Source organism: Fibrobacter sp. UWB7 (assembly GCF_900142945.1).
Lineage (GTDB): Bacteria > Fibrobacterota > Fibrobacteria > Fibrobacterales > Fibrobacteraceae > Fibrobacter.
Map to the genome: position 1 here is coordinate 1 of NZ_FRCO01000002.1, position 461373 is coordinate 461373.

Annotated in this window: 373 protein-coding genes, 5 tRNA genes, 1 other RNA gene, 5 pseudogenes and 1 riboswitch (1 of these 385 only partly in view); of the genes and pseudogenes, 221 read left to right on the forward strand and 163 right to left on the reverse strand. The window is 47.9% G+C overall.

Translation table 11 applies throughout. The features are described from left to right. Positions 1–117: pseudogene (locus tag BUC30_RS16500) on the forward strand (dTDP-glucose 4,6-dehydratase); the annotation flags it as partial. A 71-nt stretch (positions 118–188) separates the two neighbouring features. On the opposite strand, the gene BUC30_RS05500 reads toward BUC30_RS16500, so the two are convergent. From BUC30_RS05500 to BUC30_RS05515, 4 genes are read right to left on the reverse strand one after another with little or no spacing between them, the layout of a single operon-like run. Next, entirely contained in the window at positions 189–584 is a 396-nt protein-coding gene (locus BUC30_RS05500; protein WP_073423938.1) for a glycosyltransferase, read from the reverse strand. Continuing rightward, positions 581–1126 (reverse strand): glycosyltransferase family protein, encoded by a 546-nt coding sequence (locus BUC30_RS05505; RefSeq protein ID WP_073423939.1) that lies wholly within the window; start codon positions 1124–1126, stop codon positions 581–583. The genes BUC30_RS05500 and BUC30_RS05505 overlap by 4 nt, the downstream gene beginning before the upstream one ends. A 2-nt stretch (positions 1127–1128) precedes the next feature. After that, positions 1129–2172, reverse strand: coding sequence for an LPO_1073/Vpar_1526 family protein (locus tag BUC30_RS05510; protein ID WP_073423940.1), 1044 nt, complete (start codon positions 2170–2172; stop codon positions 1129–1131). Then, the gene (locus tag BUC30_RS05515; protein ID WP_211518005.1) at positions 2147–2392 is read right to left on the reverse strand and encodes a hypothetical protein; all 246 of its coding nucleotides are present in this window, start codon (positions 2390–2392) and stop codon (positions 2147–2149) included. Before BUC30_RS05515 ends, BUC30_RS05510 begins: the two co-directional genes overlap by 26 nt. A gap of 220 nt (positions 2393–2612) precedes the next feature. On the opposite strand from BUC30_RS05515, the gene BUC30_RS05520 reads away from it, so the two are divergent. Next, positions 2613–3116, forward strand: coding sequence for a Panacea domain-containing protein (locus tag BUC30_RS05520; RefSeq protein WP_211518006.1), 504 nt, complete (start codon positions 2613–2615; stop codon positions 3114–3116). Next, complete coding sequence (locus BUC30_RS05525; protein ID WP_073423941.1) at positions 3109–3516, forward strand: hypothetical protein; 408 nt, start codon at positions 3109–3111, stop codon at positions 3514–3516. The genes BUC30_RS05520 and BUC30_RS05525 overlap by 8 nt, the downstream gene beginning before the upstream one ends. A gap of 177 nt (positions 3517–3693) precedes the next feature. Here the strand turns inward: BUC30_RS05525 and BUC30_RS05530 are convergent, their stop codons facing one another. Further along, a complete protein-coding gene (locus tag BUC30_RS05530) occupies positions 3694–7146 on the reverse strand; it encodes an SIR2 family protein (protein ID WP_073423942.1) in 3453 nt (1150 codons plus the stop codon). A gap of 415 nt (positions 7147–7561) precedes the next feature. Here BUC30_RS05530 and BUC30_RS05535 point away from each other — a divergent pair. The 9 genes and pseudogenes from BUC30_RS05535 to BUC30_RS05575 all read left to right on the forward strand — a co-directional run. Beyond that, positions 7562–8263 (forward strand): annotated as a pseudogene (locus BUC30_RS05535) (UDP-N-acetylglucosamine 2-epimerase); the annotation flags it as partial. 369 nt (positions 8264–8632) lie between these two features. Continuing rightward, positions 8633–8746: pseudogene (locus BUC30_RS16285) on the forward strand (IS3 family transposase); the annotation flags it as partial. Positions 8747–9489: 743 nt separating this feature from the next. After that, entirely contained in the window at positions 9490–10842 is a 1353-nt protein-coding gene (locus tag BUC30_RS05540) for an AAA family ATPase (protein ID WP_073423943.1), read from the forward strand. After that, a complete protein-coding gene (locus tag BUC30_RS05545; RefSeq protein ID WP_073423944.1) occupies positions 10835–11527 on the forward strand; it encodes a hypothetical protein in 693 nt (230 codons plus the stop codon). The genes BUC30_RS05540 and BUC30_RS05545 overlap by 8 nt, the downstream gene beginning before the upstream one ends. A gap of 2 nt (positions 11528–11529) precedes the next feature. Beyond that, on the forward strand, positions 11530–12141 hold the full coding sequence (locus tag BUC30_RS05550) for a hypothetical protein (RefSeq protein ID WP_073423945.1): 612 nt from the start codon (positions 11530–11532) through the stop codon (positions 12139–12141). Between the two features lie 290 nt (positions 12142–12431). Beyond that, a pseudogene (gene rhuM / locus BUC30_RS16505) lies at positions 12432–13013 on the forward strand (RhuM family protein); the annotation flags it as partial. 294 nt (positions 13014–13307) lie between these two features. Further along, complete coding sequence (locus BUC30_RS05565) at positions 13308–13493, forward strand: hypothetical protein (protein WP_073191747.1); 186 nt, start codon at positions 13308–13310, stop codon at positions 13491–13493. After that, positions 13483–14070: a hypothetical protein gene (locus BUC30_RS05570; protein WP_073423946.1), complete on the forward strand. Its 588-nt coding sequence runs from the start codon at positions 13483–13485 to the stop codon at positions 14068–14070. Before BUC30_RS05565 ends, BUC30_RS05570 begins: the two co-directional genes overlap by 11 nt. Positions 14071–14277: 207 nt before the next feature. Next, positions 14278–14514, forward strand: a complete 237-nt coding sequence (locus tag BUC30_RS05575; protein WP_073423947.1) for a hypothetical protein — start codon at positions 14278–14280, stop codon at positions 14512–14514. A gap of 112 nt (positions 14515–14626) precedes the next feature. Here the strand turns inward: BUC30_RS05575 and typA are convergent, their stop codons facing one another. After that, on the reverse strand, positions 14627–16462 hold the full coding sequence (gene typA / locus BUC30_RS05580; protein WP_073423948.1) for a translational GTPase TypA: 1836 nt from the start codon (positions 16460–16462) through the stop codon (positions 14627–14629). 91 nt (positions 16463–16553) lie between these two features. Between typA and ruvX the strand changes: the two genes are divergently transcribed. Continuing rightward, complete coding sequence (gene ruvX / locus BUC30_RS05585; RefSeq protein ID WP_073423949.1) at positions 16554–16967, forward strand: Holliday junction resolvase RuvX; 414 nt, start codon at positions 16554–16556, stop codon at positions 16965–16967. A gap of 71 nt (positions 16968–17038) precedes the next feature. After that, the gene (locus BUC30_RS05590) at positions 17039–17497 is read left to right on the forward strand and encodes a hypothetical protein (RefSeq protein WP_073423950.1); all 459 of its coding nucleotides are present in this window, start codon (positions 17039–17041) and stop codon (positions 17495–17497) included. Positions 17498–17695: 198 nt separating this feature from the next. On the opposite strand, the gene BUC30_RS05595 is transcribed toward BUC30_RS05590, so the two are convergent. Beyond that, complete coding sequence (locus BUC30_RS05595) at positions 17696–18934, reverse strand: lamin tail domain-containing protein (protein ID WP_073423951.1); 1239 nt, start codon at positions 18932–18934, stop codon at positions 17696–17698. A 144-nt stretch (positions 18935–19078) separates the two neighbouring features. Beyond that, positions 19079–19570: a peptide chain release factor family protein gene (locus tag BUC30_RS05600; protein WP_073423952.1), complete on the reverse strand. Its 492-nt coding sequence runs from the start codon at positions 19568–19570 to the stop codon at positions 19079–19081. 33 nt (positions 19571–19603) lie between these two features. Here BUC30_RS05600 and BUC30_RS05605 point away from each other — a divergent pair, with 33 nt between their 5' ends. The 4 genes from BUC30_RS05605 to BUC30_RS05620 all read left to right on the forward strand — a co-directional run bounded on the left by BUC30_RS05605 (position 19604) and on the right by BUC30_RS05620 (position 26274). Then, complete coding sequence (locus BUC30_RS05605) at positions 19604–20284, forward strand: hypothetical protein (protein ID WP_244536504.1); 681 nt, start codon at positions 19604–19606, stop codon at positions 20282–20284. A gap of 36 nt (positions 20285–20320) precedes the next feature. After that, a complete protein-coding gene (locus BUC30_RS05610) occupies positions 20321–21205 on the forward strand; it encodes a hypothetical protein (RefSeq protein ID WP_073423954.1) in 885 nt (294 codons plus the stop codon). 86 nt (positions 21206–21291) lie between these two features. After that, a complete protein-coding gene (locus BUC30_RS05615; protein ID WP_073423955.1) occupies positions 21292–25398 on the forward strand; it encodes a C25 family cysteine peptidase in 4107 nt (1368 codons plus the stop codon). 3 nt (positions 25399–25401) lie between these two features. Continuing rightward, positions 25402–26274: a hypothetical protein gene (locus BUC30_RS05620; protein ID WP_073423956.1), complete on the forward strand. Its 873-nt coding sequence runs from the start codon at positions 25402–25404 to the stop codon at positions 26272–26274. Positions 26275–26520: 246 nt separating this feature from the next. Here the strand turns inward: BUC30_RS05620 and BUC30_RS05625 are convergent, their stop codons facing one another. Together BUC30_RS05625 and BUC30_RS05630 are read right to left on the reverse strand one after the other, a co-directional pair. Then, on the reverse strand, positions 26521–27402 hold the full coding sequence (locus tag BUC30_RS05625; protein WP_073423957.1) for a YicC/YloC family endoribonuclease: 882 nt from the start codon (positions 27400–27402) through the stop codon (positions 26521–26523). A gap of 1 nt (position 27403) precedes the next feature. Beyond that, positions 27404–29200 (reverse strand): homoserine O-acetyltransferase MetX, encoded by a 1797-nt coding sequence (locus BUC30_RS05630; RefSeq protein ID WP_244536505.1) that lies wholly within the window; start codon positions 29198–29200, stop codon positions 27404–27406. Positions 29201–29691: 491 nt separating this feature from the next. Between BUC30_RS05630 and BUC30_RS05635 the strand changes: the two genes are divergently transcribed. The 3 genes from BUC30_RS05635 (at position 29692) to BUC30_RS05645 (ending at position 35194) form a co-directional block, all read left to right on the forward strand. Beyond that, complete coding sequence (locus tag BUC30_RS05635; protein ID WP_073423958.1) at positions 29692–30426, forward strand: DsbA family protein; 735 nt, start codon at positions 29692–29694, stop codon at positions 30424–30426. Positions 30427–30527: 101 nt separating this feature from the next. Then, a complete protein-coding gene (locus BUC30_RS05640; RefSeq protein WP_073423959.1) occupies positions 30528–33689 on the forward strand; it encodes a carbohydrate binding domain-containing protein in 3162 nt (1053 codons plus the stop codon). Between the two features lie 185 nt (positions 33690–33874). Beyond that, the gene (locus BUC30_RS05645) at positions 33875–35194 is read left to right on the forward strand and encodes a hypothetical protein (RefSeq protein ID WP_073423960.1); all 1320 of its coding nucleotides are present in this window, start codon (positions 33875–33877) and stop codon (positions 35192–35194) included. Between the two features lie 30 nt (positions 35195–35224). Here the strand turns inward: BUC30_RS05645 and BUC30_RS05650 are convergent. From BUC30_RS05650 to BUC30_RS05660, 3 genes are all read right to left on the reverse strand, one after another. Then, positions 35225–35297: transfer RNA gene (locus tag BUC30_RS05650), tRNA-Lys, on the reverse strand. A gap of 152 nt (positions 35298–35449) precedes the next feature. Then, a tRNA-Lys gene (locus tag BUC30_RS05655) sits at positions 35450–35522 on the reverse strand. Positions 35523–35671: 149 nt separating this feature from the next. Then, a tRNA-Lys gene (locus BUC30_RS05660) sits at positions 35672–35744 on the reverse strand. An 85-nt stretch (positions 35745–35829) separates the two neighbouring features. Between BUC30_RS05660 and BUC30_RS05665 the strand changes: the two genes are divergently transcribed. After that, positions 35830–36744 carry a tyrosine recombinase gene (locus tag BUC30_RS05665; RefSeq protein ID WP_073423961.1) on the forward strand — a complete coding sequence of 305 codons (915 nt, stop codon included), beginning with the start codon at positions 35830–35832 and terminating at the stop codon, positions 36742–36744. Between the two features lie 193 nt (positions 36745–36937). Then, positions 36938–37552 (forward strand): outer membrane beta-barrel protein, encoded by a 615-nt coding sequence (locus tag BUC30_RS05670; protein WP_073423962.1) that lies wholly within the window; start codon positions 36938–36940, stop codon positions 37550–37552. A 90-nt stretch (positions 37553–37642) separates the two neighbouring features. Here BUC30_RS05670 and glgB read toward each other — a convergent pair whose 3' ends face one another. After that, positions 37643–39859 carry a 1,4-alpha-glucan branching protein GlgB gene (glgB, locus tag BUC30_RS05675; protein ID WP_073423963.1) on the reverse strand — a complete coding sequence of 739 codons (2217 nt, stop codon included), beginning with the start codon at positions 39857–39859 and terminating at the stop codon, positions 37643–37645. A 126-nt stretch (positions 39860–39985) separates the two neighbouring features. Between glgB and BUC30_RS05680 the strand changes: the two genes are divergently transcribed. Beyond that, positions 39986–40417 carry an acyl-CoA thioesterase gene (locus BUC30_RS05680; protein ID WP_015732505.1) on the forward strand — a complete coding sequence of 144 codons (432 nt, stop codon included), beginning with the start codon at positions 39986–39988 and terminating at the stop codon, positions 40415–40417. Positions 40418–40422: 5 nt separating this feature from the next. On the opposite strand, the gene BUC30_RS05685 is transcribed toward BUC30_RS05680, so the two are convergent. Together BUC30_RS05685 and BUC30_RS05690 are read right to left on the reverse strand one after the other, a co-directional pair. Further along, on the reverse strand, positions 40423–41643 hold the full coding sequence (locus BUC30_RS05685) for an iron-containing alcohol dehydrogenase (protein WP_073423964.1): 1221 nt from the start codon (positions 41641–41643) through the stop codon (positions 40423–40425). A 10-nt stretch (positions 41644–41653) separates the two neighbouring features. Then, positions 41654–43105, reverse strand: a complete 1452-nt coding sequence (locus BUC30_RS05690; protein ID WP_073423965.1) for an aldehyde dehydrogenase family protein — start codon at positions 43103–43105, stop codon at positions 41654–41656. A gap of 114 nt (positions 43106–43219) precedes the next feature. Between BUC30_RS05690 and BUC30_RS05695 the strand changes: the two genes are divergently transcribed. The 8 genes from BUC30_RS05695 to BUC30_RS05730 are packed head-to-tail and all read left to right on the forward strand — an operon-like array spanning position 43220 to position 49769. Further along, entirely contained in the window at positions 43220–43735 is a 516-nt protein-coding gene (locus BUC30_RS05695) for a gamma carbonic anhydrase family protein (RefSeq protein WP_073423966.1), read from the forward strand. Continuing rightward, positions 43728–44693: a diacylglycerol/lipid kinase family protein gene (locus BUC30_RS05700; protein WP_073423967.1), complete on the forward strand. Its 966-nt coding sequence runs from the start codon at positions 43728–43730 to the stop codon at positions 44691–44693. The genes BUC30_RS05695 and BUC30_RS05700 overlap by 8 nt, the downstream gene beginning before the upstream one ends. After that, on the forward strand, positions 44693–45712 hold the full coding sequence (locus BUC30_RS05705; protein ID WP_244536506.1) for a UDP-3-O-(3-hydroxymyristoyl)glucosamine N-acyltransferase: 1020 nt from the start codon (positions 44693–44695) through the stop codon (positions 45710–45712). Before BUC30_RS05700 ends, BUC30_RS05705 begins: the two co-directional genes overlap by 1 nt. Positions 45713–45735: 23 nt before the next feature. Next, complete coding sequence (locus BUC30_RS05710) at positions 45736–46668, forward strand: UDP-3-O-acyl-N-acetylglucosamine deacetylase (RefSeq protein WP_073423969.1); 933 nt, start codon at positions 45736–45738, stop codon at positions 46666–46668. Further along, a complete protein-coding gene (gene fabZ / locus BUC30_RS05715; RefSeq protein WP_014545193.1) occupies positions 46655–47092 on the forward strand; it encodes a 3-hydroxyacyl-ACP dehydratase FabZ in 438 nt (145 codons plus the stop codon). The genes BUC30_RS05710 and fabZ (BUC30_RS05715) overlap by 14 nt, the downstream gene beginning before the upstream one ends. A gap of 13 nt (positions 47093–47105) precedes the next feature. Continuing rightward, positions 47106–47966, forward strand: a complete 861-nt coding sequence (locus BUC30_RS05720; RefSeq protein ID WP_073423970.1) for a sugar phosphate nucleotidyltransferase — start codon at positions 47106–47108, stop codon at positions 47964–47966. Positions 47967–47969: 3 nt separating this feature from the next. Continuing rightward, the gene (locus tag BUC30_RS05725) at positions 47970–48785 is read left to right on the forward strand and encodes an RNA methyltransferase (RefSeq protein WP_073423971.1); all 816 of its coding nucleotides are present in this window, start codon (positions 47970–47972) and stop codon (positions 48783–48785) included. A gap of 18 nt (positions 48786–48803) precedes the next feature. Next, the gene (locus BUC30_RS05730) at positions 48804–49769 is read left to right on the forward strand and encodes a GNAT family N-acetyltransferase (protein ID WP_073423972.1); all 966 of its coding nucleotides are present in this window, start codon (positions 48804–48806) and stop codon (positions 49767–49769) included. Here BUC30_RS05730 and BUC30_RS05735 read toward each other — a convergent pair. Continuing rightward, the gene (locus tag BUC30_RS05735) at positions 49753–50181 is read right to left on the reverse strand and encodes a sugar 3,4-ketoisomerase (RefSeq protein ID WP_073423973.1); all 429 of its coding nucleotides are present in this window, start codon (positions 50179–50181) and stop codon (positions 49753–49755) included. The genes BUC30_RS05730 and BUC30_RS05735 overlap by 17 nt on opposite strands. 98 nt (positions 50182–50279) lie before the next feature. Next, positions 50280–51365, reverse strand: a complete 1086-nt coding sequence (locus BUC30_RS05740; RefSeq protein WP_073423974.1) for a hypothetical protein — start codon at positions 51363–51365, stop codon at positions 50280–50282. A 160-nt stretch (positions 51366–51525) separates the two neighbouring features. Between BUC30_RS05740 and BUC30_RS05745 the strand changes: the two genes are divergently transcribed. Further along, the gene (locus BUC30_RS05745; RefSeq protein WP_073423975.1) at positions 51526–51960 is read left to right on the forward strand and encodes a dUTP diphosphatase; all 435 of its coding nucleotides are present in this window, start codon (positions 51526–51528) and stop codon (positions 51958–51960) included. Between the two features lie 3 nt (positions 51961–51963). Here the strand turns inward: BUC30_RS05745 and BUC30_RS05750 are convergent, their stop codons facing one another. The 4 genes from BUC30_RS05750 to BUC30_RS05765 are packed head-to-tail and all read right to left on the reverse strand — an operon-like array spanning position 51964 to position 57589. Beyond that, on the reverse strand, positions 51964–52938 hold the full coding sequence (locus tag BUC30_RS05750) for a hypothetical protein (protein WP_073423976.1): 975 nt from the start codon (positions 52936–52938) through the stop codon (positions 51964–51966). A 57-nt stretch (positions 52939–52995) separates the two neighbouring features. Then, positions 52996–54384 carry a DUF1302 family protein gene (locus BUC30_RS05755; RefSeq protein WP_073423977.1) on the reverse strand — a complete coding sequence of 463 codons (1389 nt, stop codon included), beginning with the start codon at positions 54382–54384 and terminating at the stop codon, positions 52996–52998. Further along, the gene (locus tag BUC30_RS05760; protein ID WP_073423978.1) at positions 54381–56780 is read right to left on the reverse strand and encodes an efflux RND transporter permease subunit; all 2400 of its coding nucleotides are present in this window, start codon (positions 56778–56780) and stop codon (positions 54381–54383) included. The genes BUC30_RS05755 and BUC30_RS05760 overlap by 4 nt, the downstream gene beginning before the upstream one ends. A gap of 20 nt (positions 56781–56800) precedes the next feature. Continuing rightward, positions 56801–57589 (reverse strand): outer membrane lipoprotein-sorting protein, encoded by a 789-nt coding sequence (locus tag BUC30_RS05765; protein ID WP_073423979.1) that lies wholly within the window; start codon positions 57587–57589, stop codon positions 56801–56803. 259 nt (positions 57590–57848) lie between these two features. Here BUC30_RS05765 and BUC30_RS05770 point away from each other — a divergent pair, with 259 nt between their 5' ends. Next, complete coding sequence (locus tag BUC30_RS05770) at positions 57849–58832, forward strand: diaminopimelate dehydrogenase (RefSeq protein WP_073423980.1); 984 nt, start codon at positions 57849–57851, stop codon at positions 58830–58832. Between the two features lie 163 nt (positions 58833–58995). On the opposite strand, the gene dnaA is transcribed toward BUC30_RS05770, so the two are convergent. Continuing rightward, positions 58996–60321 (reverse strand): chromosomal replication initiator protein DnaA, encoded by a 1326-nt coding sequence (gene dnaA / locus BUC30_RS05775; RefSeq protein ID WP_073423981.1) that lies wholly within the window; start codon positions 60319–60321, stop codon positions 58996–58998. 220 nt (positions 60322–60541) lie between these two features. Here dnaA and BUC30_RS05780 point away from each other — a divergent pair, with 220 nt between their 5' ends. From BUC30_RS05780 to BUC30_RS05805, 6 genes are all read left to right on the forward strand, one after another. Next, positions 60542–61099 (forward strand): hypothetical protein, encoded by a 558-nt coding sequence (locus BUC30_RS05780; protein WP_244536507.1) that lies wholly within the window; start codon positions 60542–60544, stop codon positions 61097–61099. 5 nt (positions 61100–61104) lie between these two features. Continuing rightward, positions 61105–62187 (forward strand): squalene/phytoene synthase family protein, encoded by a 1083-nt coding sequence (locus BUC30_RS05785; RefSeq protein WP_014545217.1) that lies wholly within the window; start codon positions 61105–61107, stop codon positions 62185–62187. Between the two features lies 1 nt (position 62188). Continuing rightward, the gene (gene lspA / locus BUC30_RS05790; protein ID WP_073423983.1) at positions 62189–62758 is read left to right on the forward strand and encodes a signal peptidase II; all 570 of its coding nucleotides are present in this window, start codon (positions 62189–62191) and stop codon (positions 62756–62758) included. Between the two features lie 156 nt (positions 62759–62914). Next, on the forward strand, positions 62915–64192 hold the full coding sequence (locus BUC30_RS05795) for an RluA family pseudouridine synthase (RefSeq protein ID WP_073423984.1): 1278 nt from the start codon (positions 62915–62917) through the stop codon (positions 64190–64192). A gap of 95 nt (positions 64193–64287) precedes the next feature. Then, positions 64288–65715 carry a UDP-N-acetylmuramate--L-alanine ligase gene (locus tag BUC30_RS05800; protein ID WP_073423985.1) on the forward strand — a complete coding sequence of 476 codons (1428 nt, stop codon included), beginning with the start codon at positions 64288–64290 and terminating at the stop codon, positions 65713–65715. A 65-nt stretch (positions 65716–65780) separates the two neighbouring features. Continuing rightward, entirely contained in the window at positions 65781–67037 is a 1257-nt protein-coding gene (locus BUC30_RS05805; RefSeq protein WP_073423986.1) for an amidohydrolase, read from the forward strand. Positions 67038–67040: 3 nt separating this feature from the next. Here BUC30_RS05805 and BUC30_RS05810 read toward each other — a convergent pair whose 3' ends face one another. Genes BUC30_RS05810 through nadB form a run of 3 tightly spaced genes read right to left on the reverse strand, consistent with a single transcriptional unit; the run spans position 67041 to position 70450 of the window. After that, a complete protein-coding gene (locus tag BUC30_RS05810; protein WP_073423987.1) occupies positions 67041–67775 on the reverse strand; it encodes a CvpA family protein in 735 nt (244 codons plus the stop codon). Positions 67776–67797: 22 nt separating this feature from the next. Next, a complete protein-coding gene (locus BUC30_RS05815; protein WP_073423988.1) occupies positions 67798–68847 on the reverse strand; it encodes a serine/threonine protein kinase in 1050 nt (349 codons plus the stop codon). Positions 68848–68869: 22 nt separating this feature from the next. Continuing rightward, a complete protein-coding gene (gene nadB, locus BUC30_RS05820) occupies positions 68870–70450 on the reverse strand; it encodes an L-aspartate oxidase (RefSeq protein ID WP_073423989.1) in 1581 nt (526 codons plus the stop codon). A 156-nt stretch (positions 70451–70606) separates the two neighbouring features. Between nadB and BUC30_RS05825 the strand changes: the two genes are divergently transcribed. Beyond that, positions 70607–72538, forward strand: coding sequence for a peptidylprolyl isomerase (locus BUC30_RS05825; protein ID WP_073423990.1), 1932 nt, complete (start codon positions 70607–70609; stop codon positions 72536–72538). A 179-nt stretch (positions 72539–72717) separates the two neighbouring features. Next, positions 72718–72790: transfer RNA gene (locus BUC30_RS05830), tRNA-Glu, on the forward strand. Between the two features lie 192 nt (positions 72791–72982). On the opposite strand, the gene BUC30_RS05835 is transcribed toward BUC30_RS05830, so the two are convergent. Next, complete coding sequence (locus BUC30_RS05835; RefSeq protein WP_073423991.1) at positions 72983–74035, reverse strand: hypothetical protein; 1053 nt, start codon at positions 74033–74035, stop codon at positions 72983–72985. Positions 74036–74166: 131 nt separating this feature from the next. Here BUC30_RS05835 and BUC30_RS05840 point away from each other — a divergent pair, with 131 nt between their 5' ends. Then, entirely contained in the window at positions 74167–74865 is a 699-nt protein-coding gene (locus tag BUC30_RS05840) for an OmpA family protein (RefSeq protein ID WP_073423992.1), read from the forward strand. A gap of 76 nt (positions 74866–74941) precedes the next feature. Here the strand turns inward: BUC30_RS05840 and BUC30_RS05845 are convergent, their stop codons facing one another. The 3 genes from BUC30_RS05845 to BUC30_RS05855 form a co-directional block, all read right to left on the reverse strand. After that, a complete protein-coding gene (locus BUC30_RS05845) occupies positions 74942–75775 on the reverse strand; it encodes a CvfB family protein (protein ID WP_073423993.1) in 834 nt (277 codons plus the stop codon). Between the two features lie 238 nt (positions 75776–76013). Further along, positions 76014–76550, reverse strand: a complete 537-nt coding sequence (locus BUC30_RS05850) for a DUF5662 family protein (RefSeq protein ID WP_073423994.1) — start codon at positions 76548–76550, stop codon at positions 76014–76016. 29 nt (positions 76551–76579) lie between these two features. Continuing rightward, positions 76580–77140 (reverse strand): hypothetical protein, encoded by a 561-nt coding sequence (locus BUC30_RS05855; RefSeq protein WP_073423995.1) that lies wholly within the window; start codon positions 77138–77140, stop codon positions 76580–76582. A gap of 251 nt (positions 77141–77391) precedes the next feature. Here BUC30_RS05855 and BUC30_RS05860 point away from each other — a divergent pair, with 251 nt between their 5' ends. The 3 genes from BUC30_RS05860 (at position 77392) to BUC30_RS05870 (ending at position 81497) form a co-directional block, all read left to right on the forward strand. Next, positions 77392–78282: a hypothetical protein gene (locus BUC30_RS05860; RefSeq protein ID WP_073423996.1), complete on the forward strand. Its 891-nt coding sequence runs from the start codon at positions 77392–77394 to the stop codon at positions 78280–78282. 14 nt (positions 78283–78296) lie between these two features. After that, on the forward strand, positions 78297–80720 hold the full coding sequence (locus tag BUC30_RS16295; RefSeq protein WP_073423997.1) for a BspA family leucine-rich repeat surface protein: 2424 nt from the start codon (positions 78297–78299) through the stop codon (positions 80718–80720). Positions 80721–80816: 96 nt separating this feature from the next. Beyond that, positions 80817–81497 carry a hypothetical protein gene (locus tag BUC30_RS05870; RefSeq protein WP_073423998.1) on the forward strand — a complete coding sequence of 227 codons (681 nt, stop codon included), beginning with the start codon at positions 80817–80819 and terminating at the stop codon, positions 81495–81497. 116 nt (positions 81498–81613) lie between these two features. Here BUC30_RS05870 and BUC30_RS05875 read toward each other — a convergent pair whose 3' ends face one another. Continuing rightward, on the reverse strand, positions 81614–83899 hold the full coding sequence (locus BUC30_RS05875; protein WP_073423999.1) for an AAA family ATPase: 2286 nt from the start codon (positions 83897–83899) through the stop codon (positions 81614–81616). A 1058-nt stretch (positions 83900–84957) separates the two neighbouring features. Here BUC30_RS05875 and BUC30_RS16065 point away from each other — a divergent pair. The 5 genes from BUC30_RS16065 (at position 84958) to BUC30_RS05895 (ending at position 89071) form a co-directional block, all read left to right on the forward strand. Then, entirely contained in the window at positions 84958–85098 is a 141-nt protein-coding gene (locus tag BUC30_RS16065; RefSeq protein ID WP_170861508.1) for a hypothetical protein, read from the forward strand. Positions 85099–85210: 112 nt separating this feature from the next. Further along, on the forward strand, positions 85211–86926 hold the full coding sequence (locus tag BUC30_RS05880; RefSeq protein ID WP_083555568.1) for a radical SAM/SPASM domain-containing protein: 1716 nt from the start codon (positions 85211–85213) through the stop codon (positions 86924–86926). Between the two features lie 21 nt (positions 86927–86947). Further along, entirely contained in the window at positions 86948–87655 is a 708-nt protein-coding gene (locus BUC30_RS05885) for a hypothetical protein (RefSeq protein WP_073424001.1), read from the forward strand. A gap of 14 nt (positions 87656–87669) precedes the next feature. Beyond that, positions 87670–88437 (forward strand): amidohydrolase family protein, encoded by a 768-nt coding sequence (locus tag BUC30_RS05890; RefSeq protein ID WP_073424002.1) that lies wholly within the window; start codon positions 87670–87672, stop codon positions 88435–88437. Positions 88438–88471: 34 nt separating this feature from the next. After that, entirely contained in the window at positions 88472–89071 is a 600-nt protein-coding gene (locus BUC30_RS05895; RefSeq protein ID WP_073424003.1) for a hypothetical protein, read from the forward strand. Positions 89072–89143: 72 nt separating this feature from the next. Here BUC30_RS05895 and BUC30_RS05900 read toward each other — a convergent pair whose 3' ends face one another. Further along, on the reverse strand, positions 89144–90739 hold the full coding sequence (locus tag BUC30_RS05900; protein WP_073424004.1) for an ABC-F family ATP-binding cassette domain-containing protein: 1596 nt from the start codon (positions 90737–90739) through the stop codon (positions 89144–89146). Positions 90740–90908: 169 nt separating this feature from the next. On the opposite strand from BUC30_RS05900, the gene BUC30_RS05905 reads away from it, so the two are divergent. The 5 genes from BUC30_RS05905 to BUC30_RS05925 all read left to right on the forward strand — a co-directional run bounded on the left by BUC30_RS05905 (position 90909) and on the right by BUC30_RS05925 (position 96647). Beyond that, the gene (locus BUC30_RS05905) at positions 90909–91757 is read left to right on the forward strand and encodes a CAP domain-containing protein (protein ID WP_073424005.1); all 849 of its coding nucleotides are present in this window, start codon (positions 90909–90911) and stop codon (positions 91755–91757) included. 108 nt (positions 91758–91865) lie between these two features. Then, positions 91866–92636 carry a hypothetical protein gene (locus BUC30_RS05910; protein WP_073424006.1) on the forward strand — a complete coding sequence of 257 codons (771 nt, stop codon included), beginning with the start codon at positions 91866–91868 and terminating at the stop codon, positions 92634–92636. Positions 92637–92645: 9 nt separating this feature from the next. Further along, a complete protein-coding gene (locus tag BUC30_RS05915; protein ID WP_073424007.1) occupies positions 92646–94340 on the forward strand; it encodes a PCMD domain-containing protein in 1695 nt (564 codons plus the stop codon). Positions 94341–94414: 74 nt separating this feature from the next. Next, complete coding sequence (locus tag BUC30_RS05920) at positions 94415–95911, forward strand: ABC transporter substrate-binding protein/permease (RefSeq protein ID WP_073424008.1); 1497 nt, start codon at positions 94415–94417, stop codon at positions 95909–95911. Next, positions 95901–96647 carry an amino acid ABC transporter ATP-binding protein gene (locus BUC30_RS05925; RefSeq protein WP_073424009.1) on the forward strand — a complete coding sequence of 249 codons (747 nt, stop codon included), beginning with the start codon at positions 95901–95903 and terminating at the stop codon, positions 96645–96647. Before BUC30_RS05920 ends, BUC30_RS05925 begins: the two co-directional genes overlap by 11 nt. 102 nt (positions 96648–96749) lie before the next feature. Here the strand turns inward: BUC30_RS05925 and BUC30_RS05930 are convergent, their stop codons facing one another. From BUC30_RS05930 to BUC30_RS05960, 7 genes are all read right to left on the reverse strand, one after another. Then, entirely contained in the window at positions 96750–97127 is a 378-nt protein-coding gene (locus tag BUC30_RS05930) for a hypothetical protein (RefSeq protein WP_073424010.1), read from the reverse strand. A 67-nt stretch (positions 97128–97194) separates the two neighbouring features. Continuing rightward, the gene (locus tag BUC30_RS05935) at positions 97195–98421 is read right to left on the reverse strand and encodes a formylglycine-generating enzyme family protein (protein ID WP_073424011.1); all 1227 of its coding nucleotides are present in this window, start codon (positions 98419–98421) and stop codon (positions 97195–97197) included. Between the two features lie 3 nt (positions 98422–98424). Next, complete coding sequence (gene cdaA / locus BUC30_RS05940) at positions 98425–99273, reverse strand: diadenylate cyclase CdaA (RefSeq protein ID WP_073424012.1); 849 nt, start codon at positions 99271–99273, stop codon at positions 98425–98427. Beyond that, the gene (folP, locus tag BUC30_RS05945) at positions 99260–100099 is read right to left on the reverse strand and encodes a dihydropteroate synthase (RefSeq protein WP_244536509.1); all 840 of its coding nucleotides are present in this window, start codon (positions 100097–100099) and stop codon (positions 99260–99262) included. The genes cdaA and folP overlap by 14 nt, the downstream gene beginning before the upstream one ends. An 84-nt stretch (positions 100100–100183) precedes the next feature. Beyond that, positions 100184–102286, reverse strand: a complete 2103-nt coding sequence (gene ftsH / locus BUC30_RS05950) for an ATP-dependent zinc metalloprotease FtsH (protein ID WP_073424014.1) — start codon at positions 102284–102286, stop codon at positions 100184–100186. After that, positions 102273–103577: a tRNA lysidine(34) synthetase gene (locus BUC30_RS05955; RefSeq protein ID WP_073424015.1), complete on the reverse strand. Its 1305-nt coding sequence runs from the start codon at positions 103575–103577 to the stop codon at positions 102273–102275. Before BUC30_RS05955 ends, ftsH begins: the two co-directional genes overlap by 14 nt. Positions 103578–103685: 108 nt before the next feature. Beyond that, positions 103686–104699 (reverse strand): hypothetical protein, encoded by a 1014-nt coding sequence (locus tag BUC30_RS05960; protein ID WP_073424016.1) that lies wholly within the window; start codon positions 104697–104699, stop codon positions 103686–103688. A 59-nt stretch (positions 104700–104758) separates the two neighbouring features. On the opposite strand from BUC30_RS05960, the gene BUC30_RS05965 reads away from it, so the two are divergent. Continuing rightward, positions 104759–104995, forward strand: coding sequence for a hypothetical protein (locus BUC30_RS05965; protein ID WP_073424017.1), 237 nt, complete (start codon positions 104759–104761; stop codon positions 104993–104995). 43 nt (positions 104996–105038) lie between these two features. Here BUC30_RS05965 and BUC30_RS05970 read toward each other — a convergent pair whose 3' ends face one another. From BUC30_RS05970 to BUC30_RS05990, 6 genes are all read right to left on the reverse strand, one after another. Beyond that, complete coding sequence (locus BUC30_RS05970; protein WP_073424018.1) at positions 105039–105335, reverse strand: type II toxin-antitoxin system YafQ family toxin; 297 nt, start codon at positions 105333–105335, stop codon at positions 105039–105041. Further along, positions 105329–105610: a type II toxin-antitoxin system RelB/DinJ family antitoxin gene (locus tag BUC30_RS05975; protein ID WP_073424019.1), complete on the reverse strand. Its 282-nt coding sequence runs from the start codon at positions 105608–105610 to the stop codon at positions 105329–105331. The genes BUC30_RS05970 and BUC30_RS05975 overlap by 7 nt, the downstream gene beginning before the upstream one ends. Positions 105611–105766: 156 nt before the next feature. After that, positions 105767–105919 (reverse strand): hypothetical protein, encoded by a 153-nt coding sequence (locus BUC30_RS16070; RefSeq protein WP_170861509.1) that lies wholly within the window; start codon positions 105917–105919, stop codon positions 105767–105769. Positions 105920–106082: 163 nt separating this feature from the next. Next, positions 106083–106433 carry a phosphoribosyl-AMP cyclohydrolase gene (gene hisI / locus BUC30_RS05980; RefSeq protein WP_073424020.1) on the reverse strand — a complete coding sequence of 117 codons (351 nt, stop codon included), beginning with the start codon at positions 106431–106433 and terminating at the stop codon, positions 106083–106085. A gap of 46 nt (positions 106434–106479) precedes the next feature. After that, positions 106480–107751, reverse strand: coding sequence for a glutamate-5-semialdehyde dehydrogenase (locus BUC30_RS05985; protein ID WP_073424021.1), 1272 nt, complete (start codon positions 107749–107751; stop codon positions 106480–106482). A gap of 131 nt (positions 107752–107882) precedes the next feature. Beyond that, on the reverse strand, positions 107883–110714 hold the full coding sequence (locus BUC30_RS05990; protein ID WP_073424022.1) for a glycoside hydrolase family 2 protein: 2832 nt from the start codon (positions 110712–110714) through the stop codon (positions 107883–107885). A gap of 196 nt (positions 110715–110910) precedes the next feature. Between BUC30_RS05990 and rplU the strand changes: the two genes are divergently transcribed. From rplU to BUC30_RS06010, 4 genes are all read left to right on the forward strand, one after another. Continuing rightward, complete coding sequence (gene rplU, locus BUC30_RS05995) at positions 110911–111396, forward strand: 50S ribosomal protein L21 (protein ID WP_014545146.1); 486 nt, start codon at positions 110911–110913, stop codon at positions 111394–111396. A gap of 3 nt (positions 111397–111399) precedes the next feature. After that, positions 111400–111660, forward strand: a complete 261-nt coding sequence (gene rpmA / locus BUC30_RS06000) for a 50S ribosomal protein L27 (RefSeq protein WP_072828035.1) — start codon at positions 111400–111402, stop codon at positions 111658–111660. Positions 111661–111763: 103 nt separating this feature from the next. Then, entirely contained in the window at positions 111764–114136 is a 2373-nt protein-coding gene (locus tag BUC30_RS06005) for a hypothetical protein (protein ID WP_244536510.1), read from the forward strand. Positions 114137–114141: 5 nt separating this feature from the next. After that, positions 114142–114927 (forward strand): inositol monophosphatase family protein, encoded by a 786-nt coding sequence (locus BUC30_RS06010; protein ID WP_244536511.1) that lies wholly within the window; start codon positions 114142–114144, stop codon positions 114925–114927. Positions 114928–115083: 156 nt separating this feature from the next. Here BUC30_RS06010 and BUC30_RS06015 read toward each other — a convergent pair whose 3' ends face one another. Then, entirely contained in the window at positions 115084–116625 is a 1542-nt protein-coding gene (locus BUC30_RS06015) for an acyl-CoA carboxylase subunit beta (RefSeq protein WP_073424024.1), read from the reverse strand. Positions 116626–116646: 21 nt separating this feature from the next. Then, positions 116647–117495, reverse strand: a complete 849-nt coding sequence (gene fabD / locus BUC30_RS06020) for an ACP S-malonyltransferase (RefSeq protein WP_014544920.1) — start codon at positions 117493–117495, stop codon at positions 116647–116649. Positions 117496–117727: 232 nt separating this feature from the next. Between fabD and BUC30_RS06025 the strand changes: the two genes are divergently transcribed. The 8 genes from BUC30_RS06025 to BUC30_RS06060 all read left to right on the forward strand — a co-directional run bounded on the left by BUC30_RS06025 (position 117728) and on the right by BUC30_RS06060 (position 127822). Then, positions 117728–117973: an acyl carrier protein gene (locus tag BUC30_RS06025; protein WP_014544921.1), complete on the forward strand. Its 246-nt coding sequence runs from the start codon at positions 117728–117730 to the stop codon at positions 117971–117973. Between the two features lie 36 nt (positions 117974–118009). Continuing rightward, on the forward strand, positions 118010–120403 hold the full coding sequence (locus tag BUC30_RS06030) for a beta-ketoacyl-[acyl-carrier-protein] synthase family protein (protein ID WP_015732418.1): 2394 nt from the start codon (positions 118010–118012) through the stop codon (positions 120401–120403). A gap of 21 nt (positions 120404–120424) precedes the next feature. Further along, positions 120425–121156 carry an SDR family NAD(P)-dependent oxidoreductase gene (locus tag BUC30_RS06035; RefSeq protein WP_073424025.1) on the forward strand — a complete coding sequence of 244 codons (732 nt, stop codon included), beginning with the start codon at positions 120425–120427 and terminating at the stop codon, positions 121154–121156. Next, on the forward strand, positions 121156–121599 hold the full coding sequence (gene fabZ / locus BUC30_RS06040) for a 3-hydroxyacyl-ACP dehydratase FabZ (RefSeq protein WP_015732419.1): 444 nt from the start codon (positions 121156–121158) through the stop codon (positions 121597–121599). Before BUC30_RS06035 ends, fabZ (BUC30_RS06040) begins: the two co-directional genes overlap by 1 nt. Positions 121600–121724: 125 nt before the next feature. Beyond that, positions 121725–122435, forward strand: coding sequence for a lysophospholipid acyltransferase family protein (locus BUC30_RS06045; RefSeq protein WP_073424026.1), 711 nt, complete (start codon positions 121725–121727; stop codon positions 122433–122435). Continuing rightward, positions 122435–123283, forward strand: coding sequence for a patatin-like phospholipase family protein (locus tag BUC30_RS06050; RefSeq protein WP_073424027.1), 849 nt, complete (start codon positions 122435–122437; stop codon positions 123281–123283). The genes BUC30_RS06045 and BUC30_RS06050 overlap by 1 nt, the downstream gene beginning before the upstream one ends. Before the next feature lie 389 nt (positions 123284–123672). Then, on the forward strand, positions 123673–125022 hold the full coding sequence (gdhA, locus tag BUC30_RS06055; RefSeq protein WP_073424028.1) for an NADP-specific glutamate dehydrogenase: 1350 nt from the start codon (positions 123673–123675) through the stop codon (positions 125020–125022). A gap of 796 nt (positions 125023–125818) precedes the next feature. Next, a complete protein-coding gene (locus BUC30_RS06060; protein WP_073424029.1) occupies positions 125819–127822 on the forward strand; it encodes a putative bifunctional diguanylate cyclase/phosphodiesterase in 2004 nt (667 codons plus the stop codon). Here BUC30_RS06060 and BUC30_RS06065 read toward each other — a convergent pair. Beyond that, entirely contained in the window at positions 127819–128658 is an 840-nt protein-coding gene (locus tag BUC30_RS06065; RefSeq protein ID WP_073424030.1) for a TatD family hydrolase, read from the reverse strand. The genes BUC30_RS06060 and BUC30_RS06065 overlap by 4 nt on opposite strands. Positions 128659–128801: 143 nt before the next feature. Continuing rightward, complete coding sequence (greA, locus tag BUC30_RS06070) at positions 128802–129269, reverse strand: transcription elongation factor GreA (RefSeq protein ID WP_073424673.1); 468 nt, start codon at positions 129267–129269, stop codon at positions 128802–128804. A 247-nt stretch (positions 129270–129516) separates the two neighbouring features. On the opposite strand from greA, the gene BUC30_RS06075 reads away from it, so the two are divergent. From BUC30_RS06075 to BUC30_RS06080, 3 genes and pseudogenes are all read left to right on the forward strand, one after another. Further along, positions 129517–130536 carry a fibrobacter succinogenes major paralogous domain-containing protein gene (locus tag BUC30_RS06075; RefSeq protein ID WP_244536512.1) on the forward strand — a complete coding sequence of 340 codons (1020 nt, stop codon included), beginning with the start codon at positions 129517–129519 and terminating at the stop codon, positions 130534–130536. A 195-nt stretch (positions 130537–130731) separates the two neighbouring features. Beyond that, positions 130732–131214: pseudogene (locus BUC30_RS16510) on the forward strand (DUF2062 domain-containing protein); the annotation flags it as partial. 99 nt (positions 131215–131313) lie between these two features. Next, positions 131314–132558 carry a DUF1015 domain-containing protein gene (locus tag BUC30_RS06080; RefSeq protein ID WP_348536624.1) on the forward strand — a complete coding sequence of 415 codons (1245 nt, stop codon included), beginning with the start codon at positions 131314–131316 and terminating at the stop codon, positions 132556–132558. 300 nt (positions 132559–132858) lie between these two features. Here the strand turns inward: BUC30_RS06080 and BUC30_RS06085 are convergent, their stop codons facing one another. Both BUC30_RS06085 and lepA read right to left on the reverse strand, forming a co-directional pair. Further along, positions 132859–133785, reverse strand: coding sequence for a S26 family signal peptidase (locus BUC30_RS06085; protein WP_244536513.1), 927 nt, complete (start codon positions 133783–133785; stop codon positions 132859–132861). Positions 133786–133856: 71 nt separating this feature from the next. After that, entirely contained in the window at positions 133857–135677 is a 1821-nt protein-coding gene (lepA, locus tag BUC30_RS06090; RefSeq protein WP_073424034.1) for a translation elongation factor 4, read from the reverse strand. Positions 135678–135934: 257 nt separating this feature from the next. On the opposite strand from lepA, the gene BUC30_RS06095 reads away from it, so the two are divergent. Both BUC30_RS06095 and BUC30_RS06100 read left to right on the forward strand, forming a co-directional pair. Continuing rightward, positions 135935–136360 carry a peptidylprolyl isomerase gene (locus BUC30_RS06095; protein ID WP_073424674.1) on the forward strand — a complete coding sequence of 142 codons (426 nt, stop codon included), beginning with the start codon at positions 135935–135937 and terminating at the stop codon, positions 136358–136360. A 3-nt stretch (positions 136361–136363) separates the two neighbouring features. Continuing rightward, entirely contained in the window at positions 136364–137422 is a 1059-nt protein-coding gene (locus tag BUC30_RS06100) for a hypothetical protein (protein WP_073424035.1), read from the forward strand. A gap of 111 nt (positions 137423–137533) precedes the next feature. Here the strand turns inward: BUC30_RS06100 and lexA are convergent, their stop codons facing one another. Beyond that, the gene (gene lexA / locus BUC30_RS06105; protein ID WP_073424036.1) at positions 137534–138190 is read right to left on the reverse strand and encodes a transcriptional repressor LexA; all 657 of its coding nucleotides are present in this window, start codon (positions 138188–138190) and stop codon (positions 137534–137536) included. Between the two features lie 184 nt (positions 138191–138374). Here lexA and BUC30_RS06110 point away from each other — a divergent pair. Continuing rightward, positions 138375–138448, forward strand: a tRNA-Pro gene (locus BUC30_RS06110). Positions 138449–138859: 411 nt separating this feature from the next. On the opposite strand, the gene BUC30_RS06115 is transcribed toward BUC30_RS06110, so the two are convergent. The 21 genes from BUC30_RS06115 to urtA form a co-directional block, all read right to left on the reverse strand. Next, on the reverse strand, positions 138860–139546 hold the full coding sequence (locus tag BUC30_RS06115) for a hypothetical protein (RefSeq protein WP_073424037.1): 687 nt from the start codon (positions 139544–139546) through the stop codon (positions 138860–138862). A 61-nt stretch (positions 139547–139607) separates the two neighbouring features. After that, the gene (locus tag BUC30_RS06120) at positions 139608–141911 is read right to left on the reverse strand and encodes a CotH kinase family protein (RefSeq protein WP_073424038.1); all 2304 of its coding nucleotides are present in this window, start codon (positions 141909–141911) and stop codon (positions 139608–139610) included. Positions 141912–142108: 197 nt separating this feature from the next. Then, positions 142109–142945, reverse strand: coding sequence for a class I SAM-dependent methyltransferase (locus BUC30_RS06125; protein ID WP_073424039.1), 837 nt, complete (start codon positions 142943–142945; stop codon positions 142109–142111). Positions 142946–142993: 48 nt separating this feature from the next. Continuing rightward, positions 142994–143521, reverse strand: a complete 528-nt coding sequence (locus BUC30_RS06130) for a hypothetical protein (RefSeq protein WP_073424675.1) — start codon at positions 143519–143521, stop codon at positions 142994–142996. A gap of 72 nt (positions 143522–143593) precedes the next feature. Beyond that, complete coding sequence (locus tag BUC30_RS06135) at positions 143594–144523, reverse strand: alpha-E domain-containing protein (protein ID WP_073424040.1); 930 nt, start codon at positions 144521–144523, stop codon at positions 143594–143596. Between the two features lie 24 nt (positions 144524–144547). Next, a complete protein-coding gene (locus tag BUC30_RS06140) occupies positions 144548–146041 on the reverse strand; it encodes a circularly permuted type 2 ATP-grasp protein (protein WP_073424041.1) in 1494 nt (497 codons plus the stop codon). Between the two features lie 104 nt (positions 146042–146145). Next, positions 146146–147024 carry a transglutaminase family protein gene (locus tag BUC30_RS06145; RefSeq protein ID WP_073424042.1) on the reverse strand — a complete coding sequence of 293 codons (879 nt, stop codon included), beginning with the start codon at positions 147022–147024 and terminating at the stop codon, positions 146146–146148. Position 147025: 1 nt separating this feature from the next. Then, a complete protein-coding gene (locus BUC30_RS06150) occupies positions 147026–149419 on the reverse strand; it encodes a circularly permuted type 2 ATP-grasp protein (protein ID WP_244536514.1) in 2394 nt (797 codons plus the stop codon). 162 nt (positions 149420–149581) lie between these two features. Beyond that, positions 149582–150355, reverse strand: coding sequence for an urease accessory protein UreD (locus tag BUC30_RS06155; RefSeq protein WP_083555580.1), 774 nt, complete (start codon positions 150353–150355; stop codon positions 149582–149584). Then, positions 150334–150645: a hypothetical protein gene (locus tag BUC30_RS06160; protein ID WP_073424045.1), complete on the reverse strand. Its 312-nt coding sequence runs from the start codon at positions 150643–150645 to the stop codon at positions 150334–150336. The genes BUC30_RS06155 and BUC30_RS06160 overlap by 22 nt, the downstream gene beginning before the upstream one ends. A gap of 1 nt (position 150646) precedes the next feature. Then, entirely contained in the window at positions 150647–151009 is a 363-nt protein-coding gene (locus tag BUC30_RS06165; protein WP_073424046.1) for a hypothetical protein, read from the reverse strand. Between the two features lie 30 nt (positions 151010–151039). Beyond that, the gene (gene ureG, locus BUC30_RS06170) at positions 151040–151648 is read right to left on the reverse strand and encodes an urease accessory protein UreG (protein WP_073424047.1); all 609 of its coding nucleotides are present in this window, start codon (positions 151646–151648) and stop codon (positions 151040–151042) included. 8 nt (positions 151649–151656) lie between these two features. Next, on the reverse strand, positions 151657–152367 hold the full coding sequence (locus BUC30_RS06175) for an urease accessory protein UreF (protein WP_073424048.1): 711 nt from the start codon (positions 152365–152367) through the stop codon (positions 151657–151659). A 2-nt stretch (positions 152368–152369) separates the two neighbouring features. Then, on the reverse strand, positions 152370–152891 hold the full coding sequence (locus tag BUC30_RS06180) for an urease accessory protein UreE (protein ID WP_073424049.1): 522 nt from the start codon (positions 152889–152891) through the stop codon (positions 152370–152372). A gap of 22 nt (positions 152892–152913) precedes the next feature. Next, on the reverse strand, positions 152914–154626 hold the full coding sequence (gene ureC / locus BUC30_RS06185; RefSeq protein ID WP_073424050.1) for an urease subunit alpha: 1713 nt from the start codon (positions 154624–154626) through the stop codon (positions 152914–152916). Between the two features lie 12 nt (positions 154627–154638). Continuing rightward, on the reverse strand, positions 154639–155319 hold the full coding sequence (gene ureA, locus BUC30_RS06190) for an urease subunit gamma (protein ID WP_073424051.1): 681 nt from the start codon (positions 155317–155319) through the stop codon (positions 154639–154641). Positions 155320–155321: 2 nt separating this feature from the next. After that, positions 155322–156035 carry an urea ABC transporter ATP-binding subunit UrtE gene (urtE, locus tag BUC30_RS06195; protein WP_073424052.1) on the reverse strand — a complete coding sequence of 238 codons (714 nt, stop codon included), beginning with the start codon at positions 156033–156035 and terminating at the stop codon, positions 155322–155324. Positions 156036–156044: 9 nt separating this feature from the next. After that, positions 156045–156875 carry an urea ABC transporter ATP-binding protein UrtD gene (urtD, locus tag BUC30_RS06200; protein WP_083555584.1) on the reverse strand — a complete coding sequence of 277 codons (831 nt, stop codon included), beginning with the start codon at positions 156873–156875 and terminating at the stop codon, positions 156045–156047. 8 nt (positions 156876–156883) lie between these two features. After that, the gene (urtC, locus tag BUC30_RS06205) at positions 156884–157978 is read right to left on the reverse strand and encodes an urea ABC transporter permease subunit UrtC (RefSeq protein WP_073424053.1); all 1095 of its coding nucleotides are present in this window, start codon (positions 157976–157978) and stop codon (positions 156884–156886) included. A gap of 29 nt (positions 157979–158007) precedes the next feature. Next, positions 158008–158910, reverse strand: coding sequence for an urea ABC transporter permease subunit UrtB (urtB, locus tag BUC30_RS06210; RefSeq protein WP_073424054.1), 903 nt, complete (start codon positions 158908–158910; stop codon positions 158008–158010). A 136-nt stretch (positions 158911–159046) separates the two neighbouring features. Continuing rightward, on the reverse strand, positions 159047–160276 hold the full coding sequence (gene urtA / locus BUC30_RS06215; protein ID WP_073424055.1) for an urea ABC transporter substrate-binding protein: 1230 nt from the start codon (positions 160274–160276) through the stop codon (positions 159047–159049). Positions 160277–160636: 360 nt separating this feature from the next. On the opposite strand from urtA, the gene BUC30_RS06220 reads away from it, so the two are divergent. Beyond that, entirely contained in the window at positions 160637–162277 is a 1641-nt protein-coding gene (locus tag BUC30_RS06220; RefSeq protein WP_073424056.1) for an acetolactate synthase large subunit, read from the forward strand. A gap of 9 nt (positions 162278–162286) precedes the next feature. Beyond that, positions 162287–162460 carry a hypothetical protein gene (locus BUC30_RS16075; RefSeq protein WP_015732430.1) on the forward strand — a complete coding sequence of 58 codons (174 nt, stop codon included), beginning with the start codon at positions 162287–162289 and terminating at the stop codon, positions 162458–162460. 126 nt (positions 162461–162586) lie between these two features. Here BUC30_RS16075 and aspS read toward each other — a convergent pair whose 3' ends face one another. From aspS to BUC30_RS06235, 3 genes are all read right to left on the reverse strand, one after another. Further along, entirely contained in the window at positions 162587–164380 is a 1794-nt protein-coding gene (gene aspS, locus BUC30_RS06225; protein ID WP_073424057.1) for an aspartate--tRNA ligase, read from the reverse strand. Positions 164381–164571: 191 nt separating this feature from the next. Next, positions 164572–165084, reverse strand: a complete 513-nt coding sequence (locus BUC30_RS06230) for a PIN domain-containing protein (RefSeq protein WP_073424058.1) — start codon at positions 165082–165084, stop codon at positions 164572–164574. After that, positions 165081–166136 (reverse strand): helix-turn-helix domain-containing protein, encoded by a 1056-nt coding sequence (locus BUC30_RS06235; RefSeq protein WP_170861510.1) that lies wholly within the window; start codon positions 166134–166136, stop codon positions 165081–165083. Before BUC30_RS06235 ends, BUC30_RS06230 begins: the two co-directional genes overlap by 4 nt. Positions 166137–166316: 180 nt before the next feature. Between BUC30_RS06235 and BUC30_RS06240 the strand changes: the two genes are divergently transcribed. From BUC30_RS06240 to BUC30_RS06280, 9 genes are all read left to right on the forward strand, one after another. Further along, positions 166317–168629, forward strand: a complete 2313-nt coding sequence (locus tag BUC30_RS06240) for an EcoAI/FtnUII family type I restriction enzme subunit R (RefSeq protein WP_073424059.1) — start codon at positions 166317–166319, stop codon at positions 168627–168629. 120 nt (positions 168630–168749) lie between these two features. After that, on the forward strand, positions 168750–169706 hold the full coding sequence (locus BUC30_RS06245; RefSeq protein ID WP_211518009.1) for a Fic family protein: 957 nt from the start codon (positions 168750–168752) through the stop codon (positions 169704–169706). Between the two features lie 17 nt (positions 169707–169723). Beyond that, entirely contained in the window at positions 169724–171271 is a 1548-nt protein-coding gene (locus tag BUC30_RS06250) for a class I SAM-dependent DNA methyltransferase (protein ID WP_073424061.1), read from the forward strand. Positions 171272–171276: 5 nt separating this feature from the next. After that, entirely contained in the window at positions 171277–172866 is a 1590-nt protein-coding gene (locus BUC30_RS06255; protein WP_073424062.1) for a restriction endonuclease subunit S, read from the forward strand. A 9-nt stretch (positions 172867–172875) separates the two neighbouring features. Next, the gene (locus BUC30_RS06260; protein WP_073424063.1) at positions 172876–174711 is read left to right on the forward strand and encodes a hypothetical protein; all 1836 of its coding nucleotides are present in this window, start codon (positions 172876–172878) and stop codon (positions 174709–174711) included. 63 nt (positions 174712–174774) lie between these two features. Beyond that, entirely contained in the window at positions 174775–178920 is a 4146-nt protein-coding gene (locus BUC30_RS06265) for a hypothetical protein (protein ID WP_073424064.1), read from the forward strand. Positions 178921–178930: 10 nt separating this feature from the next. Then, complete coding sequence (locus BUC30_RS06270; RefSeq protein WP_073424065.1) at positions 178931–179713, forward strand: DUF2971 domain-containing protein; 783 nt, start codon at positions 178931–178933, stop codon at positions 179711–179713. Between the two features lie 101 nt (positions 179714–179814). Beyond that, on the forward strand, positions 179815–180639 hold the full coding sequence (locus BUC30_RS06275; RefSeq protein ID WP_073424066.1) for a KilA-N domain-containing protein: 825 nt from the start codon (positions 179815–179817) through the stop codon (positions 180637–180639). 42 nt (positions 180640–180681) lie between these two features. Further along, positions 180682–181056: an ASCH domain-containing protein gene (locus BUC30_RS06280; RefSeq protein WP_073424067.1), complete on the forward strand. Its 375-nt coding sequence runs from the start codon at positions 180682–180684 to the stop codon at positions 181054–181056. Between the two features lie 103 nt (positions 181057–181159). On the opposite strand, the gene BUC30_RS06285 is transcribed toward BUC30_RS06280, so the two are convergent. Then, positions 181160–181342, reverse strand: a complete 183-nt coding sequence (locus tag BUC30_RS06285) for a hypothetical protein (RefSeq protein WP_139260797.1) — start codon at positions 181340–181342, stop codon at positions 181160–181162. Between the two features lie 379 nt (positions 181343–181721). Between BUC30_RS06285 and BUC30_RS06295 the strand changes: the two genes are divergently transcribed. The 14 genes from BUC30_RS06295 to BUC30_RS06360 all read left to right on the forward strand — a co-directional run bounded on the left by BUC30_RS06295 (position 181722) and on the right by BUC30_RS06360 (position 196027). Further along, positions 181722–182324, forward strand: coding sequence for an ATPase (locus BUC30_RS06295; protein WP_014544947.1), 603 nt, complete (start codon positions 181722–181724; stop codon positions 182322–182324). A gap of 9 nt (positions 182325–182333) precedes the next feature. After that, positions 182334–182870, forward strand: a complete 537-nt coding sequence (locus BUC30_RS06300; protein WP_073424069.1) for a hypothetical protein — start codon at positions 182334–182336, stop codon at positions 182868–182870. Positions 182871–182887: 17 nt separating this feature from the next. Beyond that, positions 182888–184645: a V-type ATP synthase subunit A gene (locus tag BUC30_RS06305; protein WP_014544949.1), complete on the forward strand. Its 1758-nt coding sequence runs from the start codon at positions 182888–182890 to the stop codon at positions 184643–184645. Further along, positions 184638–185939 carry a V-type ATP synthase subunit B gene (locus BUC30_RS06310; RefSeq protein ID WP_073424070.1) on the forward strand — a complete coding sequence of 434 codons (1302 nt, stop codon included), beginning with the start codon at positions 184638–184640 and terminating at the stop codon, positions 185937–185939. The genes BUC30_RS06305 and BUC30_RS06310 overlap by 8 nt, the downstream gene beginning before the upstream one ends. Before the next feature lies 1 nt (position 185940). Continuing rightward, positions 185941–186573 carry a V-type ATP synthase subunit D gene (locus BUC30_RS06315; RefSeq protein WP_014544951.1) on the forward strand — a complete coding sequence of 211 codons (633 nt, stop codon included), beginning with the start codon at positions 185941–185943 and terminating at the stop codon, positions 186571–186573. Beyond that, positions 186570–188501: a V-type ATP synthase subunit I gene (locus tag BUC30_RS06320; protein ID WP_073424071.1), complete on the forward strand. Its 1932-nt coding sequence runs from the start codon at positions 186570–186572 to the stop codon at positions 188499–188501. The genes BUC30_RS06315 and BUC30_RS06320 overlap by 4 nt, the downstream gene beginning before the upstream one ends. A gap of 39 nt (positions 188502–188540) precedes the next feature. Then, the gene (locus tag BUC30_RS06325; protein ID WP_015732433.1) at positions 188541–188996 is read left to right on the forward strand and encodes an ATP synthase subunit K; all 456 of its coding nucleotides are present in this window, start codon (positions 188541–188543) and stop codon (positions 188994–188996) included. An 18-nt stretch (positions 188997–189014) separates the two neighbouring features. Then, positions 189015–189470, forward strand: coding sequence for an ATP synthase subunit K (locus BUC30_RS06330; RefSeq protein WP_014544954.1), 456 nt, complete (start codon positions 189015–189017; stop codon positions 189468–189470). A gap of 294 nt (positions 189471–189764) precedes the next feature. Then, the gene (locus tag BUC30_RS06335; protein ID WP_139260798.1) at positions 189765–190502 is read left to right on the forward strand and encodes a hypothetical protein; all 738 of its coding nucleotides are present in this window, start codon (positions 189765–189767) and stop codon (positions 190500–190502) included. 40 nt (positions 190503–190542) lie between these two features. Next, a complete protein-coding gene (locus tag BUC30_RS06340) occupies positions 190543–191619 on the forward strand; it encodes a TIGR04133 family radical SAM/SPASM protein (RefSeq protein WP_073424073.1) in 1077 nt (358 codons plus the stop codon). A 25-nt stretch (positions 191620–191644) separates the two neighbouring features. Further along, positions 191645–192742: an exo-beta-N-acetylmuramidase NamZ family protein gene (locus BUC30_RS06345; RefSeq protein WP_073424074.1), complete on the forward strand. Its 1098-nt coding sequence runs from the start codon at positions 191645–191647 to the stop codon at positions 192740–192742. Between the two features lie 54 nt (positions 192743–192796). Then, entirely contained in the window at positions 192797–193876 is a 1080-nt protein-coding gene (locus BUC30_RS06350; protein ID WP_073424075.1) for an ABC transporter permease, read from the forward strand. Further along, positions 193869–194990: an ABC transporter ATP-binding protein gene (locus BUC30_RS06355; RefSeq protein WP_244536515.1), complete on the forward strand. Its 1122-nt coding sequence runs from the start codon at positions 193869–193871 to the stop codon at positions 194988–194990. The genes BUC30_RS06350 and BUC30_RS06355 overlap by 8 nt, the downstream gene beginning before the upstream one ends. 101 nt (positions 194991–195091) lie before the next feature. Beyond that, positions 195092–196027: an FISUMP domain-containing protein gene (locus BUC30_RS06360; RefSeq protein ID WP_073424076.1), complete on the forward strand. Its 936-nt coding sequence runs from the start codon at positions 195092–195094 to the stop codon at positions 196025–196027. 51 nt (positions 196028–196078) lie between these two features. Here the strand turns inward: BUC30_RS06360 and BUC30_RS06365 are convergent, their stop codons facing one another. Beyond that, positions 196079–199132: a hybrid sensor histidine kinase/response regulator gene (locus BUC30_RS06365; protein ID WP_073424077.1), complete on the reverse strand. Its 3054-nt coding sequence runs from the start codon at positions 199130–199132 to the stop codon at positions 196079–196081. A gap of 237 nt (positions 199133–199369) precedes the next feature. On the opposite strand from BUC30_RS06365, the gene BUC30_RS06370 reads away from it, so the two are divergent. Both BUC30_RS06370 and BUC30_RS06375 read left to right on the forward strand, forming a co-directional pair. Next, positions 199370–201067, forward strand: a complete 1698-nt coding sequence (locus tag BUC30_RS06370) for a putative bifunctional diguanylate cyclase/phosphodiesterase (protein WP_073424078.1) — start codon at positions 199370–199372, stop codon at positions 201065–201067. 3 nt (positions 201068–201070) lie between these two features. After that, entirely contained in the window at positions 201071–201415 is a 345-nt protein-coding gene (locus BUC30_RS06375; RefSeq protein ID WP_083555591.1) for an Hpt domain-containing protein, read from the forward strand. A gap of 94 nt (positions 201416–201509) precedes the next feature. Here BUC30_RS06375 and BUC30_RS06380 read toward each other — a convergent pair whose 3' ends face one another. Then, on the reverse strand, positions 201510–202199 hold the full coding sequence (locus BUC30_RS06380) for an SIR2 family NAD-dependent protein deacylase (RefSeq protein ID WP_073424080.1): 690 nt from the start codon (positions 202197–202199) through the stop codon (positions 201510–201512). A gap of 9 nt (positions 202200–202208) precedes the next feature. After that, complete coding sequence (locus BUC30_RS06385) at positions 202209–203582, reverse strand: M20/M25/M40 family metallo-hydrolase (protein WP_073424081.1); 1374 nt, start codon at positions 203580–203582, stop codon at positions 202209–202211. Positions 203583–203784: 202 nt separating this feature from the next. On the opposite strand from BUC30_RS06385, the gene BUC30_RS06390 reads away from it, so the two are divergent. From BUC30_RS06390 to BUC30_RS06415, 6 genes are all read left to right on the forward strand, one after another. Then, the gene (locus BUC30_RS06390; protein WP_073424082.1) at positions 203785–204465 is read left to right on the forward strand and encodes an Rpn family recombination-promoting nuclease/putative transposase; all 681 of its coding nucleotides are present in this window, start codon (positions 203785–203787) and stop codon (positions 204463–204465) included. Positions 204466–204554: 89 nt separating this feature from the next. Next, complete coding sequence (locus tag BUC30_RS06395; RefSeq protein ID WP_073424083.1) at positions 204555–204833, forward strand: hypothetical protein; 279 nt, start codon at positions 204555–204557, stop codon at positions 204831–204833. Between the two features lie 79 nt (positions 204834–204912). Beyond that, positions 204913–206088, forward strand: coding sequence for a beta/alpha barrel domain-containing protein (locus BUC30_RS06400; RefSeq protein WP_073424084.1), 1176 nt, complete (start codon positions 204913–204915; stop codon positions 206086–206088). A 51-nt stretch (positions 206089–206139) separates the two neighbouring features. Next, entirely contained in the window at positions 206140–206652 is a 513-nt protein-coding gene (locus tag BUC30_RS06405; RefSeq protein WP_244536516.1) for a hypothetical protein, read from the forward strand. A 24-nt stretch (positions 206653–206676) separates the two neighbouring features. Further along, entirely contained in the window at positions 206677–207444 is a 768-nt protein-coding gene (locus BUC30_RS06410) for a thioredoxin-like domain-containing protein (protein WP_073424086.1), read from the forward strand. 122 nt (positions 207445–207566) lie between these two features. Further along, on the forward strand, positions 207567–208937 hold the full coding sequence (locus BUC30_RS06415; RefSeq protein ID WP_073424679.1) for a chloride channel protein: 1371 nt from the start codon (positions 207567–207569) through the stop codon (positions 208935–208937). A 169-nt stretch (positions 208938–209106) separates the two neighbouring features. On the opposite strand, the gene BUC30_RS06420 is transcribed toward BUC30_RS06415, so the two are convergent. The 5 genes from BUC30_RS06420 to hisS all read right to left on the reverse strand — a co-directional run bounded on the left by BUC30_RS06420 (position 209107) and on the right by hisS (position 217236). Further along, the gene (locus tag BUC30_RS06420) at positions 209107–210156 is read right to left on the reverse strand and encodes a peptidoglycan DD-metalloendopeptidase family protein (RefSeq protein WP_244536518.1); all 1050 of its coding nucleotides are present in this window, start codon (positions 210154–210156) and stop codon (positions 209107–209109) included. 265 nt (positions 210157–210421) lie between these two features. Continuing rightward, complete coding sequence (locus BUC30_RS06425) at positions 210422–212272, reverse strand: MBOAT family O-acyltransferase (protein WP_073424087.1); 1851 nt, start codon at positions 212270–212272, stop codon at positions 210422–210424. A gap of 26 nt (positions 212273–212298) precedes the next feature. After that, positions 212299–214314 (reverse strand): GDSL-type esterase/lipase family protein, encoded by a 2016-nt coding sequence (locus tag BUC30_RS06430; RefSeq protein WP_073424088.1) that lies wholly within the window; start codon positions 214312–214314, stop codon positions 212299–212301. Positions 214315–214333: 19 nt separating this feature from the next. After that, positions 214334–215950 carry an SGNH/GDSL hydrolase family protein gene (locus BUC30_RS06435; protein ID WP_073424089.1) on the reverse strand — a complete coding sequence of 539 codons (1617 nt, stop codon included), beginning with the start codon at positions 215948–215950 and terminating at the stop codon, positions 214334–214336. 2 nt (positions 215951–215952) lie between these two features. Continuing rightward, a complete protein-coding gene (gene hisS / locus BUC30_RS06440) occupies positions 215953–217236 on the reverse strand; it encodes a histidine--tRNA ligase (protein ID WP_073424090.1) in 1284 nt (427 codons plus the stop codon). Between the two features lie 208 nt (positions 217237–217444). On the opposite strand from hisS, the gene mdh reads away from it, so the two are divergent. Beyond that, positions 217445–218386, forward strand: coding sequence for a malate dehydrogenase (gene mdh, locus BUC30_RS06445; RefSeq protein ID WP_014547218.1), 942 nt, complete (start codon positions 217445–217447; stop codon positions 218384–218386). A 428-nt stretch (positions 218387–218814) separates the two neighbouring features. On the opposite strand, the gene BUC30_RS06450 is transcribed toward mdh, so the two are convergent. From BUC30_RS06450 to BUC30_RS16300, 4 genes are all read right to left on the reverse strand, one after another. Continuing rightward, positions 218815–219513 carry an outer membrane beta-barrel protein gene (locus tag BUC30_RS06450; RefSeq protein ID WP_073424091.1) on the reverse strand — a complete coding sequence of 233 codons (699 nt, stop codon included), beginning with the start codon at positions 219511–219513 and terminating at the stop codon, positions 218815–218817. Positions 219514–219576: 63 nt separating this feature from the next. Then, complete coding sequence (locus BUC30_RS06455) at positions 219577–220587, reverse strand: T9SS type A sorting domain-containing protein (RefSeq protein ID WP_244536519.1); 1011 nt, start codon at positions 220585–220587, stop codon at positions 219577–219579. A gap of 131 nt (positions 220588–220718) precedes the next feature. Further along, positions 220719–221696 carry a T9SS type A sorting domain-containing protein gene (locus tag BUC30_RS06460; RefSeq protein ID WP_073424682.1) on the reverse strand — a complete coding sequence of 326 codons (978 nt, stop codon included), beginning with the start codon at positions 221694–221696 and terminating at the stop codon, positions 220719–220721. A 156-nt stretch (positions 221697–221852) separates the two neighbouring features. After that, a complete protein-coding gene (locus tag BUC30_RS16300; RefSeq protein WP_244536521.1) occupies positions 221853–223526 on the reverse strand; it encodes a T9SS type A sorting domain-containing protein in 1674 nt (557 codons plus the stop codon). Positions 223527–224042: 516 nt separating this feature from the next. Here BUC30_RS16300 and BUC30_RS06470 point away from each other — a divergent pair. The 4 genes from BUC30_RS06470 (at position 224043) to BUC30_RS06485 (ending at position 232224) form a co-directional block, all read left to right on the forward strand. Then, the gene (locus tag BUC30_RS06470; protein WP_073424092.1) at positions 224043–225731 is read left to right on the forward strand and encodes a family 43 glycosylhydrolase; all 1689 of its coding nucleotides are present in this window, start codon (positions 224043–224045) and stop codon (positions 225729–225731) included. Positions 225732–225807: 76 nt separating this feature from the next. Further along, on the forward strand, positions 225808–227901 hold the full coding sequence (locus BUC30_RS06475; protein WP_244536522.1) for a family 43 glycosylhydrolase: 2094 nt from the start codon (positions 225808–225810) through the stop codon (positions 227899–227901). Positions 227902–228022: 121 nt separating this feature from the next. Beyond that, entirely contained in the window at positions 228023–230020 is a 1998-nt protein-coding gene (locus BUC30_RS06480; protein ID WP_073424093.1) for a family 43 glycosylhydrolase, read from the forward strand. 140 nt (positions 230021–230160) lie between these two features. Next, positions 230161–232224, forward strand: coding sequence for a fibronectin type III domain-containing protein (locus BUC30_RS06485; protein WP_073424094.1), 2064 nt, complete (start codon positions 230161–230163; stop codon positions 232222–232224). Positions 232225–232302: 78 nt separating this feature from the next. Here the strand turns inward: BUC30_RS06485 and BUC30_RS06490 are convergent, their stop codons facing one another. Both BUC30_RS06490 and BUC30_RS06495 read right to left on the reverse strand, forming a co-directional pair. Beyond that, complete coding sequence (locus BUC30_RS06490; RefSeq protein ID WP_014547227.1) at positions 232303–232674, reverse strand: DMT family protein; 372 nt, start codon at positions 232672–232674, stop codon at positions 232303–232305. Positions 232675–232677: 3 nt separating this feature from the next. Next, positions 232678–233244, reverse strand: a complete 567-nt coding sequence (locus BUC30_RS06495) for a DUF4416 family protein (protein WP_073424095.1) — start codon at positions 233242–233244, stop codon at positions 232678–232680. 26 nt (positions 233245–233270) lie between these two features. On the opposite strand from BUC30_RS06495, the gene BUC30_RS06500 reads away from it, so the two are divergent. The 3 genes from BUC30_RS06500 (at position 233271) to BUC30_RS06510 (ending at position 235146) form a co-directional block, all read left to right on the forward strand. After that, positions 233271–234017, forward strand: a complete 747-nt coding sequence (locus BUC30_RS06500; RefSeq protein WP_073424096.1) for a glutaminyl-peptide cyclotransferase — start codon at positions 233271–233273, stop codon at positions 234015–234017. A 180-nt stretch (positions 234018–234197) separates the two neighbouring features. Beyond that, positions 234198–234558, forward strand: a transfer-messenger RNA (tmRNA) gene (ssrA, locus tag BUC30_RS06505). A gap of 174 nt (positions 234559–234732) precedes the next feature. After that, on the forward strand, positions 234733–235146 hold the full coding sequence (locus tag BUC30_RS06510; RefSeq protein WP_073424097.1) for a hypothetical protein: 414 nt from the start codon (positions 234733–234735) through the stop codon (positions 235144–235146). An 18-nt stretch (positions 235147–235164) separates the two neighbouring features. On the opposite strand, the gene BUC30_RS06515 is transcribed toward BUC30_RS06510, so the two are convergent. From BUC30_RS06515 to BUC30_RS06525, 3 genes are read right to left on the reverse strand one after another with little or no spacing between them, the layout of a single operon-like run. Further along, positions 235165–235968, reverse strand: coding sequence for a hypothetical protein (locus BUC30_RS06515; RefSeq protein WP_073424098.1), 804 nt, complete (start codon positions 235966–235968; stop codon positions 235165–235167). A gap of 1 nt (position 235969) precedes the next feature. After that, the gene (locus tag BUC30_RS06520; protein WP_073424099.1) at positions 235970–236869 is read right to left on the reverse strand and encodes a hypothetical protein; all 900 of its coding nucleotides are present in this window, start codon (positions 236867–236869) and stop codon (positions 235970–235972) included. Further along, the gene (locus tag BUC30_RS06525) at positions 236869–237585 is read right to left on the reverse strand and encodes a hypothetical protein (RefSeq protein ID WP_170861511.1); all 717 of its coding nucleotides are present in this window, start codon (positions 237583–237585) and stop codon (positions 236869–236871) included. The genes BUC30_RS06520 and BUC30_RS06525 overlap by 1 nt, the downstream gene beginning before the upstream one ends. A 276-nt stretch (positions 237586–237861) precedes the next feature. Between BUC30_RS06525 and BUC30_RS06530 the strand changes: the two genes are divergently transcribed. Continuing rightward, on the forward strand, positions 237862–239445 hold the full coding sequence (locus BUC30_RS06530; protein ID WP_073424101.1) for a glycosyl hydrolase family 8: 1584 nt from the start codon (positions 237862–237864) through the stop codon (positions 239443–239445). 20 nt (positions 239446–239465) lie between these two features. Here the strand turns inward: BUC30_RS06530 and BUC30_RS06535 are convergent, their stop codons facing one another. The 5 genes from BUC30_RS06535 to ilvB form a co-directional block, all read right to left on the reverse strand. Further along, entirely contained in the window at positions 239466–240557 is a 1092-nt protein-coding gene (locus tag BUC30_RS06535; RefSeq protein WP_073424102.1) for a radical SAM protein, read from the reverse strand. Beyond that, the gene (locus tag BUC30_RS06540) at positions 240554–241255 is read right to left on the reverse strand and encodes a hypothetical protein (protein ID WP_073424103.1); all 702 of its coding nucleotides are present in this window, start codon (positions 241253–241255) and stop codon (positions 240554–240556) included. The genes BUC30_RS06535 and BUC30_RS06540 overlap by 4 nt, the downstream gene beginning before the upstream one ends. A gap of 24 nt (positions 241256–241279) precedes the next feature. Beyond that, positions 241280–241849: a hypothetical protein gene (locus tag BUC30_RS06545; protein WP_073424104.1), complete on the reverse strand. Its 570-nt coding sequence runs from the start codon at positions 241847–241849 to the stop codon at positions 241280–241282. Between the two features lie 225 nt (positions 241850–242074). Then, positions 242075–242569 carry an acetolactate synthase small subunit gene (ilvN, locus tag BUC30_RS06550; protein WP_014547307.1) on the reverse strand — a complete coding sequence of 165 codons (495 nt, stop codon included), beginning with the start codon at positions 242567–242569 and terminating at the stop codon, positions 242075–242077. A 15-nt stretch (positions 242570–242584) separates the two neighbouring features. Then, positions 242585–244303: a biosynthetic-type acetolactate synthase large subunit gene (ilvB, locus tag BUC30_RS06555; protein WP_014547308.1), complete on the reverse strand. Its 1719-nt coding sequence runs from the start codon at positions 244301–244303 to the stop codon at positions 242585–242587. Between the two features lie 402 nt (positions 244304–244705). Between ilvB and BUC30_RS06560 the strand changes: the two genes are divergently transcribed. From BUC30_RS06560 to BUC30_RS06670, 23 genes are all read left to right on the forward strand, one after another. Continuing rightward, positions 244706–245107, forward strand: a complete 402-nt coding sequence (locus BUC30_RS06560) for a hypothetical protein (protein ID WP_073424105.1) — start codon at positions 244706–244708, stop codon at positions 245105–245107. Positions 245108–245110: 3 nt separating this feature from the next. Beyond that, complete coding sequence (locus tag BUC30_RS06565) at positions 245111–246529, forward strand: MBOAT family O-acyltransferase (RefSeq protein WP_073424106.1); 1419 nt, start codon at positions 245111–245113, stop codon at positions 246527–246529. A 2-nt stretch (positions 246530–246531) separates the two neighbouring features. Next, positions 246532–247761 (forward strand): hypothetical protein, encoded by a 1230-nt coding sequence (locus tag BUC30_RS06570; RefSeq protein WP_073424107.1) that lies wholly within the window; start codon positions 246532–246534, stop codon positions 247759–247761. Continuing rightward, complete coding sequence (locus BUC30_RS06575) at positions 247761–248282, forward strand: hypothetical protein (RefSeq protein ID WP_073424108.1); 522 nt, start codon at positions 247761–247763, stop codon at positions 248280–248282. Before BUC30_RS06570 ends, BUC30_RS06575 begins: the two co-directional genes overlap by 1 nt. Positions 248283–248404: 122 nt before the next feature. After that, positions 248405–251959 carry a chromosome segregation protein SMC gene (smc, locus tag BUC30_RS06580; protein ID WP_073424109.1) on the forward strand — a complete coding sequence of 1185 codons (3555 nt, stop codon included), beginning with the start codon at positions 248405–248407 and terminating at the stop codon, positions 251957–251959. Positions 251960–252111: 152 nt separating this feature from the next. Beyond that, positions 252112–253005 carry a DMT family transporter gene (locus BUC30_RS06585; protein ID WP_073424110.1) on the forward strand — a complete coding sequence of 298 codons (894 nt, stop codon included), beginning with the start codon at positions 252112–252114 and terminating at the stop codon, positions 253003–253005. A gap of 188 nt (positions 253006–253193) precedes the next feature. After that, positions 253194–254240: a hypothetical protein gene (locus BUC30_RS06590; protein WP_073424111.1), complete on the forward strand. Its 1047-nt coding sequence runs from the start codon at positions 253194–253196 to the stop codon at positions 254238–254240. A 111-nt stretch (positions 254241–254351) separates the two neighbouring features. After that, complete coding sequence (locus BUC30_RS06595) at positions 254352–254618, forward strand: hypothetical protein (protein WP_139260800.1); 267 nt, start codon at positions 254352–254354, stop codon at positions 254616–254618. A gap of 128 nt (positions 254619–254746) precedes the next feature. After that, positions 254747–256495 carry a 1-deoxy-D-xylulose-5-phosphate synthase gene (locus tag BUC30_RS06600; RefSeq protein ID WP_073424113.1) on the forward strand — a complete coding sequence of 583 codons (1749 nt, stop codon included), beginning with the start codon at positions 254747–254749 and terminating at the stop codon, positions 256493–256495. A gap of 35 nt (positions 256496–256530) precedes the next feature. Further along, positions 256531–257700 carry an alpha/beta hydrolase gene (locus tag BUC30_RS06605; RefSeq protein WP_244536523.1) on the forward strand — a complete coding sequence of 390 codons (1170 nt, stop codon included), beginning with the start codon at positions 256531–256533 and terminating at the stop codon, positions 257698–257700. 106 nt (positions 257701–257806) lie between these two features. Continuing rightward, positions 257807–258247 carry a rhodanese-like domain-containing protein gene (locus BUC30_RS16305; protein WP_073424114.1) on the forward strand — a complete coding sequence of 147 codons (441 nt, stop codon included), beginning with the start codon at positions 257807–257809 and terminating at the stop codon, positions 258245–258247. A 9-nt stretch (positions 258248–258256) separates the two neighbouring features. Then, positions 258257–259528 (forward strand): bifunctional diaminohydroxyphosphoribosylaminopyrimidine deaminase/5-amino-6-(5-phosphoribosylamino)uracil reductase RibD, encoded by a 1272-nt coding sequence (gene ribD, locus BUC30_RS06615; protein ID WP_073424115.1) that lies wholly within the window; start codon positions 258257–258259, stop codon positions 259526–259528. An 83-nt stretch (positions 259529–259611) separates the two neighbouring features. Continuing rightward, entirely contained in the window at positions 259612–260211 is a 600-nt protein-coding gene (locus BUC30_RS06620) for a riboflavin synthase (RefSeq protein ID WP_073424116.1), read from the forward strand. Beyond that, on the forward strand, positions 260198–261445 hold the full coding sequence (locus BUC30_RS06625; protein ID WP_014547327.1) for a bifunctional 3,4-dihydroxy-2-butanone-4-phosphate synthase/GTP cyclohydrolase II: 1248 nt from the start codon (positions 260198–260200) through the stop codon (positions 261443–261445). The genes BUC30_RS06620 and BUC30_RS06625 overlap by 14 nt, the downstream gene beginning before the upstream one ends. A 1-nt stretch (position 261446) precedes the next feature. Next, on the forward strand, positions 261447–261914 hold the full coding sequence (ribH, locus tag BUC30_RS06630) for a 6,7-dimethyl-8-ribityllumazine synthase (protein ID WP_073424686.1): 468 nt from the start codon (positions 261447–261449) through the stop codon (positions 261912–261914). A 2-nt stretch (positions 261915–261916) separates the two neighbouring features. Further along, complete coding sequence (gene nusB / locus BUC30_RS06635) at positions 261917–262357, forward strand: transcription antitermination factor NusB (protein ID WP_014547329.1); 441 nt, start codon at positions 261917–261919, stop codon at positions 262355–262357. 5 nt (positions 262358–262362) lie between these two features. Beyond that, the gene (locus BUC30_RS06640; protein ID WP_073424117.1) at positions 262363–265440 is read left to right on the forward strand and encodes a glycosyltransferase family 117 protein; all 3078 of its coding nucleotides are present in this window, start codon (positions 262363–262365) and stop codon (positions 265438–265440) included. A gap of 16 nt (positions 265441–265456) precedes the next feature. Continuing rightward, the gene (locus tag BUC30_RS06645; protein ID WP_073424118.1) at positions 265457–266395 is read left to right on the forward strand and encodes a glycosyltransferase family 2 protein; all 939 of its coding nucleotides are present in this window, start codon (positions 265457–265459) and stop codon (positions 266393–266395) included. Between the two features lie 33 nt (positions 266396–266428). Continuing rightward, positions 266429–267142, forward strand: a complete 714-nt coding sequence (locus BUC30_RS06650) for a polyprenol monophosphomannose synthase (protein WP_073424119.1) — start codon at positions 266429–266431, stop codon at positions 267140–267142. A 32-nt stretch (positions 267143–267174) separates the two neighbouring features. Then, a complete protein-coding gene (locus BUC30_RS06655; RefSeq protein WP_244536524.1) occupies positions 267175–268866 on the forward strand; it encodes a glycosyltransferase family 2 protein in 1692 nt (563 codons plus the stop codon). Positions 268867–268928: 62 nt separating this feature from the next. Beyond that, entirely contained in the window at positions 268929–269183 is a 255-nt protein-coding gene (locus BUC30_RS06660) for a Trm112 family protein (protein WP_073424121.1), read from the forward strand. Beyond that, the gene (locus BUC30_RS06665) at positions 269183–271894 is read left to right on the forward strand and encodes a tetratricopeptide repeat protein (protein WP_073424122.1); all 2712 of its coding nucleotides are present in this window, start codon (positions 269183–269185) and stop codon (positions 271892–271894) included. The genes BUC30_RS06660 and BUC30_RS06665 overlap by 1 nt, the downstream gene beginning before the upstream one ends. A gap of 1 nt (position 271895) precedes the next feature. Then, positions 271896–272996, forward strand: a complete 1101-nt coding sequence (locus BUC30_RS06670) for a type IV pilus twitching motility protein PilT (protein ID WP_073424123.1) — start codon at positions 271896–271898, stop codon at positions 272994–272996. A gap of 140 nt (positions 272997–273136) precedes the next feature. On the opposite strand, the gene BUC30_RS06675 is transcribed toward BUC30_RS06670, so the two are convergent. Beyond that, the gene (locus tag BUC30_RS06675) at positions 273137–275242 is read right to left on the reverse strand and encodes a carbohydrate-binding domain-containing protein (protein ID WP_073424124.1); all 2106 of its coding nucleotides are present in this window, start codon (positions 275240–275242) and stop codon (positions 273137–273139) included. A gap of 184 nt (positions 275243–275426) precedes the next feature. Here BUC30_RS06675 and BUC30_RS06680 point away from each other — a divergent pair, with 184 nt between their 5' ends. The 17 genes from BUC30_RS06680 to BUC30_RS06760 all read left to right on the forward strand — a co-directional run bounded on the left by BUC30_RS06680 (position 275427) and on the right by BUC30_RS06760 (position 299612). Next, positions 275427–277016, forward strand: coding sequence for a hypothetical protein (locus BUC30_RS06680; protein ID WP_083555595.1), 1590 nt, complete (start codon positions 275427–275429; stop codon positions 277014–277016). A 5-nt stretch (positions 277017–277021) separates the two neighbouring features. Continuing rightward, positions 277022–278311 (forward strand): U32 family peptidase C-terminal domain-containing protein, encoded by a 1290-nt coding sequence (locus tag BUC30_RS06685; RefSeq protein ID WP_073424125.1) that lies wholly within the window; start codon positions 277022–277024, stop codon positions 278309–278311. 27 nt (positions 278312–278338) lie between these two features. Then, a complete protein-coding gene (locus BUC30_RS06690) occupies positions 278339–278818 on the forward strand; it encodes a hypothetical protein (RefSeq protein ID WP_073424126.1) in 480 nt (159 codons plus the stop codon). A gap of 445 nt (positions 278819–279263) precedes the next feature. Then, the gene (locus BUC30_RS06695) at positions 279264–280727 is read left to right on the forward strand and encodes a DnaA ATPase domain-containing protein (RefSeq protein WP_073424127.1); all 1464 of its coding nucleotides are present in this window, start codon (positions 279264–279266) and stop codon (positions 280725–280727) included. A gap of 1 nt (position 280728) precedes the next feature. Continuing rightward, positions 280729–281595, forward strand: coding sequence for an NAD(P)H-binding protein (locus BUC30_RS06700; protein WP_073424128.1), 867 nt, complete (start codon positions 280729–280731; stop codon positions 281593–281595). Between the two features lie 131 nt (positions 281596–281726). Next, positions 281727–283133, forward strand: coding sequence for a hypothetical protein (locus BUC30_RS06705; protein WP_073424129.1), 1407 nt, complete (start codon positions 281727–281729; stop codon positions 283131–283133). 80 nt (positions 283134–283213) lie between these two features. Next, complete coding sequence (gene nadE, locus BUC30_RS06710) at positions 283214–284689, forward strand: NAD(+) synthase (protein WP_073424130.1); 1476 nt, start codon at positions 283214–283216, stop codon at positions 284687–284689. A 67-nt stretch (positions 284690–284756) separates the two neighbouring features. Further along, complete coding sequence (locus BUC30_RS06715; protein WP_073424131.1) at positions 284757–285338, forward strand: FKBP-type peptidyl-prolyl cis-trans isomerase; 582 nt, start codon at positions 284757–284759, stop codon at positions 285336–285338. Between the two features lie 126 nt (positions 285339–285464). Further along, on the forward strand, positions 285465–286961 hold the full coding sequence (locus tag BUC30_RS06720) for a M26 family metallopeptidase (protein ID WP_073424132.1): 1497 nt from the start codon (positions 285465–285467) through the stop codon (positions 286959–286961). A gap of 16 nt (positions 286962–286977) precedes the next feature. Further along, positions 286978–288093, forward strand: coding sequence for a hypothetical protein (locus tag BUC30_RS06725; RefSeq protein ID WP_073424133.1), 1116 nt, complete (start codon positions 286978–286980; stop codon positions 288091–288093). Between the two features lie 123 nt (positions 288094–288216). Further along, positions 288217–289824 (forward strand): citramalate synthase, encoded by a 1608-nt coding sequence (cimA, locus tag BUC30_RS06730; protein ID WP_073424134.1) that lies wholly within the window; start codon positions 288217–288219, stop codon positions 289822–289824. A 70-nt stretch (positions 289825–289894) separates the two neighbouring features. Beyond that, positions 289895–291184: a histidinol dehydrogenase gene (gene hisD / locus BUC30_RS06735; protein WP_073424135.1), complete on the forward strand. Its 1290-nt coding sequence runs from the start codon at positions 289895–289897 to the stop codon at positions 291182–291184. Positions 291185–291692: 508 nt separating this feature from the next. Next, positions 291693–295568: a phosphoribosylformylglycinamidine synthase gene (purL, locus tag BUC30_RS06740; RefSeq protein WP_073424136.1), complete on the forward strand. Its 3876-nt coding sequence runs from the start codon at positions 291693–291695 to the stop codon at positions 295566–295568. Positions 295569–295749: 181 nt separating this feature from the next. Continuing rightward, positions 295750–296358, forward strand: coding sequence for an alpha/beta hydrolase (locus BUC30_RS06745; RefSeq protein WP_073424137.1), 609 nt, complete (start codon positions 295750–295752; stop codon positions 296356–296358). Next, a complete protein-coding gene (locus tag BUC30_RS06750) occupies positions 296340–296834 on the forward strand; it encodes a hypothetical protein (RefSeq protein ID WP_073424138.1) in 495 nt (164 codons plus the stop codon). Before BUC30_RS06745 ends, BUC30_RS06750 begins: the two co-directional genes overlap by 19 nt. Positions 296835–296996: 162 nt before the next feature. After that, complete coding sequence (locus tag BUC30_RS06755) at positions 296997–298049, forward strand: DUF4419 domain-containing protein (RefSeq protein WP_244536525.1); 1053 nt, start codon at positions 296997–296999, stop codon at positions 298047–298049. Positions 298050–298184: 135 nt separating this feature from the next. After that, the gene (locus BUC30_RS06760) at positions 298185–299612 is read left to right on the forward strand and encodes a glycoside hydrolase family 5 protein (protein ID WP_073424140.1); all 1428 of its coding nucleotides are present in this window, start codon (positions 298185–298187) and stop codon (positions 299610–299612) included. A 135-nt stretch (positions 299613–299747) separates the two neighbouring features. Here the strand turns inward: BUC30_RS06760 and BUC30_RS06765 are convergent, their stop codons facing one another. After that, positions 299748–301019, reverse strand: a complete 1272-nt coding sequence (locus BUC30_RS06765) for a hypothetical protein (protein ID WP_073424141.1) — start codon at positions 301017–301019, stop codon at positions 299748–299750. After that, positions 301016–302392: a hypothetical protein gene (locus BUC30_RS06770; protein WP_073424142.1), complete on the reverse strand. Its 1377-nt coding sequence runs from the start codon at positions 302390–302392 to the stop codon at positions 301016–301018. The genes BUC30_RS06765 and BUC30_RS06770 overlap by 4 nt, the downstream gene beginning before the upstream one ends. Before the next feature lie 131 nt (positions 302393–302523). Between BUC30_RS06770 and BUC30_RS06775 the strand changes: the two genes are divergently transcribed. Then, a complete protein-coding gene (locus BUC30_RS06775) occupies positions 302524–303279 on the forward strand; it encodes a hypothetical protein (RefSeq protein ID WP_073424143.1) in 756 nt (251 codons plus the stop codon). Next, positions 303276–304064, forward strand: coding sequence for a hypothetical protein (locus BUC30_RS06780; RefSeq protein ID WP_073424144.1), 789 nt, complete (start codon positions 303276–303278; stop codon positions 304062–304064). Before BUC30_RS06775 ends, BUC30_RS06780 begins: the two co-directional genes overlap by 4 nt. Here BUC30_RS06780 and BUC30_RS06785 read toward each other — a convergent pair whose 3' ends face one another. Together BUC30_RS06785 and BUC30_RS06790 are read right to left on the reverse strand one after the other, a co-directional pair. Then, positions 304065–305696 carry a transporter substrate-binding domain-containing protein gene (locus BUC30_RS06785; RefSeq protein ID WP_073424145.1) on the reverse strand — a complete coding sequence of 544 codons (1632 nt, stop codon included), beginning with the start codon at positions 305694–305696 and terminating at the stop codon, positions 304065–304067. Between the two features lie 46 nt (positions 305697–305742). Further along, complete coding sequence (locus tag BUC30_RS06790; RefSeq protein ID WP_073424146.1) at positions 305743–306342, reverse strand: TIGR01440 family protein; 600 nt, start codon at positions 306340–306342, stop codon at positions 305743–305745. 149 nt (positions 306343–306491) lie between these two features. Here BUC30_RS06790 and BUC30_RS06795 point away from each other — a divergent pair, with 149 nt between their 5' ends. After that, on the forward strand, positions 306492–308186 hold the full coding sequence (locus tag BUC30_RS06795; RefSeq protein ID WP_073424147.1) for a hypothetical protein: 1695 nt from the start codon (positions 306492–306494) through the stop codon (positions 308184–308186). Here BUC30_RS06795 and lgt read toward each other — a convergent pair. The 3 genes from lgt to orn are packed head-to-tail and all read right to left on the reverse strand — an operon-like array spanning position 308173 to position 310984. Further along, entirely contained in the window at positions 308173–309039 is an 867-nt protein-coding gene (lgt, locus tag BUC30_RS06800) for a prolipoprotein diacylglyceryl transferase (RefSeq protein ID WP_073424148.1), read from the reverse strand. The genes BUC30_RS06795 and lgt overlap by 14 nt on opposite strands. Before the next feature lie 33 nt (positions 309040–309072). Continuing rightward, positions 309073–310440 (reverse strand): penicillin-binding transpeptidase domain-containing protein, encoded by a 1368-nt coding sequence (locus BUC30_RS06805; RefSeq protein WP_073424149.1) that lies wholly within the window; start codon positions 310438–310440, stop codon positions 309073–309075. 4 nt (positions 310441–310444) lie between these two features. Next, the gene (gene orn / locus BUC30_RS06810; protein ID WP_073424150.1) at positions 310445–310984 is read right to left on the reverse strand and encodes an oligoribonuclease; all 540 of its coding nucleotides are present in this window, start codon (positions 310982–310984) and stop codon (positions 310445–310447) included. Between the two features lie 253 nt (positions 310985–311237). Here orn and fabF point away from each other — a divergent pair, with 253 nt between their 5' ends. From fabF to BUC30_RS06830, 4 genes are all read left to right on the forward strand, one after another. Continuing rightward, complete coding sequence (gene fabF / locus BUC30_RS06815) at positions 311238–312482, forward strand: beta-ketoacyl-ACP synthase II (RefSeq protein ID WP_073424151.1); 1245 nt, start codon at positions 311238–311240, stop codon at positions 312480–312482. Next, positions 312482–313468, forward strand: a complete 987-nt coding sequence (locus BUC30_RS06820; RefSeq protein ID WP_073424152.1) for a YfiM family lipoprotein — start codon at positions 312482–312484, stop codon at positions 313466–313468. Before fabF ends, BUC30_RS06820 begins: the two co-directional genes overlap by 1 nt. 20 nt (positions 313469–313488) lie before the next feature. Beyond that, positions 313489–314895, forward strand: a complete 1407-nt coding sequence (locus BUC30_RS06825; RefSeq protein ID WP_073424688.1) for a sodium-dependent transporter — start codon at positions 313489–313491, stop codon at positions 314893–314895. Positions 314896–315305: 410 nt separating this feature from the next. Then, on the forward strand, positions 315306–316043 hold the full coding sequence (locus BUC30_RS06830) for a hypothetical protein (RefSeq protein ID WP_073424153.1): 738 nt from the start codon (positions 315306–315308) through the stop codon (positions 316041–316043). Positions 316044–316104: 61 nt separating this feature from the next. Here the strand turns inward: BUC30_RS06830 and BUC30_RS06835 are convergent, their stop codons facing one another. The 3 genes from BUC30_RS06835 to hflX all read right to left on the reverse strand — a co-directional run bounded on the left by BUC30_RS06835 (position 316105) and on the right by hflX (position 319070). After that, a complete protein-coding gene (locus BUC30_RS06835) occupies positions 316105–317118 on the reverse strand; it encodes a hypothetical protein (RefSeq protein ID WP_073424154.1) in 1014 nt (337 codons plus the stop codon). A gap of 109 nt (positions 317119–317227) precedes the next feature. After that, a complete protein-coding gene (locus tag BUC30_RS06840; protein ID WP_073424155.1) occupies positions 317228–317836 on the reverse strand; it encodes a phosphatidylglycerophosphatase A family protein in 609 nt (202 codons plus the stop codon). A gap of 37 nt (positions 317837–317873) precedes the next feature. Beyond that, positions 317874–319070, reverse strand: a complete 1197-nt coding sequence (gene hflX / locus BUC30_RS06845; RefSeq protein WP_073424156.1) for a GTPase HflX — start codon at positions 319068–319070, stop codon at positions 317874–317876. Between the two features lie 281 nt (positions 319071–319351). On the opposite strand from hflX, the gene BUC30_RS06850 reads away from it, so the two are divergent. From BUC30_RS06850 to BUC30_RS16310, 5 genes are all read left to right on the forward strand, one after another. Beyond that, a complete protein-coding gene (locus BUC30_RS06850) occupies positions 319352–320992 on the forward strand; it encodes an InlB B-repeat-containing protein (protein WP_073424157.1) in 1641 nt (546 codons plus the stop codon). Between the two features lie 201 nt (positions 320993–321193). Continuing rightward, positions 321194–322606, forward strand: coding sequence for a glycine--tRNA ligase (locus tag BUC30_RS06855; RefSeq protein WP_014545160.1), 1413 nt, complete (start codon positions 321194–321196; stop codon positions 322604–322606). 153 nt (positions 322607–322759) lie between these two features. Next, positions 322760–323077 carry a DMT family transporter gene (locus tag BUC30_RS06860; protein WP_073424158.1) on the forward strand — a complete coding sequence of 106 codons (318 nt, stop codon included), beginning with the start codon at positions 322760–322762 and terminating at the stop codon, positions 323075–323077. Next, positions 323077–323223: a hypothetical protein gene (locus tag BUC30_RS16080; RefSeq protein WP_170861512.1), complete on the forward strand. Its 147-nt coding sequence runs from the start codon at positions 323077–323079 to the stop codon at positions 323221–323223. Before BUC30_RS06860 ends, BUC30_RS16080 begins: the two co-directional genes overlap by 1 nt. A gap of 172 nt (positions 323224–323395) precedes the next feature. Continuing rightward, entirely contained in the window at positions 323396–323668 is a 273-nt protein-coding gene (locus BUC30_RS16310; RefSeq protein WP_244536531.1) for a hypothetical protein, read from the forward strand. 321 nt (positions 323669–323989) lie between these two features. Here BUC30_RS16310 and guaA read toward each other — a convergent pair whose 3' ends face one another. Continuing rightward, positions 323990–325825: a glutamine-hydrolyzing GMP synthase gene (gene guaA / locus BUC30_RS06870; protein ID WP_073424159.1), complete on the reverse strand. Its 1836-nt coding sequence runs from the start codon at positions 325823–325825 to the stop codon at positions 323990–323992. Positions 325826–326192: 367 nt separating this feature from the next. Between guaA and BUC30_RS06875 the strand changes: the two genes are divergently transcribed. Further along, the gene (locus BUC30_RS06875; protein ID WP_073424160.1) at positions 326193–328229 is read left to right on the forward strand and encodes a hypothetical protein; all 2037 of its coding nucleotides are present in this window, start codon (positions 326193–326195) and stop codon (positions 328227–328229) included. Positions 328230–328333: 104 nt separating this feature from the next. On the opposite strand, the gene BUC30_RS06880 is transcribed toward BUC30_RS06875, so the two are convergent. Continuing rightward, positions 328334–329869, reverse strand: coding sequence for a leucyl aminopeptidase family protein (locus BUC30_RS06880; protein ID WP_073424161.1), 1536 nt, complete (start codon positions 329867–329869; stop codon positions 328334–328336). Positions 329870–329971: 102 nt separating this feature from the next. Between BUC30_RS06880 and BUC30_RS06885 the strand changes: the two genes are divergently transcribed. Both BUC30_RS06885 and BUC30_RS06890 read left to right on the forward strand, forming a co-directional pair. Continuing rightward, positions 329972–330976 carry a porin family protein gene (locus BUC30_RS06885; RefSeq protein ID WP_073424162.1) on the forward strand — a complete coding sequence of 335 codons (1005 nt, stop codon included), beginning with the start codon at positions 329972–329974 and terminating at the stop codon, positions 330974–330976. Between the two features lie 6 nt (positions 330977–330982). Then, a complete protein-coding gene (locus BUC30_RS06890) occupies positions 330983–331978 on the forward strand; it encodes a calcium/sodium antiporter (RefSeq protein WP_073424163.1) in 996 nt (331 codons plus the stop codon). Positions 331979–331982: 4 nt separating this feature from the next. Here BUC30_RS06890 and BUC30_RS06895 read toward each other — a convergent pair whose 3' ends face one another. The 3 genes from BUC30_RS06895 to BUC30_RS06905 are packed head-to-tail and all read right to left on the reverse strand — an operon-like array spanning position 331983 to position 335367. Continuing rightward, the gene (locus BUC30_RS06895) at positions 331983–334040 is read right to left on the reverse strand and encodes a TonB-dependent receptor (RefSeq protein WP_244536532.1); all 2058 of its coding nucleotides are present in this window, start codon (positions 334038–334040) and stop codon (positions 331983–331985) included. Beyond that, positions 334040–334912 (reverse strand): PHP domain-containing protein, encoded by an 873-nt coding sequence (locus BUC30_RS06900; RefSeq protein WP_014545083.1) that lies wholly within the window; start codon positions 334910–334912, stop codon positions 334040–334042. Before BUC30_RS06900 ends, BUC30_RS06895 begins: the two co-directional genes overlap by 1 nt. A gap of 2 nt (positions 334913–334914) precedes the next feature. Then, positions 334915–335367, reverse strand: a complete 453-nt coding sequence (locus BUC30_RS06905) for a hypothetical protein (protein ID WP_244536533.1) — start codon at positions 335365–335367, stop codon at positions 334915–334917. A gap of 161 nt (positions 335368–335528) precedes the next feature. Here BUC30_RS06905 and BUC30_RS06910 point away from each other — a divergent pair, with 161 nt between their 5' ends. Beyond that, on the forward strand, positions 335529–336113 hold the full coding sequence (locus tag BUC30_RS06910; protein ID WP_073424165.1) for a ribonuclease H1 domain-containing protein: 585 nt from the start codon (positions 335529–335531) through the stop codon (positions 336111–336113). On the opposite strand, the gene BUC30_RS06915 is transcribed toward BUC30_RS06910, so the two are convergent. Next, on the reverse strand, positions 336114–337136 hold the full coding sequence (locus BUC30_RS06915; RefSeq protein WP_073424166.1) for an agmatine deiminase family protein: 1023 nt from the start codon (positions 337134–337136) through the stop codon (positions 336114–336116). Between the two features lie 116 nt (positions 337137–337252). Continuing rightward, positions 337253–338116: a carbon-nitrogen hydrolase gene (locus tag BUC30_RS06920; protein ID WP_015732470.1), complete on the reverse strand. Its 864-nt coding sequence runs from the start codon at positions 338114–338116 to the stop codon at positions 337253–337255. 160 nt (positions 338117–338276) lie between these two features. Here BUC30_RS06920 and BUC30_RS06925 point away from each other — a divergent pair, with 160 nt between their 5' ends. Together BUC30_RS06925 and prfB are read left to right on the forward strand one after the other, a co-directional pair. Continuing rightward, positions 338277–339284, forward strand: coding sequence for a peptidylprolyl isomerase (locus BUC30_RS06925; RefSeq protein ID WP_073424167.1), 1008 nt, complete (start codon positions 338277–338279; stop codon positions 339282–339284). Between the two features lie 150 nt (positions 339285–339434). Beyond that, positions 339435–340545, forward strand: a protein-coding gene (prfB, locus tag BUC30_RS06930) for a peptide chain release factor 2 (RefSeq protein WP_139260801.1) whose coding sequence is annotated in 2 segments (ribosomal slippage) — positions 339435–339506 and positions 339508–340545 — 1110 coding nt in all. Because the reading frame shifts where the segments join, the coding sequence is not laid out codon by codon here. Between the two features lie 168 nt (positions 340546–340713). On the opposite strand, the gene BUC30_RS16085 is transcribed toward prfB, so the two are convergent. Continuing rightward, entirely contained in the window at positions 340714–340884 is a 171-nt protein-coding gene (locus BUC30_RS16085) for a hypothetical protein (RefSeq protein WP_170861513.1), read from the reverse strand. Between the two features lie 105 nt (positions 340885–340989). Further along, positions 340990–342654, reverse strand: coding sequence for a diphosphate--fructose-6-phosphate 1-phosphotransferase (locus BUC30_RS06935; protein WP_073424168.1), 1665 nt, complete (start codon positions 342652–342654; stop codon positions 340990–340992). 365 nt (positions 342655–343019) lie between these two features. Here BUC30_RS06935 and BUC30_RS06940 point away from each other — a divergent pair, with 365 nt between their 5' ends. Continuing rightward, on the forward strand, positions 343020–343433 hold the full coding sequence (locus BUC30_RS06940; RefSeq protein WP_073424691.1) for a Rossmann-fold NAD(P)-binding domain-containing protein: 414 nt from the start codon (positions 343020–343022) through the stop codon (positions 343431–343433). Positions 343434–343435: 2 nt separating this feature from the next. Here the strand turns inward: BUC30_RS06940 and BUC30_RS06945 are convergent, their stop codons facing one another. Together BUC30_RS06945 and alr are read right to left on the reverse strand one after the other, a co-directional pair. Continuing rightward, positions 343436–343996, reverse strand: coding sequence for a methylated-DNA--[protein]-cysteine S-methyltransferase (locus BUC30_RS06945; RefSeq protein WP_073424169.1), 561 nt, complete (start codon positions 343994–343996; stop codon positions 343436–343438). Between the two features lie 17 nt (positions 343997–344013). Continuing rightward, positions 344014–345237, reverse strand: a complete 1224-nt coding sequence (alr, locus tag BUC30_RS06950; RefSeq protein ID WP_073424170.1) for an alanine racemase — start codon at positions 345235–345237, stop codon at positions 344014–344016. A 500-nt stretch (positions 345238–345737) separates the two neighbouring features. Here alr and BUC30_RS06955 point away from each other — a divergent pair, with 500 nt between their 5' ends. The 3 genes from BUC30_RS06955 to BUC30_RS06965 all read left to right on the forward strand — a co-directional run bounded on the left by BUC30_RS06955 (position 345738) and on the right by BUC30_RS06965 (position 349225). Beyond that, positions 345738–346682, forward strand: a complete 945-nt coding sequence (locus BUC30_RS06955; RefSeq protein WP_073424171.1) for an AgmX/PglI C-terminal domain-containing protein — start codon at positions 345738–345740, stop codon at positions 346680–346682. Positions 346683–346783: 101 nt separating this feature from the next. After that, positions 346784–347899, forward strand: a complete 1116-nt coding sequence (locus BUC30_RS06960) for an aminopeptidase (RefSeq protein WP_073424172.1) — start codon at positions 346784–346786, stop codon at positions 347897–347899. 48 nt (positions 347900–347947) lie between these two features. Further along, positions 347948–349225 (forward strand): hypothetical protein, encoded by a 1278-nt coding sequence (locus BUC30_RS06965; protein WP_073424173.1) that lies wholly within the window; start codon positions 347948–347950, stop codon positions 349223–349225. A 194-nt stretch (positions 349226–349419) separates the two neighbouring features. On the opposite strand, the gene BUC30_RS06970 is transcribed toward BUC30_RS06965, so the two are convergent. From BUC30_RS06970 to BUC30_RS06985, 4 genes are all read right to left on the reverse strand, one after another. Then, positions 349420–350409, reverse strand: coding sequence for an aspartate-semialdehyde dehydrogenase (locus tag BUC30_RS06970; RefSeq protein ID WP_073424174.1), 990 nt, complete (start codon positions 350407–350409; stop codon positions 349420–349422). Between the two features lie 19 nt (positions 350410–350428). Next, positions 350429–351385: a hypothetical protein gene (locus tag BUC30_RS06975; RefSeq protein ID WP_073424175.1), complete on the reverse strand. Its 957-nt coding sequence runs from the start codon at positions 351383–351385 to the stop codon at positions 350429–350431. 14 nt (positions 351386–351399) lie between these two features. After that, on the reverse strand, positions 351400–351879 hold the full coding sequence (gene ssb / locus BUC30_RS06980; protein WP_014545067.1) for a single-stranded DNA-binding protein: 480 nt from the start codon (positions 351877–351879) through the stop codon (positions 351400–351402). Between the two features lie 188 nt (positions 351880–352067). Continuing rightward, the gene (locus tag BUC30_RS06985) at positions 352068–353120 is read right to left on the reverse strand and encodes a glycoside hydrolase family 16 protein (protein WP_073424176.1); all 1053 of its coding nucleotides are present in this window, start codon (positions 353118–353120) and stop codon (positions 352068–352070) included. Positions 353121–353355: 235 nt separating this feature from the next. On the opposite strand from BUC30_RS06985, the gene BUC30_RS06990 reads away from it, so the two are divergent. The 3 genes from BUC30_RS06990 (at position 353356) to bioA (ending at position 355929) form a co-directional block, all read left to right on the forward strand. Then, entirely contained in the window at positions 353356–353904 is a 549-nt protein-coding gene (locus BUC30_RS06990) for an RBBP9/YdeN family alpha/beta hydrolase (protein ID WP_073424177.1), read from the forward strand. After that, on the forward strand, positions 353901–354482 hold the full coding sequence (locus BUC30_RS06995) for a flavodoxin family protein (protein WP_014545064.1): 582 nt from the start codon (positions 353901–353903) through the stop codon (positions 354480–354482). Before BUC30_RS06990 ends, BUC30_RS06995 begins: the two co-directional genes overlap by 4 nt. Before the next feature lie 115 nt (positions 354483–354597). After that, on the forward strand, positions 354598–355929 hold the full coding sequence (gene bioA / locus BUC30_RS07000; RefSeq protein WP_073424692.1) for an adenosylmethionine--8-amino-7-oxononanoate transaminase: 1332 nt from the start codon (positions 354598–354600) through the stop codon (positions 355927–355929). 7 nt (positions 355930–355936) lie between these two features. On the opposite strand, the gene BUC30_RS07005 is transcribed toward bioA, so the two are convergent. Further along, positions 355937–357250, reverse strand: a complete 1314-nt coding sequence (locus tag BUC30_RS07005; RefSeq protein ID WP_073424178.1) for a GGDEF domain-containing protein — start codon at positions 357248–357250, stop codon at positions 355937–355939. Between the two features lie 109 nt (positions 357251–357359). On the opposite strand from BUC30_RS07005, the gene BUC30_RS07010 reads away from it, so the two are divergent. From BUC30_RS07010 to bioD, 3 genes are all read left to right on the forward strand, one after another. Then, positions 357360–358100 (forward strand): 6-carboxyhexanoate--CoA ligase, encoded by a 741-nt coding sequence (locus BUC30_RS07010; RefSeq protein WP_073424179.1) that lies wholly within the window; start codon positions 357360–357362, stop codon positions 358098–358100. A 3-nt stretch (positions 358101–358103) separates the two neighbouring features. Beyond that, positions 358104–359351: an aminotransferase class I/II-fold pyridoxal phosphate-dependent enzyme gene (locus BUC30_RS07015; protein ID WP_073424180.1), complete on the forward strand. Its 1248-nt coding sequence runs from the start codon at positions 358104–358106 to the stop codon at positions 359349–359351. A gap of 166 nt (positions 359352–359517) precedes the next feature. Next, positions 359518–360219: a dethiobiotin synthase gene (gene bioD, locus BUC30_RS07020; protein ID WP_073424181.1), complete on the forward strand. Its 702-nt coding sequence runs from the start codon at positions 359518–359520 to the stop codon at positions 360217–360219. A 156-nt stretch (positions 360220–360375) separates the two neighbouring features. Here bioD and BUC30_RS07025 read toward each other — a convergent pair whose 3' ends face one another. Further along, positions 360376–361536, reverse strand: coding sequence for a fibrobacter succinogenes major paralogous domain-containing protein (locus BUC30_RS07025; RefSeq protein ID WP_073424182.1), 1161 nt, complete (start codon positions 361534–361536; stop codon positions 360376–360378). Between the two features lie 180 nt (positions 361537–361716). On the opposite strand from BUC30_RS07025, the gene BUC30_RS07030 reads away from it, so the two are divergent. Continuing rightward, entirely contained in the window at positions 361717–363162 is a 1446-nt protein-coding gene (locus BUC30_RS07030) for an ATP-binding protein (protein ID WP_073424183.1), read from the forward strand. 99 nt (positions 363163–363261) lie between these two features. Here BUC30_RS07030 and BUC30_RS15790 read toward each other — a convergent pair whose 3' ends face one another. Beyond that, positions 363262–364425, reverse strand: a complete 1164-nt coding sequence (locus tag BUC30_RS15790; protein ID WP_083555609.1) for an FISUMP domain-containing protein — start codon at positions 364423–364425, stop codon at positions 363262–363264. Positions 364426–364539: 114 nt separating this feature from the next. Here BUC30_RS15790 and queC point away from each other — a divergent pair, with 114 nt between their 5' ends. From queC to BUC30_RS07055, 3 genes are read left to right on the forward strand one after another with little or no spacing between them, the layout of a single operon-like run. Continuing rightward, on the forward strand, positions 364540–365193 hold the full coding sequence (queC, locus tag BUC30_RS07045; protein ID WP_073424186.1) for a 7-cyano-7-deazaguanine synthase QueC: 654 nt from the start codon (positions 364540–364542) through the stop codon (positions 365191–365193). A 1-nt stretch (position 365194) separates the two neighbouring features. Beyond that, complete coding sequence (gene queD, locus BUC30_RS07050; RefSeq protein WP_073424187.1) at positions 365195–365524, forward strand: 6-carboxytetrahydropterin synthase QueD; 330 nt, start codon at positions 365195–365197, stop codon at positions 365522–365524. A 14-nt stretch (positions 365525–365538) separates the two neighbouring features. Continuing rightward, positions 365539–366213, forward strand: a complete 675-nt coding sequence (locus BUC30_RS07055) for a 7-carboxy-7-deazaguanine synthase QueE (protein ID WP_073424188.1) — start codon at positions 365539–365541, stop codon at positions 366211–366213. A gap of 26 nt (positions 366214–366239) precedes the next feature. Here BUC30_RS07055 and BUC30_RS07060 read toward each other — a convergent pair whose 3' ends face one another. Both BUC30_RS07060 and BUC30_RS07065 read right to left on the reverse strand, forming a co-directional pair. Then, positions 366240–367298: an MBL fold metallo-hydrolase gene (locus BUC30_RS07060; protein ID WP_073424189.1), complete on the reverse strand. Its 1059-nt coding sequence runs from the start codon at positions 367296–367298 to the stop codon at positions 366240–366242. Position 367299: 1 nt separating this feature from the next. Then, complete coding sequence (locus BUC30_RS07065) at positions 367300–369882, reverse strand: fibro-slime domain-containing protein (protein ID WP_139260803.1); 2583 nt, start codon at positions 369880–369882, stop codon at positions 367300–367302. Positions 369883–370231: 349 nt separating this feature from the next. Here BUC30_RS07065 and BUC30_RS07070 point away from each other — a divergent pair, with 349 nt between their 5' ends. The 3 genes from BUC30_RS07070 to BUC30_RS07080 all read left to right on the forward strand — a co-directional run bounded on the left by BUC30_RS07070 (position 370232) and on the right by BUC30_RS07080 (position 374305). Next, complete coding sequence (locus tag BUC30_RS07070; RefSeq protein WP_073424191.1) at positions 370232–372094, forward strand: phosphoenolpyruvate carboxykinase (GTP); 1863 nt, start codon at positions 370232–370234, stop codon at positions 372092–372094. A gap of 399 nt (positions 372095–372493) precedes the next feature. After that, complete coding sequence (locus BUC30_RS07075) at positions 372494–373684, forward strand: TonB-dependent receptor (protein WP_073424192.1); 1191 nt, start codon at positions 372494–372496, stop codon at positions 373682–373684. 9 nt (positions 373685–373693) lie between these two features. Beyond that, positions 373694–374305, forward strand: a complete 612-nt coding sequence (locus BUC30_RS07080) for a hypothetical protein (RefSeq protein WP_073424193.1) — start codon at positions 373694–373696, stop codon at positions 374303–374305. A 69-nt stretch (positions 374306–374374) separates the two neighbouring features. Here the strand turns inward: BUC30_RS07080 and BUC30_RS16430 are convergent, their stop codons facing one another. After that, on the reverse strand, positions 374375–375958 hold the full coding sequence (locus BUC30_RS16430; RefSeq protein ID WP_073424194.1) for a vWA domain-containing protein: 1584 nt from the start codon (positions 375956–375958) through the stop codon (positions 374375–374377). A gap of 202 nt (positions 375959–376160) precedes the next feature. Here BUC30_RS16430 and BUC30_RS07090 point away from each other — a divergent pair, with 202 nt between their 5' ends. The 7 genes from BUC30_RS07090 (at position 376161) to BUC30_RS07120 (ending at position 387988) form a co-directional block, all read left to right on the forward strand. Continuing rightward, the gene (locus BUC30_RS07090; RefSeq protein WP_073424195.1) at positions 376161–382028 is read left to right on the forward strand and encodes a DUF3320 domain-containing protein; all 5868 of its coding nucleotides are present in this window, start codon (positions 376161–376163) and stop codon (positions 382026–382028) included. Between the two features lie 103 nt (positions 382029–382131). Beyond that, positions 382132–383625, forward strand: coding sequence for a glycoside hydrolase (locus BUC30_RS07095; RefSeq protein WP_073424196.1), 1494 nt, complete (start codon positions 382132–382134; stop codon positions 383623–383625). 124 nt (positions 383626–383749) lie between these two features. Beyond that, a complete protein-coding gene (locus BUC30_RS07100; RefSeq protein ID WP_073424197.1) occupies positions 383750–384676 on the forward strand; it encodes a BspA family leucine-rich repeat surface protein in 927 nt (308 codons plus the stop codon). A 408-nt stretch (positions 384677–385084) separates the two neighbouring features. Beyond that, positions 385085–385894, forward strand: coding sequence for a hypothetical protein (locus BUC30_RS07105; protein WP_170861514.1), 810 nt, complete (start codon positions 385085–385087; stop codon positions 385892–385894). A gap of 99 nt (positions 385895–385993) precedes the next feature. After that, positions 385994–386230, forward strand: coding sequence for a hypothetical protein (locus BUC30_RS07110; protein WP_073424199.1), 237 nt, complete (start codon positions 385994–385996; stop codon positions 386228–386230). A gap of 24 nt (positions 386231–386254) precedes the next feature. After that, a complete protein-coding gene (locus BUC30_RS07115; RefSeq protein WP_073424200.1) occupies positions 386255–386836 on the forward strand; it encodes a hypothetical protein in 582 nt (193 codons plus the stop codon). A gap of 108 nt (positions 386837–386944) precedes the next feature. Beyond that, entirely contained in the window at positions 386945–387988 is a 1044-nt protein-coding gene (locus tag BUC30_RS07120; RefSeq protein WP_244536536.1) for a hypothetical protein, read from the forward strand. Between the two features lie 301 nt (positions 387989–388289). Here BUC30_RS07120 and BUC30_RS07125 read toward each other — a convergent pair whose 3' ends face one another. Together BUC30_RS07125 and BUC30_RS15795 are read right to left on the reverse strand one after the other, a co-directional pair. Next, positions 388290–388586, reverse strand: a complete 297-nt coding sequence (locus BUC30_RS07125; protein ID WP_073424202.1) for a type II toxin-antitoxin system YafQ family toxin — start codon at positions 388584–388586, stop codon at positions 388290–388292. Further along, entirely contained in the window at positions 388583–388930 is a 348-nt protein-coding gene (locus tag BUC30_RS15795; RefSeq protein WP_139260805.1) for a type II toxin-antitoxin system RelB/DinJ family antitoxin, read from the reverse strand. Before BUC30_RS15795 ends, BUC30_RS07125 begins: the two co-directional genes overlap by 4 nt. A gap of 346 nt (positions 388931–389276) precedes the next feature. Between BUC30_RS15795 and BUC30_RS07135 the strand changes: the two genes are divergently transcribed. Continuing rightward, complete coding sequence (locus BUC30_RS07135) at positions 389277–389486, forward strand: hypothetical protein (protein WP_170861515.1); 210 nt, start codon at positions 389277–389279, stop codon at positions 389484–389486. Positions 389487–389718: 232 nt separating this feature from the next. After that, the gene (locus BUC30_RS07140; protein ID WP_073424204.1) at positions 389719–390303 is read left to right on the forward strand and encodes a HEPN domain-containing protein; all 585 of its coding nucleotides are present in this window, start codon (positions 389719–389721) and stop codon (positions 390301–390303) included. Between the two features lie 167 nt (positions 390304–390470). Here the strand turns inward: BUC30_RS07140 and carB are convergent, their stop codons facing one another. The 5 genes from carB to BUC30_RS07170 all read right to left on the reverse strand — a co-directional run bounded on the left by carB (position 390471) and on the right by BUC30_RS07170 (position 400963). Next, complete coding sequence (carB, locus tag BUC30_RS07145; RefSeq protein WP_073424205.1) at positions 390471–393734, reverse strand: carbamoyl-phosphate synthase large subunit; 3264 nt, start codon at positions 393732–393734, stop codon at positions 390471–390473. After that, positions 393727–394857 (reverse strand): glutamine-hydrolyzing carbamoyl-phosphate synthase small subunit, encoded by a 1131-nt coding sequence (gene carA / locus BUC30_RS07150; RefSeq protein ID WP_073424206.1) that lies wholly within the window; start codon positions 394855–394857, stop codon positions 393727–393729. Before carA ends, carB begins: the two co-directional genes overlap by 8 nt. Before the next feature lie 255 nt (positions 394858–395112). Then, positions 395113–396783: a glutamine hydrolyzing CTP synthase gene (gene pyrG, locus BUC30_RS07160; RefSeq protein WP_073424208.1), complete on the reverse strand. Its 1671-nt coding sequence runs from the start codon at positions 396781–396783 to the stop codon at positions 395113–395115. Between the two features lie 255 nt (positions 396784–397038). Further along, on the reverse strand, positions 397039–398661 hold the full coding sequence (locus tag BUC30_RS07165; RefSeq protein ID WP_073424209.1) for a glycosyl hydrolase family 8: 1623 nt from the start codon (positions 398659–398661) through the stop codon (positions 397039–397041). A 181-nt stretch (positions 398662–398842) separates the two neighbouring features. Next, complete coding sequence (locus BUC30_RS07170) at positions 398843–400963, reverse strand: glutamine synthetase III family protein (protein ID WP_073424210.1); 2121 nt, start codon at positions 400961–400963, stop codon at positions 398843–398845. A gap of 301 nt (positions 400964–401264) precedes the next feature. Here BUC30_RS07170 and BUC30_RS07175 point away from each other — a divergent pair, with 301 nt between their 5' ends. Then, complete coding sequence (locus BUC30_RS07175; RefSeq protein WP_073424211.1) at positions 401265–404144, forward strand: TIGR02171 family lipoprotein; 2880 nt, start codon at positions 401265–401267, stop codon at positions 404142–404144. Between the two features lie 890 nt (positions 404145–405034). On the opposite strand, the gene BUC30_RS07180 is transcribed toward BUC30_RS07175, so the two are convergent. From BUC30_RS07180 to BUC30_RS16090, 4 genes are all read right to left on the reverse strand, one after another. After that, complete coding sequence (locus BUC30_RS07180) at positions 405035–405577, reverse strand: hypothetical protein (protein WP_088629191.1); 543 nt, start codon at positions 405575–405577, stop codon at positions 405035–405037. 285 nt (positions 405578–405862) lie between these two features. After that, entirely contained in the window at positions 405863–406573 is a 711-nt protein-coding gene (locus BUC30_RS07185) for a type 1 glutamine amidotransferase (RefSeq protein ID WP_072830128.1), read from the reverse strand. A 73-nt stretch (positions 406574–406646) separates the two neighbouring features. After that, positions 406647–406847 carry a hypothetical protein gene (locus BUC30_RS07190; RefSeq protein WP_235002942.1) on the reverse strand — a complete coding sequence of 67 codons (201 nt, stop codon included), beginning with the start codon at positions 406845–406847 and terminating at the stop codon, positions 406647–406649. Between the two features lie 156 nt (positions 406848–407003). After that, a complete protein-coding gene (locus BUC30_RS16090) occupies positions 407004–407156 on the reverse strand; it encodes a hypothetical protein (protein ID WP_163442696.1) in 153 nt (50 codons plus the stop codon). Positions 407157–407776: 620 nt separating this feature from the next. Here BUC30_RS16090 and BUC30_RS07195 point away from each other — a divergent pair. The 3 genes from BUC30_RS07195 (at position 407777) to BUC30_RS07205 (ending at position 411773) form a co-directional block, all read left to right on the forward strand. Further along, entirely contained in the window at positions 407777–409075 is a 1299-nt protein-coding gene (locus BUC30_RS07195) for a putative DNA modification/repair radical SAM protein (RefSeq protein WP_073424213.1), read from the forward strand. Positions 409076–409108: 33 nt separating this feature from the next. Then, on the forward strand, positions 409109–410002 hold the full coding sequence (locus BUC30_RS07200; RefSeq protein WP_244536537.1) for a TIGR03915 family putative DNA repair protein: 894 nt from the start codon (positions 409109–409111) through the stop codon (positions 410000–410002). 133 nt (positions 410003–410135) lie between these two features. Next, positions 410136–411773 carry a cellulase family glycosylhydrolase gene (locus BUC30_RS07205; RefSeq protein WP_073424215.1) on the forward strand — a complete coding sequence of 546 codons (1638 nt, stop codon included), beginning with the start codon at positions 410136–410138 and terminating at the stop codon, positions 411771–411773. Between the two features lie 290 nt (positions 411774–412063). Here the strand turns inward: BUC30_RS07205 and BUC30_RS07210 are convergent, their stop codons facing one another. Next, positions 412064–412534, reverse strand: coding sequence for a formate/nitrite transporter family protein (locus BUC30_RS07210; protein WP_244536538.1), 471 nt, complete (start codon positions 412532–412534; stop codon positions 412064–412066). A gap of 161 nt (positions 412535–412695) precedes the next feature. Next, positions 412696–414207, reverse strand: coding sequence for a carboxypeptidase-like regulatory domain-containing protein (locus BUC30_RS07215; RefSeq protein WP_139260806.1), 1512 nt, complete (start codon positions 414205–414207; stop codon positions 412696–412698). Positions 414208–414488: 281 nt separating this feature from the next. On the opposite strand from BUC30_RS07215, the gene gltB reads away from it, so the two are divergent. The 6 genes from gltB to BUC30_RS07245 all read left to right on the forward strand — a co-directional run bounded on the left by gltB (position 414489) and on the right by BUC30_RS07245 (position 426218). Further along, positions 414489–418910 carry a glutamate synthase large subunit gene (gene gltB / locus BUC30_RS07220; RefSeq protein ID WP_073424217.1) on the forward strand — a complete coding sequence of 1474 codons (4422 nt, stop codon included), beginning with the start codon at positions 414489–414491 and terminating at the stop codon, positions 418908–418910. An 18-nt stretch (positions 418911–418928) separates the two neighbouring features. Beyond that, positions 418929–420293, forward strand: coding sequence for a glutamate synthase subunit beta (locus tag BUC30_RS07225; protein ID WP_073424218.1), 1365 nt, complete (start codon positions 418929–418931; stop codon positions 420291–420293). Positions 420294–420504: 211 nt separating this feature from the next. After that, positions 420505–421311, forward strand: coding sequence for a diaminopimelate epimerase (gene dapF, locus BUC30_RS07230; protein WP_073424219.1), 807 nt, complete (start codon positions 420505–420507; stop codon positions 421309–421311). 55 nt (positions 421312–421366) lie between these two features. After that, positions 421367–422575, forward strand: a complete 1209-nt coding sequence (locus BUC30_RS07235; protein WP_073424220.1) for an LL-diaminopimelate aminotransferase — start codon at positions 421367–421369, stop codon at positions 422573–422575. A 66-nt stretch (positions 422576–422641) separates the two neighbouring features. Next, on the forward strand, positions 422642–424156 hold the full coding sequence (locus tag BUC30_RS07240) for a sigma 54-interacting transcriptional regulator (protein ID WP_073424221.1): 1515 nt from the start codon (positions 422642–422644) through the stop codon (positions 424154–424156). A gap of 1 nt (position 424157) precedes the next feature. Continuing rightward, positions 424158–426218, forward strand: coding sequence for an NAD(+) synthase (locus tag BUC30_RS07245; RefSeq protein ID WP_073424222.1), 2061 nt, complete (start codon positions 424158–424160; stop codon positions 426216–426218). Between the two features lie 244 nt (positions 426219–426462). Here the strand turns inward: BUC30_RS07245 and BUC30_RS07250 are convergent, their stop codons facing one another. From BUC30_RS07250 to BUC30_RS07260, 3 genes are all read right to left on the reverse strand, one after another. After that, entirely contained in the window at positions 426463–427728 is a 1266-nt protein-coding gene (locus BUC30_RS07250) for an ammonium transporter (RefSeq protein WP_014546485.1), read from the reverse strand. A gap of 56 nt (positions 427729–427784) precedes the next feature. Continuing rightward, positions 427785–428126, reverse strand: a complete 342-nt coding sequence (locus BUC30_RS07255; RefSeq protein WP_073424694.1) for a P-II family nitrogen regulator — start codon at positions 428124–428126, stop codon at positions 427785–427787. 251 nt (positions 428127–428377) lie between these two features. Further along, positions 428378–429457: a hypothetical protein gene (locus tag BUC30_RS07260; protein WP_073424223.1), complete on the reverse strand. Its 1080-nt coding sequence runs from the start codon at positions 429455–429457 to the stop codon at positions 428378–428380. A gap of 145 nt (positions 429458–429602) precedes the next feature. On the opposite strand from BUC30_RS07260, the gene BUC30_RS07265 reads away from it, so the two are divergent. The 4 genes from BUC30_RS07265 to BUC30_RS07280 all read left to right on the forward strand — a co-directional run bounded on the left by BUC30_RS07265 (position 429603) and on the right by BUC30_RS07280 (position 434029). Beyond that, positions 429603–430502, forward strand: a complete 900-nt coding sequence (locus tag BUC30_RS07265) for a hypothetical protein (RefSeq protein ID WP_073424224.1) — start codon at positions 429603–429605, stop codon at positions 430500–430502. Positions 430503–430714: 212 nt separating this feature from the next. Beyond that, positions 430715–431377, forward strand: coding sequence for a nucleotide exchange factor GrpE (grpE, locus tag BUC30_RS07270; protein ID WP_073424225.1), 663 nt, complete (start codon positions 430715–430717; stop codon positions 431375–431377). A gap of 169 nt (positions 431378–431546) precedes the next feature. Beyond that, a complete protein-coding gene (locus tag BUC30_RS07275) occupies positions 431547–433649 on the forward strand; it encodes a family 43 glycosylhydrolase (protein ID WP_073424226.1) in 2103 nt (700 codons plus the stop codon). A 134-nt stretch (positions 433650–433783) separates the two neighbouring features. Further along, positions 433784–434029 (forward strand): type II toxin-antitoxin system prevent-host-death family antitoxin, encoded by a 246-nt coding sequence (locus BUC30_RS07280; protein ID WP_073424227.1) that lies wholly within the window; start codon positions 433784–433786, stop codon positions 434027–434029. A 63-nt stretch (positions 434030–434092) separates the two neighbouring features. Here the strand turns inward: BUC30_RS07280 and BUC30_RS07285 are convergent, their stop codons facing one another. Then, a complete protein-coding gene (locus BUC30_RS07285; protein WP_073424228.1) occupies positions 434093–434509 on the reverse strand; it encodes a DUF2442 domain-containing protein in 417 nt (138 codons plus the stop codon). 451 nt (positions 434510–434960) lie between these two features. Here BUC30_RS07285 and BUC30_RS15885 point away from each other — a divergent pair, with 451 nt between their 5' ends. The 4 genes from BUC30_RS15885 to BUC30_RS07310 all read left to right on the forward strand — a co-directional run bounded on the left by BUC30_RS15885 (position 434961) and on the right by BUC30_RS07310 (position 439869). Further along, complete coding sequence (locus tag BUC30_RS15885) at positions 434961–435677, forward strand: hypothetical protein (RefSeq protein ID WP_170861516.1); 717 nt, start codon at positions 434961–434963, stop codon at positions 435675–435677. Between the two features lie 256 nt (positions 435678–435933). Beyond that, entirely contained in the window at positions 435934–437835 is a 1902-nt protein-coding gene (dnaK, locus tag BUC30_RS07300) for a molecular chaperone DnaK (protein ID WP_073424231.1), read from the forward strand. Positions 437836–437945: 110 nt separating this feature from the next. Continuing rightward, on the forward strand, positions 437946–439088 hold the full coding sequence (dnaJ, locus tag BUC30_RS07305) for a molecular chaperone DnaJ (RefSeq protein ID WP_073424232.1): 1143 nt from the start codon (positions 437946–437948) through the stop codon (positions 439086–439088). A 193-nt stretch (positions 439089–439281) separates the two neighbouring features. Continuing rightward, positions 439282–439869, forward strand: a complete 588-nt coding sequence (locus BUC30_RS07310; protein WP_073424233.1) for a flavodoxin family protein — start codon at positions 439282–439284, stop codon at positions 439867–439869. Between the two features lie 48 nt (positions 439870–439917). Here the strand turns inward: BUC30_RS07310 and BUC30_RS07315 are convergent, their stop codons facing one another. From BUC30_RS07315 to thiE, 7 genes are all read right to left on the reverse strand, one after another. After that, positions 439918–441951 carry a glycoside hydrolase family 30 protein gene (locus tag BUC30_RS07315; protein WP_073424234.1) on the reverse strand — a complete coding sequence of 678 codons (2034 nt, stop codon included), beginning with the start codon at positions 441949–441951 and terminating at the stop codon, positions 439918–439920. A gap of 202 nt (positions 441952–442153) precedes the next feature. Then, positions 442154–444325 (reverse strand): polysaccharide biosynthesis tyrosine autokinase, encoded by a 2172-nt coding sequence (locus tag BUC30_RS07320; RefSeq protein ID WP_073424235.1) that lies wholly within the window; start codon positions 444323–444325, stop codon positions 442154–442156. A gap of 167 nt (positions 444326–444492) precedes the next feature. Continuing rightward, positions 444493–446481 carry an OmpA family protein gene (locus BUC30_RS07325; RefSeq protein ID WP_073424236.1) on the reverse strand — a complete coding sequence of 663 codons (1989 nt, stop codon included), beginning with the start codon at positions 446479–446481 and terminating at the stop codon, positions 444493–444495. A gap of 35 nt (positions 446482–446516) precedes the next feature. After that, on the reverse strand, positions 446517–448481 hold the full coding sequence (locus tag BUC30_RS07330; protein WP_244536539.1) for a polysaccharide biosynthesis protein: 1965 nt from the start codon (positions 448479–448481) through the stop codon (positions 446517–446519). Positions 448482–448553: 72 nt separating this feature from the next. Then, positions 448554–450044: a hypothetical protein gene (locus tag BUC30_RS07335; RefSeq protein WP_073424237.1), complete on the reverse strand. Its 1491-nt coding sequence runs from the start codon at positions 450042–450044 to the stop codon at positions 448554–448556. A gap of 19 nt (positions 450045–450063) precedes the next feature. Then, positions 450064–450888, reverse strand: coding sequence for a type III pantothenate kinase (locus BUC30_RS07340; protein WP_073424238.1), 825 nt, complete (start codon positions 450886–450888; stop codon positions 450064–450066). A 105-nt stretch (positions 450889–450993) separates the two neighbouring features. Next, positions 450994–451632, reverse strand: coding sequence for a thiamine phosphate synthase (gene thiE / locus BUC30_RS07345; RefSeq protein WP_073424239.1), 639 nt, complete (start codon positions 451630–451632; stop codon positions 450994–450996). Between the two features lie 179 nt (positions 451633–451811). Between thiE and BUC30_RS07350 the strand changes: the two genes are divergently transcribed. Further along, positions 451812–452576 (forward strand): type II secretion system protein, encoded by a 765-nt coding sequence (locus BUC30_RS07350; protein ID WP_073424240.1) that lies wholly within the window; start codon positions 451812–451814, stop codon positions 452574–452576. A 112-nt stretch (positions 452577–452688) separates the two neighbouring features. Here BUC30_RS07350 and thiH read toward each other — a convergent pair whose 3' ends face one another. From thiH to BUC30_RS07390, 8 genes are all read right to left on the reverse strand, one after another. Then, positions 452689–453951, reverse strand: coding sequence for a 2-iminoacetate synthase ThiH (gene thiH, locus BUC30_RS07355; RefSeq protein ID WP_073424241.1), 1263 nt, complete (start codon positions 453949–453951; stop codon positions 452689–452691). A 1-nt stretch (position 453952) separates the two neighbouring features. After that, a complete protein-coding gene (locus tag BUC30_RS07360; protein ID WP_073424242.1) occupies positions 453953–454723 on the reverse strand; it encodes a thiazole synthase in 771 nt (256 codons plus the stop codon). Between the two features lie 16 nt (positions 454724–454739). Beyond that, complete coding sequence (gene thiF / locus BUC30_RS07365; protein WP_073424243.1) at positions 454740–455384, reverse strand: thiamine biosynthesis protein ThiF; 645 nt, start codon at positions 455382–455384, stop codon at positions 454740–454742. Next, positions 455384–455590 (reverse strand): sulfur carrier protein ThiS, encoded by a 207-nt coding sequence (thiS, locus tag BUC30_RS07370; protein WP_014545015.1) that lies wholly within the window; start codon positions 455588–455590, stop codon positions 455384–455386. Before thiS ends, thiF begins: the two co-directional genes overlap by 1 nt. After that, positions 455581–455684, reverse strand: a riboswitch (TPP riboswitch). Its footprint overlaps the gene before it by 10 nt. A gap of 114 nt (positions 455685–455798) precedes the next feature. Further along, positions 455799–456107: a hypothetical protein gene (locus BUC30_RS07375; RefSeq protein WP_014545014.1), complete on the reverse strand. Its 309-nt coding sequence runs from the start codon at positions 456105–456107 to the stop codon at positions 455799–455801. A 164-nt stretch (positions 456108–456271) separates the two neighbouring features. Further along, a complete protein-coding gene (gene mnmG / locus BUC30_RS07380; protein WP_073424244.1) occupies positions 456272–458173 on the reverse strand; it encodes a tRNA uridine-5-carboxymethylaminomethyl(34) synthesis enzyme MnmG in 1902 nt (633 codons plus the stop codon). A gap of 164 nt (positions 458174–458337) precedes the next feature. Next, a complete protein-coding gene (locus tag BUC30_RS07385) occupies positions 458338–459657 on the reverse strand; it encodes an FKBP-type peptidyl-prolyl cis-trans isomerase N-terminal domain-containing protein (protein WP_073424245.1) in 1320 nt (439 codons plus the stop codon). Positions 459658–459731: 74 nt separating this feature from the next. Further along, a complete protein-coding gene (locus BUC30_RS07390; RefSeq protein WP_073424696.1) occupies positions 459732–460850 on the reverse strand; it encodes a DUF2914 domain-containing protein in 1119 nt (372 codons plus the stop codon). A gap of 167 nt (positions 460851–461017) precedes the next feature. On the opposite strand from BUC30_RS07390, the gene BUC30_RS07395 reads away from it, so the two are divergent. Continuing rightward, positions 461018–461373, forward strand: the start of a protein-coding gene (locus tag BUC30_RS07395; protein ID WP_139260808.1) for a hypothetical protein. It continues 601 nt past the right edge of the window; 356 of the gene's 957 nt are visible here — the first part of the coding sequence; its start codon is at positions 461018–461020; the stop codon falls past the right edge of the window.

Below are 461373 nucleotides of genomic sequence, written 5' to 3' on the forward strand. Positions count from 1 at the left end.
TTCGAAGAGGGTATCGAAAAGACTGTGCGCTGGTACCTGGACAACCAGGAATGGCTGGACAACATCACTAGCGGCGACTACGAAAAGTATTACGAGACGATGTATAAGAATAGGTAATTGTTAAGTCTTTTAAAGCGAAAATCTCCAGCCTGAAGAAATTCGGGCAGGAAATTTGTTTTTCACGGACTTTATAGCTCGGTTATAAATCTTTTATAAGTTTCTGCAATATTGTTCCACGAATATTTGGCTTCTAGACTTTCGATAATGTCTAGTTGTTTTTTCTCGTCAACCAGTCCGTCGGCATACTTTTTTATCAACTTTGACAGGCTTGCTGCATTCCCGTTTTCAAAGAATGTGTCTTCGCCCAAGCCCTCAAGTGTCTCCTTGAAACTAGGTATATCGGAGGTTATAATTAACCGTTTCGTGCTCAGCGCAAGTAAAAGGACTCCGCTTTGCGAAATTTCGCGATAGGGTAGGACGATTATATCCGAATCGGCTATGTATTTGTATAGGTCCTCGTCGGATACATATTCGGGAATGAACTCGATGTTTGCGTTTTGCTTCTTTTCTTTCAATTCGTTCAAGTACGCTCTGCCGAAATCCCGAAGGCGGAACAGAATTCCTGCTTTGTTGTTTCTAGATGGACGATAAACTTGTCAATATACGGCTCGACTTTGGAAAAACGTTCCTTGTAAATTTGCTTGTTCACATCACTGCTGTCGTGCGGGTAGACATTGTGGATTGTCAGCAGGAACTTGGTTTTCGGCGCAGAGAATCGCAGAATTTTAAGGAAGTACTTTTCAATGGAAGAAACCTCGACAAGCGGCAACCACTGCAAATGCAGTATATCCGGTTTCTTTATGGCAACCCGCGCAATAAGATTTATGTAGTTTAAGATGACTGTTAGAGCCTTTATTGCACGGAACGGTTTCCTCTTGCTTTTTTGCAACCTGTGGGGGAGTATGTTAAACAGCCTGCCACAATCAAAATCAACATTTTTTGGATCGATGTTCGGAGCCAGCAGCTTTAGATGGTACACCGGAGGCAACACCTTATGCAACGCCTCGCACAAGGGAATATCGTAAACCGGACTCCGTCCAGAAATGTCAGCCATCAAGTAGGTCATTTTTAATTGATCCAAATCGATAAGTCTGCAAAGTTCCCAAGACTTTTCCGAAGATTTGCATGACCAATCGCGATACCGACACTTGTCAACTGAAAACTCTTCATAGACGATTTTTCCCAAATATCATAAAAATCTGCCATATATGGGCGAATTTCAACAATTTTTGCTTTCATTTCATCTGGGGTCATCTTGTTTTTGCCAAATAGTTCTCTAATGTAATTGGCTTCATTTTCTGAGACAGATTCTGCTGCAATCTTTTTATTTAATTCTTTCAAAGACAATGCTCTTATCTGGTATTTTGTTGGGTCATTCATACATTTCATAATAAATTTTGATATAGATTCCGGAGATAATTTGCCTATATCAAAGTTTTCATTATTAAAACCTTTAGAAAAAATTCCCTGGTAACCGGTTTGCCAAACTTGAGATAACTCAATGCTTCCTATTTGAACTGTTCCGCAGCCGGCATATTCCAAATGTTCATAAGCAGCTCTTGAATCTGCGATAAATTTCATTTGGGGTAAGAGATATTTGTCAAGATATTCTCCAAAAGTCTCTTGGTTTATAATACTATTGTTTACGGTATATCTTAGGATAAATATAACTGACAAAATTGCAATTTGATTTTCCGTAAGTTTGGCAACCGTTCGTATGGATTCGTTAAGGACAATTTGCTTTAAACTGCGTCTAGGCTCCCTGCTTCGGTCAACCAACAAATCAACGAGAATATTTCCCATGTCCGAATCACCGCATTTGGCATATTCCTTTTGGACTGTAAACAAAGAATCCTGGAAATCTGGATCTTTTGCAGAAGCCGACCCGGCAGGATTTTCCTTCATCAATTTTTCGAGGAATGACTGAGTGATTTTATTAGCCCGTTCTTCGGCAACATCCTTCGCTACGCCAACCAATTTCATAAAATTGGCGTTGAACACATCTAGTGCAATTTGCCTAGCTTCGGTATACGGAACTCCGTTAAAGACATTTATATCGTTCCCAGCTTGGAGATTTGTACAATCGTTACCGGTCTTTTGAGTTTGGTCCATTGCGAACTCCTCCATGAATGGTAATCGAACCTTTAGATTGCAAATTCACCGAATTCTTTCCCGACTTTTGGGACTGGGAAGAACCGCCCTTTTTATGCCCTTTTATGAAATAAATAGCAAATGTAATCAACAGGGATAGGAAAAATACACCTATCCCGCTAAAGATCCACTCTTTATTCTTGGCGATAAAATCCAGTATACTCAAAGACGAATCAGGCACGCATGCTCCTCAATTTAGCTTTGTGTTGGGGTACTGTCGGTATAAATCAACATCATTGCTCTATGGCTTGAATACTTCAATGAGAAAATAATAGAAAATTACGGAAATGCTATAATGAACGGATGAAAACAAAAAGTTTCTGACGGACATTTTTGTTAAAGATTTTAATTACCTATTGACATTTTTTCTGAAATAGTATACATTTGGATAGAGACTGGTTGTGTCACTTTATAATCAGTTAAATGCTATATTTGAAGAAGAGGTTCCCGTTATGCCCAATGCACTGCAAATAGCAAATAGACTAATTAAGTATGCCGAAATTGACACAGCGAATGGTGGCGAACGTTTGTCTAATTTGAAGCTCCAAAAGTTGCTATATTACGAGCAGGGCTTTCATTTGGCTATCTTCAATACCCCGTTGTTTACGGACAACGTAGAATCGTGGATGTACGGACCTGTTGTTCCTTCCGTCTATGATTACTATAAAAAATTTGGTAGCAATGGAATTGTTCCAGACGATGATCCGCAACTGATTCAGTTAACCTCACAAGAAGAAGACTTGCTGTTCCAAGTGTACGAACGTTACAAATCATATTCTGCCATAGGATTGATGGACTTAACTCATAGTGAACCTCCATGGATGAACGCAATTCCACACGACAGAGGTACCGTCATCTCCAATGAATCAATGAGAACTTTTTTCCTGCGTCAACTTGATGGCTAAAAAATTAAAGAAATTAACTCCTACGCTTGGTGCTATCAGCAATCCACAAAATGAGGAAATAGTTTTTTCGTTCAAGAACTTGAAATCTTATAGCTACAACACGGCAACGAATGATGGGGCTTTTTTCATTCGCTACCTTGAGCGGTTATCCAAGATTTCTTCCCAAACATGGGCCGCTGCTTATACCACCGACAGGCATGGAATTGCAGGAATAGAGTCTATGAAGGTTGCCTCTCTAACAGAAGCTGCTCGGAATCTAGTCCCTTCTGGAATTGAGAGTCTGATTGTTATGCGTACCTCCGGAGATAATCACGTTTTTTTAGGGCACAGAATTGGGAATATATTCAACGTGATATTCATTGAGCATGAATTCGGAGAAGTCTACAATCACGGGAAATGAAGTCGAAGTCTAATTGAATGGCGACTTTCATTTCCGATAGCCGCCTTTTTGATTATTTTTTTTCAGAGTCGATTCTTTGTTATCGAGTTTCTGAAAAATGCTCCGTGCAACGTTATCTTTCCGTTTTTTTGATGAGATATTTTTTATCCTTGGGTAATTGAAGTTGACTTTAATTGTTTAATAATTGAAAATTTTCTTTAGCAAACCAATTTGCTCTTTTATAAAAATGTCATCATAGCACATTGGAATATTATTCTGAAATTTTTCTATGAGACATTTTACATAAAATTTTATTGTTTTGTTTTTTGTTATTCTTTTTTGCCAGACATCAGTTTGACATTTGTATGTGAAAATTTGCAGTATTGCTTCAAAAATTTGATTGTCTTGTGTTAAAATTTTGGCAAGCATCAAACCGATATACTGTATTAGATTATCTTCTTGGTGTAAAAATTCTGCGTATGAAAATGCTTTGTCAAAATTATTTCTGAGATTTTGATCGGATGCTGTATTTAGCCAATCATATTTTAAGATCTTCCTAGCATTGTTTTTATAATTAGGACTTAATAGATCGAGACATTCTTTAACAAATTCTTCTTGTTCTGCGTGTAAGTCTGATGCTGCTTCTTGTATGATTTCGTAATAATTGTCTAAATTCCATTCGAATAGAGAACTACAATCTCTATAATTGTCATTAATTTGTCGTTTGATTCTTGGTGTTATGGTTTGGCAAATTAGACAAAGGTCTTTTACTGTAAGTTTATTTATTTTATGTAAAATGTCAATGAAATCACATATAGGCCATTCCGCGGAACTCTCCATGTTGTAGTTTTTTGTTGTAATGAGATTTAATAATTTAGATTTTAATTTTGTTGAATAGCACTCTTTGACGAAATATGGATTGATATTTAAAGACATTTTATCAGAGAGATGTTTTTTTGCAAAATCTTTTATTGTTGGGTCTTGAAAATAGTGTGCATCAAGAATTAGGTACAATGATCTGTCAATATTTTTCTTAAGTTTTTTCTTGATTTGTGATGAATGAAAATATTTTTTCAAAAAATCATTCATTTGTGTATTTTGGAGAAGCTTGTCATAATAAGATTGATAACCAGAAAATGCGTCTGATCCTTCAGCCAATTTGCGTTCAATAACCCAGTCTAGGAATTGTTTGTATATTTTCTCGTCGTTGATGTTTGCTAAAAAATTTAAAAAAGGGTTGTATATTCCCCAAATACGACCTTTATCAACAAGTTGTTCTAGGACGCTTTGCTGTGCTCCTTGCTCGAAAAAGTGCTTGTAAAAGAAATCAAAATATTTTTGTTGAAAAGCGGTGTCAGCCCTTTTTGTAAGTTCATCCATTATGTAACAATAGGATTTGAGGTCTTCTTTATTTTCTATTTTTATTTTGAAAATTTCGAAGGCTTTGTTGAAAATGTAATCTTTTTGTGTTGAATTGATGTTCCTACAAATAGCTGGTATAACGCATTGTAAGAAATCTTCATCTGAACTGTGTCCATAATAGGGAATTGCTAAAGAAAACAGATATAATAAATAATCAGATTTGTTGGTGCTATTTTCAATAAGTTTTATAAAATCTTTTTCTGGTAAGAAAAAATACATTGATAGGGATGTATACTCAAAGAAATTTATAATTCTTTTTGAAGAAAGACTCCAAAAGTTATCTGTAGAAAGAGTTATTGTATTTTGATATCTTTTTTTTGAATTTGGCCGAATTGATTCGTTATTTTGTTTTTGGGATAGGTTTTTTATAAAATCGTAGGGATAATCGCATTTTTTGTTTTTTAATGCATCGAGTTCAGATTGAACGTGTTGGGGATATTCTTTTCCTGAATTTCGCAAGTAAGAAGCGTAGTACAAAAGAATAAATGTGTGCAATTGTGAATATTCGTTGTTGTTGCTCGCATGTGATGCTTGCTCGAATAAGTTTTCAATTTGCGTAGAATGACTGCTGTGAAAACGGAAATTTTCAAACGCTATTAAGGCATTGATTTTCCCTAGCAAAAAACGAGGATTTGCTTTTATTCTATTTTCAATGTCCCATTTATTTAGAAGGTTAGTTAATTTTTTGTACTCCAATTTCTTGATAAAAAATTTACTTTTGTAATAGAATGTTAAATCATCTTTTTCTCGGCCGATTATTTCAGCGAATTTGTTAATTTGATTTTCGTCTCCATAATCGACGTAGTGTTTGAAAATTAACTCTGCAAATTCGTTAGCCTTTTTTAAAAAGTATTTTTTCTCTATATATCGCTTAATAATGCTGTTAATCTGGGTTGATGTGAATAATTGTGATAATGAAAAAAAATTGTTGATGCACCATGTATAAATGAAAAAATATTCATGTTCAGTCCATTTTTCTATTTGTGAAAAAACGGGCTGTATTCTTCTTACAATTATTTGGCTATATGGTAAGTTGATGAATCTAAATCGTGGTAATTTTGGATATTCCCGAATAAATTTTAATAGAGAATTTTCATCTGTGCTGTTTATGAAATTTTGCAACAAATATCTTTCCCTTTTATATTTATTAGAATCCTGTATAGAACGTATTTTCTCTTTTTTCGGGGTGAAAAATTTAAATATTTGAGAAAATTTTTCTCGTATAGGTTGATTGTTTGCTTTTGGACTATTTTTTTCAAAATCTTTACTGATACATTTTAATACGTCATCTATCTTTAAAGGTATGATGTAGTTGTTTTCAAAAAATTGGATTTCATCTTCGTCATGTTTTTCTGTTTTTGTATCAAAAAGAAAAATTGGATTCAAATTTTTCTTTTCTCCACCTTTTGTCATCATTCTTTTTAATTCTTTTATCCAAAATCTGAAGTTCCAATCATTGCCGGAGAAACCGAATAGACAAAGAGAATTCTCTAACATTTTAACTCTCATGAAGTTTGAGAATCCTTCATGATTTATATGATAATTGTTGTAGTCGCTATCAGTTATTATGTAAAGATGATCGAAGCAACCATCAAATTTGTAGCTGTCTTTTGCTGTTGGATTTTCTCTTATTGAACCATGTATTTTTATAATTCTTTTTTTATTGTTGATTCTCAAATCTTTTGCATTTGTAACTAAACTATACTGGTTAGTTGCTTTATTAGCTTCTTCCAACAGGCAATCCCAGTTTGTTGTTATAATGTCGCACCAGTTGAGATTCAATAATTCTTGATGAATATCAAGATTTAGTTTAGAGCTTTGAATCTCAGATATGTGCTTTTCTAGGTAAATGTCTAAAGATTCACGCATTCCTTTAAATTTTTCATATTCTGAGGCAATGGATGGTTCACCCATTCTGTGAATTATTTTAGCAATATCTTTTTTATAAGTGTCATTATCGCTTGCTGTATTTTTTGGGGGTGGGTACATTTCTGAATATGCGTCTGTCAATAATGTTGCCCAATCGGGAAACTTTGAATTTGCATTTTTACTAAAACCTGCGCCTACTATAGCTGAGATGGATTGATGCTGTAATCTATTTTGAATGTATGCTAGGCAAAAGTTAATTTCGTTTTTCTTCTTTTTTTGACTGTTAAACTCATTAAAAAAATCAAAATCTTTGCTTTCAAAAGCAGGATAGATATTTGTGTATTTTTCCGAATTAGACATCTGGATAGTCCTTTTTACAAGTTTCTTGAAATAATATAATATAACATCTCGGATAAATCATCAGATTTTGAAGTCCCGAAAGAGTGCTTATGTTTTTTTGTTAATGCATGATGTGCATATTCTTTGTCGAATAGACGCTTTTCCTGTTGCGAATAATGAACAAGTAAAATAACTCTTTGATATTTTAAAAGTAGAACTGAAAAATACAGAGTACTAAGCTGAGCAAAGGAGTATGAAAATTAGGGGGAATGTCAATCAAATAGTGTCATCGTTCGTTGTTTGATTACATGAGTAAAGTTGTAAAATTTTTAATCGAACCTTATACATTGTTGCTGAACGATTAAGATTCAGTTCGTCAAGGGCGTGGTACGTTTTTTATGTTGCAATATGCCAGATATACAAGGGAATTGTCGGAAATGAACACGCTCGCCGCTACCTCGCTGACTGCGGCTTGCCCAAGGAACGCACATACGTAACCGGCAGCCCCATGGCCGAAGTCTTGCACAAGAACTTGTCTGCAATCGAGGCTAGCGACATTCACAAACGTCTCGGGCTCGAAAAGGGCAAGTACATTTTGCTCAGCGCCCACCGCGAAGAAAACATCGACACCGAAAAGAACTTCACGAGCCTCTTTACCGCCATCAACAAGATGGCCGAAAAGTACGACATGCCGATTCTGTACAGCTGCCACCCGCGCAGCCGTAACCGCCTTGCAGCCTCGGGCTTCAAGCTCGACAAGCGCGTGATTCAGCACGAACCGCTCGGATTCCACGATTACAACTGCTTGCAGATGAACGCATTCGCCGTCGTGAGCGACAGCGGCACGCTCCTCGAAGAAAGCTCCTTCTTCACAAGCGTCGGTCACCCGTTCCCGGCAATCTGCATCCGCACCAGCACGGAACGCCCCGAAGCGCTTGACAAAGCCTGCTTCTTTATCGCCGGCATTGACGAAAAGTCCCTCTTGCAGGCTGTCGACACCGCCGTCACGATGAACAAGAACGGCGACTACGGCATCCCCGTGCCGGACTACATCGAAGAAAACGTCTCGACCAAGGTCGTGAAGATCATCCAGAGCTACACCGGCATCGTCAACAAGATGGTCTGGCGAAAGTTCTAGAATCTTGCTCTTGAAATTGAAAGAGTCCCGCTATGGCGGGACTCTTTGCGTTAGGGATCGAAGCCCGTAGGGCCGGGAGGGCCGCTCGTATCCCGCGCTCGGCCCTCTAGTCTGAAAAATTGCGGCGTGAGGCCGCAATTTTATGCCGCGAGAGCCCGCCCCTGCGCAGCAGGGAACGCCCGGTGTCGAATGCGGTGGCCGCCTATGCGAAGGACGAGTTGTAAGCGTCCCCATAATTAGGACTGTTCATAACTAGACAAAAGGCAATTCCGCCTGCGTCAAAATGCTACCTTTGGTAGCAAAGGAACAGCCATGAAGAAACTGACTCATTCCGAATCGGAAATCGTCAAAAGCGTAAACGAACTTGATGCCAGCCAGCTAAAAAAGCTCAAGGAACTCGAAGAAGAGAACGCCAAGCTCAAAAAGATGTACGCCAATCTCGCCCTGGACAACGAAATTCTCCGCGAGGTTATCGAAAAAAAACTCTAGAGACGAACGTCGTATTGGCCATGCTTGCATGAGCCAATATGACTGAGGCGAATTGGCGATTCATTTCAACAAGCGAAAGCCGTTGCGCATTCCATACCGGCATCCCGCTTGATTCGGTTCATGGAGGAAATCATTTGGGAGAAAGGCAAAACGAGCAACGTTCGCTGTGACAACGGCCCAGAATTTTTGTATACTTTAAACCAGTCCTAAAAATGGGTAGCTGACAAGGGCTTTGATGAGTGCGAAAAAGTGGTTGTTCGGAAAAACCGAACAACCAACTCATTTTATGGGAAAATGAGTTCTTTTATGAAGCGTTATTGTTTCTGTACTGATTCCTTGTCTAGTTCTGAAAGCACCGCCCTGATCATCTCTAGTGCTTTATCGACACTAATTTTGTTATTCAAAACGTGAAGAATTACTCCATAGATGTAGCCAAGAGTTTTCATTGTTTTATCTTTTCCTTTTGTTTATCGTTGTCTGTATGGTGCGGCCAAGCCGTCCAATCGTTTCCATTAGCTTTTTTGATGATACTAATGGACTTTCGCTAAAGTAACTACAATTGAGGGTGGGATATGTCTTTTCGATGAACCAGATTTGGTCAATGTCAGCTACCCATGTCTTCGGAATCGAAGCGTTTCAGAAGAATTATACATAAAACGTGAATTTTGCGAGAAAAAATCTCGTAAAACATTGACTTTTTGCTGTTTTTTGCTATATTATGGTACAGGAGATGATATATGCTGCTGAATTTTACCGTTTCGAATTGGAAATCCTTCAAGGAAAAGACGTCTTTGTCCATGATTGCGAGCAAGGAAAAACAGCATGCGAACCACATTCAGTATTTGCCGGAATACAAGCTGAATGTTTTGCCGATTGCTGTTGTTTTTGGAGCTAACGCTGCAGGTAAGTCTAACCTGGTCAAGGCCATCGATTTTGCAGTGGGGCAGATAACCTCTACCGATTTTGACCCCTATCACAAGGAGCCGGTGGATTCGTTCAGGATTGACCCTGAAAATGTCTCGAAAAACAGTGAATTCGAGTTCACGTTCACGATTGATGACCGGATGTATCATTACCATTTTGCACTTAGCCATGAAGGCTTTGTTGCTTGGGAAAAACTTGAACGAGCTCGTGGCAAACGCTTGAAGGCCGTGTTTGAACGTGATGAAAATGGAATGTTCAGTTTCGAACCCTCCATGCCGAAGGAAGCTCGTAATGCGATTCAGGGAACCCTGAAGCAGCGGCTTGCTCTGTCTTATATGCAGATTCAAGATGTTCCCGGCCTTGAAGAACTTAAAAAGATTTATTTCTGGTTCCGTTTCAAGCTCGTTGTGCTTACGCCGACCAGCCGCCTTATTCGCTTTACGGACAAGACTATGCCGACGGACAAGCTTTCTATGGTTTTGCATAAGCTGGATACCAGCATCGAGAAGATAGACTTTAAGCCTTTTGAGGAATATTCGAACTTTTTCGCAAAGGATTACATTGCCGAGATTGTCAGGGTGCTTTCTTCGGGAACCATCAATGTCTTGGCGATGGGGAACAACGATGATTTTTATCGGTTTGAATTCCAGAACGGAGAGCTTAAATGTTACAAGATGATTTCGTATCATCGTGGTGTGGATGGTTCGCTGGTCCCGTTTGAAATTTCCGAGAATTCCGACGGTACACGCCGGTGCCTGCACCTGTTCCCGGCTTTCAACGATCTGGTTTCACTAGGTTCGGACTGTTGCTATGTCATTGATGAGCTTGATCGGAGCCTGCATACCAATCTGGTAAAGCAACTGCTAGCTTCATTCCTTGAAACTAGGAACCAGGATACCCGTTCGCAATTGGTGCTGACGAACCACGATATTGAACAAATGGACCAGGATGTTTTGCGTCGCGATGAAATTTGGATTGCCGAACGTAATGCCGAATTTGGGGCGACGGAATTGTCTTCGCTTGATGAATTCATCATAAAGGAAGCCAAGATTCGTAAGGACCGAAACTTGCCCAAGTTGTATCTTGACGGCTGTCTTGGCGGCGTACCGAATATCGAATCTTATGCCAATCTGTTTGATTACGCAAGTGGGGAATCGGATGGGTAACGACGAGAAAAGATTTAACGAGTTAATCGCGGGTATGCGCCGTTCCAGCAAGACGAAACCACTTGCGACGCCACGGCCCATTCAGACGCAAAAGACTCCATGTTCTTCTTGGAACGAAGTTGGTATTGGTTTTCAGTTGAAGTCGGTGAAGCCATTTATTCCGGCGGAGAGTGTGGATGCACCGATTTTGTGCCAGAAAAAAGAGGCGGAGCTTGTTGCTGCAGTAGTTGGGTTGCTGAAGGCCAATCCGGTAGTCTTGGGGCCGGATGGCGTTGCCGTGCATTTGGATGTTCCGGACCGTGATCCTGAAAAATCCGAACATGAAGCGAATGAATGCAGGACGATTGAGTTTCGTGCAAAGCACCTGTGTGGCGGTCATGAGTACCGTTTCGATATTCGACGAGCCCAATATGCGGGGTGTATCGTTGAAACATTGAGAAGTCCGGCGATTATTGCTGAAGGAAATGACAGGCGTTTTTATTTGCGCCGTTATAAGGATAGAACTCTGCATGTGGTTATCTCGTCATTGCCTGTTGGGGGAGAGTCTTCTGTTGTTGGGGTGGCTTACGAGAAAAATAGCGACCTTGTTACGCAATACCCGAACATTCCGGTGCTGACATCGGGAAATTCTAGACGATGGAATCCGGAAAATGCACAGGTGATTTATAAGAACGGGAATATTTAAATATGATACTTAAAAGAGATGACGCCTTTACTGTCGTCTGCGAATTAAAAACGCCTAAGGAAGACGGATCCTATGTTGTAGGAACGGGAATTTTTGTCACTTCGCCAGCTAGAAATGGTAATGTATTCTTGTGGATAGTTACTGCCAACCACGTTGCAAAAGAGACAAACGAAAAGACACAACCAACCACCTCTAATATACAGTTCTTAAATGGGAGAAAATTTTTACCCATGGATCATTTTAATCTAAAACAAGAATCTGTTTCTAGAGATTTTGAGTTAACATGCATCGGATTTCCTAGAGGCTTAGGTACAGAAGGATTATTTTCCCCATTTACATTTCGCTCATTTGCTTCATCTGGATTTTTCAGATATCCTAGATTTGATACGAAACAGGAATGCATTTTTTTCTGCCTAGAAAATCCAAGTGTTGGCGGTTATTCTGGTGGTCCCATTTTAGATTTGGGTTATTCCACAAATGGCGTGTTTGAAATGAAAAAAGAAAAAACGCTGTGTCATGGGATTATGCACGGAACAATGTGTGACGACACTGGAGGAAAAATTGCTATGGTTACCCCTGCTTTTTATTTGAAAGACGTTATTGGGATTGTATAAACATTAATTTTGTTGTCTTGAGCGATTTTTAGGAATCGCGTCTCCCGCGTTCCGCGTTAGGCCCCCTGCCATTTGCAGTCCCTCTTGTTGCTGAAATAAGGCGTACGAGAATAAGGCCACAGAAAATTCCAGCAAAAAACGGGGCGGACCTATTGACAGCCGTCTCGTGTTTGTGTATATTTAATAGTGAACAAATGTGTATCTTTATACCTTGCGGTTTTTGCTTGTCCGCAAGGAAGGAGTTGAAAATGAACAAAAAAGAGCCTGTTGTGTTGAATTCTGAGGTAGAAATGAGCAAAACGTTGCAGATTCGCAATAGTACCATCGATTTCTTGGTGTTTACCAAGCAGAATTCTCAGGATTCGATAGAAGTGCGCATCCAGGACGAAAATGTGTGGCTCACGCAGGACTGAGTTTCAAGGCTGTTCGATGTCGAAAGGTTCGTAGTCACCAAGCACTTAAAGAACGTTTTTGAGACCAACGAGTTGGAAGAAATTTCAGTATGTGCAAAATTTGCACATACTGCCGCCGACGGCAAGACTTACAATACCAAATTCTACAATCTCGATGCGATAATTTCGGTGGGATACCGCGTGAATTCTATCCGCGCATTACAGCCGGGATGCCGTCACGACAAGGGATTTTTTCGCAAATGTGCAGAACAAGTTGCACTGGGCTATCCACCGGCATACAGCTGCCGAACTCATTATGGAACGCGCCGATGCGAAAAAGACGCACATGGGCTTGACGACTTGGCGCAAGGCGCCTGACGGGAAAATCGAGAAGTCGGATGTCAGCATTGCGAAGATCAGGCGAAACGGCAGATTCCCATGACGATGGAAGATTGGGCGCTTCGCCTCAACAAGTTCCTGAATGAAGCGAAAGCGATTGAAGAAAAGAAGTGAAAACTTCGTGCCGCGAGAGCCTGCCCCTGCGCAGCAGGGAACGCCCGTGATTTCTTGATGTCGACAATAGTTGCATGAGATCCCGGCACAAGGCCGGGATGACATGGGGGAGGGGCTATTGACAATCGCCATGCATTTGTGTATATTTAGTGGTGAACAAATGTGTATATACTTTGTGAGGGACGGGAATTCTGTCTAGGCTGTCGAAGACAGGCTTGCGCTTTTGTTCGGATTAATGTATATTTCGCTAGAAGGTAAAACATGGCAACATCGAGCATAAAGAAGAACTTTAACGTGGTCGGGACCAGGCAACTGGAGTCCTTCGTTAAGGCTGTGGACCGCTCCCTGAAGGCCCCTGTTTCCGTCAGCCGCGTCAAGGCCGATGTTCTAAGCGGAGTTTACAGTTTGAGAAAACTAGCTCTCCTTAGAAAGAAACATGGCTTCTAAATCTTATTTTGTCGTAAACATCATGGAGTATCTATGTGATGCTCCCATGGAAGAGATCTTGTCGGATCTCTGCGCTCTCTATGAATGCCCTCTGAACAAGGACGTCGAGAGTTTCTTGAAGAAGTCGGCTGTCGATTTCGCTAAAAAGCACCAAGCTGTGAGTTATCTCGTCTTTTCTCAAAAGAATGGTGCGTTTCTGGGATATTTCTCGCTGGCGATTAAGACCATTTCGGTAAAGGCGCAAAATGTGTCCCGGACGGTCCAGAGAAAACTTTCTCGAATGAGCACGCTGGATGAAGGGGAATACAATATTCCGGCGTACCTTATTGCCCAACTTGGCAAGAACTTCCAGCCGGGGCTTAACGACTCGATTACAGGAGAGGAATTGCTGTCGCTAGCTATGGAGCAAATTTCGCTGCTCCAGCATAGGGTTGGGGGTGTCCTTTGCGTTCTGGAGTGTGAAAACAAGAAGAAACTCCTAGACTTCTATTGTGCGCAGAACCATTTTGTCGAGTTTGGGACGAGGAACGCCAAGGCCACGGACAAGACTCTTTTGCAACTGCTGAAGACAATTTGAAGTTAAGCAGAGCGCGGCGCGAATTGTTAAGCTGAAGGTCTAAGGCGACAGAGTCTCGTTTCCCGCTTTCTGCGTTATAGGCCTCCAGCCACTTGCGGCTATGCCGCGAGAGCCCGCCCCTGCGCAGCAGGGAACGCCTTCCGGAACAGGATCGGCGCATTTACCCAGTACGACAAGGGCTTTTTCGACATTTTAAAGAAATGTAACATGGATTGTCTCTCCGAATCGGATGTAGAGGTTTTTCAAAAATCCTTTGACGATAATGCGGGGCTCTCTTTTGAAGGCTTGGTGCAGAAATCCCATTCATCTGCATGGAAAGAAGGCGAAAATACCTCTATTCGCATGAGCGAAATCCTTGATGAAATTGATGCCGACAAAGAGGTTCGCGATATGGTCAAGAATGAACGTGAAATCATGTCTGCGCTGAGTGTAAAGAATGTTTGAAATAAATCTTGCTCAGGGTGATGTCCTGCTATCTTTTTGATTCGTCAATTTAAAGAAGCTTTAAAAAAAAAGCACCCCGCAGGGTGCTTTTTTAAGCTTTGTGAATCGCGAATTAATCGTCGTCTTCAGCCGGCTTCTTGGACATCTGCTTACGCTTGATCGGGTCGAGCTCGGTCTTGCGGATGCGGAGCACTTCCGGAGTGACTTCGATGCATTCATCTTCATTGATGAAGGTCACGCATTCTTCCAAAGTCATACGGCGGTACGGCGTGAGCTGGATCATGTCGTCAGAACCTGCTGCACGCATGTTCGTGAGGTGCTTGCCCTTCGTGACGTTCACGGTGATATCGACGTCGCGGTTGTGTTCACCAACAATCATGCCCGGATAAACTTCTGCACCCGGACCAATGATGAGGTAGCCACGATCTTCAAGCTTGGAGAGAGCGTAGCTTGCGGCTTCGCCCGGTTCCTTGGCGATGAGCACGCCGTTGATACGTGCCGGGATTTCACCCTTGTACGGCTGGTATTCCTTGAAGAAGGACTGCGTCACGGCATAACCCTTGGAGAGGGAGAGGAGCTTCGGACGGATACCGATGAGGCCACGGGACGGGACGATGAATTCGAGCTGTACGCGGTCGTTGTCGTCGGTGGTCATGTTGACCATTTCGCCCTTGCGCTGCTGGATTTCCTGGATGCAGGCGCCGCTGAATTCGCTCGGGACTTCGACCTTGAAGTCTTCCACCGGTTCAAGGAGCTTGCCGTTTTCGTCGTTCTGGAAAATCACCTGCGGAGAGCCGATGGTGAATTCGTAAAGTTCACGGCGCATGTTTTCGACGAGAATCGTGAGGTGCAAAATGCCACGGCCAGAAACCTTGAACGTCGATGCGCCTTCTGCCTTTTCGACGAGGAGGGCGGGGTCTGCCATGTGGGCGCGTTCCAAACGTTCCTGGAGCTGGTTACCCGTCATGAACTTTCCACCGTACTTGCCGGCGAGCGGGGAGGTGTTCACCGTGAAGAGCATGGAGATGGTCGGCGGGTCGATGTGGATACGCGGCAAGTGCTTCGGATTGCTTGTTGCGCTGAGCGTGTCACCAATGTCAAAGTAGTCAAGGCCTGCGATGAGGATGATTTCGCCCGGACCGGCTTCTTCAATCGGCTTCGGGGTGAGGCCTTCGTAGCGGAGGATCTTCTGCGGGCGGATGGTCTTGACGGTGCCATCCGGGAATGCCTGAGCGTAAGTCTGGTTCGGCTTGAACACGCCCTGCTGTACACGACCTACAGCCAAACGGCCGAGGAAGCTGGAGTATTCGAGGGAAGCAATCTGGAGGAGCGGTTCACCATTCGGATCGCCCTTCGGAGCCGGGATGCGTTCGATGATCTTGTCCATCAAGATACTGAAGTCGCCATCCGGGTCTTCAAGTTCGGCGCGGCAAATGCCCTTACGGCCACTACCGAACACCTTGTCGAAGTCGAGCTGTTCTTCAGATGCATCGAGTTCGCAGAACAGGTCAAAGACCTTGTCCAAAGCGAGGAGCGGGTTGCAGCCGTCGCGGTCGATCTTGTTCACGACGATGATCGGGGTAAGACCGAGCTGCAAAGCCTTCTGCGTCACAAAGCGGGTCTGGGCCATCGGGCCTTCGAATGCGTCAACCACCAGGATAACGCCATCGACAGTACCCAAAACGCGTTCCACCTGGCCACCGAAGTCAGCATGCCCCGGGGTATCGACGATGTTCACGCGGTATCCCTTGTACATCACGCTCGTGTTCTTGGAGAGGATGGTAATGCCGCGTTCGCGTTCGAGGTTATCGGAGTCCATCACGCGGTCCACGATTTCTTCACCTTCATGGAAGGTTCCGCACTGTTTGAGGAGCTGGTTCACCAGGGTTGTTTTACCGTGGTCAACGTGGGCGATGATGGCAACGTTTCTGATTTTTGATTGATCCATATTTTACCGTTTGGCTTTAATTTTCGGCGCAAAGATAGAAAAATGAGCGGAAAAATGCAATATTTAGCGTTCGTATTCTATATTTAGGGGCGTGAATTACTTGGCTTTGGATTACGGAGAGCATCGTGTCGGGGTCGCTTTTGGCGATTCCGAGCTCAAGATGGCGTTTTCGCGCGAGACGATTGACCAGAAGACGACGAACCTGTTCGAGCGCCTGGACCAGCTCGTGCGCCTCAACAAGATTGACGAATTTGTCGTCGGGATGCCGTACCACCCGGATGGCCGCAAGGATGGCAAGAACGTGGTGGTGGAGGCTTTTATCAAGGACCTCTCGCTCCGCTTCCCGGGAATGAAAATCCATACGCAGGACGAATCGTACTCTAGCGTGCAGGCGCAGGAGTTCACCTCGTACATGAGCAAAAAGAAAAAGCAGAAGAACAAGGCCATTATCGACCGCACTGCTGCCGCTATCATACTCCAGCGCTGGTTCGACGAGAACCCATAACCACTTCGCTTTTTCGTCATTCTGAGCGTAGCGAAGAATCCAGTTAAGTTACTTTTTACTATATTTTAATCATGGCTAAAGAAATCGATAATTTTGATGATGAAGAAATGGACGAAGCCAACGGTGCGATGCTCGATGCATTGAACGCCGAAGAAAACTTTGTCCCGCAAGTCCGTGACTACAGCGACCGTCGTATCCTGATTTGGGAAGAAGACGATGTCCGCCGTGAAGCCTGCCTCGAAGTCCTTTCGGACTTGCTCGTGGGCGCTTACTTCAAGGCCGTGAAGACCGAAGAAGAAGCTCTGCAGCAGCTCGAAGAAGACGACTGGGATACGTTCGTCGTGGACTTCTACACCGAAGGTGTTTCCGTCAGCGATTTCATCAAGCGCGTGAACAACTATCCGGGTTCAATCTTGGTCGCCATCAACATGGGTCCGCTGACGCTCCCGGAAGAACGCGAACCGGCCAAGGCCGAAAACTTGCGTCGCCTGTTCGACATCGAACGCGCCAGCTCCCAAATCCACGCTTAAACCGCACTCTCGTCATCCTGACGCCGAAGGCGGAAGGACCCAGTAAAGTCTTGTTTATGCTGTCATGCCGAACCATTCCGGCATCGCCATCTTGTAAAAGGTCGCCCCAAAACGGGACGACCTTGTTATTTGTCATGCCGGACTCTCTCTCGTCATTCTGAGCGTAGCGAAGAATCCAGTGACGATCCGTTTTAATCGTTAATTCCCGCAGGCGGAAATCACGCCCGGCGTAGGCGTGTCCGTGCACCAGGAATCCGGTTCACTACGCTTGTTCCACAACCCGATATTGAGCTGTGTACTCTTGCGTACCGCCGCCGAAGAAGACCCGATGGGGAGCGGAGTCACGTGAAGCGTATCCGCCTTGCCGTAATAGAGCGAGTCGAGAACGTTTCCGTTGCACTGCAACACAATCGAACCCGAAGTCTTGCCGAATTGCGGCATGCTTTCGGTGTACCTGTAAATGCCTGCAATGTCAGCGGTTTCACTGGTGCCTACGACAAGCACCTCGTTGGGCGGGAGCGTCATGGTGGCGATTTCTGCCGCACCGCTCACGTTCGAAGTTTTCCCAAGCGTGCATTTGTCCAAAACGAGCGTGTCCGTGCTGCCGTTGTAGAATTCCACGAACGTGTACTGCGTGGAATCCTTCGGCTGCACAAAGAACTCGCTGACCACGATGTCATTTGTGGTTGGCGAACGCTTCATGGCGGGGAGCTTGAGCGATACCTGCAAATTCACGTCCTTCGCAATGTCGATGGCAAGTGCTATCTTGCTGCGGAGCGATTCAATCTGGAAATTCGGAATAGGCGTGTTTTCGTCAAGCGTGAAGTCGTCTTCCATGCTGAAAATAGTCTTTCCGCTTTCGTCCTGCATCGAGATGGCGATGTGGTATTCTCGGTCGAGCTTGAGGTCGTCACTGGTGAATGTGACGTTGTCCGAATCGAACACCATGGGGTAGGTGAACGTTTCGTCTCCGCTGGTGAGCTTCATTTCGCCTTTCTTGATGCCTGCCGGGTTGCCGAAGCCGATCGGAATTTTCACGTAGACAAAACCGACAAGCGCATGCATCGGAATGTTCAAGTTCACGGCGGAACCTGCTTCGAGGGCTGTCGTGACTTCGCCTTTTTGCATTAATGCACCGTTCGCGTAGAGCTTCGCTTCAAAAGTCCAGTCGTCACCCGGGAACAGGTCGAGATTAAACGACTTCTTTTCGATGGAATGCACGAGGTGGACCGTATCCGTGCCATAGCAGTCCAGCACAAGGCTGTCGAGCAAGGGCGTTTCGGTATAGTCCAGCTTGAGCGCAACGTTCGCGGTTTCGCCGATTTCGATGGTGATGGGGGATTCTGCCTTGGATTCGTCAGAGCAATTCCAGAGTGCAAGAGCGGTAAGAGCCGTAGCCGCACAACGGCAGACGTGTTTTTTTGTTGTAGGACTCATATAACCTCCTGATATAATGGTTGGTCCTACACGTATATAACACGCAAGTTTGCTCCAAATATTCCGCTAAATTTCTGTAAATTTTTCTAAACCGAATTCCGCACGATTGTATTTGTCATTCCGCGCGCATCCCGCAGCCGCATTTTACAAATGCAATTTGCTTTTCCCGTTCTCGACGCGGTTCCCTTGCAACTTCGCTGCGCAGGCTTTGTCTTGCCGTAAAATCTTCACGAGCGCACTCGGGCTCAGCCCGAACGCCGCCGCTGCGGCTTTTGTATCGCCGTTTTTAGTCGCCATGATGTCAAAGACGTGTGCCACAAACAGCGGAAACTGCGGGTTGCTCGGCTGGATATGCCCGTTACTCCCGGGGAATTTCATCTCGACGGCGGGCGGTTCTTCGCGAACGTTCAACGCGAGCGCCATTTGCATGCGATGGAGGGCGTGAATCTTGTTCTCTTTTGCGCTCCTGCTTTCGGAAGACTTAATTTCTAAATTATATTGTTGTAACGAAAGATGAACGCCGGTATTGGTCTTGTTCCTATGCTGACCGCCGGGCCCGCTGCCCTGATAACCTTTCAGGGAACAGGCGCGTAAAAGTTCATCCAGATTCATTTTCAGGTAGGTATCGCGATGCATGTTCTGAAAAATAAAATAGTTCTAGCGCTTTTGGTGAGCGTTTTTGCAATTATGGCGGGTTGTGCCGGGTCTTCTCAAGGCTCTGCGGGTGAACCAACCGAGACGGCAGCCGTCCGTGACGCAAAGGTCAAAGCCCAGGAATCTCAAAAGCTTGTCATGCTCGAAGAGATGTATGAACTGTTCAAGTCCTCGGTCAAAAACCGCGCTCCGCACGATATCTTGCTCGACTTTTTGACGGACCCTTCGGAAGATTGGCTTAATGAACTCGAAAGCCACGCCAAGTCTTATGATGCCGCCGCTATGGACACATGCCAGTTCTACGAAGCCTACGCCATCGTGCTTTACAGGCTTTACGAACGCGAACACCTCTGGACCGTGCCGGATTACCGCATGCTTTACTTGCTCCTTTACGATAGCGGCTTTTTGGATGTGGTGGACCACGTGAAAATGGGACCGTTCGAAGTCAGGAACGACCGCGGAAGTGTTGGACTTGCTTCAAGCCCGAAGGTTCCGATTATGCTCTTTAACTGGGACGATACCAAGTGGAAACTCGACTTGATTGAAACGCTCCCGCTCATCACGAAGGGTGTCGAAGCGACTGCTGCGAAGAAAAACTGGACTGGTGCAAAGCTTGCCCTTTACTGGCTCGACAAAAAGTACCACTTGCAGTATTCGCGTTTGGACGAATCGTTGTTTGAGCCTATTGGTTTTTAATTCTTTTTTCGGACTTCAAATCAAGGTATAGTGTCTATGCGTAAGTTTCTTGCGGTTTGTGCGCTTTTTTCCATTCTTGTGACTTCTGCGTTTGCTGCACCCGCATCTTCTGCGAAAGCAAAGTCGGTGGGCTCGACTAAAATCTATGGCGCTATCGAAGCGAAGGATGGCTTTTTAGGCGGGCGCCTTTTTGACGTGCTCGATTCTGTCGGCGGTACGGGAACGTGGATGGAATGGGACGTGAACGGCGTTCGTGATCCGTCCGTGATGAAGGTCTTGGACCCGCTTCTGAATTCGACGAACAAGCCGAAGATGATTTGGGCGATTACCGAACGCGCAAAGCCGTTGCTTGCTGTGCTCTTGCCGAAGGGGGCGGGCGAGGTCATTGTCTTTTACGAACTTGGGGCTCTCGATGGTAAGCCGGTTCAGCTGAAGCTCAACAAGGTCCTTTCTCCCGATGTCGTGTTCAGAGATTACAAACAAATTTCTGAAAAGGAGTTCGTGCATCTCGACCGTCCGAACTTGAAAATCTCTGTGCTGGACAAGATGATTCGTTTTACGTATGACAATCCCGATAAAACCCCGCTCCGTTACGATCCCGATTTTGCAAAGAAGACTATTGTCGAAAAGCGTACCGAAGTGAACGACTATCTCGGTTTTTTGAAGTATGAATATTCTATGATGCTCCGTGCCTTTGTGCAGTCGACCCGTGGCATTTTCAACTGGCAGCCATGGCACTGGTATATGGACAAGTGGAACGCAAAATCCGTGATTTCGGCTAAGGAAATCGAGATGATTCTTTCCAAGGGTGTCCCTCCGGAGTATATAACAGTCTTTAAAGCCAAGGCTTCTAGCGGCGAAATGATTGAAATGCGTACAACGGGCAACGGATTTTTGGAAATGGTCATTACAAGACCCTAATTTTAACACCCAAAAAGATGTTACCATTTGTCATGCCCGCCGCTGAGCGGGCATCTCCATTTCTGTTTTTTACTATTTTAGAATTCGTGAAATCTATCATCAAAAAATTTCAGATTCTATTTGTTGCCTGTGCAGCAGTTTCTAGCTTGGCGTCTTCTGTCATTGAAGATTCCAGGAAACAGTTTATTTTAGACGACGAAGTCCTCAGCTCGTTTGAAGTGTCTTGTGAAGACGGTTCGGGAAAGCAATTCCATCCTGAAAATGCCTTTTTTAAGGATGGGGCTCCATTCCGCAATTATCGCTTGGCGCTGCCGTCTGGTGATAAGCCTTCGGTCTCTGTGACGAACAGCAAGCTTACTCCGCTAGGTTCATCGCTTTGCAAATCCGTTTTGATAAAGCAACAGTCCATCACGATGTCTTCGCCGTTCCTCAAGGACAATGTGTGGATGATCGATGTGCAGGTACCTCTTTATGTGAAGCAGGGCGCCTCCATCGCTTTACGTGAGAATTTCCGCTTGAATGTCAAGTTTGCATCGGCTACTGCCAGCGGTCGAAATCCTGGTGCCCGTGCGCTCATGCGTGTGGAAAATACCAAGGGAGCCTCCCAGTTTGGTATTGCAGGGCGATCAAATGCAGTCTTGCGCAAGGAAGCCCGCTCTGAAATTGATGATATGGTGCAGCTCGCCGAATTTGTGGTGGGTGACGACAACATGGCGACATTTGCCGAAGACGGCATGTATGCGGTCGACTTTAAGCAAATCCGCAATTCGCTTTTGAAGGTTGTGCGCCAAAGTGAGCTCGATGGAATTTCTGTTGACAAGCTCTGCCTGTATGGTGTCTCGCCGGATACGCTTGCGGACATGGCTCCGGGTTCCAAGCTCCGTAACCCGAACCAGCTGCTTGAACTGCCCATCAAAGTCGATGACCGCAATTCCAACGGCATTTTCGATGATGGCGACTCCCTTTATTTCGTTGGCTATGGCAGCGCTTTCTGGAAACGAATCGATGCAGAACCGCTAAGCTCTCCTAGAACGAGCATGGCGTATTTCCATTCGTATTCGCCGTATTCCTCGACCCAGCATTTTATTTTGGGATACAAGCAAGTGGGGAAGGGGCTACGCCTAGAAACACTTTCCGAACCGAAATCTACGCCGAAGGATATTGAATGGCTCCGTTACGTCCGTGGCGAAAAAGACGTGCTGTTGCGCGATACTTATTATGGAAAGTCCATTGACTGGGAAAAGACGACCGGTAAGGAATGGTTCTGGGTTTGGCATGCTCGAAAAGATACGACTGTAGTTTCCTCTTCGGAACTGGGCTTGCACATGCCGACTACGGAATTGCCGGGACTTGTTTCTGGCGGTAAAGGTTTTGTTGCGGTTTCATTTTTCCCGTACCGTTCTTTGAGTTCTTCTAAAGATGTCGACCAGTCTACAAGCTATAAATTCTCTACAGCTTTTAGTTATGCCGATAGAATTAAGTTCATTCATTTTGGAATGAGGGTAAATGACGAATTCCATTCGAGATTAAAAGCGCAAGAAGATTACTGGAATGATGGTACTATTTTGCCGGGCTGCAATTTTGCAATGCAGGTCTATTCCTTGAAAGAGTCCGGGAACGAATATGAATTGACAATATACCCCAACGATTACCAGTACGACCGCTTTGATGGCTATTCTGTCGCTTACCAGTGGGATCCGACTGCGGTTTCTATAGATTCTGCGGAATGGATGTTGCCGGGCTTTGCTACTGGCATTGTCCGCATCCCGGTGGGCAAAAACGAAAATCTCCGCTTGGTAAAGTTCAAGGACAATGTTCCCGTAGGGTACTTGAAGGTTACGAACGGGGTTGCTGTTGATAGCATCGGTTACAATGATGATGTCCGCTATTTGCTTTTGAATGGCAAGGACCGCCGCAATGCGGATCGACGTAAGACGCTCTCTATTGAGGGGATTCCGCTTGCCTCGCAGAACGTTGTGCAGAAGCTTTCGCAAATTTCTTCGAAGACGGAATACCTCATCATTACGCCCGAAGAATTCCTGGCGCCTGCCGAATCCTTGGCGGTGTTCCGTTCTAGTGACAAGTCTGCAAGCCCTCTTCAAACGGCTGTTGTCGCTGTCGAAAATATTTATAGGCATTATACTGCAGGCAGGCTTTCGCCGATTGCGATTAGAAACTATATCGCTTATGCCCGTAGCGTTTGTCCGGACTTGCGCTTTGTGTTGTTGGCGGGTTCCGGTCATTACGACTACCGTGGGTTCAACGCCAAGTATGGCAAGAACTATATGCCTCCGTTTGAAAAGGAATCTTCTGTGACGGAAGATTTCTTTGCCGCTCTCGATTCCGGTGAAGTCGTGCGTAGCGGTAAAATGTACGATTTGGATTTGGCTTTAGGGCGTTTGCCTGTTTCTTCTGTGGATGAATTCTATGGCTACGTCGGCAAGGCTCGCGATTACGACGAAGTGAATTGGTTTGATCAAAGTGAATGGCGTTCGACGCTCTTGCTTGCTGCCGATGACGATCGCAATTCTGTTGAGAAAGATATTATCGAGCATACGGGTTACCAAGAAACTTTGGCAAGAGCTATCGATGCCGTTGCGGCTTCGCAGGGTTTCCGTTTGAACCTCAAGAAGATTTACCTCTTGGATTATGTGTTCGATGCGGCGGGGCAGAAAATGGATGCCATGAATGACTTCTTGAATGTCATGAACCAGGGCGCCTTGATGACAACGTATTTTGGACATGGTTCAAAGGTGGCTTGGGCTTCAGAAGGCTTGCTTAAAAATTCGTACGTGTCGAAACTATCCAACAAGAAAAAGTACACTGTGCTGAATTCTTTTGCCTGCACTGTTGGGCGCTTTGATGAAGGCGATACGAGGTCTTTGTCGGAAACCTTTGTGATGGCTTCGGATGTTGGTGCTATTGCCGCTATTGGTGCCGCTCGCGAAACGTATGCTGGCTCGAACGAAGTCTTTGCCCATAACTTTATTCGTCGCGCATTGGGCGAAAATGGTATTTACCTAGGGGTTGCCTATATGAAGGCGAAAGACAGCGTTTATAGCGGTGCGTGCGACAAAGATTGCATGTACAATGCAGAACACTTTGTCTATATTGGCGAACCGGTCATCCGTATGCCGCTCGCCGAGAAGAAAATTAAATTTGATAACCCGGTGGATTCTATCATGGCTTTGGACAAGATGAAGTTGTCCGGAACGGTATCGGGGATGTCTTCGGGCAATATTTCCTTGACGCTTCGTGAAGGTCGATTTGAAAAGAAATTTACGTCCGTCAATGATGTGACGACGCCTGTTCTTTACGATGGCGCTCTTATTTATTCCGAAGTTATTCCAGTTGTCGGCGGCCGTTTCGAGACCGAATTTGTGACTCCGAAAAAGCTCAATATCGGTGATACTCTTGCGGAGTTGCGTGCTTGGGCTTATTCTTCAAATGATGTGGCTATCGGTCGCTCTCTCGAACAGAATATCAAGATTGCGGGTATTTCGAATTATGCGGACTCGCTGGACGACAAAACGCCTCCGTCGATTAGTATCCAGTCGTGCTATGCGGGCTCTTCGTCTTCATTCTCCAATAACCAGTTTGTCAAGATGCAGACTCCGGCATGCTTGCAGGTCGTTATAGAAGATGAAACCGCTTTGGATTACCGCGAACAGGCAGATGAAGGTATCACGTTTGATATCATCGGTGTGGAATCCCCGTACCATCCGGCTCCATTCCTGGAACAGTCTTCGAAACGCGCTGTTGCCCGCAAGACGTTGACTACGGAAGCGTTCCCGCCGGGAACCTATACGTTCAGGGTGCGCGCCTTGGATGTGCTTGGAAATCTCTCTATAAAGTACGTCAATCTCCAGATTACGGAGTCTTTGCAGGTCGGGCTTACGGATGTGTTCAACGTCCCGAATCCGGTCGGCAAAAAAGGCACGACATTCTACTTCAAGAATCTCGCTCCTGAATCCGATTCGAGGGTAACGATATTCATTTACAACCAGCATGGCAGACTCGTCAAGGTCATTAAGGATGCCAAGTCCGGTGTCACGCACTGGAATGGCAAGGACAATTACGGTCGTTTGCTTGCTAATGGCTTGTACCACTATGTAGTACGGAACGAAGTCAAGACTTCCGGCTCTAAAACTCAAACTTGGACTAAAAAACAAAAACTGTTGATTTCGAGGTAAATAATGGAATTACGTGAAAAACCGGGCAAAGTGCAAAAGCTTCTGGAACTATCCCTCCGCTTTCGCCTGATTTTTGTGCTGTTGATGGTTGGTTTTTCTGTGGCGTTCCTAGCGACAGGCTGGCAGCAGATGGCTTCTCTCCCGTTGGGCGCTTCTGAAGCGCTTGGCATGTGGGTGGCGAACTTTACGAATGTGGCTTCGGCTTGGCATTCTTCGCAGTACATCTTTGTCGCAGCGCTTTCGATGATTGTGCTCTTTTCCGTCTTTGGCGGGGTTCGCGGTGGCGTGGGCGGCTTGCTTGCTCTCGCTGCTTTTGTGGGCTCGCTGTTTGCCTTGGGCGGTGACGAAGACTTGCTCCTGATTTTCTTTGCCGTGTTTGCGGGTGTTGCGCTTTTGCTTGTGCTTTTTGCCAAGTGGAGCGTTGCCTGTGCGCTGTTCCCGTTTGCACTTTCGTGGTTATTGCTTACGGGATTTGTAAGTTGGTTCCCGTTGATGATTGGCAAGGCTTGGCTCATGTGGGCTGTGCTTAGCGCTATCGCTTTCTCGGGCGTTGTCGCCTGTGCTCTGATTGCAGGGAAGGAACTCGGTGAAGGAACGCCCTCTGCTGGCGCTCTCGTAAAGGCGGGCAAGAGAATGCTTGCTCCCGTGATTATAGCCTCGCTTCTCGCACTTTCGGCGCTTGTCATTGACATGAGCGTCGTTGTGGACTGGAAGAGGATCGGCTGTGCCGCCATTCTTTGGCTCTCGTTTAATGTGTGGTTCTTCGTTTTCACCTTCGGGACGATGTCCTTTGCCCCGTGGGAACGCATCCGCTCCGGCTCCCGCCGCGTCAAGATGACCGACAAGAAAAAGAGCTCTTCCAAGAAGAAAAAGTAGGACTGTCATCCCGGCCGGAGCCTGTGCTGAGCAAAGTCGAAGCATGCCGGAATCGCCATTTTAACCATTACCAAAAAGCGTCCCGTGCGATTTGCACGAGACGCTTGTTGTTGGAGTGTGGATGTTTTATTCTTTCTGATTATAAGTTAGATTGTTTTGAAGCAAAAAGCCCTACTTTCGTAGGGCTTTTTATGGATAAAAAATCCATGTTGAGAAATGGTGTTGAGAATTTCCGTGCGTGTTGATCTACGCTACGTTCATGCTTTGCTCGCGGATGCACTCAATCTCGTTTTTGAGCTCGATGGCAAGTGCTGCGATTTCGGCGTTCTGGCACTTAGTGCCAAGCGTATTCGCTTCACGGCCCATTTCCTGGAGGATAAACCCGAGGTTCTTGCCCTGGGCGCCACCCTTGGCGAGCGCGTCGAGGAACAGCTTGTTGTGGCTGCGGAAACGCGTGATTTCTTCGTGGATGTCGAGCTTGTCTGCCATGATGCAGGCTTCTTGCAACAGGCGGACATCGTCGATTTCGGAATCCTTCATGAGCGTATTGATGCGTTCGCGGAACTTGACCTTCCACGTTTCAATGCGCTGCGGATCGAGGACTTCGACCTTGTCGATGACTTCGTTCAGGTGTATCACGCGGCGGGTGAGGTCTACGGCGAGGTTCGCGCCTTCCTTTTCGCGCATGGCGATGACACCGTCCAAAGCCTTGTCGAGTTCAGCCTTCAGGTGCTTTTCCCAGACATCGTTGTCGTTGTTTCCGTCCGTGAACTGCAAAACTTCAGGAATCGCAAGCACATGTTCAAGCTTGATGTCGCCTGCAATGCCGTACTTTTTTTGCATCGCCTTCGTGATTTCCACGAACTTTGCCACAGCGGCTTCGTTGTAGCAAACGGGAATGTTCCCGGCGTTGCCTGCACCAAGCGTAATCGAAAAGTTCACGGAACCGCGAACGAGCTTGTCCTTGATTTGTGCCTTGAAGTCGTTTTCGAGGTAGGCGAAGTTCTTTGGAATCTTGCTCGAAATTTCGAGGAAACGGCTGTTCACGCTACGCACTTCGATAACGCACGTGATTCCTTGCAATGTGGATTCGCTCTTGCCGAATCCGGTCATGGAGATAATAGACATTCTAAACCTTTTTCGAAATTGTCGCAATCACATGTTCGGCGCCAAAGTTCGGCAGCCCAATGGCGGTCAGGAACTTGCTTATCTTGTGTTCATTCTGGAAGTGCAGGTTTTCAATCTTGAACCCTTCCTTGTTACACAACGTATAGAAGTCCTTGAGCGTAAGCACGCGAATGTTCGGCGTGTCGTACCATTCGTAGGGGAGTTCCTTCGAAATCGGCATACGGCCGTGGAGCATCAGGCTTCCGCGAGCAGACCAGTGACCGAAATTCGGGAACGTCACGATGACCTGCTTCGCTACGCGCAAAAGCTCGTTCAAAAGGGCGACCGGGTCGCGAATTTCCTGAATCGTGCGGTTGATAATGGCGTAGTCGAAACTTCCGTCCTTGATGTCCGTGAGACCACTTTCATCCAAGTCGCGCTGGATAACTTGTACGTCTTTTTCGAGGCAGTCGAGAATTCCCTTGATGTTCTTTTCGATGCCAAAGCCCGTGACGTTTTTCTTGCGGATAAGGTAATCTAGCAAGTCGCCACTGCCGCAACCGAGGTCGAGTACATGGCTACCTTCCTTCACGAGCTTGCTGATGCGCTGGAAGTCACTCTGGTCGTGGAATACAGGCACCGCCTGCGTTCCGTTCTGCGGGATGATCTTTGAATCGAGGAAACGGCCCACAGCCTTGCCGAGTTCGCCCACTTCAATCAAAAATCCGTCATGGCCAAATTGCGTGTCGAGTTCGAGACTCGTCACGGTCTTGCCGGTGTTGAGGAGCGCGCTTGTAATGCGGCGGCTCTCGTGCGGCGGGAAAAGCCAGTCGGTCGAAAGGTTCACGTTCAGGACTTCAGCCTTGATGCCCTTGAAGGCGTTCTCGATGCTGCCGTATTCCGTTTCGAGGTCGAATGCGTCGGTCGCATGCGCAATGTGCAAATAGCTGTTCGCATCAAATCGGTCAACGAACTTCGTTCCCTGATAACGTAAGTAGCTTTCAATCGGGAGGTTCAAGTCGTACGGTGTCGAGTAAGTGACGGCGTGGCTTCTGTTTTCCTGATCCTGGGCGCGCTTGAACTTCTTCTCCATGCCCACTGCAGAGAGGTACGTGATGTGTGCAAGCTTGCGGGCGTTCGCAAGGCCGATGTCCGGTCTTGTCTTACCTTCTTCGTAATAGTCGCCACCGTGGAAGTTCGGGTCTTGCGTGATGACATCGCGGGCCACCACTTCAAAGCCGAGCGCCTGGCTCGAGAATCTGGGAGAGCTAGCAATCACGATGATGCGCTTCACCTGTTCCGGGTAGTAAATTGCCCATTTCATCGCCTGGAATCCGCCCATGGATCCGCCGATGACGCTGTAGAATTCCTTGATGCCAAGACCGTTTGCAAGTTCCTTTTGGGCGTGTACCATGTCGCCTATCGTAATGGTAGGGAAGGTGCTGCCGTAAGGCTTGCCCGTGCGCGGGTTGATCGTTGCCGGACCCGTGGAACCCTTGCATCCGCCGAGGATGTTACTGCAAACTACAAAGAATCGGTCTGTATCGATAGCCTTGCCTGGTCCGATGAGTTCATCCCACCAGCCGGGCTTCTTGTCATTTTCGGTATACCAGCCGGCGGCGTGCGCATCAGCGGTCAACGGCGAACAAACCCACACAGCGTTATCGCCGGCGGCGTTCAATGTGCCGTACGTTTCGTAACGGATGGTCAAGGCAGGGAGCGTCTTGCCGCTTTCCAGCAAAAAGCCCTGTTCTCCATAATCCTTGTTGAAATCCTTGGGGATTACGGGACCAAACGATTTATGCAAATATTCACTCATATGCATAAAAAATAGTAAAATGTTTGGTTCTTGGTCGTTCGTCTCGACCCATTAGTTAAATGTCTTTCGATGATAGCTTTGCGACAATAACATTTGTCTATTGTTACTTATACCATTGACTAATGACCAATTACTATTGACTACGGACTAATGACCAATGACCACTGACCACTGACTAATGACCAATTACTATTGACCAATGACCACTGACCATTGACTAACAATTACTTTGTAAATTCTTTTCGTGCGATTTTAGTCACGTTTTTTACCCACCACACTTTTGTAACTTATTGAATTGCTTATAGTTACGGACTTCGATTTGCGAAAAATGGTCAAAAATTCGGATTTTACAATCGATTTTAATGGATACAGATGAGACGATTGTGTATGCTTTTTTGATGTTTTTCTCCAATCAAAGTAAGTTTTCGTTATTATATTTCTCACACATCGTGGGCTGATTGTGCCCCAAAGTTTTAACTCAAAGGACTAAAATGAAACGTCTATCTCTCATTGCTATGGCTCTTGTAGTCTCCGGCCTCGTTGCTTGCAACCAAGCTTCCGCTGGCGGTTCGTTCAACCAGCAGGCTCGCCTCGATTCCCTCGAAAAGGATTTCAAGCAGGTCAAGGAAGAATTTGAAATCATCAAGTATGCTCTCGACAAGCGCGGCATTTCCCTCGAACAGGCTCGTGCCGAAATGGAAGCTGACAACAAGGTCTGGGACATCCCGGATGATGAAAGCCCGGTTTTTGGCAACACCAAGAATCCTAAGCTCACGATTGTCGAATTCACTGAATTCCAGTGCCCGTACTGCTCTCGTATCGCTCCGACCATGCAGGAACTCAACAAGAAGTACCCGAACGAAATCAAGTTCGTCTACAAGCACTTCCCGCTCAGCTTCCACTCCAATGCTAAGGCCGCAGCCGCTTCTTCTATCGCTGCTCAGAAGCAGGGCAAGTTCTGGGAATACCGCTATGCTCTCGCACCGCACTCCCGCGAACTCTCCGATTCCGTCTACCTCGCTGTAGCTAAGGAAGTTGGTCTCAACGTCGAACAGTTCAAGAAGGACATGGTTCTCGATTCCGCTATGAATGCTCGCATCGACAAGGACTTCCAGTTGGGCGTCAAGGTCGGCGTTCAGGGTACTCCGAACTTCTACATCAACGGCAAACGTCAGGATCGCTTCAGCCCGGATCTCGTCGAAAAGATGTTGAAGGAAGCGAAGTAATTACGTTTTCAGGCGTGCACGTTAAATTGATTGACGTGTGCGCTTTTTAATTTTCAAGTTTGTAATTTAAATTCAAAAAAAACAACAAAAGGATGCACATTATGATTAAGCAATCATTGAAAGTTGCCTCGCTCGCCGTCCTCGGCTTGAGCGTTACAGCTGCAATGGCTCAGCCGAAACGTCCGCATCTGGCTGTGTACAAGTTCTTCGATGAACAGTACCGTCCGGGTGGATACGATTACTCTTACGGCGGCACGAGCAAGGGTGTCACCATCACCAAGTCTGGTGGTTACAAGTCCAAGGCTGCCTTGAACATCAAGCTGGACCCGAAGGAATACTCCGGTGCTTCCATCTGCCTTTACAATGAATTTTTCGACTTGAACAAGTACATGCTTGATTCCAAGGTCGAATTCATGATCAAGGGTAAGCATGGTGGCGAAGCTGTCAAGGTCGGTCTTCTCGACGAAGAAGTCTCTGATGGCAAGAAGACTCAGGTCGTGCTTCCGATGAACAAGTACATCGAAGGCGGCGCCGTGACGACGGATTGGAAGAAGGTTTCCATTCCTCTCGTGGACTTCCCGGACCGTGGTCTCTACTGGGACAACACCCGCAAGTCCGAATTCCCGGCTCGTATCGACTGGGACAAGATTGCTGAAATCCGTTTCTCCATTGACAAGAGCGCTGCAAGCGAATTCGAAGTCTGGGTCGACAACATCGAAATCGTGAAGGGCAACAAGAAGGCTGCTCCGAAGAAGCAGATGGTCTACTGGGACGAAAACAATGATATCATTGACGGCCCGAAGAACCCGGAAAAGCTCGACGGCAAGGCCAAGACTCTCGCTACGTTCTATGACAACCAGGTCAAGGGCTTCTCTTATAGCTACGGTGGTCTCACCGCTCAGCGTGAAGCTCAGTCCAAGACTCCGGGCAACAAGAACGTGCTCGCCATGTACATCGACAACAACGACTGGTCTGGCGTGACCTACTCTCTCGGTGAAGGCAAGTTCATTGACCTCTCCAAGGTTCGCGACAAGGGCGGTCTCTACTTCTGGATCAAGGGTAAGCTCGGCGGCGAAAAGCTCTACGTCGGTATCCTCGACAACCAGGGCAACGACATTAAGAGCCAGACCAAGGTCGGCCTCAACGACTGGATCAAGGTCTCCAAGGATTGGCAGCTCGCCAAGATTCCTCTCAAGCGCTTCACCGACAAGGGTAAGGCTTGGGACGCTAACAAGTCCGCTGAAGTCGCTAAGGATATCAAGTGGGACAAGATTCAGGAAATCCGCTTCTCCGTTGGCAAGGGTGAAAACCAGGGCGAACCGGGCAAGCCGGCTCCTGTGACGGTCTTTGTGGACCAGATCACCTTCACGTCTAACATCGACTGGGTGGACCCGGATCTCAAGTGGGATTCCTTCAAGTCCAACGCTCCGGACTACGTGATCTCCGACTTCGAAAGCAAGTTTGCTAAGGACAAGTGGGAACCGTCGACCGGTCCGAAGTCTCAGCTCAAGTTCAAGGTTGAAAACTGCGCCGAATTCAAGGGCAACTGCTTGAATATCGAACACTACCTCCTTGCTGACTGGGTTGACGTCGTGCTCGACATGAAGAAAAATGGCCGTCCGGCTGCTGACCGCGACTGGACCAAGCACTGGGGCATCATGTTCGACGTGTACTCCGAAAAAGCTTGGCAGTCCATCACCGTGCAGATCCAGGATGCTGGCAACGAAATCTTCGTTTCCAACGTCGGTGCTCCTAAGGGCAAGACGACCATCCTCGTTCCGTTCCGCACCTTCGGCAAGTTCCCGTATTATCAACCGCCTGACGCTGTTGAAAACGGCCTCTTCGACCTCAAGGGTGTAACCGCTCTCGACTTCAAGCCGAGTGGTGAAGGTACTGCCGGTGGCTTCAAGATTGACAACATCCGCTTGACCAACCAGCGCGAAGTCAAGGCTAAGGAACGTCCGGCTGTCATCAAGGTCTTGGTGAAGGGCGAAAAGGATGTCCTCAACCCGGATATCTCTGGTGGCTTGTTCGGTATCAACGCTGCCCTCTGGGACGGCGACATGCTCGACAACAAGAACTTCAAGGTTCAGACTCGCGAATTTGCAAAGCGCATCAACCACGGCATTATCCGTTACCCGGGTGGTCTCCGTGCTGATGACGACCACTGGAAGGAAATCCTCGACAACCACGACTGGATGGTCGACACCGACGAATTCCTCGAATGGTTGAAGAAGACTGGCTCTAACGCCATGTTCACTGTGAACTTCGGTTCCGGCACTGAAAAGGAAGCCGCTGACTGGGTCAAGCACACGAACATCGACAAGAAGGCTGGCATCCTCTACTGGGAAATCGGTAACGAAATCTACGGTAACTGGCATCCGTATTACGAAAAGTATGGTAAGGACGGTGGTACCATCTATGGTAAGCGCGCTCGTAAGTTCATCGAAGCCATGAAGAAAGTTGATCCGACCATCAAGGTGGCTGTGCTCGGCGTTCTCGAAGGCGACTGGAACGAAAAGGTCCTTGCTGAAACGGGTGACATTGCTGACGGTCTTATCGTCCACCACTACCCGCAGCACTTCGGTGAAGAAAACGACTTCGCTATGCTCTCTGCTCCGCAGACCCTCACTGCAATCTACGAACGCTTGCACAAGGTCGTCGACAAGTGGACTGCAAAGTTCAACAAGAGCAAGAAGATCGAACTCTGGCTCACCGAATGGAACTCTGTTGACTTCAACCCGGGTCCGCAGACCTTGTCTGTCGAAAACGGCTTGTTCGTCGCTGACTACCTCGGTATGCTCGCTACTGAAAACGTCGACAACGCTCAGTACTGGGATATCCACAACGACATCACTCCGGAAGGCGGTGACTACGGTTACTTGACCCGTTCTGGTGAAGAATGCATGAACTGCCCGCGCCCGAGCTACTGGGCATTCCAGATGGCTTCCGACGCTCTTCGTGGCAAGCTCATGAAGACCACCATCAAGGGTGACGAAGACGCTCTCCTTACCGCTTACTGGACTGTAAACGGCAACAAGAAGCAGCTCCTCCTCGTGAACAAGAGCCCGTACAGCGAATTCGACATCAAGCTTGACATTCCGGGCTTCAAGGGCAAGGCTTCTGTCCAGACTCTCGACAAGAGCTCTGAAAAGCTCAAAGAAGGCTGGGCAAACGATCCGTCCAAGAAGGCTAAGACTGTCGATATTTCTAAGGGTATCAAGGTCGGCAAGCGCACCCTTACTCTCATCACTTTGAACTAAGTCGATGAACTAAGGTTCGCAAACTAGATTCTCGAAATCTTGAAAAGGACTCCGCATACGTGCGGAGTTCTTTTTTTGTGTGTAAATAGCGTGGTTTTGGAAACTGTCCTTTGTGTATATTAATCCCAAAAGTCTATTGAATTCAAACCTTCAATAAAACCTTCAATAAAAGGAGAATCGTGAAAATGATAATGCGTAGCCTTGTACTCCTTTTGATTTCTATTTCGGTTTCTTTTGCCAATTGGGAAATTGATGATTGGCATATCTCATTTAAGTCTGTTGTAGATAAATTCTCAAAAATGCAAACCGTGGCTGAAAAGCTCGAAACCGCCCCGGTTGCTTATTATGGCAAGCTCATTCAAAGAGAATATTTGCAACGTGAATCTTTTGACGTGTACAATTCGGAATTCGAAAAGAACTTTCCGCAAGTGTACCAGTCTTTTATGGGCTGGTCTGACTACAAGCTGAAACGACAAAATGAATTGTTGATGCAGGCGCCTGAAAAGTACCAGCAGATGTTTGAACAACGTTATTCGGCAATGAATGTGAAAGGCTTTTTCTTGATTCACGATGAAATTCGTGTAGACAAAATTTATGACAAAGAAACAAAAACGTGGGTAACGCCTAAGCCCGGTGAAGAGAAAAAGGAACTATTTTCGTTTGCGTATGTCGGACCGGATATTTCGCAAGATACGTCCTGGAAAATTTCACAGCGAATGATGAGCCGTTTGAATGAGCCTGAAGAAAAGTTGATGCCTGTTAGGAGAATCTTCTTCATGGATGGCTATTCCGAAGAATGTTACTCCTTGGTCGATACATCTATTTTTGAAAGAATTCAGTATTTCCCACACCGATTGAAGTATGATGTTGATTTGAATGCGGAGAACGCACAGACTTCGATGACCGCGAATATCGATAAGCTTAGCTCAATGCCGCAAAAACTTGTTAAGAGCGAGGGGAGGGGGCGTTTTAATGCGTATGCCGATTTTGGGCGTCCGTTCTTAGCGGGGGATTTTCCAGACTTTGATCCGGTCTTTTATTTGGATTTTGGTTTTAATCTTTATAACCGCAATTGGTTTGCGGGGGTTGGGGTGAGTATCCGTAAGTTTGATGCCAAGTGCGATTCATGCGGTACGGGCGATTTTGGTGCGCACGTGGAATTTGGATATTTGTGGCTGAAAACGGATTATATCGAGAGTGGCGTTTGGGGAAATCTCGGTTTTTCGGCAATCGAAATCCCACCTGAACGAGGAAGTCAAGATTCGGAATACCAGCACGAGCGATATTTCCGCTATGGCTTTGGCATTTTTGTCGAGGCGCTGTTCCCGAAGCTGATTGGGAAACCTGTCGATAGCTTCTTTGAACGTGGAATTGGGAACCGTTTTGGCGTGCGTTTAAAGCTTGGAATGCAGAACATCAATATTTCGGATATCGGGCATGCGAAGGGGCTTTCACCGTTTGTCTCGTTTGGCATTACCTGGCATTGCATGGGACTACGGTATTAAAAAACACCATCTCATTGAGATGGTGTTTAGTGGATGATGCAGGGGTCGAACCTGCGACCCGCTGATTAAGAGTCAGCTGCTCTACCAACTGAGCTAATCATCCAAAATTCTTAGGTCGCCTTTTGGCTATGTCTTTGCAAAAATCAAAAGTCGCAGTTTCAAAGTTCGTTAGATTCCACTTTCGCTTTCAAAAACGCTTAGCTTTGTCTGACGCTTTTGTATTTGCAATACCTTACCTTTCGGTTTGGTATTTAGTGGATGATGCAGGGGTCGAACCTGCGACCCGCTGATTAAGAGTCAGCTGCTCTACCAACTGAGCTAATCATCCATGATTTGGTCGCCTTTTGGCTATGTCTTTGCAAAAATCAAAAGTCGCAGTTTCAAAGTTCGTTAGATTCCACTTTCGCTTTCAAAAACGCTTAGCTTTGTCTGACGCTTTTGTATTTGCAATACCTTGCCTTTCGGTTTGGTATTTAGTGGATGATGCAGGGGTCGAACCTGCGACCCGCTGATTAAGAGTCAGCTGCTCTACCAACTGAGCTAATCATCCATAGTCGCTTAGGACGCGCACAATTATAGAAATAACGGAATAAACTGGCAAGGGAAAAGGGCGATTTTTTTTTATTTTTTCTGCTATGAGTCTCAATTCTAACCGTCTGGACGCTTTTCTTTCGCACCTCGGGGTGGAAAGAGGCCTGTCTCCGGTAACTATTCAAAGTTACCAGGAGGATTTGAGGCATTTTATAGCCTGGCTGGACGATAACGGCATTGACCTTAAGGAGCTGAAGCCCGAAAAGCTGGACGAGTTCCTGACGCTTACGGCGGGGCAGGATGAGTATTCTCCGACATCGGTTGCGAGGCATTTCTCGAGCTTGCGCGGGTTCCTCAAGTACATGCAAAACCAGGGCGAGTACGATTACAGCACGGAATCGATGCTTGCGACTCCGAAGCTCGGGCATTACCTGCCGCAGTACCTGACCCGCGAAGAAATCGATAGCGTTTTTGAAAGTGCCGCAAATGGCAAGAATCCACTCCGAGACACAGCTCTGATTGAGCTCATGTACAGTGGAGGGCTCCGCATTTCGGAAGCGCTTAGTATAAAGCTCTCGCAAATCGATCTTGAGAACGAATGGCTTTTGCCGATTGGCAAGGGCAATAAGCAGCGCCTTGTACCGCTCGGGAGTAAGGCGAAGGAAAATCTCCGCGCATGGATTGATGATGGGCGCCCCTTAACGCACCCGACGGCGGACAATATTATTCTCAATTCGCGAGGGAAGCCTATGACTCGCATGGGTGCGTGGAAAATCGTGCAACAGCATACGATGCATTTGAGCAAACAAGTTTCTCCGCATACGTTCCGCCATAGCTTTGCGACGCATTGCCTGGAGGCTGGCATGGACTTGCGCGTTTTGCAAGAACTTCTCGGGCATGCAGACATCAGTACCACGCAGATTTACACGCACGTCGATAAAGACTTTATCAAGGTTGAACATCGTAGCTTCCATCCTAGAGAGACCGCACAGGCTAGAGTCGAAGGTAAAGCGCCTTAGGCCCGTGCTCTCGCCGACAAGCCTTGTTAATACAAGGCTCTTTCGGCTCACAAGAGACCGCACAGGCAAGAGTCGAAGGTAAAGCGCTTTAGGCCCGTGCTCTCGCCGACAAGCCTTGTTAATACAAGGCTCTTTCGGCTCACAAGAGACCGCACGGGCGAACAAATAAGAAATTTTTCTAAATTATTAGTGTATGAATCGCCTTGTTGCTTTATTGTCGCTCGTTGTGTTGATGGCTTCGGCTGTTTGGGCTGGACCGCTTTCGACTCCCTATACGCATAACGGGCTATTTGCAAGTGCTTCTGTGGGCTTGGGCTACGCCTCCTTTGAAAATGCGGATGGCACAGAATCTCTGATTGCTGATGGCTTTGGGATGAAACTGCATGGCAAGCTGGGCTATTACATTGTGCAGGACTTGGCGTTGCATGCCAATTTGGGCTATGTGATGTATTCTAATTTCCGCGAAGCACGTGAAGGGCTCCCGACGTACGTAGACCATGATTTTTATGTGCTGAGCTCCGTCTACTTAGGCGCAGGCGTAACGTATTATATCCCCCAATGGAATAATGTGTTTTTGGGTGGCTCTCTAGGGGTTACCGGATATGAGCTTGATTGCCACAAGTATGCAGGGAATACAGGACTCAAGGCTTTTAGCTTTGATGTCGATCTTGGCAAGGATTGGTGGGTGAGTGAGCACTTTGCTTTGGGTGCGTCCATCGCGTATAATTATGGCAAATACTGGTCCGATGACGATGGCGTTTTTAGTTCGTCATCCGTGATGCTCATGTTCTCGGTGACATTGAATTAGCAATAAAAAATCCCTGAAATAAATTCAGGGACTTTTTAATGAAATTCTAGTAACTAATGACTAGTGACTAAGAACTGCGCGAATGCGCTATTATCTTTCGAGCTTGAAGTAGACTGCCGCAAGAGGCGGAAGCTTGATGTTTAAGCTGCACTGGCGATTCTGCCACGGAATGTCTTGCGTCCAGACTTCACCGAGATTACCGACGTTAGATCCGCCGAACATGGCTGCATCGGTGTTGAAAATTTCTTTCCAAGCACCGCGAGCAGGAGCGCCCAGGCGGTAATCGTTACGGACAACCGGCGTGAAGTTGAACACGCAGAGAATCATGTTGCCATGGTCATCCTTGCGGACAAAGCTTACGATGGAGTTGTCGGCATCGTCGCACCAAATCCATTCAAAGCCGGTGTAGTAATGGTCGATTTCCCACAGCGGAGAATTTTCCTTGTAGATGTGGTTTAAGACCTTCATCATTTCGAGGAGCTTGCCGTGGCTATCCCAGCTGACTAAGTGCCAGTCGAGCGAACGCTTTTCGTTCCATTCGCGGAACTGACCGAATTCGTTGCCCATGAAGTTGAGCTTCTTGCCCGGGTGTGCGTACTGGAAAGCGTAGGTGAGGCGGAGGTTTGCAAACTTCTGCCAGTTGTCGCCAGGCATCTTGCCGAGCATGGAACCCTTGCCGTGCACCACTTCGTCATGGCTGAAAACTTGTATGAAGTTTTCAGAATAAGCGTAGACCATGCTGAACGTAAGCTGGTTGTGGTGGTACTTGCGGTAGATCGGTTCGTGCTGGATGTAGCTCAAGAAGTCGTTCATCCAACCCATGTTCCACTTGTAGTGGAAGCCGAGACCGCCCTGCTCTGGCGGGCGAGTGATGCTCGGGAAGCTAGTCGATTCTTCGGCGATGAGGATGGCATGCGGGGTCAATCGGCCCATGATGCTGTTCAAGTGCTTCAGGAATTCGAGCGTGTCGTAGTTGATGTTGCCGCCGTCCTTGTTCGGTACCCATTCGCCCGGGCCCTTACCGTAGTCGAGGTAAAGCATGGATGCAACAGCGTCGACGCGGAGACCGTCGCAGTGGAATTCCTTGAGCCAGTACATCGCGTTTGCGATGAGGAAGTTCTTGACTTCGTTACGGCCGAGGTTAAAGATGTATGTGCCCCAGTGCGGGTGTTCGCCTTGACGCGGGTCGGCGTGCTCGTAGCAGGCGGTGCCGTCGAAACGTCCGAGAGCGTGTGCATCCTTCGGGAAGTGGGCTGGAACCCAGTCCAAAATCACGCCGATTTCGTTCTGGTGGCAAAGGTCCACAAAGTGGCGGAACTGGTCCGGCGTGCCGTAGCGGCTCGTGGGGGAGTAGTAACCGGTGACCTGGTAGCCCCAGGATTCATCGAGCGGGTGTTCGGCGAGCGGCAAGAATTCCACGTGCGTGTATCCCATTTCCTTGAGGTACGGGATGAGGCGTTCGGAGAGTTCGTCCCAGTTGAGGAAACGGTCCGGATTAGCCGGGTCGCGACGCCAGGAACCGGCGTGGACTTCGTAAATGTTCATCGGAGCGCCAAAGACCTTTGTGGCCCAGTGCGTCTTCATGTAAAGATCATCGCCCCATTCGTAACCGTCGAGGTGTGTTGTGATGGAGGCTGTTGCCGGGCGGACTTCGGCGAGCTTTGCAAGCGGGTCCACCTTCACATGGAGGTTCCCGTCGGCGCCGTGAATTTCAAAGCGGTAGAGTTCGTTTTCACCAAGATTCGGAATGAAGATTTCCCAAATGCCCGAGGCACCGAGCATGCGCATCTGATGACGGCGTCCGTCCCAGCTGTTGAAGTTGCCGACTACAGAAACGGCGTGTGCGTTCGGAGCCCAGACGGCGAAGTGTACGCCTTTGAAACCCTGGTGTTCGATGAGGTTGGCGCCGAGCTTGCGGTAAAGTTCGTAGTGCGTGCCTGTTGCAATCAGGTGGCGGTCAAAGTCGCTGAGGACCGGCAAGAATGCATACGGATCGACGAGCGTGTATTCGATGCCGTCGCCCTGCTTGATGATGAGCTTGTAAAAGAACGGCTTGTATTCCAAGTCGAGGATGGCTTCAAAAAATCCTGTGTCGCCAAGCTTCACAAAGTCAAATTCTTCAGTGCCGTCGCACGATTCACCGCGGACAAAGCATGCCTGCGGCTGATAGGTGCGGATGACGGTCTTGATCCCGCGATCGGTTTCGAGCGGGTGGATACCTAAAATTGAAAAAGGGTCTTTAGTCTTGAAGTCCCAAATTGCCTGCATGTTTTCTGCGGTCAGGCTCGTGAAATCGTTCCATTCCATAGATTTTCTCACTTAATGTTTTAACGCAAAGAAAAATAACATAAAATGAGAATGTTATGCGAATAATTGCAATAAAAACCGTAATATTTGGATTATTATTACATTTGTATCGAATGGAGGCTTATAATGGCTGTAGTGATGGAAGAAAATGCAAATCCGATGAAGTTTGAAAAGCTTTTCAAGGTGACGCCCGAGATGATTGACGAAAACAAGCACATGAACAATGTGTGGGCGGTGCAATGGGTTCAGGATATTTCGATTGCTCATTCGGATTCCGTTGGTGCAACGGATGTGATGTACCAGTTCGGTTGCGGTTGGATGATCCATACGCAGTTTGTGGAATACAAGAATCAGGCGTTCTTGGGCGATGAAATCCGTGGTACGACTTGGGTCGCTGGCTACAGCAAGGTCGCGAGCGTACGCAAGTGCCGCTTTGAACGCGTTTCCGATGGCAAGGTCGTTTTTGAATCCGAGACGCAGTGGGTTCTCATGGATATGAAAAAGGGAAGGCCGTTCGCCATCCCTCAAGAAATCAAAGACCGCTTTCAAGTGAAGTAGTCGTTTTACAACTTTGTCCCTTTCACAATGCGATAGAGTGTTTCGAGCTCTTTCGCATTTAATATTTTCGGCACGGGGTAAAGCGGGTTTGCTTCCTTGCTTGCCGACTTCGCGAGTCTTGGAATGTCCTCTGTTTGGATAAATTCCAAGTGCTCCGGAATGTCCATTGAACGGTTCAACTCGCGAATCTGCATAATGAAGACTTTGGAGGCTTCGTGGTTATCGAGCTCCGATGGGACCGCACCAATGGCTTTTGCAAATGTTCCAAGACGCTTTTCGCAGGTTTCACCGTAAAACTCTAGAACGTGTGGCAGAATGACTGCGTTTGCAAGCCCGTGAGGCGTGTGGTACATGCCGCCTAAGCTATGCGCAATGGCGTGAACGTAACCGACGTAGGCGCGCGTAAAGGCAAATCCTGCGAGGTATGCCGCTTTCTGCAAGTTTTCTCTTGCCTTGATGTTGTGACCATCGCGATAGGCGTTCTGGATATTTTCGATAATCAATTGCCCTGCAGTGATGGCTGCTTCTTCGCTTCCGCCGAAATTGCTGTAGCCAATGTAGGCTTCAATGGCGTGCGTGAGCGCATCCATGCCAGTGGTTGCCGTAAGATTTGCGGGCAAGTCGAGCGTGATATTGGCATCGAGAATCGCAAGGCGCGGAATCAAGACGAAATCGTTAATCGGATACTTCTCATGTGTCTGCGGATTAGAAATCACGGCGGCCACAGTCGCTTCGCTTCCTGTCCCCGCCGTCGTCGGGATGGCAACGAGATACGGGATCTTGCGAAGAACGCGTAGCGTCCCTCGCATAAATGTAATCGGCGTCCAGCGCCTTACAATGCGTATGCCCACACCCTTCGCGCAGTCGATTGCTGAACCGCCGCCAAACGCGACAAGTCCGTTGCATTTGTTCTTGCGGTAAATGCGGGCGGCGTCATTGATGTTGTCAATCGTCGGATTTGGGATCGTCTGGTCGTAAATCGAATACTTGATGCCTGCTTCTTCCAAGTATTTTTTGATATTCTGGAAGTGCTCTGTTTGTGCCAAGAATACGTCTGTGACGAGGAGAACGTTGCTTACGTTATTCGCTTTGAGCTGGTTGGGGAGCTGTTGCAAACTCCCGGCGCCGTGAATGAGCTGCGGCTCGCGCCAAGGCATAAAGTGTATGCCAATGAAGAATGTTTTTTGGAAAGCGCGACAGGCGAATCTGTAAAAGAAAGATGCCATGTTTTACCTCCTACATCGACTTTAAAAAACGCAAAGCTTTTTCGGCAAAGTTCTGGATTTTGGATCGCAAACAACCCGGAATAATTCCATAGGGCGGGTGGAAAAATGTCACCGCATCGAACCCTTTCTGCTCCATGATATTGCGTTCGTGGCTAAACGTCTTGAATCCGAAAAATCCGTGGTAATTGCCTGTACCGCTCATGCCCACGCCGCCAAAGGGAACTTCCAAATTTTCGATTTGGATAATGGTGTTGTTCACGCAAGTGGACCCAGATGTGGTATGGCTCAAAACGTAATTGATATCGCGTTTGTTTGTTCCGAAGATGTACAGCGCAAGCGGTTTCGGACGGCTTTGCACAAATGCAATCGCTTCGTCGAGAGTCTTGTAGGAAATAATCGGCATGATCGGTCCGAAAATTTCGGACTTCATGATTTCCATGTCGGGCGTGACGTTTGTGAGTACGGTAATTGGCGTGTAGCAATTTTCGATATCGCTCACTCCGCCGATGACTTGCTTTGCGCCTTTGGCAATTGCATCCTTGATGAGCGCTGCATGGCGCTCGGTCGCACGCTTGTCGACGATGTGTACAAGGTCTTTACTTTCGTGACGCTTGGCTTCGGTATCGCCGAATCTGCGCTTGATATCTTCGGCAAAAGCTTCTGCAAATTCCTGAACTTTGTCTTCGGGGCAAAGGGCGTAATCAGGCGCAATGCAGGTTTGCCCGCCGTTGAGCGTCTTGCCCCAGGCAATCTGCTTGATATGCTTCTTGACGTTTATGCCGGGGAGCAGAATCGTGGGCGACTTTCCGCCAAGTTCAAGCGTGATACTGGCGTGGTACTTGGCTGCCATTTCTGCAATGTGTGCACCGACCTTCGGACTCCCCGTAAAGAATACATGGTCAAACGGAAGCTCTAATAACTTGTCTCCAATTTCAGCTCCTTCGCCTTCGATGAGTGCAATTTCATTTTCTGGGAAGTTTTCCTTAAACATCTTCACGAGAACAGCGCTCACGTGCGGCGTCTTGTGCGAAGGCTTCGCCATAATCACGTTGCCTGCCGCAATTGCCGAAATAATCGGGTTCACAAGCAACAAAAATGGATAGTTCCACGGTGCAAAAATCAGCACACGACCTTTGGGCTCGTAGTGGAGGCGGCTTTTGGAGGTGGGCAAAAAGAACACGCGACTTGCACTTTTGTCCTTCATCCATTTTTTCAGATGGCTGATGGTGTGGTCGATTTCTTCGATGGTCGGGAAAATTTCGCTGAGCCAAGCTTCGAAACGGGGCTTATGGAAGTCCTGCCAAACCGCTTCGTAAAACTCTTCTTGATACTTCACGACGGCTTCGCGAAGCTTTTTTAGCTTTTGAATACGCTCTTTGGCGCTCGTCTGGGCTATTTTCCAGCGATTTTCTCCTTGAGCGTTAAAAATCTTTTTGATATCAATCCCATGTATTTCGTTCATACTCAATAAGATAGAACATATTGAGCAAAAAAAGGCTTTTGGGGTGGTGAAAAACAAAGCTTTTTTAAAAATTATCCTGTTTCATCTATTCATGTATTTTTGTAAATTGAAACTATGGGTTCCTTAATTAAGTATAAAGGCAAAGCCCCGCAGGTGGGCGAGCGCGTGTTTATCGCCGAAGGCGCATGCCTAGTGGGCGATGTGAGCATTGGCGATGATTCGTCTGTTTTCTACAATGCGGTGTTGCGTGCCGATTTGGCAGAAATAAAAATTGGCAAGCGTACAAATATCCAGGATAATGTGAGTGTCCATGTTTCGACGGGTGTCGGTGTGAACATTGGCGACGAGGTGACTGTTGGTCATGGTGCGGTGCTTCACGGCTGCACGATTGAAGATAACGTTCTCGTGGGCATGGGTGCAATTATCATGGACGGAGCCCTCATCATGAAAAATTGCATTGTCGGTGCAGGCGCTCTTGTAACGGCTGGAAAAAATTTTCCTGAAAATTCCCTCATTGTGGGATCTCCGGCGCAAATCGTTAGAACACTGACGGCAGAAGAAATTAAAAACGTAAAGATTGGCGTAGAACACTACTTGGACGCAAAGGATGAACTTCTAAAAAATGTATAAGTTCTTTTTCCTAATAAATCCGGTGAGTGGAGGTGGACAAGGAAAGGTTATCCATAAATTTCTTCCTGAAATTATGGAGTCTATGGATTTTAAGGCCGACGAATGGAAGGCTGAATTCACGCGCAAGGAAGGAATGGAAGAGCAAATTTTGACGGCTCTTTCTTCGACGGAAAAACTTGTTGCGGTGGGCGGCGATGGAACTGTTTCGTCGGTGCTTTCGATGATGCTTGTGTCGGCGCATGCGGACAAAGTTCAGATTGGGCTTATCCCGCTGGGTACAGGCAATGACTTGGCTCGCGTGCTTGGATTGTACAAGCCGTTTGCCGATAAGGGGCTTTTGTACTTGGTGCGCAGACTCCTTATGGCGAAGTCGAGACCGTTTGATATTTGGACGGTGAACGACAAGTTTGCGCTTGCCAATTATTTCTCTGCAGGCATTGATGCCCGTATTGCGCATGATTTTAACCATGACCGAGCCACGGGTGTTATTTCCTCGAATTCCGTAATTGCAAATAAATTGCATTACGTCAAGCGCTTTTTTGCAGACCGTGCCTATCACTTGAAAAGCGGAAAGATTTCGATGGTCGTCAATACGCCGGAACTCAATGAAACGGTGGATTTGACGGGCCATACGACGGTCATTGTCGGGAACATCCCGAGCTTTGCGAGCGGTGCTAATCCGTTCTTCAAGTCCGACATGGCGGATGGCTATTTGGAAGTGGTCTGCGTGCCGAACATGCTGAACTTCTTGCTTGCGATTGCCGTCGGGAACATCCCGGTCATCGGCTATTTCTTGAAAAAGAACTTGCTCAAGTCGCGTAAAGTACGCTCTTTGACGCTTGAACTTGCAGATGATGAATACATCCAGCTCGATGGCGAGGATTTAAGTGGCAAGGTGGGCAACCACGTTACCATTCAGTTTGCATGTCAAGTTCACATGCTCACGCTAGAGGAATAATGTTTTCGGTTTCTTTATCTGAAATTCTTGAAACGATGAATCTTAAAATGCCTTCGAACGAGGGCGTTTTAAATTTTGAACTGACTGGATTTTCTTCGCTCGATCAGGTGGGACCGCACGATGTCTCATTTTGGACGGGCGACGCCAAGACAGAAACGGGGCTTGCAGGGAATGCCGGTGGCGTGAGCGCAAGTGCTTTTGCTGGCGTTACGGCGGGGCTCCTCTTTGTGCCGAGTTTGTACGAAAAGTACTGCGTAGACGGTCGCTCGGAACTCTTGCCGAATGTGCATTTTGTATGCCCGGTTGAAAGTCCGTACCATGCGATGGTGACGTTCATGAAGGAATTTGTGGAACGTCGTGAAGTTTTTGAAGAAACGAAAATAGCAGCATCTGCACAAGTTCATGCTTCGGCGGTTGTCGAGGGCGTGGTGGGCGAGAACTCTGTCATCGGCCCGAATTGCGTGGTGATGAAGGGCGCTACTATTGGCGCAGGCACGATTCTTGAAGCGAATGTGACTGTTTACCCGCGTGTGACAATTGGCGAAGATTGCGTGTTCCAGGCGGGCGTTGTCGTGGGACCTCGCGGTTTTGGGTTTTATGAGTATGAGGGCAAGCGTCGTATGGTGCCGCATTTGGCGGGAGTCCGCATTGGGAACCGCTGTAGCTTTAGCGCTAATGATGTGGTCGCTGCAGGCTTTGTTTCTCCGACGGTGATTGGCGATGATTGCCATTTCGATACGTTCGTGCAAGTGGCGCATAACTGCCGTCTTGGGAACAACATCATGATGGCGTCGCAGTCTGGCGTGGCGGGCTCCGTGATTATGGAAGATGACGTGGAATTCGCTGGTGGCGTGCAGTCGGCGGGGCATTTGACGATTGGTAAGGGTGTGAAAGTCGCAGCCAAGGCGGGCGTGACCAAGAGCCTCAAGGCGGGCAAGGTTTATGCTGGCTATCCGGCCGAAGAAATTGACGTCTGGCGCCGCTCCGTTGTGAAACTCCGAATGATGGGCAAGAAATAATTTTATAAATTCCCGTTATCTAAATGAAAAAAGATTCTAGTAAAAGCCCGCGTGAGTGGGAATTTAGTTCTGCGTCTTTGTCTTATGGCAAGGCGAACGTAAAAATTGAAGTCCAGGAGTACAATCCGCAACTGGAGCCTCGCGTCGAATGGCGCGTGGGTGGTCGTGCTTTTTATAGTACCGATTGCGCAAAGTGCTTCACGGATTTGAAGTTCAGCGTGGCCCGTACTGCAATTTATGAATCGGGCGAAGGCGCTCACGCATTGACGCTTGCGTCTCCGGAACACCTTGCACCAGTATTCTTGATGTGGCCGTCTCGCCGCTTTGTGGTGGATGTCGCCTGCAACGAAGAAGGTGACAAGGGTTGTGTTGCTGAAGTCCCGCTGATGGATGGCAGTGCGCTCCCGTTCTTTAGCGAATTTCGCAGAAATGTGGGTGCGCCCGAAGAACTCGCTTTTTACGATGTTCCCGTGCATGCTTCGTGGGACTTGTTCCGCACGGATGTTGCAGATGCGGCTCAGGCTCAAAAACCGTATGGTTCCGTGAAAATCACGCCGAGCGAAGCGTTTGAGGTGGAATACATCCTGGAACGAAACGAAAACGGTCGCGTCTTTAAGTCGGCGGCGAATGTTTCTATTTACTCCGCAGAAGACTTGTACAATGTCTTTGCGGCGAGAACTTTCATTTTAAAAAACGAATTTGACGAAGCTCGCAAGGCAGGTTTGCTTGGCGGGGTGGATGAATCCTGTGGGCTCTTGCTCGACAATTCTCCGGAAGCTGTAGCTCCCGTGTTTAGAGTTGCCGATGAACCCGCTCGTCATAAAATCCTCGACCTGTTGGGAGACCTTTGCTTTGCAAAGCCTGCACTCCCGAAAGTTCGTCTGGAAATCATCAACGGTGGTCACTTGAGCCACAGAACAATCTTAGAAAAGGTGTTGCCCTATGCTTTACAATGAAGAACAAGTACATGCCCTCCTCCCTCAGAAGGCTCCGTTTGCTTTCGTGGACGAAATTCAGGAAATCACCGAAGGTGACCAGCCGTCTATTGTTGCTGTTTGGCACGTGACGGGCAAGGAAAAGTTCTTTGACGGTCATTTCCCGAACAATCCGGTGCTCCCGGGCGTGATTCAGATTGAATCCATGGCTCAGGCTGCAACGCTCTTGACGATGATTGCCAAGAAGGCCGATGTCGAAGGCAAGCGCCCGGCATTCATGGGTGTCGAAAACTGCCGTTTCCGCGCTCCGGTGATTCCGCCGCAGGACTTGACGCTCAAGGCTACGCTCGTGATGGCTCGCCATGGCATCTACAAGTACACGGGCGAAATCTGGCAGGGCGAAACGCTTATCTGCAACGCCTCCTTTAGCGCTGCAATGGTCTAATTAAGGCTGTGTTATGACGCGAGCTGACGATAAATTGAACGTGTTGATTCTAGCGGCTGGGCTTGGCACAAGGCTGAGACCTTTGACGTCGGAAATCCCGAAGCCGTTGGTTCGCGTTTATGACAAGAGTATTCTCGAAATCCAAATGGAGCGGGCGAAGTCGCTTGGCGATGTCCGCTTGCACGCGAATGCACATTACCTGGCCGACCAGATTGTAAGCGAAGGCGAACGTCTTGGCTTTGAAAAAGTCTGGGTCGAAACGCCTGAAATCCTCGGGACTGCAGGCCCGTTGCGCCGGATTTATGCGGCGGGGTATCGCGGTGGCCTCTTGATTATGAATGGCGACGCGTACTGCAATTTTGACTTGGGTGCGTTTGTGCGGAATGCTCGAAATCGCTGTGAGGCTGCTCTTTTGGCGGTCGATTTCCCGAAGGTGAACACGTTCCGCGTAGGGGTTGATGGTTGCCTTGCGGGCGTTGCCGGACGTTTTGGAGCCGATACGGGAACGGCTGCGACGTTCTCTGGAATTTCGTGGTACAGCGATGAAGCGCTTGCGAGAATCCGTGATGGCGAATTTGATATCCGTGAATTTTGGAAACAGGAAATTGCGGCTGGCCGTGCGCCGTTTGTCGATATGTCGCAGTTGCATGCCACTTGGATTGATATGGGCTCGCCTGAAGGTCTTATGGCTGCAGTGGAAGCGCGTTTGGTGGAATGTGGCCGCAATAAGAATGATGCGGTTGTGGAACCCGGCGTTGTCATTCCTGACGGTGTGAAAATTGCGCATTCCGTGATTTTTAAAGGTGCCGAAATTCAACCCGGCGAGACCATCGAAAACGAGATCCGCGGTCGCGGTTTTGTTTGGAAAGTTTAAATTATGAGAAAGTTTAGAGTAGTACTTGTTGAACCGGAACACCCGCACAATGTGGGTTTTGTCGCACGTGCCATGCATTGCTATGCATTGCCGGAACTTTATATTGTCTATCCGAAGCGCGACAAAGTCTTGGACAAATCTTACCATACGGCCGCCAACAGCCATGACATTCTGGATAACGCAAAGGTCGTCCACAAGTTCGAAGATGCCATTGGCGATTGCTCTTGCGCAGTTGCTTACAGCCGCCGCATTTTTGCAAGTTCCATCAAGCATACGATGGTGCAGAACTTGTCTGACATGCTCCCGGAAGACGGAACGATTGCACTCGTGTTCGGTCGTGAATCTTGCGGGCTTGCGCTTGAAGAAGTGAACGCTTGCACGTACCAGTGCGAAATTCCGGTGCCGGGACTCATGAGCTTGAATCTTGGACAGGCTGTTTCGATTAGCTTATACGAGCTTTGCCGTTCCGGGGCACTCGCGAACGGCGAGGGTCGCGCGAAGCGCACAACGCGAGGCGTTGCCGAAACGGGACCTGCAACTATTCAGCAGATTGACGGCTTCAAGAAGTTCCTCGACCGCTATCTCACGGGTCAGTATCACGATCAGGCATGGCGCGATAGCTTCCTCAACACGCTCTTGCAGCGTTTGCACCCGACGCGTAATGAACTCTCTGCTCTGTTCGGTTTGCTCCGCAATTTGGCTGGCAAGCCTGCTCGCTTGGAACATGCCGCTGAAAAGGCTGCAAAACAGGCGGCGCAGAGTGCTGAACAAGAATCCGCTCAAAAAGCGGAAGCTAAGGATTCGCAGAAGTCCAAGTAGCGCAACGCCGGAGATGGTATGTACGAAATTTTGCCTTACAGTCCTGAATTAGACCAGCGATTTGACCATTTCGTGGAATCGGAATCGGTGAATGGCACCTTTTTGCAGACTAGGCGTTTTTTGAATTACCATCCCGCAGGTCGTTTTAACGATGCGAGTTTTGCACTCCAAAAAAGTGGAACGATTGTTGCGTATTTCCCGGGCGTTGTCGTCGAAGGGAACCGCTTTGTATCGCATGCGGGCTCGACTTTTGGCGGTCCTGTTATTTCCAAGGATTTTTACAGTGGATCGCGACTGCCTGAAATTTTAAGCGAAGCCGATCGCTATTTGTCTAAAAATTTTAGTGGCGTGACTCTTAAGATTACACCGCAGCTCTTTTCTGTCGAAAGCCCGGAACTTTTGGAATATACGTTGGAACACCTTGGCTACAGTCGCCATACGGAACTCAGTTCCTTTACACCTCTCTCTTGCGATAAAGATCCCTTTGAAAATTGCAATAAGGAATGTCGACGCATTTTCAAAAAATCAGAAGGGATTGGCGTGGAATACCGCCCGCTTGGAAAGACGGAAGATTTTGAAACATTCTACCGGTTTCTGGAAATTTCCAAGGCGAAGCACAATGTGCATCCGGTCCATACGTTGCAGGAACTTTTCGACTTGAAGGAAATCCACATTCCTGAAAATATCCGTTTCAGGGGAATTTGGGATGGCGAAACGCTTGTTGCTGCGATGATGCTCTTTGTGTTCGAAAGAACATTGACAATCCACGCTCAATATATTGCCCCGAATCCGGATTATACAAAGTTCCAGCCTACGACTGCACTTTATGTGAGGGCTATGCGAGAAGCCGCTCGCGAGAAAATGAAACAGTTCTCGTGGGGAATTTCTACTGAAAATGGCGGTGATTATTTAAATCAGACTCTTATCCGCTTCAAGGAATCTCTTGGCGCGAAACCCTGCGTGAACGCTAGATATGTGAAGTAGCTTCCTTCACAAAATCTTCATACTCATAAATGTAATCGGATTTGTCGTAGTGCTCGGAAGCGAGTACCATGCAAACTGCGCCCGAAGAGAAATTCTCGATTTCACGCCAGTGCATTGTCGGGATGTAAAGCCCGTGGTAGGAACGGTTCAGGGAATATTTGGAACGCTTTTTGCCATCGTCCAGAATCACGTCAAAGCTGCCGCTTGCGGCGATAATCAGCTGACGGAGCTTGCGATGGGCATGGCCCCCGCGTGTCGTTCCGCCCGGAACGTCGTACAGGTAGTACAATCGCTTGATATCAAACGGGATGAGTTCGCCGCCTTCGACAACGCTCAAGTTGCCACGCTGGTCGTGAGCGATAGGGATATCAATTAAACGCGGTTCTTTAAGCTGTTCTTCGTTCCATTCCATGCCCTTAATATAACAAAACCATCTCAAAATGAGATGGCCTGCTTGAAAATTAGTGGCGTAATGAGAGTTCTTTTTGCTGAATTCTGTTAAATCGTAGATTATTCCTCATCATCTAAAATCTGCGGTTTTATGTTATTAAGGCATTTTTCAAATGCTTTGACGTTGTCTGTTTCGTAGCCTTCAACATAAAGAATCCTGTCCCCTTGAATGGTGAATCCGCGCTCTATTTCAAAATTGTTGATGTTTTCGTCTATGCATAAATCTTTGGATATGTTGCTTTTATATTCATAAGTTAAAGAGCAGGTGACTCCTCCAGAAACTACGCTCAAGGCTCCCTTTTCTTTTTCAAAAGCGTAGAATCCGTGTTTTTGTTGTCGAATGTTTCCTTCGACTTTTCTTTGCGTTACGTTGACTTTGTATGTTCTATCTCCGATGGTAAAGGTTTCTGAATTCTTTGTTTGGTTCTCTATGGTTACACCATAGTTATATGGGTCAATACTTCCGTAACCCCCATAACGAATAGTTCCGTCAGACCAGTCGTATGAATATAAAAGACTTCGTGGGTAAAACGGATCTCTTTGATGTTCTGTTAGAAAATCATACAAATAGAATCTAAAAAGAGATTCAGAATAATCATCGGTTATCGCAAGTTTTTTGAAGGGAGTTACAGAATACGTAGTATCGGTAACAAAACTACTTTCTGTTATAGATAAATAAACCTCAGGCCAGTCAAATTCTAAATCTTCGTCATCTATAAGGGCTCCTCTTGTGACGTCGTAACAACCGGGAATTCCTTTCCATTTCCCATCTAAGGAACCTGTTTTTTGCCCAATATACATTTGACCTTCACATTCGTGAGCTAAATTAGAGGTATATGTGCCGTTTTTAAAATTAAAATACTTTGTATGAATTGGATAAAGCACTAGAGTGTCGTTGTGTAATTCGTAGGCATAAGCATTTGTATCTGGCCGACTTGTTATTTCTTGCCATTCGGCTGTTTTATTGGTTGTATCTACCACACACGTGTTCTGAGTATGGGTTGTTATTGTGACAAATGTTTTTTGATCGGGAAATACTTGGAAAAAGTTTATTTCCTCATCGTTGGATGGGCCTGTACTGGAGTTGTCCCCGCAAGCTAAAAATAATGTAGATGAGGCGATTAAAGCCAATAGATGCTTTTTCATTGGAAACGTTCCTTTTAAAATGCTTTATACAGGCTGAGTTATTTTTCTTTCCATGCCCTTAATATAACAAAACAATTTCGAAACGAAATTGTTTGATGAAAAATATAATTGTGTATGGCAACCCCGGAATTATGTATCTCGGGAATATTATATTTACCGCATGACTGCAAAGACTATAAAAATCCAATATCTTGATGAATCGATCCCGAAACTCACTTACGTTGGTGGCAAATCCGACTGGATTGACCTTGCTGCTGCAGAAACGGTGACGCTCAAGGCGGGCGAATTCCGCTTGATTCATCTAGGTGTTGCGATGAAGTTGCCTGAAGGCTACGAAGCGCATATCGCTCCGCGCAGTTCGACGTTCAAGAACTTCGGCATTTTGCAGGCAAATTCTGTGGGCGTCGTCGATTCGAGCTACTGCGGTGCAAACGACTGGTGGAAAATGCCCGTATATGCCACTCGTGACGTGACCATCGAGAAGGGGAGCCGCATTGCCCAGTTCCGCATCATGGAAATCCAACCGACGATCACGTTCGTGGAAGGCGCGCTTGATGGCGCCGACCGCGGTGGCTTTGGTTCTACCGGGATTTAATTTTTAGAAAGAGTGTTTCCACTGCACGCCGATGGCATAGAAAAGCCATTCGCGACCTGTTGTGGTCATGAACGGTTCGTGTGCATCGTCATCGTATTTTTCAAGGAAACTGCGGCGGGCTCTAAAGTCGGCTAGCACATATAGCAGGTCTTTATCGCTGAGCTTGACTTCGACCATGGGCCAAATATCGATGGTCATAAAGTCGCCATCGTAATTGCCCGAAAATTTGCCGTAATCGCTGCTTTGGTAATTCCCCCAAAGAGAGGCTCCAATGCCAGCCATAGAGACCTTGAGTGGCATTTGGTATCCCAGGAAATATTCCTGTTCGTACACCCATCCGCTAGCCTGGCCGTAGGTGTTTCTCCATGTCCAGACGGATGATTTTGTTCCCGTCATTTTTTGGTAACCCGCTTTGTATGTAGCGGTCGTTACGATGTGATGCCATTCGCCTTCCCAGATGGCTGCCAAGTCGAACATAAAGCAGGCACTTGCCCAAGTATAAAGATACCAGTGCGCAAATGGCGTTAGGTTTTTGTATTTGGTCTTGGATTCGTCAAGTTTGGCAAGACCTTGTATATCATCGGTGAGTCCCCAGCCTGTGCCGATGGTTCCGCCGATAGAGAATTCGAGGAATGCAATCGGTGAAAATGTCACAGAAGCTAAAGGGGCTACCGTGACGGGGGAGAGCTCCAATCCAAGCTTGAATGCTAAATGATTGTCTGCGGTAAGCTCATCGGAACCGTTTAAAAACGGCATGGTGTAGGTGGCATCAAATTCGGTGACGAATTCGACACCATCGTAAATCCCGTTGATTCCAGAAAAGTGCGATGAACCTGTTTTATGGTCAGTTTTAGGATAATATCCTGCCGTTGTTAATAATGACAGTTCTAGTGGCGATTTATCCTTTTGCGCTGCTTCTTCCGCAAAAAGCACAGAGCTACAAGCGGTTATAAGCAAAATCGAAGCGAACTTATTCATAAAACATCCTTTGACCAAAAGCCCCCTTGTGGGGGTGCTCAATGATAATAAAATTATTTAGAACATGACTTTTCCTTTAAATGTAATTCCGCTGAAATCGCGGTAAATGCCGTAAGTGCCGTCTTTGCCTTCAGAGCCTTTTAAGAATAAGTCTCCAATCATGCTGAGTGTTATGGCATCTGTGAGTCTGTAATCAATTGCAATTTCACTTGATGAGGAACACAGACACAGATCAAGCGCTCCTGAAGCGGAAATCGTAAGCGTCTCGTTCAAAAGCGACTTTTCGACACTGCCAGCGACCTGATGCTCGTATTGTTTGCGGTCCAAGTAAATTCTGTATTTGAAGACAATGTCCGAAATATACTGTGCGGTCACAGTCCAGGTTCCGATATACGGAAATGTAAATGTCCAATCGACTCCGGCAAGGCTTAAAAACTGGTCGTTTCGCTTGCTGGATTGGATATTTTTATTGCTGGTAAATAGATCGAATTGATATTCAGGAGTTGTCTGGATATGGCGATTGGGGAAGTAGGCTGCTTCTAGGCGGAATACAAAATCGCCTACAGGAATTGCCGCATCGGCACCCACCATGGACATGCGTTTGTATTTCCCTGAAACATTGAATCCGTCATGATAAAGCTCGTTGAATTCAATGTCTTCGGATGTCATTGGGGTATATTTGATAAACGGCTTATCGTCCCAACCGTAGAATGCATAAAGTGACAGGTCCATTACAGACGTGTAGAAACTGGCGCGGAGAGCGTATTCGCTGTTGTTCAGGTTCTTTCTAGGGAGTTCAAGATCTTCATGACTCTCAGGATATTGAAGCTTGAATTCATTGTATGTTTCTGGGAATATTTTAGAACGAAGCGGATTTTTCTTCGCGAATGGGAGAATGCTCGGCGTAAAGAACGGGATGTAATACGCATCGACTTGAGCTTTGTCGGTCAAGAGAGAAAGACGGGCTGCATCGACGCCGAGCTTGGCTTCGTTGTAATCGTATGCGACAACGTTAGATTCGTCAAAGGGGCTCACGACATCTGTAATCTGGAAGTCGTCGGCTTTACCCCACGAGACAATTTGGCGACCGATACGGAGCGCGAACATTCCGCTTTTCCAGTCGATGTAAGCTTCTTTCAATTTTAAAGCGAAAGAGCCGTCGTTGGCGACGAATCCGGACATTCCGTTTGAAGACTGGCTCCCGATAGCATCGTGGACCAATTGCCCGTTGACGTAAACCATAGCTTCGTCAAAATACGTCTTAAAGGAGCCATCGAAAATCGTCTGGCCTAGCGTAAAGTCGTTTTCATGGTTGTGGGCATTGGCGAGGCTTACGCCCGCTTTGGCAGTGATGCTTCCTGTATATGTTGTTTCTTGGGCATAAAGGTTAACCATTGTTGCTAATGCAATGGCTGGGACTGTTGTGAAAAAGGATTGCTTATTCATACTTCCTCCTTTTCTTTGCCAAAGGGTTTAGCCACGTGTAAAAGGGCTGGTGTAATGGTGTAGTCTGCAACCAATGCACTGGAAAGACCGACGATAATGAGAACTCCAAGAACCGCCAAAAAGTGCATGGGGCTGAACAAATAAACGCTGAACATGGAGCACAGAATAACGGTCGTCAGGAACATCGTTGCGCCAATTTCGCGGAAGGTCGCTTCCATGGCCTTTTCGCTAGAACCCATTTGTTCGTGTTTCATTTTCAGGTGTGTCGTCAAATGGATGGTATCGTCAACGGCAATACCCAAAATCATGGGCATCACGGTGATGGTGCTGAAGTCAAGGGCGTAATTGAAATATCCCATGACTCCACCCACGAGAATGACCGGAGCCACGTTCGGAATCATGCCGATAAGACCGAGCTTAAGGCTAGAGAATGCGAAAATGAGCATGATGGCGATGATGACAAGTGAGAAACCAAAGGATTTCAGACCGCCAAAGACAATGCGGTTGCTCATCTCGGAATAGCGAATCATGTCACCGAGCAATGTGCATTTTGCGCCTGGGAAAAGTTCGGCAAGTTTTGCCTTCAAAGCATTCATGTTGGCGAGGGCTTCTTCTGTTGCAAACTGCGTCATGTCCACGCTGACAACGGTTGTCTTGAAATCGTCATCCATGACATCGCTGAAGTCGTTATGCATTTCAATCGATGAAAGTTCCATCAGCTGTGCAAGTACGTATTCATCTTCAGGGACGGTGTACATCGAATCTTTACCCTCGTTGAGGGCGCGGTTCATTTCTTTCAGGATGCTTGTTGCCGAGGTGACTCGGGCCTTCCCGCCCGACCATTTGGTGAGCGAAAGTGTGCCGAGATAATCTTCAAGCAGCACAAGCGCTTTCATGTTTTCGGGCTTCTTGAAAGCGCCTTCTTCATCGTAAGAAATCATGACCGTGTAGCTGTACTGATTGCCGAGTTTTTGTGCCAACATTTTTTTGACTTGTTGAATGTATGGCATCTTGTCGCCCGTGATGGTCAGGTAATCGAGCTGTGCCGTGATTTTGAACATCCCCGGAATGAATGCGGCGATAACCAATGCGCTAATGACAATGAATGATTTCTTTCTGTCGTGGACAAACTTAGACCATCTCGAAAAAGAGAGATCCAGTTTTGTAGCTCCGTTCACTTGAGTAGCTCTGGGCGCGCGGTCCTTACCGAACGAGAGCAGAATCGGGATGAGCACGGTAACGTAGATGTAAATCGCAAGAACGATAAACGCAGATGTTTTACCCATCCATTCGAGAGGCTTCATGTTTACAAACAGGAAACTGATAAACGAAGCCATGGTCGTAAGAACTGTGAACAGCACCGGCCATCCGCATTCTTCGACGCACTTGATGGCAGATTCCTTGCGCTTGCCCGTGCGTCTAAAATGCAACTTGAACATCTTGATGTAGTGTACGGAATAGCCGACTGCAAGTGCCATGCCAAGGACAACCGGTAAAGTCACAAGAGCTGAGTCTGCTTTTTCTCCAAAAAACGACATCGCTCCAAAAACTGTGGCGATAGCGCTGATCGTTGCCACAGCCGGAACAATCACGCCAAACACGTTGCGCAGGCAAATTGCCAAGAACAAGAGCATCACGACAATGCTGCAGAGGACTCTTACACCGTATTCGGGAACTTCGTAGCGGTCTTCGTTAGCGCTGTCGTATGGCATACCACCACCGTAAAGCTTGAATCCTTTATTCTGGAATTCTTCGCTTTCGATGATGTTCATCAGCTTGTAGCCGATGTCTGTTGAAACTTCGGTGTTGTCGCCACCGTACTTTTCTTCGAGCTCTTTTCCTGTGAATGGATGGAGTGAAAGGGAAATCCACGTTTCTTTGCCATCATCGCTGACAAGCGAATTGATGAGCGCGTTCGTCTTTTCGCTCCCGCGCATCACGAGATCTCTCGCTTTTGCAAGCCCTTCGGAATCCGAAGGAATACCATTTTCATAGGGCTTTACAATCGAAAATCCTTCGTCATTGCCGACTGGAATATCGACTTCGATGATGGAGGTCAGGCGGTCTGCAAACGGAATTTCATCACGCATGCGGTTGCCGATTTTTTCGATGACTTTCAGCATGTCTTCGCTAAAGACATCGCCTTCGCCTTGCTTTACGACAAGGACGCCAATCCCGTTCAGGTTTCCGAAGGTTTCTTCGTATTTTTTAGTGTTGATGGTTATTTCATCGGAGTTGCCGAACCAGCCTTCTTCGCCAAGCGCTAGCGAAAAATTGCTCAAGCCTAAACAGCAAATGACCGTGACAATAAGCAATCCGGCAAGAATCTTCCAGCGGTTGCGAATTTGCGCCTGTCCGATCTTGCCGAAAAATTTATTGAATTTTTCGACTTTCATATTTTGCCGTCCTTTTCTATCTACTTAATCTGTTCACGTTCAAGAGCGCTTACAGTGAAGTAGCTCTCGTTGACCTTTTCATCGTATTTGAGGTTCTTGACTTCGTAGATGGTCTTGTGGTTTGTCTGGACGTTAGTCATTGTCTGCTTGAGCGTGGTCCAGTAGCCGTTCACCTGTTTGATATCGTCTGCGGTAAGCGTTTTTTGCAAGCGGTTCTGCTTGTCGTAGTATTCGCCTTTCTGGACGACGAAGGTCTTCTTGTTCACCCATGTGACTCGGCGGCTGACTTTAGCCTTCGGGTCTTTGGCCTTGGCTTCCAAAATCCAGCAGTCGATGCCGTTCACTTTTTCTTCGCCAAGGAGGGCAAAGTTGTCCTTGGAGAGGCTGCGGGTGCCGAGATCGTCGTACGTGAAGTCGGTTCCCTGGAAATCGTCGTCTTTGTTGGAGCCAGAAACGCGGCGTACCTTTTTCATGGCTGGGATATAAATCCAGCTGTCGCTGTCGACGGTGGAGCCGTCGGCTTTGTCGGGGTAGTCATAGGTGAGGTAGCTGATGCCTGCTACATCACGCGGAGTTTTGAACATGAGAACAGTCTTGTCGGTTGTGCCGTCCTTCATGGTGTAAGAGACTAATTCGCGGTTACGGGTCTTGCCGTTTTTATCAATCAATGTTACAGAAACTAGTCCGGACGATGTTTTTCCGGAAGGCAAGTCGTGGACTTTTTTGGCGATTTCATTCGCGGACTGCGCGAAACAAGTTGTGAAAAGCAGAAAACCTGCGCTAAGAGCGCTCAAGAAATGATTTTTCATATTTTTCTCCTTCAAAAAATTTAAAGGCGGTTTATGAAAATCGCCTTGCCTCTTTGTAAGAAAAATATATCATTTTGCTCGTTCTAGTAACAATTTCTGTAAAATTATAGTCCGAATTGTATTATAGGGGTGTTTTGTGTGTTCTAGAGCACGTTTTTCATACCTACTATTTTTACATGAATTTCTCTGTATATTTCCTACTTCCTACTTCCGACTTTCCTATATTTTCCACGCAAAAATTTTAAACAAGGACATTGTTATGGCAAAGATTGCTATTCTCGGTTACGGTAACCTCGGTCGCGGTGTGGAATGCGCCGTGAAGCAGGCTCCGGATATGGAACTTGTCGCCGTTTTCACTCGTCGCGATCCGTCGACGGTGAAGATCCAGACGGCTGGCGTTCCGGTGTTGAACGTTTCTGAAATGGAAGCATGGAAGGACAAGGTTGACGTGCTCATCATTTGCGGTGGCTCTGCTACGGACCTGCCGGTGCTCACTCCGAAGTACGCTTCTATGTTCAACGTGATCGACTCTTTCGACACGCATGCCAAGATTCCGCAGCACTTCGCTGCTGTTGACGCTGCTGCCAAGGGCGCAAACAAGATTGCTATGATTTCTGTCGGTTGGGACCCGGGTATGTTCAGCTTGAACCGCGTGTACGCTCAGTCCATCCTTCCGGAAGGCAAGGACTACACGTTCTGGGGCAAGGGTGTTTCTCAGGGCCACAGCGACGCTGTCCGCCGTATCAAGGGTGTGAAGAATGCCAAGCAGTACACCTGCCCGGTGGAATCTGCTCTCGAAGCCGTGCGTAGCGGTTCCATGCCGGAACTCACCACTCGTCAGAAGCACACTCGTCTCGTTTACGTGGTTGCTGAAGAAGGTGCAGACAAGGCATACATCGAAAACGCCATCAAGACGATGCCGAACTACTTCGATGAATATGACACTACCGTCAACTTCATCAGCGAAGAAGAATTCAACAAGAACCACAGCGGCCTCGCTCATGGTGGTTTCGTGATTCGTACCGGCAAGACTGGCATGAACAAGGAACACACGCATGTGATCGAATACAGCCTCAAGCTCGATTCCAACCCGGAATTCACGACGAGCGTTCTCGTGGCTTATGCCCGCGCTGCTCTCCGTATGAAGGCTAATGGTCAGACTGGTTGCAAGACTGTTCTCGACGTTCCGCCTGCATACCTCAGCACGCTTAGCGACGAAGACCTCCGCGCTCACTGCTTGTAATAGAACTGCCCTGGATCCTTCCACCTTCGGCTCACGGCTTGTAATAAGACTGTGTATGCCGACCCCGGAACTCGTCCGGGGTGACATTGCAAAAGAAATTGCCTCGGGTTTAACCCGAGGCTTTTTGTATAAAGGATACGCTGATAACTGCGCCGAAGGCGTATTAATCGTGAATGGTGTTCTTGAGGCTTTCGATCAAGCGGGCAAAGCTCGGGTCGGTTTCCATCTCTTTCTTGACGCTCTTGATGGCGTGCACGACGGTGGAGTGGTCCTTGCCGCCAAAACGAGAACCGATGCTCTGCAAGCTGATGGGGGAGAGTTCGCGCATGAGGAACATGGCGACTTGGCGAGCCTTGGAGATTTCCTTGGTGCCGCGGCCCGGTTCGATGAGCTTGGTTTCGGGTACTTCGTAGTGCTGTGATACGGCATGGAGCACGGAGTCAAGGCTTACGCGGCGACGGAGTGTCGGGGCGATTTCGGTGACGACCTTCTGTGCGATGTTCATGTCGATGTCGTGGCTCATGAGGCTCGACTGGAGCGTGAGCTTGATGATGGCGCTTTCGAGGCAACGCACGTTGCTTGCAATATTTTCAGCAAGGTAACGGATGACTTCGTCGCTGATTTCGAGGTGGCGTTCTTCTGCCTTCTTGTGGAGAATGGCTTCGCGCGTTTCGACGTCAGGCGGCTGGATGTCAACGGTTAAGCCCCAAGAGAAACGGCTCACGAGGCGGTCGGAGAGGTTCTTGACTTCGGCTGCGGGAGCGTCAGACGTAAGCACAATCTGCTTGCCTGCCTGGTGCAGTGCGTTAAAGATCAAGAAAAATTCGTTTTGCGTTTCGTACTTGCCTGTCCAGTTCTGGATGTCATCGATCAAGAGAATGTCCACTTCGTTGCGGTAGAAGTCGGACATTTCGGTAATGCGCTTTTCTTGCAGGCACTTCATGTACTGCTGCGAGAAGTCTTCGGACGTGAGGTAGATGACGCGCTTGGTCGGATCTTCTTCGAGAATGTAGTTGCCGATGGACTGGAGCAAGTGCGTCTTGCCAAGACCGGAAGACCCATAAATAAATAGCGGGTTGTACTGCGTTCCATCCGGATTCCTGGCGACGGCGAGGGCGGCGTTGAAGGCGAGCTGTGCCTTGTCACCCGGGACGAAGTTTTCGAAACGGAAGCTGCCAGAAAGTGGGACGCTCGGCTTGATAAATTCGCGGAAAGAGTTGTCGGAGGTGCTTACTTGCGGCTGGTAAACGTCTTGCGGCTGGAATTCAAATTCTACCGGAGCCTCATCGTGGGAAACGTCTTTCCAGGCGAGGCGGATAAGGTCCTTGTAAGCGGCATAGACTTTGACATCAAGTCCGGGGGGCACTGCGATAACGGCGTGTCCAGGGGTTTGGCTTACAAGCTTGGTCTGTGCAAAATATGTCTTGAATACCGTATCCGACAGCATTCCGTGGAGGTAGTTCAAGCATCTTTCCCATTCAACCTGCATCTTCAATCCTCATCCGATTAATAATCTATCAACAACTAGGCGTTATAATTTAGCTAATTCTTTGGGATGTTGATAGATTGGGAGTGAAATAAACCTAAAAATTTTCTTACTTCTTTGTAAACGAAAATTAACGTATACGTTTGGGTCTCCGTGCGTTGGCGAGAATCGCTTAAATTTTGCAAATTTTCTAAATTTTTCTACGATGGTAATAAATACGCTTGTGGAATACATTTTTTGGACCCCTGTTTTGCTCTGGGTCGGTCTCCATTTTTGGTTTAGGAATGTCTCGTACGTCGTTTTTTTGAAAAATCAGCTCGATCGAGGCGAAAAATGGGCTTACGTGTTGAGCGGATTTGTGAAAAATCCGGGGCGCGTGAGTTTTTTGCGTTTCTGCGATTATCTGTTTACGGCGATAACGTCGGTGGCGACCTCTGCCACGGTGGTGTGGACTCTCCAAAAGATTGGGCTTGGTACTAATGCTTATTATGGATTTGTGTCCGTGCTTCTTTTTGTCTGGATCGCTTATTTGATGAAGCGCAGGACGGAACTCAAGCTCACGGACTTGTTCCAGTCGGCTTTTTATCTGGAGTACCGTTGGGTGAATTATGGGATCCAGCGCAAGGGTATTGTGATGTCGGATGAAAACGTGCGTGACCGCGCGGGGTTGAGTTATGCGCATAAGCTCCGCAATGCCGAAGACCATGGCCGTTTTTGGAAGTACGTAAAGTCGATGGCCGCGTCTAAAAAGGTGCCGCCGGAAATGTTTGAGGTGTACTAGCTCATATGATTGATAAATTGGATTCTTTAGATGTGGGCGAGAAGGTGCTCGAAGGCAAGGCGGCGTGGAAGTACGCCGAAGATATCTTGCAGTTGGTGTCGCGTACGTTTGCGTTGAACATCCAGGTTTTGCGTGGCAAGTTGCACCGCAGTATTTTGCTTGCGTACCTTTATTTACGCATTGCCGATACGGTCGAAGATGACCCGGACATGAAGGCGACCGAAAAGGACCGCGTGCTTGCGCTTTTTGCCGATGTGTTCAAAACGGGCGAACTCGAGACCGAGAAAATTCGCACGTTTGTGGCGGCGCTCCCAGAATCTTGGCATGGCTCTGAAGACCCGAACAAGGATCTTTGCTCGAAGTCCGAAGTCGTGGTGCCGCTTTTGAAGTCGCTCCCTAAGAACTACCAGAAGCCGGTTTGCGACGTGGTGATTGAAATGTGCGGTGGCATGGCGAAGTTTGCGCTCCGTCAGGAAGCAGCGCTTTCGGCGGGCTGGTTCACGCTTGCGAACGTGGGCGAACTTGATGAATACTGCTACTATGTGGCAGGCATTGTCGGTAAGCTCTTGACCAAGCTATTCTCGGCGGACACGTGCTTTATCAATGCTGAACGCGAGGCGGAACTTTCGAAGCTGGACGTGAGCTTTGGGCTTGCCTTGCAGGTCGTGAACATCGTGAAGGACTGCGTTGAGGATTCTGGACGCCGCGTGTGCTTTATCCCTGAAGAGATTTGCAAACGTCATGGTTTTGCGCATCCGAGCGAACTTTTTGCTGCAGGAGCTGATGCTCAAAAATGCGGCGCAGTGCTTTCGGAACTTGTCGAGAAGGCTTGGCATCATTTGGATGATGCGATTGCCTATACGAAGCTCATCCCGAACATCAAAATGCGCACGAGGCTCTTCTGCCTCTGGCCGCTCTTTATGGCGGCGGAGAACTTGAGTTTGATCGGGAATGGCGTGTCAGTGTTCACTTCGGACAAGAAAGTGAAAATCACGCGCGATACCGTGAAGCGGATTGTCAAGGAAACGTCGATGCACTTCTATTCGGACAAGTGGATTGATGAAGCTTATAAGAAGATTAAAGGATAATATGGAAAAGTTTTATAATAAGTGGCCGTTCCATGTGGCGGTGATTGTTTTTAGCATTATTTCTGACCAGCTGACGAAGCTGTGGGCGGTGGCGCGTTTTACGGACGAAGCAGGGAATTTTACGTACGAGAAAATTCCTGTGATTGGTGAACTTGTGCGCTTCCAGCTTGTGTACAACAAGGGGGCTGCGTTCAGTAGCCGTCCGCAAGACTTGATGCCGTTCTTGCCGCCTTGGGTGTTCTTTTTGTTGATTTCGATTGTCGCCGCTTTTGCACTCGCTTGGTTCTATAAATCTATCGACAAGCGCGATTACTTGAGCCGCTTGGGCGTCGTGATGATTCTTGGCGGTGCTGTCGGAAACTTTATTGACCGCATGCGTATGCAGATGGTTGTGGACTTTATCGACTGCGATTTCCCGGACTTTATCATGACCCGATTCCCGACGTTCAACGTGGCGGACTCGTTCGTGACTGTTGGCGTTGCTCTTGTGATTTTGTCTCCCGTGATTTTGAAGAAATTGCATAAGCAAATTAAGGAAGAAAAAGACGCGGAGAAGGAAGCTAAGACTTAGTCAATAGTCATTGGTCAATGGTCATTAGTTTTTTTAAGCTTGATTATTCAACTAATAACTAATGACTAACTACTAATGACCTTTTAAAACGCGGTATATCTTAAAACCTAATCGCCAATCCCTATTACCTAACCACCTAAAACCAAATCCCTAAAAATGAATTACATCGTAGAAGAAAAGCATAATGGTGAACGTATCGACAAGTTCCTTGTCGGCGTTATGGAAAATGTCTCCCGCACAGACGTGCAGAAGCTGATTGAAGCGGGCGAAGTCAAGGTCGGCGGTGGCAAAGTCTCCAAGAACTTCCGCGTAGAAACGGGAATGGCGGTTGTCGTTGAAAAAATGATCGAGAAGGAATCTTCGACGCTTGAACCCGAAGATATTCCGCTGAACATCGTTTACGAAGATGATGATATTGTGGTCATCAACAAGCCGCGCAATTTAGTGGTGCATCCGGGTAATGGCGTGAGCAAGGGAACGCTTGCCGCAGCTCTCCTGTACCACTTCAAGGAAAATCTTTCGACCATGAACGGTCCGCTCCGTCCGGGGATTGTCCATCGTTTGGATAAGGATACGCCGGGGCTTATGGTGGTCGCGAAAAACGATGCGGCACACAGGCATTTGGCGCACCAACTCGAAACGCGTACGCTCCATCGCACGTACAATGCGCTTGTATGGGGCTGCCCGCGAGACCTCGAAGGAACGATTGATGCTCCGATTGGTCGTAACCCGAAGAACCGTCTCAAGATGGCGGTGGTGAAGGGCGGTAAGGAAAGCCGTACGCATTACGTTGCGAAGCAGTTCTTTGCGATTGCAACGCTTTTGGAATTGCAATTGGAATCTGGCCGTACGCACCAGATTCGTGTGCATAGCCGCTATACGGGTCATCCGGTCGTTGGCGATCCGCTTTACGATGGTCGCGATGAAAGCTTGAATCGCGTGCCGCCTCTGATGAAGCCTGTGGCCGAGAAGGTTCTTGAAATTGCTCCGGCGCAGCTTTTGCAGGCTGTGAAAATCGAACTCATCCATCCGCGTACAAACAAGAAGCTTACGTTCAAGGTTCCGATGGAAGAGCCGTTTGCAAATGTGCTCAAGCTCTTGAAAAAGGAATGCCCGGCATCGGCGCCTGTATATGACGAAGAAGAAGGCTTCCGCGATTTCGATGCGCAGATTCGCTTTGACGAAGATGAAGAATTTGACGAATATGCAGAACCGCTTGAAATCTCTCCGGATGAAGCCGCTCCTGTGAAGGAACGCAAGACACGCGCCCAGCGCCTTGCTGAAAAGGCTCAGACAGCTGCAAAGCGCCGTGCCGTTGCTGCCGAACGCAAGCTCATCAAGCAGATGAAGGCCGCTCGCCGCAAGGGAATCGCTCCGGAAGATTTCGTGGAACCGGGTTACGAACCCACAATCGATCCGGAACTGTTGGAATAAATGAAAACGTGTCATTCTGAGCGAAGCGTAGCGGAGTCGAAGAATCCAGTAAAGTCTCGAATTGCTAATAACTATTGACTAAAGACTAGTGACCAATGACTAATTCTTACTTCTTTATCGGTGTTGCTGGCGTGGGCATGAGTGCCATCGCGCAGTATTTGGTGGGCAAGGGCGTTGCTGTAAGCGGTAGCGACCGTCAGTTCGGCGAGTTCCTGAACGGAAATGCCGAGAAGCCGCTTGTCATGAGCCAACTCGAAGATTGCGGAATCAAGTGCTTTGCGCAGGATGGTTCCGGTGTTGTCGAAGGTCTTACCGCAGTCGTGGTGAGCACCGCTATTGAAGATACGAATCCGGATTTGAAGCGTGCAAAGGAACTTGGCGTTCCGGTGATGCACCGCAGTGAAATGCTCGCGAAGATTTCCAAGGAAGCACGCACGATTGCCATTAGCGGTACGAGCGGAAAGTCTACGGTGACCGCGATGGTTTACCACATTCTCGAATATGCGGGACTCCAGCCGTCTGTGATGACGGGGGCTGGCCTCGTGAACTTGCAGGCTCAGGGCAAGATTGGTAATGCAGTGAGTGGCAAGGGTGAATGGCTCGTTGCCGAAGTCGATGAAAGCGATGGAACGCTTGTTCGCTATGAACCGGAAATCGGCGTCATTTTGAACATCGACAAAGACCACAAGGAAATCTCCGAGCTCGAACAAATTTTCTTGAAGTTCAGCCAGAACGTTTTGAGTGCTGGTCACATCTTGATTGTGAACGATGCGCACCCGCTCGCAAAGAAGTTTAGCGCCGGTCGTGAATTTGACTTTGGCTATGAAAGCTATGTGAGTGTTCAGGGAATTGATTTCAAGTCGGTCGGGACGCATATCCAGTTCCGCGTGCGTCATGGCAATGAACTTGTGAAGTTCGAAATTCCGCTGCCGGGCAAGCACAACATGGAAAACGCCTTGGCTGCGACTGCTGCCGCGCTCCGCGCGGGCGTTTCGCTCCACACTTGTGCCGATGCGCTTTCGTCTTTCCCGGGCGTGTTCCGCCGTCACCAGATTCTCGGAACGTTTAACGGCATTACGCTTGTCGATGACTTTGCTCACAATCCGGCAAAAATTGCCGCGAGCATCAAGAGCGCCCAGGACTTTACCGATGGCCGCGTGATTGCTTGGTTCCAGCCGCATGGCTTTGGTCCGACGCGATTCTTGCGTAAGGACTTGGTGGACTTTATTGCCAAGACGCTCCGTCCGATGGACATGGATTTTGACCGCAAGAACGATGTGATGTTCTTCAGCGAAATCTATTACGCTGGCGGAACTGTCACGCGTGACATTAGCGCAGGCGACCTTGCGGATGACTTAATTCTCAAGGGTTGTGAGGCTATTTACATTGCTGACCGCAACGAGTGCGCCAAGAAAATGCTAGAATATGCAGAGCCTGGCGATACGATTTTGCTGATGGGAGCAAGGGATCCGAGCTTGCAAGAGTTCGCTCGCTCGGTAAAGCAACTTTTGGAAAATCGTTAAGCGCATCAGGATCGTGCGGTTGTATTAGACTCGTGTGGTCCTGTCAAAAATAGGGGAAAATTGCAATGGACAAAAAGATTGTTCTAAAAAATGTGTTTTTTGATGGCGCCAAGCGCGACATCTTGATTGTCGGTAATCTCTTTGAAAAGGTGACGCGTCCGCTGGAACCTGCTGATTACGAAGGCGCTGAAATCGTTGATTGTTCGCATTTCGCGATTATGCCTGCTTTCTATAACGGCCATACGCATGCATCAATGTCGCTGTTGCGCGGTTTTGCTGACGACATGGAACTCGGCAAGTGGCTCAACGAATACATTTGGCCGACAGAAGCGAAACTCACGCCTGACGATATCGCTGTTGGGAGCCGCCTTGCAGTTCTCGAAATGATCAAGTCGGGAACGGTATTTTTTACGGACATGTATTGGCATCGTGAACAGACGATGCGCGTTGTCGAAGAGATGGGAATCCGTGCGGCAATTGGCGTTACGTTTGCGGAACCGCTGATGTCGCCAGAAGCTTGGGCGGCGAATGTCGATTTCTTGAAGAATCACACGGGCGAATCGGAACGTGTGCAGCTCGTGGTAATGCCGCATGCAATTTACACGGTGGGCGAGGAGAAAACTGCAGAACTCATTGAACTTGCCCATGCCGAGAATTACAAGATTCACACGCATTTGTCCGAAACGATGACTGAAATTAAGAATTGCATGGAACAGTTCGGCTGTACGCCTGTGGAATTCTGGAAGCGTTTGGGCGGTTTGAACTCGAACTTCTCGGCGGCGCACTGCACGCATTTCACGGCGTCTGACCGCAAGATTTTTGCAGAATCGGGAGCGACCGCAATTCTGAACCCGTGTTCCAACATGAAGTTGAATAGCGGTATTCCGCAGGTTGCCGAAATGCTCAAGGATGGCTTGAAGCTTGGGCTTGGCACGGATGGCGATTCTTCGAACAACAATCTCGACATGCAAGAAGAAATGAAAACCATTGCGCTTTTGGCGAAGTATCTCGGAACCGCAGAAACGCTTCCTGCCGAAGATGCTCTCAAGATGGCTACATGCAATGTTGCGCAGTTCTTTGGAATCAATGCCGGCCGCATTGCAGAAGGCTATCTCGCAGATTGCTTGCTGATTGACTTGGACAATGAACGCATGGTGCCATGCTACAACATCTATAGCAACTGGGTCTATTCTGCAAATTCTAGCGCAATTGACTCTGTCATGTGCAATGGTAAGTTCGTGATGCGCGGTCGCCATGTCGATGGGGAAGAAGAAATCCTCCGCGACGCTCGCGAATGTGCGGCACGATTAGCTTCTAAATAACGATTATTTTTTAGCAGCGTTTGAAGACGAGCTCTTTCCGTTTTCAAACGTTTTTACTGCGGCATCCTTAGCGGCAATGGCGGCGTCTTTTGCTTTTTCGGCTGTTTCGCTAACTTTATTTGCTACGCTGTCGGCTGCATTCTTGACGGCAGTCTTTGCGCTGTCTGCGGCTTCTTCTGCCGTATCTTTTGCCTTGTTGATAGTTTTGTCTGTAATCGACTTAGTAAGTTCGCTTGCTTTTTCCTTTGCCATTTTGCGGAGATTGACTTCGTCTGAAGAATAGCCCATGGTTTCAAGCGTCGATTTATAGACATTGTAAGCGATGGCGTCGTTTCTGGTGGCTTTGAGATTGCCTTCGACGGGGAGCAAATGCAGAATGGTCAGGAGGACAAAGCAAATAAGGGCTGCCTTGATGAGTCCGAACAACATACCCAAAATGCGGTTCGTCTTACCGACGATCGTGTCCTTGATAGAATCGCCAACGATGTGTCCGATGAGCGAGAACAGAAGGAACGGCACTAAAAAGCCGATGCAGGTACAGATGAGGCGTGCCGCAAAGTCGCCAAAGGCGAAATTACGTATAAAAAAATCCCCAAGTAAACCTTGTGCAAAATATGCACCAAAGATAGCGGCTACCCAACCGCACAGCTTAAACACACTGCTTAAGAGCCCGCGCCACAATCCGAGAATGCCGAACACGAGTATGCAAGCTGCGCATGTAATATCTATCCAATTCATTGGACAAATCCTCTAAAAACCTCTAGATAGCTAACTGCACACCGATGAATGCGATGGCTGTAACTATCACTCCTAGTATAAATCCTATTCCATACTTAAATGTAGTTTTTTGCGGCTTCGGAGATATCACGGAATCGATCGGTTGGTCTTCGTTTACGGTATCGGCCCATTCGGCGATGTAGGGGGTCATATCGCGCGGGTATTCTCTCATGAGGTCGGCGAGTTCGTTGGCGGCGTCGCATGCCGAAGAGGGGCGCTTGCTGGCGCGTTTGTTGAGCAGTTTCAACACGAACTTGCGGAGCGGTTTTGGAACATCGTTTGGGAAAACTTCCAGCTTGAACTTCATCTTGAGAATGTTTTCGCGGGTCTCCTCGAAGTCCTTGCCGCGGAAAAGATTCTCGCCGATGAGCATTTCGCTTGCGATGATGCCGATGCTAAAGAGGTCGCTTGCGTAGTTGACCTTTTGCCCCATGATTTGTTCTGGGCTCATGTAGGCGGCGGTCCCGATGATGCAACCGGTCTGCGTAAGTTCCTTGCCGATTTCGAGCGGGGTTTCGGTGTGCGCAATGCCAAAGTCGAGGAGGCGCACTCGTCCGTCCTTGTCAATCATCATGTTGGCGGGCTTCAAGTCGCGGTGGGTCACGCCGTTGCGGTGGGCATGGCTCAAGGCGCTCAAGAGTTCGTACAAGATTGTCTCGACAACCCAGACGGGCGGTCGCTTGTTCCTGAGGAGCAAGTCCTTGAGGCTTGAACCTTGTACGTACTCCATCGACATCGTGTAGTTGCCGTCGCTGTCTTTCCAGAGGGCATACGGCTGGATGATGCTCGGGTGGTTCAGGTGGGCGAGGATGCTCCCTTCTTGCAGGAATCTCTTGATGTAAATGTCCTGCTGGTTCAAGTTTGTATTGAGCCTTTTGGCGACGACAAGTCGGTCAAGGGACGGGTCTCTACAGAGCCACAGGCTACCCATGGCTCCGCTATTGAGAGCTTGTATTGGTTTGTATCCGCCAATTTTAGACGGGAGTTGATCCTTGACTTTCTTTCGAGACTGTGTTGCCTTGACCTCTTCCATGCTGCCCTATATAGAAAATGATTTATTTCTTGTCGCTCAAGTAAATGCTCTGGTGTTTCGTCTTCGGATCCTGATTCGGGTAATCGAGGATGTAGTGAAGCCCGCGAGATTCCTTGCGACGGAGGGCGGCAATGAGAATCATCTTGGAAACCTGAAGGGCGTTCAGGAATTCCAGGAAGTGCAAGTTTTCAGTTTCTTTGTTCTTGATGGCGGCTGCAACGTCGGCTTCGAGGCTTTCGATAACCTTGAGGCCTTGGTTGAGTCCTGCGACGGTACGGACAATGCCGCAGTGCGTCCACATCATGTCCTGGAGCATCTTCTTGCGCTTGCGCCAGTAGGCGGCCTTTGCGAAGCTGACTGTTTCTTTCTTGGACTTGGGTGCGGTGAATTTATCCTTAGTGATGCCGCTCTTTTCGATATCATCGACAGCGCGGATGGCAAACACTACGCTTTCCAAAAGCGAGTTCGAGGCAAGACGGTTTGCTCCGTGAACGCCTGTTGCAGCAACTTCGCCGCAAGCATAGAGTCCCTTGATTTCGGTGCGGGACCAAGTATCGACGAGAACACCACCACACATGTAGTGGGCTGCCGGAACGACCGGGATCCATTCCTTCGTAATGTCGATGCCTGCATCCATGCACTTAGAATAAATGTGCGGAAAGTGGCTCTTGATGTCCTTCGGGGTACGGCCAGAGAGGTCGATAAACATGTGGTCCTTGCCAAGACGCTGCATTTCGCTGTGGATTGCGCGAGCGACAATATCACGCGGGGCGAGGGAGTGCAGTGGGTGCACCTGGTTCATGAATTCTTCGCCCTTGTCGTTCTTGAGGATACCGCCGAAACCGCGCACCGCTTCGGAAATGAGGAACGGCTTCTTGAACTTCGGTGCGTACAAGCTAGTTGGGTGGAACTGCATGAACTCGATGTCCTGGAGAGCTGCGCCTGCACGGGCTGCAATTGCCATGCCGTCGCCACAGCTATCGGGCGGGCAGACGGTGTATTGCCAAATACGGCCTGCACCACCTGTCGAAAGGATGGTTGCCTTGGCGTAGATGCTTTCGACTTCGCCGGACTTCTGGTGGATAATCTTTGCACCGACGCAGCGTTTGTCCTTGCCTTCGCCTTCGCAAATCAAGTCCTTGATGTAGCAGTTTTCAAGGTAGTCGATGTTCTTTTGCTTGTGAAGTTCGCAGAGGAGGGCGCGCATGATCTCTTTACCGGTGAGGTCTGCGGCGTGCAAAATGCGGTGGTGGCTGTGTCCGCCTTCGAGGTGGAGGTCAAACTGCGTTTTGTCCTCGGGGGACGGTGTGAACTGGACGCCCCACTTCACGAGTTGCTTGATAGTCGTGGGACCGTTCTTCACGAGAATTTTCACGGAGTCCTTTTTGCAAAGACCTGCACCTGCTTCGAGGGTGTCTGCCACATGGAATTCAAATTTGTCTGTTTTTTCGGTGACAGAGCAGATACCGCCTTGAGCGTAGTTCGATGAGCCGTCCGGCTTTGCACCTTTGGTTAAAATGACAACGTGGAACCCTTTTCCTGCCGCGTGGAGGGCGGCGCTCAATCCAGAAATGCCGGCACCCAGAACCAAAATATCGTACATGAGATACTCCAAAGGAATTGATGTATTTTTATGTCCAATAAATAGAAAAAATAGGGCTTTTCGGCATTATATTTGGCTTGCAATATCAATAAAATAAAATGCAAACATTTTTTTTTGCTATTTTTCGAGCGACAAAATTTTAATGGAGTTGTCTCTATGTTAACGTGGATTAATGAAAAAGCCAAGTGGGTAATTGTGATCTTTGCCGCCGGTATCGCCGTCGGTCTCCTCGCCATGGACCGTGTTCCGGACCAGGGCCGCAGCTATCCTATCGGCGTTGTCAATGATACCAAGATTTCTTATACGGATTTTGATTCTCGCGTGAAGATGATCGTGCAGAATCAGTACCAGAACCAGCACTTGGACGACGAACAGTACTCTCAGCTCCGCGCTCAGGTGTTCTCCAGCTTCGTTCGTCAGGCTCTTTTTGCCGAACAGTACGAAAAGGCCGAACTGAGTGCCTCGGTTGCCGAACTCAAGAACGAATTCAAGCGCAATTCCGACGCCGTTCGTGCCCGCTTGGTCCAGGAAGCTCAGGCTCGCCTCTATGCCATCCAGCAGCAGGCTACTTCTCAGGATGACTTGATCCAGCGTTCTCAGGCATACCTCAGCTCTTTGCCGAAGTTCCTCACGGACACGACTTTCAACAAGGCTGATTACGATGCTTGGATTGAAACTCCGGCTGCATACCGCTGGAGCTCCATGCTCATGCTCGAAGACGAAATGAAGAACAACACCATTCCGGCTCGTCAGCTCCAGACCTTGGTTGGTGCTTCTGTCCATCCGACATCTCTTGAAGCCAAGTGGAGTGTCGAACGCCGCATGACGGATTACGAACTGCAGGTGGCGGTCGCCCCGAATTCTGCATTTGTTGTGGATAGCAACTCCGTGGATAGCGTGATGGTCGCTGGCTACTTCAACGCTCATCTCGACAGCTTCTTTGTTAAGAGTGACGCTGCTCAGTTCCAGTATGTTTCTATCCCGGTCGAAGCTACCGCCGGTGATGACGCAAGCATCCGCGAATACGCTATGACGCTTTACTACCAGCTCACCGACTCCTCTTCTACGACGACCTTCGAAGACATGGCTCGCGTTTCTTCTGAAGATCCGGGCAGTGCTGAAAAGGGCGGTATCTTGAGCGATGATTTCGTTGGTCGTGGCACTTATGTGAAGCCGTTCGAAGAAGTTGCTTTTGCTCTTGACTCTGGCAAGATTTCTGAACCGGTCCGCTCTCAGTTCGGTTACCACATCATCAAGTCTTACGGCAATGTGAAGAACGCTAAGGGTGAAGTTGAAAAGGTCAAGGTTGGCCACATCCTCCTCACCGTGACGGCTTCTTCTAACACTATTGATAGCCTCGAAAAGATTCTCACCAATATCAAGAAGGATGTTGATGCTGGCTCTGACTTGCTGACTGAAGCTCAGGCTCGCGGTCTCGAAGTCAAGACTTCTGAATGGGTTTCTCGTGATGGCAACATGGCTGCCTTTGGTTACCTCAAGGGTCTCGCTTCTTTCGCATGGCCGAACGAAAACCTCCCGAAAGAAGAAAGCGAAATCTCTGGCGTGCTCAGAAACAACAAGTGGGTTGTCATTGCCAAGAAGATTGGTTCCTTCAAGGCTGGCGAACGTAGCCTCCCGCTCTACTACAGCGATATCAAGGAATCTCTCCTCAAGCAGAAGGCTGGCAAGGCTGCCGAAATCTACTTGAACTCTGTTGCGGCTCAGGTCAAGGCTTGGAATCCGGCTGATACTGCTACCAAGATTGAAAAGGTTGAACTTGAAACCAAGAATTCCTCTGTCGATGGCTTTGTTCCGGGCTTTGGCTACGGCAATGCCCAGATCGCAAAGGTTGTTGGCAAGGCTACGGTTGGCGAATGGACTGCTCCGGTTGTCGCTGAAAACGGTGCCGTGATGCTCAAGGTTGTTTCCAAGAAGACTCCGAAGCTCGAAGAAGTCGAAGACGCCATCAAGCAGGATGTAGACAACTCCTACCGCTTTGGTGTGATGACTGCTTTCAACGACTACGTGACGACTCTCGAAGCTTCTACGCCGGTCCAGAGCAACCTCGATCTCTTCTATAGAGACTAGTCTTTAGTTAATGGTTATTGGTCAGTAGTCATTAGAGATGATTTCTAAAATCAATCACTAATGACTAACTACTAATAACTACGGACGAATTCTAGTAAATGCGGCAGAGCAACCCTCAGCAAATAAACTCAATTATTGGTTGACGGATAAAGTTTAAATTGCTATAATGTGCCGCACTCGCCCCCATCGTCTAGTGGCCCAGGACTCGGGATTCTCATTCCCGCAACAGCGGTTCGAGTCCGCTTGGGGGTACTAAAAACGACCAACCGAAAGGCTGGTCGTTTTTACTTTCCGCCACAGGGGTATAAAAAGTCTCATGATGAAATCATGAGGCTTTTTTTGTTTTCCGCATCACATCATCCTAGAGCGTCGCGACGGGATTCAGTAACAATAAAAAAGCCAGGGCTTGTACCCTGGCTTTAAATGCGTTTCGCGAATTTTCAATTACTTGATCGTGCTGGTCAAGCGGAATGCAAATCCAACGTCGCTGATTTCATTGCCGCTGTATACGCTGAACTGGAGCTTGGAATTGGCAATCTTCTTTGCCCATGCCACCGTCCATGCCCAGTTATCGACGTCCTTGTTGTTAGAGAGAACGTCGCGGTCATTGATGTGTTCCCATTCAACGTAGAGGCTGCTCATGAGTGTGTTCATGAAGCAATCTTTCTTCGGAGTGTATTCAGCACCGATGTAGAACGGATGGTAAGCGTCACCCGGTTTCATGTACTTGTATTCCGGAGCAACGTAGTTGGGAGCTGTCGTCTTGACTGCATCTTCCTGCGTGACGATATAGCCGTATTCACCATAAACGCGCAAGAAATCGAGCGGCTTGTAGCTCAAGTAGGTTGCAATGCGGTGGGTGAGGGCTGCTGTATTTTGGAATGGGTCAATAGCGTTCACGCGATAAGCGAACTTTGCTTCGAACGGAAAATCAAATTTGAGATCTTCTTCAAGGCGGATATAACCCGTATTGAACTTGTTGTCTCTTGTGGCGACCATGGCGGTGAAGTTCGAGTAACCGGTCTGCCAGCCGAGTTCAGCGGCATTGTGGCTGTAATCGCGCATCCAAAGGCCGCGGGCAGTGAGGTCCTTATCGATGTAAGTACCGAAGTGGGTAGACTGAGACCAGTCCGTCTTCCAGTGACCGATTTTGAGGTTGAGTTTGTAGGTGTCAAAATTCCACTTGTAGTTTGCCCAGTAGAGGTCTGCGAGAATCTTGTCGTAGCTAGTGGTCTTGCCATCGCCATCCTTAATCTTGTTGCCGAACTGCGGGGCGAAAATGCGAAGCATCACCTGTGCATCAAAGTTTTCGCTCTTGTAGAGACCGCCAATGTTGGCGCGGATCCAGAAAGAGCTCAGGTTGTTGTCGTGGTCGGCAATCATCTTGGTTGCCTGAGTCTGGACATTACCCTTGAGATTGAATTCGCCATCGGCTGCAAAGGCTGCAGAACACATGCCCGCAACCAAAAGTGCGCTTGTCATTTTTTTGAAGTTCATAATTTCTCCGTACAAATTTTGTGTGCGCAAATCTAGAAATTTCGGAAAATATTTAAAGATTATTTGAAAGTAAGCGAATCAATTTTTATTTTTGCCACGCAAAATACGCTTCATTTTTTAGGAGTACAAGAATGAGAATGATATCCCGTATTGCCCTTTCGGCTATGGTGGCAGTTTCTTTTGCCTCGGCCGGCAAGCTCGCACCGAACAAGACGCATGCCGTGTTGAACGTGACTTACACGAACGAAGATAACGTTCCGCATGCCAAGAAAAAGCTCACGTTTGTGGGTCAGAACAAGGGAAAAAAGGTGGTCATCACGACGGACGTTTATGGTGAAGCAAGCTTCCATATTCCGCGTGAAGATTCTTACACGATTCTCTGCGAAAGCTTGACGGGACCGTTCGAATGCGGCGAAACTCCGTATGTTTCTCGCACGGCAAGCACGGGTGGAATTTCGGTTGTTTTTGACGATACTCGTTCGGAACTTACGGGTGTGACGTTCAAGGCGGGCAGTGCAGAACTTGTGCCGAGCTCCTTGAAAACTCTCAATGCTGCAATTGCAGGGCTCAAGCGCAATCCGAAGGCTAAGATTGAGGTGGAAGGACATACGAGTAGCGATGGTTCCGCAGAACTCAACCAGCAGCTTTCCGAAGACCGCGCAAACAGTGTCCGCAATTACATGATTGAACAGGGCATTGACGCTGACCGCGTGACTGCAGTGGGTTACGGACCGAGCCGCCCGAAGGGGGACAACTCGACTGAAGCGGGGCGCCGCGCTAACCGTCGCATCGAGCTTAAAGTGCTCAACGCCGACGAAGTAAATTTTTAAAAAACGAAAAAAGCCGCAATCGCGGCTTTTTTTATGTCATTCCCGCCTCCGAGCGGGAATCTCCTTTTTTAGGGGATTAAACTGCACGAATTCCGTCTTCGGTAATCACGATTTTGCCTTCGCGGAAAAGCGTCCCGATAATCTTCTTGAACGTCTTCTTGGACATGCCGAATTCACGACGGATAGTTTCCGGGTCTGTGTGGTCGCCGTAGGGGAGGAATCCGCCCGCAGCTTCGAGCTTTTGCATGACTGCATTGGGGCTTTCGCTTTTCATCACGCCCTTGTAACCGATCGGAGTTAAGTTGAGCGTAATCTTTCCGTCGCTTGTGAAGCGCTGGATGAATCCGGGCATCGTATCGCCGATGTAGATGCGTTCCATGCCGGGCGTCATCATGAGGCGACCCGTGTAACGATAATCCACGAGGCAATCAACATAGTCGGGTGTGACTTCGTAAGCGGCGAGTTCTACGCGCTGACCGATGTGCAAGTCATTCGTGTCCGGATCGATAAAGCTCTTGATTTTTTCGGTGGCGATGATGCGTCCGCTCTTTTCGTCTTCGAGTACAAAGACAACGCAGCGGTCGCCTTTCTGCAATTCGCCGAGTTGCTGCTTGAAGGGGAGGAACAAGTCCTTGTTGAGACCCCAATCCAAGAATGCGCCAACGCGGTTGACTTCCTTGACGGTAAGTACCGCAAATTCGCCTACCTGTGCGAGCGGCTTGTCAAGCGTTGCAATCGGGCGGTCTTCGGAGTCCGTGTAAACGAACACGTCAATGATTTCGCCTTCGACGAGTGTGAATTTGTTGCGGTTGCCGGGGAGGAGCACGCTTCCGCCGGTTTCAAGTTCGAGGTAATACCCCTGAGGCGTGATAGATTCGACGCGTGCGCGGTTAATTCTTCCAAGTTCCATAATTTGCCTTTCCGTTCAAGTGTTGCCGCGAACAATCGCGGTTCATTAATGTCTTGCCCGCCACCGAGCTCTTTGATCACTTAGTGCTTTAGCACTTACGTGAGCATGATCCGCGAATGGGGAGGGCATCTCCTTTAAATATACTTTTTTGTGCGGTTGGCCGCAAGGGTTTGCGCATTCTCAAACGTGTGCTTTCTTGTATTGCATGCAGCCCAGCGCCCCTTTGTGCACGGAGATTTTATTCCGTTGGCAGTTCCTTGCAATGCCGCATAAACCTAAGCGTTTCTTTTTCGCCATCCTTTGCGAGTTTCTTGAGCAGGAACAGTAACTTCTTGTAAGTCGTTTCCGTCATCTTCTCATGCGCGGTGCTTTTCGTCAAATACAGGAGCGGTGCCTCTTGCGTGTAACCTTTCCTGTTATACGTCTTGGAGGCTGCCACGCGGTCGCAGAACATCTCCTTGATGTAGCGGTCCGGCATGTCCATCGGCACGATTTTCTTCGTCTTCATGTCGTAATCGTACCAAAATTCAAAGTGGTGCTTGTTGCGCCCCTTGTGGTGCATCCATGCAAGACTGTAACCTGTATCGCGACGCTCGCCGTTGTTCGGCGATTCCTTGCCTGTGTAATACTTCGCGCCAGGAATAAATTCGGTAGGGCTGTATTTCGACAAATCGTGGAATAGCCCCTGTAACCCGATACCCGCCTTTATACAAAGCCGAATGACTTCGTTTCGGTGTTTTGTAATCGTAATGAAATGACGGATCGGGTGGAACATAATTGCAATATGTAATATAATAAAAATTGCTATTCCAGATACGTTAGACCATTATAATTGAATCGTACAATGTCTATCGACTTGTCGGCTTGCTCGATCAGTTTCTGTTTCCATTCGCTCATCGGGATGTCGCTTGCGATGAGTTTGTTCAGACGTTGACCGAACAGAATTTCTTCGCGGGTGATTGTTTCGCCGTTTGATTTGGTGCAGCCGTTGATGTGTGCCTCGGTGGGGTTGCTGATGAACATCGACGAGAAAAATCCGTGGAGATTCATGTTCCTGGCAAATGACGATGCGTAACACCAAATTCCGATAACGCGTTTTGCCTTGATGTGGCGTACATTTTTTTCAGATATAATAAATGGATTGCCGTGGGTTTGTGGTGACAAGAGTCCGCTGGGGTAGCCGTGCCCACATAATATAATAGTGTCTTTTTCAGTGAGCAACGCTTGTTCGACTTTCTTTGACCATGGCCCGTTGAATCCGTTGATCTCGATGACCTTGACGTTCGGCAGGTCTTTCCAGATGTGTTTGAGAACCAACGTGTCCGTGTCGCCCATGTTAGAAAAAATAACGGTAGCAGAATTCATAATAATCTCCTTTTTTTCTGTATCGTTGTTTTGCCTAAATTTGTCAACTAGCTGGAGTGACAGAAAATGACCTTGACAAAAATCATATTTTTTACTATATTTGCCCGGCTTTTATGAGTTTTATTTTATAATTGTTTAATGAAAATAATGTTTTAGGGTTTAAGGAAAATTAATTGTTTTCCTGTTTCCCTCTGTCGTTTTTCCTTGACATCTTTGTTTGACTTTTAATCCATTAATTAAAGAGGTAAGTTATGGATATGTCTTGTGCTGTACAGACAAATGATTCTCCACGCTTTAAGCAGGAGGATAAAGAATACATCTACGCATTGTTCGATGCGTTCATCAAAAAAACTCTTGTCGAAGACCGCGCCATCGATTTTTCGGCACCCGCAATACTCAACGACGATGGCTCCATAGAATTCTACGAAAGCGACTACCAGTTCTCAGACTTATTTCGAGGGCCCGTCCTCAATAAAACAAAGGCTTGCTTTGAACAACTAATAGCTAAGCGAGTCACGAAAGAAATCAAGCAACTAGCGACATCCGAACCGGTAGTGGAAAAATTACTACTGCTGGCTGCTCATTTCTACTGGTTGTGGAGCTTGGGTATTTCTTTTTGTAAAACTTCTTGCGGTGAATATAGCAAGGCACTTTCTTTCAAAGAAGGTTGGGCAGATTACATTGACGACTACGATATAGAAGAAGGTCTCTGGAATGCATCGACAAATAGCCTCACTCGCAAAAAAGAACTGATGTTGATCTATTCTATCTTCGAACAGTTCATCTCATGGCCGAAAAAGCCAACGTTCAAAAACTTGTTCGAACTGAAACAGTCTTTGGTCCATTTCATCTTCAAAACCAAGCTTGATTCAGTCGCTCCAATTCGCAACGGTCTGCTCCATTTCTGTAATCCCGACCGTTACATCGACTTCTACCATTATGAATCAAAAGTTCAGTACGTCGAAAATAACTCCAACCTGCTGCGAGATTACAAGGTGTCGGACTACGCTCAAATGCTCACACAGGATGGTCTCTACTTCTCCACCAGAATCGGCAAGATCGAAGACCGTATGGTCTACAAGGCTAACCGAACCGAAGAAAAAATTTGCTACATCTACGACAAGCTCACTCAAGTGTGCTAAAAAGAGGATTTATTATGATCGCCAAAAACAAAGAACATCTTATTGAACTTATCCGTAAAGCCATTGACGAAAATGGTTATGAGTGCGACCTGAATTTTATTGACGTGTCACAAGTGTATGATATGAGCGGATTGTTTAGCCATTCTCCGTTCAACGGCGACATTAGTAAATGGGATGTGTCAAATGTGTGGAGCATGAGAGAAATGTTTGCTCTCTCTCAGTTTAATGGCGATATTAGTGGGTGGAACGTATCAAACGTGACGGATATGGGAAGCATGTTTTGGAGGTCTAAATTCAATGGCGATATCAGTCATTGGGATGTGTCTAATGTGACGTACATGGCGTGTATGTTTAGCTGTTCTAAGTTCAATGGGGACATCAGCCGTTGGAATGTGTCTCGTGTGACAGATATGAGAGGCATGTTTGTTCATTCTCCATTCAATGGCGATGTCAGTCATTGGAATGTATCGAATGTGAAAGATTTTGGCTGTATGTTTGACGAATCTGCTACGGAATGGGCGATGTGTTATCCGTCCTGGTATAAGGGTAAGCGAGTAAATGGGATTGTTGCCGAGAACCGCGAAAATCTTATTGAAATTATTAAAGCCGCAATTAAAAGAAATGGCTCAGAGTGTGATTTGAATTATGTTGACGTGTCGCAAGTGACGAATATGAGATATCTGTTTGTTCATTCACAATTCAATGGCGATATTAGTGGGTGGGATGTGTCGAATGTGACAGATATGAGGGGAATGTTTAGAGATTCTCTATTTGCAGGTGATATCAGTCAGTGGAATGTCTCAAAAGAAACGGTTAAGGATAGTATGTTTTTCAACTCTGGTATTGAAAAAAACAATCGCTATCCATCTTGGTATGGAAAAGATGAACAGGTCCATAAGGTTGTTGCTCGGGATCGTGATCATCTTATCGAGCTTATTGATGCGGCAATTGAAAGAAACGGTCTTGAATGTGACTTGAATTTTATCGATGTGTCGCAGGTAACGGATATGAGTTGGCTGTTTGGTTTTTATCCGTTTGATGATGAAACGGATGAAGTCATTCCCGAAGAAGAATTGAATGAGTTGCAGAAAAAAGCTCAAAAAAGAAGTCAATTTTATGGAGATATCAGTCAATGGGACGTGTCGCATGTGACAAACATGAAAGCGATGTTTTTTCACTCTTGTTTTAATGGCGATATCAGTCAGTGGGATGTGTCGTGCGTGAAAGACATGAGGGGGGTGTTTTTCTCTTCTCGATTCAATGGTGATATTGGTCGGTGGAATGTATCGAATGTGACTGATATGAGTATGATGTTTGTTAATTCCGTGTTTAACAAAGATATTAGCCAATGGAATGTATCAAATGAGACGCTTAAGGATGATATGTTTAAAGATTCAGCTACGGAATGGGCGAATTGCTATCCGTCCTGGTATGGGATAGATGAACGGAACCAGAAAGTTGTTGCTACCGACTGTTATAATCTTATGGAGATTATTGATGCCGCGATTGAAAGAAAAGGTTTGCAATGCGACTTGAATTATATTGACGTGTCGCAAGTGACGAATATGCGCAAGTTGTTTGGGTTTACGCGAATTTTTAATGATTACGGCGAAGAAATCCTCGATGAGGAGTATGGGGAATGGACTAAAGAAGCTCGATTGAGAAACAAGTTTAATGGCGATATCAGTGGGTGGGATGTATCGAACGTGACGGATATGACGGATATGTTTCGCGGTTCTGATTTCAATGGTGACATAAGTCAATGGGATGTGTCAAATGTAACGAACATGGAAGGGCTTTTTGTCAGCTCAAAATTTAATGGCGATATCAGTCGATGGAATGTATCGAACGTGACGGATATGAACAATATGTTTGGCAGCACTGAATTCAATGGCGATATAAGCGGGTGGGATGTATCAAACGTGACTAATATGATGGGTATGTTTTGGGTCTCTGAATTCAACGGTGACATTAGTAAATGGAATGTGTCAAATGTGAAAGATATGTATGGCATGTTTGAATGGTCTAAGTTCAATGGAGATATTAGCCATTGGGATGTATCTCATGTGACGAATATGAAAAACATGTTTTATAGTTCCGAATTTAATGGCGATATCAGTCAATGGAATGTGTCTAACGTAACGGAAATGAGCGGCATGTTTCAATGTTCTAAGTTCAATGGCGACATCAGCCATTGGAATGTATCCCATGTGACGAATATGAAAGACATGTTTCATGGTTCCGAATTTAATGGTGATATCAGTCAATGGAATGTGTCTAACGTAACGGAAATGAGCGGCATGTTTCAATATTCAAAATTCAAAGGCGACATCAGCCAGTGGGATATGTCAAATGTTACAGATAAAGAGGATATGTTTGATAACGATGATGATATGATTGCCGAAAATGATGAAATGTTTGACGAAGATGATGAGTAGAGAGGCGGGGTAGAGTTATTTTACAATTCCCACTCATTTAACGATAATATATGGGTGGGGTTTATTGTATCTATTTCTTTTTTACAAGGAATTATTATGATCAAAAAATATCTAGAAAATGAATACAAAGAAGACATCAAGAATGTCTTTAACACAGAACCAAGGGACGATGGTTGGTTCTGCATTGACCATCACAATGAATTATGGTCTGAAATCCAGGCTAAGAACTTGGCTTTGTCTAAGGAAAATCCGGACCGTCATTTTGTTCTATCTAGTGTATTTCTATTTCATTTCGCAGTTACCATAGCCATGTGGGATGAATGTTCTTACAACCAAACGTTCAATTATGATGGTTTTAAGGAGTTCTATGAAGGATTGACTAGATGGCCGCAGATGCATCTGACGTACTGGAAGGAATTTACCCAAAGAGATTCTGAAGAAGAATTCCTACTGGCTGATGTCAAAAAAATTTTAGACCGATTCTGTCTGATGCGTAATGGCATTCAAAATCGAACAAGTGAATTTATGTTGTCGTGCATCTTCACTGCTATGCAGGGGCAATTGAATGATGCTCTGCTTAAATGGAATGTTTCGGAAAAGTCTAAGGTCGCGGTTTCTTCTAAAGTCCAGTACCTTCTGGAAAGAATCAGGGATGTTTTGAAGGCTGGGTACAAGCCGTACGAACCGGAGGGGGAACAAGAAAATAAAGATGTCGATTCAACGACTCCCCAAAGCAATCTATATAATATTGCTGATGATGAATTTGATGAAATTTAGCACCTAGTTTATAATAGAACGACCCGTCTGCATTCAAACCGGCGGGCCATTTTTTTGCGTAAAAGAACTTCGTATAAAAAAACTCCGCAGATTAAAGTCTGCGGAGCTTTCTCGTTTTAGAACCCCATCCTTCTCTTGTTGTCGCAACCTTCCTTCGCTTCGACTTCTTTTTCGAGAGCGTCAGCGATGCATTCGGCGGTGAGCTTGTGTGCAGGCAAGTAACGTAACTGGTTGTAGACCGCACTGAAATCGCCCGGGGCGAGCGTCGTCATGTGCTTGACCTGTGCGGGGCATTCGAGCTTGGGGAAGAACGAGTGCCATACGGTTTCGATTCCTTCGCGGGTGAGGTAATCGAATTTGACCTTGATCGCGAAGCGACGGCGGGAGGCGTTGTCGAGTCGAGCGTTGAAATTTGTGGCGGCGATGAAAATCCCGTTGAAGTTTTCCATCTGCGTCAAAAGTTCGTTGACTTGCGTTACTTCGAAATTGCGGACGGCTCCATTGCGATCATTCAAGAAGCTATCGGCTTCATCGAAGAAGAGGATGGCTTTTTGTTCTTCGGCTTCTTCGAAAGCCACCTTGATTTTGGCTTCGGTTTCGCCGACGTACATCCCGAGCAAGTCGCTAGCGCGTTTGACGACGAGATTTCTGTTCAGCTTGCGGGCGAGGAATCGCACGAATTCTGTCTTGCCGGTTCCCGGTGCGCCGTAGAGCAGAATGTTCAGTGACTGCGCAGCGTCTTTGTCGTTTAACTTGTCCCAAATACCGTTGAAGTTCTCGGCGATTTCAAGGATGTCGTCGATGTTCTGGTCGATGTTGAGCCCGGTCAACGTGTAGGCGGGAGCGTGCGTTGTCTTTTCACGGGTGTTGTCGCGGGCGATGTTGAGCAAATTCGCGTGGGCATCGAGCATCTTGCGGATGACGGTGACCGCGATTCCCTTGTCCTGCTTGGCGGCGGGGATGGCGTTTTGGACTGCCTTGGTGTAGCCTCCGACCGTAACGGGATATTCCGCGGCGATGTTCTGGATTTCTTCTTCGCTGATCATGTCGGGAACGTGGAGCGCGTTCAATACGGAGTGCAACTGCAAAGCGCGTTTTTCCGCCGTAAAGTTCTTGAATTCCATCGAAAAGTCGAAACGGCGGCGGGTGCTTTCTTCGACGAACGTCATGGAATTCGAAATCCAGATGATGGGCGTGTGGATGTCTTCCATGAGCATGTTGAGCATCCCTTTTTCAAGCCAGTTCAGCATCTGGTCGGCTTCATCGACGAGGATGATGGCGTTTGTGTTTTCGCACTGCCAGGCGGCGAGTCGGAGTGTGCGCACGCGGCGGCGGAGAATGGAATCGTACATGCCTCCTTCGCCGCCGAATCGGTCTTCTTGTGCCGGGGCCTTGATGGTGTACATTGTGAGGCCGAGTTCGTTGGCGAGTGCTTTTGAAAGCTCTGTCTTGCCGGTGCCCGCACGACCGTAGAACAATATGTTGAGCGGCTTCTTGTAATCGTGATTGGCGAGCAAATACACGAGCGTGTCGGCTTCGGGGCGGTCTTTGGCGAGCGTCTCGAACGGAATCTTGGAATCTTCGGCAATGCCGATATCGCCAACTTTGGTAATCTCGTTTTGACCGTTCAGGTGGCGGACAATGTCCCCGTCCAGATCCATATCGTTGTCGAGAATGCCGAGCTTGGAAATGAGCGCATCGCTGTTGGTCAGTTCAGAAAGGCGCTGCTTGGAAAGTCCGGTCGCGATGGGGATGAGTTCCAAGTCCTTTTCCGAGAAACGAGTCCTCATCCCGCAAGTCAAGCGTCTCTTGACGCCCTTGACTTCCATTTCGTCGTATTCCTGTATCCAGAGATAGAGAATGATTTCGATTTCGTCGTCGCTCAGGTGGAACATTTCCTGGAGTTTTTCGACGCGCTGCATGGTCGAGTCGCTTTCGTCGGTGCCTTTGTTGAGTTCCTGCCAGGCGAATTTCATGAACAGCGGAATGACTGTATTGAGGAAACGCTTCCATTCATCATCGGTGAAAACGTCCTTGGTAAGGTGTTTGATGTTTTCGATGCTGCGGGCAACCTCGATGTGGAAATCTTTGTGTGGGTATTTTTTGAGGAAGATTGCTCCGTGCGGACCACAGTAGTTTCCTCGTGCGACAGCGAGTGGTGCGGAACCTTCGAGCTTGTTTTGTCTGTCAATTTGGGCAAGTGCGTTGACGAGCTCGGTTTGCGTTTCAAAATCCATGAGGCCGACAACCGCTTCGGGGTTGAGATAGTCTTGATTAGCTTGTAAGTAACGAACCCAGTATTCCAGCACCTTCAAGAGAGTGAACTTGGAGCTTGTGCAGCCTTGCGGTGCGTTGCTCTGGAGCTTGTTGGCGATGTTCTGGAAGTATTCTTTTTTATTCATGATGACCTCATATATAGCGAGAATACCGTACCTTTTATTCAAAAGGGTACAATATCCCCAAAATTTTTTTTCATGGGGGCGTTTAAAAAAGAATTTTATGGAATAATTAAAATTGAAAAATGAATTTTAGTGTATGCATGATTTTTGCATCACGCTTCCAAATATAGTAAAAATGACTTTTTTTGTCAAGGGCAAATTGTTCATGCTTTTGCTAACTGTGTAACGTTTGTATTTGTGAATGAGTTTATTTGATATGATGGTTGGCTGCTTCTTTTTCGCCAAAAGTCAATAAAAAGTAGAGTTTTGGCGAAAGTCTTGGATTGGAACAATCTAAGGTTATATTTGAAAATAGGATGTATTCTATGAAAACGAGTATGGGTAAAGAAGATCGACGTTATGCCACCGTTGTGAAACTTCAGCATTTTGTTACTGTTTTTAGCTCAAAATCGGCAAAAAGTGAATTTTTGTAATAAAAAATTATACAACGTGTGCCTTTTTCAAAAAATTAATGTTATCTTTCTAATCGTAAAATAGAGTTTTGCAGAAACTCCGGACGCTCGGTTATAAAAAATATCGAGCAAGCTCGAATTTTTTGCAACACTCGCTTGAAGAGTTTTTGCTCTTGTTCTCTAACCGAAATCTCGAAAATTTCTAATGCACGAGGACAAGGTGAACGCTCACGTAGATACGTTTTATGGCGACCATATTTCTATGGTTCGTTTGAGCGTATTTCGACAAGCTGCATTGTAATGTCTTTGCAGTGTTGTTGCCCGTTTTGGGGCGTGGGTCGTTTGCGTTTATCGTGCATAGGCATTCGAGAGCCTCGGTTGGGTAAATGCAACGATCTGCGCCTTTTTTGTATTCTCACAAAATTTGGCATGACTCTTTTGCAGAGCAGGGGAGAAACTCCGGAAGTTTCATTGAAGGAGAAATATATCGCAGTATCTGCGGCTTATTCAATGTGAAATTCTAAAAATTTGCGAATGCAAAACGCTCTATGCCGAAACCCGCGCGGCATGGTGTGTAACGGAGTGCGGGATATACTGTAGAGGTATAATATGAAAACGACAAAGAAGATGGCTTACAAGAAGCCGCGTCTGATTGCGAAGAACAATCCGACCGGTAGCTTCGCTGCTGGCTGCCCGAGTGAAAACTATGGTGGTTGTATCAGCTGTAAAGAGTGTGAACGCACCGAGTAAGGCTTAAATAAAAATTTCTAGGGTGGGGCTTTTATAGCCCTGCTCTAGAAATTTTAAAGAAGTCATATAAAAAGTAATCATTTAGGTCTTGTAATACAGAGTAGAGTTTATTATGAAAGCGAAATCATGCTATCACCAAATTATTAGTTCTCTAGGAAAGACAAAAACTCTAAAAAGTCATTTTGTTGCACTAAAAAAGGTAAAGGATAAAACGCGTGATATTCAATTAAAGTCTAAATTGGATCATGCGTTAGGCGATATATTGGATCCTAGATTCATCAACAATAGAACTCCTTTATGTTTAAAGGATTCTGTTAGTGATTGCTATGTACAATTGATTCAATATTGTGAAAAGAAAATAAAAGAATCTTCAATGTTTTACCGTCAATCTCGCGATACTTTTATCCGTTCTATTGGTGAGTATGGCTACATCTATAGCCAACTTACCAAACACGACCGCACTTACACTCAAGAGGGAAGAGCCTTTCTTTCTGTGATATCTCGTGAACCTCAAAGTTTGCAAGAACTTTCAGAGAAGGCTTGCGAATACTTTGAAGAAGTCTCTCCTGAAGATATTCAAGATGATATGAAGGAATTCTTGGATTCTTTAGTTGCTGATAGGTTCTTGGTCTCTGCCGAAACAGTAGAGGAATGCGCTTCTAAGGATACGCACTTTAGCTATGCGGAAAATCCTAAAACCTTATTCACTTACAATGCCCAACAAAATCCTGATGATGAAAAACTTTATGCAGATACGCAAGAAGTTTTAGGCGAATACTATCGTGAACATCCTCAAATTCACAGTTGTCAAATTGAAACAACGAATCGCTGTAACGAACGATGCATTCACTGTTACATTCCGCATGAATTGAAAAATGTAGTGTTGCCATACGAAGTGATCGAATGCGTTCTCAATCAGTTGCATGATTTAGGCGTTATGGGATTGACGCTTTCGGGTGGCGAATTTTTCATGCATCCTGATGCCGAAAAGATTTTGCGCAAGGCTCGTGAACTCGATTTCAGTTTTTATGTGCTGTCTAACATCACCTTGCTTACACCGCACATGATTGAGGTGCTTAAGGAAGTTGATCCGAGTTATGTCCAGACATCACTTTATAGCGTTGTTCCTGAAGAACACGACCATATCACACAACTCAAAGGTTCCTGCGAAAAAACAAAGGCTGCCATTGACGCTTTGATTGCTGCAAATATCCCTGTGCAAATCAGTTGCCCTGTGATGAAGACGAATTATCATACCTATAAGGATGTGTTGAAATTTGCTTATGATCGAAAATGTAAGGCTCAAACAGACTTTGTAATGATGGCTCGCTATGACTTTACTACGGATAATCTTGCTGAACGGTTGACTATGGAGCAGACAGCGGAATTGCTCAAGGATATTATTCAGTTTGATAAGGATTATCTTGAATTAACTGATCGTCCTGTATCACCTATTTCTCGTGAGGAATGGGAAAAGCGTCCTTTCTGTGGCGTTGGTTTGGATAATCTTTGTATTGCTAGTGATGGTATTGTATATCCGTGTAGCGGTTGGCAGGGTATGGCTTGTGGCAATGTGCGAGAACAACCCATCAAGGATATTTGGGAAAAATCTCCTCAACTCATTAAACTGCGTAATTTGACCAAATCTGCTATTCCGCAATGTTATGATTGTGAGGATAGGCAATATTGCCACCCTTGTCTTGTCCGCAATTTTAATGAAAGCGGTGGAGATTATTTGAAAGTTGCTCCTCATTTCTGCAAGGCGGCTCACTTGAATCGCAAACTTGTTGAAGAAGCTAAGGAAAAAATGCGGAAAGAAATAGTTTAACAAAACCAACGGAGGTTCATTATGTCCGAAGAAAATGAAAAAGTTGTTAAAAATAACGATGCATTGCCAGATGTTGGCGATATTCAAAACGGACCTGATGTGGTTCAAAAGAAACCAGGCAAGTTTGTCTTGTTTCTTAAATCTTTGACTACGCCTCCAAAGCGCTTGACAGATATAGACTGGAGTAAGAAAACTCCTAAAAATCAGGGTGCTTGGGGTAGGCTGCCTCCAGAGCTAAAAGCAGATTGGGTTATTTGGCATGAAATCCGAGTGCAAAATATCTTTGCAACAATTGCGGTACTGTTGGAGATTGCTGCAGTTGTCGCTTTAATTTACTCAAATAGTTTTGAAGCTGGTAAGATTGCACTTTTGGTCATTGCGACAATCGCAGCCATGACCATCACAGTTGTCTTCCGCAAAATTTTATACAAGGCATTAAGAGTATTTATTGTTGGTTTGGTTCCTGCAGCAATAGTCGTGGGGGCTATATATATGATGTTCCCTAAGGAAGAGCATGATTCAACAATCATCGCAGGCGAAGTCTTGTCCGCTGTGGTCATTTATGGAATTTTTGCATTCTTGGAATACAAGGGAAAGCTAAGTCGGAAGCATCCTAAATTTGAAATGCCTAAAGATCCGAATAAAGGTCTCGGCAATTGGTTCAAAAATACGATGGATGCTTATGATAAGGCTGGCATAACAAATAAAGATTTGTATAAGAGACACTAATTGAACATTCAATAATGCTTTTCGATTTCCATGTTCACATGGGGCAGTATTTTGACGACTATTACACGCCGCCACGAATACTGCGTACCTTGCGACTTGCGGGCGTTACTCATTTTGCGTATTCTAGCACGAGTACCGTTGTTACCGATGATCCCGGTTTCTTGCTAGAAGAGCGTATTGCGATGCATGAACTTTCGGAAGGTCGCGCTAAGCCGATTTTGTGGGTTACGCACGATATGTTGAAGTGTTCGCCGGATTTGTCGTTGTATATGGACGATGCGGGTGGAAAAATCTGTGGACTGAAAATTCATGGGGTTTCTGAAAATTGGAAACCGAATGGACGTGATTTACATCGAGTCTTTGATATTGCACGAGAGCGTGGTCTATTCATAAAACTCCATACTGGCGAACATGAGGAATGCGAAGCTGGAATGTACAAGAAGATTTGTTCGGATTTTCCAAATGTTCGAGTAGTTCTTGCTCATGGGCGTCCGATTCAGCAAGCTATTGATATGCTTCGCTGTTGCCCGAATACTCTTGTAGATACTTCTTTTATGCCGCATGAACATTTTGTGCAACTTTTGGTTGCTGCACGAAATGAAAATTTTGTGGACCGCATTTTGTTTGGAACGGATACGCCTATTCCGGGGCGTCATTTAAAAAGCTCGCTTCCGCGACATTTGCGTAGTCGCATTGCTCAAAGCAAGAAAATGGCAGGCAAGGACTGGAAGAAAATTTCTTGGGAAAATGCAATGAAACTGTTTACATATTGCAAATTATAAGCGATATGTAAAAGGGTATTCAAGGTTCTGGTGTATGGTTGATATTCTAGAAAAGATGTTTAGTGGTATTGGGTCTGGTTTACTCACTATACTTTCGGGAATAGGGACTCTCATCAAGAGCCTTTTTATCGGAGTCTTCTCGATTTTAGATGGAATCCTTGGTGGTGATGAAAATAGTCCTGAATGTGTTCCTCAAACGGAAATTGTTGAGCATTATGTTGAAATGCATCGTGACTCTGCTCAACAAGAATTTCATGAGCAGATGCTTTCGATGACATTGCAGAAATCGGGTGTGAATTTTAATAAGCTCCGTCCAGAAATGGATAGCGCGATATCTGTGGTTGTAAGTGTTTATCATACCGCAATGAACGACGACGAGTACAAACCACTAATTACAAGTGCCAATGATTACGAAGGTCATTCTGAAAGGTCTGCTCATTATGTAGGTGCTGCGCTTGACTTTAGAATCAAGGATATGGGGAGCCTTGAAACTCGTAAACAGATAGCGCAAATGGTGCGTGATAATTTGGGCAATCGTTATACAGTTCTACACGAAGATATCGGGCAGGAGAACGAACACTTGCATGTCCAACTGCGTAACGGAACTTACAACCGTAATGCTGAATGGGATTAGCCCCTTTGTGCTTAAATAGCAAAAATCCCTGCCACTTGCTGTGACAGGGATTTCTCAAATCCAAAGTGATTTTTACTTCTTCTTTGTCTTCTTGGTTTCAAGCCATTCGTCGAAGGTAATGCTGCGGTCAACAACACCGTTCGGCGTGAGTTCCAAAACGCGGTTAGCGACTGTTTGGACAAATTCATGGTCCTGAGAGCAGAAGATGACCGGACCCTGGAATGCCTTGAGACCGTTGTTCAATGCGGTGATGGCTTCCAAGTCGAGGTGAGCGGTCGGTTCGTCGAGGAGCAAGCAGTTTGCGTTCGAAAGCATCATCTTCGAAAGCATGCAGCGCACCTTTTCACCACCGGAGAGCACGTTGGCGCTCTTGAGGGCTTCTTCACCGGTAAAGAGCATACGGCCGAGGAATCCGCGGATGAACGTTTCGTCCTGTTCCTTGCTGTACTGGCGCAGCCAATCCACGAGGGAGAGGTCCGTCTTGAAATAAGCGTCGTTGTTCTTCGGGAAGTAGTTGTAGCTGATGGTGTTGCCCCACTTGAGCACGCCATCCGGAGCCTTGATTTCTTCGGCAATGAGCTGGAAGAATGCGGTCTTGAGCGTGTCGTATTCACCGACGAGTGCGACCTTGTCCTGGTTGCCGAGCGAGAAGTCGAATCCCTTGCAGACGATGCCGTCGCCGCCATCAACGGTGGCATTCTTGACTTCGAGCACGATCTTGCCCGGTTCGCGGTCCATCTTGAAGTTCACCCACGGGAACTTACGGCTGGAGGCCGGCATTTCTTCGACGGTCATCTTGTCCAAAAGCTTCTTACGGCTGGTGGCCTGCTTAGCCTTAGCGGCGTTCGAAGCGAAGCGCCGGATGAACGCCTTGAGTTCTTCAATCTTTTCTTCGGCGCGGCGGTTCTGGTCCTTGCGCTGCTTCTGGGCGAGCTGGCTTGCTGCGTACCAGAATTCGTAGTTACCGCCGTAAATGTTGATCTTGCCGTAGTCGATATCGCATGTGTGCGTGCAGACAGCGTTCAAGAAGTGACGGTCATGGCTCACCACGATCACGATGTTTTCGAAGCGTTCGAGGTAGTCTTCGAGCCAGCCGACGGTTTCCAAATCAAGGTGGTTCGTCGGTTCGTCCAAGAGCAAAATGTCCGGGTTGCCAAACAGAGCCTGGGCGAGGAGCACGCGGATCTTCTGACCGCCATCGAGTTCGGACATCAAGTTGTAGTGGAATTCTTCGGGAATGCCAAGGCCCTTGAGGAGCACGGCTGCGTTGGAGTCGGCTTCGTAACCGCCGATTTCGCCAAAGCGGGTTTCGATTTCCATCGCCTGCATGCCCTGTTCTTCGGTCATTTCAGGGAGGGCGTAAAGTTCGTCGCGCTTCTTGCTAAGTTCATAAAGTTCTGGGAAACCCATCATCACGGTTTCGAGGACAGTGTTGTTTTCGTAGGCGAAGTGGTCCTGCTTCAAAACGGCGATGCGTTCGCCCGGGTCCTTCGTGACTTCACCCGTATTCGGTTCGAGTTCGCCCGAAAGAATCTTGAGGAATGTGGACTTGCCGGCACCGTTTGCGCCGATGACACCGTAGCAGTTGCCTCTCTTGAAGGAAAGGTTCACTTCCTTGAAGAGGACGCGGCTACCATACTGGAGACTGACATTAGAAACATTAAGCATGGCGCCAAAGATAGTAAATTGTAGGTCGGGATTGTAGGGGGCGCGTGCATCGCTGACCCGAAAAAGCTATTATATATTAAACGAGTCATCCTGAGCGAAGTCGAAGGATCCAGTAGAAATACCGTCATTCCGAGCATCGCGAGGAATCCAGTTGTTTTTTAGGTTTACTATGAAAATTAATTTGTTTGGTAATATGGCAAAGTATGCAACTTGCGCAACTTTTGCCTTTGCAATGTCTTGTGTTGTGTCGGGTTGTTCCGAAAGCAGTAGCGTGACTTATATAGAAATACCGGATGTTGCAGAAGTTGTGAGCTCATCTTCTGAAAATACCGAGCTCAGTTCATCGTCTTCTCAAAAGTCTACAAACAGTTCGTCGTCCGAGAAATTTGCCGCATCTTCGTCTTCGGAGAAATCCTCATCTTCATCGTCGAAACCTGTTAGCAGTTCTTCATCTGAAAAGGCTGCGGTGTCCTCGTCATCCGAGAAATCTTCCTCATCGAAACTCGCTAGCAGTTCTTCTGAAAAGGTCGCTGCATCTTCATCCTCTGCGAAGTCCTCTTCTTCGACAGAAAATTCTTTTTTCAGCGCGACATGGCGTGAAGATTGCCTCGCTAAAATCAACGAATACCGTGCGACAGAAAATCTCGAACCGCTGACGCTTGCACCTGAAGAAAAACAGACTTGCACCGATCAAGAAGCCGCTGATGACCTCGCCGAAAACAAGGCTCACGGTCACTTTGGCAACTGCGGTGAAGGCGCACAAAACTCGGGGCCGAACTTCAGCACCTCTTGGCGCAAAACTGCAACTGAAGCAACCGATGCTTTCCTCAAGATGATGTGGGAAGATGAAAAAGCTCTCGTGACTAGCGGCGAACGCGATCCCGACAAAAGAGAGGATTATTCCTACATCGGTCATTACCTCAATATGAAGGGCAATTACAAAACAGTTGCTTGCGGAATTGCTCTTACAGAAGATGGCAAAAAAGGCTGGCTGAATATCAATTTCTTCAGAAAGTAAAATCCTAATAAAATTGTAAGAATTTCCCATGTTATTTTGTTACATGGGAATTTTTTTGTAATAAAAGTTCTATTTACCTCATGGGTTCAATTTTTTATTTTTGACCCTATGAGTTTAAAGTCAAAAATTTTCATTATTTTGCTGACGCTTGTTGCATTTGCGTTTTCGGCAACTTCTGCGGATTCTACAAAACCAACGAAAAAAGGTGGGCTTCTTGGGAGTCTTTTCTCTGTTGAAGAAGATGAGGCTATTCATCGTGGCAATATCCTCACGGGAGCAACACTTTTCTTGCTTCAAGGAAATTCCGATGAAGATGCGTTGAACATTCTTTTCGGAGATATTTACAAGGCGGAAGGTTATACTTTTACAGCCGAAGTATTTGGTGGATGTTTTGTTCGTGATGCAATGGCTGTGGGGGTGCGCTCCGGTTACAGCCGCACGTATGTCGATATCGACTATTCAATCCTCGAAGATATTGCAGATGTTAAGGAACACCGCAAGTATGTGAGCAATGGCTTTTTCGTGCAGCCTTTCCTCAAGAATTATTTGAAGGTATTTGATTCCAAGACAATCTACTTCTTTAACGAAACTTCTCTTACGGTAGAATATTCTTATGGCATTTCGCAATCGGATGATGGTGAGGATGTTTCGAGAACGAAAAATCACGGATGGACATTTAAATTTGGCATTAATCCTGGCTTGAGTATTATGGTGCTGGATCGTTTGGCGTTTGAAACTTCAGTCGGACTTTTAGGCTTGAATTCTTCTTGGATTGTTATTGAAGAAAATGGTGAAAAACGCAGCGAAGTTTCTTACAACGTTGTGAATTTTAAGGTTAATTTGCTTGCACTTGATTTTTCGTTGGTCTATTTCTTTTAGGGGTGATTGATGTTGTTCAAAATTTTTAATCATGCAAAAGTTGGTCGTTTCGCAGGTACGGCGCTTTCACTACTTGGAATTTTTGCGTTTATCGTTTTGAATGGTTGCTCTGCAGATTACGATACGTTTGGTGCTTCGGATTACCGCAATTTGGAAGATTTTTCTTTTGCTGAACAGAATGGTTCTTCAGTGGTGTATTCGGCAGAACACCGCATGGAATTTGATTTTGTCGCGCCGCCCTCATCGCTTGAAACTTGGGATTCGTTGACTATTGAAAATATCGACATGAGCCATTTCGCGTCGCTCCATTTGGTCGATGATGAAATAGAAGAGTTCCCGACGGATTCGCTTGAATTGGATTCTTTGGCGCAAAAGGTGGCGTGTTCAAAAAATGCTGTAAAAGTGGGCGATAAGATTCAAGTGTCATCGAACCATATTGTTTATGTAGTTGTTGTTTCGGAAAGTGGAATGAAGTCCATTTGGCAATTGGTTTTGAATATTCCGGAGCACAAATCAGAACGCAGTTCCTCTTCTGTAAAATCCGAAAAGTCTAGTAGTTCCGCAAAAAGCGCCGCATCTAGTAGTGCGTCGAGCAGTTCTGCGGCGGAAGAACCCGTCGAATCCAGCGATTCTCAAAACTCTAGCAGTTCTGTTGCAGAAGAACCCGTCGAATCTAGTGATTCTCGCGAAGCCCCTGCTCCGCAAATCATTTCGCTTTCCATCGCAGGCAAATCTGCTGAATTTGATGCAGACCGCAAAACGTTCCACGTGGACGATTTGGATTTCCGTACAGATCTCACAGCGCTCGAACTTTCTGAAATTGAACTTTCAGAAGGCGCTACCGCAAATGTCGAAGTGGGCGAGTCCTATGACTTTGGCGCGGGCGTTCAAGTGACTGTCACGAATGCAAACGACGAATCTGAAACGTACACGGTCAAGGCGGGCTATCAGCTGCCGGGTTCAAATTTCAACTCCTGGAAAGGTGACAATGTCACGCCGGATTCCATCTGGGGCAACGCCAATACCATTTTGACGACGACGAAAAAAATCACGTCTGGCTCCATGATCGGTGCTCAAATCCAAACGAGTTCTGCTCTTACCAAAATGGCTAGCGGCAGCCTCTATACGGCGGATTTCAATCCCAAAGGCGTCGGTACACTCTCGATGGCGAGTTCTTCGACATGGCCCGATGGCAACGAACTCCTGGATTTCGGTAAGCCTTTTAACGCCCGCCCTGAATTCATGGAAGTCAAGTTCAGCTACGAAGGCAAAGGCGACAGTTGCGACATTTACATCCTTCTTGAAAATCGCACCGGCGACAAGAACGTCAATCGCAAATCAAGTGACGTGAACAAGCTGGTCGCTTCCGCTTGGTTCCGCTCTACAAAGGCGGATAATTCCGGCCGCGAAAATCCGGATGTCGTAAGTGTCTCGGAACCGGACGAAAACAAGATGCGTACGCTCCGTCTCAAGCTCCAGTACGGCGAACCGCTCGCAGGTTCACCGATTGAAAATTCTTCGACGTTCAACACTAAACTTGTATCCTCGAACAAGTCCGCCATCAACAACGGCTTGGTGCAGGGGACAGGTGATGAGCCCGTGACTCATATTCGCGTCGTTTTTGCTTCGAGTGCCGATGGAAACCATTACAAGGGTACAAAGGGCGCGATACTCGTCATTGACGAAATGAAACTTATTTATTAGTCCATATATTATATAATACTCACAAGGGTTCCCAAACTTTCGGCTTTTAACTAACTTTTAATTAAGGTTAGAAAATGATACGAAAGTTATATCTCCCTCTTCTTATTGTACTGTTCTCGCTCGCGCTCACATCGTGCCAAAGCGAGAAACAGACCGTCATCCCCAACAGGGTTCATTCCATCAGCGATCTCGGCCACAAAAAAGTGGGCGTGCAAATTGGCAATACCGCCGATATCTACGCATCGGACTTTGGTGGTGACACGGCGAAAATCGATGTCGAACGCTACACGAAACTTGCCGATGCTGTGCAGGCGCTGTTGCAGGGGAAGATTGATGCGGTCATGAGCGATGACCAGCCCGCCAAGGCTTTCGTGCTCCAGAATCCGTCACTCCGCATTCTCGAAGAAGTCTTCGTCGAAGAAATGTACGCAGGTGTTGTCGCGAAGGGCAACGAAGCGCTTTTGGATTCTGTGAACCAGGCTCTTGAAGCGATGAAGAAGGATGGCGTTTATGATTCGCTTTTCAATACCTACATCAATCGCAACGGCAATTATCATTACCAGAAGAAAGTGACCGAAGGTCCGAAGCTTGTGCTTTCGACGAACGCGCAGTTCCCTCCGTATGAGTATTATGAGAACGCAAAGGTAGTTGGTTTTGATATTGAAACAGTCAACTACATTGCTGATTACCTCAACCGTACCGTTGAAATTCAAGATATTGAATTCGATGCGATTATCAATGCGGTCGCATCGGGCAAGGCTGATGTCGGATTCTCGGGATTCACCGTGACCGAAGAACGCAAAAAGTCCATCAACTTTACGACTCCGTATACGCTCTCGAAAGTCGTCGTGATTGTTCGCGGTGACCAAGCTGTCGAAAGCGAAGAAAGTTTTGGCGATCATGTCTACAAGAATTTCGTGAAGGATTCCCGTTGGAAGTTCATTGTCGAAGGTCTCCGCAACACGCTCGTGATTTCGTTCTTTGCGGCTCTCCTTGGCATCATGATTGGCTTTGTAATTGCGCAGATTCGCACGAGCAATGAATTTAACGGCCGTTTCAAGGTACTGAACTGGTTTGCGAAGGCTTACCTTGCCGTGATTCGCGGCACGCCGATGATGATCCAGCTCCTCATCATTTACTATATCGTATTTTCGTCGGTGAACATCAACAAGATTCTCGTCGCGATTGTTGCTTTCGGCATCAACTCGGGCGCCTACGTTTCTGAAATCATCCGTAGCGGCATCAAGGGCGTAGACCCGGGACAGATTGAAGCAGGCCGTAGCCTAGGCCTCAAGTTCCGCACTGTGCTTTATTACATCGTTTACCCGCAGGCGTTCAAGAACTCGCTTCCGGCGCTCACGAACGAGTTTATCTCGCTCATCAAGGAAACATCCATTTGCGGTTACATCGGCCTTACCGACCTCACTCGCGGTGGCGATATCATCCGCAGTATGACTTACGAAGCCATGCTCCCGCTCCTTGCTGTGGCAGCTATTTACTTTATCATTGTCGCCGGGCTTTCGGCTTGTGTTGCAAAACTTGAAAAGAGGTTGAAGAAAAATGAACGCTAATGCAGAAACTTTAATCCAGGTCAAGAACCTTTGCAAATCTTACGGTGACAAGCAAATCCTCAAGGGCATTTCGCTTGATATCCATCGCGGTGACGTGATTGCAATTATCGGCCCGTCTGGTTGTGGTAAGTCAACGTTCTTGCGCCAGTTGAATTTGCTGGAGCAACCGACGAGCGGCGATATCCTTTTGGATGGTAAGAGCATTTTGGCGAAGGATGTTTCGAAGCCTTCGATTCGCGAGCGCGTTGGCATGGTTTTCCAGCAGTTCAACCTGTTCAAGAACATGACCGCCCTCAAGAACATCATGTTTGCTCCGGTGAAACTTGGGCGCTTGTCCAAGGCAGAAGCCGAAACGCGTGCTCGTGAACTCTTGAAGCGCGTGGGACTTTTGGACCGTGCAGACCATTATCCGGCACAGCTTTCGGGCGGTCAGCAACAGCGTATCGCCATTGCCCGTGCCATGGCCATGCAGCCCGAAGCGATTCTCTTTGACGAACCGACGAGTGCGTTGGACCCGGAAATGGTGGGCGAGGTGCTCAAGATCATGAAGGACTTAGCAAAGTCTGGAATGACGATGATTGTCGTGACGCACGAAATGAGCTTTGCCCGTGAAGTGGCAAACCGCGTGTTGTTCTTTGCTGATGGTTACGTTAAGGAAGACGGAACCCCCGAAGAAGTCTTTGACAACCCGAAGGACACCCGCCTCAAGGAATTCTTGTCTGCACTCAAGAAGTAGACTGTCGCGGCACTCCCGCTATAACAAAACCCCGGCTTTAAACCGGGGTTTCTTGCATAAGTTCGCGGGCTTCTCGTCGGCATTTAGCCGGCTTTTCAGCGCTTAGTTATAGCTATTCTTAGCTTCGGACTGAGCCTTGAAAATCTTGTCGTATTCGTCCTTCGAGATTCTCATGTAACCCGTCACGATCTTGCCGGATTCGTCTTCGCCGAATTCATAGTAGGCGGAGTCGCCCTTGACGCGCATCAAAATGTCCATGTTGAGCGAATTCTTGCCACGGAGAGCGTTGTTCTCGTATTTGGCTGTGAGGTCGCCGTTCACGTTTCTGATGGTGTAATCAACGTTGTTTTCGGTAAGAACTTCGAAAATCATGTCGGCTTCGCCTTTCCAGTAACCCGTGTAGTTGGGCTTTTCATTGCTGCAGCCGAAGAACGTAAACGAAGAAAGTAAAAGTGCGGAGAGTAAAAGTTTCGTTTTCATGCTCTTAAATTAGATAATTTTTTTCAGTTAGGTTAGCGAATCTATGTAATGTTGTTTTAACGGTGTGTTATTTACAACACCTGAAACCGACACTCGGGTACTGGTTCTGCGGGTAGAAGCTGAATTTGCTTACAGAACAGCTACTTTCGTTGTTCGTGTTCCATGCGCCACCTGCGACCAGGAACTTGTCCGGGTGCTGCTTGCTTGTAGAGGCTGTCCATTCCCAGAGGTTTCCGTTCATGTCGTACATGCCATACCAGCTGCGGCACTGCGTCTTGCGGCCACTTCTCTTGGCGGCCTTCGTGTTAGTGTTGCACTTGCTCTGCTTGTAACCATTACCGTAAGAGAACTTGAAACCGTCCTTGCCGCGGCAGGCTGCTTGCCATTCTTCGATAGTGCAGAGGTGTTTGCCTTCGTTCTTGCAAATGCGTGCTGCTTCTTCCTGGCTTACCATGTCCTTCGGCGTAGCGTCCGGCTGGTTCGGGTATTCGTAAGCGTCTACGCAGACGGTCTTTCCGCCAACCGGGACGGGGTAGGCGTTCTTGCCGCAAATGTTATCGCTTGCCATGTCGTACTTGGCTTCTTCCCAAGCGGAGCGGTTACCGACGGAGTCGGTAGCGTAGAAGAACACGGAACCGGTCTTGTTGTATTCAATGCCCTTGCTTGCGTCTTGCGGATTGAGCGTATCGCCGATGGAAACAAACGTCTTGCACTTGATTTCGTCGCACTTGACCTTGAGCTTGATCGGGTCGTAGTAGCGGCCTGCAGGCGGCGTGATTTCGGCTGTGGGCGGGACCTTGTCCGAGTTGCGGAGGCTATCGGCGAAGCGAGCCTTGTTCAGGGAATCCTGGCGGTCTCTCTCGATACGTGCGAGTGAGTCGTTAACGCGGGCGAGGCTATCCCTGCGGAACTTGCGATAGGCACGGATGCTGTCCTTGTTGACTGCCGGGACTTTGGGCAAATTGGCGAGCGAATCTGCCGTGCGGATGGAGTCCGCGATGCGCAAACTGTCTGCGATTCTAGCTTCTTCGAGAGCCTTCAAGCTGTCGGCCTTGGCCTGCTCGGCGCGGAGGCTATCAAGAATCTGCTGTTGGCGGAGTGCGAGTTCGGAGAGCTTCTGTTCTTCAAGCGCTTGCTGCTTGACTTTGTTGAGCTGGCACTGCACTACAAAAAGGCAGATGAGCAAAAGGAACATCAAAATCAAGATGACGAGATTGCGTTTCCCGTTTTTCTTCTTTTGGTTGCCCTGCGCATTTTGTGCGTTCTTCGTAGAATTCTTTTCGTTGTTTGCCATAAGTTACACCTTGTTTTCGACTGCTTCGTTTTCACCTTCGGCTTGATCTTCTTCAATCACTTCGTTGAAGAGGTCGTGCCAGTGGCGGAAAATTTCGGCTTTAAGTTCTTTCGGGGTGAGGCCGCGTCTCAGGTTGTTTCTGTAAGCGGTAGAAATTTTACCTGTTTCTTCGGAGACGATGATGATGAGGGCATCACTTTCGGCAGCGAGAGCTTTAGCGGCGCGGTGGCGCATACCGTAGCCTGCATCGCCTTCGGCGTTACCGGTCGGCATCGGCAAAATACAGCCTGCGGCGACAATCGACTTGCAATTGAGAATCACGGCGCCGTCGTGCAAAGCGGAGTTCGGGAAGAACAATGCGCGCAAAAGTCTGGAGCTGATTCGTGCGTCGAGGTATTCACCTGTATCTGCGTAGTTCTTGAGGCCCACGCGCTTTTCAAGCACGATGAGCGCACCGGTTTTTGTCTTTGCCAAATCCTGAACCGCTGAGCAAATCTTCTGGGCTATGTCATCGAGACCGCTCGCGTGGAAGAGAATGTTTCTCAAGTCCACCTTACTCACGCTCTGACCGATTCGCGTAAGGGCGCTTCGAATTTCGGGCTGGAACAAAATCACGATGGCGATAATACCGAGCGTAGCGAGGTTACTGAGCATCCACACGAGCGTATGGAGTTCCCACCACTGCGCAATGAGCCATGCGAGAATGAGCAAAAAGCCACCAAAAATCATCTGGGCTGCACGCGTTCCGCGGAACAGCAAAAAGATATAATACAGAATGACTGATATGAGGAGAATGTCCAGAATGTCAGCCATACGAACATCGATGATGCCGAATAACTTAAACAGCGTCATGGGACTTCAAAGCCTCCAAATATAAAAGTGATTCTTTTGCTTCGCGGACATCGTGTACGCGGATAACGCTTGCACCGCCAAGGGCGGCGATAATGTCTGCGGTCACGGTCGGGATAAGTCTATCGCTTGTTTCAAGTCCAGGCATCTTTCCGATGTAGGACTTTCTAGACGTGCCAATCAAAACGGGGTAGCCGTCCTTGAGCATCACGTCTACGGACTTCATCAAGTCTATGTTGTCTTGAACCGTCTTTCCAAAACCGATACCTGGGTCAATGCAAATGCGTTCACGCTCGACACCGGCGTCGATGAGCTTTTGCACCTGTGCCAAGAGTTCTTCCTGAACTTCCTGCACCACGTTCGTGTACGGCTTGAAGTCCTGCTGCATCGTCCCGAAGTTCCCGCGCATGTGGTTCAGCACCACACTAGCCTTTGTGCTTGCAACGGTTTCAATCATCTTCGGGTCCATCATGCAGGCGCTGATGTCGTTGATGATGTGCGCACCGAGCTTCATGCATTCTTCAGCGACTTTAGCCTTGACCGTATCGACCGAGATGTAGAACTTGCGGAATCCCGGATTGTCGAGGTCTTCCGAAATGGTTGCGGTCTGTGCGAGCGCTTCTACGACGGGGCATACGCGGTCGAGTTCTTCCTGAACGCTCACGGGAGCGCTCCCGGGGCGGCTACTTTCACCGCCGATATCGAGAATTACTGCACCTTGTTCCACCAACGAAATGGCGTGCTCGTAAGCGGCTTCGGGCGTGTTATGCTTGCCTCCATCAAAGAAACTGTCCGGGGTAACATTCACGATACCCATGACAAGCGGCATCCTCGAAGCTGGAATGATGTCGTTTCCAATTTTCCAAGAGATTGCACGATTTGATTCTAATAGAGAGCGGAGCATTGAGCGACCTTATTCGTTTCCTTTCACAGAATTTGTAGCGGTTTCATTGCCTGTTGTAGAGGTGGGGGCGGGGGCCGGCTGCACATCGGCAATCGGAGCTACCGGCGGTTGGTCACCCGGGTCAGGCGGCGGAGTATTTTCTTCTTCGCGCTTTTTGGCGAGCTCTTCCATGGCCTTGTACTGGCGGCTCTTCTTTGTACCGGTGAGCTTTTCGCCAGCCATGACCTTGTCGATTTCTTCGCGGTCGAGCACTTCAAATTCAAACAGCGCTTCGGCGAGGTCCACGAGCTTGTCCTTGTGTTCTTCAAGGAGTTCTCTAGCCTTGTTGTTCATGCGCTTAATCAAGTTGTTGATGGCGTTGTCGATTTTTTCCGCCATCATTTCGGACATTTCCTTCGGCTTACTGATTTCGCGTCCGAGGAACACTTCGCCATCGGCGCGGCTGTAGCAGACCGGCCCAATTTCTTCGTCGAAGCCCCATTCCGTCACCATCTTACGGGCAAGTTCAGTCGCGCGCTGGATGTCGTTACTTGCACCCGTGCTCTGGTGGTTGAAGAAGATGAGCTCGGCGAGACGGCCTGACATCATGATCATGATGCGTTCTTCGGCGTATTCGCGGCTGTAGCTCACCTGATCGCGTTCGGGCAAACTCATGGTCACACCGAGAGCGCGTCCGCGAGGGATAATCGTAATTTTGTGGAGCGGGTCAGAATGCTTGCAGAGAAGCGTCATGAGGGCATGGCCTGCTTCATGGTAAGCCGTGTGGCGCTTTTCTTCGTCGGTCATGAGGAGCGTGCGGCGTTCAGCACCCATGCTGAGCTTGTCGCGGGCTTCTTCAAAGTCGAGCATCGTCACTTTCTTGTTGTTGAACCTTGCGGCGAGGAGCGCTGCTTCGTTCACCAAGTTTTCGAGGTCTGCACCGGCAAGTCCCGGAGTTCCCTTAGCGACAGCCTTCACATCGACATCATCGCCGAGAGGAACCTTGCGTTTCTTCAAGTGAACCTTCAAAATTTCTTCACGACCCTTGAGGTCGGGGAGGCCCACCACAATCTGGCGGTCAAAGCGGCCTGGGCGGAGGAGAGCCTTGTCGAGCACATCCGGACGGTTCGTGGCGGCAATCAAAATCACGCCTTCGTTAGCGGTAAAGCCGTCCATTTCCACGAGCAACTGGTTCAAAGTCTGTTCGCGTTCATCGTGACCACCACCGAGACCTGCACCACGCTGGCGACCCACAGCATCGATTTCGTCGATGAACAAAATGCACGGAGCGTTCTTCTTACCGGTTTCAAACAAGTCACGCACGCGGGATGCACCCACGCCAACGAACATTTCCACGAAGTCCGAACCCGACATGCTAAAGAACGGCACGCCTGCTTCGCCTGCAACAGCGCGGGCGAGGAGTGTCTTACCCGTACCCGGAGGGCCAACGAGGAGAGCACCCTTCGGGATGCGGCCACCGAGCTTGTCGTACTTCTTCGGGTCCTTCAAAAATTCAACGAGTTCCTGCAAGTCCTGCTTGGCTTCGTCGCAACCGGCAACATCATTGAACGTCGTCTTCTTCTGCGAGTTTAGCTGGCGCACCTGGCTCTTGCCGAACGAGAACGGGCTCTTACCGCCACCGCCCATCTGACGGCTCATCATGATGTAGAAGAATGCAATCAGCAAAATGGCGGGCAAGAATGCGACAAGCGTATCAATCCACGTGGTCGATTCGTGAATAACCTTGACCTTCACGCCCTTGAATGCTTCCCAAGTCGAAATCTGCTCGTTCGAAATATCGAGCATGTGGCTCTTGAAATGCTTGTTCTTGGTGTCGGTGCTGTTGCGAGTGAACCTCGCGAGCGCGCTTTGGCCCTTCTTGGCCTCGGCGATTTCTTCCGGGGACATCTCGTAAGCGCCTTCGATAATCACGCCATCGGGAGTCTTCTGGAGCGTTAGTTCAGTAATGACCTTGGTTGAATCGCCCATCATGGCTAAAAATTCAGTGCGGGTAATATCCTTGCTGGAATCTTTCCCGGTCATGGGGAACATGACGAAAAGCATGAGGAGCATGATGAGAACAATGATAAAATTCTTGTTCTTAAACGGAGCTGGCTTCTTAGGTTGATTCATTATAATCCTTTTCTTTCTTCTCGCAAGATACAAATTTTGCGGCTGAAAGCGCATCCTTGAACTCGCAAATCCAGACAGTATGCGCTATTTTGACGACGGAACGCCGGCGATAAACCGCCCGGACCGGGATTTTCACGTGGGCAGGCTCCTTAGGACCGTAGAAAAAGCCAATTGGGAACCGAAAACCCTTTTCCGAAAGCCACAACCGGAACATTTCGGACAGATCTGCATCCGCGTATTCGCGTAGAATTTTATTGAGTTTTTTCTTGTCCAGCGCAATCGTACGTATTGCATTGTCATCCCGGACTCTGTTCCGGGATCGCCACTTGTCATCCTGAGGCAACGCCGAATGTGCTTTGTCATTCCCGCCGGAGCCTGTGCTGAGCAAAGTCGAAGTAAGCGGGAATCCCCTTGTGTCATCCTGAGCGAAGTCGAAGGATCTAGAGCATTTAGCGATTACTTTTGCATACGCTCTGTCCGCAAGCCCCGCAATCTTGCAAAGCTGTTGGATTGTCCCCGGACATTCTTGTTCCAGATTCGGCAAAAACTCGTGCCTAATTTTATTGCGTGCGAATTTTACATCCGCATTGCTTTCGTCTTCGCACCAGCTTAAATTATTCTCGCGAGCATAGGCGAGGAGTTCGTTGCGAGTGACGTTCACGAACGGACGATAAATGTGAATGCAGGGAATGTCATGCCCGCCGTGAGCGGGCATCTCCTTCTTGTCCTGAATTATTCTTACTTCTTGAATTCCGCGCAGCCCGGCAAGCGTTGTCCCGCGCTTGAGACGCATATACATTGTCTCCGCCTGATCCCCAGCATGATGCGCAGTCACGATAGCGATTGGGCTATGGGGTATGGGGGCGCAGCCTTCGTCATCCTGGAGGGGCAAAGCCCCGATAGGATCCAAAGCATAATGGACTCTATCGCCTGTCGGCTCCAGAGTGACAATGCTTTTCATAATTTCTGTTAGCGCTTTATACCTTGCATCTCGTGCATTTTCTTCAAGCGAGCCTTCAGCACCTTTCAGCGCTTCACCATCCAACTTCTTCAAGAAAAAAGGAACATTGTGCGACTTCGCAAATTCTTCTACAAATTTTGCGTCTCTGTCTGCGGTTCCTTCGCGCAGCCCGTGATGCACATGAGCAATCCCCAGCCATTTAATTCCAAGTGCATCGCTGTTCTCGATAAAATAATGCGCCAAGCAAATAGAATCCAAACCGCCCGAAACTGCAAGCAGCAGGCGTTTAAAACCATGATGGCGAATGTTTTCAACTAAATTGAGCGACAACCCGATAGACCTTCTAATAAAGACAAAAGAGAACTGTCTTTTGAAACAGTTCTCCTTTTAAATTAGAATTTTACGATTATTCTGTTTTTACTCTCTAAACTATTTCCCTTAATTCTTGGCGTACTGGCTCAACAATTGCTTTGTTTCTTCTGTAGAAAGTCCTTTTGTACATTCGTAGAATTCATCTCTGTTATCGATTTGGAATCCTTCAACAGGCCCCTCTTTATAATAAAATTGATCATCACTTTTATCGCGAGCGCTCAATAAAAATTCTGCACTTTCTTCTTTGCACAATTTTTCGTTGATGAATCCCAATCTTTGTGTGTTAGTGCATTTTTTCCCGTTGCTAGACATCGTTGTAATGTAGTTCATTCCTGTAGCGTCGAATTTTGGAGCCAAAGTAACTTCAAAGAGTTGGTTGCCGATAGAGAATGATTGCTTTAATAATTCTTTGGGTTCCTTTGTTATCGTTTTTTCAACAAGCAGTTGCTTGATGATAGCGTCGCCAATATCATAACCAAAATTGCGATCCAAAATGGCTCCGATGTTGATATCATTTTGTTCTAAATTGTCCGTATCAACGGTCGTTGTGATATAAACGGAGTCTTTGGTAATCTTCATGGTTCTTGCGATTCCGCTCATACCACCAATGAATTTTGAACACTTGATATCAGTTTCTCCGAGTTGTCTTTTGCAACCGGTGACTTTCCACGTTCCGTAAATATCATTGTGGTCATTGCTCAGCGACAACGTTTCATAGTTACGGTATAAGTCAAGAAACTCTTGTTCGTCCGGATTGTCTGAAACTTGCTTTTCGGCTGGCCCCATCCAAAGCGAATCGCCAACAATCTTATAAGAACCTGGATCCAAAGATTCAGGATATTCTTCCCAAGCAAACGTTTTTGTATCGGGGTGGTAATTGCAAACGTATGTTCCTTGGTAAACACGTCCCGTTGTTTCATCGTACTTAATCGGGATGACATAAGTGTATCCTTCACCGAAATCCGTTGTTTGAGTTGCAGGCTTTGTGGATTGAGTGTTGTCGAGACTCGATGTCGGATTGTCTTCGCTGCAAGCGACGAACATGAACATACCGAATAAAACTGCGTAAGTCTTTTTCATATTAGAACCCTTCTTTATTTAAACGAAATATATTAAATTTGTCTATTAAGGAGGCTGTCATGGCAAAAAAGAAAGATAAAGTGTTCAGCAAGGTTGCTGAAACTGCCAAAGAAAGCGATGCGATGCGCATGCGACGCATAGACGGCTCCCAAAACGGAGCCACATTACGGACAAGAGTTGTCCGAGACAAGACAAAGTACAACAGAAATTTGAAACACAAGAAGTCCCTCGCTGATGCGGGGGATTTCCCTTTTTTATTGAAAATCTTGGTTGAAAGAGTTTGGTGCGATGCCTGATTTATTAGTTAGTTTTGTACTTAGTTGGGAAAAGGAATTTGTGCTATTTGTCGAATAGGTCTGCGTGAGTGCCAGTGCGGATTAATTCGAGAATAAGTATGTTTTCCCTTTTTTGGTATATCAAGAGCCAATTGGGACGAATATGAAGTTCTCTGTGTCCCGCCCAATTCCCATCAAGAGCGTGATCTCGATAGTGATCTTCTAAAGGTTTGTTATTTGCGAGCTTTAATATGACGGAATATAGCTCGTCCATATCGTAGTTTCTTTTTTTCGCTCGCTTGATATCCTTTTTATACTGAGATGTCCATTGAATTTTATAAAGAGGTTCTTTTTCTACCAAGATTTCATCTCCCGAATAGCTTCATTGACCGTATAGGTTTTAACTTTTGAGGGATTTTTCAAAATTTTCTCGTAGATTTTGTCTCCTTCTTTCATCGCTTTGATTGTTTCACGATTTGGTGTGTTTATGCCTATTTCAAAAGGAATTCTTCCCTCACGTAGTACTTGTTTTGTAAAAACGTTATAAAGACCTGAAATAGTCATTCCTACTTGTTCGCAAAAATCAGCGATACCTTTTTTGTCTTCGTCATCGAGTGTAATTGTCAGATTAGCCATTCTTATTCCCGTGTTTTTAAGATGTTTTTCACTTTAAATATATGTAAAAATCACATAAAATACAATGGTTTAGGCATTTTGAGATTGTCTTTATTACGTTTTCCTCCATTAACTATATAAACTCTATACTTTCTGGAGGAAACAAGGGCTTTTTTTCTACCCTCCGCAGAACCATAGACAACAGACTATCCCGACGATAATCAGGAAGGGGAGGATTTGTAGCAATAGCGTTATGGCGCAAGCTTCGCCTGCACCTCCAAGTCCTAAAATGGCAAGGATTGCAAAAATGATAAGGAATGTCGTCAGCATAAGAACCTCACGACTATAATTTAATAGTTGAAAATGTCATATATTGACAATCTGCGGATTTTTCGCATTTTGCATAACGCATTTTGCGAAAAAAAATGAGTTCTAAAACAAAAAAAGCCTAGCTTGCGTGTGCAAACTAGGCTGAAATTTTTTAAGGCGTTGCTTACTTTTCGCACTTCTTGAAGAAACAGCTGCGAGCGCCAGTGTGGCAAGCGACCTGTGGACCCTGCATACGCACCTTGAAAAGCAGTGCGTCAGAATCGCAGTCGGCAGCCCATTCGACGACCGTCATCACGTTTCCGCTCGTGTCGCCTTTGTGCCAGTATTCCTTGCGGCTACGGCTCCAGAATACCATTTCGCCACATTCGTGCGTGCGGCGGAGCGCTTCTTCGTTCATCCATGCCATCATCAGTACGTCGCCCTTGTCGGCGTCCTGAACAATTGCCGGAGCGAGTTTCACGCCACCGAATTCCACTTCAAATTTTACTTCTTTGATTAAGTCTTCAAACTTCATCTTTTGTCTCTCGTCTGTAGGCGCAATGCGCCGTTCTTTCGTCTAATTATCCGCGAACCTGTCCGTTGCCGCGCAAAATCCACTTGTAGCTGCAGAGGCTTTCGACGCCCATCGGGCCACGAGCATGGAGCTTGTCCGTAGAAATGCCCACTTCAGCACCGAGACCGTATTCGCCACCGTCTGCAAAGCGCGTGCTGGCGTTTACCATGACGCTACTGCTATCGACGTTTGCGACAAAGTAGTCCTGAACGCTTGCGTCTTCTGCAACAACAGCTTCTGTGTGGCGGCTGCTGTTCTTTTCGATGTGATCGCAGGCTTCTTCGACGTTGTCCACGAACTTGACGCTAGCCTTGAGGGCGAGGTATTCGTGATGGTAGTTGCTGTCGTCGCCAATGTCCTTGATGCGGCTGTCGTGCGATTGAGCGTCCTTGTTGCCAAAAAGTTCCACACCGCGGTCGGCGAGGCAATCAATGAGCTTCTTGACGTTTGCATCATCGATGTGGCGGTCGATAATCACGCATTCCATGGCGTTGCACACGCCCGTGCGCTGCGTCTTGGCGTTAATCAAGATGTTTACAGCCTTTTCCATGTCGGCGGACTTGTCCACGTACACATGGCAGATGCCGTTGAAGTGCTTGATGACAGGAATCTTGCTCTGTTCCACGACGGCGCGGATCAAGCGTTCGCCACCGCGAGGAATCACGAGGTCGAGGCAATCGTTGCGTTGCAAGAGCATGCCCACAAGGTCATGGCTCGTTTCGGTCACGAGCTGCACAGCGTCCTTGTCGACGCCGTTTTCTTCAAGAGCCTGGTGGAAAATCCCGGCGAGGCACTTTGCGGAGTTGAGCGATTCCTTACCGCCACGGAGAATCACGGCATTGCCAGCCTTAAAGCAAAGGCAAGCACCGTCAATCGTCACGTTCGGGCGGCTTTCAAAAATAAAGAACACAGAACCTATCGGCACGGCGACACGGCTAATCTTGATGCCGTTCTTGAGTTCACGAGATTCAAGAATGCGACCAAGCGGGTCGGTAAATGCGGCGATTTCTTCGGCGCCCTTGGCCATGGATTCGATGCGGGCATCGTTCAACGTCAGGCGATCCATCTTGGAATCGTCGAGCTTGCCGGCGGCAGCTTCGAGGTCAATCTTGTTGGCGGCGAGAATTTCCGGCTTCTTTGCACGGAGGATTTCTGCAACACGTGCGAGCACGGCTGCGCGCTTTTCAGCGCTCAATGTACGGATTTTCTTGCTCGCGTTCTTTGCTTTGTTGGCGAGCTCGTCAGAGTATTTTTCCAAATTAACGTTATTCTGTGTCATAAGAGCAAATATAGAAAACGAAAAGTCCCGCACCAGGGCGGGACTCTTGTAATTACTAATTATACGCTTCGGCCCTTCGGCTGAGCTCAGGGACCTGGACCTTAATAAGGTTGGTGAGCCTGCCGAACCAATTACAGCAAGTTCACGATTGCCGTGAACAGAGCATCCGAAAGGGCGTTCGTTTCCAAGCCTTCAATCACGCTGAACTGGTTGAACATAATCTGTCCCTTGCCAAACGGCACGAGCTGCAGGTCCACACCCGTCTTGATTTCGCCATCCTTGAGTGTCACGGAACGTGCGTAAACCTTAGCGCCAGCGAGCTCGTTCAACGAAATGCCCGGCATTGCCGATGCGGAGTTGTGGTCGAGAACGCCGTTGCCGCCGAACACAGCGAGGAGCGGAGAATCCTTCGGCAAGTAATGCAAGCTGAATTCGTTTGCGCCTGTGGTCCAGTGGGCTTCGATCTTGTTTTCGAAGTTGTGGCTCTGGTTCAAGAGGTCGATATCTTCTGTCGTCATGTCGGAGAGCAAAAGCGTCTTGCCGCCGTTCTTCGTGACTTCGATAATCTTTTCCAAGATTTCATCCGGCCAAGAACTCAAGTTTGCAGTGAAGATAATTTGTTCGGAACCGTCGAGAGCGGCGAGCACATCGCTCGATTCATCGTAGTTATCCAAGAAGCAAACCTTGCTCATGGCGTCCTTAACGTCGGCCTGTTCGATCACGATCAAGTCTTCGTAGCTAGAATGGATTTCCTTGCCGCAATCCTTGAGCGTGAGCTTAATCTTGTACAAACCGGTAGCGCGCGGAGCCATCAACGTGCAAATGCCAAGCTGCGTAAGAGTCTTCTTTTCAGCAGGTTCTTCCGGCATGACCTTCTGCGTGTTGAGGACTTTGTCCTTAGCGTCGAGGAGAGAAACTTCAATTTCCACATCTTCCAAACGGCTATTGTTCAAAAGCGTGAGCTGGAAGCTGACTTCGCTCTGCGGTGTGGCAACGTGTTCCAGTTCGCTGATGAGCACGCGGCTCGGAGTCGTGATTTCACGAGCAAAATTCTGGACGCCCTTGGACTTTCTGTTTTCGTCGTTAAGGCCGCTGAAGTCGGTGCCGTTGTCGGCCCACTGGTCGAGGAAGAAACCAGAAATCTGCGGGTTGCTCTGGAATGCCGTAATCTGGTCGTATTTGCTCTTGAGCGCAATGCGGTAAACATCGGCGTTGAACGATTCGAAGTTCGGCCAAATGGAGAGCTTGCTATCGTCGACGAACGTTTCCACAGACTTGAATTCGTTCTTGATCGCCTTCTGGCTCTTGATGCTGCGAGGACCGGCAATGGTGGTTGCGCGTTTCGGGAACAGCGTGTTGTTCTTGAGCGTGACGAGCACCTTGTTTTCGATGTCGTTCAAAATCGGTTCTTCGTCATCCTGGAAGTGGCTGTCGCCAAGGCCGGAATCCGGAACCATGAGCTCGAGATCTTCCTTGTCGAACATGTGGGCGAGGTAGTGCGTGTAAGCGGCACTCGGGTTTAAACGCGGGTTCACGCGCATCGTGGCGTACTGCGAAATACGGTCGATGGAAACCGGGATAATCTTACCCGTATCCTTGTGGAAGTTTGCTTCGTTGTCGAGGTAGATACTGTTGAAGTTACTGATAGCCGGGCGGCAGGTGTCGATCGGGCTAATAGCGTTCAAAAGCTTGTTACCGTTCTGGAGCATGAATGTTCCGTTTTCGGAACCGAGAATCCAGGCGGCGATACACGGATGGTTGTGCTGGTCGCGCACCATGTCGTTGATGAGCTTCTTCGTGATTTCGAGGCCCTGTGCGGTCGAACGCATCGTGTGGATCGGGAATTCCTGGAACACGAACAAACCGATTCTATCGCAGATGTCGAGAGCCGTGCTACTGAGCGGAGCGCCGCAAGAACGGATGACGTTGAAACCTGCTGCCTTCACGGCGTTCAAGTCCTTTTCGAGAGCCGGGTTTTGGTCAGTCCAGAGACCGCCTTCGCTCCACTGCTGGTTGTAGCTCACGCCCATGAGCTTTACGATGGAGTCGTTGATGTAGTAGTCACCCTTGAGGCAGTCGAACTTGCGGAAGCCGAAAGTCTTCACGACAGGGAAGGTGTATTCCGGAGCCTTGCCCTTAGCGCCCTTGATTTCGAGCTGCATTTCGATGGCAAACAGGTTCGGACGTTCCGGACTCCAGACGCACTTGTCCTTCTTCCAGTCCTTGATGCCAAGCAAGAACTTTTGCGTGGCGTTTTCCTTTTCGAGCTTGATATCCTTGAAGAATTCGTAAACGTCGCCGTTCGGGTTCTTCATGAGGATGCGGAGGCGAGACTGGTAACCGCGCGGGTTGTTGAAGAATGCTTCGACAGAAACGCGTTCCTGGTCCATGTCCGGTTCGACGTGAATATCAGAAATAAATGCGGCGTTGCCGAGAATCAAGTCTACGTGACCGCAGATACCGCCATACGGATACTGCGACCAGGGGAGGCCAACCGGCATTTCTCCCGGGTGGGCGTAGCGGTCGTTTGCGCCTTCCTTGCTTTCGCGACCGAAGTCGATGCGGCTGTTCGTTGCACCCATGTTTGCAACGCGGATGCAGAGAATGTTTTCTTCGCCGAGCTTGATTGCCTTCTGAGTTTCAATGACAAACGACGTGTAGGCGCCAAAGTGGTCGCCCAAAAGTTTACCGTTAAGCCAGATGGTGGCGTGCGTTGCAATCTTTTCAAAACGCAAGAAGATGCGCTTTGTGACCTGCTTTTCGTCGTCAATCGTGAATCTCTTGAAATAGAATGCGCAGTCCTGGGCCATCAAAAGCTTGTCAAAAGCTCTTTCCCAGATGTGGGGAACGCTAACAGTCTGTGTTTTTTCAGGATACGTTGCATACCAACGATTGGAGATGCCGGTGTCTTCCGTGTCCCAGATCATCTGCCAATCGCCATCAAGGCTGATAATTTTGCTCATTTAGGGAATCCTTTATAAAATTCAGCGATAATTTAGCAAATTAGCCATTGGTTGATTGTCGTTAGTCATTGGAAAATACCCTAGAATTAGCGTTCTTTCGTCTTTTTTCACATTTTTCACCTTTGTGCCCCTTTGATTTTCTGTGCACTATTACTAAATTTGGGACTCCAATAGCAACCTAAAAAGGATTACAAAAATGTATTCTATTGTTGAAACAGGTGGTTTCCAGTATAAAGTCGAACTCGGCAAGGCCTACAAGGTCCCGACGATCGACGCAGCTGTTGGTTCTGAACTGGAGCTCAAGTCCGTTCTTCTTTTCTCCGGAAAAGAAGTGCAAGTCGGCACCCCTGTCCTGAATGACGCATCTGTCAAGGTCGAAGTTCTCGCCCATGGCAAGGAAGACACGATTATCGTGTTCAAGAAGAAGCGTCGTACCCGTTACGAACGTCGTAACGGTCATCGTCAGGGCTATACCGAGGTGCTCGTCACGGAACTCCGCTCCGGCGCTGAATCTGCAGTCGTTGACCCTCAAGTTATTACCCGCAACCGCGCTCGCGTGGCTGCCCTTGCTAAGCAGAAGGTTCAGAACAAGCCGCTCACTCGCAAGGAAAAGATCGCTCAGGGACTTCCGAAGCCGGCTAAGGTCAAGAAGAACTCTCTGCGTAAGGCTAAGGAGGCTTAATCCATGGCACATAAGAAAGGTCAAGGTTCAGTACGTAACGGCCGCGACAGTAACGCCAAGTACCTTGGTGTTAAGAAGTACGCGGGCGAAACCGTCAAGGCTGGCAACATCATCGTTCGTCAGCGCGGTTCTCACTTCCACAAGGGCAACAATGTCGGTATGGGCAAGGACTTTACCTTGTTCTCCCTCATTGATGGCAAGGTGAAGTTTGAACGCCTCGATGCAAAGCGCCAGAAGGTCTCTGTCTACTCTGAAGAAGCCTAATAACTTTGGTTAGCTTTTAAAAGCCGGACGCGAAAGCGCCCGGTTTTTTTGCGTTTAGGGCGTTTTCACATTGCGTTTTTTCTAAATTAATAGCGTGAATTCTATGCGTTATTTAAAACTTTATCTCATATCTGTTCTTGCCATGTTCTTCTTCGCCTGCTCTGACGATGACGACGGAACTGAATACATGTTTGACAGGGAAATCTCTGAATATTCCGTTCTTAGGGAATGTTCTCCAGGCACGCCCGAGGGTACGACATGCTACAAGATTAGGTACCGTTATCCGATATTGACGGATAATTATTCTGGATTGTGTGTCTGGTTTGATACCACCGTTGTCGATGATACGTCAAAGTCTGTAAATGACAAGCAGGTGGCTCTTGCTCATGACTCGACGAATGAAGATGCGTTCTTCCAGAAGTATAAAAGTTCGGGTAGTTTTTACGATACCCTTGATTTGACCGATAAGATTACGCATTTTATCGAAGATGGCTATGACAGTCTCCAGGTTGTGATGTTCTGTGAATATTCCGATGGCGGCAGTCCTGGTTCTGTCCAGCGCCTTTTCATTCCGTTTAAGGACGTCGAGGCTCCTTCTATTGTTGAACCGCTAAAGGATTCTGTTTGGTCTACGGGGGCGATGTTTGAATGGTACCGTCCGATGGACCGCACTGACCTTTTGGATCCGTCTGCCGTGTCGGGCGAAATCCTGGGTTACAATATTCGTCTTTGGGCTGAAGATTCGACCGAAGATATCCGCGATTTGAAAGTGACAGTCATAACGCCAGAAGGTGTTGATAGTAAAGGTGAAAAGTATTACAAGCGTCATGCCCGAATCCGTTATGCCAACGATTCTGTTCGTGTTGATGATGTTTCTCATGGCGATAAGCGAAAGAATTATCTCAATCTCGTAGTTCTTGACGGGAAGGGTTACGATACAGAGAATGTTTCGAGCAATCGTTTCCGTGTGTACATCGAAGGACTCCGAACGAGTTCCAATTCTGTATCGTACACATACACGATCGCCATTTCGTCTTGGGATATGGCTGGCAATGCAAGTGGCTCCGAAGCGGACCAGTCTACGCCTGTAAATGCCTGTCAGGGAATTTACACGACTGATTCCATTGCTCCTCTGATGCCGACTAAGATTTTTACGATTGAAGATTCTCTTTATCCTGGTTATGCAAGGCTCGATAGTAATAACAGAGTCCTTATATTCTGGGACCGTAGTGTTGATCCTGTCAAGTTTGATCATGATATTGAATCTGATTCTGTAATTATTATTCCTCGTGGCTGTAACGATGGAAGCTGCTATGAAAATGTATCCCGTTATGTTATTGAATATTATGACAAACTAGATAAGTCTTGGCATGAATATTCTTATGCGGGTGGCGATGATCGTTATGGTGTCCATTATCAGAGAAATGATGAAAAATTCGAAGTCGATTTGTCCGGTAAAGGAACGTTTGTTACGGATACAATCCGCTGGGTGGCTCCTGGCGATACGTTGATTTTGCGTATCCGCTCGGTTGATCGGTCTGGCTATTATTCTCGTGCGCTGGTGGATTCGATATTTGTTTCTCCAGGTGCGCTTGCCAAAAAGATGGAATGTCCTCAGGGCTTTGTCGCTGTTTCTACATCCGATACCACCGAGTTCTGTATGGAAAAGTTCGAACATCGCAGTGCTGATGGTTCGTTTATGACGAACGTGTTGCATTCCGAAGCTTTGGCTACGTGTGAGGCAATCTCTGCTAGCGGTTTTGAAGTTTCCCTTTGTGGTGAACGCGATTGGGAACTTGTTTGCTTGTCCGGTGGTTCCTTGTCGTATGGGTTTATCGAAGAAGATGCTTCGACGGTTGCTGATCATTGGTCTAATTACTGTAACGTAAGTACAAATGATTCTGCGTCTGCTGCAAGTATTTCAAAACGTGACCAGCGTTGCATGAACCCGATGGGCGTGAGAGACTTGCCGGGGCAGTACCAGGAGTGGGTGAAGGGACGCTCCAAAGATACCGTTGCCGTGTTGAAAGGCGCAAGCTACAGAGTTTATGAAGGTCTCGATCATGAGTCCATCGCTTATTGTACGAACCGCTCATTCCCGTTCTACACGCGCCCAGAATATACGCAAGATTCCGTATATCTTTATCGTGAAGGAACTAAGGTTGATACGGTGTATGTTGCTGATACAACGAGAACTTTGTATAACGTATTAACGAAGAAAGATTTTAAGGATACGTTGCAGTTCTATGATGTTATCGATGCCAATGGTAAGGTTATCGGAACGGATTATTCGCTTTATTCGGAATACAAGAAGGGTGGAAAATCCTGGCTTGATACGCTATCGAATGGATTGACTTATAAGCCTTCGAAGAAGGAAGCTGTTTTCCTTACTGGAAAAACGCTTAATTATCGTCAAGCATCGGCTTTCTACAAGTCGTCTTCCATTGGCTTCCGTTGCTGCGCATACAAGAAATAAAAGAAATGAATACAGAAGACTTTTTGAATGTCGCAAAGGAACTAGCCCGCAAGGCGGGTGACCTTTGCCTAGAACTTCAAAACAACCTTGGCGATGTCCGCTATAAGACAGTCAAAGACGTTGTGACAATCGCTGATGTCTCCAGCGAAAAACTCATTGTCGATGGGTTGCGTGCCGCATTCCCGACACATTCCATCCGCACAGAAGAAGCGGGTGTTATCGAAGGCTCTGATCCTCGCTACCGTTGGATTATTGACCCGGTCGATGGTACCGTGAACTTTAGCCGTGGCATTCCGCTGTGGGGCATTTCGATTGCCTTGCATTTCGAAGGCAAACCGCTTGTTGCTGTCGTGAATTTACCCAAGCTCGGTGAACTCTACACTGCAGCAAAAGGCATGGGCGCGTTCATGAATGGCAAACAAATTCATGTGAGCCGCGAATCGAATCCGACTCATGCGATTGTTTCGAATGGCGATTTCAATGTGGGCGATGCCGTAAAAATTAATGCGCAGAATTCGCATAACTTTGCTCGCGAAGCAGAAACGTTCGAACGCGTGAAGTGCTTGGGCTCTGCTGTGATTGAAGGCTGTTTCACGGCTTGCGGTCGCATTGACTGTTTTGTGATGACCATGAGCTATCCGTGGGACATTGCTGCTATCGCGCTCCTCGTCGAAGAAGCGGGTGGCAAGTCCACGCACATTGATGGCACTCCCATGCAGTTTGTCGATGCCGAACAGGTCATCTTCACTAACGGCCTTCTGCACGACACGCTCGTGAAAACTCTCGCTTAAAACGCGTTGTCATCCTGGAGGCACGAAGTGCCGATAGGACCCATAATTTCTCGTATAACAAAAAAAATCCCGATTCCTGCGACGGAACCGGGATCTTTCATTTTCTAACAGCTTTTAGCATTGGCCAATGACTATTGACCAATGACTAATAACTAATTACAGCGGAATGTTTCCGTGCTTCTTCCAAAGCACAGCCTTCTTCTTGTTCTTCAAGTTTTCGAACGCAGAGACAAGGCGGTCGCGAACGCTCTTCGGTTCAATGACTTCGTCAATGAATCCGTTGCCAGCAGCGATATACGGGTTCAAGTACTTTTCTTCGTATTCGTTGATGTACTGTTCGCGGAGCTTGGCCGGTTCTGCAGATGCGGCGATTTCCTTTCTGCGGAGGATATCGACAGCGCCTTCTGCTCCCATCACGGCGATCTGAGCGATCGGGAGGGCGAACACGCAGTCTGCACCGAGGTTCTTGCTGTTCATGGCGATATAAGCGCCACCGTATGCCTTGCGGAGGATGAGCGTCACGCGCGGCACTGTTGCTTCGGCGTATGCAAAGAGGAGCTTTGCACCGTGGCGGATAATGCCGTTGTGTTCCTGCTTCGTGCCCGGCATGTAACCCGGAACGTCTTCGAGCGTAAGGATAGGAATGTTGAAGCTGTCGCAGAAGCGGACAAAGCGTGCTGCCTTATCGCTAGCGTCCACGTCCAAAGAACCGGCGAGGTACTTCGGCTGGTTAGCGACAACGCCAATCACGTTACCGTCGAGGCGGATAAAGCCGATGACAACGTTCTTTGCAAATTCCGGCTGGATTTCGAGGAAGGAATCCTTGTCGGCAAAGCAGTTGAGCACGTCGCGAACATCGTAAGCGCGCTTGAAGTTGTCCGGAATGATTTCTTCGATGTCGGCGGACTTGTCCACGATCGTACCGGCCTGAGCGACAGACTTGTCTGTGTTGCTCTGCGGGAGGTACTTGAGCAAGTTACGCACGCCTTCGAGGCATTCCTTGTCGTCCTTGTACACGAAGTGTGCAACACCGGATTTGGAAGAATGAACGCCTGCGCCACCGAGCTGGTCCGGGGTCACGACTTCAGCAGTCACAGCCTTCACGACAGCCGGGCCCGTGATGAACATCTGGCTCGTCTTTTCGGTCATGAAGATAAAGTCTGTAATAGCCGGGGAGTAGCAAGCACCACCTGCGCACGGTCCGAGAATCACGGAAATCTGCGGAATCACGCCGCTTGCCCAAGTGTTACGGGCAAAAATGCCACTGTAACCGTCGAGGGAGCTAACGCCTTCTTCGATACGGGCGCCACCGCCATCGTTGATGCTGATGAACGGCACCATGGAATCAAGGGCGAGGTCCATCACGTGGCAAATCTTCTTCGCGTGTGCGGAACCGAGAGAACCGCCGCTCACCGTGAAGTCCTGGGAGCAAGCGTAAACCGGGCGGCCATTGATCTTGCCGTAACCCGTCACGACACCGTCACCGTAAATGCGCTTGGATTCCGGGAGCTCGATGCTCTGGGAAAGGCGCATGGCACCGATTTCCTTGAACGTTCCCTTGTCAAAAAGAATTTCAAGGCGTTCGCGAGCGGTAAGCTTGCCTTGGGAATGCTGCTTTTCTACACGAGCGGCGCCGCCACCGGCCTGAGCCTTGGCGTTGCGTTCGCTCAACTTTTCTAAATACGATTTATCCCACATAGTATTCCTGTGTGTTTGCGCTTACTTCTGAATGCGCTTGATAAGGTTGGTAAGAACTTCGCCGGGGCCAAGTTCCTTAAATTCGGTGGCACCGTCTGCAATCATGTTCTTGACCGTCTGTGTCCAACGGACGGGGGAGGTGAGCTGAGTGAGAAGGTTTGCCTTAATTTCGTTCGGGTCTGTATGCGGCTTGGCGTCCACGTTCTGGTAGACCGGGCAGACCGGAGTCGAAAATTCAGTTTCTTCGATAGCCTTTGCAAGTTCTGCACGGGCGCTTTCCATGAGCGGGGAGTGGAATGCACCACCGACCTGCAGCGGAACGACGCGCTTCACCTTGCCGGTGAGGTATGCTGCGACTTGATCGATACCGGCCTTTTCGCCAGAAATCACGACCTGTCCCGGGCTGTTGAAGTTTGCCGGAACAACTGCTGCGTCCTTGACCTGTGCGCAAGCTTCTTCGACGAGTTCGTCAGAACCGCCGAGAACTGCTGCCATCGTACCCGGGCGGAGTTCGCATGCCTTCTGCATGGCTTCGGCACGCTTTGCAACGAGCTTGAGACCAGCTTCAAAAGTGATGGCGCCCGTAGCCGTGAGTGCGGAGAATTCGCCGAGCGAGTGACCTGCGGCCATATCCGGCTTACCACCCTGGACCTTTGCCATAGCAACAGAGAGCAGGAACACTGCCGGCTGCGTGACTTTCGTCTGCTTGAGGTCTTCTGCGGTGCCATTGAACATCACGTCAGTGATGTTGAAGCCGAGAATTTCGTTTGCCTTGAGGAACATCGACTTTACGTCGGCGTTCGATTCGAATAAATCTTTGCCCATTCCTGGGAACTGAGAACCCTGACCGGGAAATACGTATGAAATCATGGGCTCAAATTTAGTAAATAATGTTTCTCTAAATGGTATTTATTTATTACAGAAAGCTTTCTTTTTGAAAAAGTTTACAATACAGACAACTACCTTTTAATATAGGTGTGATGCGTATTTACCATTTATCCTCGAAAACTGCATTTTGTACGTTTTTTGTGAAAACGGCAATTTACGAAAGAATATTTTTCTATCTTTGTGCTAAAATTTTATCAAAAGAGGATACAAAAATATGGCAAACGAAGAAATCAAGAGCAAACTCAAGGCATTCTTTATGTCCGATCTCGGCGTAGATGGCGATGTCCTGAATTACGATACTCCGCTTTTCGGCGAAGAAATCGGTCTTGACTCCGTGGACTCCCTTGAAATCATCTCCTTCGTCGATGACAACTTCGGCGTTTCTATGACTGGCGTTGCAAAGGAAAACTTCCAGAGCATCGACACCATCGCCGCTTTCATCGAAAAGAACAAGGCTTAATCAAGCCTTTTTATTTGAGTATTGTTTGGAATTTCTATGACTTCTAATAATCGTCGCTGTGTTGTTTCTGGCCTTGGCGTTATCTGCGCTGTTGGCAACAATGTTGAAGAAACCTGGAAAAACGCCCTGAATTCCGTCTCCGGTATTCACAAGACCACTTCTCTCGATACCAAGAACTGCTATGCAGACCTCGCTGCCGAAGTGAACTGTGATACGCTGGACGATATCGAATGCCCGGACGAAAAGGACCGCGCCTCCAAGCTCTGCATCAAGGCTATGAAAGAAGCCCTGAACGATGCAGGTCTCGGTGACTTTGCCGATAGCAGCCGCGTAAGCGTCATCATCGGTAGCTGCGTGGGTGGAGTCCTCAGCATTGAACAGTACCACCGCCACGGTAAGAACGTCAACGAAATTCCGAAGATGCCCATTGCTGCAATCGCCTCCCAGGTGGCAGAAGCTTGCCATGCGGGCGGCATTGTCACAAACGTGGGCAACGCTTGCGCTGCCGGTACGATTTCCATTGCTCTTGCTTGCGACCTTATCCGCGCTGGCAAGGCTGATGTCGTGATCGCCGGTGGCTCCGACTCCTTTGCTTCTGTTCCGTATTCCGGCTTCCTTTCTCTCCATGCTTTGGACGAAAACGGTTGCTCTCCGTTCAACCACTGCAACGGCATCACCCTCGGTGAAGGCGCCGGCATCGTGATTGTCGAATCTCTGGAACATGCCGAAAAGCGTAACGCCAAGCGTTATTGCGAAGTTCTCGGCGCAGGCGTCACAAGCGACGCTCACCACATTACGGCTCCTCGCGAAGATGGCGTCTGCCTCCTCGAAGCGATGGACCGCGCTGTCAAGAATTCTGGCATCAAGAAGTCTGACATCGGTTACCTGAACGCTCACGGTACGGGTACGGGCAAGAACGACAATGCAGAAATCAATGCATTCCACAAGTTCTTCGACGAAGAAAATCCGACCTTGAGTGTCAGTTCGACCAAGGTAATGACGGGCCACTGCCTCGGCGCCGCCGGTGCAATCGAAGCCGTGTTCAGCATCAAGGCTCTCACGACGAACACCGTGCTCCCGACTCTCCATTACACCGCCGAAGATTCCGAAGCCCTCAAGGCCAAGGTCGGCACAATGGACTACGTGCAGAACACCCCGCGTGCTAAGGAACTCGAATGCGTCATGAGCAACAACGTCGCTTTCGGCGGCACGAACGCAAGTATCGTGTTCAGCAAAAAGCCGGGCGATGTTCAGAGCCAGGTCGCTAAGGATAAGAAGATTGCTGTGACAGGTATTGGCATTGTAAGCCCGATCGGTAACAGCAAGGAAATTTACCTTGACGCCGTCAAGAACGGTAAGCTCCCGGAATCCGCTTCCATTTGCTCTACCGTCACGAACGACGACTACAAGGAACTCGGCATCAAGATGGCCTTCTACCGCAAGCTCGACAATCTGGGCCAGCTCCAGACCGTGTCCGGCATGCGCGCCCTCAAGGATGCAAACTTTACGGTCACTGAAGACAACGCCAAGCAGATTGGTATCATCGTGGGTACCAGCGAAGGCGGTCTCGGTGCCACTTACGATTTCGAGGAACTCATTGCCGAAGCCGGTAATGCAGGCGGTAGCGCCTTCAAGTTCCCTCACACAGTTTATAATGCCGCCGGTGGCTACCTCTCGATTCTCTCTGGAATCAAGGGGTACGGCGTCACCATCACGACGGGTCCGCTCTCCGGTCTCGATAGCATCGGCTACTCCATGAATGTCATCCACGACGGTCAGGAAGAGGCTATGATGGCTACGGGTACGGACGAAAACCTCCCGATCATCACCGAACTCTGCCAGAAGATGAACGTCGCCGCCGACAAGGTGGTGGAACCATATTCCAACTCCAATGGCTTTGTGGTGGGCGATGGCTCCGTTTCTATCATCATGGAAACCGAAGACTACGCCAAGTCCCGTGGTGCAAAGGTTTACTGCTATGCTCTCGGTTACGGCAATGGCCGTAAGAACGTGAAGTTTGGCCACATCTCCGGTTCTGACGAAGCTCTTGACCTTGCTATCAAGGATGCTCTCAACGATGCAGGCGTCAGCATTGACGAAATTGACGCTGTCTGCGGTTTTGCAAACGGCTTCAAGAAGATTGACGATATCGAAAAGGGTGCATACGCACGCGTGTTTGGCGACAAGCTTGCAAGCCTCCCGCTCTTCCAGGTGAAGGAACGCGTGGGTGAAGGCCGTGCCGCTTCTGCGACACTCGCCGCTGCCGAAGCTGCTCTTATGCTCGGTGGTGAACTTGCTGAAGAAAACGCCTACTTTATCGCAAATGGCGAAGTTTCTAAGAAGAAGGTCGCAACAGCGGGCTTCAAGAAAATCTTGGTCACTTCCTTTGCTACGGGCGGTTCTTACAGCGCCGTTGTTCTCGGTAAATAATTTTTTGAAGGAGAATTTATAATGAAAGTTGCAATCGTTACTGGTTCTTCTAAGGGGATTGGCAAGGCTTGTGCCCTCCGCCTCGCTCGTGACGGCTACACGGTCGTCGTAAACTACTCCAGTTCTGATGCTGCCGCTCAGCAGACTTTGGACCAAATCAAGTCCGAAGGTGGCGACGGCATGATTTACAAGGCTAACGTTGCCGTGCTTGCAGAAGTCAAGCAGATGGTCCGTGACGTTTTCAAAGCTTACGGCCGCATTGATGTTCTTGTGAACAATGCCGGTATCGTTCGCGATGAATACCTTCTCATGATGAACCCGGACACGCTCGACAAGTGCTTTGACTTGAACGTGAAGGGTTACTTCTACTGCGCCCAGCAGGTGGCCGTCAAGATGTACAAGCAGAAGTCCGGTGTGATTATCAACATGTCTTCTGTTTCTTCCAAGTTTGCTCTCGCCGGTCAGGCTGTTTACAGTGCAACAAAGGGTGCCGTGAACTCCTTTACGCAGACGCTTGCCAAGGAACTTGGCGGTTATGGCATCCGCGTGAACGCTGTCGCTCCGGGCTTTGTCGCTACAGAAATGATCGAAGCCATCCCGGAAGAAACCCGCAAGGGCTACCTCGAAAAGGTGCCGCTCAAGCGCTTTGCCTCTGCTGACGAAGTCGCAAACGTCGTTTCTGCACTCGCTTCTGACCAGTTCGCCTATGTGACGGGTCAGGTCATCGTTTTGGATGGAGGTCTTTCCCTGTGATGAACATTTACCAGATCAGCGAAAAGATTGCCCAGCGTCCGCCGTTCCAGATGATCGAAAAGGTCACGGAACTTGTTCCGAACGAATCTGCAACGGGCATCAAGAATGTCTCTGTAAACGAACCGTACTTCATGGGCCACTTCCCGGGTACCCCGATTATGCCGGGCGTCCTTATTTGCGAAGCTTGCGCCCAGCTCTGCTCTCTCGTTATCGAGAAGCCGGCTGAAGACCTCGAAAAGAACTTGTACGTTCTTTTGAAGATTGACGGTTTCAAGTTCGTGAAGCCTGTGATTCCGGGCGACCAGCTCGAAATCTCCGTCAACAAGACGAAGGGTGGTGGAGTCATCGTCGGTTTTGATTGCGTTGTCAAGGTGAACGGCAATGTCCACGCCAAGGGCTCGTTGACGTTTACGAGCATCCCCAAAGAATCTCTGGGCAAATAGCGTTTGTCTGACTTTATGTCATCCCGGACTTGTTCTCTTTGACCACTTAGAGCTTCAGCTCTTATGTGGTCATGATCCGCGAATGGGGACGGGATGGCATCTCCTTATTAAGTATTGCGTAGTTGATGATTGAGAAATCGAAAAAAATAATTGGTGATTTGTTCTGGAAGTTTGTGCTCTTCCTCGTTGTTTACGGGGTGCGCACTTACTTGTTAGTCGTTTATCGTCCCAAGATGACTTTCTTAGGGTCTGTCAAGTCGACTGACCTTAAGGAACCGATGATTATTATTGCTAACCACACGAGCATGCTCGATCCGCTGATGGTGCAGTCTCTGTTCTTCCATAAGCGCAGTATCGTTGTAGCTAAGGATCAGGTCGAAGACCCGCATTTCAGCTGGGCTTTGAAGCGTTTCAAGAACGTGATTCCTTGCGACCGCTTTAACCTTGATACCGAATGGGCGCTCCTTGCCAAAAAGGAACTCGAAAAGGGCAATTCCGTCATTATTTTCCCGGAAGGCAAGTGCCGTTACGATGGCCTCTTGAACGAGTTCAAGACGGGTTTTGCATTCCTTGCTCGCAGTACGGGTTATCCGGTTCTTTCACTTGGCATTGACGGCATTTACAAGATGGGTCACCGCACGCAGATTGTGGTGGACGAACCCGAAAAGATTGAACGCGTCAAGGGAATTCCGTCTTCCAAGCATCTTGCAGAACGCAGTGAATATTTCCGCCAGAAGGTTTGGGAACTCAAGCAGCGCGCTATAGGACAGACGGGGGCTATTCTCCCTGTTGCCGCTGAAACGCCTGAAGAAGTTTTGCCTGAGGAGAGCAAGTAATGAAGATTGGCTTGGCTCTAGAAGGTGGTTCGCGTCAGACCATATTCTCGGCAGGCGTTTTGGACGCTTGGCTTGATGAAGGTATTTATTTCCCGTATATTTCGGGCGTAAGTGCTGGTTGCCATGCTGCCATGAACTTTGTTACGCGCCAGCGCGGTCGTTTCCGCTATATTATCCAGCCGACCAAAATCCAGAAGGGTAGCGACAAGGCTCATCGCATTTTTGATGGCATCCAGAAGGAATGCTATGCGCTTCATTACAATGCTGCGTATGGCGATATGCCGTTTGATTTCCACCTGTTCTTTGGTTCGGGTGTTGAATGCGAATTTGGCTTGACTTGCCTGGAAACGGGGCGTTCGGAATTTTTCCAGGAATACATGAGCGAAAAGCGTTTGCTCGATATCGTGAATGCGAGCAGTGCACTCCCGATGCTATTCCCGATGGTGCAGATTGACGGCAAGCACTATGCTGATGGCTGCGTGACTTCTCCGATTCCGTTCCAGCGTGCATTCGAAAAGGGTTGCGACAAGGTTGTTGTGGTTTCGACGCATTATCCCGGCGAAATCGTGACGGACTTCCGCAAGTATCGTGTGATTTTGAATCCGATGTTCAAGCGCAAGTATCCGGATTTCTTCCGTGCGCTCATGTTGCGCTACAAGCGTTACGAGAAGATGTTTGCTGAGATGGAAAAGCTCGAAAAGGCTGGCAAGATTTTGATTTTCCGCCCGGAAAAGGAAGTCTGCGACCTCTTTGCAACGGATCGTAACGAACTGGACGAATCCTACAACATGGGGCTTGAATACGCCAAACGGCGTATGGGCGACCTCAAAGCCTTCATGGAAATCTAGTAGACGCATGTCATCCTGACGCCGAAGGCGGAAGGACCCAGTCATTTCTAGTATTGAAAAGCCTGCCTTTGCGCGGGCTTTTTTTGCACTGTCCCCCCAGTCTCTGTACCGGGGGCGCCTTCTTTTATAAAGAAAAACATTGTTACAAATGTAAAACTTTGTTTACTAAATTCTACGAAATACGTAAACTTACAAAAATGTAAGTGTTTGCTTTGTGTACCCTCGTTTTTTTGCGAAAAAAAGCAATTGGTAAAACTGATGAAAAACTAACTTACAAAAATGTAAGAAATTGAAGATTTTTACCCCTTTTTCACTTTTTCGGAGCACCCTTTACTATCTTTACAAGCGTTAAAACATTAACAATCTAATTCTCAACGGAGATATAAAAAATGGCAATTAAGAATGCTTACCTTCAGAAGGTTTATGAAAAGGTCGTCGCACGCGATCCGGACCAGGCTCTCTTCCACCAGGCTGTCCGTGAATTCCTCGAATCCCTCGACCCGGTCCTCGAACAGGACAAGTCTTGGGAAACTAACGGCGTGATCGACCGCCTCGTTGAACCGGAACGCGTGATCACTTTCCGCGTACCTTGGCTCGATGACAAGGGTAACGTTCAGGTCAACCGTGGCTACCGCGTGCAGTTCAACTCTGCTATCGGCCCGTACAAGGGCGGTATCCGTCTCCGTAACGAAGTTACGCTTTCCATGCTCAAGTTCCTCGGCTTCGAACAGATCTTCAAGAACAGCTTGACCACGCTCCCGATGGGTGGTGGTAAGGGCGGTTCCGACTTCGATCCTAAGGGCAAGAGCGACAACGAAGTCATGCGTTTCTGCCAGTCTTTCATGACTGAACTCTGCAAGCACGTCGGTGCTGACACGGACGTTCCGGCTGGTGACCAGGGTACTGGCGCTCGCGAAATCGGTTACATGTTCGGTCAGTACAAGCGCATCCGCAACGAATTTGTGGGCGTTCTCACGGGTAAGGGCCTCTCCTACGGTGGTTCTCTCGCTCGTACCGAAGCTACCGGTTACGGCCTCTGCTACTTCACTCGCGAAATGCTCAAGGACCTCGCTAACGACTCCTTCGAAGGCAAGACCGTCGTGATTTCTGGTTCTGGTAACGTTGCTCAGTTCGCTTGCCAGAAGGCAACGCAGCTCGGCGCTAAGGTTGTGACCGTTTCTGACTCCAACGGCTACATCTACGACCCGAACGGCATCAACCTCGACATCGTTCTCGACCTCAAGAACAACAAGCGCGCTCGTATCAGCGAATACGCTAAGCTCGTCCCGGGTTCTGAATACCACGAAGGTTCTAAGGGCGTTTGGACGGTCAAGTGCGACATCGCTCTTCCGTGCGCAACTCAGAACGAACTCGATCTCGAAGGTGCAAAGGCTCTTATCGCTAACGGCGTGAAGGCTGTTGCTGAAGGTGCTAACATGCCGTCTACTCCGGAAGCTATCGAAGCTTTCCAGAAGGCTGGCGTTCTCTTTGGACCTGCCAAGGCTGCTAACGCTGGTGGCGTTGCTACCTCCGGCCTCGAAATGTCTCAGAACTCCGAACGTCTCTCCTGGACCTTCGAAGAAGTGGACAAGAAGCTCGAAGGCATCATGAAGAGCATCTACGCCGCTGCTTCCTCTGCTGCTGTCAAGTACGGCCAGAAGGGCAACCTCGTCATGGGTGCAAACATCGCTGGCTTCCTCAAGGTTGCCGATGCCATGAAGTGGCAGGGTGCTGTTTAATGCAATGCCTTGCTTAACGCAAGGCATCGCTTTAGACTAGGGAAGGCTCCGCCCTCCCTAAGACTCTCCTTTCCCAAATGCTAATTGCATAGGAATTAAAGAACGCTTGGTTGATACCAAGTGTTCTTTTTTGCTTACGGAGCTGCTTGCGTCATCCTGAGCGACCGTAGGTCGTGATATATGAAACTAGGCAGCTTGCTGCCGTAGTTGAATTAGGTTCGAAGGAGCAGGATCCAGTTACATTTCCAATGGCTAAAAGCCATATGCGAAAAGCATTAAAAAGTCTCCGGTCAAAAGCCGGAGGCTTTTTTTGTTGCCGTAAATATTTACGGACGTTTACATTACGGAAAGATGACTTTTTACATACGACGCTTGGGCGGGGGAGGGCTGGTGTAAATTTTTGATTGAAATTTTTTAGAGAAATGGTGGTCGCTGAGATTGCTTTTTAGAAATTTTCGGAACGATTTGGACCATCTGCCAATAAGAAAAAGTGTGATGTATCTCACAAATCCCAGTGTTTATCGGTGTTGAAAGCTGGTTGAAATTAGTTTGTTAAAATGTTAAAATTTATTTTATATATAATGAACTTTTTCGATATTTTAAGCCTATATTCAACTATAGAAGACGAGGATACTTGCAATTTTTTAACCGTAAGTATCCCTGTTAATTAACACTTTTAATATTCCAACTTGGAATACTAGAACTTGGAGTAAATAAATCATTACTAAATTCTTTCGGGTTGCTCTATTTTGAAATATTCTGCTTATTTTAGGTGTAAATATAGGATTGGGTTGACATGAGATTATTTGACGAACATGTAGTCTTGCGCTTTGCGCTATTGTTAGCGTGTTTCTTGTTTGCAGAATCGATACCAGATATTCTGAATTTTGCAGAACACGCTTATAATTTTATCCCGTACTTTTTGGCGATAGTTTTCTTGGCGTATGTTGCGCTTTTTTACAAGTTCCCGATGGATGCTCGGAAACTTCGCAATGACGTCGATATTCCGGAACCAAAAGTCGTGGAGCCGATTCGCGATCTTAAAAAAGACCTTATCGAAAAAGATGAAATGTTCCAGATGATGATTGATGTGTCGTCGGATGGATTCTGGACGTTTGATGTGGCTTCGGGAAAGGTTTACTGGTCGAACCGCATTGCCAAGTTGCTTGCTACCGAGAACGCTGTTCTTGAAGATTCTTTTGAGCCTCTGAAAAAGCGTGTGATTGAAAGTGACTGGAACGCATTCCGTGAACAGCTGAATGCCGCTTTGCAGACTTCTGGAACATTCTCTTGCAACCTGACCTTGCTTGATGCATCTAAGAAGAATATGAAGCTCGTGATTAGCGGACGCGTCCAGAGCAATGAATTAGGTCGCCCGATTCGCGTAATTGGATCGTTGACGGAAGCGATGGATCGCAAGTCTGTTGAACGTGAACATTACAATTACGTTTATCAGGATGCTCTCACTGGTATTTATAATCGCAAGTACTTCCTTGAAAAGCTGAAAAACGATGTGGATATTGCTGCAAAACGTCCTGGTTATGTTTTTGCAGTGGCGCTTTTGGATGTCGATAGCTTTGGTGCTATCAATGCGTCTTACTCCATCAATATTGGCGATAACGTCCTCCGCACGATTGCTGACCGATTAAAATCAATTGCTCGTCCGGATGACTGTGTGGCCCGAATCGGTCCTGATGTGTTCGCCGTTATCTTGCACAACATCCAGAGCCGTGACCCGAATGACGATTTGATTCCGCTTGTTCGTAATATTCATAACAAGGTAAAGTCTCCGATTCCGCTGGAAGGCAAGGACCTTTACATCAGCGTTTCGATGTCGATTGTCGTGAATCAGGATGTGGATTGCGTCGAGGATATTCTCGCCAATGCAAACGCAAGCCTTCGCGATATGAAGAAGGGCATTAACCATGGCGGTATCCAGTTCTTTAGCGGCGGCATTCGCGAAAAGGCGATGAAGCTTTACAAGCTCGAATTCGAAATCCGCAGGGCTATTCAGGCACAAGAATTTGTGCTCATGTACCAGCCGATTGTCGATATTCAGGCGGGCAACAAGATTGTGGGCTTTGAAGCGCTTGTGCGTTGGAACCAGTCAGAACGCGGCATTATTTCGCCGGCTGAATTTATCCCGATTGCTGAAGAAACGGGGCTCATTGTGCCGATGGGTGCGCTCATTTTGCGCATGGCTTGCAAGCAGACCAAGCAATGGGTGGACATGGGATTTAAGGATATCCAGGTGGCGGTGAACTTCTCGGCAAAGCAGTTCTCGATGGATTCCATGGTTGATGATGTGCGCCGTGTGCTGACGGAAACGAACTTGAATCCGCGTAACTTGAAGCTCGAAATTACGGAATACACAGCCATGTGTGAAGCGGACAAGACGATTGAAATCATGCGTGCGCTTTCGAATATGGGTATCCAGATTTCGATTGATGACTTTGGAACGGGTTACAGTTCGCTTTCTTACTTGAAGCGCTATCCAGTGCATACTCTTAAGATGGATAAGTACTTTGTGGATCACGTGGCGGATAACGAAGAAGACGCTTCGTTTGCTCGCATGGTGATTGGCATTGCAAAGTCCTTGAACTTGGATCTCATCGCCGAAGGCGTTGAAACGAAGGAACAGCTCGACTTCTTGTATCGCGAAGGCTGCCACTTGATTCAGGGCTTCTATTTTAGCAGACCTCTCAATACGGATAAGGCGCTAGAATACATGAAGGAGCATTATAATGCTCCGGCGCAGGGATCTACCTTCGAAACAGAACAGAACGCTGTTAAAGCTTAGATTCCGTAGCATTTTTTCGTGTTTTCACGACAGTGATGGTAGAGTTCTTCTACCGTCACTTTTTTTATTTCGGCGAGCTTGTCGGCGATAAAAGGTATGTAGCCGGAGTGGCAAGGCTTGCCGCGGAAGGGGACGGGCGCCATGTAAGGGGCGTCGGTCTCCAAAAGCATCTGGTCGAGCGGTACGAGCGCTGCTGCATCCCGGACGTTTTGCGCATTGTTGAACGTGACGATTCCCGTGAATCCGACGAAGATGTTTGCGTCTAGCGTAAGGAGCTGTTCGACGAATTCTGGCGTGCCTGTAAAGCAGTGAACATGAACGTTGCGGTTGTGCAAGTTTGCGTTGCGGAGTACGGCGAGGGCGTCGTCATCGGCTTCGCGGAGGTGGAGCACGAGAGGCTTGCCGCTTTCGATACCGAGCTGCAAATGGCGTTCAAAGAGCTTGACTTGGGCGGTTTTTGTTTCGGCACCGTAATGGTAGTCGAGTCCGAATTCACCGCAGGCAACGCATTTCGGGTGCTTCAAAAATTCCATCATGCGAGATTCGTCTTCGGTGGTCTCTGTTTCGACGTATTCGGGATGGATGCCGTAAGCGGTGTAGACGAATGGATATTTTTCGCTGAGTTCGCGGGCGCGGTCAAAGTCTGCCGGGTCGCAGGCAACGTGAATGAAAGCTTCTGGCTGTGCAATTTTGGAGGCTGCCGCTTTTTCTTTGGCAGAACTGCGTTCGGTCGTGAAACTGGCGGTCTGGAAGCGCTCTAAAAGTGCGTCAAAGGATTCGGCCGCATGGCGCTCGTAAGAATCAATATGACAATGGGTATCGATGAAGTTGGTCATTGGTTGTTAGTCAATAGTCTTTAGTTGAATTATTTTGAAAATTAGCTGGCTTAAATATTTAGATTATGGTCAATCGCTATTTGTTTTGGATTAGAAAACGCACCTTTGGTGCCTAACTTAAACTATTGACCAATGACTAATAACTAGTAACTAACCTCTAATATCTCGTAAACGATCTTTCCGCGGGGGGCTTGGACTTCGACGGTGTCGCCGGCTTTTTTGCCTTGCAAGGCTTCGCCGATGGGGGACTTCATGCTGATGCGGCCCTGGAGCGGGTCGATTTCCTTGTCACCGACGATGCTGTAAATTTTTTCGCGTTTGGTCTTCTTGTCAATCATTTTGACGGTGGCGCCAAAGCGGATGGAGCCGTCCTTGGTGGCGGCGTTTTCGACAATCTGTGCGCCATCCAAAATGCGGTCGAGTTCACGCAGGCGGCGGTCAATTTCGCGCACGCGCATGCGCCCGTAAGTGTAAGCAGCGTTTTCGCTGCGGTCGCCTTCGGCAGCGGCGGCTTGCACCTGGTTGATCATTGCCGGGCGTTCGACGTATTTGAGATGTTCCCATTCCGCCTTGAATTTTTCAAAGCCTTCTTTCGAAATCAAGTGTTTCATGCGGTAAAAATTAAAAAATTTGCTGTTTATGGTTTGTAACATCAAAAAACTTTAATCGTCATTCTGAGTGGCTTACCCCGAAGAATCCAGTAAAGTCTTTTAATGCGTAAACAAGAATTGACCGGTCTCTTCCGCCTTTGGCGTCAGAATGACATAAGGATACGACTACTCAATCAAATAAATTATATTTGTTAAAAACTTTATATCAGAGAATCTTATGTTGTTGAAGAATTTATGGTGTGGAAAGATGTCTTTGCGTGGGGGCGTGGCTGTTGCGGCTGTTTCTGGTTTGCTTTTGCTTGCTGCTTGTGGTGGTGACAGTGGTACTAGCGCTCCAAATGACAATGGAATTTCTAGTTCTGAAGAAATTCAGAGTTCTTCTAGCAGTCTAAAAGTTGAATCGTCGTCCAGCGTCATTCTGAGTGGTGATAGCCACGAAGAATCCAGTAGCAGTACAGATTCGTTGAATTCATCTTCTAGCAGTAGCGAGGAATCCAGCAGTGGCGTTGAAGAAGTGTCCTCTAGCAGTCAGGACGGATCTTCGAGCAGTTCATCTGCTGCGCTGAATTGCTCAGTTCTTTTAGAGGGTGAGACCGGCTGGAGCTGGGACGTTCCCAAAGAATGTCGCTTCAATTCTGGTATTGCCTATGATTCAATGACGGATCCCCGCGATGGTCAAATTTACAAGACTGTGAAAATTGGTGACCATGTGTGGATGGCCGAAAACTTGAACTATGCCGATAGTGTCAAAACTCCGAGCCTGTTGAAACGCAGTTGGTGCTATAACAACAAGGCTGAAAATTGTGCCGTGGCTGGACGCCTTTATACTTGGGCAGCGGCGATAGACTCGGTGAAACTCGCGACCGATGCCGACAATCCGCAGGACTGCGGTTTCGACAAGACCTGGAACTGTACGCTCCCGGCAAAGGTACAGGGCATTTGTCCCGATGGCTGGCACTTGCCGACTGAAACCGAATGGAAAACTCTGTTTGCCGAAGTAGGTGGGGAATTAGGGGCTGGTAAGATTCTCAAAGCTCAGACGGGATGGAATGGTACAGACAGCGTGGGATTTTCTGCCCTCCCTGCAGGAGGCCGGGACAATGGTGGCCAATTTGGCGCTGATGGCAATTCCGCTTACTTCTGGTGCTCTAATTCTGCGGGTTCGTTCTACGCCTCTTACATGTCCTTGGACTACACCGTGTATGCAGGCCTAGAGCCTGGCCTCAAGGATACCGCCTTTTCAGTTCGTTGTCTGAAGGACTTGTAGCCGGGGCGTTACGGGGCTGGCGATTGAAGCCCCGTTCGAGGGGGTGATGGAAGACTTGCCCTAAAAGGAGGTGCCCGCTCGGAGGCGGGCATGACAATAGGGCAAGGCTGCAATCAGGGGGAGTCTTCCCCCTTTTATAGTCTTTGGTCTTTCCTCTATATTTACTATCTTTGGCTCGGTTATTTAAGAGGTGATATGGTTAAATTGAGAAGGAACGAATCGAAGTACAAGCGCTTAAGCCGTATTTATTACAATAGGATGTTTCCGAGGCGTCAGGATGCCATGCGTGTGGCGTGGTCTGTGGCGGCGGGCGTCTTTATTGGTATTTGGCCGACGATTGGTGTCGCTATTATTTTGACGGTTGCGTTCTGTGCCTTGTTCCGCCTTCCGAAAGTTCCGGGGATTGTCTCGTCGTTTGTGGCAAACCCGCTGACTCAGTTCGGATTTTTCTACCCGACGGGTTATATGCTCGGGTGTAAGATTGTCCATCCGGAGGCGATTAAGTTTGACTTTTTGGAAGAATTCCAGGGGCTTTCGTTCAAGAATTTCACGACGGTGATCGGGCATTTGTGGAATGACGCTGCGGACCACCTGTTGGCGTTCATGATTGGCATTACAATTGTCGCTGCTATTGGCGGCGCCATCTTCTTTTTTCTAGCTTATTTCATCGTAAGTTACAGGAAGAAAAAATGGATTGCGGCAAAGACGGGTTATATCCATAACCTGATTGCCGAAGACGAAGTTTTAATCAAAGAAGCACACAAAGGAAAGAAACCTATGATGCACATCTATCCGTTCAAGGCTTTGCGTCCGGTGAACCCGGCTGAAGCTGAGACTATCTCTGCGCTCCCTTACGACGTGATGAATCGCGCCGAAGCCAAGGCTATGGCTGAGGGCCTTCCGCACTCCTACTTGCGCGTGACGCGTGCCGAACTCGAACTTCCGGATTCTGTCGACGCTTACGATCCGAAGGTTTATGCCCACGCTCGTGAAAATCTCGACAAGATGATCGAAGACGGCGTGATCGCTTTCGACCCGAAGCCGTGCCTCTACGTTTATCGCCAGACGATGAACGGTCGCGAACAGTACGGTCTTGTGTGCTGCGTTCCGGCTGCCGACTATTTCAACGGCACCATCAAGAAGCACGAACTTACCCGCGCTGACAAGGAAGAAGACCGTTTGCGCCATGTGCTCGCTACGAACGCCAATACGGGTCCGGTGTTCCTCACTTACCGCGACAACGGCCAGTTTGATATCTTCGGTGCCGTGACCAAGCGCAAGCCTGTTTACGACTTCGTGAGCAAGGGCGACGGCTTTGGCCACACGGTTTGGGTCATCGACGATGATGCCGAAATCGAAGCTATCCGCAAGTCCTTCGAAGAAATTCCGGTGAGCTACATCGCTGATGGTCACCACCGCAGTGCTGCTGGTGCTCGCGCTGCCAGCTACCGCGCCGAACAGAATCCGAAGAACACGGGCAACGAAGAATACAACCGTTACCTCGCTATTCTCTTCCCGAGCACCCAGCTCAAGATTTTGGACTACAACCGCGTGCTTAAGGACTTGAACGGCCGCACGCCGGAACAGCTCATGGAAGAAATGAAGCTTGTGTTCGACATCGAAGAATTGCCGAGCATGCAGAGCCCGAGCAAGCAGAACCAGGTGAACTTCTACATGGGCGGCAAGTGGTATGCTTGCACGTTCAAGGACAAGTTCCTCAAGAACCTTGGCCCGGTCGACAGCCTCGACGTGGCTCTCCTCCAGAAGCTCATCTTGAAGCCGCTCTTCGACATTGACGATCCGCGTACTTCCAAGCGCATCGACTTTGTCGGTGGTATCCGTGGTCTCGGCGAACTCGTAAAGCGCGTCGATAGCGGTGAATGCGCTTGCGCATTTGCAATGTATCCGACCACGCTCGATCAGCTCATGAGCATTGCCGACGCTGGCGAAATCATGCCGCCGAAGAGCACTTGGTTCGAACCGAAGCTCCGCGACGGTCTCTTGGTCCACACGCTTGACTAATTGCTTGTAGAATGCGCGAACCTCTCGTACGAGAGGCGCGGACTTCTATAGTGAAAATTGCAGAACGCACCCGGCTTGGGTGCGTTTTGGCTTTTTGATACGCAATGCTTTTATTTTTGCGTTCCTGCAAACGGTTGTTTGCAAAATGAGTCAATAATTCGTTTTTTGTGTTCCTAAATTCTACATTTCCCGCCGGTGATGTTTAATATGGTGTGTGGAATATGGATTTAAGTCAAAAGCACAGGTGGATACGTGTTCTGTATCTTTCGGGTATAATCGTTCTGTTGAAATTTAAACGATTTAAGTTTTGGTAGATTCTTTTTTTGCCGGCTTCTTTTTGTCTTTTTTCTCAGGCTTTTTGCCTGTTTTCGTCGCGCGTTTCAACAACGATCTCGCTGAATTTTGAAGTTCGGAAATGCGCTTGTCGAATGATTTCTGAATGTTGTTTGCCGTTTTGTTGGCGCGACCGATAAGACGATTTGTGGTAAAGTAACCGATTTCTCTGGAGTCTGCGCAATGGTTGGATTTTTCGCAGATGAGGTAATAGCAGTCTTCAGGAACAACGTAAAAAGAAATCTTCGAGGAATCCTTGGCGTTGTATAGTTCACGCTTGATATGGATGGGCGTGTTGCCGGGTTCTGCAAGGAATATTTGGAGTTCTACGAGGAATCTGTCTTGCCAGGGCATGAAGTCGATTTCTTGCAAACTCACAAGGCGGTTTCCGAGCTTTGTGGAACCGATGCGTTCTAGCGGCATTTCTCGGTTGCCTTGCCAAAGACTGGACTTGATGTAGATTTTCTCGTTCTGCTCGTGCATGAGAGCTATCAAGTAGTCTTGTTCGACATCGCTTAGCTGGTCAAAACGGAGTGTATCGCCTTTGCGCGGAACGTAGATGCTGCGCGTTTCGATGAATGCGTCTTCGCCTTTCCATCTGAAGTTGCGGTGTGGCGTGTAGACTTTGCCGTTGTTCGTAATCGTGATGGAATCGCCTGGAACGCCGATGACTCTGCGAACCATGTTGTCCTGGTTGCGCATGACGCCCCAGACGTAATCGCCGTCGACAATATTTTCTGTACAGCTCGGAAGCTTGCACATCCACATGATGCTATTCTTTTTGAATTTGGGATGTAGCGAGTTGTCTTGCAGGCGGACGGGCTCGAAAATATAGGTGCGAACCCCGATCATGATTGTCAGCACGATGCCGAGGATAAAGACGAGGAAAAACACGTGCGCTCTGGAATGGCGTCGTTGTAATGACCTGACTTTACGATCGAGTGCTGACATGGTTCTGATTGCGATTAGTCGTTGCCACCGGTAGAATCGTCGCTGAGAGAGAGGACGGCGAGGAACGCCTTCTGCGGCACTTCCACGGAGCCGATGCTCTTCATGCGCTTCTTACCTTCCTTCTGTTTTTCGAGGAGCTTACGCTTACGGGTAATGTCACCGCCGTAGCACTTGGCAAGCACGTCCTTGCGGACTGCCTTCACGGTCGAACGGCTGATAATCTTTCCGCCGATGGCTCCCTGGATGGCGACGTCGAACTGCTGGCGCGGAATGAGGTCCTTGAGTTTTACGCAGATGGCGTTGGCGTAGGTGTTTGCCTTGTCGCGGTGGATAATCACGGAGAAGGCGTCGACCGGGTCACCGTTCAAGAGAATGTCGAGCTTGACGAGGTTGTTGCGCTTGTATTCGCTCGGCGTGTAGTCGAGACCTGCGTAACCGCGGCTCAGAGACTTGAGACGGTCGTAGAAGTCGAACATGATTTCGGCAAGCGGAAGGTCGTACTTGAGGATGACCTTTGTTTCGTCGATGTATTCCATCGTTTCGAACGTGCCGCGCTTTTCTTCGCAAAGCGTCATCATGGCGCCGACATATTCCTTCGGTGTAAAAATCTGTGCCTTCACATACGGCTCTTCGATGTAGTCGTAGCGGCTAGCGTCGGGGAGTTTGGATGGGCTTTCGATTTTCACCATGGAGCCGTCGCTCATGTATACGTGGTATTCCACGTTCGGCACGGTTGTGATGATGTCCACGTTGAATTCGCGGTCCAAACGTTCCTGCACGATTTCCATGTGCAAAAGTCCGAGGAATCCCGTGCGGAAGCCAAAGCCGAGCGCTTCGGAAGTTTCCGGTTCCCAGCAGAGGGCAGAGTCGTTGAGGCGGAGCTTTTCAAGAGCTTCGCGCAAATCCTTGTAATCTTCCGGGTCGATGGGGTAGATACCCGAGTAAATCATCGGGAGCACGTCCTTGTAGCCCGGGAGCGGTTCTTCGGCTGGATTGGCTGCGTCCGTGAGCGTGTCACCGATTTTCACGTCGCTAATCGTCTTGACGTTTGCAAGCACGTAGCCGACCATGCCTTCGGTCAGTTCCGGGCGCGGGTCGCGGCGCATGCTGAATGTACCGACTTCCGTGACGACGTATTCGCCACCCGTCTTCATCATGCGGATTTTCATGCCCGCCTTGAGCGTGCCTTCAACAATGCGGATGTAGTTGATCACGCCGCGGTAGGAATCGTAAACGGAGTCAAAAATGAGGGCCTTGAGCGGCTTGCCGGAATCGCCCTTCGGGGCCGGGATTTCGTCGACAATCTTGTCGAGCACCTGTTCCACGTTGAGGCCTGTCTTTGCGGAAATGCGCGGAATCTTGTCCGGATCGTAGCCGAGCAGGTCACCGACGAGCTGAGCCACGTGATCGGGCTGTGCACCCGGAAGGTCTACTTTGTTCAAAACCGGGATGATCGTAAGGTCGTTTTCGATAGCGAGGTAGAGGTTCGAAAGCGTTTGCGCTTCGATGCCCTGGCTTGCGTCCACGACGAGGATGGCGCCTTCGCAAGCGGCGAGGGAACGGCTGACTTCGTAAGTGAAGTCCACGTGCCCCGGCGTATCGATCATGTTCAAAATGTATTCTTCACCGTCTTTTTCATAGACCATGCGGATGGCGTGAGCCTTGATGGTAATGCCGCGTTCGCGTTCCAGGTCCATGTCGTCCAGGAGCTGGTTCATCATTTCGTTTTTAGAGACCGTCTTGGTCAATTCAATCATTCTGTCGGCCAAGGTGGATTTGCCGTGATCGATGTGGGCGATAATGCTAAAATTACGGATATTGTTGTTTTGCGGCATATTAAGATGTTGAAGAGTTTTTGCATAAATATAGAAATCTTGTGCCTGTTTATTGGAACTCGCTGTGAACCCATTAAAAAAAAACTATATTCTAGGTGTACAATTTGTTCTTTTAGTACGATATACTTTTAGAACGTTACAACGACGGAAGTTAAGTTTTGTTAAAAAAGTTCATTATTTGCAGTGCCCTTTGCCTTGCCGCAAATGCTTTTGCTGCGGGGAAGGTTTTCAACAAGGATTACACGGGGACAACACAGATTCTTGCCGAGATTACAACTCATGAGGGGAAAATCGTTGTGGACTTGAATTTCAAGGCTGCACCGAATACCGTGGCAAATTTTGTGGAACTCGCTAATTCCGGTTTCTATAACGGGCTTGTTTTCCATCGCGTTATCCCAGGATTTATGATCCAGGGTGGCGACCCGAAGGGTGATGGAACGGGTGGTCCTGGTTATACCATTGATGATGAAGTGAACAATCTTAAGCATGAGACGGGTGTGATTTCGATGGCGAACAGAGGCCCGAATACCGGTGGTTCTCAGTTCTTCATTACGCACCTCCCGCAGCCGCATTTAGACGGTCATCATACTGTTTTTGGTAAGGTCATTGAAGGTCACGATGTCGTGTGCCGTATTGACCCGAACGATCCGATTTTGAACATTAAAATTGTGGAAAAGAAGTAAAATATGAGTTCAACAAAAGCGACATCTAAAGCGCCTGCAAAGGCGAGTGCTTCTGAAAAGAAATCTACAAAACCCGCTGCTGCCGCAAAGAAACCTGCTGCGAAGGCTGCTCCGGCACCGACTAAAAAGACTGCCCCTGCCAAGGCTCCTGCAAAGCCTGTTGCTGCCGCAAAGAAGCCTGCTGCAAAGGCTGAGCCAGCACCTGTAAAGAAGGCTGCTCCGGAAAAAGTTGCTCCGGCAAAGTCCACTGCAGCAGCAAAGAAGCCTGTCGCCAAAAAAGAAGAACCAGCAAAGAAAGAAACCGCAAAGGTGGTTAAGGCTGCTGAAACTCCAGCAAAGAAGCATGTTGAGACTGTAAAGAAGGTTGAACCGGCAGTCGAGGCTAAGCCTGTTGCAAAGAAGGCTCCTGAAAAGGAAGTCGAAAAGAAGGTTGTTAAAGAACCTGTTAAGGTAGTTGAAAAGGTCCAAGAAAAGGAACCTGAAAAGGTGGTTGAAAAAGCCACTGAAAAAGTTGAAGTCGTTGAAAAGGTCGAACCCAAGAAGGCTTTTGTGAAGTCTGATTATCCGTATGCTGTTTTGCTTGAAGGCGGTAAGAAGCCTTGTAAGTTCATTATGTTTGTTGAAATTGATGAACAGGAAGAACGCGCCAACAAGAAGAAGGTGACTTCTGAAATGAAGAACCTCGAAAAGAAGCCGACTTCCGCCATCCGTCACAAGATTTCTCTTGCTGAAGAAACGCAGGAAGAATTGACGGAACGCATCTTGAAGGAACTTGAAGAACAGAACGCTGCCTTCACGCGCGAAGCTGCAACGCAGATTTGCACGCGCTGCAACAAGAACCTTGTTTCTCCGGAATTCTGGGTCGACAAACACCTCGGTTACTGCGAAGAATGTGCCGCTATTTTGCACTTGGGTCAGTCCAAGGAAGCACGCAAGGTGGAATACCAGCTGGGCGCTATGGGCGGAGACTCTCTTGACGAAGTGGAGGACGACGATATCGAAGGACCGGACGCTGCTGACTTGAAGGAAGCTGAAGAAGAACTCGCCGATTTCGACGATTAATTTGTTGTTAACCTCGCCCCTGGGAGTGCATAGCTCAATAGGGGAGGGGTTCCAAAGAATAAAAAAGCCGAGGCGTCAAACCTCGGTTTTTTGTATACCCTTGAAAATAAATTAATTGACTTTTCTCATGACGCCGATGACGCGGCCTGCAATTGAGAAGTCTTTTCTGTTGTTCACGATAATCGGCTTGTACTTGGGATTTGCCGGGCGAAGTTCCACGTGGTCTGCGCTCGGGTGGTAGTACTTGACTGTAGCTTCGTTATCAATCTGAGCCACGACGATTTCGCCAAGATCGGCAGTCTTTTGCTGACGAGCGAAAATCAAGTCGCCATCGAAAATGCCGGCGTTGATCATGGAGTCGCCCTTGACGCGGAGAGCAAACACATCGCTACGGCAGGCGAGGAAGTCTCTGTCGATGGTGACTGTACCTTCGAGGTTCTGCACGGCGAGAATCGGCGTACCTGCGGCAACGCGACCGACAATGGGAATTTCAATCGTGTTGCTTGCTGCCTTCTTGTTTGAATCGCTTTCGTCTGAGCTTAAAATTTCGATGCCACGGCTGAGGCGTGGAGAACGGTTGATGTAGCCTTTCTTGATGAGGGCTGCTAGAATGGAACGAACTCCGTTTGTCGAAGAAATGTCGAAGTGGTTGCCGATTTCGCGGACGGTAGGCGGCATGCGGTTTTCCTTGGAATACTTCTTGATGTATTCGTAGATTTCTTCTTGCCTTGCCGTCAGTTCTTTGCGCTTTTCATTAAAGTTTTCCATGTTTAGCCTCTCGTCATAAAGGGTTCTGGAATTTGGACAATATAAATATAATGCACAACTGGGCAATTGTCAATATTTTCAGTGCACAAAAGTGAAGTTTTTATGAAAAAATTTGTTATAGATGAAAATTTTTAGAGGTTTCATTCAAATTTTGCAATAATCTTTGCTATATTTGCTGTCACTTCGGGGTGTAGCTCAGCCTGGTAGAGCGTCTGCTTTGGGAGCAGAATGTCGTCAGTTCGAATCTGGCTACCCCGATACACAAAGAGCCGCCCCGCAGGGGTGGCTCTTTGTGTATTTGGTGGGGTGCCAGAGGAACTGACGAAGTCAGTTCGACAAAATCCGCCAATGTTTGAACGGAGAGAAAACGAATGGCGGATTTTGCGCTGCACGCGTGCGTGCAGCCCGTAGGGCTCGAGCCACTCGGCGTAGCCGAATAGGGGCGAGAGCAATCTGGCTACCCCGATGCTCAATCGGGAAGCCAGCGCAGCCCATCTGGCTACCCCGATTTGCAATTAGCATAAAAAAATCTACGCAGCCAACAGCTACGTAGATTTTTGTTGTTTGGGGGATATGTTCCTAATATAGCTATTCAACCCCTTTATAATGTTGCTTTTTACTTCACCAAATGATACTACTGTATTAATTGTATTTCGTTCCAATTCTTTATTACTTTCTCAAAAAATATTTATCCATCGGGAAAAAATCAATCAGAAACGACCCTTGATAAACTGTGTAAAATTCAGTTCCGATATCCGTTGCTAAATAAGTGCGCTTGCTGACTGTTATGCTCGATTTGCTGCTGAATATAAGGTCGTAATGCATCCCTGATTTCGTTGTCCAGGTATCTTTATTAATAAGGATTTCTTTTTTGAGTATTGGCTTTTTTGTGAACCTTGCTGGGAGTTCGATAACTTCTGAAATTGAAACGCCAATGGCGAGTATTAGTAGAAGAATGAATTCAGTAATAAAATTTTTTGTAGATGGTTCTTTGTTGTCTTTTCTTGCTGGCAATATTTTAAGGATGTGGAAAGTAATGCCAATTGCAATGCTTAAAGAGAAGGCTAATGAAATTTTAAGCAATGTTCTGTATAGTTCACGTTCAGCAAGTTTGTTCAAAAATATATCGTCGATGATATAGCCGAGATCAAACGAATGTGTTTTTGCTCTTAGAAGGAAAAACACTGCAGTGAAACATACTTCTAATATGAATAAAATAATTAGAATCTTGTTTCTTGGTGACAGCTTTTTAGTAGAACTTGTCAGCTTGACATTGGAGGGTGGGAGAGGTTGATTCTCCATCATTTGGCTCTCCATCATCATGAGTTTTCTGCGTCTTTTGGCTGCTCTGGACATAGTCCCAATATAAAAAATCCCCGCGTTATCCGCGGGGAAAGGAGACTAGAATAAAAAGTGTTTATCTGAATTGCGCTGTGATGGTCATGCCTGCTGTGGGTGTAACTTTATGCGGGTTTTCGGTTGATCCGTCAGACCATCCCGTGAATACCGCTCCGGCACCTGCTACTGCTGTCAATTGCAGTTCATTATTTGTGAAGAATTTGCATTGATAATTGTTGCTCGGGAGTTTCATGTTGTCCACTAGTACAGAGCCGTTTCCGCTTGCGCCGATGGTCACAGAAACTTCATTTTCGAGATCGAATCGTTCTGCCATTTCTTTCTTAAGTGTTTCGCTACGGTTCTTGGCGAATGCGATAAGCGTATTGCCGCTCGGATCCCACTTGAAGTTTGCCTGGTTACGCGGCCAGCGTTGCTCGTCACGCTGCTGTTCCGAAGATGGAATCGTTGCCATCATAGACTGGACCGTGCTCTGCACCTTTTCGTAAGTCAAGTAGCTGTTGAGGAGAATGCATGCGTTGTTGATGAAAAGGCGCTTGAAGTCTGGATTTTCGAGGAGCTTCTTGAGCATTCCGCCCGGAGCCCTGCTATCGACTGATGTGCCAAAACCGCCACCAAAGCCTCCGCCGAAGCCGCCCCACATGCCGCCATTTCCGCCTTGATTGCTTGTCTGTTTTGCACCAAGAACCCAGTCGAACATGTTTTGATTTTCTTCGTCAAAACCGCTGATGCCCGGTGTAAAGCCAAAACCATGGTCGGTGTCGAATGCGACAAACTTGAACGGGTGTCCGTTGCCACCCCAGGCGCGCACGTTATTGTTCGGCCAGTCGCCATTGTGGTAGTACATTTCGGCGAACATGTATTGAGCAAAGCTATTGACATTGAGTTTGCTCTTAATCTGTTCGTACTGTGCGTTGTTTTCGCCTGCAAAATTTGCACTAGAAATACTATTTACGAGTTGTTTGTAATCTTCCGTTGAGGCTCCATTTGTTCCGCTAGCTTCGTAGCCAGAACCGGTAATCTTGATCATGTTGATCGACTTGGAATCGATGCCGTAGTTTGTTTCGACGAAGTGTCTGTTCAAGCGTTCGCGCATATCGTGAATGCCGAAGTATTCACCGTTATAGAATACGACGACTTGTCGGCTGCGCTGGTAATCGACTTCTGTGCCTTCCATAAGTGAGGTCATCATGGCATCGCCAACATAGTCCGTCCAGAAACGGTTGCCGTTGTTGCGCAAATTGAAACTCTTGAATTTCTTGGCTTCAGGGCGCGTTTTGAACAAAGAATATTTGATTGTTTTGTCGCCGTAGGTGTCGTTATCCATTTTGATGGCGACACTCTTTTTGGGCTTGTATCGGCTGTAGTTACCGATAATCGAAATGCCTGCGTCGATTTCCCATGTCTTTTCTGTGGTGGAGCTACCTTTTTCGAAGTATTCCACGTGGACGGGGAGTTCATCGTCTCTCCAGAAGTTTGCTGCCTTGCAGGGTTCTGCGCATTTCGGGTTGTTGTTGTCGGTAACGTTTGCGTTGCCGCCACCCCACATGCCGCCACCCATGCCACCGCCAGTGAGGTTTCCTGTAGCGTAAAGACCATCAGTGGAGTCGAACATATCGTGGTGATTGACCGTGAGGGCAACAACCGGCATCGAGACGCTTTCATTGATAAAGTAAGTTTGCGTTGTCGTATCTGCAGCGATTCCGTTTACGAATTCAGAACAACGTATAACTGTGTTTTCGGTAATCGGGGTTGAGACTGTAATTTGTTCGGAAGCTGCGGTCGGGAAAGACCCGTCAAATGTGCAACGGATTTCGCCACCCTTTTGCGGTGTGAGCGGTTCAATGGTTAAACTCTTGTAGAAGCCTGCTTTCGGGAGGAAAGAATCTTTGGGCTTATGATTATCATCGTATTCCTGGAGTCCGCTAGACGATGATGCCACAATTGCTGAAGAACTTGAAATTACACTTGCAATGGAGCTTGAGGATAATGGAATCTGAATTTGAGCTGGAGAAGAGCTGCTTGCTGGTGCTATTGCAGAACTAGAATTTAGGACGGGCGAGGATGAACTTTCGAGAGCGTCTTCGCTAGAATCCGTATTAGAGCCTGCACTAGATGAGCTCGGAGCAGGAGCTTCTTGAGAATTATTTTGTGAACTAGAGACGCCTTCGAGTACGCTGGACGAAGAAGACTCTTCTGTTGATGGCGGAAGAGTTTGATTATCTGGATCATCTTCTTCAACAGATGAAGATGAAACTTCGCCAATTTCTGGCGCAATGCTACCAAATGCAGTTGCGTTTTCGTCTGCACACCCGTAAAAACATGTACCCGCAACAGCGAGTGACCAAACCAACAGTTTTTTCATTATTAATCTCATCCCTTGAAAAAACTAAACCCACACGTTCTATAATGGAATATATAGCGGTTTTCTATTCAATAGACCGTTTTTATTGTTTTTTTTTATTAACTGTTGTAAACGTTGAGAAGTTTTTCAATGAAATGAGACAAAAATGCTCAAAAAAAGGAGATTATGACTAATTTGTGCTGTTATTTTTCTGTCAATTATTTATGCATGAAGTAGACTGTGGCGTGGTCGCCATAACCTTTTTTGTTGGCTTCAGCTATTTTCTTATCGATGTCGATAATTTCGCTTTTGGTAAAATACTTGAAAATGTCTTTCGGGTCTTGCTTCCAGAATGTGATTCCCTTGGTGTACAGGTAACTCCTCAAAATGGCGGAGTTGTTGGAGTCGAAAATCATCTGCGCAATTTTGAAACCGTGTTGGTCGGCAAGGAGTTTTAGGCTGTTGATGGAATGCAAAAAGATATGACGGGGGGCGTCGAGCTGATACCAGTTTTCCTTGTACTTATCAAACGCAATGTTGGGGTAGATGGGGAGCGTCATCTTAATAGTACCACCACTTGCCAAGAGTCGCTTGAGACTATCCATAGTTTCATGTGGGTCAGTCATGTGTTCGAACGAATCGTTGAGCATGATGATGTCGAATTCGCCGGTCATTTCGTGGACCGTCTTCTTGAAAATCTGAACGCCGTTTTCGTACGAGATATCTTTTTCGATGAACGGGTCGCAACCGGTAAGGCTCTCAATTCCTGAAGTTGCTGCCATACTGCAGAGCAATGCGCCTGCGCCACAACCCACGTCGAGTATGCGCTTGTTGTGTTGTGTCTTTGCGCGAGTGACTGTGTCGGCGGGCTTGTTGTAGCTATAGTAATTGGGACCGTAGTATTCGCTTAAGTTTTCAGGAACGCTATCGATTTGCAGACACTTGCAGTGCGGGCATTCAAAGTATTCAAAACGCCCTGCGTTTAAATACATCATCTCTTTTGCAAAGTAAGATTTCGCTTCGGATGTTTTGCCACAAATTCTGCAAGTTTTCATAAATGCTCCAAAAAGCGAGTTAAAGGCTCGCTTTGCAAAAATAGAAATTTAAAAAGCAAAAAGACCGTAAATGATCAGTCCATAGCCGATAATGTCTAGAATGCCTGTAATGCGTTTAAATTCTTTTGGGTGATCTTTTCTTGTTCTGATGACGGTAAATTCTTTTAAGCACAGTCTTATTTGTCCGTCGATTGTACAACCTATTACAAATATTAAGAATCCTAGACCGCTTGTAATAAAATTAAAAGATGTGAATTGCTTTAAATGATTATCGATAAAGCAGAAACCCGCAAAGATTAAGGTTATGCCAATGACTTTAAATACAATAGAGCCAGGCGTCATTCTGTTTTGATATTTTTCATTGAGACTTTGTGTATACTGTGGCAATGGCAAAATGGCATTTTTGTCGCCTGTAAGTTCGATTATGCGTTTTTCGACAATTCGGATCCGTTCTGGAGAATCATCTGCCTGAAATGCATGATCGCGAATTTGGCTTAAAATATCGTAGAGCTCCTCGACAGGGAGCTCACGAATCTTGCGTTCGTAATCTTTGAGATATTCCTTAGAAAACGCCATGTTCGGAATATACAAAAGAAATGACGTGCCGAAACCCGTCATTGTGATTTTATTTGAGTGTAATGGAATTTTTTAGCAGAAAAAATCTTTCCAGATCTGATTGCCGAGTTCGTTTAGTCGAATCTGGACTTTTTCAATTTGTTCGTGAAGTCCCTGGTCGATGATTTCTTCGATGGTCGTGAACGCGATGTCGGAACGCAGCTTTCCCAAGAGGCGGATGGATTCCGCCTTGCTTTTGACTGGGTAGGCGATGTTCTTGAGACACTGCTCCGCTTTTTCCAAGCAGTAGCGCAAGGAACGCGGAAAGTCTTCGGAGAGCAGGAGAAATTCTGCGACGTTATGCGGCGTCACATTCGAATTGCGGCGGTGGAACATTTCGTATGCACCGACGCTCTTGAGAACGGCGTTCCACTGCACGGTATCGAGCGCCATGCCCACCATGCTCACATCCGGAAGCAAGATGTAGTACTTGACATCTAGAATACGTGATGTCTGGTCAGCGCGTTCAAGCAATGTACCGAGATGCGTGAAGTTCCAGGCGACATCGTGGTTCATCGTCCCCTGAATGATGCCCGCGGTGAGCTGGCTGAATTCCTTGACGCTGTTGTAAAAGGCGTGTGGACCTGCCAACGCTTCCTTCGGCATTTCGGGGTCGTTCAGTTTCAAGTAAAACTGGTTGATGGCAATCCACAGTTCCGAAGATATCCTTTCGCGGACGCAGCGGGCGTTTTCACGGGCGGCCCCGACGCACGAAATGATGCTGTTCGGATTATCCTTGTCGAACGTCAGGAACATGAGCGCGTTTTCAATGGAAACATGCGCGTATTTTTTGAAGAAGTCATCGGCATTGCCGGCAATCTGAATTACCGGTTCCCAAGGGCGTTCTTCGCCGGGCAAGTCCAGTTGCAGCTGAAGGTTCACATCGATGCTTCGCGCAACGTTTTTGGCGCGTTCAATATAGCGGGCGAGCCAATAAATGGAATTTGCGACTCTGCTTAACATATTACACTTCCTACTTCTAAATTCCTATTGTTGTTGCTGTTGTTGTTCCATCCAAAGTTTGGCTTGTCCGAGTTCCGGAGCCTTTTCGTTTTCGGCAATGACCCAAGTGTCCTTGCATCCGCCGCCCTGCGAGCTATTCACCACGATAGAACCCTTGCGGAGTGCTACGCGAGTGAGGCCACCGGGGAGAATGTAAGTCTCTCGCCCTTGCACAATGTAGGGGCGCAAATCCACATGGCGACCTTCGAAACCGCCATCGACAATGCAAGGCACGCGGCTGAGCGAAATCATGGGCTGCGCAATGTAGTTACGCGGGTTCGCGATAATCTTGCTCTTGAACGCTTCGCATTCCGCCTTTGTCGATTTTGGACCGACGAGCATGCCGTAGCCGCCGGATTCGCTGGCGGCCTTGACGACCATGTTTTCAATGTGGTCCAAAACATGCTGCATGTGCTTTGGGTTCTCGCAAACGAATGTCGGCACATTCGGGATGATCGCCTCCTCGCCGAGATAGTACTTGATAATCTGCGGCACATAGGTGTAAATCGCCTTGTCGTCGGCAACGCCGCAACCGGGCGCATTCGCAAGCGCTACATTACCTGCCTTGTACGCTTCAATCAATCCGGGCACGCCGAGGCAAGAATCCGGGCGGAAAACCTTCGGATCCAAGAATTCGTCATCGACACGGCGGTAAATCACATGAACCTGCTTGAGGCCGCGCGTTGTGCGTGCGTAGACTTTCTTGTCTTGCACAACGAGGTCATCGCCAGTCACGAGGTCCACGCCCATCTGCTGTGCCAAATAGGAATGTTCGTAGTAAGCCGAGTTGTAGATGCCGGGTGTCAGCACCACGACCTTGGGCGACGCAGTAGAATCTGCCAAGTATTCCAGCGCGTGGCGCAGACGGGTGCAGTATTCGTCTACGGGGCGAATGGAACAGTTGGAGAATACCTGCGGGAACGTACGCTTTAGAATCTGACGGTTCTGCAACACGTACGAGACTCCACTCGGGCAACGCATGTTGTCTTCAAGTACATAGAATGTACCGTCGGTATCGCGCACAAGGTCCGTGCCTGTAATGTGCGCCCAGATTCCTTTGGGCGGCACAAAGCCTTCCATCTGCGGGCGGTAGGCGGTGCAGGTGTTGATGAGGCTTTCGGGAACGACCTTGTCACGCAAAATCTTGCGATCGTTGTAGATGTCCGTCAAAAAGCAGTTCAGCGCTTCTGTACGCTGTTTGAGACCTGCTTCGAGGTGCTTCCAGTCGGCGGCGCTTACAATACGCGGGATGACGTCAAAGGGGATAATTTTGTCCTTGCCGTCCTTGTTGCCATAAACCGCGAATGTAATTCCGTTATCGTAAAACGCAGATTCCGCAATGATCTGGCGGCGTTGCAGTTCTCCTTCGGGAAGCTCGTTGATTTTCGTAAACAACGGCTCTGCGGCCGGGCGGGGAGTCCCATCCGGTAAGCAAAGCTCATCGTAAAAGCCTTCGGTGTCGTAATTTCCAAATCGCATGTTGTGTTTCCTTATGCTTTTATGTTAAATGTTTCCTTGCTGTCACCCCGTCCAGTCATCCTGGAGCCGAAGGCGATAGGATCCATTGTTTCTTGTAGTCTCACTTATTCCTTCAGGTCCACGTTCACGGACACTTTCAAGGTATGCTCGCCACCTCCGGTGATGACGCCCTTTAATGGGCTCACATCCCCGAAGTCTCTGCCCCAGGCGAGTATGATGTGCTCGTCACCCCCGAGCACGTTGTTGGTGGGGTCCAGTTCTACCCAGCCGTGGCCGGGAATGTAGGTGCTGACCCAGGCGTGGGTCGCGTCGGCTCCGACAAGTTTGGGTTGCCCTTCGCATGGATGCGTGCGGAGGTAACCGCTCACGTAACGGCAGGGCAAATGCAGTGAACGCAGGCAGCCTATCATCAAGTGCGCAAAGTCTTGGCAGACGCCTTTTCGCCCGCGCAAGATTTCCTGCGGCTGCGCTCCGATTCTCGTCGCTCCAGGTGTGTACTTGCAATCCGTGTAGATTCGCGTCATCAGCTCGTAGGCGGCATCAAAAATGGGTCGGTCCTGCTCAAAACTTTCGAGCGCGTAATTGCGGACGGATTCGTCAAATTTGGCGAAAGGTGAGGCGTAGGCGTACATCGCGGCGTCTAGCGTTTCGTCGCTTGTCGGGCGTTCCAAAAGTTTTGCGACATCTTCCCATTCCATCGTTTCACCTTGTTTTGGCGGTTCTTCTCCTTGAACATCTACAATGCCAGTCGTCTTGAATCTAAAGTGCGTGTGCTCCTGCTCGATGCTGAATGCCAACACCCTATTCCCGAAAATGTCGATGCGTTCCTGTCGAATTGTTGGGTTCGGTTCCACTTCGATGCTGTGGTTGAGCCAGTTTTGTCGGCTGACTGTTCGCGGGAGCATGTGGGCGAGGTGGTTGCTGTAAAGAACGGGGAGTCGGTAGTCGTAGACGGTCTCATGGTCAACTTGATAAATGGGCATCTTAAACCTCCGACACATCCATGGTTGTCGCGTGGAAAACTCCTGCGCGCGGGGCGTGGCTTAAGTAGAGCCTGTTTACGATTTCGGCAATCCGTTCAATAGAGTTTATCTGTGCTTCTACGAGTTTTATGAGGTTCTCCCTTTTGTTATTTACAGTTTCTGCAAGCTGTTCAATGTTTGCGAGGCGCAGTTCTGCAAGTACGCGCATCAGTTCACGGTCGAGCGGCGAAAATGTCGCTTCGCTCTGGTCGTTGCCGGGCAAGTGCTTTGCGGCTTTCCGCAATTTTGCCACCTGGTAGGCGACGCTTCGCGGGTTGGATTCGTCCGACAAAAGCAAGTCGATGACGGGGACAACTTGCAAACGGCCTCCATAGCGGCGGTGGTAAGTCATGAGTCCGTCGCCGATTTCAAGAACTGCTTGTAACAAGCGTAAGTTTGTCATTTCGTCGGTAGGGGCGGTGTACAGCAAACTTTTGACCAGTTGCAAGGTGCGGATGGCGCATTCGATTTCACGACCGAGTTCCAAAAAGCGCCATTCGTGGCCTCGCGTCATGGAGTCGGCTGCAAGCCCGGCTACTGCAGCGCTGTCCGACAGGACCTCCTTTAGGTAGGGCAACAGCGCTGCCGCACCTGTTCCTGCCGGCACTTCTGCAATGCCAAATCCGTTCAAGTAAAGCCATAAATCCTCCGAAATGCGGTCTCGCAACTGCATGCCGAGCTCTCTAATTTCCGTCAGCACACATTGCATGCCGTTCTTGTTGTCCTTACGCAAGATAAAGTAACGGAGTGCGTTTTCGGGATCTTGCGCGAGCCTCGACTGCGATTCGTCCGTAAGCCCCGCTTTCAGTATCCACGGCAGTTCCGGCATGTCCATCCAGGATTCGTCCGAGAGCCTCACCGCGATACCTCTTGCGATACGCGCCATCATGTTCGATGAAGACAATGCTCGCCCCAGCCGGAACAAGTTCTCGGCCGCACGGCTAGGCAGGTCGCCTCCAGCTCTCGACGGCGTAATCGCCTGACTTGCTGGCGCGAGCAATGAAAAGTTCGCCACAGGATTTTCCGAAAGCACCCAAATGTCTTTTTCTCCAAGTCCATTGTCCATAATCCCGAGACCGCCCGGCATCACCGAAGTTTCGTTCGTTGTATTGACTGCAAAGAACCGCATCAGCGAAACCGCTGGAGTGAACTCTCCTCGGTAAGCGTAAACGGTTGAAACCTCCATGGATCTTTCTGCCACCCATTGCTCGGGTGCATTCTCGACCGTTTGCAACAACGCAAGCTGTGCCGTTGTTGTCATGGTCGCGTAAGTCTTGGGTTCAGCCTCCTTGAAGCTACCTTCGTCGCGGAACGCCTTTTTGAAAATCCATTTTTCGGGTTCAGCCAACACGCGTTCCGCATCATCTGCGTTCCCGAGCCAAAGCGTTTCCACATCGCGCAACAGCAGCTCTTCGCCCAAAAGCTCGCGGCAAATTTCTGGCAAGAAAGGCTTGAATACGGGCGTTTCCAAAACGCCTGTCCCGAGGAAGTTCGCTATCGCGACGTTCCCTGCGCGGACGGAACTGATTAAGCCAACAGCCCCTTCGCCACTGTCAATTCGCAATTCCAGCGGGTCGCACATGCCGTCTTCCACTCGGCGGAATATGGTCCCAATTTTCTTGAGTCCCATAAGCGTCTTCATGTACACCTGCATGTTGCGAATCGCGAGGTCATCGTTTTCGACAAGCGGGATCCCGAGGTAACGGGCGATTACTGCGTCTTCTGCTCGACGCGGATTGTCCGGGCTCGATGCCAAAAGTACCACCTTGCTGGTTTCACCTTCACCTCCTATGTTCTTGTGCATGGCGTCTAGGCCATCCATCAGCTTCTTGAAAAATCCTGCCAATCGTTCCGTTTGCATGCTGCGGAAAAGTTCCGGGAATGCACGGCTTACGCCAATGCGGTTCTCCAGCGCACGCCCCAACCCATCGGGTACTTGCAAATGGTCCGATACTGCCACAAACGTTCCGTCTTTGAGCCTTGCGACATCGGTTGATGTCAAGTTCACAAATACATCGCCAACCGGGTGTACCTTCCATACAACCTGCAAAAAATCCGGGTTCGCAAACAACAGCGCGGCGGGCAATTTTCCTTTTTTCCAAAGACTTTGTTCGCCATAAATGTCTTTCGCGAGCGCGTTAAAAAGCTTTGCCCTTTGTGCAACGCCCGCTTCCAGCGTTTTCCATTCTTCGGCCGTAATCACGAGAGGGATGGGGTCTGTACCCTTGTGGTTGCCTCCCATGCTCGACGAAAGATCGTTCTCATCGAGAACGTTATGCAAACGCCTGCAGCGGTGCTCGAATTCCACTTTCGACATCGCCGAAATGGAATTAATAAACGAGTTTTCTGTTTCCATGCAGTTCATGCACCAATAAATGCAAAAGCCGTGCCAAGGAGCATGACTTTTTTGCGCAAACCGTTGAAACTATGGTTTTTAGGACATTTTGAGAATGAAATTTCAAATAAACTTGCAGGTATTCTTCCTGTAAGTTTTACGTAAATACAATTTTTAGGGACTTTACATTTTTTGTATGTAAAAATCCCTGATAGACTCAAAAAAATCCCAAATGGTTTCCCCTCGCATGGCCAGGGTTCGAACCACTAAGCCCTTTTCTGCATGGGAAACGCCAGTTACGCCATCCATGTCCTTGCATTTTTCCCGGATGGCCATCTTCAAATTATCCAGGATTTCCTCTTTGGGACTGTATATGAACATCATTCCGTTATGGGTATAATTCTGCCAAAAACCGATTTTGGTGTAGTCAAATTTATGGGGGTCTATGAGGGTGTGGTCTGCGAAAACCAGCTTGTCACCCACGTAAAATTGGCTTTTGCTTTGGAACATGTCCATAGAAAAAAATTCACCCATGCCGGTGCGGCCACAAGTGAAAATATCGGCATAAATAAAGATGGCGGAGGGGTCGATCTGGACCTTTGCACGGCTCTGGTAATGGCTCCCGGCAAAAGGAATGGCGGGATAGGGCATGTAGCAGACTTTAGCCTCTTCGCCTACGTTTATTGTGATATTCTTGGATGCAATTTTACCGTCAGTATTAAAAACTTTCTCGTAGCTTTGGGAAAGAAAAGTGGCGTCGCTTTTTGCACCAAAATCCAGATTCAATGAGAAATGGTCGCCTCCAAGGAGTCCGGCGGAGGCGGCCATCATCATGATATCGGAATGTTTTCCGTCATGAAAAGGATGCATTACTTTGTAAGGGGACGTATAAAACGCGTCCTCAATTTCAGTAATTCCGTTTCGAAAGCAGGTCTTTATGCGGAGCGAACTTTGCATAAGAATCTAGCGGACCAAAACAGCCGTGCAAGCCAGATGACCAACCCCAAGGTTACTGCAGAAACTCCGAGGAATGCGTCGTTTACCATGTCGGCGAAGGCCGGGGTAAAGTACTCTGCACCTAACTCCGCGTATTCTGCAATGGCGTCTACAAGCCACATGAGGGATGCGCCCCAGTACATGTAGCAGAGGGTGGAATACTTCATAGTATCCTTGCCCTGCTTGGTCATGCTGCTGTACCAGAGAAGGCTAGAAACGATGGCTGCGATTACGGTAATAAGCAAGGTCATTTTACGCCTCCTCGGATTGAGTTGTGCGAGCCACTTTTGTCTTGTCTTTGGTCTTTAGGAATATTAAGGACGCCGCCCACGCCAAGGTGACCATGCACGCCATGCCCACGCCTACGGTAGACATTTCATGGAGCATCGTCTGCGTAGATTCGGGGGTCTGCGCTGCCGTAAGGAAGGGGTAGAACGGCTGGATCTCGCCATGCCAGAAATGCTCGAAAGCAAGCAGGGCGGAGCCGCCCCACAGCAGCTTGGATAAGCGGCGGGGAGCCTGCAACGGTGCCTTTTCAGGCATCTTCTTTTCCACAACCAAGGTGACGGCTGTGGTGATGAGGGCTTCTGCAAGAGGGACTGTGAAACATGCCATATGTAATTCCTTTGTAAATGGTTTTGGGGTTTAAATGCCTTCGAATAAAACGGCCTTCTTGATCCATGCGATGACCTCGTCTACGCCATCCATGCTCATCAGGTTTGTGAATAAAAACTTGCGGCCTTCACGCATGCGCTCCGAATCTCGGGCCATGACTTCTAGGCTTGCGCCAACCAGCGGGGCCAAGTCCGTCTTATTGATCACAAGCAAGTCGGAACGCATAACGCCGGGGCCTCCCTTGCGGGGGATTTTTTCGCCTTGGGCCACGTCTATCACATAGATGCTCGCGTCTGCCAAGTCGGGGCTGAATGTTGCGGACAAGTTATCGCCACCGCTTTCGATAAAAATGATCTGTACATCAGGGAACCTGCGGGCCATTTCATCCACAGCCTCCAGGTTCATGGAACAGTCTTCGCGAATGGCGGTATGGGGGCATCCGCCGGTTTCTACGCCTACGATTCGTTCGGCGGGCAGTGCCGAATTCTTGATCAAGAATTCGGCGTCTTCCTTGGTGTAAATATCGTTGGTGACCACGCAAATGCTGTATTCCTTGTTCATTTTTCGAGTAAGTCTTTCGATTAAAGCGGTCTTTCCGGAGCCTACGGGGCCTCCAACGCCAATTTTTACGTAACTCATAAATTCCTTTAACTCATGTAAAGTCGTGAATAAAGTTCTTCGTGTTTCATACTTGCAATATCTATGCCAACGCCACCGACCCCAAAATCGTCCATTTGGAGCGTTGCGGCTTGATGAACCGCCAGGAGGATTTTCTTTTGGCTTAGACTGAGTATTTTTTGCCCCACCATCTGGCTCAGGGGAATCATTTTGACCCCGTTGGTCACGACGGCGTTCAGAAGGCTATAGGTGTAGATGCTGGCCGCCTCGTCCTTGTCGAGGCCGATATCACTAGCAAAAAGGCCAACGGCAATGGCGTGGTTTCCGATGCAGGAACTTGAGATATTTTGGGAGGGGTCCCCAAGAACAGAGCAACGGTAATTATCGAGGGCCGGGTAGTTGCGATCCGTGGCGCCCTCAAATTCCTTGTAGATTTTAAGGAACCGGCTGCAAAGTTTCTTGGAACCGGTGCGGACTTCTTCGGGGGCTTTTAGGGCCATGGAAAAGTGGTCCAGTTCCTTGATGAATTCCATATCGTGGGCATGGCCATAGCTCAACATCATCACGCCCAAATCGTTGTAGGGCAGGATACTCAAAAAGCTGGAAACGTATTCTTCTAGGGCGTTTCCGTCTGTGATGGTCTTGTTTGCGATCAATGTTTCAAGACCATTGGAGAGGGTAAAGGCTCCAATAGGAAACAGGCTATCGCAAATCTGAATCATCCGAAGGGTGGCAAGCATAATTAATGTTCGTGGTGATGGCCTTCGGTGTCGTGATGGTGCTCGTGAGAATGATCGTGGTTGTGCTCATGGGAGTGGCTCTGAGTTGCTCCGTGAGCCTTGCACACGATGTAGTCGGCAAAGACATCTTCTACAATTCGAGGATAAAAACCGAGGCGGATGAGGTATTCGAAGGTGGGGGCATCGAAGGGGATGGTGATGCCATCGCTTGCGATTTGCAGGGACAAATGGCGGTTGCCCAATTCAAATCCCAAACGGCCCATTTCTTCCATTGTTTTGACGGGAATGCGAACCAGTTTGGATTTTTTGATTCGGACGGCGTAGATTTTATCTGCCGTGACTGCAAGGACATCGCCATCAGAAAGATTTTCGTCAATCTGGATGCCAACTTCTGTGCCGTCATCGGCTATTTTCAAAATGCGATGTCTGTCCGTTTCGAACCATTCAAAGGGAATGTCAACGACAACCTTTGAGGTCGTTTCGGAACTTTTGTGAAGGTTTCCAAGAATTTTATCAGCGATCATTTAGGACTCTTTGTGGGTTGTTTTAGAAGAGAAAGTATCTTCTGGCGAGGGAGAGCTCTGTGGCAGCCTCGCAGGTAATTTTTTCACCGTCCACCTTGACGGTATAAGTTTCTGGATCGACTTCCAGTTTTGCAATTCGATCGTTGTGGACCATGTCCTTTTTCCCGATGTTGCGGCAATTGCTTACGGGAAGAACCGTTCTGGAAAGTCCTAATTCTTCCTTGATGCCGTGAGTAAAGGCGTATTCCGAAACGAAGGTAATGCAGGTCTTCGCCAAGGCTTTTCCATGGGCGCCGAACATGTCGGTATACACCACAGGTTCCGGGGTGGGAATGCTGGCATTGGCGTCGCCCATTTTAGAAGCGCAGATAAAGCCGGACTTCAAAATCATTTCGGGCTTTGCTCCGAACATGTCAGGCCGCCACAAAACTAAGTCTGCAATCTTACCCACTTCAACGGAACCTACATACTTGGAAATTCCGTGGGTGATGGCGGGGTTGATGGTGTACTTGGCTACATAACGCTTCACGCGGTTGTTGTCGTTACGCGGCGTGTCTGTTTCCAAAGTGCCACGTTGCTTTTTCATCTTGTCTGCCGTTTGCCAAGTGCGGGTGATGACTTCGCCTACGCGGCCCATGGCCTGGGAGTCAGAACTCATCATGGAGAAAATGCCCATGTCGTGAAGAACGTCTTCGGCGGCAATGGTTTCCGGGCGAATTCTGGAGTCGGCGAAAGCCACATCTTCCTTGTTGTTCTTGTCAAGATGATGGCATACCATCAGCATATCCAGATGCTCGTCAATGGTATTCTTCGTGAAAGGCATGGTGGGATTTGTAGAAGAAGGCAGGACATTAGGGAAGGCCGCTGCGCGAATGATGTCGGGCGCGTGTCCACCGCCCGCGCCTTCTGTATGGTAGGTGTGGATGGTTCGCCCCTTAAAGGCCGAAATGGTATCTTCTACGAAGCCGCCTTCATTTAAGGTGTCTGTATGAATCGAAACTTGAACGTCGAATTCGTCTGCGACACCGAGGCAGGTGTCGATTGCCTTGGGAGTGGAACCCCAGTCTTCATGAAGCTTGAGGCCTGCGGCCCCTGCGCGAATTTGTTCGCGTAAAGGTTCCGGATTGGATCCGTTTCCTTTTCCGAGGAAAGCCAAATTGACGGGTAAGTCTTCTGCAGCTTCCAGCATTCTGTGAATGTTGAACGCGCCCGGCGTACAAGTAGTGGCGTTGGTGCCGTCGGCAGGGCCTGTACCGCCCCCAACCATGGTGGTGACGCCGCTATAAAGGGCCGTGCGAACTTGCGTGGGCGAAATAAAATGAATGTGGGTATCGATGCCGCCGGCAGTCAAAATCAGGCCTTCACCGGCAATGGCTTCGGTAGAGGCTCCGATGATCATGCCGGGAGTGACACCGTCCATCATGTGAGGGTTGCCGGCTTTACCGATGCCTGCAATCAGGCCGTCCTTAATGCCAATATCGGCCTTGAAAATTCCAGTGGAGTCAATCACGAGAGCGCTTGTAATCACGGAGTCCAAGCATTCTTCGTCCTTAAAGGGGACGGCCTGGCCCATGCCATCGCGAAGGGACTTGCCACCGCCGAATTTCGCCTCGTCGCCATAGACGCAGTAATCTTTTTCCACTTCCACGATAAGGGAGGTATCCGCAAGACGGACGCGGTCGCCAACAGTGGGGCCGTACATCTGAGCGTAATCTTTTCTAGAAATCTTGTACATAAATTCCCGCCTTTATACACCTGCGAATTTTTCTGCAGAAGCTTTGTCTAATGCTGCGGATTTAATCTTTTCGTCGTCCATCAAGCCTTCTACCAAGCCATTCAAGCCGTGGCCTTCGCGAGAGCCGCCGATTTCCACCAGGTTCACCGTCTTTGTTTCGCCAGGTTCAAAGCGAACGGCGGTGCCTGCGGGAATATCCAGACGCATGCCGTAGGCGGCTGCGCGATTGAAATCCAATTTCTTGTTGACTTCGAAGAAATGGAAGTGGGAACCCACCTGAACAGGGCGATCCGCGGTATTGGTGACGTCCAAAACGATGGATTTCTTGCCGGCGTTCAATTCGATGAACCCGTCTTCCACAAGGACTTCGCCAGGAATGATTTTTCCGGTGGTGGGAATGGGATCGTGGACGGTGACAAGCTTGGTGCCATCGGGGAATGTGGCTTCCAGCTGGACTTCGTGAATCATTTCTGCAACGCCATCAAGAACCTGATCTGCGGAGAGCATCTTGCGGCTTTCCGACATCAAGTCTGCAACAGATTTGCCGTCGCGAGCCAGTTCCAGTAATTTGCTGGAAATGTAGGCGACAGCCTCGGGGTAGTTCAGCTTCAAACCCCGCTGCAACCTTTCGCTTGCAACGATTCCTGCGTAATGCAGCATCAACTTTTCTGTTTCTCTTGGAGTTAAATGCATAATTAATCCGTCATCAGTTTTTGGACTTCAGCCTTTTCGCAAAGGGAAGTTTCCTTGTGGAAAATGATGTTGCCTTTTTCCATAATGTTGATGTAGTGGCTGTTTTCCATGACAAAATCCAAGTACTGTTCCACCAGCAATACGGTAATGCCCTTCCATTCGTTAATCTTGCGAATGGCTCGGCCGATGTCGTTAATGATGGAAGGCTGGATTCCTTCGGTGGGCTCGTCCAAAATCAGGATTTTAGGATCCTGCACCAAGGCTCGGGCGATGGCAAGTTGCTGCTGCTGGCCTCCGGAAAGGTCTCCGCCTCTGCGCATGGCGAACTTAGGGAGAATAGGGAACAAATCGTACAAGTATTCGGGAATCTTTTTCCTGCCTACTTTCTCGCCTCGGCCAAGTATAGGTTGCACGCCCAACTCTAGGTTTTCAAGAACCGTCATCTGCGGGAAAATATCGCGACCCTGGGGAACATAGCCGATGCCGCGGCGAACGCGTTCGTACGCCGGCAAACCGGCAATTTCCTTGCCGTCAAAGAGGAGGGAAGTTTCGGGACCGGTCTTGACCAAGCCCATAATGCTTTTTAAAGTAGTGCTTTTGCCAACGCCGTTACGGCCGATAAGGCTGACAATCTTTCCCTTGGGAAAATCCAGAGAGAGGCCTTCGATGACCTTACTTTCGCCGTAATAAGAATCCATGTTTTTCAAGTAAAGCATAAAAATCTCCTATTCGCCACCGCGACCCAAGTAAACCTTTTGTACGGTGGGGTCGGCCAGCACTTCTATCACACCGCCTTCCATCAGAATTTTCCCTTCGTGAAGAACGGTGACCTTGTCTGCAATCTGCTTGACAAAGTCCATATCGTGTTCAATAACGATAACGGTGCATTCCTTCTTGATTTCTTTCAGGATTTCACCGGTCTTGAAAGTCTCGGGTTTGCCCATGCCTGCGGCGGGCTCGTCCAACATAATGACTTCCGGCTTTTGCACCAGTTGCATAGCGATTTCAAGCCATTGTTTTTCGCCATGTGCTAAGGAACCGGCACGCCAATTACGCTTGTCGGCAAGACCAACCTTCTGCAAGGTTTCCTCGATGTGGTCCATTTCTTCTTTATAGGGCTTGCGAAGAATGGTGTCCACAATTCTCTTGCCTTTTTTCAGAGAGAGAACCATGTTCTCTTCCACAGTCAGGTTGATGAACACAGAAGGCACCTGGAATTTTCTGCCAATTCCAAGCCAGACAATCTTGTATTCCTTCATACCCGTCAAGATCACGGGATCCTTGTACATCGGGTGGAAAATCACGCTGCCGCTGGTGGGCTTTGTCTTGGAACAGATAATATCCAGCAAAGTGGTTTTGCCTGCGCCGTTAGGACCAATAAAGAAATGAATGTCATTTCTCTTAACCTTGGTATGAACGTCGGTCAAGGCGTAAAAGCCATCAAAGCAGACAGAGATATGGTCGATTTCAAGAACATAGGGAGAAAGCTGTTTGACTGGTTCAACTTTTTCGATCTTTGCATGCAGTTCTTCTTTCGAAACGATTTCGTAGGACATAATCTACCTTAAGCCTTCACCTTGCCGGTGCGAATTTTTTCAATAATCCTGGGAGCCGTATCTTGAACAAGTCCGACAATGCCGCCTTTAAAGAACAGAATGGTGACGCAAAACAGAATGCCGATAATGTACTGCCAAACTTCTACGGTACTGCCGGAGCTCAAGTTGTATTCGCAGATGTTGATGAAGAATGCTCCAATCACTGCGCCGATAATGGTTCCGCGGCCGCCGATGGCCACCCAGATTACCATGCCGATGGAATAGGTGATAGTCATCTGGGAAGGAGTGATACATCCGTTGAAGTTCACGAAAATAGCACCTGCAACGCCCGCAAAGGCTGCAGAAAGAACGTAGATGAAGGTCTTGTAGCGGCTTACGGGATAACCGGAGAAATAAGTTCTGTTTTCACCGTCGCGAATAGCGATCAAAACCTTGCCGAATTTACGTTCCACCAAGAATTTGGAAAGAGCATAAATTGCAACTAATGCAATAATAGCGACGTAAAACAGCAGGAACATGTTTCCTTGGTTTGCGCTGCCCTTGATGCTACCGAAAATGGACTTGATTTCGGTGATGCCCACGTTACCGTTGGTGTAGGGGGACATAGCGATGAACAAGGAGCATGCCGCCCAGGTCAGCGCCTGGGAAATAATGGAAAAATAAACGCCCTTCACGCGGTTCTTGAAAATGAAGTACCCCACGATCCATGCAACAACTGCAGGGGTGATAACGACAAAGAGCAAGCTACCCGGAGAAAGGGTGAAAAACTCCCAGACAAAAGGCAATTCGGTTAAACCGCCGATGTGCATAAAGTCTGTGATTTGCCCGCCGGTTGCCTGCATTTTCAGGTACATGGCCATGGCATATCCGCCCAAGGCAAAATACAAGCCGTGACCAAGGCTCAAAATTCCAGTATAGCCCCAGATCAAATCGATACCGATGGCGACGATGGCAAAGCTAATGCACTTGCCGAGGAACAAAATGGTGGAACTGCTGCTGACCACGCCCAGCATCAGGAGCACAGGCATCATGGCCAGAATAAAAACGATAATCCCAAAAGTAACGTTGGACCCGTGTCTTTCGAATAGTTTTAAAGCTTTCATGGTTGTTCCTAAAATCCTTCGTTAAACTCTTAATCCAAATTTCTGCTCTTGATAACGAACAGGCCTTGGGGTCTCTTTTGCAAGAACACAATGACAATGAGAAGTACTACAGCCTTTGCAATAGTGGAGGAGGTGTAGTTTTCAGTAAAGATGGAGCTGATGCCGATAATGCTCGAACCGATGACAGTGCCTGCCAAGTTGCCAACGCCCCCAAGCACTACAGCCATAAAGGAGTTGACGATGTAGCTTTGGCCAACGGTGGAGTCGATGGAACCCAAGAGGGCTACGGAGCAGCCTGCAATGCCAGCGAATCCGGAACCCATGGCGAAGGTGATGTTGTCCACCTTGCGGGAGTTGATGCCCATGCATTGAGCCATGGGACGGTTCTGCATCACAGCGCGCATCTGGCAGCCGAAATTAGACTTGTACATGACGAGCCAAACAGCGCCCATGCAAAGGGCCACCAGCAGGATAATGAAAATTCTGTTGTAAGAGAAAGTGCATTCTCCAAGAGTGATGCCGCCGCTGAGGAAGGCGGGGGCGGTAACGTTTACGCCTTGCGAACCAAAGATGGAACGGGCTCCCTGTTGCAAAATCAGGCTAATGCCCCATGTGGCCAAAAGGCTGTCGATTTCACGACCATAAAGTCTGGAAATCACAAATTTTTCTAGGAGGCTTCCTAGGCCGAATGCAACGCCAAATGCAGCTGCAATGGCTACGAAGTAGTAAAGACCGCCGATTGCTTCGGGCAGGAAATTCGAGAAAAGTTGTTGAACCACAAAAGTCGTGTAGGCGCCGATCATGACGAATTCGCCATGGGCCATGTTAATGACGCGCATTACGCCAAAGGTAATGGCAAGGCCTAAGGAGGTCAGCAAAATAATGGAGCTGAGGCTTAAACCGTTAAAAAGGATGTTGATGGTTTGTTCCAAGGTTCCCTCGGTCCGAATGCGGTTAAAAAGTTGAAGTTTTGTTTGACTTAAAAAGGGTGCGGGCCCTAAGGCCCGCTGTTGCAAGGATGCAGGCGCGAGAGCCTGCGGTTTTATTTGAGGATTTACAAAATGAGATTTAGTTCAGCGGCTGGAGACCGGCCTTTACAGCCCAATCGTAGGTAGTCAGATACGGATCCGGGGCCACGGGGCCAGCGGTAGCAAATACTTCCTTGATCAAGCCGTCGTCGGTAACTTCACCCACGCGGACCGGCTTGGAGAGATGCTGAGACTTGCCGTCAACAGTCACGACGCCTTCCGGGGCCTTGAAGGAAATTGCGCCAGACTTGAGTGCGGTAAGGATTGCGCCCACATCGAAGCTCTTGGCGACCTTCACAGCTTCAGCCCACAGATAAACTGCATCGTATGCGGCTTCAGCCGGGTCAGATGTTACGCGCTTCTCGCCGAACTTTGCCTTGTAAGCGGCAACGAAGGCTTCGTTTTCAGGAGTAGAAGTCGTCTGGTAGTAGTTCCACGAAACCAGGTGCCCCTTGAGAATGGCGGGACCGATGGTTGCAACTTCTTCTTCAGCAATGGAGAAGGACATGGTCATGTATTCCTTGCTGGAGTAGTTCTTTTCGGACATCTGCTTGAAGAAGGAAACGTTGCCGGTACCGTTCAAGGTGTTCACGATAACATCGGGCTTTGCGGCTTCGATCTTTGCGATGATGGCTGCGAAATCGGTCTGGTCCATATCGGCGTATTCTTCGCCCACCACGGCAATGCCTGCAGCCTTAGCCTGAGCGTTGATGATCATGTTTGCGGTGCGGGGGAACACGTAGTCGGAGCCCAAAAGGAACAGCTTCTTGTAACCCTTGGAAATCAGGTACTCGATAGCCGGGACGATTTGCTGGTTAGGAGCGGCCCCCGTATAGACAATGTTGGGGGACATTTCCATGCCTTCGTATTGCACCGGATACCAGAGCAGAGACTTGTATTCTTCGAAGATGGGCTTTACAGCCTTACGGGAAGAAGATGTCCAGCAGCCGAATACGGTAGCAACCTTTTCGATGTCGATCAGCTTTTCAGCCTTGGTGGCGAAAGTGGAAGGCTCAGAAGCGCCATCTTCTTCAACAAAAACAATCTGTTTGCCAAGAACGCCACCGGCCTTGTTAATCTGTTCGATAGCCAAGACTTCTGCATCGCGGACGGCCTTTTCGCTAATGGCCATGGGGCCGGTGAGGGAGTGGAGCAAGCCCACCTTGACGGTTGCGCTTTCCTTGCTTTCTTCGCAGCCCATGAGGCCGAAAGCCCCCAGGACCAAAGCGCCAGCAGCAAGAGTGGATAAGAACTTACGAGTAATGTTCATGAGGAATTCTCCTTAATGGTTTCGCCTGTGTAGATGCAAAAGCCGTGCCAATCGTCGGAAAATTCCAGTTTGCCTATATAAAGTGCGCAAGAATTGAGAAAATTTGCAAATCCTGTAAAAAGTACGTTTTGTGTAAGAATCTTGTAGTCACGTTTTCTGCATGGCTTTACATTTCTTGTCCGCAAAACAAACGTTTAGGAACAAAAAATGGCGAAAATGACTTGTTTAGGCCGTTTATTTTGCATGGATCGATTATCGCTTAGTGCCTTGTGTCCAAACAATTCCGCTTTTTTATGCATTTCGTTCAAGTTGGCACGATTGTTGCTAAACCCTTGCAGAAACAATTAAACAAGAACGATTATGAACACTGCTGAAGTTTTGATCAAGTCCTTAGAAAGTGAAGGCGTCAAGTACATTTTTGGAATCCCTGGTGAAGAAACTCTCGAACTGATGGAAGCGATTAAAAAGTCGTCCATCAAGTTCATTACGGTGCGTCACGAACAGGGCGCAGCTTTCATGGCTGATGTCTATGGGCGTTTGACGGGGAAGGCGGGCGTCTGCCTTTCGACCCTTGGCCCTGGCGCTACAAACCTTGTTACGGGTGTTGCCGATGCAAACTCCGATGGCGCTCCGCTGATTGCGATTACGGGTCAGGTGGGTACAGAGCGTATGCACTTGACGAGCCATCAATATTTGGACTTGGTGAACATGTTTACGCCGATTACCAAGCGCAGTAAGCAGGTCGTTCGCCCGGATACGGTGAATGAAATTGTCCGTATTGCATTCAAGTACGCCGAAATGGAAAAGCCCGGTGCATGCCACATCGACTTGCCATGCAATATTGCCGCTATGGAAGTCGAAGGCGAAGTCGCTCAAACTCCGCTGAAGCACCATCGCGAAAACACTGTGTACGCAAGCACCGATGCGATTCTCGCGGCGGGCGGGGTCTTTGCAAATGCAAAGCGCCCGGTGGTTCTTGTGGGGCATTCCGCTGTGCGTAACCACGCTTCCGAGGCTTTGCGTGCATTTGTGTCTTCGTCCAAGATTCCTGTGGTCTGCACCATGATGGCAAAGGGGGTAATCCCGACTTGCGAAAAGTATTTTATGGGCTGCATCGGACTACCGCAAAGGGATTATCCGAACATCGTCATGGAACAGGCAGACCTCGTGATTGCTGTGGGCTATGACGTCGTGGAATACGCGCCTGCCAAGTGGAATCCGAATGGCGACAAGATGATTATTCACATCGACGAAACGCCGAACCATGTGAACAAATTCTATCAGCCCGACGAAGAAATCATTGGTGACATCTCCGCATCTCTCGATGCGCTTTGTAGCGTTTGTCCGAACTCCTGGGAACCGGAATGGGCCATGCAAATCCGTGCGATGATGGTGGCCGAGCATTCGCGTTACGATCACGATACGAGTTTCCCGCCAACACCGCAGAAGGTGTTGCACGACATCCGCCTCGTTTTGGAAGATGAAGACATTCTGATTTCGGACGTGGGTGCGCACAAGATGTGGATTGCCCGCCAGTACAATTGCGACCATCCGAACACCTGCATCATTTCTAATGGTTTTGCGACCATGGGTATTGCGGTGCCTGGCGCGATTGCGGCAAAGCTTTTGAACCCCAAGAAAAAGGTCTTGGCGGTCACAGGTGATGGCGGCTTTATGATGAACAGCCAGGAACTTGAGACGGCTTACCGCGAACACATCCCGTTCGTGACGCTAATCTTTACCGATGGCGGCTATGGTCTCATCAAGTGGAAACAGGAAGAGCGCTATGGCGACAGCTATGCGGTCGAATTCACGAATCCAGATTACGTCAAGTACGCCGAATCCTTGCACTTGAAGGGCTATCGCATCGAACGCACCGAAGACTTGCCGAGCACCTTGCGCGAAGCCTTCCGCCAGGACGTGCCGAGCATCATCGAGTGCCCGGTGGATTACTCCGCGAACATGGAACTCTCGCAATACCTGAAGAATTTGAAAATATAGGAGAACGACATGGGATACATCAATAGCCTGTTCACAGGGCAAACGGATTCATTCGGTGTAGCCGTATCCGAATCCTCACATTTTCTTTCCATTGACAGCATCTCGGGGCATCCTGCCGTTTATCGCCATCTGAAACCCTGCGGCAATGTCGATGAACATAAACAGCAGAAAAAGAACTTATAAAAAAGACTCCTCCTCCATCCAACAATCAAAGAACCGCCGGTAGCAATACCGACGGCTCTTTTCATTTCTTTTGTTTCGCGACTCTCGCGGAAGCAGTCATTCCGGCCTCCGAGCGGGAATCACCTTTTACTTTTTCTCGTTACCCTTAGGCATCTGCACGGAGATGTGGATGTCCTGCAACTGCTGGAGGTCCACTTCACTCGGGCACTGGTCCATCGGGCTAGAAGCGCTCGTGTTCTTCGGGAATGCGATGTAGTCACGGATAGATTCTTCACCTTCCATCGTAGCAACAACGCGGTCGAGACCGAAGGCGAGACCGCCGTGCGGAGGAGCACCGTACTTGAATGCATCGACGAAGAAGCCGAACTTGGTCTTCACCTGTTCTTCGGAGAGACCCAACAGGCGGAACACCTTTTCCTGAACTTCCGGGTTGTGAATACGGATAGAACCACCGCCGATTTCCACACCGTTAAGAACAAGGTCATAAGCTTCAGCGTTGCAATCCTTGAGGTTGCCGCTGAGCATCATGTCCAAATGTTCCGGAAGCGGGTTCGTGAACGGGTGGTGCATAGCCATGTAGCGGCCTTCCGTGTCGCTGTATTCGAACATCGGGAATTCGGTAATCCACACAAATTCACGCTTCTTCGGATCGCGGAGACCCTTGATACGGGCAACTTCCAAGCGGAGCTGACCCATAGCCGTAGCAGCAATCTTTTCCGGACCGGCGATGAAGAACATCATGTCGCCGCACTTAGCGCCAACAGCGTCGCGGAGTTCGTTAAGTTGTTCGGTCGTGAAGAACTTGCCGACCTGAGTTTCAACTTCGTCATTTTCCTTGACGCGCATCCACACGAGGCCCTTGGAACCGTACTTGGCAACGTAAGCGGTGAGTTCATCGATCTGCTTACGAGTAAAGTCAACGCAACCCTTAGCAGCGATACCGCGGATCTTGCCACCAGCGGCAACGCAGTTCTTGAACACGCCAAAGTTGGACTTTGCACCGATTTCAGACACATCGTGAATTTCGAGGTCGAAGCGGAGATCCGGCTTATCGGAACCGTACTTGAGCATAGCTTCTGCCCACTTCATACGGCGGATGTGGCGCGGCGGTTCGAAGTTCCAAACCTTGCCCAAAACTTCAGTCACGAACTTGTCGAACATTTCCATCACTTCGTCCTGGTTGACGAAGGACATTTCAACGTCGATCTGCGTGAATTCCGGCTGACGGTCAGCGCGGAGGTCTTCGTCGCGGAAGCACTTGGCAATCTGGAAGTAGCGGTCCATGCCGGCAATCATCAAGAGCTGCTTGTACTGCTGCGGAGACTGCGGGAGGGCGTAGAACTTGCCCGGGTTCACGCGGGACGGCACGAGGTAGTCACGTGCGCCTTCCGGAGTGGACTTGCAAAGGCACGGAGTTTCAATGTTTTCAAAACCGTTAGAATAGAAGAAGTCGTACACGGCCTTGAGGAAGCGGCTCTTGAGGAGGAGCTTCTTCTGGATCCACGGACGGCGGAGGTCCAAATAGCGGTACTGCAAGCGGAGGTCGTCGTTTTCCTTGCATTCTTCGTTCGGGTCGTTAATGGCCAAGGGAGAAGTGAGAGCGGCGTTCAAAATTTCGAGCTTGTCAGCCTTGACTTCGATTTCACCCGTAGCGAGCTTTTCGTTCGTGTTGCCTTCTTCACGGGCATAAACCTTACCAGTCACGTAAATAACGTATTCGTTACGGAGCTGTTCGGCAGTCTTCAAAACATCGGCATTGTAATCCGGATTGAAAACGATCTGGGTCTTGCCATACTTGTCGCGGAGGTCAACGAAAATCACACCACCATGGTCACGGCGGCGATCCACCCAACCGGCGAGTGTTACGGTCTGGCCAACATCTTCCTTGCGAAGCTGGCCGCAGTTATGTGTACGTTTCATGGTTGTATCCTTGAAGATAATTTTTCGGCGGGAAATATAGTAAAAGGAGAGTGTCGCGACAAAACATTTTTATGGGAATGGGGGAGGAATCCCCCTCGCTGCAGCCTTGGTTTCCAACCAAGGCTTTCGCTACCCCTTCGAGCGGGCTTCAGACGCCAGCCCGCAACGCCCGGCTTGAATCTAAATATCAATTACTTATGCCATTTCTTAATTCGAGAAGTGCATTCGCCTTTAGGTAATCGCATATTAATGTTCATTAAATCTTCAAGGTTTTCAGCCGCTTCCAAAGGCGATAAAATATTGTATTCAATGAAGTTGTCGAATAAGTACAGGATGCCGGAAACTTTGACATTGTCTTTTTCCGCTGCTGAACGCAACTTTCCATCACCGGTCAGTAATCTGCCTTCTACCTTTTTCGCATAATACCAAACAGAACAGTCTGCCATTGAAGCATTATTCTGGCAATTGGATTGTAGTAGAATGACTTGGCTAAAATCTTCTGCATCGAAAGAAACGACATTTAATTTCTTTGATTTGATAAATTTTTGAATAATCTTAATCTGTTCAGGTTTCGTGATTTCGTTAATCACTAAATCGGTAGTGCAAATTTCACAGGGCAGGGCAAAGAACGCTTCCAGTAAACTGACTGAAAGTAAGTCAAAAAAGATATTTGCATCACTGATGACAATACGTTCTTGAATCATACTAAAGCAAGATCCCTGCGTACTTGTTCAATATCCTGATGCAAAAGGCTTGCTGCTTTTGAAAAGGTGATAAGCTCTTTGCTTAAAGCCTTATACACCAAACGTACAAACCTCGTTGATTCTTCTTGATGATATAATGCTGATTCGATAAGAGCCTTGAATCCTTTGGCTTTATTTTTCTGGATGCAGAATGTCCGATAGCGTTGTTCTGTAATAACTCCGCATTCTTTAGCCTTGTACATAATCGCATCGCATGATATTCCGTAACCAAGCTGAATGGCTTTCAGTTCTTGATAAGAAATATCCTTGCGCGTATTGCCAAGAATACGTTTAATCTCTGATTCTGGAATCAACATTTCACTAGCAAATAAATGGCAGAAAGATTCTTCTTGTTTTGATTCTATTGAATCAGGGAAATGAAGAATGAGATGTCCTAGCTCATGAAGTGCTGTAAAGCGCTTTCTTTCGGCAGAGAATTTTTTGTTTAAGATGACTATATGGAATTTTTCGTTGACGAGCGAACTCATCCCATCGAAAGAATCTGGAGCGTCTATCTCTATAACTTTAATGCCATGATTTTCAAGCAAGTCGATGACATTGACTATGCCTCCCAAACCGAGAGCCCATTCTTTACGGACCGTCGAAGCCGCTTCCTTAACATCTTTGGCAGAAGAAACCTTTACCTGTGAAATTTGAGATTTATTTGGCGATTCTGAGCAAATTTCTTCGATGTTGATGTAGCGTTCCATTAAATCTGCGATTACTTCACGGAGGCTGTTCTCTTTTTTTTGCAGAAGAGAACTTTTTTTTCGGAATTTGACCGATTCAATTTGTACCGAAAATGGTCTAAAAAAATAATCGACGGGTTGGTTTAATGCCTTGGCGAGGGCGATGATGTTAGTACTATTCGGAGCGAGAGAGCCGTTCTCGTATTTGGATATGGTCATTTTCGAAACGATGCTACCCATGGATTCGCAAAGTTGATCCATAGACAAGCCTTGCATTATGCGTGCGTTTCTAAGTCGAGTTGAAAAAATCTTAAGGTCCGCCATAATCATCTCCCTAGTTTACGAATATACATAAATCTATATAATTTGTAAACTAAATGCAATAGCGCTAAATACTGCCGTTTCAATGAAATTTCCTATAAATCTCATAAAACGCTCTAAAATCCTTGTTTTCTGCTGATTTTCGTCACTTTCTTGATGTATATTTGCTAATAAGGTTTGCTCATGAATCCGAACAAGAAAGAACTTTCCGAAGAAGATATCAAGAACCGCTACATAACGCCGGCGTTGAACGCTGTAGGCTGGGCGGCCGAAGATATGCGTATGGAAAAGTATTTCACCGATGGTCGCGTTATTTTCCAGGGTGGCAAGCATGCCCGCAAACAGGGTAAAAAGGCAGATTACCTGCTTTACTCTTCGCCGAATTACCCAATCGCTATTGTCGAGGCAAAAGACAACAATCACCCTGTAGGTGGCGGTTTGCAACAGGCGATGGATTACGCCCTGATTCTTGACATCCCTTTTGCTTACAGCAGCAATGGCGATGGCTTTGTAGAACACGACTTTTTGACGGGAACCGAAACGGAAATTCCGCTAGACAAGTTCCCGACACGTGAACAGCTCCTTGAACGCGTACGAGCAAAAAAGAATTTTACTCCCGAACAAGAAAAGGTCATTAACCAGCCTTACTATTGGGATGCGGACACTCATGCTCCGCGCTATTACCAGCGAATCGCGATTAACCGCACTGTGGAAGCCGTCGCTCGCGGAGACAAACGAATTCTCCTCGTGATGGCAACGGGTACAGGCAAGACCTATACGGCGTTCCAGATTATCGAACGCTTGCATAAGTCTGAATGCAAAAAGAAGATTTTGTATCTTGCCGACCGCAATGTCCTTATTGACCAGACCATGGGTCAGGATTTCAAACCCTTCAAGAAAATTATGACAAAAGTGAAGGGTAAGGAACTGGATTCCAGTTATGAAATCTATATGGCGCTGTATCAGCAGTTGGTTTCGTACGATGAGGGTGTACCCGATCCGTTTACCGCATTCAAGCCTGAATTCTTCGACTTGATTCTTGTGGACGAATGTCATCGTGGCTCTGCAAAAGAAGATTCCGAATGGCGAAAGATTCTTGAATATTTCAGCGGAGCAACGCAAATTGGCATGACCGCTACGCCTAAGGTCGCGAATGGTGCCAATAACCTGGAATACTTTGGCGAACCGATTTTCACGTATTCGTTGAAGCAAGGTATTGAAGATGGTTTCCTTGCTCCGTATCGCGTGACAAACAGTTTCTTGAATGTGGATTTGAAAGGCTGGGCGCCAGAAGGTCCGCAGGAAATAGACCTTTTCGGCAACGTCATCCCGGAACAGCTGTATCAGCGTCCAGATTTTGGGCGAGAACTAGTTATCAAGACCCGTCGTGAAGTTGTCGCACGTCGCATTACGCAGATGCTATACAAGATTGGTCGTATGACCAAGACGATTGTTTTCTGTACCGATGTGGAAGAAGCCGAAGCGATGCGTCAGCTGCTTGTGAATTTGAATGCCGACATGGTTAGGGAAGATTCCCGCTATGTCATGCGCATTACAGGCGATGATGCCGTCGGGAAAAAGCAACTTGGCAACTTTATTGAGCCTGATGAAGCTTACCCGGTTGTGGTGACGACTTCTGAAATGTTGAGTACGGGCGTAGACTGCAAAACTTGCGGACTTATCGTTATCGACAAGGAAATTGGCACGATGACGGAGTTCAAGCAGATTGTCGGTCGCGGCACCCGACTCAAGACGGACAAGGGCAAATGGCATTTTGAAATCCTTGATTTCCGCAATGCAACGCAGATGTTCAAGGATCCTGAATTTGACGGTGAACCCGAAATGCCTGAAGAGCCTGCGCATGGTGGCGGCGGTGGTGGTTTGCATGAGCCCAAGCATCCTTACAATCCAGGTCCGAAAAAGTATTACATCAACCATGTCGAAGTAAAAATTGATGCCGAAACGGTCTCGTATCTGGGCGCTGATGGTAAAACGCAAGTGGTTGAAAGTTTTACCGATTTTACCCGCAAGAACATCCGTGGCAAGTTTGCAACGCTGGACGATTTTATCAAGCGCTGGTCTGCCGAAGCTCGTAAGGCCGCTATTGTCGATGAACTCAAGGAATACGATGTACTGATTGATGCAATCCGCGAAGCGAATCCCGACTTGGCTAAAGTGGATGTTTTCGACATCATTTGCCATGTGGCTTTTGACCAGAAACCATTGACGCGTCGTGAGCGCGCAAATAATGTGAAAAAGCGTAATTATTTAGCGAAATATGAGGGTAAGGCGCGCGAAGTTCTAGAGGCTTTGCTTGTCAAGTATGCCGACGATGGAATTTTACAGATGGAGCAGAATGACGTTCTGAAATTGGATCCGTTTAGCCATATCGGCACGGTTCCCAAGATTATGAAGCTCTTTGGTGGGCGAGAAGGCTATGAAGCCGCCGTTATAGACCTGAAAAAACAGCTCTACTTGACCGACAATGTCGCATAATATATATTTACGATGTCGTTGTATTTGTCGGTCTAATTGTCGTAGTAAATGTCAGTGTAAATGTCGCTCTATTTGTCAGGTTATATGTCGGAGTAATAAGTGTATCAGCCGCCCTTTAAATTGAATTCTGAGATTCTTTCTCTTGCAACGGAAATTTCGTCGTTGATAGAGCGCTTTGTCATTCGCTTGGAACAAGCGGATAAGCTCAAGTTGCGTAAGGCGAATAAAATCAAGAGCATTCACAGCTCCCTTGCTATAGAAGGTAATACATTAAGCGAAAATGTAGTGAGCGACATTATCAACGGCAAAAGAGTTCTTGCTTCACAACGCGAAATCATTGAAGTCAAAAACGCTTTGGCAACTTATGAATTATACCCTAAGCTCAATCCCTTTTCTATTAGGGATTTGTTAAAGGCTCATGGCGTAATGATGCACGGTATAACTCTTGATGCAGGGCGGTTCCGTAGTTGTAACGAAGGCGTTTTCAATGGGAAAAAGTGCATCCATTTAGCGCCTCCGCCGGGCAGAGTTCCTGCGTTAATGGCTGATTTGTTTGAATGGCTAAAAAAGAGCAAGGAACATTTGCTGATTCGTTCTTGCATTTTCCATTACGAGTTTGAGTTTATCCACCCGTTTAGCGATGGAAATGGTCGTATGGGGCGCTTGTGGCAGTCGCTTATTCTCGGTAAGTGGAACCCCGCCTTTGAACATTTGCCGGTTGAAAATATGGTCTATGCCAACCAGCAAAAGTATTATGATGCTATTGCGAAGTCTTCTGTGGCGGGGGAGTGCAGTCCGTTTATTGAATTCATGCTCCAGAATATTCTTGATACATTGAAACAATTCAAGGATATTCCTGTTGAAGAGGGGACTGCATTGGCAAACGACATTAAGCTCTCGTTGCGTCAGAAGAAAATTATTGATATGATAAACGATGGTGATGTCACCATTGCAATGATTGCAAAAAAATTAAAGGTTTCAGAAAGGACAATCGATCGTGAAATGTCCAAGTTGCAAGACTTGGATGTGATTGCTCGCGAAGGCTCCGACAAAACCGGTCGCTGGATTGTCAAATAGGTTTTATAAGGTAATATATGTCCGTAAATAACTTGGTCAAGAGATTGCAGAACGAAATGCGTGGCGATGCCGGTATCAACGGCGACGCCCAGCGAATCGAACAGATGGTGTGGATGTTTTTCTTGAAGGTCTATGACGCTCAGGAAGAAATCTGGGAATGCACCAAGGACAAGTACAAATCCATCATTCCCGAAAAGATGCGCTGGCGCAACTGGGCTGTCGATGAGAAAGACGGCAAGGCGCTCACGGGCGATGCGTTGCTCGCGTTCGTGAACAACGAACTTTTCCCGACGCTCAAGAACTTGCCCGTGAACGAGAATACCCCGCGCGGTAAGGCGATTGTGCGGATGGTCTTCGAAGATTTGAACCAGTACATGAAAGACGGCATCATCCTACGCAAGCTCATCAACATCATCGACGAAGTGGACTTTAGCGATGCCGACGACCGCCACACCTTCGGCGACATTTACGAAGGAATCCTGAAAGATTTGCAGAGTGCGGGCAATGCAGGCGAATTCTACACGCCGCGTGCATTGACCGACTTTATCGTGCAACAGCTGCACCCGAAACTCGGCGAAACCTTTGGCGACTTTACCAGCGGAACGGGCGGCTTCTTGACCAGTTGCCTGAACTACCTAAAACCCTCCGTAAAGACAACAAGCGACGAAAAGAAATTCCAGTCGTCCATTGTCGGGCAGGAATGGAAACCGCTCCCGTACCTGCTATCGATAACCAACATGCTTGTCCACGACATCGAAGAACCGAACATCACCCATACAGATTCGCTCGGCCGCAAGGTGACGGAATTCAAGGACAGCGACAAGGTGGATTGCATCGGCATGAACCCGCCCTATGGCGGCAGCACCGGAATGAACGCCAAGCTGAACTTCCCGACGAGCATGCAGAGCAGCGAAACCGCCGACCTTTTCATTGTGCTCATCATGTATCGCCTCAAAAAGATGGGCCGTGCAGGCGTGATTATCCCCGACGGGTTCCTGTTCGGCACCGACGGCGCAAAACTCGCCATCAAGCAGAAGCTGCTCCGCGAATTCAACCTGCACACCGTCATTCGCCTGCCGGGCAGCATCTTTAGCCCTTACACCAGCATCGCGACGAACATCCTGTTCTTCGACAACGAAAAGGCGAAAGGCGCCCCGACAGGGTTCAGCACCAAGGAAACCTGGTTTTACCGCCTCGACATGCCCGAAGGCTACAAGCACTTCAGCAAGACGAAGCCCATGCGCCTGGAGCATTGCAAACCCATAATGGACTGGTGGAACAACCGCGAAGAAATCCTCGAGACCAACGACGACGGCGAAGTCGTGAGCGAAAAGTCCCGCAAGTTCACCCCCGAAGAACTCGTGGAAATGGACTGCAACTTTGACCAGTGCAAGTTCCCCAAGGAAGAAGAGGAAGTATTGCCACCCGCAGAACTCCTGGAAGACTACCACAAGAAACGCGCCGCGCTGGATGCCAAGATTGACAAAAAGCTTGAAGAAATCCAGAAACTTTTGGGAATTGACACCATTGTCATCCCCGACTCCGTTCGGGGATCTAGGAGCTAGCGACGATGGACGGAAAGCAACTCAAGAACAGCATCTTGCAATGGGCGATACAAGGCAAACTCGTTCCCCAGAATCCCAAGGACGAATCTGCCCAAAAACTACTAGAGCGCATCGCCGCATCTCGAAACGAAGGCGAATCGCGTCATTCTGAGCGTAGCGAAGAATCCAGTAAAGGTTCAAAGAACGCGTCATTGCGAGGAGCTAAGGCTATGAAGCAATCTAAGGCTTTGTCTTCCCGCATCTATCGTGAAAACGGCGTCTGGTATGAACAAGTCGGCACCACCGCTCCTAAGGACATTTCTGATGAAATTCCGTTCGAAATCCCCGAAAGTTGGGCGTGGTGTAGAATTGGCGATATCTTTTATCATACAAGTGGAAAGCAACAAAGTAGTTCCAATAAGAAAGGATCGCCTCAAAAATTTATAACAACTTCAAATTTATATTGGGGCAGATTTGTTCTTGATAATGTGAAGGTTATGAATTTCACTGATGAGGAAATAAAAAGTTGCTCAGCCACAAAAGGTGATTTATTAGTTTGTGAAGGTGGTGCTGGATATGGTCGCTCGGCTATTTGGAATGAAGATTATGACATATGTTTGCAAAACCATATTCATCGATTAAGACCTTGTGTAAATGGAATTTGTGAATACGTTTATTATTTCATTTATTTGCTGAAAGAAACAAATCGATTGGTTTCTGTGGGAACTGCAATGCCGGGATTGTCTGCAAATAGGTTGAAAGGGCTTATTCTTCCCCTCCCGCCCCTAGCCGAACAGAAACGAATCGTCGCAAAACTTGAACAAGTTCTCCCGCTCGCAGAAGAATACGGAGCCGCCCAGGAACAACTCGACAAACTCAACAAGGAACTCCCCGAAGCCCTCAAAAAAAGCATCCTCCAAGAAGCCATTCAAGGCAAACTCGTCCCACAGAACCCCAAAGACGAACCCGCCTCCGTTCTCCTTGCCAAAATCCGAAAAGAAAAAGAATCACTTGTAAAACAAGGAAAACTCAAAAAGAAAGATTTAGAGATTACTCCGATTGATGAAGAAGAAATCCCCTTTGAAATCCCCGAAAGTTGGGTATGGTGTAGAATAAAAGATTTGTCAACGTTGGTCACTAAAGGAACAACTCCAAGAGGCGGAAATGTTGCTTATGCTGAAAATGGAATAGGATTCCTTCGTGCTGAAAATGTAGCTGGATTTGACAGCCTGGACAAACAAAGCCTTAAATATGTTGGCGAGGAAACTCATTATGGCTTTTTACAGCGTTCTATTTTACAAGCTAATGATATTTTAATAACCATTGCCGGAACTCTAGGAAGAACAGCGCTGGTTCGACAAGAGGATCTTCCTTTGAATGCAAATCAAGCAGTAGCTTTAATTCGCCCTATTGTAAGTGACGACATAAACTTAATCTATTTGATATATGCGCTAAATAGTCCTTTGATTCAAAAATGCTTATTGGTGCAAAAGAAAATAACTGCAATTCCAAATTTGACATTGGAAATCATATCGGATTGTTGTATTCCTCTCCCTCCTTTAGCCGAACAAAAACGAATCGTCGCTAAATTAGAACAATTATTTAAGGTACTATAAGTAGAAAAAATGAAACTGGATTTTGCTTCAATTAAAGATTGTTTGAGATTTAGTAGAAATGCGTACTTTTATAAGCGCAATGGCTTGCTGCAAGCCGATGTTGATTCTGCTTTGCAATCTTTGAAAAAGGGTGCATATCATTATTCTTCAACGAATAATAACATTGATTATCAAATAGTGATTTTTAAATGTAAACCTAAAATTCCATCTTTTGCTTCAAATGAAAATTTTCCATGGAAAGAGATTAAATTAGGGTATTTTTTTATTTTAATGGATTCTGATTATGTTGCTATATTAAAGCAAAATACGAATATTCCCTCAAAAATTTCAAATAAATTATATCCTATTGAATATGAACAATTAACAAAATTTCATATTGATGATAAAACAAAATTTAAATCAGTAAATATGCAAAATATAGATGGCCAAAAAACATCAGTATGGACTAAAAGTTATATTGCTGATGATTTGAAACGGAATATTTCAGGAGTTGATGCAGGAAATTTCATTGTTCGAAGCTTACGGGGGAAAAATGAAAAAAATAGAATATCAATTTGCGTAAATTCATCTCGTATTAATCAGTATGGTTCGAAAATTCAACTAGAAGAAATTTGTTCATGGATTGCAGAATCTTTTAATGAATTAAGACAAAAAGAACGAAATGATGTTGAAAATAATTTTATATCAAATTTTGCTTTACAAGAAACGTTTAATGGTGCTGCTGTTCCTTCGTCTATTTTTCTGCATACGGAATATCTGAAATCTTTATTTTGTGAAACTCCTATAATAGAAAGTAAACCAAATTTCAATATATATAAATATTTAGATTCTTTTTATGATTCGGTAAAAGTAAAAAAAGATGAATTAGGAAATTTTGTGGCTAATTATAAAGATGATGTTGTTAAAGTTGAATTTTTGTCAGGAAAAACTAATAATAGAATCTGGTTGTCGAATAAAACCTGGAAGAAAATAAAAATTATTGATCAATGTCTTGATAATTTTAAAGAAAAAAATCTCGAGCAAATTATTAATGAAGAAAATTTGTTTAATGTGTATTTTGACAAAAATGCAAAAGTTTATTCAAATGGGAAATTGTTTTCTTCATCAAGGTTGTTAAATAATGCTCCCTTTTTTCTTCAATATATGTCTAATGAGGAAATGAAGGATTCCAAAATAGAAAGCGAAAAATGGAATTCAAAATTAGATTGGAAATCTGGAGATTCTGAAGAAATAAGGAAAAAAAAGAATGATAAAATTGGTAGAATGAAAAAGTGGTATTCTAAAAGTGAATTTTTCTTTGTCGAAAGTAAATTTAGTTCGCCTGATTCTGCTCTTTTCTGCGATGATTTAGAAGATGAATGGGCTGATTTTATAAGAATAAAAGATGATGAGGTATCCTTTTTTGTATGCAAATATAAAAAAGAAAAAAAAGATAGCGCATCGGCATCAGATTTTCAGGATGTTGTGGGGCAGGCTTTAAAAAATTTGGGAAATATGTTGCCTTCTCATGAACAATTGGGAAAAAAACAAGAAAAGTGGAGTAAAAAACATAGTCGGACAAATATTCCGAGGGCAAATGTTGATGAACAATCTATTGAGGAGTATATAAAAAAATGGGAATGTGGAATGATGCAGCCTATGTTTAAAAAAAGAATGTGCTTGGTTGTTAATTTTTTAAACAAAGATGATTTTGTCAATCAGATAAAAAAAATGCAAAATGATTTCAAAAAGAATGTAAAATCAACAAATAAAAATGAATATGCTTTTCAAAAATTGTGGATTCTCTCTATGTTTGTGAACGCCTGTCTTCAGATAAATGTTGAACCTCGAATAATTTGCAAATGATATTTGTGTAGAAATGAAAAATACTCTGAGTGTTATAGTAGCTAGGGTGTAAAGGATCTTTTTATGAATAAAGAATGGAATAAGCTCCGCATTTTTGATGGTTCTCAAGAAAAAGCCTTCGAAGAATTGATATGTCAATTAGCTAGGGCTGAAAAAGATGATAATCGAGAATCTTTTTTTCGAATAGCTGCACCTGACGGCGGTGTTGAGGCGTATTCTGTTCAAAAAGATGGTTTTGAATATGGTTGGCAAGCAAAATACTTTTCTTCTTTAGGAATGGCTCAATGGTCTCAAATAGAAGAATCTTTTAAGACTGCATTAGAAAAACATCCAAAGTTGGTTAAATACATTGTATGCGTTCCTTTGGATCGTCCTGATCCACGAATTACAGTTACAAAAGGAAAACGAGCGGGAAAAAGCAATAAATCTCTGATGGATCGCTGGAATGAAAAAGTTGCGCTTTGGAAGAATTTAGCAGAAAAACAAGGTAGAACCGTCGATATAGAGTTTTGGGGCGATTCTGAAATTTTTTATAGGTTAAGTAAAGAAGAGAATAGAGGCCGAAAATATTTTTGGTTTAACGAAGAATCCTTTTCTAAGGAATGGTTTGCGGATAGGCTAGAACAGTCTATTGCCAATTTAGGGAAAAGATATACTCCTGAGCTTAATGTTAATTTGCCGATTGCTGAAATTTTTGACGGCTTGTCTGGCGGAAGTTTCTTTTACAAGCATTTTTATGAGTGTATTAATCAGGTGTTAAGTAATCGAGATAAAATCAATTGTAAGGAATATTCCAAAGATGTTGAATTAAGAGGAAAAGATATAGATTGTAAAATTGATAAACTGTATGATATTTTAAAAAAAGGCGATAGATTATCGTTAGACGATGTTGTAAACTCAAAAAAGATTTTAAATGATCTCCATCATCAGTTGTTTAATTTTATTGAATTGGTGAAAAATTGGTCTCGCTCGAAAGAAAAAAATCGTTTTGATTATGTTTGTTCATCTATTTCTGAATATTTAATAATAATATTAAATTCATTGAAATATTTTGAGTCGGATTCATATAAATTATTTCTGAATCCGAATATGCTGCTTGTTGGCGATGCAGGAACAGGAAAATCGCACCTATTTGCTGACATTGCGATGAAGAGATTGCGCAAAAATGCTTATACTTTTTTATTCCTTGGAAATCAGTTTAATGATAACGATTTATGGGATCAAATTTTAAAAAAACTTTTTATAGAATGTTCCCGAGATGTTTTTTTAGGCGCATTAGACTCTCTTGCTGATTCGTGTAATGAAAGAATACTTTTCTTTTTCGATGCTTTAAATGAATGTGATTATCATAAGTTTTGGAACCGAAATATATCAGGATTTATAGCATCAATTCGTAAATACAAAAATTTGGGAGTTGCTTTTAGCATAAGAAGTTCATATAGAAGGAAAGTCTTAACTTTGGACTTGGAAGATGCTTGTAATTTTGTTGAAATTAAACATTGTGGATTTTCTGGTGTTGAATATGATGCTATTAGCCTATATTTCCAAAAATATGAAATAGAAATGCCTTCGATGCAAATGTTGAATCTTGAATTTTCAAATCCACTTTTTTTGATGCTTTTTTGTGAGGGATTGAAAAAGAGTGGTTTTCACAAAATTCCAGAAGGATATTATGGATTAACAGATGTTTTCAATGCTTATCTAAACAACGCTAATAATGCAATATGCAATAAATTAGATATAGATTCTAATTATCCCTTAGTTGAAAATATTTTATCGGCGATTGCAAATGAAAAATTGAATGGAAAAAAATTAAAAATAGAAAATGTCCATGAAATAATTTCAAATTGTGTTCGTAATCTTGGCAAAGAATCTTCTGTAATTTATAAAGAATTGATATCAGAAAATTTGCTTAAAGATTATTGCAACAATGAAGGTCAAACAAATGTTGACTTTGCTTTTGAACGCTATTATAATATCATTGTTGCAAAAATGTTGCTGAATGAGGGACTGAGTGAATATTCTAATATAAAACAAGTTTTTAAAAAGAGTGAAAAAATAAACAGAATAACTGATCAAGGTATTATAAAAGCAATAGCAATACTACTGCCAGATCTGTATAATATAGAATATATTGAAGTCGTACCTAATAAAAAAGCATATTGGGTCAAGCTCGCTTTTTTGTATAGCCTTAAGTGGCGTAAAAAGGAAAATATAAAAACTGATAAGATTTATAGTTATATAAAAAAAGAAATTATTCCTGACGAAGATTTCTATGAATGCTTTTTAGAACTTTTGCTTTTGCTTTCGTCGGAACCGAATCATCCTTTGAACAGCCTTTATTTACATCAATACCTTTGGAATCTTTCGATGGCCAAACGTGATGCCAAATGGTCTACCTACATCCACGACATATATGATGATGTCCATGAAGAAAATAACATTGTTCGCGTACTAATAGAATGGGGTGAAAAGCATTCATTGGAATATCTTTCCAAAGAATCTATTCGTCTTTATTCTCAAACATTAATGTGGTTTTTGACGAATTCGAACAGGCAACTTCGGGATCGAGCTACGAAGTCTCTAATAAGAGTTCTAAATAAACATATTGATATTCTTTGTTCTTTAATTGATATGTTTACGGATGTTAATGATCCTTATGTCGTTCAACGTCTATATGCTGTGGCATTTGGCTGTGCTGTTCGCTGTGTAAAAGATGAAGATTTGCTAATGCTGTGTGATAAGGTTTATAGAAAAGTCTTTTCGACGCAAAAGGTCTATGCGGATATTCTTTTAAGGGATTATGCAAAAAATGTAATAGAGTATGGAAAATTCCGAAATCTTAAATTTGATTTCGATATGAGTAAAATTTATGGCCCATTTAAAAGTTCTTTGCCGAATATTTTGCCAACAAGAGAAACAATAAAAAAAATGATTGTTCCATATGAGGAATGCGTAAAGGATTGTCGAAAAAATGGTATAAACCAAATAATTAAATCAATGGCTACTGTTGATCATATGCCGTATGGTGATTTTGGACGATATACATGGGAGAATGCTTTTGATTGTTGGAATGTTGATATTCACGGATTGAGTAATTATGCAATAAAGATGATTTTCGATGAATATGGTTATGACTATACTTTACATGGTGCATTTGATGATTCTGTAGGCAGTTCTGACCGTCAACAATCACAAATAGAACGAATAGGTAAGAAATACCAGTGGATAGCTTTTTTCAATCTTCTTGCTCGTGTAGCCGATAATTGTGAAGTAAAAAGAAATGTTTATGATTGTGCAAATCATGAGGTAAAATATGTCGGAACATTTGAACCATATGTAAGAGATATTGACCCGACAATATTATTAACTAAATCCATAAAAGAAGGTCCTTCGGAACGGTTGGACAAATCTTTTTGGGATGAAGATAATTTATCGTGGATTAAGTCGAAATCAAATTTACCGAACCCAGTCAGGTTTATTTGTCGAAAAGATAATAATGGGAAAGAATGGCTTTCTTTAGGGGAAACCTTGGTTTTTAAGCAACCGCTAAAATTGGGCGAAAAGCCCTTTTACATCGGTCAAAAAGATTTTTACTATATGCTTAAGGCATACATTTTCAAAAAAAGTGAATCTAGTAAGATAAAAAAGTGGGCTAAAAACAAAAATTTCTTTGGTAGGTGGATGCCTGAAAATAGTGAATGTTTTGAGGTCTACGACAAAGAGTATTATTGGTCAGATGCATTTTATTCTGTGTATGGATCTGATTTATGGGAAAATTTAGTTGATGAATCTACTGTTGTTGGGCAAGTTGGAATTACCAATTACCATTATTTTTGGGAAAATGAACAGGATTTTTCTAAAGAAAACACTCTATCATATCTTAAACCATCAAAGTTGTTATACGACATTCTAAAAATTGGTCCGAGTGAATATGACGGAAAATACACAAATCAAATGGGGGAGATTATTTGTGTAGATCCCTCTGTAGATGGAAAGGGTAATTCGTCTTTGCTTGTACGTAAGGAGGATTTGTTGAATGCTTTGAATGAAAATAATTTGGATATTTTCTGGACAGTTTTGGGAGAGAAAAACATTCATCAAAAGAACGATGATGAGTATATAGAAGGTCAAGTCATTTCTGGAATAGCATATTTTGATAGAGCTAAGAAAAAACTAAAAACAGAGATGAATTTTTTCAAAAGATAGCAGGATAATAGTGATTACTTCCAAGTTGTATAAATACCTTGATGCCGATGGTGGTTTGAAGATGCTGAAATGCCACAATCTTCGATTTGCTAATGCCACTAGGTTAAATGATCCGTTTGATTGCCATTCTAGTTTGATAGATTTTTCTAAAGTTCCTGCAGAAAGATGCAAAAGATGGCCGTCACATTTGATTGAAAAAATGGAATCTTGCCAATACGAGAACTTACGCAAGCGTACTTGGATTTGCAGCTTATCTAAAGTCTATGAATCTCTTCTTATGTGGTGCTTTTACAGCAGTTACAACGGCATTTGTATCGGCATAGATATGGAAAAAGCGGATAAGTATCTATCTCGGATGATGAATGGATTCAATTTTGGTGTACAACAATTGGAAGTGCAGTACAAGGACATTCTCAATAAACCAGATTTTTTTCATAAAATAGACATGATTAATTATACTCGTTATCAGCTGTCAACAAAAGCCAAAGAATGGGAACATGAAAAGGAAGTCCGTTTATTACTGACAGAACCGTTGGTTGGAGCAATCCCTTCAGAATATTCTGATAGTGCTAAAAAGGCAGATGGTTCGGTTGATTACGAAGATGTTCGCTTTTATCCGGTTATAGGAAGAGAATGTTTTTGCGAACTCTATCTTGGTATTAATATGGAAAAATCTAAGCAGGCTGAATTCTTGAAAGTCGCAAGATGGCTTAATCCTGAAATGAAAATTTTTAAGATGACTGTTGATCCTGATGCGTTTCGGTTGAAACCACAAGCCATTGATTTTGGTTGATTTCGCACACGACTTCTAAAATGTCAAATTATGTCTTGATGAGAATGTATATTTAATGGGATAACGGAGTGACCTTTAGAAAAACGGAAAGCGATCTATATATGGCAAAGATAACAGTAGAAAATACAGAAATTTCGGTTATCAGTTTTGATAATCGTGATTACATTTGTTTGACGGATATGGCTGGGGCTAAGGAAAATGATGCTCGTGCGGCTGATGTTATAAAGAATTGGCTTCGCAATCGTTATACATTGGAATTTTTAGGTACTTGGGAGACTATTCACAATCCCGATTTTAAAGTGGTCGAATTTGACCACTTTAGAAAAGAAGCCGGATTGCCCACATTCGTGCTGAGCTGTAGTGAATGGATTGAAAAAACGAATGCCGTTGGCATAGTTGTAAAGAAAGGGCGTTACGGCGGCACCTATGCCCATAAGGATATTGCTTTTGAATTTGGCTCTGCAATAAGTGTATCTTTTAAGTTGTATCTTATCGAAGAATTCCAGCGTCTTAAAGAAGAAGAGCAAAAACAAATTGGATGGAGCGCTAAACGGGAATTGGCGAAAATTAATTATCGCATACATACTGACGCGATTAAACAGAATCTGATTCCTCCAAAGCTTACTGCACTGCAGAAATCTTTCGTGTATGCAGATGAAGCTGATATGCTCAATGTTGCTATGTTTGGAAAAACAGCCAAGGAATGGCGTGAAGAGAACCCTTCACTAAAAGGTAATATCCGAGATTACGCTTCAATTAACCAACTTATTTGCCTTTCTAATATGGAAAACTTGAATGCCGTTTTTATAAACGAGAATCTTCCTCAATCAGAACGCTTGGAAAAATTGAACAAAATCGCCATCCAGCAAATGAAGGTCCTTGAGAATGTTGACGGACGGAAACTATTGATTGATAGTGAAAAGTAAGTGTATTGGGGTATTCCTGCGTATTTTCTTGAATAACAAACCATGTCCACAATTCTCCTTTCCATCAAACCTGAATATGTTCACAGAATTCTTGACGGCTCAAAGAAATATGAGTTCCGCAGAAGTGTCGCCAAACGTAAAGTCGACCGAATTCTCATTTATTCAACCGCTCCTGAAATGAAGGTGGTTGCGATGGTTGAAGTTCTAGGCGTTTTGAAAGATTCTCCGAAAAAACTTTGGGAAAAAACTCGTGCTCATGCAGGAATATCACGTCCGAAGTTTATGGATTATTATGCAGACAAATCGGTGGCATACGCATATCAGTTAGGTGAATTGCAAAAATTTGATACTCCCAAGACGCTTGCTGAATACGGCATTACCGCCGCTCCGCAGTCTTTCGTGTATATTGATGGGTAAATCCAAATTTTTACTGTGACATGAAAAAATGTCACAGTAAAATGTCACAGTAAAAAAAATTGCCCGACAGAGTCGGGCTTGATTGGCGGCTTAAGAATAGGCTTTATTTAGCCAAATTCGAACTTTTTTTCTTGGAAAGTATATCTTCTTTACGGACTTTGAAGAGTTCGGCTGCTTTTTCGGGTGTCAAAATGCCAGCATCGATCATAAGCTGTGCAGATTCAAGAATGCCATCACCTTTTCCTTGCAGGTAAGCTCCTTGTTTCTCGTAAAGCAAATCCGTCATTTCGTCACCTCATTCAAAAGCGTTTCGTCCGTGTACCCTGTCAAAGATACATCCTTGATGACGTCCTTGTCAAGAAGCCGCTTTGGTTTGCAAAAACACTCATTTTGTCAACTATAGATATCGGTGCGTTGATCAACCGCGACTTTAAAAATAGGCTTTTTTTCCCAAATTTTGTAAAGCGCTTTCCATTTTTTGTTGAGGTTTTACGCCTTTTGTCGCTCCTTTTGGTCTTTTTATCCTCCATTTGTGTAAGTAAACAATATTTTCGCAATTTTTTGTCGATTTTCTTGTCTTTTTCCAAATTTTCCTAGTATATTCTTTTCTGTGTTTAATAAAAATGCCCTTAAAAGGGGTGTTTTGGTTCAATTTGGAGATTTAAATGGCAGAAGATTTGCAAGCCCTTATGGAACGCATCCAGAAGGATGCTGTCGAAAAGGCAGAACTCGCAGCAGCAGATATTATTTCTAAGGCAAAGGACAAGGCGGCCGAAATTGTCAGGGCTGCCGAAGACGAAGCCAAAGCAAAACTCGAAAACGCCGACAAGGAAGCTCAAGCATTTACAGAACGCAGCGAACGCACTTTGGAACAGTCCGCTCGCGATTTGCTCCTCTCGGTGGGCAAGAACCTCGAAAAGATGATTCTTGATCTTCTCAGCCTCCAGATTGACAAGTCTCTCGATGAATCGACCGTGAAGAACATGCTCCTCACAGTTGCAAAGAGCTATACCTCCGACATCGAAATCAACTTCTCCGAAGCCGATGCCAAGGCCCTCACGAGCTTTGTGATGGGCGAGTTTGCAAAGCAGCTCAAGGCTGGCGTCAAGGTCGAAAGCGACAAGGGCGTCAAGTTTGGCTTCCGCGTTAAGCTCGATGGCGGCAAGGTCAGCCACGAATTTACAGAACAGGCAATGGCGGAATCTCTTTCTGCCTTGCTCAGACCGCAACTTGCAAAGATTGTAAACAAGGCCGCCCAGGGCAAATAAGGCGGTCCAATGAGCAGTCCAGCATATTTGATGGCATCGCTTCCGATGCTAGAACTGGGCGACGTTCCGCCCCTTAGCATGGCCGAGTTCCGTGGCCGTTGCGAAGGTGTGCTGGACGCCCCAGAACTCGAAGCGCTCGACGCCCTTTTAGCGGGCGAAGAGAGCGATGATGAATTTGTTAGGGAATACCAGTCCCGCGAAACCCAGATGAGAAACGTTTCAGGTAGGCTCCGCGCCCAGGCGTGGGGCCCTGAAGTGCGTTTTGCGGAACGTTCATTCTCTGGTTATGACGTCACCTTTGCGAAGATGATTCAGGACGCGTTCATGAAGTCAAATCCGCTTGAAAAGGAACTGGATATCGACCGCGCCCGTTTTTGGCTTGTGGATAGCCTTGCCGGTGTAGGCGAGGGGACCATCAAGCACGTCTACGCCTATGCGATTAAGCTTAGAATCTGCGAGCGTTGGGCTCGTTTGAACGATATCGCAGGCGACAAGGCCGTCATCAATATTATTAATGAAAACGATCCTGCATACAGGCAGGAATGAGTGGAGGTCCATTTTCAATGGCTAGTATCGGAAAAATAACCGGCGTGAACGGAAACCTGATTCGTGTCAAGTTTGAAAGCGCCGTTTCCCAGAACGAAGTGGCTTATGCAAAGCTCATTTCGAAGAACGAAGCAGGTAAGACAGAAATCATCCCCCTTAAGAGCGAAGTGATTCGTATCCGTGGTGATTACGCTGAACTCCAGGTGTTCGAAGATACGACTGGCCTCAAGGCTGGCGACGAAGTCGAATTTACGGGTGAACTTCTTTCTGTTGAACTTGGTCCGGGTCTCCTTACTCAAGTTTTTGATGGTCTTCAGAACCCGCTGCCGAAGCTCGCTGACGAATGCGGCTTCTTCCTCCAGCGCGGTAAGTACTTGAAGGCTCTCCCGCGTGACAAGAAGTGGGCTTTTACTCCGGTCGCTAAGGCTGGCGATGTGGTTGTCGCTGGTGATACGCTCGGTACGGTTCCGGAAGGTGTTTTCTCGCATCGCATCATGGTGCCGTTCAAGCTCCTTGGCAAGTGGACTGTAGATTACATTACGACTGCCGGTGACCGCGTTGTCGAAGATGTTGTCGCAAAGCTCAAGAACGATAAGGGCGAAACTGTCGATGTGACGATGGTGCAGACCTGGCCGGTCAAGATGCCGATCAAGGCTTTCGAAGAACGTCTCCGCCCGTCCAAGCCGCTTACTATGCAGCAGCGCATTATCGATACGTTCTTCCCTGTGATGCAGGGTGGTACGTTCTGTACGCCGGGCCCGTTCGGTGCCGGTAAGACCGTGCTCCAGCAGCTCATGAGCCGTTATGCCGACGTGGACATCGTGATTTTGGCAGCTTGCGGTGAACGTGCTGGTGAAGTGGTGGAAACCCTTCGCGAATTCCCGGAATTGATTGACCCGCGTACGGGTAAGTCCTTGATGGAACGTACGCTTATCATTTGTAACACGTCTTCAATGCCGGTGGCCGCTCGTGAAGCTTCCGTTTATACCGGCGTGACGCTCGCTGAATACTATCGCCAGATGGGCCTCAACGTGCTCCTCCTCGCTGACTCCACTTCTCGTTGGGCTCAGGCTCTCCGTGAAATGAGTGGCCGTTTGGAAGAAATTCCGGGCGAAGAAGCATTCCCGGCTTACCTCGAATCTGTGATCGCTTCCTTCTACGAACGCGGTGGCGTTGTCCGCCTCAAGGACGGTTCGACCGGCTCCGTGACGATTTGCGGTTCCGTGTCTCCGGCAGGTGGTAACTTCGAAGAACCGGTGACCCAGGCTACCTTGAAGGTGGTGGGCGCATTCCTCGGCCTTTCCCGTGAACGTTCTGACCAGCGCCGTTTCCCGGCTATCCACCCGCTCGATTCCTGGTCCAAGTACGAAGGTATCATCGATTCCAAGAAGGTCGCTCAGGCCCGTTCTATCCTCGCTAATGGCGTGGACGTGAACAACATGATGAAGGTCGTGGGCGAAGAAGGTACTTCGATCGAAGACTTCATTGTTTATCTGAAATCTGAATATCTTGATGCCGTTTATCTGCAGCAGGACGCCTATAACGAAATCGACGCCGCTTGCTCTGCAGAACGCCAGAAGTACGTGTTCGACAAGATTTACACCATCCTCATGACGCCGATGACGTTTACCGAAAAGGATGTCGCCCGTACGTTCTTCCTCAAGCTCACGCAGGCTACCAAGGACTGGAACCGCGTGGCGTTTGACTCTCAGGAATTCAAGGATCTCGAATCCAGTATTTTTGCTTCCGTAAAGGAGGTTTCTGCTAATGCATAATGTTGCTTACCATCGTATTGAACGCATTGCCGGTTCTGTGATTACTTTGAGAGCCGAAGGCGTTGCAAACCAGGAACTGGCTCAGGTAACGAGCTCTTTCGGTACTTCTCTTGCCCGTGTGATCCGCATTGACGGTGACCTCGTGGACTTGCAGGTTTTTGCGGGTGCCCGTGGTATTTCCACGGACTCCGAAGTGCGCTTCCTCGGTGAACCGATGAAGGTTCCGTACAGCGATGCTTTGCTTGGCCGCGTGTTTAACGGTGCTGGCAAGCCGCGTGACAACGGCCCGGAAGTCGATGGCGAACGCATCACGATTGGCGGCCCCTCTGTGAACCCTGCTAAGCGAATCATCCCGAAGACGATGGTGCGTACGGGTATCCCGATGATTGACGTGTTCAACACGCTCGTCGTTTCACAGAAGCTCCCGATTTTCTCGATTGCTGGTGAACCGTATAACGAACTTTTGGCACGTATCGCCTTGCAGGCTGAAGTCGACGTGATTATCCTCGGCGGCATGGGCCTCAAGCACGATGACTACCTCTACCTCAAGGATTACCTCGAAAAGAACGGTGCCCTTTCCCGTACGGTGATGTTCATGCATACTGCATCTGACCCGATCGTGGAATGCTTGCTCGTTCCGGATGCATCCCTCGCTGTTGCTGAAAAGTTTGCAACCGAAGGCAAGAATGTGCTCGTGCTCCTCACGGACATGACGAACTTTGCCGACGCCATGAAGGAAATCGCTATTACGATGGAACAGATTCCGTCTAACCGTGGTTATCCTGGCGACCTTTACTCTCAGCTCGCAAGCCGCTACGAAAAGGCTGTGGACTTCAGCGACGCTGGTTCTATCACGATTTTGGCTGTGACCACCATGCCGGGCGACGACGTGACGCACCCGGTTCCGGACAACACGGGTTACATTACCGAAGGTCAGTTCTACTTGCGCAAGGGCCGTATCGAACCGTTCGGTTCTTTGAGCCGCTTGAAGCAGCAGGTGAACGGCAAGACCCGTAGCGACCACCGTACCATCATGAACACCATGATTCAGCTGTACGCAAGCTACAAGGAAACCTTGGAAAAGCAATCCATGGGCTTCAACATGAGCAACTGGGACCAGAAGCTGTTGAAGTACGGCGTACGCTTCGAAAAGGAAATGATGGACCTTTCTGTGAACATCCCTCTTGAAAAGGCTTTGGATCTCGGATGGGAAATCCTCGCCGATTGCTTCACTCCTGAAGAAACCGGTATCCCCACCAAGATGATCAATCAGTACTGGCCGAAGAAGTGGTAATATGGCTAAGGTCAAGTTAACTAAAAACGCCCTCAAGGCGGAACGTGACGCACTGAAGCGCTTCCAGCGCTATCTGCCGACGTTGCTTCTGAAAAAGCAGCAGCTGCAGATGGAAATGCGTACGCTCCAGGAGAAGGTGATGGCGAAACGCGAAGAAGAGGATAAGCTCCGCAAGAGTATGGCTTCGTGGATTTCGCTTTTTGCCGATCCCATTGAGTGGAAAAACTATCTCTCGGTGAAGAGTGTCGAACAGGGCGAGGGTAACATTGCCGGCGTGAAGATTCCGACGTTTAGCGGCGTGGAATTCAACGTGAACATTCCGGACTTCTTTACGACTCCGGTGTGGCTCGACGATGGTATCCGCAGTTTGCAAGGTTTGATTTCTTTGCGCCTGGAACGCCGCGTGCTCGAAAAGCAGTACGAACTCCTTTCGAAGGAACTGCGTACCACGAGCCAGCGTGTGAACCTGTTCGAAAAGGTGAAAATTCCCGAGTCTAAGGATAACATCCGCAAAATCAATATCTTCTTGGGTGACCAGCAGACAAGCGGTGTGGCCCGTAGTAAGCTTGCAAAGGGCAAGGCTACGGCTAAGGCGCTTGCACTTGACGCCCAGAGTAAGGAGGTTGCCGCATGATTACTCCTATGAAGAAGGTGACCATTCTTACGCTTGCAAGCCATAAGGAAGAAACCCTTAAGGCTCTGCGCGAAATGGAAATTATTCATTTGACTCCGCTCCAGAATGCCGTTGGTGCATCTGTGAACGGTGCAAAGGGTGCTGTGGCCCGTGTGCAGAAGGCGATGGAAGTCGTTCCGGATAAGCTTCGCAAGGGGGTTACGCCTGCAGCGAAAGGTGCAAGCGGTGTAACGCTCGTCGAAGAAATCCAGACGCTCATTTCGGACAAGAAAAATGCCGAAATCCAGCTGGAGCAAGCCAAGGAAGAACTTGAAAAGCTCCACGCTTTTGGAAATCTCGATCCGCGTACGGTCAAGGAACTTGCCGCAAAGGGCATCTTTGTTCGCCTTTATCTCGTCGATCTTTCCAAGGATCCTTTTGAAGTCGAAGGCGATAACGCTTACAAGCATGTTTTTGGCAAGGATGAAAATGGCACGTACATTGCCGTGTTCACGAAGGGCGATGCTCCTGCATCTGTGAAGGGTGCGTTTACGGAACTCGCCATGCCTCTCAAGTCGCTCGAAGAATATCGAATGATTGAAGAGGAATCGAACACGACGATTTCTGCTGTGGACGAACGCTTTGCCCAGCTTGCTTCCGTGAAGGACGATCTTGAAGACCGCCTTTTGGAAGTGACGGACCGTTACAATCTCGTGGAAGCTTCTGCAAGCATGCTCCAGAACAAGGGACTTGCTGCACTTCAGGGATTCTGCCCGGAACCGCGCATTGCTGAAATCAGTGCGGCAGCGAAGGCAAACGGCTGGGGCATCCGCGTTGAAGATCCGACGGACGAAGATAACATCCCGACGCTTCTCGGCTACAACAAGCTTTCGCGCCCGATGCAGTGCCTCTATGACATCATTGGCATTTCGCCGGGCTACAACGAAGTTGACGTGAGCTCTGTGTTCCTCTGCTTCTTTAGCCTTTTCTTTGCGATGATTGTGGGCGATATGGCTTATGGCCTGTTGTTCCTCGGTCTTGCTATGTTTGCACGCTCGAAAATGCCGAAGGCAAGTAGTGCCGGATTCCACTTTGTGTATTTGATGAGCTGGGCGACTATCATCTGGGGCGCCATCAATGCAAACTTTCTTGGCCTTACGCCGGAACTTGCAGGGTGGAGCTACTACCTCGATATAGCTAACTACAACTTTATCCCGGAAGGCGTGCGCAACGTGCTCTACTGGATTCGCAGCTCTGCTCCGACGGATCCGACGCGCTTTGAAGCATACAAGCAGTTCTGCGAGACGTTTACGTTCTTGCCCGCTAGCTTTGTGCCGAAGGCTGCTGGAGCATCCCAGATGCAGCATATCCAGCTGTTCTGCTTCTGCATTGCCGTTGTGCATCTGAGTATTGCTCATGCGTGGAATGTCGTTGTGCGCCTCAAGCGCAAGTCTTCGACGTTCATGGCGCAGGTGGGCTGGCTCATGGGCGCTTGGGTCATGTTCTTCCTTGCATGCAACATGGTGCTTGGAATCGACATGCCGAAGTTCGTCGTCCCGATGTTTATCGTGGAAGTCGTGCTTCTCGTGCTCTTTACGGTGCCGCCTAGCCGCCTCAAACAGGACTTCATCAGCATCCCGATGCTCGTGCTCGACATCGTGAACAGCTTCACCGACGTCATCAGCTATATCCGTCTCTTTGCAGTGGGTATGTCTGGTGCCGCAATCGCCGAAGCGTTCAATGGAATGCTCTCGCCGCTGTTTGGCTCTGCCGTGGGTGTTGCCGGTGCTGCTCTAGTTCTTTTGGGCGTTCATGGCCTGAACATTGCACTTGCCGTGATGGGCGTTGCTGTGCATGCCGTACGTCTTAACACACTCGAATTTTCAAATGGACTTGGTCTTGAATGGAGCGGATTTGCATTCAGCCCCTTCGCCAAGCAAAAAAATTAAACCAAGGGTTAAATCCCGCTACTTAATGAGGATAATATAATGGAACCGAATACAATGGTGACTCTCGCTAAAATGGGTGCTGCAGCTGCGCTTGGCATTGCGGCTATGGGCTCTGCCCTTGGTTGCGGAACGGCCGGTATGTCTGCTATCACGATGTGGAAGAAGGCTTACGCTCAGGGTAAGTCCGCTCTCTTCACTCTTCTCGTGTTCGTCGGTGCTCCGATTTCCCAGACGATTTACGGCATGTTGCTCATGAACTTCATCTTGAGCAAGGCTGCTGAACAGGGCTTTACGAACTGGGGCGGCTGCCTCGGTGCTGGTATCTTCGGTGGCCTCGGCATGATGGCTTCTGCTTGGTACCAGGGCAAGTCTGCTGCAGTGGCTTGCGATGCTCTCGGTGAAACCGGCAAGGGCATGGTGAACTACTTGATGGTTCTCGGTATCGTCGAAACCGTCGCTTTGTTCGTGCTTGTGTTCTCCATGATGGTGCTTTAATCGAAAGAGGTCGCACTTATGGATCAATCACAACTTTTAACGCTCGCAAAGCTCGGTGCGGTGGCGGCCCTTGGCCTTGCCGCAGTGGGTTCTGCGCTGGGCTGCGGGACTGCCGGCATGGCGGCCATCGGTGCTTGGAAAAAGGCGTATCTCAAGGGTAAGAACGCGCTCTTTACGCTGCTCATCTTCGTGGGTGCGCCGATTGCGCAGACGATTTACGGCATGCTCCTGATGATGTACATCTTGAACAAGTCGCAGGCTGCTCCGGGCAACTGGGCTGCTTACCTTGGCGTAGGCATCTTCGGTGGCATCGGCATGATGGCTAGCGCCTGGTACGTGGGTAAGTCCGCTGCTGACGCTTGCAACGCCCTTGGCGAAACGGGCAAGGGTCTCGTGAACTACCTCATGGTGCTCGGTGTCGGCGAAACGGTCGCACTGTTCGTTATGGTGTTCTCGATGATGCTCGTGAGCTAGACGAAAGAACGCTCCGCTACAGACGACAAATGCGTAAGGCGAGCGCCGCGGTCAAGTTTGCTTGAACATGGCCGAGCCGAGCATTTGGAACTTGTACAAAGACGAAAGAAGACTGCTTAACGGCAGTCTTTTTTGTTGCTCAAAAGTCGCATATAATACGTTTGTTGTGAAAAAGTGGAATTTGCTTTTGAAAAACGCTGAAAAACTCTTGAAACGAGCTTTTCCAAGATTGTGATTTTTTCGTGGTTTGTTTATATTAGATGTGTATGGGGCAACATTTTTAGGGAATTTGATATGATGTACAATCACTGGAAAAAGCTTTTGCTGGCATTGACAACGTTCTTCTGGAATGCTTGCGATAATAGTTCTACATCTCCGACGTTTGAGGGCTCGGATTCCAGTTCAAGTGCAACTTCAAATAGCGAAAGTTCCAGTTCGTCGGCTGAAATTGCAAGCTCTACTTCTGAGGTAAATTCTTCAAGTTCTGAAGCTCAATCGTCTAGCTCAAATCCTGTTGTCCAAAGTTCTAGCAGCATGGATGTTGTTCCTCAGCCATTGTATGGTGTTTTTATGGGGGATGTCTGCACCAGAATCGAGGGCGATTCGAAACTTACTTGCTCTGATGGCGTGACCTGTGTTGAATCTATCGTTGATGAAGAACAAGTTTCTATACGTAATCGTCCTGAGGTTACTGCCAAATACGGCGTTGTTATTGTGAGAGATAAGACTTATACATGTGATGATGGCAAGGTCTATAACAAAGCGGATTTTTTGGCTCATTATAATGTTTTTACCGAAGTGAAGCCTGATGAAAAAATTCCCTGTGAACGAGTGGATGATAATTCATTTGAGTGCGAGGATGGTCAGTCCTTTGTTATAAGTACTGATGATAATGGAAATACCGTATATAGCAATGGACAAGCTAATCTGAGCGAAGATGAATTTTTTGATAAGTACATGCTTTTGGAACGAGCGATAGCTCTTTATGGTCCTCCTTGCGTGTTCAATAATTCTTGCGGCGAGGAAAAGTAATTTTGAGCGATGAACTCCGAATTGCTGGTTTCTAGAATTCATGCATCTGGGTCTTAAGAAAACCTTAGCGCTTGAGGCGCACCGTCTTTACCGCCATAGTGAAATAAAATCCCACAAGTTGACATACTTGTTCTGGGAATGTACTTTGCGTTGTAATCTGCACTGCTTGCATTGCGGTAGTGATTGCTTGGTGGAGGCGATTCCAGATATGCCGCGTGAAGATTTTTTGCGTGTTTTGGATGGGCTTGCTCCGCACATTGATCCGAATGATTTTGCGGTGGTGATTACGGGTGGCGAGCCTTTGATGCGCCCTGATCTTGAGGAATGCGGTAAGGAAATTAAGAAGCGCGGATATGCATGGGGCATGGTGACAAATGCGCTCGCTTTGACGCCTGATCGGTTCGCTCGGCTTATGAACGCTGGGCTCAAATCGCTTACGATTAGCTTGGATGGGCTTGAAGAGAATCACAATCATTTTCGTGGAAATCCACATAGCTTTGAACGTGCTGTGCGAGCCATCAACATGGCTGCGCATACGGAAGGCTTGATGTTTGACGTGATGACTTGCGTGAATCGCAAGAATCTCAAGGAATTGCCTCAGATTTTTAATTTGCTTGTAAATCTTGGCGTGAAGCGTTGGCGCGTTTCGAACGTGTTCCCGAAAGGTCGCGCGAAAGATAATCCGCTATTTCAGCTTTCGAATGAGAAATTTCGACAGGTCTTTGAATTTATTCGTGAAGCGAAAACAAAGAAAATCATCAACGTGAATTACGATTGCGAAGGATTCCTCGGAAGTTATGAAAAGGTGGTTCGAGATAATCCGTTCTTTTGCTGGGCGGGCGTGAATATTTCGTCTGTGCTTTGTGACGGAAGCATTTCGGCGTGCCCTAGCTTGCGTGGCGATTACATTCAAGGGAATATTTATAAAGATGACCTTTGGGATGTATGGCAGAACCGTTATCAGGTCATGCGTGACCGCGAATGGGCTAAAACGGGTGATTGTAAGGAATGTGAGTATTGGCGCTATTGTGAAGGCTCTAGTCTGCATTTGCGTGATGAACGGACAAAAGAACTCGCATATTGCCATGTGAAACGGCTTGAAGCGGCTGGCGTTTAAAGGTGGTTTTACTACCTTTAAATCCATGGTTACGTTAGCTCTTTCTCATTTTGAAAAAAGTTTCCCGGCAGCGCTTCGTGGTAAGCGCCTGGGTGCGGTTCTCCATCCGGCTTCGGTCTGTGCCGATTTGAGTTATACGCTTGACTTGCTCAAGGATTTGGACGGCAAGCTCTTTAAGCTTTCGGCTTTGTTTGGTCCGCAGCACGGCATCAAGGGGCACACGCAAGACAACATGATTGAATGGGAAGGCTACGAAGATCCGGAATTGCATATTCCGGTTTACAGCCTTTATGGCGAACATCGCGAACCGACCGCAGAAATGCTTTCGCATGTGGATGCGATGCTTGTCGATTTGCAGGATGTGGGCGCCCGTTACTATACGTTCATCTGGACGCTGTTCCTCTGCATGAAGGCATGCGAAAAGGCGGGAATCCCGGTGGTCGTGGTGGATCGTCCGAATCCGATCAACTGCGTGGACGAGGAAGGTCCGGTGCTTGACCTCAATTACACAAGCTTTGTGGGCTTGCATAGCATCCGCACGAGGCACGCAAAGACGATTGGCGAACTTGCTGAACAGTTCAAGGCCGAGCGTTTCCCGAAGTGCGAACTTTACGTGATGCACATGGATGGCTACGATAAGCGCATGTGGTTTGACGAAACGGGACTGCCGTGGATTTTGCCGAGCCCGAACATGCCGACGCTCGATACTGCAATTGTGTATCCGGGCATGTGTTTGTTTGAAGCAACAAATGTGAGCGAAGGCCGTGGCACGACGCGCCCGTTCGAAATTTTCGGTGCTCCGTTTATCGATGCGGTCAAGCTTTGCAAGTACATGAACGGGCTCAAGCTTCCGGGCGTGTATTTCCGCGAAAACTACTTCCAGCCGACGTTCCACAAGGGGGCGGGGCAGATTTGTGGCGGTGCGCAGATTCATGTGACGGACCGCAACAAGTTCCGCAGTTTTGAAATGGCGGTGAAGTTGTTGCAGTATATTTTCAACGAGTACCCGAAGGATTTTGCGTGGAAACAGCCTCCGTACGAGTACGAGTTCCACAAGCTGCCGATTGATATTTTGCTTGGCAACGGGACGTTCCGCAAGGAATTTATCGAGTCGAGTATTTAATGGTTGTTGGAACTGTCGCAAAAATGCGAAAATGCGCCGAGCCTTGTTTAATCTATGAAACTTAGACTTTCGACAGAAACTTTGAACCGCCTAAAGCGCTTCCGCAAGAACAAGCGCGCCTTTTGGTCGCTTGTGATTTTGGTGGTGGCGTACTTGCTTTCTCTCACAAGTCCGTGGACGGTGAACGATGAACCGTTCTATTTGCGTTATAACGGCAAGAGCTATTTCCCGGCGTTTGCGCGTTACAGCGATGCGGACTTTGGTGGCGAATACAAGACGGAACAGGATTACGCAAAGCTTTTTGCAGATGTCGAAGAATGCAAGCAGGATGAAGAAGACGGATTCCCGCGTGCTGGAGGCTGCCCTGAGATGTGGACGATCATGCCGCCAGTGCCGCACGATCCGCTGAAGGCGGATCTGAGCGAGGAGGGAACCCCTCCATTTGCGCCGAGCGCAAAGCACTGGCTCGGGACCGATAGCAATGGGCGAGACGTTCTTTCACGTTTGATTCACGGGTTCCGCATTTGCATCAGCTTTAGTTTGCTCTTGACTGTGCTCGGGACGTTCCTCGGCATTGTCATTGGCGGTATTCAGGGCTATCTCGGGAAGTTCTGGGATACGGGCATGCAGCGTATGATTGAAATCTGGTCGTCGCTCCCGATGCTTTACGTGGTGATTCTCATCGGCAGTATTTACGGCCGCAGTTTCTGGCTTTTGATTTTGATTATGGCGGCGTTCAACTGGCTTTCGCTCAGCTATTACATGCGTGCGGAATTCTTGAAGCTCCGCAGCATGACGTACGTGATGTCTGCGAAGGTGCTTGGACTTGGGCATCGCCATATCTTTTTCAAGGAAATCTTGCCGAATGCAATGACTCCCGTGGTGACGCTTTTCCCGTTCACGTTGATTGGTGGAATCGGAAGCCTCACGTCGCTTGACTTCTTGGGCTTTGGACTCCAGCCGCCGACGCCGAGCTGGGGTGAACTGATGAGCCAGGGACTCAACAACCTCTACGCTCCGTGGATTTCCGTGAGCACGGTCGCTGCGCTCTTTGTGACGCTTTTGCTCACGACTTTCGTCGGCGAAGGCGTGCGAGATGCAATGGACCCGAAGTCGGGAGATAGATATGTCTAATCGTTCTCCAGTTTTAAGCGTTAAAGATGTTTCGGTGGCGTTCGGGTTTGACAAGAACGGCAACTCGCGTGACGGCAAGCAACCGTTGCAAGTGACGGATCGCGTCTCGTTTGACATTTTCCCGGGCGAATTTTTTGCGTTGGTGGGCGAGTCCGGTTGCGGAAAGAGCGTGACTGCGATGAGCATTTTGCGCTTGTTGCCGTGGCCAAGCGCAAAGATTGTGAACGGCGAGATTTTGTTTGATGTGGGGGCTAATGATGCGCAATCTCAAGATGCCCACGACCTCGTGAAACTCCCGTTCAAGGATTTGCAATCTGTTCGTGGTTCCGAAATCGCATGCATTTTCCAGGAACCGATGCAAGCGCTGAACCCTGTCGTCACCATTAAAAAGCAGCTTCTTGAAGTCTTTAAGTTCAGCGCAATCTCGAAGGGTGCTACTTTGAAAAGCGCGCAGTCTAAACAAGATCCCGCGACATCTCGGAATGCGCAGTCTCAAAATGCGCAGAACGATCCCCTCGACCTTATTCGCGAGCAGCTTCGCTTGGCCGGTTTCACCGATCCCGATCGCGTTTTGAATTCCTATCCGCATGAACTTTCGGGTGGCATGCTCCAGCGCGTGTGCATTGTGATGGCGCTTTTGCCAAAGCCCAAATTGATCATCGCCGATGAACCGACGACCGCTTTGGATGTGACTGTTCAGGCTCAAGTTCTTGCCGTACTCAAGGAAATGGCGGAAAAAACGGGAACAGCTGTTCTCCTCATTACGCACAACATGGGTATCGTTTCGCAGTATGCCCACCGTGTTGCCGTGATGTATGCTGGTCGCATTGTTGAAGAAGGTCCTGTCCGCGAAGTCATCAATCATCCGATGCACCCGTACACGCAAGGGCTCCTTGCCGCGATTCCAGAAAGCCATAGCGACTTGCGCACGCTTGCGTCTATTCCGGGCTCTGTGCCGCATCCCAAGGACTTTGCTAAGGGCTGTCGCTTTGCTGACCGCTGCTGCAAATGTGCCAAGGCTTCCGCCGATGTTCGCGAAAAATGCCTTTCCACCGAACTCCCGACGAAAATTGCCGAAGCGGACCATTTCGCCTATTGCTTTTGCGCCAAGTAACTCTGCTTTGCAATCGTTTTTTGCATAAGTTTTACATCCCTTTCTTTCTCAATTTTTAATATTAACATTGAAAATTCGAGAATTTTTTCGGGGAGAACACTATGTTCTGTAAAGAGTGTCATAAGAATCTAAAAGATTTTGATGCTTTAATGGATAAAATGGAAAATTGCCCGTTCTGCGGCGCCAAATTGGTGCGCCCCGCAGTCAAGGTAGCGCAAAAAGATGTTAAGGCTTTATGTGAGGTTCTTGTACAAAAAGTCGGTGATTCTATTTTCGCAAACGAATCGACTTTAGAAAAAGAACTGCGCGATTTGGATGCCCCCGAATTAGCAGATGCCAAGGATCGTTTGTTCCTGCTTGTTTTAAAGAAAATCCCGTCAAGCATGTACGAGGTCAGAAGTTTTTCGGATGGCGAACAGCAGGAAGTTTTGGAAGCTTGCCAAAGACGGCTTTGCGTGGAGTTGGGACTCTCTTTTGAACCGTGCGCGCAAATGCTCGATATCATGCAGGAATACATTTGGCAAAAAAGATTCTCGCTTTCCCCGAATCTTTTTGAATCGCAGTTTGTCGACCCTCGCGATGGTCAGGTTTACAAGACCGTAAGGATTGGCGAACAAGTGTGGATGAAGGAACCCTTAAAGTACAAGTGCGTGGGCTATACGGGCGAGGGGCTGTACGAATGGAATTCCGTGAACAAGTACTGTGCCGTAAGGGGCTGGCGCGTTCCTAGCAAAAAGGATTTTGAAACCTTGATCAAGACCGCTACAAATTTAGGGCTTGGTGATCCGTCGAGCGTGCTCATGTCTCGCAAGGGTTGGGAAAAATGCAACGTGACCCCGACCGATAACCTGGGTTTTGAGGCGACTCCGGTCAAATGCAGCACTGGCATCAGCAATAATTTCTTTAGTCATTTCTGGACATCTGAGGATAAATTCTGTTTTGAAATTTTCCCCGGCCGCGTGACTTTCAGTACACATTCGCAGTCTTTTGTCCGATTGATAAAAGATGATACTGCCGAAAAGAAAATTGAAAAGTAAAGAAAAGGCTGCTCAAAACGAGCAGCCTTCCTTTTAGAGATAGGATAGTTATTACAGCATTCCTTCGAGCGTTTCGAATAACACGTCGGGTTGTACCGGCTTGCTCAAGTGAGCGTTAAGGCCTGCTTGTAAGCTGCGCTGTACGTCTTCGTCAAAGGCGTTTGCCGTGAGTGCAATAATCGGGATGACATTTGCATCGGGGCGGTCGAGCTTGCGGATGGCTGCCGTTGCTTCCAAGCCGTCCATCTCGGGCATACGCATATCCATGAGAATGGCGTCGTAGTACCCGATAGGACTCTTGCTGAACATCTCGAGAGCAATCTTTCCGTTCTCGGCGTGATCCGTCTGGATATTGCGCATCTTCAAGATTTCAATCATGATTTGGGCGTTCACTTCCATGTCTTCAGCAAGGAGCAACTGACGGCCTGAAAGTTCTGCCTTCTTTTTCATCGGCGCAATATGTTGACGTTTCTTCTTGAGAATATTCTTGAGTTCATCCAAGATGTTCTTTGTGAAGATTGGTTTTGCGATAAAGCAGTCCACACCTGCGGCAAGCGCTTCGTCCAGCACGTCGTCCCAGTTGTAGGCGGTGAGCACGATAATAGCCGTGTCATCGCCAGTAACTGCGCGGATTTGCCTTGCGGTTTCCACGCCGTCCATTTCGTGCATCTGCCAGTCCAAAACGATGAGGCTGTACGGATTGCATCTAGCGTGGCGAAGTTTCACCATTTCTACAGCTTCTTTTCCAGAATTGGCGACTTCTGTTGAAATTCCAGACTTCTCGAGAACGAGCTTGGCGTGGTTCATGGCGACTTCGTCATCGTCCACCACGAGGACGCTCATTTCGCTTGTCTGAATCTGGATATCGCTTGTATCCTTGTCGGAGCGGTCGGAGTTCAAAAGCGTTAGCGAAATGGTAAATGTCGTTCCCTTGCCTTTTTCGCTTTCGACTTCAATCTTTCCGTTCATCATGTCGACAATACCCTTGGTAATGGCAAGTCCAAGGCCGCTACTGCCGTACTTGATGGTTGTATTCGGATCTTCCTGGCTGAACGGTTCAAAGAGTTTCGGCAAGTATTCCTTGCTCATGCCGATGCCGGTATCGCTAATTTTAAAGACGAGTGTAGACTTGTTGTCGTACGTCGTTGCTTTATTGATGCTGAATGTGACAGATCCTCCTTGCGGGGTGAACTTGACGGCGTTTCCGAGAATGTTGATGAGCACCTGGCGGATTTTCATGTCGTCGCCAATGTAGTAGTCATCTATGTTGTCGGAAATATTGCAAACGTAATTCAAGCCTCTTTCACTGCACTGCCCGTTGAAAATCGTATTCACTTGTTCAAGCATCTTTGCCGACGAGAATTCTTCGCTATGGATAGTCATGCGTCCGCTTTCGATTCGGCTCATGTCCAGAATTTCGTTGATGAGGCTCAACAGGTGCTCTGCCGATGAACCGATTTTTTCAAGATATTCTTTCAGTTTCGGAGAAATTCCCGGTTCATGGAGTGCAAGACTGTCGAGACCGATAATGGCGTTCATCGGGGTGCGAATTTCATGGCTCATGTTCGAGAGGAACACTGTCTTTGCCTTGTTCGCTTCTTCGGCGGCTTTCAAAGCATCGATGAGCGTTTGGTTCTTGGCCATGGATTCGCGCATTTCTTCGTCGATGTTCGAGAAACCTACGCCCACAACGCGGATGGAACCGTCTTCATTTGTGTTGGCGGTTGCCATGCGGACCATTTCATAGGTTTCTTTTCCTTTGTGCATGGATTTGTAACGCAATGAGATGAGCGTTTCTTTCTGAAGGGCTTCGCGGATGTGTTCTGGTTTGATAAATTCAATGAATTTTTCTTGGTATTCCGGCAAAATGAACATCTTGGCGTATGTCGAGAATATTTTCCAGTACTGGATTTTTTCGCCGATATCAAACGGAATGTCTTCGTCCATGACTTTGCGGTAGCAAATGGATGTGTCATTTTCCAAGTCTACGTAGAACACGCTCTTGTATTCCGAAGAAAGCGCGTTAATCATGTAGCTTTGCTCGCTCCTCTGTCGTTCCTGTTCTACAAGCTTTTCCTGGAGCTTGAGCTGTTCTTCGAGTTTTTTCTGTTTTACGCGATTTTCGGCTTCGATGATTTCTTGCTCGATTCTGTATTTTGCATTTCGGCGTGTTTGCACGATAAAAAAGATTGAAAGCAGAACGATAGCGAAGAGGACGATGACGGAAATAATCAAGTTACGCTCAACAATGCCTTCGGAGAATGCGGTAAACTGTTCCGAGAAAACATTGTCACGAACAAGGTATGCTAACATCCAGTCGGTTGACTTTACTGGGATGTAGTGGACCGTTTCTCGTATTCCGTTGAGTGTGAATGTTGCCGTTCCTTCTTGATGTGCTGAAAAATCTGTGCGAATTGTTTCAACGGAGTAGCCTTCGTCGAATGCTGCCTTCTCCATGGCTGTAAAAAGATTCTCGTCACTTGCGAATCCGCCAAGCACCATGCTTAAAAGCGACTGACCGTCTTTTGTGTAGATGTTGCAAGATACTGCACTGTTCGTATCAAGCTGTAGAGAGACGCCTTCGAGCAAACGGCTGATATTGATTTCCATGAAGGAAACGACAAGTGTTTGGCCGTTGTAGTGAAGCTTGTTGATTGGGATGGCGACGATGATTGTCTTGTGTTCGCCTTCAACTTTCTTGAGTGAAATTTCAGGTTTGGAAAGAGTCTTATAGTCGAATTTGTAAAGGTCGATGTCGTCGCGTGTGCCATTCGAGGTGTAAATAACGCCTCTGGAATCGACAAAGGCGAATCTCTCAAGTCCATACACATGCTTTAAGCGGTATTGGTAGGACTGGAAATTTGCTTCGCTGGCGAGATCTTCTGGGGTAAGGTGATTGACGGCGAAGTTTAGACTATTTACATAGTCTGTAAGTTTGGACTCGACAAACTGTTCACGACGACCGGCAAGTTCCTCCATGAACATTGAGCTGATATTTTGTACCGCAATATAGGCTAAGGCTATGAACCCTGCGATTACGGCTAGTGCCATGGCGATGTTGCCAATGGCTGTTTCCTTGACTCCATTTCTTTTTTTCCACACCATATTATCCTCCCTGCGTTTTGCAGGTTTTTCATCCCAACACGCGGCAAATATAAATAAGGTTGTGACGAAAACTGGCGTAGTAAGAAAAAAGTCAGCAAAAGTATTAAATTGTAACAAAAAAAATATCGATGACACAATATGTCATGTGTAATAATTACAAATGTAATGAAAATAATGTATTGAATTTAGTCAACTATTGTTTAAATTTGACAATAAAAAAATGGAGTGTGGTTACAAATGAATACCATAAGAGAGGATGAAGCTATTAGACGTCGTGTACTTGTTGTAGATGACGAATTCATTAACCGAGAAATACTGGGCAATATGCTTTCAAAGGCTTATGCCGTTGATTACGCGGAAAATGCGCAGATTGCCCTAGATAAGCTGATGGAACCCGACGCGGTCTATTCGCTTGTACTTCTTGACTTGATGATGCCGGTGATGGGCGGGATTGAGTTTTTGGAACGCCGAGCTGTTAGTGACCGGTTAAAGCGAATCCCTGTTGTGGTGATGACATCGGAAAATGATTATGAAATAAGATGTCTTAAGCTAGGTGCCGCAGATTTTATTAAGAAACCTTTCAGCCTTCCCGAAGTTGTGATTGCTCGCTGCGAAAGAATTGTCGAGCTCTTCGAAGATAAAAATCTTATTCGCCATACGGAGCGCGATGGTGTCTCGGGGCTTTTTGTCAAGGACTACTTCTTTGAATACATCCGTCAAATGGAACGCTGGGGCAAGCTGATTCCTCGAGATGCCCTTGTCATTGATATAGAACAGTTCCATTTGGTAAACGAGTTCTGTGGCCGCCCCTATGGTAACTTTGTTCTTTCGAAAATTGGTAAAACTATGAAAGCGCTGCTGGCTCCGATGAATGCGATTGCTTGCCGCGCCGATGCCGATACGTTCTATGTGTTCGCCACTCACCAAGAAGATTACTCAAAATTCCGTGAAGAACTCGATGCTGTGATTTCCAAGTTCTTCCAGATGAATAATATCCGCCTCCGCTATGGAATTTGGGAAAATGTCAGCCGTGAATACGAAATTGAAGACTGGTTTGACCGTGCAAAAATAGCATGCAATACAAATCGTGGCGATTTTACAAAATCTTTTGCCCATTATAATAACGAATTGCATGCAAGGTATCTGTTCGAAGAAACTCTCATTCATGATTTAGATGATGCTATCGCCAATAAGGACTTGAAAGTTTATTACCAACCGAAGTACAATGTTGTGGGCTCGACGCCACGCCTTGCAAGTGCCGAAGCGCTTGTACGTTGGATCCACCCGAAGTTAGGTTTTATCAGTCCGGGTGATTTTATTCCTTTGTTTGAATCGAACGGTCTTATCCAGAAAGTGGATAATTACGTATGGCACGAAGCTGCCGCGCAAATCCGTCGCTGGAAAGAAGAACATGGAACATCGATTCCCGTATCTGTGAATGTTTCCCGCATCAATATTCTCGATCCGGAACTGGAAAGCAAGCTAGAAAACATTCGCGCTGAAAATGGTCTTTCGCCAGAAGAATTGATGCTCGAAGTGACGGAAAGCGCTTATTCCGAAAATACGGGAAGGCTTATTGAAGTTGTCGAAAACCTGCGTCGGAAGGGCTTCCGCATTGAAATTGATGACTTTGGTGCAGGGTATTCCTCGCTGAATATGATTACGTCGATCCCTGTGGATATCTTGAAAATCGATATGTCCTTTATCCGTAATATGGAAAAGGATGAACGTAATCTCAAGCTCGTCAAGCTCATTATTGATATTGCAAAATTCCTGAATGTGCCTTCGATTGCTGAAGGTGTTGAAACAGAATCGCAATTAGAAACTTTGAAAAAAATGGGATGTGAAATTATTCAAGGTTTTTATTTCTCAAAACCCGTTCCACCCAAAGACTTTGTCTCGTTCTTCGAAGGTGAAGCCGTAACTAGGAAGTAAATCGTGATTACTATTGAAAAACTCAATTCGTTTGGTGCAAATACCGCTGAAGGGCTTGCTCGTTGCTTTGGAAACGAAGCGCTCTTCTTGAAGCTCGTGATGACCATTCCCGATGATGCTGTGTTTGACAGACTCAAGCAGAGTCTCGATGCTAAAAATCTGGATGGTGCGTTTGATGCCGCTCATGCGCTGAAGGGCGTTCTCGGAAATCTTTCGCTGACGCCGCTTTATACGATTGCGGTCGAGATTACTGAACTTTTGCGTAATCGCACGCAAATGGATTATAGCGAACTCTTGGCGAAGCTTCTCGCCAAGAGGGATGAACTCGGCAAGCTTTGTGCTGAATAAAAATAGTCAATAGTCATTGGTCAATAGTCGATAGAATTATAATCGTGAAATTCGTCAAACTATTAACTAAAAACTAATGACTAAAAACTAATGACTACTTAAATTCTTCGCACCACTTGGGCACGACTTCGGTCGCTTTCCCTTGAATGACGACGTCTGTATACGGGTCGCCATAGGGTGCTTCAAGATTTAAGCAAGTGACTTTTGCTCCGTAGGATTTCGCAAAGCTCTTGAACCCTGCTGCCGGATACACGACGCTGCTAGTGCCGATGTAGGCGAATTCGTCGCAATTCATCAGAGCTTCCTGAATTTCGTCCATGTACAAAGGTGTTTCTCCAAAGAACACGATGTCTGGGCGCACGGGGCTTCCGCAAATCGGGCATTTTGTGTCCAATGTTTCTTCGCCCGTGAATTCGAATTCGTGCTCGTGCTTGGTGCAACGGAGTTTCATCAAGTCACCGTGCATGTGCAAAACGCGCTTGCTTCCTCCGCGTTCATGGAGGTCGTCGACGTTCTGCGTTACAAGCAAGAATGCATCGCCGAGGCGTTCTTCAAGTTTTGCAAGTGCGATGTGGGCTGCGTTTGGCTGGTGTTCGGGGAGTCCCTTTCGCAAGAAGTTGTAAAAGTCCTTGACGCGCTTCGGGTCACGACGGAGAGCGTCCGGCGTGCAGACGTCTTCTATGTTTTCGTGTTCCCACATGCCGTCGTTTCCGCGGAATGTGCGGAGACCAGATTCCGCGCTGATTCCAGCGCCTGTCAATACGACGAGTCTTTTACGTTTCATAGATCCTCCTTACGAAATGGATGCAAAGAAAAGCGCTTCTGCAACGATTCCGCTTTCGAAATCGGGCAGGTAAAGGCTTTCGTTTTCGCCATGGGCGTTGCATTCCGGGTCTTCGAGGCCCGTGAGCAAAATCGGGATGTTGCCGAGCGTGTTGCGGAAAAGTTCTGCGCCAGGGATGCTTGCTCCGCAACCGATGAATTTGGTGGGGGAGGCGTATGCGTCCGCCATGGCTTCACTCATCTTTTTGAAGAACGGGTGATTCGTGTCGGTCGTGAACGGATTGGCGCCGTCTTCCTTGTCGATGGTGATTTCCATGTTGTTCGGAACTTGTGCCTTGAGGAAGTCGGCGAGCATGTCGGTGCATTTCACGGCGTCCATGCCGGGTGCAAGGCGGATGCCGATTCGGGCATAGGCGCTATCTTGCAGCACATTGCCGGCGTTCACGCGGGAGCCGGATTCAATCGTGCTCACGATGATACTCGGGCGGCGCCACAGTGAAAGCAGAATTTCGTCTTCGGGCACGTTCAACTTTACTTGTTCCAGAACGCCGCCGTCGTTGCGGAAAATTTCTTCGGTCATGCCGAGCGACTTGTAAGATTCAAGCTCTTCCTTTGTCGGCGGGATAATGTCATCTTCGTAATGCGGGATGAGAATCTTGCCGTCCTTGTCGGTGAGGCTTGCAATCATGCGGCAAAGAGCCTGGGCGGGGTCGGGAATCGGGCCAGACCATGAGCCGGAATGGAGCGGAGCCTTTGTCGCGCGGAGCGTCACGTTGATGGCGCTCATGCCGCGGAGCGTCGTCGTGATGGACGGTGTTCCTTTGGCGAAGTTTCCGAGGTCTGCGATAATGACGGCGTCGCTCTTCAAGAGTTCTGCATGTTTCGTGAGAATCTTTTCGAAGCCTGCGCTTCCGGATTCTTCTTCACCTTCAATGATAAACTTGAGGTTCGGACCGTTGCCCTTGAGCTCGCGGCGAACCTGTTCAAGTGCGGCAAGATGCGTGATGATGCCGGCCTTGTCATCAGCGGTGCCGCGTCCAAAGAGGCGGTCGCCTTTCTGCGTGGCTGTAAACGGCGGCGTGTCCCACAAAGTTTCTCGCATGGGCGGCTGCACGTCGTGATGCGCGTACAAAAGAATGGTCGGCTTGTCTGGGCTTGTAAGGCTTTCGGCATAAACGCTCGGGCGCCCGCTCGGCGGCATCAAAAACTGGATGTTTGTGAGTCCCGCTTTTTCAAACATCGCCTTGACGGCGTTCGCGCTGTCCAAAACGTACTTCTGGTCGAAATTGTCAAAACTGATGGATGGAATGGCTACCAGGTTCGAAAGCATGTCGATATAGCGCGGCATGTTTTCGTGAATATCTTTCTTGATTTTGTTTTGCATAATTTACTCTCTTGTCTAGTAAGAATTATAAAATTTTTCGTATCATGGCAATAGGTGGTTTGTTGGCTTTCTACAGATACTGCCTTTAAATAATTTCTTGCGTTGTTTAAAAAATTTTACGAAATAAACCTGGAATAAAATTGCGAAAAAAGCGTGTTAATAAAGCGGTTTGAGATGTTCTCGACCGTAAAAAGGACATGCTATGGCATTGGAAAATGAACAGGTTAAAAATGAAATTCCAGATTCTGTGACGCGTGACATTGCCCACGAATTCAATGCAATCGTGGATTCTGTTGATGAACAGAGCGACTTTATTCATGATAGGTACTTTAGATTTGCTTTTGCGGATCCTGAGCGAATGGCTGAACTGCTGAAGCTTTTTTCGCGGCGAAACGCTTCGCTTAGAGAGTTCCTGGACACCATAGATCTCAAAACCCTTCGTGGAACTCCTGAAAACTTTTCAAGCGACAAGCATACGGGCTCTGCAGACCTAGTTTTTGAGGTCAATCTTAAGGATGGCGGTGTTACGGGACTCTATGTAGGGATTATTGCAGAGCATAAGTCTACAAGTAAGGATAAGGTGCTTCTTCAAATTTCTGAATATTATCATCATTTGTTCTTGGAACGCAAGAAGGATGTTCCTGTGGTTGCCTTCATTGTCTATAATGGTGAAGATGAATGGAATCCGTTGGCGAAAACTCATTATGCTGAATATCCCAAGTTCTATCATGATATCGGCTATCCTTTCAAGGCTGTATTTTTAGATGTTGGACATGCCATTGATGATGCTGAACTGAAGGAATTTTCACCGTTCACACTTGTCGCCCTGACTGCGATGAAGTATATTGGCGCTAAAGCGCAATATACGGCACCTCGGTCATAGCAGCAAGCAAGCTTGCGCTGCGACACTCGGTTTAGTATATTTTTGATGTAGAGAAGTTTTCCATATCTTTTCGTGAGGCGGCTGCGCACTTGCTTAGGCTGCAGAATACCGACGAAGGTAGGGATTTTATTAAACAGTCGCTTTCGTACTTTTTCTGGAAGTGGCCTTACAAAAGCGAGGTAATCAAGATGGATAGTCCAGAGGCTTTGAAAAATAAGGGCTACGAATCCTTTGGTGAACACTTTTTTAATGAGGGTGTCAAAAAGGAACGTGAAAGGATTGAGGCTCTAGATGCCAAGAGGGCGGATTATCTTCGTTCAATTGGTGTTTCTGAAGAAAATATTGCTACGATGCTTGCTCTCAAGTAGCGATGTTTAGATAGCCTTATTAAGTCTATAGCTTAAAGGCTCCTCGTCAGGGGAGTCTTTTTTTTCTATTTTACTACACATGAGTAATAATTGCATCAATCACGAATATTACATGCGTCCTAGTGACCGTGTTCTTGCGCTTATTCGCCGCATTTTCCACAATAATCCTGAATTTCGCCATGATTCCTTGAAGCATGTGGCGCGTTTTGCTCCTGTGATTCCGCTGATGGGCGCACGCCCGGACTTGAGCAAGACTCTGAATCGCGTGGTAACGTTTGCGGATGGTTCGAATCCGCTCCATTTCGGTTGCCCAATTATGCTCGCGGCTGGTGCAAACAAGACGGCGAAGCGCATTTGCGATTTTGCCAACATGGGGTTTGGCGGCATCTCAGTGGGAACTGCCACTCGCCACGTCCGCGAAGGAAACACGCACAGACCGCGTATCGGTTTTATCGAGAATGACCGTGCGATTCATAACAGCATGGGTCTTAACAACGATGGCGTTGATGCGGTGACTCGTCGCGTGGATACCCAGATTACTGCAGCTCACAGGGCAGGCATGTGCGTGGGTATCTCCGTTGCCGAAACGCCGGGCATTACGGACGAAAACGAAAAGCTTCAGGACATCGTCGAAAGTTTCTCTATCGCTTACCGCGTGGCTGATTACGTTGAAATCAACTTGAGCTGCCCGAATACGGGGGAGAACCGCCTCGATTTGGACATGACGCTTGTCAATAAGATTTTTACCGCCATCACGGATTATCGCAATAAACAGCCGGTCCGCAAGGCAATTTATGCAAAACTCAGCCCGGATATGCCTGAAAATCACACGGCGACCATCATGGATATGCTGGTGAAGGTGGGCGTGAACGGCGTTGTCATGGGCAACACGTACCCGACAAAGAAAGTTACGGATCTCCCTGTCCATGTGAAGTACGACGATTTGACGCCGCTTCGTGCAGATAACGATCGCGGTGGCATGTCTGGGCGACCGCTTTACGAAAATACGGTGCGTAATGTCAAGTTTATTCGTGAACATTACCCGCAGATGAGCGTGATTGCTTGCGGTGGCATAGACCACGGCTACAAGATTTATGACCTCATCAAGCTCGGTGTCGATGCGGTGCAGTGCTATTCTGTGGTGGCTTTCCGCTGGATGGCTGCCCATGCGATGCGCAAGGAACTTGAAGAAGCTCTCTCGAAAGACGGTTTCAAGTCTCTCGCCGATTACGACGCTAAGAACCCGAAGGGCTAACGAACATTGAAGTTCCGGAGCGTTAAAATATTCCTCGTTGCGCTTTTGCTTGTGAGTGTCCATTCTTTCGCTGGATACTTTATCGAGCAACCCTACGAAAATGCTCCGGTGTCAGATTCGCTTTCGGCGCTCTCGTTTGGGGGTGAACTGGAACTCGTTTATTACTTGGGCTCCGTGCATCCTGGCATTTTGCTGAGTGGCGAGTATCGCTTCCATAAGCACCATTCGCTCGACTTGTTTGGTGTAGCTTTGTTCTCTGGTGATTATCTTGAAGTCGGCTCGGATTGGCGATTCTTTTTCCGTGGAACTCGCGAAGATGATTTTGTGCGTTTGGGAGTTTCGTTTATTTCTTTCGAACGATATGGCAAAAGCTATTTCCCGCCGCGCTTGACACTTGGTTATGGTCGCGACATTACGTTCTTCAAGAATACGAGTTTTTTGTGCCGTATCGAGCTGGATGCAAGTTACATCTTGGGGCGTGCGCTAGTCGATAAGAATGATGAACTTTTTAGCCGTGAAACTCATTTCACTGCTGCTTTGAATATCGGTTTTTATCTCTTTTAAATAGTAATTTATAGGATGGATTAAATGTCGAAAATCATTCGTGCAATTTGTGTTCTCTTACTTTTGTCGGCTTCTGCGTTTGCGGGACCGTGGCTTGGACTCATTTACAAAAAATCCCTCTATGAAAATCACCTTGCGCTGCTTGTTTCTGGCGTGCATCCTGAATCGGGCTGCCTCTCGGCCGGTATTGTTTCGGGTGACTTGGTCATCGGTTTTGATGGCAAGGACTTGGTCAATGTGGCGCAAATACAGGACGTTCTGAAAAAGGCTAAGGTCGGTTCGAAGGTTGCGATTGAAATTTTCCGTGATGGAAAGCGCATCCCGCTGAAGGTGACGCTGACGGAACGCCCGGACGATATTTCTAGCCTTACGGGTTCTGCAATTGGAAGCAAGATGGCTGAATTCGGCAAGAACTTCTACAAGAACGGCGAAAAGAGAAAGGATGCTCCGAAGGCAACGCTTCTCGATTTCTGGGCAACTTGGTGCGGACCTTGCCGCCAGACACTCCCTGTGCTCGAAAAGATCTACAACAAGTATTCTAGCCAAGGGCTCGAAGTCATCGGCATTTCGTCTGAACAGACCAAGCCGCTCCTTGCGTTCTACAAGAAGCAGCATGCTTCGCCGTATCCGCTTTACCGCGATGCGGACCAGGGACTCTGGCGCCGTTACGGGATTCATGCGGTCCCGACGCTCATGCTCCTTGATTCAAACGGCTACATTAAACGCGTCTGGAGCGGCGCCCCGAGCTTTGAAATGCTCGAAAAGCTCGTGCTCGAGGTTCTCGAAAAATAGCTGCGGGGCTTTGTCATCCTGAGCGAAACATCGTGGAGTCGAAGGATCTCTTGATTTTTCGTTGTTTTTGACATGTGCGCGAAACCTTGTCGCGCACTTTTAAAATTTCTATCTTGCGCTGCGTGAAGCGGATTCATCGTACAATTGCGAAACTTCTTGTGGTGAACGGTTACTTGCCGAAGCTTGGGCTTGCCGCGGTAATCGGTTTTGTGACGGGGCTTGTCGCTGTCGCGTTCCATTGGGGGCTTGACCACGCTGTGGATTGGGTTCGCATGCCGTGGACGCTTGGAATTTTGCCGTGGTACGCTTTTGCGGTGGTGCCTGCGATTGGCGGACTTGTTGTCGGGCTTTTCATCCACAAGGTGGCGCATGCGCCAGAGACGGCGGGGCAGGGCACCGACAAGATGATTTATTCTTTCCATCATCAAGGTGGGAATGTTCGTGCGCGCGTGGCTCCGGTCAAGTTCTTTGCTAGTATTATCACGCTTGCGACGGGCGGCTCGGCGGGGTACGAGGGACCGATTTCGCAGATTGGCTCTGGCATTGCATCCACGATTTGCAAGTTTTTTAAGATGCCGCGCATGATGCGTGGACAGTTCTTGCTGGCGGGCACGGCGGCTGGGCTTGGTGCTATTTTCAAGGCTCCGCTCGCGGGAGCGCTCACATCGGTCGAAATGCTTTACCGCGAGGATTTTGAATCGAACGCTTTTGCAACTTCTATCGTATCCTCGGTGGTGTCGTTTGCGATTTACGTCGCGTTTGTGGGGACTGCTCCTTTGATCGGTGGCGTGCCTGCATTCCCGTTTACGGGTGGCGTCGAGCTTTTGGCATGTGCGCTTCTTGGCGTGCTCTGTTTCCCATTCTCGTATTTGTATGTGCGCTTTTACTATGAGTCGGAACGCCGTTTTAGCAAGTGGAAAATCCCCGTTTGGCTCAAGCCTGCGTTGGGTGGCGCGTTCATTTCTCTGTTGATTTTTGCGTACCCGGAAGTTTCGGGTGGCGGCTTTGATTTTATTGACAACCTAATGGCGGGGCTTGTGCCGCATTCGCTGTGGGGCGTTTTGCTCTTGCTCGGTATCGTGCTTGCAAAGATTGTGGCGACCGCTCTTACGGTCGGTTCGGGCGGTTCGGGCGGTGTCTTTGGACCATCGCTATTTATTGGTGGCGTTATTGGCGCTATGTTTGCTGGAATATGCGAACTTGCGTTTCCGGGAGTTATTCGCATGCCTGAGATGTTCATCCTTGTGGGGATGGCGTCATTTTTTGCGGGCGCTGCAAAGGCTCCGATTGCAGGCGTTGTGATGGTCTGTGAAATGACGGGTAGCTACAGCCTGTTGCCGGGACTTTTGATTGCTTCTGTGATGCACATTGCGTTCTCGCGCAACTGGACAATTTACAAGAGCCAAGTGCTTAATAAGTTTGCGTCCCCGGCGCACCGCCGTGATATGGACCGCGAGCTTATCCAGGCGTACGACAAAATCGCTAAGGAATAACACTCGGCATGCGGTTGTCCCTCGGCGGCGTTGTCTGCGCATACGTTGTCCGCGCTGTGCTTTGCTTCTCATGTAATTGAAAAAAGTCGCGCAATCCCGCGCGACCTTCCAACTAAAATTAGCTTCCTACTGTCTACTAACCACTAACCACTGTCTACTTCCTACTTCCTTATGAGCAGCGGAGCACTTGTCCCGGACGGATCTTTTCAGACTTGAGGTTATTCAAGCGCTTGATTTGTTCGACAGATGTGCCGTACTTGTGGGCAATCTTTCCGAGGCAATCGCCACGACGAACTTTATAGAACTTGCTCTTGCCGATTTCCTTCTGGTAGGCGGCTTCGATTTCCTGGAGCTTGTCTGTATCCAGCGTGACGGAAATATCTCTGAATGTGCCTTCGGCGAAATCGTAAACAGTTTCAGGATTGATGTAGATGCCGTTGTAGCGCATTTCGAAGTGCAAGTGGGCGCCGAACGAGCGGCCCGAGTTGCCTCCAACGCCAATCGTATCGCCAGCCTGGAGTTCATCGCCAACCTTGACCTTCCAGCGTTCGAGGTGAGCGTAAAGCGTGGTAAGACCATTGCCATGATCCAAAATCACGTAGCGACCATAACCCTTGCGACGGCCCTGGTTGCGAACCTTGACGACCTTGCCTGCAAATGCGGCGACGATCGTGCGGTCTTCGCCGTGGCAGAGACCGAGGTCTACACCGCGATGCATGCGGTGCTTGCGCGGACCGTAATGACCTGCAATACGGCGGCTTTCCGTCGGGATGATGGAAGTCGTCATGTCGAGGACAAAAAGTTTTTCGGGAGCGCCCGTGGAAGCGGAGTCTGTTGTTGCCTTGATATCGGCATCTGCTTCGGCATATTCGCGTACGGCTTCTTCAGTGTCGAGGCTATCGCTATTGATGCCTTCTTCGGTCCCGAGATTTGCCGTGACTGCTTCTTTGACGCTGACGACAGGGGCAGCTTTGGCTGCGGCTTTAGCCTTGCGGGACTTGGATTTTTTATGAGTAAAGTTGCTTTCGTTGATGACGAACTTTCCGACTGTTTGGGCTTCGGCTTCTGTGGCGAAGTCGTTGATACCATCGATAGTCTGGTTCAATTCTGTACTTCTGGATTCAACGAGACGAGGAACAATTTTTCCCGCCATGTCGTCATCTTTTGCGAAAAGTGCGAGTGGCAGGACTCCTGCAATGAGTATAGTTTTAATTTTCATAAAAATAGGGGGTCTATATATATGGACTCAATAATACTCAATTTTTTGCGTTTTGTCACTACATTTGGGATATTTTTTCACTAGATATTAACAAGAAAACTTTGTGTAACATTATTGTAAATTTGAGTAAACTATCGTGTGCTCAAATTGCAATAAATATGGTCAAAATGTCGGATTTTGTCTTAAAAAAATCCCGCGAATCTCGCGGGAAAGACACTAACCACTTCCTTCTGTCTACTTCCTACCGCCTACTGCGGCGAAGCCGCTAGAACTGGAAGTAAATGAACGGACAACTGTCTGCGCTCATGAACTGGTAAATCACGAAGATGATGAACGCCGTTGCCGCTACCATTCCCGGAATCGGGAGCGATGCAAACGTGATGCGGTAGCGGGACTTCACGCGCTTCGGAATCCAGTGGATAAGCATACCGGCGATGAACACGAGGATAATATTGATGTGTTCCCATGCAATCGGGAGAATTGTATCCCAGCGCCAGGCGGTACCCATCTGGTGGACCATGTTCTTAGCCGTGTTCCAGGCGACTTCGTTTGCTTCTGCCGGGTCAAGGTTTGAGCCTGCGCGGAAGAAGAGACGCGTGAACGTGATGAACACAAACGTGAGCGTCACATTCCAGGCGGTCGTAAGCCACGGCAATTGCTTTTGGCAGAACAAGTGATAGATGATGGTCGAGTAGATGCCCACGAAAAGCACGCCGAACCACACGGCAGTAATGGCGCATATAGGAATCGTGTAGTGCTTGTAGAGGATCGCACTCAGTGCAAAGAAACCAAGTGCAATCGAGGCGCGGACAGTCGCGCTGCGCTTGACCCAGAGCTTGTTGAACACCTGGCCAAAGCCGTTCAAACCGCCCCAGATGATGAAGTTCCAGCTAGCGCCATGCCACCAACCGCCGACAATCTGCGTTGCCATGGCGTTCATGTTCGTGGTAATCGTCTTGCGGGATTCCGGCTTGAAGTAGGCGAAAATCGCAATGTAGAGGAAAAACACGCCAAGAGCGATGCCGACCCACATGCTGCCAGAAAGGAGAATGGCCACAAGGCTCAAGAATCCCATCCAGAAGAACGTGCCGACGGTTGCGTTCCTGTTACCGCCAAGGGGGATGTACAAGTAATCGCGCCACCAGCTAGAAAGCGAAATGTGCCAACGGCGCCAGAATTCGGTCGGGCTCTTGGCCTTGTACGGGCTGTTGAAGTTTTGTGGCAGGCGGAAGCCCATCAAAAGTGCAACGCCAATGGCGATATCCGTGTAACCCGAGAAGTCGGCGTAAACCTGTAAAGAATAGGCGAAAAGGGCAATCAGGTTTTCAAGGCCGGTAAAGAGGAGCGGCGTATCGAAAACGCGGTCCACAAAGTTTGTGGCGAGGTAGTCGCTCAAGATGATCTTTTTGGCGAGCCCGTTCAAAATCCAGAACACTGCCATGCCAAAGGCGCGGCGGGGGAGGAAATACGGCTTGTAAAGCTGCGGCACAAACTTGTCTGCTCGCACAATCGGGCCTGCCACGAGCTGCGGGAAGAACGAGAGGTAAAAGCCAAAGTTCAAAATGTTGTCTACAGCCTTAATCTTACCGCGGTAAATGTCGATGCAGTAGCTCATCGCCTGGAACGTGAAGAACGAAATGCCCACTGGGAGGATAATCGTATCCACGAGTGAATGCGTGTTGAACATTGCGTTGCTTGCGGCGGCAAAGAAGTTGTACACGTGGAGCTCGATGCCCGTAAAGTCGTAAAGTGCGTCCAGGAAGAAGTAGGAGTATTTGTAATAGCAGAGCACCAGCAAGTCGATAATCACGACTATAATCATCAAAAGCTTCTTTTTCCACTTGACCTCGGACTTCTCGATCCACTTGCCGATGAAGAAGTTTGCTATCACGCAGAAGATGAGGATGCACACGTAGCTGCCGCTCGTCTTGTAGTAGAAGAACAAGCTCGTCGCAAACAGGAATGCGTTGCGGAGCAAAAGCTTGCTGTGGACTAACGAGAAGATGGCGAAGACGACCGCGAAGAAACCCCAGAAATAGAACTGGGTGAAGAGTAACGGGGAGTTCGGGTCAAACGCGAATGTGCGGGTCAGGTAGGGGATGATATAGTCAAGCATGATTTTTGGGCTTGTAAATTAGAAAATTATTTGGAGTCCGTCGCACTGGGAGTTGGTGTTGTCAGCGATTCCGCTGCTTGAGCTTGAGGTTTCAGCGGAATTTGAATTTTGGGTTGCGCGGGTTGTGCGGTTTGTTTTACTACTTCAGGCATCGGAACATCTTTATGAGCTGCGGCGGCTAGCTTTGGCATTTGCGGTGGAGCAACCGTTTTTTCGGCAGGCTGTTTGGCTGCTACTTCTTTTTTTGCCGGTGCTGCTGTTGGAGCGGGGGCGGCAACCTTAGCTTGAATTGCAGCGGCTGCCTTTGCATTTGCCGGGGCTGCAGCGGGAGCTGTAGCAGATGCCGTGGCTGTGCTCGAAGCTGTTTTGGCAGACGGTGTTGGCGTCTTTGGGGCTACACTCGATGCTGCCGGAATTGTCTTTGGTGCTGGGGCTGGAGTCGGGGGTGCTGCGGGTTTTGCCTGTGCAACGACCGGAGCTTCAGCAGGGAGGCTTGCTATGTGGTCAAAGTATGCCTGCATCAAAGCTTTGTAGAACATGTCGCCGAGCAACTGGTAACCGGCGGTCTTGAAGTGGACCTTGTCTTTCTTGGCAAGGTCTGCCTTTTCCCACTTGGCCATGGAACCTAAGCCACCCATGATGGAGAACTTGTCCCAGACACCTGCCTTGTGCTTGTCGGCGAGCATAAAGAATGCCTTGCGTGCGACTTCACCGTTCGGGTGCTGCACGTATTTTTTCTTGCGGATCTTGCGGTAGGAATCGTTGTTCGTCTCGAAAATGAAAGCCGTCTTGGGACTCACCTTGCGGATGCGCTTGATGAGCATGTCGTAATCTTCGCGGAACACCTTGTCATTAAAGACTTCGACGTTCGCATCGTTGATGCCGATGGCGAAAATCACGAGGTCCGGCTTGTAATAAGACATTTCCTTTTCAAAGAGCGGGCATGTTTCTTCAAAGTAGTTCGAAACCTTGGCGCCGTTGATGCCGACGTTTGTGTACGTGATGCCGGGGGCGTTGTTCTCTGCCAAGATGCCCGTGAGCGTAAAGTGCGGGCGAGGCGGAACCGTATCTGCAGCGGCAGAATCTAGTGCGGCTTGCAAGTCTTCATCGCGGTTCAGGCAGTTTGTATCGAGAACGTCTTCGCAGTCGCCCTGGAACATCGAGTCTGCGGCAACTGCCTGTGCCATTGGCTGTGCGGAACTTGCCGGAGGCGTAATGCCGAGCGAATCCATGCGCAAAGAATCGGCGACGCGGGCGAGCGAGTCTGCGCGGGCCACGGAATCCTTGTAGAGCGAGTCCGTGATGAATGCGGCGACTTCTGCCTGCTTGGTCGTATCTGCCCAGCGGAATGCAATCTGGATTGTGTCAATTGGACGCGGGCTCGTGAAAACGTAGCTCTGGCTTGAGGCGTCGAACGTTCCAAAAACGTCCATGGAATCGATGCGGAGCACCGGTTCGACGTCGTTGCTGTCGCTATAGCCGAAAACTCTAAAGCTTGTTTCGCCCCAGATGGGTTCGGTATTGTACTTGTCCAAAAGGAGCGTGATTTCGGCACGTGGGTCGCGAGTGCTGATGGCAATGCCAAGAAGTCCGAGCGGTTTAGTGATTTCGTGCTGGACGTTCTTGTTCTTGTCCCAGATGCCTTTATAATAGCTTGCGTAGCTTGCAGGGGTGTTTGTCCTTGCTGCCGAATACGGGAATACGAAACCGCGACCTGCCGAAGCACCCGGATATTCTTTTACCAAGTGTTCGCGGATGCGGCCCGAGATGACGTCTGCCTGCAAGTGCGAACCGCCAATGTGGAGGATGCGCACCTTGCCCCTGTTCTCGAAAACGAGCGTGTCGAGCTTCTTGAAGAACGGCTCGAAACTAGCGCTCCCTTGCGGGAACTGGATGGTATTCAAAGACGTATCGATAAAATCGTATTTCGTAAAGTCAACGTCATAATAGCCCGGGGTGATTTCCATGTCCTTTGCAGAAACCATGGATCCCATGCTAACGATGCCAAGTATGGCAGCAATGACGGCAAGCTTTTTCTTCACTTAACACCCCCTCCGGTATTTAAGGATTTAGCTTTTCTTTGTTCAAATCAATTACTTTGGGCGTGTCGGCATTAGCCTGTTTTTTATCCGAGAACTTTCGGATGTCCTTAAGCTTCGAATCGTTCAGCTTGTGCCTTTCGCGGAACTGGAAGTAATCGTAATACATGTGGAGCGAAGAACAGAACAGATCGCCCATGTAAGCTGCACCCTTGCGAGTGAAGTGGACATGGTCGGTAAAACCGAGTGGCGGAGATTTCTTGACCCACTTGATCATGGCGCCTTCGCCACCCATCACGCGGTGCATATCCCAGTAAGCAAGTCCGTTTTCAAGAGCCACTTCACGAAGCATCTTGATGGTAATGCCAAGTCCCGGATAAGTTTGCCATCTGCCATTAATTTGTTTTGCCATGTCGGCAGGACCAATGAACAAAATGTCTGCATCCGGGTTTGCCCTTTTGACAGCCTGAATTTGTCTGGTTATGAGCTTTTTGCTCCAGTCAAGAGTCTTGGGCGTCATGCTCGGAACCATGTTTCCGCCATATTCCATGATGATGAGCTTCGCATTCATTGCCTTGTAAGATTCGGCAAGGAGCTGGCTATCGATCTTGTGGAATACTGTACCCGAGCTACCGCGCATAGCTACGTTGTCCACAGCGACACCATAAGCACCGTCTACAGAAACGGCATAAATTTCCGTGCGACCGCTCAGGTAAAGCTTGATGTTCGATGTCGTGTCCGGGAGTTTCCACGTATAAACTCTAAGCTTCGTGTATTCGTCCAAAGTCGGATCTGCGGCGGTTTCTTTCTTGTTCTTGATTTTGAACTTGGGACTTCCGTCTGCATTTTGTCCCACGACTTCGTTTACCATGTGTTCGTAGGTAAGGCGAAGCTTCAAGTTGCCACGTTTGGCGGCGAGAACCCTAATGGTAGAATAGCTACCGACGTGCGGGAACATATCCTTTTTGTTTTCGCGTTTCTTGACACCGATGACGGCAGAACCATTGAGTTCGCCCACCTGTGCTAACGGACCATAGCGGTTGTGTGTCGCCTGTTCTTCCTTGGGGCCAAAGACAATGTAACGTTGCATGTTGCCATTGTTCCACTGCGAAGTCGATTGAGACGGAATGTGCATCACGGCAGGGAGCATGCCCGGACCATTACCGCCAAATTCCGTTTGCAAGTCTTCACGGATAGCCGAAGAAATGCGGTCTTCTTCGAGCTGCGAGTCGCCATAGTGGATTATGTGAACAACGCTAGAATCCTTTTGTGCCTTTTGAAGGTTTTCGAAGAAACGATCAAACCACGTGAGGTCGTTGTCTGGCAGGTCAAAGCGAGTACGGCCTTCTCTAAAGAAGTCTTCGTAGTACTTGAGAGAATCTGAGTATGCCGCAAATTGCTTTGCCTTGGTCTCTTCCATCATCTGGCGGATGGCTTCTTCCGGATCTACCTGTTCGACTTTGACGGTGTTTCCAGCGGAGTCCGTTGTCGTTTCTGCCTTCTCGAAAACCTGGGAAAGCTTCGGGTAGCGGAGCGTCGTATCGCCAATATGGATTCCGTCTTCAGGGTAGGCTAGAGCCATCACCCCGAGGACGAGGAACAAAGAAATAATGCTGAGTAATACTTTTACTGGTGTCATAGTTAAGCTTTCAGCTGTTCAACAATCGCGGCGACATCGCCAACGTGCATGGTGCCGTCGCGGAGGTCCTTGAATTCGAACTGACCGGCTTGGGCCTTGTCACCATCGACATAAACGACGATGCTTGCGCCCTGGTAATTTGCCTGTTCCAGCTGCTTGCCCATCTTCATGGTGGCGAGCGGGTGAGAAACAGAGTTGCCGTTTGCGCGGAACACCTGGGCCGTTTCGAAAATCTTCTTCATGTCGTTCGTGAAGCTTGCGATGTAGAAGTCCACATGCTGCTTCGGGCTCGGCAGAAGTCCACGTTCGCGGAGGAGGTCTGCGAGCACAACGTCGCCCATGCCAAAGCCAACGCCCGGGATACGGTCGCCACCGAGCTTTTCGGTGAGGCTGTCATAACGTCCGCCACCTGCGATAGCGCGCATGGATTTACCCTTGTCGAACACTTCGAACACAATGCCTGTGTAGTAGGCGAGGCCACGCACAATGGAAAGGTCGAGGTTCACGCATTCGCTAAAGCCTGCTGCGGCAAGCGTTGCGAAGAGGTCTTCGATTTCAGCGAGAGCTGCTGCTGCGTTTTCGCTCTTGACTGCTGCTTTCACTTCTTCGATGGACTTGCAGCTCATGAAATCGTCGAGTTGCTTGATCTGTGCTTCGGAGAGGCCTGCTTCGGTAAGAGCCTTGGCAAAAGCTTCCGGACCGATTTTCAAGCGACGGTCGAGCACCGGGTAAACGAGCGCCGGGTTCGGGGCGCCAATCTCTTCGAGGTAGGTGGCGAGGAGCTTGCGGCTCGAAACGCCAATCGCAAAGTCAGAGTCCTTGAGACCGAATTTGCGCAACATCGTTGCGATGGAGGCGAGCAAGTCTGCTTCGGCGTAAATGCTTTCGGTGCCGATGATGTCCATGTTCAGCTGGAAGAATTCGCGGAGGCGACCCTTCTGAGCCTTTTCGTAGCGGAACAGGCGTGGCATGGAAAACCACTTGAACGGCTTCTTGAGTTCGCGAGCCTTCTGGATCACGAGGCGGGCGAGTGTCGGCGTCATTTCGGGGCGGAGTGCAATTTCGCGGTCGCCCTTGTCCTTAAAGTTGTAGAGCTGGCTTACGATTTCTTCGCCGGACTTGCCGGTGTAAAGTTCCAGATGCTCAAACATCGGACCTTCGTATTCTTCGTAGGCGAAGCTTTCGGCGACTTTGCGCCATGTGTCAAAAATATAGTTCTGGATGCGTTCAGCTTCCGGGTAAAAATCGCGTGTGCCCTTGGGCAGTTGAGGAATAGCAATACTCATAGTGGGCTCAAATTTAGTAAAGTTACTAGTTAGTCGCTATTGGCTATTACAAAAATGACGGTTTCCAGTGCACTCATTGTCTTCTTGCCTTTAACGGGAAACTCCTTCTCGTATGACAAAGAAATAACATTGTAACGTTGCCGGTTTTACATTTCTTTTGCTATATTTGACACGTAAAATTTTTAATACCTTAAAAGGAAGGTTAATCATGGCAAGAAAGAAGATTGCACTTGTTGGTGCTGGTCAAATTGGTGGTACAATGGCTCTCGTGCTCGCACAGAAGAACCTCGGTGACGTCGTGCTTATCGACATCCCGATGACTCAGGGCATGCCGAAGGGTAAGGCTCTCGACATTATGGAAGGCCGCTCCGTCATCAATTCGTCCGTTGATCTTCAGGGTTCTACTGATTACTCCGCTATTAAGGGTGCTGACGTTGTTATCGTTACCGCTGGTTTCCCGCGTATGCCGGGCATGAGCCGTGACGACCTTCTCGACAAGAACTGCGGCGTTATCAAGACTGTTGCTGAAGCTATCAAGGAAAACGCTCCGGATGCATTCGTGATCGTTATTACGAACCCGCTCGACGCCATGGTCTACAACATGCAGAAGCAGTCTGGTCTCCCGGCTAACAAGGTTATCGGTATGGCTGGCGTGCTCGACTCTGCTCGTCTCGCTTGCTTTGTCGCTGACGAACTCGGCGTTTCCGTCGAAGACGTCAAGGCTCTCGTTATGGGCGGTCACGGTGACACGATGGTTTCCATCATGGAATGCGTCTCTGTCGGTGGCATCCCGGTTTCTCAGCTCATGAGCAAGGAAAAGTTTGCTGAACTTGCAAAGCGTACTGCTGGTGCAGGTGGCGAAATCGTGAACCTCCTCGGTCGCGGTTCTGCTTTCTACAGCCCGGCTACCTCTGCTATCCACATGGCTGAAGCTTACCTCCTCGACAAGAAGAGCGTGTTCTCCTGCGCTGCTAAGCTCAATGGCGAATACGGCGTGAACGGCCTCTACTGCGGCGTGCCGGTTGTCGTTGGTGCAAACGGTGTCGAAAAGATTCTCGAAGTCAAGATGAGCGCCGAAGAAAAGGCTGCTTTCGACAAGTCTGTCGAAGCTTGCAAGAAGAACGCTGAATGGGTTGACGCACATACCTAACCGTTCGCGTCAGAATCAAATAGAAATATGTGAGCGACGCTCACTCTCGCGAAAACGCCTGGCTAATGCCAGGCGTTTCTCGCTCACACGTAATCAGACCGCTCGGCTCTTATGCATGGCGGGGGCTCCGTCTTCGCCTCGCTCTCGCAACCACGCCTCGTTAAATAAATCCAAGCCGAATACAGCAGAAACAAGCTTGCTTGTTTCTATTGTTGAGGCGCCGGTTTATGCGATGAAATCGCAATACGAGGCGTTTGTTGTTCACGGGTTCCATTTAATGTCATTCCCGCCACCGAGTGGGAATTTCCTTCTTAACAAAACGGCCCGCGGGTACTACCCGTGGGCGTTTTTGTTTTGTGCTCAAAGCTTTCTATTAAAACAAAAAAGCCTCCGATTAATCGGAGGCTTTTGAGTTCTTTTAACTAAGATTAGTTTCTGTAGCCGAACCAGTAACCAATGTTGAAGTTGAGGCGGCTGTAAGACCAGTTTGCGTTTTTCTGTGCAATGGAGTAGCCCATGATGTTTAAATCAACAACCTTTTTTTCTTTGTAAAGATCCGTGAGACCGTGCGTGTAGGTAAGGCTGATTTCGAGACCGAAGTTGAATGTTGCACCGATGCCACCCACAATGCCCAGATTAACAGCGCTTGGTTCGTACAGGTTTTCATAAAAATCGTCTTCTGACTGGCTACCCGTATTGAACGATTCTAAAATGTTGAAGTCGAATTCCAAGCCGAGTTCAGCGAAGAAATTGTTCGTGATGTAATAACGGGCGGTCACAGGGAGCAAAACGTCCAAAGAAGAGACCGTCTTGTCGTCGTTAGAAGAAACGGACATGTTGAAGCCGCTGCCGGTATTCTTGTTTTCGGATTCGGAGCTGAGGCGGAGGCTCACGCCGAGTGCCGGGTGGACATAAAGATTGGGGATGATTCCAATCATGGCGTTGTAAGCAAGCGTAAGGTTGATTCTGTATCCCATCAAAGCGTCGAAATCAGGTGCGTCGCTGCCACGGGCGAATTCAGTTGTTTCCGAGAGAGAAATGCCTGAGGTAAACGGTTTGGAAGGTGTTGCAAAAGAACTTGCTGCAAAAGCCAACACGGTTGTTGCAATCAAGAAAATTTTTTTCATTAGATTCTCCTTGGTTTGATATGATTTGTATCAATGATAAAAAATATTAAATATTTTGTCTATTTATTTTAACAAAATTTTACGAACTAAGTTTGTTGATTTTCCAACAACATGTATCAAATAAACTCCTGCTTTGAGCGCGGCGAGGTTGAGCGTTTGGGCGCTGTTGCCTATGGCTCTTTTCATCACGACTTGCCCAAGAGAATTCAAAACCTCGACGGTGGCTGTGGACTTGATTCCCGTGAATCCAAGCGTGCGCCCGTTCAAATTAGTCTTGATTGCTGAAACACCGCGAGCAATCTTGTTTTCTTGTTCGAGCCAAGGTAAGATGCATTTTTCTGGGCATGTTCCGTCTTTCGGACCTACCGCGCAAATATTGAAATCGTAGTCCCCGGAATCCGCCTGAATTTTAAATTTGATAGAAGCCAATTGTTTTGCTGCTGTTTCTCCGTCAAATTTGACAGAACCATCGTACCCTGAAGGTTGTTTAAAGTCGGACCATGAGGCGATAATTCTATTGTCCGTTTTGGAGGCTGGGAGCTTTACTGCAGGGAGTGCGTGATTCATCGTTGAATCAATGGTGTTGCCAAGCCCAAGTTCTAGGTATATGTCCGCATCAGAGGAGTAGGTTACGCAGAGTCCACCCCAGGCAGAGGCGTCACCCGTGGCTAGAATTGGGCTATCTTTTGATACTTTGCCGACAACGTTGAATGCGACGCCCACGAACGGTTGTGCGGTAGGCGCTCCTTCTCGTAAACGGGCTGTTCCACAAATTGCGGCGCAATATTCTACGACAGGATCAAAAAAATATTCGACACAGTTGTATTCGTGATCATAACATGCTTCGGACATGGTATATAACCAGGAGCCTGGTCTAAGTTCCCCGCCTATTATTCCATAAGTTTCTATTTCGTAATAATCATTAAAGTCGTACCAAATTCCGTAGGTATTGGTTTCGTTGCCTAGTCCGGTTTCTACTCTTGTGGCGTAATCAGCTCCAATCCAGGTTTCGAATGTGCCTGCGTAAATGGCTGACGCAGCGCAAAGTGCTGCCAACATAATTTTTTTCATCATTTACCCTCCAAATGTTGTAATCCTTCGACTCCTATGTCATGCCCGCCACTGAGCTCTTTGATCACTTAGTGCTTCAGCACTTACGTGAGCATGATCCGCGTATGGGGAGGGCATCTCCGTCTTGAACAGTTTTACCTCAGTACAATCTTCTTTGCAAAATGGACGTTTTTCCCGCTCACGCGCACCATATAAATTCCCGCATTGAGCGCGGCGAGGTTAAGCGTTGCCGCGTTATTCGTGGCGTTGTTAATGGAGCCTTTCATCACGACCTGCCCAAGAGAATTTAAAACCTCGACGGTGGCGGTGGACTTGATTCCCGTGAAACCGAGCGTGCGCCCGTTCAAAATTGCGCTGACTGTGGATGTTCCGCGAACGGCCTTGATATCGTCCGGTGGGGTGGGGATGCCGCATTTCTCCGGGCATGTTCCGTCTTTTGGTCCGACTGCACAAATGTTAAAACGGTAATCGCCGTCCTCTGCTTGTATCTTGAATTTGACCGCGGTGAGTTGCTTTGCTGCAGCTTCTCCATCGATTTTAATGGATCCGTCGTACGACGAAGGCTGTTTAAAGTCGGACCAGCTGAAAATCATTCTATTGCCAGTCTTGGAGGCTGGGAGATTGACTGCCGGACTTGCATTATCTATTATGGGATCGTCGGTATCGTCAATGTCGAGTTCCAGAGATATGTCTGTATCCGATGTATAGGTCACGCAGAGTCCGCCCCAAGAAGAGGCATCGCCTGTGGCTAGAGAGAAATCGTGTTCTGAAATCGTTCCGACAACGCAGAAGGCTACATTTGCGGAAGGAACGTGGGATGAAGTTGCTTTTCTGAGATGGGCTGTTCCGCACATTCCTTTGCAATAATCGATGATTGGGTCATATTTATTGGGTATCCATTCTGGGCTTAAATCAATGTCCCAAAGTATTTTGGACTCGGCACCATCGCTATCGTCTGAATAGGCTACCCAGTATCCGCTTATATCTGTTTCGTTGCGGAGCCCAGTCTCAACTTGGCTGGTTACGTTTTCGTCTGCTCCGTTCCATGTGATAAACGGACCTGAGAAAGTTGAAGTTGCTGCGCAAAGTGCTGTCAATAAAAATTTTTTCATCGTAAACTCCCATGTCATTCCCCTAACGGGGCTTGACTGCTGCGGGTATCAAATGCGAGTTCACAAGTGACCTCTCGCTTGATACCCTTGCATGTCATTCCCGGCGCCTGTCCTCGCTTGACGGGGATGACCGGGAATCACCTTCTCGTATTTGCGTTACCTCAGTACTATTTTCTTTGCAAAATTCACGTTTTTCCCGCTCACACGCACCATGTAAATGCCTGCGTTAAGCGATGTAAGGTTAAGCGTGGCTGCGTTGTTAATGGCGCCCTTCATCACGACTTGCCCAAGAGAATTCAAAACTTCGACGGTGGCTGTGGACTTGATTCCCGTGAATCCGAGCGTGCGCCCGTTTAAAAATGCTTTGACTGCGGATGTCCCACGAGCAATTTGAATCCCTGCACTTGGCGTTCCGCATTGTTCCGGGCATGTCCCGTCTTTCGGGCCGACTGCGCAAATGTTAAAACGGTAATCGCCATCCTCTGCCTGTATCTTGAATTTGACCATGGCGAGTTGCTTTGCTGCGGCTTCACCTTCGATTTTGACGGCCCCGTCGTATGACGAAGGTTGCTTAAAGTCGGACCAACTGAAAACCATTCTATTGCTAGTCTTGGAGGCGGGGAGATTGACAGCCGGATTTGCGTAATTGATTGTGGAATCGGTTGCTTTACCAAGGCCGAGTTCAAGTTGTATGTCTGCATCGGAAGTGTAAGTTACGCAGAGTCCACCCCAAGAAGAGGCGTCGCCTGTGGCATAGGAAAAATCTTCATATGAAATTTGTCCGACAACACTGAAGCCTAAACCTATGAAAGGTGTGTAGGTTAAAATACCTTTTCTGAGTTGGGCTGTTCCGCATATTCCTTTGCACTCCAAGACGATGGGTTCGAGTACATGTGGTGGTTCAGGATCTGTATAGGTGTCCCAACGGACTGCTGACACGCCTCCATCACCATCGTCTCCGTAGGAGAACCAGAATCCGCTCGTTTCTGTTTCGTTGCCAAGTCCTGTTTGAACTTGGTCGTTAGCATATTCATCGGCTCCGTTCCATGTGATAAACGGTCCTGCGGATGTTGCTGCTGATTTTCCGCATTTTTCCGGGCATGTTCCGTCTTTCGGGCCGATGGCGCAGATGTTGAAATTGTATTCGCCTGGTTCCGCCTGAATTTTAAAGTGTACGGCGGCAAGCTGTTTTGCTGCCGTCTCGCCGTCGATTTTAACGGCTCCATCGTACCATGAAGGCTGTTTAAAGTCGGACCAGTTGACGACGACTTTGTTTCCGTATTTTCCGTTGGGCGATAGAATTTTTGGAGCTTTTGCGGCAGGGAGCGTTACCGCTGGATTCGCATAATTGATCGTTGAATCGACTGTTTCACCAAGACCGAGTTCCAAGGCTATATCTGTGTCTGACATGTAGGTCACGCAGAGCCCGCCCCAGGCTGATGCATCACCAATATCTGGCGCTGGGTTTGTTTCTGAGGTTTCGCCGACAACATTGAAGCCCACACCGACATACGGATCGTGTTCATAAGATCCTTTGTCTAGAAACGCTGTGCCAGCAAGGCCTTTGCATTCCTCGATGACGGGATCTAAAGATTGATTTGAGTAAAATAAATCTGTCGATACAGGCCAAACGATTACAGATGATCCCGAATTGTTGTTGTCATTGTAAGAATACCAGTAACCTTCTGTTTCGAGTCCATTGCCGAGACCTGTATGAATTTGATAGTTTAGATAGAAATCTTCAAAAATTTTGGCTGCATCCCAGGTTTCGAATGAGCCTGCAAAAATGGCTGACGTTGCGCAAAGTGCGACCAACAAAGATCTTTTCATAATCCACTCTCCTAAATCAAATAGATCCAACACAAAATATATGTACTTTTATGCTTATTTACCATGAATAATTTTCAAATAAATGAAATTTTTTGTCGGTTGAATCATATGATGTCTTAATGATACGTTTTGTCTGTTTTTGGTCAATTATCATTCGTTCGTCAATGGTCTTTGGTCAATAGTCATTAGACAAGAAATGTTATTTTCGAAAGAAAATGTCATTTGCGATTCTGTCCTCGCGCCTGTCCTCGCTTGACGGGGATGATTGGGAATCTCCTTTTTATCATAAACGAGAAGGTTGTGCCTAATTCTTTCGGCTATGTTCAGGACTAGCTTTGTCTGGCATGACCATTTTGTCCGCGCTTAATTTAAACTGTAGACTTTTAATTCGTGAAAATATGGGCTATTTGTGGATTATCTTCTAAATAATACTTGATGTCATAAATAAATATGTGGACTTTTTATAATTTTTGATATATATTTAAGAAGGTTGTTGGTGTGGATTTGGAGATGTTTATGGGAACGAAGAGTTCTGAATTTTTTACGACGTTGGAATGTGCCTTTTTTGGCCTCTTTTGCCTATTTGGCGCTTTTGGGGCGCAATCGGCTTTTGCCGCAAATCCGTTGACGACGGACTTTTATTCTGCGGATGCCGCAGCCCTCGTGCATAACGACTCGCTCTTTATTTTTGCGGGGCATGACGAGCAGGGGCCGCAGGGCAATAACAATAAAGCCTTCATCATGAACGACTGGCACGTGCTCGTGACCGATGATATGGAACATTATCATGATTACGGCGCTGTTTTGAGTGTCAAAACGTTCAAATGGGCGAATGCAAGCGCTTTTGCGGGCCATTGCGAATACAGAAATGGCAAGTTTTACTGGTATGTGGCCGTCCATCACGGGACTATCAAGGAAAATGGAAGTGAAGGATTTGCGATTGGCGTTGCCGTCGCAGATCATCCGTCCGGACCGTGGAAAGATGCGATTGGGCAGGCACTTATCACCGACAATACGCCGAATGACGTGAAATTGAACATTGACCCCGCCATTTTCTACGATGGCGACGATATCTGGATGTATTGGGGCTCGTGGAGTGCGGGCCGCCGCGTGAAGCTCAAAGAAAATATGATTGAGCTTGCGAGTACACCCGAAGATATCAAAATCAAGGATTTTTTTGAAGCTCCGTGGATGCATTATTTCCGTGGCAATTATTACTTCAGTTATGCTTCGGGTTACCCCTCGACGACGAATTATTCCATGGCGCCGAGCCTGAACGGACCATGGACACAAAAAGGCGTCATCAACGACAAAATGGAAAATTCCGAGACGAACCATCAGGCGATTTTCAAGTATCTCGGGCACTGGTATTTCATGTATCACGGTGCGAATTCTCCGGGTGGTTGGACGTACCGCCGTTCCGTGAACATCGACTATCTCTATTACGACCGCGATGGCTTAATCCAGAAAATCAAGCATACGGATGGCGTGGATCCGGTCAACAATGCGCTTATCGAAGAAGGCGGTTACCGCTTGACGGTTTCGCACAGCAATTTGGCTCTTGAAGATAAAGATGGTATCGTGGTGCAGCAGACTGCGGACGAAAAGAACGAAGCGCAGCTTTGGGTGCTTGCGCATGGCGATTCGGCGCGTTATTACACGCTCAAAAATTTTGCAACGGGCAGATACTATTGCCCGCCCAAGACGTTGTTGGATACGGTGAAAACTTCTGAAACATCTTGTGAAATCCGCATTGAAAATGCATCGTCAAAGAAGGGTTACTTCTTGTTCGCGGATTACGATAGCGATTACCTCGGCGATGTGCTGAACATTTCGAAGGAAGTCGGGATGCCGGTCATCACGTGGGTTCGTACGGGAACGGACAACCAGAAAGTGCAATTTGCAAAAGCTGAATTGCCGAACGTTGAACCGCCGACGGACTCCGGCAATGGTGGGACGACGGGGATTGCGCATGGCTTGCGTGGTTCTATGGATGCGTTGAATGCGCCGTCTTTGCAACAAGTTCGCTACGATGCTAGCGCTCGCGTGATTCGTTTGGGCGCTGATGCGTCTTGGGCTTTGCTTGATGTAAATGGTGTTGTTGTGCGTCGTGGTTATGGCCGTGAAATCCAAGTGCGTTCCGTTTGCTCGGGGATGTACTTTGTCCGCGCTGGGAAAAATACCGCAAAGGTTTTGGTAAGATGATTGCTTGCTTCTCCGTCATTCTGACGCCGAAGGCGGAAGGATCCAGTAAAGTTTTATTAGATTGATTTTAAGGAGTATGGAAATGAAGGTTTTGAATTTTGCGAATTTTGTGAAGAGCGCGACTCTCGCAACGATTGGCGCTTTTGGCGTCTCCGCTGTGTCGGCTGCCGATTGGTATGCCAAGGACAATTTGCAGCCGGGTCATGACCCGAGCATGGTGCGCTTTGAAGACGGTTACGCCCTCATGAGCACGAACAACAATTTGCAACTGTGGACATCCGAAGATGCCTACACGTGGCGTGACCACAAATCGACGGTGAGCAAAATCCCGCAATGGGCTTACACTTATGCGCCTACGACCGAGGGCATCTGGGCGCCTGACATTTATTACATGAACGGTGAATACCGCGTGTATTACTGCGTTTCCGTTTTCGGCAAGCGCACGTCTGCCATTGGCTATCAGTCCACAAAGTCGATTGTGCCGGGCTCAACGGATTACGGCTGGACGGACCATGGACACGTTTTCCATACGGTGGCGTCGGACAAGTACAATGCGATTGATGCCGATGTCGTTCGTGATACCGAAGGCAATTATTGGATGGCGTTTGGTTCGTTCGGTCTTGGAATCCAGTTGATTAAGTTGGATGCAAAGACGGGCTATCAGGCGAGCGACGATAAAACCGTCTATAACATTGCTCGCCGTACAAGCAAGGCAAGCGGTGGTGCCGAAGAAGGACCGAGTCTCATTGAACACGGGGGCAAGTATTTCCTCTTTACGGCTTGGGACAAGTGCTGTCAGCAAGGTCCGACCATTGAACAGACAACGTACAAGACCGCTTATGGTCGTGCTGATAAAGTAACCGGTCCGTACAAAGATCGCGCAGGTTACGATATGGCGAATGGCGGTGGCACAATCCTTATGGAACGTTATGGTCGCTACGTGGGTCCAGGCGGCGGCGAAGCCTTCCAAGACTTGAACCGCGTGCGTTTTGTGCATCACTATTACGATTTGAATGGCGATAAGTACAATCACATTCACATCCGCGATGTTGTCTTCACGGACGATAACTGGGCTGAGATGGGACAGCCCTTCCTCGGGCGTTATTTGAGCGCCGAAGTCGAACACGGCGCTTTGACGCGTGCAGTCTCGGGTGACCTCGCAATTACGCGCAGCAATACGGCTTCGAACGGCGAATATCTTGCTTACATCAACACGGCTGGCTCCAAGATTCGTTTGCCGATGAACATCATGCAGGCGGGCGAATATCTGTTGCGTTACCGCTATGCAAACGGCGGCGAAGGCGATGCTACACACAAAGTCACCGTCAATGGCAAGTCGCAAACCGTGACGCTCCCGCCGACAGGTTCTTGGGGCATGTTCCCGGAGAAGTCTATCGTGATGATTCCTGCAACGCTCAAACGCGGTGGCAACTTCATCGAAATTGAACCGCAACCGAACGGATTCTTCTCGGAACTTGACCGTATCGACTTCTTGCGCGTGATTCGCGATACGATTCCGGCGAACGGCTTTGACAACGGCATTCGCGTGCGCCTTACGGACAAGGATGAATTTGCTATTAAGGACGGTGGCTACGCGATTTTCGAAAACGTCGTGACGGATTCCATCAAGTCTACGGAAGTAGCTATCGAGGTAAAGGAACTTACAGGTGGCAAGCTCAGTATTCGTGACGGCAAGAAGGACGGAACCGTTCTTTCGGAATGCGAACTGGTGGCTGCTAACGAAAAATCTACGGCTAAAGGCTGGACGACTGTGAATTGCTCGAACCTCAAGAGCCTCGGCGGTATCAAGGACTTTTATTTGACCGCTTCGGGCGTCTCTGGCGAAGCGATTGTCGGAAACATTCTCTTCAAGAGTGCCCCCTTGCCGGAATCAAGTTCTAGCAGTGCTGTTGCGGAATCTAGCTCCAGCGAAATGATTGTGAGCAGTTCGAGCGAATCTCCTGTGGCGCTCCCGATAGTCCGTCCGTCATTGAACTACTCGATTGCCAAAATCCCTAACGGCTACCGCGTACACTTTGATAATGCCGGCGCTCATCAGGCTTACCTCTTGAATCCGATGGGACAAATTGTCTCCCACCAAAAAACTTACGGTACTGATATCGAATTTAATAACCTTCCCAAAGGCAGATTCATTGTCAAGGTGAAATAAGCTTATCGCGCTATCCTAGATTTTCTGGGATGGCGTTTTTTTTTGCAAATAAACTGTACCGAAAAATCCTTTCGGAATATAGATTAAATAGTGTATGCTGGTGTGTGGTTGAAGGAGTCTTATGATTCGTTGTTCTAAAATTTGCACCGCTGCATTCCTCTTTGCAGGCCTTTCGTTTGAGTCTGCTTTTGCTGCCGATTGGTACGCGAAGGAGCACCGTTGGGCGGGCCATGATCCAGACATTATCCGCTACGAAGATGGTTATGCGCTTGCGACAACGGACAACCACATGCTTATGCAGTTTTCCGAAGACGCTTTGAACTGGAAGAACGGCGACCCCGCCATGCCTGAATTTTCGAAGTGGCTTTATAAATACGCCCCGAACATGATTGACATCTGGGCGCCGGATATTCATTATATCGGCGGGGAATACCGCATGTACTATTGCGGTTCCGAAATGGGCATCCGCTCGTCGGGCATGGGCTTCATGTCGAGTAAGGAAATCGACCCGACAAAGCCCGGCTACGGCTGGACGGACCAGGGCGAGGTGATTCACACGGTCAAGAGTGATTCGTACAACGCGATTGACGCGGCGGTGCTCAAAGATCTTGACGGAAAAGTCTGGATGGCGTTTGGTTCGTGGGGGACGGGTATCCATATTCTCGAACTGGACGAAAAAACGGGTAAGGTGAAAGACGGCGCGAAAATGCAGAATATCGCAAACCGCGGTGGCGCAGGCGTCGAAGGCGCAAGCCTTATTGAACACAACGGCAAGTATTTCCTCTTTACCGCTTGGGACAACTGCTGCAAAAAAGGCGCGGACCTCGAAAATAATTCTTACAAGACAACTGTCGGGCGCTCCAACCGCATTGATGGCGGATATGTGGACCGCAGCGGCAAGGCTCTCTTGAATGGCGGTGGCACTATTCTATTGAGCCGTTATGGTCGTTATTACGGACCCGCTGGCGGTGAAGCTTTTGAGGACGTGAACCGTCAGCGTTTTGTGAATCACTATTACGACAAGAACGATGGCGGTAATTCTTACATACAAGTGCGCGATATCGTGTGGACCGACGACAATTGGCCGGAACTTGGTCAACCGTTTATGGGGCGTTATTTGAGCGCTGAAGCGGAACACGGCATCCTGACGCATGTCGATATTTCGAGCAGCTCCAAGGCTTCGAACGGAGAATTCTGCGCTTACATCAACTACGATGATAGCAAGATTCGCTTGCCGATGATTATCCCGCAGGCAGGTGATTACCTTATCCGTTACCGTTACGACAACAACTGGACTGAGGACGGTGCAAACGGCAGCTCGCATTTTGTGGACATCAATGGCAAGACGCAAGAAGTGCAGTTGCCGTTGACTGGTGCCTGGAGTGAGTTTCCCGAAAAGTCAGTCGTGTACATCCCGACAAAGCTTAAACGCGGATCAAACTTCATTGAAATCACGAAGGGCAAACATTACGCAGAACTCGACCGCCTCGATTTTTTGCGCATTATCCGCGATACAATCCCGGCAAATGGCTTTGACAACGGCATCCGCGTGCGTCTTACGGACAAAGATGAATTAGCAATTAAGGACGGCGGCTACGCGATTTTCGAGAACGTGGTTACCGACTCCATCGTTGGTGTAGGCGTCAGCGTTCAGGTGAAAAATAGCGCTGGCGGTACTCTCTCGCTCCGCACCGAAAGCAAAAAAGGCGACGTGATTTCTAAATGCGAATTGCCCTCCGCGGGCGATTCCAAGTGGACTGACGTGCAATGCTCAAACTTGCCGAAAATCAAGGGCGTGCAGGACTTTTACCTCACAGCTGAAGGGCTCGGTGGCGAAACTCTCGTTGGAAACATCAAGTTCGGGAAGGCGACGGACTCAAGTTCAGTCGGACTTTACGACAATCCTCGCGTAGCTTCTGCGGCGCATTCTGGACTCAACATCACTTTTGATCGCGGTTCCCAAACGATTTATCTCTCGGTGGATGCCCCTTGGTCGCTGTTTGACATGAACGGCGTTGTAATCAAGTCTGGTTTTGGTCGCGAAATTCATGCAAATGCTATGCCTCGTGGTTTGTATTTTATTCGTTCCGGCAACCAAGGTCTGCGCTTTAGGCTGTAATTTTCATAGAAAACTCTAGCTAGAATACGCTTTTTCCCAATTTTTAGTTTTATTTGGGCTTAATTATACTTTTTGTATTCTTTTTGACGTAAAAATGATATATTTGATTGTAAAAGAAAATTTTCTAGTGGAGTTTTATCATGAACATAAAATGGAAATTAAGTCTGGCGACAGCGTTTCTTTTTGCGTTGGGCGCATGCTCTAGCTCGTCTTCGTCATCTGCAGAAGACGATACTGAATATTCGTCCGCAGGAGGATCTTCCAAAGATGCAAAATCTTCCTCATCCAATTCTAAGATTTGTAAGTCTGTTTCTGAAACTTTAGCCGCACCTACAAATTTGCAGGTGGTCGAGAACGGCGAAAACAAGTGGGTCCTTATTTGGGATTATACCCCCAATGATGAACGTCTCGAGTCCGGCTTCCTTATTGAAGTTCTCAATATGTCGGATAAGCAGCCTAAGTGGAAAACTTTTGACTCAACCAATGCAGAAGTGGTCATGTATAACTTGTCTGGTGCATCTAATGCCGATAAGTACTATCGCGTATCTGCTATGGATGAATGTGGCGTTTCCAAGGCAAGCGACATGGTTGAAATTATTGGAGATAGCTCAACGGCTACGACTAACGCAAACCTTGCAGTCCCGTCGAATCTTAAGCTTGAAAACCTCGGCGACAACATGTGGCAGCTCTCCTGGAGCTATACAAATAATGAAAATCGTCCGGAACAGGGTTTTAAGCTCCAGAGCTTGAATCTCGATGACAAGAGCCCGAAGTGGTCTGACGACGGAACGACTAACAAGGGAGTTCATGTCGTAAAGATTGATGGTAATAAGAAGGGCGGCTTGCTTTACCATGTGGCTGCTAAGGATGATAAGGGTGTTTCCGAATACTCTGAAGAAATTACGATTCCTCGTGTCTCCGATAGCACAAGTACTTCGAACAGTATGGATCTGGCGGTCCCCACAAATCTGAAGCTGGACTCTATCGATGTTAGTAAGTACAAACTTTCTTGGAGCTATACGGACAATACGAATCGTCCTGAAAATGGTTTCAAGTTGCAGAGCCTTAATTTGGAAGACAAGAAACCGTCCTGGGCTGTCATGGATTCGACAAACAAGGGCGTGTACATGATTATTATCGATGCCACGAAGAAGGGTGGCTACTATGTTCGTGTTGCCGCTAAGGATTCCAAGGGCGTTTCGAAATATTCCTCTGAAATAGAAATTCCTAAGATTAGCAAGAAAACAAACGTTGCTGAACCCCCGGCTGATATTGCTCTTACTCGTATTGCGCCGAGCGTTTGGGAATTGAGCTGGAGCTACAGTGCATCCGATGAAAATCCGGATCGTAAATTCATCATCCAGAGCTCAAAGCTTAAGGATTTCAAGTGGGTGAGTGTCGCTTCTAACATCAAGGGCAATGTGCGTAACTACTATATTCAGGGACGCGACAAGATTGAAAGCTATTACCGTATGGCTGTTGTCAATGACGGTGATACGTCTGCCTATAGCGATGTTATCCAGCTGACTCCGGAAATCAAGTACCGCGATTACATGGCTCTTGAAGTTCCTGTGCCGTCTGAAAAATTTATTTTGGGCTACACCACAGCATACGAAGCGGATAAGGACACTGCAACGAAGGATGATATCACTTTTATTAATGCAAGGGCTACTTATACCATAACGGATAATTTTATCAGTAAGTATATCGTTGAATCGGAATATACGGATACGGCTTATTACGAAGCTCGTTGGTTTACTTCTCTTGAACAGTATAATTACTACAAGGGTTCTTGCGAAGGAAAGAAGAAAGGCGACAAGTGTGATAGCTGCTATTGGGTTGAACCGTTCCCGTACGAGGAACCGTCTATCACGAAGCGATTTGATGAAAACGATTATGCTGATGCTGCTAAGAAGACGACCATCTATGCTTCTTGCAAGAGCGGTTATGATTATGTAGCTAAAGATCATTCCAAATTGTATAGTGAATCCACGCCTTCTGATGAATGGGAGAAGATCATAGAAAGTGAATATGGTATGTCGATGTGCATTCCTAACTATGTTCGTGGTATTTGCGACTACTACGTACAAATCCGTATTGTCTGGAAGGACGTTAATGGAGAAACCGACTGGAGTGAATGGACGCAACCGTTTAACATTTCGGACATCTCTGGTGCGGATGATCTCTGCAACCCGAGCAAATAAATCGTAACTGATAAAAATGTAAAAGGCACCGATGAAAATCGGTGCTTTTTGTTGTTTAGATTTATTTGACTTGAAAGTTTACTTCAAGAAAGCAAAGAAAACAGCTGCAATGATGAACAAGAAAGCGACAATGTGATTCCATTGGAGTGTTTCCGTATGGAACACCGTGACTGCAATTGTCGTGAACACTGTAAGCGAAATGGCTTCCTGAATGATTTTCAACTGCATCAAGCTGAACGGACCACCGTTGATGCGGCTCCCGATGTTATTCGCGGGAATCATGAAACTGTACTCCAGAAGTGCGATGCCCCACGAAGCAAGAATCACGAGAATCAGCGGCCAATCGGTGCTGATGTGCATTTCTTTAAGTTTGAGATTGCCGTACCAAGCGAACGTCATGAAGATGTTGGAACAGCAGAGAAGGAGAATTGTAAAAATACCAGCTTTCATAGTTTATTTCTTGTTTCTTTGACTATACGGTCTTCCTGTGGTCATTTGGTAGGCGAGGCGCTTGCGCACCTCTTCGAGATACTTGATATAGTTCTCGCTTTGGTAGTCGCGATACGTCCAATCGAAAGCGTGAAAGTGCCCGTCCTGGAAATAAAGCGTCGGCTCCACGAAAATTCCGCGCTGCATGTAAACGCGTTGGCGTTGATCCTTGGTCGTTGCCAGAAAGAACTGCCCAAGCGTCATGTAGCCCGGATCGAGATTCACAGGGCGCAGTCCCGGTGTCCCGTTTGCTTTTGCAATTTCAAGTTCAATGTCATTTGTCCAAAGCTTGATGTCGACAATCGTTTCGCGGTCAACGAGGTTCTCGTAGCTAAAGAACGCGCGTACCGGCGCTTCGCCAATTTCTTCTTTGTAGTAGTTGGTGAATGTGAACGGGAACGGTTCCAAGTTCAGGTCTTCTTCGCCGAAACGCGATTTGAGCACTCCGCGGACCGCTTCTACGGATTCGGCATCTTTTGCGAGAATGCCAACGATGATTTTCACTTTGGCAGGAGTTCTTATTTCACCCATGCCCGCAAATTTAGTAATTTTACGATATGTTTAGAAGTATATCTTTTTGTGCTTTTCTCGTCTTTGCTCTCTCGTCTTTTGCAAAAGCCGAGGCTCCGCGTGTTGTGCCGACGATTCTCGATTCTGTGCCTCACGAAATGTCTCACTTTACGCAGGGGCTATCGTTTGATGGCAAGGATTTGATTGAAACTACGGGGCAGTATGGGCAATCGGGGCTGTATCGTCGTACACTCGATGGAAAAATCTTAGATTCCGCTCGCATTGAAGATCGTTATTTTGGTGAAGGTTCCGTTGTGCTTGGTGACGAGATTTACTACCTCACATGGAAATCGCACAAGGCTTTTATTTATTCTCGCAAGCCGTTCAAAAAGAAGGGGGAGTTCCGTATTCCGACCGAAGGCTGGGGACTTACGCTTTGGCGTGACCAGCTTTTGATGAGTAATGGTTCCGATGAACTTTTGCAAATTGCTCCGGGTGGCTTTGCGGTGTCGGGAATCATTAAAGTAACTGACGGTCGTTATTCAATCAAGCTCTTGAATGAACTTGAAGTCGTTGGAAATTTTTTGTACGCAAACATCTGGCAGACGGGCTTAATTGCAGAAATCGAGCTCCCTAGTGGGAATGTGCTCCGCTACATCGATTTTTCGAAAAAAGCGGGGGAGATTCGCGAAAAATTCCCTGGCGTAGATGTCTTGAACGGCATTGCCTACGACGGCAAGGATTTTTGGATTACCGGCAAGCTCTGGCCGCAGATTTATAAAGTCAAGTTTTAGTTTTTTTACTATATTAGAGCAAGCACCGGGGGTGCTCTGGTTTGCCAAAATTTCTGCTACTCGCAGCAATTTTGCCCTTCGGGTCTTTCGAACGCATGCGTTCTCAAGAGCTTAAATGCTCGCTAGCTCGCATTTAATCGACAGGCCTGTCTCAACCGAGCACCCTTGTGTAGAACACAAGGGGGTGCTCTGGTTTCGACAGGGTTACCGAAGTGTTAGTTGCAAGTCGAGGTCTCAGACGAGGGCAACTCGTTAAAAAGTCTGAAAAAAAATAAGTGCTGACGAAAACTACGCACTCGCTGCCTAATTAACGGCAACGCCGGGCCTCATTCCGCTCCCATCGGGATGTACGTCCGGACGCAATATGGGATAGGGAAGTGTCATGCCTGGGGGCATCTCCCGAGATTTACTAGGCTGGTCAAACTCCGCGCCGACCTTCTTGGGCGTGGATAAGACGAGATCTTAAATACGAAGGGAACACTTGTAGGAACGTACATGGACGTGATTTTGGACAGGGGTTCGACTCCCCTCACCTCCAGAAAAAAAGAACTCACTATGTGAGTTCTTTTTTTCTGTTTTATAAGAACCGCTCGGCTCTTGCGCAATCGGGAAAATCCATCTTCGCCTCGCTCTCACGAACACGACCCGTTGATACGGGTCGCTTATCGCTCACATTCTGCAAAATCTTTCTAAATTGAATTCAAAAGGAGGTTGTATGGATTGCAGAATATTAGTCCGTTTCATTGGAGTCCAAGAGGATCTTGATGCCTTGTGGAATGCGTTCTTGGAACATTTCCCGGAGGCTGAACTGCCTAGCATCGACTCTGGCGAATGGTATTCCGTCGAAGATTATATGACCGATGAATACGAATGCCGTTTTGAAGAACTTCCTGAATCCGAACTGTATGCGGTCGATGGAACGTTCCTTGTCGAAAACGAACCTCCAGAGGATGTCCTGACTGAAATTTTGGAACGCTTCGAGCGTGTTTACGCCGTGTTCAAGTGGTCTACGATGGACGTGGGTATCGGCTGTGGCACTAGCGAAGGCTGGGGCGAATTCAATGCCGATCGTGCCGATGATGGTTCTGACGAGGCAAATGAAATCTCCGAAGCTGTACTTGGATTCTAAGAGATCTTCTAAGTTCGCTTAGAACATCCAGCCAATGGCGAGAACGCTTTCAGCGATGGTCTTGTCCAAAAGTCGTGTGCCATATCGGCTCCTGTAAACTTGTGTGTGTTCTTGAAATTTTGGCTTTTGGATAAATGTACCAATGTTTATTTCCGTGCTGAAAATGAAATGTTCGTAGCAGTAATTGAAGCCAAATCCGAGTGTGTAATATAGGGCGTATTCTTTTTCTTTAAGGTTTAGCGCTTGTTTGTAAGAACTTGAATCTCGGTGCAAGTCTATATTGTATAGAACAGGGGCGATTTGTGCCTGGATAAAGCCTTCTAACTGACGATTTTTTTTATGGTGGTTTTCGCCATTGATGCTCACATAGCTATAACTGCCGATGTTACGTCGCCCCCAATGCCATCTCAATGCAAGCGGAACGGCAAAAGTCTGTATGGTTCCTTCGGCGTCTGTGTTTTCGCGAATGTTCTTGCTGTTGAATCCGTCATAACCGAATCTCAGTGCAAAACTCCAGAAGTCTGCGAACAGATGCTCATAACTTAAAGAAAAACTTAAACTTTGTGCGACCAAAAGAAGCGTCACTCTGTTTGAATTGTTGGGTGGGGCGCTTAATCCGAATGTGTCTGCAACTTCCTCTTGTTGCGGGAGTGCTTCTTGTTGTGTGGACGTTGCGGTATGTTCGGCGCGTTCAGAAGTTGCCTTTGCCGTGTCGATAACGTATGTTACCTTGTGCGTGTCCGTGTAGACTGTATCTACGATTCGTTCCTGTGAAAACGCGCAAACAACGCAGATGAAAATAAAAGCTAGTGTATGTCGCATATTAGAATCCTATTTTAGCATCTGTTCCAAAGAACAATCCTTTGGCGCACCATCCATTCATAAAACGGTATGTCGTCTTTTCTCGATAAGGATCATGAGTCAGGTATTTACGAGAATTATCGCCCCAGTATTGATAACCGACAATGAACCCAAATGACCAAAGCATGTTTTCGGCGTTCCAAGCCATGCCCAGTGTGGCGCTTGGGGCAATGCCGACATCGATACTTCCTTTTTTGGGGTCGGCGCTTTTATATTTCTTGTCGTAGGCTATCTTAAATGCAGGACTTGCCATGGCTTGAATGTAGAAGGAAATGCTGTTTAGTGGAGTGTTCCTGAATTTTACGGGGTGCTTTTTCGGGTTGACTTTAGTTGTTGTAAATGTGAGGTAGTATTGGCGATATCCGATACCTGGGCTAAAGATGCTTCTAAAACCTTCCCACGAACGGTCTTCTTGACCAATTGGGTGTTCATAAAATAGGATGATGCTAGATAAATTAAACATGAGCGAACCTCTGTACGAGTTTTCTATTTCGTAATCGAAGTCGAGCATGGAAACTCCAAACCATATCGAAAACAGTGTGAGACCTGTTATGGCGCCGATGTATAATTTATTTGCAGGCGGAATGGTGTCGGTACTATATTCCGTGATGAATTCGTTCTTTACAGGCTTAGTTGTACTTTTAAATGCTTCGTTGTGTTCGGCTGTTTTAGCTTGCTGATCATTATTGTTGCTTGCTTGAAAGCCCGTTTCCTGTATGTAGACGGTATCAGGCGGGGATACTACGTAAAGCGTATCTGTGATTCTTTTTTGAACATAGACCGTGTCGGTTATACCCAACGCTGGGCTAATGGCGATGGCGAAAAATACAGCGAAAATTAAACCAATACGATTGAACTTCATTAGAAAATCCCCACGCCAAAGTTTATCCTGATGTCAAGCTGAAGCCCGCCGGTAATGTAGGAATATTGCTTGTTGAGCAATTCCTTGTCTGTAAAATTATAAGCTAAACCATATTCAAAGCTGAAAACATTGCGGTCCCCTCTGAAAATATGTCCGCTGTGTATATAAGGGGAGTATAAATAAGCGGTTTCGTGCCTGCTGTGCGGTCTATCGTTGATGAGGTTTGTGTTGTCCCAGGTGTTGTCGTAATCGTGCTTGCGGATGAGCCAGTTTCCACCGATATCAATAAAGCCACTGTATTTTGATGGTCTAAAATAATGGCGGTAGCCAATGCCAATATCGTATTGCGCGATGTAACCATTATAAATATGACTGGATGTTCCCCAAGGAATTTTTTTACTGTAACGGAAATTCATCATAAAAGAATTTTTGCGGTTTCCGGCAATTTCCAAATTCCCGCCAACGGATGTGAGCGTAGAATCGCTCATGAGCCAGAGAAATGAAACAATGTCAAAGTGCAAATAAACGGAATGGTGCGTGTAGCTTGTGTCGTAACGTAAAAATTTTGTGGTGTCTTCTCCAAGCGGGTTGCGTTCTGTCGGTGTGCAACATTTCTCTTGCAATTGTTGTTTGGCTACGGCGGTGTTCTTGATGTAAATCGTATCGGTTTTTGCTTTTATCGGAATGTAAACGGTATCGCGGACAATTTGTTCCACAAAAACAGTATCGTGCAAGTTTAAATTTGCACTGAAAGCTGTGGCGCAAAACAGTAGAATTGTTAATAAAGTTTTCATCAAACGCAAATATAACAAACGGCAAAATTTAATCTAGCCAAGTAGAATGTTTTTTGATAAAGGGTAATATAAGCAGATTGTAATGTGATAAAAGTTATATGAATGGTTGCTCGGGTAAACGCTATTGTTTTTTTACTTGCATTTTGACTCTCTAATTTCTAAATATATTTCGGGTTGGAATCGGTGTGTGGAGGTTTTATGTTTTTATCCCGTATTGTGCCGTTCTGCATCGCAACGGCATTCACCACGTCACTTGCTGTTTTGGACTTGCCCAATGCGCAGCCAAAAGTCGATGAATCTTATTGGAACAAGGCTCTCGATAGTACTTGGCAAGGTTTAATCCGTCGAAATATTCAGCCGTATAGTGCTGGTGTTGGGCTGATTCACCGCCCAAAGAGTGAAGCCCCGGGCGATGCTGTGAGCGAAGGCGTGGGCTATGGAATGCTCGTTTCGCTTTATGCCAATGATCAGGCTTCGTTCAATAAAATGTGGGATGAAGCGAATTCTTCAATGTGGGGTGGCTGCTATTACAACTGGCAAATGTCCGTTGAAGGCAAAATTGTCGGTAGAGGTGCTGCTTCTGATGCCGAAGAAGATATTGCTCTTGCTTTGATTTTTGCCGATAAGCTTGTTTCTGCGGGTAAGTGGCAACCGTACACATCAACAAAGTTTGGTTACGATTACAAGTCCCATGCTCAGAAAATTCTCGATTGCATGTGGAGCACCGAACAGATTACGAGCAATGGTATTTTGGCTCCTGGTGCTGGCTGGGGTGGCTATGATTTTGTCAATCCGGGGTATTTCTCTCCGGCTTGGTATAAGGTTTTTGCCAAGTTTGATTCTAATGGCGATCGCTGGAATAAAGTGGTCGATAAGTCTTACGAAATCATTTCTAAGAGCCCGGGCTACAGCATGGGTATGGTCCCGGACTGGATGACGCCTGATGGCGGCTGGGTAGGCTCGGCAGGGCTTGGTTACAACGCCTATTTCGAAAGCAAGGCTTTCTTCAAGGATGCAATCCGCATTTTGTGGCGTGTCGCTATTGACGCTATTTGGTTTGATGAAGAACGCGCAAAGACGTTCCTCAAGAATGCTTTGACCTTTATTAATTCTAAAGGTGGCGCAAAGGCTGCAAACTTCTACCAGATCGAAAAAGCGGGTGAGCTGTTGCCTCCTGAAGACAAGTGGTACGATTTTAACAATTCTAAGGATACGACGACTTGGCGTTATCGTAGCGAACATAGCCATTTGACGATTGGCATGTGGGCGACAGCAGCAATGGCTGTGGGCGAGAAGGAAGACCGCATTGCCTTCAGTGAAGAAATGGGCAAGTTCTACGAAGGTGGCGATTACTTTGGACTTGCAAAGAACGAAACGGATGCGCTCGAAGATACGCTCCATAACGAGATGTATTTTGACCAATTCTTGGCTTGGTTCGGCACTTCCATGATGAGTGGTGCTTTTGTGAACGTTGTTGATGCCATTGACAATCCGAAGACGGCTACAGTTGGAGATTCTTCTTCGCTTACGAAACCTGTTGTTGGAATTGCTGAACATCGCATGGCTCGTGTGGTGGGCATGAAGATTAGCCATTTGGATGGCGCCGTGATGATGTCCGTTCCCGAAATGGCTCAGTGGAGAATCTTTGACTTGAACGGTCACGTTGTGGCGACTGCCTCTGGTAAAGATTTCCTCTGGAAATCCCGTGGTCAAAGCGGAATCTATGTTGTGAAGGCTGTTAGCCGTAAACAAAGTTATTCTCGCAAGATTACTGTTCGCTAAATTTCGGCGGGTAGAATATTCTACACCGCCATTTTTTCTAGCAATGTATCGCAGATTTCTGCGAGCATTCTTTCGTGCGTGCACACTTCGGGAGACACTCCTTCTATTGTCCCCGTCGTGTAATAGCTCGTGCAGGCGCACTCATGTGCACAGCAGCGGTAGCGAATATCGCACCCCTCGCATTCTTTTTTGTCGTTGTCCAAAAATTCTCGAATCTTGTCGCAAGCCGTCTCGTCAAAGCCGGTGAAAACGTTCCCCTGCACATAGTGGGTGTTTGGGTTTGAGGTGATGAACCGTGTGCAAGGGAACATATTTCCATTCGTTGCGACACCGATGGCTCCATTGTACACATGGCACGAATAAAGCCTGTATCGCGAATTGATAAGCGCTATTTTTATTTTGTCATGAATTGTGCCGAGGAAGAACTTGTCACCCTTTTCGCGACATGCCCTCCAATATTCTGCCATTTTCTGGTATTGCAAGGCGAGCTTGTCAAAATCTTCGCCGCTCCATTTGCCGTCAAAATCGACACTTGTAGTAAGGCTCTGGAATCCCTGTTCGTGCAACCACTTAACGCTCTCGAAAAGCGTGTTGACATGGGCGCGCGTAACGGTGCTTAATGCAATTGCTCCGAGTTTTACGAATCGCGGAATGTGCTTTTCGATAGCCTTGAAACTACCTGTATTGCTGACTGTGCGGCGGGCGATATCGTGATGGTATTCTGGCCCATCGAGTGAAAGGTAAATGCGGAATTTTTCACGCTCGCAAAAGTCAAAAAATTCATCATCGAACAGTGTACCGTTCGTGTTGACTGCAAATTGCAACCTGAATTTTTTAGAAATTTTGCCATTGTCCATCGCGTCATCGACAACCGCCTTTGCGAATTCGACACCTTTATAAATGGCATCTCTTCGCAAAAGCGGCTCACCCCCAAAGAACGTGATGTTCAAGTACGATTGCCTAAAGAAAATCGTGCGGTCTAGCGCAATTTTAATCGCCTGCTCGAGAGTCGCGTCGTCCATGACCGTTTTGCGGTCTGCTTGCGATTCCTTGTAATAGCAGTAGGTACAACGTAAATTACATTGTTCTGTAAGGCAAAGGACTAAATTCATGCTTGAATGTCGTCTTGCTCGAACGTGGTGACCATGCTGAATATCATACACGAGCCATCATCGCAGATGTGTATGCGAGGGTTGAGCGTATCTATGGCAGGTGTGGTTTGAGTGGCAGGGATTGCTGTTTTGCTGCTGCTGGACTGTGTGCTTGGCGTACTTTCGCTCGAGCTGCTTTCTGTAATAATGGGGTCGCCTGCGAGAGGTTCGGGCTCTTCTATGGAACTGCTTGACAGCGTTTCGCTTGAAGAGGATTCTTCGTACGGCGGGAGAATGCCTGCTTCTGGAGGCGGCTCGTAAGACGAACTGCTAGGTTTTTCGACGGAAGAACTGCTGAGACGTTCAGAAGACATGACCATCGGGGAACCCGATTCCGGCGGCGGGTACACCATGGAGCTGCTACTCAATGGCTGCATTGCAGAGGATAGTGCTTCGATGGCTTCGCTGCTGAGATGTTCTCCGCTTGAAGAAATGTCGGTATAGCTGGAACTGCCGTATTGTTCTCCGCATGCCGCCTGTCCGCATGTCGGTTCGTTCTCTGGCTGCTGCTTGGGATGGTCTCCGCTATTTGCCGATACACTGTCGTCGCAAGCTGTTGCACCGATGGATGCCGCAATTCCGAGTGCAGCTGCGACTGTAGTTTTGGTAAAATGGCTCAATTTTGAGTTTTTGACGACTTTCTTCTTCTCAATTTTCATGGTTACACCCAGCGCTTGCAAATTTTATGCGTTGTCGAACATCTCGTATGTCGAAACCATGCTCACTAGCGGAAAGTCATCGTCGTCATGGCACATAATGACGTTTACGCCCATAGAATCAATTTTGTTGCAATCTCTTGGCCATGGTGGGACGACTTCTGTGGAACTGCTAGATTCTTCCTTGACGCTCGACGAACTGCGGGGCTTTTCGACAAATGTGCTGCTAGAACTTTCGGATGAGCTGCTGACGATTTCTTCTGACGAACTGCTTTGAATTGGTGCAACAGAAGAGCTGCTTGGCGTTTGTACGGAAGAAGAAGAAAGCGCTTCGATGGCTTCGCTGCTGAGGCGTTCGTGGCTTAGCGGAATATCTGCTACAGAAGAACTTGATTGTATTTCGGGGCTTTCGGAGGCGTCGCTGCTGTTTGGATTGTTGTTGTCTGGTTCAACAGGGCCGATAACCTGACCACTTTCAGCATCGCCTGTACAACCACTCATCATAATTGCGGACATGCCAAGCATTGAGGCAACGCCTGCCTTGGATGCATTCGACAAACGTGAATTTCCGGTAACTTTCTTCTTCTCGATTTTCATAAAAATCTCCTTCAACCATAACACTCCGCTTTAATATAGTTTGTTTTGGAGTATAAAGACCACTTTTAGCTTGTTTTAATATTTTCGCCCGTACGTTTTTGTTGCATCCGTTGCATATAGAGGGGGCAAAAGAAAAACGCCCGGTTTCCCGAGCGTCTTTTGTAATTAAGTTCTCTTAACTAGTAACTATTAACTAATAACTAGTAACTGCGACGAAGTCGCGAACTACGTCTTATCTTCACCGCGGAGCATGATGACCTTGCCCGTGCGGATGTATTCCACGATTTCGAACTTCTGCAACAAGCTCTTGAGGGTATCGACCTTCTGGCTGTTGCCCGTAATCTGGATAATCATGGACGTCATCGTCATATCCACCGTGTTGGCGTGGAAATGGTCGCAAAGCTGCAAGATTTCGGTGCGCTGTTCTGCAGTGCAACGGACCTTGATAAGTGCGAGTTCCTTTTCCACGGCGTCCGTACCGGTATGGTCCTTGGCCTGTACCACGTCCACGAGCTTCTCGAGCTGCTTGATGATCTGCATCAAGATTTCGGGATTGCCGTGAGCGATGATGTTCATGCGGCTGAAGTTCGGGTCGAGCGTGGGGGAGACGACGAGAGAATCGATGTTGTAGCCACGGCGGGAGAACACGAGTGCAATACGCACGAGCACGCCCGGGCGGTTTGCCACTAACAAGCTAATAGAATGTGCAATATCTTTCATTTTCTAATTCTCCTATTACGTCGATCCGGTGGGTTTTTCGAGCTGCGTCTTCGGCTGTTCGGTGATCATGCTAGTGATTGGAGCGCCTGCCGGAATCATCGGGAACACGTTGTCTTCCTTTTCGCATTCGCAGTGGATGAGAATCGGGCCGTCGTTGTAGTCCAAAGCCTTCTGGATCACGCGTTCCGCATCGGCCGGACGCTTGATACGGAGCCCCGGGATGCCGTAAGCTTCAGCGAGCTTCACGAAGTCCGGGTTGCCTCTCATGTCAACGCTGGAGTAGCGGTGGTCGTAGAAGAGTTCCTGCCACTGGCGCACCATGCCGAGGTACTTGTTGTCCATCACGAAAATCTTGATGGGGAGCTTGTGGATGGCGGCCGTTGCAAGTTCTGCTTCGGTCATCTGGAAACCACCGTCACCGCTGAAGCTGCAAACCGGCCAACCGGTTTCGTTGCCGAATGCGGCACCGATAGCAGCCGGGAAGCCAAAGCCCATCGTGCCTGCGCCACCGCTGGAGTGGAGCTGACGCGGATAGTTGATGTGGAAGAACTGTGCCACCCACATCTGGTGCTGGCCCACGTCTGTGGTAACAATAGCCTTGCCCTGCGTAAGTTCGCTCACGGTAGCAACGATGTGCTGCATACGGAGGCCGCCCTGCTTGGCGTAGGTAAGCGGGTAGCGCTTCTTCCAAGTCTGGCAAGTCTTGATCCAGTCGGCGGTATCAAGCTTGTTCACCATCGGGAGGAGCTGTTCCAGGACGAGCTTCGCGTCACCGCACATGAACACATCCGGCTGCAACACCTTGCCTTCTTCGGCTGGGTCGATGTCAATGTGCATCTTCACGGCGTTCTTGCAGAATTCGCTGAGCTTACCGGTAATGCGGTCGTCCCAACGGCTACCGATCGAAAGGATCAAGTCGCATTCGAGGACAGCCTTGTTGGCGTAAATTGTACCGTGCATGCCGAGCATGCCGAGAGAAAGTTCGTGGTCGGTCGGGAATGCACCGAGGCCAAGCATTGTGCAGCAAACCGGAGCGCCGAGCTTTTCGGCGAGTTCCTTCACCTGGCGGTGTGCGCCGGAAATCATGGCGCCGTGGCCCACGAGCAAAAGCGGCTTCTTGGAATTCTTGAGGTATTCCGCGGCCTTTTCGACGCTTTCGGTAGAAGCGTAGGTCGGAATCTTATAACCCGGAAGATCCATCTGATCCGTGAACGGAGCGGTGCAGGGGCCTGCAGTCACGTCCTTCGGGAGGTCGATAAGCACCGGGCCCGGACGGCCTGAACGTGCAATGTGGAATGCTTCCTTCATCACGCGCGGGAGGTCGTTCGTATCCTTCACCAAGTAAGAATGCTTCACGGTTGCAAAAGTCATACCGCTAGTATCGCATTCCTGGAAAGCGTCCTTGCCCAAGTTCGGAGTCGTCGTCTGCGCCGTGAGCACGACGATAGGGCTAGAATCCATGAGAGCTGTATAAATACCTGTAAACGTGTTCGTTGCACCCGGACCGCTAGTGACAAGAGCTACACCGACCTTACCGGTCTGGCGGGCATAACCGTCAGCCATGTGGGTTGCGCCCTGTTCATGACGGCTGAGCACAACTTTGATGCTGGAGTCGAGGATGGCATCGAACATCGGAATGGCCGATCCACCGGGATAGCCGAAAATTGTATCAACGCCTTCACGCTTGAGGCATTCGATAATCACTTCGGCACCACTTAAGGTCTTATTTGCCATAATTTATCCTGTCTTTTAAAGAGTAGATGAAAATTTAGATGGGCTGAAATATAGGAGTATTTTTTGAGGGTGGCAAGAGGTAAAACCCGACTTTTGTGAAAAATTTTGAAATTTTTGGCAAAAATTTTAATTTTTGAATGCTGAAAAATGTAAAAATTGATGATTTTTGTTAAAAGTTTGAATTTGATGAATTGTGGTAAAGTAAAAATTGATGATTTTTGAATTAAAAGTTGATTGTTTTAAAATTTTACGTCCAAAATAATGCGTAAAAATGGATTAGTATGCGAAAAGTATCTCCATAAACTGATTTGCCTTCACAAATATCCGACGACAACAACTAATAACTATTGACTAATGACCAACGACCTAATCTCTCCGCATAAAATTTTCTAATTTAATTCTATGATTAAAAAGATTTTTCTCTCGCTGATTCTTGCGGCCGCCTTTGTGTTCGCCGCTGACCCGATCACCATTGAAGGGCGTTTGACCGAAATTCCGGGCAAAATGCCGAGCAATGACTTATATAGCTATGTCTATGTATTTAAGTACAAGGTCCAAAAGGTGGTCTCGGGCAAGCTCGACGCCAAGGAAGTTCTCGTGGGCGTTTATAACCCGCTCATCGCCCGTGGCAAGGTCAAGGACAAGATGGCAGACAAGTCCAAGGGCAACGTTGGCGAATTCAAGGCTAAGTCTAAGTACACGCTCAAACTCATTCCGCTTGAAGGCAACTGGGACGGTGCTGTCGAAGACGAATACTTTGACGACGAATCCCCGCGCTACTTGGCTATTGAAGTGAACGAGTAATTAATGGTTTTCTCTTCCCAGATTTTTCTTTTCTATTTCTTGCCGACATTTTTGGTTGGCTACTTTGTTCTCTTCAAGCTCGGGGCTAAGCATTCGTTCCTGAACTTGTTCATTACCATCTTCAGTTACGTTTTTTACGGCTGGCTCGAACCATGGCTCGTGTTCCTCATGTTCGGCTGTACGCTCGTGGTGTACGTGGCTGGGCGGTTCATCTCGGCTCCTGACGCAAGCAAGTTCCAGCGTAATTTTGCGCTTGGCACGGCGATTGCGGTAAACCTCGGTGCGCTTGGGTTCTTCAAGTATTACATGTTCGGCATGGGGATCGTGAACGATTTTGCGACCATGCTCGGCTGTGAGCCTTTCTCGATTATGACGGTCCTTTTGCCGGTGGGCATTTCGTTCTACTCGTTCCAGTCCATGAGTTACGCCATTGACGTGTGGCGTGGTACGGCACCTCCGGTCAAGAACTTTGCGACTTTCGCATGTTATGTGGCGCTTTTCCCGCAGCTTGTGGCGGGTCCGATAGTGCGTTACAATACGGTTGCCGAAGAACTTGAAACACGCACGCATACGCTCGAAAATTTTGTGCGTGGAATCCTGTTCTTCTGCTTTGGCTTTACCGAGAAAATCTTCCTTGCAAATCAGGTGGGTATTATCGCAGACCGCGTTTTTGCGGCCGATGCTCCGGGCGTCATCAACAGCTGGTGGGGCTCGCTTGCCTACATGTTCCAGATTTACTTTGACTTCTCGGCGTATTCTAATATGGCGATTGGTCTTGGACTTATGCTCGGGTTCCATTTCCCGCGCAACTTCAACGGCCCGTACCGCTCTGTTAGCATTACGGACTTCTGGAAGCGCTGGCACATTTCCCTCACGAGCTGGTTCCGCGATTACCTGTACATCCCGCTGGGTGGCAACCGCGTGCCGACGGGGCGCATGTACTTCAACCTTTTCCTCGTGATGTTCGTGAGTGGCGTTTGGCATGGCGCGAACTGGACGTTTGTCTGCTGGGGTCTTTACCACGCCTTCTTCATGATTGTCGAACGTGCAAACAACAAGAACGCTTGGTACTACAAGGCTCCTCGCGTGGTGCAAATCCTTCTGACCCAGGTGATAGTGCTCTTTGGCTGGGTGCTGTTCCGTGCAGATTCTATTGGCGATGCTGTCCGCATGTGGAAGAATATGATTGGGCTTGGCGCAACGGCTGCTTCCGACGTGATTTTGTCTGCTGAAATTTTCACGCCGACGTGCATTGTGTTCATGTTGCTGGCGGGTCTGCTTTCGTTCTGGAAGTTCCGCAGTTACGACTGGTGTATTGACGTTTCGTTCAAAAAGTCGCTCATTGCACTTGGTTTATTTATTTTGGCAACGCTTGCGCTCTTTACCCAGAGCTACAACCCGTTCCTTTATTTCCAATTCTAGTTATGAAAATAAAAAAAGTCTTTCTCTTGCTTTCTATGGCGGCTGGGGTTGCCTTTGCAGACCCGATTCCCGCTGAAGCGTTGACTCAGGGCGGTCTCCAGATGCGTGACCGACAGCTCCAGGATATTGGACTTGTGATGCGCGGTGGGCGTGGGGGCTATATTGATATTGGCTATACCTATACGCCTTCGTCTGAACAGTTGCAGCTCAAAAGCAAGTTCGGTGTCCACGACGGTTTTGCCTTTAGACACCATTACGGTATTTTCGGGAGCTGGGTGCTGGACTCGATTTCTCATTTGGGTTTCTTGACTTGGTATGAACGCGCCGGTTGGGATTCTCAGGACTTTTTCTTCTTCCCGCATTATGGCGATTTTGCCCATATTTCGTCGGTGCTCACGTGGGGCTTTTCTTACACGAACACGAAACTTGACGCAACCGTTGCATTGGGCTTGCAGCACCAGAATCTTGAAAAGGCGGGTTGGCGAGCTTATCCGGACGAAAGCGATTCGCTGTTGTTCTACTGGGGACACGCTCGTTATAAGAATGTGAGCTTCCAGGGAAGTTTCTATCGCAATACTTTCCAGACGCTTCGATTCTCTTTGGATTTGGAATCGCGAGAACTTTATGGTGGCGCTAAAAGCGGGTACAAGACTTATTTGCCGAATTTGAGTGCTACAGTTTATCGCCGTAAGGATAATGATGACGATAAAAACTTTGTCCGTTTGAACTGGGAACAGAATCTTTACAAACAAACTGTTTATGCCGATGTGTCTTATGACTTCCCGAAGGGTGGATTCCATTCGGCAACGTTGAAGTATTTCCCGGATCCTTCGCGTTTGATGGGCTTTGAGGCTTCTTGCTTGCGCCGTAATGAAATTGGCGGTTCCAGGGAATTGCTCTGGGGTGGAGCCATTGACTTCTTTATTCTTCGCTTGGCTTATAATTCTGCCTTTGATTACGACAACATGTTCCGTGCGAAGGGAACGTTCATTGCCGAATTCCATATTGATTTGGGCGCTTTCGAAGGCAAGTTCTTTGGTCGTGGGGCGGCGAAGGCGGCTCCGATGGAAACGTCGAATAAAACCTTTGATTTGAATAAATTTATGAAGGTTCGTGCTGAACAGCAAAATTTGGGTAATACGAAGGTTGATGCTCAGGGCAATAAGGTAATTGAGGCTAAGGGAATTCGCTACGAAAAAGTTGATGGTTCTGCAACTCAGGGAGGTAACTAATGAAATACTTGCGTTTGTTCCTTTGTCTGGTAGTGTTTTCTCTGACGGCTTGCATGAGCCACGTGTTTATTGATACGACGACGAGACTCCAGGTTGAAAACAAGACGGATGTTACGATTCTGGGACTCGATATTATTTCTGAAGATGGAACGTCTGTGCAGCCGTGGATTCGCGATGCAATTGAACCGGGCGAAAAGAGCAAGGTCGTCGAAGAAGACTGGGTTGGAACGTTTAAGGTCCGCGTGCGTTTTGACAAGTGGAATGGCGAAACTGAGAAAAGGTTTTCGTTATGTGCTGTTCTTATTACGGATCCAGATAAAAAGTCTGAAAAGGTGGCTCCTAATTTCGCGAATTTGCCAGAATCTGAAGTTATTGAAGAACTTGGTTATGATTGTGAGAAAAATGGTCGTAGCGAAGAAATTGCTACGTACGCCAAATTAACGCTCGACTTTGAAGGCGGCAGTCAGTACCTCATAGTCTCGCAAGACGAAAACGGGAATGTGGCGTTTAAGTTGAAATAAGTAATTAGTTGTTGGTCAGTAGTTTTTGGTTTAAAGTTTGGCGGCGTTGCCGCGATTATAAACAACTATTGACTAATGACTATAGACTAGAGACTGATAATAATTATTAAATTTTTGCTACAGTGCAGATAACTAAGTTAAAGATTTTTGGTTTTAAATCCTTCGCGCAGAGGACGGAAATTAACTTCCCGACGAAGGGTCTTACGGCTGTCGTTGGGCCGAACGGCTGTGGCAAGTCCAATATTACGGACGCCATCCGCTGGGTGCTCGGTGAACAGAAAGCAGCCGCACTCCGTATGGGCAAAATGCAAGACGTGATTTTTAGCGGTACCGAAGAACGTGCCGCTATGAGTCTTGCCGAAGTTTCTATTGTCATCGACAACAGCGATGGCACTCTTGCTTCTGATTATTCCGAAGTCATTGTGACGCGCCGTGTGCACCGCGATGGTTCGGGCGAATACCTCATCAATAACCAGGAATGCCGTTTGCGTGATGTTCACGCCTTGCTCTTTGACTCGGGTCTTGGTTCCAGTACGTATTCGCAGATGAACGCTGACATGATCAAGGCGGTTCTTTCGGACAAGGCGGATGATCGCCGAGTGCTCTTTGAAGAAGCCGCAGGTGTGAGCAAGTATAAACAGCAGCGCAAGGAAACGCGCCGCCAGCTCGAACGCGTGCAGATGGACATGGAACGTGTCGAAGACAACTTGCGCAGTGTACGCCGTTCTGTCCGTCTCTATGAAACTCAGGCCGAAAAGGTCAATGCTTACAAGAAATTAAATACACGCCTCCGCGAACTCGATTTGTCTGTCAGCTTAGACAAGTTTGAGGACTATAAGGAAGGTTTGGCCACGCTTGATTCTACGACCAAGCGCATGAACCACGAAGTGGAATCTTCTAAGACGCAGGCGACGGAATTGCAGGCTAAGATTGAAGAAAAGAAGCTTGCGATTAGCGAAGACGAAAATACTTACCGCGATTTGGAACGCAATGTCCAGGCGGCAACGATTGCCTTAAACGACCTGAACAACAACATCATGCGTTTGCGCGATTCCATGGCCGCTCTTGAATCTTCGAACGAAAAGGCTCAGGGCGAAATTGAACGCAGCGAACAGAAGTCGCAGGAACTCTCCGAAGAAAAAGCTCGCCTTGAAGAAGAAATTGCCGTTCTCGGTAGCGAAAACGACATGGACGAGCTGAATGCGCTTTTGGAACGTGAACGAGAAACGCTCCAGGTTATGCGCGACAAGGTCGATGACTTGCGTACGCAGTCCCGTGAACTTTCGAATGCTCGTTTGCAGGCCACAAACCGCGTGAACTCCCTCCGCGGGCGCTTTGAACGCATGGATGCTGAAGTCAACATGCTCCAGTCGAACATTGCGAAGTGGCAGACCGAAATCGAAGGCCTCGACAAGCAGAAGTCCGATGCCGAAGCGAACATCGCCGAAATCCAGGCGGGTATCGAAGACACGAATCGCGAAATTGAAAATCTCGAAGAACAGCGCGCCACGCGTGAAGAACGCTTGGAATCCGAACGTGCCGAACTCACCGAAGCGCAACAAAAATTGCAGGGCCTCAAGAACGAAGAAGCCCGCTTGCAGTCTAGAATTGACGTGCTCCAGAGCGTGATGAACGAAGGCTCGGATGCCAACCGTTACCTCAAGGAAAACAAGGCGAACCTCATTGGCGGTCTTGTTTCGGAACGTATCGAGGCTACGCCGGAATACGCATCGAGCGTCGAAGCCGCTCTCGGTGAAATTCTTGATTCTGTTGTCGTAAATGGCGACAGTGCCGTGAACGAAATTGTGGATGCGCTCAAGAGCGAAAACGTGGGCAAGGTGCTCATGTCGCTTGTTTCGAGTGCGGCTCCTGCTTACGATAAGCCGGTGAACAATCCGGGCGTTGTCGGTTCGCTTAAAGATTTTGTCAAGACGGATGATGAAGTTTCTCCGTGGCTCTCGGGAATCCTCTCGCGCTATTTTGTTGTAGATTCTTTGCAGACTGCGCTCAACTTGGCGAAGGAATACCGTGGCGAAAACTTGAATTTTGTCACCGCCGATACGATTGTGCGTACAAGCGGCCTTGTGTCGTTTGGCGTTTCGACGTCGGGGGCACTCTCCCGCAAGAACGAAATTGCAGATGCCGAAGCGCTTTTGGAAAAGGTCCTTGGCGATATTTCTGCCGGTGAAGAAAATGTGGACCGCTTGCGTGAATTGACCGAAGAAGACGCGCAAATGCTTTCGTCTTTGGTCGATGAAATCCGCGAAAAACGCGATTCTCTGCGTGGTGGCGATGCTTCTATCCGCATCCACAGAAATACGGTTGAAAACTGCACCCGTCGCTTGAACCAGTTGAATGGCGAAGTGACGAACGCGCAGAACAGAATTGATGCGGCGGCGCAGTCCAAGAACAGCGATGCGGAACTTGCCGAAGCCGAAACCGAAGTTGAAAAGGTCGAAGAACGCTACCAGACGATTTCGGACCAGCTCGGTGAAAACGAGACGATGCTTCGCGAAAAAGAAGAAGATGTCCGCGAACTCGAACGCAGTGTGCAAGACAAGACTTCTCGCTTAAAGCAGAACCAAAACCGCGTGGTCGCTATTGCCGACCAGATGGAGTTCTTGGACAATACGATTCGCAACCGCCGTGACGAAATCGAGAAGAATACAGTTTCTATTGAAAAGTTTGAGACGGATTGCAACAAGCTCTCTGACGAAGCGCAAGTGAAGGATAATGCGCTCCGTGAACTGGAACGCAACCGCGACCTTGCTCGTGAACGCTATGACCTCGTGAGCGGCGACCTTGAAGGATGGCGCGACGAAGTCAACCGCCTCCGCGATGACATGATTGAAAAGATGAAGGAACTGAATGACGTCGGCCGTCGTCAGGAATCCCTCCAGAATAATCTCGACCGCCTCCGTGAACGCATCACGAACGAATGGACTGTCGATTTGGACAATCCCGAAAACGTGGAACGCGTGGAATACACGCAGCCCGAAGCCGACCGCGAAATCCGTGAACTCCGCGGCAAAATCAAGGAACTGGGCCCGATTAACATCAACGTGATGGAAGATTACGAAGACGAAAAGAAGCGCCTCGAAGAAGTCGAAAAACAGTTCGACGACCTCGATCGCGCCCGTGCATCGCTCGACCGCACTATCACAAAGCTTGACGACATTGCCCGCCAGCGCTACCTGGATACGTTTGCACGCATCCAGAAGAACTTCCAGTTCGTGTTCAGTAAGCTGTTCCTCAATGGCGAAACGAAGATGAACCTCGTGGAACGCGTGGACGAAATGGGCAAGCCGATGGACATTCTCGATGCCGATATCGAAATCAACGTCCGCCCGACCGGCAAGAAAATGCGCGGTATCAAGGCGCTTTCCGGTGGTGAACACGCGCTTACTGCAACGGCGCTCCTGTTCGCTATTTACATGGAAAAGCCGTCTCCGTACTGCGTGCTGGACGAAGTCGACGGTCCGCTTGATGACGCTAACGTCGGTCGCTTTATGGCGCTCCTCCGTGAATTCAGTAAGCAGACCTTGTTCATCGTCGTGACGCATAACAAGCGTACCATGGCCGAAGCCGATATGCTCTACGGTGTGACGCAGGAAATCAAGGGTATTTCCCGCATCGCTAGCGTGCAGCTCGCCGACGCAACTAAGTTTGCTATATAGACCGCTCGGCTCTATCGCTGATGGAAAAATTCCTTCTTCGCCTCGCTCTCGTCACCACGGCACATTTGCTCAGTGCCGCTTGTGGCTCACGATGGCAGTGTCATCCTGAGCGAAGATGCGTAGCATCGTAGTCGAAGGATCCAGTAAAGTTTATGATTCTCTCGTCTTTCGTCTCTCGTCTGCCTTCTCTGAAAGGTTTCGCTCTCGCGGCTGCGTCCGCCATTTGCTACGGCACGAATCCGCTGGGCGCGTTGCATCTTTATGCACAAGGCTATTCGACAGAAACAGTCCTTGTTTATCGCTTTTTCACGGGGGCGATTATTCTTTTTGCAATAATGCTGTTGCAAAAAATGAGCTTTAAAATCAATGTTCGTGAATGCAAAATTCTCGTGGCATTCGGCTTCTTTTTCGCAATCAGTTCTCTGTTGTATTACGCCTCGTTCAAGTACATGGATGCAGGTCTTGCCTCAACGCTCCTTTTCTTGTATCCGCTTGAAGTGGCGGTTATCATGTCGCTATTTTTCAAAGAAAAAATGAAAAAGAGCGTGATTGCGTCTATTGCAGTTTCGATGGTGGGCGTCTCGCTTTTGTACAACGGTGATAAAGGCTTTTCTGTAAGTTCCATCGGTTGGCTGTTGGTCTTTATTTCGTCTTTTACTTACGCCATTTACATCGTCATGGCGAATCGTGTGAACCTCCAGATGGGCTCCGTGAAAATGACGTTTTACGCCATTTGCTTCTGCCTCGTGTTTTTGCTGCTTTATTCTGTGACGCTTGGCTCTGGATTTCCGCCGATTTTTACGCAGGCAAGTTCGTGGGGTTGGGGCTTTATGCTGGGCCTTGTGCCGACGGTGCTCTCGCTCATCTTCATGGTCAAGGCCGTGAAAATCATCGGCTCCACGCCCACGGCAATTCTTGGTGCTTTGGAACCCGTGACCGCTGTGACCATTGGCGTGACTGTATTCGACGAAACGCTAACGACTCGCATTATTGCGGGTATCGCCTTGATTCTCGGTTCTACCATGCTTGTGGCCGTGAAAAAGTAGAATAGTCGCACCGTAGGTGCCAAACTAAAATCTACTGACTAATGACTATTGACTAGAGTCCAATTACAAACAACTAAGTTCTATATAATACATTCTGACTTTTTTTGGTGTAGTTTTCCACGTCTATTCCCGTTTTTCTTGCATTTTTGCTCTCGTTTTTCTGTAAACAGATTTATAGTTTTATTTACATGAAAAATTTAGTCCAAACTCTTTTGCTTTCTTCGGTGGCGGCTCTGTTCGCATCATGCAATAGCTCAACATCTGGCCCGGAATCATTTCGGGAACCGATAAGTTACACTCCGGATGGCAAATGTACGATTGGATGGTCGGACACTAAAACGCAAGAACTGTTGGACTCATTGCGTGTTTTGTGCGATACCATTTTTGTCCGTAGTGTCGTGAATATTTATAAGGACACAGTTTACGATGATACCGTAATTACAGTCAATAAAAAGTACACCAGTTTTATTTACTTTGATCGTTATACGGAAAAAAACGATACGCTTGTCAGTCTCACTGCAGAAAAAAGCGGGGTATCAGGTCCTTGCGGTAGCGTGCCTATTTATTGCAATCTAGATTCTTCTGATGTAGAAAAGACGTTTAATTGCTCGCAGGCTGGCATTTGTTACATGTATAATCAGACAGATAATCTTGCAACGAGTTCTGCCGAGGTTGCTGTTGTTCGATTAATAACGAATGAGCCACTGTGCTCTGAACCGGGGTATCGCTGTGTGCGTGATACTGTTTTCCACGATGCTTTCCATACGACATATCGAACCATTGCCCGTGATACAACGTTTCTGAATTATGGTCCAACTGCATGGACGGATTATGTTCCTGCCATCAATGCGCCTGCTTTTGATACGGCTACATTCCGCAAAGCGTTGGACACTCTCGATACGCAAAAGCCAATCTTCGGAATAGATACTTTGTTCTCAGGATATACCATTACGGTGGATGGGTTGCCGGACTGGGCATCGAATAATACTAAATGTACGACGGTAGATTCTTCACGTATCTGTATTTATCAAGATATTCTTCGTCCAATATCAATGCTTACGACTTATCCCACGTCATATAACAAAAAACCGTTCTTTCTTTGGAATAGTCTTGAAGCACCTTTAGAAAAAGAAACCTTGATTACTTGGAAATTGAAATACAGGTATTATGATGGACATTATTTTAAAGGAAATAGCGACTCCTTGGAAATAACCACGCTCTTTAAGGGAATTTAGACTTTGGTCATTGGTTAATAGTCAATGGTTTTATAACCGCGCCATTGGCGCCAAACTTAAATCTACTGACTAAAGACTAATGACTAATAACTAAATTGTTATATTAGCAGCATGCTAAGTACATGTTCAATTTGCAAAAAGGAATTTAATGACAAGGTGGGGATGTCCCCGATGGAAAGTAACCTTGCCATCCGTTATCGCAATAAAATCGGCAATATTTGCCCCGATTGTCAGGCCGAAATCCGCAAGACAAAGCAGGGGCGGTGGCGGCTTTTCTTCTGGAATATGAAAGTAGCTCTTTATTGCTTGCGATTCCTCGCGCTGTTTGCGCTCCCGTTTATTGCACTAGTTGTTGTTCTTGCGCTTTACGTGCTGTAGCTTCTGCATACTTATGTAACAAAATCCCGCGGAAATCTCAATTTTTGCGGGCGTTTTTTGTATATATTATTTTAAAAGTTTTTCTACCGCAATGTATTATCCCCGCTTGACGGGCATCATGAGGTCTCATGTTCCTAGAAAAAATCAAGTCCCCTGCCGACGTGAAAGCGTTGGACATCAAGAGTCTCGAACAGCTTGCCGCCGAAATGCGCACAGCACTCCTTAAAAAGCTTTCTAAGCGTGGCGGTCACGTGGCGCCGAACCTCGGCTTTGTCGAAGGGACGATTGCGCTCCACTACGTTTTCGATTCTCCAAAGGACAAGATTGTTTACGACGTGAGCCACCAGAGCTACAGCCACAAAATGCTCACGGGCCGCGCCCAGGCGTTCTTGGAAGAATCGCATTACGGCGATGTGACGGGCTATAGCGAACCGACTGAAAGTGAACACGATTTCTTTATGGTGGGGCATACCTCTACGTCGGTGAGCCTTGCGCTTGGCCTTGCGACTGCTCGCGATGTGCTGCGTGAATCTGGCAATGTGATTGCTGTGATTGGTGACGGTTCCTTGAGCGGTGGCGAAGCTTTTGAAGGTCTTGATAACGCGGGCGAATATGCGACGAATTTTATCGTTGTGGTGAACGATAACGAAATGTCCATTGCCGAAAACCACGGCGGGCTTTACAAGTCCTTGGCGGATCTCCGCGCGACTGCGGGCAAGTCTGAAAACAATTACTTTAAGTCTCTTGGCTTTGATTACAAGTATCTTGAACAAGGTAATGATATCGCTTCGCTCATTGAAATTTTCAAGTCCGTGAAAAATTCGACGCGTCCGGTCGTAGTGCATCTGCATACGCAAAAAGGCCGTGGCTATTCCTATGCCGAACAGAACCGCGAAGGCTGGCATTGGGCGGCTCCGTTCAATATCGAAACTGGCGAAATCAACTGGGGCAGTGGCGAAAATTACGGTGAAATTCTAGGCCTTTACCTGATGGCAAAAATCAAGAGTGACCCGAAGGTTGTCGTGATTCATTCGGCTGTTCCGGCGGGAATTGGATTCCATGCGGCTCGCCGTAAGGAGGCGGGTAAGCAGTATATTGACGTGGGCATTGCCGAAGAGCATGCGGTAGCACTTGCATCCGGGCTTGCAAAGGGTGGCGCAAAGCCGATTTACAGTACCCATGGCACGTTTATCCAACGCACCTACGACCAGCTTTCGCAGGACTTGTGCGTGAACAATAATCCCGCTACGATTCTTGTGACGATGTCTGGTGCCGATGGCATGAACGATACGACGCACCTCTGCATCTTTGATATCCCGATGCTTTCGAACATCCCAAATTTGGTTTATCTTTGCCCGACATGCGTCGAAGAATTCAAGACGATGGCGGATTGGGCGATTGACCAGACGGAACATCCGGTGGCGATTCGCGTGCCGAACGCTGTACATCACCGCAGCGATATTTTCGAGAAGGATTACTCCAGACTCAACAAGTTTAAGGTCGTGCATCGTGGCGAGCGTGTGGCATTGATTGGTCTTGGCGATTTCTACCAGCGTGCCGCAGCTGTGGCGCTTGAACTGCGTCGCGAAGGCATTGATGCAACGCTTGTGAACCCGCGATATGCAAGCGGTGTGGATAAGGACTTGCTTTTGGAACTTGCAAAGACTCACGATGTGTTTGTCACGCTCGAAAATGGCGTGATCGAGGGTGGTTTTGGCCAAAAGGTCGCGACCTCTCTTGGCGATACAAGTGCGAAGGTGCTTGTGCGCGGGCTTTCTAAAGAGTTCTATGACAAGGTGAGCTTTGCGGATCTCTGTGATAAAAATCACTTGAATCCGTCGCAGGTCGCAAAAGACGTGATGCAGCTTCTATCGTAATGACCGAGCGTCGCTAATTTTAGTATTATGTAGCCATGAAAAAAGTTAAAATAATCGTCATGATTATTCCGCTGGTGCTTTTCTTTATCGCATCGGCGGTTTACGTGTATTTTGCGAATGCCGAAGCGTTGCACGATGTGATGTTGGATAGCACGTCAAAAATTGATGTGGATCCCGATATTATTGAAAAGTCCCTGTCTAAAGTGCAGGTGGACATGGAACTCGGCGAGCCTTTTAAAGTTTACCCGATTGAAACGAGCCCCGATAGCGAGGAAGTTTTCCGCTCGACGTTGATTGAGTATCCATTTGGGAGTTCTCCGCGCGCAGATTTGCAGAACAACATGAGCTTGCGTGGTATCATTTTGTACGTGCATGGCTACAACGATTACTTCTTCCAGAAGGAACTTGCTGAAAAGGCGGACTCTGCGGGCTTTGCGTTCTTTGCGATTGATTTGCACTATTGCGGACGCTCGTATGTGGATGGCGAACCGCGTGGTGACATGCGTAATATCAAGGAATTTTATGCCGAGCTTGATGTCGCTGTAGAACTCAGCAAAAAAATTGCCGTGGATGATTACGAGGAAGCGGAACGCGTTCCGTTTGTGATTGTGGCGCATTCCCAAGGTGGCTTGATTTCGTCACTTTACGTGAATGACCGTAGTGATGAACATTTTGCGGCACTTGTGCTCAACAGCCCGTTCTTGGATATGAACTTTAATTGGTTCCTGCGTAAAATTGGGCTTCCCATTATTGCGGACTTGTCCATCTTCTTGCCGGATTTTTCTGTCGGTTCTACGGGGAATCCCAACTATGCCTACTCCCTTTTGAAACATGAAAAAGGCGAATGGGAATACAACGAAAATTTGAAGAGTGAATCTCGTCCGGAACAATTTTTGGGTTGGCTTCGTGCGATTATGAATGGTCAAAAGCGAGTTCATTCCAAGCTTGATATTAAGTCTCCGGTGCTTGTGATGCATGGCGATTGCTCTGAAGATGGCGATGAATGGACGGACGATTACATGCATTGTGATGGGGTGCTGAATGTGGATCACATCCAGGAATGGGCTCCGAATTTGGGCGAAAAGGTGACGACGCGTACAATTCCCGATGGCTTGCACGACTTGTTCCTCTCTCGCAAGGATGTTCGCGACAAGGCATATCAAGAAGCATTTAGCTTTATTGATTCCCATGTAAAGAAGGATTAAATATTACGTCATTCTGAACCCCAAATGGGTGAAGAATCAAGCGCATATTTTATTTGATCTTAAAAAAACAGTTATCTTTTACTTTGTATTTTCAAGGAGTACGTAAATGAATAAATTATTGGCTATTTCTTTCTGTGCCATGTTGCTCACGACGGCTTGCAATTCTTCTGAAGAACCGAAGCCGCAGGCTGTTGCTAAAAAGGTCGAGGCTGTTCAGCCCGCCGCAGCTGTTGTTGAACAGAAAGTAGCTCCGATTACAACGGTGGATTGGCAGAAGGCTTTTGAAATGCATAAGACTGGTGCTGTCCTTATTGACGTGCGTACTCCGGCTGAAGTGGCTAAGGGCATGGCTGCTGCAACAGCTATCAACATTCCGCTTCAGGAAATGCCGCAGCGCTTGAGCGAATTCCCGAAGGATAAGGACTTGTTGATTTACTGCCGCAGTGGCAAGCGCAGCATGGCCGCTTCCAAGTTCCTCGTTGAAAACGGTTACACCCGTGTGTTCAACGTCGAAGGTGGCATCCTCGCTCTCCCGCCGCAGAACTAATTTTTTTGAATGACTCCAGAAATCACAAACTTCATGCAGTTTGCCTTAGAGCAAGCTTTCTTTGCGATTGGTGAGAGCCGCCCGAATCCGGCGGTGGGTGCCGTTATCGTCAAAGATGGAATTGTCGTGGGGAAGGGGCGCACGCAGCGTCCTGGGAGCGCTCATGCCGAAGTCATGGCATTACGTGATGCGGGTGAACTCGCTCGCGGAGCCTCTATTTTTGTGACTCTGGAACCTTGTTGCCATTACGGTCGTACGCCGCCTTGCACCAAGGCGATTATTGAAGCGGGGATCCAGAAAGTCTATTTCGCTCATTGCGATCCGAATCCCGTTGTGCATGGGAAATCTCGCAAGATTCTCGAAGAGGCGGGTATTGAAGTCCATGAAGGCGTGGACGCTTGCATTCTCGCTTGCGTCGAGGATTGCTCGAACGGTGAATCTTGTACGGAATGCCGCGTCTTTGAGTTTACGAGCTCGTTGCCGTTGGATAAAGTTTCTCGTGAAGCCGAAGGTCGTGCGGTCTTTGCCGAAGTGGAACGCTATTTTGAAGCGTATGATTATTTTGTACGCACCAAGCGCACCTTTGTGGAAGTCAAGTCTGCTGTTTCTCAGGATGGCTTTATGGGCTGCGTGGATAAGGCGGGGAACCATTTGCCGCTAGCAATTACAAAGCAAGGCGCGAACTGCTGGAATCACGAACTCCGTGCGATGAGTGATGCGATTCTCGTTGGCGCAGGGACGCTCCTTGCCGATAACCCGAGCCTTGACGTGCGTTATGCCGCAGGCAACAATCCTGTGAAAATTGTCTGGGCGGGACATCACGAATTTAGCGCCGATGAAATTTCACGTTTGAAAATTTTCAGTGAGAGCGATGCAAAGCCTATCGTATTTTCGTGCGTGGCACAACCGAAATTGCTGAACGTTGCGGAGTGCGTTATACTCTTAAACGATTCGTTTGCTGAAAATTGGTGCGCGATGGTTGATGACTTGTCTGCTCGTGGAATGCACCGCTTGATGGTGGAACCCGGCGCAGCTCTCGCTCGCGAACTTTTTAAAGACGAATCTCGCAATCTCTCGCAAACGCAAAATACGCAGCCTTTATGGAACCGCCTCGATCTTTGGCGTTCCACTGATTCTTCCGTTGATATCGCCCTTGAAAAACTCATCGAGTCTGGCGCCGTCAAGGCTGGTCTCGAATATCCCGAATTGCCGGCCAACATCGTCGCCAAGGAATCCGCTGTCATCGGCCCCGATGTACTGACCGTGTATTATCCGGGGTAGGCGAAAACTAATCCGCCTTTTCCCCTAGTAACTAGTAACTAATAACTAATAACTAACGCCATTTTTTCTACATTTGTGCTCGTATGTTTACGGGTATAATTCAAGCAACCGGCGAAATCATTTCCCTCGAAAATAGGGGAGACGCGCTTACCATGCGCATGAAGTCGCCGGGATTCTTCAAAAACAGCAAACTGGGCGACAGCATTGCCAATAACGGCGTGTGCCTCTCCGTTGAAAACTGTACCGATGACGAAGCAACGTTCTGTCTCATGCACCAGACCGTCGTGAATACGTCCTTCCTGCAGGCAAAAGTCGGGGATCTCGTGAATCTCGAGTATCCTTGTCGCGCCGATAGCTTTATGGGCGGTCACTTTGTGATGGGGCATGTGGACTGCACCACCGAAGTCTTGCGCGTCACTCCGCGTGAAACGGGCGTGGAAGTCGATTTGGCTCTGCCAGCTGACTTGCGCCGCTATGTCATCCGTCGTGGATCCATCACTTTGAACGGCATTAGCCTTACGGTGGCCGAAAAAGGGGAGGATTACATCCGCGTCTGCATTATCCCCGAGACCTTAGCCCGCACGAATCTCAGGAACTGGGTGCCAGGCACCGTGGTGAATGTGGAAGTCGATATGCTCGGCAAATATATTGAAAACTATCTAAAGGAACGTGACCTTGCTTAATACGATTGAAGAGGCCATTGAAGATTTCAAGAACGGTAAGTTCTTGGTCGTGGTTGATGACGAAGACCGTGAAAATGAGGGCGATTTCATTATCGCCGCCGAAAAGATTACTCCCGAAAAGGTGAACTTCATGCTCCACGAGGGGCGTGGCGTGCTTTGCTGCCCGCTTCCGATTTCTCGCTGCCGCGAATTGAATCTTACGCGTCAGACTGCCGAAAACACCTCCATGCTCGGCACTCCGTTCACCGTCATGGTCGATAAGCTCGAAGGCTGCACTACGGGTGTTTCTGCCCACGACCGTGCCGCAACGATTCAGGCTCTCGCCGATCCGAATTCCAAACCGAGTGACTTCGGTCGTCCGGGTCACATTTCTCCGCTTTACGCCCAGGAAGAAGGCGTTTTGCGCCGTGCAGGCCACACCGAAGCCGCAGTGGACCTCGCCAAGCTCGCCGGTCTCCGCCCGGCTGCCGCTCTCATCGAAATCATGAACGAAGACGGCACGATGGCTCGTATGCCGCAGCTCCAGGAAGTCGCCAAGAAGTTCGACCTCAAGATTATCTCCATCCGCGACTTGATTGACTATCGCCTGAAAACGGAAAAGCTTGTGCAGCGCGTGGCCGCTCCGCACGTTTCGACCAAGTACGGCGACTTCACGGCTTATGCCTACCGCAGCAAGACCGATGGCGTCGAACATGTGGCCTGGGTTGCCGGTAATCCAGACTTCAGTAAGCCGGTTTATGTGCGCGTTCACAGCGAATGCCTCACGGGCGATATCTTTGGTAGCCTCCGTTGCGATTGCGGTGACCAGCTTGCCGCAGCCATGAAGTTCATTGGTGAACATGGCGGCGTGTTCCTCTATATGCGCGGTCAGGAAGGCCGTGGCATTGGTCTTTGCAACAAGCTCCGCGCTTATGAATTGCAAGAAAAGGGTATGGACACGGTCGAGGCGAACCTCCACCTTGGGTTCAAGTCCGACTTGCGCCAGTACGGTACGGGCGCCCAGATTTTGGCAGACCTCGGCGTGAAGGAAATGCGACTCCTCACGAACAATCCGAGCAAGATTTCTGGCATTTCCGCTTACGGTCTCAAGATCGTGGAGCGCGTGCCTATCGAAATCAAGCCCAACAACATCAACCGTTTTTATCTGCGCACCAAGAAAGAAAAGATGGGCCACGAGCTCCATCTCGACAATGCAGATCATGGCGCTGCCGAAGTTTTAGATGAAGGAAAATAAGATGAAAGAATTCAAAAATTCCCTCAATGGTTCTGGTTTGAAGGTCGCGATTGCCGTCGCCCGCTTCAATGAAGTGGTGACCGACCGCCTCCTCGAAGGCGCAGTCCGCGAACTCGAAACGCTCGGCGTCGATAGCGATGATATCGCTGTGGCTCATGTGCCGGGCGCTTTTGAACTGCCGGGCCTCTGCCGCAGATTTGTGGATTCTGGCAAGTACGATGCCGTGATTGCTCTCGGTGCCGTTATCCGTGGCGAAACAGGGCATTACGACGTTGTCGTGAACAATTCTACGGGCGGAATCGCATCGCTCGCTGCCGAAGGCAAGGTCCCGGTGATTCTCGGAATCTTAACGACCGACACGGTTGACCAGGCGATGAACCGCGCAGGTCTCAAGGCTGGTAACCTCGGTTGCAACTGGGCAAGAACTGCCGTTGAAATGGTAAATCTTTACAAGCAGATTGGAAAATAATTATGGCACAAGTAAGTTTTAGACCTGCTCGCGTCTTTGCGATGCAGTTGCTTTACGCAATGGAAATTTCTGGCGGTACGGTTGCTGATGCTCTCCCGGGCGTTTTGGAAGCCCAGCCGCTCCAGGACAACATGAAAAAGTACGGCATGAAGCTTGTCGACTTGGTCCTTGCTCACAAGGCCGAACTCGATTCCGAAATCGAAGCCTGCTCCGCTCATTGGGGAATTGAGCGCATGGCGACTCTCGATAGGATTGTGCTGCGCATCGCGATGGTTGAACTTTTGTATGTTCCTGAAATCCCGATGAAGGTGGTCATCTCTGAAGCCGTTCAGGTTGCCGCCAAGTTCAGCACGGATTCTTCGGGCACGTTCGTGAACGGACTCCTCGCCGGATTCTTGCAGAAGCGTGGCATGGTTGCAAACAATACTAAGAAGGATGCTTAATTTTTATGAAGATTAACGAGAAGTGGCATAAGCACATCTTTGCCGGTATCGCTGGCTTTATTGCTTTGATCGTTTACATGATGACGATGGCTCCGACGGTCTCTTTCTGGGACTGCGGTGAATTCGTCGCTTGCGCCAACACGCTTGGCATTCCTCATCCTCCTGGAACGCCGTTCTTCGTGTTCTTTGCCCGTGCGGTCATTCTCCTTTTGCCGTTCGTGGGTGAAATCGCAAAGCGTGTGAACTACATCTCCGTGGTGAGTTCTGCCGCAACGGTCTATGTGACAGCCCTCTTTGCCTGGGAACTTTTGGCAACAGTCCTCAAAACGGACGCCCTTGCCGAAAAGATTTCTGAAAAGATGCGCACGTTTGTGCTTGGCACTGCCGCTCTCGTCGCTGGCTTCCTCCTCACGTTCTCCGATACGTTCTGGTTCAACGCGGTTGAAGCCGAAGTCTATGGCGTCGCCATGCTCATCTTGATGCTTGTCTCTTACCTCGGTCTCGTGTGGTACAACAAGCGTGATGAAGCGGGTAGCGATCGCATCCTCATCTTCATTTGCTATATCGCATTCCTCGGTGTGGGCGCTCACCTTTACACGATGCTCACGGTCCCGGCTGTGTTTGCCTTGCTTCTCGTGGCTCAGCCGAAAAAGATTGTCGAACGCATTCCTATCTGGATTACGGGTACGCTCCTTTGCTCCGTGATTTACATGGTCTCTGCGTTTATTGAAATTTCCCTGGTTAGCCTTGTCGTCCTTTCTGTTATTGTCTTTGTTCCTGCGATCAGAGCTGCTTTCCCGGCTCGCGTGAACCATGCGTTCAAGCTTTCTCTCGCCTTTGCATTCTTTGCTTTGGTCGGTTACAGCACGCACCTTTACATCCCGATTCGTTCGGAACTTAACCCGACGATTGACGAAAACGACCCGGAACTCAACATCCGCGACGAACAGGGCAACCTCCAGCTCGGCAACCTCTTTGAAGCTAAGAACTGGGATGCCTTCAATGCGTTCATTGAACGTAAGCAGTATGGTTCCGAAAGCATGATTTCCCGTGCTTTCTACCGTCGTTCCCAGATTGCTCATCAGGTGCTCTCTTTCCCGAGCATGAGCTATGGTGGTTACCAGATGGCCCAGTACCTCCCGTATAAGGTGGGTGGGGTGAACTATGCTAACGGTGTCTATACGTTTGACGCTTCTGAAAATGAACCTGTCGAACGTCTTGGTATCAAGTTCCCGACGCAGATGTCGTTCATGGGCGACAACACCTTCTTGCAGTTCCTTTTCTTCTTGCTGTTTAACGGCCTCCTTATTGCTACTTGTGTGTATGTCTACAAGCGCAATAAGCATGTCGGTATTTTCGTCTCGACGCTTTATGCCCTTTGCTCTCTTGGCCTCCTGTTCTACATCAATTTTGCCGATGGCACTCGCATGGAACAGCGTGACCGTGACTACTGGGTAAATGCCATGACTCGCAATGTTGCTGATTTGAACAATGCTGGTGCAGGCATTACGTCTCTCCCGGATCCGAACGAACTTATCGATCTCCGCCAGACGATTGACTACTCCAAGCTCGCTATCGAACGCCTTCGCATGAACAATGCTCCGGCTTCTCGAATTGCTGAATTCGAAAAGAAGATTAGCGATGCCGAAAATACGTCTGCTTGGAGAAATTGGCAGAAGATTGAAGAAAGCTTTGCCCGTTTTGGTCAGCGCGCCCCGTTCCCGGAAGCGGTCCACATGGAAGTCCGTGAACGTGACTACTTCTATACGCCGGCATTCATTTTCATGAGCATGATTTACGGTATTGGTGCGGGTATTCTCGTGCTGCTCGCTGCAACGACTGCATCGACAATGGCTTTTGCATCCCCGATTGCCGCCGCACTCGTGCTTGTGTCGTTCCTGGTTCCGTGCATTTCGAACTACAAGGAACATGACCGTTCTGGTCTTTGGGTTCCTTGGGATTATGCCTACAACCTCCTCAACAGCTGCCGTCCGAATGCTATTCTCTTTACGAATGGCGATAACGACACGTTCCCGCTGTGGTTTGCTCAGGAAGTTGCCGGTGTCCGTAAGGACGTTCGCGTGGTGAACCTTTCCTTGGGCAACACGGATTGGTACATCAAGCAGATGCTCACGAACGAACCGATTCTCAAGCTTTCTTACAACAAGGAATCGATCGACAACGATATGGTCCTTGACAATAGCAGCGCTAACAATCCGAATCACCTCGTTTCTACTTGGGTTCGCCGTGCCGAAACGCTCAAGCCGAAGCTCAAGGAACGTATCGACCAGATGGAAGCTGCAGGTTTCCTCTCCGATGCTGATTCTGCAAAGCTTCTCCAGTTCAAGGTGAACTACCAGGTTTGGGATGCATTCCTGGATTGGGCCAAGAGAAACCGTTCTAGCATGATGCTCACGCAGTATAAGCTCGTGATTGATCTTGCTCTCCAGAACATGGATCGCCCGATTGAAATCTCGACGACGGTCGGTACGTCTAACTTCATGGGTCTTGAAAAGTACATGGTCCAGGAAGGTATGGTCTATAACCTTGTAAAGGGCGACCTCACTCCGCGTCAGAATTCCTTTGATGCCAAGGCTACAGCAGCCATGATCGATACCGTTTACAAGTTCCGCGGTCTCGGTGACGGTTCTGCTTACATCAATTCAGAAACCGAACGCTTGCTCAGCAGCTATGTCTCGCTCTACTTGCAGATTTCGTTTGACGCTCGTGAAAAGATTGCTGCCCTTGTCTCCAAGAAGCCGTTTACCTACGCCGACAAGGCTGAAGTCGAAAGCATTGCCACGAACGCTGCTAAGTATCTCGAACTCGGCATGTACCAGTTCCCGAGAGAATGGCGCAACTACTGGGCTGCTTCTTACGTTTATGCCTCTGCAGGCATGAAGGCTAAGGCTCTTGAAGTCGTAAATCGTGGTCTCGAAAACATCCCGACTTACGATGGTCCGGGCCGTAGCCGCTTGAAGATGAGCCTCCAGCAGATTGAAGCGATTACCGATGATGTGCTTAAAGTAGATGAAGAACCGGTGACAACGCCGGCTACTGATGCTGCTCCTGCTGTAAATTAGTTCTCGAGGTATTGTCATGGATTTGAGCTTGGTTATCCCTGTTAAGGAAGAAAGTGAAAATCTTCCTGAGTTGATGAAGGAAATTTGGGCAGCCATTCAACCGACCGGTATGGAATTCGAGGTTATCGTTATTGATGACGGTAGCCGAGACAATACCTGGGAAGTGGTGGAGGACTTGGCGAAGGAATACAACGCAAAGCCGGGTTCTTCGGTAAGCGCATTCCGTTTCCAGTTCAACTGCGGCAAGGCTGCCGCTCTTGCCCTTGGTTTTTCCAAGGCTCGCGGCAAGTACGTCGCAACGCTCGATGGCGACTTGCAGGATGACCCGCTCGAAATCCCGAAGATGATCAAAATTCTCGAATCCGGTTACGACCTCGTCTCTGGCTGGAAAATCCGCCGCCTTGATCCGTGGCACAAGACGATGCCTTCCAAGCTCTTCAACTTGACCGTGTCGATAGTCTGTGGCAAGCGCTTGCACGATTTCAACTGTGGCATCAAGGCTTACCGCAGTTCCGTGGTTCGCTTTATCCAGCTTTACGGCGATTACCACCGCTTTATCCCGGTCATGGCAAAGTGGCAGGGCTTTCGCATTACCGAGATGCCGGTGGCTCACCGCGCTCGCGTTCACGGCGTCTCGAAGTACGGTGTTTCCCGCTTGGTGAGCGGGTTCCTGGACTTGGTTTCCCTCATGTTCATGCGTAGCTTCTCTTCGAAGCCGCTCCATTTCTTTGGTCTGATTGGGCTTATATTGATGCTTTTTGGCCTTGGCACTTGCGGCTATTTTGGCTATGAATGGATCCAGACGGGAGCAATGCATGTTCGTCCGCTCTTGTTGGCTGGCGCATTTTCGCTTGTCATGAGCATCCAGTTCTTCTCGCTTGGTCTTTTGGGCGAGATGATGAATGGCAATAAAAAGAGGACTTATCCTGTTTCTGATGTCATTGGCGAACTGTAATTTTGTATAGATTTGTGTTTAGAGAGGTATTTAATGGCGTTTCCTAAGAGTTTGGTAATTGTTCCGACATACAATGAAAAGGAGAATATTCTCCTTATCATGTCGGCGATTTTGGAACAGAATGAATGTCTGGAAATTTTGGTAGTGGACGATGGCTCCCCGGATGGTACGGGCGACCTCGTTCAAGCCGAAGCCGACAAGAATCCGCGAATCCACTTGATCCGCCGTAAGGGTAAGATGGGCCTTGGCTCTGCTTACGTGATGGGTTTCAAGTGGGCGCTCGAACGCGATTACGAACGCGTGTTCGAAATGGATGCCGACTTTAGCCATTCTCCGACCGACCTGAACCGCTTTTTGGAAACTGCAGAAGATGCTGACCTCGTGCTGGGTAGCCGCTATCAGGATCACCGCATTAGCGTGGTGAACTGGGACTTGCGTCGATTGATTTTGAGCTACGGTGCAAACGTCTACACGCGCATTGTGACGGGTCTCCCGATTAGCGATGCAACGGGTGGCTTCAAGTGCTTCCGTCGTGAAGCTTTGCAGGCTTTGAACCTCGACAAGATGAAGAGTGACGGATACTGCTTCCAGATTGAAACGACTTTCAAGATTTGGAAGAAGGGGCTCCGCGTCAAGGAAATCCCCATCATCTTTACGGACCGCACCCGCGGCACTTCCAAGATGAGCGGCGGAATCATCTCCGAAGCGTTCTTCCTTGTGCTCAAGCTTCGTCTCGGACTCGCTTAGGTCTGCGCATCTCGTCATCCTGAACGCGCAGCGTGAAGGATCCAGTTAATTTTGGAATTGTCAACTTGCCTATGCTTTCTTGTTCAGTCATTATCATTGCTTATAACTCTTGCGACTTCATTCCGGCATGCCTCAAGTCTGTGCGCGATGCTTGTGAAGGAATCGATTCGCAGATTATCGTTCTGGATAACGGTTCCACCGAACCGATTATTCCCGAAATCAAGAACTTCTTCCCGGAAGTGGAATGGATTGACTCCAAGGAAAACCTGGGCTTTGGTAAGGGCTGTAACCTTGCTGAAAAGCATGCGACCAAGCCATATCTGTTCTTTATCAACCCGGATACGATTATCTCGAAGAACGCCTTCCGCGAAATGCTCAAGTTCATGGAAGAGCATCCGGAAGCGGGTACGGTCGGCTGCCGCATCTTGAACGAAGACGGTACGCTCCAGTGGGCCTGCCGCCGTTCTTTCCCGACGATTGTGTCTGCGGTCTCAAAGACGATTGGTCTTGCGGCGATGTTCCCGAAGAGCAAGACGCTTGCCAGCTACAACATGACGTACGCTGACCCGGACGAGATGATTGAAGTCGATGCCATTAGCGGCTCGTTCTTCTGCATCCGTCGAGATGTCTATGAAAAGCTGAACGGCTTTGACGAAGACTACTTCATGTACGGCGAAGACTTGGACCTCTGCTTCCGTACAAAGCAGATGGGCCTCAAGAACTATTACACGCCGGTCACGAACATCTTGCATTTCAAGGGCCAGAGCTGCCGCACGCGCCGTTGGGGTTCCTACGTGGACTTCTACAAGGCTATGCTTATCTTCGTGAAAAAGCACAAGGACCTTTATTTTGTCCCAAATTTCCTCGTGTCTTTCGGTATTTTATTTGCTGCGTTCGTGGGCATGTTCTCGCGCCTGATTCCGAAATTCTGGAAGATGTTCCTCGATTTGGGCGTTGTGGCGATTTGGGCGTTTTTCATTCTCTGCTATGAAACAGGCGTGTTCTCGACATGCCTTGATTGTGCAGGCAAAAGCGATGTCATCATCCATTCTGGTTCTGAAGACTGGATCCTTGCTATTTTAGCTGTTGTTTTGAACATCGTGTTCCTCATGTTCCGTGGGGAATATACGGTATCCAGTCTCGCGGGCGAAAAGTTCTTGCGTTACTTGATTCCGTTGAACCTGCTTATTGTCGGTGGGTATTCGGCATTCCGCTACTTTACCCAAACGCCCGTTGTCGATGGTGCTACAACTTATTTGCCATACGATTCTCATTGGATTACCTTGGCAGTCTGCTCCAGCCTCTTTATCCCGCTTGCGCTCCTCGCTTGGCGTCGCATTGCGTTTTGGATAAACTATTTCTACCGTATTTTTGCGAAAAAACGCCACCGTTCCATCTTGCTGGGTGGTCGCGAAGATTCCCTCAACAACTGGTTCGACAGCTACAACGTGATTCCGGGTATCGAAATTCTCGGCTGCGTGAGTTCTGAACCCGAAAAGTTGAGCGAAGAAAACCGCAAGCACCTCCTTGGTCCTCTTTCGGACATGGAGTCCATCTGCAACCGCACGGGCTGCCGCGAGCTTTTGGTGGTCTCGAATTTTTCGGGTTACCGTGAAGAATTCAACATGAATTGGCTCGATAAACTGGGGATGTGCGTCTATTTGCTCATTGGAAATGGCAAAAACGGCAATTTTGCCCTTGTAAACCTCAAATATCTTCGTTAAATCGCTCTTTTTTGTAAAAATTGTGTTATTTTTTTGATGAAATAACAAATTTGAAAGGTCTTATGCTCGATTCTAAATTGTTAAGTATTCTTTGCTGTCCGGAAACTCGCGAGCCTCTTTCGCAGGCGGGCGAGGATTGCATCGCTCTTTTGAACAATGCTATTAAGGCTGGTACGCTCAAGAACGTTGCTGGCGAAGCTATTACTGAACCCCTGACCGAAGCGCTTACGACTCCTGATGGATCTCGAGTCTATCCAGTTCGTGAAGGCATACCTGTACTTTTAGCGGACGAAGCTGTTCTTCTTCCATTGGAGTAATGATGGCTGTAACGTTGGATTCTCTTAGAAAGGCAGTAAAAAAGAATAAGGGGCGTTCTCAGGCTTTGGCCTGGCTTGCCGATATGGAACGTGCTTCGGGTGATTACGAAGCTGCCCTCAAGACTGTGGATGCCGCACTTGCCGCATCGCCGTCCGATGTTCCTGCTATGTTGGTTCGTGCTAGAATATTAGCAGGTCAGCAGGATTTTGCCGGTAGTATTACAGAATACAAGAAGGTGCTTGCAAAGGACCCGTTCTGCCTTTCTGCCCATAAGCGGATGGGTGAATCCTACGATAAGCTAGGCAAGGAAGTTGAGCGTAATGCTTGTTTCCGTCGTGTCCATGATATGGACCCGCTCGATCCGTTCTGGAAAGATGAATACGACGTTCTGCCTGAAGAGGATCAGACGCTTGTTGCTCCGCCGATGGACGATAGCTCGTTCACGATGGATGTTTCCGATGATGCTGAAAATGCAGAGGGTGGTGAAGACAACATCTTTGCAAACCTCGCTGCGTCTCTCCCGAATACAGACGAAGAAGACAATGCCTCGATGGATGACTTGCGCAATTCTCTGAACTTTGCTTCGGATGAAATTGCAAGGAATCCCGATGGTACTGAAATTCCGGACTTTAGCGGTCATGTGCTGAATTCGTCCGAAGTTTCTTCTGCTATTTCTGGAATCTTGGGCGGTGATGACGATCTTGATGTGGCGGAGTCTGGTGAAAAAACTGAATCTGCGACATCGTCTCTGTTCTCGCATTTCTCGGATGAAGAAGAAAAACTCGATGTGGTGGAAGAACCGAAGTCCGAAGATGTTGCTGAAGAAAAGTCTGATGATGAATTCAGTCTTGACAGTTTGGACGAACCGCAAGAGTCGGATGAAAAATCGACGAACATCGATGACGCATTCTCTTCGCTCCTTGGTGATGATGAACTGCCGGAAGAAGCTCCTGCTGCGGAACAACCTGTGGAGCAATCCGCAGAAGAACAGCCTGCAGAACAGGTTGCTGAATCCGTTGCCGAAGATCTCGGTGCACCTGATGAAGAACCGACAGATGAAGAAAACCTAATTGGTTCTTCTGATAGTGGTATTCCTTCGACGCATATGGACTTCTCGGATGAAGAAGATGCTGGCGAAGCCAATCTTCTTGATTTAGATGAAACTCCGAAGTCTGAAGATGTTAAGTCTGAAGAATCTACGACGAATGTAGACGATGCATTCTCTTCACTTCTTGGTGAAGATGAACTTCCCGAAGAAAATGCTACTGCGGAATCTTCTGACAACTCTGATTCTGAAGCTGAAATCGCTCTGGAAGAAGTCGTTGAACCGGCTGCAGAAACAACGGAATCTACCGAGGAAACTGAAGAAAAGCCTCTTGAAGAATCCGTTGAAGATTCCTTCGATAACTTGTTTGAAAAGTCTGCTGAAACAGAAGATAACTCTGAATTGACTTTGGATGAACCGGCTGCTGAAAAAAAATCTGATGAAGATTCTTTTGGAAGCTTGTTCGAAAAATCCGCAGATGCTGATTTTAGCCTGAATGATGAGACTCCGGCAGAAGCAGAAAATACTGCTGAGCCCGTTGCAGAAACTCTGGCTGCCGAAGAAAAATCTGATGAAGATTCTTTGGGTAGCTTGTTCGAAAAGTCCGCTGATGCAGACTTTAGCTTGGACGATGAAACTCCGGCAGAAGCTGAAAATAGCGCTGAGGCTGTTGCAGAAACTCCGGCAGAAACCGAAGCTGCTCTTGAAAAGGCTCCGGAATTTGTTCCGTCTGAATCTGCTGAAAATATTGCTTCGGCAGAAGGTCTTGTTCCGACATCCCATATGGATTTCTCGGATGAAGAAGACTTGCTGAAAGAAGGCGATGAATTTGTCCTGAACTTGGATGAGGAAACTCCGGCTGCTAAAGAATCTACTGAAGCTCCTGTTTCTGAATCGCTTGAAGAACCCACCGCCGAAGAAATTTTGGAAGAACCCGTTGCTGCAGAAGAGCCTGTTGCAGAAAAGCTTGAAGAACCGGTAAATGAGGCTGCTGCTCCTGCTACGGAAACTGCTGAAGAAGATACTGCAGCAGAAGAAGTGGATGGTGCTTTTGATGCCCTCTTTGGTGATGAAAGCCAGGAAGCTACGGGTGCTGAAATTGAAGAAGCCTCTGTAAAGGATAGCGTTGGCGACTCTTTCGATAGCATTTTCGGTAAAGACGAAGATTTGGATTTGCCGGAAGAAAAGTCCGAAAAATCCGTTGCTGCAGAAGAACCCGTTGCAGAAAAACTTGAAGAACCGGTAGCAGAACCTGAATCTGCTGAACCAGTCGCTGAAGAACCGGCTCCGTCTGCCGAACTTGATTCCATTGACACTGAAGTTTCCAATGCCTTCAAGGGGCTCTTTGACGAAGACGACTCTTTGCCAGAATCGGATGAACCGAACAATAATGGTGTCGATTACCTGATGTCCGGCGATTCCGATGATGAAGTGGCAGCAAGTCTTGTTGAAAATGCCGAAGCTCCGCTTTCTCGTGGCGCTGTTGATTTGGACGATAGTCTGAATACGCGTACGCTTGCTGACATTTATATGGAACAGGGCGTTTACAATAAAGCTCTTGAAATTTATTCGGACCTCGCCAAGAAAAATCCGGATGATGCCGAAATAAAGGCTCGCCTGGAAGAAGTCGAAAAGCTTTGCCGCGAAAAGTTTGGAGAAGGCTGATATGGCTGAACTTCGCATAGAACAGCTCTTGCGCGAGATGGTAAACCGCAAGGCGTCTGACTTGCATTTACGAGTTGGCGTTCCGCCGGTTTACCGTATCAATGGGGCATTGCAAAGACTTTTTGATGTGCGCATCGATAGCGCTATGATGGATTCCTTCTTGGATGATATCATGAATCGCGATCAGAAGCAGCGTTTTGAGGCTAATAAGGAATGCGACTTCGCTGTGGGCGCTCGTGATATGGGACGCTTCCGTGTGAACGTGTTCCGTCAGCGTGGTACAATTGCTGTTGTGATTCGTCATATCAAGGCTGTGATTCCGGCTTTTGAAGACCTTCATTTGCCCGAAGTGATTCGTGACTTGGCTTTGACTAAGCGCGGTCTTGTGCTTGTGACGGGTACGACGGGTTCTGGTAAGTCTACGACGCTTGCTTCAATGATTGACTATATCAATCAGAAAGAATCTGTGAACGTCATTACGGTTGAAGACCCGATCGAATATCTTTATAAAGATAATGTCGCGATTATCTCGCAGCGTGAAATTGGCGTGGATACGCTTTCTTATGCGAATGCGCTCCGTGCAGCGCTCCGTCAGGACCCGGATGTGCTCCTCGTGGGCGAAATTCGTGACCTTGAAACGATGCAGATTGCGCTTACCGCAGCTGATACGGGTCACATGGTCTTTGCGACCATCCATACGACGAATGCTGTGGAAACGATTCACCGTGTGCTTTCGATGTATCCGCCGCACCAGCATGATGAAGTGCGTCTTTTGCTTGCGGAAGTCTTGGCAGGCATTATTTCGCTCCGTCTTTTGCCGACTAAGGATGGCAAGGGGCGAGTCCCGGCTGCCGAAATTCTCGTAAATACGGGCGCTATCAAGGAATACATCCAGGACAAAAACAAGATTGACATGGTGGAACAGGCTGTTGCCGAAGGCCACATTCAATACCATAGCCAAACGTTCGACCAGGCACTTTTGGAACTTTACCAAAACGAGCAGATTTCGCTTGAAACGGCAATGAACGCTGCCACGAACCGCGATGACTTTGATCTTAAGATTCGTGGTATTTCTGGTACATCTGACCGCGGCTGGATGTAATTAGTAGACAGTAGGCGGTAGGCAGTAAACAGAATGCTCCTGCAATAAATTTACGATTTCTGAATTTGAAAAAGGCGAGCATAATTGCTCGCCTTTCTAGTAACTAATGACTATTGACTAGTAACTGCGGCTATGCCGCACTACTTCGTATAAACGCAGCGATCGGTGCTGTTGCCGAAGCAAGTCTTGGTCATGCCGCTCACGCTGCTCACGACGCCCGGCTTACCTACGCTAGAAACCATCTTGCTACCCGAGAAGCTTGGCTTGAACGCGATATCCGATGTGCCATAATAGCTATTGGTGTCGAAATTAACGCTGTATTGTGTACCTTCTTCGGAATTGTTTGTGCCGAATCCAAGGAGCTTGGCGTTGCCGGAGATGGATGTTGTTCCGTCGGAATCGACCATGCCGCCCATACCGCCGTTCATACGGCATTCCACGATGATGACGCCTTCGGTGATGCTGATGCCACCATTGCTGTCGATGCCGTCCGTGTCGCCTGTGCCGACGTAGATGTAGTGGTAACCGCCAGAGACCTTGAGATTCCCGGTGCTACCGCCCATGCCACCGCCTGGGAATCCACCGCCGCCAAATCCGCCGCGACCCGTATTGCCACCGGTTGTAGTGCTTGTGCCGCCAGCTGCGTTCCAGCCATCGTCCGTGGTAATCACGCTCGTGATGCCGCCTTCGAAGTTCATGTCTGGAGATTCCATGCCTTCATAAGCGATGGTCACGCTCACGTTGGCGTTGTCCTTGACGTAGAGTGCTTTTTCGGCGTGAACACCGTCGTCGTCTGTAGCGATGGTCATTGTGCCGCCGCTGAGAGTAATTGTGCCACTGCTGTGGAGACCGTCGTCACGGCTGTTGATGTCGATAACGCCACCGCTAATAGTGATGCTCGAATCGCCCTTGATGCCCTTCATGCTTTCGGTGGTGGAGCAGGAACTGCCGCCCATCCCGCCAAAACCGCCCATTCCGCCGCGTCCGCCGGTCGTGCTGGTGTTCAAGCTGAGGCAGGATTGTCCGCCGCCAGATGTAATCTTGATTGCCGGTGCTGTGGATTCTCCATTGGCGACGACAACGGCGTTAGCTGCCGTGATGCCGTCAAAAGCGGATGTGACGGTGATTGTACCACCCGTGATTTCAATGGAACCCTTGCCGTTTGCCAAATCAGTTGCGTCTTCGGTATCGCTCTTGATGCCGTCGCCTTCGGTCGTAGTAATGTTGATGGTTCCGCCGCTGATTTCGACAGAGCCTTTACCCTTGAGACCGTTGTTCTTGGCGTTCACGGTGATGAGACCGTTTTTCACCTTCAAGTCATTGCTGGTATGGATACCGTTGTTGTAATTTGCCTTGACGATAAGTGTACCTTCACCTTTGATGGTAAGGTCATCCTTGGCGTAAATGCAAGCGCCCGTCGTATCGGTCTTGGCTTCGCCGGAGTCATTGGTGTAGTTGTAAGTCTTGGTGCGCGAAGAACCGTCCGTGAATGTGTTGGTTGTGCCGTTTTTGGCAACGACAAAAGCCTTGCTTGCTTTTTGCACGTAAATCGGAGCGTCCGCGGTGTTTGTGAGCGTGAGGCCCTTCATGTTCAGGTAGACGGAACTATCCGTCTTGGCGGTGTTCACGAGAATCTGGGCGTCGCTACCGCTGTAAGAACCGCTAAAGTCGTATTCACCACCGCATTTGATAGTCACTGTACCGCCTGTAACGGAGACGCAGTTGCCAGCGTTTGTAGCTGTGGCGCCACTTGCGGCGTAAGTGATTACAGGGCGTTCCCCGGTGTTGCCACTAACTTGTTCAGGCTGAGTGCTGGAGGAACTTTGCGTAACAGGAGCGCTCGAAGAGCTTTGTGCTACAGAAATGCTTGAGGAACTCTGTACGCTCGGTATCGTCGAGCTGCTAGAATTGACGGCCGGGGCAATGCTGCTCGAAGAAGCGGTTACGGCGCTGCTTGTGCCGTTGCTTGCACTACTTGCGTTGATGGCGCTACTTGTCGGAACAATTTCAGAACTGCTAGAAACTGTAACGTTGCCCGAATTTGTGGCGCTACTAGTTGCACTGCTGATTTCGTTGCTAGCGCTACTTGTTGGATCTTCCAGAGAACCCGTTTCCTGGCTATCGCTGGAGGCGATTTCTTCGGTGACGTTGTAAAAATCTACAGCCGAAGTCGAGTCCGAGCAGCCGGAGTACATTGCTAATGAAAGGCTCGAAATACAGCCCATGGTCAGAAACTTTTTATTCATAGAATATCTCCCATTCAACATTTTCTTAAAACTTATATTAGATGAAATCGCTTTTAAATGTGTGTATTGTTCTTTTTTACGGACATTGAAATTTTAAGCGGAACAAAAAGTTCCGTACGGAACGAAAGGGCTCAAATTTTCCATTTTTGGCGAATCCGGCGAGTGAAAATGCTAAATTTGGAAAATGCTTTTAAAGAAAATATTCCCCTTTTTGTCTTGTTTTTTACTGGTTGCAGGTGTAAGCGAATCGAAGGCGGCTTCGCCGGTTATTGAACCGGAACATTCTCGTAACTTGCGTAATCTGGAAACCGCTCCGATGTTGTTCGAATACCATCGACAGACGACAGGAAATAACCTCCAGTATTTTACTTATCCGCGCAGGGATACGACATTCCGCAAGAATTTCACGAAAACGGAAAGCAACGCTCTTCTCTATTTTGATAATGTTCATGGAGCGGGGATTTTAGGGAATGGGCTTTCTGTTAAAGATTCGATTCCGAGAATTGCTATTGCGGCTAGTATTATTGGCGGCATTGATTATCGTAGTGGAGAATCACTCGGCGACCAGGTTTGGACAGGGCGTGATTATCGTGTTTCTAATAAATCCGTTGGTGATACGATTTGGCCGGGCGTTGATGGCGGTATTTACTTGCGCGGCTTTGTGGATTCTGTGGACTTCGTCTTGGATGCCCGAATTTATAGCGAAGGGCATTCCGCCAAGTCTCCGAAATCTTTTGATGGTGAATTTTTGGAAGTTCAGCACGAAGAAAATAATTCCGGTGTGGAATACACAAGCTATGCCCGTTACCGTACACATTTTGCTTTTAACTATGACTGGTTGCGTTTGGACTTTGGTCGAGACGTGATGCACTGGGGCCCGGGCTACTACAATAACTTGTCCTTGAACCAGTTTGCGCTTCCGTATAATATGTTGAGCCTCGACATGATGATTGGCCCTCTCCGCGTGATGAGTTTTTATGCGGACTTGCGCATTTACAATAACAGCATGAGCATGTCGAACAAGACTACGCGAAATCTTTTTGGTCATCGCTATGAACTAGCTGTAGGGAATGCAACGTTTGGTATCAGCGAACTCCAGGTGCTTTACGATAATATGAAGCCATGGCTTTTTATTCCGACCGCACCGCTGTTTATGGAAAAGGGGAATTATTCTGAAAACAGCAATAACGGATCCATTTCTTTTGACTTCAACTATCGCTTGTTTAATGCGGTGCGCCTTTATACGGAATTTTTCCTGGATGATATGGAATCCCCGATTAGCTTGATCCGTAATGACAACATTGAAGCGAAATGGGCTTGGATGGCGGGGTTCCAGGCGGGTCATGATTTTTATTACAAAGGACACAAGATTGAAGCGGGTACGATTTTTGAATACGCCCGTGTAGAACCTTATGTGTACACGCACTTTGAAAAGAATACCGCTCAAGTGGCGCATCTCGGATTCCCGTTGGGCAATCAGGGTGGTCCGAACAGCCGAACGATTGACTGGAATGTCTTTGCCCGTCTGGATGGTCATATCTTTGCTTCTGTTCGCCAGACGTGGTTTTGGAAGGGAACGGATTATGGTAGCGCTGTGAACGATACGACACCAAAGAATCATTTAAAAATTCCCAAGAAGTTCCTCGATGGTGCCAAACTTCAGTATATGCTGTCTCCTGCGATTTGCTATGAAGGTGGTCGTTTCTCTTTCTTGGGCGAGCTGACGTTGATTGATGATAAAAAAGCGTATATCCGCGCTGGATTCAAGTGGTAGAGTGTATGAAAAAGCCAGAACTTTTAGCACCTGCGGGTGACCTTGTACGAATGAAGTATGCATTTGCCTATGGTGCAGATGCGGTTTATGCTGGGCAGCCGGCGTTCTCGCTGCGTGCTCGCGAAAACGGTTTCAAAAATCTCGATGACCTTGCCGAAGGCATTGCCTATGCGCATGAACATGGCAAGAAGTTCTACCTCACGAGTAACGTGATTCCGCGAAACGTGAAGGTGGAATCGTTCCAGAGAGCTTTGAATGCTGCTTTGGAACTTAAACCGGATGCCTTGATTGTGGCTGACCCTGGCTTTGTGGGCTGGCTTTTGAAAGAACATCCTGAAACCGAAGTTCACTTGTCTGTGCAGGCGAATACGACAAACTATCTTGCAGCTTCGTTCTGGAAAAACTTAGGCGTTCGCCGTATCATCTTGAGCCGTGAACTTCGCCTGTCTGAAATTTTGGAGATAAAGAAACAAGTTCCAGACCTTGAACTTGAAGTGTTCGTTCATGGTGCCGTTTGTATGGCTATGTCTGGCCGTTGCATGCTTTCGAACTGGGTAACGCATCGCGATGCCAACCAGGGCGCTTGCGATAACAGTTGCCGCATGCCTTATCGCTTGTATGCGAACTCCGGTCCTCAGGTCGAGGACTATCGCGAACATGAGGGTTCGTTTGCACTCCAGCGTACCGATCGCCCGGAACTTGACCCGATTGCGCTCGACGAAGATACGTGGGGCACCTACTTTATGAGTAGCCGCGACCTTTGCGCTCTGGATGTGATTCCGGAACTCGTGGCGGGTGGGCTTGATTCGTTCAAGATTGAAGGCCGTACGCGTTCTGTGTATTACTTGAGCCAGGTCGTGCGCGCTTATCGCATGGCTATTGATGCCGTAGCAGAAGGGAAGCCTGTGCCCGAAGAAAGCCGTCGTGCGATTAGCTTTGTCGATGGGCGAGGCTTTATGCCTGGATTCTTGCGTGGACCGTTGCCGCAGAACTACGAAGCGACGCATGTGGATGCTGCTGGTGGCTGCGTTGCTGCCCAGATTAAGGACTATGATGAGGCTACGGGCGCTTGCCTTGTGAACGTGAAAAATCCTTTCTCCATGGACGATACGTTGGAACTTATGACTCCTGATGGCATGCAGAAGTGCGAAGTCGAGGAAATGCTGGATTTCCGCGGCGCTGCCGCAGATCGGTTAAATCCGGGAACGGAAGGACGCGTTTTCCTAGGAAAAAACACCTTAAATAGCGAAAAAAACTCCAAATTTGGCTTTCTTGTGAAACGTGCAAATTCATAATATACCATAAAAAAATAGATTTGGAACATGGCAGTCGATAAAGCGACAAAAGAACAGGATGAACTTGAACTTTATCAGATTGATGATAAAGCGATTGTGCCTTTCTTCCAGAAACATCTGGAAGAGTTACGGCAGTTCATTCACGATCATCAATGCAATGATCATCTTTGCTTGTTGGTGTTGTTGAAGCAGTTTATTCGAACCTACCGCATGCCGTTCAATATGCAGCGCTATATGGAAGTTCAGAGAACTTTCATCCAGCGTTCTTTGCATGACAAAATCCAGGACCGCCAGCAGGCCGTGAGCCACTGGATTCAGGAATTTGCCGGTCGCCATCGCAATCGCATGATTCAGTTGCAGTGCCTTTACCTGGATAGGGTTAAGGATCGCCTGCTCCCTGAAATCGAAAAATTGCTTGAAAACCGCATCGACCATCTGCAAGAAAAGCTCGGTGAAAATAAGACCGAGCCTCAGTCCACTCCAAGCAACGAGTCGCAAAACGTCTAGAATTAATTAGGTCATTAGTAAAAAAACTACTGACTAATGACTATTGACTAATAACCAAAATTCAATAACTAATTACTGCATGTAACTTGTTGATTTTCACCAAGTTACATTTTTTTATAATGTTGAAAATTGGCGTTTTTGAGCAAATTTCGCCAATTGTATAAGAATTTGTATGTTTTAAGTAAGGAAAATCTTGTCAAGGGATGTTGAAAAAAATACCTGTTGATAAGTTGTGCTGATAGTAAGTGATAATTTTGTCACTCATACGTTCGTAAGGGTGGTGTAAATTGGAAAAAGGGTGATAAAAAATGTTTCTAAAAATTTTTTGCCTTTTTTGAACCAAAAACACGCTTTTCAAATTTTTTTCGTTCGGGGTGCTTTTCCTTTAAAATTCCTTTCTTATTTTTTGCTTGCTCTTTTATACTTTGGATTGGTTTTTTAGATCGTGGATAATACTGTTTCTTTGTTGGATATTGCAGAGTCGCCCTGGCAACAGGTGCTCGACCGCGTGCGTTCGGAATGCAAGGACTTTTTTGGTGCCGTAATTCTCGACGCTCTTGGTTATGAGGGAATGTGCAATGGTTATGCCTTGCTCACTGTTCCTGACGAGCTTCGCGAGAACTGGGTGAATTCCCACTATGGCGATTTGTTGCGCAAGTCCTTTACAGCTGTATTTGGTAGTGAATTTGTTGATTATCGCATTCGTCAGATTGCTCCTTCGGATCCGATTCCCGAAATCAAGCTCACGATGCCCGTTATTCCGCGTCCAGAGAAAAAGAAGGCTGAAGTTAAGCGCCCGAAGCAGCCTTTGGCGCTTTATGCCCGTTATACTTTTGAAAATTTTGTCGAAGGACAGTGCAATTCTACGGCTTTCCGCGCTTGCCAGGCGGTTGCCGAAAATCCGGGTGACCCGGCTTTGAATCCGCTTTTTGTCTATGGCGAAAGCGGTCTTGGCAAAACGCATTTGTTGCAGTCCATTGCTGCTAAAATCCAGAAGAACCGACCCGAAGCATCTATTGTCTATTGCCACGCTTATGATTTTTTGCGTGATGCAACAGCTATGGCATCTGCACTCCATAACAAGACGGGCAATGTGCGCGAACTTACACAGAAGTTCCGCGAACGCTATGAACTTTGCGATGTGCTTTTGCTCGATGATGTTCAGCTTTTGGAAAAGGGCCTCTGGACGCAGGACCGCCTTGCGGTCTTGATTAAGCATTTGCGAGCCGAAGGTAAGCAGGTCGTGATTTCTTGCGATCGTCATCCGAGCTTGTTTAAAGTTGTTGATACGGATAACGAATCCCGCGGTTCTTCGAGGTCTTCGATTCCGAGCATTTCCAAGAAGCTCCTTGCTCCGCTTGCCTCCTGTGTGGCTGTGGGCATTGACGAACCGGACCTTGCAACCCGCATGAACTTGATTAGCAAGAAGTCCGAGGACTTGCCGTTTGCAAAGGCTGACCGCGAAGAAATTTGCCGTTACCTCTCGATGCCGCCGCGCAAGAACGTGCGCCTGATTGAAGGTCTCTTGAACTTCCTCGGTGCGATGAACATGTTCTGCAAGGCCGATTTGAATTTGAATGGCGTGAAGCGCCTCGTGGCTCCGTCGGAACATAGCGGCCATGTGGAACTCACTGCCAAGAACATTATTGAAGCGGTAGCTATGGATTACCGTGTCGAGGTCTGTGAACTCTCGTCCAAGCGCCAGTCTGCCGCGATTTCTATGCCCCGCAAGGTGGCGATGTTCCTTTGCCGCGAACTTACGACCGATTCGCTCCAGAATATCGGTGCGATGTTCTGCAGGGACTATGCCACTGTAATCGCCGCCATTAATTCCCTGAAAAAGCAGATGGAAACGGATGCGTCCCTCGCAAGGCGCGTTCAAGATATCCGTTATATGCTGGAAGCCTAGCATGATTGCTCTTTTAACGGGTGGCGCCGGCGTCGTAGGGAAGGCGTTGTGCCGGGAACTAATAGCACGGGGAGTGTGTGTCCGCGTCTTGACGCTTCCGGGCGATTCTTTGGCGAAGTCCTTACCGAGCGAGGTGGACGTCCGTTACGGCGATGTGACCGATTTTAATTCTATTCGAGGGGCGTTTGAAAACGTCGATGTCGTCTATCACTTGGCGGCAATTCTTTTATCTACAAAACGCGGTGCTTTTGAACACGTAAATACGGATGGCACGCGGAATGTGCTCGAAGCTAGCAAGCTTGCAGGCGTCCGCCGTTTCCTCTATGTTTCAAGTATTTCGGTGACATACCCGATACTCACGCCGTATGGCGAAAGCAAAAAGAAGGGCGAGGCTTTGGTGCAGGCTTCTGGACTCGACTGGACGATTGTGCGTCCGACGCTTGTGATTGGCGATGGGGGCGGTGTGGAGTTCAACATGTTCCGCGATTACGTAAAGCGTTTCCCAGTCTATTTTATGCCGGGTGGCGGCAAGTGCTTAAAACGCCCGGTCCGCAGCGTGGACTTGGTCAAGGGAATTGCCGTGGCGGGACTTATGAAAAGTGCGGTGGGGAAGACCTACGCCCTTGCTGGTTCAACGGTAATGACGATGGCGGAAATGGCTAAGCATGTGCTGACCGACGCCGGGATGCACCACCTGATGGTTCCGCTCCCGTGGTGGATATCGAAGCACCTTGCGGTGTTGAAAAACTGGATTGGTGGCAAGCGCGTGTCTGCCGAGCAGGCTTTGGCGGGATTTCTGTACGATGCAGCCCCGTCCATTGATGAGGCTGAACGAGATCTCGACTACCATCCGGGCTGCCCTTTCTAGTAATTCGGGCTTTTCCATATAATACGTTTTCTTCTAAAACAGGGCGCTTTGGGGCGTTTTCTGCCCTTTTTCTGTATAAATTGTAAACATTTATTGGTCTAAATTGGACTAAATAATTTATATTACATAACATGAATAAGAAAAAATTACTTGCCCTTTTGGTTTCTTCTGCATTCCTTTTTGCGGCTTGCGGTGAAGATGAAGCCCCTTTGTCTCCGGTAAATGACAAGGATGAAATTTCCTCTTCTTCTGAAGAGGATGATTGCGATTCTGATGAATGCGATGAAAAGTCTTCTTCGTCGAAATCCGATGATAAGAAATCTTCTGATTCTAAGGATGATGATAAGTCCTCCTCTTCTAAGAAGGGTAATGACAAGTCCTCTGATTCCAAGGACGAAAAGAGCTCTTCAAGTACGGCAAAAGATGAAAAGTCTTCTTCTTCTCAAAAGAACGACAAGAATTCATCATCAAGCAAGGGCAAGGATGCAAAAAGCTCTTCGAGTAGTGTAGTTCCGGAGTCTTCGTCTTCTTCTGTTGATGTTCCGGAAGGCGCTCGTACAGCAAAGCTTGAAGACCTCGAAAAGAACTATGAATTCAAGATTTTTGATCAGACGGTTTACCTTTCTACCGGTAGCAAAAAAGGCGTTGTGGCACTCCGCATTCCTGATGAATTGTGGGTAGTAACTTATACGGATTTTGCAAATGGCGTGGTGACGTTTACCGATGAAAATACCGGTATGCAGTATGCCGATACGGACGGTGCTAAAAAGATCAAGGAAGAAGTTGAAAAGGGACTAAAGCTTTCATTCATTGTTGATAAGGATGAAAAGGTCAAGTATGCACTCAATGATTCTGAAGAATATAGCGAAGCTGTAAAGGCTAGTGTCGCGGTTCAGAAGGGTAAAGTCTCCAAGGCTGCCGACATTCAGAACAAAATTTACGAATGCACTGATGGCGATACGACGAGAACATTTACGTTCTTCGACAATTCGTATATTGTTGACGTTTCTGCAGGTGAAAAACTCGCTTACTGGGTTGGTGGTCACTATGATATCCAGCGCAGTACGTTGTTGATGCGTCCTGCTTACTTTAGCAAAACAGCTCATACCATGTATGCTTATTCTGTTGGAACGGATAACACTATTGCTCTCTCGGATGGTAAGGCAATGAACTGCAAGGTTGAAGCTACCGAATATGAATACGAAAAGGCTAGCGATTTTGTCGGTGAATGGCAGGCGACAAAAGATGGAATCGAATGGGAATTCTCGCTAAAAGAGGATGGTACATTTGAAATTGCCGCTTTTGAAGGCAACAAAAATGTAGAACTCAAGTCTGGTTTCTGGGACATTTATGGTTACCAAATGATACTGCGTAACAGAAGCTGCTTGAATCTGGATAGGTGTACAAATATTCATGGACAGCTCCAGACGGGACCGATCGATAAAGCAACCAACAAGATTAGCGGATTCTCGTTCATCCATAATGGCACGGATACGCCTAAGATTCCGACCTCTTTCGATGCTCCGCAGTACGAATAGGTTTTAGGACGCGTCTTTCAAAAAATGCATCGCTCATGGGCGGTGCATTTTTTTATTTTCTTTGTCAAAGGAATTAAATCATGAAACTCTATATAGCGCAGATGAAGATTTTGCCGGGCAATGTGCAGGCAAATATGCAAACAATGAAATCCGCACTGGACCGTGCTCGTGCAGCAGATGCCGATTGCATTGTCTTCCCGCGTTATGCTTTGACTGGACCGACGAATAGGGCTCTCCCTGTGGATTGGGCTGAAATCCGCAAGTATGCAGGAACGATGCCGTTCTTTTTAAGTGGGGACGCTCTTGATGATTCTCCGCTTCATGGTATTGCCCATGTGACTCATGGTAGAGACTTTTATACGGTCGGTCGCCGTGAAGAAGAAAATAGGGAATTTTCTCATTTGGCAAAAGACAGTGCAATGCCGATCGTTTGTGTGAACGGCGTTGGAACTGACAATACCGGTAAGAACATTTACGCTCTTGCTGGCGGTAGCCGCGTGTTTGACTGCGATGGCAAAATCGTTTTTGAAATGCCACTCTTTAGCGAAGCGGATGCTGTTGTCGAATTTAACGATGGACTGGTGCAAGCTGATGTAGAATCGGCGAAACCTTATCCGAGTGAAATTGCAGAGATTCACGATGCGCTTGTGTTCATGATTCGCGAAAACTTGAAGATGTTCCATATCTCGCGTATGGTCATTGGCGCAAGTGGCGGTATCGATAGCGCGGTTTCGGCAGCTCTTTATGCTGAAGCGATTGGACCTGAGCATGTTTACCTCGTGAACATGCCCACACGCTTCAATTCCGATACGACAAAGAATGCCGCTCGTGACTTGGCAGAAAATCTCGGAACGCCGTACATGGTTGCTCCGATTTCGGACATTATCGAATCTGTTTGCCATACGCTGGAACGTTGCTCTTTTGTGCGTAACGATACTGTGATGAAAGTCGCTGGAATCAACCACGAGAACTTGCAGGCGAGGACGCGTTCCGCATCGATTCTTTCAACGGTTGCATCTGTGGTCGGCGCAGGCGTGACTTGCAATGGCAACAAGAGTGAAGCGATGGTCGGCTACTGCACGCTGTATGGCGATACTTGCGGTGTAATGTGCGCTCTTGGTGACTTGTGGAAAACTCAGGTCTATGCTTTGGCTCGCTACATCAACCGTGACAAGGAAATTATCCCGACGGCGTCAATTGATATTCCGGCGAGCGCAGAACTTTCCGAAGCGATGAACGTCGATGAAGGCAAGGGTGACCCGATTCTTTACCCGTACCACGACAAGCTCTTTGCGATGTGGGTGGAAAAGGGTGTGAGCCTTGAATTTACCGAAAAGCTTGCGATGGAAGGAATGATTTGCGAATCGCTCGGTGTGGATGCCGCTTACTTCAAGGCTCATTTGCCGACGGTCGAAGCGGTTATTGAAGACATGCGTCTTTGGTATCGCAGGTTTAAGGGACTTGCTTTGGCAAAGCGCATCCAGTTCCCGCCGATCCTCTCCGTGAGCGGTCATGCTTTCGGTGGCGAATACCGCGAAAGCCAGGTGAGTGCTTAGCCTCTTTTTTCTACATTTGGGCATCAAGATTCAACCGCGGGTTCGCTCGCGATTCTAAAGGATATTTATGAAAATTGCAGAAAAAACAGTCGTCCAGATGCACTACACCCTGAAGTCCGATGAAGGTGCGGTTATCGATTCCTCTGAAGGTCGCGAACCGCTCCAGTACATCCAGGGCATGCGCATGATCGTCCCGGGTCTCGAAAAGGCTATGGTCGGTCACGATGTGGGCGACAAGTTTGACGTTGTCGTCATTCCGGCAGAAGGCTACGGCGAATACGACGAACGCATGACTCAGGAAGTTCCGCTGAACGTGTTCCAGGGAGTCGACAAGGTCGAAGCAGGCATGGCTTTCTATGCCCAGACTCCGGGTGGTCCGATGCCGATCCGTATCAAGTCCGTTGGCGAAAAGACGGCTATCATCGATGCCAACCACGAACTTGCTGGCAAGAACCTCAACTTTGCCATTGAAGTTGTCTCCGTGCGTGAAGCTACCGAAGAAGACCTCAAGCCGTTTGACCACCACTGCTGCTGCGGTGGCCACGATGGCGATCACGAATGCGAATGCGGTGGTCATGGCAATAAGGAAAACTGCGATGGCAATGGTGGCTGCGGCTGCGAACACCACGCTGAACATCACGGCAAGTAAGGCTTATTGCTGAGATTTCGAAAATCTCGCGAAATATGAAAAAAAGACTAGACCAGGACGTACGTTCTGGTCTTTTTTTATTTAATTTAAGCTGAGGAGTCGTGGAATCTTCACAAGAGGTTGGATATGCGTTTTGCAAAAATTTTGTCAGTGGCTACTTTGCCCATGTTTCTGTTTGCTTGCAGCGATGATGCTGCATCGGTAAGACCGTCTTCACATAGTGAGACTCCGCAGGATACCTCTAAAACAGAACCCCCTCCTAATATTCTCGATGATGATTTGAAACCGATTGAAAGGGATTATTCCCTGATTTGGCCACAAGGTGATGGATCTGCTGAAAACCCGTATCAGATTTCGAATGAACAGGAACTGAAAGCGCTTGCTTTTTATGTGAACGATTCCTCAATGACTTTCAAGGATAAGTATTTCAAGCAAACGGCTGATATTGCTCTTACGGAAGCGTGGGAGCCGATCGGTCTTTTTGGAAAGAATGCTTATGGTTTAGGCAACCGCCCCTTTAGCGGAACCTTTGATGGCGATTCCAAGACCATCTCGGGGATGACGATTAACGATACGGCTAGTTATAAGGGCTTGTTTGGTCTTGCGCGCGGTGCCGTGGTTAAGAATGTTGTTCTGAAGAGTGCTAAAATGGTGGTGGGTACTTATGCAGGTGCCCTTGCTGGCAAGATGGATTCTTCTGTTGTCGATAATTGCGTTCTCGAAGATATCAATGTTAGCGGTATGGACCGCGTTGGCGGTTTGATTGGCGAAGCCTCTCATGTTTCGGTGGCTAACGTCGTGGTCTCGGGTGTCGTGAAAGGTGAAAATTCCGTTGGTGGTGTCGTCGGTCGTTTGCAAGATGGTGCTTTTGACCATTTGACGAATAAGGCTGAAGTCTCTGGTAAGTCCACGGTCGGTGGTGTTGCTGGCGCTTTTGCAACGACTGTCAATAGCGATGGTTCTGTGACGGAAGGTGAAGGCTTTGTCCGTGATTTGTTTAACTATGGCAAGGTTTCGGGAACAAAGGATGTCGGCGGTGTTATGGCAACGCTTTCAGCTACAAAGCTGGATCATGCTGGCAACTATGGTGCTGTGAATGCTGATGAAAGTGCCATGAGCAATGTCGGTGGTGTCATTGCTGTAGCATCGAGCAAGTCTGCCTTAAACGAAGTCTTTAATGCTGGTGCTGTTACCGTGAAGAAAGTTTTGTCTGCAGGCGGTGTCTTTGGTAGCGTGAAAGGCGCTACGGTCACGAATGTTTTCAACATCGCTGAAGTCTCAGGTACCGCCACGAATATGGGTGGAATTATGGGTATTGTCGATGGCGAATCTAATGTCGATATTGGTTACAATGCCGGTAAGGTCCCTGATAACAACGTCTCTGGCACTGTTGCCGGAAAGGTCTCTTCGACGGTGACCGTGTCTAATGTCTATTATGACAAGACTGTGGGTGGTACGTGCCTTGTGGTGGCAAACCAGATGAACATGGAACTCCCGACAGGTCTTTCTACCGAAGAAGTAAAGGCTGCAACGTTTATTGCAACTCTTAATGGAACTGGTCGCGTCTGGAAAGCGGGTTCGGCTACGTTTGGTGGCTATCCGGCTTTTACTTGGGCTGAGTAATTTCTACATTTAGAACATGGCTAAAAAGAAAAAATTTTGGAAGTCGCCTTCTGCTGAGGCGGCTTTTCGTGGTAAAGAAGACCGTCTTCGCAAGACTCTTTGCGAAATTGTGAACGGACAAAGCCGTTTGTTGCACCGCCCGGACGAACTGTACGAGGCGATTGCGAACGGTCTTGATGATATTGAAAAAATCAAGGATGTGAAGCTCCAGCTTGAACTTTTGGCTTGGACGCTTCGCTGCGATTTCTTGGCTTTCAAGGCAGACGATGAAGAAATGGATACGTGGAACGACTTGTTCTACGATGCCGGAACGTTCTTTATCGAAGTCGCCAAGACTTATGACGACAAGGATTACATTGCGGACCTGATTCACGATTTGGCGGTGCGTCACGTGGGTGGGGAAGGTCGCGAAGTCGTGTTCCTCTCGATTGAAGATGTAATGTCGGTGGAACGTGCAAAGGCTTTGATTGAAGAGCTCCTGAGCGTGATTGATGCGACGGAACTTGAAAATCGCGAAGACGTTCTCGATGCGATTTGCGACATGGCGGATGCCATCAAGGATACCGAAAACTTTGCGAAGGCTTCGCTTTACAAGGATCCGGACAAGAGCAATGCAACGCTCATCGACATTGCAAACTCTTACTTTGTCGCAGGCAACATTTCCATGGCAAAGCAGTGGCTTGGCGATGTGAAAGATCCGGGTGCCGAAGACGAAGAAGCGTTCCTCGATTTGCAGGCCGCCATTGCTGACCGCGAAGGCCGCAAGACGGATTGCCTCAAGTACGCCACGCGTTTGTACGAATGCTACCCGAAGGTCATGAATCTTTCAAGACTCTGCATGCTTAAGGACGACGCTGGCGTCGACAAGCTTTTGTTCGATCACATCAAGTACCGCGATAGCGGCAAGTGCGATACGAGCTTGATGATGCTCCTTGCAAATCTCAAAAAGTTCGAATTGCTCGAAAGCTACGTTAATCATTACGAACGCGATTTGCCGGGCCTCGATGCATCCGAGCTGAATGCGATTTCGGATGAGGTGGAACGCGCTGGAGCAACTGAACTTGCTAAGCACATCCGCGAATGGACTGTTGAGGAACCCGAAGACGCCGAACCCCTCGACGATCGCGAGTAACGACTACTTGTCGCTTTTCGCGTATTAAGCTGTCATGCCGGATCTGTTCTGACATAGCTCATTATGCTGTCATGCCGGATTTATTCCGGCATCGCCATTTTATAAATTTCTATTTTTACCCACATGAAAGTCCTTTTATACGATACAACGCTCCGTGACGGTAACCAAGACCGTAAAATAAGTCTCTCCTTAGCTGATAAAGTCCAGATCGCTCGAATTTTGGACCACTTTGGATTTGACTATATTGAAGGCGGTTGGCCGAACCCCAGCAATCCGACCGATGAGGAATTTTTCAAGCTCATCAAGGACGTAAAGCTCAAGCATGCAAAGATTGCCGCATTTGGCTCTACGCGCCGTCCGGGGATTTTGCCCGAGAACGACCCGCTTTTGCAGGCGCTCATCAAGTCCGAAGCTCCGGTCAAGACGATTTTCGGCAAGAGCTGGGATTTGCATGTGACGGACGTTATCCGCACGACTCTCGAAGAAAACCTCGACATGATCGAGTCTTCGGTCGCATACCTCAAGGAACATTCCGAAGAGGTGATTTACGATGCGGAACATTTCTTTGATGGCTATAAGGCTAATCCGGAATACGCGCTCGAAACGCTCAAGGCGGCTGAACTTGGCCATGCCGATTGCATTGTGCTTTGCGATACGAACGGCGGAACGATGCCGTGGGAAATCGAAGAAATCGTAAAGAAGGTTCAGGAAAAGATTTCTACTCCGCTTGGCATCCACGTGCATAACGACAGTGGACTTGCCGTGGCAAACTCGATTTACGCTGTGAAAGCGGGCTGCGTGATGGTGCAGGGCGTGGTGAATGGCTACGGCGAACGCTGTGGTAACGCAAACCTCACGACAATTGCTGCCGATTTGAAGTTCAAGATGGACTGCGATTTTACGGCTGCAAAGAAGCTCTCGCACTTGCGTCAGCTGAGCAGCAATATCGACCAAATTGTGAACTTGCCGAGCGACGTGCATGCCCCGTACGTGGGCGATGCCGCATTTGCTCATAAGGGTGGTGCGCACATCGATGGCGTCATGAAGGTCAGCCGCAGTTTTGAACATATCGACCCGCATACGGTGGGTAACGACCGCGTGTTCGTGACAAGCGACCAGGCCGGTGGTTCTCTCGTTGTCGAAAAGCTCAAGGCGATTAAGCCGGGCATCGACAAGAAGGATCCGGTGGTGGCAAGCCTCCTCAAGGAAATCAAGGAACGCGAAAACGCTGGCTGGCATTTTGACAGTGCAGAAGCGAGTTTTAAGTTGCTCGTGTACCGCCACTTGGGAATGGTCAAGGAACCGTTCAAAGTGCTCAACTACCGCGTGATTGAAGACAAGACGCCGCAGGGTGTTTCTGTGTCGCAGGCGACGGTCAAACTCCAGGTGGGCGACAAGATTAGTCATCAGGTGAGCGAAGGTGATGGCCCGGTGAACGCTCTCGATGCCGCTCTTCGTAAGGCTCTATTGCCGTTCTTCCCGTGCATGGAAAGTGTGCGCTTGGACGACTTCAAGGTGCGCGTGCTCGGTTCCAATGTGGCATCCGATGCTACGGTTCGCGTGTGGACGACGTTTGGCGATGAACACGGCTACTGGAACATGGTCGGCGTTTCGAGCAACATCATTGAAGCCTGCTGGACGGCTTTTGTCGATGGTCTTACGTACAAGATTTTGCTTGAAGACAACGTTATCCCGAATGCCTACAAGCATCTCGATGTGGCGTCTGTATAAATTCACCGAACTGCGACAATTTGCCGAACCGCGCCGGTTTTAGAGTTTAAAAAATAGAAGGTCTGTTAAAATGAAAATCGTAAAAGTCACTCCGAAGTCTCAAGAGATTGACAGAATTTGTGGTCGTGAAGTTGCTCCGAGCAAGGAAATTCACGACAAGGTCATGGACATTCTCGCCGACATCAAGAACGGCGGTTATGCCAAGGCTGTGGAATACGCTCAGAAGTTCGATGGCCTCAAGGGCAAGAACCTCCGCGTGTCCGAAGCCGAAATCAAGAAGTCTGCCGCCAAGTGCCCGCCCGAAATGCAGCGCGCTCTCAAGCAGGCTATCAAGAACGTTCGTGATTTCCACGTGAACCAGATGGAAGATTCTTGGCTCATGGAAGGCAAGGACGGCGTGGTTCTCGGCCAGCGTATCCGCCCGATGAAGCGCGTGGGTCTTTATGTTCCAGGTGGTGCTGGCATTTACCCGAGCACGGTCATTATGAATGCGGTTCCGGCCATTGTTGCTGGCGTCAAGGACATCGTTGTCGTGACTCCGATCAAGGGCGAAATCAACCGCGCTGTGGCTTTTGTGCTTTGCGAACTCGGCATTACCGAAGTTTACCACATCGGTGGCGCTCAGGCTATCGGTATGCTCGCTTACGGTGCCAAGGATGGCAAGGGCAAGGTCGTCGTGGAACGTGTCGACAAGATTGTGGGCCCGGGTAACGTCTTTGCCGCAGTCGCTAAGAAGGAAGTTTTTGGCATTGTGGATATCGACATGGTGGCTGGGCCTTCCGAAGTGCTCGTGCTTGCAGACAATACCTGCGATCCGGACTTTGTCGCTGCTGACCTTTTGAGCCAGGCGGAACACGGTTCCGGTTTCGAAGCCGCCATCTGCATTACGGACAACATGGAAACTGCACAGATGATTAGCGAATGTGTGGACATTCAGGTGGAAAATTCCCCGAAGAAGGAACTCCTCACGAAGGTGCTCGACAACTTCGGCCGCATCCTCGTGGTGAAGGACTGGTTCGACGGTGTGGCAATTGCAAATGCCATTGCTCCGGAACACATGGAAATCATGACGGACGAAGCCGAATCGATGGCCGCTCAGATTGAAAATGCGGGTGCCGTGTTTATCGGTCCGTGGTCTTCTGAACCGGTGGGTGACTACTTTGCTGGCCCGAATCACGTTCTCCCCACGAACGGCACGGGGCGCTTCTTTAGCCCGCTCGGCGTCTATGACTTCCTCAAGCGCATGAGCATCATCAAGTATAGCGAAAAGGCTATCAAGAAGAACGCAAAGGCAATCGCTGTCGTGGCTAATGAAGAAGGCTTCATCCACCACGCCGCCGCAGTTCTCAAGAGACTGTAATTGTGAAATGTCACCCCGCACTTGTTGCGGGGGCGCCTTACACAGTTCTATTTACATTTTATGAAACGGCTCCGCATTTTGCGGAGCTTTTTTTTGCTGAAAAAGCGTTTTTCGCTCGCTGAAAGTGGACAAAATGCGAAAATGTGCTACTAAATGCTTAAAAATCCGAATTTAGTTGCATAATTTTTGAATAAATTAACCAATCTGGGCGCTTTTTTTCATAATTAACGCTGTAATTATGCTACTAAAATTGTTGAAATGCTGATTTAATAGCATATGACACTCTTTCATTATCAAAAATCTATTGAACAAAGTAAAAAACGTGCTACTAAATTGCTGAAAATGAATGTTTAGTAGCATAAAAACGCAAAAAAAAGTCTGTTCGATTGCCTCAAACCTCTTTTTTAGCCACCTTCATTGCATTCTTGTCTTCGTCTTTCTAGTCTTTAATCTTTCCCCTAAATTGCTATATTTGGGGCGGTAAATATTTAGGCTAAAAGAGGTCAAAATGCTCATTCTTCGTGGTACTCCGGCTCTGTCGGATTTCCGTCTGCAAAAGCTTTCATCTGATTTTAAGGCCGCTGGGATTCCGGTTGCATCTGTGTATGCCGAATTCCTCCATGTGGTGGATTTGTCCGCCGACCTGACCGCTTCCGAAAAGGAAACGCTCGAAAAGGTCCTTCATTACGGCCCGATGCGCGAAGTCAAGGCGCTCGAAGGTGAACTCTTTGTGGTCTGCCCGCGTCCGGGTACGATCAGCCCGTGGAGCTCGAAGGCTACCGATATCGCTCACATTTGCGGCCTCCCGGTAATCAAGCGCATCGAACGCGCCATTGCTTACTACGTGAAGTTTGAAGGTGCTGCTCCAGCTGGCGCTCGCGAAAAGATTTCTGCCAAGATTCACGACCGCATGACGCAGGCCGTGTTTGCTGATACTGCCGCTCTCGAAGTTCTCTTCAGCAAGGAAGAACCGCGTCCGCTCAATGTGATTCCGGTGCTTACCGAAGGCCGCAACGCTCTCGTGAAGGCTGACAAGGAAATGGGTCTTGCCCTCTCCGCCGACGAAATCGATTATCTTGTCAAGAACTTCACTGAACTCAAGCGCAACCCGACCGACGTTGAACTTTACATGTTCGCCCAGGCCAACTCGGAACACTGCCGCCACAAGGTGTTCGGTGCCGAATGGACCATCGACGGCGTGAAGCAGGACAAGTCCTTGTTCCAGATGATCAAGAACACTTACCAGCTCCACAATTCCAACATCTTCAGCGCTTACAAGGATAACGCCGCTGTGATGAAGGGGGCTACGGCTGGCCGCTTCTACGCTGACCCGCGCAACAACAAGTACGACTTCCACAACGAAGAAGTCGATATCCTCATGAAGGTGGAAACCCACAATCACCCGACTGCAATTTCTCCGTTCCCGGGAGCCGCTACGGGTAGTGGTGGTGAAATCCGCGACGAAGGTGCAACGGGTAAGGGTTCCAAGCCGAAGGCTGGCCTTACGGGCTTCAGCGTTTCGAACCTCAAGCTTCCGGGTGCAGTTCAGCCGTGGGAAAAGGACTTTGGTAGCCCGTCCCGCATCGCCTCTGCTCTCGACATTATGATTGACGGTCCGCTCGGTGGTGCCGCATTCAACAACGAATATGGCCGTCCGAACATCCTCGGTTACTTCCGTACGTTCGAACAGGAAGTTTCTTCTGAAAAGGGTACCGAAGTTCGCGGTTACCACAAGCCGATTATGCTTGCTGGCGGTCTTGGCAACATCAAGCACCAGCACATCGAAAAGGGTCACATCGACCCGGGTGACCACTTGATCGTTCTCGGTGGTCCGGCTATGCTCATTGGTCTTGGTGGCGGTGCAGCGAGCTCTGTTGCTAACGGTGCCGGTAACGAATCTCTCGACTTTGCTTCTGTGCAGCGTGAAAACCCGGAAATGGAACGCCGCTGCCAGGAAGTCATCGACCGCTGCTGGGCGATGAACGAAGAAAACCCGATTACGTTTATTCATGACGTGGGTGCAGGTGGACTTTCGAACGCCTTCCCGGAACTCGTGAACGATGGCGGCCTCGGCGGTAAGTTTGAACTCCGCAATGTGCCGAACGACGAACCGGGCATGAGCCCGTTCGAAATCTGGAGTAACGAATCCCAGGAACGTTATGTTATCGCCATTGCTGGTGACAAGCTCGATGTGTTCGACGCTATCTGTAAGCGTGAACGCTGCCCGTACGCAGTTGTGGGCGAGGCAATCCCTGAAAAGCACTTGACCCTTACGGACAAGCACTTTGGTACGACTCCGATTGACATGCCGCTCGGCGTGCTCCTCGGCAAGCCGCCTCGCATGATCCGCAATGAAAAGTCTCAGAAGCGCCCGCTCTCTTCTCAGGTGGTGCCGGCTGGTGTGACGGTGAAGGACCTTGCACATCGCGTGCTTGCTAACCCGACCGTTGCAGATAAGACGTTCTTGATTTCCATTGGTGACCGTTCCGTGACGGGTATGATTTGCCGTGACCAGATGGTTGGTCCGTGGCAGGTGCCGGTTGCTGACTGCGCCGTGACCAGTGCAACGCTCGACACGTACGAAGGCGAAGTCATGAGTATGGGCGAACGCGCTCCGATTGCTCTCATTTCTCCGGCAGCTGCAGCTCGCATGACGGTGGCTGAATCCCTCACGAACATGGCTGCCGCTTGCGTCCCGGATATGGGTCGCGTAAACTTGTCCGCAAACTGGATGGCTACGCCGAACTACGAAGGCGATGGCGCTGACCTTTACGAAGCCGTGAAGTCCATTGGTATGGAACTCTGCCCGGAACTTGGCATTACGATTCCGGTCGGTAAGGACTCCATGAGCATGAGCACCGTGTGGCAGGACGAAAAGGGTAGCCACCGCGTGACTGCTCCGATTTCTCTTGTAATTAGTGCCTTTGCTCCGTGCGCTGACGTTCGCAAGACGCTCACGCCGCAGCTCTTGCAGAAGAAGGACACGACGCTTGTGCTCGTGGACCTCGCTCGTGGCAAGAACCGCATGGGTGCATCCATTGCCGCTCAGGTTTACAACCTCCTCGGCGACAAGGCTCCGGATGTCGATTCCGCTAAGGAACTCCGCGCCTTCTTCGAAACGATCCAGAAGCTCAACGCTGATGGCAAGATTATGGCTTACCACGACAAGAGCGATGGCGGCCTCTTCACGACGGTTGTCGAAATGGCTTTCGCAGGCCACGTGGGTGTGACGCTCGATGCTACAGCACTCAAGGGCAATGTGATTGACGCTTTGTTCAACGAAGAACTCGGTGCCGTTCTCCAGGTCGCAAACGCAGACCTCGCTGCTGTGAAGGCTGCTTTCGAAGCTGTCGGTCTCGGCGATACCGTTTCTGAAATCGGTAAGCTCAACGATACGTACAACATTGTGATTGGCGACTACGCCGAAGGCCTCTCTGACCTCCGCGCAATCTGGAGCGATACGACTCGCCGCATTGCCGCCCTCCGCGACAATCCGGAATGTGCCGAAAGTGAATACAAACTCAAGCTCGAACAGGACGATCCGGGTATTACGCCGAAGGTCACCTTCGATCTCGCTGCTAGCGCCAAGGTCATCAAGGATTACGCAAGCCGCCCGAAGATGGCTATTCTCCGTGAACAGGGCGTCAACGGCGAACTCGAAATGGCTGCTGCATTTGCAAAGGCCGGCTTCGAATCCATCGACGTTCACATGACGGACATTCTCTCCGGTCGCGTAAGCCTCAAGGACTTCAACGGTCTCGTCGCTTGCGGTGGCTTTAGCTACGGTGACGTTCTCGGTGCAGGCGAAGGCTGGGCCAAGAGCATCTTGTTCAACCCGAAGGCTCGCGCTGAATTCGAAGCTTACTTCAACCGCAAGGATACCTTCACGCTCGGCGTTTGCAACGGCTGCCAGATGGTCTCGAACCTCAAGGATTTGATTCCGGGCGCTAAGCACTGGCCGCGCTTTGTGCAGAACATCTCCGAACGCTTCGAAGCTCGCTACTGCTCTTTGAAGGTCGAAGATACGCCGGCTGTGCTTCTCAAGGGCATGGCAGGTTCTGTCCTCCCGATCGCTGTTGCTCACGGCGAAGGTCGTGCCGAATTCGCAAGCCGCGAAGCTGCCGAAGCCTGCCTCAAGACGGGTCTCGTGGCTCTCCGCTATGTCGACGGCAAGCACGAATACACCGAACGCTATCCGCTCAACCCGAACGGTTCTCCGTTTGGCATCAACGGCCTCTGCTCTGAAGATGGCCGCGCTCTCGTGATGATGCCGCACCCGGAACGCGTGTTCCGCACTTGCCAATACTCTTGGCACCCGGCAGAATGGGGCGAAGATGGCCCGTGGATGCAGCTGTTCCGTAACGGTCGTATCTTCGTAGGGTAAGGTCCCTGAGCCTGCCGAAGGGCCTGCGTTATGTCATCCCGGCTTTATGCCGGGATCGCCATTCTCGTGCAAATAAATCCGCTTCCTGCTTTACCGCAGGGGCGGATTTTTTATGAATCCCTATCTCTAGCCGATTGGTGTAGATTTTTGTATTTTCTAGGCGAAAAAAAGCGAAAGGACAATGAAATCTCTCGTTATTTATATTCACGGGAAAGGCGGCAACGCCGACGAGGCCAATCATTACAAGCCCCTTTTCCCGGATTTTGATGTCATCGGTTTTGATTTCAGGTCGGAAACCCCGTGGGATGCCAAACAGGAATTCTCGGCGTATTTTGACTCGATTGTTGCAAACTACGACGAAGTCGTACTTATCGCGAATAGCATCGGCGCGTTTTTCTCAATGAACGCTTTGGGCGAAAAACACATCAAGCAGGCGCTCTTTATTTCGCCGATGGTCAACTTGGAAAAGCTCATTTGCAATATGATGCAATGGGCTAACGTCTCCGAAGATGAACTCCGCGAAAAAGGTAAAATTGCGACGAATTTCGGCGAGACGCTTTCTTGGAAATACCTTTGCTACGTGCGAGAAAATCCCATCAAGTGGAACATCCCGACGCACATTTTGTACGGCTCCAATGACAATTTGACCGACCACGAAACGATGCAAGACTTTGCTCAAAAAGTGGGCGCGTCGCTCACGGTTATGCAAGGCGGCGAACATTGGTTCCATACTGACGAACAGATGGATTTTTTAGACAGGTGGATTGAAAAATGTCAGAACAAACATTAACTCGCGAAAACTTAATTGAATTTTTCGGTGAACAAGAATTTGAAAAACTTTGCCGCCACGAGGCGGGCCACGCTCTAATCGCATTCCTGTTCAAACGCCAGATTGACTACGTCAGAATCAACAATTCCAAGGAAAAGCCGAGCGCCACGCGAATGCCCGGGAGTTCGCTCGATGGTGCCGCCCACATTGCTATTGCGGGCCACATGTCGGACTTTTTAATCCGCAAAAATTTCGCTTGCGACCTCGACACAGTCATGAAAGAACTCCCGATGGAACTTTACAGGAGCGATCCTGATTACCAGAGTTTCCAAGCGGCCTGCTATTATTATCAGCTTGCTGAAACAAACGTTGTTGAACAAGTTTACAACCTCATGAAGGCTTGCCAAAAGTCGCTTACCGCAATCGTTGCCGCCCTCAACGAAAAGACGAACTTGAGTGGCGCGGACCTTGCCGCCATTATGAGCGGTAATAAGTAACGTTATATCTATATTATTAGCATGAAATGTTGCTATAAATTTTTCTTTTTGATCCTTGCTGCATGCGTTCTGCTTTCTTGTGAAGACGAAAAAGTCATCAAATTGTCTTCGAACGTGAAGCAAAGTTTTGAAGGCTTTGTCCGCGATACGAGCGCGTATGTCATGATTGTTGATTCTAGCATTCAAAGCAAACCTTTTAAAGAAAAGCTTGTTCCTGTTGAAAAGGGTGGTTTTGCAGAACATTTTTCTAAAAATAAACGTGAAATAGAGGGACGCAAAATTTTTTATGCGTATTCCGATTCGATAAGTCCTTTTGTCAGAGGTACGTCTGATAAATCATCTTTCTTTGATGTCGTTACACTTGCGTTTGCCAATCATTATTCCTTGGAAATAAATCCGGATGATATTTGGCTTATGATTTTGGATGGTTTCCGCCTTCATGTCAAAAGTAATCGCGAAGCTTTGAAAGATAAATTTGTCGCTCCAGGCACGGATACTGTAGTTGTTTTTGAGGATAATTCGCTGACCACCGAATCAACACACCGCGAATGGTTCTGGACGCTTGCGAATTTATTTGAAGTCTTACAGTCTAAGTTGCCTGAAGAGACTGGTTTGCCGCTAAAAACAAAGTTCTCGACAACAAGCCCGGTGGATTATAACATTTCTAGTGCGATGGTCATGGCTGTGGCTTCGGAATATTACGTTTATTCGGTTACTACTCTTTGCGGAATCCCCAAGATCAAGATAAATGGTAAAAAAGAAGACTGGATTTTGCTCAAGGATTCCTTTAACAGGCTTGCTTCGCGTCTGGATATGGACTGGTGGGCTGTTGGGCTTAATCCTGTTCTTGATGAATTTATCAATGTTTTTGATGGCAAAATTAATATGGAACATTGGAGGGGAATATACAAGTATTTCGAACCGGAAGGGTGCGGCAATGTGACCTTTAACGGTTGGATTTCTAGATTTTTCCCCTATACGGGAATAGGTGAGAGTCTTGATGTTTATAGAAGACATTCTCCGGATTGGAATGAACAACTGGATGCTCAGAATGTTCCTAGAGGTGTGACCTCGATATGTGTTGAATGGAATTATTTAGGTGAAGTGAATCCTTTGAAGCTTTATACTGGTTTTATTGGTATTCAAGTTGATACCACCACGAATATGTTGAAAGCGGCCCGAGGATACGCTCTTTTCGAAAGCTTTAAGTTTTGATTTGACAAATCGTCAACACTTTTAACGGCTGAACTTGGGCTTTTGCCGTGCTTTGAGCGTATATTTAAATTCGGTGTTATGGTCTTTCGTTGTTTGGGGATAAAACGCGAATGGCATAGAACCAAAGGATTAACTATGTTGAAACAGCACATTCGCGTTGCTGCTCTTTGCAGCGCGTTCTCTTTTGCATTGGCGTCAAATTCCTTCGCGGCTGATTTGCCGACGGCAAACGAAATGTTTGCCAAGATGGGCTTTGGCATAAACATCGGGAACACGATGGAAGTTCCCCAGAATCCGACGTGGTGGGGCAATAAGTTCCCGACCGAGGCGTACATTGATTCGGTCAAGGCGGCGGGCTTCAGCACGATCCGTATTCCGTGTGCGTGGTACAGCCATTCGAATGCCTTGTCGCGCGATTCTAGCAGGGCAGACATTGTTCCGGGCGGTGGCCCGAACGAAATTGCTTCTAGCTGGATGGATTCCGTGCAGACGGTCGTGGATTATTGCATGCGTGCAGGGCTTGTGACGATTTTGAACATCCATTGGGATAATGGCTGGCTCGAAGGCAACCTGAACGATCAGGAAAAGGACAAGGTGAACGCCCGCCAGAAGGATTTCTGGACGCAGATTGCAAATCGCTTCAAGAACTACAATGAAAATTTGCTTTTCGCCAGTGCGAATGAACCCGCGACAACGGATGACAATTACAAGCACGAAACAGAAATCCTGATGACGTACCACCAGTCGTTTGTGGATGCCGTGCGTGCGACGGGTGGTAATAACGCAAGCCGTACGCTCGTGATTCAGGGCCCTTCGACAAGCATCGACCGCAGTTGCGAAGTGATGCCTGTGAGCAAGCTCCCGAAGGATGTGATTGCAAACCGCCTGATGGTCGAAGTGCATTTCTATGACCCTTATACCTACACGCTGTTGAATGACGTTGTTGATTGGGGCGCTCAAGTCTATCCGCAGTACTACTGGGGCGATGACCTCGCGACTGGTGCGGATATTGTGCATAACTGCGGCTACAACGCTTGGGCAGGTGCCATGGGCGACAAGTGCACGAGTGCTCAGATTCAGGACCAGTTCGGCAAGATGAAAACGAACTTTGTCGATAAGGGCGTGCCTGTGATTATCGGCGAGTTCGGTGCGAATGACCGCGTGGGGGTGTTGACCGGCGACAATTATGCGAAACACCGCAAGGGCCGCCTCGCTTATTACGATGCCGTGATGAAACTTGCAAAACAAAACAAGGTGGTGCCTATCGCTTGGGATACGGGCCACGAAGGCGAAAACAACATGACGATTATCCGTCGCCAGACAGAACCGGACGGTTCCGTGTTCGATATGGAAGTATTGAACATCATGCGTCATGCTTACGGCCTTGACGATTACGTGAATAACGGCATTACGCACATAGAAAACTTCAAGACCGACGATGGAACGATTTCCATTTTCAAGCGCAATCGCCCGGCGCAATCCCGCAGCTTGCGCACCTCCCGCACTTATGACCTGCTCGGCAAGCAGAACCCGCAGGCAAGAGTCGTGAAAGTCAAGAAATAATAGACCCCGGAACGGCGTCCGGGGTGACAAGTGTATAAGTCATCCCTAACCTCACACATCAAAGGCGGAGCAAAACTCCGCCTTTTCTCGTCATTAAAAAAGCCGCGCTTTTCAAATGCGCGACCTTTGTCTAACTTAGAATCCTATGCTAGCCTGGACCATGTAAATTCGGTTTTCGTCCTGGCCGGTGTAGTAGCCGCGTTCTTCGCCCCAGGTGGCGGCTTCGATCGAGAAGAATCTCAGCACTTCAAGCCCGATACCCGCTGACGGGTAACCGCCTCTGAAACCGCCTGCAAGTCGCAGAACAAGGAAGCGGAACTCGTTGTTTAGGCCAGGAATTGCCACCAACGTCTGCTCCAGTTCAAAACCGAAGTTCAAGTGCGTAAAGAACTTGTAGTTCCTTTCTGCATTGAACATATCGGCAAAGTCCATTGCGAAATTAAATTTGCGCCCGAATCCCGTATTGCTGTTCATAAATCTTGGACTGTAGTTTGCACCTATGGTAAAGTTCGGGACTAGAGTTTCACCAGCGAGCTGCTTGAAGTAAATATCGCGCAATGATGCACCGAAACGCACTTCACGGTTGAACTGGTAAAGCACGCCCATATCAATGCCGATAGAGAACGTCTTGGAATCAAAGAAGTTGTCTGTCGCATCGCCTGCTTGATCTTTGAGGGTGTCGACAATCGAACTGTAATTGGCAAGACCTACTGTCACCATGTTGGTCTTGTGACGTTTAGCGATTTTACCGCCCAAGCCCACAGAAAGCTGATTCGGGATGATTTCGTAGGCTCCACCCATCTGAGCGACGGCGTCGATGATGAATGTGTCGACAACGACATAGGGGAGAACAAGACCTGCATCAACGTAAGGGGCAACGCTTCCGTTCATCCAGAAGGCTGCACCAAAGTTGTGGAAAGCCATTTCCGCATCAAACTTGACTCTTGCTTCCATTGCCTTGTGGTCGTAAGAGTTGACGATCTTGCCGTATTTCGGATTCAGAAGGAGTGAATCGAGGATGGCTCCTGTCTGGCTCGTGACTTGCGGATGGTCTTTTGTGATACTGTTCGCGTCTTTTTGTGCGGCTCGGAACAAATCTTGAACATCTTTCACATCGCTATATGTCGAAAGGAACTTGAAAATGTCGCCAGCGCCACCAAAGGTAATGCGCATGTCGCCAATCCAGTTACGTGGGTAGTAACCTTGTTCTGGGCGATGTTCGTAATTGCCAAGTCTGTTGATCTGGGTCAAGCCTGCATAGTTGTAATGGATAGCTTCTTTATCGTCAACGACAGCGACGTGGGCGCCACCCATGGATTCTGCACGGAGTGAAAAATGTGTAGGAGCTTTTGCCGAGGCTATGCCAAATGCGCAAGCGAGTGCTGCGAGTAGTGTTAATTTATTCATTTTTCATTCCTCCCTTCAAACCACTTGAGGAATTCTTCTTCATCGTAGTTGACCCAGCAACCTCCGACCATTTTCTTTCTCTTTTCAAGCGAGTACTTTATGTTGTTTACGTCCGTGTCATGGCGGATGAGTTCTTTGTTCTTAATCTTCTCGTCGAGATCTTTTCCTGGGAAGCTCAAATCAATAGCGAACTTGAGGAGGTGGTTGTCCTTTTCGTCTCGTTCGTTCGGGTTGCGGTAGACAAACTGCCATTCATCCAGGTCTTCCTGAGTCGTCTTCCCGTCCATGTCAATATCAATGATGTTGTACTTTTCAAGAACGCTAAGCGAGTCAATCTGAGACTTGGTCAAATCGTATGTTTCCGTGTCCTGGCTCAATTTAGCAACGTCTTCGACATTTTGAGGTCTTTTCTTTACCAGGACAATAGAACGGCTGTCGCGAACGTCTTCGTCAATTTCTCCGTCACCGTCGTTGTCGTAATTATCAAGAGCTTCTTCGTCTACGCAACCATCGCCGTCGTCGTCACGACCGTTTCCAAACTTGAAGAACACGTCGTTACGGTCTTCTTCGACGGTTTGTGCCCTGTCGTTTATCTGGATAATTGTATTGGCAAGGCCAACGGATACATCTGCGTAATCTTCATCGTCAAAGTACTGGCGAGTGGAGTCCGGGAGGTAAGCCTTCACGATTTCTGCGGCGGCGTCAGGAGATGCCTTGATGGCTTCTGCTGCGGCTGCCATGTCGCTCAGGAATGGCTTGAGGCTATCGCCCATGTCGTTGAGTGCGTTGAGGTCCATCATCATACCTGAGCTGCCTGCGGACACCACTGATGAAATCTGGGAGTTCACAGCTCTGATGCGGAGGGCGGCCTTGGTTAGCTGGAGAATGGTGTAGCTATCGGCGATGGTACTGAACCGAACCTTCTTGTCGGTCCTGTCGGTTGTATCGCGAGCGACAAACTGGTTCAGGTAGAACATGACGGAATCGATTCCTCTTGAAATTGTGTCTGCCTTTTCGTCGCTCATGACGAGGAAACCGCTGGTCATCTTTCCGTCAGGACCTTCGTATCGTTGTGCTAAGGAGGCGAGCTCAAAGACATTTATGCCTTCCTGGGCTTTGATAACTGTCTTGCAGAGACCAATCCACGCTTCGGAGTACGAAGAGTCGGCTCGGATGGCTTTGTTGAAAAATTTGCGCGCAGCATCGTAGTTTGAATTTTGGTATTCCAAGTAGCCTTCTAGGGTAAGGGCTGCTGCGTCATCGTTATCGGCGTCGCGACTGTCTGTTGGGTGGAACAGGTTGCAGCCTGCGAAGCCTAAGGACAATGCGGTTGCAAGAGACCACATCCATTTGCTGTGCGTATTTTTTCTCATATAGCCAGTCCTGAAAAAGTATTTCATTACTTCGTATAATAAAATAACTTCATTCTAACTAAAATGAAATCTTTGCTTTTTTTTAAAGCCCGTTTTTACGGTATTCTCGTAAAAAAATATATTTGCGCTCAATGAATGCTTATAAAGAGTATTTTCCGACGAAAGCTTACCGCATTGCCGAAATGCGGCTTTCAACCTTGCTTAGGGTTGAAAGGGATCGCCTAGACGGAATCGCCGCCGCCTTGGGTCGCGAATCGGCCATTGGTCCCGACAATTTGCGGGAGCAGTTGCCCGAGATACTCAAGTTCACCGAAGCTTATCATGCCGCTTACGACCAGTATTTGAAAGCTGTGCTCGTGCAACAGCCGCGCCCCATTCAGTGCAGGCCGGCATGCGGAAACTGCTGCCACCACTACCCAATGTCGGTGGAGCCGTTTGAGCTGATTTTCATGTACAATGAACTCCGTAAGAGGGATGACCTCTTGATGCTGATGGAAGCCTGCCAAATGCGTTCGGATAAGTTTGAAACTTTATTCGAAACCCGTAAAGGTGAAGGACTTTCTGAAGACGATGCTGAGGACAAGGCGCTTCACGATTACTTTGCATGGTGGCGTTCGTGCCCGTTTTCGAATGGCGTGGGGGACTGCACGGTCTACCCGCTCAGGACGGTCTCTTGTCGCATGTACTTTAGCGAGACAGATCCGAAATACTGCACGCCTGACATGCTTCAGACCGAAAAGAACGATAGCTATATAGTTTATATGCCAGATGTTGTCGAAGATGCTGTGTATGGAATCTCGGAACATTATGCAGAGCTGGATTTGCCGGAAAGTTTTTTTGGCGGGCTCCTTGCTCTGAACGGCTATGAAGGAGTGTTGGGCGCGTGAACGACGGGCAGCTGGACTTGTTTGGCTTTGTCGCCAGTGACAATGCACCTGTAGCCAAGGATTCTTCGCCAGAATGCTCCGCTAATGGTCTTGTGCATTTCAAGTACAGTCCGCTCATGAAAAAGAGCATCCGCTGCAAGGGTGGGTTCTTGTTCGGACACCCGGAAGTGCTTTTGCCCGCATACATGAAAGCTCCAGAATTTGCCGATGCGCGTGAACTAGCCGCAGAATGGGCAGAGCATGCGGTGCGTCGCAAAACGCAAAAGAACAAAGCAATTATCAAGGACTTGGTCAATCGCTTTTGGCAGACTGTCGACCAAATATTTTCTGATAAAGGTGAAGCTCCGCTAGCGAGCAAAGGTCGCTTGCCGCCCATACGTCCGCAGGGCGTTCATCACAACTTAACGGATGTGCTTGCCGCTATTAACGATACGTATTTCGATGGGACGCTGACATGCCGAATCACGTGGAGCAATCGCGTGGGTGGGCTTAGTTTCCATTCCGTGCGCAAGGATCCGGTGACGGGCGAGAGTTTCCATCTCATCAGCATTAGCCGTGGGTACGATGCCGCTAATTGTCCTTTGTATGCAATTGCTGGTGTTGTCTATCACGAGTGCCTGCATATCGTGATTCCTGTCGAAGAACGTGGCGGGCGTCGTGTTGTGCATGGGCGAGAATTCCGCCAGCGCGAAAAACGCTACATCTATTACGATGAATGGATCAAGTGGCACAAGGAAGTCTTGCCGCGAAATATCCGCGCCATGAGACACCACAAAGCGCTTTAATTAAAACCAGTCCTGTATCTTTTGGAATATGTGGCTTAAAACGCCGGTAGAGTCTCCGACAACTTCGAGAGAGTGTTTAGGAGTGTGTACCACAATAACAGATTCGTTCTTGTCGTAAGGAATCGAAAAGTCGATTAGACTGCTGCGTTCTTCGGTAATGCTCATGGCGGCGATGCAGAGGTCCGTTTTTTCGTTTACTAGGGATGGAATCAGCACATCGAAGTTCATGTCCGCAAACTTGATGTTCTTGTTCAGCATTTTGCCGATGGTGTACATGATATCGATATCGATGCCGGAGATTTCGCCCCACTGGTAGAATTCGTAAGGAGCGTAAAGAGCTTCGGTGCCAACGATAAGCGTATCGCTACCAATCCAGTCTTGCTTGATGGATCTGACTGCGGACTTGTTCCTAGACCATTTGTCCTTGATTTTCTGGATTTCGCCTTTTTTCTGGAGCACGCTGATGCACGAATCGATGCTAGCTTTCAGAGGACTATTTTTGCTCATGGCAATGCCAAATTCGTCCTTGTTCAGCCTATCCTTTAAAATGGAAAATTCAGAATGATGCTTGAGAATGGATTCTGCAACAGAATAATCTACTGCAATTCCGTCCAGGCTCCTTTCTTCCAAAGCCTTGGTCATTTCGGGAATGTTTGCAAAGTACTGGATACGGGGGAGCTTGATTAGCTGCTGTACTTGTTCATCGAGCGTTGTTCCTGTCTGGACTCCGACGAATTTCCCGGACAAGTCGGCGAGCTTGTAAATTTCGTCGGGCTTCTTGGGTTCGAGGTAAGTCATCTTGGGAACTTTGCTGAGTGTCGCTTCTTTGCCAAAGTCATTGCGAATGGCGAAAGCGGTTTTCCCGATGTAGTAGGGCTTTGAATTGTCAATTTCGTGCTGTAAGCATTCGCAGACGGTGAATGCCGAAATGATGAGGTCTGCGTCGTTGTTCTTGAGTGCAGAGACGAGCTTGTTGCGGTCCGTCTTGATAATCTTGGTCTTGACGTTCAGTTTTTCTTCGAGGAGCTTCGCTAAATCGATATCAAACCCGACAATCTGGTTCCCGCTGGTAAATGAAAACGGGGGAACGTCGGCTGATGTGGCGATTCTCAGGACTTGCTCGGATTCGCTTTCCTTGGTGCTGATTAGCGGATTTGTTTTTGAGTTCTTGTTCCAGTGCTCGTTGAGTTCGGTGAGCGTGCCTGCCGCGTTCAAGCTGTCGATAAGGCGGTTGATGATTCCTTTTAAGTCGGGAATGGAACTGTGCTTGTTCATGGCGATAACGAATTCGTTCGGAACGCCAACATCGTTTTCGATGAACGTAATGCCGCTCATGCTATCGTTGAATGTGTGCGTAAGGACGTTCTCGTCATAAGCCAATATGTCGATATCACCAACCTGGAGCGCAAAATAAGCCGTTATTAAGTCGGGGTATTGCTTGATTTGTGTTTTAGGAAGCTGACCGGCAACCCCTTCGGATATGCTTGATTTTTCTTCGACACCGATTTTATACTTGGACGAATTAGCATTGGAGACTTTGGAGGGAGGCTCTTCGGAAAATCCATTACAACCGGTGCTAATAGCGAAAAATACACCGAAAACAACGAAAAGTAAAGCAACTCGTTTTCTCATATATGCTAAATGTAAGAAAATAAAATGAAAAAGCAACAGGAAAGTGCTAAAATTCCGGATAGCCGTCTTTTAGAGCTTCGTTGTAGTGTGCACGTTCACCACCGATGAACTTGGGGCGGGTACGTGCGGCAATGATGATGGCTTTACCGATATGGTTCTGCTTTAAGCGGACGGGAACGGCGACTTCACGGAGGTGCATGCCGATAAGGGTCCCGCCGATGTCGATCCCTGCATTTGCCTTGATATGCTCGAGAGCCACAGGAGCCTTGAAGCTTTCGTAACAAGCAGTAGCGAAGGAGCCCCCAGCCTTTGGCTGTGGCACGACGTTCACGATTTCGGCATTCGGGACTGCCTCGTGTTCGATGATAATGGCTCGGTTCAGGTGCTCGCAGCACTGGGCGGCAATGTAGATGCCCTTAGCGCCAAAAACGCTTTGAAGCCCGTTGTAAATAGCTTTGCCGACTTCCGGGACGGAATGACTGCCGACCTGGTTACCCAAAGTTTCGCTAGTGCTGCAACCGACGACAACGATATCGCCCTTTTTGAGCTTTGCCACTTCGACGAGTTCTGCTGCGACGCTTATGGCATCAGACTTGATTTGTTCAACAATGTTCTTGTCGTCAATTTCGTAAGTAATTCCTGCCATTTTAAAACTCCTGCTAAAAGCATGTAAAAGATAGTCTTTTTTGTGGAATTAGGCAAAAAAGGGCAATTTGGAGTATTATTTTGGAGATGGCTTTGCCAAAATCCTCTTACAGCAATGTATATTAATAGTAAGAAATATATTGGGTTTTTATGAGTGCTGAAACTGACAATTCTTCGAGCGTCATTGGGCTCGACCGGAAGAAGATCAAGGATTTCTTTCTGCGCAAGCTTCCTGAGATGAAGGAAGCGGTTATTGATGCTATTATCGAAATTTTGCCGAGTGTTCCGCACTATCAAGAAGAAAACGACCACTTTACGTTCCGAATCATCATGGGAAACGGGAACCCGCCGATGGGCTGGAACCGTCGTATCTATGAGTTTGCGGGAGATGCACTCGAGAACCTGTTCAAGGAACGTGTAAAAGCTTGTTTGAAGGATGTCATCCACTTCTGCAAAAGCGGATGCGATTTGATTATTCTGCAGATGCCGGCACGAGAAAAGACCGAACCCTCTATCCAGGTGGGGGTGTTCCAGTCGGATATCGGGAATGCGGGCGAGACGGAACGTGCGCTTCTCGAAAAGGGATTTTTGCTGATTGAATGCGTGAACCGTTCTAAAATTTGCATAAATTCTCATACCTCTTCTGGTGTCAGTGACCACTTGCTCATCCGCTTTGATTTGGATGAAAATGAATTCTCTGATAATCTGGAAGACAATAATCTGGAGTCATACCCGAAGGGCTTCTGGGCTGGGCTTTTCTCGCAAATCAAAAGGGAAGTTCATGGCACCATCTGTCTGTTTGTCGATCCGTCCTGGAATGGCAATGCGGATGACAATTTCGATAGCGGCAAGATTGTCTTTGACGACTACAAGGAAATGCAGATCAAGCCGGACTCCATGCTGGACTCGCAGTCGTACCGCGATTTGTACGAGCAGAATTTTATTCGTAAGATGTTCATCTCGATGTTGAACTACGACGGCATTACGGTTATCGATACGAACGGTTGCGTGCGTGCATTCCATTGCTTTGTGTCCATCCACCGTGGTAAGTTTACGTCTGGCGGTGCAAGACACCGCGCCTATAGAGCTCTTGCGAATTTGTTTAAAGATAACGAAAAGTACAAGGCGCTTTACTTCCAATCGCAAGAAGGAAACATCAGGTTTTACCATAAGTTCCGCGTATCTTCATCGTTCGATTCTACAGTCATGGATCGTTGTGATGGTTCTGCTGAAGTCGAAAATACAAAGGTCAAGAATGCAGAACATGTTGATGGCAAGGCTGCCTCTCTTGCTTCTGCAGTCAATGCGGGAATGGTTGAAAACTCGATTGCCGATAGCAATTCTCCGTTGTCTGATTTCTTGAACCGCTTGCGCGACGCCCATTTGGGAATTGACAACTTCTACAACGAACCGAAGCCTGCCGAAGATTTAAGCAATGCCGCTTTTGAACTGACGGAAGAATCCTGGAGTGGTGTGAACGAGGGACGTGTGATCAATGTGCCTCTTATATGCCTGATTGGTAACTCTTACGGTTATTCTACAAATGCAGAACCGTTCCTCAAGAATTTCCTGGAGAAGATTCCTCAGTCCGTTTGGGAAAAGTATATGAAAAACAAGTGCTACGAAGATACGTCGCTATCTTCGACGCTTGGTAGCAAAAATCAGGAAAGCCAGTGGATGAAGCTTATGAATGAAGCTGGTGCTGATGATGGTAAGGCAGAGAAATATGTTACCGATGAATTGGCGGTACATATCAAGGCTGTCTACAAACAAGTGAGCAAACTTTTTGCTCAAAAGTTCGAAGAAGAACGTAACCTTTGGGAAAACTTGTTTAAGGGTTATTAGCTTTCTTCTCTTTGTAGAAGAGGTAAATCATCCACACGAGGCCGGCAATAATCATTGCCGAGCAGAGCGTCTGACCTCGGCTCATGCCAAAGAGGTCCACGCGTCCAAGGTGTGCATCCGGTTTGCGGAAAAATTCAATGAAGAAGCGGAAGAGCCCGTAACCCATCAAATAGAGGCAAGGAACCTTGTCGTGGAGCTTTGGAATCTTGCGCAGGTTGTACAAGACGATAAAGAGCACGATGCCTTCGAAGACCATTTCATAAAGCTGGCTCGGGTGGTGGAGAATCGGGTTTGCAAGCGTGCTGTCATGGGCAAGCGGGAACCACATGCCGATGGCGCTTGTAGTAGCTTCTCCAAAAAGTTCACCGTTGATGAAGTTGCCCCAACGTCCCCAAGTATAGGCAAGAGGCGTTACCAAGAAGGCGAGGTTGAAAGTCTTCCATACATCGAGCTTGTTGCGCTTTGCACCGATATACATGAACAGAAGACCAACCACGAGACCGCCATGGTATGACATTCCAGAAATTCCGACAAAGTGGTAACCGAGGTCATCGTGAACCATCGGGAATAAAATTTCGGACGGATTGGAAAGATAATAGCTTGCCTTGTAGAAGAAAACGTAACCAAGGCGGGCGCCGAGCAGAATGCCTGCGATAATCCATGTGAAGAAGTTGTCGAGCTGATCTTTGGTGTAGCCGAGTTTTTCTTTCTGGCTGATTTTCCACATGGTGATATAGGCGGTCACGAATGCAAAAATGTACATGATGCCATACCAGCGCACCGGAAAACTTCCGAGTTGGAATGCCGTTCCATCAAAATAAGTCGGTATTAAGTTCCACCAAGATAATTCCATGATAAGCCTTCTTCTTTTGTGTTTAAATCTAAATTATTTTTTCAAGTCCAGGTTTTGGTGTGCCCAATAATTGATGACGGTTGCTGCCACCTGCGTTGCTGGTTGCGAACGAATTTCTTTGTGCATCTGCATCACAATCACGACAATTGATTTGCTCGGATCGTTTTTCGCTTCGGCAAATCCCATGAACCAATCGTAACGGCCGGCGGGATCTGTACCATCAAGAGAACCGGTTTTCCCGCCAAGGCGGAGCGCTTCGAAATTCTTGCGAGCCATGTTCTTTGTGGACATGTGCTTGCGTGCGGTGCCCTGTGTTACGGAGCGGAGCATCGATTCGCGGAGACCGTAGTATGTGTTTTCTGTGAATTTGCCAAGGTTGAGGGCGAGTGGCTTTTGCGGGGCGAATGGAGCCATGTCGCGAGCCCATGGAATTTCAAGAGGCTTCTTGGTAAGGATAGCACGGACTTGCGCTGCGGCGAGGAGCGGTGTAAGGGTTGTGGAGGTTGTAAAGCCGCAGGAAACTTCGGCAAGGCCGTAACCCGTGTCCGGGGCTGTGTAACTTGAAGCGTTTGGGGCATTCCCGGGGAATCGCTTGTTGTAGCCGAACTTTGCGGCGGCTGCATTGAGACGCTTTCCTCCGACATTTTTACCAACGATTGCCATTGGCGGATTTGCAGAGCGGGCAAACGCTTCGGAAAGTTCCATCGTGGGACCGTTGTACTTTTCGGGGACGCGGAGCTGGTTCAGGTAAAGCGTGTGGTGGCGCCCAATCATTGGGATGGGTGTGTTGAGCGAGTAGCGGTTGCTTTCCATGGCGGCAGCGATCGTCACGAGCTTTGCAAGCGATGCGGCAGGGAAGGTGGCGCGTCCAATCCAGTCCGGCTTGTTTTGTACCTTACCATCGCGGCGTTCGCCCCAGGCGATGATTTCGTTTGTCTTGGTGTCCACGACAAGGATGACGCCCAGGTCTGGGTGATAACGGCGTAAAAGAATGTCGATTCTGTCAGCGAGTACGGGGTCTTTTTGCGACTTGATGTGAATGGTGTCGCGGACGTTATCCGTGCTTTCGCTTGTTGCGTTGGAAGCGCTTGCGTCATTCCCTGCGGCGGTGTTGCCCAAGTTTTCGAAGTCTTCATCTTCGATGCCTTTCAGGGCGGCTAGTCCGTTCGAGTTTTCTTTTGCTGCAGTTTCTGCAGTGAATGATTCATCAAAAGGATTTGTGTCGTTCGTGGCAATTGCTTGCGCGACCGTATCTGCAGCTAGCTGCTCGGTGGTTGCTTTTGCGGATTCCGCCGGGTCGTCTTTTGTGGAACAGTGAACAATACCAACAATAATCGTAACGAGGACGGTAATCGCAATGCAGCGGTTGCGCATTCTCTGGGCGTAGGGGAGTCTTTCCATAAAATTACTTGAAGATGGTCTTTCGGTAGTAGGCGAGTTCAGCGATGCTTTCGCGGATGTCGTTTAAGGCTTCGTGGCGTTTTTCTTTTTGGAAATCTTCGAGGTTCGGGTACCAACGATAGCTGAGTTCCTTGATGGAGCTCACGTCAATATTCCTGTAGCAGAGCCATTCCGAAATTTCGGGCATGTACTTGTACAAAAAGCGCCTGTCCTGCGTGATGGAGTTTCCACAGAGGAGGTTCTTTGTTTTTTCGGTAAACGGCTTGATGAACTTGAGCGTTTCTTGTTCGGCATCCTTGAGGGAGTACTGCGAACGGCGGCAACGGTCCACGAGACCGCTTTGGTTGTGGTGTCGCGTGTTCCATTCGTCCATGCTTTCGAAAACGTTTTCGGGCTGGTGGATAGCGATAACAGGGCCTTCGGCGAGGATGTTCAAGTTGGCGTCAGTAACAATGGTCGCAATTTCGAGAATGACATCTTTTTCAGGATAGAGACCGGACATTTCCAGGTCCATCCAAACTAAATTTCGAGAACTCTTTGGCATACGCGCGAATAATAGCATTTTTTTTGATTCGTCGTTCCCGCCGGAACCTGTCCCGACCTATGACTATTGTCCAATGACCAATAACTGGTTGTAAGTATTACGTAATGAAAATGAAAGGAAATGCTATATATATGGATAAATTCTTGCAAAGTTATAAAAATATTTTCCAAAATGTAATTTTTTGTTACAAATTGTCTTTTTCTTACAACACTTACGAAAATGTTACCTTTTTTTTTATTATATTTGGCGCATTATGGAAAATGTTGTTATTACAGGTATGGGCTGCGTTTCCTCTCTCGGAAACTCCCCCGAATTATTGTGGCAGAACTTGCTCCAGGGCAAATCTGGCATTGCTCCCATTCAGCGTTTCGACGCTTCCGCTTACACTTCTCGCATGGCTAGCGAAATCCGTGAGTTCGACGCTTCGGAAATTTACAGCACCAGAGACCAGTCCAGGTTCTCCCGCTGCATCCAGTATGCTGTTTACTCGGCTTTCCAGGCATTGAAGATGGCTGGAATCGCTCCGGAAAACGAAAATCCGGAACGTTGCGGCGCTATCATTGGTAGCAGTATCGGTGGTTTGCAGTATTGCTATGACGCCGCTGTGGCTCTCAGCAATCGTGGTCCGTCCCGCGTTTCTCCGTTCTATATTCCGATGGCTATCGTGAATATGCCGGCCGGTGAAGTTTGCAACAAGACTGGCTGGATGGGTCCGTCCTACACGGTCACTTCCGCTTGCGCAACTTCCAACCACTCCATCGCCAATGCCTATGACATGATTCGTCTCGGCCGCTGCGATGTGATGCTCGCTGGTGGTGCCGACGAAACGGTGAACCCGCTCAGCCTCGCTGGCTTTACCAGCATGAAGGCTGTCAGCAAGCGCAATGACGCTCCGGAACAGGCTTCCCGCCCGTTCGATAAGGATCGCGATGGTTTCGTGATCGGTGAAGGCGCTGCAGTCCTCGTGCTCGAAAGCGAATCTCACGCTAAGGCTCGCGGTGCAAAGATTCTTGCCCGTATCGCCGGTGTCGGTGCTAGCTCTGACGCTCACCACATCTCCGCTCCGCGTCCGGATGGCAAGGGCGTGATGCTCGCAATGGCTAATGCAATCAAGGAAGCTGGCATCGAAGCTAAGGATATTAGCTATATTAACACGCACGGAACATCCACACCGCTCGGTGACATTGCAGAATGCTCTGCCATCGAAACGCTCTTCAAGCAGTCCTCTGCATCTGCTCTCGACAACCTCAAGGTCAATTCGTCGAAGTCCATGCTCGGTCACTGCCTGGGTGCCGCTGGTGCACTCGAATCCGTCGTGACTATCATGTCTGTTATGGAACAGAAGATTCATGGTACTCTCAATGTGTTCGAGCAGGATCCTGCAATTCACCTTGATGTCTGCGCAAATGGTGCCGTCAACCAGAAGATTGACTACGCTATGAGCAACGGCTTTGGCTTCGGAGGCCAAAATGGAGTTATCATTTTTGCGAGGAATTAATGCGTAAGGCCAACAGTTCTGCTATTGGCTCTTCCGCTTCTCGTAAATTAAACGCTAAAATTTGTGCGTTTTTGCTTATGCTGTCGCTGGTGTTCCCGGCGGCAGCTTTGTCGTCTCCAGGGGATCCGCTCACGTGGCGTGATTCCACCTGGGATTACCGGAGTGAAGATCCGACTGATATCGATCCCGAAATTAAGCCTTTGCGACTTGCTGGGGTGGCGTCATTGACGTTGATTGCCTATGGGGCTGCTTACGGGTTTGTCTTTAAAAAGGGCTGGTGGGACGACAATGGTGGCCGAGGCTTCCATTTTGAAAATGATTTCGACTATGCTTTGAACTTGGATAAGCTTGGGCATTTTGCTTCGGGCGTAGTCATTGGCGAGGCTTTCTACGAAGGCTATCGTTGGGCTGGGGCTAGTGAATTCCAGTCCTATTTGTTTGCTGGGTTAACAGCGCTTGCAACACACATTGCGATTGATATCAAGGATGGCTTTGCTCCCAAATGGGGCTTTAGCATTTTTGATGTGCTTTCGGGTGGCATTGGCGGGTTCTTGCCGATGGCAGAGCGTTATGTGCCGTTGTTCAAGTATATAGACCTCAAGTGGAGCTACTGGATTAATTCCAATGCGTATTACGATAGCGAACATAATGCGTCTGGAGGCGTGTTTACGGATGACTACGTGAACCAGACTTTCTGGCTTTCGCTGAAGCCTTACAGGATGTTGCCGGAAGCGGCTCGTAAGTATTACCCAAGCTGGCTTGCCATTGCTGTGGGTCTCAGCATTGATGAAAAGGTGTTTACCAAGGAACCGCACCCGCGTCGTGAAGTTTATGTCGCTTTGGATTATGACCTGGAAGCATTCCGCCCGCAAAGCCGTTTTGCACGTTTTGCCATCAAGATGCTGAACTACTTTAAGCTCCCGGCGCCTACGATTCAGGTGTATCCGGAGTTCCACTGGTACTTGCTGTACCCGATCAAGTTCTAGATTTGTGCGTGAGGTAAATGATGACAGAAAGAGAAAACTTTAAGTCCCGTTTAGGATTTATTTTGATTGCCGCTGGTTGCGCCATCGGTCTTGGCAACGTTTGGCGTTTCCCGTTTATCACGGGGCAGTATGGCGGTGCCGCCTTCGTGCTGATTTACCTCTTCTTCCTTCTGATATTCGGTTTCCCGATTCTCGTGATGGAATTTGCGGTTGGCCGCTCGTCTAAGCGTGGCGTGGGCCGTTCGTTTGCCATTCTTGAAAAGCCTGGGCAAAAGTGGCATTATGCGGGTATCCCGATGATTGCGGGAAACTACATCTTGATGATGTTTTATACGACGGTGACAGGGTGGATGCTCTATTACTTCTACCGTATGGTGACGATGGGCGACCTCATGCATTTGTCGCCTGCAGAAGTCGGGGAGGAGTTCGGCAAGATGCTCGGAAACGGTCCGCTTCTTTCGTTCTGGATGGTGGTGGCTACGTTTGCGGGGCTTTCCATTGTGGCGCTTGGGCTCCAGCGCGGTGTGGAACGCATTACGAAGACGATGATGTCTGCGCTCCTTGTCATTATGCTTATCTTGATGATTCGCGTGCTCACGCTCCCGGGTGCGGGCGAAGGCCTCAGGTTCTATTTGCTGCCGGATTTCGCAAAACTCAAGGAAGCGGGAATCGGTGAGGTTGTGTTTGCGGCGCTTGGTCAGTCGTTCTTTACGCTGAGTATCGGCATTGGCTCCATGAGCATTTTCGGTAGCTACATCAAGAAGAAACATTCGCTCTTGACGGAAGCCGCCCACATTTGCGTGCTCGATACGGGCGTTGCCTTGATTGCTGGTCTTATCATTATTCCTGCTTGCTTTGCTTTTGGACTCAAGCCGGATGCTGGTCCGGGGCTTATTTTTGCAACGCTCCCGAACGTGTTTGCACAGATGCCTGCAGGCCGTATTTGCGGTGCGGCGTTCTTCCTCTTTATGTCTTTTGCGGCTCTTTCGACGCTTGTGGCCGTGTTCGAAAACATTGTTGCTTACTGGATGGACGTGCGCAATGTAGAACGCAAGAAGGCGGTGAAGTGGAACTTTGTCGCAATTACGATTTTGTCGCTCCCGTGTGCGCTCGGCTTTAACGTGCTTTCGGGCTTTGAACCGTTTGGTCCTGGTAGCTGCGTTTTGGACTTGGAGGACTTCCTTGTTTCGAATACGCTGTTGCCGCTAGGTTCGCTTATCTTTGTGTTGTTCTGCAATTCCCGCTATGGCTGGGGACAGTTCAAGTTCATTGGCGAAGCAAATCTGGGTGTAGGTATGAAGTTCCCGAAGTTGAAGATTTTGCACCTTTACTTCAAGTGGGGCTTGCCGATTATCATTTCTGTGATTTTCGTGCTCGGCTACTTGCAAAAATTTGCACCGAGCGTTTATGAAAAAATATTCGGATAATCACAAAATTTCCTAGAATCGCAAAAATTGATGTTTTTTACGTAAAAAACGAAGCAAATGTCTTGTTTCTTACGTAAAATTATGCATAAAGTAATCTGTTTCGGCGCTGAAAGATGAGTTTGGAGTGCTTTAATGGCTGTTTTGGATTGCTAAATTGCGTTTTTCCTTGATTTTGGGGTGCTGTTTTTGTCAAAAAACTCGAAATTGTACAGTTTTTTACATACAACATTGAAAATTTACGTAAGAGAATAATGAAAACTAAATTTTCTTACGTAATTTTTTGCGTTTTTTGAGTTTTGCCTTTAAAAAGTTCGAAAAATATTTTTGCACAAGACTATGGATAAATGAATGTTGCCTGAAAAATCATAAGTTTTTATATTATTTATGAATAACATTTTTTTTGAAAATTTATGCTTCGCGTACTGTTTCTTGTTCTGTTGCTTGCAGCTTTTACTTTCGCTCAAGACGAAAGCGTTAGCGATTATGACCGGTGGATGCAGGCGAAGGCGCACCGCGATAGCGTCAGGAACGCGGAACGGATTCAGAAGAATTCAGTCCCGTTCGATTTTTTAGTCGGGATGACTCTGAATGTGGGCTTTAAAGTTATCAATAACGAAACTCAGTTGAGCCGTTACGAAAAGGAAGACAGGATTGTCTTTTTTGAAGGAGCTTTTTTCCAAGTGGGAGCGTCTGTTCAATTGCCCCTGCTGAAATATCATTTGACGGTAAGGCTTGGCGTGCTATTTGAATACGCTCCGCTGTTTTTGTCAGAGCCGCTATATGTTGAAGATGGTAAAGGGGGATGCAAGCGTGTTACTGATGGAGGCTTGTCGCAGGGGCGGATTGCATTCCCGATTCTTTTTGCGGTGAAGCCTCGGTTTAGCTTTGTATCGTTCGAGTTTGGCCCTCAAATTTCCATACCGCTTTTCGATAATCTGGAGTTAGATGACGCACGTGATAGGGAACTAGACTCGTCCTTGGAATTTAGCATGCTTTTGGGCGTGGGTTTCCGCGTTAATGAACGAATCTATTTAGACCTGCTTTTGGACGCCAAGTTCTATCACAAGTTCAACGAACGCTTTGCTGATGGTTTGGCCGATTGGTCTTCGGTTGCAGTCAAGGCGGGCGTGACGTTTAATCTGTTTTAATTATGTATCGCCCAAATGTTAAATCAGTGGCGGAGCAGCTTGAGTATGTTTTGTGTAAATGTTATTTACATCTAGATGGATCGATGGCATCATAGCAGGCCCTATTGCGAAAACTAGAATATTTTTTGTTTAAAGAATCGGAGTCATCGTATTCAAATTTAGTGGTTATGTCCAAAGTATCCGCACGGTGGTATTGGTCTGTGTACACCAACTTCCAAGAAATAGTCGTATCTTGGTATGTTTTAAGAGTGCCATTGAAAAATTGGAAAGTCTTGTCGTCAAGTTCTTCAGGAAGAGATCTTCTATAGACAATAGAATAATGAGAACTCTCGGTGTACAGAACACGCGCACTTTGAACAGAGCACTTCTTTTGACCGGAATCATCCCTATCAATGTATGCTTCATACCCAAACATCACAGATTCTCGATTTTCCCATGAAAAACCCGGAAGTCCAATAACCTCAAGATTGTAATTGGATCTTAATTCAAAAATTTGAGCGCATGCTTCACCGGAGAGTTTAGAAAGTGCTTTTGCCACGGCTTTTCTATCGAGTTTAGGGATTTCAGTAACAGGAGTGTAGTGGACTAGCGCATTTTTTCCAAAGTTTATATCTATATAAGTTGTATCGTAAATGATTTTTTTGTGACTGGAACCCCAAAACATTTCATAATAATCGTCATAAAATTCTTCCAATGCCCCATATGCGTAGTCATACCGATCGGCATGATTGCAGGAAAAAGCCGAATCACCAATCTTACAGTCTGACGTATCCCAAACTGTCGTATCTTTATTAAAATTAAGGGCTCGATATAGGGTTAATGGTATGTGCTTTTGTGTTAAAGGTGTGGGCTTTGGTGGGTCGAGAAATGTATTATTTAGAGAACTGTTAATGAGTTCGAGTTCACTTGCCGAGCTGCCGGTTTGAATAACCGAATCCTCATTTGTTGTGTCAGTAACGTTTGTTTGGCTGATGATGTTGTTCTTCTCATCGTTCGGTGTATTGACTTTGGGGTTTGCGCATGAAAACAAGAACGCAATGCAAACTAGCCCGAAACACAACAATTTTATTTTCATTCCAATACTCTGCGAATAAAGTGATGATCCTCAGCCTCAAAATACAAAAATGGATATAAGAAAATCGGTCAAGGCTGGAGTGACATTTAATCCGCTGTGATAAATCGTCTTACATCAAAAATACGGCGGGGGCAACCAGGCCTATGACGAGCACAAGCCCGGCATAAATTCCGCCGAGCAAATCGTCTGCCATGACTCCCCATGCACCGGGGAGTTTTTCCATTTTATGGATGCCGAGCGGTTTGAGAATGTCGAAGAATCGGAAGAGTCCGAACGCGACTGCCAAAATCCAAGGATGTGCGACAATGAATTCTGACGGGATAAAGGCGAGTGCCATGAAAATGCCGCAGACTTCGTCGATGACAATCCAGCCGGGGTCTTCGGTGCCGGTGTCTTTCATTGCTTTTTTCACAAATGGGATGGCTGCGAAAAAGACGATGAGGGCTGCGGTTATGAAGAAAAGGTTTATAAAAATTCCCCAATGAAAGCTATGACTGGGAAATAAAAAATCGGTTTGCCCGAACGGTTCGCTTTTGGCCAAAATGGCCAATGGGTAGGCGGCAATCGCTGCGGCGAGGCTTCCCATGGTGCCGGGCGCTTTCGGGCTCATTCCCGAGCCGAAAAACGTCACGACGAGGATGGTGAACCAGTCTGTTTTGCGCCATTCGTGCGGAATGCGCTTCTTGCCATACTTTTCTTTAAGTTCTTCTCGATTCATCTTTCGTCTCTCGTCTGTAGGCGCTTTGCGCCGTTCTTTAGTCTAATTCCGGCGGCCATGGGGCTTCTGCAATTTCCTTTTCTTTAGCTTCTGCAACGGCGCGTTTCTCGTGCCAGCGTTCGAGCTGTTCCTTGAAGGCGGCGCGGAGGCGTTCCATGCCGATGTTCTCCTTCGCGCTGATTTGAATGGCTTCGGGATAGTTCTGCAAAAGCTCTGTGCGGCGCGCTTCGCTTGCGACTTCGACTTTGTTGAAAACGCGGAGTCTCGGAGTGCCTTTGTCGATAATGCTTTCGAGTGTCTTGTGCGTGACTTCCAAATGATCGCGGTAGTCCGGAGCGCTTCCGTCAACGACTTCCAAGATGCAGTCCGCATGTGCGGCCACGCCGAGCGTGCTCTTGAACGTTTCTATCAAGTTGTGGGGGAGCTTGCGGATGAATCCGACCGTATCGGAGAGGATGATGTTCTCGCCATCGAGAAATAGCTTTCGCGTTGTGCTGTCGAGTGTTGCGAATAGTTTGTCTTCAACGTACACATCAGCGCCTGTTAAGCGGTTCGTGAGTGTAGACTTGCCTGCGTTTGTGTAACCGACGATGCCGACTTGGAAAATGTCGTTTCGCTTGTCTGCTTGCTGCTCGCGCGCATCTTCGATTTTCTCCAGCTTTTTCTTGAGTTCCTGGATGCGCTTGCGAATCATGCGGCGGTCCGTTTCGAGCTGCGTCTCACCCGGCCCTTTAGTGCCGATGCCGCCATTGTGCTGGCGGCAAAGGTGCGTCCACGCACCGGTGAGTCGCGGCATCATGTATTGCAATTGCGCTACTTCGACCATCAGGCGACTTTCTGCGGTGACGGCGTGCTTGGCAAAAATGTCGAGGATAAGTCCCGTGCGGTCAAGAACCTTGATACCGGGCATGCGTTCTTCAAGATTGCGGACTTGAGAACCTGAGAGGTCGTCGTCAAAGACGACCATTTTTGCGTTGTCTTCTTCGAGGGCGCGCTTGACTTCGCCCACCTTGCCTTCGCCAATGAGCGTTGCCGGGCTGAAGTTTTGAACGCGCTGCAAGAAACTACGTGTAACATATGCGCCAGCAGTTTCTGCGAGACGGCCGAGTTCTGCGAGTTGCTCGCCTGCAAGCCACGGACGAATTTTGGGCGTGGCGATGCCCACTAGAATGCATCGTTCCTGTTCTTTCTTATGTTCGACGGGCTTGGCGCCTTTTTTCTTCGGTTCTTCCATATATTCTATTGGCTTAAATTCGGTAGAAATATATCAAAAAATAAAAGCGTTTTTTTACGGACTAAAATGGAATATGGTGAATCTATTAAAAAGACTGTAATGGTTTGTTTACCTAATTTGTGGTGTTCTGAATTTCTCAATATTTCAGAAATGTGTTTTTTGAAATTTTTTCAATGTTTATTTGCATATAAATTCCTTATTTGTAATATTTCGTTAATTGTGATATATTGCACATGAAAAAACTTATACTAAATTTGAAAATACAAAAGTTAGGGATTTGTATGAGGAAAAAAATCTGCCTTGGAATGGGGGCGACGCTTGCGTTCGCCATGAGCGCTTATGCTCAAAATTATAAAATCAACAAAGTCGGAAACGATGAAGAAAAATCGTTTAACGTCATGCTAAACCAAGCTGTTGTTGGTGAAGCACCTGCGGGATCCTGGCTTGATGTAGCTCCAATCATTCCTGATGGAAAAGTTTTTGTGGGCTTTACTGTTTACGATGAATACGGTGATGCTTACAATCAACGAAAAGTTTCTACTGCTGAAAAAAGCGAATCAAAATTTTTAATGCCGGATCATGATGTTTTTGTTTCGGCTTCGTTTGAATCCTTACGCTATTACCTTACTGTAAAAAATACAGAAAACGGAAATGTGACGCTTTCGTTTAGTGACCGTTATCGTGATCGTACCAAACCGGGTGTAAAGGTGACTGTGAACCCGAATCCGGCAAGTGGTTACAAAGTGGCCTCGGTTAGCGTGAACCGTTCCCTAGATTCTAAAACAATTGTGCCTTGCACGACGGTTGAACCTGGTAATGTAACGAATCCAGGAATGTGGGGAATGGGTAGCACAGCTGTCGAAGGAAGTTGTGCTTTCGATATGCCGAATTTTGATGTCGAAGTGAGCGCTTCGTTTGTTGCAGAGTCCGCCGATCTGTCCTCCTCAAGTGTGGAAGTAGTTTCGTCAAGCAGTGAAACGCTTGCCTCGAGTTCTAGCGTTGCGCTGTCTAGCTCTAGCGAAATTCTTTCAAGTTCTAGCGAAGTTCAGTCCTCTAGCAGTTCTGTAGTTGCATCGAGCTCAAGCGTTGCTCCTTCTAGTTCTTCTGAGGCACCTTCTTCGTCTAGCGTAACTCCGTCTAGTTCGAGTGCTGTGCCTTCCAGCTCATCTGTGACGCCATCGTCATCTAGCGCAACTCCCTCTAGCTCTAGTGTGGCTCCTGCATCTTCTAGCAGTGTCAAGTCTGAACCTTCGAGCAGCTCGAAACCAGCTTCTAGTTCTTCTGTCAAGCCGGCTTCTAGCTCTAGCGCAAAGGCTGTATCGTCTAGCAGCGTTAAGGTATCTTCGAGCAGTGCGAAAGCCGCTTCTAGCTCTTCTGCAAAATCAGCGTCGTCTAGTAGCACAAAGCAATCTTCAAGTTCTTCTGCCAAGGCATCTTCTTCGTCTAGCAGCAAAAAAGCCTCGAGTTCTAGTGCTAAACCCGCTTCTTCGAGTAGCAAGAAATCCGCTTCGTCAAGTTCGAAGGCTGTGTCTAGCTCCAGCGTTATCCCGGATATCGTTGTCGAAGCCGTGGGAACAGAAGAAGATATGCCGAGCTGCACCGTCAAACGCGAAAACATGACATACTACGTAACTGAACTCAAAACTGTATTTGTTTGCAAGAATAGAGTTTGGGAAAAGTTTAATCCGGGTACAAAACTCGCTCTGGTTGCAAATGTCGCGAAATTCTCCGCACTTGTGAACGGTCGCAATCTCCAGATTTCGGGCGCTAAAGTCGGAAGTGATATTAATTTGCTCGACATGCAGGGTCGCGTGATTTACAATGGTCGTGTTGGTACAACAAACTTCTCGATGCAAGCTCCGGGCAGCGGTTCTTACCTCCTCCGCATTGGAATGCAGCAGAAGGTTGTAAACATCCGATAGTGTAAAACGGAAAACATCTTTCAACCCAATCTAAACGAGACCCTGCGCAAGTGGGGTCTTTTTTGCATTTAAATTTTTCTATTTCTCGTCTCTCGTCTCTCGTCTTTTTTCTAAATTTGCACCCGTCAGGGCCTATCATCCAGGTAGGTTCCTAGTCCGGCCAATACATGCCTCATGGGCACGGCCGATAAAGGATATATAATGGCAAAGAAAGTTCAGGATGCCCTCAAGGACATCATCTCCCTCTGCAAACGCCGCGGCTTCATTTTCCCCGGCTCCGAAATTTACGATGGCCTCGCCAATACTTGGGACTACGGTCCGTATGGCGTGGAACTCAAGCGCAACATCAAGAATCTCTGGTGGAAGAAGTTCGTCACCAGCCGCCACGATGTGCTTGGTCTCGATAGCTCTATTCTTTTGAACCCCCGCGTTTGGAAGGCTTCTGGCCACGTGGGTAACTTCTCTGACCCGCTCGTGGACTGCCTCGCTTGCCACGAACGTTTCCGCGCTGACCAGCTCCTCGAAGAAAAGCTCGGTGAAGGCTGCTGCGCTGGCAAGAATTTTGACGAAGTTCACCAGATGATGGTGGACAACAAGATCGAATGCCCGACTTGCGGCAAGACCGATTGGACAAAACCGCGTGCTTTCAACCTCATGTTCCAGACTGAAATTGGCGTGATCGAAGGCGAAGGCAACAAGGTTTATCTCCGTCCGGAAACCGCTCAGGGGATCTTCGTGGACTTCCGCAACATCGTTGACAACGTCCGTCCGCGCATCCCGTTCGGTGTCGGTCAGATCGGTAAGTCTTTCCGTAACGAAATTACTCCGGGTAACTTCATCTTCCGTACTCGCGAATTCGAACAGATGGAACTTGAATTCTTCTGCGAACCGGGTACTGAACTCGATTGGTACAACTTCTGGCGTAAGTACTGCTTCGAATGGCTCGTGAACGATCTCGGCGTGAAGCGTGAAAAGCTCCGCCTCCGCGAACATGCCAAGGAAGAACTTTCTCACTACAGTAACGGCACCACCGACGTCGAATACGAATTCCCGTTCGGCTGGGGCGAACTCTGGGGTATCGCATCTCGTACAAACTACGACCTCACGCAGCACCAGAACGAATCCAAGGTCAAACAGGAATACATCGACCCGGTCCAGAACAAGCGCTACATCCCGTACGTTGTCGAACCGTCTCTCGGTGTGGAACGTTTGCTCCTCGTGCTTCTCTGCAACGCTTACGAAGTCGAAAAGCTCGAAAACGACGAACGTACCGTGCTCCACTTCGATCCGAAGGTTGCTCCGGTGAAGGTTGCCGTGCTCCCGCTCGTGAAGAAGGGCAAGGTCAAGGAAAAGGCCGAAGAACTTTATCAGAAGCTCCTTAACCGCTGGAACGTCGAATACGACGAAACGCAGTCCATCGGTAAGCGCTACCGCCGTCAGGACGAACTCGGCACGCCGTTCTGCGTAACCGTTGACTTCGACACTGTTGGCGAGGGTGAATCCGATCCGGCAAAGCTCGGCTACGTGACTGTTCGCGAACGCGACTCCATGAAGCAGGAACTCGTCGCAATCGACAAGCTCGAAGCTTACCTCTTCGAAAAGCTCGGCTGCTAATTAGTAGGCTGTAGGCAATGGTGGAGCTTTGCTCCACAATTGTCATTCCCGCTGAAAGTCCATTTGTAAAAAGAGAACTCGGAAACGGGTTCTTTTTTTTGTACAAATTTTTATTATTTTGTAATAGATGGAGGTGCAAAATTGTATTACTTAATGCTTTTGCTTGCGATTGTCTGTGAAACAGCGGGGACAACGCTTTTGAAATTCTCTGAACAGTTTACGCGTGTTGTGCCGACAGTTGCATCACTCATTTGCTACGTGGCTGCGCTGTATTTCTTGAGCGTTTGCCTAAAAGCAATCCCGATTGCGGTTGCTTATGCAATTTGGTCCGCGCTTGGGGTCGCGTTTATTACTATAATCGGAATTGTAGCCTTTAAACAGGTGCCCGATATTGGGGCCTACATAGGTTTGCTCCTGATTGTTTCGGGTGTCGTTGTGTTGAATCTTTTTTCTAAAATGGATGTGCATTGATGAAATTTTTGAAGTTGTTTGCGATAGTTGCTTTTGCGTGCGGATTTGTCGCCTGTAGTGATGAAAATGCTCCTGTAGTGTGGAACTCCGCGGAATTGTCATCCAGCACTGTCATCCACGGACTCCGTTCCGGGAACGCCATCTAGTAGTAGCACGGAAAATGTCGCACAGTCTTCATCAAGTGAAACAGTCGCGGATACCGTTTGGCATCAAGCAAATCTCACATGGTACACCTCCTGGCCGGAACCCGACAGCGAAGAATGCGTTGAGTACAACGGCTGTACGTGGGCTGGCTACTTTGCTGGTGTTGAAGGGCAAATGACCGAAGAATGGGTGAGCCAGCACAACATCATTGCTGTCCACGAAAAGGACTGGAAGCAATATAAGCTTAAAACCTTTAGACTCCGCATGAACGGCTCCACTATTGATGCCGTGGTTTACGACATGTGCTCCGACAGCGATTGCGATGGTTGCTGCACCGAAAATGCCGGTGAAATCGGATTCCTCATCGATATTGAAAAATACACCCGCGAACGATTTGATGGCAATGGCGACGGTGTTGTGGAGTGGACTTGCCTCGATTGTGAGTAAGATTTCTAGACAAAAAAATTCCGAATAAGATAAATTTACTCGGATTTTTTTAATTTGTTCGTGTTAATCGACTTTGTGAACCAGTTCTCGACTAGCCGCAAGTTCGGTTATCCAGCCGTAGTCGGCGAAATTGGCACAAATAAGCCATATATGGGCCGTCTCCGCTGGAGACTCGGCCTCACGTCGGTACATAAAAAAGCCGTCTGGAACGAGTCCTTACGGCTTCAAAATGCTGACTATGTTGTTTGTGCTACGGCGGGCGGCGGGACACTGGCAGAACTGGTTGTTACAGTTGCGGAACCGACGCTTACCTTGTTACACTTATTCCCACTCGATGGTTCCGGGCGGCTTGTGCGTGACGTCGTACCACAGGCTGCCAGCGCCTTCGGCTTCGAACTTGCGCCAGAGACCGGCGAGCAATCCCTGGTCGATTTCGGCAAAGTTTGCTGTCATGGCTTCGGTGGAGTTCACCGGGCGCATCACGATGCAGGGCTTGTTAGCCGTGCGGAGCGGAACGAGCACGACTGGCATCTGCCAGATTTTTTCGTACAGGTCGTTTGCCTGCAGGAATTCGGTGCAGATGTTGTCGAACTTGCGGAGCGTATCGAAGTTTTCGCGGGTGGCGTACTGTTCGACAAGCTTCGGATCTTCATCAGCAACGCTACCGATCTGGTAAATCACGCGGTTGATGGCCTTGAAGCGGTTGGCAAGTTCGGTAGAGAACTTTTCGCAATCCTTCCAGCTTAAGCCCGGAGTCGTGATGAGGAACGGCTGTGCGTAAGTACGGCCATCGCCCTGCACGCCCACACTCTTGATGGGGAGCAGGCGGCCAGCAATGTTGTTTGCCTTGAGGTAATCGGCGAGGGACTGACCAGCGGTGTCCTTCACGTCTTCGAACTTTACCATGTCGCTTGTGAGCTTGCCTTCGCTGCAGAGTAAACGAACGCCGAGACCCGGACCCGGGAACGGGTGACGCCACACGAGGTTGTGCGGAATGCCGAGTTCTTCGCCGAGCGCACGGACTTCGTCCTTGTACAAGTCAGCGAGCGGTTCGAGCACAAGGCCCTTTTCCATGAGGTCCAAAACTTCTTGCACGCGGTTGTGGTGCGTCTTGATCTTGTCGGCGTTCTTGGTGCCGCCGCTTTCGATGGTGTCGGGGTAGATGGTACCCTGAGCCATCATCCATTCGTTCGGATCGAGGTTGAGCTTAGCCATTTCCTCGTCCTTCACCGTCAAGAATTCCTTACCGATGATGCCGCGCTTGGTTTCGGGAGCGGTTACGCCCTTGAGCTTTGCAAGGAAGTGTTCGCTGGCGTCGCGGATCTTGAGGTTGTTCATACCTTCCTTCGTGAGGAAGTCCATAATCTTTTGGGATTCGCCGAGGCGCATCATGCCGTTATCCACATGCAAGCCGAGAACTTTTTCCGGTCCGAGCACGCGGTTCAAGAGCACGAATGCAACGGTGGAGTCCACACCGCCAGACACGAGCAAGAACACCTTGCGGTCCTTGACCTGGTCCTTGATGCGCTGCGTGATGAGCGGCAGGTAGCTCTTCATATTCCAGGTTTTCTTTGCGCCCGTGAAGTCGACGAAGTTTTCGAGCAACTTCATGCCGAACTTGCTATGCGTGACTTCGGGGTGGAACTGGATGCCGAAAATCTGGCGTCCAGGCTTGTCGCTATCGAATGCGACGGCGGCGATTTCGCAGTCCTTGGTGCTGGCCACGATCTTGTAGCCTTCGGGGAGCTTGGTAACCTGGTCGCCGTGGCTCATCCACATGGGGGATGCCTTCGGGAGACCCTTCAAAAGCGGGCACTTTTCGTCGCCCACGATAAGGTCTGCAATGCCGTATTCCTTGACCTTGCCCGGTTCCACGTGACCGCCCAACTGTTGGGCGATGAGCTGGTGACCGTAGCAGATGCCGAGCTTCGGCACCGGGAGGTTCAAAATTTCAGGATTGTATTCCGGAGCGTCAGCCGCATAAACGCTAGACGGACCGCCACTGTAAATGATTCCCTTCACGCCTTCGAGTTCAGAAACCGGGGCGGCGGGGGAGTGGATTTCGGTAAACACGCCAAGACGGCGTACACGGTTGGCAATCAAGTGAGCGTACTGCCCACCAAAGTCCAAAACGGCAATAGTATCAACGTTTTTCATACATCGCAAAGATAGAAAAATATCGTTCCTTTTTATGATCAAAGACGTATGCTATAGCCATTTTTGCCCCTAATCGATAAAAAGTATGAAATTTAACAACTGTGACAAAAATGACAACTTTCAAACGATTATCAAAGTTATCTTTAGATACGTGAAATACTTTTTAGGATAAAATACAAAATTACTACAAAATAAATATTAATCTGTTGATAAGATTTGATTTAGTTTACTTTAAATATCTTTTGTGTGAATAAGTTTAATTGTAATTTATTTAACAGAAAAATTTTTTAATTATGTATTTGTTTGAAATTACGAATATAAAGTAAACTAATTATATTTGACTCAACCTTTAACAAAGGAAGTTGAAATGAGAAAAGAATACTTAGTATTGTTGGCTGCAGGATGCGTATTTGCAAATGCCGCCAATGTTAATTATGACCTTTTGGGCCGTAAGGGTAGTAAAATGAATTCTCCGATGGTCTATAAGAATGTAGACTATTCTAAGATCAAGAAGAATGAACTGCAGAAAAATTCTTCTTTGGAAAGCCGTAGTTTGGCGAAAGTCGGCTTGGGATCTTACGTCCTTGGCATTGAAGGTATATATAATTCTAGATCAACCAGCAATAACAAGTTTGGATTCAAGTCATTTTCGAATAGTGAACAGAAAGGATGTACTTCTAACGAAATTTGTTATGATTGGAATGAATATAAAAAGAAGGTAAACGCATCCGTCCTTGGAAAATTAAAAATTATTGAACATCAAGTTAGGAAGCCTTCAAGTGAAGTGGATTTTCCCCATGCGGAAGCTTATGTAGGCAAACCATTTTATTGGGCTCATACGGATCCGTATGCGGACGCCGATGCTACTTTTGAGGATGGTAATTCTTGTACTGGGTACACTAATTTTGAAAAAAGAGATCATAGCAGGTATTCGTATTACCATAGTGAAACGCATTCTTCAGGTTCAGATTCGTGGCCTGCATTTAACACTATAAAGAATACTTACTCGCAAGGTAGTGGTATATCTAGTTCAGCTTGGAATACCTACGATAATACATCTTCCGAAGTAGGCGTTTTTATGTCAATTGACGCACTTCCGGTTCATCTAGGTTGGGCTAACAAAGGTAAATTTGCCGATTATGTAAGATATGATGAAGGCGGTGATGTATATGAAAACGCGGATCCGCAAAAGGAAATTAGAGAGTCTCGAACTCTTGGCCTTATCAAAGCTGGTGCGACTCATGGTTCTAATAACATGAATCGTTCTGTTGTTTTTATAGGCAAAACTAATGTGCGAAATACTACTCCTGATGGAATAAACTGCACTGCAAATAATTGTCTCCCGCAAGTTTATATTGGTGTTCGTAATAATAATAATGGCAATCATTATACTAGATACAATACGGACGCTCAATCGCTTGATGATTATATCTATGAAAATCGTACTATTGAATTTGTACCTTCTGGTGATTATTCATCAGGTCAAATGTTTGCACGCGGCTTTGCGGCAAATGCTATTACTGTGGGATCTCTCGAACTGGTTACGGAAGGCTCTAAAAAGTTGAGTAAAGTTGCTAGTTATGCATCTACTGTGTCTAATGACGAATATAATACTAATCCCAATCCTTATTATCATGGTACAAATAAGCCCGAAGTATTCAATTATACGCACTTTAAAGATGTAAATGATTTAGCAAAGTCGTATTATGATCATAATATAACCCAAAGGATGCCGAATGCTACTTGGGGCGATTTATATTTAGTGTTCTCGCCTTTATATGATTACTCTGAAACTTCTGCCGCGTATACTGCAGGAATGGTGTCAAATCTTTTGGCTACAAACCCGTTCTATCGTTGGCATCCTGAAGTTGTTAAGGCTATTTTGTTGACTTCTAATGGAACAAAAATTGATCCTCCATATGTAGATTATCAGGTAACTACTAAAGTACCTTCTTACAAGTATTTGGCATTCAATGATCAAAAGGCAAGTAATCTTGGAATATATTCGCGTTATTGGAATGGTAACATTCAAAAATTCCAGGCAAATGGTCATCAAAATGAAATATTCTTTGTTATTGATAATACAAGCCATAAAGGAGAAGCCTTTAGTGCTGCTATTTCCTGGCTTAACAAGGGTAGCGATATTACTGCTAATGGAGGTACCGTTCCTCAAGATTTTGACATGTATGTTTACGGAAAAAATAGCTTACCGTCTATAGACTCTAAGGGTACTCAAATAGGCTCCTCAGAGAGTGCGTATAATTCTTTTGAAAAGGTTGATGTTTCCGCATCTAAAGCAAACTATAATTATTTAGCAATTCATATTAAATTGGTCAATGATAAGTCAAGCTCTGAAAATAAGGGTCAAATACTTTTGGGCTTCAATCTAGCTTCTTCTAAGTAATTGTAATTTTTAAATCGATATAAACTAAAAACACGGCTGGACATTTATTGTCTCAGTCGTGTTTTTTTTATTTGAGGAAATTAACAATTTATTTAACGATTCGCTTACACTTCCACAGCGGCGTATTCTCCGTCATCATCTTTTTCGCTTTCGTCGCCAGCCACACTAGACATCCTTCTAGCAAGCTCGATGAGCGTCTGCACACCAAAGCCGGTGGCACCGTATTCAGTGTACTTCCAAGCCTTGTTCACAAAAGCCGTGCCTGCGATATCCCAGTGCGTCCAGGCGGTGTCTTCGGGCACGAATTCCTGCAAGAAGAGGGCGGCGGCAATGGCGCCAGCATCACTTCCGGTGTTCTTTAGGTCAGCGAAATGATCCTTCAAGGCGTCGGCGTATTCTTCTTCGAGCGGCATGCTCCAGAACTTTTCGCAGCAGGCTTCACCGCAGTTGATGACGTTCAAGGCGAGGGCGTCGTCATTGCTGAAGAATCCGGCAACAGCGTAACCAAGAGCGCGAACCATGGCTCCCGTAAGTGTGGCGAGATCAACAATGTGCGTTGCTCCGATAAGGCCTGCTTCGGCAAGACCGTCGCTGAGCACGAGGCGTCCTTCAGCATCGGTATTGTCGACCATGACCGTCTTGCCGTTCTTGGCAGTAAAGATATCGCCCGGCAGCACAGACTTGTTGCCAATCGCATTTTCGGCGAGGCAGCACACAGCGCTCACCTTAATCGGGAGTTCTAGTGTAGCAATTGCCTGGATGGCGGCAAGTACCGTTGCGGCACCGCTCATGTCGCTAATCATTTCAGGCATGGATTTAGGCGGCTTGAGGCAGAGACCGCCCGTATCAAACGTGAGGCCCTTACCGACAAATACCAAGTGATCGGCGGAAGTGCGCGCATTTTTCGCGGCTTTCCCAGCGCTCTTGCTTCCGTCGTAACTGAGCGTAATCATGTACGGCTCGTGCGAGCTGCCCTTGCCGACAGTCACATGTCCCATGAAGCCTTCTTTTTCGAGCTGCTTCATGTTGCGCACCTTGATCGAAAGCCCCGGCGTGTACTTTGCAATAGTATTTGCATTTTCAACAAATTCAGCAGGTGTGAGGTCGCTAGAGCTTGTGTTGATCAAATTCTTGGCGAGCACAATTGCTTTGTTTTCAACAGCGACTTCTTCTGCAATCTTCTTGAATTCTGCGGTATGTTCGCCTGCGACGAGTTCGAACGTGACCTGGAAGGCCTCTTTCTGTTTGCTCTTGTAGGCATCGAACTTGTAGTCTGCATAGTGAAGCCCAAGCAAAATGCTCTTGAACTGTTCCGGGGCGGCGTCGGCAAGCATAATCGAAACAACAGGAATTTGGCGCTTGCAAGCTTTCTTGGCGAGGCGGAATGCAGCCATGCGCAAGTGGTCGAGGCTCGAAAGTCCGCGTTCCTTGGCGGCGTTCACGAAAAGGGTGGACTGACCATCAATTTCCAGAAGTTCCAAGTCTTCGAACGGTCCGTCTTCCATGCCGTTCAAAACAGATTCAACCTGTTTTTCGGCGTTTTCCGATAAGACATTGGAAAACTGGACGGACTTTTTAACAAAAAAGAGGGCGCTTACATTAGCTTTGCCCGTAGCGGTTGATACAATATTCGTTTTCATATAGCGTAATCTAGCATTTTATAAATGAGGCGCTTGTTTTTTATATTGGTTTTTCGATTATAAAAATACTATAATATTACATGATTATCATTGGAGGATTATATGAATCTGAAATGTACTGGATTTTTAACCGCTATTGCCGTTTCTGCCGTGATGGCTCAAAACGAAACTCCTGCCGCTGAAGTTGCCGCTCCGGCTGCAACACCGGCTCCGGTAGAACAGGCTGCCCCTGCTCCAGCAGCTCCTATCGCTGAACAGGCTACACATACCGAAGACAAGTTCTCCCAAGTCGAAAAAGAACTGGCTCCGGAGAACCTATTCTCTGAACCGACTGCCGTCCGTGGCGAAGATGCCGCTAAGCCGGTAGTCAAAGAAACGACAAAAAAGTTTGTTTACCGCCCTGTCTATTCGCCTTCCGAAGTTGAAACAAGCGGAGCTCCCGTAAAGACAATCTACGTTACCGAAAAGCCTTCTCCAGAAACTATTGATACAGATGAACTTCGTGGGCTTATTCCGTTGAAGTTTACATTTGGTCTCCAGGGCTTTATTGGTAACGAATTCCTGTCGGGGGATAATGGTCGTTATGAATACGACAGCTATTCTGGCTTGACTTGGAATGTCGGTGCATTCGCCCTTATCCCGCTCGATGAATACAACATGGCTATCAAGACGGGAGTGATGTTTGAACACGATAAAGTGTCCAACAGTTTCGGTTATAACGTTGATGGAAAGTATGGTGAATACCGCGCCACGTTCAACCAGTATCGCATCTCTATCCCGCTCCTCCTCTCATTGAAGGGAGCGAAGTCCAATCTCCATTTCGACGTGGGTCTCCAGCCGTCCTTTGCCGTTTCGGATAACTTTAAGTTAAAGTCTTCTGAAAGAACAAGTAAGTTCGATATGATGGACAAGGATTATCGTTCTGCGATTGACTGGTCGATTGTCGTTGGCTTTGGCATCCGTGCTAATCGTTACATTGGTTTCGACGCCCGCTTCTGCTGGGGACTCAACAACCAGTATGACGACTTCCCGTCATCAGTTTGGGGCGGTGTCAACAACCTGTCCTCGAAGGCTGTTTCTGTTGGTGCAACATTCTACGCATTATAGTATAACATGATTCTTGCTATTGTGGCCATTGTCGTAGGCCTTGTTCTTCTGGTCTGGAGTGCAGACCGGTTTGTGGATGGGGCCGTCGGCGTGGCCCAATTTTTTGGTATGAGCACGTTCCTAATCGGCATGATTATTGTCGGTTTTGGAACGTCTGCGCCAGAAATGGTCGTCTCAGTTTTGTCTGCAATGAACAATTCTCCACAGCTTGCGTTGGGGAACGCTTATGGTTCCAACATTGCAAACATAGCACTGATTCTTGGTACAACGGCTCTTATCGCTCCGGTTGTCGTCAAGAAGCAGGCGATGAAGCGCGATATCCCGATTCTCATTTCGCTGATGGCATTGACGTTTTTCCTGGTGAAAGACGGGAATGTATCTCTTATTGATGGCGTAATCTTGTTGCTTGCATTTGTGGTGATTACGGCATTCAACATTTCAATGGAGCTTCACGAAAAACGCAAACGTAAAAAAGCAAAACAGGCGGACAATGAAGAAGAAAATGCGCCTGCCGAAAAAGTTTCGATTGTCAAGTCTTTCGCATGGTTGCTTGTGGGGCTTGTGCTTTTGATTGTAAGCTCGAGAATGCTGGTCTGGGGCGCTGTCTACACGGCACAGGCACTTGGTGTGAGCGACTTGCTGATTGGGCTTACGATTGTCGCAATTGGAACGTCTCTTCCGGAACTTGCAAGCTCTATTGCAGCCGCTCGTCGCGGCGAAAATGATTTAGCCGTCGGAAACGTAATTGGTTCGAATATTTTTAACACGCTTGTCGTAGTCGGGCTTGCATCTGTTATTGCACCGATAAAAGCTGCAGATCCAGAAGTCATGAGTCGTGACGTGCCAATTATGATTGCTCTCACGCTTTTGCTTTTCTTTATCTGTATCCCTTTCAAGAAAAAGAATGGCAAGCGTGTGAGTGGTTTTGGACGAATTGGTGGAGCGCTCTTCTTGAGCCTTTACATCGCATATTTAGTACTGCTCGGAATCCAGGCAGTTTAAACGATTAATTTCCAAAAGTCCAGACGATGCCGTAAGCGAAACGGAGTCCTTCAGGCGTATAGCCGGATTCCGGGGCGTAAATGCTGTGGTTGAAATTCTCGATGCGGTTGTAAAGTTCAAACGTGAGAATCTGCATACGCGCTTCGAAATCCATCGCTAAGTACTTGTTGAGCTGTACTAGCTTGGGCTTGCCATTTTCATCAATGGTGCAGTCGTAGCGGTTGTTGAACCACTGGAAGTCCACGCGAACGCTCACACCGAGCCTATCTTTCACAAATCGATTTTGCCAATGGATACTGCCTTTGTAATAAAGCGAAGGCGTGTCGATAAGCTTTGTGCGAGTGATTTTTTCGCCACGTTCGAAGTAGAATTTCCAGTTTCCAAGACGGAAGCCGATTTGCATCAACCAGTCGAGCGTATGGGCATGATCGAGATTTTCGTAGCGGAAGGCGTTTTCCAGGGAATCGGTAACTTCGGTAATCGTCACATCGTTAATATCATCGTATGAACTCGTTGAATCGATTTTCCCAGCGATAGCCCAGTGGGGCTTGATCAAGTTGTTAGCGTGTTCATAGCGCAGTCCAAGACCATAAAAGACATCGCGTTTTTGCCACACGAGATTGGCTGTCGTACGGTCGCGCACTTCGTGCTTGAGGTCTTCGTTCGGGAATGCAATTCGTCCTGTTTCGATGAGCTTGATTTGATTCACGTCCGGGAACTTGTTGTCGTGGCGGTACGAGGCGCTTGCCATCAAATGATATGGAAGCAAGTATGTTCCATCAATTGAAAACGCGGGTGCAAATTTGACCTCGTTAAGGAGCGAACTGTTGCGCTGCATGCCTGCTTGCACACGGAAAAGAGCCTTCCCGAAAAGCGTATCGGAAACTTCGGCATAACCAATTTCGCGGTCTTGGTAATGCGTTTTCTTTTTCGTGTCGCTGCCCGATTCTTCGGTGTTTAGAAATTCATATTCAAAATGGAGTTTCGGGTTCAAGAAGGCGTTGTAGCGAACATCGAAGTTTCCGAGAATCGTTTCGTAATTGCGGACTTTGCTCGTGTCGTAATAACTGATGTTGATGCTGCGTAGCCCGTTTTCATTGTAAGTCGTGTCCGAACTTTTGATAATCCTTGAGAGCTTACGCAATTCTATTTCGTGATTGCCGTAATGGATTTCTGTGCCGAGCGTCAAATCCTTGATGGGGTAGAATTCAACGCCTCCGCCATACGTGCGAGATTCGATGATAATCCTGTACGGGTCTGTCTGAAAATTGCGAGCTGTCGGATCAAGTGTATCGAGCAAAACTTCGTGCGTTGTATTGTCGGCATTGTCGAGACTTAAATAGTTTATCTTCACAAAAGCCTTGCCGTAGCCAAATCGCCAAGTGACAATGGGCTGGAGGTGCATGCTGTTCATGGCGATGTTACGGCCGCCAAACGGGATTTGCGTAGAGTCACGACCCAATGCAAAATACGGCGAATGCGTCACAGGCTGGTATTCATACGGTTTTGAAAGCATGTCGGAATGGCTTGCCACACCGAGGTCTAGCGTCACCGAGTCTGTAATGAGGCGGCGAAATTCCAGTCGCAAAGCGTTGCCTTCAAATGCACCGCGTTCCCAGTTCACATCTGTAATCGGCGTATCGACCGGGATTCCATGACGCTCTTCAAAGAGAATGCCGTTTTCGCCATTGAGGGCGAGCGTCGAACCGTCATAGCTTAAACGCGTGGTGTAAATGCCTGCGAGCTTGCTCGGGTAGCGCTTGCTTAAGCTGCCAATGCCAAGAGCTTTGGCGGGGAGTTCCGGACTACCGAGGATGGACGTGCCGAGCACCCATTCTGATTTTTGACCAGAAAGGTCGTACGTGCGCTGCATGACTTCACGCAGCGGAATGATCCAACGACCAGCATCCGTTTCTCGAGGTGCTGGGTCGGGGGAGTTCGGCGTTTCAAAAACAGAGTCCTGCGGAGCGGGGCGTTTGCTCTGCTTGGCGTGGATGACATCCGCAAAAACGCTTGATACAAGCGTCGACAATACAGCAATTAGAAGAATTCCACGATTCATTAGAACCATTCTGCACGAGACTTTTCGCGTCTTTCTCGAAGTGCCTGGACAACTGTGTAGGGCATTTTCATGCAACCTGGGGGGTAAGTCCCGTTTTCGGTGTGGAAGTCGGAACCGCCTGTACCCACAAGACCAAACCTTTGAGCCATTTCCTTGTACTTGCGTCCAACAGCACCCTTTTGCGCAGGGCTGTAGACTTCCATGCCCTGAATGCCCCATTCCACCATATTTTCGATGAACTTGTCGCTGAGCCCGGATTTGTACGGGTGGGCAAGTACGGCAATGCCGCCGGCGTTTTCTATCAGTCGGATGGTTTCTTGCGGGTTGAGACCTTTCTTTTCGACGAACGCGATACAACCGTCACCGAGGTATTTCGTGAACGCTTCGGAGAAGTTCGAAATGTATTCTTCATCGACGAGCGACATCGCAATGTGCGGGCGTCCGATGATTTTCCCCTTGCAGTACGAATGCACTTTTTCGAATGTAATGCCTATGCCGAGCGCATTCAGCTTCTTGATAATCGCTTTCACGCGGGCGATGCGCTGCTTGGCAAAATCTTCGAGTTCCATGTTCAAGGCGAGGTTCGTCGGGTCGCAGAAGTAACCTAGAATGTGGATGTCCTTGCCTTGCCACACGGCAGAAATTTCAATTCCAGGGATGATTTCGAGACCGATTTCCTTGGCGGGTTCTTCGGCGAGCTTGTAGCTGTCGAGATTGTCGTGATCCGTGATGGAAATGCAACGAAGACCTTTGCGCTTGCAGAGCATGAGCAATTCATCAACGGAAAGTGTACCGTCAGAGAGCTTGGTATGCATGTGCAAGTCTGCATAGCCGCCATTTTCGGTGATGATTGTCGAAAACATCTTTTGCATGGCTAGCCTTTTTTACCCTTTGTAAAATAGCGTGCCATCATCCTAGCGGGCGAAATAGTCTTGAGCGGGTGGAGACTTAAGTTTAAGAACGGGTACTCCTTGGCGCAATCAAAACCGACTCGGCACGCGGCACCACTAACGAGGGCGAGGTATAAAAATTGTGGTTTGTACGGACCTGGATAAACACAGGCTGTAGGGGCAAAAGTTTTTACTTGATATTCAAGTTTATCGAAAAGGGTCTCTCCATAGCGGCAGCCTTTATCGGTGTAGTAAGAAACTTGAGCCTTTGTCTTTGAAAAGAGAATTTCTAGATCGCCGTGGGCAACAAACAAGATTTTTTTGAGATTTTCGTCGGGGATTTCGCTTAGGATGACTTTAGCGACTTCCTTTTCCTCGGGCATGAAGATCACGACTTTTTCGCCGTTCTGCAAGCATTCGGGGAACGAAAATGTCATGGAGTTCTTTATGTCTCCTGCTTTTTTGGCAAACCAACGATATAATAATGGCTTGCAAAGAAAGCGCATTGCAAAATAATTTTTGCCGTCGGCAAAGTACCGTGAAGAAAACAAAAGGTCTCCTAATTCTAAATTCGCTAAAAATATATTAAATTTGCGCCATGCCTAAACAGAAGTTCTATGCCGTAAAAAGCGAAAATGAAAAGAAAATTGTAACCACGTGGGACGAGTGCCAAAAACTCACGCATGGGGTTAAAGGTGTTTTGTTCAAATCCTTCGGTTCCCGCGAGGAGGCTCAGGCTTGGCTCGACGGAATGGAGGCTCCTGCGCCCGATGGGATCCGTGTATTTGTCGATGGTTCGTTTTCGCCTGGATTTGGCCCAGCCGGCTGGGCGTTTGTTGTAACTGAAGACGACAACGAACTTGCCCGTGGTTCGGGAATTACGGCATTCGATGCTGAAAGTAGGAATATCGATGGGGAAGTGATGGCTTCGTTCCAGGCGATGAGATGGCTAGATGCGCACGATATGAAGGGCGTTATTTGCCACGACTACGAAGGCATTGCGCGCTGGGCTAAGGGTGAATGGCAAGCCAAGAGCGATATCGCCAAGATGTATGTGGCGGCTGCAAAACCTTATCTGCATCGAGTGCAATTTGAAAAGGTCGCCGCCCATACTGGCGTCAAGTGGAACGAACTTGTAGATAAACTAGCAAAAGAAGCAATCGCAAAAGCGAGAAAGAAATAACTACTCGCTTTCGTGCTTGCTCATGCAGTGGAGGCTGCCGCCTTCTTCAATCACAGTGCGGCAATCAATACCAATTACCTTGCGATCCGGATACACGCTCTCGAAATACTTCTTTGCCTTCGCATCGTTCGGGCACTTGTATTTCGGGAAGATGAGTCCACCGTTCACGTAGATGTAGTTCATGTACGATGCTGGGAGAATTTGTCCGTCATCGAGCACGCGCTGCGGCGGGAGCGGGAGCGTATCGACCTTGGCGGTTTCGTAATGTTCCTTAAGCCAGCTTTCGATGAACTGCTTGGCTTCGGTCAAAATCGCGTAGTTGGGGGAGCGCTTGTTGTCCGTCATGCACATGACGACTCTGTCTTTAGCGACAAAGCGTGCAACGTTATCGATGTGGCCGTCCGTGTGGTCGCCGTGCAATCCGTGCGGGAGCACGAGCATTTCCTTGAGACCGAATGCCTTGCAGAGAGCTTTGACGACTTTCTTCAAGTCTTTTTCATCGTTGCGGTTCTTGCCGACGAGGCAATCTTCGGTCGTAATGCCGAGACCGTCTCCGTTGACTTCAATAGCGCCGCCTTCGAAGATGAACGGGACGCTTTCGTTGAGCGGGAGTCCCTGATTTTCGGCAATCTTCTGCGGAATGGCGTTGTCGAGTCCCCATGGCGGGAACTTGGCTCCCCAAGCGTTGAACTGCGTTTCGGTAACGACCTTCTTGTCGCCTTTTTTCATAAAGAACGGACCGTAGTCGCGAATCCAGATGTCGTTTGTCTTGATGACAATGAAGTTCACCGGGAACGGGCGATTGGCGAGAGATGCCTTTTCTTCGTCAGTTAAAAAGTTCTTGGCGGGGAGCAACAGATTCACCGGCTGGAATTCCGTGATGTTACGGATAAGTTCTATATAGAACTTGCGGATGTTGATGCCGCGTTCTCCATACCAGTTCGTCTTGTTGTGCGGGAATGCAAGCCACGTGGCACTCTGCTTTTCCCATTCCGCCGGATAACGAATTGAATTTTTCGTCATGGAAAAAATCCTTTATATTAAATCTTTGGTCAATAGTCATTAGTCAATGGTCCTTAGTCTTATAATTGCAGCTTTGCTGCCTTTTTTACTAATAGCTAATGACTAACGGCTAACAACTAATCAGCCCAAATCTTCAAAATGTCCTTGTACAAGTCCACGCGTCTGTCGCGGAAATGCGGCCACCAACGGCGATTTTCTTCGGTTTCGGCAAGGTCGAGCTCGACATAGCTTGCACCCAAGAATTCCGGATCGCACTTTTGCAAAATGTATCCGTCCGGAGCAGCGACAAAGCTTGTGCCCCAGAACGTGAGGTGTCCTTCGACGCCCGAGCGGTTAGCAGCAATCACGAATGTGCGGTTTGCAATCGCATGTCCGCGCATGACAGTCATCCAACTATCTTGCTGTCGCGGGTAAATTTCCTTGGGTTCAGAATCCATCCAACCAATAGCAGTCGGGTAGATGAGCACGTCGGCCCCCTTGAGGCTCATGATGCGGGCTGCTTCAGGGAACCACTGGTCCCAGCAAATAAGCACGCCAAGCGTACCTGCGCTCGTCTTGATCGGTTCGAAACCGGTGTCACCCGGAATAAAGTAATACTTTTCGTAGAAGGCGGGGTCGTCGGGAATGTGGCTCTTGCGGTAAAGCCCAGCGATGCTTCCGTCACGTTCAAACACGAAAGCCGAGTTGTGGTAGATGCCACGAGCGCGCTTTTCAAAGAACGGGAACACGACAACGGCGTTCAGTTCCTTTGCAATTTCTTGCCATTCGGCGACAATCGGGTGATCCTTTTCAATCGCTAAATCGAAAAAGTCTGCGTTTTCTTCGAACGGGAAGTACGGAGTGTGGAAAAGTTCGGGGAGGACGAGCAAATCGATGTCTTTGCCCTTGAGCTTGAGCGCTTCGTCCTTGTACCACTTGTTGTTGGAATCGAAATCCCCGGTCCATTTGCCTTGCAACGTATATACTTTAATCTTGTTCATGTGCAATAATTTAGCAAAAACGAGTCATAACTTCAATTTTTTGTAAGAACAATGTTTTGTTTGCGTAAAATCACGATTATGATACGCGTGTGAGTTGTAAGTTTTCTATATTAACCCTTGAATTTTAAAAACCTTGATATTTTTAATAAAAGGATAAATAATGTCTCTTAAACTCATTTCTCGTGGTGTTGCTGCCGTGCTCGTTACTGCCGGTATTGCTTCTGCTCAGTTGATGAATACGAAAAGCATCGATGTCATCCGTGTCGAAAAGACCGGTATTTCTGCTGGTAAAATCGATAGCCTTGCAACCATGCTCGGTCAGCAGCAGGCTCCGGGCCAGAAGTTGACTGAAGAAATGATGACTCAACTTCGCTATGCCGTTGTTGACAATCTCGTGGGTCAGGAACTCATCAAGCTCGAAGCCAAGAAGATGGGCATCAAGGTTTCCGCATCCAAGGTGGACAGCTTGACCGCACTCTTCAAGAAGCAGTTCCCGAGCGAAGAAGCTTTCCAGAAGGAACTCAAGAAGTCTAACACGACGATGGCTCAGTTCAAGTCCAAGATTGAAGACCAGCTCAAGAGCGAACAGATTCTCGAAAAGAAGGTTCCGTATCCCGAAGCTCCGACCGAAAAGCAGCTCCAGGCTTTCTGGGAACTCAACAAGACTAAGGTCGCTATCAACGATACGATTAGCGGTGCCCGCATCTTTATCTCTACCAAGGGTAAGAGCGCTCAGGAAATCAACGATGCTAAGGATATGTTGAAGGGTCTTGCAGCCCAGGTTCGCTCCAAGAAGGCTACGTTTGCTCAGCTTGCAGCCATGTACAGCGACGACAAGGAAGCTAAGAAGACTGGCGGTATCATGAACAAGTTCCTCGCCAAGTCCAAGGGCGCCGCTTTCGCCAAGGCTGTTGGCAAGATCAAGGTCGGTGAAATTTCCGAAGTCATTACGGAAAATGACGGCGTGTCTATCTTCATGCTTACCGAAAAGAACGATGGCAAGTTTGAAAGCTACAAGCACCAGATCGATTACATCTTGCGCGTGCAGGCTGAACAGGAACGCCAGGCTAAGCTCAAGGCTTACCTCGACGACCTCGGCAAGACCTACAAGGTCCAGTACCTCGACAAGAAGTACGAACCGCCTCAGGCAATCGGCTCTGCTAAGTAATAGCACGAACTGTTTGTACGTGTCATTCTGAGCGAAGCGTAGCGAAGTCGAAGAATCCAGAGATCCTTTTGGGTCCTTCGATTTTGAATCTACGGTTCTGCACTCAGGATGGCACTTCTTTTTTTAACTAGCTGATATTAGAGGTTTGATATGGCATTCAACACTACACATACCGGGCTTATCGAGTTGCGCAGCCGCATCGATAAACTCTGGGGGTATCTTTGACTTAGAGGCAAAGACCGAAGAACTCTACGTCCTTGAAAAGGATTCCGGCGACCCGAACCTGTGGAACGATCAGGAAAAGGCGCAGGCAATGATGAAAAAGATTGGGAACCTCAAGGGACTCATTGATTCCTGGAAAGAAGTTTCCCAGACATGCGACGACCTTGCCGAGCTTTATGAAATGAGCAAGGACGAAGAATCTGCCGACCTTACGGCGACGCTTGAATCCGACATTGCAGACCTAAAGTCCAGAGTCGAAGCAATGGAATTCAAGAAAATGCTGAACGGTCCGGACGATGCCTGTGCATGCCTCATGTCCATCCATCCGGGTGCAGGTGGTACAGAGTCCCAGGACTGGGCGCTCATGCTTTTCCGCATGTACACGCATTTCTTTGAACGCGAAAAGATGGATTTCAAGGTTGTGGACTTCCAGGAAGCAGAAGATGCGGGTCTCAAGAGTGCTACGATTGAAGTCACTTGCGAAAACGCTTACGGCTTGCTCCGTTCGGAAATCGGCGTTCATCGCTTGGTGCGCATCAGCCCGTTCGATGCCAATGCCCGTCGCCATACGAGCTTTACCGCCGTTTATCTGTATCCTGAACACGAAGATGTCGAATTCGATCTCGACATGTCCGAAGTGCGTGTGGACACGTACCGCAGTAGTGGTGCCGGTGGTCAGTACATCAACAAGACGGATTCCGCAGTGCGTATGACCCACTTGCCGACAGGCATCATGGCGAGCTGCCAGACGGAACGTTCCCAGATCCAAAACCGTGAAACCTGCTACAAGATGCTCAAGACCATGGTCGCAGAACACTACCGCTTGGAAGAAGAAGCGAAGCGCGATGCCCGCATGGCAGAGAAGAAGAAGGTCGAATGGGGTAGCCAGATCCGCAGCTACGTGTTGCAACCGTACCAGCTTGTGAAGGACCTCCGCACAGGCGTTGAAACGTCTGACACGGCAGGCGTGCTCGACGGAAAGATCAAGCCGTTCATCGACGCTTATCTGCTGAGCACAAGCGAAGTGAATAAGCAGTAACGCGCCTTGCTTTCGTGATTCGTCATCCTGAGCGAAGCGAAGACAACTCAGAAGGCGAGTGTTGCAAAAAAGAGCGTGCTCTTTTTTATAACCGAGCCAAAGAGTTGGGGCTTTAGCCCCATCCAGTTAAATTAATAAATGTGGCGGGTTTTGCCCGCCATTTTTCTTTTATTTTAAGTTGTACTTTTCCTTGACTGCAATGCGCTCTTCTTCGGAAAGGCTCTTGATATAGCTTTTCCAGCCTGGGCAAAAGTTTATATGGAATCGCCAAATGCGTCCGATCAGCGACTTGGGGTTTTTGTCGTATTGTGCGCGGAGTTTGCAATTTGCACAAGCCATTTTTTGACACCTTTTGTTGATTGTGATTTTTTTTAATATACAATAAAAATGCTCCCGGTGGAAGCCAGGAGCATCTTATTTTTTAATGCTGTTTTGAAGTAAAAATTACTTCATTGCACCGCGTTCGAGCTTGATCGTGAAGTTCGTGATATCGCAAACTTCGCTCGGACCCCAGTACTGGATCGGACCCGGGTAGGTGTAGGATTCAGTCTTAGCCCATTCGTCACGGCGAGCGGCGAAGTACTTGAACGGAGCGCTCATCGGGCCATCGAGTTCAACGAGAGCCTTGCGGATAACCGGCTTGTCGGCACCGTGACGGCGTTCGATGTTCATCATCATGGTGATCGGAAGGCCGCCAGCGACCCAGTTTTCGATACCCTTGGTGACGTTGCGAACAGAGCTCATGTAGCCGTTCATGTTATTGAGAGCGAGAACGGATGCAGCAAAGCCGAGGCTGTAGCAGTAGTCAGCGTCGAAGTTGGACGGAGCTGCGCAACGGCCTTCGTAACCGAAGAAGTGGTTGAGAGCAGAGAACTTGCCCTTGAAGTCACCACGGTTCTTGAGTTCCTTCTTGACCATTTCGATGATGAGCTTTTCTGTTTCGATGAGAGAAACCTGAACGTTGCCATGGCTGTCGCGTTCGAGCATGAGCTGAGCCTGGATGCCAGCCGGGAGGCTCTTGAGGACTTCAGCGGATTCAGCGCTGACCCATGCGCAGAGCTTTTCGACCTTAGCAGCCGTGTCGAGACCTTCGACTTCAGCTTCGTGGTGGGCGAGGGCTTCAGAAAGTTCAGAGATAAGGACGCCAACGTCCGGGATGAATTCGAGGAGGCCTTCCGGAATGAGGGCGACACCGAAGTTCTTGCCCTGAGCTGCACGAGCATAGACAACGTCAGCAACCTGCTTGATCACGTCCTTGAGCTTCATCTGCTTTGCCTTGACTTCTTCAGAGATAAGGCAGATGTTCGGGTGGGTCTGGAGAGCGGCTTCGAGAGCGATATGGGAAGCAGAGCGGCCCATGAGCTTGATGAAGTGCCAGTACTTCTGAGCGGAGTTAGCATCGCGCATGATGTTGCCGATGAGTTCAGAGTAGGTCTTCACAGCGGTGTCGAAACCGAAAGAGGTTTCGATGTATTCGTTCTTCAAGTCACCGTCGATGGTCTTCGGGCAACCGCAAACGCAGGTCTTAACACCCTTGGACTGGAAGTATTCACCGAGAACAGCAGCGTTCGTGTTGGAGTCGTCACCACCGATGATAACGATAGCGTCGAGGTCGAGCTTGTTAGCAACAGCGATGCACTTGTTGAACTGTTCTTCAGTTTCGAGCTTGGTACGGCCAGACTGGATCATGTCGAAGCCACCGGCGTTGCGGTAGGCGTCCATCTTGGCGTCGTCAATTTCAATGTACTTGCCGTTTTCGAGACCGCTCGGACCGCCGAGGAAACCGAAAAGGACGGAATCCTTGGAAACGGACTTGATGCCGTCGTAGATACCAGCGATAACGTTATGTCCACCCGGAGCCTGGCCACCAGAGAGAACCACGCCCATGCGGAGAGCCTTACCAGCCTTGGCTTCGGCAGCTTCGAACTGAACAACCGGAAGACCGTAGGTGTGCGGGAAGAGTTCCTTGATTTTTGCCTGGTCGCTAACGGATTCCGTAGCTGCACCCTTGTTAATCTTCACGCTTAGGGCACCATTCTTGAGGGAGACCGGGAGCTTCGGCTGATAGGCCTGACGGGCCTTGGTCAGTACAGAGAGATTTTCGGACATTGTTTATTCCTTTTTAATTTGCCCCGCATTCGCGGGTTTTGGTTAAAATCCGGCGTAAATATAGTAATTATTCTTTTCAAGAACCAAAAAGTACGTCATGCGGGCGGGGCCCCAGCTCGGAAAAACTTAAACCCATCCTGGCGCAAGCGCCAACCTTACGGCTCGACCATGACCATACAAGTATGGTCGCGGCACTCGCCTTTTAATTTATTTACGAAATGTGATAAAAATCAAATTTTTGTATGATTTTTTTAACTTTTTATTCCAAATTAGAGTAAATTTTACTATATATGCGGCGCGTAAGAAAAAAGTAACGAATGTCATCCGGCAAACATTGCTTGATTCTCAAAAAAGAAGGTGGATGTATGAATGTTTTGATCTGGGGATCCGATACGATTCTGGGTCATGGGCTCCTGTCCATGCTCAAGGACATTAAGGATGGTGTGTTCAACGCTATCGGTAATATCGAAATTGGGGAAATCTTTGCCTGTGACGCAGACTCCGACAAGGATGTTATCGATGAAGCATGTGCCAACGCCGACTTCGTGTTCAATTTGTCCTATGGATTTAAATCCGACAAGCTCATCGAAGGCTTGAACATTCATAACAATACTTGCCCAGTGCTGTTGGGGCATTCCGTTGGCGATAAAAGCCTTTTCCGCGAATATGCCCAAAGCAACAACGTGCCGATTCTCGAATGGGCTCCGAACTACGACATGGAACTCCTTAGTGTCGAAGCTCAGGTTTACGACATGCTTGGCGCACTACAGTGTGCATAAAATTATTCCAACATTAATTCATTCGGAATGGCTCCCTCCATGCAGAGGAGCCTTCTTTTTAATCCGACGCCAAGCGCATAACCGCTCAGTCGACCGCGACTGTCAATCACGCGGTGGCAGGGGATGACGACCTGAATCGGATTGTTGTGCAGAACATTCCCAACGGCGCGGACTGCCTGCGGATGTCCGACAGCTTCGGCAACTTGTTTGTACGTACAAGTTTTACCGTATGGAATTTGGCGTGTGACTTCGAGAACTTTTTTCTGAAAGTCGGTGCCGTAGATTTTTATGGGTATAGAAAACTCGCAGATCTTGCCTGCGAGGTACAAATTAAGTTCGTTCACCGCCTTGCGGTAGGCGCTGCGAACGCGGCTATTTAATTGCGTTTCCATGTCGGGGCTTGCATAGGCGCAAGCCTGCACGTTGCTCGGAGTCGCTTTTATTTCGTCTGAAGTTTCCCGAAATTTTAGGCCACAAAGTTTGGATCCTTCGAAGATAAAGGTCCATTCGCCCCAGACATTCCGGTGGCTTATCTTTGTGAATTTCGGGTCATTAAACTTCATACCATGCGGTGCTTCTCCTAGCGCAATGGATATTCCTTGAATTCCTTGACGCCGAATTCTTCCTTGAGGTAATCCCAGCGCACGAGGCGGTTCTTCCAGTAGTACTTGCGGTACAGGCGGCGAGCCACGCGGCTTGTAATTTCGTACGGAATTGTGTGGTGTTCTTCAGCAACGCTTTCCATCGAAATGCGGAAGTCGAGTTCACCGTTCACGACGTCAACAGTTTCACCAACTTGCACATCCGGGATATGGCTTACGTCGACCATCGTCGCATCCATGCAGACGCGTCCGAGAATCGGGCAAAGCTGTCCGCGAATGAAGACAAAGCCCTTGTTGTATTCGCCGCGGAGGTAACCGTCGCCGTAACCGATTGCGATGGTTGCGATGCGCGTGAGCTGCTGGGCTGCCCAGTAACCGCCGTAGCTAACTGTTTCGCCAGGCTTCACGTCGTGCACGTGGCGGATGGTGGACTTGATTTTCATGACCGGCTTGATCGGCAATGTGGTCGGGACTGCACCCATGCAATTGTAGCCGTAAAGCGTGAGACCGGGACGCACCATGTCGAAATGGCTTTCGGGGTGCGTGAGCGTGCCTGCGGAACTGGAGCAATGGCAGATGGGCGGACGGAGTCCGTCGGCATCGAGCACATCGACGAGTCTTGTAAAGCGTTGGATCTGAATTTCTGTTTTCGGGTTGCCCGGCATGTCGGCAGTAGCGAGATGCGTGAACATGCCTTCGAACTTGAGATGCTTGAGGCTGAGGGCTGCGCGAATGTTGTTGAAGTCTTCGGCATCAAAACCATAGCGGTTCATGCCCGTGTCAATAGCGAGGTGAGCCTTGCATTCGGTGCCTGTTTCACCAAGGAACTGGTCGAAAGCCATTGCGGTGCGGATGTCGGTAATGGCAGCCGTGAGCTGGTATTCGACAAAGTATGCAAAGTCAGACGGTGTGCAAGGACCAAGCACAAGAATCGGCAAGTCCATGCCGTACTGGCGAAGCAGCATGCCTTCGCTGATGTGGGCGACACCGAGGTAATCGGCACCACCGAACTTAGCAGCGAAAGAGCAGGCGAGGCTTCCGTGACCGTAAGAGTCGGCCTTGACAGGGAGCAAAATCTTTGTGGAAGCCGGAATCTGGCTTCTGATAAATTGAATGTTGTTGCAGAGGGCGTCTAGGTTGATTTCAATCCAGTTCGGGCGAGCAATCTTATTTAAATCGGGAGGAGTAGCTAAAAGTTTCATGATAATGGAAATATAGGTAAGTCTTTTAAAAATGGGTTTTTGATTGGTAAAAAAGCGCAAATATAGGGGGTATTTTGTGAATTCTATTCTAATATGGAATAAATTATACTGGTCTAAGTTTTGTAAAAATCTAGGGCTGAGAAAAAATCGATAATCGCGAGCAAGCCCAATAACTACGCGCCAAGCCTTATTTTATCTGAGTTTACAAACTTTCGTATGAAATTTTCTTTACTGTTTTGGAGTGGTTTTTGCGATTTTTTTATTGGTACTTTATGGGTGTGGTAAGGATGTGGGTTGTTTAAGTAAATACCTTACTTTGTAATTAAACTTTTTCTGACATTATATGTAATCGCGTGAAACTTCGCAATAAAGGCTTGTTCGGGTAGCCTTATTCCGAAGTGTTGCCATTCGGCAAATTGATACTCCGCTCACGGGGTAGTTGGTTTGCTGATACCCAAAAAACAAAAACATCCAATTTCCTGAAAAGGGAGGATAAAATCATGAAAACAACAAAGCAAAAACAAGATGCTTTCATCGCATCCTTGATGCCAGATTCCGACAAGAAGATGGTGCGCATTTCTGGTGCATCGCTTATTGTTGCGTTGATGCTTGGCTTCTGGGCATCTACGTATGAAGCGTTGATTGGTGAGGTCATGTTTGAACCAGCACCTGAAAGTCCAACAATCACAACAACAATGAAAATTGACGAACCTTTAAAGGAGGAACCGAAAGTCAAAAAAAATGTAAAGAAAAATGATGAAAAAATCAATCGTAAGCATAAAGGAGGTGCAGCAAAGCCTAAAGGAGAAGGTAACCCGAGGGCTCCTGTCAACCGCGGTGTCCTTAAGGAACTTGCCATACGAACAAGTAAAGCAGGCTTGTCTCCTTACGATTTGATGGGTACGAAGTTTGCTAAAGATATCCATGAAGTTCTCACTCATGTCAATGGCGTAATGAAATCTGGAAAGACAAAAATTGGTGAGCGTCGTGGCAAAAGAGGAGGTAAATTCAATCCTGGAAGCATTGCGGGAGGTTCTGGTGGAATTGGCGACATGCTTGACGGCTTGCTCGGCGGTTCTGCAGGAGCCATCTCGACACAGGCTATGGGTACTATGAAGGAACCGAAGATGAATGAAATCGATATGGGATCTCCGAGTGCATCCCGTTCGGCTTCTGAAATCATGAAGGTCGTTAAGCAGCGTACACCGGGACTTCGCCACATTTACAACAAATACTTGAAGAAGAAACCTGGATTCCAAGGCAAGGTGACAATGAAGTTCACTATTGCGCCGGGAGGCGAAATCATCAGCATCGCTGTGGTGGGTTCTACGACGGGATATGCCGAATTCGATAGCGAAGTCAAGAAGTCTGTGAGTGGATGGAAATTCAGCAAGATCAAATCTGGAAATACGACAGTGACGATTCCGTTTACCTTTACGGAGTAATGGAATGGAAATTGGAGTAGAATAAAGACAAATAGATTTTTAAATTTAAGTCGGCGATTTTTGTCGCCGACTTTCGGTGATTTTAATTTATGGGGTAAAGAATGAAAGATCCTCGCATTACGCAACTTGCAGAAAATTTGATAAACAACGCCATTGCACTCAAGGCGGGCGAAAACATTTTAATCGAAACGACCGATACGCCGGACGAGCTCTCGACTGAGCTCATCAAGGCTGTTGCCAAAGTTGGCGGTAACGCATTTGTCCACAATTACAATAGCCGTGTGCGCCGCGAAGTTATCCGTAGCGCCTCCGAAGAACAGATGAAGCTCTCTGCGGACCTTGCGATGAACGAGATGAAGCAGATGCAGGCTTACCTTTCTATCCGCGCAATGAACAACGCGATGGAAAACTGCGACATCGATGACAAGAAGATGCTTGCCTACAGGACCATCACTCAGGATGTGCTCAACTACCGCGTGAACAACACGCGCTGGTGCGTGCTCCGCTGGCCGAACCCGTCCATGGCACAGGGCGCAAAGATGAGCACAGAAGCATTCGAAGACTTCTACTTCAAGGCATGCCTTGCCGATTACCCGAAGATGCAGCGCGCCGCCCAGGCTTTGGTCGACCTCATGAACAAGACGGACAAGGTGCGTCTCGTGGCGCAGGACACGGACATCACATTCAGTATCAAGGACATTCCGGCGGTGCCGTGCTGCGGCAACATGAACATTCCCGATGGCGAAGTCTATACGGCGCCGGTGCAGGGGAGTATCGAAGGCGTCATCCATTACAACACGCCGACACTTTACGAAGGCAAGCAGTTTAGCAATATCCGCCTCGTCTTCAAGCAAGGCAAAATTGTCGAAGCGACTTGCGAAACGGGCGACAACAAGAGCCTGAACGCCATCTTTGATACGGACGAAGGCGCTCGCTACGTGGGCGAATTCGCGATTGGTTTCAACCCGTTTGTGCTCTCTCCGATGTGCGACATTCTGTTCGACGAAAAGATTGCTGGTTCCATCCACTTTACGCCGGGCATGTGCTACGAAGATGCCCCGAACGGGAACAAGTCAGCCATCCACTGGGACTTGGTCTTGATCATGCGCCCGGAATACGGTGGCGGCGAAATTTGGTTCGACGACAAGCTCATCCGCAAGGATGGTCTTTTTGTGGTCGAAGAGCTCAAGTGCTTGAATCCGGAGAACCTTGTTTAATTATATTTTTCTCACACAATTCAAAAAATCTTATTACAAGGAAAGACTATGAATTTGAAAACGATGTTTGGCATTGGCCTCGTTAGCTTCGGTGTCGCTTTTGCACAGGAAGCTTCTGAATCCGCTACGACCGCTCCGTCCTATAGCGAACAGCAGCTCCAGCAGCAGGAAGAACAGGCTGCTTCTTCTGAAAGCCTCACAGCTCCGGTTCCTTTCGTTGCTCCGGAAATTCCGAAGGAATCCAGAAGAACTCCGTTCAATGCCATCTTGCACGGCAAGTCCTACAACAGAAACCGCAACATGGCCGCAGCAAACAATACGGACCTCTTGCTCGATTTCCCGAACTTGTTTGCAAACCGCAAGTTCTTCTACATTGAACCGACCAACAAGCTTGGCATTGTTTCTCTCGGTTCTTTCTTCACCGCATTTGACATTAGCAAGGCTCCGTATGATGACAGCCAGCTCGGTCGTCTCACTCTCGGTTACGCCGCTCCGGGCTTTGGCTTCTATGTCAGAGCAGGTCTTGGTCGTGACCGCGTCAGCAACGACGGTACTGTAACACAGAACGTTGAAGGTGATGAAGTTGCACCTGGCGTTAAATCGAAGACCTTTGGTGGTGATGACTGGGCAGCAGCTATCGCCAAGAGCTTCTTGGGCATGAACATTGCTGCAAATGTGGACTGGCTCACTACGAAGACTCAGACCCACACTGATCCGGATCTTGGTGCAGAAACCGAAGACCGCTTTGACAGCCTCACGGTCGGCCTCAGCTTGACCAACGCTCCGACTGCCAAGAACTTTACCTGGACTCTCGGTGCACGATTCGTCAGCTTCAATAATGAAACGGAAATCGATGGCGATGTAAAGCAACCGGGCACCCCGATTCCTTCTTACTGGGATCTCGCTCCGTACATCCGTGGCGGTCTCTCCGTTCTTGAAAACGAAAATGCTCGCATTCTTCTCGGTGCCGCAGCAATCTTCTCTTACAGAAACTTTGATGATCCGGTTGACATGTACGCCCTTACCGCCGTTCTCCAGCCGAGCATGATGGGTGAAGTTTTCGTTGGCGAAAGCAAGAACTTAATGTTCTACGGTGAAGTCGGTTATGACTGGGTTGCATTCCGTTATGTGAAGAATAAGAATGCCGATTATTCCAAGATGATGGACAAGATGGATGCCGTCAATGCTTCTATCGGTTTCCGTTACCAGTACAAGGACTTCCTCGCTGTTGAACTTGGTCTCGGCGAAAAGCTCTTCACGGGTCTTGGCAACTACTTCCAGGCTGATGGAACGTTCATCGACTTCAGTGCGATGGTCCGCTTCTAATTGCTAGGATTGTCATTCCCGCCTTGAGTGGGAATCTCCACAAAATAAACAACAGCGCCTCCCGAATGGGAGGCGCTGTTGTATAATGGCGATCCCGGCACTGGGGCCGGGATGACATGCAAAAAAAGAGCCTAGCAAAAGCTAGACTCTTTTTTAAAAGCATTCCCCAGCCTTTGGCTGGAGTGCAATCGCGATTAGAGGCGTTCTGCAATCTGGACAGCGTTGAGTGCAGCACCCTTGCGGATCTGGTCGCCAACAATCCAGATGTTCATGCCGTTATCGCAAGCGAGGTCCTTGCGGATACGGCCAACGTAAACGTCGTCAGTGCCCATGAGGTTGAGCGGCATCGGATAAACGTTGTTTGCCGGATCGTCGCAGAGCTGGAGGCCTTCGCCGTTCTTGATAGCGTTGCGGACTTCTTCAACAGAGAGTGCGCGTTCCGTTTCGAAGCTGATAGCTTCGGAATGGCAGCGGAGAGCAGAAACGCGGACGCAGGTAGCAGCGCAGCGGACGTCGCTGTGCATGATCTTCTGCGTTTCGTTGAACATCTTCATTTCTTCCTTCGTGTAGCCGTTGTCGGTGAACACGTCGATGTGCGGAATGAGGTTGTATGCGAGCTGGTGTGCGAACTTCTTCACGGTGACCGGCTTGCCTTCAACGATTTCCTGGTACTGCTGCTTGAGTTCAGCCATGCCCGTTGCACCGGCACCGCTTGCGCTCTGGTAAGAGGAAACGTGGATAGTCTTGATTTTGCTCAAGTCATTGATCGGCTTGAGAGCGACAACCATCATGATGGTCGTGCAGTTCGGGTTAGCGATGATGCCCTTGTGGAGCTTGATGTCTTCCGGGTTCACTTCCGGGACAACGAGCGGAACGTTCGGGTCCATGCGGAAGAAGCTCGTGTTGTCGACGACGACTGCGCCTGCGTCAACAGCAATCGGAGCGAATTCCTTGGAAACGCTTGCGCCTGCAGAAGAGAGCACGAGGTCAACGTTCTTGAAAGCGTCCTTGCAAGTCAGTTCAACTTTGAGCTTTTCGCCCTTGAATTCATATTCACGGCCGACACTGCGTTCGGAGGCGAGGAGCTTCAAGTTCTGAAGCGGGAAGTTACGTTGTTCAAGAATCTTGAGGAGTTCTTGACCTACTGCGCCAGTGGCGCCCATGATCGCTACGTTACGAATCATAGATTTAACCTTTGTTTTCTTATTGTTGAGGTTGAGTGTTCGTTAAATTTTGAATGATCTTGTTGAATTTTTCAATATGCCTTTTGGCTATCACAATCAAGTCGCGCGCTTGTGTGTATTTCTTCATCGCTTCTTGCGGGTCTTCCAGAAGGCAGTATGAATACAAAGTGTGTGAAGCACTACGGATTGTTTCAGACGCTTGTACCAGTTCTGAATGAGCTTCGCGTGCCGCCATCGGGTGGAAAATTCCAATGGCTTTACGGTTCAGCAATGTCGCCTTGTTGTTGATGGCGAGGGCTTGCTGGCTTCTCTTTTCGCGCTCCATTTCGCTTGCGTTTTGTTCCAGCGGTTCGAAGGAATCTATAGAACGCATGATATCGAACATCTTGTCGATGACCGATTCCGCCTTGTCTGCATAAGTGTCAAGACGATCCATGACTTCAGGAGCGAGTTCAACATCCTCATCAATATCATCGCTAGCAGACTTGTTGCTGTTCTTTGCAGCGACGCTTACCGCTTCCGGTTCCTTGCTTCCGCTGTTCGCATTATCAAAAGACGAAATGTAGTCTTCGTACTTTTTGTTGTGCGTTACCAAGTCAGTCGGCGAATAGGAAGACGTCAGCACCAGGGTCGGACGTTCGTAACATGCCGTACCAATGCAGCCAATGAGCATGCACATGGAGAACAGCAAGAACGAAGCACGAGTGGACCATTCTTCGCTTTGTACGATGCAAAAGATGCTGAACAAGAAAAGCAAAAAGAACGACAGCAGAATACCACCTTCGACATTTTGAAGGATGATGGTATTCTTTACGAAATAGAACAAGCAGTCTATAACGATCGTGAGAGTCGATAGAATGGCTCCGATGACCTTCGTATGACGCCCAGGACTAGTTGCCGTGGCGAATAGCGTTACAAACGATATTCCAAGCGGCAGCCCGTAGATAAGCGTTATTTCTGCAATTCCTTGATTCATTCAGATAGTCTTGATTAGAACGGAAGATCGACGTCGTCTTCTGCCATGCCTGCATCGTATGCCGGAGCGCTATTCTGCTGCATGCCGTTAAAGCTGTTGGGCTGGTAGCTGTTTGCCTGGCTGAAACCACCTGCACCCGGAGCGCCACCCTGGCCGCGCGGAGTGAGGAGCTGGAACGTGTCCATGTTGATTTCTGTGACATAGCGCTTCTGACCGCTTGTCTGGTCGGTCCAGCTGCGGTTGGTGAGGGAACCTTCAACATAGAGGCTCATGCCCTTGCGAATACCAAGCTGTTCAACGATATCTGCGATTTTGCCCCAGCCAATGATGTTATGCCAGTCGGTCTGTTCCTTCTGTTCGCCGTTGTTGTCACGATAGCGACGAGAAGTGGCGAGTGAGAAAGAAACGCGCTTGCGACCGCCGTTGGGATTGACGCGAACTTCCGGATCCTTACCGATATTACCGATGAGCATAACCTTATTCAAATAAGCCATATAATTATCCTATTTTAATTTTTAAAAATTTCGAAATCAAAAATACAAAATCTAGTTTGACATTTTAGTGTCAAAATTCAAAAAAATTGGCGAAATTCCCCTAATTTTAGTGGACTTAACAAAAAACCATGTGGAGTAAACCACATGGCTTTTACGATAAGGAGAATTATAAAGAGAAACTGACACGATTAGAATTCAAAGTTCACGCGATAGCGCTTGTGACCGTTCGGATTCACCCTGGCGCCCTTGGCGTTCACAAGACCGCGACGATCCTTTGCAACTGCCGGAGTCGTACGCATTCCGTGGATGGCGTTTGTGGCGCTCGAGGAGCTCGGCGGAATGATTTCGCTGCTCGAAGAGACCGGGACGCTAGAGGAGGAGCTTGCCGGAACACTGCTCGAAGATACCGGAGTGCTGCTAGAAGATTGCGGAGCCGGTTCGTCATCTTTCGGAACCTGACCGTTGAAGCTTTCCTGACCTTTGCGGGTGAGGGCGAGGATCAACATGCCGTCTCTTGAGTAGATGTTCTTATCGGTGAGGTCGACGCGGTTGCCATCGAATGTCCAGTCACCCTTGCCCCAGCGGGAGCCATCGAACGTGTCGAAATTGTCGGTCCAGTCGAGCGTAAAGTCGCTGCCGCCTTCGCCCTGGCCCGGCGTGTACTTATAAACCTTGACCCAGTTGATGAACTGGAAAAGCGGAAGCTTCGATTCATCGAACTGGCCAACCCAAGCCGCACTCTCAGACGACCAAAGGTTAAAACGGAGTCCCTGTGTACCTGTCAAGTTGGAAACCTGGCCACCTTCCGTCTTGCGGACTTCCTGACCGTCAACAGTCCAGCGGACGTAATTCGGAGTCCATTCGAGACCGTAGGTGTGGAAAGCCTGATCGGCGGCGGGGCTAACGGCATGGTGCTTTTCGCTAGTCTTCTGTGCGCCGGCCTTACCGGTAATGATGTTGGACTGGAAACTGCCCGGATTCTTGCCGAGAACTTCGATATCCACTTCTACCCAGGGCCTTCCATCAGCGATTTCGGAGCCATTCTGGTAGAGGAACATGGAACTGACCGTTCCCGATGCGGCTGCCATCTTCATACGGGCTTCAAACTTACCGTACTGAACTTCTTCTAACGTGTAGAGTTCGGCACCGCTAAAATCCTTTGCGCTAACATTGGTGGTGAGGGCTGCTGCGGCGGCTGCTACGGCGAGAGCGCTCTTGACTGCAGTTTTCTTGATGTTCATATTTTATCTCCATGAAGTTTCTGTACAAAACAGAATCCCATTTAACCGAAGATAAAGATAAGTTAGCGAAATTGAATAACCAATAAAATAGAATGTATTAAAAAATTAACTGTATCGAGTGTGCGAGTGTGCTGTGCTGAAAAAGTGCGGATTTGGGTGAAATTTGCCGTAAATTCATTTTTTAACGGGAAAGTAATTTAATTTTTATACTAATTTGGTAGGAAAAGAGGCGATAATGAATTACTTGATTGTTCCTGGATTGAATAATTCCGGACCGAAACACTGGCAGAGCTTCTGGGAAAAGAGCTTGCCGAATGCAACGCGCGTCATCCAGCGCTGTTGGGACCATCCCGAGAAAGCGGACTGGGTCGAGACTTTGGACAAGTGCATCCAGCAGTTGAATGCGGATACGATTCTTGTGGCGCATAGCTTGGGCGTCTGTACGACGGTCAACTATCTTTTGAAGGCGAAATCGCAAGGTGGCGTTCCGCCGTACATCAAGGGGGCATTCCTCGTTTCGCCAAGTGATGTGGATAACGTAGAACTTATTGGGAACTTTGCGCCGATGCCGCTTGAAAAACTGCCGATTCCGGCGTGTGTCGTGGCAAGTGAAAACGACCCGTTTGTCTCGATGGAACGTTCTGAATTTTTTGCCAACGCTTGGGGCGTAAAGCTGTTTAACGCAGGTGCTCTTGGACATATCAATTCGGATTCCGATCTCGGTGAATGGGAACAGGGGCGTAAATTCCTTGCAGAATTTGAATCAACGGAGGTTCTAAAATGAAGGTCATCTTGTTTAACGGTAGCCGTCGCGAAAATGGCTGCACTTATACGGCTCTGAACATCGTCGCAAACCAGCTCAAGGCTGCAGGGATCGAGACGAAAATCGTGTTTGTCGGTGGGCGAGTGCTCAAGGGCGAGGTGAACGAAGTTGTCCACGAAGCCAAGGAACTCTTGGAAACGGCGGACGGCGTTGTTTACGGTTCTCCGGTTTATTACGCCTCTCCGAGTGGTGAAATGTTGATGTTCCTCGACCGTCTTTACGGTATCGCAGAAGCAAATCTGCTGTTCAAGCCGGCGGCAAACGTGGTTTCTGCACGTCGTGCAGGGACGACCGCAACTCTCGATGTGCTCAACAAGTACCCGACTTATGCGCAACAACCGCTCGTGACTTCGCGCTATTGGAACATGGTTCATGGATCAAATCCGGAAGATGTGCTGAAAGACGAAGAAGGCGTGCAGATTATGAAGGAACTGGGCCGCAATATGGCATGGCTCCTCAAGAGCATTGATGCGGGCAAGCAGGCGGGCGTGACGCAGCCTGACGCCAAGCAGAAAGTCTACACCAATTTCATTCGATAGAAACTTCGCGAGACTCTGCGCTGTTTCGAGATGCCGCCGGGAAGTGCCGCGCGGCACTTTTAATTACGAGAAGTCGCGTGGGAATGCCCGCGCAATTTTCTATATTGCGCCGCAAATGAATACGCTATTGAATTTCGACAGCGAGCATTTGTGGCACCCGTATGCTGCGCTGAAAAATATTCCCGCAAGATTCCTTGCAAAGTCGGCTCACGGAACGACGATTGAAACCGCCGACGGATTGAAACTGATTGATGCCGTATCGAGCTGGTGGTGCATGGCTCACGGGCATAACGCTCCTGAAATTGTTGAAGCGATTCGCAAGCAAAGCGAAAAGATGTGCCACGTGATGTTCGGCGGTTTTACGCACGAGCCTGCAATTGAACTTGGCGAAAAGTTGGTGAACTTTTTGCCCGAAGGCTTGAACAAGATTTTCTTTGCTGATTCGGGAAGCATCGCCGTGGAATGCGCCGCCAAGATGGCGGTGCAGTACCAGCATTCGCTGGGTCGCCCGGAGCGCTGTAAGTTGGTTGCCTTGAAGGGCGGCTACCACGGCGATACAGCAGGGGCAATGGCTTTGAGCGATCCTGACGGCATGCATGTGCTTTTCCGCGGAATCATGCCGCACCATTACTTTGCGGAACGTCCGAATTGCCGTTTTGATAGCGATTGGGACGATAGCGATTTTGCATCGATGGAACGCGTTGTCGAAGAGCATAAAGATGAAATTGCGGCAGTCATTTGCGAGCCTGTTTTCCAGGGCGGAAACGGCATGTGGCTTTACAATGCGGGTTACCTCAGGCGTCTCCGCGAGCTTTGTGACCGCTATGGCATCTTGCTTATTTTGGATGAAATTGCGTCTGGATTTTATCGCACGGGCCCGCGATTTGCAATGATGCATACCGCTACACAGGATTGCGCCAACTTTATAAAGCCGGACATTATGTGCATCGGCAAGGCGCTTACGGGCGGTAGCATTACGATGGCCGCTTGTGTCGCATCCGAGAAGGTCGCTGACACGATTACGAATAGCAAGATTCCGGCATTTATGCATGGCCCGACATACATGGCAAACCCGCTCGCGTGCGCGGCTGGGATTGCTTCGCTTTCGCTGTTTGAAAGTCGCGATTATGCATCAAGCGTGGCGCGTATTGAAAAGCGCTTAAAGGCGAATTTGGAACCGCTCCGTTCGCTTGAAAATGCGGCGGACGTGCGTGTGCTCGGTGCAATTGGCGTTTTGGAACTCAAGGCAAAGCCAAGTGCAGAAGATATTTTGAAAGTCATCAAAGAAACTGGCGTGTGGTTACGTCCGTTCTGCAATTACGTCTATACGATGCCGCCGTTCATCACGAGCGATGCTGAAGTGGACCGCATTTGCGAAGCAATTAAGATAATTGGAAAATGCGAACCCGCACCGATTGTAGATGGCGAAGACGGATTCCACGAGTAAATACAACTTAAATTTTTTCTTCAAACGGAACTAAGGTCACACAGTTCCGTTTTTTCTTTGATACGTAGAGCGCCTTGTCGGCAAAGGAGAGCATGTCTGAAACAATTCCGTCTCCGAATGTTCCGCCAAAGCTCATTGTTAACTTTACATCAGGGTAATCTTGCAGTTTAATTTTTTCTGCCCGAGCGCGCATCTGTTCAAGTCTGTTTCTCAGTACTTCATGAGTAATACCCTTGAACGAGATTAAAAATTCGTCGCCACCATAACGTACTACACGGTCCAAATTACGAACAGATGAATTCAGTATCGATGCAACGGCAGCAAGGGCGGCATCACCACACTGGTGGCCGTAATTGTCATTAACATCTTTGAAAAAGTCAATATCAGCCATTACGACGGCTTGACTATTACGCGATGATAGTTTATCATCAAAATACTTGCGGTTCATCACTTGAGTCAACGAATCCCTGTAGATTTTATCGTTTATTTCCGTGATTTCGTTATTTTTGTCGGTGAAACCGAACACAGTTGTTTCTTCGCCGGTTCGCACAATTTTCATTTCAACATAATGGCCGACTTCGTTGTGAAATATTTTTGACAAACTATTGCCAACTGGCAAGTATTCCTTAATATAGGACTCATCAGCCACTTCTCGGATACTTTTTCGATCCTCTTCGTGTACAGCCGTATTGATAAGTTTTTCAACAAGGATCTTGAACGGAGGCGGTTCTTTCATGAAACCAAGAGCACTTTTGATTCGATCGCTTGTGCGGAAAAATTCCACCTTTTCTGTGACAAAATCAACTCCGACTACAGAGGCGTATCCGTTCATGAGCGCATTGATCATATTTTGTTGTTTGCGGTTCTGCTCCAAGAGCTCTTTCTCTTGTTCCAGCTTTGTCATTTGCGCATTCACGTTTTCGACAACGTACAGGACTCGACGTAGTGGCTTGTCATCACCAACGCGTACAAACATAGCCTTACTCCAACCGTGAATTTTTCCGTGAAAAATTTCGGAAATAACATTTGCATTCTTCATGCGTTCCGACAATGTTGAAAGGATCGTAAAATTCCTGATGGTTGAAACGCTTTCTGGGCATGCAAGGTTCACCATGATATTGGTAATACTATCCTGTAGGGTGCTGCCGCATTTCATGAACTTATCGATGAATTCGTTGGTCTTGATAGGAAACGCTGTATTATTCTCAAGATCAAGTACATGCATTGAAATGTACAGTTCAGATGTGGCGTAAGTTATAGCTGTGAAAAACTCCGCAGAGTCCACAGGAAAGTCCGCGATAAACTTTTTGCAATCACCCATATCAGTTACCAAGAAAAGTCATTACTCCCGTTACTAGCAAAAATATATTCATTTCAATGAAAAAATAAAGACCTTTTTTCTAAATTGTGGCGCGTAAAAGAAGGCTCTTATGGATTACTACAGTTTAAAAATGCGAGCCTCGCAGCATGTTGGCGAAGGCGAAAACTCCCATGAACAGCATATTTCCGGTGCTGAACGTATTGTTGGTCGTGATTCCGTGGAAGCTGTGTGTGCGGCGATGGTGCGCCGTGCGATGAATCATTCCAAAGGCGACCCGGATTTTATCAATGTGAAAATTGAAAAGGTTCACGAAAGCGATATTCAGGTCTTGAAATCGCTCCCTGTAACGCGCGTGGATGTGGAAACGTGGCAGGAAGGGTTGGAAAAGGCGTTTGAGTTGGTTGGTGAAGCCGCCGCCGGCATTCGCGAAAAACTTCCTGAACTCTTGCGCGAGACGTTCCCGATGCGTGGGGCGATGCTTTATGACATTGCAACGGGAAACCGCTTGGAACCTGATAAAGAACGCGGTGTCCGTGCGACGTATATGGATGCGCTTCATTCGAGCGAAGTCGATGGCTGCAAGAACCATTTTAACGAAGCGATCGTCCTTGCGACCAAGGTGGCGAATGCACCGGGTATGGTGGCGGAATTCTGCGTGAGCGATGACCCAAATTATGTGACGGGCTATGTTGCGAGCAAGGAACTCGGTTACGTTCGCATTATGAAGATGAAGGAAATGGGCGACGAAAACGGAGGCCGCATTTTCTTGTTTGATTCTCGAAAAGCCTCCGCCGAAGAATGCATCGAGTACTTGCAGAAAAAGAAAGTACTCGTGGAAATTCAGAAGTAAAAAATGAACGAACGAATTTTAGACTTTTTCACGAAAGATGCGCTTGAAGCGGCGCGTGCGAACAATACGTACCGCACGTTGCGTCACATTTCGTCGCCAGAAGCATCACATGTGACGATTGCGGGTAAGGATACGGTTTTGCTCGCTTCGAATTCTTACTTGGATTTGGCGAACGTTCCTGAACTCAAGCAGGCGATGGCGGATGCGGTCCTTGAATGGGGAACGGGGAGCGGTGGCGCTCGCCTCACGACCGGCAACAAGACTCCGCACGATGAACTCGAAGAGTTTATTGCAAAGTTCAAAGGCGAAGAGGCGGCTATCGCGTTCAATACGGGCTACATGGCGAACGTGGGAACGATTTCTGCGTTGTGTGGCAAGAACGATTTTATTTTCAGCGACGAACTGAACCACGCAAGCATCATTGATGGCATTCGCCTGTCGCGCGCAAAATGCTTTGTGTATAAGCACAATGACATGGCGGATTTGGAACGCGCGATTGAGGCAGCCAAGGCTGAATTCTTTGCACAAAGCGCATCGGCAAGCGCCGCTTTAAATGATGCGGGAAATGCGAAACAAGTTGCGCGGCCTTTCCGCGGGCTCATTGTGACGGATGCTGTTTTCAGCATGGATGGCGATTTGGCGAATTTGCCGGAACTCTTGCGGATTGCGAAAGCGCATGGCGTGTTGCTCATGATTGATGAGGCGCATGCCACGGGCGTCCTTGGGCGCACGGGGCGTGGACTTGCGGAACATTACAATTGTGAACATGCCGATGTGACCGTCGGAACTTTGAGCAAGGCCGTGGCCGCCGAAGGCGGCTTTGTCGCCGGTTCCAAGCAGTTGATTGAATTCTTGAAAAACAAGTCTCGCAGTTTCATTTTCACGACAGCGATGGCCCCTGCGGTAGCGGCGGCTGCACTCCGCAATTTGCAGTTCATTGATGCGCATCCGGAACGTGTTCAGCAATTGCGTGACAACGTGAAATTCTTTTGCGATGCTTTGCGCTTGCATGGGTTGCAAGTTCCGCAGACGGAATCGGCGATTATCCCGATTATCATTGGGGATGAGGCAAAGGCTTTGCGGATTTCGGAAACACTCCAGAATGAGGGCGTCTTGATTCCTGCAATCCGTTATCCGACGGTTGCAAAAGGGCAGGCACGTTTACGCGCAAGCCTCATGGCAACGCATACAAAAGAAGAACTTCAAACTGCCGCGACAGCAATTGCTCAAATCATAAAATCAACGAACTAGTATCTCATTTGAAACTTTAATCGTCATTCTCGACCCTGGAGTGCGTAGCACGATAGGGGAGGGAATCCAGTGAAAATCCCGTCGCAAATGTAGAACGAGAAATAATGGTTCCCCTACGCTTTCGCTTCGAGGATGACAGCTCAGGATGACAAAGTAAGGTAAATATGTGTCAAAAAAATCTCTCGTCTCTAATCTCTCGTCTAAACACAAAGGTTATTTCGTTACGGCGACGGGTACGGATGTCGGTAAAACTTTTATCACGGCTCTTTTGGTAAAAAAATGGCGTGACTCCGGCATTGACGCGGGCTATTACAAGGCGGCTCTTAGTGGTGCTGAACTCCGTGATGGCAAGTGGATTGCGGGCGACGCTGATTACGTCAAGCGCATTGCAAATCTCCCGGACTCGCAAGAACAGCTCGTCAGTTACGTTTACAAAGAGGCTGTTTCGCCGCATCTGGCCGCACAAAAAGAAGGCAATCCCGTTGAACTTTCGAAAGTTCAGGCGGACTTTAACGCAGCCTGCTCCCGCCACGAATTCATCTTTGCCGAAGGTAGCGGGGGAATCATTTGCCCCATCCGCTATGATGACCAGAAAATTTTCCTCGAAGATATCATCAAGACGCTCAAGCTTCCGCTGCTTATCGTAACGAAGGCTGCGCTCGGCTCCATCAACGCTTGCGTGCTCACTATAGAATACGCTCGTAGTCGCGGCCTAGATATCCGTGGAATTATCGTGAACCGTTACGGCTGTAGCGGCAATTTTGAAATGGAAGATGACAATATCCGCATGATGCAGGACTTGACGGGGCTTAAAATTCTTGCAAAAGTCAAGGACGGCGACACCGATTTAGGCGTCGATACGTTTTAACAAAAAATTCCGACACAAAGCCGGAATGACAAGCAAGGAAATCAAGCGAGAGACAGCTTGCAGACTCGCATTTGATTTTCGCAGCTGTCAAGCCTCGAAGAAGAATAACGCAAGGAAGGCGGATGCATAATCCGCCTTAATATTTTATAAGGGAAATTATTCGAGTTTTACACAACGGACGGACAGGCCGTATGTTTTTTCATCGCCATTATCAGCGCCTACTCCGTAAGCACCCGACATAGCAATATATGCAAAATGAGCATATATCGAACGATCATAGTCATCTTCTAACGGATAAAACCAATAAGCAACTTCTTCCAGTCTACTAAACTTGCCATTTTTTTCTCTTTTTCCCGCACCAACAAGGGAAAAACCTGTAGTATTGTAGCCACTAAAGCGGTATCCAGAACGCAGTCCTGCAATACCATGTTCTTCATTGCCATCTGCATTTTCTATAATTTTGTAATCATCATAAGTCATTAACCGCCAACCTTCCGGGCAAATTCCTCGATGATTCTCTTGTATTAATTCGGCGCAACTTTCAGTATTGCAACGGCTCGGCAGTTGCATCATTTCCGCCCACTGGTAAAGGCCCCCGAATTCATCACAATACGTTGTATCATTATTATAGCAATAGCGTTCTATTTCGCCATCATCATTCTGATCATTTTCGCCAAGAACCATCTTACCAATATTCAAATTTTCAGCCATGACGGTAACAGTATCCTCAGTCCAAATGGCTTTACCATTAGCACCCATTTCTTTAAAGACACGCCCTGGAATAGTGATATAATAATAGCTTCGCCCATTACGAGGATCAACAAAAGTCTTATAGCGATTTTCACCGATTTCCCAATCTGCAGCATGCGTCTTTGAATGATCAAACGGAACATATTCGCTGCTGGAGGACTCAACTTTTTTACTTGAGCTAGATGCAGGAGCGACAGAAGATGACGAGACAATCTTTTGGCTAGAACTGGATGGATCCCCTTCGCTACGCTTCGAGGATGACGAGACGATCTTTGCAGATGACGAAGAGGACGTTGCCTTCGCCGATGAAGAGGAAACCTTCGAGGAACTGCTACTTGACCGTTTACTGTTACTGGATCCTTCGTGGCTATCGCCGCTCTGGATGACGGAACTGCTGCTCCGGATGACACTAGACGATGACGACTTCTTAACGCTGGAACTAGATGGCGATCCCGGAACGGAATCCTGGATGACATCAGAAGGGGAAGTACCGCTGTCGCCGCCACAAGCAGCAAGAGCTACGGAAAGGATTATGGACGCAATAATGCTATACTTGAAATTTCTCATTCTAAACCTCGTCCATATACCCAATTGCGCTGCAATATAGATAAATAAAGATGCTTTATCACCTGTCATGCGTAAAATAGGAATCTTCCCTTGCTTTTTTGCTAAAAATAATGTATAATAATTACCAAATCGTGATTTACTAAATCGTGATTTGGTAAATTGCAAAACGAAGGGTAGAATATGTTCATTGGCAGAAAACAGGAATTGCAATTTCTTGAAGACCGATACGCAAGCAAAGGCGGACAATTGGTCGTGCTTTACGGACGCCGGCGCGTAGGTAAAACGGAAACACTTCATGAATTTTGCAAAGATAAGCCGCACGTGTTCTACTCATGCCGAGAAGTGTCCGACAAATTGCAGTTACGCAGCTTTTCTTCGAAGATGTTGCAAGAAAAAATTCCTGCGGCGAAATATATCTCCGAATTTGACGACTGGGAAGCGGCTATTGGCGCGGTCTCGGAGTTGCCCTACGGCAAACGTAAAAAACTGCTGATTATCGATGAATTCCCTTACATGTGCAAGTTCAACAGCAGCGTTCCATCTGTTTTACAAAACCTTTGGGATGAACGCCTGAAAGACGAGAACATCATGATAGTCCTGTGCGGCAGCGCAATGAGTTTTATCGAAAAGGAATTGCTAGCCGAGAAAAATCCGCTTTATGGAAGGGCTACGGGAATATTCAAGATGGAACCTATGGGATTTTACGATGCAACGCAGTTTTTCCCAAAATATTCCGCCCGTGACAAGATTATCGCCTACTCTATTCTTGGCGGAATTCCGCATTATTTGCGACAATTCGATTCGGACTTGTCTCTTGAAGAAAACATCAAGCGAAATATTCTTACTAAGGGATGCGCACTTTATAGCGAGGTAGAATTTTTGCTTCGACAGGAATTACGAGAAACAATTCTCTACAATTCCATCATTGAATCCATTGCACTTGGGGCAACCAAGTTGAATGACATCAGCAAGAAATCGCTTATAGATGACACCTCAAAAACAAGCGTTTATCTAAAAAACTTGATAGAACTTTCTATCGTAAAACGTGAATTTTCTGTCGATGACGGCATAAAGGAAGTCGGAAATCGGAATCGCGGACTTTACCGCTTGACGGACAATTTTTTCCGTTTCTGGTACGCTTTTGTATTTACCAACTATTCCGATTTGGAAAGCGGAGATGTCGACGGCGTTTTTGAACATGTCGTTAAGCCATCTCTGCACGAGTTTGCATCTTTATCTTTTGAAGATGTTTGTCGTGAATTCATCCAAGAAAAGCAGAAATCAGGACTGTTGCCGTTCCGTTATAAGCGGATGGGACGCTGGTGGGGCAAAACTACTGTACGCCGTGGCGATGATACAGAAGTTCAAGAAACGGAAATGGACCTGCTTGCGATATCTGCAGATAAGGATAAGTATCTTGTAGGTGAATGCAAGTTCAAGGGCAAGCCGTTTACCTACGGTGATTTTCTCGATACGATGGTAAAGCTTTCTTCGCAAAAGGAAAAAGCAGAATTTTACTATTACCTTTTTTCAGAATCAGGCTTTGTGGAAAAACTTAGCGACGAGGCTCGCAAGAATCACAATATCCATCTTGTAAATCTTGATGATATCGTAAAGCTAAAGTAAGGAAGGCGACAGCGATTTAGGCGTAGCGGTATTTTAGAGTAACGAAAAAGAACTCCCACCCATGGGAGTTCTTTATTTTTCTAAACTCATTAATGAGTTTTATTCAATTTTTGTACATCTAACCGAGAAGCCGTTAGCCTTCAATTCTCGATGATTTTTAGAAACAGGATTTTCATTTAAAGCAGAGATTAAACCATGATGAGCACGGATTTCCTTATCTTCTTCATATTCTTCTGGGCGGAACCACGCAGCAAATCCATCTATTTTTTCAAATTCGCCATCTACGTTTCTCAGACCAGCACCAATTAAGGAGAATCCACTTGTATTTTTTCCTTGAAAACACTGCGAACGAAGGCCTTTTACTCCATCGCCGTATTGATCGTTATAATCTCTAATTATCTCGTAATCATTCCAAGTAAACAAGCGCCAACCATCCGGACAAATACCTTGATGTTTACGCCTTATATAATCAGAACAACTTTCTGTATTGCAACGGCTAGGCAACTGCATCATTTCGGCCCACTGGTACAAGCCACCATACTTGTCACAATTCGTGGTATCGTTATTGTAGCAATAGCGTTCAATCTTCGTATCGTCATTTTGTTCATTTTCACCAAGAACCATTTCACCGATATTCAGATTTTCAGCCATAACGGTCACCTTTTCCCCAGTCTTTGAAGAAACTGCGGTATAGTAGTAGTAACTACGGCCATTACGCGGGTCGGTAAACTGTTTGTAAACGTCCTTCTCTATATTCCAGTTCCACGCCAAGCAAGTACTATGGTCATAAGGAACATACTCGCTACTGGAGGATACATTTTTACTTGAGCTCGACGCTGGAGATACAGAAGACGACGAGGCTATCTTTTGGCTAGAACTAGATTCTACTTTTTTGCTAGAAGATGAAGGGAGATTCCCGCTCGAGGCGGGAATGACAGAGGAAGAAGAGGACACGGCTTTAACAGACGAAGAGGACGTTGCCTTCGCCGATGAAGAGGACACTTTCGAGGAACTGCTACTTGTCATGCCGGACGGAGCCTGTCCTGAGCTTGACGAATGGGTTCCGGCATCGCCTTTTTTACTGCTACTTGAAGGGCGATTCCCGCTTGAAGCGGGAATGACAGAAGAAGAGGAGACCTTTTCAGAAGACGATGATGACTTTTCCACATCATCATTTGCGGAAGTACCGCTGTCGCCGCCACAAGCGGCAAGAGCTATGGATAGGATTATGGACGCAATAATGCTATACTTGAAATTTCTCATTCTAAACCTCGTCCATATACCCAACTTTTTTATTGAAACAATTTAGCAAAATTTCTATCTTTGCGATAGTCAGTTCGAGACCCATCCTGACTCTAAACAAAACTAGGAGACTTTATGAAAGACGCTTTGCTGGTCTTGTCCGGTGGAATGGACAGTGTGACCTTGCTCTACGACCGCGCCGCGGATATTGCGCTTGCCGTTTCGTTTGATTACGGCAGCAACCATAACGACAAAGAAATTCCTTTTGCGCGCATGCATTGCGAAAAGCTCGGGATTCCGCACATTACGATTCCGCTCAAGTTCATGCACGATTACTTTACGTCGTCGCTCCTTTCGGGTGCAGATGCTATCCCAGAAGGGACTTACGCCGACGAAAACATGAAATCGACGGTGGTGCCGTTCCGCAATGGCATTATGCTTTCTGTGGCGGCAGGGCTTGCCGAAAGCCGTGACCTCAAGCGCGTCATGATGGCGAACCACTTTGGCGACCATGCGATTTACCCGGACTGCCGCGAAGAATTCGTGAAGAATATGTCGGCAGCGATTTCTGCAGGCACGTACGCAAACATCACGATTGACGCTCCGTACACGAACATTTCCAAGGCGGATATCGCACGCAAGGGTAAGGCGATTGGCTTGGACTACAGCGAAACTTGGTCTTGTTACAAGGGCGGCAAAATCCATTGCGGCAAGTGCGCAACCTGCCTGGAACGCAAGGCTGCTCTCGCCGAAGCGGGCATCAACGACACAACGGAATACGAGGCTTAATATGTACAGAGTTATCAAGCGTATTGAAATTTCTGGGGCTCACAAGCTCTCGCTCCCGTACGAAAGCAAGTGCCGCGGCCTGCATGGCCATAACTGGATTATCACGGTGTTCTGCCAGTCCGAAACGCTCGACGAGAACGGCATGGTGGTCGATTTCTCGCACATCAAGGAAATTGTGAAGGGTAAGCTCGATCACCAGTTCTTGAACGATGTGGTGGACTTTAATCCGACGGCGGAGAACATGGCTCGCTGGATTTGCGAACAGGTGCCGTATTGCTACAAGGTGCAGGTTCAGGAAAGCGAAGGCAATACCGTCGAGTACGAAGTGTAAGGGCGCGGGCTCTTATGAAAGTTTGCGAAATATTTAAGAGTATCGAGGGCGAAGGGATTCGCATGGGGCAGTCGGCGGTGTTCGTACGTCTGCACGGTTGCAATTTGCGCTGTAGCTACTGCGATTCAATGTATGCGGTCGAAGGTCCCGACTTTAAGCTGATGAGCGTGGGGGAGGTCCTTGCGGCGGTTGAAGCGTATCGCAACGAATCCGGTGTCAAGTGCGTCACGCTCACGGGTGGCGAACCGCTGATTCACGAAAACGTGGGCGAGCTGCTTACCGCATTCTGTGAAGCAGGCTTTGAAGTCAACATCGAAACAAACGGCACGGTCCCTTGCAAATGGCAGTTACCAGGGCTCTTCTACACGATGGACTGGAAATGCAAAAGCAGCGGCATGTCGGCCCGAATGAAGATGGAAAATATCATTTCACTCGGCAAAAATGACGTGCTCAAGTTCGTTGTCGGGAGTGTAGAAGATTTGCTGGAAGCGGAAGGCGTTGTCGCGCGACTCTCGCTAACATCTCCAGATAATATGCCGCACATCTTTATTTCGCCGGTATGGGGCGAACTCACCAACGAGCAAATTGTCAATTGGATGGTGGGTTGCAAGGTGATGACGCAAAACAACGCTCGCTTCCAAGTGCAACTGCACAAAATTGTGTGGGATCCCGACATGCGCGGGGTATAGCGCGGGCGCTTCTTGCAAAGCGATTGCTAATCGAGATAAATAACTTCGCCGATAAGCGGCATGAGCAAAGGCTTGCCAGATTCCTTGGCGGCCTTTTTCGCATTTTCGAGAGGCTCGTAATACGGATGCTTGCTCAGGCAGAACTTGGAATGGTGAACTGTCAAATAACGCTTCGCGCCTAGCTCAAGCATTTCGCGCCCCAAGAATTCCGGCATCGTATGGACTTGCGCCCAATCCGGATTGTATTGCCCGTTTTCAAGAATCCCTAAATCAATGTTCGGGAAGTTTGCCTTGATTTTCGAGTAGTGCGAACCGTATCCGCCATCTCCGCCTATCCAAATTGTACGTTTGGGCGATTCATAGACGAACGAAGCCCAGAACGTCTTGTTCTTGTGCAAATCTCGGCCCGAGAAATGCCTTGCAGGCGTTGCCGTAATGCGGGTGCTGTCGCCAAGTTGCGCTTTTTCCCACCAGTCGAGTTCGATAAGCTTACTCACGGGATAGTGCCAGTATTCCAGATGCGAGCCTACGCCAAGTGCGGTCACGACCTTCTTGACGCGCGGTTCCAACTCCGTGACAGTCTCGTAATCCAAGTGATCCCAATGGTCGTGAGTAATAACCAGGTAATCGATATCCGGCATGTCGGCGGGCTTGTAAATATCCGTACCCTTGAACATCTTATTGGCAAACTTGACGGGGGAGCCCTTGTAAAACACCGGGTCCACCAATATTTTCTTGCCTGAAAGGTTTACGAGGTACGATGAATGCCCGAACCAAACAATCCAATCCTTGTCATTCGGGAGCTTTCTTAAATCCGTCTTGATGGCATGCAAAGCCGTGTCGGGGACGGTGTTCTTCTTTTTGTTGAACATGAATTCACGCCAGACAGTGAGCGTACTCTTGTTGCCTGTCATGAATTCTGTTTCTTCGTCGTTCACGAACTGCTTGCCATCGTAGTGCGGGGACTTTTTGACGCGCTCAAGGCGCTTACCCTGCGGGAGCTTGCCAAAGCTCTCCTGGCTTAAAAACAGGACGCCTGCATCGCCCAAAATGAAAAGGACTGTTAAAATGATTGTTGTGATCATATTATCTCATATTGATACGCTTGCATTCGTGTCCGACTTTGACGATGTAAGAGCCCGATGTAGGGACTTTTACACGCGTGTTGCCGCTGCTCAAGCTACCGATAGAAAGAACTTGCCCCTTCATGTCCATAATGGCATATTGCTTTGTTGCGTTTGAGTTGTTCTCCAAAGAAATTTCGATTTCATGCGGTGCAACGGCGTTTACTCGGAAAGCCTTGCTTGCAACAATTCGCTTTGTAGAAATTTTAGTGCTTGACGGAATTGTGAGCTGTATGGTTCTGCTTTCTGAACCTATTTTTACAATGAGGTAGTATTTGCCAGCAGGGAAGACTTCGGCGAGCTTGTTCTCGTTGGTGATTGGCCTGGACGAGTTGGTCACATCGATGCCGCCATTTGCCTGTACCGGATTGGCCTCAAAATCAGCTTCGCTGATGAGTGTCTTGGTCGGGTCTTTTCCGGTTGAATCCGTCGTGAACAAGTAGGAAATCTTTACGTCGTCGGTAGAGTCGTTGCAGCAAGGAATGGGGTATGTATCGATCAACTTTTGCCCTAGGAACATGTTAGTCTTGATGGTGAAGTTACTCATGGTCGTTCTGCGGTCACAGAAGTAAATGTCTAGGTCGTATACTTTTCCGACGATTCCGTTCGGCATAAATTTATCCACATCGACATATCCCGGAGCCGGCAAGTGCATACCTCCGATGTCAACGGCGAGCTTGTTGTCGATGAAAGCCCAAATGTCGTCGTCTCCGCTCAAGCTGAACTTTAAACCGTGTCTAAAGCTGAATCTTGTGTGGATTTCGGCGCAGAAATGTTGGTTGCGTCCGGCACCGGTGAGGATTCTGCTGTCGTCGTCGGTTTTGCCGTCAGTGGAAATCCAGCGGTGAGAGCCGCCTTGGGTACTGTTAAGCAGTGTTTCTGTATGTTCTTTATACTTGGGCCATCCTCTAGGTGTGCCGAACGTTTCGCAAGACCAGCCCCAGCCTGTTTCGTACCAGGTGATGCCGAGGGCTTCGGAAACTTGGATGCCTACGTCGGTCATTCCTGCTCCAGCCCATAACTCGCTTCCACTGAGGAAGAGACCTTCGCAATCGATGCCACCGCTCCAGCCAGGACCATTGCAAATCAAATCGCTTTTCATGAATCCTTCTTTTTCATCAACGGTGCGGAAACCGAGCGGTGATTTCGAAGCGCTATTGCTGGGATTGTCGGGGCAGAAGAATGTCGGTCCTTCTGCTAAGCGCTTGCTCTCGGCGGCGGGCAATCGTTCGGAGAGCATTGCTGAAGCTTCGGGGGCGTTTTCTGCGGGATAGAACCCACCCCTGACGGGAGCGCCCGGGCTTTGGTAAGAATCGGAACTGAAATTCCACATGCCGTTAAGGTTGCGCATGAAGGGGATTTTAACAATGTATTTTTCGTTGATTCCCTTTGTGGCGGTAAACATGGATTTGAATGCTTCATCGGCTTGAGCGCCAAAGCAGCTTTTGCCTTTTTTCGTAAGCTTCATATTCTTGGAGCCGGTCGCGGAGTCAATCGAAAGCATCGATTCTACCATGCCCGTTGTTATGCCGAGGCAGGGGACGGGGTCGGTCGCACCTGCGGTTATGGGGTACTTGGCAGCGGCATCGAAGCAAACATTGGCTTTGCCAAGGTCGGTGCCTTCGGTGGCCATGGACCAGTTAGGGTTGCAAGTGAATGCTCCGTGCAATGTCGCGTCGGTGTCATAAATCCATGCGGCGAGCTCAAATTCGCACTTGCCGCTGATGTTGGGTCGGAGGGATGACCAGCCCTTTGTGTCGCTGGGAATTCCCGAAGCCATCTCTTCGTCGGCGATGAAATAGAGAGTGTCGCTTTCGAAAAAAGAGTACATTCCGTCCATCATAATTGGAGTCGGTGCGGATGGGTTCGTTTCCCAGGCACCGTTTATACCGATGGCGTTGGCGAGCTGTTCGTCGTCGTCGCGGTGGACAACTGCTGATTTTGGCAAAGGCTCGTCGATGTATATCCTGTAAAACCATCCGCAAGCGTCATCGCTGGGGTATAACTTGTGATCTTTGCCGTCTTCATTGATGAGCGGAGTGGATTGCAGCCAGGCTTCATTTTGCGGCGGAAGCACAAAGAACTTTTTAATACTAGGCTTTGCGTTGGTGATGTAAAGCTGGTCTGCTTTCATGGGATCCGGATGTTCCTGGATCCAGACTTCAGCATTGTTCTTGTCGCTAAAGGATTCGCAGGTAAACCCTTCGCTTCTTGGGGCGTATGTGGACCTGTTGGCTCCTTTAGCCGTTATACATTGATACGATGAGTAGCAAGGGACATTTTTAGAACTGCTGAAGTAAAATGTGCTATCGTCATTAATGCTTAAGTCGGCGAAGGCAATTGTAGTCCATCTTTCTTTGTCAGCCTTGGGAGTTTCTATTATAGTGTCGCCCATGTCAATGTAAGCGCGTTCCCAGTAGTCTGGCAGCTTGAAGTGGACTGTCGGTGAACATGGGGTCTTGTCGGATTTACGAATCAAGTTCGCCCAAGCAGTAGATGATGTTAGTGCGATAACGGTCGTTAAAGTAAATTTTAACGATTTCAAAATTCCTCCTTATTGATAAACTGCTATTAATGCAACTTTACTAATAAAGTTATATAAAATATTTGATATTTTCAACAAAAAAGATCGTTTGGTGATTTTTATAAAAATTCTATCCAGATGTGCAGGTCTGTTATATATTACAAGGTGAAGCCGTTCTTGAAAGGGTGGTGCTCTCCCGGAACGGGGTCTGGGATGAAAAGAGGCGGGCATGACTGGTTTAAAACATCCTACGCTCTAAAACCTACCTCCTATCACCTAAAAACATTGACCAATAACCATATTTTTTGCTATCTTGTAGCGCGTTCGAAATATCTCGAAATCTAACACGTTAAACCAATAGGAGCTCATAATGAGTCTTACTCTTAACGATATCAAGCACCCGAAAATCAGTACTTGGGTGAATGAAATGATTGCCATGTGCGAACCGGACAACGTCGTCGTCGTTGATGGTTCTCAGGAAGAATATGATGCCCTCATGCAGAAGTGCGTCAAGGCCGGCCTCGCAACGAAGCTTGCCAAGAAGGAAAACTGCTACTTGTTCCGTTCTCTTCCGTCTGACGTGGCTCGCGTCGAATCCCGTACGTTCATCTCCTCCGTCAAGGAAGAAGATGCAGGTCCGACCAACCACTGGATCGACCCGTCTGAACTCAAGCAGACGATGCGTAAGCTCTACAAGGGTTGTATGCACGGCCGTACCATGTACGTGATTCCGTTCTGCATGGGCCCGCTCGGCTCCCCGATTTCCAAGAACGGTATCGAAGTCACTGACTCCGAATACGTCGTTCTCAACATGGACATCATGACTCGCGCTGGCAAGAAGGTTCTCGATATCTTCAACGCTGACGTGAACGCTGAATTCGTTCCGTGCCTCCACTCCGTTGGTAAGCCGCTCCGCGAATGCGAAAGCGACAACGGCATCTGGCCGTGCGCTGACGTTGAATACAAGTACATCACGCAGTTCCCGGAAGAACGCCTCATTTGGTCCTACGGTTCCGGTTACGGTGGAAACGCCCTCCTCGGCAAGAAGTGCTTTGCTCTCCGCATTGCTACCGTTCTCGCTCGCGACGAAGGCTGGCTCGCTGAACACATGCTCATCCTCAAGCTCACCAACCCGAAGGGCGAAGTCAAGTACGTGACTGGCGCATTCCCGTCTGCTTGCGGTAAGACGAACCTCGCCATGCTCATCCCGACTATCCCGGGCTGGAAGGTCGAAACCATCGGTGACGACATTGCATGGATGAAGTTTGGCAAGGATGGCCGTCTTTATGCTATCAACCCGGAAGCTGGCTTCTTCGGCGTTGCCCCGGGTACTTCTGCAGAATCCAACAAGAACGCTCTTGTTTCTGCTGAAAAGAACACGATCTACACGAACTGCGCTCTCACTGAAGACGGCGACGTGTGGTGGGAAGGCATCGGCTACCCGGCTAAGGGCAAGCTCGTTGACTGGAAGGGCAAGACCCGTGACGCTCTCCCGAAGGACAAGGCTCCGAAGGGCGAAGAAATGGCTCACCCGAACGCTCGCTTCACCGCTCCGGCTAAGCAGTGCCCGTGCATTGCTAAGGAATGGGAAGATCCGGCAGGCGTTCCTATCTCTGCAATCCTCTTCGGTGGCCGTCGTCCGTCCACCATTCCTCTGGTCCACCAGTCCCTCAGCTGGAACCACGGCGTGTTCCTCGGCTCCATCGTGGGTTCCGAAATCACGGCTGCCTCTACGATTGACGCCTCTCAGGTCGGTAAGATCCGTCGCGACCCGTTCGCAATCCTCCCGTTCTGCGGCTACAACATGGGTGACTACTTCAAGCACTGGATCGAAATCGGTCAGAAGTCCACTGAAGACAAGCTTCCGAAGATCTTCTACGTGAACTGGTTCCGCAAGGATGCCAACAACGAAAAGCTTCCGGGTGGCTTCATGTGGCCGGGTTACGGCGACAACAGCCGCGTGCTCGCTTGGATCTTCGACCGCTGCAACGGTGTTGACAACGCTGTCGAAACTCCGATCGGTTACATGCCGAAGGAAGGCGCCATCAATACTGATGGTCTCGCTGACTACTATAAGGAAACTCTCCCGCAGATCACGAAGGTTGACGTGGAAGGCTGGAAGAAGGAACTCGCTGACGTTAAGGAAAATCACTATCCGAAGTTCGGCAAGCACCTCCCGAAGGAACTCTCTGAAATCATCGACATGATCCAGGATCGCCTCAATAAGGCTTAATTGTTCCCTTTAGGAACTTTAAAATCCTCGTTACCCCAAAGGTAGCGGGGATTTTTATTTTGTGTTTATTTTTTTTAACAAGTTGGCTATGAAATAAACTATATTTACGTTATGGTAAATAAAATATTCTTCTTTATCTTAATTGCAATTTCAGTCTCATTGGCAGATTTCTACTACAACTTCACACCAACCGAGACGGGGAATCAACAAGCAGCATCAACGCAAATAGCCAAATGTTCGGATAACTTAGCGCAACTTTCACTACAAAAGAGAAATCTGGCAAAGAAATTTGGCGAATGCACTGAAAAATATTCGCATTATTCAATCTCCATCCTCTTTTTCACGGTGGCAGAAGGCGAATCGGGTCAGATTGAAGAACAAAGGTGCTTTAGAGAGTACATGGACACATTGAAGACCCTTGTGACATGCCTCAAGACAAACCATCCGAATACATCTTTTTACTCTACAGACGAGAAAAACTCTTACCTGTTTTACTGGGCTGCAAAAGAAGACGACCTGAAAGCATTAGCCTTCAATGAACTGCTATCGTACATAACTCATTATAAAGAAGTTCAGGAATCTGAAGCCGGGTTTAACGTTCTTGACCAGTTCAACACATATGACGAAGAACTCGCTTTGCGCCATGTTTCAGCAGAATACATCGAAAGAAAACTAGCCGAATTGAACGGCTCTCGCGAAGATAAAGATGTGCTGAGACTTTTTTTCAAGTACCTTAAAGCTAAATATGATTACCATTACCGCTGCAGCATCAAGCCTGCTATAAGGTGCGATACAAGCTGGCTTGGCGAAGACAAGAATGCATTCTTGAAGAAATATCCGGAATCGGAATATCGTGGCTTTGTCGAAACACAGATGCCAGGCTTTGCTGATAGAACCGCCGAAGAAAAGAGACAAGCAAAAGAAGAAAACAAGCTCATCAAGCAACAAATCCGAGAACAGGAAATTGCCAAGAAAATCGCAGAACGCGATGTCTGGGTAGCATTGACGGGTATTGCGATGTTCGGTATACCTTCGACATCCACTTCAGGCTTTGACGACAACTTTGATGTTTCGAACGCTTTTGGAATTGCGCTACGAGCAAGCTACCGTAGGGCATTTTTCCAATACCAGTATAACTTTTCTATCGGCGATAACAACAAGGGTGGCTCCATTTCGGAAAAGTCTTACTCTCTGATGGCAGGAGCCGCAATAGGCCCTAAAAAGAAGTTTACCGTCGATATTCTGTTCGGTATCATGTATGTCGATGTCTACCCAAAAAGCAATGACATGCCTGCCGCTATTCTCGATGATGAATCCTGGACATTTGCCGTACAAGGGAACTACTATTTTCCGATTTCGGATTCCTGGGACATTACCGCATTTGCCCAAGCCCGCATGAATTTTGTCGAAAACTATTGCAGGGATAGCTATTGGAATTACGATCCTCGTGGTTACGGTTATTATTGCAATGACCCAAACAGGAACGACGATAAAGCAGAAACCGAAAGATTCTGGGACGGAATTCAATGGACATTAAGCATTGGTGTTGGCATTCGATTCTGGAAACCGAAGCCGGCATCTTGGTACTAAGGAGGTTGTATGAAGTTTAGAGCATGTTTAGTTGCAGTATTCTCGCTTTTGCTAGTCAGCTGTGGCGGCAAGCGTTTGGCGGTAGATCCGCAATGGAAAACCCCGCCCAAGAATTTTACGATTCTTGTTTCAGAACCTTACGTTGCAAATTCCGACGATGTCACGGATGACTTTGGCGATGAGGACTCATTTAAGCAATGGTTGCTTGCATATATGGATAGCGCATTTTCTTCGTACACAGAAGTGCCTCATACGGTAATGCAAGCCAAAGACGAAACCTTTATCATGAGCCAAGCCCCTCTTGAAGATGGCTATATCGCTATCCCGTTGCCAGAGAAAGAAAAGATCGAGGAAATAAGCGGTATTGTCGTTTCCATCCATCCAATCCGCTTTTGGAGAGACACCGACATTTGCCATAACCGAAACGGCTGCATAGGCAACAACAACCTTAATCTACAAGTGATGTACAGTATCGTTTCTGTGGATGATACAAAAGTGTTAGCTTATGGCGGAGCTTACGACAAGAGCTCTTTCACTTTTGCCATGACAAAGGGCGACTGGGAAAGTGTCGTAAAGGGGGTTGCTAAAAAAGTCATTAAAGAAACGCCTCTTGAAAAATAATCCAAAAAGGAATTAAAAAAGTGCCGCTGCTTAACGTCGCGGCACTTTGAGTATGTTATTGGTTACGATTTATTCTATATATTTCTTGATGAGGCGGACCATCAAATCGGCGAGTTTTTCCACTTCGTAATCGCCGACGGAAGCCTCGATGTGCTTGTTTCCGATGCCGCTATCGTTAGTGAGGAATACGTATGTGCCGCCCGTCGCAAGCTCAAAGAATCTCAGCATAAATTCAGTGTCCTTATCCACGCCGCTTGCAGCCACCGGGATAATCTTGATGCCGTTCTGGGCAAAGAGTGCAATGGATTTTTGCAGGCTTTCGATGACGTTGTCCTTATGGTGCGCAGGGGCGTCAAGAATTAAGAAAGCAATACGTGCACGAGCCGATTCGTTCCAGGAAAGTTTTTGCAAGGCTGCTTCAAGTGCATAGTCAACAGCTTCGGGATAGTCGCCACCACCGCCTGCTTTCTGTTTAGCGACAAATTCCTGAGTCGTAGAAACGTTATCTGAAAAATCATCGTATCGGGTGATGTATTCGTCTTGGAGATCGCGGTAGAACAATGCTGCAGTGCGCAAAGCGATGTTGTTGCCCGAACTAGCGTGGTCGATAATGTAATTGAGGTCCGAAATGAGGAAGCGGATTTCATCGGTCATGGAGCCCGTAGCATCCACGATGAACGCGATATCGGCTTTTGCCGCGGCCTGTTGGGCGTCGGCACTTACGACAACGTTAAGATTAACTTGTTCATCGCCCTGCAAGGTGAACTTGAGCGGTTCGATATAGCTTGCTCCATTGACGTTGAGCGAATAATCTTCAGCAACAATTTCGCCATTATCATTGGCAAAGAGGCTTTGCCAGCAGTAAGCGAACCCGGCATTATCCGTCTTTGTGGTAAATAGCACGGTGCCACCCTTAAGGAGTTCCACGGGGACGTTTGCAATAGCAGAGTTATTGCCATCGACAACTTGTACCGCCACAAGATTCTTGGGGTAGAATTTCCAGTAACTCGTTTTTTCGTAATACTTGTTTTCGTTGAGGAGCCCGCTCCAGAACTTCCAATTGTCGAGATCGTTCCATTCACCAGCCGTGAGCAAACCCGATGTTCTGTTGTTTGTGCCACCAAGGCCTCCCGCACCGCTCGTTCCGCCGACACCACCAGCGCCCCCTGGAGATCCGCCTGTTACGCTAACGCCTCCGGCACCACCTGTTACGCCACCGGCACCGCCGCCTTTCGTAGAAGTGGTTGCATCAGAGAATCCACCGCCAAAGCCACCAGGAGCGCCCGCACCGCCTTCGTAGCTATCAGTAAGGGCAAATTCATAGTCACCAAAAGGCGTATCTGTGGTATTTGCCGCGCTGCTTTTGGGCGTAACACTTGAGGAACTTTCTGTTCCCGAGCTACTTTCAGCGGAGCTTTCTGTAGAACTTTCTGCAGAGCTTTCAATGCTAGAAGACATTGCAGAACTGCTTTCGGCTTTGGGACTATCGGCAGAGCTTTCGATACTTGAGCTTTCTGCACCGGAGCTTTCGATTCCCGCACTTACGGGAGTTTCGTCGATGCCCGCGGTACTCGCAAAATTAGCGCCATTATCGTCGCTACAAGCGGTACTCAATAGCGAAAACGCTATAACCGCCAACCATTTCTTTTTCATGTTAACACCTCCTTCTTGTTTTACACAACTTAAAATATAATTCAGCAACACAACAAAAATGTGTAAATTTTTGAAATATCGCTATTTCTGTTGAGAAAATTGTCAAAACATTTTCTATATGCAACAAAGCGTTTTATATAGGGGAGGAGAGCACCGCAAAAAAGAGAATTCCCATTAATATATATTTCATCACGAGGTTTACATGGGCAAGTTAATTAAAGTCAAGTGTGATTTTTCGAAAGTCTTAAACTTTGCAATGCAGCAGAATCGTGTTCCTGTCATCCGTTCATTGCAGATTGCCAACATATCAGAAAAACGTTTGGAAAAGATAACGGTTGAAATTTTTGCAAAACCGGAATTTTCAGCTCCAGCGAAATACACCTTTGAAAATCTCGACCCACAGGAATTGGCGGATATTACATCACCAGATGACCGGCAGACATTTTCGGAAGTGGTCGACTTGCATCTGGATCCCAATTTTTTCATGGGTATTACAGAACGCTTTGCAGGGCTCCTTGAAATTGTGGTATCCGTGAACTCGGTCGAAGTAGAACGGCTGACGCAAGAAATTAGTTTACTTGCCTATAATGAATGGGGTGGCGATTATGTCTTGCCCGAATTGCTTGCCGCCTACATTACACCGAATCATCCGCTTGTAGCACAGGTACTGCGCCGAGCATCGGAAAAGCTGAAATCGTGGACGGGTGATGGGGCATTATGTGGTTACCAGAGGAAAAGTGAAAATCATGTGCTAAAGCAGATGGCAGCCATTTTTGCAGCTCTAGAAGAGTTGGATATCCATTACTCCATGCCTCCGCAAGGCTTTGAAATTTCAGGACAGAAAATCAGAACTTGTGATGAAATTGCAACGCAAAAATTGGGAACTTGCCTAGACCTCTCGATTCTTTACGCCTCATGTTTGGAACAAGCGTGGCTCCACCCGATTATCGTTCTGACAAAGGACCACGCATTTGCAGGCTGTTGGCTTGTTGAAGAGACGTTTGCCAGTGCAGTCCAGGATGACCTAAGCCTTCTTTCAAAACGCGTCAGCAACGATGTCGGTGAAATTTGTCTTGTTGAATGTACTCTTTTTGCACAAGGAACACAGATTGATTTTGACAAAGCAGTCAACGAAGCGAAAAATCATCTTTTGAAAGAAAACTATTTTCAGTTTTTTATCGATGTAAAACAAGCCAGATTTGGCAATTCAATTCGCCCGATTCCGCAGAGAAAATATGATGCAGAAGGCAATTTGGAAAAACTGCCTGAAAATCAAGAAGAAAAGCTAGATGAAACGACGTGGAGCGCTCCCGAAGAAATCGAAATTGCAGAAAAAGACGAAAGCGAAGGTCCCGTAAAACACAGCAAGCAGAGAATTTGGCAAAACAAGCTCCTGAACATGACGCTCCGAAATTCACTTTTGAATTTCAAACCGACAGGCAAGTCCATTCAGCTGATTTGCAATGATTTGGGAATTTTGGAAGACGCCCTTACAGCAAAAGAGGAATTCAAGATTGTTGAATTTTTTGACGGACGGAAAAAGGAATTTGAAAACAACTTCATTTCCATCGCCAAAGACGATGATATCGATGAACTTCTGGATCATGAATTCCAGAACAAACGCCTTCGCACTTTCATGGGGAAGACGGAAACAGAAAATAAAATTCGTGCACTGTACCGCGCCGCAAGAGCCTGCCTAGAAGAAAACGGCTCCAACACGCTATACCTCGCACTTGGATTCCTAAAATGGTACGAAACGAAGGTCAGCGAAAAAGCTCTTTATGCTCCTCTTGTTTTGTTGCCTCTTGAAATTGTCCATAAATCGGCTGGACAAAACTTTATCATTCGCGAACGCGATGAAGAACCGCAATTCAACATTACGTTACTTGAGAAACTGCGTGGGGAATTCAATCTTGTCATAAACGGTCTTGATCCGTTGCCAATTGACGGGAGCGGTTTAGATATAAAGAAAATTTTCGCGACAGTCCGCCAAGCTATCAAAAACAAGAAGCGCTGGGATGTTGTAGATTACGCATTTATTGGACAGTTCTCGTTCTCGCAATATATCATGTGGAACGATATCAGACAACGTAGTGAAGAACTTTCCAAGAATAAGATTGTCAAGGGACTTATTGACGGAGTACTTCCAGAAACTCTGCCGGAACTTGTTGCATCAGAAACATTGGATGCATCGTTCAAGCCTTCGGACATGGCAATTCCGCTAAGCGCCGATTCTTCACAGATGGCGGCAATCTGTTCTGCTGCGAAAGGGTGTAGCTTTGTGCTGCATGGTCCTCCGGGAACCGGAAAATCGCAGACCATTACAAACATGATTGCAAATGCTTTGTTCAACGGAAAATCCGTGCTGTTTATTGCCGAGAAAATGGCGGCCCTTTCTGTTGTTCAAAACCGTCTTGAGAAGCAAGGACTTGGTGCTTTTTGTCTTGAGCTCCATTCCAATAAGGCAAACAAGTCTTCGGTCATGAAGCAACTGAATTCAGCATTGGAATTTGGGAAACGCCAAGCACCGAGCGAATACAAATCTGAAGCCGAAAATCTCCACAAGATGCGCGTCCATTTGAATAGCCTTATGGATAAAATCCACAAGGTTCGCGCTTCAGGATATTCCCTTTACGACGTCATTGGATTCTTCGAGGAACATCCGGAATTTGTCGGAGCAATTCCTGTCAAGAGCAATCTTGTAAAGAGCGCAGATTCCGCAAAATTGAAAGAATGGTTGGACGCTAGTGATCGTTTCAAAATCATGGGCGAACTTTGTGGAAATGTGTCTAGTCATCCGCTTTCAGATTGGAACTGTTGCCAATATTCCGAGACGGAGCGAGAAAACATTTCAAACTTCTTAGATCAACTTGAACATTGCGTCATCCACATTTCGGAAATCCTTTCGGAACTCAAACAAAAATTTACAACGCTGAATATTGATTCGCAAGATAAAGCCGAAGCGTTATCATCTTTATGTGATAATCTCGGAACAATCGATGCATTGCCATTGGGCGTTTTATTTAAGGGAAATTCTGACTTTGAAAATGCTTTGGCGGATGCCTGTAAAAATGGACGCCTGAGAAATGAAATTCAGGATAAAATAGATAACATATTTGAACCTGAAATCTATGACATCGATGCCGTCGCTTTACGCGGAGAATGGAAGGACGCATCTGCCAAATGGTTCATTCCGAAATTTTTCGGTCAGAGAAAAACAATTTCGGCACTTAGGCGTCTGGCGAAAAACCCGAAAATTGATAAAGACCACGTCGCCGAAATACTGGACAAATTGGTTGAATTCAAACGGCACTCAAAATCGATTGACGAATCCGCAGCAGTTCTTTCGAATGCCTATGGCAATTTCTGGAAATCGTACAAAAGCGACTGGAATCTTCTTGAACAACAATACGCTCTAGGCACGAAACAGTACGGAATAATAAGCCGCCTATACAATGATCCAAACGACATTAGCGCTGCATGCAAAGATATAGCAGACTTAGGAACATTCCGCGAAAGAAACAACAAAGTTCTTGCTGATTTTAAGCGAACCTATGAGGAAACGCAAAATCTATGGAGGTTCATTCGCACCTTAACAAACATGGAACGAGAAATTCCATTTGGCGATAATTGGACAACAGGGCTCCTAGAAAAAATCCGTTCATGGAAAGCCAACCTCCACGGATTGCGTGACTGGTGTAATTACAATGCCTGCAAAAAGACTCTCGCTGATTTAGGCATAAAATGCGTTTCTCGTGCGATTGAATCAGGACGAGTTGCAATTTCTGATGTGACGACTGCGTTTAGAACAAACGTTGCTTATCGACTGATAATCCTTTACATCGAAGAAGATTCTGAATTAGGCAACATCAACGCTAGCTTGATTGAACACGAAATCAAGCATTACAAGCAGTCCATCGAAAAATTTGCCGAGCTTACCCGTAAAGAACTTATTGCAAAACTTTCGGCGAATATTCCATCTTCTACAATGGTCGCGTCGTCATCTGAAATCGGCATTTTGAAGAGGAGCATCGCAAGCAAATGCAAGGGAAAATCCATACGCCAGTTGTTCGATTCAATCCCTACTTTACTACGCAAGCTGACCCCGTGCATGTTGATGAGCCCGATTTCTGTGGCGCAATATATCGGTCCGACATTCCCAAAATTTGACCTTGTCATTTTTGACGAAGCGTCCCAGCTACCGACTTGCGAAGCGGTTGGTGCGATTGCACGCGGAGAAAATCTCATCGTTGTCGGCGACCCCAAACAAATGCCCCCGACAAGCTTCTTCAAAAAGGGATATACTGACGAAGACAATCTAGACAAGGAAGACTTGGAAAGCATTTTGGACGATTGCTTGGCAATCTCTATGCCCGAAATGCACTTGCTTTGGCATTACCGTTCGAAAGACGAAAGCCTCATTGCTTTTAGTAACTACAAATACTATGACCATAAGTTATTTACGTTCCCGTCGCCAAGCGATATAAAAGGTTGCGTGAAGTTCATTCCGGTCAAGGGTACATACGATCGAAGCAAGACCCGCCAAAACCTCGCCGAAGCGAAACTAATAGTGGAAGAAATAATCAGACGCTTAAAAGACAAGTCCGAACGCAAAAAAAGCATCGGGGTCGTCACGTTTAGCGTTGTTCAGCAGAATCTCATTGATGACTTGCTCGATGATGAATTCTCCAAAAATCCGAAATTGGAAGAATGGTCGAAAACGTCTGGCGAGGAGATTTTCATCAAGAATCTGGAAAGCGTACAGGGTGATGAACGCGACGTGATTATTTTCTCTATTGGGTACGGACCGGACCATAATGGAAACGTGTCGCTCAATTTCGGACCGATCAACAATGCCGGCGGATGGCGTCGCTTGAACGTGGCGGTTTCCCGTTCGCGTTATGAAATGCTTGTGTATTCGACATTGCAGCCGGAACAGATTGACTTGAATAGGTCTTCGTCCGAAGGTGTCGCTGGACTCAAAGCGTTCTTGACTTATGCAAAATACGGCAAGAGGGCGCTCCCGGTATCGCATGTTGCAGGGGCAACGTCTGCGAAAGATTCCTTCAAAATTTCAATTGCAAATGAACTGAAAAAAATAGGCTATAACGTTGAACTGGATGTCGGTTGTTCGAAGTTTAAAATGGACTTGGCAATTGTACATCCCGAAAACGAAAAGAAGTTCATTTTGGGAATTCTTTGCGACGGGAAAAACTATAAGAAAGCCCGCACAGCAAAAGACAGAAACGTTTTACAACAAAGTATCCTAGAAACACTCGGATGGAACATTGTCCGCTTGTGGTCATTTGAATGGTTCTTGAACAGGGAACACCGCGACCGCATTGTGCAGGGAATAAAGCAAAAGATCGACCAAATCATCGAAAAGGAAAAGCAGCCCGTTTTAATTGATGATGTCGAAACAAGCCCAGTCGAAGAAACGGCGCTTCCGGCGGAAAACGCAAGTGGTGATATGGGGACTAATGTCTCCGATGAAACCACCGGGCTAAAAACATTCCAGTCGATATTCAAAACGTATCAGCTCGCAAATGTGGAGCACCCGCCCAAAGGTCGCGACATATATGATATGTCTTCTACAGAACTTCTGAAAAGTCAGATCGAGAAAATCGTAAGAGCGGAATCTCCAATCTCGTCTGCCGTACTCGACGCTCGTCTCTCGGATTTGTGGAATGCCAAGCGCACGCAAAAATTCATAAATCGCATACACGGTTTTTGTAAGTATCTCCATTTTGCCGAAAAGCAAGAAAATGGCAAGACTTTCTATTGGAACCCGGATAGCAAGGGACTCGTTGAATTTAGGAGACCTTCAGACGGATTCAAGCGCAATGTGGACGACATCCCCATGCAGGAGATTGCATTTGCAGTCAAGGCGATTGTCGATAGTCAAATAAGCATCGAGCTCGAAGAAATGGAACGATTGATTGCGAAAGTTTCAGGATTTACGAAATGCACTTCGCAAATGAAGGATGTCATCGACAGAGCCATCGAATGGGCTGCCATGATGAAATTTATTGCAAAGGACGGAAATCGCATTGCAATGATAAAGCAATAAAGTCATTATCATTGTCATTTTATCAAGACAAATTCGATTTTAGCCTTATATAAAGTGAACTTTTCAACTTACTTTAAAGTAAGTAAGGTTCAAAGGAGGCTATATGACGGTTTCAATTAAGGGATTTTCTCTTTTTGCGGGTTCCATCGCATTTTTGAGCACTCTTGCCTGTGCTGCAACGATAAACGTTGACATGGGCAAGGAATACCAGCGCATCAGCGGCTTTGGTGCAGCATCGGCATGGGCGGGTTCCATTACCGACAAAAACGCAGCCTTCCTTTGGGACTCCACTAGCGGCGCGGGGCTTACGCTGCATCGCATCCGCATTGCTCCGGACGGCTCCACCTCCGAAACAAGTATCGCAAAAAAGGCGAGTGAATACGGCGTCAAAGTCTGGGCCGCTCCATGGACATCCAAATACACCGTAAATTACGATGGCGACAAAAAGCATCTGGATTTCAATCATGCTCAAGACTGGGCGAACACTATCTTGAAGTTTACGCAAGACATGCGTAAAGCTGGAGTCAACCTGTACGCGATTTCGTCGCAAAATGAGCCTGACGGCACCGGCGATAACCACTACGAACCCGATGAATTGGCTCGTTGGGTAGGCGACTATCTTGGTCCCACCCTCGATACCACGGGCATCAAAATCATAGGCACCGAAGCCATCAACTGGTACGGATTCCCCAATTACAAAAAAGCATTCTTCAACAATCCGGCGGCCCTGAAATACACGGACATTTTTGGAACGCACGAATATGGCGGAGATCCCGCCGCTTATCCCGAAATCCATGAAGCCGGCAAGGAATTCTGGGAAACCGAAGTCTACGATCTCGGAAGCAATAAGGAAGACGTTGGCATGGGAAGCGCTCTCCGCGTTGCAAACATGATCCACGACGCCCTTACTATTTCGAACATGAACGCTTGGCATTTCTGGTGGATTTATTCCTGCAGCGAACCCAGCTGCGGTAATGGAGCCCTTTGGCCGCAAGGACAAGGCAACCCCGATAACGTGGAGCCTACCAAGCGACTCTGGGTCATGGGAAACTACAGCCGCTTTGCACGCCCCGGCGCGAGGAGAATCGATGCTACCAAGAATCCCGAAAGAGATGTAAAGGTCACCGCCTACCGCGACTCCCTCAAGACGAAAATCGCAGTCGTCATTCTCAATTCCAAGAACGAGGAATTCAAGGCTGACTTTGACTTCGGAAACACAAAGATTGGAAGCTTCAAGCCCTACGTCACCGACAACAATAACAACCTCAAGGAAGGAAGCGAAGTCAAGGTCGATGGCACAAAATGCAGCTACAGCGCCCCAGCCCGCAGCGCAACGACAGTCGAATTCATTCTATGGCAAGAGCCAAAGGTGGAACCGCCCAAAGATTCTACAGACGCCATAGCCTTCAGGATACGTTCTGTACAAAAAAATCAAAGTTCATATAAAGTATTTAGCCCGATTGGTACGTTTATCGGCGAATTCCAAGCGGAACACATCGGTGAACTCCGCAACGCCATGACAAGCGCAGGCTTAAGCCGCGGCATTTACATGGTCAAATGCGGCAATGCCCAAACGCAACGAATGGTGTTGAGATAAGCAAATGGTCGCCCCGCAAGGGACGACGTTTCAATTTCGCTGAGATGGATGAAAAAATGGTGCGATGAAAAGAATTATATTTACTTTGCAACTAGTGGCTCATTACTATTTAAAGGAATAGACTATGCTCAAACCCGCAAATAAGGAAGAACTGAAGAAAATCATCGAGAACCGCATTCAGACTGAGGGGCCCGAGTGCAACTTGAACGACATTGATGTTTCGGGCATCACCGACATGAGCGAATTGTTCAAAGAAAGCAAATTCAATGGAGACATCAGCAAGTGGAACGTGTCCAATGTGACCGATATGAGTAGGATGTTTCGTGAAAACAACTTCAAAGGCGACATCAGTCAGTGGAACGTTTCCAATGTGACCGATATGGGCGGAATGTTCCTTGACAGCCAATTCAACGGCGACATCAGCAAGTGGAATGTATCCAATGTGACCGACATGACCGGGATGTTCTCCGGTAGCCAGTTCAATGGTGATATCAGCAAGTGGAACGTGTCCAATGTGACTAAAATGAGCGGGATTTTCTTCGGTAGCCCGTTCAATGGTGATATCAGCAAGTGGAACGTGTCCAATGTGACCGATATGAGTTGTATGTTCTGGGATTGCAAATTCGACGGTGACATCAGTAGGTGGGATGTATCTAATGTGACCGACATGAGTAGTATGTTCTCCAAAAGCGCATTTAACGGCGACATAAGTAGGTGGAATGTGTCCAAAGTAACCAAAATGAGCTGCATGTTTTGGAATAGCTATTTCAATGGAGACTTAAGCAGGTGGAATGTGTCCAAAGCAATCGGAATGAGCGGGATGTTCCTCGGTACCCCGTTCAATGGTGATATCAGCAAGTGGGATGTGTCCAATGTGACCGATATGAGCGGAATGTTCGAAGGAAGTGCGTTCAATAGTGATATCAGCAAGTGGAATGTGTCCAATGTGACCGATATGAGCGAGATGTTTTTCCGTAGTGATTTCAATGGAGACATCATCAGCAATTGGAAAATACGCCTTGACTGCGACACCTCGAACATGTTCGGTTAAAAAATTCATAAATAAAAACGCCCAGCTTTTGCAGGGCACCCCTTCTTAACTTTCAAAGCCTTGATGCGGATCTGCACAAGGCTTTTTTTGCAATTTTTTCACAAAAGCCCTTAAATGTCATAATATGACATTCTGTGAAATTATATTTGAATTAACGGAATTTCCGCAGGAGACCAGGTCGTGAAAAAAATAATTACGTCTATTGTAATAGTGCTGATTACATGCATATATGCATTTTGGCTGTTTAATTTAATCAAGCATGACCAGGAAGAGACAAAAAGCAACCTACGGAAGACGAGGGAACTGCTGTTCAAAACGCAGGAGCAGAAGAGCGCCCTGCATGACCAGAAGCTTATCCTGCAGGAACAATTAGAATTGTCACAGGAACGGTCAAAAAATTTGGACTCCATGCTTCGACAGTTCTTACTTGAGGATTCGCTGAGAGACGAATTCCAAAACAGCCTATACGCACACGAGGCTCTCGCGGAAAACAACGACATTGAACACTTCACAGTCTCCATAGACACGGTGCAAAGGCCTTTCAGTGAAGTTTACGCTCATTGGACGCTCCCCGCCAAGGGTATAAGCAAAACAGCCCGAAACAGGATAATCCGCACGCTTCTAGGTGACAAGGTTCAAAAGACCGATTTGACATTAGATAAGTCGCACATGCAGGCGATTTTAAAAAGATTCGCCGATGACGTGCGCAAAGACCAAATCCATAGATGTATGTATCCTTCAGATACCACCACAAATATTCAAGTTTTAGAACAACGCTATAGCTATGACACCATACCTATGAAATTGGTTGACAGCATTGCCCCCATATACGAAACGAAATCCTGGGCGACCTACCTGCAATACGAAAGGGAAGACAAAGACTGTGAAGCCGTCCATTGGAGCAGAAACAGCTACATGACATTCTCCAAGCAAGACGGTTCCGTAGTAGACAGTTCCATTTTCTTGCCAGGGTCGCAAAACCTCCTGGTCGCCCTTATCCGAAAAAATGCGGCCGATCACGCCATTATAGACGAAATCAACCAAGAAATCCAGCCAAGGCTCGCCTTATTCTTGAAAGACGGTATCGGATTCAAATACTTCTATATCGGCATTACTGATTTCGACACGAAAGACGGCTTGGTTGTGGTGCCTTACAGCCAGATTCTTCCGCTAATCCGTAAGGATGTGCTGAAAAAATTCGGCTTCGAAAAATATTAAAGCGTCATAATGTTTTCAAATAAAGAGAGCGGACTTGCTTTACATTGGCGCGACAGCCTACGATAATTATACAGAGAATACAACCAACTGAGGCAACCAATGTTTGACTTCATCAGTAACATCCTAGAACGCATATCGTATTTCTTCACGCAGGTGGTCTTGCTCATCATCATCGTTCTTGCTGTCGTCTTGCTTGTCCTCGCAACTAACAGGCACAACAAGAACCCTTATGTGGATCACTCTCAAGAAATCCAGAAACAGAAAATCGAGGCTGAACGAGACGCACAATACAAGGAAGCTTTGCAACGCCTCTATGACGAACAATACGGAAAGTGAACAATCAACAACGGAGCCGTCACCATGGGATGTCTTGTCAACCTTATCAAAATCATTCTCGGCTTAATCATGATTGCCATCATGCTCATCGTTGGTTATAAGCTCATCTTTGACCCGTATAGACCCGAATCACCTAACAGCAGCTGGTCCCATAGACCTGTAGCAGAACAGACATATTCGAATCCCGAGCGTAGGGAACCCAAGACCCAGGAAGAAAACTATGACTTCCGAACCAATGTCCCTGTCCAAGTGGGTGAAAACCATGACTACATCATGGAGAACACCATCCAGAAGAGCTATGTCGTCATGGAGCTTACACCCGCCCTTGAACGTGGTCTCGTGTATGTCATCAAAGTGTTCAAAAGCCAGTTCGGAGAGGACTTCGCCCCGACCATTATATCCGCCCATGACTCCTTCGATAGACATGACAAGTGGTCCCATCATAAAACAGGTCGAGCTGTCGATATCAGCCTCGTGGACCTACCATACTACAAGAGAAGACGAGTCGTGAAAATCCTCGAAGGAACCCTACCCAAAGGCTACAAGGTAAGGTGGGAAAGCCAGTATACATCCCGAGAATATCTCCACTTCCAATCTCGACATTAATCCAAACATCTTATAGGGGCTTTTATTAGCCGAAGGAAAAATATGGCAGTTTTTGAAACTCTTTTTATCATGGCAGGGATTCTCGTGGGCCTTACGTCGCGGGGAGGAATGTACCTATTCCTGCTTCCGCTTGCCGTAGTGGCGTTCGTGCTCGCTATTATGAACAGGCCGAGTCCAACGGGTTCCAAGGCAAAAAAAATCGCAAGCTCGTTTTTATCGGCAGCATACCTTATCGCGGTAATTGTCTGCCCACTTATTTTTTTCAAAAGCAGTTCCAAAGAATCGGAAGAAGCCCCCAAAACGGAACCGACCATTGCATTGCAGGCTCCGGATGATCTGGAGCGGATCAAAGCGGAGATTGCCTTACATGACGACGAATTGATTGAGTGCGCCCCCACAAAAATGAAGGGCTGTTTGCAATTTACCAATTATGGAACGGAACGCGACAGCAACAGGTTTTACACGGTTTCCTTGCATTGGGTGCTGCCGAGGTTCCAGGTTTATCCTAAACGAGTCCACCGGAAAATCATCAAGGGGCTGTTGGGCGATGACTTGACCGATGCCGACACGTTCCTTGATTCTGAACATTTAGGAGAAATTCATAAAAGAGCCCTTTACCGTCAGGCGGAAGAATACATGAGGAACATTGAGTCCGAACTCAGGAATTATCCCAATGACTGGTACTATGACAGCGCCCATACGCAAGTTGCCGCCACCCTCCATTACGAACGCCAGGACAGTATAGATGTCGCATTCGATTCACTGCTGTGGACGACTTATTATATTTCGAACGCCGGGTACGAAGCCGGTGCTGCCGGAGGATACTTTTACGAGTATCATCGAACTTTCTCGAAGAAAGACGGGTCGTTGGTTGATTCCACTATTTTCAATCCAAATGAAAAGAAAGCGATTGTATCGCTTCTTCGCAAATATGCGGAAAAATACGATGCCAGGGCCGAAGCCATCGGCATGGATTTCCAGCTAGAGCCTTCTTTTTTGAAGGACGGTATCGGTTTTGACGGTTTGTCGTTCGACATCGGCTGGCATACCCACGGTAGCGTGATGATTGTGGTACCTTACAAGGAAATTCTGCCCTATATGGAAGCCTGGGCTCGCCAAAAATTCGGTTTTAATGAAGGTGGAGAGCCATAGCCGGGTAGTTTTGATTCGTTAAATTTTAGAATTTTTCGTTAAAAATGCGATTTTTTCGTTAAAACCGTCACAAATTATGTAAACTTGGTCTTTTTCTCGATAAAAAAGTGAGAAAAAGACCAGTTTGGCGAGACTGAGTCTCGCAAATTACAGAAAGCGAATATAGGGACTCCTTGAAACCTTATCGCCCAAAATATACATTTTCGGCGTGAAATCACAAGTTTGGAGTGGCTTGGCTTTCCCACACATATATTTGCGGTCAGGTTATATTCTATGGGTGATAGCCAGCGCTTGCGTCTAGTTATTTCTTGAATAAGTCGGAATGCGAACCAGTATCAACCAGTTCAAGAACAAGAATGTTCTCTTCAATTCTGTAAATTAGTAGCCAATCAGGTTCAATATGCAATTCCCTGTGGTTGACCCAATTTCCTGATAGGGTATGATCGCGCAATGCCGGGTCAAGAGGTTCGCCCTTCGCTAATTTTTCGATAACATTTTTGAGTTTTAGAGTGTCTTTACCACGTTTGGCGGCGAGCTTTGCTGCTTTCTTGAACTTCGTTGTCGCCCGAATCTGATACTTGTATTTTTCTTCACTCATATTCCCAGCTCGTCCCAAAGTTCTTGCGGAGTCGAATATGTTTTGGCATTCGGGTCGTGAGCGAGTTTTTCTCCCTCATCGATAGCAGCAAGAAGCTCCTTGGAAGGAGGTCGGGTAACAGCAAAAGGAAGTCCGTGATGTAACAGTGACTGTTTCAGGAAAACAGTGAAGGCTTGCGATAGGGTTAGTCCCAAATCGTTAAATAATTCGGTAGCCTCTTTTTTCAGCTCGCGGTCCAATCGGATATTTGTTACTACGGTACTCATATTAACAAATATACTACATTTGCTTTCAAATAGCAAGTATTTGCAGCTTGCTTGTCGGCTTTTTGCCAGTCTGTTCATGTTTACCTCCGGTCGCCTACATGCGAAAAAGGCGACTGTTTTAACGTTTTTCACAAATATAAACTCCTGCGATGTCAGAATGTGACAATTAAAACTATTTCTGAATTTAATCGAGTTATCTTTTTTCGCATGATTGAATCCAATGCACTTTCGCTGATTCAACTATTGCATTTTTTTGCAACAGTTAAAAACGAGTTGGTGCGAGTAGCAAAATCAGTTGTTGCATCTATTGCAACAACTCAAAATGGGTGAGATAGTAGTTAGATAGTGAATATCGCAGGAAACTAAGCTCTATTGACAGAAGTTTCTAGGGGAATATATTTTTAGCTATATGATGTATCCTTTTATGACATTGGACGACAATGCTGAAATTGTCCATTTTGAAATGGGCAAGGATGGTCGTGCCGATTCTCAGAAAGGTGGGTTTAGCAAAGCCGCTCAAAAAGTTGAAAACGGCATGGATGATCTATGGAATTTTGGCAAGTGGGACGATGAAAAGAATGAAGAAATACTAAAAGAGCATCTGCGGACGACTTACAAGAGGAAAATGTTCTAAAATGTGAGACGGAGGATCGCAAATTACGGAAAATGGGTGTTACCGCACATACATGTGCAGTTGGCTGTATTAGCCTTGCTGTGTATAGCTTTATGAATGCATGATCTTAAGTTATTAGAACATTTATAGAACAATTGGATTTTTACTCCATCCGCTTTCTTAACTTTTATAAGAAACTTCTACGAAAATGTTTTTATATTGTTGAGAGATAACCTATATTAGGAACTAATAGATGTCAAAAGCCCTTGATTTTTTTTGTAATGGAATTAGTGATGCTGAAAGCATTTTGACTATTTATGATTGTCATAATCAAAATAGTAATCAAATAAAGGAGTTTTATCCTGATGGCATGCCGAATATTGATGTGTTGAAAAGAGCCTGTGTCATAATGGCTTTTACGGCATTTGAATCTTTTTTTGAAAATCTAATTACGGAAATAAATAACAAACAGATTTATGATTTTTCGAATGAAAAACGAAATAAGATGTTAGAAAGATTCCATAATCCAACAAGTAAAAACATTGTTGAATTATATAAGTCTTGGTTTGGAATAGAAAATTGTTTGAAGACGATTTGCTTTGATGGAAGAAATGCTGAAGATATATGTGATCAACTAGATGAATATTTGAAAATCCGTGGACAAATTGTTCATGTTCAAAAGATAGATTCATCAAAAGAAGATGTTGCAAAAAAAGAGAATGTTATAAAGATTCTAAATTTCCTAAAAAAGTTTGCTGAAAGTTTTGATTGCTTCATAGACAGTGGTTCATGGATTGAAGAGGCAAGAAATTATATTGCTGAAAAATCGGTAACATGAGATCTAGGATGTTTTAGTAAAAAAGGACGCTTATAAAAGCGTCCTTTTCTAATAGGAGACTCCCGCTTTCGCGGAAAAGACAAATCATGCCTAAATCCTTCGACTTCGCGCTTTACGGGCGCGAGTTTATCCCGGACTTGTTCCGGGACTCAGGATGACACGTCGTGTCACTTCTTCACATGTCTGTGGTACTCTTGGAGGCTGCACACTTCGAATCTTCCGAAGTCGTGCTTGTCCATGAGGCCTTCGACGGTAGAGGTGAGGGCGGCAATCGTCGTCGTGATAGGAATGCCCGAGACAACGGCCTTGGAGCGCATCTGGATTTCGTCAACCATGGCTTCTGCGCCTGTTTCGGTGGTGTTCACGATCCACTGCACTTCCTTGTCGTGGATAAGGTCGAGCAGGTTCGGGCGGCCACGGGAGATGCGGAACACGGCGCGGGTCTTGATGCCTTCGTTGTAAAGCATCGTCGAGGTGCCGCGGGTGGCGTAAATCTGGTAGCCCATGTCTACGAGGCGCTTGATGAGCGGGACTGCCTTCTGCTTGTCTTCGTCCTTGAGCGAGACGAAGATGTTGCCTTGACTCGGAACCTTGTTGCCGGATGCTAGCTGGCTCTTGAGGTAGGCGAGGCCGCGGTCGCGATCGAGGCTCATGACTTCACCAGTGGACTTCATTTCCGGAGAAAGCGTGATGTCGACACCCGGGAACTTGACGAACGGGAACACGGCTTCCTTGACGCTCACGTAAGGTACGCGGACTTCTTCGGTAAAGCCAATCTGTTCGAGCGTTTCGCCGGTCATGCAGCGTGTTGCATAGCTTGCGAGCGGCACGCCGATGGACTTGGAAACGAACGGCACGGTGCGGGATGCACGCGGGTTCACTTCGATCATGTAGAGTTCGCCATCCTTGACAGCGAGCTGCATGTTCATGAGACCAACGACATGGAGTTCCTTGGCAAATTCCTTGGCGAATTCACGGACCTTGTCCTGAATTTCCTTGGAGAGAGTCATCGGCGGGATAACGCTAGCGGAGTCACCGGAGTGGATGCCTGCGGGTTCCACGTGTTCCATGATGGCGCCGATAACGGTGTGCTTGCCATCGCTGATGCAGTCCACATCGAGTTCGGTTGCGTCTTCGAGGAAGCGGTCGATGAGGATCGGCTTGCCTTCGCCAATGGCGGCAGCTTCTTCCACGAACTTGCGGAGGTATTTTTCCTTGTAGACAATCACCATGCCACGGCCACCGAGAACGAAGCTCGGACGCACGAGAACCGGGTAACCGATTTTCTCAACGATGGCGAGGGCTTCTTCGACGTTGTGGGCGATGCCGCTTTCGGCCTGCTTGATGCCAATCTTGGTGACGAGCTGCTTGAAGAAGTCGCGGTCTTCGGCGAGGTCGATGTCTTCGGGGCTTGTACCGATGACATTTGCACCTGCCTTCTTGAGACGCATGGCAAGGTTCAGCGGAGTCTGACCACCGAACTGAACAATCACGCCCGCGCACTTTTCGCGTTCGTAAATGCCCATCACGTCTTCGAGCGTCAGCGGTTCAAAGTAGAGCTTGTCCGAAGTATCGTAGTCGGTAGAAACCGTTTCGGGGTTGGAGTTCACCATGATGACTTCGAAGCCGTGCTTGCGGAGCGTAAATGCAGCGTGGCAGCAGCAGTAGTCAAATTCAATGCCCTGACCGATTCTGTTCGGACCGCCGCCGAGCACCATGATACGCTTCTTGCTTTGGTGACCCGGAATTTCGCGGACCGGTTCGGTATTGTCGGCGTAGCAGCTGTAGTAATACGGCGTGATGGCTTCGAATTCGCCGGCGCAAGTATCGACGGAGTAGTAGCTCGGGACGAGGCCGATCTGCTTACGCACTGCCATGACTTCTTCCGGAGTCTTGTGGAAGAGGTAACCGATCTGGATATCGCTGAAGCCGAATTCCTTGGCCTGGCGGAAGAGAGCCTTATCCTTGGCGAGGTTTTCGAGAGAACCTGCAGCGGTGATTTCGTCTTCGAAGCAGGCAAGTTCTTCGAGATGACGGAGGAAGTAGCGGTCAATCTTGGTGACTTCGTAAAGTTTTTCGATGTCCCAGCCGCGACGGAATGCTTCGTAGACCACGAAGATGCGTTCTGCGCTCGGGCGTGCAACTTCCTTGGCGAGTGTTTCGTCGTCGTATTCCTTGAACTTTTCGCACTTGGCGCAGGCTCCGAATCCACCGAATCCCGTTTCAAGAGAACGGAGAGCCTTCTGCATGGCCTGTTTGAAGTTCGTACCGATGGCCATGGCTTCGCCCACAGACTTCATCTGGGTGCCGAGCGTGGAATCTGCCTTCGGGAACTTTTCGAATGTAAAGCGCGGAACCTTCACGACAACGTAGTCGAGAGCCGGTTCAAAGCAGCTCGGGGTCGATTGCGTGATGTCGTTGCGGAGTTCGTCGAGCGTGTAACCCACGGCGAGAAGAGCTGCAATCTTTGCGATGGGGAAGCCCGTAGCCTTGGATGCTAGAGCGGAAGAACGGGACACACGCGGGTTCATTTCGATGATGATGCGGCGGCCGGTCTTGGGTTCGATAGCCCACTGCACGTTAGAACCACCGGTTTCCACGCCGATAGCTTCCATGACCTTCAAGGAGTCGTCACGCATGGCCTGGTAAGCGCGGTCATCAAGGCTCTGGATCGGAGCAACCGTGATGGAGTCACCCGTGTGAACACCCATCGGGTCGAGGTTTTCGATGGAGCACACGATAACGGCATTGCCCTTCTTATCGCGCATGACTTCCATTTCGAATTCTTTCCAGCCAAGCAGCGATTCTTCGATAAGCACTTCGTTGTTGAGCGAGGCGTCCAAGCCGCGGTTCACGATGGTTTCGAATTCTTCTTCGTTGTGGGCGATACCACCACCAGTACCACCAAGCGTAAAGCCCGGACGGATAATCAAGGGCCAGCTTCCGATGGTGTGGGCGATAGCGGTTGCTTCGCTCATGGAGTGTGCGGAACCGGAGCGGGGGAGGTCAAGCCCGATCTTGAGCATGGCTTCCTTGAACAAGTGACGGTCTTCGGCGCGCTGGATGGATTCGGCTTTAGCACCGATGAGTTCAACCTGGTAGCGGTCGAGAATGCCGCGTTCGTTGAGTTCCATGGCGAGGTTCAAGGCGGTCTGGCCACCGAGAGTCGGGAGCAATGCATCGGGGCGTTCGCGACGGATGATTTCGTGGAGAATATCGACGCTCAGCGGTTCGATGTAGGTGCGGTCGGCCATTTCCGGGTCGGTCATGATGGTTGCCGGATTGGAGTTCACGAGCACCACTTCGTAACCTTCACGACGGAGCACCTTGCAAGCCTGCACGCCGGAGTAGTCGAATTCGCAGCCCTGGCCAATCACAATCGGGCCAGAACCGATGAGCATAATCTTCTTGATGTCGGTACGCTTAGGCATTCTTGCCTCCCTTGAAATCTTCAATCATCTTCTTAAATTCTTCGAACAAGTACATGGAATCGTTCGGACCCGGGGCAGATTCCGGATGGTACTGCACACTGAATGCCGGGAACTTTTTGTGGCGGATGCCTTCGACCGTGTTGTCGTTCAGGTTGATGTGCGTGACTTCGACATCGGCGGGGAGAGACGTTTCGTCAATGGCGTAGTTGTGGTTCTGCGACGTGATTTCGACAGCGCCCGTCAAGAGATTCTTGACCGGATGGTTGCAGCCGTGGTGGCCGAACTTGAGCTTGGAAACCTTAGCACCGAGAGCAAGGCCGAGGAGCTGGTTACCCAGGCAAATACCCATGAGAGGAATCTTGCCGAGGAGCTGCTTGACCATGTTGTAAACCTGCGGGAGGCTGTTCGGGTCGGCAGGACCGTTGGAGAGGAACACGCCATCCGGCTTCTGTTCCATGATCTTTTCGTAGCTCGTGCCAATCGGCATGACCGTGATACGCATGTCCTGAGCGGCGAGGTTCCTCAAGATGTTCGTCTTGATGCCGAAATCGAGAGCGACGATGTGGTACTTGCCTTCGTTATTGAATTCGTAGCCGTTCGGATCCGATACCTTGCTCGCGTAGTCCTGACCGTCGAGGCCTTCCCAAGCCTTTGCCTTTGCGATAGCTTCGGCTTCGGTCATTTCCGTGTCTTCGACATGGAGGTAAGCCTTCTGGGCACCATGTTCGCGGAGGTGGAGCGTGAGGGCGCGAGTATCGACGCCTGCAATGCCAGCCTTCTTCTGGGCGAGCATGTAATCATGAAGCGATTCTTCGTTCAGTTCCTTGGAAACCCAGTCGAGGGAGTTCACGACAATGCCGTTCAAGAAAACCTGGCGGGATTCGGACTTTTCAAAGTTCGTAGCGTAAGCGCCAACTTCGGCCGTGGTGAAAACCACGAACTGACCAGCGTAAGACGGGTCGGTCAAAATCTGCTTGTAGCCAGCCATACCGGTATTGAACACGGCTTCGCCTACGGTGTCTTTCTTTTCGCCAAAGGCGTAACCGTGGAATACGGCTCCGTCAGCCAAGGCTATAAAAGCCTTGCGCTCGCGCTTTGCTTTCCATTGAAATTTTTCGTTCATGATTTACTCGTTGCTATAGTTAAAAGGCTGTGTATAAAAAGAAAGGCAAAAGCTAAATGCCTTTGCCTTAAAAATAAAACTCTTAAAAAAATGAATAGTCTTGTCAAAAACTGAAACCCAACCGACCTTTTTGTGGGCCGAAACTGCTTCCTTGAAGGCGAGTTCGAAGTCGACAAGTTCCATTCTTTTCATCGGGGGCTAATTATAGTAAATTGACAGGTTTACGACAATCCATTATTTAAGATTTTTTGCTTTTTAATTTTTCTCGTCTGCGGCTTTGAGGAGTCCGAGGAAGAGCGGTGCCGGGTGGATCAGCGAGGACTTCAGTTCAGGGTGGAACTGGCAGGCCATAAAGTAGGGGTGGTCCGTGAGTTCCATAATCTGCATAATGTCTTCGTTGGCAGCTTTTCCGGAGAAAACTAGCTTTTGCTGATTTGCACCGGTCGGATCGCCCTTTTCAATCTGAGCGACATACTGCGGGTTCACTTCGTAGCGGTGGCGGAAGCGTTCGCGGATGGCGGTAGAACCGTAAACCTGGGCGGCAAGGCTGTTTTCCTTGATGACGACATCGTGACCACCGAGGCGCATCGTCGCACCCAGATCCTTGATGTGTTCCTGGCCGGGGAGGAATGCAATGACCGGAACTTCGACGTGGTTCGTTTCGCTTTCCATTTCGACCGTACCTGCACCCTGCATACCGCAGACGTGGCGTGCAAATTCCACGACGGAGAGCTGCATGCCATAGCAGATGCCGAGGAACGGAATCTTGTTTTCGCGCACGTAGCGGATGACCTGAATTTTGCCTTCGATACCGCGGCTACCGAAACCACCCGGAACGATGACTGCGTCGATTCCTTTGAGAGCTGTTTCGACAGAAACGGTACCATTTTCAATTTTTTCCGTATCGACCCAGCGGATGTTGGCATGCAAATCCAAATGGGCGGAGGCATGTGTAATCGCTTCGACAACAGATGCGTAAGAATCTTCGAGGGCGAGGTACTTGCCGCAAATGGCAACGGTAAGCGTCTTGCGCGGATTTACAGAATTGCGCTTGAGAGCGTCCACGAGCTTGCTCCATTGATCAAGTTTCGGCGGGGCGTAAATGCCTAGCGTCTTGGAAAGAATCTCGGGAATGCCTTCGGCATCGTAAACGAGCGGGCATTCGTAAACGTGCTTCACGTCAATGCCAGAGATGATGTGGTCAGCGGGCAGGTTGCAGAACAAGCCGATTTTTGCCTTGAGGTGCGGCTTGATATATTCTTCGCAACGGCCGATGACGATTTCGGGGTAGATGCCGAGCTTGTTCAAGTCACGCACAGACATCTGCGTAGGCTTGGACTTCTGTTCGTTCACGCCAGACGGAATCGGGACATAGGTGAGGTGTACGAAAATGGCATTGTGGTCGCCGACTTCATGGCTCAACTGGCGGGCGGCTTCGATGTAGAACTGGTTTTCAAGGTCACCCACGGTACCGCCGATTTCAATCAACAGCACATCGGCTTTTTCCTGGTTTGCAATTCTGTAAAACTGTTCCTTGATAAGGTCAGTCACATGCGGGATGAACTGCACCGTATGGCCAAGATAGTCACCGCGACGTTCCTTCTCGAGGATCATCTTAAAGATGCGACCCATCGTGAGGCTCCAATCTTTCTTGGCGGTCACGTTCAAAAAGCGTTCATAGTGGCCGAAGTCCATGTCGCATTCGCCACCGTCATCCAAAACAAAAACTTCACCATGTTCGGTCGGGTTCATCGTGCCCGGATCTGTGTTGAGGTAACCATCACACTTGACCGGAACCACCTTCATTCTAGCAGAAAGCAGCGCCCCGATGGACGCTGCCGCTACCCCTTTGCCGAGTCCGGAGATGACGCCTCCGGTGACGATAATAAACTTAGTCTTTCCGTTGTATCTATGCTGTAATGCCATTTTAATTTTCCTAATTTACACAAATTGTAATTCTTTTTGTCGCTATAAGCAAAAGGCGTGCCAAAAGTGGAGATATGGCGATTTTTGCGAATTTTCCGATAACAGACGCAAACTCCACACGAAAATATTTTACACAAAATGTAAATTTTCAATTTTGTTTTACATTTTATGTAATTACAACTTACAAAAAAAGAGCGCGCATTTCTGCACGCCCATTTATAGATCCCGACACAAAGCAGGAATCTCTATGTCTTATTACTTCACAACCTTGTAGGTCTTATCGCCAACGATGACGAGGAAGTTGCCTCTGCTATTGATGCGGACTTCTTGCATGGCGGAGCTTGTCTTTGCAGACTTGAGCACGCGACCATTGAGATCCGTAACAGCGAACTTGGTGCCAACCACAGCGTTTTCAATAACGATGGCGCTATTGGTAGACCAAACTCTCACAGCGTTGTTCAACTTAATCTTGGACCCAATGGCGATGGTTTCCGGCTTTGCGCTAACCTTGTAAAGCTTGCAAGATTCGAAAGCGTAGAACGTGGTATCCTTTTCAATCTTCACGCCACAGTATTCGCTTGCTTCGACAGACTTTTCTTCGACGGTCGGCTTCGGCTTCCAAATCTTGAAGTTACCGCTCAAGTGGAGCATGGCGAGGTAGTGGACCAAGCCATCATAGTAGCGGTACTGACCGGTCATGAACTTCGTGTCCCAAGCGTTCTGGAGGTTCTTCTTGATCTTTTCTTCAGAATCAGCAGTGCTTCTCAAAGCGATGGCGGCAACGGCGTTTGCACCGGCTTCGCCCTGCGTGTACTGTTCTTGCGGATTGGAACCATCCCAGTTAAAGCGAGCGTGCTTGTAGCCGTCCTTTTCAAAGAAATTGATGATGCGATTTGCCATTTCAATTTCTCTGGTAGAGTCAGCACCGAACAGGTAATAGTCCATACCGAAGTTCATAGCGCAACGCATGGCGTCGTACATGTACTTGGTGGAATTGGAGTTGTAAGAATAGGACTGCGGCTGACCATTGAAGGAGCTATAGTCGGCAAACAAGCCAGAGCTCGAGTTAGAAGACTTGTAAAGGTGATCGCGTGCAGCGGTAACAGCCTTTTTCCACTTGTCAGTATCCTTTTCAGCCCAGCGGGAGAAGAGTTCCAAGTAGGCAGGCAAGTCATAAGACGGGTCAGAGAAATCGTTTCCGTTGCCGAGCGGCTGGAACACGATAATGTAGTTGCCCTGGTTAAAGAGCTTGTGGCTCGGGTTGTTCCACATCTTGTCCATAATGTACAGAGCATCCTTTCTGTACTGATCATCGTCCCAACGATTTGCTGCGAACAAGAGAGACATCATGAAATACATTTCACCATCGGGTGCGCAGTTGTCATCGCCGCCGCTGCCGCTATCGTTGCGCTGCCAGGCAAAGTAACCGTCCCAGTCACCACCCTTGTGCCACATGTGGTTCTTGGCCCATTTCCAGAGCTTGTCAAATTCTTCTTTGTGACCTGTCTGCACGGCAATCATCATGCCGTAAGACATACCTTCGGAGCGAACGTCGTTATTGTTGATGTCCTTGATGTAACCTTCGTTACCATTGTCGAAGAACACCTTGGAATTGTTGTCGCCCTTAAAATAGTGTTCCCACATCGCATCCATTTTTTCTTTGATTTCTGCGTCGGTCTTACCCAAGTAGGTCTTGAATGGGCTTTCGTAGTTGCCGGTGTAATATGCGCCGTTGAACTGGGAACCGTCTTTTTCGCAGTCCGGGCCATAGTAAGCGCCGTTTTCATCAAAGAAATTACCTGCGGTATCAGCTGCAGTTGCCATGGCGGCACTGAACAGCAAGGAAAGAGAGAATGCACAAAGTTTTGTTGATTTCATGACAACAATTATATTTTCATTTTGCCACTTTTTATAGTGGTTTAGACAAAATCCCGATGTAAGTTTTTACAACAAAAAGAAGTTTATCAAAAAAAAATCACCCGCCTTTCGACGAGTGATTTTGTCTTCGGTTTTGATGTGCTTAAATCGTTTTACGAGTGATGCGCATTTCAACTAGCAACTAGTAGATGAACAACATCTCGCGGTACTTCGGAAGCGGCCACTTTTCGTCCGGAACAATCTTTTCGAGAGAGTCCACAACCAAGCGGAGGTCGAGCATACCGTTCAAGATATCTTCGTGCTTCCCTGCGAGAGCCTTTTCCATCACTTCGATAGCTGCGAGCAACTTCTTGATGCTTTCGCCAAGCGGCTTGGCGTAAGAATCGAGAGCCGGGAAGCCCTGGTTCAGAGCCATTTCGTTTGCTTTGAGAGCAGCGGAGTAAGCTTCGATGGCCTGCGGGAGAATGATGTCCTTCGCCATGTCGCGAGCGATTTCACCTTCGATGTGAATCTTCTTGTGGTAGTCTTCCATGTTGACTTCGTAGCGGGAATCGAGTTCGCGCTTGTTGAACACGCCGTACTTTTCGAAGAGGGCGACGTTTTCTTTCTTGGTAAGTGCCTGGAGGGCTTCCATGGTGGTGCGGGTATTCGGGAGACCACGCTTAGCAGCTTCTTCAACCCATTCGTCGGTATAGCCGTTGCCGTTGAAGATAACGCGCTTGTGTTCCTTAACAATCTTCTGGAGAAGGTTCTGGAGTTCTTCGTGGAACTTGTCTGCAGGAACGTTGGCAAGCTTGTCTGCAATGATGTCGAATGCTTCTGCAACGATCGTGTTGAGGATAACGTTCGGTTCAGAGCAGCTCTGGCTAGAACCCGGTGCACGGAATTCGAACTTGTTGCCAGTGAATGCGAACGGAGAAGTACGGTTACGGTCCGTAGCGTCACGCGGGAGCGGCGGGAGAGTATCGGAACCGAGCTTGAGAGCGCCAGCCTGTTTGCTGGACTTCGGATCGCCCTTTTCGAGCTGGTCGACGACGTCAGCAAGCTGGTCGCCGAGGTACATGGAGATGATTGCCGGAGGAGCTTCGTTTGCTCCAAGGCGGTGGTCGTTACCAGCGCTTGCCACAGCCATACGGAGTAGGTCAGCGTGAGTATCGACAGCGTAAATCACAGCGCAGAGCGTGGTGAGGAAGATAGCGTTCTGGTGCGGGTCCTTGCCCGGGTTCAAGAGGTTGGTCTTACCGTAGTTCACAGACCAGTTGTTGTGCTTACCAGAACCGTTGATGCCAGCAAACGGCTTTTCGTGGAGGAGGCAGACGAGTCCGTGGCGGTCAGCAACCTGACGGAGAACTTCCATAATCTGCATGTTGTGGTCGCAAGCGAGGTTCACTTCTTCGAACATCGGAGCAAGTTCGAACTGAGCCGGAGCGACTTCGTTGTGGCGGGTCTTAGCCGGAATGCCGAGCTTCCAGAGTTCCTTTTCCACATCGTTCATGAAGTTCAAAATGCGGGACGGAATGCTACCGAAGTAGTGGTCTTCCATCTGCTGGTGCTTTGCCGGAGCTGCACCGAACAGGGTGCGGCCAGCCTGATAAAGGTCCGGGCGCTGGAGGTAGAAGCGCTTGTCGACGAGGAAGTATTCCTGTTCGGCACCGAGCGTAACGGTGACCTTCTGCTGGGCAACACCGAAGAGGCCCATAAGACGGTCTGCGGATTTCTGCAAAGCCTGGATAGAACGGAGAAGCGGAGTCTTCTTGTCGAGTGCTTCACCCGTGTAGCTACAGAATGCAGTCGGGATGCAGAGCGTTGCACCGTTACCGTGACGCTTGATGAAAGCCGGGGAAGTCGGGTCCCAAGCGGTGTAACCACGAGCTTCGAAAGTAGAACGGAGACCGCCGCTCGGGAAAGAAGATGCGTCCGGTTCGCCGACGATCAAGTTCTTGCCGCTGAAAGCGAGAATAGCCTTGTCGCCTTCGGGTTCCAAGAAAGAATCGTGTTTTTCGGCAGTGGAACCGGTAAGAGGCTGGAACCAGTGAGTAAAGTGAGTAGCGCCGCGATCAAGGGCCCACTTTTTCATGCCGTGTGCAACTTCGCCAGCGATGCTCGGGTCGAGCGGTGCGCCGTCATCGATAGTTGCAAAAAGCTTTTTGCAGATGTCTTTCGGCAGGTAAGTGCGCATGGCGTCGGCGTTGAAAACGTCTTCACCATAAAAGTCGATATTTGCGGGGGCTGCGGCCATGTTTGCGCCTGCGGCTTCGCTCGCGATTTCCTTGATTGCTTTTAATCTATATGCGTTGCTCATTTGGCAAACTCCTTATTGTTTTTTGTTTTTCGCTGCCCTATTTGCAAAAAACGTGCCAAAATGTAATTTGAATGATTTTATGCGAAAAATGTGTAATTTACGGGTTTCTAGAACACTTTACAAAAAACGATGTTTTTCAAATTTTGGAAAAACGAATGTTAATTTACAGAAAATGTAAAAACAAGGTGTAAAATTGCGCTTGAACTAAGCCTTTTGTCGCCCACATGCACTTTATTTGACAAAAGTCTTTACAATTCATAATTTTGGCGTAGAAAAGTAAGCTCGTACAGCGTTTTTTTCCATGAAAATTTGGCTTTTTTTGTTAATAATATCAATATTATGGGGAGCTTGTAGCAATAGCAGTAGCTCGTCCAACGATATTGTACCCGACGTCGAACCCGAACCAGAAATAATGGAGGGTATGCAGGTCATCAAAGGCGGTGATCTGGTTTTGGGGAGTAACGAATCTTCGTTCAGGATCGCCGAACGCCCCGCCATGAAAGTCCATCTCGATTATGAATTTTATTTAGATGTTCACGAAGTTACTTGTGGGAGCTATCGAATTCTCGCGAAAAAAGGCAAGGTGAAAGACTTTGGCGAATGCGCAAACGATGAGCTACCATTAGCCAATGTTACTTATTTCGACGCCGTTCTTTATGCGAATGCCAAGAGCGTAGAACTAAATCATGATACTGCTTACACGTACTCAAAAGCAACATACGATAGCGAAGGCCATTGCTCAAATCTGGAAGGTTTTGCGTTCCATCCTGATGCCGATGCTTTCCGACTCCCGACAGAAGCAGAGTGGGTTCTCGCAGCATCACAAAGCTGGAATCCCAAAGAAAAAAGCTGGAATTCTGACAATTCCGAATTTCATGCGCACCCCGTCTGTACTGCAGGGAAGGATTCTTTAGGATTTTGCGACTTGGCAGGAAACGTAAAAGAGTGGGTGAACGACTGGGCGGGGATGTTCCGCGACACGACTGTTACAAATTATGTCGGTGCTCCAGATGGTGGCGCTGTTGGGGAAAGAGTTTTAAAAGGCGGATATTATTCAGACCGCGCATCAGAAATAAATCTAGTTTCCCGTGGCGATGATTACACCGTAGAATCCTCATCTCATGCAGAACGAATTGGGTTCCGACTCGCTTTTGGAAAAATTCCATCTCCGACATGGCTTGATGCCAATGGCAAAGTGCAACAGAGCATAGTCTCTCCGCTTGCAAGCGCGACAGCCTTAAAATCTTATACGGGAACGTACAACATGATTCTCGCTTTCAGAAACGACATTAGCGGGAATCTTGCTTACATCAATTACAATGACGGAACGTTATCCGTTACAGAAATTGAAGACACTTTGGAGGTTTACCATCCCGATATTTCGCCTGACGGAAAACATGTAGCATTCTGCACTCGATTTGAAGGTATTGCTGGAGAATCCAGCCTTTACGTTCGCGACCTGAACGCAAACGGTTCAAATCTTGTAAAGCTCGATGTTCCAAGCGCAGCTATCCCGCGTTGGCGCGTTGTAAACGGCGACACGGTTATCGTTTACGTCACAGATGCAGGCAGCAACAAAGACGAAGTCGCATTTGCAGCGACAAGCACATGGCAAGTCGAATTCGCAAATGGCAAATTTGGCGTCCCTGAAAAACTTTTTGATGGAGCTTATCACGGCGGCGTTAGCGAAGACAACAAACTCGCTGTTACAGGTGCAAGATTGTTGCGTGCCCTCTTTGCGGATTCTGGTTCTGACATTACACAAAAAATGAACTCTGCTATATGGTACAATAACGAACAAGCTTGCAATGCGTCCCTAGCACAAGACGGTAGCAAGCGCACCGTATTCCTTGATTTTGCAGGAAAAACCGGGACTGAGTTTGTCGGAACTCCATACGCCACGCACGAACGCATCCTTATCGCCGACAGCAATGGCAAATTGTTGCAGAGCGTCAAATCTCCTGATGGCTATACTTTCGATCATAGCGAATGGGCTACCGATGGGGATCGCTCCAACATCGTAGCGACTCTTGTTAATTTAAACGGAGCCCACACGAAAATCGTGCTTGCAAACCCTACCGACAATAGCATTTTGGAACTTGCCGAAGGCGATGAACTCTGGCACCCCAATTTATGGGTGAAAAAAGTCTTCAAAGCGCCGAAGGACACTATTCCGCAAGATACCGTAAAAAAGGATTCCATTCCCAAAGACACCATTCCTAAGGACTCCATCCCCAAAGATACTGTTAAAAAAGACACCGTTAAAAACGATACACTTCCTAAAGATACGTTCCAATTGGATCCGGACAGTGCGGGAATTTACTTTGTCCCAGGCACGTCAGAAATAGCCGTCAAGTGGCGCTATAAAATTGATTTGCTTTGGCATCAATACGACTCGCTAAACACAGTCATTCTCGGATCGTCGCGTGCGCTTCACGGCGTTATCCCATCGCTTTTCGATCAAAAATTTAAGGCGCTCAATATGGCAAATTCAAACAGCATGCTTTATTGTGCAAATTTCATTTTTGAGAACTACGTTCTTCCGCACGTCAGCCACCTCAAATACGTCGTCATTTCCGTTGATATGGATATCTGGTTCAATTCGGCGCCCAACAGCTTCTTGTTAAACAACCACCGCAATTATCCCGGCTACGCCTACGACGAGGACCATAATTATTGGAAGGATTCTGTTCCGAGCAAGCTTGCTGAATACACGAGAAATTCTCCAGGATATTCCAAGTTTGAACCGCTATTGAATACCATGGGTTACGAACAACTTGAAGCTGCAGGGTGGGGTGATCCTAAAATTTGGACAGATAGTTTGTGGCTGAATCGCTATTCCAACCTTTATTACGACAACTTTAATTTATTGAAAACGATTATTGAAGAATGTAAAGCACGAGAAATTTATGTCATCGGAGTCATCTTCCCGCAGAACCCCGCATACAAAAATACCGGTGCACTCGGATTCCACGGAATACAGAGGAGCAAGGCTCCCGCGCTCATCAAGGAACTCGCCGATTTACACGATGAACACCCCAACTTTGTCCTTATGGACGAAAATAAGATGGGGGAGCACGACTACACCGACAACATGGCTTTTGACTGCAACCATCTAGCCCACGAAGGGGCTATTCAAATGACGAAACGTCTAGATTCTCTTTTGCAAACTTTGCCGTAAATAGCCCGCAAAACTCCATTTTACAGGCTCTGTCAAGCCTTTTTATATAGCTGCGTGGTTATTTCCGAAAAACTGCGCCAACGCTGCGGTTTTAACCACGGCTCTGTCAAGTCTGGTCGTACGGCTATTTTTTGGCTGTGGTTATGCTGCGGCGCCGAAACCTAAAAACTACCTAAAAATGGCGTTTTTGAAGTAAAAATGCAGTTTTCTAGGGGCTTACAAATTGAGAAAAGTTTGCTAGCACCTACTTTTTATACGGATTGGCTTGACAGAGCCGTTTTTATTAGTGTCTTTCTGTTCACTATATCTAGCCCGTCAAAAATAGTCCATCACCGTTTTTAGGCTAGAATCGCCATATTCGCGTTTTGGAGCACTTCTGGACTCGCGAAACATAGTCCAAATAGTTGAACATGGTTTTAGCCCCAAAATCAGCCTAGAATCGCACCGTGGAATCACAAATAAAGTCTCTTTCGATAGTCCTAAAAAGACCGCCAGAAGCAACGAAAAAACGGGCTTTTACACCCGTTTCGTAACCCTGGAAAAAGCTCGTGTCCACTATTGTATATAATGATATGACTTACTACTTATTCTACTATTTACGAAGTTTCTTATCCGAGATTCGCTCAACGAAATAGACTGAGTCTGATTTGTCAGCCTTCATCAAGGCGAACATCAGCATATACGCCGCGGTTCTGTCAGTGAACCTTTCCAAGATTTCATATCCGTTGCCTTCCGGCTTGCGAACCTTGCACACGTTATAAATCCACATTCTGACGACCTATTTTTTATCTAAAGAAGATGTTTAGCTTTTAGCAGTTTTTCATATTTAGAGATTCTGCATTATTCGAAATAATGGTGAGCATGTATGCAATCAGTAGATAATCCGTAAGTTATTCAACAGCGTCTAACAATTTTTTGCAGTAATCTTTTTCTGGGGTACTGGTTTCTTTTTCGCTGTCCAAAATGCCATATTCATCATACTTGGAAATTTTTATGTAATAGTTACCACTCCAATCTTTATTTCCAAGACAAAAAACAGATTTGATTTTTCGCTCACCCATGCAAGTCCAGGTAAAATCACCTGTCATCATAGCTTCTGTGAGATAGGCATGAAATTTTTCGTAATCACCTTTGTTTAGGGCGGCGGCAGCTTGTTTGTCCGTTTTTGTCGGCAAGGTAATGAGGTCTTTACAATAATTGACATAGAACCCTGAATGACCATCTATCTTTGCATAAAGATATTGCATCCTTTTTGCAGGCATGGTGACTGTGACAAAACCTTTTGCTTTATCTTCGCACCAAAATGCTCCTGAACTGTTGAAGCAGCCGTTGGGAGCTTTTGCTTTTTCCCAGTCTATGTCATCGTAAGGATGCGCAAACGCCATTGAGATGGCGCATATAAAAAGAAATGAAACGATAAATTGCTTTGACATATTCAATAAAATAGCAATCTGACCGTCTATTTTGTTGGTGGTGCTAGCGGTTGTGGTCCGGGCGGAGCGTCTAAACGGCAGCTGAGTGCATGTGTTTGCAGAAAGTGAACATCATGAGGCAAAATCGGAGTCATTTTCCTTGTCGCACTCTTCTACTGGCCTTGGTAGTTAGGCTTTGTCAGGTCATTTTCGCAGCGTTTTGGCAGTCTTTGTAAAAAAGTACGAATTAGCCTGACAGAGCCAACGGTCACAGAACCTATTTGCCTTTATTCAAAATCATCCTGCTTATTTTTCTTCCAACAGGTAATCCAAGATTTTTACCAGCAATTCGTTGGCGGGGCCCATGGCGGTCTTACCGGCAATGCGGATGTCCTTCGGGTTTTGAACGTAGTCAAAACCTGCGGCAATGCCTGCCTTGATTTCGTCGTCGCCGTTCTTTAACATGCTTTCCATGGATTCGGGCGTGGCTTCTAGATGGAACTGCAATGCGATTCCGCTGCCGATTTTGAATGCCTGATTCTGGCAGGCTTCACTAAAGGCGAATGGTTCTGCAATGCCCGGTAGTTCTGGAATGTCAAAGGTTTCGCCATGCCAATGGAAAACGTCCAGGCTTTCGGGCAAATTCATTTCTTCGACTGCATCGCCGGTGAAGGTGACGGGGAACCAGCCGATTTCCTTTTCGGGATTTTTCTTGATGGCCGCGCCAAAGGCGCTTGCGATCATCTGGGCACCGAGGCAGATTCCCAGAAGGGGCTTGCCCAGCTGCACCATGTCGCAGCAAAGTTCTTTTTCGCGAACAAAATGAGGGTACTTTGTTTCGTCCAGAACGCTCATGGGCCCACCCATCAAGATGGCGAAGTCCACGTCGTCTTCATGAGGAATGGGGTCGCCGGCGTAAAGGCGCACGATATGAACGTTGTGCCCCTTGGCCTGCAGGTAGGGGAGAATCGCTCCCGGACCTTCGTATTCAACATGCTGAAAAATATAGGTTTCCATAACCGCAAATATAAAAAAGACCCGCGATTTCTCGCGGGCTAATTTTTTGAGCGGGCGGTTTGCCTGCCGAAAATTACTTACCGAATTCGCTAGTCGGCTTCATGACCTGCCACAGCACAGCCTTGTGTGCATGCAAGCGGTTTTCTGCTTCTTCGAAGCTCATGTTCACGTCGAGATTGTCCATCACGGAGTCCGTGATTTCTTCGCCGCGGTGAGCGGGCAAGCAATGGCTGACCTTGCAGTGGGCCGGCGCGGGCATAGTAGATGTCGTCAAACGTTTCGTCGTTCCAGCCGTTGATGCAGGTCACGAGCTTGATTTCTTCTTCGGTGGCGATTCCGTTCTCAATGAGGAAATCCATCTTTTGTTCGAGGGTCATGGCGTCGCTCCTATTACTTGAGAAAGTCGGTGAAGGTTTCGGTTTCAATGAGTTTATCCCAGAGAGCGCCCATGGAACCGGCGTGGCCCCAGTTGTTTTTTTTTGTTTGTCTGGAATGCCATCAGCCTGGCTTCGATTCTCTTGACGATTTTGAGGGCTTCTCTTTGGCGGCCCTTGGTGACCTTGATTACTTCGGAATTCTTCATGTTGCACTTCCTTGTGGGGCTCTGTCAAGCCAAACTGTATTTTTTTACAAAATTGCATGGTCACTGCATTCCAACTGTTTTTAGGCTGCAAAAATCACCACGGCTCTGTCACACCAAATCGTATGGCTGTAGAAACGCTGCGGAAACCAAAAATGGCCAAAAAAGTCTAAATTCTGCAATTCTGTAGTGAATAAACAGCTTCGGAGGGGCTTACGAAACCGACATTTTTTGCTATGGCAATGGAACCGTATAAAATGACTTGACAGAGCCGTTTTTATGGCTCTGTCAAGCCTTTTTATATAGCTGCGTGGTTATTTCCGAAAAACTGCGCCAACGCTGCGGTTTTAGCCACGGCTCTGTCAAGTCTGGTCGTACGGCTATTTTTTGGCTGTGGTTATGCTGCGGCGCCGAAACCTAAAAACTACCTAAAAATGGCGTTTTTGAAGTAAAAATGCAGTTTTCTAGGGGCTTACAAATTGAGAAAAGTTTGCTAGCACCTACTTTTTATACGGATTGGCTTGACAGAGCCATTTTACACTTGCTTTTTTGTGCAGTTAATATTATATTTAGTGAACAAAAAGGCAAGTAAACAAGTGTGTCGTTAAAAACGATGGGAAAAAATGGATTTACGCGATAAACTGAACATTCTAGGCGATGCCGCCAAGTACGATGTTTCGTGCTCGTCGAGCGGTTCCAAGCGCAATTCGCCAAAAGGCGGAATGGGGTGCGGGCATAGCTCGGGCATTTGCCACACATGGAGCGCCGATGGTCGCTGCATTTCGCTATTGAAAGTGCTGTTCAGTAACGCTTGCAAATACGATTGCGCCTATTGCGTGAACCGACGCAGTAACGATATTCCACGAGCGACATTTACTCCCAAAGAACTCATTAACCTCACGTTGGAATTTTACCGCCGCAATTACATTGAAGGGCTTTTCTTGAGCTCAGCTGTGATTGGCACACCAGATTACACGATGGAACTGTTAATTAAGGTGGCTAAGGAATTGCGTTTGGTACACCATTTTGGCGGTTACATTCATTTAAAGGCGATCCCCGGCGCAAGTTCTAGGCTTTTGTTCGAGGCCGGGCTTTATGCCGACCGCAGCAGCGTGAATATCGAAATTCCTTCGGACAAGCAGTTGCAATACCTCGCGCCCGAAAAGAATTTTGCATCCATTTATCGCCCGATGAATTTCTTGGCGGAACGCAAGCTTGAATACAAAACGGACAAGTCCAAGTACTCTCCGAAGTTCTTGCCAGCAGGGCAGAGTACGCAAATGATTGTCGGAGCGTCGGGAGAAACAGACTTCCAGATTTTGACGCTTTCGGCGGGATTTTACAAGCAACAGCAAATGAAGCGTGTTTATTTTTCGGGGTATGTTCCGATAAATGCAGACAAGCGCTTGCCCGTAATTACCACAAAACCGCCACTTTTACGCGAACACCGGCTTTATCAGGCCGACTGGCTCATGCGTTTTTACAAGTTCGAGTACAACGAGATTCTTGACGAGAAAAATCCGTTCCTGGACCCGGATTTGGATCCGAAAGTGATGTGGGCACTCCGCCATCCGGAATGTTTCCCGGTCGATTTGCAATCCGCCGATTACGAGATGATTTTGCGCGTGCCCGGCATTGGCGTGAGGTCAGCTCAGCTCATTGTCAGTGGAAGGCGTTATTCTAAAATCAGGCTCGAGCATTTAAAGAAAATGGGGGTGGTGCTCAAGCGCGCAAAATACTTCATCTACGATAGCGACGTACCGCGAGAACTCCACAAGCTTTACCCTGAGATGATTCGCCCCTTGCTTATTGCAGGCAAACCCAAGAACGATCAACTCGACCTGTTCGACTCCATGCCCGCAGCGCTGCCACAGCCAAAAGCCGCACCATACACTAACGCTTTGTCAATCGCAAACAACTAACCATTCTCATCTCGTCATCCTGAACGCGAAAGCGTGAAGGATCCAGTTAAGTTTCGCATCAAAATTATGTCCCTCGCCATTCATTATGATTCTACTTTCGACGGCTTTTTGAGTGCCGTTTTCGAGATTTACCGTCAGCATCTCGATGTTTCTTGCTTTGTCGCCGAACGCACATACGAAGCCGAACACGAAGCGGCAAGCGACCTTTTCGCACAACCCTTCCACGTTGAAACGTCTGAAGATTCCGCCAACCGCCTCAAACGAGCTATTACCAAAGCGGCAAGCAAGGACGTATTGAATTTACTCGAAACGTGTTTCCGTTCCGAAGACGCAAACATCGAGATGAACATTCTTGCGTACTTGCGCAAGCTTTTTGCGGGGCTAGACCCGAATTACGGCCGCAATCCGTCAAGTCTCGAAATGATTCCGCTCATTACCATCGCGCGTTCCGTGCGCCGCGAAATGGACAACATGTACGGAATGGTGCGCTTCAATAAAGCCCCCGATGGTATGTACATCGCCGAAATCGAGCCCAAGTACGACATTCTCGAAATGATTGTCGGGCATTTCCGATGCCGTTACCCCAACGGCACATGGGCGATTATCGATGTCAAGCGAGGCTTTGGCGTCTATTACGAGAATTACCGGACACATTTTGTAACGGTTCCTGATCCAAGTTACATTTCAGCGCATGCACCTCCAGATGAATTTACGCGAATGTGGAAGTCTTACTACGACACGATGGCGATCAAGGAGCGGCTCAACCCGCGCCTTCTTCGACGTTGCCTGCCTGTACGCTACTGGAAACATCTTCCTGAACGTTCGTTATCGAACTACTCGGCGAAAAACATCGGAAATGTAGTGCCGCCGCAACTTCCATCTGAAGTCGCCAAATCAAACGCGTCAGCATCCATAAGGCTCAAATAGCCGAGCTTACGCCTTGTGGCACATATTTTGCTTGAAAAGTCCATGGTTGAGCGCTGAATTTTTTATATATGCGAAAAAATTTTGGCTCTAAAAAAACATTTAGTTGTATATTTATAATGGATTAATTGACATTATGGAGAAAATTAAAGACATGAACGGCTCATCTGTGAAACCGGGCTTTTTCGTTCAAGATTCTTTTCTGTATAGCAAGGACAACGAAAAGGTTGTTCTTCGTGGTGTAAACCACATGTTTATTTGGACGGATCGTGAAGGCAAGACCATTCCCGAAATTGCAAAGACTGGCGCAAACTGTGTAAGAATTGTTTGGAATACTCGAGGCCGCATCAGCGACCTCGACAACATTATTTCGCTTTGTATTGCCAACGGCATGATTCCTATCCCGGAAATTCATGACACAACCGGTAACTGGGACCGCCTGAGCGACGCCCTTGAATTTTGGCTTCGCGAAGAAACACTCCAGATGATTTACAATCATCAGGAATACTTGATTTTGAACATCGGTAACGAACCGGGCGACAAGGCCCAGAGCGCCGATGACTTTTTCAACGCCTATAACATCATCGTTACAAAGCTCCGCGCCTCTGGTGTGCGTGTGCCGATTATGATCGACGCCGACGAATGGGGCCAGAACGAAAAGAATTTGTTGAACGTGGGCCCGAAACTTTTGCAGGCAGACCCCGAACACAACTTGATTTTCTCGATTCACATGTGGTGGCCGACCGAACGCCACAATCCGGTGGCAACAGGCTACGAAACCGTCAAGGACCGCATCAAGGGTACGCTCGAAGAATCCCTCAAGCGTAAGATTCCCCTGATTGTCGGTGAATTTGCTCCGGTGGCTGCAGGCGGTGTTCGTGAAATTCCGTACAAGTTCATCATGTCGGAATGCGAACGCTTGAACATCGGCTGGCTCGCATGGAGTTGGGGTCCGGGTAACTTCGACAGTCCGGAAATGGACATGACAGTTCACGGTTCCTACAACACGCTTCTTGGCTGGGGTAAGGAAGTCGCAGTAGACAGTCCTCTCGGCATCCAGAACACAAGTGTGATTCCGAACTTTATCCAGAACAAGGATTTCACGACCGGTTCTCAGGGAACTGGTGCGAACATCATCGAAAACGGTGAATTCAACGCCGAAGATCCGCTTTCAGGTTGGACCACCGATTTCTGGGGTGGAAAGGGCGATGTCACCGTCAAAGATGGCGTTGTGCATTTCGACATCAAGAAGGGCGGCAAGGATTCCTGGAATCTCCAGTTCAAGCAGCATTTTGCGCTCCACAAGGGTGTAACGTACATCTTTAGCATGCGTGCCAAGGCTGACAAGCCGCGTACGCTCAACGTGAACATCAAGAAGGACTGCGAAAGCTATACGCCGTATGCAAACGGCCGTATTCTTGACTTGAGCACGAGCTGGCAGAACTTCAGTTGGAAATTCACGATGAAGGAAGAAACCGATGTCGATGCTGTACTCATATTCGACATGGGTGGCGTGCCGATTTCCTGGAATCTCGCAGACGTTTCACTAGTTCATGCCCGCAGCGTTGCCGACCGTTTGAATAGAACGTTCCAGCGCAACGTGCAAAAGAACTCCGGTTACTTCAACGCACCGAACGGCCCGTGGGAACTGCACCTGTACTCCACAGATGGCAAGCTCCTCGAAATTCTCGACAAGGGTAAGGGCGGGGAAGGCATGCGTCAATACCCGAAGATCGAACGCAGCGGCATCATGGTCATCAAAGACCTCGGATAAAACGTTACCTTCCGCGGTCCTTTTTGACTTTTCATCCTTAGAATTGTCATTCTCGACCGAAGGGAGGGAATCCATTATTTCTTGAAAAAAAGCGCAATCCCTCATGGATTGCGCTTTTTTCTGTAGGAAGTTTTTTCTTACGCTTTTGCGGACTTGGCGTTCAACTTTTGCATGAGTGGGATGAGTCCACCGCCAATGGAATTGCCAATTGTAATTGCGACAAGCGCTTTGAGCATTGTCATTGAAAAGTCGCCTGCAAGCGAGAAATAGAACATGTCTGCAATGCAGTGCTAGAAACCGCTTAAGATAAAGACCATCACCGGGAGGAACACGATGAAAACTTTCCCGACCTGGTTTTCTACGGTCTTGTAGCCGTCAGCAGCGATGAACATGAGCATTCCGCAGAAAATCCCGAGCACGAGCAAACTTGCAAAACCATCGCCGTCCTTGATAACGCAAAGAGCATTTGCTTTCGCTTGAAGTGCCGCACCATAGCGAGTCGCTGCCATTAACTTCGCGAAAACGAACGTTCCAATGAAATTTCCGAGCCAAACAATTCCTAAAAATCCCCAATAATTAATCTTATTGTTGACGAAATAGCCGACCTTACCCGTAAAAAGGTTGAATCCGAAATTCAAAATCGTAAAAAGCCCCAGTCCGAACAAGAACGACCCGAGGATCTTATTGTCGCAAGAAAGGTAAACCGTTCCGCCGAGCCCAATGCACAAACCGGAGTAAATAGACTTGATAAAATTAATCATGGCGCCAAATTTAAAATTTTTAAACAGCGCTCATTTTCCAATTTTTGTCCACAAATACGTTATAAAACTTAAATTTTTCTTACAAAATTAATTAAGCCTCAATTTTCACGATTCGTAACCGACAAAATTGCGAAATTTAGCGTCAAAAATTGTAAATCGCATCATTTATCTGATGAAACAGAGGCTTGAAGTTCATAAAACGCCATAAGCCATGCTTTGAGGCGGGTCCAGTCGTTGTCATTGGGGGTGCGGATGTCCTTGTCGATTTTGTACACGATAAAATTTTTCATTGGAATATCGCCAATTATCGAGTATCGAAGCGCCTTAAAGAAATTCATTGTTAAATCCATACTGGTTTCGTAGACTGTTTTGCCATCTATTGCGATCATCACAAGGTCTTTGTGGATAACTATCGATAAGTGGTGGCGTTTGCTATCAAAAATTTTTTCACTGCAGTAAATTGTCGAATCTATAGAGGTCGAATCATTTTTATCTAAAATTCTCATGCAAATTTGTCGGGTGTTTTTGGGGCATTGGGTTATTTTGAAACCAAGAGAATCGTTGCCGACCGAGACTAGCGAGACTTGTTTGCGTGAGTCGCTGAGAGATTCAATCCAAAAACTGACAGCATAGCTAGAATCCCAAGGGTTAAAATCATAACCTATATCAATGGAGTCCGCGTTGATTTTTGAATAAAGGAGCCAAAGGTTTCTTTTTTGCCGTTGTTCATTTTGATCGAATGCGTCAATCCATCGAATCTTTTGATTGGCATAACCTATGGAATCGGGAATTATCCAAAAACGGCTTGAATCCGTCTCGTTTTTGGCTTTGGACATTATTATTTCGTTCCCGCGATCATCCATTAGAGCATCGTAATTTTCTTTTTTAAAGACAGGGATGATGAGGTTATTTAATATGTGGGGGAGCTTTGCTGAGTCTAAAATAGCTAAAGCTTTTGGCGGAATCGAGAGATCCAAAGTTCCGGCTTCGTGTCCTTTTAAAAATCCGTTTGCCCAGAAATACGTTGAACCGGCACGAATATGTTTGGGCCTCAGTAGTAATGGGTTGGCATTGGCTTTGCCATCTCTCCAACCTGTGTATGTTTCGTAAGATCCTGGAGGTACGTCACGAATAATGACAAAGCCTTTTTCTCGATCGTTTTCGGTAATTGTAGCGCAGGCAAAGGAACCTTCTAGGCAAATGGAATCGTAATCTCTGTAGCGTAAATAGAATTGCACTGAGGCGGGTTCACCGACTTCTATATCGAATTCGAACGAGTCTGGATAAGGAGTATCCCAAAATGTATAAACGTAGGTTTCAAATCCAAATAACGTGTCGGGATCGGTCGTCGTTTTGGCAAGCAATCTGTAACGGTGTTTATCGCCATCTGTAACGATGGAATAATATCCATTTTTATCGGCTTCGGTTGAATCCATGATATAGGCGTGTTGAGTGGTGGAATCAACTCCGGTAATATAGATTCGAGCGTGAGCTTGGGGGACGCTGTCGGCGTTGATGACTGTACCCACAATTGTCTTTCTTGAGTAATCTTTTATTTGGGGATATTTTGTTCGCGGATAATCACTATCGGTTCCGTTGTCACTGCATGCGTAAATAAAAACCAATAAAATAGCCAACGCCCCAAAGGATCCAAACTTGAATTTTTTCATCATATTAGTCATCTTGAATGTTATAATACAAAAATAGTTGATTTACAACAACATTTTGGAAAACTTTTGGAATAGCTTTCTGATTTTACGTATTTTGTAAAAATTCAAAATTTAATTTCAAAAACTGTAAACCGTGTTTGCATCAAATTTTAGAGATTCTGTTCAGAAATTTCTTTCTTTTACATTTTTAACCGCTTTTTCATGAATTGAAGCGGGCTTTACGCATTTTGTAGCGAGTTGGCACAGTTTTTGCATATAGGGCGCAAAAACTAAAAAGGATTTCTATGCAAGCACAAGCTCTTTACGATCCAGCCAACGAACATGACGCCTGCGGCGTCGGCTTGGTCGCCAATATAAATAATATCGCTTCTCACCAGATTGTTGTCCAGGGTATCACCGTCTTAAAGCGCCTCCTCCATCGTGGTGCAACGGGTGGTGACCCGGAAACGGGTGATGGTGCCGGCCTTTTGCTTTCGATGCCGCACAAGTTCTTCCACAAGATCTACAACGATCTTCCGAGCCGTTACGGCGTGGCGATGATCTTTGTCGAAAATACTGTGGCTGCCGATTCTGCCGATGCAGAAATTGAAAAGTTCGCTGCTGCTGAAGGTGCTCCGGTTGTCAAGATCCGTGAAGTTCCGGTGGACCCGTCCGCTATCGGTCACACGGCTCGCGAAACGCTTCCGCACATCCGTCAGTACATTTTTGACGGTTCCAAGTTCGAATCGAACGAAGCATTCGAAATCAAGCTGTTTGTGCTCCGCCGCTTGATCGAAAAGTCTGTCAAGAACCTCTACATCTGCTCTTGCAGCTCCAAGACGATTGTTTATAAGGGCCTCTTGCTCGCCACACAGATCGAAGGCTTTTACAAGGATTTGAAGGATAACGATTTCGAAAGTGCTATTGCACTTGTCCACCAGCGTTATTCGACCAACACGTTCCCGACTTGGCCCTTGGCCCATCCGTTCCGCTACCTCGCTCACAACGGCGAAATCAACACGCTCCGCGGTAACCTGAACAGTCTCAAGGCTCGTGAACCGTACCTCAAGAGCGACCGCATTGGCGAAGATTTGCAGAAGTGCTTGCCGCTGATTGCCGCAGGCCAGAGTGACTCCGCTAGCCTCGACAACATGTTTGAACTTTTGGTGGCCGCTGGCCGTAGCCTCCCGCATGCGATGCTCATGATGATGCCGCAGGCTTGGGGTGCAAAGCATTACCTCGGCCGCGATGTGCGTGGTTTCTTCGAATACGAATCCATGTTGATGGAACCGTGGGACGGCCCGGCAGCGGTCGCATTCTCCGACGGCGTGAACGCTGGTGCCATTTTGGACCGCAACGGTCTCCGTCCGGCACGTTACACTTTATGTAAAGACGGTTTGTTTGTCATGGCATCCGAAACGGGTGTGCTCGACATCGACGACGACCAAGTTGAAGAAAAGGGTCGTTTAAAACCGGGTGAAATCATTTACCTCGATATTGAAAACCACCGCATCTTGAAGAATGCGGAAATGAAGGCTCTCGTCGCCCGCAGCAAGCCGTACCGCCGCTGGGTTGCCGAAAACAAGATGAGCGTTCGTGGCCTCTTCAGCGAAATCAATCCGTCTGACGTTCCTGCCGATTTGCTTATCCAGCAGAAGCGCTTTGGTTACTCTGCCGAAGACTTGAGCGTGATTTTGCAGCCGATGGCAAAGACGGGCGCAGAACCGCTCGGTTCCATGGGTAACGACGCCGCTCTCGCCGTGCTTTCTGACAAGCCGCAGCCGTTGTTCAACTACTTCAAGCAGCTGTTCGCCCAGGTGACGAACCCGCCGATTGACCCGATTCGTGAAGAACTCGTGATGAGCCTTACGACCTACATCGGTAACCACGGCAACATTCTCGAAGAAACTCCGGAACAGGCTCACCTCATCAAGATTCCGCGTCCGGTTGTGACCGAAGACGAAATCCGCCGTTTCGAAAACATCGGCGACAAGAGCTTTACCGCTAAGGTGCTCAAGATGCAGTTCCCGATTGGCGGCAATGGCGAAGTTCTCGAAGAAGCTTTGCAGAAGCTCGCTGGCGACGCTATCCGCGCCGTGCAGGACGGCTTCAACATCATAGTCCTTTCCGATAAGAACGTGGATTGGGGCTATGTCCCGATGCCGTCGCTCTTGGCTACCGCTTGCGTGAACCGCTCACTCGTCGAAGCTGGCGTCCGTCCGGAAATCGGTTTGATTGTGCAGTCCGGTGAAGTTCGCGAAGTCATGCATTTTGCCCTTTTGCTCGGTTACGGCGCAACGGTCATCAACCCGTATCTCGCTCTCGAAAGCATCACGAACATGTGCCATACCGGCGAACTCGATGTGGACCCGGTCACGGCAGCGGCCAACTACATCAAGGCTGTGGACAAGGGTCTCTTGAAGATCATGTCCAAGATGGGTATCTCTACGCTCCGCAGCTACCGCAGCGCTCAAATTTTCGAAGCCGTCGGTCTCAACCGCGAATTTATCGACAAGTACCTCCCGGGTACTGCAAGCCGCATCGAAGGTATCGGTCTCAAGGAAATCGCTCAGGAAATCGACGCTCGTTGCCACATCGCTCTTGCCGACGCTAGCAGCGTTCTCAAGGAAGGCGGTCAGTACCGCTATCGCAGCGAAGGCGAACGCCACTTGTGGACTCCGCAGTCCATCGCTGCATTCCGTCAGGCTGTGCAGATGGGCGATTACGAAAAGTTCAAGGCTTACTCCAAACTCATTGACGACCAGTCCGAACGTCTCGCAACGCTCCGCGGTCTCTTCAAGTTCAAGGAAACGACTCCGATTGATATTTCCGAAGTCGAATCTCGTGAAAGCATCGTCAAGCACTTTGTCGCTGGCGCTATGAGCCTTGGCTCCTTGAGCCCGGAAGCTCACGAAACTATCGCTATCGCCATGAACAGCGTGGGTGCCATGAGCAACTGCGGTGAAGGTGGTGAAGACCCGGATCGCAATACTCCGGGGCCGAACGGTGAAATCCGCAGCTCTGCTATTCGCCAGATCGCTTCTGGTCGTTTCGGTGTGACAATTGACTATCTCCGTCACGCTAAGGATTTGCAAATCAAGATGGCTCAGGGCGCAAAGCCGGGTGAAGGTGGTCAGCTCCCTGCTCGTAAGGTGAATGAATTTGTGGCTCGCGTGCGTCACTCTATCCCGAATGTGTCGCTCATTTCTCCGCCGCCGCACCACGATATTTACTCCATCGAAGACTTGGCTCAGCTCATTTACGACTTGCACAACTCCAACCCGAAGGCTCGTGTTTCTGTGAAGCTCGTGTCCGAAGTCGGTGTCGGTACGATTGCAGCCGGTGTTGCCAAGGCTCACGCAAACGTCGTTCTCATCTCTGGTCACGATGGTGGTACGGGCGCATCTCCGCTCACCTCCATCAAGCATGCCGGCCTCCCATGGGAACTTGGTATTGCTGAAGCGGAACAGACTCTCGTTTTGAACAACCTCCGTGGTCGCGTGAAGCTCCAGGTCGATGGTCAGCTCAAGACCGGTCGTGACGTTGTGATTGGTGCTCTCCTCGGTGCCGAAGAATTTGGCTTTGCCACGAACTTGCTCGTATCGCTAGGCTGCATTATGGACCGCCGCTGCCATACGAACCAGTGCCCGATGGGCCTTGCTACGCAGGATCCGGAACTCCGCAAGCACTTCAAGGGCAAGCCGGAATACGTCAAGAACTTCTTGTTCTTCATCGCTGACGAAGTCCGCGAAATCCTCGCAAGCCTCGGTCTCAAGAGCCTCCATGAAGCCTGCGGCCGCAGCGACTTGCTCGATGTGAACCACGCTATTGAATTCTACAAGGCAAAGCACCTCGACTTCAGCAAGGTCTTCCAGACTGTTGAAGGCTGTAAGTCCTTCGATGAAAATTATGAACCCGAAGAACTCGTCAACTTTGACCGCCGCGAAATTCTCCCGTTCGTTCAGGATTCCTTCAAGGAAGGCAAATCGGTTGAACTTTGTGCTATGATCCACAATACGGACCGTACGGTCGGTACAGAAACTTCTGGCTACGTGGATGACTTCTACGGTGCAAAGGGTCTCCCAGAAGATACGATCAAGATTCATTTGCAGGGTGTTGCTGGCCAGAGCTTCGGTGCATTCCTCGCTCCGGGTGTTACGCTTGACCTCGAAGGTGAAGTCAACGACTTTATGGCAAAGGGACTCAGCGGTGGTAAGATTATCGTTCGCCCGCCGCACAACGCAACGTTCAAGGCCGAAGACAACGTCATCGCTGGCAACGTCATCGGTTACGGTGGCACAAGCGGTAAGGTGTTCATCAACGGTCTCGCTGGCGAACGCTTCGGTATCCGTAACTCCGGTATGCTCCTCGTCTCTGAAGGCGTTGGTGACCATGGTTGCGAATACATGACGGGTGGTCGTGTGGTCGTGCTCGGTCGCGTGGGCGTGAACTTCGCTGCCGGTATGACGGGTGGTCTCGCTTACGTCTACGACGAAACGGGTCACTTTGACTTGAGCTGCAACGTGGATTCTGTGGACCTTGAAAGCGTGCTTCCGGGTACGGAAAGCGAAAAGGAACTCCTCGACATCATCAAGCAGCACGTCGAAGCTACTGGTTCTGCAAAGGGCAAGCGCATTCTCGAAGACTGGAATGATGCCCGTCCGAAATTTGTAAAGGTATTCCCGGTTGAATACCGTCACGCTTTAGCTATGCACACTCAGAAGTAAACCGGTACGGAGGATATAATGGAAACAGTACAGAGAATACAAGATGTTTACCGTCCGGTTGATGAACGTGTCAAGGACGTGAAAGAAGTTGAACGCCCGTTGACTGCCGTTGAAATTGTGGCTCAGGCCGGTCGCTGCTCAAATTGCGGCGTGCCTTTCTGCCACGGTGCAGGTTGCCCGCTCGGAAACCTCGTTCCGGAATTTAACGAAGCGGTTGCTGCAGGCGATATCCGCAAGGGTTACGATATCATTAGCAAGACGGCTTTCTTCCCGGAATTCACGGGACGCGTTTGTCCGGCTCTTTGCGAATCTTGCTGCACGCGTAACTTGAATGACGATGCCGTGATGGTCCGTCAGGTCGAAAAGTTCATGATCGAAACAGCCTTCGAAGAAGGCTGGGTGAGTCTCCCGACGGCTGAATCGAACGGAAAGACTGCCGCCGTGATTGGCGCTGGTCCTGCGGGCTTGTTTGCTGCCGAAGCGCTCCGTCGCAAAGGCTTTGCCGTGACGGTTTACGAAAAACACGAAAAGCCGGGTGGACTCCTGCGTTACGGCATTCCGAACTGGAAGCTCGAAAAGCAGGTGATTGACCGCCGCGTAGCTCTCCTCGAAGCCGCTGGCATCAAGTTTATTTGCAATACCGAAATCGGCAAGGATATTTCTGCTGAATACATCCACCGCAATTTCGATTACACATTCCTCGCCATTGGTACGCCGAACGCTCGTGACTTGAAAATCCCGGGCCGTGAAGCCGAAGGCATTTACCTCGCTCTCGATTACTTGCACGGTGCCGAAATGCCTGATTGCAAGGATCCGGAAAAGTACAACGCCAAGGGCAAAAAGGTCTTGATCATTGGCGGTGGCGATACGGGTAACGACTGCGTGGGTAAAGCTATCCGTGAAGGATGCAAGAGCGTTCTCCAGGTGGAATTCATGCCGAAGCCGCCTGAGACTCGTTCACCCTCTACGCCGTGGCCGGATTGGCCGTACTTGCTGCGCACAAGCTACGCACACCACGAAGGCGGCGAACGTCGCTGGAATGTTTCGTCCAAGCAGTTTATTGTCAAGGACGGTCACGTGGCCGGTGTCGAAGCAGTCCGTGTCGAATGGGACATGTCTCCGCTCGGCAAGCCGCTCAAGCCGAATGAAGTTCCGAATTCTACGGAAATCATCGAAGCTGATTTGGTCGTGCTCGCCATGGGCTTTACAGGCGTTCCGGCGGAAGGCCTCGTGAACGACTTGGGCTTGAAACTTACGCCACGTACGGCAATCATCCCGGACCCAGCACGTAACATTTACGCGGTCGGTGACTGTGCTAACGGAGCTTCGCTTGTGGTTCGCGCCATGGCAAGCGCTAAGCAGGTCGTAAACCGACTCAAGTAATACATCTCCGTTCCTGAAACTCAAGAGTTTTACAATTTTTGTAAAACTCTTTTCTTGTTTTTACACATTTTGTAAAATATTTCATTTCCTGAAAATCTCTTAATTTTCAAAATCCTTGAAATTACTTCAAAATCAGCGCTTTTACTGAAATTGTAAAAGTGGCACGATTTTTGCCTATAGAGCGCGAATAGCGTAAAAAGGATTACATTTTATGTCTTTAAAATTTTCAAAATGGACTGGTCTCGGCAACGACTTCGTTCTTGTCGAACCTGGTGAGTCTTTCGACATGACTCCGGGCAAGGCTCTGGAACAGCGTGTAATTGAACTTTGCGATAGACGCTTTGGCATTGGCGCTGATGGAGTAGTTGTCGTGACTCCGATAAACGAAAATGTAAAAAGCAACGAATTTGAAATGCGCATCTTCAACGCAGACGGCTCCGAAGCCGCCATGTGCGGAAACGCCACGCGTTGTGTTGCGAAATTTATCCAAAGTCGCGGTCTTAGCGATGATAGCAATTTTGTTTTGCACACCAAAAGCGGTCTTGTAAAGCCATCCGTTCTGCCGGATGGCCGTGTTTGTGTAAATATGGGCCTCCCGCGCGAATTCTTGGGAACCATCAAGCTTACGGCAGACACTTTTGATTTTACGGGCGTAACAGTTTCTATGGGCAACCCGCATACCGTTATCTTCGTAGACGACATCGAAAAAATCCAGCTTGAAAATTGGGGAAGCATCCTCGAAGTGGACAAGATTTTCCCTGACCGTTGCAACATCGAATTTGCACAAGTGATCAACGAAAATACGATCCGCATGCGCGTCTGGGAACGCGGTTGTGGCGTGACGATGGCTTGTGGCACCGGAAGCTGCGCAACGCTTGTTGCCGCTCAGCGCACAGGTCGCATCGGTCTCGAAGCAGACGTTGTCTTGGATGGCGGAACGCTTCACATCAAGCACGAAGAAGGCGGCCCCGTCTTTATGACCGGCCCCGCAAAAGAAGTCTTTAAGGGCGAAATCTAAATCGTTTAGACGAGAGAGCTCGTAAAACCTATTACCTAAAACCGAATACTTAAAAATGAACAATTCAATCATCAATCCGTACTACGATCGTCTTCCTGGCAGTTACCTTTTTTCAACAATTGCCAAGAAAATCAAGGAATACCAGGGCACCCACGAAAATGCAGACATCATCCGCTTGGGCATTGGCGATGTGACCTCTCCGATTATCCCCGCTGTAATCGAAGCCATGCACAAGGCCGTGAACGAAATGGGTGTCAAGTGGACGTTCCGCGGTTACGGTCCAGAACAAGGTTATGATTTCCTTCGCGAAGCCATTATCCGTGGCGAATACACTCCGCGCGGCATTGAAATGGATCCGAACGATGTGTTCGTGAGCGATGGTTCCAAGTGCGATGTTGCAAACATCCAGGAACTCTTCTCGGCAGATGCCAAAATCGCAATCCCGGACCCGGTTTACCCCGTGTATCTCGATAGCAACGTGATGGCAGGCCGTACAGGGGTTCTTCAGGACGACGGTCATTTCTCCGAAGTGACTTATCTCGCCTCAACGGCAGAAAACAACTTCCAGCCGGACTTGCCCAAGAATCCCGTCCAATTGATTTATCTTTGCAGCCCGAACAACCCGACCGGTACGGTGCTCACTCGTGAAACGCTCCAGAAGTTTGTGGATTACGCCAACGAAACTGGTGCAATTATTTTGTTCGATGGTGCATACAACTGCTACATCCGCGACGAAAAGCTCCCGCACTCCATTTACGAAATTCCGGGCGCTCGCACTTGTGCCATTGAATTCCGCAGCTTCAGTAAGACCGCCGGATTCACGGGCGTTCGTTGCGCATACACAATTGTCCCGCACGAACTTGAAAAGCTCCGTGCCATGTGGAACCGCCGTCAGTGCACTAAGTTCAACGGAGTAAGCTACGTGACACAGCGCGCTGCAGAAGCTATTTACACACCGGAAGGCTGGGAACAGACAAAGGCAGTCATCAACGGTTATATGGCTACAGCTGCAAGAATCCGTAAGGAATTGACGGAATGCGGTTATACCGTTTTCGGTGGCGAACACGCTCCTTATATTTGGTGGAAATTGCCGGAAGGCGAAAAATCGTTTGACTTCTTTGACCGCTTGCTTGCCACTTGCGAAGTTGTCGGCACGCCGGGTAGTGGTTTTGGTCCCTGCGGTGAAGGCTATTTCCGCCTGACCGCTTTTGGCGACCCAGATCAGACTGCAGTTGCCCTCAAGCGCATTAGAGAAAAGTTGTAAAACTAAGTCATTAGTTATTGGTCAAAGCCCTTTAGTATATAACAATCATTTACTATTTTACAAATTATGAAACAACCAATAGGTTCAGAAATCGCGGTCGTTCAAAAGATCAGCACAATCATTATCCACGAGAGAAACGTTGAAAAGCTCTTGGATAATGTGCTCACCATTTTGGATACCGACATGGGAATGCTGAACGGCACGTTTACTTTGCTGTTCGGTAATACCTTAAAAATTGAAGCATCGCATGGACTTGATGAAAAGAAAAAGCGCCTTGGCCAATATCAGGTGGGCGAGGGCATCACTGGACATGTGGCAGAAACAGGCCGCAGCCACGTGATTCCCGACTTGCGCAAGGATTCTCGATTCTTGAACCGCACAGGCGCACGCAATTACGATAGCCAGGTCGCATTTATCTGCGTTCCTTTGATTCACGATGAACAAATTATCGGAACGCTTTCAGTTGACCGTCCTGTCGATGTGACGACGGATCTGGACCGCGATGTCGCACTTTTGGAAATTATCGCGAACATTACGGGTGATGCCGCTAGCGAATGCCAGACAATGCTTGTGGAACGCCAGTCCTTGATTGACGAAAACCAGAAGTTGCGTGACATGCTCAGCGGTAAGCCGAGTGAACTTGTTGGCAACTGCCGCGAAATGCAGATTGTGTACGAACAAGTGCGTCAAGTCGCTCCGTCGGATGCGACCGTGCTTATTCGCGGTGGTAGCGGTACGGGTAAAGAGATGATCGCTCGTGCAATTGTGCAGCTTTCATCTCGTAAAGACAAGCCGTTTGTAACGCTCAACTGCGCAGCCCTCCCAGAGAATCTTGTGGAAAGCGAACTTTTCGGTCACGAAAAAGGCGCATTCACAGGAGCCATTAACATGCGCAAGGGCCGTGCAGAAATTGCCGATGGCGGAACGCTCTTCCTCGACGAAATTGGCGATTTGACAATGCAGACTCAGGTCAAGCTGTTGCGCTTTTTGCAAGAACGCACGTTCAGCCGAGTCGGCAGCAACGAAGAACTCCATTCTGATGTTCGCTTCTTGGCAGCCACAAGCCGCAACCTCGAAGAACTCATGGAAAAGAAACTCTTCCGCGAAGACTTGTTCTACCGCTTGAATATTTTCCCGATTGCGATGCCGGATTTGGCAAAGCGCCAGAGCGACATTATTTTGCTTGCCGAGCATTTCATTGAAAAGATGAATCTCAGGTACGGCAAAAAGATTGTTCGCTTGTCCACAACAGCAATTAATCTTTTGATGAGTTATCATTGGCCGGGTAACGTCCGTGAACTTGAAAACTGCATTGAACGCGCCGTGCTTACGGCAACAGACGATTGCATCCATAGCTACAATCTTCCGCCTTCATTGCAGACAAGCTTAAGTACGGGCACCGGAAAAATCATTACCGATCACGCTCCGCTTGACGTGATGATGTGCAATTACGAAAAGGAATTGATCACAGAAGCTATCAAGCGCAACGACGGTAATATTTCGGCAGCGGGCCGCGAACTTGGCATTTCTCCGCGAATGATGAATTATCGAATGAACAAACTAGGATTGATTACAAAATAAAATGTTCGGTTTTTACAGAATCGCTTCTGTGTGCCCAACTTTGAAAGTTGCGGATACGGAATTCAATACTGATGAAATCATACGCTGCGGTCTCCTCGCCAAAAACGAAGGGGCCGCAGTTGTCGTTTTCCCTGAACTCTGCATTACGGGTTACACCTGTAGTGATTTGTTCCATCAAGAGCTTTTGCTGAAGAAATCGTTTGCATCGCTTTTGAAAATTGCAAAGGCATTTGATGGTTCCGACATGATTGTCGCTGTGGGGCTCCCGCTCCGAATGTTCGGTAAACTCTATAATTGCGCCGCCCTTTTGCAACGCGGAAAGATTATTGGCGTTACGCCGAAAATCCACCTGCCGAACCAGCGTGAATTTTACGAAAAACGCCATTTCAATAGCGGTCGCGATTTGCTAAGCGCAAACAGTGCTAAAATCGGCGGTTACGGGAAAACTCCGCTCACGTATTCGTTTGATGGCTTGGGCGAGGTTCCGATAACAAATTTCTTTATGGTAAACGGTAGCGAAGAAATACGCATTGGCGTGGAACTTTGCGAAGACTTGTGGACAGCGTCACCGCCTAGCGGTGAACTCGCTTTGGCTGGCGCTAATGTGATTTTAAATTTGTCTGCAAGCGATGCGCTCGTGGGGAAGGGCGATTACCGCCGTAATCTCGTGATGAATCAGTCTGCACGCTGCATGGCGACGTACGTTTATGCATCTGCCGGCGTTCACGAATCCACGACCGACATGGTCTTTAGCGGACATTTGATGATTGCCGAAAACGGCTCCATGCTCGCCGAACGCAAAAATTACAGTCGCAAAAGTGAAATCGTTTTTGCCGATATCGATGTACAGCGTTTGAATGCCCAGCGCTTAAGCGAGGGCAGCTTCCAAGATTTCGATTCCACAGAATATTTTGCAAAAGCCGCAAATTTTACATCACTTCCCGTTGTTGCGAATGATTCTGAAAAGCCCACGGAAGGTCTTAAATACCGCTACATTGCGCCGATGCCTTTTGTTCCAAGCGACATAGCACATCGCGATTCCAACTGCCGCGAGATATTCAATATCCAATGCGCAGGGCTTGCGAAACGTCTAGAATCTTCGTATGCCAAGCGTGCGGTTCTCGGGCTCAGTGGAGGTCTAGATTCAACGCTTGCATTGCTAGTCGTTGTCGAAACATTCAAGTTGCTGAATCGCCCGCTGAACGAAATTCTCGTGATTACAATGCCAGGATTCGGCACAACCAAACGCACAAAAAATAACGCTGTTGCGATGGCGGAGCTCTTGGGCGTTGAACTCCGAACAATCGACATCAAGCCTTCATGCTTGCAGCATTTCAAAGACATCGGTCACGATGCTGCAAAACTTGACGTGACGTACGAAAACGTACAGGCTCGCGAACGCACCAAGATCTTGATGGACTTGGCAAATAAAGAAGGAGGCATTGTCGTTGGAACGGGCGACCTTTCCGAAATCGCTCTTGGTTGGAGCACGTATAATGCCGATCATATGTCCATGTATGCCGTGAACTGCGATATTCCAAAGACGCTCGTGCGTCACGTTGTCGCATGGTACGCCGATCACGTACAGGAATTGATGGGGGAGAGTGCGGCAAATTCCCAGGATTCCGCGAAAGCCCTCGCCGATGTTCTCCGCGACATTTTGGATACGCCTGTTTCGCCAGAACTTTTGCCCGCCGATAGCAACGGACAAATAGCGCAGAAAACAGAGTCCATTCTCGGGGCTTATGAAATCCACGATTTTTATCTGTATCATTTTACAAAATATGGTGCAGAACCACGCAAATTGCTTTACTTGGCCGAGAAAGCTTTTGGGGCCAAAGTGGGCGAGGATGGCTCCGCAATTGAAGCGAAATACCCACATGAAGAGCTAGTTCGCGTTCTTAAGCTCTTCTTGAAACGCTTCTTTGCTCAGCAATTCAAGCGCAGTTGCATCCCGGATGGTCCAAAGGTCGGAACGATTTCGCTCTCTCCGCGAGCCGACTGGCGAATGCCCAGCGATGCATCTTCTGCGGACTGGCTCAAAGAAATCGAGAATCTCTGAGCCGCACGGAATTCACCAAACGAACATTTCCAAGCCGCCTCGTGCGGCTTTTTTTGTAGCACAAAATCGAAAAATAGTTGCTACGCACAAACGTAAAACCCCGGAACATTCGTTCCGGGGTACTTTAGTCAACAGAGATACTTTTTGTAGTTGTTAGTTATTGGTTGTTGGTCGTTAGTTTAAGGCTTGGAAACTTCAGTAAGTTTTTTAACTAATGACTATTGACTAATAACTAAGTGCTAAATTACATGTTGCTGAAGATTTGGAATCCGCTGTAAGCTTCTTGACCGTGTTCAGCTTGGTCAAGGCCGCGAAGTTCTTGCTTTTCAGTCACGCGGAGACCCATGGTCTTCTTGATGATGAAGAAGATGAGGCTTGCGGCAGCGAAGCACGGGACAGCGTAGGCGAGGACGCCAACAGCCTGAGTGCCGAGCGTGTAGTCACCAGTGATATCGAAGATACCGACAGCGAGCGTACCCCAGACACCATTCACGAGGTGGACAGAGAGAGCACCGACCGGGTCATCCAAGTGCAAGCGGTCGAACATGAAGACTGCACCGACGACGAGCACACCAGCGATAGCACCGATAATCCAGGAAGAAAGCGGGGTCACGACGTCTGCACCAGCGGTGATAGCGACGAGACCAGCAAGGCATCCGTTGAGAGCCATGGTGGCGTCCGGCTTCTTGGAAACGATCCAGCTTGTAAGCGTTGCGGTGATGATGCCTGCGACAGCAGCGAGGTTCGTGGTCACGAGAATCCAGCTAGTAGCCTTCGGGTCGCCGTTGAGAGCAGAACCGGCGTTGAATCCCCACCAACCGAACCAGAGCATGAACACACCGATTGTTGCAAGCGGAATGTTGTGAGCCGGGATAGCGTGAACCTTGCCACCGACATACTTACCGATACGCGGTCCAAGAATCATCACACCAGCGAGAGCAGCCCAACCACCCACAGAGTGGACGAGGGTAGAACCGGCGAGGTCGTGGAAACCGTGAGCACCGAAGGTGGAGAGCCAGCCGCCGCCCCATGTCCAGCTACCGACAACAGGGTAGACGAGAGCCACGTAGGCGATGGTGAAAACGAGGAAGGAGTTTAGCTTCACACGTTCAGCAACGGCACCAGACACGATCGTTGCGGCGGTTGCTGCAAACATTGCCTGGAACAGCCAGTCTGTGAACAACGTAAAGTGTCCGTTGTAGGCTGCGGTGAAGTTTGCCGGATTTGCCCAGTCGCCAATGCCGAAGCCGGCGAAACCGAGAATGCCGTTGAAAGTACCCGGGTACATAAGGCCAAAGCCGAGCAAAGCGTACATCGTGATACCGATTGCCGGCACAGCGATGTTTTTGAAAGCGACGTTTGCAGAGCACTTAGCACGCACAAGGCCTGCTTCGACACATGCAAATCCAAGACCCATGATGAACACCAACATGGCGCTGATCATGATCCAAATGTTTTCCGTCATAAAGATGGCGTCGTTGACGGTTGCGACTGTTGCTACTTCGTTCATTTGTATAAATCCTTTTTGAAAATTTTAGTTTCTAATTCTGAATTCCTGATTCCGAATTAACCAATCGCTTCCGGTCCAGTTTCACCCGTGCGGATGCGAACACACTGTTCAAGCGACGTGACGAAAATCTTTCCATCGCCGATGGCACCCGTACGAGCGCCCTTGATGATGGCATCGATGCAAGGCTGCACAAATTCATCATTCACGGCAATCTTCAGACAAATTTTCTTGAGCAAATTAACTTCAGTAACAACGCCACGGAAACGTTGATTGTAGCCCTTCTGCTGGCCGCAACCAAGAACGTTAGTGACAGACATCTTGTAGATTTTGTTCTCGTATAGCGATTGCTTTACGCTATTGAGCTTTTCAGGTTGAATGTAAGCTGTGACGAGCTTCATGTTGGTATCCTTTTTTTGAGGTTTCTTTTTGTTCGCACTCGTATTTGCAAAATGCGTGCCAAAAAATTTTCCAACATATAAAAAAGCCCGCAATCCCTTATTCTATGCGGGTTACGGGGCGGTGTAGGGGAGAGACTTCCCTCAAATGAAAGATTTACAAGAAATGTAAGAAAGGCTTTTTATTTACAGAGCGTGAAAATTTTACGCTCTCTACGCCACAAAAATTATTCACAACAATGATCGATTGACCTCTAATCCTCATCTTCTACAAGAATTCCTGTAGCGTTGATTTCGTCGCAGTCGGCAATAAAATCCGGAGCACTTACTGGAATCGAGTTTACAGTCGTAAGCGTTAGAGACTGTGTAATATTTTTTCCGTTACAATATACAGTTCCACTCAGAGGATCCTTTCTTGCATCTTCCTTCGCCTGATTGCAAATTTCAGAAATGGTGGTCTCAGGAATAGCATCTGCAAATTGCATTACTTCGGACATTACCAAAGTACCTCTATTATAGTTCATGTTTATATTGATGATGATTGAATCAGGTTTAACTGCGGTCATCACAAATGCGGTATCCAAGTCGACGAAAACTTCACACACGGCATCGTTTGGTTTCTCTTTGTTGCTGACCGGAACTTGGAACGAAGAACTCGATAGGGAAGAAGGATTACTTGTAGAACTCGATGAACCATATACTTCAACCAGGTTCATCAGTTTGCAGAGTTCTTTTGAAGACTCGACAATTTCATCGGCGTTTTTGTCGTTGGCAGAATTAATATACTTGACCGATATGGTATGTCCATCACATAATACGCTTGCGTTATTGTAACCAGCTGCACTTTCTTTTGCTTCTGCACACGTCTTTTCGACTTCGGAATCAGAAATAAAAGCATCGTAAGTAGTCACCATGTCCATTTCGACATCAGTTCCAACGAGAGTCATTTTCATCTGGACGCTTTCCGAATTTGCTACGGTAAAATCCATAACGACCACATTGTCGGATAACTTTGTTACTGAGCATTCGTTTTTCGTAAAATGCTGAAGTTGGTTTCCATTTGAACTTGACGAAGTCTGGTTGACCGAAGATGAGCTTTCGTTCGTTTTCGCCACAGAAGAACTGCTGTGGTTTGAGAATACAGAGGAACTGCTATTGTTTTGGAATTCTGAAGAGCTACTTGCGATAGAATTTGCAGAGTTTGGATTTTCAATCCCCTGGATCGAAGATGACGATTCTGCGATTGGAGCGATAGGAGAGGAGGATTCATCAGGGGAGCATGCCATAAATGCGAGGGTCGCTACAGCGGTGATGGGAAAAAACTTTTTAAACATGAAATAAATCCTTCTTATTTTCGTCTTGTTGACTGAATTTGTTATAAAAATACAAATTTTTCAGCAAAAATAACCAAATAATTTGTTGAATAAAGAGCGTTGTTTAAGTATATTTTCCGACAAAACTAAAGAAGAAGAAATTATAATGAAAAAATTTTTTGCATTCCTACCAATCATGGCAATCCTCACCGCCTGTGACCCCGCTGACTCCAACCCTAATGATGTGGCTTTTGATCAAGGAACTCTCCAGCACGAGCGCCATTTTGAAAATAAGATCGGTAACGCCAAATGCGAAGTCTACGCCACGGACCACAGCGTTTCTGTAAATCTCAAAGCCACTGTATTTACAGATAATTCCTACGTAAACGAGCTAATTGAGGCTGATTACGACAATCCTACTTTTTACAGCGATAAAATTGACTATGCAGGAATATTTAAATCCACATCACAGTTCTGTGATAAAATGAAAGACGCTGCTGAAAAAATGGATGATGGTCATTATAAATGTTCTGATGGCAGTGCCCAAGTTACGGCTACTTTGGGGGAACAGGATCCATCCCAAACATCGCTTGCTGTATCAAAAAAGATTACAGATATGAAACAGTACTGCGACGATTCTTATGATCATTTTTCAAGCGTGCTAGATAAGTTGGCTGAGGGAACCGGGCTCACAGATGATAAAAAGCCCAATAAAGCAGAAAAAGCCCAGCTTTGCGAATCCATGAAAGTCGGGACCAGCGTACAGACCCGAATCGTTTATTCCGATAAAACTCTTACAGAAATTGTTTCTGTTCAGGATGGAATTTATTCCTTCTTTGAAATCTATGAAAAGATTGACGAAGCCACTTTTGCGCAAATTTGCGAAAATTATAAAAAACAAAGTTCCATCAAGAATTTGGTCTGCTCTGATTATATCATCCAATACGATTCCCCTAATCAATCTTCAGTTAGCTTAGATAGCTATGTGGAGATTATGCAGGATGTGGCATGTCCGGCATTGCTCGATGGCACCATGACATATGAAGACTTGATTTTTGCGAAATAAAAAGAAGCGGGCAAAAGCCCGTTTTTCTTTTCTAAGGTTTAGTTTACATAACGTAGATTATCGGTAATATAAAATTTAGGAAGGGGAGTCACGCTTGTTTCACATTAAAACAATTTTTGACTTTTTTTGTTGGCATGGTATTTGCTATCTTTGTGTCGAAATTGTAAAACAGATGTCCGTACGGACAATTTTTAAAGGAATATTGATATATCATGGCTGAAGAAAAGAATCCGGAACAGAATGTCGAACCGAATGATGCTGAACGTGCTCAATTTGAACAGGATGTGCTGAAAGCCGCCCAGGACGCAATGAATCTCGAAGCCGAAGCCAACAAGGCCGACGCCTCTCAGGATTCCGCCAAGACTTCCGACGCTGAAGGCAAAAAAGCCGAAGAAAAAGCCGCCGAACAGCCCGCAGCACCTTCCGCCGAAGATGTTCTGAAACAGCAGCTCGCCGAATCCAACGACCGTTTTGTGCGTTTGATGGCCGAATTCGAAAACTTCCGCCGCCGTAATGCCAAGGAACAGCTTGAACTCATCGAAACCGCGAACGGCAAGCTCCTCGAAAAGCTCTCTGAAGTCCAGGACAATTTCGAACGTGCTTTCGCCAGCGAAAACAAAGCCAAGGATCTCGAAGCCTTCGAAAAAGGCATGCAGATGATTTACAACCAGTTCGCCAAGGTTCTCACGGACGCAGGACTTGAACAGATTGACCCGACCGGCAAGGAATTCGACCCGAACCTCCACGAAGCTCTGATGCAGCAGCCCTCCGAAACTATCCCGGAAGGTCATGTTGTCACCGTATTCCAGAAGGGCTACAAGCTCAAGAACAAAATCTTGAAGACCGCAAAGGTTATCGTTTCCTCCGGGAAATAACCCCCATATTCCCCGCCTTTATGCCCGCCACTCCCCCGTGAGCGGGCTTTTCTTATCTCCCCCTTTTTGATAAATTGACAATAGAGATTTACGCAAGCGATTAACCGCAAACATTTTCAGATATATCTTTGTTATTGGGTGTAGGAATTAACAAGGAATGGAGATCAAGATGTTTGGTAAAAACCTAATCGTTTCTTCCGTATTGGCCTTGGCTTGTACGGGTTTCGCTCAGAAAATTGTAATCACGACGAACTATACGGCGGACCCGGCGCCCTATGTCCATGGGGATACGGTTTACCTGTACACGACCCACGACGAGGACAATGCCGACGGGTTCATGATGTACGACTGGCTGTTGCACACTTCCACGGACATGGTCAACTGGACCAGCCACGGTGCCGTAGCGAGCTTGGGCGACATCAAGTGGTCCTCTAAAACCAACGGGGCCTGGGCAGAACAGGTCATCGAGCGCGACGGCAAGTGGTTCATGTACGTCCCCATTCACGGCAATGGCATTTCCGTCTTGGTGGCGGACAGCCCTTATGGCCCCTTCAAGGAACCTTTGAACAAGGCGCTGGTCTGGCAGCGCGAGCACTGGAACGATATCGACCCTACCGTCTGGATTGACGACGACGGACAGGCCTACATGTACTGGGGCAACCCCGAATTGTACATGATCAAGTTGAATAAGGACATGATTAGTACTCAGGGCTCCATCGTCACCTACCCCAAAATCAAGGATTACCAGGAAGGCCCCTGGGTTTACAAGCATGGCAACAATTACTACATGACTTTCGCATCCACCTGCTGTGCCGAAGGTATCGGGTATGCCATGAGCGACAAAATCACGGGCCCCTGGACCTACAAGGGCGACATTATGCCGCATTCTTCGCGCAGTAACGGAAACCACCCGGGTATCATCGATTTCAAGGGGAAATCCTACGTTTTCGGCCTAAATTACGAACTTTGGCGTTACAAGTCCGAGAAGATGGGCCAGAAATTCCAACACAAGGAGCGTCGTTCTGTCGGCCTTTCCGAAATGAAGTACAACGCCGACGGCACTATTCAAAAGATTGACTATTGGCCGGACAATGGCGTGGCCCAGCTGGAAGATTTCGACCCGTACAAGCGCGTGGAAGCGGAAACCATGTCGTGGGGCGAAGACGTGAGGGTCCGTAAGAGCGGTACTGCCGGCAATACGGTCATCACCAATCTTTCCGAAGGAAAATACACCAAGATTAGTGGCGTGGAATTCGGCGATGCAGGCGCAGAAAGCTTCTCGGCATCCGTTCTGAACGTCAAGAAGGCGTCGAGCATCACCGTCCGTCTGGACAAAGTGAACGGCGAAATCATTGGCAAGGCGGAATTTAGCGCAGACGGCCTCGTAACAGTGCCGCTGACCGGTGCGGTCGGCAAGCACGACGTGTTCTTCGTGTTCGCGGGCGATTTCGAGGCGGACTACTGGGAATTTGAGGACAGCAAGACCGCTATTCCGCAAAGCCCGTTCTGCAAGGAAAAACTCAAAGATGCAGAAGCCAAGTGTGATGTACCAGTCGTAGGTGCAAGCGTTGAAGGCCCCGCAAACTTCATCGACTTCGAAAACTATGACGTGGGCGGTGCCGGCAAGGCCTACTATGACATGGACACCGAAAACCAAGGCAAGGAATATCGCGAAGACCGTGTGGATATCGTGAAGAACGGCGACGGATTTGCCGTGGGCTACACGCAGAAGGGTGAATGGCTGGAATACACCGTGAACGTCGAAACTAGCGGAACCCTCCCCTTCGAACTTTCTTACGCAACAGGCATGGAAAGCGCAAGCGTACGATTCTTCATGGACAATGAACCCATCACCGATACACTCTCGCTTTCTGGAACCGATGACTTCGATACATACGCTACGTACAAAGGCAAAACAACCAAGGAACTCACCAAAGGCGAACACGTGCTCAAAGTCCTAATAACAAGCGACTACGTGAACCTCGACTGGATTGCCTTTGGTAAAATTGATGGCGATATTATGGACAAGCGCAATGGCACCACGGGCATAAAGCCGAAAATCGCCGCCGGAGCCGCGGGCGCATTCGCGAGAGTTGCGGGCACCTACAGGGTGTTTGACCTGATGGGAAATGAACTCGGCAAAGTCCGCCTTAACGCAGGAGCTTCGCTGACAGACATCAAAACGAGCCTCAAGATCGCTGGTTATCACAACGGAGCTTATATCGTTCGCAACTCCGTCGGACAGACCTTTAGAGTTAACTTCGGAAAGTGACACGGAGTGTCATCCTGAGCGAAAAATCCTCCCCAGTGGAGGATTTTTTTCCTATCTATTCAGAAAAATAATATTCTTAATATATTACTTGTAATTTTGCTTAAAATATTGTATTTTTAGAAAGGAGGTTTCCTATGCCTTGTATTTTGCCGGTATCCGATTTGCGTAATTACAACGAAGTTCTTCAGAATGTATCTGAAGAGTCTCCAGTATTCCTAACCAAAAATGGTCGGGGTTGCTATGTTGTCATTGACATTAAGGAGTACGAACGGATGGTTGCAGCTTTGAAACTCCAGAAGGCTCTTGCCGAGGGTGAACGATCTGCCGAACAGGGTGGCTGGCTTTCCGCTGCGAATGTGCGAAAGAAATACGAGGTGTAGATGCCCGTCATCATTTTTTCGCCAAAGGCCTCCGAGGATTTGGATTCATTCAAAGCGTATTTTTTATACTTTCATCAGTTCACGGCCGATTCGGTGAAATTCCTCGTCGATTTTTTTACGACGGGCTGCAGAAGGTTTCTTTGTTCCGTTCACATAGGCGGCAAATAAAGGTTGCGGGATTCCTAGTCTGCGGGCAAATGCAGCCGCATTTAGTTCAGGAAAGAGCCAGAAAACGCGTCCAACGGGGTTCATTTTCTTTGGTGCGAAGAATCCGGAGAGAGCCAAACCTTCGTCTAGATCGTCAAACCAAACTCCATCAAGGTCTACTCGACAATTTTCCAATTGTTCTCTTGTTGCGCTTCTAAGCGGTTCGTAATCGCGGATAAGTTCCGTGCCAATGCGTCCGTCTTTCAATTCGACACATATAGCATCCTTTTCCACCCAGACTCTTTTCACGTCTTTTTCTGTAATTTCACTCATAAGACTACTCCTATCCGAAAATTTCGAACCATTTGCTTATAATCAACATGCTATTCTCGGTCGCCAATTCACCGGCTTTTGCCATATCCGCTTTTGACAACTTTCCAAATATGGGTCTAGCTATTCCATTAACAATCTCGAATTTCGCTATTTTTCCCTGTTTTCTTACGTGAACATGCACCGGTTCGTGCTCATTCATATAGAAGAAAAACGAGAATCCTTCCGCTTCAAATATCTTTGGCATAATAAATGTAGGTTATTATTTAATAACCGTCAATAGGTTGATTGATTAGAATTTTAAATCTATCAATTAGATTTTGAATTTGTGCAGTCAGTTGTTTGCAAAATTTTTCACGATAAAGCACACCTCTTGCAAATGAGATGGTACGAACACTTTTTTTTATACATTTTTTTATACATTTATTCACAATGATTACGTTTCGGTTTTTGAATGAATAATTTCAGATTACCTCTACTAGCTATGGTATTTTCCCTTTTGTCGGGATGTAGCATAATCGCAAGGCCTCCATCTGCAGCGGCGTTTATGGGGTCATTCCGAGACAACTTTTCAACCAATACTCTTACACTAGCTCATTACAGCGGAGATTTGGTTCACGAAACAAAGGAAAATGATAGAGAATCTTCTCGACATAAATTTGATGTTTTAGAAGCTGATGAATGGCCTGCTGATATTTCTTTTTTTCATTTTTTTAATTGGTCCTATTTTTCCCTTGGTTTTGGATTACAAAGTTTAACTTTGATGTTACAACCAGGGTTTGTTTCCGAACATTTTGGAGTGATGAGTTGGGGCTCTCTTGGTCTTATGGGTGGAATTTCGACAATTGAGCAAATGCATTGGGGAGATGATTGGAGATTGGGGTTTACGCAGCACGTTTCTGTAAATGGACGTGAATTTTATTTGAAAGACAGTTACTGTGGTGATGGTGGCATTTTTGTTCCTCCTGGAGCTTGTTCTGGAGATCCTGAACCAGTTCGATATACCGAATTTGGTGCCGGAGCATATATTTCGTATGGTCGTTTTTCTTTTGAATTTCGCTATGGACGTGATATTAGTGAAAGCAGAAACCGATACACTTTTTCTATAGATTGGTCGTTTTATGAAAAAGGCTCTTCCTCAGACTACAGTTTACCGCCTTCGGTTTACTAAATAAAAAGTAGCCCCCTCCCCTATTCAAGACATCACTGAATCCTTCCGCCCTGCGGTCGTCTGGATGACGCTGTGGGGCGTTCTTTTTTGAAACAGCCCCGTTTTTGCCCTTTTTTAGCCCCAAAAATGTTTCAGAACGAAACAAAAAGGGCGCTTTTCGGGGTTGGCACGGCTTTTGCTAATGTATCGGCGTAAAAAACTCCCCACTCAAACAAAAACACTGGGGATCAAGAATTTAAAATAGGAGATTAAAATCATGGGTAAGATTATTGGTATTGACTTGGGTACGACAAACAGCTGCGTTGCCGTGATGGAAGGTGGCAAGCCGGTCGTCATCGCCAATGCAGAAGGTTTCCGCACTACGCCGTCTATTGTCGCTTTTGGCAAGAACGGTGAACGTCTTGTGGGCCACGTTGCAAAGCGCCAGGCAATCACGAACCCGGAAAAGACGATTTATTCTATCAAGCGTTTCATGGGCCGTACGGCTGGCGAATGCTCTGCTGCCGAAAAGAACATGCCGTACAAGCTCGTCGGCACGGGTTCTGATCCGGTCCGCGTTCAGATTGACGACAAGCAGTTTGCTCCTCCTGAGATTTCCGCTGCTGTTCTTCAGACCATGAAGAAGATTGCCGAAGATTACCTCGGCCAGACGGTTTCCCAGGCTGTGATTACGGTCCCGGCTTACTTTAACGACTCTCAACGTCAGGCTACAAAGGACGCTGGTAAGATTGCTGGCCTCGAAGTTCTCCGTATCGTGAACGAACCGACGGCAGCAGCTCTTGCTTACGGTCTTGACTCCAAGAAGAGCGAAAAGGTTGCTGTGTATGACCTCGGTGGTGGTACGTTCGATATTTCCATCCTCGAAATTGACGATGGTATGTTCAGCGTGAAGGCCACGAACGGTGATACGATGCTCGGCGGTGACAACTTCGATGAAGTCATCATTGACTGGATCAACGACGAATTCAAGAAGGAAAATCCTGGCATTGACCTGAAGAAGGACAAGATGGCACTCCAGCGTTTGAAGGATGCTGCTGAAAAGGCTAAGATTGACCTTTCTGCTACGACTTCTACGAACATCAACCTTCCGTTCATCACTGCTGACGCTTCTGGTCCGAAACACCTCGACCTCACCCTCAGCCGTGCAAAGTTTGACCAGCTCACCGCTCACCTCGTGGAACGCTCCATGGAACCGTGCCGCAAGGCTATCAAGGACTCCGGTCTTTCTTTGAGCGAAATTGACGAAGTGATTCTCGTCGGTGGTTCTACCCGTATTCCAGCCGTTCAGGAAGCCGTGAAGAAGTTCTTCGGCAAGGAACCGAACAAGACTGTGAACCCGGACGAAGTGGTGGCTATCGGTGCTGCCGTTCAGGGCGCTGTGCTTTCTGGCGACTCCGCTGTGAAGGACGTGCTCCTCCTCGACGTGACCCCGCTTTCTTTGGGTATCGAAACTCTCGGTGGCGTGATGACCAAGCTCATCGACCGTAACACCACGATTCCGACCAAGAAGAGCCAGGTGTTCTCTACCGCCGAAGACAACCAGCCGGCTGTGACCATTCACGTGCTCCAGGGCGAACGTGAATTTGCCCGCGACAACCGTACGCTTGGCAAGTTCGACTTGACCGACCTCCCGAAGAAGCCGCGTGGCGTGCCGCAGATCGAAGTGACCTTCGACATCGACGCAAACGGCATTGTGCATGTGTCTGCTAAGGACAAGGAAACCGGCAAGGAACAGTCCATTAAGATTACTTCTTCTAGCGGTTTGTCTGAAGACGAAATCAACAAGATGGTCAAGGATGCCGAAGCTAACGCTGCCAAGGACAAGGAACAGCGCGAACTCGTGGACATCAAGAACCAGGCCGAACAGATGGCATACCAGGCTGAAGGTCAGCTCAAGGAATTTGGCGACAAGCTCCCGGCCGACACCAAGAGCCAGCTCCAGGCTGCTATCGAGGATATCAAGGCCAAGAAGGACAACGGCACCAAGGAAGAAATCAAGGCCGCTATGGACAAGCTCCAGGGCATGATTAGCTCCATGGCTCAGGCCGCCGGTGCAAACCAGGCTCAGCCAGGTCCGCAGCCGGGTGCCTCTGAACAGCCGAAGAACGACAAGAAGGGCGATGGTCCGGAAGTCGTCGACGCTGAAGTGGTTGACTAATTTCAACCTTCAAAAAACAAATAGGATTCGCCTCTCAAAAGGGGGCAATCCTTTTGTTGTAAAATAACGATTTTTGATTTTTTATATGATGAGTTTGCCCGGAGGGCAAAATGGCTGAAAAACGAGATTATTACGAAGTTTTGGGCGTCGGCAAGGACGCAAGTGCTGATGAAATCAAGCACGCTTATAAGAAGCTTGCTATCAAGTACCATCCGGACAAGAACCCGGGCGATAAGGAAGCTGAAGAAAAGTTCAAGGAAGCTGCCGAAGCTTACGACGTACTCTCTAATCCTGAAAAGCGCAAGAACTACGACCAGTTCGGCTTCAACGCTCCTGGTGGCGGTTTTGGCGGCGGCGGATTCGGTGGTGCCGGATTCGACATCAACGATATCTTCAGCCAGTTTGGCGATATCTTTGGTGGTGGCTTTGGTTTCAGTGGCGGAGGCCGCAGAAGTTCTCGCAAGGCAGGTCCTCCGCGTGGTAATGACTTGCAGATCAAGGTGGCTCTTAGCTACAAGGAAATTTTCGAAGGCTGCACCAAGAAGGTTCGCTTAAAACGCTATACGCCGTGTACGGAATGTAACGGCAAGGGCGGTACGAACGTCAAGGAATGTAGCACCTGCCATGGCACGGGTCGCGTGCGTCGTGTGTCGGGTGGATTCTTCCAGATGGTTTCCGAAAGCGCTTGCCCCACTTGCGGTGGCACTGGTGAAGTAATTGCAAATCCGTGCTCTCACTGCCACGGCGAAGGCCGCATCCAGGAAAGCGAAGAAATCTCCATCAAGATTCCGGCAGGCGTGAGCGAAGGTCAGTACCTGAACCTCCGTGGCGAAGGCAACTGCGGTCCGCGCGGTGGCGCTTGCGGCGACTTGCTCGTCGTGATTGCCGAAAAACCGGACGATTTCTTCAGCCGTGAAGGCGACGACTTGCATTGCGAAGTCAAGATTCCGGTCCACAAGCTGGTTCTTGGCGGTACGCAGCGCATTCCGACCATCAGCGGTGATGAAATCCAGATCAAGATTGCCGCTGGCACTCAGGCTGGCAGCGTTCTCCGTCTGCGCGATCAGGGCTTGTGGCCTCTCAAGAAACAGGGTGACCGTGGAAGCCTCTACGTGCAAATTGGTGTGGACATTCCGAAGGACATCTCCCGCGAAGAGAAGGAGCTTTACCAGAAGCTCGCTGAACTCCGCAAGGACAAGGAAACCGCCCAGGAAGAATCGTTCCTTGAGAAGATGAAGAACCTGTTCAAGTAAAGCATCGAAGGAACTAAGAAAAATCTCCCGAACGTTCAAAAAGCGTTCGGGATTTTTTATAGTAACACATTTTCACTCCTTAGGTGTTTAATAAGTAAAAGCTTAGAAAGCACATGCAAAATACGTCATTGCGAGCGTCGCAGAAGCGCGGCAATCTCGAATAGCTTTTATGAATTTATTAAGGAGTCCGAAATTGAAGTATGTTATCTTGAACGCAAGCCCTCGCCCAAATAGCAATATCAGCCAAATGCTTGGGATAGTCCGCAATGAACTGTTGGCTTGTGGAGACAGAGTCCTTTACGTTGATGTTTGCAAATTGCAATTCCGCCCGTGCATCGGTTGTATGAAATGCCGTAGCACACATGATTGTGTTATGCCTGATGACGAAGCCAAACAAGTTCTGCGGCTCGTACAAGATTGCGATGCTCTCATTGTGGGCTCGCCGTGCTACTGGGGGAACATGACGGGGCAACTCAAAATGCTTTTTGACCGCTGGGTTTATGGCATGATGGACCATAGCGAAAGCGGCTACCCCATTCCACTTCTCAAAGACAAAAGGGCGGTCATTATTACCACCTGCTCTACCCCGTGGCCGTTCAACATTTTATTCAAGCAATCTGCAGGTACTGTTCGTGCACTCAAGGAAGTTCTTTGCTGGAGCGGGTTCAAGATTGCTGGTGTTCTGCAAAAAGGCGGTACCCTCAAGAACAAAGAACTCTCCTCACGCGAAATCGCCAAATGCCGTAGCTTCGCGAACAAGCTCCACCACAAGCATTCGTAAAGTTCAACGCAAAAAGAGAATCCTCGCATTCGCGAGGATTTCTAAAATTTATTTGAATTTCTTCTGATAAACGGTCTTTCCGGCGCTCTTGATTCGTACTACAAACGGCGTTTTTGCCAAGTGCGCGACAGGTACAACAGCAGAACCTTCAATGGAGCGACGCATCAGGAGTACGCCTTGCAAGTCGTGAATCGTGAGCTGTAGCGGCGCATTCCCAGACTGCGAGGACTTCCCGGACTGCGCGACATTCCACGCAGCATTCCCAGCGTTCACTAGCAGGTCTCCCCCGCTTCTCGTGACCGAGATTTTCCCAGCACCTTGCGCGACTCTTGCTGCAATTCGAGAATCAAAACTAACACTACCAGGATCCGGCTTTTCCGGTTCCACATACGGATGTTCCGGATCATCGACAATGACCTTGATATCGACCGTACTTTCGCAGCCATACGGATTCACGTACGTTCCCGTGTAAATGCCACTGCTCTGCCATTGCATATTCTTGAAACGCACTTCACGGCCCAAGTAATAGAAGTCATTCGGACCTTTCCAAGTCCAGCGGCCGCCATCGTACGGATGCGGGCCAATCACAAGCGAATCGCCGGGAATCACCTTGACTTCGGTTGTCTCATTCCATCCGCCATCGTGAATCTTGGCATACGGAATGATTGTACTAGCTTCGCACGAGCCGCCGGTGGCATTTTCAATAACCATGGTTACGATAGATTGAGCACCCGCCGTGACCGTAATTGCATTGTTCGTAACGTCAATATCAGAATCGGCTTTGAGCGCAGCCGGGAGCGTAAAGCGGTGGACTTTAGCCTTCTTGCCAATCGTTGCGAACTTGCTCAAGTCAAACGTGTATTTTGCATCGCTAGAGCCCGTATTCAGCACTACTAGCACAAGCGAGCTATCTTCACGGATGGCGGCAAGCGTGTTGCTATTGTCGCTATCGATAAAACGGGAACCCGGTCGAATAGCACGGCTAAACGCAGCATGCATATAGAATCGCGGCGCATAAGAGAATGTCTGCTTTTTATGGTCAACAGCAATGGTGCGCCAGTTCTCGGCAGGGTCTGAAAGTTGCCAATCGACCCAAGCGCTCGCATGCATATCGCGAAGGTCATGCAAAATCACATCCGCCATCCAAAGCGTAATATCGAGACTTCCACTGCGGTGGAGCGGTCCCGATTCTGATTGCCAAACGCGCTTGTCGGCAGCAAAAGCTGCATTATAAAGCTTGGCTCGAGAATCGTAGCCGGAATAGCTATGCGTATTCACTTGGAACATGTAGGAACGAGCTTCGGCACTGTAGCTATTGAAGCGCGCCAAGGCATCGCCAATGTTTGATTCATCGGCTGCACTCACAGAAGTTGCAGGGAACAGACCTTTCGCTTTAAGAGCCTTGCCGAGTTCCACAATCATTTCAGATTGCTTGTTCTTAAAGCCGCAACCTTCCTGGTCACCGTTAGCTTTCCACCAGCCTGCACTTGGCTCGTTGAACGGCTCAATCGTGCGGAATGTGATGCCCCATTCTTCCTTGAAGTGCTTGGCAACTTCGGAGAGGTAATCAGCGAAATCGTCAAAGTAATCGGACTTGAGATTGTCGGCGCCATTGACACCACCCGAAACGCAACCGCTGTTTGTCATCCACCATGGTGGGGAATTCGAAAAAGCTTCGAAAATCGGATCTTTCGCCATTTTTGCAAGAGCGAATGCAATGTTGCGCTGGTTCGGGTCCGCTGTCCAGTCGTAATCGCCTTTTTCCGTTGGCTTGTAGCCGGGAACCGCGGCTCCCCCATCGCCCTTGGTCAAATGGTTATGACCGGGTTGGTCGCCACCACCAATGTTATAGCGGAAAATATTATAGCCAAGACCCGTGTCCGGGTCAGCCACAGCGCCCAAAAGCTTCGTGTAGTTCGCCTTGTCCCAGCCGCCGGCGAGTTCTGCCCACCAGCAAAGACTTGTACCCCAGCCTTCAAAAAGCTGGTATTTTTTGCCCGGGTCCACGACGACCTTCGTCTGGGCGTAAGCAGCGCTGCAAGCGAGAGCCGCAGCCGTAACAAAAATCAATTTACTCTTCAATTTCTCAACCCCATGTCTCGGCACATTTCAAAATGCGCAGTTCATTACTCTATAAAAATCCATTTTTTTACGGAAAAGCGGACACCCCAACACAAAAATTTATTGACTAATTGTCATTTCCCGGCGTCATCGATAAAAAAGAACCCGCTTCGCAAGGAGGCGGGCTCTCGATATTCTTTTCTGTGGATTTCGCAGTCGCTATTTAGTCTTTTTTGGACTTGTGACCATAACCGTAACCATAGCCATAGTAACCGTATTTGCCATAATAGCCATAGCCGTAACCATGTCTGTGTTCGCAATGGTTCATCACAAAAGCCTTCGGCTTATCGCAATAGCGTTCCAAGGTCTGCATAGATTCCTTGATCATTTCCATGGAATGGCGACCGTAATGCAACACAACGAGTGCAAAATCGATCAACGGGCAAATCATGTAAGCATCCGTCACCATGTTGGTCGGCGGGGTATCAATAATAATGGCATCGTAATTCGGGCGAAGTTCTTCAAGCAACTTCTTAAGCATGTCGCCACGTAAAAGCTCAAATGCAGCCATTTTGAACTTGCCAGATTCCAAAATATCAAGATTCGGAAGGTTTGGACTTGTGATTTTAGCGTTTTCAAAAGCAACCTTTCCCATGAGGACATCAGCAAGACCAATCTTCGTAAAGCGGCAAGAAGCTTTTCTCATGTCAGCGTCAATATACAAGGTTTTCTTCCCAACCATAGCAAAAGTAGCAGCAAGGTTCGTCGAGACAAAGCTCTTACCAACACCCGGCATAATACCCGTCACCATAATCACCTGATGTTCCTTATTCGAACTGAACGAGAAATCAATAGCCGTAAGGATAGAGCGGATTGCTTCGCTAACAGGATCGGAAGGATCAGATTGAACGTGTGTTTTTCTGGTCTTTATAAACTTGTGGTTCAATTTAGAATCAGGACTTTCAGGAACCCTAGCGAGCACGCTTGTATTCGTTTCACGTTCAATTTCGGTAACGCTACGAACACCATTACGCATCATGCGCAGGAGGAATACCAAGAGAACGCCAAGCATAAGCGATGCAGCCACAGAGCAGATGATGATGTTCATCTTTTTCGGCTTGCTCGGAACACCGTTAATCTGGGCAAAGTCAACAATGCGGACGTTACCCACTTCACCAGCACGCACAACGCGCAACTGCTGGATGTTGTTCAACATGGTCGTGTAAATTTCGTTATTGACAGCCACATCTTCTTTCAAGCGAGCCACTTCCTGTTGCGTCAAAGGCATCTTTTCAGCAGTCTTCTTCAGCTTAGCAAGTTCTGCCCTCAAGCGATTCTGCTGGCGCACAAGCGTCTGAACACTCGGATGTTCTTCCTTGAACAAGCGCATAGCTGCCTGACGCTGCTGTTCCAATTCCAAAAGCTGTCTCTGGATTTCACTTTCCTTATTCAAGTGGGCGTGCGTTTCACCGGTCATATCCACAGAACCGATGCTGTAACGGTAATCCGCCAAAATCTTTTCGACACTGTCGAGTTTAGCCTTCACACCAGGGAGTTGCTTTTCCAAGAATTCAAGAGTCTTGGCGGCTTCGGCACTGCGCATTTCAACATTCTGGCGCAAATACGTCTTTGCCACAGAATTCAAGATAGAAGCAGCCCTATCCGGATAGCGATGGTTGTAGCTAGCTTCGATGATACCGCTCTTCTTGCCTTTTTCTGCAACCTTAAGCCCATTCTTCAAAGCAGCGATGGCACCCAACATGCCCGATTGAGAAAGGATAAATTCCTGACCCGGTTTTGCAAGCATTTTAGAAACGTGAATATTGAGAGTGTCACCAGCGTAAGCGGCCTTGTACATCTCACCGACTTTACCTTCCAAAATGACCTGTTCTTCAGGAGAAATGACTTCGTAAGTATTTTCATCAACAGCTCTAGCCATCCACTTTTCGGCACGAGCAAGTTCGGGGATATAGAGGGAATCCAAGTCCATGCGTCCCTCTTTGTGCGTAAAGCGATCGACAGCGCCAACTGGGGTTGCATTAAAGCAAAGGCGTTCTGCTTCGACAACATAGCTTAACACCATGCGGCTCTTGATAAGCTCAATTTCAGCATCAGCAGGGCTTGCCACATCAAGGATGGCACCCATTTCACCCATAGCCTTTGTTGCATTACCACTCTTTGCATCAATCTGCAACAAAATATCGCTAGTGTACTGCGGACGCAGCCAGTTCGCTATAGTATAACCGATAAGACCACCGGCTATAATAAACATTAGTAAGGTAAACTTTTTTTCTAAAAGGATTTGTAACGCTTCTAGCAATGTAATCGTATTAGCATCTTGCTGAACCTGGATCGACGCAGGAGCAATAACTTTTTGATCTTCTTTTTCAGGCATATGTATTCCCAAGACTTCAATAGGAGTATCTAAAACTCCCCAGTTTGTTTACCTTATTTAAAATTAAGTTTTTTTACCATTATTGTCATCTAAAAAAGCCTAACGCACTAACCAGACAATCTGTTAGTGCATTAGGCGTTAATTTTTTAGATAGAGTTTGTCACGTTTTATTTTGCAAACGGAACGAGTTCAACACGACGGTTCTGAGCTCTGCCAGTAGCATTGCTGTTGTCTGCAATCGGCTTTGCACTGCCGTAACCAGCAGCACGGAGACGATCCTTGGCAACACCCACCTTCACGAGGTAGTTAACCACAGCAGCGGCACGATTTTCAGAGAGCTTCAAGTTCTTCTTTTCAGAACCCTTGTTGTCAGTATGACCCTGAACTTCGAGGTTTGCTTCAGGAATCTTGAGCATGAGATCTGCAATATCATCGAGAGTGCCATAGCTGCTCTTGGTAAGCTTTGCAGAACCGGTCTTGAAGTTGATACCCTTCTTGAGCTGATCAAGGTCTTCCTTCTTGTTGATCGGGCAACCCTTTTCGTCAACGCGAACACCCGGGAGAGTATTCGGGCACTTGTCAATAACGTCGGCAACGCCATCCTTATCGTAGTCCGGCAAGCAACCAAGAGAGTCTACAGCATAGCCAACCGGAGTATTCGGGCACTTGTCCTTAGAGTCGGTAATGCCATCTCTGTCGGTATCGAGCAAGCAACCGTTAGAACCGACTTCCACACCCTTCTGAGTGTTCGGGCACTTGTCGAGGTAGTCAGGAACGCCATCCTTGTCAAAGTCCATCGGGCAACCAGCAGCGTTTACAGGAACGCCAGCCGGAGTGTTCGGGCACTGATCGAGATTGTCTGCAACGCCGTCCTTATCGAAGTCAAGCATGCAACCAAGAGAGTCCACAGTAATACCAGCAACAGTATTCGGGCATCTGTCATTGAGATCCGGAATGCCGTCCTTGTCGGTATCGATGCGAGCGAGAGAATCATTGTAAGCCTTTTCCAAAGCGATTCTGCGAAGATCTTCAACCTGGCAGCCATATTCATTGACCTGAGCACCCATCGGAGTGTGTGCGCACTGGTCAACATCATCCATAATGCCGTCACCATCGGAATCCTTCGGTGCGCTCTTAGCATCAAATGCGAAGCTCAAGACTGCGGCACCAGCAAAGAACGGAGTACCGGCATAACCGTAAGAAGCCTTTACGCCACGTTCGCCTTCATAATAGACGATATGGTCCTTGCCTCTCTTGACATCGTACTTGTGGTCAAAGCCCTGCGTAAAGACACGAGTTGCGACTTCGAGACCCACGCCGAATTCGATGTTATACGGGAGGTGGAAGCGGAAACCCGGAGTGATGAGCATCGGGTCCACCATCGGATCCATGTCATAACGGCCCTTGTCCTGCAAACGCATTTCTGCAGAGAATTCCAAGTACGGAGTCATCCAAGAAGTGACATTCCAGTTCACACCTGTGCTATAGACAAGCGTCTGGGTTTCAGCATAGCTAGCCGGAGCAACATAGCTTGCAGCCAAGTTCCAAGTAAGCGGAGCGCCAAGCTTGTTGAAATCGAAGGAGAATGCAAAACCTGCAGCAAAAGCCCAGTTATTTGCAGTGAACGGATGCGTGTAAGCCTTGCTGTTCAGGTACCAAGCGTGACGAGGGCGCACACCGGCACTCTGTTCACCCGTCGGAACATAAAGGTCGAGCAAAAGGGCGGTCTTGAAGAAACCGTCTTCTGTAGAAATAAACGGAAGACCGATCTTGGTAAAGAGATCCAAGTCACCGCGGCTAGTCGTCCACATGTTACCCTGACCACTCGGCCCCTTAGAGTTTGCATGGTCGTAATAAAGCGGGAGAGACAAACCGATGTCCACGATGTCCAAAATACCAACGCTAGCAAAGAAATTGCCAGAAAGCGATGCATCAGCATCGTTGAACGAATATCTTTTGCCGTTAGCTTCGTAGACACCACCACGAGAGAGTCCCCAAGAGCCAAACGTAATGTTGCCTCCTGTACCGAAGTTAACTTTCCACTGTCCGAGAGTATTTGCATTTATTTGATGCAAACCATCGGTGCCCCCCATGATCCCAGCCTGGGAAAAGGCTAGAGTCGCTGAGAAAAGAGCTAGCGAGATGACCTTTTTCATATTTTGATCCTTCTTGGTTTTTGTTTGTTTGGTTGTTAAGCTTTTTGTGCTGCGGGTTCAGAATTCTTCAGAATCGTGCTGTTGAACTTTTCTGGAGTCGTGAACGTCGGGACAATTTCATGCAGTGCGCTAATGGCAATTTCATCATTGTTCTCTGAAGCGGCACTCTTGAGTTTCCAAAGTTCATTGATGAACTTGGAAGTGTCAATATCAATTTGCTTACCGATGAAGATGAGCTTGTTCTTTGTCTTCTTCAAGCCTTCTTCGTTCATCAAAAGTTCTTCCTTGATCTTTTCACCCGGACGGAGTCCCGTGAACTTGATAGGCACATCCTTGTACGGCACCTTGCCATACATACGGATCAAGTTTTCGGCAAGCGTTACAATCTTAACCGGCATACCCATATCGAGCACAAAGATTTCGCCGCCATGAGCAATACTTGCGGCCTCGAGCACAAGGCTCACTGCTTCCGGTATAGTCATGAAGTAGCGGATGATTTCCGGGTGAGTCACTGTTACAGGCTTACCCTGTTCAATTTGGCGCTTGAACAGCGGAATCACACTACCGTTACTGCCAAGGACGTTACCAAAACGGGTTACCACGAATTCCGTGTTACTGTCCTTCTGCATAGACATAAAACGAACAATCATTTCGCAGCAGCGCTTGGAAGCACCCATGACATTTGTCGGGTTCACCGCCTTATCGGTACTGATCATCACAAACTTTTTGACATTATTGAACATGGCAAGTGTAGCCACGTTGAATGTTCCAATAACGTTGTTCTTAATTGCTTCCATCGGATTGTTTTCCATAAGCGGCACATGCTTATGAGCTGCGGCATGGAAAATCACTTCTGGATTGTAAGTCTTGAAAATTTGGTTCATGCGGAAATAGTCACGAACACTAGCGATGAGCGTTACAAGGTTCAAAGACTTTCCGTATTCCATCACAAGTTCTTGCTGGATGTCGTAAGCGTTGTTTTCGTAAATATCGACAATGATAATTTGTTTGGGATTATACTTTGCAATTTGACGAACAAGTTCACTACCGATACTACCACCACCGCCGGTCACCATACAAACTTTATTTTCGATGTAAGCACGGATGTCCTTGTTATCAAACTTGATCGGGTCACGACCAAGCAAGTCTTCGACCTTGATATCGCGAATCTGCGTTGCAAAGCTGGTCGAACCGTCTCCGACACTGGAAGTATCCAAAATCGTACCCACAAACGGAATGACCTTTACCGGAAGTCCGGTCTTACCGCACAAATCCATAATAGCTTGACGATCTTTCGGCGGGCAGCTCGGGATAGCAAAAAGGATCTGTTCAATCTGCTCTTGCTTTGCGATTTTTGGAATGTCGCTTGTCGAACCAGCAACAAGAACATCTTCGTACGTTTTACCGATTTTTTGACGATCATCGTCAATAAGGCAAACAGGATTAATCTTTGAAGCGTTTGATGTGGCGACGCCGTTTTGAGCATCCTTTACACTGTTCTTGATTTCGTTGAGCAAAAGTCTAGCAGCATTACCAGCACCGATAATCATGGTACGCTTTCTGATGGCTTCTTGATGTCCCGTATTGACCAAGGAAATGAAAGTTTTACGGAACATGTAGCGGAAAAGGCAAACGCCAAAGCTAGCGATAAGCGCTTGTGTCAAAGCGAACTGCCAATGCAGGTTACCGTTAATCAGATAGAAGAAAATGTGTGTTACCAAGAGACCGACAAACACGCCCTTAATGCAAGTGTAAAAATCATAACGGTTAAGATAACGCCAAAGCTTATTGTAGGCACCAAAGAAAAGCAAGCTGCTAAAGCACAAGATGACACTTAAAAAGAACAACGCCAATAAGTCAGCACGATCGATTGCGTTAGCGTACAGCGGCAAAGGAATGTTAGCGAACAATCCTGCAACAACAACAATAAAAGCGTCTGCAATCGCTAAAACGCGCTTGCGAATTCTAAAGTTCGAGAACAATCCCATCAGTTTGGACATGGCCAAAATACCTTTTTGTTAAAAACCTTTAACTTTAATCGGTTTCTTATGTTACAAAATAGTTATAAAAGGCTACCAGTGCAAGGTAGCACGTAGAAAAACAGCGCGAATATCTCCAAAAACTAGCTCCAGCTCATAAGAAATATGTTGTCCACTATAGTTCACAGAGGGCGCAATGGTATATTGGAGGGGTGCTCCATCCACAAATTTCTTGCGTTGAGTCTTATAAGGGTCGTTGATATCGCTACCATAATCCACCCCTTTCCAGAGCCACTTGTTGTGGAGACCAAAGAAAAAGCTCGAAGACGCATTCCAGAAAAGGCGGCTATAAAGCGTCCAATCCAAAGCCAAAGAGTTCGGTCCATTGGGGTTTCCGAGCGGGAGTCCAAGATGCGCCATTTGAGCCTGGGCGGTGTCGTAATGGCAGTACGTAAAAGGTTCAACTCGGGCAATTTCGGCAATTGTTCCTAATTGCAAAAACTTTCCATTTACTTCCATATCACGAGCGACCTGAACACCTAGCATGGCAGCCCAACGGTTGTTGCTATAGCGGTTCTGGTAAACGGCATAAGGCGATTCCATATCGTCCAAGAAAAATTCACCATAAATACGCGCCAACTTGAACAGCTGGATGTTCATGTCGATGGCAAGAGCACCGTTATTGACGCGTTCGGAATAGTTCCCTTTTTCGATAAACAAGGGGGCTATCGGGACAAACAACCAAGGCTTATTCTCATTGTAGAGGATCTGGATTTCAGAAATGCCCAACGTGAAATTTTTGAGAGCGAGCTCGTAACGATGAGCGTAAAGATTGCGGTCGTTCAAGTTGTCTTTGCTGTAGCTCCAGGACGTTACACGAAGATCCGCATACACGCTGTAGATGCGCAACGGACCAAAAGTAAGGTCTAACGAAAGCATATTGTACGGGAGCGCAAACTGGTTAAGCGAAAGATTGTTGTAGTATCCAGGACCCCAGTGCAAGACATCACGAGCGAGCTGAAGCCTTGCCCACGCATAATTCAAAGCCAAGTGAGCGCGGTAGCGGGAAAAACTCACATAGTCAATACCACCATCACCACGGTCCTTGCTCTGCACATCGAAAACTTCGTGGTCATAGCTCTTAGGTTTCTTGGCAGCATGCCCTTCGGAATAGATTCTTGCATCGAGGTCAAAGTCCAAGGAATCCGCAAAACCGCGAATGAAAAGCCCTCCATCAACCGCCGGCCAAATTGTATCTCCAAGCGCAGAAGAGGACTTGTAGTCGATTCCGAGAATCGGGCTTACAGCAATGGCGAACCTGTGCGAAGAATTGCTATCGCTTTCAAAGAAAGCCATCGCATTTTTATGATTCTTATAAAAATCTTTTTGGAACGTCGTATCGCGACGCGGATACGTGAAAAAATGATTTCCTTCGCCAACCGTCTGACGATGGTATTCAAAAAGCATCGGCGCGTAATCAAGCCCGCGCAAGTTGCGAGTGCGTTCGGCACCAACAACTGTAGAAAATCCGGTTTCAGCAAAAGAGGCGACAACCAGAACAAGAGCTGCAAGAATTGATTTCATTCTCCCCTCCACTTAAAATTTATTCTTCCGCGTCTTTATCGATGACTTCGGCTGCTGAATCTCCGCGAAGAGCGACCAGTCGTACACCATCAAGAGTCAAATACGGATCGTAAGTATCAATTATTTTGGTATGCCCAACGACTGTGCGACCCCAGCCACCCGTTGCAAAAACAGGGACATCCTTCTTGCCCATTTCTTGCTTAATCTTGGCGACTAACGTTTCGAGTTCAGCCATGAAACCAAACAGGAGACCCGCGCGGATAGCGTCGTCAGTATTGTTTGCGATGAGGCGCTTGGGCCATTCAATACTTACCGGCAAAAGGCGAGCCGCTTTTTCAGTGAGCACATCGAGACTAGCGCTGATGCCCGGGATGATAATACCACCAGCAAAGCCCCCATCCTTCATCACATCAAACGTTGTTGCCGTACCCATGTCAATGACGATGGCATCGGTGTATCCTCGTTCCTTGAGTGCAATGATATTGCAGAGACGGTCGGCACCCAGCGTACTTGGGTTCGGGTATGCAATCGGGCAGTTCAAACAGTTCGTCGAACTAACCACCTGTACCGGGCGCTTGAGAAGCGTCTGCAGAGCCTTGACCCACGGGCGCTCCAAAGACGGCACCACAGTCGAAAGCCCCACATGCGTCACCGCTTCTAACTTGATTTTTGAAAGATGGATTAGACCACCCACGCGATTCATCACCTCGTCCGAGGTCGTTTGCTTGCGAGTCGTAAGTCTCCAGTGATCTACAACTTTGTCGCCCTTATATATTCCAAGGACCGTGTGAGAGTTGCCTACATCAACAACAAACGACAAAGTATTCTTTAAATTCTTTTTCATTGCAAAAAAGATAGTAATAATCAATTAGTTATTGGTTAATGGTTATTGGTCATTGGTTTTTATAATCGCAGCATAGCTGCCAAATTAAAAACTAATAACTAAAGACTAATGACTATTGACTAGTTTAAAAAAAGCCTGTTTCAATTCCCGTGTCGCTTTTTCAGGATCCGCCGATTTCATAATGGCAGAAACGGCACAAATTCCTGAAATGCCAGAACCCTTGAGCACATCGATATTATCCTTGTTGAGCCCACCAATGGCATTCACTTTTATTGGCACAGCATTCACAATGGCTTTGAGAGTATCAACACTTGTGAGGATTGTGACAACTTTAGTAGTCGTCGGGTAAATAGCCCCCACACCAAGATAGTCCGCACCCTGTTCATAAGCTTCTAAAGCCTGAGGAACGGTCTTGGTCGTCGCCCCAATTATTTTATCTGCACCCATCAATTGACGAGCAATTTTTACCGGCATATCCGTCTGTCCGACATGCACACCTTCGGCGCCGATGGCGAGCGCCACATCAACGCGGTCATCAATAATCAACGGAATGTTGTAACGCTTCGTTACTTCATGAGTTGCAGCAGCAAGCTCCATGTATTCACGTGTCGAGCGGTTCTTTTCGCGAAGCTGGATAAGCGTAGCCCCGCCTTTACAAGCGGCTTCTACAGTAGGTAAAAAACGTTCAGCAGGCACACTCGTGCTATCGGTAATGAAATAGAGCGTTGTATCAAGATTTTTCATGTTTTTAAAGGTAGAAAAAAATAATCCATTTTGGAATAAAACAGCTTAAAGCTTGAAATCTGTGCAATTTCTCACGCTTATTACTTTTTTATCACGAAAATACGTCACATCCCAACTTACTTATCTATTTTTATAAAAAAACAAGGACGATAAGTCCTACAGACATATGGAGCGATATTATGAAACCGATGAATTCAAAGAGGGGTATTACCCTCATGGAGCTTATGGTGGTTATCGCAATTATGGGTATCCTATCCACCGTAGCTGTGCCGAAACTTTTTGGTTTTGGCGAAAAAGCTCGTGAAAAAATCGACTTGATGAAGCTTTATGACCTTCGAAACGCTATTAACTTAGCGCTTATTGAAGATAATGCAGCAATGGATGTTTACGATCCAGTCACTGGCGTAGATAGAGACGCATTCTCGAAAAAACTCAACTACGCGCAGTCGACTAATACAGGAGCAACGTTGTTCGTAATAGAATTGCATAAAAACACATCTATCAACGTTCAGGGAAAGCATAGAACTTTACCCGCAAATATCAACATCTGTGAAATGATCGGTGACGCAGGAACATTCTACAACGCCCTTAGAGACGCAAACTTTGAAGGAGTCGCTGAAATTATTGCAGAAAGACTTAATAAAAAAGATCCCGAAATTGAAGGAAACGATGTCTTCACAACAAAAAAGTTCAGAAATGGTACTATGGATATTTACAGAATGGCCCCGATACGAAAGCTTTTCCAAAGTAAGGCTCTAAATGTCGGAAAAATAGATGACAACACCCGTTATACACTTAGTTTACGTTGGTCAGACCCAGATAATCCCTACTCCCTTGAAGTGTACCTGCTTCCAAGCGGAAAAGATTGGCAAAGTGCATACAAGTCTGATTATGGTACATGCTTTTCGACTTACGGAAGAAAAGGCTGCAAAAATAGTAAATAGGAATAAAACAAGTATTTTCCTCCTCAACAAAACGCCCCGGATTTTTTCCGAGGCGTTTTCTATTGCGATATCGCTTGAAATTAACTAATGACTAATGACCAATGACTAACGGCTAGACATACAGATAGTCGTTTAAGACCGGCTGCATGCCTTCATTGCTCATATCGGCGTACATTTTGTCGATGCTGCGGCCGTCATTGATTTCGAACTGTTCATCGCCGCCTTCCCCATCGTCGTGACCACTGTATTTGCTTTCGTGGTCACCAATGCCGGTCGAGACGCCTGCGGAAATCTTCGTGGCGGCGATTTTCACGATGCCATTGCGGAATTCCTTGCTTTCGCGGCTCGAGACCGTGATGCCCACGAACGGGAGGAAAATGCGGTAAGCGCAAAGCACCTGGCAGAGTTCCTTTTCGTGAACGTCGAGCGGGCTGATTTTTTCGTTGTTCACAATCGGACGGAGACGCGGACAGCTGAGGCTCATTTCGGCATGCGGATACTTCTTTTGTAAGTAGTAAACATGCAGGGCACTGGCGAGAGCGTCACGGCGGAAGTCCGAAAGTCCAAGAAGTGCCGAGAATCCGCAGCCGCGCATGCCCCCCATGAGGGCACGTTCCTGAGAATCAAAGCGGTACGGGAATACGCGTTTGTGACCGAGCAAATGAAGTTGTTCGTAACGTTTGCGGTCGTAGGTTTCTTGGAACACCGTCACGTAATCGACGCCGCATTCATGCAGATACTTGTACTCATCGACATTCACCGGATAAACTTCGACGCCGACGAGCTTGAAGTACTTGCGGGCAAGCTTGCAAGCTTCACCGATGTATTCGACACTGCTTTTGGCGCGGCTTTCGCCCGTGAGTAACAAGACTTCTTCCATGCCACTGTCGGCGATGACCTTCATCTCATGCTCGATTTGTTCCATGTTCAACTGCATACGCTTGATGTGATTGTAGCAGTTGAAACCGCAATAGACGCAGTAGTTTTCGCAGTAGTTTGCGATGTAGAGCGGCGTAAAGAGGTAGACGTTATTGCCGAAATGGCGGCCAGTCTCAATCTTTGCCTTGGCTGCCATCTGTTCGAGGAACGGAGCCGCTGCAGGAGATAGCAAAGCCTTGAAATCTTCGATCGAGCAAGTGTCGTGCTGCAAGGCAAACTGCACATCGCGAGCGGTGTACTTGGAAGCATCGTAGCTTTCGAATGCATCAAGAACCTTGTCGCGGATGTCGGAATGAATCACTTCCATTCCCGGCAGGTATTCCATGATGTCCGTGCGGACAGACGGATCTGTTTCGATTCTGTGCTTGCGTTCTAGAGCCGCCGGCGAGAGATTTCCAGAATCAAAAAAGTAATTGTTGTCTTTGCGTTCGGCCATTTTAATCCCTCAAGAATCCTGTAAGCGGATCAGATGCCGATGCCCCACGAGAAAGCACACGACCAAGCCCAGCGAGGTAAGCCTTGCGGCCAGCTTCAATGGCAAGTTTGAATGCAGAAGCCATCTGCGTAATGTCGCCCGCTGTTGCAAGAGCGGTGTTCGCCATAATGGCAGCAGCGCCCATTTCCATGGTGGCGCAAGCTTCGGACGGTTTGCCAATACCAGCATCTACGATAATCGGGAGTTCGATTTCGTCAATCAAAATCTGGATAAAGTCTTTTGTGCAAAGGCCCTTGTTCGAACCAATCGGCGATGCAAGAGGCATTACGGCGGCAGCACCCGCATTCACGAGGTCGCGAGCCACGTTCAAATCCGGATACATGTAAGGCATTACGACAAAACCTTCTTTGGCAAGCGTTTCGGTAGCCTTGATGGTTTCGGCATTGTCCGGGAGCAAGTACTTGGTATCGCGCATGATTTCGATTTTCACGAAGTCGCCGCAACCGAGTTCACGGGAAAGTCTTGCAATGCGCACAGCTTCTTCGGCATTGCGAGCGCCCGACGTATTCGGCAAAAGCGTAACATTTTTCGGAATGTAGTCGAGGATGTTTTCGTGTTCCTTCGTGTTTGCACGGCGAACGGCAAGCGTTACAATTTGAGCGCCCGCATCCTTGACCGCAGCTTCAATGAGCTTGAGGGAATACTTTCCAGAACCGAGAATAAAACGAGAATCAAATTCATGACCGCCAATAACAAGTTTGTCAGAATTCATTTGCATGTCCTTTATGTTAAACTTCTAGACCGGCAATAATCCGGATAATCGTGAGCGCCTCATGCGCTGCGCAAATCTGCACGCGTGGAGCTAGGAGCGCAAGTCCTTGAGTCACATCGCTCTTGCCATCGCCACAGAGGTAAAAATGTTTTGAAATCTTACGCGTCTTGATGGAATTCGCATCGTCCGTGCCTGCCATTCCAGAGGCGGCAACGAGATATTTTTGCGGATACTTTTCAAGCACAGCGTTTACAAGCATCGACTTTGTTTCGGGATTGTCGAACGCTTCGCATACAACATCGGCGTTAGTCACGAACTTGTCGATGTTTTCTTCCGTGATTTTTTCCTCGTATGCTTCAAGCTCTGTGTACGGTGCTATTTCTTTCAAATTTTCGACGAGCGCAAACGCTTTAGGCTCTCCAACCTGAGATGCCTTGTACTGCTGGCGTTGCAAGTTCGTCACGTCAACACGGTCAAAATCCACGAGAATGAGCTTCTTAATGCCCGCGCGAGCGAGATTGATGGCGACATTTGAGCCGAGTCCACCTACACCACAGATGGCAACGGTGGCTTGTTCCAATTTTTGAACGATTTCTTCGCCTTGCTTTTGTACGAGTGCGCGTCGGAACTCTTCCCTGCTCGGGATTCGAACGCTTTCCATCACCCGCCTCCAACAAAGTTCACAACTTCGACGACATCCCCCGCTTCGAGGACGACCTCAGCATACTTTGATTTGGGGACGATTTCCAAATTGCGCTCAACGGCGATGCGTTTTGTATCGTAATTTGCGGACGCCAAATATTCGGCAATGGTCATGCCTGCCGCTGCGACGTTTTCACCGTTGATTTTGACTGGATTTGAGTTCAATGGAACCTCCCTACGTTGGCATTATCCAAATCAGGTTCGGTCGAAGTTTTCAACTTCCTCTCAGCCCGTTTTACGAGCTCCCGTAAGCGCAATAAAATTAACTATTGGAGATGTATTTGGCAACTAACTTGGGGCTTTGCCACGCTTTTTCTAAAAGCAAAAATGCCCCGCGAAGCGGAGCATTTTCAAAAGATTATGAGAAGTAAGATTACTTGTCCTTAGCAAATTTCTTAGAGGCGGCCTTGACCTTCGGATCGTTCTGAGCGTCCTTGATCTTCTGCTTGATACCATCTTCGATGGACTTCTTGAGCTTTGCGGCAAGGTTGGGGAAACGATCTTCCAGGGAATCACTAAAGACAGCCGGCTTCTTTGCAGCAGCAGGAGCACCACCCTTGCGCTTGCCGTTGAACGGGCGCTTTTTCTTGGACGGAGCCTTCTTTACTTGAGATTTTTCTTGGGATTTTGTTTCCTGAGGCTTAACTTCTTCTGTGGATTTGACTTCTGCTTCTTCTGCCATATATATACCTCTTGGAAAATTGTTTAAGTTGACGGGCGCAAAGATAGTAAAAAACTATGAAATTGCAAGTGAACACGCTATGGTCCTTAGTTATTAGTCAGTAGTCGTTAGCCAAATAGCCGTACCTTTTGAGGCTTCATCAACTATTGACCAATGACTATTGACTAGGTTCTAGATTCAATCCAATGCGCGAGGACGGTGATGTCGGCGGGGCGCACTCCGGGCACGCGGCTAGCCTGTCCAAGCGTAAGCGGCTTGTGGGCGTTGAGGCGCTGGCGGCTTTCAATGCTGATGGCTGTAATGGACATGTAATCGAAGTCCGGCGAGAGCTTGACCTTTTCCATCTTCTTCTGGTCGTCAATTTCGCGTTCCTGGCGGTCAAAGAAACCGGCATAGAGCTCTTCGGCATACATGTACCACTGGTCACGGCGCGTGATTTTTGCGTCTGGTGCCGCCACCTTGAAGAAGGTTTCGGGGTCGATTCCCGGACGGCGGAGCACGTTGATCCAGCGGGTGCGTTCGGAGGCAAGAGCCTGACCGCCCGCTTCAAGAATCGTATTCGCTTCTTCCGGCGTTGCGGACGTTTCCGTAAATTGAGTCTTGAGGCTTGCCATAAGGTCGCGGCGACGAGTCCAGTCTTCCCAATCGCGGTCGCTGATCATGCCAATCTTGCGTGCCTTTTCCTTGAGACGCATTTCGGCATTGTCACTGCGGAGGAACAGACGGTATTCCGCACGGCTAGTGAACATGCGGTACGGTTCATCGAGCAAAATGTTCACGAGGTCATCGACCATCACGCCGAGATAGCTTTCGGAGCGCCCGAGAATGAACGGTTCCTCGCCCTTGACCTTGAGTGCTGCGTTGATGCCTGCCATAAGGCCCTGCCCCGCTGCTTCTTCGTAACCGCTTGTGCCGCAGACCTGACCTGCAAAGTAGAGTCCGGGAACATTTTTGCATTCGAACGTCGGGTAAAGTTGCGTGGCATCGACGGAATCGTATTCCACAGCGTAACCGATTTGGAGCACTTTCGCGCGGGTAAGGCCCGGAATCGTATGGATGGCTGCAAGCTGGATGTCAGCCGGCAAGCTCGAGCTGAAACCGTTGATGTACACACGCCCGATGTCAGCCTGTTCCGGTTCAAGGAACAGCTGGTGCCCGTCGCGGTCGCCAAAACGGTTGATTTTATCTTCGATACTCGGGCAGTAGCGCGGGCCCTTGCCGTGGATACGGCCGCTGAACATCGGGCTATCCTTAAAGCCACTGCGCAGAATATCATGCGTCTTGATGTTTGTGCGCGTAATCCAGCAGACGCAATCATTGCGGATAAACTTGTTAACTTGGTCTCCCCAGAATTTGTCGGGAGTAGCACCATCAAAATGGCGGTCGCTCATCGGCCACGGGTGTTCGTCGCCATGTTGCACATCGCACTCGTTAAAGTCGATAGAATCCGGATCCAGGCGGCTCGGCGTGCCTGTTTTTAGGCGGCGCAGACGGATGCCGTTCTTTGCCAAACATTCCGAGAGTTTGTCTGCACTCGGCTCGCCCACTCGCCCACCGATGCTCGTTTCAAGCCCGGTGAACATCTTGGAGGCAAGGAATGTTCCGCTCGTCACCACAATCGCACGTGTGATATAGCGGTCGCCATTCAAAAGCGTGAGTTCCAATCGACCGTCGTTCATACGTTCAAACGATGCAAGTTCGCCTTGAATCAGCGTGAGTCCCGGCAAGCTTTCCATCGTCTCGCGGGCAACTTCACTGTAATACTTCATATCGCACTGTGCACGCGGTCCCCAAACGGCAGGGCCCTTGCTCATATTGAGCATGCGGAACTGGATGCCAGCCTTGTCAGTCAAAAGCCCCATGAGACCACCGAGAGCATCGATGTCGCGAACAATTTGGCCTTTAGCAACGCCACCGACTGCTGGGTTGCACGACATTCTGCCGATAGCATTCAAATCCATCGTGAGCATGGCGGTTTTGACACCAATCTTCCATGCGGCATGCGTAGCTTCAATACCGGCGTGACCACCACCGACGACGACAACATCAAATTCTGCGATAATCATAGACTTTTCTTTTGCGATTCAGGCGATATGCGATTTTTCACGCAATTTAGAAATTTATAGGGCTTTCGGCTATATAAAAACGCACTACAAAAAGAACGCATCCCGCGTTACGAGATGCGTTCAAAGGCTATACCGGAACAACGCCCGGCACAAGAAAATTTGGCTTACTTCTTTGCCTTAGCGGACTTGGCGTCCTTCTTGGTTTCCTGCTTTGTTTCAGGAGCCTTGGCGGAATCAGCAGCCGGCTTCTTGACTTCGATCTTCCATTCAACGTTCTTGCCGTTGAGGAGTTCTGCGATTTCCTTCTTCAGGTCATCCTTTTCCTTTTCGAAGGCAGCATACTGCTTGTAAGAGCCATCCGGATTCACGAGATAGACCTTCGGAACGTAGCCATCGCTGTAAAGTTCACCGAACTGGCGAGATTCGTCCCAAACGACGCTAATCGTTTCATCGAACTTGGCATCGTCGATAAAGCGACGGATACCCGGTTTGTTGTTTCCACCGCTAGCGATAGAAACAGTCGTGAGACCCTTCTGAGCAAATTCCTTTGCAATTTCGAGAATCTGCGGAGCGGCATGTGCGCAGTGACCGCAAGTTGCAGAGAAGTAGAACATGAGGAGCGGCTTGCCAGCAAAAGCGCTCAAGTCTTCGCCCTTCACCGTAATACCGGAAGCCTTCACGCTGAAGTTCATCTTAGCAGGCATGCCGTTTGCAAGCGTATCACCACGGAGGGAAGCGACTTCAGCTTTAAGCTTTTCTTCTTCAGCCTGCTGCTTCTTGGTCATTTCTTCACGGATTGTCTTCAGCTTTTCGTTGTAGCGATCGCCGACAGCCTTCAAAGAGTCATCCGAAAGGACCATCTTGAACGTCGTGTCGCGAACGCGCTTGCCAGCATCGCGAATACCGAGCACAAAGTATTCTCCATCGAAATCCGTCTGGAATTGGCGACCAATGCTATAGAACTGGTTACCAAACTGAACACCGACGAGGTAGGAGAACTTCTGCTGCAAAGAAGCATCCAAAGTGAGTTTTACATTAGCGTTAGCAACAGCAGGAGCCGGAGTGACCGGTAAAGCCTTGCGGAGCGAATCAACAAGAGCGCGGCGCTGTTCGTCACTCAAATCCTTGGCGGTAGAATCCGGTTGCGTCTTGAAATAGCGTTCACGCATTGCATTCTGGATTTGTTTGCTAACAGAAGCAAGTGTATCCTGAGGGAGCTGAAGCTTTGCGCTCGTGTCTTTCAAGTTTGCAAGACCATCACGGAAACCCTGAACCGTAGCATCTTCGTCGATGCCTTCACCAGACTGCCAAGGAAGATTGGCAAAATTCTGAAGGCCGAACTGGGCACCAAGCATGTATGCAAATTTTTGGTCATCTGCAGAATCCAGAGCGATAGCAGCAGCTTTAGCAACTGGTTTCTGGGCTTCGCCACAAGCAACCAAGGCAAGGGCTGCAGCACCAAGAGCAATCTTTTTCAATTTCATTTTTTTAGACTCCTAAGTCAAAAAATCATTAGGAATGCACCCATTCCTATTTTCGCGTGTTAATATACATATTTTTAGCGTAGGGAATCACGGACAAAACCTTTTTGGGGCGTTCCTTCGAGCACTTTGAACGAAGTTGAACCGATAACAGCCCCATCCTTGTAAGCCGTTTCCACACGGTATGCCCCTGCGAGGATATTTTTCTTTTTGGAATAACTTCGATAACCAGCATCTCGCCCACCCCGAATAACCATTCGGTTCGAAGAAATCTTGTCCGTCAATTTAAACTTTCCTGTGGATGGTTCTTTGTAATACCATCGAAATTCAACAGGAGCCTTGAGTTCTGCCGGGCCATAAACCGAGGACATGAAGTAAATTTCATCGCCATCTTCTTTGTGAATAGTCGACTGAGCAAAACCATTGCGTTGCCAAAAATTGAGCCTGTCGGTATCGCACGAGTACGTTTCGTTGTCAAAATTTTTACAGACAATTTGTTGTTTCACGATTAGCGGAACAGGAGGAATCCAGTTGGCTAAATACGCTATGGAAAGGACCAGACTAATCGTTATGGGTGCTATGAGATTCCGTTTTTCATGCTTTGATTTAAACCAAAGTAAATAGCAGATGAAGACCGAAACTATCGTGCTGAAAAAGAACCAAAACGTCCCCATCTCATGAACCAAGTGCGGAATTAAAAAATTGAAGAACATCGTCCCAAGTAGACAAAAGAACGCAAGACTTACTCCAAATTTTTCATATTTCTGTTTCAAAAATTCGTTACCGACAAGAAGCGCAATTAGGAATAAAACGATGGTAAAAGACGCGATGGAACCAGAGCTTTTGAAATAGCAAATGACAAGTGCGCTATAAAGGTTCCCAAAACAAAACTGCACAGCCCAAGTCAATCGGTCAACCCAAGAAGACGGCCATTCACGATTTAAAACTCTACTGAAAAATGATGGAAAGTCGTCGTGTTCATCATCTTCATTGATTACACTTTTTGTCGCAATAAAATAAATCGAAACGAGAGCCACTAGATAATAGAACGACAACAAAATTAAGTCTCTTCCATAAACTTTATGCCCAATGGTCATCGAGTCCCAGCTGAACCCGCCCAAAAATGCAATCGCCGGAATGAACTTTTCGATTTTTTGTACCGCGGCTTTTTCCCGCAAATGGTTTAAAAATTCCATGACCGTAAGATACAAAATTATAGGAGAACCTGTCATGGAGCATGTGGGGATCCTATATGCAACGCATGCAACAAAAAATTAAAGTGGGAAAAGCAAAATTACTCTAAAAAGCGCTTCATCATCTAAAACAAGCTAAATTATAAATGTTATCAAAAAAGGAGAAATTCATGAAAAAATTTGTTTTGTTGCTTTTGGGGTTAGCAACTTTAATATCCGCAGAAACATTTACGGTTCATTTCCTAATTCCTAATGATCAATGCTGGATAGAGTCAGGAGCCGGAATTGTAATCAGTAGCGATGGGAACTTACAAGCCATGCAGAAAGACGAAGAATATCCTGGTTGGTATTCGTATAGTTGGGACAAGGCTGATTTGCCAACCTCCGTACTTTTTTACTGCAATGAGGATAAAGCTTTAGAACACCCTATTGGTTTAAGTAAAATTGGAGCTGATACATTAATTGCTTTTGATGTCAAGTTTCTTGCAGAAGTTTTTGATTTCGGAAACGCCCAAATCAATGCGCT

Excerpts from the sequence above, each read along its gene's own strand:
- BUC30_RS06755 (WP_244536525.1), top strand. The coding sequence starts at position 296,997 with ATGATTGTTGATTCTAGCATTCAAAGCAAACCTTTTAAAGAAAAGCTT.
- BUC30_RS06540 (WP_073424103.1), bottom strand. The coding sequence starts at position 241,255 with ATGAAAATTGAGAAGAAGAAAGTCGTCAAAAACTCAAAATTGAGCCAT.
- BUC30_RS06365 (WP_073424077.1), bottom strand. The coding sequence starts at position 199,132 with ATGGTGTGGAAAAAAAGAAATGGAGTCAAGGAAACAGCCATTGGCAAC.
- BUC30_RS06275 (WP_073424066.1), top strand. The coding sequence starts at position 179,815 with ATGGCAAAGATAACAGTAGAAAATACAGAAATTTCGGTTATCAGTTTT.
- BUC30_RS16080 (WP_170861512.1), top strand. The coding sequence starts at position 323,077 with ATGAAATTTTTGAAGTTGTTTGCGATAGTTGCTTTTGCGTGCGGATTT.
- BUC30_RS07215 (WP_139260806.1), bottom strand. The coding sequence starts at position 414,207 with ATGATGAAAAAATTCAAGTTTGGATCCTTTGGGGCGTTGGCTATTTTA.
- BUC30_RS05730 (WP_073423972.1), top strand. The coding sequence starts at position 48,804 with ATGTACGAAATTTTGCCTTACAGTCCTGAATTAGACCAGCGATTTGAC.
- BUC30_RS05925 (WP_073424009.1), top strand. The coding sequence starts at position 95,901 with ATGAACGCTAATGCAGAAACTTTAATCCAGGTCAAGAACCTTTGCAAA.
- nadB (WP_073423989.1), bottom strand. The coding sequence starts at position 70,450 with ATGTACGATATTTTGGTTCTGGGTGCCGGCATTTCTGGATTGAGCGCC.
- ureA (WP_073424051.1), bottom strand. The coding sequence starts at position 155,319 with ATGCATTTAACTCCAAGAGAAACAGAAAAGTTGATGCTGCATTACGCA.
- BUC30_RS06510 (WP_073424097.1), top strand. The coding sequence starts at position 234,733 with ATGGATTGCAGAATATTAGTCCGTTTCATTGGAGTCCAAGAGGATCTT.
- BUC30_RS06300 (WP_073424069.1), top strand. The coding sequence starts at position 182,334 with ATGAGCAGTCCAGCATATTTGATGGCATCGCTTCCGATGCTAGAACTG.
- BUC30_RS06565 (WP_073424106.1), top strand. The coding sequence starts at position 245,111 with ATGGTTTTCTCTTCCCAGATTTTTCTTTTCTATTTCTTGCCGACATTT.
- BUC30_RS06235 (WP_170861510.1), bottom strand. The coding sequence starts at position 166,136 with ATGGCGGACCTTAAGATTTTTTCAACTCGACTTAGAAACGCACGCATA.
- BUC30_RS06860 (WP_073424158.1), top strand. The coding sequence starts at position 322,760 with ATGCTTTTGCTTGCGATTGTCTGTGAAACAGCGGGGACAACGCTTTTG.
- BUC30_RS06805 (WP_073424149.1), bottom strand. The coding sequence starts at position 310,440 with ATGGAAAGACTCCCCTACGCCCAGAGAATGCGCAACCGCTGCATTGCG.
- BUC30_RS06360 (WP_073424076.1), top strand. The coding sequence starts at position 195,092 with ATGTTCTGTAAAGAGTGTCATAAGAATCTAAAAGATTTTGATGCTTTA.
- BUC30_RS06160 (WP_073424045.1), bottom strand. The coding sequence starts at position 150,645 with ATGACCTTGCTTATTACCGTAATCGCAGCCATCGTTTCTAGCCTTCTC.
- BUC30_RS06325 (WP_015732433.1), top strand. The coding sequence starts at position 188,541 with ATGGAACCGAATACAATGGTGACTCTCGCTAAAATGGGTGCTGCAGCT.
- BUC30_RS05530 (WP_073423942.1), bottom strand. The coding sequence starts at position 7,146 with ATGTCTAATTCGGAAAAATACACAAATATCTATCCTGCTTTTGAAAGC.
- BUC30_RS05710 (WP_073423969.1), top strand. The coding sequence starts at position 45,736 with ATGAAAAAAGATTCTAGTAAAAGCCCGCGTGAGTGGGAATTTAGTTCT.
- BUC30_RS06685 (WP_073424125.1), top strand. The coding sequence starts at position 277,022 with ATGAAAAAGCCAGAACTTTTAGCACCTGCGGGTGACCTTGTACGAATG.
- BUC30_RS06350 (WP_073424075.1), top strand. The coding sequence starts at position 192,797 with ATGAAACTTAGACTTTCGACAGAAACTTTGAACCGCCTAAAGCGCTTC.
- BUC30_RS05840 (WP_073423992.1), top strand. The coding sequence starts at position 74,167 with ATGAGAATGATATCCCGTATTGCCCTTTCGGCTATGGTGGCAGTTTCT.
- BUC30_RS07070 (WP_073424191.1), top strand. The coding sequence starts at position 370,232 with ATGAGTCTTACTCTTAACGATATCAAGCACCCGAAAATCAGTACTTGG.
- alr (WP_073424170.1), bottom strand. The coding sequence starts at position 345,237 with ATGAAACTTTTAGCTACTCCTCCCGATTTAAATAAGATTGCTCGCCCG.
- urtA (WP_073424055.1), bottom strand. The coding sequence starts at position 160,276 with ATGAACATTACTCGTAAGTTCTTATCCACTCTTGCTGCTGGCGCTTTG.
- BUC30_RS05665 (WP_073423961.1), top strand. The coding sequence starts at position 35,830 with ATGAGTCTCAATTCTAACCGTCTGGACGCTTTTCTTTCGCACCTCGGG.
- BUC30_RS05725 (WP_073423971.1), top strand. The coding sequence starts at position 47,970 with ATGAGAAAGTTTAGAGTAGTACTTGTTGAACCGGAACACCCGCACAAT.
- BUC30_RS05505 (WP_073423939.1), bottom strand. The coding sequence starts at position 1,126 with ATGACCTACTTGATGGCTGACATTTCTGGACGGAGTCCGGTTTACGAT.
- BUC30_RS07175 (WP_073424211.1), top strand. The coding sequence starts at position 401,265 with ATGAAAATTTGGCTTTTTTTGTTAATAATATCAATATTATGGGGAGCT.
- BUC30_RS07170 (WP_073424210.1), bottom strand. The coding sequence starts at position 400,963 with ATGAGCAACGCATATAGATTAAAAGCAATCAAGGAAATCGCGAGCGAA.
- BUC30_RS06500 (WP_073424096.1), top strand. The coding sequence starts at position 233,271 with ATGTTTAGAAGTATATCTTTTTGTGCTTTTCTCGTCTTTGCTCTCTCG.
- BUC30_RS07325 (WP_073424236.1), bottom strand. The coding sequence starts at position 446,481 with ATGAAAAAGGTCATCTCGCTAGCTCTTTTCTCAGCGACTCTAGCCTTT.
- BUC30_RS06130 (WP_073424675.1), bottom strand. The coding sequence starts at position 143,521 with ATGGCGTTTTCTAAGGAATATCTCAAAGATTACGAACGCAAGATTCGT.
- BUC30_RS06120 (WP_073424038.1), bottom strand. The coding sequence starts at position 141,911 with ATGAAAAAACTGTTGGTTTGGTCACTCGCTGTTGCGGGTACATGTTTT.
- BUC30_RS06890 (WP_073424163.1), top strand. The coding sequence starts at position 330,983 with ATGATTCTTGCTATTGTGGCCATTGTCGTAGGCCTTGTTCTTCTGGTC.
- BUC30_RS06975 (WP_073424175.1), bottom strand. The coding sequence starts at position 351,385 with ATGAATCAAGGAATTGCAGAAATAACGCTTATCTACGGGCTGCCGCTT.
- nadE (WP_073424130.1), top strand. The coding sequence starts at position 283,214 with ATGAAACTCTATATAGCGCAGATGAAGATTTTGCCGGGCAATGTGCAG.
- BUC30_RS06335 (WP_139260798.1), top strand. The coding sequence starts at position 189,765 with ATGATGTACAATCACTGGAAAAAGCTTTTGCTGGCATTGACAACGTTC.
- BUC30_RS06835 (WP_073424154.1), bottom strand. The coding sequence starts at position 317,118 with ATGAAAATAAAATTGTTGTGTTTCGGGCTAGTTTGCATTGCGTTCTTG.
- BUC30_RS06990 (WP_073424177.1), top strand. The coding sequence starts at position 353,356 with ATGAATTACTTGATTGTTCCTGGATTGAATAATTCCGGACCGAAACAC.
- BUC30_RS07265 (WP_073424224.1), top strand. The coding sequence starts at position 429,603 with ATGAAAAAATTTTTTGCATTCCTACCAATCATGGCAATCCTCACCGCC.
- BUC30_RS06460 (WP_073424682.1), bottom strand. The coding sequence starts at position 221,696 with ATGAAAAAATTTTTATTGACAGCACTTTGCGCAGCAACTTCAACTTTC.
- BUC30_RS05770 (WP_073423980.1), top strand. The coding sequence starts at position 57,849 with ATGGCAAAGATTGCTATTCTCGGTTACGGTAACCTCGGTCGCGGTGTG.
- BUC30_RS05720 (WP_073423970.1), top strand. The coding sequence starts at position 47,106 with ATGACGCGAGCTGACGATAAATTGAACGTGTTGATTCTAGCGGCTGGG.
- orn (WP_073424150.1), bottom strand. The coding sequence starts at position 310,984 with ATGCCAAAGAGTTCTCGAAATTTAGTTTGGATGGACCTGGAAATGTCC.
- BUC30_RS06970 (WP_073424174.1), bottom strand. The coding sequence starts at position 350,409 with ATGATTCGTAACGTAGCGATCATGGGCGCCACTGGCGCAGTAGGTCAA.
- BUC30_RS16305 (WP_073424114.1), top strand. The coding sequence starts at position 257,807 with ATGAATAAATTATTGGCTATTTCTTTCTGTGCCATGTTGCTCACGACG.
- BUC30_RS06650 (WP_073424119.1), top strand. The coding sequence starts at position 266,429 with ATGGCGTTTCCTAAGAGTTTGGTAATTGTTCCGACATACAATGAAAAG.
- BUC30_RS07285 (WP_073424228.1), bottom strand. The coding sequence starts at position 434,509 with ATGAGTGAAATTACAGAAAAAGACGTGAAAAGAGTCTGGGTGGAAAAG.
- BUC30_RS06560 (WP_073424105.1), top strand. The coding sequence starts at position 244,706 with ATGATTAAAAAGATTTTTCTCTCGCTGATTCTTGCGGCCGCCTTTGTG.
- BUC30_RS06940 (WP_073424691.1), top strand. The coding sequence starts at position 343,020 with ATGAATGTTTTGATCTGGGGATCCGATACGATTCTGGGTCATGGGCTC.
- BUC30_RS16430 (WP_073424194.1), bottom strand. The coding sequence starts at position 375,958 with ATGAAAAAGAAATGGTTGGCGGTTATAGCGTTTTCGCTATTGAGTACC.
- BUC30_RS06390 (WP_073424082.1), top strand. The coding sequence starts at position 203,785 with ATGGCATTGGAAAATGAACAGGTTAAAAATGAAATTCCAGATTCTGTG.
- BUC30_RS06545 (WP_073424104.1), bottom strand. The coding sequence starts at position 241,849 with ATGAAAATCGAGAAGAAGAAAGTTACCGGAAATTCACGTTTGTCGAAT.
- BUC30_RS05875 (WP_073423999.1), bottom strand. The coding sequence starts at position 83,899 with ATGAATAAAAAAGAATACTTCCAGAACATCGCCAACAAGCTCCAGAGC.
- BUC30_RS06005 (WP_244536510.1), top strand. The coding sequence starts at position 111,764 with ATGCGTTATTTAAAACTTTATCTCATATCTGTTCTTGCCATGTTCTTC.
- BUC30_RS06585 (WP_073424110.1), top strand. The coding sequence starts at position 252,112 with ATGATTCTCTCGTCTTTCGTCTCTCGTCTGCCTTCTCTGAAAGGTTTC.
- BUC30_RS05935 (WP_073424011.1), bottom strand. The coding sequence starts at position 98,421 with ATGGCAAACAACGAAAAGAATTCTACGAAGAACGCACAAAATGCGCAG.
- BUC30_RS06960 (WP_073424172.1), top strand. The coding sequence starts at position 346,784 with ATGAAAGATCCTCGCATTACGCAACTTGCAGAAAATTTGATAAACAAC.
- thiH (WP_073424241.1), bottom strand. The coding sequence starts at position 453,951 with ATGGCCGAACGCAAAGACAACAATTACTTTTTTGATTCTGGAAATCTC.
- rplU (WP_014545146.1), top strand. The coding sequence starts at position 110,911 with ATGTATTCTATTGTTGAAACAGGTGGTTTCCAGTATAAAGTCGAACTC.
- ureC (WP_073424050.1), bottom strand. The coding sequence starts at position 154,626 with ATGTACAAGATTTCTAGAAAAGATTACGCTCAGATGTACGGCCCCACT.
- BUC30_RS05705 (WP_244536506.1), top strand. The coding sequence starts at position 44,693 with ATGTTTTCGGTTTCTTTATCTGAAATTCTTGAAACGATGAATCTTAAA.
- gltB (WP_073424217.1), top strand. The coding sequence starts at position 414,489 with ATGCAAGCACAAGCTCTTTACGATCCAGCCAACGAACATGACGCCTGC.
- BUC30_RS06515 (WP_073424098.1), bottom strand. The coding sequence starts at position 235,968 with ATGCGACATACACTAGCTTTTATTTTCATCTGCGTTGTTTGCGCGTTT.
- BUC30_RS06485 (WP_073424094.1), top strand. The coding sequence starts at position 230,161 with ATGAACATAAAATGGAAATTAAGTCTGGCGACAGCGTTTCTTTTTGCG.
- BUC30_RS06725 (WP_073424133.1), top strand. The coding sequence starts at position 286,978 with ATGGCTAAAAAGAAAAAATTTTGGAAGTCGCCTTCTGCTGAGGCGGCT.
- BUC30_RS07060 (WP_073424189.1), bottom strand. The coding sequence starts at position 367,298 with ATGATCACAACAATCATTTTAACAGTCCTTTTCATTTTGGGCGATGCA.
- BUC30_RS05885 (WP_073424001.1), top strand. The coding sequence starts at position 86,948 with ATGTCCGAAGAAAATGAAAAAGTTGTTAAAAATAACGATGCATTGCCA.
- hisS (WP_073424090.1), bottom strand. The coding sequence starts at position 217,236 with ATGAGTATTGCTATTCCTCAACTGCCCAAGGGCACACGCGATTTTTAC.
- BUC30_RS07255 (WP_073424694.1), bottom strand. The coding sequence starts at position 428,126 with ATGAAGCTCGTCACAGCTTACATTCAACCTGAAAAGCTCAATAGCGTA.
- BUC30_RS05800 (WP_073423985.1), top strand. The coding sequence starts at position 64,288 with ATGACTAATTCTTACTTCTTTATCGGTGTTGCTGGCGTGGGCATGAGT.
- BUC30_RS05750 (WP_073423976.1), bottom strand. The coding sequence starts at position 52,938 with ATGAATAAGTTCGCTTCGATTTTGCTTATAACCGCTTGTAGCTCTGTG.
- BUC30_RS06125 (WP_073424039.1), bottom strand. The coding sequence starts at position 142,945 with ATGAAAACTTGCAGAATTTGTGGCAAAACATCCGAAGCGAAATCTTAC.
- BUC30_RS06345 (WP_073424074.1), top strand. The coding sequence starts at position 191,645 with ATGGTTACGTTAGCTCTTTCTCATTTTGAAAAAAGTTTCCCGGCAGCG.
- BUC30_RS06690 (WP_073424126.1), top strand. The coding sequence starts at position 278,339 with ATGGCAGTCGATAAAGCGACAAAAGAACAGGATGAACTTGAACTTTAT.
- carB (WP_073424205.1), bottom strand. The coding sequence starts at position 393,734 with ATGCCTAAGCGTACCGACATCAAGAAGATTATGCTCATCGGTTCTGGC.
- BUC30_RS06050 (WP_073424027.1), top strand. The coding sequence starts at position 122,435 with ATGAAGATTGGCTTGGCTCTAGAAGGTGGTTCGCGTCAGACCATATTC.
- BUC30_RS06645 (WP_073424118.1), top strand. The coding sequence starts at position 265,457 with ATGGATTTGAGCTTGGTTATCCCTGTTAAGGAAGAAAGTGAAAATCTT.
- aspS (WP_073424057.1), bottom strand. The coding sequence starts at position 164,380 with ATGAAACGTACACATAACTGCGGCCAGCTTCGCAAGGAAGATGTTGGC.
- lspA (WP_073423983.1), top strand. The coding sequence starts at position 62,189 with ATGGAAAAGTTTTATAATAAGTGGCCGTTCCATGTGGCGGTGATTGTT.
- thiF (WP_073424243.1), bottom strand. The coding sequence starts at position 455,384 with ATGGAAAGCGTTCGAATCCCGAGCAGGGAAGAGTTCCGACGCGCACTC.
- BUC30_RS05620 (WP_073423956.1), top strand. The coding sequence starts at position 25,402 with ATGGAATTACGTGAAAAACCGGGCAAAGTGCAAAAGCTTCTGGAACTA.
- BUC30_RS05565 (WP_073191747.1), top strand. The coding sequence starts at position 13,308 with ATGGCAACATCGAGCATAAAGAAGAACTTTAACGTGGTCGGGACCAGG.
- cimA (WP_073424134.1), top strand. The coding sequence starts at position 288,217 with ATGAAAGTCCTTTTATACGATACAACGCTCCGTGACGGTAACCAAGAC.
- BUC30_RS06900 (WP_014545083.1), bottom strand. The coding sequence starts at position 334,912 with ATGCAAAAGATGTTTTCGACAATCATCACCGAAAATGGCGGCTATGCA.
- BUC30_RS16075 (WP_015732430.1), top strand. The coding sequence starts at position 162,287 with ATGGGATACATCAATAGCCTGTTCACAGGGCAAACGGATTCATTCGGT.
- BUC30_RS07250 (WP_014546485.1), bottom strand. The coding sequence starts at position 427,728 with ATGAACGAAGTAGCAACAGTCGCAACCGTCAACGACGCCATCTTTATG.
- BUC30_RS06140 (WP_073424041.1), bottom strand. The coding sequence starts at position 146,041 with ATGCGATTTGGAAATTACGACACCGAAGGCTTTTACGATGAGCTTTGC.
- dnaJ (WP_073424232.1), top strand. The coding sequence starts at position 437,946 with ATGGCTGAAAAACGAGATTATTACGAAGTTTTGGGCGTCGGCAAGGAC.
- BUC30_RS06700 (WP_073424128.1), top strand. The coding sequence starts at position 280,729 with ATGATTGCTCTTTTAACGGGTGGCGCCGGCGTCGTAGGGAAGGCGTTG.
- BUC30_RS06385 (WP_073424081.1), bottom strand. The coding sequence starts at position 203,582 with ATGCAAAACAAAATCAAGAAAGATATTCACGAAAACATGCCGCGCTAT.
- BUC30_RS05965 (WP_073424017.1), top strand. The coding sequence starts at position 104,759 with ATGGCAAAAAAGAAAGATAAAGTGTTCAGCAAGGTTGCTGAAACTGCC.
- BUC30_RS05670 (WP_073423962.1), top strand. The coding sequence starts at position 36,938 with ATGAATCGCCTTGTTGCTTTATTGTCGCTCGTTGTGTTGATGGCTTCG.
- BUC30_RS16300 (WP_244536521.1), bottom strand. The coding sequence starts at position 223,526 with ATGAAAAGATCTTTGTTGGTCGCACTTTGCGCAACGTCAGCCATTTTT.
- fabZ (WP_015732419.1), top strand. The coding sequence starts at position 121,156 with ATGAACATTTACCAGATCAGCGAAAAGATTGCCCAGCGTCCGCCGTTC.
- BUC30_RS06775 (WP_073424143.1), top strand. The coding sequence starts at position 302,524 with ATGAATGCTTATAAAGAGTATTTTCCGACGAAAGCTTACCGCATTGCC.
- BUC30_RS07165 (WP_073424209.1), bottom strand. The coding sequence starts at position 398,661 with ATGAAATCAACAAAACTTTGTGCATTCTCTCTTTCCTTGCTGTTCAGT.
- BUC30_RS06945 (WP_073424169.1), bottom strand. The coding sequence starts at position 343,996 with ATGAAGTTTAATGACCCGAAATTCACAAAGATAAGCCACCGGAATGTC.
- BUC30_RS07105 (WP_170861514.1), top strand. The coding sequence starts at position 385,085 with ATGCTTCGACAGTTCTTACTTGAGGATTCGCTGAGAGACGAATTCCAA.
- folP (WP_244536509.1), bottom strand. The coding sequence starts at position 100,099 with ATGCCGCTTGTCATGGGTATCGTGAATGTTACCCCGGACAGTTTCTTT.
- BUC30_RS06080 (WP_348536624.1), top strand. The coding sequence starts at position 131,314 with ATGATGCACATCTATCCGTTCAAGGCTTTGCGTCCGGTGAACCCGGCT.
- BUC30_RS07195 (WP_073424213.1), top strand. The coding sequence starts at position 407,777 with ATGGATTTACGCGATAAACTGAACATTCTAGGCGATGCCGCCAAGTAC.
- BUC30_RS05765 (WP_073423979.1), bottom strand. The coding sequence starts at position 57,589 with ATGAAAAATCATTTCTTGAGCGCTCTTAGCGCAGGTTTTCTGCTTTTC.
- cdaA (WP_073424012.1), bottom strand. The coding sequence starts at position 99,273 with ATGACGCTGTTTAAGTTATTCGGCATCATCGATGTTCGTATGGCTGAC.
- BUC30_RS06450 (WP_073424091.1), bottom strand. The coding sequence starts at position 219,513 with ATGAAAAAAATTTTCTTGATTGCAACAACCGTGTTGGCTTTTGCAGCA.
- BUC30_RS06305 (WP_014544949.1), top strand. The coding sequence starts at position 182,888 with ATGGCTAGTATCGGAAAAATAACCGGCGTGAACGGAAACCTGATTCGT.
- BUC30_RS06675 (WP_073424124.1), bottom strand. The coding sequence starts at position 275,242 with ATGAATAAAAAGTTTCTGACCATGGGCTGTATTTCGAGCCTTTCATTA.
- BUC30_RS06605 (WP_244536523.1), top strand. The coding sequence starts at position 256,531 with ATGAAAAAAGTTAAAATAATCGTCATGATTATTCCGCTGGTGCTTTTC.
- BUC30_RS06795 (WP_073424147.1), top strand. The coding sequence starts at position 306,492 with ATGAGTGCTGAAACTGACAATTCTTCGAGCGTCATTGGGCTCGACCGG.
- BUC30_RS06150 (WP_244536514.1), bottom strand. The coding sequence starts at position 149,419 with ATGGAAACAGAAAACTCGTTTATTAATTCCATTTCGGCGATGTCGAAA.
- BUC30_RS07005 (WP_073424178.1), bottom strand. The coding sequence starts at position 357,250 with ATGGGTGATTGCAAAAAGTTTATCGCGGACTTTCCTGTGGACTCTGCG.
- BUC30_RS06985 (WP_073424176.1), bottom strand. The coding sequence starts at position 353,120 with ATGAACATCAAGAAAACTGCAGTCAAGAGCGCTCTCGCCGTAGCAGCC.
- BUC30_RS06680 (WP_083555595.1), top strand. The coding sequence starts at position 275,427 with ATGCTTTTAAAGAAAATATTCCCCTTTTTGTCTTGTTTTTTACTGGTT.
- BUC30_RS06935 (WP_073424168.1), bottom strand. The coding sequence starts at position 342,654 with ATGTCCGAAAATCTCTCTGTACTGACCAAGGCCCGTCAGGCCTATCAG.
- fabZ (WP_014545193.1), top strand. The coding sequence starts at position 46,655 with ATGCTTTACAATGAAGAACAAGTACATGCCCTCCTCCCTCAGAAGGCT.
- BUC30_RS06400 (WP_073424084.1), top strand. The coding sequence starts at position 204,913 with ATGAGTAATAATTGCATCAATCACGAATATTACATGCGTCCTAGTGAC.
- BUC30_RS06750 (WP_073424138.1), top strand. The coding sequence starts at position 296,340 with ATGTCAGAACAAACATTAACTCGCGAAAACTTAATTGAATTTTTCGGT.
- BUC30_RS06920 (WP_015732470.1), bottom strand. The coding sequence starts at position 338,116 with ATGAACAAGATTAAAGTATATACGTTGCAAGGCAAATGGACCGGGGAT.
- queC (WP_073424186.1), top strand. The coding sequence starts at position 364,540 with ATGAAAGACGCTTTGCTGGTCTTGTCCGGTGGAATGGACAGTGTGACC.
- BUC30_RS05975 (WP_073424019.1), bottom strand. The coding sequence starts at position 105,610 with ATGGCTAATCTGACAATTACACTCGATGACGAAGACAAAAAAGGTATC.
- ftsH (WP_073424014.1), bottom strand. The coding sequence starts at position 102,286 with ATGAATCAACCTAAGAAGCCAGCTCCGTTTAAGAACAAGAATTTTATC.
- BUC30_RS05760 (WP_073423978.1), bottom strand. The coding sequence starts at position 56,780 with ATGAAAGTCGAAAAATTCAATAAATTTTTCGGCAAGATCGGACAGGCG.
- BUC30_RS05575 (WP_073423947.1), top strand. The coding sequence starts at position 14,278 with ATGGATTGTCTCTCCGAATCGGATGTAGAGGTTTTTCAAAAATCCTTT.
- BUC30_RS06455 (WP_244536519.1), bottom strand. The coding sequence starts at position 220,587 with ATGATGAAAAAAATTATGTTGGCAGCACTTTGCGCTGCGTCAGCCATT.
- rpmA (WP_072828035.1), top strand. The coding sequence starts at position 111,400 with ATGGCACATAAGAAAGGTCAAGGTTCAGTACGTAACGGCCGCGACAGT.
- BUC30_RS07350 (WP_073424240.1), top strand. The coding sequence starts at position 451,812 with ATGAAACCGATGAATTCAAAGAGGGGTATTACCCTCATGGAGCTTATG.
- BUC30_RS06995 (WP_014545064.1), top strand. The coding sequence starts at position 353,901 with ATGAAGGTCATCTTGTTTAACGGTAGCCGTCGCGAAAATGGCTGCACT.
- BUC30_RS06520 (WP_073424099.1), bottom strand. The coding sequence starts at position 236,869 with ATGAAGTTCAATCGTATTGGTTTAATTTTCGCTGTATTTTTCGCCATC.
- BUC30_RS06825 (WP_073424688.1), top strand. The coding sequence starts at position 313,489 with ATGACAGAAAGAGAAAACTTTAAGTCCCGTTTAGGATTTATTTTGATT.
- BUC30_RS07340 (WP_073424238.1), bottom strand. The coding sequence starts at position 450,888 with ATGAAAAAGAATTTAAAGAATACTTTGTCGTTTGTTGTTGATGTAGGC.
- BUC30_RS06790 (WP_073424146.1), bottom strand. The coding sequence starts at position 306,342 with ATGGCAGGAATTACTTACGAAATTGACGACAAGAACATTGTTGAACAA.
- BUC30_RS15795 (WP_139260805.1), bottom strand. The coding sequence starts at position 388,930 with ATGAACAGACTGGCAAAAAGCCGACAAGCAAGCTGCAAATACTTGCTA.
- hisD (WP_073424135.1), top strand. The coding sequence starts at position 289,895 with ATGAAAATCGTAAAAGTCACTCCGAAGTCTCAAGAGATTGACAGAATT.
- BUC30_RS06600 (WP_073424113.1), top strand. The coding sequence starts at position 254,747 with ATGTTCCTAGAAAAAATCAAGTCCCCTGCCGACGTGAAAGCGTTGGAC.
- BUC30_RS05920 (WP_073424008.1), top strand. The coding sequence starts at position 94,415 with ATGATACGAAAGTTATATCTCCCTCTTCTTATTGTACTGTTCTCGCTC.
- BUC30_RS06670 (WP_073424123.1), top strand. The coding sequence starts at position 271,896 with ATGGCTGAACTTCGCATAGAACAGCTCTTGCGCGAGATGGTAAACCGC.
- dnaA (WP_073423981.1), bottom strand. The coding sequence starts at position 60,321 with ATGCAGGTTGAATGGGAAAGATGCTTGAACTACCTCCACGGAATGCTG.
- BUC30_RS05550 (WP_073423945.1), top strand. The coding sequence starts at position 11,530 with ATGATACTTAAAAGAGATGACGCCTTTACTGTCGTCTGCGAATTAAAA.
- fabD (WP_014544920.1), bottom strand. The coding sequence starts at position 117,495 with ATGATTTCATACGTATTTCCCGGTCAGGGTTCTCAGTTCCCAGGAATG.
- BUC30_RS06720 (WP_073424132.1), top strand. The coding sequence starts at position 285,465 with ATGCGTTTTGCAAAAATTTTGTCAGTGGCTACTTTGCCCATGTTTCTG.
- BUC30_RS06765 (WP_073424141.1), bottom strand. The coding sequence starts at position 301,019 with ATGAATAAATTAACACTACTCGCAGCACTCGCTTGCGCATTTGGCATA.
- BUC30_RS16090 (WP_163442696.1), bottom strand. The coding sequence starts at position 407,156 with ATGAAGAATTCCGAAGTAATCAAGGTCACCAAGGGCCGCCAAAGAGAA.
- BUC30_RS06295 (WP_014544947.1), top strand. The coding sequence starts at position 181,722 with ATGGCAGAAGATTTGCAAGCCCTTATGGAACGCATCCAGAAGGATGCT.
- BUC30_RS06850 (WP_073424157.1), top strand. The coding sequence starts at position 319,352 with ATGAGGAAAAAAATCTGCCTTGGAATGGGGGCGACGCTTGCGTTCGCC.
- BUC30_RS05860 (WP_073423996.1), top strand. The coding sequence starts at position 77,392 with ATGGATATGTCTTGTGCTGTACAGACAAATGATTCTCCACGCTTTAAG.
- BUC30_RS05630 (WP_244536505.1), bottom strand. The coding sequence starts at position 29,200 with ATGAGTGAATATTTGCATAAATCGTTTGGTCCCGTAATCCCCAAGGAT.
- BUC30_RS05850 (WP_073423994.1), bottom strand. The coding sequence starts at position 76,550 with ATGTTCCACCCGATCCGTCATTTCATTACGATTACAAAACACCGAAAC.
- BUC30_RS06495 (WP_073424095.1), bottom strand. The coding sequence starts at position 233,244 with ATGGGTGAAATAAGAACTCCTGCCAAAGTGAAAATCATCGTTGGCATT.
- BUC30_RS05510 (WP_073423940.1), bottom strand. The coding sequence starts at position 2,172 with ATGGACCAAACTCAAAAGACCGGTAACGATTGTACAAATCTCCAAGCT.
- BUC30_RS05985 (WP_073424021.1), bottom strand. The coding sequence starts at position 107,751 with ATGACACAGAATAACGTTAATTTGGAAAAATACTCTGACGAGCTCGCC.
- BUC30_RS06180 (WP_073424049.1), bottom strand. The coding sequence starts at position 152,891 with ATGATCGCTGATAAAATTCTTGGAAACCTTCACAAAAGTTCCGAAACG.
- BUC30_RS05905 (WP_073424005.1), top strand. The coding sequence starts at position 90,909 with ATGAAAATTAATTTGTTTGGTAATATGGCAAAGTATGCAACTTGCGCA.
- BUC30_RS06745 (WP_073424137.1), top strand. The coding sequence starts at position 295,750 with ATGAAATCTCTCGTTATTTATATTCACGGGAAAGGCGGCAACGCCGAC.
- BUC30_RS07205 (WP_073424215.1), top strand. The coding sequence starts at position 410,136 with ATGGAGAAAATTAAAGACATGAACGGCTCATCTGTGAAACCGGGCTTT.
- BUC30_RS05645 (WP_073423960.1), top strand. The coding sequence starts at position 33,875 with ATGATAATGCGTAGCCTTGTACTCCTTTTGATTTCTATTTCGGTTTCT.
- BUC30_RS05855 (WP_073423995.1), bottom strand. The coding sequence starts at position 77,140 with ATGAATTCTGCTACCGTTATTTTTTCTAACATGGGCGACACGGACACG.
- BUC30_RS06255 (WP_073424062.1), top strand. The coding sequence starts at position 171,277 with ATGGACGGAAAGCAACTCAAGAACAGCATCTTGCAATGGGCGATACAA.
- BUC30_RS06830 (WP_073424153.1), top strand. The coding sequence starts at position 315,306 with ATGCTTCGCGTACTGTTTCTTGTTCTGTTGCTTGCAGCTTTTACTTTC.
- BUC30_RS06025 (WP_014544921.1), top strand. The coding sequence starts at position 117,728 with ATGGCAAACGAAGAAATCAAGAGCAAACTCAAGGCATTCTTTATGTCC.
- BUC30_RS06135 (WP_073424040.1), bottom strand. The coding sequence starts at position 144,523 with ATGTTAAGCAGAGTCGCAAATTCCATTTATTGGCTCGCCCGCTATATT.
- BUC30_RS06220 (WP_073424056.1), top strand. The coding sequence starts at position 160,637 with ATGAACACTGCTGAAGTTTTGATCAAGTCCTTAGAAAGTGAAGGCGTC.
- BUC30_RS06015 (WP_073424024.1), bottom strand. The coding sequence starts at position 116,625 with ATGTGGGATAAATCGTATTTAGAAAAGTTGAGCGAACGCAACGCCAAG.
- BUC30_RS05815 (WP_073423988.1), bottom strand. The coding sequence starts at position 68,847 with ATGGAAGAGGTCAAGGCAACACAGTCTCGAAAGAAAGTCAAGGATCAA.
- BUC30_RS06770 (WP_073424142.1), bottom strand. The coding sequence starts at position 302,392 with ATGAGAAAAAATACGCACAGCAAATGGATGTGGTCTCTTGCAACCGCA.
- BUC30_RS07080 (WP_073424193.1), top strand. The coding sequence starts at position 373,694 with ATGAAGTTTAGAGCATGTTTAGTTGCAGTATTCTCGCTTTTGCTAGTC.
- mdh (WP_014547218.1), top strand. The coding sequence starts at position 217,445 with ATGGCAAGAAAGAAGATTGCACTTGTTGGTGCTGGTCAAATTGGTGGT.
- BUC30_RS06320 (WP_073424071.1), top strand. The coding sequence starts at position 186,570 with ATGATTACTCCTATGAAGAAGGTGACCATTCTTACGCTTGCAAGCCAT.
- BUC30_RS06250 (WP_073424061.1), top strand. The coding sequence starts at position 169,724 with ATGTCCGTAAATAACTTGGTCAAGAGATTGCAGAACGAAATGCGTGGC.
- BUC30_RS06910 (WP_073424165.1), top strand. The coding sequence starts at position 335,529 with ATGCCTAAACAGAAGTTCTATGCCGTAAAAAGCGAAAATGAAAAGAAA.
- BUC30_RS16295 (WP_073423997.1), top strand. The coding sequence starts at position 78,297 with ATGATCGCCAAAAACAAAGAACATCTTATTGAACTTATCCGTAAAGCC.
- greA (WP_073424673.1), bottom strand. The coding sequence starts at position 129,269 with ATGAAACACTTGATTTCGAAAGAAGGCTTTGAAAAATTCAAGGCGGAA.
- BUC30_RS07275 (WP_073424226.1), top strand. The coding sequence starts at position 431,547 with ATGTTTGGTAAAAACCTAATCGTTTCTTCCGTATTGGCCTTGGCTTGT.
- BUC30_RS06480 (WP_073424093.1), top strand. The coding sequence starts at position 228,023 with ATGATTCGTTGTTCTAAAATTTGCACCGCTGCATTCCTCTTTGCAGGC.
- carA (WP_073424206.1), bottom strand. The coding sequence starts at position 394,857 with ATGAACGAAAAATTTCAATGGAAAGCAAAGCGCGAGCGCAAGGCTTTT.
- BUC30_RS07360 (WP_073424242.1), bottom strand. The coding sequence starts at position 454,723 with ATGAATTCTGACAAACTTGTTATTGGCGGTCATGAATTTGATTCTCGT.
- BUC30_RS07185 (WP_072830128.1), bottom strand. The coding sequence starts at position 406,573 with ATGGAAACCTATATTTTTCAGCATGTTGAATACGAAGGTCCGGGAGCG.
- BUC30_RS05785 (WP_014545217.1), top strand. The coding sequence starts at position 61,105 with ATGATTGATAAATTGGATTCTTTAGATGTGGGCGAGAAGGTGCTCGAA.
- BUC30_RS06855 (WP_014545160.1), top strand. The coding sequence starts at position 321,194 with ATGGCAAAGAAAGTTCAGGATGCCCTCAAGGACATCATCTCCCTCTGC.
- BUC30_RS06665 (WP_073424122.1), top strand. The coding sequence starts at position 269,183 with ATGATGGCTGTAACGTTGGATTCTCTTAGAAAGGCAGTAAAAAAGAAT.
- queD (WP_073424187.1), top strand. The coding sequence starts at position 365,195 with ATGTACAGAGTTATCAAGCGTATTGAAATTTCTGGGGCTCACAAGCTC.
- BUC30_RS07390 (WP_073424696.1), bottom strand. The coding sequence starts at position 460,850 with ATGGAATTTTTAAACCATTTGCGGGAAAAAGCCGCGGTACAAAAAATC.
- BUC30_RS07320 (WP_073424235.1), bottom strand. The coding sequence starts at position 444,325 with ATGCCTGAAAAAGAAGATCAAAAAGTTATTGCTCCTGCGTCGATCCAG.
- BUC30_RS06820 (WP_073424152.1), top strand. The coding sequence starts at position 312,482 with ATGCGTAAGGCCAACAGTTCTGCTATTGGCTCTTCCGCTTCTCGTAAA.
- BUC30_RS05545 (WP_073423944.1), top strand. The coding sequence starts at position 10,835 with ATGGGTAACGACGAGAAAAGATTTAACGAGTTAATCGCGGGTATGCGC.
- BUC30_RS05960 (WP_073424016.1), bottom strand. The coding sequence starts at position 104,699 with ATGAAAAAGACTTACGCAGTTTTATTCGGTATGTTCATGTTCGTCGCT.
- BUC30_RS05795 (WP_073423984.1), top strand. The coding sequence starts at position 62,915 with ATGAATTACATCGTAGAAGAAAAGCATAATGGTGAACGTATCGACAAG.
- BUC30_RS06660 (WP_073424121.1), top strand. The coding sequence starts at position 268,929 with ATGCTCGATTCTAAATTGTTAAGTATTCTTTGCTGTCCGGAAACTCGC.
- lexA (WP_073424036.1), bottom strand. The coding sequence starts at position 138,190 with ATGGAAAACTTTAATGAAAAGCGCAAAGAACTGACGGCAAGGCAAGAA.
- BUC30_RS06475 (WP_244536522.1), top strand. The coding sequence starts at position 225,808 with ATGGAAATGAAGGTTTTGAATTTTGCGAATTTTGTGAAGAGCGCGACT.
- BUC30_RS07260 (WP_073424223.1), bottom strand. The coding sequence starts at position 429,457 with ATGTTTAAAAAGTTTTTTCCCATCACCGCTGTAGCGACCCTCGCATTT.
- dapF (WP_073424219.1), top strand. The coding sequence starts at position 420,505 with ATGTCTTTAAAATTTTCAAAATGGACTGGTCTCGGCAACGACTTCGTT.
- BUC30_RS06895 (WP_244536532.1), bottom strand. The coding sequence starts at position 334,040 with ATGAATCGTGGAATTCTTCTAATTGCTGTATTGTCGACGCTTGTATCA.
- ssb (WP_014545067.1), bottom strand. The coding sequence starts at position 351,879 with ATGGCTTATTTGAATAAGGTTATGCTCATCGGTAATATCGGTAAGGAT.
- grpE (WP_073424225.1), top strand. The coding sequence starts at position 430,715 with ATGGCTGAAGAAAAGAATCCGGAACAGAATGTCGAACCGAATGATGCT.
- BUC30_RS07385 (WP_073424245.1), bottom strand. The coding sequence starts at position 459,657 with ATGAAATTGAAAAAGATTGCTCTTGGTGCTGCAGCCCTTGCCTTGGTT.
- BUC30_RS06955 (WP_073424171.1), top strand. The coding sequence starts at position 345,738 with ATGAAAACAACAAAGCAAAAACAAGATGCTTTCATCGCATCCTTGATG.
- BUC30_RS07030 (WP_073424183.1), top strand. The coding sequence starts at position 361,717 with ATGTTCATTGGCAGAAAACAGGAATTGCAATTTCTTGAAGACCGATAC.
- BUC30_RS06470 (WP_073424092.1), top strand. The coding sequence starts at position 224,043 with ATGGGAACGAAGAGTTCTGAATTTTTTACGACGTTGGAATGTGCCTTT.
- BUC30_RS06620 (WP_073424116.1), top strand. The coding sequence starts at position 259,612 with ATGTTTACGGGTATAATTCAAGCAACCGGCGAAATCATTTCCCTCGAA.
- BUC30_RS16070 (WP_170861509.1), bottom strand. The coding sequence starts at position 105,919 with ATGCTGACGACATTCCTTATCATTTTTGCAATCCTTGCCATTTTAGGA.
- BUC30_RS06380 (WP_073424080.1), bottom strand. The coding sequence starts at position 202,199 with ATGAAACGTAAAAGACTCGTCGTATTGACAGGCGCTGGAATCAGCGCG.
- BUC30_RS05610 (WP_073423954.1), top strand. The coding sequence starts at position 20,321 with ATGCGTAAGTTTCTTGCGGTTTGTGCGCTTTTTTCCATTCTTGTGACT.
- BUC30_RS06535 (WP_073424102.1), bottom strand. The coding sequence starts at position 240,557 with ATGAATTTAGTCCTTTGCCTTACAGAACAATGTAATTTACGTTGTACC.
- BUC30_RS05640 (WP_073423959.1), top strand. The coding sequence starts at position 30,528 with ATGATTAAGCAATCATTGAAAGTTGCCTCGCTCGCCGTCCTCGGCTTG.
- BUC30_RS06340 (WP_073424073.1), top strand. The coding sequence starts at position 190,543 with ATGCATCTGGGTCTTAAGAAAACCTTAGCGCTTGAGGCGCACCGTCTT.
- BUC30_RS07240 (WP_073424221.1), top strand. The coding sequence starts at position 422,642 with ATGAAACAACCAATAGGTTCAGAAATCGCGGTCGTTCAAAAGATCAGC.
- BUC30_RS05825 (WP_073423990.1), top strand. The coding sequence starts at position 70,607 with ATGTTAACGTGGATTAATGAAAAAGCCAAGTGGGTAATTGTGATCTTT.
- BUC30_RS05735 (WP_073423973.1), bottom strand. The coding sequence starts at position 50,181 with ATGGAATGGAACGAAGAACAGCTTAAAGAACCGCGTTTAATTGATATC.
- BUC30_RS15885 (WP_170861516.1), top strand. The coding sequence starts at position 434,961 with ATGAATAATTTCAGATTACCTCTACTAGCTATGGTATTTTCCCTTTTG.
- BUC30_RS05690 (WP_073423965.1), bottom strand. The coding sequence starts at position 43,105 with ATGAACGAAATACATGGGATTGATATCAAAAAGATTTTTAACGCTCAA.
- BUC30_RS16065 (WP_170861508.1), top strand. The coding sequence starts at position 84,958 with ATGAAAACGACAAAGAAGATGGCTTACAAGAAGCCGCGTCTGATTGCG.
- ilvN (WP_014547307.1), bottom strand. The coding sequence starts at position 242,569 with ATGAAAGATATTGCACATTCTATTAGCTTGTTAGTGGCAAACCGCCCG.
- hflX (WP_073424156.1), bottom strand. The coding sequence starts at position 319,070 with ATGGAAGAACCGAAGAAAAAAGGCGCCAAGCCCGTCGAACATAAGAAA.
- BUC30_RS07375 (WP_014545014.1), bottom strand. The coding sequence starts at position 456,107 with ATGGCAGAAGAAGCAGAAGTCAAATCCACAGAAGAAGTTAAGCCTCAG.
- BUC30_RS06165 (WP_073424046.1), bottom strand. The coding sequence starts at position 151,009 with ATGGCATGTTTCACAGTCCCTCTTGCAGAAGCCCTCATCACCACAGCC.
- ribH (WP_073424686.1), top strand. The coding sequence starts at position 261,447 with ATGAAAGAATTCAAAAATTCCCTCAATGGTTCTGGTTTGAAGGTCGCG.
- BUC30_RS06060 (WP_073424029.1), top strand. The coding sequence starts at position 125,819 with ATGAGATTATTTGACGAACATGTAGTCTTGCGCTTTGCGCTATTGTTA.
- BUC30_RS05845 (WP_073423993.1), bottom strand. The coding sequence starts at position 75,775 with ATGGAACTTGGAAGAATTAACCGCGCACGCGTCGAATCTATCACGCCT.
- BUC30_RS06045 (WP_073424026.1), top strand. The coding sequence starts at position 121,725 with ATGATTGAGAAATCGAAAAAAATAATTGGTGATTTGTTCTGGAAGTTT.
- BUC30_RS06490 (WP_014547227.1), bottom strand. The coding sequence starts at position 232,674 with ATGAAAGCTGGTATTTTTACAATTCTCCTTCTCTGCTGTTCCAACATC.
- bioA (WP_073424692.1), top strand. The coding sequence starts at position 354,598 with ATGAATACGCTATTGAATTTCGACAGCGAGCATTTGTGGCACCCGTAT.
- BUC30_RS06410 (WP_073424086.1), top strand. The coding sequence starts at position 206,677 with ATGTCGAAAATCATTCGTGCAATTTGTGTTCTCTTACTTTTGTCGGCT.
- BUC30_RS05755 (WP_073423977.1), bottom strand. The coding sequence starts at position 54,384 with ATGAATAAGCAATCCTTTTTCACAACAGTCCCAGCCATTGCATTAGCA.
- BUC30_RS07125 (WP_073424202.1), bottom strand. The coding sequence starts at position 388,586 with ATGAGTGAAGAAAAATACAAGTATCAGATTCGGGCGACAACGAAGTTC.
- BUC30_RS05540 (WP_073423943.1), top strand. The coding sequence starts at position 9,490 with ATGCTGCTGAATTTTACCGTTTCGAATTGGAAATCCTTCAAGGAAAAG.
- BUC30_RS05810 (WP_073423987.1), bottom strand. The coding sequence starts at position 67,775 with ATGAATTGGATAGATATTACATGCGCAGCTTGCATACTCGTGTTCGGC.
- BUC30_RS06840 (WP_073424155.1), bottom strand. The coding sequence starts at position 317,836 with ATGAATCGAGAAGAACTTAAAGAAAAGTATGGCAAGAAGCGCATTCCG.
- BUC30_RS05930 (WP_073424010.1), bottom strand. The coding sequence starts at position 97,127 with ATGAAAACGAAACTTTTACTCTCCGCACTTTTACTTTCTTCGTTTACG.
- BUC30_RS07115 (WP_073424200.1), top strand. The coding sequence starts at position 386,255 with ATGGGATGTCTTGTCAACCTTATCAAAATCATTCTCGGCTTAATCATG.
- ureG (WP_073424047.1), bottom strand. The coding sequence starts at position 151,648 with ATGAGTTACGTAAAAATTGGCGTTGGAGGCCCCGTAGGCTCCGGAAAG.
- BUC30_RS06875 (WP_073424160.1), top strand. The coding sequence starts at position 326,193 with ATGAGAAAAGAATACTTAGTATTGTTGGCTGCAGGATGCGTATTTGCA.
- BUC30_RS06075 (WP_244536512.1), top strand. The coding sequence starts at position 129,517 with ATGTCTTTGCGTGGGGGCGTGGCTGTTGCGGCTGTTTCTGGTTTGCTT.
- urtD (WP_083555584.1), bottom strand. The coding sequence starts at position 156,875 with ATGTCCTACGAAATCGTTTCGAAAGAAGAACTGCATGCAAAGATCGAA.
- BUC30_RS06570 (WP_073424107.1), top strand. The coding sequence starts at position 246,532 with ATGAAAATAAAAAAAGTCTTTCTCTTGCTTTCTATGGCGGCTGGGGTT.
- lepA (WP_073424034.1), bottom strand. The coding sequence starts at position 135,677 with ATGCCGCAAAACAACAATATCCGTAATTTTAGCATTATCGCCCACATC.
- BUC30_RS05835 (WP_073423991.1), bottom strand. The coding sequence starts at position 74,035 with ATGAACTTCAAAAAAATGACAAGCGCACTTTTGGTTGCGGGCATGTGT.
- gdhA (WP_073424028.1), top strand. The coding sequence starts at position 123,673 with ATGGCAATTAAGAATGCTTACCTTCAGAAGGTTTATGAAAAGGTCGTC.
- BUC30_RS06035 (WP_073424025.1), top strand. The coding sequence starts at position 120,425 with ATGAAAGTTGCAATCGTTACTGGTTCTTCTAAGGGGATTGGCAAGGCT.
- BUC30_RS06370 (WP_073424078.1), top strand. The coding sequence starts at position 199,370 with ATGAATACCATAAGAGAGGATGAAGCTATTAGACGTCGTGTACTTGTT.
- BUC30_RS07075 (WP_073424192.1), top strand. The coding sequence starts at position 372,494 with ATGGACACATTGAAGACCCTTGTGACATGCCTCAAGACAAACCATCCG.
- BUC30_RS05895 (WP_073424003.1), top strand. The coding sequence starts at position 88,472 with ATGGTTGATATTCTAGAAAAGATGTTTAGTGGTATTGGGTCTGGTTTA.
- BUC30_RS06595 (WP_139260800.1), top strand. The coding sequence starts at position 254,352 with ATGCTAAGTACATGTTCAATTTGCAAAAAGGAATTTAATGACAAGGTG.
- BUC30_RS06330 (WP_014544954.1), top strand. The coding sequence starts at position 189,015 with ATGGATCAATCACAACTTTTAACGCTCGCAAAGCTCGGTGCGGTGGCG.
- BUC30_RS07335 (WP_073424237.1), bottom strand. The coding sequence starts at position 450,044 with ATGAAATCAATTCTTGCAGCTCTTGTTCTGGTTGTCGCCTCTTTTGCT.
- BUC30_RS07100 (WP_073424197.1), top strand. The coding sequence starts at position 383,750 with ATGCTCAAACCCGCAAATAAGGAAGAACTGAAGAAAATCATCGAGAAC.
- hisI (WP_073424020.1), bottom strand. The coding sequence starts at position 106,433 with ATGAAGTTTGAAGACTTAATCAAAGAAGTAAAATTTGAAGTGGAATTC.
- BUC30_RS06115 (WP_073424037.1), bottom strand. The coding sequence starts at position 139,546 with ATGTCCAGAGCAGCCAAAAGACGCAGAAAACTCATGATGATGGAGAGC.
- ribD (WP_073424115.1), top strand. The coding sequence starts at position 258,257 with ATGACTCCAGAAATCACAAACTTCATGCAGTTTGCCTTAGAGCAAGCT.
- BUC30_RS07055 (WP_073424188.1), top strand. The coding sequence starts at position 365,539 with ATGAAAGTTTGCGAAATATTTAAGAGTATCGAGGGCGAAGGGATTCGC.
- fabF (WP_073424151.1), top strand. The coding sequence starts at position 311,238 with ATGGAAAATGTTGTTATTACAGGTATGGGCTGCGTTTCCTCTCTCGGA.
- BUC30_RS05740 (WP_073423974.1), bottom strand. The coding sequence starts at position 51,365 with ATGAAAAAGCATCTATTGGCTTTAATCGCCTCATCTACATTATTTTTA.
- BUC30_RS05680 (WP_015732505.1), top strand. The coding sequence starts at position 39,986 with ATGGCTGTAGTGATGGAAGAAAATGCAAATCCGATGAAGTTTGAAAAG.
- BUC30_RS07090 (WP_073424195.1), top strand. The coding sequence starts at position 376,161 with ATGGGCAAGTTAATTAAAGTCAAGTGTGATTTTTCGAAAGTCTTAAAC.
- BUC30_RS05890 (WP_073424002.1), top strand. The coding sequence starts at position 87,670 with ATGCTTTTCGATTTCCATGTTCACATGGGGCAGTATTTTGACGACTAT.
- glgB (WP_073423963.1), bottom strand. The coding sequence starts at position 39,859 with ATGGAATGGAACGATTTCACGAGCCTGACCGCAGAAAACATGCAGGCA.
- urtE (WP_073424052.1), bottom strand. The coding sequence starts at position 156,035 with ATGCTTTACTTGAAAAACATGGATTCTTATTACGGCGAAAGTAAGGTC.
- BUC30_RS06260 (WP_073424063.1), top strand. The coding sequence starts at position 172,876 with ATGAAACTGGATTTTGCTTCAATTAAAGATTGTTTGAGATTTAGTAGA.
- BUC30_RS07110 (WP_073424199.1), top strand. The coding sequence starts at position 385,994 with ATGTTTGACTTCATCAGTAACATCCTAGAACGCATATCGTATTTCTTC.
- BUC30_RS06640 (WP_073424117.1), top strand. The coding sequence starts at position 262,363 with ATGAAGATTAACGAGAAGTGGCATAAGCACATCTTTGCCGGTATCGCT.
- BUC30_RS05900 (WP_073424004.1), bottom strand. The coding sequence starts at position 90,739 with ATGCTTAATGTTTCTAATGTCAGTCTCCAGTATGGTAGCCGCGTCCTC.
- BUC30_RS05805 (WP_073423986.1), top strand. The coding sequence starts at position 65,781 with ATGGACAAAAAGATTGTTCTAAAAAATGTGTTTTTTGATGGCGCCAAG.
- BUC30_RS05525 (WP_073423941.1), top strand. The coding sequence starts at position 3,109 with ATGGCTAAAAAATTAAAGAAATTAACTCCTACGCTTGGTGCTATCAGC.
- BUC30_RS06965 (WP_073424173.1), top strand. The coding sequence starts at position 347,948 with ATGAATTTGAAAACGATGTTTGGCATTGGCCTCGTTAGCTTCGGTGTC.
- mnmG (WP_073424244.1), bottom strand. The coding sequence starts at position 458,173 with ATGATTATCGCAGAATTTGATGTTGTCGTCGTCGGTGGTGGTCACGCC.
- BUC30_RS07025 (WP_073424182.1), bottom strand. The coding sequence starts at position 361,536 with ATGAGAAATTTCAAGTATAGCATTATTGCGTCCATAATCCTTTCCGTA.
- BUC30_RS06925 (WP_073424167.1), top strand. The coding sequence starts at position 338,277 with ATGTCTCTTAAACTCATTTCTCGTGGTGTTGCTGCCGTGCTCGTTACT.
- BUC30_RS07225 (WP_073424218.1), top strand. The coding sequence starts at position 418,929 with ATGGAAACAGTACAGAGAATACAAGATGTTTACCGTCCGGTTGATGAA.
- BUC30_RS07235 (WP_073424220.1), top strand. The coding sequence starts at position 421,367 with ATGAACAATTCAATCATCAATCCGTACTACGATCGTCTTCCTGGCAGT.
- purL (WP_073424136.1), top strand. The coding sequence starts at position 291,693 with ATGCTCATTCTTCGTGGTACTCCGGCTCTGTCGGATTTCCGTCTGCAA.
- BUC30_RS07245 (WP_073424222.1), top strand. The coding sequence starts at position 424,158 with ATGTTCGGTTTTTACAGAATCGCTTCTGTGTGCCCAACTTTGAAAGTT.
- BUC30_RS06425 (WP_073424087.1), bottom strand. The coding sequence starts at position 212,272 with ATGCTTGACTATATCATCCCCTACCTGACCCGCACATTCGCGTTTGAC.
- BUC30_RS05570 (WP_073423946.1), top strand. The coding sequence starts at position 13,483 with ATGGCTTCTAAATCTTATTTTGTCGTAAACATCATGGAGTATCTATGT.
- BUC30_RS06880 (WP_073424161.1), bottom strand. The coding sequence starts at position 329,869 with ATGAAAACGAATATTGTATCAACCGCTACGGGCAAAGCTAATGTAAGC.
- BUC30_RS06280 (WP_073424067.1), top strand. The coding sequence starts at position 180,682 with ATGTCCACAATTCTCCTTTCCATCAAACCTGAATATGTTCACAGAATT.
- BUC30_RS06065 (WP_073424030.1), bottom strand. The coding sequence starts at position 128,658 with ATGACCAACTTCATCGATACCCATTGTCATATTGATTCTTACGAGCGC.
- BUC30_RS07180 (WP_088629191.1), bottom strand. The coding sequence starts at position 405,577 with ATGTCAAAGCAATTTATCGTTTCATTTCTTTTTATATGCGCCATCTCA.
- BUC30_RS06705 (WP_073424129.1), top strand. The coding sequence starts at position 281,727 with ATGAATAAGAAAAAATTACTTGCCCTTTTGGTTTCTTCTGCATTCCTT.
- BUC30_RS06310 (WP_073424070.1), top strand. The coding sequence starts at position 184,638 with ATGCATAATGTTGCTTACCATCGTATTGAACGCATTGCCGGTTCTGTG.
- BUC30_RS05695 (WP_073423966.1), top strand. The coding sequence starts at position 43,220 with ATGGGTTCCTTAATTAAGTATAAAGGCAAAGCCCCGCAGGTGGGCGAG.
- BUC30_RS07015 (WP_073424180.1), top strand. The coding sequence starts at position 358,104 with ATGAACGAACGAATTTTAGACTTTTTCACGAAAGATGCGCTTGAAGCG.
- BUC30_RS07120 (WP_244536536.1), top strand. The coding sequence starts at position 386,945 with ATGTACCTATTCCTGCTTCCGCTTGCCGTAGTGGCGTTCGTGCTCGCT.
- BUC30_RS06885 (WP_073424162.1), top strand. The coding sequence starts at position 329,972 with ATGAATCTGAAATGTACTGGATTTTTAACCGCTATTGCCGTTTCTGCC.
- BUC30_RS05910 (WP_073424006.1), top strand. The coding sequence starts at position 91,866 with ATGAGTTTAAAGTCAAAAATTTTCATTATTTTGCTGACGCTTGTTGCA.
- BUC30_RS06715 (WP_073424131.1), top strand. The coding sequence starts at position 284,757 with ATGAAAATTGCAGAAAAAACAGTCGTCCAGATGCACTACACCCTGAAG.
- BUC30_RS07210 (WP_244536538.1), bottom strand. The coding sequence starts at position 412,534 with ATGATTAATTTTATCAAGTCTATTTACTCCGGTTTGTGCATTGGGCTC.
- BUC30_RS15790 (WP_083555609.1), bottom strand. The coding sequence starts at position 364,425 with ATGAGAAATTTCAAGTATAGCATTATTGCGTCCATAATCCTATCCATA.
- BUC30_RS05990 (WP_073424022.1), bottom strand. The coding sequence starts at position 110,714 with ATGAGCAAAATTATCAGCCTTGATGGCGATTGGCAGATGATCTGGGAC.
- BUC30_RS06240 (WP_073424059.1), top strand. The coding sequence starts at position 166,317 with ATGAATCCGAACAAGAAAGAACTTTCCGAAGAAGATATCAAGAACCGC.
- BUC30_RS06155 (WP_083555580.1), bottom strand. The coding sequence starts at position 150,355 with ATGCAAAGTTCGCTCCGCATAAAGACCTGCTTTCGAAACGGAATTACT.
- typA (WP_073423948.1), bottom strand. The coding sequence starts at position 16,462 with ATGGATCAATCAAAAATCAGAAACGTTGCCATCATCGCCCACGTTGAC.
- nusB (WP_014547329.1), top strand. The coding sequence starts at position 261,917 with ATGGCACAAGTAAGTTTTAGACCTGCTCGCGTCTTTGCGATGCAGTTG.
- lgt (WP_073424148.1), bottom strand. The coding sequence starts at position 309,039 with ATGGAATTATCTTGGTGGAACTTAATACCGACTTATTTTGATGGAACG.
- BUC30_RS06355 (WP_244536515.1), top strand. The coding sequence starts at position 193,869 with ATGTCTAATCGTTCTCCAGTTTTAAGCGTTAAAGATGTTTCGGTGGCG.
- BUC30_RS05880 (WP_083555568.1), top strand. The coding sequence starts at position 85,211 with ATGAAAGCGAAATCATGCTATCACCAAATTATTAGTTCTCTAGGAAAG.
- BUC30_RS05870 (WP_073423998.1), top strand. The coding sequence starts at position 80,817 with ATGATCAAAAAATATCTAGAAAATGAATACAAAGAAGACATCAAGAAT.
- BUC30_RS05915 (WP_073424007.1), top strand. The coding sequence starts at position 92,646 with ATGTTGTTCAAAATTTTTAATCATGCAAAAGTTGGTCGTTTCGCAGGT.
- BUC30_RS05625 (WP_073423957.1), bottom strand. The coding sequence starts at position 27,402 with ATGTCTATTATCTCCATGACCGGATTCGGCAAGAGCGAATCCACATTG.
- dnaK (WP_073424231.1), top strand. The coding sequence starts at position 435,934 with ATGGGTAAGATTATTGGTATTGACTTGGGTACGACAAACAGCTGCGTT.
- BUC30_RS07010 (WP_073424179.1), top strand. The coding sequence starts at position 357,360 with ATGGATTACTACAGTTTAAAAATGCGAGCCTCGCAGCATGTTGGCGAA.
- BUC30_RS05600 (WP_073423952.1), bottom strand. The coding sequence starts at position 19,570 with ATGCATCGCGATACCTACCTGAAAATGAATCTGGATGAACTTTTACGC.
- pyrG (WP_073424208.1), bottom strand. The coding sequence starts at position 396,783 with ATGGCATTACAGCATAGATACAACGGAAAGACTAAGTTTATTATCGTC.
- BUC30_RS07135 (WP_170861515.1), top strand. The coding sequence starts at position 389,277 with ATGACATTGGACGACAATGCTGAAATTGTCCATTTTGAAATGGGCAAG.
- BUC30_RS07280 (WP_073424227.1), top strand. The coding sequence starts at position 433,784 with ATGCCTTGTATTTTGCCGGTATCCGATTTGCGTAATTACAACGAAGTT.
- BUC30_RS06285 (WP_139260797.1), bottom strand. The coding sequence starts at position 181,342 with ATGACGGATTTGCTTTACGAGAAACAAGGAGCTTACCTGCAAGGAAAA.
- BUC30_RS07330 (WP_244536539.1), bottom strand. The coding sequence starts at position 448,481 with ATGTCCAAACTGATGGGATTGTTCTCGAACTTTAGAATTCGCAAGCGC.
- thiE (WP_073424239.1), bottom strand. The coding sequence starts at position 451,632 with ATGAAAAATCTTGATACAACGCTCTATTTCATTACCGATAGCACGAGT.
- BUC30_RS05700 (WP_073423967.1), top strand. The coding sequence starts at position 43,728 with ATGTATAAGTTCTTTTTCCTAATAAATCCGGTGAGTGGAGGTGGACAA.
- BUC30_RS06315 (WP_014544951.1), top strand. The coding sequence starts at position 185,941 with ATGGCTAAGGTCAAGTTAACTAAAAACGCCCTCAAGGCGGAACGTGAC.
- BUC30_RS06530 (WP_073424101.1), top strand. The coding sequence starts at position 237,862 with ATGTTTTTATCCCGTATTGTGCCGTTCTGCATCGCAACGGCATTCACC.
- BUC30_RS06905 (WP_244536533.1), bottom strand. The coding sequence starts at position 335,367 with ATGACATTTTCGTTCCCCGAATGCTTGCAGAACGGCGAAAAAGTCGTG.
- BUC30_RS06435 (WP_073424089.1), bottom strand. The coding sequence starts at position 215,950 with ATGACACCAGTAAAAGTATTACTCAGCATTATTTCTTTGTTCCTCGTC.
- BUC30_RS06100 (WP_073424035.1), top strand. The coding sequence starts at position 136,364 with ATGAGTTCAACAAAAGCGACATCTAAAGCGCCTGCAAAGGCGAGTGCT.
- BUC30_RS05635 (WP_073423958.1), top strand. The coding sequence starts at position 29,692 with ATGAAACGTCTATCTCTCATTGCTATGGCTCTTGTAGTCTCCGGCCTC.
- BUC30_RS05590 (WP_073423950.1), top strand. The coding sequence starts at position 17,039 with ATGGCTAAAGAAATCGATAATTTTGATGATGAAGAAATGGACGAAGCC.
- BUC30_RS05595 (WP_073423951.1), bottom strand. The coding sequence starts at position 18,934 with ATGAGTCCTACAACAAAAAAACACGTCTGCCGTTGTGCGGCTACGGCT.
- urtC (WP_073424053.1), bottom strand. The coding sequence starts at position 157,978 with ATGAAAGCTTTAAAACTATTCGAAAGACACGGGTCCAACGTTACTTTT.
- BUC30_RS06145 (WP_073424042.1), bottom strand. The coding sequence starts at position 147,024 with ATGCCCATTTATCAAGTTGACCATGAGACCGTCTACGACTACCGACTC.
- BUC30_RS06265 (WP_073424064.1), top strand. The coding sequence starts at position 174,775 with ATGAATAAAGAATGGAATAAGCTCCGCATTTTTGATGGTTCTCAAGAA.
- BUC30_RS05745 (WP_073423975.1), top strand. The coding sequence starts at position 51,526 with ATGACTGCAAAGACTATAAAAATCCAATATCTTGATGAATCGATCCCG.
- BUC30_RS06575 (WP_073424108.1), top strand. The coding sequence starts at position 247,761 with ATGAAATACTTGCGTTTGTTCCTTTGTCTGGTAGTGTTTTCTCTGACG.
- BUC30_RS06915 (WP_073424166.1), bottom strand. The coding sequence starts at position 337,136 with ATGACGAAAAATTCAATTCGTTATCCGGCGGAATGGGAAAAGCAGAGT.
- BUC30_RS06010 (WP_244536511.1), top strand. The coding sequence starts at position 114,142 with ATGAATACAGAAGACTTTTTGAATGTCGCAAAGGAACTAGCCCGCAAG.
- BUC30_RS16085 (WP_170861513.1), bottom strand. The coding sequence starts at position 340,884 with ATGGCTTGTGCAAATTGCAAACTCCGCGCACAATACGACAAAAACCCC.
- guaA (WP_073424159.1), bottom strand. The coding sequence starts at position 325,825 with ATGAAAAACGTTGATACTATTGCCGTTTTGGACTTTGGTGGGCAGTAC.
- ilvB (WP_014547308.1), bottom strand. The coding sequence starts at position 244,303 with ATGGCAAATAAGACCTTAAGTGGTGCCGAAGTGATTATCGAATGCCTC.
- BUC30_RS07140 (WP_073424204.1), top strand. The coding sequence starts at position 389,719 with ATGTCAAAAGCCCTTGATTTTTTTTGTAATGGAATTAGTGATGCTGAA.
- BUC30_RS06420 (WP_244536518.1), bottom strand. The coding sequence starts at position 210,156 with ATGAAAATTAAAACTATACTCATTGCAGGAGTCCTGCCACTCGCACTT.
- BUC30_RS06785 (WP_073424145.1), bottom strand. The coding sequence starts at position 305,696 with ATGAGAAAACGAGTTGCTTTACTTTTCGTTGTTTTCGGTGTATTTTTC.
- BUC30_RS06030 (WP_015732418.1), top strand. The coding sequence starts at position 118,010 with ATGACTTCTAATAATCGTCGCTGTGTTGTTTCTGGCCTTGGCGTTATC.
- BUC30_RS06760 (WP_073424140.1), top strand. The coding sequence starts at position 298,185 with ATGTTGAAACAGCACATTCGCGTTGCTGCTCTTTGCAGCGCGTTCTCT.
- BUC30_RS07095 (WP_073424196.1), top strand. The coding sequence starts at position 382,132 with ATGACGGTTTCAATTAAGGGATTTTCTCTTTTTGCGGGTTCCATCGCA.
- BUC30_RS06175 (WP_073424048.1), bottom strand. The coding sequence starts at position 152,367 with ATGCTTGCCACCCTTCGGATGATTCAGATTTGCGATAGCCTGTTTCCT.
- BUC30_RS06230 (WP_073424058.1), bottom strand. The coding sequence starts at position 165,084 with ATGATTCAAGAACGTATTGTCATCAGTGATGCAAATATCTTTTTTGAC.
- BUC30_RS05685 (WP_073423964.1), bottom strand. The coding sequence starts at position 41,643 with ATGGCATCTTTCTTTTACAGATTCGCCTGTCGCGCTTTCCAAAAAACA.
- BUC30_RS16310 (WP_244536531.1), top strand. The coding sequence starts at position 323,396 with ATGACCGAAGAATGGGTGAGCCAGCACAACATCATTGCTGTCCACGAA.
- BUC30_RS06590 (WP_073424111.1), top strand. The coding sequence starts at position 253,194 with ATGAAAAATTTAGTCCAAACTCTTTTGCTTTCTTCGGTGGCGGCTCTG.